General features: G+C 42.2%; 395 protein-coding genes, 1 other RNA gene, 3 pseudogenes and 1 riboswitch (2 of these 400 cut by a window edge). Of the genes and pseudogenes, 217 read left to right on the top strand and 182 right to left on the bottom strand.

The window, feature by feature from the left end:
- Positions 1 to 480 carry the 5' portion of a pyruvate, water dikinase regulatory protein gene (locus IGI73_RS06440; RefSeq protein ID WP_010748043.1) on the bottom strand. The gene continues 408 nt to the left of window position 1, outside the view, so 480 of the gene's 888 nt are visible here — the first part of the coding sequence; its start codon is at positions 478 to 480; its stop codon lies beyond the left edge, outside the window.
- A 95-nt stretch (positions 481 to 575) separates the two neighbouring features.
- On the opposite strand from IGI73_RS06440, the gene IGI73_RS06445 reads away from it, so the two are divergent.
- The 9 genes from IGI73_RS06445 to recO all read left to right on the top strand — a co-directional run bounded on the left by IGI73_RS06445 (position 576) and on the right by recO (position 7,845).
- A complete protein-coding gene (locus IGI73_RS06445; RefSeq protein WP_005225833.1) occupies positions 576 to 1,007 on the top strand; it encodes a Fur family transcriptional regulator in 432 nt (143 codons plus the stop codon).
- Positions 1,008 to 1,167: 160 nt separating this feature from the next.
- Positions 1,168 to 1,344, top strand: coding sequence for a 30S ribosomal protein S21 (gene rpsU, locus IGI73_RS06450; RefSeq protein WP_002356740.1), 177 nt, complete (start codon positions 1,168 to 1,170; stop codon positions 1,342 to 1,344).
- 33 nt (positions 1,345 to 1,377) lie between these two features.
- Positions 1,378 to 1,827 (top strand): GatB/YqeY domain-containing protein, encoded by a 450-nt coding sequence (locus IGI73_RS06455; protein WP_005225841.1) that lies wholly within the window; start codon positions 1,378 to 1,380, stop codon positions 1,825 to 1,827.
- Positions 1,828 to 1,997: 170 nt separating this feature from the next.
- Positions 1,998 to 2,972 carry a PhoH family protein gene (locus IGI73_RS06460; protein ID WP_005225842.1) on the top strand — a complete coding sequence of 325 codons (975 nt, stop codon included), beginning with the start codon at positions 1,998 to 2,000 and terminating at the stop codon, positions 2,970 to 2,972.
- 21 nt (positions 2,973 to 2,993) lie between these two features.
- Positions 2,994 to 5,195: an HD family phosphohydrolase gene (locus IGI73_RS06465; protein WP_005225843.1), complete on the top strand. Its 2,202-nt coding sequence runs from the start codon at positions 2,994 to 2,996 to the stop codon at positions 5,193 to 5,195.
- Positions 5,195 to 5,671, top strand: a complete 477-nt coding sequence (ybeY, locus tag IGI73_RS06470) for an rRNA maturation RNase YbeY (protein ID WP_005225844.1) — start codon at positions 5,195 to 5,197, stop codon at positions 5,669 to 5,671. The genes IGI73_RS06465 and ybeY overlap by 1 nt, the downstream gene beginning before the upstream one ends.
- Positions 5,655 to 6,044: a diacylglycerol kinase family protein gene (locus tag IGI73_RS06475; RefSeq protein ID WP_016610244.1), complete on the top strand. Its 390-nt coding sequence runs from the start codon at positions 5,655 to 5,657 to the stop codon at positions 6,042 to 6,044. Before ybeY ends, IGI73_RS06475 begins: the two co-directional genes overlap by 17 nt.
- 34 nt (positions 6,045 to 6,078) lie before the next feature.
- A complete protein-coding gene (gene era / locus IGI73_RS06480; protein WP_005225846.1) occupies positions 6,079 to 6,978 on the top strand; it encodes a GTPase Era in 900 nt (299 codons plus the stop codon).
- Positions 6,979 to 7,071: 93 nt separating this feature from the next.
- The gene (gene recO, locus IGI73_RS06485) at positions 7,072 to 7,845 is read left to right on the top strand and encodes a DNA repair protein RecO (protein ID WP_074535734.1); all 774 of its coding nucleotides are present in this window, start codon (positions 7,072 to 7,074) and stop codon (positions 7,843 to 7,845) included.
- Here the strand turns inward: recO and IGI73_RS06490 are convergent.
- Positions 7,839 to 8,645, bottom strand: a complete 807-nt coding sequence (locus IGI73_RS06490; protein WP_005225848.1) for an AraC family transcriptional regulator — start codon at positions 8,643 to 8,645, stop codon at positions 7,839 to 7,841. The genes recO and IGI73_RS06490 overlap by 7 nt on opposite strands.
- Before the next feature lie 121 nt (positions 8,646 to 8,766).
- Here IGI73_RS06490 and IGI73_RS06495 point away from each other — a divergent pair, with 121 nt between their 5' ends.
- From IGI73_RS06495 to glyS, 5 genes are all read left to right on the top strand, one after another.
- Positions 8,767 to 10,779 (top strand): beta-galactosidase, encoded by a 2,013-nt coding sequence (locus IGI73_RS06495; RefSeq protein WP_428206334.1) that lies wholly within the window; start codon positions 8,767 to 8,769, stop codon positions 10,777 to 10,779.
- A complete protein-coding gene (locus IGI73_RS06500; protein ID WP_428206333.1) occupies positions 10,779 to 12,536 on the top strand; it encodes a glycoside hydrolase family 35 protein in 1,758 nt (585 codons plus the stop codon). Before IGI73_RS06495 ends, IGI73_RS06500 begins: the two co-directional genes overlap by 1 nt.
- A gap of 298 nt (positions 12,537 to 12,834) precedes the next feature.
- Entirely contained in the window at positions 12,835 to 13,074 is a 240-nt protein-coding gene (locus IGI73_RS06505; RefSeq protein ID WP_015509542.1) for a hypothetical protein, read from the top strand.
- Positions 13,075 to 13,089: 15 nt separating this feature from the next.
- The gene (gene glyQ / locus IGI73_RS06510; RefSeq protein ID WP_005225852.1) at positions 13,090 to 14,001 is read left to right on the top strand and encodes a glycine--tRNA ligase subunit alpha; all 912 of its coding nucleotides are present in this window, start codon (positions 13,090 to 13,092) and stop codon (positions 13,999 to 14,001) included.
- Position 14,002: 1 nt separating this feature from the next.
- Positions 14,003 to 16,075 (top strand): glycine--tRNA ligase subunit beta, encoded by a 2,073-nt coding sequence (gene glyS / locus IGI73_RS06515; protein ID WP_015509543.1) that lies wholly within the window; start codon positions 14,003 to 14,005, stop codon positions 16,073 to 16,075.
- A 145-nt stretch (positions 16,076 to 16,220) separates the two neighbouring features.
- Here glyS and IGI73_RS06520 read toward each other — a convergent pair whose 3' ends face one another.
- Both IGI73_RS06520 and IGI73_RS06525 read right to left on the bottom strand, forming a co-directional pair.
- Positions 16,221 to 16,898, bottom strand: a complete 678-nt coding sequence (locus IGI73_RS06520) for a response regulator transcription factor (RefSeq protein WP_428206332.1) — start codon at positions 16,896 to 16,898, stop codon at positions 16,221 to 16,223.
- Between the two features lie 18 nt (positions 16,899 to 16,916).
- A complete protein-coding gene (locus tag IGI73_RS06525; protein ID WP_438759160.1) occupies positions 16,917 to 18,062 on the bottom strand; it encodes a sensor histidine kinase in 1,146 nt (381 codons plus the stop codon).
- 244 nt (positions 18,063 to 18,306) lie between these two features.
- Here IGI73_RS06525 and IGI73_RS06530 point away from each other — a divergent pair, with 244 nt between their 5' ends.
- The 5 genes and pseudogenes from IGI73_RS06530 to IGI73_RS06550 all read left to right on the top strand — a co-directional run bounded on the left by IGI73_RS06530 (position 18,307) and on the right by IGI73_RS06550 (position 21,963).
- Positions 18,307 to 19,536 (top strand): efflux RND transporter periplasmic adaptor subunit, encoded by a 1,230-nt coding sequence (locus tag IGI73_RS06530; protein WP_428206330.1) that lies wholly within the window; start codon positions 18,307 to 18,309, stop codon positions 19,534 to 19,536.
- The gene (locus IGI73_RS06535) at positions 19,520 to 20,194 is read left to right on the top strand and encodes an ABC transporter ATP-binding protein (RefSeq protein ID WP_086292217.1); all 675 of its coding nucleotides are present in this window, start codon (positions 19,520 to 19,522) and stop codon (positions 20,192 to 20,194) included. The genes IGI73_RS06530 and IGI73_RS06535 overlap by 17 nt, the downstream gene beginning before the upstream one ends.
- Positions 20,195 to 20,256: 62 nt before the next feature.
- A pseudogene (locus IGI73_RS06540) lies at positions 20,257 to 20,840 on the top strand (ABC transporter permease); the annotation flags it as partial.
- Between the two features lie 240 nt (positions 20,841 to 21,080).
- A complete protein-coding gene (locus IGI73_RS06545; RefSeq protein ID WP_438759286.1) occupies positions 21,081 to 21,395 on the top strand; it encodes an ABC transporter permease in 315 nt (104 codons plus the stop codon).
- 16 nt (positions 21,396 to 21,411) lie between these two features.
- The gene (locus IGI73_RS06550; RefSeq protein ID WP_428206329.1) at positions 21,412 to 21,963 is read left to right on the top strand and encodes a hypothetical protein; all 552 of its coding nucleotides are present in this window, start codon (positions 21,412 to 21,414) and stop codon (positions 21,961 to 21,963) included.
- Between the two features lie 71 nt (positions 21,964 to 22,034).
- Here IGI73_RS06550 and rlmD read toward each other — a convergent pair whose 3' ends face one another.
- The gene (gene rlmD / locus IGI73_RS06555) at positions 22,035 to 23,411 is read right to left on the bottom strand and encodes a 23S rRNA (uracil(1939)-C(5))-methyltransferase RlmD (RefSeq protein ID WP_428206328.1); all 1,377 of its coding nucleotides are present in this window, start codon (positions 23,409 to 23,411) and stop codon (positions 22,035 to 22,037) included.
- A gap of 114 nt (positions 23,412 to 23,525) precedes the next feature.
- Between rlmD and recX the strand changes: the two genes are divergently transcribed.
- The 4 genes from recX (at position 23,526) to IGI73_RS06575 (ending at position 27,214) form a co-directional block, all read left to right on the top strand.
- Positions 23,526 to 24,320, top strand: coding sequence for a recombination regulator RecX (gene recX / locus IGI73_RS06560; protein WP_213357066.1), 795 nt, complete (start codon positions 23,526 to 23,528; stop codon positions 24,318 to 24,320).
- Positions 24,313 to 25,464: an A/G-specific adenine glycosylase gene (gene mutY, locus IGI73_RS06565; RefSeq protein WP_428206326.1), complete on the top strand. Its 1,152-nt coding sequence runs from the start codon at positions 24,313 to 24,315 to the stop codon at positions 25,462 to 25,464. Before recX ends, mutY begins: the two co-directional genes overlap by 8 nt.
- Before the next feature lie 93 nt (positions 25,465 to 25,557).
- Positions 25,558 to 26,091 (top strand): nucleoside tri-diphosphate phosphatase, encoded by a 534-nt coding sequence (ntdP, locus tag IGI73_RS06570; RefSeq protein ID WP_005225863.1) that lies wholly within the window; start codon positions 25,558 to 25,560, stop codon positions 26,089 to 26,091.
- A 160-nt stretch (positions 26,092 to 26,251) separates the two neighbouring features.
- A complete protein-coding gene (locus IGI73_RS06575; protein ID WP_428206325.1) occupies positions 26,252 to 27,214 on the top strand; it encodes an N-acetylmuramoyl-L-alanine amidase in 963 nt (320 codons plus the stop codon).
- A gap of 67 nt (positions 27,215 to 27,281) precedes the next feature.
- Here IGI73_RS06575 and IGI73_RS06580 read toward each other — a convergent pair whose 3' ends face one another.
- Entirely contained in the window at positions 27,282 to 27,716 is a 435-nt protein-coding gene (locus tag IGI73_RS06580) for a GNAT family N-acetyltransferase (protein ID WP_428206324.1), read from the bottom strand.
- Positions 27,717 to 27,859: 143 nt separating this feature from the next.
- Between IGI73_RS06580 and IGI73_RS06585 the strand changes: the two genes are divergently transcribed.
- From IGI73_RS06585 to IGI73_RS06620, 8 genes are all read left to right on the top strand, one after another.
- Entirely contained in the window at positions 27,860 to 28,975 is a 1,116-nt protein-coding gene (locus tag IGI73_RS06585) for an AI-2E family transporter (RefSeq protein ID WP_010748066.1), read from the top strand.
- Positions 28,976 to 29,087: 112 nt separating this feature from the next.
- Entirely contained in the window at positions 29,088 to 30,464 is a 1,377-nt protein-coding gene (locus tag IGI73_RS06590; RefSeq protein WP_005225867.1) for a hemolysin family protein, read from the top strand.
- A gap of 239 nt (positions 30,465 to 30,703) precedes the next feature.
- A complete protein-coding gene (locus tag IGI73_RS06595) occupies positions 30,704 to 31,720 on the top strand; it encodes a lipoate--protein ligase (RefSeq protein WP_087627375.1) in 1,017 nt (338 codons plus the stop codon).
- A gap of 11 nt (positions 31,721 to 31,731) precedes the next feature.
- The gene (locus IGI73_RS06600; protein ID WP_428206323.1) at positions 31,732 to 32,457 is read left to right on the top strand and encodes a methionine ABC transporter ATP-binding protein; all 726 of its coding nucleotides are present in this window, start codon (positions 31,732 to 31,734) and stop codon (positions 32,455 to 32,457) included.
- Positions 32,444 to 33,112: a methionine ABC transporter permease gene (locus IGI73_RS06605; RefSeq protein WP_010748069.1), complete on the top strand. Its 669-nt coding sequence runs from the start codon at positions 32,444 to 32,446 to the stop codon at positions 33,110 to 33,112. The genes IGI73_RS06600 and IGI73_RS06605 overlap by 14 nt, the downstream gene beginning before the upstream one ends.
- A gap of 5 nt (positions 33,113 to 33,117) precedes the next feature.
- The gene (locus IGI73_RS06610) at positions 33,118 to 33,933 is read left to right on the top strand and encodes a MetQ/NlpA family ABC transporter substrate-binding protein (RefSeq protein ID WP_438759165.1); all 816 of its coding nucleotides are present in this window, start codon (positions 33,118 to 33,120) and stop codon (positions 33,931 to 33,933) included.
- 191 nt (positions 33,934 to 34,124) lie between these two features.
- Positions 34,125 to 35,705 carry a peptide chain release factor 3 gene (locus IGI73_RS06615; protein WP_005225872.1) on the top strand — a complete coding sequence of 527 codons (1,581 nt, stop codon included), beginning with the start codon at positions 34,125 to 34,127 and terminating at the stop codon, positions 35,703 to 35,705.
- Between the two features lie 652 nt (positions 35,706 to 36,357).
- Positions 36,358 to 37,056: a hypothetical protein gene (locus IGI73_RS06620; protein WP_428206322.1), complete on the top strand. Its 699-nt coding sequence runs from the start codon at positions 36,358 to 36,360 to the stop codon at positions 37,054 to 37,056.
- A gap of 182 nt (positions 37,057 to 37,238) precedes the next feature.
- Here IGI73_RS06620 and IGI73_RS06625 read toward each other — a convergent pair whose 3' ends face one another.
- On the bottom strand, positions 37,239 to 38,297 hold the full coding sequence (locus IGI73_RS06625; RefSeq protein ID WP_428206321.1) for a hypothetical protein: 1,059 nt from the start codon (positions 38,295 to 38,297) through the stop codon (positions 37,239 to 37,241).
- Between the two features lie 19 nt (positions 38,298 to 38,316).
- On the bottom strand, positions 38,317 to 38,820 hold the full coding sequence (locus IGI73_RS06630) for a hypothetical protein (protein WP_428206320.1): 504 nt from the start codon (positions 38,818 to 38,820) through the stop codon (positions 38,317 to 38,319).
- A 1,030-nt stretch (positions 38,821 to 39,850) separates the two neighbouring features.
- Here IGI73_RS06630 and IGI73_RS06635 point away from each other — a divergent pair.
- Entirely contained in the window at positions 39,851 to 40,318 is a 468-nt protein-coding gene (locus IGI73_RS06635) for a hypothetical protein (protein WP_015509564.1), read from the top strand.
- Positions 40,319 to 40,791: 473 nt separating this feature from the next.
- The gene (locus IGI73_RS06640; RefSeq protein ID WP_225582179.1) at positions 40,792 to 42,111 is read left to right on the top strand and encodes a helix-turn-helix domain-containing protein; all 1,320 of its coding nucleotides are present in this window, start codon (positions 40,792 to 40,794) and stop codon (positions 42,109 to 42,111) included.
- Positions 42,112 to 42,273: 162 nt separating this feature from the next.
- On the opposite strand, the gene IGI73_RS06645 is transcribed toward IGI73_RS06640, so the two are convergent.
- Together IGI73_RS06645 and IGI73_RS06650 are read right to left on the bottom strand one after the other, a co-directional pair.
- Positions 42,274 to 42,585 carry a DUF1827 family protein gene (locus IGI73_RS06645; RefSeq protein WP_005225878.1) on the bottom strand — a complete coding sequence of 104 codons (312 nt, stop codon included), beginning with the start codon at positions 42,583 to 42,585 and terminating at the stop codon, positions 42,274 to 42,276.
- A gap of 148 nt (positions 42,586 to 42,733) precedes the next feature.
- Positions 42,734 to 44,998 (bottom strand): ATP-dependent Clp protease ATP-binding subunit, encoded by a 2,265-nt coding sequence (locus IGI73_RS06650; RefSeq protein WP_284591371.1) that lies wholly within the window; start codon positions 44,996 to 44,998, stop codon positions 42,734 to 42,736.
- A 270-nt stretch (positions 44,999 to 45,268) separates the two neighbouring features.
- On the opposite strand from IGI73_RS06650, the gene IGI73_RS06655 reads away from it, so the two are divergent.
- The 7 genes from IGI73_RS06655 to IGI73_RS06685 all read left to right on the top strand — a co-directional run bounded on the left by IGI73_RS06655 (position 45,269) and on the right by IGI73_RS06685 (position 51,417).
- Entirely contained in the window at positions 45,269 to 45,460 is a 192-nt protein-coding gene (locus tag IGI73_RS06655; RefSeq protein ID WP_005225880.1) for a hypothetical protein, read from the top strand.
- 160 nt (positions 45,461 to 45,620) lie between these two features.
- Entirely contained in the window at positions 45,621 to 45,887 is a 267-nt protein-coding gene (locus tag IGI73_RS06660) for a phosphocarrier protein HPr (RefSeq protein ID WP_003126335.1), read from the top strand.
- Positions 45,887 to 47,614, top strand: coding sequence for a phosphoenolpyruvate--protein phosphotransferase (gene ptsP, locus IGI73_RS06665; protein ID WP_005225882.1), 1,728 nt, complete (start codon positions 45,887 to 45,889; stop codon positions 47,612 to 47,614). Before IGI73_RS06660 ends, ptsP begins: the two co-directional genes overlap by 1 nt.
- 264 nt (positions 47,615 to 47,878) lie before the next feature.
- Positions 47,879 to 48,889, top strand: a complete 1,011-nt coding sequence (locus IGI73_RS06670) for a glycosyltransferase (protein ID WP_428206319.1) — start codon at positions 47,879 to 47,881, stop codon at positions 48,887 to 48,889.
- Positions 48,890 to 48,920: 31 nt separating this feature from the next.
- A complete protein-coding gene (locus IGI73_RS06675) occupies positions 48,921 to 50,153 on the top strand; it encodes a glycosyltransferase family 4 protein (protein WP_428206318.1) in 1,233 nt (410 codons plus the stop codon).
- Between the two features lie 74 nt (positions 50,154 to 50,227).
- Complete coding sequence (locus IGI73_RS06680) at positions 50,228 to 51,103, top strand: NAD(P)-dependent oxidoreductase (protein ID WP_010748078.1); 876 nt, start codon at positions 50,228 to 50,230, stop codon at positions 51,101 to 51,103.
- 83 nt (positions 51,104 to 51,186) lie between these two features.
- Positions 51,187 to 51,417, top strand: coding sequence for a YkuJ family protein (locus IGI73_RS06685; RefSeq protein WP_005225886.1), 231 nt, complete (start codon positions 51,187 to 51,189; stop codon positions 51,415 to 51,417).
- 68 nt (positions 51,418 to 51,485) lie between these two features.
- On the opposite strand, the gene IGI73_RS06690 is transcribed toward IGI73_RS06685, so the two are convergent.
- Positions 51,486 to 52,427 carry a GIY-YIG nuclease family protein gene (locus tag IGI73_RS06690; RefSeq protein ID WP_428206317.1) on the bottom strand — a complete coding sequence of 314 codons (942 nt, stop codon included), beginning with the start codon at positions 52,425 to 52,427 and terminating at the stop codon, positions 51,486 to 51,488.
- Positions 52,428 to 52,747: 320 nt separating this feature from the next.
- Between IGI73_RS06690 and fabT the strand changes: the two genes are divergently transcribed.
- From fabT to IGI73_RS06810, 24 genes are all read left to right on the top strand, one after another.
- On the top strand, positions 52,748 to 53,188 hold the full coding sequence (fabT, locus tag IGI73_RS06695; RefSeq protein ID WP_008378199.1) for a fatty acid biosynthesis transcriptional regulator FabT: 441 nt from the start codon (positions 52,748 to 52,750) through the stop codon (positions 53,186 to 53,188).
- Positions 53,189 to 53,197: 9 nt separating this feature from the next.
- Positions 53,198 to 54,160 (top strand): beta-ketoacyl-ACP synthase III, encoded by a 963-nt coding sequence (locus IGI73_RS06700; RefSeq protein WP_005225889.1) that lies wholly within the window; start codon positions 53,198 to 53,200, stop codon positions 54,158 to 54,160.
- 52 nt (positions 54,161 to 54,212) lie between these two features.
- Positions 54,213 to 54,437 carry an acyl carrier protein gene (locus IGI73_RS06705; RefSeq protein WP_005225890.1) on the top strand — a complete coding sequence of 75 codons (225 nt, stop codon included), beginning with the start codon at positions 54,213 to 54,215 and terminating at the stop codon, positions 54,435 to 54,437.
- Positions 54,438 to 54,560: 123 nt separating this feature from the next.
- Positions 54,561 to 55,484 carry an ACP S-malonyltransferase gene (gene fabD / locus IGI73_RS06710; RefSeq protein ID WP_074536437.1) on the top strand — a complete coding sequence of 308 codons (924 nt, stop codon included), beginning with the start codon at positions 54,561 to 54,563 and terminating at the stop codon, positions 55,482 to 55,484.
- A gap of 9 nt (positions 55,485 to 55,493) precedes the next feature.
- A complete protein-coding gene (fabG, locus tag IGI73_RS06715) occupies positions 55,494 to 56,231 on the top strand; it encodes a 3-oxoacyl-[acyl-carrier-protein] reductase (protein ID WP_008378189.1) in 738 nt (245 codons plus the stop codon).
- Positions 56,232 to 56,243: 12 nt separating this feature from the next.
- Positions 56,244 to 57,482, top strand: a complete 1,239-nt coding sequence (gene fabF / locus IGI73_RS06720) for a beta-ketoacyl-ACP synthase II (protein ID WP_438759166.1) — start codon at positions 56,244 to 56,246, stop codon at positions 57,480 to 57,482.
- On the top strand, positions 57,483 to 57,965 hold the full coding sequence (gene accB / locus IGI73_RS06725; protein ID WP_016610184.1) for an acetyl-CoA carboxylase biotin carboxyl carrier protein: 483 nt from the start codon (positions 57,483 to 57,485) through the stop codon (positions 57,963 to 57,965). It abuts the gene before it with no gap.
- A 4-nt stretch (positions 57,966 to 57,969) separates the two neighbouring features.
- The gene (fabZ, locus tag IGI73_RS06730) at positions 57,970 to 58,398 is read left to right on the top strand and encodes a 3-hydroxyacyl-ACP dehydratase FabZ (RefSeq protein ID WP_005225895.1); all 429 of its coding nucleotides are present in this window, start codon (positions 57,970 to 57,972) and stop codon (positions 58,396 to 58,398) included.
- Positions 58,399 to 58,405: 7 nt separating this feature from the next.
- Positions 58,406 to 59,770: an acetyl-CoA carboxylase biotin carboxylase subunit gene (locus tag IGI73_RS06735; RefSeq protein WP_005225896.1), complete on the top strand. Its 1,365-nt coding sequence runs from the start codon at positions 58,406 to 58,408 to the stop codon at positions 59,768 to 59,770.
- A 12-nt stretch (positions 59,771 to 59,782) separates the two neighbouring features.
- Entirely contained in the window at positions 59,783 to 60,652 is an 870-nt protein-coding gene (gene accD / locus IGI73_RS06740; protein ID WP_005225897.1) for an acetyl-CoA carboxylase, carboxyltransferase subunit beta, read from the top strand.
- Positions 60,645 to 61,430, top strand: coding sequence for an acetyl-CoA carboxylase carboxyl transferase subunit alpha (locus IGI73_RS06745; RefSeq protein ID WP_015509573.1), 786 nt, complete (start codon positions 60,645 to 60,647; stop codon positions 61,428 to 61,430). Before accD ends, IGI73_RS06745 begins: the two co-directional genes overlap by 8 nt.
- A gap of 190 nt (positions 61,431 to 61,620) precedes the next feature.
- Positions 61,621 to 62,466 carry a transporter substrate-binding domain-containing protein gene (locus tag IGI73_RS06750; protein WP_074536434.1) on the top strand — a complete coding sequence of 282 codons (846 nt, stop codon included), beginning with the start codon at positions 61,621 to 61,623 and terminating at the stop codon, positions 62,464 to 62,466.
- Positions 62,467 to 62,488: 22 nt separating this feature from the next.
- A complete protein-coding gene (locus IGI73_RS06755) occupies positions 62,489 to 63,178 on the top strand; it encodes an amino acid ABC transporter permease (RefSeq protein ID WP_005225900.1) in 690 nt (229 codons plus the stop codon).
- Between the two features lie 16 nt (positions 63,179 to 63,194).
- A complete protein-coding gene (locus IGI73_RS06760) occupies positions 63,195 to 63,920 on the top strand; it encodes an amino acid ABC transporter ATP-binding protein (protein WP_005225901.1) in 726 nt (241 codons plus the stop codon).
- 359 nt (positions 63,921 to 64,279) lie between these two features.
- Positions 64,280 to 64,804: a YqeG family HAD IIIA-type phosphatase gene (locus tag IGI73_RS06765; protein ID WP_428206315.1), complete on the top strand. Its 525-nt coding sequence runs from the start codon at positions 64,280 to 64,282 to the stop codon at positions 64,802 to 64,804.
- Position 64,805: 1 nt separating this feature from the next.
- Complete coding sequence (gene yqeH / locus IGI73_RS06770; RefSeq protein WP_074934716.1) at positions 64,806 to 65,924, top strand: ribosome biogenesis GTPase YqeH; 1,119 nt, start codon at positions 64,806 to 64,808, stop codon at positions 65,922 to 65,924.
- A 15-nt stretch (positions 65,925 to 65,939) separates the two neighbouring features.
- A complete protein-coding gene (yhbY, locus tag IGI73_RS06775) occupies positions 65,940 to 66,251 on the top strand; it encodes a ribosome assembly RNA-binding protein YhbY (RefSeq protein WP_005225905.1) in 312 nt (103 codons plus the stop codon).
- A 12-nt stretch (positions 66,252 to 66,263) separates the two neighbouring features.
- Positions 66,264 to 66,905, top strand: a complete 642-nt coding sequence (locus IGI73_RS06780; RefSeq protein ID WP_005225906.1) for a nicotinate-nucleotide adenylyltransferase — start codon at positions 66,264 to 66,266, stop codon at positions 66,903 to 66,905.
- Entirely contained in the window at positions 66,895 to 67,494 is a 600-nt protein-coding gene (gene yqeK, locus IGI73_RS06785; protein ID WP_005225907.1) for a bis(5'-nucleosyl)-tetraphosphatase (symmetrical) YqeK, read from the top strand. The genes IGI73_RS06780 and yqeK overlap by 11 nt, the downstream gene beginning before the upstream one ends.
- An 11-nt stretch (positions 67,495 to 67,505) precedes the next feature.
- A complete protein-coding gene (gene rsfS / locus IGI73_RS06790) occupies positions 67,506 to 67,847 on the top strand; it encodes a ribosome silencing factor (protein ID WP_034695537.1) in 342 nt (113 codons plus the stop codon).
- Positions 67,847 to 68,575, top strand: a complete 729-nt coding sequence (locus tag IGI73_RS06795; protein ID WP_428206544.1) for a class I SAM-dependent DNA methyltransferase — start codon at positions 67,847 to 67,849, stop codon at positions 68,573 to 68,575. Before rsfS ends, IGI73_RS06795 begins: the two co-directional genes overlap by 1 nt.
- 27 nt (positions 68,576 to 68,602) lie before the next feature.
- Complete coding sequence (locus IGI73_RS06800; RefSeq protein ID WP_428206314.1) at positions 68,603 to 69,769, top strand: nucleotidyltransferase; 1,167 nt, start codon at positions 68,603 to 68,605, stop codon at positions 69,767 to 69,769.
- 79 nt (positions 69,770 to 69,848) lie between these two features.
- The gene (locus IGI73_RS06805) at positions 69,849 to 70,571 is read left to right on the top strand and encodes a YebC/PmpR family DNA-binding transcriptional regulator (RefSeq protein ID WP_005225911.1); all 723 of its coding nucleotides are present in this window, start codon (positions 69,849 to 69,851) and stop codon (positions 70,569 to 70,571) included.
- Positions 70,572 to 70,786: 215 nt separating this feature from the next.
- Positions 70,787 to 71,446, top strand: coding sequence for a hypothetical protein (locus tag IGI73_RS06810; RefSeq protein ID WP_005225912.1), 660 nt, complete (start codon positions 70,787 to 70,789; stop codon positions 71,444 to 71,446).
- A 57-nt stretch (positions 71,447 to 71,503) separates the two neighbouring features.
- On the opposite strand, the gene helD is transcribed toward IGI73_RS06810, so the two are convergent.
- Positions 71,504 to 73,783, bottom strand: a complete 2,280-nt coding sequence (gene helD / locus IGI73_RS06815; protein ID WP_428206313.1) for an RNA polymerase recycling motor HelD — start codon at positions 73,781 to 73,783, stop codon at positions 71,504 to 71,506.
- Between the two features lie 140 nt (positions 73,784 to 73,923).
- On the opposite strand from helD, the gene IGI73_RS06820 reads away from it, so the two are divergent.
- From IGI73_RS06820 to rbfA, 12 genes are all read left to right on the top strand, one after another.
- Positions 73,924 to 74,796, top strand: a complete 873-nt coding sequence (locus IGI73_RS06820; protein ID WP_118214889.1) for an aminoglycoside 6-adenylyltransferase — start codon at positions 73,924 to 73,926, stop codon at positions 74,794 to 74,796.
- On the top strand, positions 74,766 to 75,263 hold the full coding sequence (locus tag IGI73_RS06825; RefSeq protein ID WP_284591290.1) for an ASCH domain-containing protein: 498 nt from the start codon (positions 74,766 to 74,768) through the stop codon (positions 75,261 to 75,263). The genes IGI73_RS06820 and IGI73_RS06825 overlap by 31 nt, the downstream gene beginning before the upstream one ends.
- Positions 75,264 to 75,351: 88 nt before the next feature.
- Entirely contained in the window at positions 75,352 to 75,528 is a 177-nt protein-coding gene (locus tag IGI73_RS06830) for a 2-hydroxymuconate tautomerase (RefSeq protein ID WP_005225916.1), read from the top strand.
- A gap of 311 nt (positions 75,529 to 75,839) precedes the next feature.
- The gene (thrS, locus tag IGI73_RS06835; RefSeq protein ID WP_015509581.1) at positions 75,840 to 77,780 is read left to right on the top strand and encodes a threonine--tRNA ligase; all 1,941 of its coding nucleotides are present in this window, start codon (positions 75,840 to 75,842) and stop codon (positions 77,778 to 77,780) included.
- A 151-nt stretch (positions 77,781 to 77,931) separates the two neighbouring features.
- Positions 77,932 to 78,366 (top strand): DUF4234 domain-containing protein, encoded by a 435-nt coding sequence (locus IGI73_RS06840; RefSeq protein ID WP_034857985.1) that lies wholly within the window; start codon positions 77,932 to 77,934, stop codon positions 78,364 to 78,366.
- Positions 78,366 to 78,704, top strand: a complete 339-nt coding sequence (locus tag IGI73_RS06845; RefSeq protein ID WP_171805166.1) for a DUF2752 domain-containing protein — start codon at positions 78,366 to 78,368, stop codon at positions 78,702 to 78,704. Before IGI73_RS06840 ends, IGI73_RS06845 begins: the two co-directional genes overlap by 1 nt.
- 207 nt (positions 78,705 to 78,911) lie before the next feature.
- Positions 78,912 to 79,385, top strand: a complete 474-nt coding sequence (gene rimP, locus IGI73_RS06850; protein ID WP_005225920.1) for a ribosome maturation factor RimP — start codon at positions 78,912 to 78,914, stop codon at positions 79,383 to 79,385.
- A 21-nt stretch (positions 79,386 to 79,406) separates the two neighbouring features.
- Positions 79,407 to 80,621 (top strand): transcription termination factor NusA, encoded by a 1,215-nt coding sequence (nusA, locus tag IGI73_RS06855; protein WP_060792086.1) that lies wholly within the window; start codon positions 79,407 to 79,409, stop codon positions 80,619 to 80,621.
- A gap of 16 nt (positions 80,622 to 80,637) precedes the next feature.
- Positions 80,638 to 80,934, top strand: a complete 297-nt coding sequence (gene rnpM / locus IGI73_RS06860) for an RNase P modulator RnpM (protein WP_005225922.1) — start codon at positions 80,638 to 80,640, stop codon at positions 80,932 to 80,934.
- Positions 80,927 to 81,229: a YlxQ-related RNA-binding protein gene (locus IGI73_RS06865; RefSeq protein WP_015509584.1), complete on the top strand. Its 303-nt coding sequence runs from the start codon at positions 80,927 to 80,929 to the stop codon at positions 81,227 to 81,229. The genes rnpM and IGI73_RS06865 overlap by 8 nt, the downstream gene beginning before the upstream one ends.
- A gap of 12 nt (positions 81,230 to 81,241) precedes the next feature.
- Positions 81,242 to 83,974 carry a translation initiation factor IF-2 gene (gene infB, locus IGI73_RS06870; RefSeq protein WP_428206312.1) on the top strand — a complete coding sequence of 911 codons (2,733 nt, stop codon included), beginning with the start codon at positions 81,242 to 81,244 and terminating at the stop codon, positions 83,972 to 83,974.
- Positions 83,975 to 84,007: 33 nt separating this feature from the next.
- Positions 84,008 to 84,358 carry a 30S ribosome-binding factor RbfA gene (rbfA, locus tag IGI73_RS06875; protein ID WP_005225925.1) on the top strand — a complete coding sequence of 117 codons (351 nt, stop codon included), beginning with the start codon at positions 84,008 to 84,010 and terminating at the stop codon, positions 84,356 to 84,358.
- Positions 84,359 to 84,408: 50 nt separating this feature from the next.
- Here rbfA and IGI73_RS06880 read toward each other — a convergent pair whose 3' ends face one another.
- Entirely contained in the window at positions 84,409 to 84,987 is a 579-nt protein-coding gene (locus IGI73_RS06880; RefSeq protein WP_015509588.1) for a phosphatase PAP2 family protein, read from the bottom strand.
- Positions 84,988 to 85,109: 122 nt separating this feature from the next.
- Here IGI73_RS06880 and truB point away from each other — a divergent pair, with 122 nt between their 5' ends.
- The 4 genes from truB to iadA all read left to right on the top strand — a co-directional run bounded on the left by truB (position 85,110) and on the right by iadA (position 90,138).
- Entirely contained in the window at positions 85,110 to 86,036 is a 927-nt protein-coding gene (truB, locus tag IGI73_RS06885) for a tRNA pseudouridine(55) synthase TruB (RefSeq protein ID WP_428206311.1), read from the top strand.
- A gap of 2 nt (positions 86,037 to 86,038) precedes the next feature.
- Positions 86,039 to 86,992 (top strand): riboflavin biosynthesis protein RibF, encoded by a 954-nt coding sequence (gene ribF, locus IGI73_RS06890; RefSeq protein WP_170927522.1) that lies wholly within the window; start codon positions 86,039 to 86,041, stop codon positions 86,990 to 86,992.
- Between the two features lie 239 nt (positions 86,993 to 87,231).
- A complete protein-coding gene (gene yfcC, locus IGI73_RS06895) occupies positions 87,232 to 88,923 on the top strand; it encodes a putative basic amino acid antiporter YfcC (RefSeq protein ID WP_170927566.1) in 1,692 nt (563 codons plus the stop codon).
- Positions 88,924 to 88,953: 30 nt separating this feature from the next.
- A complete protein-coding gene (iadA, locus tag IGI73_RS06900) occupies positions 88,954 to 90,138 on the top strand; it encodes a beta-aspartyl-peptidase (protein WP_074934019.1) in 1,185 nt (394 codons plus the stop codon).
- Between the two features lie 136 nt (positions 90,139 to 90,274).
- Here iadA and IGI73_RS06905 read toward each other — a convergent pair whose 3' ends face one another.
- The gene (locus tag IGI73_RS06905; protein ID WP_074536422.1) at positions 90,275 to 91,141 is read right to left on the bottom strand and encodes an aldo/keto reductase; all 867 of its coding nucleotides are present in this window, start codon (positions 91,139 to 91,141) and stop codon (positions 90,275 to 90,277) included.
- Between the two features lie 117 nt (positions 91,142 to 91,258).
- On the opposite strand from IGI73_RS06905, the gene IGI73_RS06910 reads away from it, so the two are divergent.
- From IGI73_RS06910 to IGI73_RS06960, 11 genes are all read left to right on the top strand, one after another.
- Positions 91,259 to 91,906 carry a hypothetical protein gene (locus IGI73_RS06910; protein ID WP_087627395.1) on the top strand — a complete coding sequence of 216 codons (648 nt, stop codon included), beginning with the start codon at positions 91,259 to 91,261 and terminating at the stop codon, positions 91,904 to 91,906.
- A gap of 441 nt (positions 91,907 to 92,347) precedes the next feature.
- Positions 92,348 to 93,538 carry a radical SAM family heme chaperone HemW gene (gene hemW, locus IGI73_RS06915; RefSeq protein WP_086295222.1) on the top strand — a complete coding sequence of 397 codons (1,191 nt, stop codon included), beginning with the start codon at positions 92,348 to 92,350 and terminating at the stop codon, positions 93,536 to 93,538.
- Between the two features lie 183 nt (positions 93,539 to 93,721).
- Complete coding sequence (hrcA, locus tag IGI73_RS06920; RefSeq protein ID WP_005225934.1) at positions 93,722 to 94,765, top strand: heat-inducible transcriptional repressor HrcA; 1,044 nt, start codon at positions 93,722 to 93,724, stop codon at positions 94,763 to 94,765.
- A gap of 38 nt (positions 94,766 to 94,803) precedes the next feature.
- Positions 94,804 to 95,391, top strand: coding sequence for a nucleotide exchange factor GrpE (gene grpE / locus IGI73_RS06925; RefSeq protein ID WP_005225935.1), 588 nt, complete (start codon positions 94,804 to 94,806; stop codon positions 95,389 to 95,391).
- Positions 95,392 to 95,443: 52 nt separating this feature from the next.
- Entirely contained in the window at positions 95,444 to 97,273 is a 1,830-nt protein-coding gene (gene dnaK, locus IGI73_RS06930) for a molecular chaperone DnaK (RefSeq protein WP_005225936.1), read from the top strand.
- Positions 97,274 to 97,399: 126 nt separating this feature from the next.
- On the top strand, positions 97,400 to 98,569 hold the full coding sequence (dnaJ, locus tag IGI73_RS06935; RefSeq protein WP_005225937.1) for a molecular chaperone DnaJ: 1,170 nt from the start codon (positions 97,400 to 97,402) through the stop codon (positions 98,567 to 98,569).
- Positions 98,570 to 98,756: 187 nt separating this feature from the next.
- Complete coding sequence (locus IGI73_RS06940) at positions 98,757 to 99,857, top strand: glycerol dehydrogenase (protein ID WP_081116845.1); 1,101 nt, start codon at positions 98,757 to 98,759, stop codon at positions 99,855 to 99,857.
- A 409-nt stretch (positions 99,858 to 100,266) separates the two neighbouring features.
- The gene (locus tag IGI73_RS06945) at positions 100,267 to 101,232 is read left to right on the top strand and encodes a PLP-dependent cysteine synthase family protein (RefSeq protein WP_428206310.1); all 966 of its coding nucleotides are present in this window, start codon (positions 100,267 to 100,269) and stop codon (positions 101,230 to 101,232) included.
- On the top strand, positions 101,222 to 102,367 hold the full coding sequence (locus tag IGI73_RS06950; RefSeq protein WP_428206309.1) for a cystathionine gamma-synthase: 1,146 nt from the start codon (positions 101,222 to 101,224) through the stop codon (positions 102,365 to 102,367). The genes IGI73_RS06945 and IGI73_RS06950 overlap by 11 nt, the downstream gene beginning before the upstream one ends.
- Positions 102,368 to 102,369: 2 nt before the next feature.
- Positions 102,370 to 103,014: a class I SAM-dependent methyltransferase gene (locus tag IGI73_RS06955; RefSeq protein ID WP_010748111.1), complete on the top strand. Its 645-nt coding sequence runs from the start codon at positions 102,370 to 102,372 to the stop codon at positions 103,012 to 103,014.
- A 12-nt stretch (positions 103,015 to 103,026) separates the two neighbouring features.
- Complete coding sequence (locus IGI73_RS06960; protein WP_008382180.1) at positions 103,027 to 103,482, top strand: S-ribosylhomocysteine lyase; 456 nt, start codon at positions 103,027 to 103,029, stop codon at positions 103,480 to 103,482.
- Positions 103,483 to 103,577: 95 nt separating this feature from the next.
- On the opposite strand, the gene IGI73_RS06965 is transcribed toward IGI73_RS06960, so the two are convergent.
- Entirely contained in the window at positions 103,578 to 104,333 is a 756-nt protein-coding gene (locus IGI73_RS06965; protein WP_428206308.1) for a Tat pathway signal sequence domain protein, read from the bottom strand.
- A gap of 105 nt (positions 104,334 to 104,438) precedes the next feature.
- Complete coding sequence (locus tag IGI73_RS06970; RefSeq protein WP_074934011.1) at positions 104,439 to 104,978, bottom strand: hypothetical protein; 540 nt, start codon at positions 104,976 to 104,978, stop codon at positions 104,439 to 104,441.
- Positions 104,979 to 105,366: 388 nt separating this feature from the next.
- Here IGI73_RS06970 and IGI73_RS06975 point away from each other — a divergent pair, with 388 nt between their 5' ends.
- Complete coding sequence (locus tag IGI73_RS06975) at positions 105,367 to 105,606, top strand: hypothetical protein (RefSeq protein ID WP_074934010.1); 240 nt, start codon at positions 105,367 to 105,369, stop codon at positions 105,604 to 105,606.
- A gap of 48 nt (positions 105,607 to 105,654) precedes the next feature.
- On the opposite strand, the gene IGI73_RS06980 is transcribed toward IGI73_RS06975, so the two are convergent.
- Together IGI73_RS06980 and IGI73_RS06985 are read right to left on the bottom strand one after the other, a co-directional pair.
- The gene (locus IGI73_RS06980; protein ID WP_005225946.1) at positions 105,655 to 106,392 is read right to left on the bottom strand and encodes an amino acid ABC transporter ATP-binding protein; all 738 of its coding nucleotides are present in this window, start codon (positions 106,390 to 106,392) and stop codon (positions 105,655 to 105,657) included.
- A gap of 1 nt (position 106,393) precedes the next feature.
- The gene (locus IGI73_RS06985) at positions 106,394 to 108,547 is read right to left on the bottom strand and encodes an amino acid ABC transporter substrate-binding protein/permease (protein WP_010748161.1); all 2,154 of its coding nucleotides are present in this window, start codon (positions 108,545 to 108,547) and stop codon (positions 106,394 to 106,396) included.
- A 270-nt stretch (positions 108,548 to 108,817) separates the two neighbouring features.
- Here IGI73_RS06985 and uvrB point away from each other — a divergent pair, with 270 nt between their 5' ends.
- From uvrB to whiA, 7 genes are all read left to right on the top strand, one after another.
- Positions 108,818 to 110,809 (top strand): excinuclease ABC subunit UvrB, encoded by a 1,992-nt coding sequence (gene uvrB, locus IGI73_RS06990; RefSeq protein WP_438759167.1) that lies wholly within the window; start codon positions 108,818 to 108,820, stop codon positions 110,807 to 110,809.
- Positions 110,810 to 110,822: 13 nt separating this feature from the next.
- Positions 110,823 to 113,639 (top strand): excinuclease ABC subunit UvrA, encoded by a 2,817-nt coding sequence (uvrA, locus tag IGI73_RS06995; RefSeq protein ID WP_005225949.1) that lies wholly within the window; start codon positions 110,823 to 110,825, stop codon positions 113,637 to 113,639.
- A 308-nt stretch (positions 113,640 to 113,947) separates the two neighbouring features.
- A complete protein-coding gene (locus IGI73_RS07000) occupies positions 113,948 to 115,201 on the top strand; it encodes a carboxylate--amine ligase (RefSeq protein ID WP_016610145.1) in 1,254 nt (417 codons plus the stop codon).
- Between the two features lie 3 nt (positions 115,202 to 115,204).
- On the top strand, positions 115,205 to 115,915 hold the full coding sequence (locus tag IGI73_RS07005; protein ID WP_005225951.1) for an amino acid racemase: 711 nt from the start codon (positions 115,205 to 115,207) through the stop codon (positions 115,913 to 115,915).
- A 113-nt stretch (positions 115,916 to 116,028) separates the two neighbouring features.
- On the top strand, positions 116,029 to 116,919 hold the full coding sequence (gene rapZ, locus IGI73_RS07010) for an RNase adapter RapZ (RefSeq protein ID WP_005225952.1): 891 nt from the start codon (positions 116,029 to 116,031) through the stop codon (positions 116,917 to 116,919).
- Positions 116,916 to 117,917 carry a gluconeogenesis factor YvcK family protein gene (locus tag IGI73_RS07015; RefSeq protein WP_010748165.1) on the top strand — a complete coding sequence of 334 codons (1,002 nt, stop codon included), beginning with the start codon at positions 116,916 to 116,918 and terminating at the stop codon, positions 117,915 to 117,917. The genes rapZ and IGI73_RS07015 overlap by 4 nt, the downstream gene beginning before the upstream one ends.
- Before the next feature lie 18 nt (positions 117,918 to 117,935).
- Positions 117,936 to 118,871, top strand: a complete 936-nt coding sequence (gene whiA / locus IGI73_RS07020) for a DNA-binding protein WhiA (protein ID WP_005225954.1) — start codon at positions 117,936 to 117,938, stop codon at positions 118,869 to 118,871.
- 87 nt (positions 118,872 to 118,958) lie between these two features.
- Here the strand turns inward: whiA and IGI73_RS07025 are convergent, their stop codons facing one another.
- On the bottom strand, positions 118,959 to 119,474 hold the full coding sequence (locus IGI73_RS07025; protein ID WP_016610143.1) for a DsbA family protein: 516 nt from the start codon (positions 119,472 to 119,474) through the stop codon (positions 118,959 to 118,961).
- Positions 119,475 to 119,701: 227 nt separating this feature from the next.
- On the opposite strand from IGI73_RS07025, the gene nifJ reads away from it, so the two are divergent.
- The 4 genes from nifJ (at position 119,702) to glmM (ending at position 127,018) form a co-directional block, all read left to right on the top strand.
- On the top strand, positions 119,702 to 123,385 hold the full coding sequence (gene nifJ, locus IGI73_RS07030) for a pyruvate:ferredoxin (flavodoxin) oxidoreductase (protein WP_438759168.1): 3,684 nt from the start codon (positions 119,702 to 119,704) through the stop codon (positions 123,383 to 123,385).
- Between the two features lie 268 nt (positions 123,386 to 123,653).
- Complete coding sequence (gene cdaA, locus IGI73_RS07035; RefSeq protein ID WP_005235688.1) at positions 123,654 to 124,535, top strand: diadenylate cyclase CdaA; 882 nt, start codon at positions 123,654 to 123,656, stop codon at positions 124,533 to 124,535.
- Complete coding sequence (locus IGI73_RS07040) at positions 124,532 to 125,623, top strand: CdaR family protein (RefSeq protein WP_428206305.1); 1,092 nt, start codon at positions 124,532 to 124,534, stop codon at positions 125,621 to 125,623. The genes cdaA and IGI73_RS07040 overlap by 4 nt, the downstream gene beginning before the upstream one ends.
- Before the next feature lie 39 nt (positions 125,624 to 125,662).
- Positions 125,663 to 127,018, top strand: coding sequence for a phosphoglucosamine mutase (glmM, locus tag IGI73_RS07045; protein WP_005225959.1), 1,356 nt, complete (start codon positions 125,663 to 125,665; stop codon positions 127,016 to 127,018).
- A gap of 291 nt (positions 127,019 to 127,309) precedes the next feature.
- On the opposite strand, the gene glmS is transcribed toward glmM, so the two are convergent.
- Positions 127,310 to 129,121 (bottom strand): glutamine--fructose-6-phosphate transaminase (isomerizing), encoded by a 1,812-nt coding sequence (glmS, locus tag IGI73_RS07050; RefSeq protein ID WP_074934005.1) that lies wholly within the window; start codon positions 129,119 to 129,121, stop codon positions 127,310 to 127,312.
- Positions 129,122 to 129,566: 445 nt separating this feature from the next.
- Here glmS and IGI73_RS07055 point away from each other — a divergent pair, with 445 nt between their 5' ends.
- From IGI73_RS07055 to IGI73_RS07090, 8 genes are all read left to right on the top strand, one after another.
- The gene (locus IGI73_RS07055) at positions 129,567 to 129,857 is read left to right on the top strand and encodes a hypothetical protein (protein WP_005225961.1); all 291 of its coding nucleotides are present in this window, start codon (positions 129,567 to 129,569) and stop codon (positions 129,855 to 129,857) included.
- Between the two features lie 31 nt (positions 129,858 to 129,888).
- Positions 129,889 to 130,920, top strand: a complete 1,032-nt coding sequence (gene sppA, locus IGI73_RS07060; protein ID WP_005225962.1) for a signal peptide peptidase SppA — start codon at positions 129,889 to 129,891, stop codon at positions 130,918 to 130,920.
- A 2-nt stretch (positions 130,921 to 130,922) separates the two neighbouring features.
- Positions 130,923 to 131,753 carry an RDD family protein gene (locus tag IGI73_RS07065; RefSeq protein ID WP_428206304.1) on the top strand — a complete coding sequence of 277 codons (831 nt, stop codon included), beginning with the start codon at positions 130,923 to 130,925 and terminating at the stop codon, positions 131,751 to 131,753.
- A gap of 37 nt (positions 131,754 to 131,790) precedes the next feature.
- Positions 131,791 to 132,738 (top strand): hypothetical protein, encoded by a 948-nt coding sequence (locus IGI73_RS07070; RefSeq protein WP_118215736.1) that lies wholly within the window; start codon positions 131,791 to 131,793, stop codon positions 132,736 to 132,738.
- Between the two features lie 119 nt (positions 132,739 to 132,857).
- On the top strand, positions 132,858 to 134,141 hold the full coding sequence (gene tig, locus IGI73_RS07075; protein ID WP_005225965.1) for a trigger factor: 1,284 nt from the start codon (positions 132,858 to 132,860) through the stop codon (positions 134,139 to 134,141).
- A 226-nt stretch (positions 134,142 to 134,367) separates the two neighbouring features.
- Positions 134,368 to 135,612 carry an ATP-dependent Clp protease ATP-binding subunit ClpX gene (clpX, locus tag IGI73_RS07080; RefSeq protein WP_010748174.1) on the top strand — a complete coding sequence of 415 codons (1,245 nt, stop codon included), beginning with the start codon at positions 134,368 to 134,370 and terminating at the stop codon, positions 135,610 to 135,612.
- Positions 135,613 to 135,681: 69 nt separating this feature from the next.
- Positions 135,682 to 136,266: a ribosome biogenesis GTP-binding protein YihA/YsxC gene (gene yihA, locus IGI73_RS07085; RefSeq protein ID WP_005225967.1), complete on the top strand. Its 585-nt coding sequence runs from the start codon at positions 135,682 to 135,684 to the stop codon at positions 136,264 to 136,266.
- A 171-nt stretch (positions 136,267 to 136,437) separates the two neighbouring features.
- A complete protein-coding gene (locus tag IGI73_RS07090) occupies positions 136,438 to 137,319 on the top strand; it encodes a helix-turn-helix transcriptional regulator (RefSeq protein WP_016610131.1) in 882 nt (293 codons plus the stop codon).
- Between the two features lie 112 nt (positions 137,320 to 137,431).
- On the opposite strand, the gene IGI73_RS07095 is transcribed toward IGI73_RS07090, so the two are convergent.
- Positions 137,432 to 137,608 carry an SPJ_0845 family protein gene (locus tag IGI73_RS07095; RefSeq protein WP_428206542.1) on the bottom strand — a complete coding sequence of 59 codons (177 nt, stop codon included), beginning with the start codon at positions 137,606 to 137,608 and terminating at the stop codon, positions 137,432 to 137,434.
- Between the two features lie 130 nt (positions 137,609 to 137,738).
- Between IGI73_RS07095 and IGI73_RS07100 the strand changes: the two genes are divergently transcribed.
- On the top strand, positions 137,739 to 139,070 hold the full coding sequence (locus IGI73_RS07100; RefSeq protein ID WP_428206303.1) for a hypothetical protein: 1,332 nt from the start codon (positions 137,739 to 137,741) through the stop codon (positions 139,068 to 139,070).
- A 42-nt stretch (positions 139,071 to 139,112) separates the two neighbouring features.
- On the opposite strand, the gene IGI73_RS07105 is transcribed toward IGI73_RS07100, so the two are convergent.
- From IGI73_RS07105 to IGI73_RS07115, 3 genes are read right to left on the bottom strand one after another with little or no spacing between them, the layout of a single operon-like run.
- Positions 139,113 to 141,038: a PTS fructose transporter subunit IIABC gene (locus IGI73_RS07105; protein ID WP_010748178.1), complete on the bottom strand. Its 1,926-nt coding sequence runs from the start codon at positions 141,036 to 141,038 to the stop codon at positions 139,113 to 139,115.
- A gap of 13 nt (positions 141,039 to 141,051) precedes the next feature.
- Entirely contained in the window at positions 141,052 to 141,969 is a 918-nt protein-coding gene (gene pfkB, locus IGI73_RS07110) for a 1-phosphofructokinase (RefSeq protein WP_428206302.1), read from the bottom strand.
- Positions 141,966 to 142,721 (bottom strand): DeoR/GlpR family DNA-binding transcription regulator, encoded by a 756-nt coding sequence (locus IGI73_RS07115; RefSeq protein WP_005225973.1) that lies wholly within the window; start codon positions 142,719 to 142,721, stop codon positions 141,966 to 141,968. The genes pfkB and IGI73_RS07115 overlap by 4 nt, the downstream gene beginning before the upstream one ends.
- Positions 142,722 to 142,926: 205 nt before the next feature.
- Here IGI73_RS07115 and IGI73_RS07120 point away from each other — a divergent pair, with 205 nt between their 5' ends.
- From IGI73_RS07120 to coaE, 27 genes are all read left to right on the top strand, one after another.
- Positions 142,927 to 144,393 (top strand): alpha-amylase, encoded by a 1,467-nt coding sequence (locus IGI73_RS07120; RefSeq protein WP_428206301.1) that lies wholly within the window; start codon positions 142,927 to 142,929, stop codon positions 144,391 to 144,393.
- A 211-nt stretch (positions 144,394 to 144,604) separates the two neighbouring features.
- Entirely contained in the window at positions 144,605 to 146,848 is a 2,244-nt protein-coding gene (gene pcrA, locus IGI73_RS07125) for a DNA helicase PcrA (RefSeq protein WP_438759169.1), read from the top strand.
- Positions 146,849 to 146,861: 13 nt separating this feature from the next.
- Entirely contained in the window at positions 146,862 to 148,892 is a 2,031-nt protein-coding gene (gene ligA / locus IGI73_RS07130) for an NAD-dependent DNA ligase LigA (RefSeq protein ID WP_081117063.1), read from the top strand.
- Between the two features lie 215 nt (positions 148,893 to 149,107).
- Positions 149,108 to 149,413 carry an Asp-tRNA(Asn)/Glu-tRNA(Gln) amidotransferase subunit GatC gene (gene gatC, locus IGI73_RS07135; protein WP_005225977.1) on the top strand — a complete coding sequence of 102 codons (306 nt, stop codon included), beginning with the start codon at positions 149,108 to 149,110 and terminating at the stop codon, positions 149,411 to 149,413.
- Positions 149,413 to 150,885 carry an Asp-tRNA(Asn)/Glu-tRNA(Gln) amidotransferase subunit GatA gene (gatA, locus tag IGI73_RS07140; protein ID WP_010748184.1) on the top strand — a complete coding sequence of 491 codons (1,473 nt, stop codon included), beginning with the start codon at positions 149,413 to 149,415 and terminating at the stop codon, positions 150,883 to 150,885. The genes gatC and gatA overlap by 1 nt, the downstream gene beginning before the upstream one ends.
- Positions 150,882 to 152,312 carry an Asp-tRNA(Asn)/Glu-tRNA(Gln) amidotransferase subunit GatB gene (gene gatB, locus IGI73_RS07145; protein WP_428206299.1) on the top strand — a complete coding sequence of 477 codons (1,431 nt, stop codon included), beginning with the start codon at positions 150,882 to 150,884 and terminating at the stop codon, positions 152,310 to 152,312. Before gatA ends, gatB begins: the two co-directional genes overlap by 4 nt.
- 10 nt (positions 152,313 to 152,322) lie before the next feature.
- Complete coding sequence (locus IGI73_RS07150) at positions 152,323 to 153,357, top strand: diacylglycerol kinase (protein WP_010748185.1); 1,035 nt, start codon at positions 152,323 to 152,325, stop codon at positions 153,355 to 153,357.
- 370 nt (positions 153,358 to 153,727) lie between these two features.
- Positions 153,728 to 154,027: a YlaN family protein gene (locus tag IGI73_RS07155; RefSeq protein WP_010748186.1), complete on the top strand. Its 300-nt coding sequence runs from the start codon at positions 153,728 to 153,730 to the stop codon at positions 154,025 to 154,027.
- 2 nt (positions 154,028 to 154,029) lie between these two features.
- Complete coding sequence (locus IGI73_RS07160; RefSeq protein WP_005225982.1) at positions 154,030 to 155,193, top strand: FtsW/RodA/SpoVE family cell cycle protein; 1,164 nt, start codon at positions 154,030 to 154,032, stop codon at positions 155,191 to 155,193.
- Between the two features lie 22 nt (positions 155,194 to 155,215).
- A complete protein-coding gene (locus tag IGI73_RS07165; protein WP_284591310.1) occupies positions 155,216 to 158,644 on the top strand; it encodes a pyruvate carboxylase in 3,429 nt (1,142 codons plus the stop codon).
- A 15-nt stretch (positions 158,645 to 158,659) separates the two neighbouring features.
- Positions 158,660 to 159,790, top strand: coding sequence for a CAP-associated domain-containing protein (locus tag IGI73_RS07170; RefSeq protein ID WP_015509623.1), 1,131 nt, complete (start codon positions 158,660 to 158,662; stop codon positions 159,788 to 159,790).
- Complete coding sequence (locus IGI73_RS07175; RefSeq protein ID WP_428206298.1) at positions 159,777 to 160,205, top strand: YlbF family regulator; 429 nt, start codon at positions 159,777 to 159,779, stop codon at positions 160,203 to 160,205. Before IGI73_RS07170 ends, IGI73_RS07175 begins: the two co-directional genes overlap by 14 nt.
- Positions 160,192 to 160,536: a YlbG family protein gene (locus tag IGI73_RS07180; RefSeq protein WP_005225986.1), complete on the top strand. Its 345-nt coding sequence runs from the start codon at positions 160,192 to 160,194 to the stop codon at positions 160,534 to 160,536. Before IGI73_RS07175 ends, IGI73_RS07180 begins: the two co-directional genes overlap by 14 nt.
- A gap of 100 nt (positions 160,537 to 160,636) precedes the next feature.
- Entirely contained in the window at positions 160,637 to 161,191 is a 555-nt protein-coding gene (rsmD, locus tag IGI73_RS07185) for a 16S rRNA (guanine(966)-N(2))-methyltransferase RsmD (protein ID WP_005225987.1), read from the top strand.
- Between the two features lies 1 nt (position 161,192).
- Positions 161,193 to 161,687, top strand: coding sequence for a pantetheine-phosphate adenylyltransferase (coaD, locus tag IGI73_RS07190; protein ID WP_005231326.1), 495 nt, complete (start codon positions 161,193 to 161,195; stop codon positions 161,685 to 161,687).
- Positions 161,677 to 162,729 carry a SepM family pheromone-processing serine protease gene (locus tag IGI73_RS07195; protein ID WP_428206297.1) on the top strand — a complete coding sequence of 351 codons (1,053 nt, stop codon included), beginning with the start codon at positions 161,677 to 161,679 and terminating at the stop codon, positions 162,727 to 162,729. The genes coaD and IGI73_RS07195 overlap by 11 nt, the downstream gene beginning before the upstream one ends.
- A 92-nt stretch (positions 162,730 to 162,821) precedes the next feature.
- Positions 162,822 to 163,235, top strand: coding sequence for a DUF1149 family protein (locus IGI73_RS07200; protein ID WP_005225990.1), 414 nt, complete (start codon positions 162,822 to 162,824; stop codon positions 163,233 to 163,235).
- Positions 163,236 to 163,257: 22 nt separating this feature from the next.
- Positions 163,258 to 163,629: a VOC family protein gene (locus IGI73_RS07205; protein WP_015509625.1), complete on the top strand. Its 372-nt coding sequence runs from the start codon at positions 163,258 to 163,260 to the stop codon at positions 163,627 to 163,629.
- A 165-nt stretch (positions 163,630 to 163,794) separates the two neighbouring features.
- Positions 163,795 to 164,529 (top strand): metallophosphoesterase family protein, encoded by a 735-nt coding sequence (locus IGI73_RS07210; RefSeq protein WP_005231330.1) that lies wholly within the window; start codon positions 163,795 to 163,797, stop codon positions 164,527 to 164,529.
- A 137-nt stretch (positions 164,530 to 164,666) separates the two neighbouring features.
- Entirely contained in the window at positions 164,667 to 166,853 is a 2,187-nt protein-coding gene (locus IGI73_RS07215; protein WP_016609520.1) for a Tex family protein, read from the top strand.
- Positions 166,850 to 167,314, top strand: a complete 465-nt coding sequence (locus IGI73_RS07220; RefSeq protein ID WP_142964882.1) for a SprT family protein — start codon at positions 166,850 to 166,852, stop codon at positions 167,312 to 167,314. The genes IGI73_RS07215 and IGI73_RS07220 overlap by 4 nt, the downstream gene beginning before the upstream one ends.
- Before the next feature lie 114 nt (positions 167,315 to 167,428).
- A complete protein-coding gene (gene murC / locus IGI73_RS07225) occupies positions 167,429 to 168,763 on the top strand; it encodes a UDP-N-acetylmuramate--L-alanine ligase (protein WP_005225995.1) in 1,335 nt (444 codons plus the stop codon).
- A 141-nt stretch (positions 168,764 to 168,904) separates the two neighbouring features.
- A complete protein-coding gene (locus IGI73_RS07230; RefSeq protein WP_005225996.1) occupies positions 168,905 to 169,378 on the top strand; it encodes a MaoC family dehydratase in 474 nt (157 codons plus the stop codon).
- Positions 169,371 to 170,063, top strand: a complete 693-nt coding sequence (locus tag IGI73_RS07235) for a Bax inhibitor-1/YccA family protein (RefSeq protein ID WP_142964883.1) — start codon at positions 169,371 to 169,373, stop codon at positions 170,061 to 170,063. Before IGI73_RS07230 ends, IGI73_RS07235 begins: the two co-directional genes overlap by 8 nt.
- A 125-nt stretch (positions 170,064 to 170,188) precedes the next feature.
- The gene (gene polA, locus IGI73_RS07240; protein WP_428206296.1) at positions 170,189 to 172,834 is read left to right on the top strand and encodes a DNA polymerase I; all 2,646 of its coding nucleotides are present in this window, start codon (positions 170,189 to 170,191) and stop codon (positions 172,832 to 172,834) included.
- A 15-nt stretch (positions 172,835 to 172,849) separates the two neighbouring features.
- Positions 172,850 to 173,692 carry a DNA-formamidopyrimidine glycosylase gene (gene mutM, locus IGI73_RS07245; RefSeq protein ID WP_428206295.1) on the top strand — a complete coding sequence of 281 codons (843 nt, stop codon included), beginning with the start codon at positions 172,850 to 172,852 and terminating at the stop codon, positions 173,690 to 173,692.
- Complete coding sequence (gene coaE, locus IGI73_RS07250; protein WP_428206294.1) at positions 173,689 to 174,282, top strand: dephospho-CoA kinase; 594 nt, start codon at positions 173,689 to 173,691, stop codon at positions 174,280 to 174,282. The genes mutM and coaE overlap by 4 nt, the downstream gene beginning before the upstream one ends.
- A gap of 174 nt (positions 174,283 to 174,456) precedes the next feature.
- Here coaE and IGI73_RS07255 read toward each other — a convergent pair whose 3' ends face one another.
- Positions 174,457 to 175,236 (bottom strand): ABC transporter ATP-binding protein, encoded by a 780-nt coding sequence (locus tag IGI73_RS07255; RefSeq protein WP_428206293.1) that lies wholly within the window; start codon positions 175,234 to 175,236, stop codon positions 174,457 to 174,459.
- A 168-nt stretch (positions 175,237 to 175,404) separates the two neighbouring features.
- Between IGI73_RS07255 and IGI73_RS07260 the strand changes: the two genes are divergently transcribed.
- The 12 genes from IGI73_RS07260 (at position 175,405) to IGI73_RS07315 (ending at position 185,634) form a co-directional block, all read left to right on the top strand.
- Complete coding sequence (locus IGI73_RS07260; protein WP_016609515.1) at positions 175,405 to 175,743, top strand: hypothetical protein; 339 nt, start codon at positions 175,405 to 175,407, stop codon at positions 175,741 to 175,743.
- A 247-nt stretch (positions 175,744 to 175,990) separates the two neighbouring features.
- On the top strand, positions 175,991 to 176,632 hold the full coding sequence (locus tag IGI73_RS07265) for a FusB/FusC family EF-G-binding protein (RefSeq protein ID WP_438759170.1): 642 nt from the start codon (positions 175,991 to 175,993) through the stop codon (positions 176,630 to 176,632).
- 203 nt (positions 176,633 to 176,835) lie between these two features.
- Positions 176,836 to 177,306, top strand: coding sequence for a transcriptional regulator NrdR (gene nrdR / locus IGI73_RS07270; RefSeq protein WP_005226004.1), 471 nt, complete (start codon positions 176,836 to 176,838; stop codon positions 177,304 to 177,306).
- Positions 177,307 to 177,319: 13 nt separating this feature from the next.
- Positions 177,320 to 178,696 carry a replication initiation and membrane attachment family protein gene (locus IGI73_RS07275; RefSeq protein WP_428206292.1) on the top strand — a complete coding sequence of 459 codons (1,377 nt, stop codon included), beginning with the start codon at positions 177,320 to 177,322 and terminating at the stop codon, positions 178,694 to 178,696.
- Entirely contained in the window at positions 178,696 to 179,625 is a 930-nt protein-coding gene (dnaI, locus tag IGI73_RS07280; protein WP_005226006.1) for a primosomal protein DnaI, read from the top strand. Before IGI73_RS07275 ends, dnaI begins: the two co-directional genes overlap by 1 nt.
- 24 nt (positions 179,626 to 179,649) lie before the next feature.
- On the top strand, positions 179,650 to 180,111 hold the full coding sequence (locus tag IGI73_RS07285) for a hypothetical protein (protein ID WP_010748202.1): 462 nt from the start codon (positions 179,650 to 179,652) through the stop codon (positions 180,109 to 180,111).
- Positions 180,112 to 180,206: 95 nt separating this feature from the next.
- Positions 180,207 to 180,902, top strand: coding sequence for a tRNA (adenine(22)-N(1))-methyltransferase (locus IGI73_RS07290; protein ID WP_086295301.1), 696 nt, complete (start codon positions 180,207 to 180,209; stop codon positions 180,900 to 180,902).
- Entirely contained in the window at positions 180,899 to 182,017 is a 1,119-nt protein-coding gene (locus IGI73_RS07295; RefSeq protein WP_280115273.1) for a Nif3-like dinuclear metal center hexameric protein, read from the top strand. The genes IGI73_RS07290 and IGI73_RS07295 overlap by 4 nt, the downstream gene beginning before the upstream one ends.
- A gap of 11 nt (positions 182,018 to 182,028) precedes the next feature.
- Positions 182,029 to 183,261 carry a peptidase T gene (pepT, locus tag IGI73_RS07300; RefSeq protein ID WP_005226010.1) on the top strand — a complete coding sequence of 411 codons (1,233 nt, stop codon included), beginning with the start codon at positions 182,029 to 182,031 and terminating at the stop codon, positions 183,259 to 183,261.
- Positions 183,262 to 183,360: 99 nt separating this feature from the next.
- Entirely contained in the window at positions 183,361 to 184,269 is a 909-nt protein-coding gene (locus IGI73_RS07305) for a diacylglycerol/lipid kinase family protein (protein WP_428206291.1), read from the top strand.
- A 33-nt stretch (positions 184,270 to 184,302) separates the two neighbouring features.
- A complete protein-coding gene (locus tag IGI73_RS07310) occupies positions 184,303 to 184,575 on the top strand; it encodes a DUF1294 domain-containing protein (protein WP_010748207.1) in 273 nt (90 codons plus the stop codon).
- Positions 184,576 to 184,602: 27 nt separating this feature from the next.
- Complete coding sequence (locus IGI73_RS07315; protein ID WP_428206290.1) at positions 184,603 to 185,634, top strand: lysylphosphatidylglycerol synthase transmembrane domain-containing protein; 1,032 nt, start codon at positions 184,603 to 184,605, stop codon at positions 185,632 to 185,634.
- A 39-nt stretch (positions 185,635 to 185,673) separates the two neighbouring features.
- Here IGI73_RS07315 and IGI73_RS07320 read toward each other — a convergent pair whose 3' ends face one another.
- Positions 185,674 to 187,200: an ABC-F family ATP-binding cassette domain-containing protein gene (locus IGI73_RS07320; RefSeq protein WP_010748209.1), complete on the bottom strand. Its 1,527-nt coding sequence runs from the start codon at positions 187,198 to 187,200 to the stop codon at positions 185,674 to 185,676.
- A 309-nt stretch (positions 187,201 to 187,509) separates the two neighbouring features.
- Between IGI73_RS07320 and clpB the strand changes: the two genes are divergently transcribed.
- From clpB to lepB (IGI73_RS07340), 4 genes are all read left to right on the top strand, one after another.
- Positions 187,510 to 190,113: an ATP-dependent chaperone ClpB gene (gene clpB / locus IGI73_RS07325; RefSeq protein ID WP_086295306.1), complete on the top strand. Its 2,604-nt coding sequence runs from the start codon at positions 187,510 to 187,512 to the stop codon at positions 190,111 to 190,113.
- Positions 190,114 to 190,280: 167 nt separating this feature from the next.
- Positions 190,281 to 191,822, top strand: a complete 1,542-nt coding sequence (locus IGI73_RS07330) for an ABC transporter permease/substrate-binding protein (protein ID WP_428206289.1) — start codon at positions 190,281 to 190,283, stop codon at positions 191,820 to 191,822.
- Complete coding sequence (locus IGI73_RS07335) at positions 191,819 to 192,772, top strand: ABC transporter ATP-binding protein (protein ID WP_005226017.1); 954 nt, start codon at positions 191,819 to 191,821, stop codon at positions 192,770 to 192,772. Before IGI73_RS07330 ends, IGI73_RS07335 begins: the two co-directional genes overlap by 4 nt.
- A gap of 166 nt (positions 192,773 to 192,938) precedes the next feature.
- Positions 192,939 to 193,508, top strand: a complete 570-nt coding sequence (lepB, locus tag IGI73_RS07340) for a signal peptidase I (protein WP_005226018.1) — start codon at positions 192,939 to 192,941, stop codon at positions 193,506 to 193,508.
- Between the two features lie 61 nt (positions 193,509 to 193,569).
- Here lepB (IGI73_RS07340) and IGI73_RS07345 read toward each other — a convergent pair whose 3' ends face one another.
- The 4 genes from IGI73_RS07345 to IGI73_RS07360 all read right to left on the bottom strand — a co-directional run bounded on the left by IGI73_RS07345 (position 193,570) and on the right by IGI73_RS07360 (position 196,449).
- A complete protein-coding gene (locus IGI73_RS07345; RefSeq protein WP_005226019.1) occupies positions 193,570 to 193,755 on the bottom strand; it encodes a hypothetical protein in 186 nt (61 codons plus the stop codon).
- Between the two features lie 276 nt (positions 193,756 to 194,031).
- A complete protein-coding gene (locus IGI73_RS07350) occupies positions 194,032 to 194,697 on the bottom strand; it encodes a hypothetical protein (RefSeq protein WP_167821853.1) in 666 nt (221 codons plus the stop codon).
- The gene (locus IGI73_RS07355) at positions 194,698 to 195,183 is read right to left on the bottom strand and encodes a nucleoside 2-deoxyribosyltransferase (RefSeq protein WP_010748216.1); all 486 of its coding nucleotides are present in this window, start codon (positions 195,181 to 195,183) and stop codon (positions 194,698 to 194,700) included.
- A 51-nt stretch (positions 195,184 to 195,234) separates the two neighbouring features.
- Positions 195,235 to 196,449 carry a GNAT family N-acetyltransferase gene (locus IGI73_RS07360; RefSeq protein WP_005226022.1) on the bottom strand — a complete coding sequence of 405 codons (1,215 nt, stop codon included), beginning with the start codon at positions 196,447 to 196,449 and terminating at the stop codon, positions 195,235 to 195,237.
- Positions 196,450 to 196,594: 145 nt separating this feature from the next.
- Between IGI73_RS07360 and lepA the strand changes: the two genes are divergently transcribed.
- From lepA to IGI73_RS07395, 7 genes are all read left to right on the top strand, one after another.
- Positions 196,595 to 198,430 (top strand): translation elongation factor 4, encoded by a 1,836-nt coding sequence (gene lepA, locus IGI73_RS07365; protein ID WP_005226023.1) that lies wholly within the window; start codon positions 196,595 to 196,597, stop codon positions 198,428 to 198,430.
- Between the two features lie 180 nt (positions 198,431 to 198,610).
- Positions 198,611 to 199,561 (top strand): zinc-binding dehydrogenase, encoded by a 951-nt coding sequence (locus IGI73_RS07370; RefSeq protein WP_428206257.1) that lies wholly within the window; start codon positions 198,611 to 198,613, stop codon positions 199,559 to 199,561.
- Positions 199,562 to 199,833: 272 nt separating this feature from the next.
- Positions 199,834 to 200,085 carry a hypothetical protein gene (locus IGI73_RS07375; protein ID WP_015509648.1) on the top strand — a complete coding sequence of 84 codons (252 nt, stop codon included), beginning with the start codon at positions 199,834 to 199,836 and terminating at the stop codon, positions 200,083 to 200,085.
- 497 nt (positions 200,086 to 200,582) lie between these two features.
- On the top strand, positions 200,583 to 202,616 hold the full coding sequence (locus IGI73_RS07380) for a glycosyl hydrolase 115 family protein (RefSeq protein ID WP_428206256.1): 2,034 nt from the start codon (positions 200,583 to 200,585) through the stop codon (positions 202,614 to 202,616).
- Positions 202,617 to 202,990: 374 nt separating this feature from the next.
- Entirely contained in the window at positions 202,991 to 204,094 is a 1,104-nt protein-coding gene (locus IGI73_RS07385; protein WP_428206255.1) for a hypothetical protein, read from the top strand.
- The gene (locus tag IGI73_RS07390; RefSeq protein ID WP_438759171.1) at positions 204,091 to 205,290 is read left to right on the top strand and encodes a Tat pathway signal sequence domain protein; all 1,200 of its coding nucleotides are present in this window, start codon (positions 204,091 to 204,093) and stop codon (positions 205,288 to 205,290) included. The genes IGI73_RS07385 and IGI73_RS07390 overlap by 4 nt, the downstream gene beginning before the upstream one ends.
- Positions 205,284 to 205,973 (top strand): ABC transporter ATP-binding protein, encoded by a 690-nt coding sequence (locus tag IGI73_RS07395; RefSeq protein WP_428206253.1) that lies wholly within the window; start codon positions 205,284 to 205,286, stop codon positions 205,971 to 205,973. Before IGI73_RS07390 ends, IGI73_RS07395 begins: the two co-directional genes overlap by 7 nt.
- Positions 205,974 to 206,147: 174 nt before the next feature.
- Here the strand turns inward: IGI73_RS07395 and IGI73_RS07400 are convergent, their stop codons facing one another.
- Together IGI73_RS07400 and IGI73_RS07405 are read right to left on the bottom strand one after the other, a co-directional pair.
- Positions 206,148 to 206,366: a hypothetical protein gene (locus IGI73_RS07400; protein WP_428206252.1), complete on the bottom strand. Its 219-nt coding sequence runs from the start codon at positions 206,364 to 206,366 to the stop codon at positions 206,148 to 206,150.
- 297 nt (positions 206,367 to 206,663) lie between these two features.
- Positions 206,664 to 207,593 (bottom strand): LysR family transcriptional regulator, encoded by a 930-nt coding sequence (locus IGI73_RS07405; protein ID WP_194185381.1) that lies wholly within the window; start codon positions 207,591 to 207,593, stop codon positions 206,664 to 206,666.
- A gap of 148 nt (positions 207,594 to 207,741) precedes the next feature.
- Here IGI73_RS07405 and IGI73_RS07410 point away from each other — a divergent pair, with 148 nt between their 5' ends.
- The 4 genes from IGI73_RS07410 to IGI73_RS07425 all read left to right on the top strand — a co-directional run bounded on the left by IGI73_RS07410 (position 207,742) and on the right by IGI73_RS07425 (position 211,549).
- Positions 207,742 to 208,926 (top strand): M20 family metallopeptidase, encoded by a 1,185-nt coding sequence (locus IGI73_RS07410; protein WP_428206251.1) that lies wholly within the window; start codon positions 207,742 to 207,744, stop codon positions 208,924 to 208,926.
- A gap of 18 nt (positions 208,927 to 208,944) precedes the next feature.
- Positions 208,945 to 209,586, top strand: a complete 642-nt coding sequence (locus IGI73_RS07415) for a nucleoside recognition domain-containing protein (RefSeq protein WP_010748307.1) — start codon at positions 208,945 to 208,947, stop codon at positions 209,584 to 209,586.
- Complete coding sequence (locus IGI73_RS07420) at positions 209,583 to 210,077, top strand: nucleoside recognition domain-containing protein (RefSeq protein ID WP_428206250.1); 495 nt, start codon at positions 209,583 to 209,585, stop codon at positions 210,075 to 210,077. The genes IGI73_RS07415 and IGI73_RS07420 overlap by 4 nt, the downstream gene beginning before the upstream one ends.
- 83 nt (positions 210,078 to 210,160) lie before the next feature.
- A complete protein-coding gene (locus tag IGI73_RS07425; protein ID WP_034868562.1) occupies positions 210,161 to 211,549 on the top strand; it encodes a tryptophanase in 1,389 nt (462 codons plus the stop codon).
- 229 nt (positions 211,550 to 211,778) lie between these two features.
- On the opposite strand, the gene IGI73_RS07430 is transcribed toward IGI73_RS07425, so the two are convergent.
- Both IGI73_RS07430 and IGI73_RS07435 read right to left on the bottom strand, forming a co-directional pair.
- Positions 211,779 to 212,087 carry a hypothetical protein gene (locus IGI73_RS07430; protein ID WP_428206249.1) on the bottom strand — a complete coding sequence of 103 codons (309 nt, stop codon included), beginning with the start codon at positions 212,085 to 212,087 and terminating at the stop codon, positions 211,779 to 211,781.
- A gap of 142 nt (positions 212,088 to 212,229) precedes the next feature.
- On the bottom strand, positions 212,230 to 213,219 hold the full coding sequence (locus tag IGI73_RS07435) for an AraC family transcriptional regulator (RefSeq protein WP_428206248.1): 990 nt from the start codon (positions 213,217 to 213,219) through the stop codon (positions 212,230 to 212,232).
- A gap of 176 nt (positions 213,220 to 213,395) precedes the next feature.
- Here IGI73_RS07435 and IGI73_RS07440 point away from each other — a divergent pair, with 176 nt between their 5' ends.
- From IGI73_RS07440 to IGI73_RS07455, 4 genes are all read left to right on the top strand, one after another.
- The gene (locus IGI73_RS07440) at positions 213,396 to 214,673 is read left to right on the top strand and encodes a PTS sugar transporter subunit IIC (protein ID WP_034877646.1); all 1,278 of its coding nucleotides are present in this window, start codon (positions 213,396 to 213,398) and stop codon (positions 214,671 to 214,673) included.
- Positions 214,674 to 214,746: 73 nt separating this feature from the next.
- A complete protein-coding gene (locus tag IGI73_RS07445; protein ID WP_123834558.1) occupies positions 214,747 to 216,213 on the top strand; it encodes a glycoside hydrolase family 43 protein in 1,467 nt (488 codons plus the stop codon).
- Positions 216,206 to 218,449: a beta-glucosidase BglX gene (bglX, locus tag IGI73_RS07450; RefSeq protein WP_270787895.1), complete on the top strand. Its 2,244-nt coding sequence runs from the start codon at positions 216,206 to 216,208 to the stop codon at positions 218,447 to 218,449. The genes IGI73_RS07445 and bglX overlap by 8 nt, the downstream gene beginning before the upstream one ends.
- Before the next feature lie 304 nt (positions 218,450 to 218,753).
- A complete protein-coding gene (locus IGI73_RS07455) occupies positions 218,754 to 219,458 on the top strand; it encodes a flavodoxin (protein WP_428206247.1) in 705 nt (234 codons plus the stop codon).
- 210 nt (positions 219,459 to 219,668) lie between these two features.
- On the opposite strand, the gene IGI73_RS07460 is transcribed toward IGI73_RS07455, so the two are convergent.
- Positions 219,669 to 219,857 (bottom strand): hypothetical protein, encoded by a 189-nt coding sequence (locus IGI73_RS07460; protein ID WP_428206246.1) that lies wholly within the window; start codon positions 219,855 to 219,857, stop codon positions 219,669 to 219,671.
- Between the two features lie 288 nt (positions 219,858 to 220,145).
- On the opposite strand from IGI73_RS07460, the gene IGI73_RS07465 reads away from it, so the two are divergent.
- The 4 genes from IGI73_RS07465 to IGI73_RS07480 all read left to right on the top strand — a co-directional run bounded on the left by IGI73_RS07465 (position 220,146) and on the right by IGI73_RS07480 (position 222,493).
- Positions 220,146 to 221,027 (top strand): LysR family transcriptional regulator, encoded by an 882-nt coding sequence (locus IGI73_RS07465; protein WP_428206245.1) that lies wholly within the window; start codon positions 220,146 to 220,148, stop codon positions 221,025 to 221,027.
- A gap of 166 nt (positions 221,028 to 221,193) precedes the next feature.
- Complete coding sequence (locus IGI73_RS07470; RefSeq protein WP_428206244.1) at positions 221,194 to 221,760, top strand: flavodoxin; 567 nt, start codon at positions 221,194 to 221,196, stop codon at positions 221,758 to 221,760.
- Positions 221,729 to 222,073 (top strand): carboxymuconolactone decarboxylase family protein, encoded by a 345-nt coding sequence (locus IGI73_RS07475; RefSeq protein ID WP_005226045.1) that lies wholly within the window; start codon positions 221,729 to 221,731, stop codon positions 222,071 to 222,073. Before IGI73_RS07470 ends, IGI73_RS07475 begins: the two co-directional genes overlap by 32 nt.
- On the top strand, positions 222,074 to 222,493 hold the full coding sequence (locus tag IGI73_RS07480; protein WP_015509674.1) for a cupin domain-containing protein: 420 nt from the start codon (positions 222,074 to 222,076) through the stop codon (positions 222,491 to 222,493).
- A gap of 213 nt (positions 222,494 to 222,706) precedes the next feature.
- Here the strand turns inward: IGI73_RS07480 and IGI73_RS07485 are convergent, their stop codons facing one another.
- Positions 222,707 to 223,561 (bottom strand): LysR family transcriptional regulator, encoded by an 855-nt coding sequence (locus IGI73_RS07485; RefSeq protein ID WP_081117161.1) that lies wholly within the window; start codon positions 223,559 to 223,561, stop codon positions 222,707 to 222,709.
- A 117-nt stretch (positions 223,562 to 223,678) separates the two neighbouring features.
- Here IGI73_RS07485 and IGI73_RS07490 point away from each other — a divergent pair, with 117 nt between their 5' ends.
- The 8 genes from IGI73_RS07490 to IGI73_RS07525 all read left to right on the top strand — a co-directional run bounded on the left by IGI73_RS07490 (position 223,679) and on the right by IGI73_RS07525 (position 232,035).
- Complete coding sequence (locus IGI73_RS07490) at positions 223,679 to 224,593, top strand: ACP S-malonyltransferase (protein ID WP_005226048.1); 915 nt, start codon at positions 223,679 to 223,681, stop codon at positions 224,591 to 224,593.
- Between the two features lie 5 nt (positions 224,594 to 224,598).
- The gene (gene mdcA / locus IGI73_RS07495; protein ID WP_034868574.1) at positions 224,599 to 226,245 is read left to right on the top strand and encodes a malonate decarboxylase subunit alpha; all 1,647 of its coding nucleotides are present in this window, start codon (positions 224,599 to 224,601) and stop codon (positions 226,243 to 226,245) included.
- A gap of 25 nt (positions 226,246 to 226,270) precedes the next feature.
- Positions 226,271 to 226,570: a malonate decarboxylase subunit delta gene (locus IGI73_RS07500; RefSeq protein WP_428206243.1), complete on the top strand. Its 300-nt coding sequence runs from the start codon at positions 226,271 to 226,273 to the stop codon at positions 226,568 to 226,570.
- Entirely contained in the window at positions 226,560 to 228,242 is a 1,683-nt protein-coding gene (mdcD, locus tag IGI73_RS07505) for a biotin-independent malonate decarboxylase subunit beta (RefSeq protein ID WP_428206242.1), read from the top strand. Before IGI73_RS07500 ends, mdcD begins: the two co-directional genes overlap by 11 nt.
- A gap of 3 nt (positions 228,243 to 228,245) precedes the next feature.
- Positions 228,246 to 228,839, top strand: a complete 594-nt coding sequence (locus IGI73_RS07510; RefSeq protein WP_016620112.1) for a malonate decarboxylase holo-ACP synthase — start codon at positions 228,246 to 228,248, stop codon at positions 228,837 to 228,839.
- A 24-nt stretch (positions 228,840 to 228,863) separates the two neighbouring features.
- Positions 228,864 to 229,949 (top strand): acyltransferase family protein, encoded by a 1,086-nt coding sequence (locus IGI73_RS07515; protein WP_428206241.1) that lies wholly within the window; start codon positions 228,864 to 228,866, stop codon positions 229,947 to 229,949.
- Positions 229,950 to 229,961: 12 nt separating this feature from the next.
- The gene (locus IGI73_RS07520) at positions 229,962 to 230,819 is read left to right on the top strand and encodes a triphosphoribosyl-dephospho-CoA synthase (protein WP_428206240.1); all 858 of its coding nucleotides are present in this window, start codon (positions 229,962 to 229,964) and stop codon (positions 230,817 to 230,819) included.
- Between the two features lie 172 nt (positions 230,820 to 230,991).
- Positions 230,992 to 232,035 (top strand): AI-2E family transporter, encoded by a 1,044-nt coding sequence (locus IGI73_RS07525; protein ID WP_428206239.1) that lies wholly within the window; start codon positions 230,992 to 230,994, stop codon positions 232,033 to 232,035.
- A gap of 71 nt (positions 232,036 to 232,106) precedes the next feature.
- On the opposite strand, the gene IGI73_RS07530 is transcribed toward IGI73_RS07525, so the two are convergent.
- The 4 genes from IGI73_RS07530 to IGI73_RS07545 form a co-directional block, all read right to left on the bottom strand.
- On the bottom strand, positions 232,107 to 232,583 hold the full coding sequence (locus IGI73_RS07530) for a GNAT family N-acetyltransferase (protein WP_428206238.1): 477 nt from the start codon (positions 232,581 to 232,583) through the stop codon (positions 232,107 to 232,109).
- Between the two features lie 177 nt (positions 232,584 to 232,760).
- Positions 232,761 to 232,985 (bottom strand): hypothetical protein, encoded by a 225-nt coding sequence (locus IGI73_RS07535; RefSeq protein ID WP_005226057.1) that lies wholly within the window; start codon positions 232,983 to 232,985, stop codon positions 232,761 to 232,763.
- Between the two features lie 158 nt (positions 232,986 to 233,143).
- Positions 233,144 to 234,109 carry a Gfo/Idh/MocA family protein gene (locus IGI73_RS07540; RefSeq protein WP_428206237.1) on the bottom strand — a complete coding sequence of 322 codons (966 nt, stop codon included), beginning with the start codon at positions 234,107 to 234,109 and terminating at the stop codon, positions 233,144 to 233,146.
- Complete coding sequence (locus IGI73_RS07545) at positions 234,106 to 234,999, bottom strand: MurR/RpiR family transcriptional regulator (RefSeq protein WP_421758561.1); 894 nt, start codon at positions 234,997 to 234,999, stop codon at positions 234,106 to 234,108. Before IGI73_RS07545 ends, IGI73_RS07540 begins: the two co-directional genes overlap by 4 nt.
- A gap of 204 nt (positions 235,000 to 235,203) precedes the next feature.
- Here IGI73_RS07545 and IGI73_RS07550 point away from each other — a divergent pair, with 204 nt between their 5' ends.
- The 3 genes from IGI73_RS07550 to IGI73_RS07560 all read left to right on the top strand — a co-directional run bounded on the left by IGI73_RS07550 (position 235,204) and on the right by IGI73_RS07560 (position 237,743).
- Positions 235,204 to 236,229: a Gfo/Idh/MocA family oxidoreductase gene (locus IGI73_RS07550; protein ID WP_428206236.1), complete on the top strand. Its 1,026-nt coding sequence runs from the start codon at positions 235,204 to 235,206 to the stop codon at positions 236,227 to 236,229.
- A gap of 114 nt (positions 236,230 to 236,343) precedes the next feature.
- Positions 236,344 to 236,742 (top strand): heme-binding protein, encoded by a 399-nt coding sequence (locus tag IGI73_RS07555; protein ID WP_080542651.1) that lies wholly within the window; start codon positions 236,344 to 236,346, stop codon positions 236,740 to 236,742.
- Between the two features lie 23 nt (positions 236,743 to 236,765).
- Positions 236,766 to 237,743, top strand: coding sequence for a Gfo/Idh/MocA family protein (locus IGI73_RS07560; protein WP_428206235.1), 978 nt, complete (start codon positions 236,766 to 236,768; stop codon positions 237,741 to 237,743).
- Between the two features lie 62 nt (positions 237,744 to 237,805).
- Here the strand turns inward: IGI73_RS07560 and IGI73_RS07565 are convergent, their stop codons facing one another.
- Positions 237,806 to 237,994 (bottom strand): hypothetical protein, encoded by a 189-nt coding sequence (locus tag IGI73_RS07565; RefSeq protein ID WP_005226063.1) that lies wholly within the window; start codon positions 237,992 to 237,994, stop codon positions 237,806 to 237,808.
- 183 nt (positions 237,995 to 238,177) lie between these two features.
- On the opposite strand from IGI73_RS07565, the gene IGI73_RS07570 reads away from it, so the two are divergent.
- The gene (locus tag IGI73_RS07570; RefSeq protein ID WP_428206234.1) at positions 238,178 to 239,503 is read left to right on the top strand and encodes a dihydrolipoyl dehydrogenase family protein; all 1,326 of its coding nucleotides are present in this window, start codon (positions 238,178 to 238,180) and stop codon (positions 239,501 to 239,503) included.
- 242 nt (positions 239,504 to 239,745) lie between these two features.
- On the opposite strand, the gene IGI73_RS07575 is transcribed toward IGI73_RS07570, so the two are convergent.
- The 5 genes from IGI73_RS07575 to IGI73_RS07595 form a co-directional block, all read right to left on the bottom strand.
- Positions 239,746 to 239,913, bottom strand: a complete 168-nt coding sequence (locus IGI73_RS07575; RefSeq protein WP_005235914.1) for a hypothetical protein — start codon at positions 239,911 to 239,913, stop codon at positions 239,746 to 239,748.
- Positions 239,914 to 240,124: 211 nt separating this feature from the next.
- The gene (locus IGI73_RS07580) at positions 240,125 to 240,919 is read right to left on the bottom strand and encodes a hypothetical protein (RefSeq protein WP_159161335.1); all 795 of its coding nucleotides are present in this window, start codon (positions 240,917 to 240,919) and stop codon (positions 240,125 to 240,127) included.
- Positions 240,909 to 241,448 carry a sigma-70 family RNA polymerase sigma factor gene (locus tag IGI73_RS07585; RefSeq protein ID WP_208773224.1) on the bottom strand — a complete coding sequence of 180 codons (540 nt, stop codon included), beginning with the start codon at positions 241,446 to 241,448 and terminating at the stop codon, positions 240,909 to 240,911. The genes IGI73_RS07580 and IGI73_RS07585 overlap by 11 nt, the downstream gene beginning before the upstream one ends.
- 61 nt (positions 241,449 to 241,509) lie before the next feature.
- Positions 241,510 to 241,902 (bottom strand): hypothetical protein, encoded by a 393-nt coding sequence (locus IGI73_RS07590; RefSeq protein ID WP_010748336.1) that lies wholly within the window; start codon positions 241,900 to 241,902, stop codon positions 241,510 to 241,512.
- 291 nt (positions 241,903 to 242,193) lie between these two features.
- Entirely contained in the window at positions 242,194 to 242,679 is a 486-nt protein-coding gene (locus IGI73_RS07595; protein WP_428206233.1) for an AmiS/UreI family transporter, read from the bottom strand.
- A gap of 340 nt (positions 242,680 to 243,019) precedes the next feature.
- Here IGI73_RS07595 and IGI73_RS07600 point away from each other — a divergent pair, with 340 nt between their 5' ends.
- Complete coding sequence (locus IGI73_RS07600; protein WP_074535845.1) at positions 243,020 to 243,298, top strand: LexA family protein; 279 nt, start codon at positions 243,020 to 243,022, stop codon at positions 243,296 to 243,298.
- Between the two features lie 34 nt (positions 243,299 to 243,332).
- Here IGI73_RS07600 and IGI73_RS07605 read toward each other — a convergent pair whose 3' ends face one another.
- Positions 243,333 to 244,319: a DNA/RNA non-specific endonuclease gene (locus tag IGI73_RS07605; RefSeq protein ID WP_086338215.1), complete on the bottom strand. Its 987-nt coding sequence runs from the start codon at positions 244,317 to 244,319 to the stop codon at positions 243,333 to 243,335.
- Positions 244,320 to 244,727: 408 nt separating this feature from the next.
- Between IGI73_RS07605 and mgtE the strand changes: the two genes are divergently transcribed.
- Positions 244,728 to 246,092: a magnesium transporter gene (gene mgtE / locus IGI73_RS07610; RefSeq protein WP_428206232.1), complete on the top strand. Its 1,365-nt coding sequence runs from the start codon at positions 244,728 to 244,730 to the stop codon at positions 246,090 to 246,092.
- A gap of 152 nt (positions 246,093 to 246,244) precedes the next feature.
- Positions 246,245 to 247,186: a ribosome small subunit-dependent GTPase A gene (gene rsgA / locus IGI73_RS07615; RefSeq protein ID WP_421758569.1), complete on the top strand. Its 942-nt coding sequence runs from the start codon at positions 246,245 to 246,247 to the stop codon at positions 247,184 to 247,186.
- A 315-nt stretch (positions 247,187 to 247,501) separates the two neighbouring features.
- Here the strand turns inward: rsgA and IGI73_RS07620 are convergent, their stop codons facing one another.
- The 4 genes from IGI73_RS07620 to IGI73_RS07635 form a co-directional block, all read right to left on the bottom strand.
- Complete coding sequence (locus tag IGI73_RS07620; protein WP_015509694.1) at positions 247,502 to 247,855, bottom strand: DUF2200 domain-containing protein; 354 nt, start codon at positions 247,853 to 247,855, stop codon at positions 247,502 to 247,504.
- A 95-nt stretch (positions 247,856 to 247,950) separates the two neighbouring features.
- Positions 247,951 to 248,238 carry a hypothetical protein gene (locus IGI73_RS07625; RefSeq protein WP_438759172.1) on the bottom strand — a complete coding sequence of 96 codons (288 nt, stop codon included), beginning with the start codon at positions 248,236 to 248,238 and terminating at the stop codon, positions 247,951 to 247,953.
- Positions 248,235 to 248,513 carry a hypothetical protein gene (locus IGI73_RS07630; protein WP_015509696.1) on the bottom strand — a complete coding sequence of 93 codons (279 nt, stop codon included), beginning with the start codon at positions 248,511 to 248,513 and terminating at the stop codon, positions 248,235 to 248,237. Before IGI73_RS07630 ends, IGI73_RS07625 begins: the two co-directional genes overlap by 4 nt.
- Before the next feature lie 36 nt (positions 248,514 to 248,549).
- Complete coding sequence (locus IGI73_RS07635) at positions 248,550 to 248,918, bottom strand: hypothetical protein (RefSeq protein ID WP_015509697.1); 369 nt, start codon at positions 248,916 to 248,918, stop codon at positions 248,550 to 248,552.
- A 213-nt stretch (positions 248,919 to 249,131) separates the two neighbouring features.
- On the opposite strand from IGI73_RS07635, the gene IGI73_RS07640 reads away from it, so the two are divergent.
- Positions 249,132 to 249,518: a hypothetical protein gene (locus IGI73_RS07640; protein ID WP_195960693.1), complete on the top strand. Its 387-nt coding sequence runs from the start codon at positions 249,132 to 249,134 to the stop codon at positions 249,516 to 249,518.
- 157 nt (positions 249,519 to 249,675) lie between these two features.
- On the opposite strand, the gene IGI73_RS07645 is transcribed toward IGI73_RS07640, so the two are convergent.
- The 23 genes from IGI73_RS07645 to IGI73_RS07755 all read right to left on the bottom strand — a co-directional run bounded on the left by IGI73_RS07645 (position 249,676) and on the right by IGI73_RS07755 (position 273,080).
- Positions 249,676 to 250,086, bottom strand: coding sequence for a hypothetical protein (locus tag IGI73_RS07645; protein ID WP_015509699.1), 411 nt, complete (start codon positions 250,084 to 250,086; stop codon positions 249,676 to 249,678).
- Between the two features lie 1,729 nt (positions 250,087 to 251,815).
- Complete coding sequence (locus tag IGI73_RS07650) at positions 251,816 to 252,664, bottom strand: sce7725 family protein (protein ID WP_428206230.1); 849 nt, start codon at positions 252,662 to 252,664, stop codon at positions 251,816 to 251,818.
- Between the two features lie 15 nt (positions 252,665 to 252,679).
- On the bottom strand, positions 252,680 to 253,348 hold the full coding sequence (locus tag IGI73_RS07655; protein WP_438759173.1) for a hypothetical protein: 669 nt from the start codon (positions 253,346 to 253,348) through the stop codon (positions 252,680 to 252,682).
- An 87-nt stretch (positions 253,349 to 253,435) separates the two neighbouring features.
- Positions 253,436 to 254,074 carry a hypothetical protein gene (locus IGI73_RS07660; RefSeq protein ID WP_428206229.1) on the bottom strand — a complete coding sequence of 213 codons (639 nt, stop codon included), beginning with the start codon at positions 254,072 to 254,074 and terminating at the stop codon, positions 253,436 to 253,438.
- 138 nt (positions 254,075 to 254,212) lie between these two features.
- Positions 254,213 to 256,480, bottom strand: coding sequence for an AAA family ATPase (locus IGI73_RS07665; RefSeq protein WP_428206228.1), 2,268 nt, complete (start codon positions 256,478 to 256,480; stop codon positions 254,213 to 254,215).
- Positions 256,481 to 256,498: 18 nt separating this feature from the next.
- Positions 256,499 to 256,978: a DUF6530 family protein gene (locus IGI73_RS07670; protein WP_005235941.1), complete on the bottom strand. Its 480-nt coding sequence runs from the start codon at positions 256,976 to 256,978 to the stop codon at positions 256,499 to 256,501.
- Between the two features lie 189 nt (positions 256,979 to 257,167).
- Positions 257,168 to 257,425 carry a TfoX/Sxy family DNA transformation protein gene (locus tag IGI73_RS07675; protein WP_074933839.1) on the bottom strand — a complete coding sequence of 86 codons (258 nt, stop codon included), beginning with the start codon at positions 257,423 to 257,425 and terminating at the stop codon, positions 257,168 to 257,170.
- Positions 257,418 to 257,960, bottom strand: a complete 543-nt coding sequence (locus tag IGI73_RS07680) for a GNAT family N-acetyltransferase (protein WP_428206227.1) — start codon at positions 257,958 to 257,960, stop codon at positions 257,418 to 257,420. Before IGI73_RS07680 ends, IGI73_RS07675 begins: the two co-directional genes overlap by 8 nt.
- Positions 257,961 to 258,136: 176 nt before the next feature.
- Positions 258,137 to 258,985 (bottom strand): DegV family protein, encoded by an 849-nt coding sequence (locus tag IGI73_RS07685; RefSeq protein ID WP_428206226.1) that lies wholly within the window; start codon positions 258,983 to 258,985, stop codon positions 258,137 to 258,139.
- A 93-nt stretch (positions 258,986 to 259,078) separates the two neighbouring features.
- Positions 259,079 to 260,353 (bottom strand): LCP family protein, encoded by a 1,275-nt coding sequence (locus IGI73_RS07690; RefSeq protein ID WP_428206225.1) that lies wholly within the window; start codon positions 260,351 to 260,353, stop codon positions 259,079 to 259,081.
- Between the two features lie 117 nt (positions 260,354 to 260,470).
- Positions 260,471 to 260,941, bottom strand: coding sequence for a GNAT family N-acetyltransferase (locus IGI73_RS07695; protein WP_005226093.1), 471 nt, complete (start codon positions 260,939 to 260,941; stop codon positions 260,471 to 260,473).
- On the bottom strand, positions 260,916 to 261,797 hold the full coding sequence (gene pheA / locus IGI73_RS07700; protein ID WP_128431975.1) for a prephenate dehydratase: 882 nt from the start codon (positions 261,795 to 261,797) through the stop codon (positions 260,916 to 260,918). Before pheA ends, IGI73_RS07695 begins: the two co-directional genes overlap by 26 nt.
- A 1-nt stretch (position 261,798) precedes the next feature.
- Positions 261,799 to 262,305, bottom strand: a complete 507-nt coding sequence (locus IGI73_RS07705) for a shikimate kinase (protein ID WP_142973012.1) — start codon at positions 262,303 to 262,305, stop codon at positions 261,799 to 261,801.
- Entirely contained in the window at positions 262,302 to 263,591 is a 1,290-nt protein-coding gene (gene aroA / locus IGI73_RS07710; RefSeq protein ID WP_213357113.1) for a 3-phosphoshikimate 1-carboxyvinyltransferase, read from the bottom strand. The genes IGI73_RS07705 and aroA overlap by 4 nt, the downstream gene beginning before the upstream one ends.
- Positions 263,592 to 263,600: 9 nt before the next feature.
- On the bottom strand, positions 263,601 to 264,683 hold the full coding sequence (locus IGI73_RS07715) for a prephenate dehydrogenase (protein ID WP_428206224.1): 1,083 nt from the start codon (positions 264,681 to 264,683) through the stop codon (positions 263,601 to 263,603).
- 44 nt (positions 264,684 to 264,727) lie between these two features.
- The gene (gene aroC, locus IGI73_RS07720) at positions 264,728 to 265,894 is read right to left on the bottom strand and encodes a chorismate synthase (RefSeq protein WP_005226098.1); all 1,167 of its coding nucleotides are present in this window, start codon (positions 265,892 to 265,894) and stop codon (positions 264,728 to 264,730) included.
- A 19-nt stretch (positions 265,895 to 265,913) separates the two neighbouring features.
- A complete protein-coding gene (aroB, locus tag IGI73_RS07725) occupies positions 265,914 to 266,969 on the bottom strand; it encodes a 3-dehydroquinate synthase (RefSeq protein WP_015509713.1) in 1,056 nt (351 codons plus the stop codon).
- A gap of 36 nt (positions 266,970 to 267,005) precedes the next feature.
- Complete coding sequence (gene aroF / locus IGI73_RS07730) at positions 267,006 to 268,031, bottom strand: 3-deoxy-7-phosphoheptulonate synthase (RefSeq protein WP_005226100.1); 1,026 nt, start codon at positions 268,029 to 268,031, stop codon at positions 267,006 to 267,008.
- Between the two features lie 39 nt (positions 268,032 to 268,070).
- Positions 268,071 to 268,940 carry a shikimate dehydrogenase gene (locus IGI73_RS07735; protein ID WP_128431984.1) on the bottom strand — a complete coding sequence of 290 codons (870 nt, stop codon included), beginning with the start codon at positions 268,938 to 268,940 and terminating at the stop codon, positions 268,071 to 268,073.
- A gap of 413 nt (positions 268,941 to 269,353) precedes the next feature.
- Positions 269,354 to 270,112, bottom strand: coding sequence for an ABC transporter ATP-binding protein (locus IGI73_RS07740; protein WP_005226102.1), 759 nt, complete (start codon positions 270,110 to 270,112; stop codon positions 269,354 to 269,356).
- Positions 270,112 to 270,996, bottom strand: coding sequence for an ABC transporter permease (locus IGI73_RS07745; protein WP_010748362.1), 885 nt, complete (start codon positions 270,994 to 270,996; stop codon positions 270,112 to 270,114). The genes IGI73_RS07740 and IGI73_RS07745 overlap by 1 nt, the downstream gene beginning before the upstream one ends.
- Positions 270,997 to 271,074: 78 nt before the next feature.
- Positions 271,075 to 272,127 carry a tryptophan ABC transporter substrate-binding protein gene (trpX, locus tag IGI73_RS07750; protein ID WP_010748363.1) on the bottom strand — a complete coding sequence of 351 codons (1,053 nt, stop codon included), beginning with the start codon at positions 272,125 to 272,127 and terminating at the stop codon, positions 271,075 to 271,077.
- Positions 272,128 to 272,501: 374 nt separating this feature from the next.
- Complete coding sequence (locus IGI73_RS07755) at positions 272,502 to 273,080, bottom strand: hypothetical protein (protein ID WP_010748364.1); 579 nt, start codon at positions 273,078 to 273,080, stop codon at positions 272,502 to 272,504.
- A gap of 126 nt (positions 273,081 to 273,206) precedes the next feature.
- Here IGI73_RS07755 and IGI73_RS07760 point away from each other — a divergent pair, with 126 nt between their 5' ends.
- Positions 273,207 to 273,605, top strand: a complete 399-nt coding sequence (locus IGI73_RS07760) for a DUF1622 domain-containing protein (RefSeq protein WP_016609320.1) — start codon at positions 273,207 to 273,209, stop codon at positions 273,603 to 273,605.
- A gap of 108 nt (positions 273,606 to 273,713) precedes the next feature.
- The gene (gene efbA, locus IGI73_RS07765) at positions 273,714 to 275,414 is read left to right on the top strand and encodes a fibronectin-binding protein EfbA (protein ID WP_128488570.1); all 1,701 of its coding nucleotides are present in this window, start codon (positions 273,714 to 273,716) and stop codon (positions 275,412 to 275,414) included.
- Positions 275,415 to 275,665: 251 nt separating this feature from the next.
- Here efbA and IGI73_RS07770 read toward each other — a convergent pair whose 3' ends face one another.
- The 19 genes from IGI73_RS07770 to IGI73_RS07860 all read right to left on the bottom strand — a co-directional run bounded on the left by IGI73_RS07770 (position 275,666) and on the right by IGI73_RS07860 (position 294,929).
- Positions 275,666 to 276,154 carry a pyridoxamine 5'-phosphate oxidase family protein gene (locus IGI73_RS07770; protein ID WP_060791939.1) on the bottom strand — a complete coding sequence of 163 codons (489 nt, stop codon included), beginning with the start codon at positions 276,152 to 276,154 and terminating at the stop codon, positions 275,666 to 275,668.
- Positions 276,155 to 276,168: 14 nt separating this feature from the next.
- Complete coding sequence (locus tag IGI73_RS07775; RefSeq protein ID WP_087627525.1) at positions 276,169 to 277,071, bottom strand: AraC family transcriptional regulator; 903 nt, start codon at positions 277,069 to 277,071, stop codon at positions 276,169 to 276,171.
- A 308-nt stretch (positions 277,072 to 277,379) separates the two neighbouring features.
- On the bottom strand, positions 277,380 to 278,057 hold the full coding sequence (locus IGI73_RS07780; RefSeq protein WP_017144366.1) for a carbonic anhydrase family protein: 678 nt from the start codon (positions 278,055 to 278,057) through the stop codon (positions 277,380 to 277,382).
- Positions 278,058 to 278,214: 157 nt separating this feature from the next.
- A complete protein-coding gene (gene pyrE, locus IGI73_RS07785) occupies positions 278,215 to 278,850 on the bottom strand; it encodes an orotate phosphoribosyltransferase (protein ID WP_428206222.1) in 636 nt (211 codons plus the stop codon).
- Entirely contained in the window at positions 278,847 to 279,566 is a 720-nt protein-coding gene (pyrF, locus tag IGI73_RS07790; protein WP_005226112.1) for an orotidine-5'-phosphate decarboxylase, read from the bottom strand. The genes pyrE and pyrF overlap by 4 nt, the downstream gene beginning before the upstream one ends.
- Positions 279,566 to 280,489, bottom strand: coding sequence for a dihydroorotate dehydrogenase (locus IGI73_RS07795; protein WP_428206221.1), 924 nt, complete (start codon positions 280,487 to 280,489; stop codon positions 279,566 to 279,568). The genes pyrF and IGI73_RS07795 overlap by 1 nt, the downstream gene beginning before the upstream one ends.
- Complete coding sequence (locus tag IGI73_RS07800) at positions 280,489 to 281,265, bottom strand: dihydroorotate dehydrogenase electron transfer subunit (RefSeq protein WP_005226114.1); 777 nt, start codon at positions 281,263 to 281,265, stop codon at positions 280,489 to 280,491. The genes IGI73_RS07795 and IGI73_RS07800 overlap by 1 nt, the downstream gene beginning before the upstream one ends.
- A 21-nt stretch (positions 281,266 to 281,286) precedes the next feature.
- The gene (carB, locus tag IGI73_RS07805) at positions 281,287 to 284,472 is read right to left on the bottom strand and encodes a carbamoyl-phosphate synthase large subunit (RefSeq protein WP_034868615.1); all 3,186 of its coding nucleotides are present in this window, start codon (positions 284,470 to 284,472) and stop codon (positions 281,287 to 281,289) included.
- A 1-nt stretch (position 284,473) separates the two neighbouring features.
- Positions 284,474 to 285,553, bottom strand: a complete 1,080-nt coding sequence (locus tag IGI73_RS07810; protein ID WP_010748372.1) for a carbamoyl phosphate synthase small subunit — start codon at positions 285,551 to 285,553, stop codon at positions 284,474 to 284,476.
- A 1-nt stretch (position 285,554) separates the two neighbouring features.
- Positions 285,555 to 286,838: a dihydroorotase gene (locus tag IGI73_RS07815; protein ID WP_428206220.1), complete on the bottom strand. Its 1,284-nt coding sequence runs from the start codon at positions 286,836 to 286,838 to the stop codon at positions 285,555 to 285,557.
- Positions 286,839 to 286,874: 36 nt separating this feature from the next.
- On the bottom strand, positions 286,875 to 287,801 hold the full coding sequence (locus IGI73_RS07820; protein WP_015509726.1) for an aspartate carbamoyltransferase catalytic subunit: 927 nt from the start codon (positions 287,799 to 287,801) through the stop codon (positions 286,875 to 286,877).
- 47 nt (positions 287,802 to 287,848) lie between these two features.
- Positions 287,849 to 289,129, bottom strand: coding sequence for a solute carrier family 23 protein (locus tag IGI73_RS07825; protein ID WP_005226119.1), 1,281 nt, complete (start codon positions 289,127 to 289,129; stop codon positions 287,849 to 287,851).
- Between the two features lie 19 nt (positions 289,130 to 289,148).
- On the bottom strand, positions 289,149 to 289,685 hold the full coding sequence (pyrR, locus tag IGI73_RS07830) for a bifunctional pyr operon transcriptional regulator/uracil phosphoribosyltransferase PyrR (RefSeq protein WP_005231374.1): 537 nt from the start codon (positions 289,683 to 289,685) through the stop codon (positions 289,149 to 289,151).
- A 243-nt stretch (positions 289,686 to 289,928) separates the two neighbouring features.
- The gene (locus tag IGI73_RS07835) at positions 289,929 to 290,837 is read right to left on the bottom strand and encodes an RluA family pseudouridine synthase (protein ID WP_005226121.1); all 909 of its coding nucleotides are present in this window, start codon (positions 290,835 to 290,837) and stop codon (positions 289,929 to 289,931) included.
- Complete coding sequence (lspA, locus tag IGI73_RS07840) at positions 290,821 to 291,306, bottom strand: signal peptidase II (RefSeq protein ID WP_005226122.1); 486 nt, start codon at positions 291,304 to 291,306, stop codon at positions 290,821 to 290,823. The genes IGI73_RS07835 and lspA overlap by 17 nt, the downstream gene beginning before the upstream one ends.
- Complete coding sequence (locus IGI73_RS07845; protein WP_428206219.1) at positions 291,303 to 292,010, bottom strand: CBS domain-containing protein; 708 nt, start codon at positions 292,008 to 292,010, stop codon at positions 291,303 to 291,305. The genes lspA and IGI73_RS07845 overlap by 4 nt, the downstream gene beginning before the upstream one ends.
- Positions 292,003 to 292,410, bottom strand: coding sequence for a hypothetical protein (locus tag IGI73_RS07850; RefSeq protein WP_015509730.1), 408 nt, complete (start codon positions 292,408 to 292,410; stop codon positions 292,003 to 292,005). Before IGI73_RS07850 ends, IGI73_RS07845 begins: the two co-directional genes overlap by 8 nt.
- Before the next feature lie 228 nt (positions 292,411 to 292,638).
- The gene (locus IGI73_RS07855) at positions 292,639 to 294,309 is read right to left on the bottom strand and encodes a formate--tetrahydrofolate ligase (RefSeq protein ID WP_015509731.1); all 1,671 of its coding nucleotides are present in this window, start codon (positions 294,307 to 294,309) and stop codon (positions 292,639 to 292,641) included.
- A gap of 209 nt (positions 294,310 to 294,518) precedes the next feature.
- A complete protein-coding gene (locus IGI73_RS07860) occupies positions 294,519 to 294,929 on the bottom strand; it encodes an EbsA family protein (RefSeq protein ID WP_015509732.1) in 411 nt (136 codons plus the stop codon).
- A 65-nt stretch (positions 294,930 to 294,994) separates the two neighbouring features.
- Here IGI73_RS07860 and IGI73_RS07865 point away from each other — a divergent pair, with 65 nt between their 5' ends.
- Positions 294,995 to 295,411, top strand: coding sequence for a ribonuclease HI family protein (locus IGI73_RS07865; protein ID WP_005226128.1), 417 nt, complete (start codon positions 294,995 to 294,997; stop codon positions 295,409 to 295,411).
- On the opposite strand, the gene cls is transcribed toward IGI73_RS07865, so the two are convergent.
- The 4 genes from cls to IGI73_RS07885 all read right to left on the bottom strand — a co-directional run bounded on the left by cls (position 295,391) and on the right by IGI73_RS07885 (position 302,349).
- Positions 295,391 to 296,857: a cardiolipin synthase gene (cls, locus tag IGI73_RS07870; RefSeq protein WP_015509734.1), complete on the bottom strand. Its 1,467-nt coding sequence runs from the start codon at positions 296,855 to 296,857 to the stop codon at positions 295,391 to 295,393. The two genes, IGI73_RS07865 and cls, sit on opposite strands and share 21 nt — an antisense overlap.
- A 24-nt stretch (positions 296,858 to 296,881) precedes the next feature.
- Entirely contained in the window at positions 296,882 to 298,024 is a 1,143-nt protein-coding gene (locus IGI73_RS07875) for a cation diffusion facilitator family transporter (RefSeq protein WP_060791946.1), read from the bottom strand.
- Positions 298,025 to 298,302: 278 nt separating this feature from the next.
- Positions 298,303 to 300,945, bottom strand: coding sequence for an alanine--tRNA ligase (alaS, locus tag IGI73_RS07880; protein WP_438759174.1), 2,643 nt, complete (start codon positions 300,943 to 300,945; stop codon positions 298,303 to 298,305).
- Positions 300,946 to 301,296: 351 nt separating this feature from the next.
- Positions 301,297 to 302,349, bottom strand: a complete 1,053-nt coding sequence (locus tag IGI73_RS07885; RefSeq protein ID WP_005226132.1) for a DUF7278 family profilin-like fold-containing protein — start codon at positions 302,347 to 302,349, stop codon at positions 301,297 to 301,299.
- Between the two features lie 70 nt (positions 302,350 to 302,419).
- Here IGI73_RS07885 and IGI73_RS07890 point away from each other — a divergent pair, with 70 nt between their 5' ends.
- The gene (locus tag IGI73_RS07890) at positions 302,420 to 302,863 is read left to right on the top strand and encodes a GNAT family N-acetyltransferase (RefSeq protein ID WP_428206217.1); all 444 of its coding nucleotides are present in this window, start codon (positions 302,420 to 302,422) and stop codon (positions 302,861 to 302,863) included.
- A 31-nt stretch (positions 302,864 to 302,894) separates the two neighbouring features.
- Here the strand turns inward: IGI73_RS07890 and IGI73_RS07895 are convergent, their stop codons facing one another.
- Together IGI73_RS07895 and IGI73_RS07900 are read right to left on the bottom strand one after the other, a co-directional pair.
- Positions 302,895 to 304,241 carry a DEAD/DEAH box helicase gene (locus IGI73_RS07895; protein ID WP_428206216.1) on the bottom strand — a complete coding sequence of 449 codons (1,347 nt, stop codon included), beginning with the start codon at positions 304,239 to 304,241 and terminating at the stop codon, positions 302,895 to 302,897.
- A gap of 58 nt (positions 304,242 to 304,299) precedes the next feature.
- Positions 304,300 to 305,463, bottom strand: a complete 1,164-nt coding sequence (locus IGI73_RS07900) for a VanZ family protein (RefSeq protein WP_060791950.1) — start codon at positions 305,461 to 305,463, stop codon at positions 304,300 to 304,302.
- A gap of 93 nt (positions 305,464 to 305,556) precedes the next feature.
- Here IGI73_RS07900 and IGI73_RS07905 point away from each other — a divergent pair, with 93 nt between their 5' ends.
- A complete protein-coding gene (locus IGI73_RS07905) occupies positions 305,557 to 305,883 on the top strand; it encodes a hypothetical protein (RefSeq protein ID WP_005226136.1) in 327 nt (108 codons plus the stop codon).
- Between the two features lie 156 nt (positions 305,884 to 306,039).
- Here the strand turns inward: IGI73_RS07905 and IGI73_RS07910 are convergent, their stop codons facing one another.
- The 8 genes from IGI73_RS07910 to IGI73_RS07945 form a co-directional block, all read right to left on the bottom strand.
- Positions 306,040 to 306,273 (bottom strand): hypothetical protein, encoded by a 234-nt coding sequence (locus IGI73_RS07910; RefSeq protein WP_428206215.1) that lies wholly within the window; start codon positions 306,271 to 306,273, stop codon positions 306,040 to 306,042.
- The gene (locus IGI73_RS07915; RefSeq protein WP_005226138.1) at positions 306,270 to 306,650 is read right to left on the bottom strand and encodes a hypothetical protein; all 381 of its coding nucleotides are present in this window, start codon (positions 306,648 to 306,650) and stop codon (positions 306,270 to 306,272) included. The genes IGI73_RS07910 and IGI73_RS07915 overlap by 4 nt, the downstream gene beginning before the upstream one ends.
- Positions 306,651 to 306,733: 83 nt before the next feature.
- A complete protein-coding gene (locus IGI73_RS07920) occupies positions 306,734 to 307,393 on the bottom strand; it encodes an HD domain-containing protein (RefSeq protein WP_428206214.1) in 660 nt (219 codons plus the stop codon).
- A gap of 146 nt (positions 307,394 to 307,539) precedes the next feature.
- A complete protein-coding gene (locus tag IGI73_RS07925) occupies positions 307,540 to 309,054 on the bottom strand; it encodes a carboxypeptidase M32 (RefSeq protein WP_015509741.1) in 1,515 nt (504 codons plus the stop codon).
- A complete protein-coding gene (locus IGI73_RS07930; RefSeq protein ID WP_428206213.1) occupies positions 309,051 to 310,214 on the bottom strand; it encodes a THUMP domain-containing class I SAM-dependent RNA methyltransferase in 1,164 nt (387 codons plus the stop codon). Before IGI73_RS07930 ends, IGI73_RS07925 begins: the two co-directional genes overlap by 4 nt.
- A gap of 66 nt (positions 310,215 to 310,280) precedes the next feature.
- An RNA gene (gene rnpB, locus IGI73_RS07935) (RNase P RNA component class B) lies at positions 310,281 to 310,646 on the bottom strand.
- 24 nt (positions 310,647 to 310,670) lie between these two features.
- A complete protein-coding gene (gene gpsB, locus IGI73_RS07940; RefSeq protein ID WP_005226142.1) occupies positions 310,671 to 311,081 on the bottom strand; it encodes a cell division regulator GpsB in 411 nt (136 codons plus the stop codon).
- Between the two features lie 71 nt (positions 311,082 to 311,152).
- The gene (locus IGI73_RS07945; protein WP_005226143.1) at positions 311,153 to 311,698 is read right to left on the bottom strand and encodes a DUF1273 domain-containing protein; all 546 of its coding nucleotides are present in this window, start codon (positions 311,696 to 311,698) and stop codon (positions 311,153 to 311,155) included.
- Positions 311,699 to 311,768: 70 nt separating this feature from the next.
- On the opposite strand from IGI73_RS07945, the gene recU reads away from it, so the two are divergent.
- Both recU and IGI73_RS07955 read left to right on the top strand, forming a co-directional pair.
- Positions 311,769 to 312,395, top strand: coding sequence for a Holliday junction resolvase RecU (gene recU / locus IGI73_RS07950; RefSeq protein WP_015509744.1), 627 nt, complete (start codon positions 311,769 to 311,771; stop codon positions 312,393 to 312,395).
- A 1-nt stretch (position 312,396) separates the two neighbouring features.
- The gene (locus IGI73_RS07955; RefSeq protein ID WP_034857413.1) at positions 312,397 to 314,718 is read left to right on the top strand and encodes a PBP1A family penicillin-binding protein; all 2,322 of its coding nucleotides are present in this window, start codon (positions 312,397 to 312,399) and stop codon (positions 314,716 to 314,718) included.
- A 79-nt stretch (positions 314,719 to 314,797) separates the two neighbouring features.
- On the opposite strand, the gene IGI73_RS07960 is transcribed toward IGI73_RS07955, so the two are convergent.
- The 19 genes and pseudogenes from IGI73_RS07960 to IGI73_RS08050 all read right to left on the bottom strand — a co-directional run bounded on the left by IGI73_RS07960 (position 314,798) and on the right by IGI73_RS08050 (position 336,548).
- Complete coding sequence (locus IGI73_RS07960; RefSeq protein ID WP_438759175.1) at positions 314,798 to 315,994, bottom strand: hypothetical protein; 1,197 nt, start codon at positions 315,992 to 315,994, stop codon at positions 314,798 to 314,800.
- Between the two features lie 2 nt (positions 315,995 to 315,996).
- Complete coding sequence (locus tag IGI73_RS07965) at positions 315,997 to 316,848, bottom strand: hypothetical protein (RefSeq protein ID WP_428206211.1); 852 nt, start codon at positions 316,846 to 316,848, stop codon at positions 315,997 to 315,999.
- A gap of 121 nt (positions 316,849 to 316,969) precedes the next feature.
- Positions 316,970 to 317,449: a signal peptidase I gene (gene lepB, locus IGI73_RS07970; RefSeq protein WP_086295423.1), complete on the bottom strand. Its 480-nt coding sequence runs from the start codon at positions 317,447 to 317,449 to the stop codon at positions 316,970 to 316,972.
- A gap of 18 nt (positions 317,450 to 317,467) precedes the next feature.
- Entirely contained in the window at positions 317,468 to 319,519 is a 2,052-nt protein-coding gene (locus IGI73_RS07975; RefSeq protein ID WP_195960717.1) for a glucosaminidase domain-containing protein, read from the bottom strand.
- Between the two features lie 258 nt (positions 319,520 to 319,777).
- The gene (locus IGI73_RS07980) at positions 319,778 to 322,831 is read right to left on the bottom strand and encodes a pectate lyase-like adhesive domain-containing protein (protein WP_438759176.1); all 3,054 of its coding nucleotides are present in this window, start codon (positions 322,829 to 322,831) and stop codon (positions 319,778 to 319,780) included.
- A 1-nt stretch (position 322,832) separates the two neighbouring features.
- Positions 322,833 to 323,960: pseudogene (locus IGI73_RS07985) on the bottom strand (DUF916 and DUF3324 domain-containing protein).
- Between the two features lie 13 nt (positions 323,961 to 323,973).
- Positions 323,974 to 324,786: a WxL domain-containing protein gene (locus IGI73_RS07990; RefSeq protein ID WP_428206209.1), complete on the bottom strand. Its 813-nt coding sequence runs from the start codon at positions 324,784 to 324,786 to the stop codon at positions 323,974 to 323,976.
- A 41-nt stretch (positions 324,787 to 324,827) separates the two neighbouring features.
- Positions 324,828 to 325,631 (bottom strand): WxL domain-containing protein, encoded by an 804-nt coding sequence (locus tag IGI73_RS07995; RefSeq protein ID WP_015509752.1) that lies wholly within the window; start codon positions 325,629 to 325,631, stop codon positions 324,828 to 324,830.
- Positions 325,632 to 325,645: 14 nt separating this feature from the next.
- The gene (locus IGI73_RS08000) at positions 325,646 to 326,020 is read right to left on the bottom strand and encodes an LPXTG cell wall anchor domain-containing protein (RefSeq protein WP_005226154.1); all 375 of its coding nucleotides are present in this window, start codon (positions 326,018 to 326,020) and stop codon (positions 325,646 to 325,648) included.
- A gap of 598 nt (positions 326,021 to 326,618) precedes the next feature.
- Positions 326,619 to 327,275: an endonuclease III gene (gene nth, locus IGI73_RS08005; RefSeq protein ID WP_428206208.1), complete on the bottom strand. Its 657-nt coding sequence runs from the start codon at positions 327,273 to 327,275 to the stop codon at positions 326,619 to 326,621.
- A 24-nt stretch (positions 327,276 to 327,299) separates the two neighbouring features.
- Complete coding sequence (locus IGI73_RS08010) at positions 327,300 to 328,001, bottom strand: DnaD domain protein (protein ID WP_010748401.1); 702 nt, start codon at positions 327,999 to 328,001, stop codon at positions 327,300 to 327,302.
- Positions 328,002 to 328,112: 111 nt separating this feature from the next.
- Positions 328,113 to 328,499 carry a RidA family protein gene (locus IGI73_RS08015; protein WP_015509753.1) on the bottom strand — a complete coding sequence of 129 codons (387 nt, stop codon included), beginning with the start codon at positions 328,497 to 328,499 and terminating at the stop codon, positions 328,113 to 328,115.
- Complete coding sequence (locus IGI73_RS08020; protein WP_005226158.1) at positions 328,496 to 328,936, bottom strand: Fur family transcriptional regulator; 441 nt, start codon at positions 328,934 to 328,936, stop codon at positions 328,496 to 328,498. Before IGI73_RS08020 ends, IGI73_RS08015 begins: the two co-directional genes overlap by 4 nt.
- Positions 328,937 to 329,104: 168 nt before the next feature.
- On the bottom strand, positions 329,105 to 330,034 hold the full coding sequence (gene cysK, locus IGI73_RS08025; protein ID WP_005226159.1) for a cysteine synthase A: 930 nt from the start codon (positions 330,032 to 330,034) through the stop codon (positions 329,105 to 329,107).
- Positions 330,035 to 330,232: 198 nt separating this feature from the next.
- A complete protein-coding gene (locus IGI73_RS08030) occupies positions 330,233 to 331,111 on the bottom strand; it encodes a glucosaminidase domain-containing protein (RefSeq protein ID WP_395997349.1) in 879 nt (292 codons plus the stop codon).
- A 309-nt stretch (positions 331,112 to 331,420) separates the two neighbouring features.
- Positions 331,421 to 332,809: a hypothetical protein gene (locus IGI73_RS08035; protein WP_438759177.1), complete on the bottom strand. Its 1,389-nt coding sequence runs from the start codon at positions 332,807 to 332,809 to the stop codon at positions 331,421 to 331,423.
- 12 nt (positions 332,810 to 332,821) lie between these two features.
- Complete coding sequence (locus tag IGI73_RS08040) at positions 332,822 to 333,661, bottom strand: hypothetical protein (RefSeq protein WP_428206206.1); 840 nt, start codon at positions 333,659 to 333,661, stop codon at positions 332,822 to 332,824.
- A gap of 549 nt (positions 333,662 to 334,210) precedes the next feature.
- On the bottom strand, positions 334,211 to 336,208 hold the full coding sequence (gene tkt, locus IGI73_RS08045) for a transketolase (protein WP_438759178.1): 1,998 nt from the start codon (positions 336,206 to 336,208) through the stop codon (positions 334,211 to 334,213).
- 100 nt (positions 336,209 to 336,308) lie between these two features.
- Positions 336,309 to 336,548 (bottom strand): DUF896 family protein, encoded by a 240-nt coding sequence (locus tag IGI73_RS08050; protein WP_005226164.1) that lies wholly within the window; start codon positions 336,546 to 336,548, stop codon positions 336,309 to 336,311.
- A 136-nt stretch (positions 336,549 to 336,684) separates the two neighbouring features.
- Between IGI73_RS08050 and lexA the strand changes: the two genes are divergently transcribed.
- Together lexA and IGI73_RS08060 are read left to right on the top strand one after the other, a co-directional pair.
- Entirely contained in the window at positions 336,685 to 337,305 is a 621-nt protein-coding gene (gene lexA, locus IGI73_RS08055) for a transcriptional repressor LexA (RefSeq protein WP_005226165.1), read from the top strand.
- 129 nt (positions 337,306 to 337,434) lie between these two features.
- Entirely contained in the window at positions 337,435 to 337,647 is a 213-nt protein-coding gene (locus IGI73_RS08060) for a hypothetical protein (protein ID WP_005236082.1), read from the top strand.
- A 76-nt stretch (positions 337,648 to 337,723) separates the two neighbouring features.
- Here IGI73_RS08060 and IGI73_RS08065 read toward each other — a convergent pair whose 3' ends face one another.
- From IGI73_RS08065 to obgE, 7 genes are all read right to left on the bottom strand, one after another.
- A complete protein-coding gene (locus IGI73_RS08065) occupies positions 337,724 to 338,236 on the bottom strand; it encodes an adenine phosphoribosyltransferase (RefSeq protein WP_005226167.1) in 513 nt (170 codons plus the stop codon).
- A gap of 11 nt (positions 338,237 to 338,247) precedes the next feature.
- A complete protein-coding gene (recJ, locus tag IGI73_RS08070; protein WP_428207299.1) occupies positions 338,248 to 340,548 on the bottom strand; it encodes a single-stranded-DNA-specific exonuclease RecJ in 2,301 nt (766 codons plus the stop codon).
- 148 nt (positions 340,549 to 340,696) lie between these two features.
- On the bottom strand, positions 340,697 to 341,134 hold the full coding sequence (locus IGI73_RS08075) for a lipopolysaccharide assembly protein LapA domain-containing protein (protein WP_015509760.1): 438 nt from the start codon (positions 341,132 to 341,134) through the stop codon (positions 340,697 to 340,699).
- 12 nt (positions 341,135 to 341,146) lie between these two features.
- Positions 341,147 to 341,935, bottom strand: a complete 789-nt coding sequence (locus tag IGI73_RS08080; RefSeq protein WP_015509761.1) for an SDR family NAD(P)-dependent oxidoreductase — start codon at positions 341,933 to 341,935, stop codon at positions 341,147 to 341,149.
- Positions 341,919 to 342,875, bottom strand: a complete 957-nt coding sequence (gene rnz / locus IGI73_RS08085; protein WP_034857404.1) for a ribonuclease Z — start codon at positions 342,873 to 342,875, stop codon at positions 341,919 to 341,921. The genes IGI73_RS08080 and rnz overlap by 17 nt, the downstream gene beginning before the upstream one ends.
- A 72-nt stretch (positions 342,876 to 342,947) precedes the next feature.
- Positions 342,948 to 343,523 (bottom strand): DUF1269 domain-containing protein, encoded by a 576-nt coding sequence (locus IGI73_RS08090; RefSeq protein WP_428207300.1) that lies wholly within the window; start codon positions 343,521 to 343,523, stop codon positions 342,948 to 342,950.
- 180 nt (positions 343,524 to 343,703) lie between these two features.
- The gene (obgE, locus tag IGI73_RS08095; RefSeq protein ID WP_005226173.1) at positions 343,704 to 345,017 is read right to left on the bottom strand and encodes a GTPase ObgE; all 1,314 of its coding nucleotides are present in this window, start codon (positions 345,015 to 345,017) and stop codon (positions 343,704 to 343,706) included.
- A 248-nt stretch (positions 345,018 to 345,265) separates the two neighbouring features.
- Here obgE and gap point away from each other — a divergent pair, with 248 nt between their 5' ends.
- Positions 345,266 to 346,276, top strand: a complete 1,011-nt coding sequence (gap, locus tag IGI73_RS08100; RefSeq protein WP_005226174.1) for a type I glyceraldehyde-3-phosphate dehydrogenase — start codon at positions 345,266 to 345,268, stop codon at positions 346,274 to 346,276.
- A 50-nt stretch (positions 346,277 to 346,326) separates the two neighbouring features.
- Here the strand turns inward: gap and IGI73_RS08105 are convergent, their stop codons facing one another.
- On the bottom strand, positions 346,327 to 347,277 hold the full coding sequence (locus tag IGI73_RS08105; protein ID WP_428207326.1) for an alpha/beta hydrolase: 951 nt from the start codon (positions 347,275 to 347,277) through the stop codon (positions 346,327 to 346,329).
- 178 nt (positions 347,278 to 347,455) lie between these two features.
- Entirely contained in the window at positions 347,456 to 348,547 is a 1,092-nt protein-coding gene (locus tag IGI73_RS08110; protein ID WP_428207301.1) for a DUF871 domain-containing protein, read from the bottom strand.
- 182 nt (positions 348,548 to 348,729) lie between these two features.
- Between IGI73_RS08110 and IGI73_RS08115 the strand changes: the two genes are divergently transcribed.
- Entirely contained in the window at positions 348,730 to 349,479 is a 750-nt protein-coding gene (locus IGI73_RS08115; protein ID WP_010748413.1) for a peptidylprolyl isomerase, read from the top strand.
- A 50-nt stretch (positions 349,480 to 349,529) separates the two neighbouring features.
- On the opposite strand, the gene fabZ (IGI73_RS08120) is transcribed toward IGI73_RS08115, so the two are convergent.
- A complete protein-coding gene (gene fabZ / locus IGI73_RS08120) occupies positions 349,530 to 349,970 on the bottom strand; it encodes a 3-hydroxyacyl-ACP dehydratase FabZ (RefSeq protein ID WP_005226178.1) in 441 nt (146 codons plus the stop codon).
- A gap of 206 nt (positions 349,971 to 350,176) precedes the next feature.
- Here fabZ (IGI73_RS08120) and fabI point away from each other — a divergent pair, with 206 nt between their 5' ends.
- Together fabI and IGI73_RS08130 are read left to right on the top strand one after the other, a co-directional pair.
- A complete protein-coding gene (gene fabI / locus IGI73_RS08125; protein ID WP_005226179.1) occupies positions 350,177 to 350,932 on the top strand; it encodes an enoyl-ACP reductase FabI in 756 nt (251 codons plus the stop codon).
- Between the two features lie 147 nt (positions 350,933 to 351,079).
- Positions 351,080 to 351,997 (top strand): mechanosensitive ion channel family protein, encoded by a 918-nt coding sequence (locus IGI73_RS08130; RefSeq protein ID WP_015509767.1) that lies wholly within the window; start codon positions 351,080 to 351,082, stop codon positions 351,995 to 351,997.
- Positions 351,998 to 352,032: 35 nt separating this feature from the next.
- On the opposite strand, the gene cbpB is transcribed toward IGI73_RS08130, so the two are convergent.
- From cbpB to IGI73_RS08170, 8 genes are all read right to left on the bottom strand, one after another.
- Entirely contained in the window at positions 352,033 to 352,536 is a 504-nt protein-coding gene (cbpB, locus tag IGI73_RS08135) for a cyclic-di-AMP-binding protein CbpB (protein WP_005226181.1), read from the bottom strand.
- 109 nt (positions 352,537 to 352,645) lie between these two features.
- Positions 352,646 to 353,158, bottom strand: a complete 513-nt coding sequence (locus IGI73_RS08140) for a metallophosphoesterase (RefSeq protein ID WP_005226182.1) — start codon at positions 353,156 to 353,158, stop codon at positions 352,646 to 352,648.
- Positions 353,155 to 354,507, bottom strand: coding sequence for a ribonuclease PH (rph, locus tag IGI73_RS08145; RefSeq protein ID WP_428207302.1), 1,353 nt, complete (start codon positions 354,505 to 354,507; stop codon positions 353,155 to 353,157). Before rph ends, IGI73_RS08140 begins: the two co-directional genes overlap by 4 nt.
- Positions 354,508 to 355,323 carry a glutamate racemase gene (racE, locus tag IGI73_RS08150; protein WP_428207303.1) on the bottom strand — a complete coding sequence of 272 codons (816 nt, stop codon included), beginning with the start codon at positions 355,321 to 355,323 and terminating at the stop codon, positions 354,508 to 354,510.
- 230 nt (positions 355,324 to 355,553) lie between these two features.
- On the bottom strand, positions 355,554 to 356,210 hold the full coding sequence (locus IGI73_RS08155; protein ID WP_005226185.1) for an amino acid ABC transporter permease: 657 nt from the start codon (positions 356,208 to 356,210) through the stop codon (positions 355,554 to 355,556).
- Between the two features lie 17 nt (positions 356,211 to 356,227).
- Positions 356,228 to 356,875 carry an amino acid ABC transporter permease gene (locus tag IGI73_RS08160; RefSeq protein WP_005226186.1) on the bottom strand — a complete coding sequence of 216 codons (648 nt, stop codon included), beginning with the start codon at positions 356,873 to 356,875 and terminating at the stop codon, positions 356,228 to 356,230.
- Between the two features lie 11 nt (positions 356,876 to 356,886).
- Complete coding sequence (locus tag IGI73_RS08165; protein ID WP_428207304.1) at positions 356,887 to 357,696, bottom strand: transporter substrate-binding domain-containing protein; 810 nt, start codon at positions 357,694 to 357,696, stop codon at positions 356,887 to 356,889.
- 18 nt (positions 357,697 to 357,714) lie between these two features.
- Entirely contained in the window at positions 357,715 to 358,452 is a 738-nt protein-coding gene (locus IGI73_RS08170; protein ID WP_005226188.1) for an amino acid ABC transporter ATP-binding protein, read from the bottom strand.
- Positions 358,453 to 358,719: 267 nt separating this feature from the next.
- Here IGI73_RS08170 and trpS point away from each other — a divergent pair, with 267 nt between their 5' ends.
- The gene (trpS, locus tag IGI73_RS08175; RefSeq protein WP_005226189.1) at positions 358,720 to 359,727 is read left to right on the top strand and encodes a tryptophan--tRNA ligase; all 1,008 of its coding nucleotides are present in this window, start codon (positions 358,720 to 358,722) and stop codon (positions 359,725 to 359,727) included.
- A gap of 402 nt (positions 359,728 to 360,129) precedes the next feature.
- On the opposite strand, the gene pheT is transcribed toward trpS, so the two are convergent.
- From pheT to lepB (IGI73_RS08205), 6 genes are all read right to left on the bottom strand, one after another.
- Positions 360,130 to 362,550 carry a phenylalanine--tRNA ligase subunit beta gene (pheT, locus tag IGI73_RS08180; RefSeq protein WP_438759179.1) on the bottom strand — a complete coding sequence of 807 codons (2,421 nt, stop codon included), beginning with the start codon at positions 362,548 to 362,550 and terminating at the stop codon, positions 360,130 to 360,132.
- Positions 362,551 to 363,597, bottom strand: a complete 1,047-nt coding sequence (gene pheS, locus IGI73_RS08185) for a phenylalanine--tRNA ligase subunit alpha (protein WP_005226191.1) — start codon at positions 363,595 to 363,597, stop codon at positions 362,551 to 362,553. It lies immediately after the preceding gene.
- A gap of 352 nt (positions 363,598 to 363,949) precedes the next feature.
- Positions 363,950 to 364,270, bottom strand: a complete 321-nt coding sequence (locus IGI73_RS08190) for a winged helix-turn-helix transcriptional regulator (RefSeq protein ID WP_005226192.1) — start codon at positions 364,268 to 364,270, stop codon at positions 363,950 to 363,952.
- Between the two features lie 67 nt (positions 364,271 to 364,337).
- Positions 364,338 to 368,015, bottom strand: a complete 3,678-nt coding sequence (gene addA / locus IGI73_RS08195; protein WP_428207306.1) for a helicase-exonuclease AddAB subunit AddA — start codon at positions 368,013 to 368,015, stop codon at positions 364,338 to 364,340.
- Entirely contained in the window at positions 368,008 to 371,625 is a 3,618-nt protein-coding gene (locus IGI73_RS08200) for a PD-(D/E)XK nuclease family protein (protein ID WP_428207307.1), read from the bottom strand. Before IGI73_RS08200 ends, addA begins: the two co-directional genes overlap by 8 nt.
- Before the next feature lie 122 nt (positions 371,626 to 371,747).
- Positions 371,748 to 372,296 (bottom strand): signal peptidase I, encoded by a 549-nt coding sequence (lepB, locus tag IGI73_RS08205; RefSeq protein WP_005226195.1) that lies wholly within the window; start codon positions 372,294 to 372,296, stop codon positions 371,748 to 371,750.
- Between the two features lie 214 nt (positions 372,297 to 372,510).
- Here lepB (IGI73_RS08205) and IGI73_RS08210 point away from each other — a divergent pair, with 214 nt between their 5' ends.
- Both IGI73_RS08210 and IGI73_RS08215 read left to right on the top strand, forming a co-directional pair.
- Positions 372,511 to 373,962: an NAD-dependent succinate-semialdehyde dehydrogenase gene (locus tag IGI73_RS08210; protein ID WP_015509777.1), complete on the top strand. Its 1,452-nt coding sequence runs from the start codon at positions 372,511 to 372,513 to the stop codon at positions 373,960 to 373,962.
- A gap of 112 nt (positions 373,963 to 374,074) precedes the next feature.
- The gene (locus IGI73_RS08215; RefSeq protein ID WP_005226197.1) at positions 374,075 to 374,671 is read left to right on the top strand and encodes a nitroreductase family protein; all 597 of its coding nucleotides are present in this window, start codon (positions 374,075 to 374,077) and stop codon (positions 374,669 to 374,671) included.
- A gap of 63 nt (positions 374,672 to 374,734) precedes the next feature.
- On the opposite strand, the gene IGI73_RS08220 is transcribed toward IGI73_RS08215, so the two are convergent.
- The gene (locus IGI73_RS08220; RefSeq protein WP_005226198.1) at positions 374,735 to 375,229 is read right to left on the bottom strand and encodes a hypothetical protein; all 495 of its coding nucleotides are present in this window, start codon (positions 375,227 to 375,229) and stop codon (positions 374,735 to 374,737) included.
- A gap of 137 nt (positions 375,230 to 375,366) precedes the next feature.
- On the opposite strand from IGI73_RS08220, the gene IGI73_RS08225 reads away from it, so the two are divergent.
- Both IGI73_RS08225 and IGI73_RS08230 read left to right on the top strand, forming a co-directional pair.
- A complete protein-coding gene (locus tag IGI73_RS08225; protein ID WP_005226199.1) occupies positions 375,367 to 375,894 on the top strand; it encodes an HdeD family acid-resistance protein in 528 nt (175 codons plus the stop codon).
- A gap of 120 nt (positions 375,895 to 376,014) precedes the next feature.
- Positions 376,015 to 376,458, top strand: a complete 444-nt coding sequence (locus IGI73_RS08230; protein ID WP_016609260.1) for a hypothetical protein — start codon at positions 376,015 to 376,017, stop codon at positions 376,456 to 376,458.
- 33 nt (positions 376,459 to 376,491) lie between these two features.
- On the opposite strand, the gene IGI73_RS08235 is transcribed toward IGI73_RS08230, so the two are convergent.
- A complete protein-coding gene (locus IGI73_RS08235) occupies positions 376,492 to 378,426 on the bottom strand; it encodes a heavy metal translocating P-type ATPase (RefSeq protein WP_428207308.1) in 1,935 nt (644 codons plus the stop codon).
- 185 nt (positions 378,427 to 378,611) lie between these two features.
- On the opposite strand from IGI73_RS08235, the gene rsxC reads away from it, so the two are divergent.
- The 3 genes from rsxC to IGI73_RS08250 are packed head-to-tail and all read left to right on the top strand — an operon-like array spanning position 378,612 to position 381,609.
- On the top strand, positions 378,612 to 379,949 hold the full coding sequence (rsxC, locus tag IGI73_RS08240; protein ID WP_438759180.1) for an electron transport complex subunit RsxC: 1,338 nt from the start codon (positions 378,612 to 378,614) through the stop codon (positions 379,947 to 379,949).
- Positions 379,942 to 381,012 (top strand): RnfABCDGE type electron transport complex subunit D, encoded by a 1,071-nt coding sequence (locus tag IGI73_RS08245; protein ID WP_015509781.1) that lies wholly within the window; start codon positions 379,942 to 379,944, stop codon positions 381,010 to 381,012. The genes rsxC and IGI73_RS08245 overlap by 8 nt, the downstream gene beginning before the upstream one ends.
- Before the next feature lie 24 nt (positions 381,013 to 381,036).
- Entirely contained in the window at positions 381,037 to 381,609 is a 573-nt protein-coding gene (locus IGI73_RS08250) for a hypothetical protein (RefSeq protein ID WP_428207310.1), read from the top strand.
- Between the two features lie 36 nt (positions 381,610 to 381,645).
- Here IGI73_RS08250 and IGI73_RS08255 read toward each other — a convergent pair whose 3' ends face one another.
- Positions 381,646 to 381,843: a hypothetical protein gene (locus tag IGI73_RS08255; protein WP_428207311.1), complete on the bottom strand. Its 198-nt coding sequence runs from the start codon at positions 381,841 to 381,843 to the stop codon at positions 381,646 to 381,648.
- A gap of 135 nt (positions 381,844 to 381,978) precedes the next feature.
- On the opposite strand from IGI73_RS08255, the gene IGI73_RS08260 reads away from it, so the two are divergent.
- On the top strand, positions 381,979 to 382,251 hold the full coding sequence (locus IGI73_RS08260; protein ID WP_005226206.1) for a hypothetical protein: 273 nt from the start codon (positions 381,979 to 381,981) through the stop codon (positions 382,249 to 382,251).
- A gap of 89 nt (positions 382,252 to 382,340) precedes the next feature.
- Here the strand turns inward: IGI73_RS08260 and IGI73_RS08265 are convergent, their stop codons facing one another.
- The 3 genes from IGI73_RS08265 to IGI73_RS08275 all read right to left on the bottom strand — a co-directional run bounded on the left by IGI73_RS08265 (position 382,341) and on the right by IGI73_RS08275 (position 383,829).
- On the bottom strand, positions 382,341 to 382,712 hold the full coding sequence (locus tag IGI73_RS08265) for a hypothetical protein (RefSeq protein ID WP_005226207.1): 372 nt from the start codon (positions 382,710 to 382,712) through the stop codon (positions 382,341 to 382,343).
- Positions 382,713 to 382,880: 168 nt separating this feature from the next.
- Positions 382,881 to 383,426, bottom strand: coding sequence for an ECF transporter S component (locus IGI73_RS08270; protein ID WP_194192740.1), 546 nt, complete (start codon positions 383,424 to 383,426; stop codon positions 382,881 to 382,883).
- Entirely contained in the window at positions 383,410 to 383,829 is a 420-nt protein-coding gene (locus tag IGI73_RS08275; RefSeq protein WP_005226209.1) for a DUF4430 domain-containing protein, read from the bottom strand. The genes IGI73_RS08270 and IGI73_RS08275 overlap by 17 nt, the downstream gene beginning before the upstream one ends.
- Positions 383,830 to 383,994: 165 nt before the next feature.
- On the opposite strand from IGI73_RS08275, the gene IGI73_RS08280 reads away from it, so the two are divergent.
- Both IGI73_RS08280 and IGI73_RS08285 read left to right on the top strand, forming a co-directional pair.
- Positions 383,995 to 385,395 carry a C69 family dipeptidase gene (locus IGI73_RS08280; RefSeq protein ID WP_438759181.1) on the top strand — a complete coding sequence of 467 codons (1,401 nt, stop codon included), beginning with the start codon at positions 383,995 to 383,997 and terminating at the stop codon, positions 385,393 to 385,395.
- Positions 385,396 to 385,580: 185 nt separating this feature from the next.
- Positions 385,581 to 385,751, top strand: coding sequence for a hypothetical protein (locus tag IGI73_RS08285; RefSeq protein ID WP_010748430.1), 171 nt, complete (start codon positions 385,581 to 385,583; stop codon positions 385,749 to 385,751).
- 59 nt (positions 385,752 to 385,810) lie between these two features.
- Here the strand turns inward: IGI73_RS08285 and IGI73_RS08290 are convergent.
- Both IGI73_RS08290 and IGI73_RS08295 read right to left on the bottom strand, forming a co-directional pair.
- Positions 385,811 to 385,972 (bottom strand): annotated as a pseudogene (locus tag IGI73_RS08290) (MalY/PatB family protein); the annotation flags it as partial.
- Positions 385,973 to 386,215: 243 nt separating this feature from the next.
- A complete protein-coding gene (locus tag IGI73_RS08295; RefSeq protein WP_428207313.1) occupies positions 386,216 to 386,398 on the bottom strand; it encodes a hypothetical protein in 183 nt (60 codons plus the stop codon).
- Between the two features lie 165 nt (positions 386,399 to 386,563).
- Here IGI73_RS08295 and IGI73_RS08300 point away from each other — a divergent pair, with 165 nt between their 5' ends.
- Together IGI73_RS08300 and IGI73_RS08305 are read left to right on the top strand one after the other, a co-directional pair.
- Complete coding sequence (locus IGI73_RS08300) at positions 386,564 to 387,229, top strand: NAD(P)H-dependent oxidoreductase (protein ID WP_115232367.1); 666 nt, start codon at positions 386,564 to 386,566, stop codon at positions 387,227 to 387,229.
- Positions 387,229 to 387,402 (top strand): hypothetical protein, encoded by a 174-nt coding sequence (locus tag IGI73_RS08305; protein WP_005226215.1) that lies wholly within the window; start codon positions 387,229 to 387,231, stop codon positions 387,400 to 387,402. Before IGI73_RS08300 ends, IGI73_RS08305 begins: the two co-directional genes overlap by 1 nt.
- Before the next feature lie 96 nt (positions 387,403 to 387,498).
- On the opposite strand, the gene dat is transcribed toward IGI73_RS08305, so the two are convergent.
- From dat to IGI73_RS08405, 20 genes are all read right to left on the bottom strand, one after another.
- Positions 387,499 to 388,356, bottom strand: coding sequence for a D-amino-acid transaminase (gene dat / locus IGI73_RS08310; protein ID WP_428207314.1), 858 nt, complete (start codon positions 388,354 to 388,356; stop codon positions 387,499 to 387,501).
- Between the two features lie 121 nt (positions 388,357 to 388,477).
- Entirely contained in the window at positions 388,478 to 389,578 is a 1,101-nt protein-coding gene (locus IGI73_RS08315; protein WP_010748435.1) for an AI-2E family transporter, read from the bottom strand.
- Positions 389,579 to 389,741: 163 nt separating this feature from the next.
- Positions 389,742 to 390,170, bottom strand: coding sequence for a hypothetical protein (locus IGI73_RS08320; RefSeq protein ID WP_413135754.1), 429 nt, complete (start codon positions 390,168 to 390,170; stop codon positions 389,742 to 389,744).
- A 77-nt stretch (positions 390,171 to 390,247) separates the two neighbouring features.
- Entirely contained in the window at positions 390,248 to 390,664 is a 417-nt protein-coding gene (locus tag IGI73_RS08325; protein WP_428207315.1) for a GNAT family N-acetyltransferase, read from the bottom strand.
- Between the two features lie 212 nt (positions 390,665 to 390,876).
- Positions 390,877 to 391,800 (bottom strand): LCP family glycopolymer transferase, encoded by a 924-nt coding sequence (locus IGI73_RS08330; RefSeq protein WP_015509793.1) that lies wholly within the window; start codon positions 391,798 to 391,800, stop codon positions 390,877 to 390,879.
- 1 nt (position 391,801) lies between these two features.
- On the bottom strand, positions 391,802 to 392,455 hold the full coding sequence (locus IGI73_RS08335) for a phosphatase PAP2 family protein (RefSeq protein WP_015509794.1): 654 nt from the start codon (positions 392,453 to 392,455) through the stop codon (positions 391,802 to 391,804).
- Positions 392,452 to 393,645: an FtsW/RodA/SpoVE family cell cycle protein gene (locus IGI73_RS08340; RefSeq protein ID WP_428207316.1), complete on the bottom strand. Its 1,194-nt coding sequence runs from the start codon at positions 393,643 to 393,645 to the stop codon at positions 392,452 to 392,454. The genes IGI73_RS08335 and IGI73_RS08340 overlap by 4 nt, the downstream gene beginning before the upstream one ends.
- The gene (locus IGI73_RS08345; RefSeq protein WP_034868647.1) at positions 393,623 to 394,777 is read right to left on the bottom strand and encodes an FtsW/RodA/SpoVE family cell cycle protein; all 1,155 of its coding nucleotides are present in this window, start codon (positions 394,775 to 394,777) and stop codon (positions 393,623 to 393,625) included. Before IGI73_RS08345 ends, IGI73_RS08340 begins: the two co-directional genes overlap by 23 nt.
- Positions 394,778 to 394,903: 126 nt before the next feature.
- A riboswitch (M-box (ykoK) riboswitch) is annotated at positions 394,904 to 395,079 on the bottom strand.
- A gap of 287 nt (positions 395,080 to 395,366) precedes the next feature.
- On the bottom strand, positions 395,367 to 397,262 hold the full coding sequence (locus tag IGI73_RS08350) for an endonuclease MutS2 (protein ID WP_428207317.1): 1,896 nt from the start codon (positions 397,260 to 397,262) through the stop codon (positions 395,367 to 395,369).
- Between the two features lie 348 nt (positions 397,263 to 397,610).
- Positions 397,611 to 399,140: an alkyl hydroperoxide reductase subunit F gene (ahpF, locus tag IGI73_RS08355; RefSeq protein WP_428207318.1), complete on the bottom strand. Its 1,530-nt coding sequence runs from the start codon at positions 399,138 to 399,140 to the stop codon at positions 397,611 to 397,613.
- Positions 399,141 to 399,149: 9 nt separating this feature from the next.
- Positions 399,150 to 399,713: an alkyl hydroperoxide reductase subunit C gene (ahpC, locus tag IGI73_RS08360; protein ID WP_005226227.1), complete on the bottom strand. Its 564-nt coding sequence runs from the start codon at positions 399,711 to 399,713 to the stop codon at positions 399,150 to 399,152.
- Between the two features lie 306 nt (positions 399,714 to 400,019).
- Complete coding sequence (locus IGI73_RS08365) at positions 400,020 to 400,223, bottom strand: hypothetical protein (RefSeq protein ID WP_010748444.1); 204 nt, start codon at positions 400,221 to 400,223, stop codon at positions 400,020 to 400,022.
- A 152-nt stretch (positions 400,224 to 400,375) separates the two neighbouring features.
- Positions 400,376 to 401,335 carry a permease prefix domain 1-containing protein gene (locus IGI73_RS08370; protein ID WP_005226228.1) on the bottom strand — a complete coding sequence of 320 codons (960 nt, stop codon included), beginning with the start codon at positions 401,333 to 401,335 and terminating at the stop codon, positions 400,376 to 400,378.
- On the bottom strand, positions 401,332 to 401,664 hold the full coding sequence (locus tag IGI73_RS08375; protein ID WP_005226229.1) for a PadR family transcriptional regulator: 333 nt from the start codon (positions 401,662 to 401,664) through the stop codon (positions 401,332 to 401,334). The genes IGI73_RS08370 and IGI73_RS08375 overlap by 4 nt, the downstream gene beginning before the upstream one ends.
- 189 nt (positions 401,665 to 401,853) lie before the next feature.
- Positions 401,854 to 402,825: a siderophore ABC transporter substrate-binding protein gene (locus tag IGI73_RS08380; RefSeq protein ID WP_428207319.1), complete on the bottom strand. Its 972-nt coding sequence runs from the start codon at positions 402,823 to 402,825 to the stop codon at positions 401,854 to 401,856.
- 24 nt (positions 402,826 to 402,849) lie between these two features.
- The gene (locus tag IGI73_RS08385) at positions 402,850 to 403,608 is read right to left on the bottom strand and encodes an iron ABC transporter ATP-binding protein (RefSeq protein ID WP_005226231.1); all 759 of its coding nucleotides are present in this window, start codon (positions 403,606 to 403,608) and stop codon (positions 402,850 to 402,852) included.
- Positions 403,605 to 404,549, bottom strand: a complete 945-nt coding sequence (locus IGI73_RS08390; protein ID WP_428207320.1) for an iron chelate uptake ABC transporter family permease subunit — start codon at positions 404,547 to 404,549, stop codon at positions 403,605 to 403,607. Before IGI73_RS08390 ends, IGI73_RS08385 begins: the two co-directional genes overlap by 4 nt.
- On the bottom strand, positions 404,546 to 405,496 hold the full coding sequence (locus tag IGI73_RS08395; RefSeq protein WP_005226233.1) for an ABC transporter permease: 951 nt from the start codon (positions 405,494 to 405,496) through the stop codon (positions 404,546 to 404,548). Before IGI73_RS08395 ends, IGI73_RS08390 begins: the two co-directional genes overlap by 4 nt.
- A 638-nt stretch (positions 405,497 to 406,134) precedes the next feature.
- The gene (locus IGI73_RS08400; protein ID WP_005226235.1) at positions 406,135 to 407,499 is read right to left on the bottom strand and encodes an FAD-dependent oxidoreductase; all 1,365 of its coding nucleotides are present in this window, start codon (positions 407,497 to 407,499) and stop codon (positions 406,135 to 406,137) included.
- Entirely contained in the window at positions 407,496 to 408,965 is a 1,470-nt protein-coding gene (locus IGI73_RS08405) for a helix-turn-helix domain-containing protein (RefSeq protein WP_010748448.1), read from the bottom strand. The genes IGI73_RS08400 and IGI73_RS08405 overlap by 4 nt, the downstream gene beginning before the upstream one ends.
- Positions 408,966 to 409,127: 162 nt before the next feature.
- Here IGI73_RS08405 and IGI73_RS08410 point away from each other — a divergent pair, with 162 nt between their 5' ends.
- Positions 409,128 to 410,231, top strand: a complete 1,104-nt coding sequence (locus IGI73_RS08410) for an SLC13 family permease (RefSeq protein WP_428207322.1) — start codon at positions 409,128 to 409,130, stop codon at positions 410,229 to 410,231.
- 132 nt (positions 410,232 to 410,363) lie between these two features.
- Here IGI73_RS08410 and IGI73_RS08415 read toward each other — a convergent pair whose 3' ends face one another.
- From IGI73_RS08415 to IGI73_RS08430, 4 genes are all read right to left on the bottom strand, one after another.
- The gene (locus IGI73_RS08415; protein WP_428207323.1) at positions 410,364 to 411,077 is read right to left on the bottom strand and encodes a methyltransferase domain-containing protein; all 714 of its coding nucleotides are present in this window, start codon (positions 411,075 to 411,077) and stop codon (positions 410,364 to 410,366) included.
- Positions 411,078 to 412,085 (bottom strand): zinc-binding alcohol dehydrogenase family protein, encoded by a 1,008-nt coding sequence (locus IGI73_RS08420; RefSeq protein WP_428207324.1) that lies wholly within the window; start codon positions 412,083 to 412,085, stop codon positions 411,078 to 411,080.
- A gap of 73 nt (positions 412,086 to 412,158) precedes the next feature.
- Positions 412,159 to 413,220: a hypothetical protein gene (locus tag IGI73_RS08425; RefSeq protein ID WP_428207325.1), complete on the bottom strand. Its 1,062-nt coding sequence runs from the start codon at positions 413,218 to 413,220 to the stop codon at positions 412,159 to 412,161.
- Positions 413,192 to 413,988 carry the 3' portion of a hypothetical protein gene (locus IGI73_RS08430; RefSeq protein WP_005226241.1) on the bottom strand. It continues 115 nt past the right edge of the window, so 797 of the gene's 912 nt are visible here — the last part of the coding sequence; its start codon lies off the right edge, out of view — the gene reads right to left on this strand; the stop codon is at positions 413,192 to 413,194. The genes IGI73_RS08425 and IGI73_RS08430 overlap by 29 nt, the downstream gene beginning before the upstream one ends.

A 413,988-nucleotide genomic window follows, 5' to 3' on the forward strand; every position in this document is an offset into this window, starting at 1 on the left:
TGCTTCCAAGAAGCCACGAGGGTCTTTCCCATCATCGTACATAACCGCAAATTCCATGGCTTTGATGCGTTTGAAATAATTTTCGTTCAAGTGGTGCAAAGCCCCTGGCTCTCGTGAAGGTGCTACGCCAGTTCGTCGTTCTACTTCACTTACTGGAGGGGTCAATACGTCGAAATGGTAAAGGTCAGCTTCTTCACAAAAATGATTCGTCAAATCCACAAGTTCTTCTTTGATCAAGGTATGAAGAATAATGGCGTTGTGTTTTTTTGCATCAGACAAAGCTTTGATCAAATGCTCTTTTGTGTGGATAAACGTGCGTCTAAAAAGGTTAAATTCGACGCTGGGGTATTGGGCCATTGTCGCTTGTGCAAGCTTCGATGCCGTTTCGCCGGCAGAGTCCGACAACACGAACATCGTCACTGCGGCACTGGTTTGCAATTTTTCTTGCAAGTCTGGTTGTTCAGGTTCAGTTGGCTTCATAAGAAAAATCCTCTCTTGCTTTTTTATTGATTTCATTATACCATACTTAAGATCGATAGAATCGGAATGATTTTGATTTATCAGGAGGGCCTACGATGAAAAATCAAACACTTATTGAGCATGCCATGACTACATTGAAAGAAAATGGCTTTAAATATACCAAAAAAAGAGAAGCCATCATCACCTATTTAGTGAAGCGCAATCGCTATTTGCCAGCCAAGGAAATTCATGAATACATGTCAGAAAAGTATCCTGGCTTGAGCTATGATACGATCTACCGTAATCTGCATGATTTTTCTGAGATCGGTATTTTAGAAGAAACAGAGCTGAACGGGGAGATGAAGTTTCGCTATAACTGCTGTGCAGAATTAGAGGACCATCATCACCATCACTTTATTTGCACGGTTTGTGGCAAAACAAAAGAACTGCATATTTGCCCGATGGACTTCTTCCAAGAACAGCTTCCTGGCTGCTTGATCGAGGGACATCGCTTCGAGATTTTGGGCCGTTGTGAAGAATGTCAATGAAAACCCAAACAAACTTGATGGGATCGAAGACTTTTTTAACAGAATGCCTTGACACTTTTTCAGGGGTTAGCTATAATTTTTAAAGGACAGTCGTGTTTTTTGGGATTTTATTTCAATAACAACTACGGTTACTTTTTAAGCTCGGAGGGAGGGAATTTACATGTCAAAAACAGTCGTTCGCAAAAACGAATCACTTGACGATGCTCTTCGTCGCTTCAAACGTTCCGTGTCAAAAGCGGGTACTTTACAGGAATCTCGTAAACGTGAATTTTACGAAAAACCTAGCGTAAAGCGTAAGAAAAAATCTGAAGCAGCTAGAAAACGCAAAAAATTCTAATTTTCTACTGTTTTGAGAATTGGAGCTGGTAGTGTGACACTACTAAGTACACTGAATGATGACATGAAGACAGCGATGAAAGCCAAAGACAAGGAAACCTTGCAGGTGATCCGCATGTTGAAAGCATCAATTCAAAATGAGCAGATCAAAAAAGGTTCTGACTTGAATGAAGAAGAAGAGTTGACCGTTTTGTCTCGTGAGATGAAACAGCGTCGTGATTCTTTAAATGAGTTTGAGAAAGCTGACCGAAATGATCTAGCAGAGAAAGTCAAAGTTGAAATTGCAGTTGTTGAAAAATATTTGCCAGCACAACTCGATGAAGCGGAAATCCGCCAAATCGTCGCTGGAGCGATTGAAAAGACTGGTGCTTCTTCTTCCAAAGAATTTGGAAAAGTGATGGGTGCTGTAATGCCACAAGTTAAAGGCAAAGCAGACGGTAATCAAGTCAATGCGATCGTTAAAGAATTATTGGATCAAATGTAAGCTCACGCCGCAAGTATGGATGACATGCTTGCGGCTTTTTTTCTGATTTCGAAAACTTAAAAAAAGCATAAGGACAAGGGGAAACGACTGTTGTGCTTGATAAGTAATTTTTCTTTTTTCCATCTTATGTTATTATTAATAAGAACGCCAAAAAAGGAGCTGTAACATATTTGACAGACAAAACAATAACGATCGAGATAACACTTAGTGAAAACGATGACGTTCGTTTATTATTAGGTGCCCACGATAAGAACATCAAAATTATTGAAGACTCCACAGGAACGGTCATTCACACTCGTGGTGAGCTGATCCAAATCGTAGGAGAAACTGAAGCCGCTGAAAAGGCACAATCCGTGATTCGGGCTTTGCAAGAGTTGATCAAACGAGGCATCAATATCAGTACCCCTGATGTGATCACTGCGTTGAATATGGTGAATAAGGGCAGTCTTGATTATTTCAAAGATATGTATGAAGAAGAGATCATCAAAGACCGTAACGGCAAACCGATCCGAGCGAAAAATGCTGGGCAAAAAAAATATATCGAAGCCGTCCGTAAACATGATGTAGTGTTTGGTGTCGGCCCCGCTGGAACCGGAAAGACCTTCTTAGCAGTCGTAATGGCAATTGCAGCTCTAAAGAAAGGCCAAGTGCAAAAAATCATTTTGACACGTCCCGCCGTTGAAGCAGGAGAAAATCTTGGTTTCCTACCAGGAGACTTGAAAGAAAAAGTTGATCCTTACTTACGCCCCGTTTATGATGCGTTGTATCAAATTTTTGGGATGGATCATACGAACCGTCTCATGGAACGAGGCGTCATTGAGATCGCACCATTGGCATATATGCGTGGACGTACGCTAGAAGATGCCTTTGTCATTTTAGATGAAGCGCAAAATACGACGATCGCTCAAATGAAAATGTTTTTGACCCGTTTAGGATTCAACTCTAAAATGATCGTCAATGGCGATACCAGCCAGATCGATTTGCCAAAAGGGACTTTAAGCGGCCTGATCCACGCCGAACGAACGTTACAAGAGATCCCTAAAATTGCTTTTGCTAATTTTGAAGCAGGAGATGTCGTGCGGCATCCAGTTGTTGCCGAGATCATTCGCGCATATGAAGAAGCAGATCTTAAAGACAAGCGCTGATCGTCTTTTAGGAGGAGAACTATGATCATTCAACCACTACGGAAATTTAGAGAAAGACTTGGGAAATTCTATCTACCAGTTTTGATGTTCCTTTTCTTTCTTTTTTCGATTGGTATCATGTACACCAGCGTCAAACAAAACAATGTCGATTATAGCGAAGGTCAAGTGGCGGAAGAAAATATCCGTGCCAATAAAACGATCGAAAATACCGCTGCGACGGAACAAAAACGTAAACTGGCTGCCGAAGCTGTACCACCAGAGTACACGTATCAGGATACACTGGCGCAAACGCAGCATGATCGTATCGATCATTTATTTGACTTAGTTGCTTCAGTCAAAAAATCAGTGGATGAAGCTCATGAAAAAAAAGTGGCTGAAGCCGATGAGGATGAAAATATCCCTAAACCAAGTACAGATGAATATATCGCAGCCTTAAAACAAGAATTTGAAAAAATGAGTGATGATGAACTAGATTTTTATCAGTCATTTACCAATAATTTTTTGACGACGATGTTCTCATTAAGTGATGATGAATTAAATACAGTGCGTACCTATGCGCTACAATTAATAGATGAACAAATGGCGAAACAGATCCGCCAAACGGAATTAAGTACGTTCCGTTCTGAGGCGGAAGATAAGATCCAGTTCTTAGATGTTAGCTCAGATATGGCTTCTGTCTTACGTTTCTTAGTCAATCAAGGAATCGTCGTGAACGATATCCCAAATGAAAAACGGACAGAAGAAGCACGGCAAACCGCCATGGATGCTGTTCCTCCAGTGATGATTTATCAAGGAGAGATCATTGTCCGTGAGGGCTCGCAGATCGATGCCAATGCCCTAGAGAAGCTGCAGCTTTTAGGAATGACTAATCAGACCTTTTCTGTTTTTCCATTGATCGCTTTAGTGTTAGCAACAGTCTTACAGATGCTGATGGTGTTTTATTACACGAAACAGACGAAAGACGTGGAAAAACGGATGAATGCAGTCACGTTTTATATTTTGGCAATGGCATTCAGTATTTTGATCATGAAGTTTTTCCAACTTTTCCAATCTGAATTAGTGACCTTTATCCCGCTGTTTTTCCCAGCTGCGTTTACACCGTTGATCCTGAGTATTTTCTCCAGCCGTCGTTTGGGGATTTTGTCTGCGATTTTCCAAGTAATCAGTGCACTCTTTATTTACTTTGATTCTAGCGGAACCAACTTGTTGACGACCGTCTTAGTCACCTATTTGTTCTCTGGCTTGATGGGAACGATGATCAAGCGCGCCCGCATCGCTAGTCAAGGGAAAACGGCAGTAGCGTGGGTGATCGTCTTTCCGCTCTTACTGAGTTTTGTGCTGGTGATTTTCCAAGGAATGGATTTTGCTCGCGGGAACACTTGGACCACGATCATTTGTGGTTTAGCAGGCTCTCTCTTAAGCTATTTGCTAACGATGGGACTACATCCTTACATCGAATTGTTGGTGACGGATGAGAGTATGATCGTGTTAAATGAATTGAGTAACCCGAATCATCCATTGTTAAAACAGTTGCTGGAAGAAGCGCCAGGAACGTATCATCACAGTATGATGGTTGCCAATCTTAGTGCCAATGCCGTTGCCGAAATCGGCGGGCAAAGCTTACTGACTCGTGTGGCTTGTTATTACCATGATATCGGCAAGGTCAAACATGCCAATTTCTTCGTAGAAAATTTACCTGCTGGTGCCGAAAACCCGCATAATTTCTTGTTGCCTGAAGACAGCAAACAAATTATCTTCGGTCACGTGATCGATGGTGCGGAAATTCTCGAAGAAGCCAAAATGCCCCGCATGGTGATCGACATTTGTCGTCAACACCATGGCACGACCTTGATGCGTTATTTCTATGTGAAAGCCAAAGAGCGTAATCCCGAGGTGACGGAAGAAGATTTCCGTTATCCTGGTCCAAAACCGCAAACACGAGAAGCTGGCGTTGTGAGTATCGCGGATAGTTGTGAAGCAGCTGTTCGAGCGATGGAAAATCCAACAAATCAAAAGATTCAAGAATTTGTTGCAAATCTCATCAATGATCGGATCTTAGACGGTCAACTGGATGAAACAGGCCTGACTTTGAAAGAAATCCGAATGATTGAAAAATCACTGGTCAACGGACTTTGCAGTACCTTCCATTCACGGATCAAATATCCAAAAATGAAGTCGGAAGCAGAGAAAATGAAAGAAGAACAAGAAAGAAGAGAGCGCTAATGGAGATTACCTTTTTAGATGAGACAAATTCAGTGGGGGAAACCAAGATCAAAGAGATCGAAGGACTGCTGCAATTTGCTGCAGGACATTTAGAACTTCCAGAGGATACAGAAATGTCCGTCACATTTATGGACAATGCGGCGATCCAAGAAATCAATCGGGAGTACCGCGGCAAAGATATGCCAACGGATGTCATTAGTTTTGCCTTTGAAGAAGAAACAGACGAAGAGCTGTCGATCATTTTTGACGAAGCCCTTGAAGAGCTGCCGCGTGATCTTGGAGATATCATGATCTCCATTGAACGAGCGAAAGAACAAGCTGCTGAATACGGGCATACCTATGATCGGGAGCTGGGTTTCTTGGCGTTACATGGTTTCTTGCATATCAATGGCTATGATCATATGACACCTGAAGATGAAAAGGAAATGTTTGGATTGCAAAAGGAAATACTGGATGCCTATGGACTCAAAAGATAAGAATATTGGGAAAAACAAACAATTTATTTCGTCGATCGAATTTGCTTTCACTGGTATAAAAACCGTCTTTAAAGAGGAACGCAATATGCGTAAACATGTTGCACTAGGAATCGTTGCGATCATTGCGGGCTTTATTTTCCGTTTGAGTCAAATGGAATGGCTCTGGTTGCTACTAGCTGTTTTCTTAGTCTGGATCGTTGAGATCATCAACACCGTCTTTGAAAACGTCGTAGATATGTTTACAGATTTCCATTTCCATCCTATTGGAAAAAAAATCAAAGATATGGCAGCTGGTGCCGTGCTGATGACTGCAGTTTTTGCGTTAGTCGTCGCAGCGATCATCTTCTTGCCAAAATTGCTGCAGCTCTTCTGATGCGCACCAAAACACAAGATAAAGGGGAACAACAATGACAACACACAAATCAGGCTTCGTTGCGATCGTCGGGCGGCCAAATGTTGGGAAATCAACACTACTAAATCGAGTCGTAGGACAAAAAATCGCGATCATGAGTGACAAAGCGCAAACGACCCGTAACAAAATCCAAGGGGTCTACACAACGGATGACGCACAGCTGATCTTTATCGATACACCAGGGATCCACAAACCCAAACACCGTTTAGGCGATTTTATGGTTGAAACCGCCTATAGTGCACTGCGAGAAGTTGACGTGACGCTATTTATGATCAGTGCGGACCAAAAGCGTGGCAAGGGCGATGATTTTATTATCGAACGATTGCGCCAAAGTCAGACACCGGTTTTCCTCGTGATCAATAAAATTGATAAAGTCCATCCAGATGCCTTATTGGCAATTATTGAAGACTACTCCTCACAAATGGACTTTGCTGAGATCGTACCGATTTCCGCAACAGAAGGCAATAATTTCGAAACGTTAATGAAGCTACTGATCGATGAAATGCCAGAAGGGCCTCAGTACTTCCCAGAGGATCAAATCACGGATCATCCAGAATACTTTATCGTTTCTGAATTGGTGCGGGAAAAAGTCTTGCTACTGACCAGAGATGAAGTACCTCACTCAGTAGCGGTCGTGGTTGACTCCATGAAACGAGACCACAATGACAAGGTGCATATTCAAGCGACGATCATTGTCGAACGTGACAGTCAAAAAGGCATTATCATCGGCAAAGGCGGAAAAATGCTGAAACAGATCGGTACGAAAGCTCGTTTAGACATTGAACACTTGTTAGATGACAAAGTCTTCTTGGAATTATGGGTAAAAGTTCAAAAAGATTGGCGCGACAAGCAAACATTCTTAACAGATTATGGCTATCGCAAAGATGAGTATTGATGACATGCAGATCAAACATGATCTGTTTTAATGAAGAAAAACTGATACAGTTAGCGAACTGGATCAGTTTTTTTAAAGAAATGGGGTGCGACGATGAATCTTGTTGAAACAAAAGGAATCTTACTTTTTTCAAAAGACCATAAAGAAAAAGACAAGCTAGTCAAAATCTTTACGGAATCTGCTGGGAAGCAAATGTTTTATGTCAAGGGTGCCCATCGGAAAAACAACCCCTTGGCACCAGCGCTGCTCTCCTATACTGAAGCCACCTACATGGGAACCATCAAAACGGAAGGCTTGTCCTTTTTAAACAATGCCAAAGACATCCATCCTTTTCGTACGATCCAAAGTGATATTTTTATTGCTGGTTATGCAACCTACTTATTGAATTTGGCTGATTCTGCTATTGATGATCGGGTCTATGACCCACATCTATACCAATTTTTACATGAGGCCTTGCAATTAATGGACCAAGAAAACGACGCAGAGATCATCACCAATATCTTTGAGATCCAGATTTTGCACCGTTTCGGGATCACCCCGAATTGGACCCATTGTGCGATCTGCGGAAAAACCGACGGTCGGTTTGACTATTCCTCAAAATATAGCGGTATTTTATGTGAACAGCACTGGGGGATGGACGAACGTCGTTATCATGCTGATTCTCGGGCGATCCATTTTATTCGCTTATTTTCGCAAATATCCTATGAGCAGATTGCTTCAATCAAATTAAAGCCAGAAACGAAAGCCGCGATCCGACGAGTGATTGATTTATTATATGATGAATATGTGGGCATTTATTTAAAAAGTAAGAAGTTTATCGATCAGATGGGGCAATGGCAAGACGTCTTAAAACCGAAAAATCAATGATAGAGTTGGCGAAACTTCAATGGAGTTAAGCCGACTCTTTTTTTGAATAATGCTGTAAAGTGACTTGCATCTTGAAACCCCACTGCGAAGGCAGCTTGTTGAATGGGCAGATCTGGCTGTGCCACCAAAAGCTCTTTGGCTCGGGTCATGCGGTAGTTCAATAAATATTGTGCAGTAGATTGCCCCAAAAAACGTTGGAACAAACGTGAGAGATACTGTGGTGACACATAGACGAGCCCTGCTAGTTCTTTGATCGTGATCGCCTGATCGTAATTCGTTTCGATTTCTTGTATAACGGGAACCAGATATTGTTGGAACAGCGGGTGTTTTTCTGTTGGATTCCCTGAGCGTTCTTGCATGATCGCCAATAAAAAGCGGTAACATTCGCTAGAAGCCCGTAGCGGGTCCCAACTGATTTGTTGGTCTTCTTTGATCCGTTGATTGATCCAGGTGACATAAGAAAAGGTTTCTGACTCTTCAGCTAATATATAGGGCTGATTCGTGTACTGCTTTAACACCTCAGCTGCCAAAGGGCCTTGGAATGTGGCGAAGGATGTTTTCCAGTTAGTCAATGGATAATAGCGATGGGGCGTAAAAGGAAAAATCAAAATGCCTTCATTCGGACGTAAGATAAACGATTCCTGACCAAATGTGATTCGGCCTTCCCCTTGCTCGGTTTGCAGCCAATGGAAGTAGGGATAGCCATCAGGACGAGCGACGTCATCTTGCGCCCAATCGTTGCCGATGCTTTCCAGAGATAAAGGCAGCTGCTGATTGGTTTGATAAAAGTAGATAGGCATAGTGTACCTCCGTGTTTCGAAAAGTTATAAAATAGTGTTTCATGTATTATACTACAACAGAATGAAAAGCCTTACAATAAGAGAGTAGAAATCATTTTATTTTAAAGGAGCGTTCACTTACATGACAAAATTTTTTGATAGAATTCTATTTGGCGGCGATTATAATCCAAATCAGTGGCCGAAAGAGATTTGGGAAGAAGACATTCGGATCTTTAAAAAAGCAAGTATCAATAGCGCGACCGTCAATGTTTTTTCATGGGCAAAGATCCAACCCTCTGAAAATTGTTATGATTTTGAGGAATTGGATCAAATCATCGAAAAATTAAGTACGGAAGGTTTCGACATCGTCTTAGCCACTTCCACAGCTGCTTTGCCAGCTTGGATGTTTAAGAAGTATCCAGAAGTCGCTCGCACCGATTATGATGGACGCCATCATAAGTTTGGGCAACGGCACAATGCCTGTCCAAACAGTTTGGTTTATCAAAAATACGCAGAACGCTTGGCAACGAAATTAGCCGAACGTTACGGCGAAAATCCACAAGTGACTTGTTGGCACATCAATAATGAATACGGCGGCGAATGTTATTGCGACAACTGTGAAAAAGCGTTTCGTGTCTGGTTAAAGGATAAATATCATACGATCGAAGCACTGAATAAAGCCTGGAATATGGAATTTTGGGGTCATACCGTGTATGAATGGGATGAAATCGTGTTGCCAAATGCGCTGTCAGAAGGAATCGGCTATGACAAGACGGCATTTGCAGGAATTTCTATTGACTACCGGCGGTTCAACTCGGATAGTCTTTTAAAAAACTACATGATGGAGCGGGACGCTATTCGGAAAATCGATCCCACAACACCGATTACAACGAATTTGATGGGAACCTTTAAAGGACTGGATTATTTCAAGTGGGCAAAGGAAATGGACCTTGTTTCGTGGGATAATTATCCATCGTACAATACGCCATGGAGCTTAGTAGCCATGACCCATGATTTAATGCGCGGGTTAAAACAGCAACCCTTTATGCTGATGGAACAAACACCTTCCCAACAAAACTGGCAGCCTTATAATTCATTAAAAAAACCAGGACAGATGCGGGCGCAAAGCTATCAAACGATTGCTCATGGGGCAGATACGATCCAATACTTCCAATTGCGACGTTCCATTGGTGCTTGTGAGAAATTTCATGGTGCGGTCATCGAACATGTCGGTCATGAAGACACGCGGGTTTTCCGAGAAACAGCAGCTCTTGGGGCTGAATTAGCGCAGCTTTCAGACATCATTGGCACGCAAACCCAAGCACAGGTTGCTGTGATTTTCGATTGGGACAATTATTGGGCTTTAGAATATACGAGTGGTCCAACCGTTGACCTGAAATATGTGGAACAGATCCATCGCTACTATCGCTATTTTTACGAACAAAATATTGCGGTCGATTTGGTTCCCGTGGATGCTGACTTATCAAAATACAAGCTAGTCGCAGCTCCGGTTCTGTACATGATCAAAGAAGGGATGCAAGAGCGGCTAACTGATTTCGTTATGCAAGGCGGTGCTTTACTTACAACGTATATGAGCGGCATCGTTGATCAATCAGACAATGTTCACTTAGGCGGTTACCCTGGCCCCTTGCGGGAGTTAGCTGGCATCTGGGTGGAAGAAATCGATGCATTAGCGCCAGAACAATCAAACGGGGTTTCGTTAGTTAATGAAGAACTTTCAGGAACAAGTAATTTAGTCAGCGATTTGATCCATTTAGAAAACGCCGAAGCGCTAGCGCATTACACGAGCAATTTCTATGCAGGAATGCCGGCAGTGACCAAAAATACATTTGGCGATGGAACCGTCTATTACTTTGGTGGACAGTTGGAAGATCAGCTGCAAGATCAGCTTTTCAAAACAATCGTCGAAGAGTCCGATATTACCCCAGTGATCGAGGAGGCAACAAAACTAGAAATTGCCTGTCGTGAAAATGCAGAGGCGAAATTTTTCGTCATCATCAATTTCCACGAAGAAGCACAACCGCTGCCAGAAATGTTTGTTGGAAAAACGGATCTTCTGACGGGCGAGGTTCTTTCTTCAGAAATGATGCTGACGCAATACACCACCTATATCGTCAAAGAGGAGCGTAACTGATGCGAACTTTTGCTATTGAAGATGACTTTTATTTAGACAACACGCCTTTGAAAGTGATCTCTGGAGCGATCCATTATTTTCGTGTCGTTCCTGAATATTGGCAAGATCGTTTAGAGAAACTACGCTTGATGGGCTGTAATACCGTTGAAACCTATGTTCCTTGGAATCTTCATGAAGCACAGGAAGGTGTCTATCAATTTGATGGGATCCTTGATTTGCGGCGATTTATCCAAACGGCACAAGAAGTAGGGCTTTATGTCATTTTGCGACCAGCACCTTATATTTGTGCGGAGTGGGAATTTGGGGGACTGCCTTATTGGCTATTGCAAGACCCTATGATGAAGCTTCGGTTTGATTATCCCCCATTTATGGAAAAAATCACTCGTTATTTCGCCCATTTGTTTCCACAAGTGCGGGATCTGCAGATCACCCAAGGCGGTCCGATTATAATGATGCAAGTAGAAAATGAATACGGCAGCTACGCCAATGATAAAGAGTACTTGCGGAAAATGGTGGCTGCGATGCGGCAGCATGGTGTAGAAACGCCGTTAGTGACCTCTGACGGACCTTGGCACGATATGCTAGAAAACGGCAGTATCAAAGACTTGGCATTGCCTACGATCAACTGTGGCTCCAACATCAAGGAAAATTTTGAAAAACTTCGAAGATTTCACGGAGAAAAACGGCCACTGATGGTCATGGAATTTTGGATCGGCTGGTTTGATGCCTGGGGTGACGACCAGCACCATACGACCTCAACACAAGATGCAGTAAAGGAATTGCAGGATTGTTTAGCATTAGGTTCTGTCAATATCTATATGTTTCATGGCGGGACCAACTTTGGCTTTATGAACGGGTCAAACTATTATGAACGCTTAGCGCCGGATGTCACTAGCTATGATTACGATGCCTTGTTGACAGAATGGGGAGAACCTACTGCCAAATACCAAGCCTTCAAAAAGGTGATCGCTGACTATGCGGAAATTCCTGAGTTTCCCTTGAGTATGAAAATTGAGCGAAAAGCTTATGGAATATTCTCAGTGAAAGAACGAGTCTCCTTGTTTTCGACGATCGACACGATCAGTCAACCGATTATAAGTAATTACCCGTTATCGATGGAAGCCTGCAATCAAGCGACAGGTTATATCTATTATCGCTCACTGATTGGGCCTGCTCGGAAGATTGCCGACTACCGTCTGATCAATACGATGGATCGTGCCCATACGTTTATCAACCAGGAACTTTTGCGCATCGATTACGATCAAGAAATCGGTCAAACCTACAGTTTCGATTTATCAGAATCAGAAAACGAGTTGGGGATCTTAGTGGAGAATATGGGGCGGGTCAATTATTCCGTAAAAATGAACCATCAGCACAAAGGCATCAAAGACGGTGTGATCATCAATGGTGCCTTCCAAAGCAACTGGGAAATCTATCCCTTACCGATGGATAATTTGCATGCCATTGATTTCCAAGGAAAATGGCAAAAAGGACAACCAAGTTTCTCACGCTTTGAATGTGTTTTTGATGAATGTGCAGATACCTTTATCGAATTGCCAGGCTGGGGTAAAGGGTTTGTCCAAGTCAATGGTCATACGATCGGCCGTTTCTGGGAAAAAGGACCGCAGCAGCGCTTGTACGTCCCAGCACCGTTTTTAAAAATCGGAATGAATGAGATCATTGTTTTTGAAAGTGATGGGAAAATCGCTGATGAGATCGTCTTTCATGATCAGGCGGATTTAGGCCCAGAAGCATAAAAGTTCAAATTAATCATTGACAAACCCTAGCTTCAACTACTATCATAAGGGTAATCGAATCCGTGCTATGATCGGAAGAAAGAAAGAAGACCATTCCATGAAGCGAACTTGGGAGAGTGAAAGCCAAGTTGGAACCTTATTTCGCAGGCGTCCGTGAGCATGATCAATGAAGCTGCCGACTTGTCGGAAGTAGGGTGGAACCGCGAATTTATCGTCCCTATATCTATACAAAGTGTATAGATATAGGGACTTTTTTATGTTTCACACCAAGAATAGCCAAAAACAAAGGAGGGTTTTTATGTTATTTGATATGACGATTCCAGCAAGTGCGTTTACCGAAAAAAAGCTCAAAGTATTAGCAAGTATTCCATTGCAAGTTCGCCTTTTAAAGGATGAACAGCTTTTACATGAATTTACAACGAGTCCAGACCAAATGCTTTACGACTTATCGGATGTTTTAGAAGCAGATGTCGTGGTCGAAGTGAAATTGATCCCTGGATCAGTTGTCGAATTTTATCCTGTTGTCAATGCGTTATAAGAAAGGAAGAAAAAGATGAGTAAACTAACTGTGCAAGAGATGATTTTGACCCTGCAAAAATTCTGGTCTGAAAACGGCTGTATGCTGATGCAGGCCTATGATACAGAAAAAGGGGCTGGGACCATGAGCCCATACACATTTTTACGTGCAATCGGTCCAGAACCATGGAACGCCGCTTACGTAGAACCTTCTCGCCGTCCAGCTGATGGCCGCTACGGGGAAAACCCAAATCGTTTGTATCAGCACCACCAGTTCCAAGTCGTGATGAAGCCTTCTCCTGAAAATATCCAAGAGCTTTATTTAGAAAGCCTGCGTCTTTTAGGGATCGATCCATTAGAACATGATATTCGTTTTGTCGAAGATAACTGGGAAAATCCTTCGATGGGTTGTGCAGGTCTTGGTTGGGAAGTGTGGTTAGACGGGATGGAGATCACTCAGTTTACTTACTTCCAACAAGTCGGCGGCTTAGCATGTAAGCCAGTGACATCAGAGATCACTTACGGCTTAGAACGTCTAGCATCTTATATTCAAGAAGTTGAAAGTGTCTACGATCTTGAATGGTCTGCAGGTGTCAAATATGGTGAGATTTTCCGCCAACCTGAGTATGAACATTCAAAATATTCCTTTGAAGTCAGTGACCAAGACTTGCTTTTAGGGAACTTCGATCGTTTTGAAAAAGAAGCAAAACGCTGTATCGATGAACGCTTAGTTCATCCAGCTTACGACTATATCTTAAAATGCAGCCATACCTTCAATTTGTTGGATGCACGTGGCGCAGTCTCCGTCACTGAACGTGCTGGGTACCTCGCACGTATCCGTAACATGGCACGTCAAGTAGCAAAACTATTTGTAGCAGAACGGGAAAACCTCGGTTATCCATTGCTTGATCCAGAAGTGGCGCAAAAACTGATTGAGGAGGGAAAATAAGATGGCACAAAACCTATTATTAGAAATCGGCTTAGAGGAATTACCTGCGCATGTCGTAACCCCAAGTATGAAACAATTACAAGAAAAAACGGCAGCTTTCTTAGATGCTCATGCGTTGCCTTATACAACGATCGAAGCCTATTCCACACCTCGCCGCTTGGCTGTCTATGTCACCGGTATTCCTGAAAAACAAGCGGATACGCAAGAAGAGGTCAAAGGACCAGCGAAAAAAATCGCGTTAGATGAAGCAGGCAATTGGTCGAAAGCAGCTCAAGGGTTTGTTCGTGGACAAGGATTGACAACCGATGACATCACCTTCCGTGAATTAAAAGGTGTTGAGTATGTCTATGTAACAAAACATACCCAAGGTCAACCAACCGTTGAGGTATTGAAAGGATTGCAGGAAGTAATCACGAGTTTGACGTTCCCAGTAACGATGCACTGGGCAGACTACGATTTTGAATATATCCGACCAATTCATTGGATCGTAGCACTCTTTGGTGAGCAAGTCATTCCTTTCCAAATCCTTGATATTGTTACCGGTCGCGAGTCAAAAGGTCATCGTTTCTTAGGTGAGGCGGTCACGTTTGATCATGCGGACGACTATTTGGAAAAAATGAAGCATCAATTTGTCATCGCTGATCCAAGCGAACGTCAACAAATGATCACCGCACAAATCAATGCGATCGCTCAAGAAAACAACTGGCGGATCGATTTAGATGAAGACTTACTAGAAGAAGTGACAAATCTAGTTGAATACCCAACAGCCTTTGTAGGGGACTTTGAAGAAAAATATCTTTCTGTCCCTGAAGAAGTATTAGTTACTTCTATGAAAGAACATCAACGTTACTTCGATGTCCGCACCCTTGACGGAGAATTGCTGCCGCACTTCATCTCTGCCCGCAACGGGGATGCTGTGAAGATCGATAATGTCATCAAAGGAAACCAAAAAGTCCTGACCGCTCGTCTAGAAGATGCTGAGTTTTTCTACAATGAAGACAAAAAGCTGACCATTGACCATTGCGTAGAAAAACTTAAGCAAGTCACCTTCCACGAAAAAATCGGCAGCTTATATGAAAAAATGCAACGTGTCGGACTAGCAGCGCAAATCATCGGGAAGACCGTTGGTTTAACACAAGAAGAACTGACCGACCTTCAACGGGCAGCTCAAATCTATAAATTTGATTTAGTGACCAATATGGTAGGGGAATTCCCTGAGTTGCAAGGGATCATGGGGGAAAAATATGCCCTGATCCAAGGAGAGAAACCAGCAGTTGCCCAAGCGATTCGTGAACACTACATGCCGATCTCAGCAGAAGGCGAGCTGCCACAATCAAAAATCGGGGCTGTTTTAGCGATTGCGGATAAATTAGACAGCTTACTTGCTTTCTTCGCTGTTGATATGGTTCCAAGCGGTTCAAACGATCCTTATGCTTTACGCCGTCAAACCTACGGGATTATCCGCATCTTAGCTGAAAAGCGCTGGTACTTCCCATTTGCTCAGTTGCAAGAAGAAATTCGGGAAGCCATTAATGCTCAACCAGAAGTTTTTGGGATTCAACTTGCCGCTGGTCAAGAACAAGTGACCGATTTTGTGAAAGGTCGTCTGCGTCAATTCTTACTCAGCAAAAATACGCGTCATGATGTCATCGAAGCTGTCTTAGGCGCACGTCAAGCAGACATCAGTACGTTGTTTGAAACGGCTCAAATGTTAAGAGAACATCTGCAAGACAACGACTTCAAACCATCGATGGAAGCTTTGACACGGGTGATCAATTTAGCGAAAAAAGCCGAATTGGATCAAGCAGCAATTGATCCTGCCTTGTTTGAAAACGACTCTGAAACTGCCTTGTATGAAGCGGTCTTAACAGTAGAGGACAAGTTCCCACATCAAACGATGGAAGAAAACTACCAAAGCTTAGTGGCACTGCGCCCATTGATCGAAGCTTATTTTGATCAAACAATGGTCATGGTGGAAGATGAACAGATTCGCCGCAACCGTTTTGCCTTGTTGGATAAAATCGCGAAGATGAGTCTGGCAGTGGCTAGTTTAGATGCTTTGATTACGAAATAAAAGAAGCTTGCAGTTGCACGTTTCTAAATAAAAAAAGCTGGAACTGAAAGAATCAGTTCCAGCTTTTTTCTATGTTTCTCGATTTACTTGTGTTCAGTCCCAAGAAAACCGTCCTTTTCGTACAATGAAAGGACGGCTTTTGGTGTTAAATTTTATAGCCGATCCCCCAAACGGTTTTGATATAAGAGGACTTCTTGTGGGTATCGTGCATTTTTTCCCGAAGGTTTCGAACGTGGACCATGATGGTATTATTGGAAGACGTGTAATATTTTTCGCCCCAAACCTCTTGAAACATTTCCTCTGAGCTTACCACTTGGCCTTTTCGCTCCATCAATAATTTTAAAATGGAAAATTCGATCGGCGTCAGGGAAAGTTCTTCTTCTTGCAAGAAACATTTTCGCTTATTGACATCTAATTCCAACTCCCTCACGATCAATTTGTTTTGATCTGAGCCGTTGTATTGAGTCGAGCGGCGTATCTGAGCTTTCACCCGAGCGATCACTTCCAACGGACGAAAGGGCTTGGTGATGTAATCATCGGCACCAATTGTCAAACCAGTGATCTTATCGATCTCCTCGGATTTAGCTGTCAACATAATAATTGGGTAATGATGCTTTTTGCGGATGATTTTACACAGGTCAAAGCCAGTGATATCTGGTAGCATGACATCAAGAATCGCCAAAGAAAAGCTGTTTTGCTCGATCTGTACCTGAGCTTCATGCCCATCTGCACAAATGATGACAGAAAAATTTTCGTTTCGTAAATAAAAGGCAATCAAATCTGAAATTTCTTTTTCATCTTCAACTAAAAGTATCTTTTCCACTCGTATTGACCTTCCTTTTCAGTTAACTGACTTTCTAGTTTTTTCGTGTTGGTTTGTCGCTAAAGGCAATGTGACGATCATTTGAATTTCATTGTTCTTGCTAGCAGCTCGGATCGTTCCCTGATGCGCCAAAATAATTTCTTTGGCGATCGCCAATCCGAGACCTGCTCCACCTGTCTTGGTTGAACGAGCTTGATCCAGACGATAAAATTTTTCAAATAATGCCTCTAATTGTTCTTGTTCGATCGGCTCACTTTGATTCGCTAGGATAAAAGTTGCTGCTTGTTCGTCCACGGTTAGCTGCATTGTGATCGTGGTTTGATCAGGCGCATAGGCAATGGCATTTTTTAACAGATTGTTTAACACTCGCGCCAACTGTTCACTATCGGCTTTTAATTTCAAGCTCTCTGGTCCAGAGTAGCAGATGGTTTGTTCTTTTTCTTTTAGCAGCGGATAGAATTCTTCTTGGATTTGCTTCAGTAAGAAGACGAAATCAAGTTCCCGTTGATACAATTGGATGTCTTGCAGATTAAAACGGGTGATGTCGAAAAATTCATTCATCAGCGTTTCCAAACGCTCAGACTTTTCTAAAGCAATCGTCAAGGATTGCGTCATTTGTTCATTGGTCAAGTTTTTCGTATCCAACAATAGATTGAGATAGCCGATCACTGAAGCTAAGGGAGTCTTTAAGTCATGCGCCAAATAGGTGATCAAGTCCTTAGTGCGCTGTGTTTCTTCCTTTAAAAGAGCCTCATTGCGGTTCATCGAATCTTTTATTTTTAATAATTCGTGATCGATCGCTAGGCTGCCCGTCGAACTTGCTTCCGATTGAGAGAAAAAGAGCTGAATTCCTTCGGCGATCCTTGCAATTTTTTTCCTTGAAACATAACGATAGATAAAATAGCAAATCAAGATAACGGCAAAAACGAGAAAGAGGGAGAAAGCCAAGAACAATTGTTTAACAGGGCGCCAGTCGACAAATGTACCAAGGATCATCCCGCCTTCGCCATCACTTGATTCCACAACTTCCTGTAAAACGAGGTTTGAAAAAAAATTATCCAGCACCATTTGAATGAGTCTCGTTTCCTTTAATAGCCATAAGGCTCCTACCAATAAGAAGAAGCCAACCAGAAAAAAGACAAATGAAGAATATTTACTACGCATGAAACAGTCCTTTCTAACTCGTTCTTGATTCTTTCTTGATTATAGCAAAGAGGAGTAAGAGCGAATAGCTAATTCTTCTTAATAATTCTTCATATTAATAAAAAAAGAATAGAAAAATTCTATTTTCTTAAGAAATCTTCAGCGGATATTAAGAGAAACGTTCAAAACGGAAATTGATTCAATGGTTAAATAAAGGTGGTCATTCGATTAACCAATCAGGAAGGTGAGATGTTTGAGAAAGCATATGAACAAATCAAAAAAGAGTTTCATGATCATCAGTAGTTTACTGATCATCGGCAGTTTAGGCTGGACGAGTGCCTGGGGGATTGCTCGTCGTGAAGAACCTTCCATCACTCAAATAACTTTGCAAGATCTGCAACCGAGAGCAGATTTTTACTTAGTAGGAGTCGTTGAACCAGCAAGAACGGTTGAAGTCAAGGTGGATAGCTCAAAAGGATCAGTTGTTGAGAAAAAAGTAGAGGCAGGGGATCAAGTCAAAGCAGGGCAAGCTCTTTTTGTTTACTCTAACCCTGAGGGGGCTTTGGCCATTAAAGAAGCAGAACAGGCGACGGCAAATCGCTCGAGAGCTGTGGAACAAGCAAGACGGCAAACGAATCAAAAATGGGAACAATACAATAAGGTCACGAATCAGCTGGAGGAGACGAAACAAAAAATTGCCAGTGCGGAAGAAGAGGACAAAGAAGGGCTGGAAGATCGTAAAACCGATTTGGAAATGCAGCAAAGTCAATTACTGCTAGAAGCGCAAAACTTGGAAAGCAGCATTGGCGATGCCGAATTAGAGCTGGAACGGGCAGAATTAGAACTACGTTCAGTCAAAGAGCAACATGGCTCAGACGTCGTGGAAGCCGAAATTGATGGAATCGTTAAAGACGTGGACGAGCGACAAATGAATCGAAGCGCAAGTGAAGCAACTCCAGAGAATCCTTTTATGACGATCGTTGATACCAGTCGGCTCTTTTTAAAAGGGACTGTGGATGAATTTCGCCGCAATCAACTTGAGCCTGGTCAAAAGGTTGAACTTAGAGACCGTAATGGCGGCAGTCAGCGATGGACTGGAAAGATCACCCGAGTTGGGGATATGAAAGAGCCTTCGGTAGTGGTTGAAGAACAAGGCGCAAACCCCAATTTGTCGCAATTTAGTTTTGAGGTCGTTTTGGATGAAAGTGAAGAGCCACCTAGTATTGGCATCCATTGTTTTGTAGAACGCATTGAGGAAGAGCAAACCGCGATCAAGCTGCCCAAATCTTTCGTGTTTTATGAAGAAGATAGGCCCTTCATCTACGTCGTTGAGGACCATAAAATCAGTAAACTATCCGTGGAAATCATGGAAGATGAAACGGATGAAGCCATGTATCTGTTAGAAAGTGAACTGGATATGCAAGTGGTGCTCGTCTTCCCAACAGTTCGGATCCAAGAAGGAATGGATGTGAAACCAAATGATCCAACTGATTGATGTCTGCAAAACGTTCCCACAGGGCACTAGCGAAATTCACGTTTTGAAAAAAATCAACTTAACAATCAATGCTGGCGAGTTTGTTTCCATCATGGGCCGATCAGGATCAGGCAAGTCGACCTTGATGAATATTATTGGCTGTTTAGACACGCCAACAACGGGCAGCTATCTACTTGATGGTAAAAATACCAGTCAAATGAGTGAAGATGAACTGTCCGAGATCCGCAATCAAAAAATCGGCTTCGTGTTTCAAAATTTTGAACTGTTGCCCAAACTATCCGTTTTACAAAATGCTGCCTTACCGCTCTTGTATGCTGGTGTCAATCAGGAAGAACGAACGACTCGAGCAATTCACGCCTTAGAAAGTGTCGGATTGAGGGATCGGATCGATTTTAGGATCAATCAGTTGTCAGGGGGGCAAAAACAACGAGTAGCGATCGCTCGGGCATTAGCAGGAGAAGCAAATGTGATTTTAGCGGATGAGCCGACGGGTTCTTTAGATACCGCTAATAGTCATGAGATCATGGCGCTATTTACTAAGCTGAACCATCTAGGAAAAACAGTGGTTTTGATTACACACGAACAAGAAGTCGCGGACTATGCAAAGCGGCAAATCGTCATTAAAGATGGTGAAGTTGTTGAGGAGGGCACAAGATGACCGAAAATATTCGCTTAGCCATTCACGCAATCTACCAGCATCGTTTGCGTTCCTTGTTGACGATGCTAGGAATCATTGTCGGGATTGCCTCGATCATTTCCATTGTGAGTATCATCAACGGAAATACTGAGAACATGAAAAAGCAGCTGATTGGTGGTGATACTAACTCGATGCGGATTGAATATGACGCCAGAAGTGCTTTTTTAGCGGGCGAAAGCGGCAGAAATGATCGTTTGCCTGATTATGCCCCGCAACTATCAGAAGGAGAGCTGCAAAAGTTGCTGACCATTGATCACGCCAAGAACGTTAGCTTGTTCTATGAAGCTAATCTGACAGTTTTCCATAGAGACCAGCAAACCGATACGACAGTGCTAGGCATGGATGGCGGGTTCTTTGAAATTTTGCCCATACGATCCTTGCTGGCAGAGCAATGACTGAAACCGAATTGCAGACACAAAAGCAAGTTGCGGTGATTACGAAAGATTTGGCGGAAATTTTTTTCTCCTATCGTGATCCTATCAATCAACTGATCGAAATCAATGGGACGCCCTTTCGCATCGTTGGCGTAGCTGTTTCTGACACGGAGCAACTGTCAGGAAAATATGTCTTCATCCCTCGAGGCAGCCAAAGTTTCGTCGAAGGAAAGCTCAACCAAAGGCCAACAGTGCTGTTTCAGGCGACGAATGCGGACGTCTTAGAATCAGCAGTCGTTCAAGCCAGCCATGAATTGACCAAGAGTATTCCGCCTTCAGATTTTGTTTTTTCCATCCGCAACTATGATGAAGTGCAGAAAATGACCGATGATATCAATCGATCGAATATGATTTTGCTGGGGGGAATTGCTAGCATTTCCTTACTCGTCGGTGGGATCGGTGTAATGAATACGATGCTGGTCAGTGTGACAGAGCGTACCAGAGAGATCGGTTTGAAGAAAGCATTGGGTGCCAAACGTAAAGTGATTTTGCAGCAATTTTTGACAGAAGCAATCGTTTTATCGGTGATCGGCGGGCTGATTGGCATCTTCGTCGGTCTGTTGATCAGTCTGATCGCCTTGCGTCTGTTAGAGTATCCGATGACGATCTCATTGTTATCCATTTTGATCAGTGTGTCATTTTCAATGCTGATCGGTACTATTTTTGGTTACTTACCCGCTTATAAAGCGTCGAAATTAAAACCGATCGAAGCATTACGCTATGAATAAAAGGAAGGTGTTTTTTATGATAAAAAAACAAACAGCAATTATCTTGTTTGTGGCATTACTTAGTGGTTGTGGTGTTGCTGCGAATGACCCACAGACAAACAACGACAACGTACCGATCAACAACCAAATAAATACGCCGCAAACGCAAACAAGTCAAAGTGGAGACGAGACCCAAAATAATCACGATCAAACCGATCAGACAAAAGCGCAACAAGTGACTCAGACTGATGCAGAGCGAGCGAATGAGGAATTGGCACAAGCAGATGAAACGGGCATTCTTGTATCTATGGATGGGGATCATTTTGAACTAGAGATAACCAATTTTTCTACAAGAACTGAAGGGGATGAGGAAATCGATATCGCAATATCTTCAGAAGAAAAACTCAAATTTACGATTACTAGCGAGACTGAGATAAAAGTAATTCTATATGATGCACAATCGCATAATTCTCGAATCGTGGAGGGGTCACGTGCGGATCTGCAGCTTGAACGATCGGTAAGTCTTTATGGGCAGCGAGTAGGGGACACCTTTATTGCCACGAAAGTCCCCGTCTTACAAATCAATTAATCGTTATGCTTAAAAGACAACGAAAACAATATTGGCCTGACAAATCACAAGATGATTTGTCAGGCCAATGATTATTTGCGAGTCAATTTTACCACTACTTCGCAGCGGGCGGTTTGTGGAAACATATCTACTGATTGCAGATATTCTACGTGAAACACTTTGGCTAATTGGACCAAGTCTCTTGCTAAAGTAGAAACATTACAAGATATATAGACCATCTTCTTCGGTGGTTGTTTCAGCAAAGCTTGCAATAATCGTTCATCCAAGCCTGTCCTTGGCGGATCAACAATGATGATATCAGGTTTGAAGCCTTCATTGAACCATTTTGGTAAGAGCTCCTCAGCAGTTCCCGTTTCATAATGGGTATTTTGGGCACCAATGCGGCGTGCATTTTCTTGGGCATTTTCAATTGCTTGAGGAATAATGTCCATGCCGCGGACTTCTTTGGCATAAGGAGCCACGCTCAACCCAATCGTTCCCACACCGCAATAGGCATCAACGACTGTTTCATTTTTGCTCAAGTCAAGGGCTTTTAACCCTTCTTGATACAAGATGCTGGTTTGCTGTGGATTCAGCTGGAAGAATGCGCGGGCGGACAAGTCGAAGGTCAGTTCATTCAACCGTTCTTCGATCGCTTCTTTGCCCCAAAGATGAATCGTTTCCTCTCCCATGACGACGGACGTTTTTTTGTTTTGCACATTTTGCATGATGGAAACGACTTGCGGCAAGCGCTGATTGATCTCGCGAATCAGCGCATTTTTTTGCGGCAGTTTGACAGAGTTGGTAATAAACACGACTTGAACTTCGCCAGTCGCGATCCCGATACGAACCATCAATGTCCTTAGAATCCCGCTGTTTTTGCGTTCATCGTAAATCGGGATCTGGTATTTATTCAACAATTGGACGATGCCGTTGATCACTTTTTGCGTATCTTGTTCTTGTACGAGGCAATCATCAATGGCGACTAAGCGATGAGACTCCATTTCGTATAAACCCGCTTCGATTCGTTTGGTTTGACTGTTGTAACGCAATTGAAATTGTGCTTTGTTGCGGTAATGCCAAGGAACATCCATGCCTAAAGTATCCCTTAGTTCAAACTGTTGGTAGCCTTTTGGCTTAAATTTTTCAAGTGCTTGTTTCAATAGGTCTTTTTTGAAGTCTAATTGTTTGTCGTAGACTAAGTGCTGCAATTGGCAGCCGCCGCACCGGTCGTAAAACTTGCAGGGTGGTTGGATGCGATCGCTGCTTGGCTTGATGATTTTGGTCATCTTGGCTTCAGCAAAGCGGGGAGATGCTTTGGTGACTTCGGCAATGACCTGTTCCCCCGGCAGAACACGGGGAACAAAGATGATCAACTTTTTGTAATACCCGATGCCTTCTCCGTTGATCCCCAAGCGTTTGATCGTTAGTTGTAGTTTTTGTCCAAGCTGGACTTGTGTATTTGCCATGTGAACTCCTTAAAAAAAATAGTCAGTTCATTTTACCACATTTTTTCAGCTTGATTAGAAGGAATTTCATCGTAGTTGTGGTAAAATAGAATGTACGTTCGCGAGGTGAAGAAGATGAATACAATTATTCGTATCAATAAAGGAAAAGGACCATTTTATGAAGTGGCGACATCAGAAGGTGAAACGCTGCGGGTCTCAGAAGATCTTTTGGTCCGTTTTCGGCTATTAAAAGGCAAGGAACTGAGTGAAGAAGAATTAAAAGAAATCAAAAAAAGTGCGGGGTTTGATTTAGGATTGCAGCAAGCCATGAACTATATCAGCTATCAGCTGCGTTCTGAAATGGAAGTCCGTACCTATTTGAAAGACAAAGAAATCGAAAAACAAGACCGAGACTTAGTCGTTGAACGTCTGAAAGAGTTGAATTTGATCGATGACAAAAACTACGGAGAAAGCTACATTCGCACCCAAGTCCGCATGAGTGATAAAGGACCCGTGGTCATCAGTCAGCAATTGAGAAAAAAAGGATTAAAAGATTCCGTGATTCAGGAAGTATTGCCTTTGTATACCGAGGAAATGCAGTTTGAAGTCGGTTATCATACGGCTGAAAAAGCGATGCGTCGTTTTCACAACAAAAGCCATAAAGAAATGATCCAAAAGATAAAAATGCATTTGATGCAAAAAGGTTTTCATCAAGGAGTCATTCAGATGATTTTGGATGAATTACCGATGGAAAAAGATGAGGACCAAGAAAATGAAGCGCTCCAAAGAGAAGGTGCCCGACTTATGCGGCGGCATCAGCGGTTACCGTTGATGAAACGAAAAATGAAAATCAAGCAAGGCCTTTATCAAAAAGGGTTTGCCATCGATGATATACAACGATTCTTAGATGAGGAAGTAGTGGATGAGTAAGCAATGGGAAACTTGGGATGAAGAAAAAATCAAGACGTTCCAAGAAACATTTTTAACTTGGTATCATAAAGAAAAACGCAATCTGCCTTGGCGGGCGACCAACGATCCGTATGCAATCTGGATCTCAGAGATCATGCTTCAACAAACACGAGTGGAAACAGTGATTGGCTATTTCTATCGTTTTATGGAACAATTCCCGACGATCCAAGACTTGGCGGCAGCCGAAGAACAAAAGCTTTTAAAGGTTTGGGAAGGTTTAGGTTATTACTCTCGTGCCCGTAACCTTAAGGCTGCCGCCAAGCAAATCGTTGCCGAATTCGACGGAGAAATGCCCCAATCAATTGAAGAGATTCGCTCATTAAAAGGAATTGGTCCCTACACAGCTGGAGCCATTGGCAGTATTGCTTTTGGCTTGCCAGAACCGGCAATCGATGGAAATGTGATGCGGGTCGTCAGTCGGTTATTTTGTATCGAAGCAGATATTGCGAAAGCCAGCAGCCGAAGACCATTCGACGAGGCGATGAGAACGATCATTTCCCCCGATGAACCTGGTGAGTTTAATCAAGCCTTGATGGATCTTGGCTCACGAATCTGTACACCCACCACACCGAAATGTGAAGAGTGTCCCATCAGTCAGTATTGTCTTGCTTATGCGGAGAATCGACAAACAGACTTTCCAGTGAAATCGAAAAAAGCAAAGCCAAAAGATGTCTATTACATCGCAGGCGCCATCGAAGATCAAGGCTCGTTTTTACTCGTGCAGCGACCTGAAACAGGCTTATTGGCTTCTATGTGGCATTTTCCTTTGGTAGAAGTGACGAAAGAACAGTACGAGGCTCTGCAGCGAACATGGGCAAAAGAGGAGCAGCTGCAGTTGGATTTGATTGCCGAAGATGATGCGCTCGAAATTTTTCCTGATCTGCCTGTCGTTTGGCAAAAACGACATTTTGGCGAGATCACTCATATCTTTAGTCATTTGAAATGGCACGTCCTTTTATTTTACGGCAGAAAACGTGGAGAGCTCACATTACAAGACAGCGAATGGGCAGCAAAAGAATCCTTTCAAAACTATGTTTTCCCAAAACCCCAGCAGAAATTGGTGGATCAATTGAAGAAATATCAGAAACTCGATAAAGATTTCTAGGCAAAGCTTTCTTTTATTGCTATAATATTAACGATGTCGGTGTAATGAACACCCAAACAAAACGCAAGTTTTCTTGCTGAGGGAAGGGTTGCTATGCGAGTTCCAAAAGAAGGAGAGTTTGTCAGCATTCAAAGCTACAAACATGACGGCAATTTGCATCGAACGTGGCGGGATACGATGGTCTTAAAGACCAGTGAATTCTCAGTGATAGGGGTCAACGATCATACATTAGTGACCGAATCAGATGGAAGACGCTGGGTTACCCGTGAACCAGCAATTGTATATTTTCATAAAAAATACTGGTTTAATGTTATTGCAATGATTCGAGAAAAGGGGGTTTCCTATTATTGTAATCTTGCTTCACCGTATTTACTTGATGAAGAGGCATTGAAATATATCGATTATGACCTTGATATCAAAGTATTTCCTGATGGCGAGAAACGTTTACTAGATGTGGATGAGTATGAATTGCACAGTAAGATTATGCAATATCCGCAAGACATTGATTTTATCTTGAAAGAAAATGTCAAAATTTTAGTAGATTGGATCAATAATGGCAAAGGACCCTTTTCGCAAGGGTATGTGGACATTTGGTATGATCGCTACAAGCAGTTGTCTCAAAAATAAGTGAAATGGGTCGGATCGCTCATTTTTCCCGAGAAACTTCAACCATTTCGGTTGAAGTTTTTTTGTGCTGTGAGAGGGTTGCTTCTAGCAGTTGCCTTTAAGTTCTGTTTAAGCTGCTAGTCCCATGATAGAAAGACCAAGAAAAAAGTGGGGGAAGCAAATGAAGAAAAAAGGGAAGCTTGTTATCGGTACTACCATGATTCTACTTTTTGCGGCAGGTTTTGCTGTGTTGAGAAATGATCATTTTGTTCAAGAAGAGACCCAAAAAAGCACGGCTCAAACCGAGTCGGACGCTCAAGCAGAAGAGGTCGCACAAACGGCAAGCATGGTCCAAATTTACGTGGATCCCTCAGAATACGATGCAGCGATTGAAAGTGAGAACGATTATGTATCGATTTATCAGACAACAAGTCAAGAAACCGTCATCGGGAAGATCCACCGTGGAAGTTGGGCAACCGTACTTAGTCAAACAGAAGAGATGGTTGAAATCCAAACTGACGATGGAATAACGGGTTACATTGAAAAGCATTCTGCATCCATCCAAGAAGTTCCACTTTCGGAGACTCCAAAAAAATTGTCAGACTTTAAAGTCGTTCTTGATGCGGGGCACGGCGGCGAAGATTCTGGGGCACTGTCAACGGATCAAACGATCATGGAAAAAGATTTGACGTTAGCCACCGTCCAAACCATCGGCGAAGTACTGACCCAAGCGGGAATTCAAGTCAGTTATACACGCACCGGAGATCGCTATTTAGCGCTGTCTGAAATTACTGCAGCTTCACTCTCGGAGGAACCAGATCTATTTATCAGCATTCATTTCGACAATTCAGAGCTACCAAACAGCAATCAAGGACTGACAACTTACTATTACTATACTGGGGCAAAAGAGATGGCAGAAACGATCACTTCCAGTTTGAGTAGTTCAGTGGCATTGAGTTCCAACGGCACTCGTTTTGGTAACTATTATGTTTTACGAGAGCAACATATTCCAGCAGTTTTGTTGGAGTTAGGTTATTTGAACAGTGACACTGATTTAGCGGTGATTACAAGTGAAGGCTATGATCAAAGGGTGGCGCAAGCGTTGCTGACAGCGATTGAAGAGATCGTTGAAGCAGAGGAATAAAAAACAGCGACCCCAAAACAGAGGAAGGATCTGTTTTGGGGTCGCTGTTTTAAGTAATCACTGCTCGTTAAAAGGTTTTGCTCATTTTGATATGGGGCATATCCGCGTCTAAAAAAACATCGCCTTCAGGCTGATAGCCTAACTTCAAGTAAAATTCTTTGGCAGTTAACTGTGCCCCTAACGTGACTTTTTTGATTCCTTGTTTTTGAATGAAAGCTTCCGCTCCCTCGATCAACTGCCTGCCGTAGCCTGAACCTCGATGAGCAGCTGGCACCGCCATTCGCTGTAATTTCACCTCATGATCAGAGGTCGGTAAAAAACGTAAGGTTGCGACTGCTTCATTGTCATCGTCATATAAGACGAAATGAACAGCCAATGCCTCATTTTCATCTACTTCTAATGCTAATGGAACCCCTTGCTCTTTCACGAACACTTGATTTCGTATTTTCAATGACGCCAAATAGATCTCACTTAGCGTATCTTTTGTTTGTGCGATATGCATAAAAAAACTCACCTCAGCTATGATTTCTCCGTTATTTTTATTAGTATACCACTTTTTTTACAAATTTCTTTTTTTTGCGGCTAAAGTCGCAAGCTTTTTTTTACAAAATCAACTATAATGTTATAAAAAAGGGAGGGAATCTTTTGTTCGACAAATTCAAACAATCAAAACTGTTCTTTTGGTCATTGGAAGCATTGGTTTTAGTGACACTCGTGTTTGTGTTAAGTAAAGTCAATTTTCTATTTGCACCGATCGGCACGTTTTTTTCTACTTTATTTGCACCAGTATTGATTGCTGGCTTTCTGTATTATCTGCTAAATCCAATCGTCCTATTTTTGATGAAAACGACAAAAATAAAACGACTGTTTGCTGTCATATTGGTTCTATTGTTATTAGTAGCAGCAATCATCTTGATTTTCGTCAGCGTTATTCCTAATCTGGTGAGTCAGATTACTTCATTGGCGGAAAATATTCCAACATTTGCCAAAAATATGGAAAGCTGGATCTCAAGAATCGCAGATGATCCATTTTTCAAACAAATCGATATCGCGCAGCAGTTAGAAAACCTAAATCTTTCTTATGGTTCTTTGCTGCAGCAGTTTCTTAGTGGGTTATCCACTAGCTTAGGATCGATCGTCAGTACGATTGCTTCCGCGACGATGATCATCGTTACAGTCCCATTCATCCTTTTCTATATGTTGAAGGATGGAGAAAAGCTAGTTCCTAATCTGAAAACAGTCTTTCCAGAAAGAAGACGAGATCAGATTGTTGGGTTGCTAGGTGATTTAAACAAGACACTATCCAATTACATTAGTGGGCAAGCGATCGAATGTATTTTTGTCGCTACCTTCACGTTTATTGGGTACTGGATGATCGGCGTCAACTATGCCTTTCTTTTTGGGGTGATCGCAGGGGTCACAAACTTGATTCCTTATTTAGGTCCGTATCTTGGCTTGATTCCAGCAGTCTTAGTAACGGTCTTTGATGAACCGTTCCGCGCATTGCTGTGCTGTGTCGTGGTACTAGTCGTCCAACAATTAGATGGAAATGTTATCTACCCGAATGTGATCGGAAAATCATTAGCGATCCATCCATTAACGATCATCTTGGTTTTATTGGTCGCTGGAAATCTGGCAGGTTTGCTGGGAATTTTCTTAGGAGTACCGTTTTACGCAATTTGTCGGACGATCGTGGTCTTTATTGTTCGTCTGATCAAAGATGACAAAATCAAGAAAAATCAAGAACGGTTGATCGAGTAATCAATGACTGGTGTTTTTTATTGCAAAGAAAAAAACTTTGTGATAGGATTTTATCGTGGGCTAAGCCCACGATTTTTTTTAGAATATGAAAAAATAAGGAGAGAATGCTATTATGAATGCTGACCCCGAGAGTCAGTCGCTTCTAGCGCAAATTTTATTATTGATCGTTTTGACATTGATCAACGCTTTTCTAGCGGCCTCTGAGATCGCAGTCGTCTCAGTCAACAAAAACCGTGTGGAGCAAAAAGCGGAAGAAGGAAATGTCAAATCACAAAAATTATTGAAAATCATTGATAATCCAACAAATTTCTTGTCAACGATCCAAGTTGGGATTACCTTGGTGAATATCTTATCTGGGGCATCTCTGGCAGATACCTTGTCGACCCGTCTGGCACCTTTATTAGGTGGAGGAACGGCGGCTAAAAGCTTAGCGAACATTATCGTTTTAGCGATCTTGACCTATGTGTCGATCGTTTTCGGTGAGTTGTATCCAAAACGTATCGCCATGAACAAATCAGAAGAAGTTGCCCAGTTCACTTCTGGTGTGATTCGAACGATCGGGATTATTGCAAAGCCCTTCGTCTGGTTCTTATCTGCTTCAACAAGCTTATTGGCGCGGATCACTCCAATGGAATTTGACGATGAAGACACAAAGATGACCCGTGATGAAATGCGGTATATGTTGGAAACAGAAGGGGTCTTTGAAGAAGATGAATTAGAGATGCTGCAAGGGATCTTTTCATTAGATACGAAAGTCGCCCGTGAAGTCATGGTTCCTCGAACTTCTGCCTTTATGGTGGATATCAATGACTCAGTAGAAGAAATTTTGACTGAAATTTTAGCAGAAAATTATTCTCGTATTCCTGTATATAATGAAGATAAAGACAAAGTCGTTGGGATTTTGCATACCAAAAATCTTTTGAAATGTGCCTACAAATACGGCTTTGAAACAATGGACATCAAGCAGATCTTGCAAGAACCACTGTTTGTTCCAGAAACAGTCTTTATCGATGATTTGCTTTATGAATTAAAGAAAACCCAAAACCAAATGGCGATCTTGCTTGATGAATACGGCGGAGTCGTTGGGTTAGTTACATTAGAAGACTTGCTTGAAGAAATCGTCGGTGAGATCGATGATGAATCCGATGAGGTCGAAGAGCTTTATGAAAAAATCTCTGATAAAGAATACGTGATCCAAGGTCGGATGCTGATCGATGATTTCAATGAAGCTTTCAATATGAGCTTGCATATGAGCGACGTCGATACGATGGCAGGCTACCTGATCACTGCTTTAGGAATGATTCCAGATGAAGGAGAAAAACTTTCCTTTGAAGTCGATAACGTGAAATTGATTTCTGAAGAAATGGAAGGATCACGTGTCTTGAAGATCCGTGTAATCTTCCATGATCCAGAAGAAGGCGAAGTGGAACCAGAAGAAGAACGCCGCTATTTCCGCAAAGATTTTGAGGAAGATGAGCCTCGCCGTTAAAGTTCCGCATGAATGAAATGAGAAAGACCAAGGCAACTGCTTTGGTCTTTTTTGTTCCTTTTTTTTACTTATTCCCCTTGATTTGTTTGTAAGAAACGGTTACGATAAATCTAATCAATAATACAGTTTAAAAACAGATAAAAAAACATGTGTATCTTATCGTTAAGCAGTTTGATTGCAATTTTCCGTAAGAAAAGCGAGAATATCCATAGAAATCTAATAAGAACGAGGGGCTTGAAATGAAATTTTACCGTATGCTTAGTGAGGATATCCGTTACAATTTGGCAACTGAAGAGTATTTAATGAATAACGTAGATGTTTCAGAACCTTGTCTTCTGTTATACATACAAAAACCATGTGTTATAATCGGCAGAAATCAAAATGCGTATCAAGAGATTGATTTTGACTATTTAAGGAGTCGCAATATCGTGTTGACTCGCAGGACATCTGGCGGTGGAGCAGTTTATGACGATCTAGGCAACATGAGCTTTAGTTTTGTCACCAAAAAAGATGCCACGAGTTTTGGTGACTACCAAAGTGCAACACAACCGATCATGAAAGGCTTAGCGGCAATGGGAGCCAAGGAGGTAGAAGTGCATGGCCGCAATGATCTGTTCATTGATGGGAAAAAGTTTTCTGGCAATGCGATGTATACAAAAAAAGGTCGAACGTATTCTCATGGCACATTGATGTATGATGTGGATCTAGAAGAATTAACAAAAGTCCTACACGTTGCCCAAGAAAAAATTGCCTCTAAAGCAACGAAATCCGTACGGAAAAGTGTGACGAATATTAAACCGTATTTGGCAGAACAATACCAATCAATGGATACCAAGGCATTTCGAGACACACTCCTTTGCCGAATCTATGAAGTAGAATCGATTGATGAAATCAGTGAGCAAGAGATCGTCTTGACGGATGCGGATCGCCAAGCAATCCAAACGTTGTTTGAAGAACGTTACGCGAACAATGAGTGGATTTTTAATGAAGCGCCTGCTTTTGAATGGCAAAAAAGAAAGCGGTTTGCGCAGGTTGGGATCGTTGAAGTCGATTTTACTGTCAACAAAGGCAAGATTGCAGCGATTCAAATTACCGGTGATTTTTTTGGACAAAAAGAGATCAGTGAACTTGAAGCGATGCTGCAAGGTATTGATTTTGAACAAAACACCATCAGCCGCTTGCTAAAGGATATTGCCATCGAGCAATTTATCCATCAGATGACTAACGCTGAATTTCTTGCGTTGCTGTTTGATTAGGAGGAAAAAAGATGCTAGAAGCCATCAACATCACAAAGCGTTACGATCGAAACGTCCTAGATGGTCTCTCTTTTGCTGTTCAGCCGGGGGAAATCGTTGGGGTCGTCGGCAAAAGCGGCTCGGGGAAATCAACGTTGCTTCGGCTTTTGAACTTAATTGAGACACCTGACAGTGGGGAGCTGCTCTTTGACGGGAAACGAATCGATCCCTTAAACAAAAAGCAACTGCTACATGCGCAGCAGGAAATCGGCATGATTTTTCAAAATTACAATCTGCTACACAATCGAACCGTTTTTGAAAATGTCTATTTGCCCTTGAAGTTAATGGGGAAATCATCGGAGAAGGTGTTGGAGATGCTTTCATTTGTTGGGATGGAAGACAAAGCTGACAGTTATCCAGCCAAGTTGAGCGGTGGGGAGAAACAACGAGTAGCTATCGCACGGGCGTTGATCCGTGAGCCGAAAATCTTGCTGTGTGACGAACCCACTAGTGCGCTGGATGAAGATACGAAAGCCGATGTACTTGCTTTACTGCAAAAAGTTCAACAGACGTTTCAGCCAGCAGTCATTTTCGTTAGTCATGAGCTAACCGCAGTCAGACATATTTGTCAACGTGTGTTTGTATTGGAAGATGCCGTCTTTGCGGCGGAATTTGTCAATCATCCGCAGCCAATTGTCCGCAAAGAAAGCTCTTATGTGGACAAAGTGGAGAGGAGTTTGCTGCATGACGATCAGTGAGAGTATTTTGTATTATCTGCCTGAATTACTTCAGTCTTTGAAAGAAACAGCGATCATGATGGGGATTTCGATGCTCGCAGCCATTGTCTTAGGACTACCGCTAGGTGTCTGGCTCTTCCTTAGCCGCAGTCGTGGAAAAAAAATCTCATTTCTTTATGAGGGTTTGAATCTCGTTGTGACGATCATCCGCTCGTTTCCGTTTCTATTATTTGTCGTAGCCTTGATCCCACTGACGCGAATGCTTTTAGGCAGCTCATTTGGACCGATTCCCGCCAGTTTCCCTTTGAGTATCGTTGCTATGAGTATTTTTGCTCGCTTGACGGAGCAAGTACTGCTGGATGTCCCAGAAGAAGTTTCTTATTTGGCGAAATCCCTTGGCGTCAGTCAATGGCAATACGTTTGGTCGTTTTTACTAGTGGAAGCTAGAAGCGGCTTGATTTTATCTTTAACGACGACAGCAGTCAGCATGGTTTCTTATTCAACAGTGATGGGGATCGTTGGCGGCGGCGGTATCGGCGATTTTGCGATCCGCTATGGCTATCAACGCTACGAATATGGCGTCATGTATTTTGCAATTATCATCATGATTCTTTTGGTCTTTATCCTGCAAGGGATTGGCAATCAAGCAGCAAGAAAACTTGATAAACGAAAATAGGAGGAATGAATGTGAAAAAAAGATTTGTTTTAGGATTGAGTGTATTGGCATTAGGTGTATTGGGGGCTTGCGGTACGAGTTCGGATGAGGCGAGCGAAGAGAAAATCATCAAGGTCGCTTCGCAAACGACACCAATGACCGATGTCGTAAAGGTTGCAGCTGAAGCAGTGGAAGATGGCTGGGAAATCCAATTGGTCCAAGTCAATGACAATATCCAGTACAATGAGCTGCTGAATAATGACGAGGTCGATGCCAACTTTGCGCAACATGAACCATATATGCAAATGTATAATGAAGAAAAAGATGCAAACCTAGTGGCGTTAGATAAAATCTACAACGCAAAAGTCGGTTTTTATTCCAAAGAGTATACGGATATCAATGATATTCCAGAAGGAACGAAAGTCGCATTGCCGAATGATGTGTCCAATGAAGGTCGAGCGTTAGCGATTTTAGCAGAAGAAGGATTGATCACTCTTAAAGAAGGCGTTGGTGTCAATGGAACACTTAAAGACGTTACCGAAAATCCCAAAAACTTTGAATGGTTATCTGTTGATTTACTGAATCTTGCGGAAGCCTATGATGAACCGAATGTATCCTTGGTATACAACTACCCAACCTATATCGCGAAAATCGGTTTGAAACCAGCCGATGCCCTTTTCTTAGAAAAAACGATCGATGATCGCTTTGCTATCTCATTGGTTGCTCGAGAAGACAATCAAGATTCTGAAAAAATCGCCGTTTTGCGCCGTGCCATGACTAGCGATAAGGTTCGCGAATTTTTAGAAAACGACCATAGCGATACCTTATTGCCAGCATTTTAATTTCTTTCCATCAAATGGAAAGAACGCCCTTTGCCTAACTCTGTAAAAGAGAATAGTCAAAGGGATTTCTTGTCTTTTTTTGCTTTTTTATCACCCTTATCCATGATATACTGATTTGGTCAGAAAACTAGCGACAGTCTAAAATGGACACTGTTCGCATTGTAAATACAAGAAATGGAGCAATAAAATCAATGGATAATCCAAAATTAAAACAACAAGTAGATAGTCGCCGTACCTTTGCGATTATTTCCCACCCGGATGCGGGGAAAACAACCATTACAGAACAATTATTATTATTCGGTGGCGCGATTCGCCAAGCTGGTACGGTCAAAGGGAAAAAGACTGGGAATTTCGCAAAGTCCGACTGGATGGAAATTGAAAAACAACGGGGGATCTCCGTGACCAGTTCTGTTATGCAGTTTGATTACCAAGGCAAACGGGTCAATATTTTAGATACCCCTGGGCATGAGGACTTTTCTGAAGATACCTACCGTACCTTGATGGCGGTGGATAGTGCGGTCATGGTGATCGATAGCGCAAAAGGGATCGAAGCGCAAACGAAAAAACTCTTCCAGGTCGTTAAAAAACGCGGTATTCCGATCTTTACCTTTATCAATAAACTCGACCGTGATGGCCGCGAACCATTAGAATTATTAGAAGAACTAGAAGATCTTTTAGAGATCGAATCATTTCCAATGAATTGGCCGATCGGCATGGGGAAAGGCTTGGAAGGACTGTATGATATCCATAACCAACGGGTCGAATTTTACCGTCCAGACAATCACGGTGGGGAACGTTTAGTTGCCCTAGATGAAAATGGACAATTTCCTGCAGATCATCCATTTGCCGAAGATGGGCTGTTCCAACAAGTTTTAGAAGAAGTAGAATTACTGCAAGAAGCTGGCGATGCCTTTGATACAGAAAAAATCGCACGAGGCGATCAAACACCCGTGTTCTTTGGTTCCGCCCTTACGAATTTCGGCGTGCAGACCTTTTTGGAAACCTTCTTGTCCTTTGCACCAGCGCCTTACGGTCACAAAACTTTGGCTGGTGATGAAGTCAGTCCTTATGAACCAGAAATGTCCGGGTTTGTGTTCAAGATCCAAGCAAATATGAACCCTGCCCATCGTGACCGGATCGCCTTTGTCCGTATTTGTTCAGGAACCTTTGAACGAGGCATGGACGTGACACTTGAGCGTACTGGCAAAAAAATGAAACTCAGCAATGTGACACAATTTATGGCAGATACCCGAGAAAATATTGAAGAAGCAGTCGCTGGAGATATTATCGGGGTTTATGATACGGGAAATTACCAAATTGGCGATACGATCTATGAAGGAAAACTAAAAGTTGCTTACGAAGAGTTGCCATCGTTTACTCCGGAACTCTTTATGAAAGTCACTGCAAAAAATGTGATGAAGCAAAAATCTTTCCACAAAGGAATCTATCAGTTGGTCCAAGAAGGGGCTATCCAGTTGTACAAGACGTATCTGAGTGATGAGTATATCATCGGTGCTGTCGGGCAACTGCAATTTGAAGTTTTCCAATATCGCATGATGAATGAGTACAATGCCGAAGTCATTATGACCCCAATGGGCCACAAGATCGCTCGTTGGATCGATCCGAAAGACTTGGATGAGCGTATGAGCTCCAGTCGTAACATTTTAGCGAAAGACCGTTTCGACCAGCCATTGTTCTTGTTTGAGAACCAATTTGCGATGCGCTGGTTCGCAGATAAGTACCCAGACGTCGAATTGAAGAGTTTGATGTAAGAGTCGTTTCCCGCGAGACTGTCTAGGTATGCGCAACATTGTACGTAAGGCTGATCTTTTTTAATTGAACGATCGTAGAAAGTCCTTTCTTATCCAAATGGATAAGAAGGGGCTTTTTTTGCTGAAAACGTGCTTTTGATACAGAAGGAAGGTTGCATGATTGGGGGCAATCGTCCAATGATCAGACAATTATCCTAATTTATAACCATTCTTTTAAAAGAAGATAAAATGAGTCGGAAAAAGAGCGTAGTATTAAAGGTGACCACAAGGAAATGCATTTGAAATGAATAGAAAAATATCATAGGCACATTTGATGATTCAGGAAATTTTCTCCTTGTTTGAAAGTAGAGGAAAAGCAGAGCATAGATTGCCAGTGATAGAGGTCGTTTAATCATTTGATCGAGGACATGTTCTTTTTGTCAGATGCTACTAGTTCTTTATCTGAGCATGAATCGGTGATTGCCCTTGAAACTTCATTTAAAGCTCTTCTACAGATGGTTTAAGTTTTCAGTTGGTGAATCATGGCTTCGCGACTCAAAAAATGAATTAGTCTTATTGCTAGTCTACTAGTTATCTATCTATCGATTTTGCTAAAGCAAATGATTATTTATTAAATAAAAGTGTTTTCTGAAAGCAGAAAGGGGACCATGTAGTGCTAAAAAGTTTGTTATTCATATTTTCGGCGATATTTTTCTTTCCAACAGTAGAGGCTATGGCTGATGACGTTTCCGAAACGTTGATTTTTGAATTGAACACGATTGACTTTAAGGACGAACACTATTATTTGTTGAAAACCACACAAGATCTTCAGCTGACTGTCGATAGCAACGGCAGTGAAGGTGCTTTTGACGTAACGATCACGGCTGTCGGAGAAGGATTTTCAGCAGAACTAAACAGCGTGAACGGTTCGGAAGAGATGATCATTCAGATTGAGGATACTGATGAAGCATCAATGATTCTTAATGTAGCTGCAACATTGAACATAAAGGAATATCTTGATGCCAACTCTGAGTACTACCTATCAGTCACATTTACAGCAATTGATGATTCAGAGACCTTTACGAAAGAGATAAAAATGAATCAGACGGATGAGGAAAAAGAAGAGATTCCAGACGAAAACTTGACAGATGAAGACCAAGACGATGAAAAGCAAGAAGACAATGGCATTGAAGATGAATCTGAACGCCCAGAGGAAGAAGACTTATTAGAGAATGATTCATTCAGCCAAGAAGAATCGCTTGAGGATATCAATGATGATACTGTCCATGAGGATCGTTTAGAGGAAGAGTGCCAGTACGAGATAGCGACAATTTTTACAAAAGAAGTGATTTTTGATAAAAGATATGTTTAAAACTAGTGTAGAAAAAACCGCTTAGCTGAATAGGAGCGGTTTTTTTGCACATCTTTTTCTAATACTAGGTGAAAAGTGCTTTTGCTGGAACAAGTTTGTGACTAATTGGTGGTACTAAAAAAAGGAGCTTTGAAGCGACCTCCAAAAGTTAGTCCTAAAAGCTAACTTTTGGGGTCACAACACTAGCCCTCTCTTTTTCTTTTTGATTTAAAAATATAGATGACTGCAGCTGCCAACGCTGCAACGAGAACAAAGATGATCCAGATAAGGATTTGATTATTTGTCTGAACATCGGCAGTGTTCGTTGGACGGTTCTCTTTTTTGAAGTTATCCAAGTCTTCTTTCTCATAAGAAAAAGTAGTCGTGATCGCTTTTCTAGTTGTTTCTATAGTTAAACGGTATTCGCCTTCAATAAGTTCACTATCGTCTATTAAAGGGATCTGCATTCTTGATTTGGTTAACGGCGTTAAAAGAACGGAATCTGCTAACTCCCCAGAGGCAATCATTTCTCCATTTGGATTTATTAGTTCGTAAAGAGCATTGTTCAAGTTGCCTAAAATAGGATTATAGTTGAGTGCGTAAAATTGTAGGTTTGCCGTATCTTGAAGCGCAACAAAGGAGAAGTCTTCATAAACGACATCTTTGATCGCTTCCACTTCACTAAAAAGTAAGTTGATAAAAATAAGTGACTCATACACAGATTTGATACCAACTGAATCTTCTGCTGTTTCAAGACCCATGATCTGACTAAAATTGATTGCCCCCATCACGGTTCCTTCACGTGCAGGCTCCTCTGGAAGAGTGATTGTAACGGTCACAAGAACGGATTCATTTGGGAGAATCTCGATTTGATCATCGTCATCTAATGCTTCTGATTCGATCAATGCATAATTGGAAAAGTTATACTTATCATCTAGCAGTAAAGTCAAGTCATCGCTATAGATGATAGCCGATTCTCGTGAGAGAGCAGTAGAGGTGTAAGGCGTGACAACAATGGATGAGTCACCAGATCCAACATTTTCTAGAAAAATTTCAACAGTATACGCCGTCTCCTTTTCCGGAGAAATACTCAAGGTATTATCTGAAATTTTGTACTCCGTTTCTCTCAGAGTAAGTTTCAGTGAGTTCGTCGTCTCATCGGCATTTGCATTACGGATGTTTGTATTGCTGATCAGTGTTAGTAAGAGAAGCAACACAGAAATCCTTAGAAAAGAATTTCTGTGTTTGAATGTATGATTCATGATTTTTTCCTTCTGAAAATTATAGTGGTGGAGTTTCACCAGTATCAGGAGTACCGTCTTGTGCTGTTATTGTAATTACAGGTTTATCATCAGTTTCTTGTAACAAAGCAAATGTTCTATTAATGGTAAATGCTATTTCTGTTTCTGTTTCAGGTGTTGAATCAACTTCAATCGCTCTTGCTTCTAAAGAAGAAGGGTTACTTCCGATAATGCTTATGCCACTGTCATTAGGTGCCGTTACGGAAATATTAACTGTTTTAGGAGAACGAGTTAAGTTTTGTAATGTTCCTCCCACATTAGATACAGATCCTTCCACAATTCCAGTATTTCCCTCCAATAATGCTTCTGTAATTTGTATGGGATTTGATAGCTCCATTTCATTAAAAGTGAATGTTGCATCACCATCAATAACTTCAATTTCAATAGGTTCGGTAATTGTTGCTATAGTATTGGCAAACGCGTTGACTCCCCCAGCTAACAACAAAGATGCAATGAATGTAGTACCCAAAATAACTTTTTTCATAATAAAACCTCACTTTAATTTTTGCAGATGATTTACTGCTTAAATAAAGTATACAATGATGGTGTATTATGTTATTATCCGTTTTTTCGCTATTTTTAATGAAAAAGTAGAAAGTATTTTATTAATCTGATTTTTTTATAAAATAATTTAATAAAATATTCAAGTGGTCAAAACATGTTGATTATCAAGTCGACCGATCTTTCTGTCTACGAATTATCAATTCGGTAATAATGACTATGAAAGTAAATTTGTTGCAGGGTTATATTTTGGCTTTTATTTTAAGTCAAAGCCTTCTCAGAGTTGAAAGAATTGTCGTTCCAACTAGGATTGGACCTAAAAACGAAAAAAATGTTATTCGTAGTCTCTGAGAATTTGCTCTGAATCAGTTGCTGTCAGAGAAACCAGTTCTGAAAATTCATGTCTGATATTTCTATAGTGAACACCTGCAATTCAATAAAAACCAACTTTCTATCATTTTTAAGAAACTATTTTGGCAGTAGCTTTACGCGTATGAACAGTTGCGTAGGGTGGGGATTGAAAAGTATGATTCTATTTCTGCGTTCCTATTGGATAGGTATATCGAAGTTACTTATGAAAAAATATCAATTAACGTTTTCATTCAATTAGTAATCTGCACCTACAATTCTTCTAGCTTCAAGCGACAGAGACATCAAGGGGTACTCCTGTGTTAATAAACGTTCATGATTGTTTCATTATAAAGAAATCTCAAAAAAACTAACTGTGTGGGATGGCTATCTCATGAACCCTAGATTTTAATAGGAAGCATAATTTTTTAGGAATATACAATCAGACTCTTTGAAGAAAGCTTTGAAAGAGTTTTTTTGTCTTTCTTAATTTTATGAAGTTGCCCTCGTTTCTAATCGTCAGGTCTTTTAGTTAGTAGAAAGAAAAAGAGTGACAATGATTATTTTATTTGTAGTTTTTTTGAAAAAAAGACGATAAAAATCAGCTGGTTCTTACTATATCCTTAATAGCAGAGGATCAAAGTTCTTTTAAGGAGTGAATCAAAATGCTGCAAACCAGAATAAATTTCAGTGGACAAAAGAATGCTACCATGTTGACTGTGCGCTTTTTCAGCAACAAGACGAACACGATTTTAGAGAGAAATTTAATTGTGGATCAAGAGGATGATCGGCAATCGGTTCTTGACTACTTAGCAGAATCACTAGGGGAAATCAACATCTTGCAATACTCTTCGAAAAACGTTTTGTGTATCGCTGAACGTTCAAGGCTAGAAAAAGCAGGAGGCACGCATCGATTGGAACATTTTTGGGGAGATGTCATCAGTTATATCGTTGAGTGCGTGGATAAATCGGGTATTCATTATGATTTGCATGTCATTGGCAATGTTGATTCGGATGATGAAGAAATTATGCGGGCAATTAATGAGATGAGCGATGAATTGTCGATTATCAACATTTATGAATACAAAGATTGCTGGCTAAAAAGAGAAGATATTATATTACAAGCTCTTTGAAATGAACTTGATTCCTCAAAGAAGTTTGTCCAGCTAGAAAATGATTTTACTCTCCAAGTCACTTACCAATCAATGAAAGAATACGAATTTTTTCTAAGTCTATGGAAACAGCTAATTCCCAGGATCTTTTTAATGGTTTCCAACACTTTTTTGTTACAAAAGGTAAGAATCGTTTCACAAGTTTTTCTCACCCGTTCTGTTTTAAAGAAGCGGGGATTTTTCTGAAGTTTTTATTAAAATTGTCCGTTTAATGAAAAAAGAGGCTCAAATTTAAGTTTATTTTACTATAATTGGAAACTAGGATACTTTTTAAATAAGGCGGGTAAAAAATTTTGGAGTATATAGAAAAGTTGTATAGGTTTTATTTAACCAAAAAACAGGTAGATAAATTAACTATTATTAGAAATATCATTTTGGAGAAGCAGCTGTCTCTTGATAAAATATGTGAAACGATAAACAAATCTTTGTATCAGGTGAAAATCTTGATCAATGAAATCGCCGAAGATATGAGAGAGTTTACGACCTTTGACGAGTCTATTTTTTTGTTGAAAAAGAGAACTGTTTATTTGTCACGAGAATTAAACGAAGAACAAAGCCTGCATATTTTTGTGAATCTAAAGAAGAAGTATTTCTTAGAATCTCCTTATTATCGTCTATTATCCTATTTGTTAAGAAAAAGAAAGACCCGTATGGTGGACATCTCAGAAGAATTGATTTTTAGTATTTCTTATTGTTATAAATTGATCAGCTATCTGAAAAAAATGCTGGTTATCCAAAATGTCCCGATTACTATCAATAACAACACAGATTCCATTGATCTGACAGGGGCCGAGCCTTGTGTGCGGATGTACCATTATTTAGTTGAGATCATGGCTTGCAATGTTTACATCAATCAGCGCACCCGTGCAAGCGTTGAATTAGCTGCGAAAGAATATGAGCCGTTGAAAACTACAAAAGTGAAGCACGACATTATGTTTTCAATCATTGAGAATGCGGTGTTGAGGGGCTATATCGTCAATGAATTAGACGAAGCTTCCATCGCTATTTATGAGCAAATCAAGCAACTCAATGGGGAAAAGCAAGTGATCAAGCTGCTGCCGATCAGAAGTCAGCAAGATATCGAGAAAGAACAGATTTTTTATCATTTCTGGGTTTTTCTCTTCATACCTGAAACGATCTCGGATCAAGAGAAACTTCTTTTGGGGAAACAGCTGCGAAACCTCTCGGGGAATCCATTGGTCGAATTTTCTGCCGATGTTGTGGCTGTCTTGTCGCAAAAGTATGATCTTTCCAAAGCGATCGAAGCGTTTCTTACCTATGAATTAGTGATGAATACATGGGGCTGTCTTCATCTCTTTTTGGATAGTTTTGTGTCTACTGAAGATTTGTCCTCTACGAACGAACGCGTATTAGAGGTGGAGGAGCTGATTGCGACCGTCTTGCAGCGCCATTCGTTTGTAATAGAAAAAGAAGCCCTTTTCTTAAGGAAAATCGCTCAGATTACAGCATCTTATTTACCTATCCAAAAAGAGGAACCGATTCGCATTGGTATTTCTCTTTTGAACCACCCAGAATATATTCCGGTCATTAAGAACAAACTATTGAAAATTTACAATGAAAATGTGATTCACTTTAGTTCGAACTTAGGAGACTCAGACATACTGGTTTCTGATGGCGTGCTGATCCATAATGAGTCACAGAAATTTACATTTTTTGGCAATGTTCATAGTACCAAGGATTGGCACAATCTACATGTGATGATCCAGTCGATGATTTCTAATAAATATACTTGAAAAAGAGAGCGTAACGCTCTCTTTTTTTGCTTGACTATCAGGTAGCGTTGGTCGAAGTACTAGGCGAAAGAAGGAGGAGAGAAGACAAAAAAAGATATCTATAAAAGAGGGCTGCGACAGTCACCTTTTATAGATATTTTTTAAACACGTGATTAGGCAAAGCTAACGTGAGGAAGACAACGTTTTTTTGATGGAGATTTCTACCACTTCGGGCATTTGGATCACAGAGATCGTAGCAGGATCATAGGAGCCATCAGGTAATTTTTTCAAGAAGTAATTTTTGATTTCTTCCACTTCCGTCGGGCGAATATTCCGTTTTTTATTGATCAGCAAAATTTCATTGTGGTTCGGCGCTGAGGTAAAGATCACGGTCGTGTCTCCGGCAGTGTAAACCTTTACAAGTTCTGCGTCGGTATTTTCAAGTTGATTCAATACTAGTCGAGAATGGCTGTTTGTAACGTTGATTAATTTCACCAGACTCACCTCACATTCTATGTATTTATTAATAACATTATAGGTCGTTTTTTTTCAAAAGAAAAGCCAGACAACTCGGAATTACCCAATTTTTTGGCAAAACATGGTTGTCTGGCAAAACGAACGGTTTGGTCACCGTTTTGACACGTTATTGCTCATCTGTTTCCGATGGTTTTTCCTCTTCAGCAGAAGGTGTTTCTTCAGGAAGTGCAGAGGATTCGGCTGAAGTTACAACGATTTTATCGGAATCCTCCAATTGTGCTTTTAATTGACGAACTTGAGGATGCTCAAGATAATATTCAGCAATCCCGTCTTCGATTTGATCTTGGATGGTCCTGCGCAATGGGCGAGCACCCATCGTTGCGCTGTAACCTAGATCGACCAGTTTTTCTTGCACGTCTTGTGGAACATCGATATGCAATTTTTGATGACTAAGTGTTTGATTGACATCATGCAGCATAAGGGACACGATCGATAACAAGTTTTCCTTGCTAAGTGCCTTGAATTCGATGATCCCGTCAAAGCGATTGAGAAATTCTGGCGTAAAGTAATTGTTCAATTGATTTAACACAGAACGAGTGATGCCTTCACGCGCTGCGCCAAAGCCGACGTTGGCTTCAACTTTGCCAGTTCCAGCATTACTTGTCATGATGATCAAGGTATCTTTAAAGCTGACTGTACGTCCTTGGGCATCCGTCAAACGACCATCATCGAGAATTTGCAAGAACATATGCAATACATCAGGATGGGCTTTTTCCACTTCGTCTAATAAAATCAGGCTATATGGATTCCGACGAACTTTTTCAGTCAATTGACCCGCTTCTTCGTAGCCAACGTAACCAGGAGGAGAGCCAATCAGTTTGGATACACTGTGTTTTTCCATGTATTCTGACATATCGAAACGAATCATCGATTCTTCAGAACCAAACATCTCATAGGCTAATTGTTTTGCTAATTCGGTTTTCCCGACACCGGTTGGCCCGACGAATAGGAAAGAGCCGATCGGACGATTTTGTTTGCCTAAACCGACCCGATTTCTGCGGATCGCTTTGGCTACTTTATCGATCGCTTCATCTTGTCCGATAACTTTAGCTTTCAAGTCATCCGCAAGATTTTTCAATTGCGTTTGTTCTTTTTCTTTCAATTCACCAACTGGAATATTTGTCCGTTCTTCAACGATTTGTTCCATGTCTTTTTCGGTAATGACTGGCGTTTCTTCTTCGCTGATTTGGCGTTCCTTCATTTTTTGCAATTTATTGATTTGATCGCGATAGTAAGCAGCTTTTTCGAAATCTTCTTCTCGAGAGGCAGCTTGTTTTTGTTCTTCTGCTTCTTGTAATTTCTTTTCGATCGTTTTTGGATCAACGATTTGGATCGTCAAGTTTTTCTTAGAACCTGTTTCATCTAGTAGATCGATTGCTTTATCAGGCAAGAATCGGTCTTGGATGTATCGGTTAGAAAGGGTAGCGGCAGCTGCGATCGCTTCATCAGTATATTTCACATGATGATAATCTTCATAACGTGGTTGCAAACCTTTTAAGATACGGATCGTTTCTTCCACAGAAGGTTCATCCACACGTACTGGTTGCAAACGGCGTTCTAAAGCAGCATCTTTTTCGATGATGCGGTATTCATTTAACGTCGTTGCTCCGACCATTTGTAGTTCTCCACGAGCAAGAGCTGGTTTTAAGATGTTTCCAGCATCCATATTTCCGTCGCCAGCTGCACCAGCGCCAACGATTTCATGGACTTCATCAATAAACAAAATCACGTTTTCTGCTTGCTTGATTTCTTCAATCAATTTTTGGATGCGTTCTTCAAATTGTCCACGAATACCTGTGCCTTGAACAAGAGACGCAACGTCCAAACGAATGACTTCTTTATCCATCAGTTTTTGTGGTACATCACCATCAACGATTTTTTGGGCTAACCCTTCAACGACGGCAGTTTTCCCAACCCCAGGTTCACCAATAAGCACAGGGTTATTTTTTGTTCGACGATTAAGGATCTCAATCACTCGTTTGATCTCTGAATCACGACCAACGACTGGATCGACTTCGCCATCACGAGCCATTTGGGTAATATTGATACCGTATTCTCCTAACAGACCTGCAGGTGCTTGGTTATTGCGTGGAGGCTGACCGCCGACAAAACCGTTACCGCCGGTTTGCGTCGGAGGGGTTTGTTCATAAGGGCTATTTCCTTGCTGCATCTGGCGAGACATTTGACGAAATAGATCATCAATATTGCCGAATCCAAAAGGATCTTGCGCCATTGCAGCTGCAGCATTCCCAGATTGAGCTTTTAATTTTTGGTAACAACTTTGACAATAATCGAGTTGTTTTCTTTGACCATTGACACTGGCATATAAATGAATAGACGCTTCATTTTTGCCGCAATTTTGACAAAGCATAGATTCACGACCTTTCATATTTGTTCCAACACCCTTATTTTACGGCGCTTTTTTACACTTGTAAAAGAAAAGGGGCTGTGTGCATAGAAACGGTCATCTTCGAGGTAATGTGTTATTGACCTTTACTGACCATAATTCTATTATACTAACTTTTTGTCAGACTGCAAGAATTTTACTCGTAAAAATTTTTGCCGCTCTTTCATTAGCAGAAGCGTCTTTTAAATAAAAAGTAATTCCATTATAATAGAAAGAAAGAGGTGAGAATTGAGGATGGAGAACAGAGATTTTGCTTCAGAAATAACGCGTTTGCGCAATGGAGAGATCCAAGAATTGATTGTCCAACAGCCAGAATTCCTGGCGTTTAGAGATGTCTGGCTCCAGTTGGAAGATCGGTCTTCTTTTGTCGGAGAAGCGGGCTTAAATGGGAAGATCATCTACCGTTATGTGCAAGAAAATAAATAGGACATTTATTTCAATCGTTTATTTAAGAGAAAACGGTTGTCTATCGAGGAAAAAAATGGTAATCTTAACAGTTGAAAGGGCGATTTTTTTCGGGTGTCATTGCATGCATGGAAATTTTGCCTTCACACAAAAAAACGTATCATAAAGGAGATTGATCAATATGGAAAAGAAAGATTTTCACGTAGTTGCTGAGACAGGGATTCACGCACGTCCAGCTACATTATTGGTTCAAACAGCAAGCAAATTCAACTCTGATATCAACTTAGAGTACAAAGGTAAATCAGTAAACCTTAAATCAATCATGGGCGTAATGTCATTAGGCGTTGGCCAAGGTTCTGATGTAACTATCACTGCTGAAGGTGCTGACGAAGCAGATGCAATCGCTGCAATCGTAGAAACAATGAAAAAAGAAGGTTTGTCTGAATAATGGTTGAGATGCTAAAAGGAATTGCTGCTAGTGATGGTGTAGCCGTTGCGAAAGCCTACCTGTTAGTACAACCTGATTTATCTTTTTCAAAAGTATCAGTTGAAGATACTGCAGCAGAGGAAGCACGCTTAGATGATGCGTTAGCGAAGTCAACAGCGGAATTACAACAAATCCGTGACAAAGCAGCGCAAACTTTAGGTGAAGCAGAAGCACAAGTATTTGATGCTCATTTAATGGTTCTTTCAGATCCTGAGATGATTGGTCAAATCAAACAAAACGTGACAGATAACAAAGTCAATGCAGAAGCTGCGTTGAAAGAAGTTACTGACATGTATATTGGTATGTTTGAAGCAATGGATGACAATGCTTACATGCAAGAACGGGCAGCTGACATTAAAGATGTCGCAAAACGTATCTTGGCGCATTTGCTGAATGTGACTTTGCCTAATCCTTCAATGATCAACGAAGAAGTAGTCGTTGTTGCTCATGACTTGACACCAAGTGATACTGCACAATTAGACCGCAACTTTGTAAAAGCTTTTGTAACAGATATCGGTGGACGTACTTCTCATTCCGCTATCATGGCACGTTCTCTTGAAATCCCAGCAATCGTTGGAACAATGGAGATCACTGCAAAAGTGAAAGCGGGCGACATCTTAGCTGTTAACGGTATTATCGGTGACGTTATCGTCAACCCGACAGATGACCAAGCAGCTGAATTTGTTGAAGCTGGGAAAGCCTACGCAGAACAAAAAGCAGAATGGGAAAAATTGAAAGATGCTGAAACAGTTACCGCTGATGGTAAGCACTTTGAATTAGCTGCGAACATTGGAACGCCTAAAGATTTAGAAGGTGTCCACAACAATGGTGCAGAAGCAGTCGGTTTATACCGTACTGAATTCTTGTACATGGATTCTCCTGATTTCCCAACAGAAGAAGACCAATACAAAGCATACAAAGCAGTTTTAGAAGGAATGGCTGGCAAACCAGTGGTTGTCCGTACAATGGATATCGGTGGCGATAAAGAACTTCCTTACCTAAAATTGCCTCATGAAATGAATCCTTTCTTAGGCTATCGTGCATTGCGTATCAGCTTATCTGAACTTGGGGATGACATGTTCCGTACCCAACTTCGTGCGTTGTTACGTGCTTCTGCTCACGGCAACTTACGTATCATGTTCCCAATGGTGGCAACATTGAAAGAGTTCCGTACTGCGAAGAAAATGTATGAAGAAGAGCGTCAAAAATTGATTGACGAAGGCGTTGAGGTTTCTAACGAGATCCAAGTCGGAATCATGATCGAAATTCCAGCAGCTGCTGTCTTAGCAGACAAGTTTGCGAAGGAAGTTGACTTCTTCAGTATTGGTACTAATGACTTGATCCAATACACAATGGCTGCTGACCGCATGAACGAGCGCGTGTCTTACTTGTACCAACCATACAACCCATCAATTTTACGTTTGATCAAAAACGTGATCGACTCAGCGCATGCTGAAGGCAAATGGGCTGGTATGTGTGGAGAAATGGCGGGCGATCAAACTGCTGTGCCGCTTCTTGTAGGTATGGGCTTAGATGAGTTCTCAATGAGTGCAACATCTGTTCTGAAAACACGTAGCTTAATGAAACGCTTGTCAACGACTGACATGCAAGAATTAGCAAAACGTGCTTTAGAAGATTGCGATACAATGGAAGAAGTTGTTGAGCTAATCGAACAGTATGTAAACTAATCATTTCTAGGCAACAAGCAATTTTGCTTGTTGCCTTTTTTTGTTATAAGAAGCCTTCTTGTTCGATTTGACTTGCAATAGCCTGCTCGTTTTTTCAGAAAACGAACAATTTTGTCATATCTTTGTATAAAGCTATGATTCCGTAAGTTTTTCACGTATCATGATTAAATGGGGAACAAAATCTAGGACCATGGTAGGAGTATGTCTCCGATTGCCTATGGTATACTAATATCAGATATAAGCATTTCCAAGGAGGAATCATCTTTGAAAGTACTTCTTTATTTTGAAGGAGAAAAATTATTAGCTAAATCAGGTATCGGTCGAGCGTTGGCCCATCAGCAACGAGCACTGACATCTGTCGGGATTCCTTTTACTCTTGATAAAAATGATGAGGACTATGATATCCTTCATATCAACACGTATGGGATCAATAGTATGCACATGGTCAACAAAGCCAAAAGACAAGGGAAAAAAGTGATTTACCATGCCCATTCTACAGAAGAGGATTTTCGGAATTCATTTATCGGCTCAAACCAGCTTTCGCCATTATATAAAAAATATTTGATCAATCTTTATTCTAGAGCCGATCAGTTGATCACACCGACTCCTTATTCGAAAGAACTTTTGGAAGGGTATGGTATCCAAGTACCGATCGACGCAATCTCAAACGGCATCGATCTTGACAAATATCAGCCGGATCAAGAGAAAGAAAAAGCCTTTCGTGAGTATTTCAATCTCTTACCAGATCAAAAAGTCATTATATCCGTCGGTTTATTTTTTGAACGAAAAGGCATTCTTGATTTTGTAGAGATAGCTAGACAATTGCCTGAGTATACGTTTATCTGGTTTGGTCATACACCAATGATGACGATTCCTAAACAGATCCGCGACCTCGTCAATGAAGACCATCCAGAAAATGTGTTATTTCCAGGTTATATCAAAGGAGACATTATCGAAGGCGCATATTCCGCTGCCGATTTATTCTTCTTTCCTTCTTATGAAGAAACAGAAGGGATCGTAGTCCTTGAGGCGTTAGCCAGCCGCCAAAATGTGCTTGTTCGGGATATTCCTGTTTATAAAGGGTGGCTAAGTAATGGGCGCAATGCATACATGGAAAAAACTAATGAAGGATTTATTGAGAAAATCAAAGGAATCGTGGAAGGCACGTTACCACCATTGAGTGAAGCGGGTTATGAAACAGCAAAGCAAAAGAGTATTGATGAAATTGGGTTTAAATTACAAGAGGTTTATACAAAAGTGATGAATACGGAATGAAGAAACTAATGTAAAGTTTGGAGGTACCGTTTTGAAAATCGGATTTTTTACAGACACCTACTTCCCCCAGGTAAGTGGTGTGGCGACATCGATCAAGACATTGAAAGAAGAGCTTGAGAAAAAAGGCCATAAAGTGTATATCTTTACAACGACCGATCCAAATGCTGATCTGGACGAAGAAGATATCATTCGCATGCCAAGTGTCCCGTTTGTGTCCTTCAAAGATCGGCGAATCGTGGTTCGCGGCATGTTGTATGCCTATTTGATCGCCAAAGAATTAGAATTGGAATTGATCCATACCCATACAGAGTTTGGTTCTGGGATGTTGGGGAAAATGGTGGGGCGTAAATTGCAAATTCCTGTGATCCATACCTACCATACAATGTATGAAGATTACTTGCACTACATCGCAAACGGGAAAGTCTTACGACCATCTCACGTGAAATATCTTTCACGGCTATTTGCCAACCACTCGACAGGTGTTGTTTGTCCAAGTGAACGGGTCATCGATACGCTGAGAGGGTATGGTGTGGTTTCACCAATGCGGATCATCCCCACAGGGATCGAAGTTGAGAAGTTTCGCCGACCGGATATTACAACTGACATGAAAAATGAATTGCGGGAGAAATTGGGCATCACTGAGAATCAACCCATGCTGCTTTCCCTCAGTCGTATTTCTTATGAAAAAAATATCCAAGCAATCATCGACGGCATGCCAGAAATTTTAACGAAGATTCCTGATGCGCAATTAGTGATCGTTGGGAAAGGTCCGCATAAAGAAAAATTAGAAGAAAAAGTGGTGGATATGGCTTTATCTGACCATGTTCAATTTGTCGGTGAAGTGGCAAATGATAAAGTGGCGATCTATTACCATGCTGCCGATTACTTCGTCAGTGCCTCCACATCAGAAACACAAGGACTGACTTACACGGAAGCAATGGCTGCTGGAACACCGTTAGTCGTTGAAGGCAATGACTACTTAAACACCTTGATCGATGATCCGTCTTTAGGCGTCACCTATGAGAGTGATCGGGATTTCGCAAAAGCATTTATTGATTATTATGAACGAAAGATTCCTGCTGATCCCGAAGTTCTTGCTAGAAAAATGTACGAGATCTCGGCATTGCGCTTCGGTGAGTCGATGCTATCTTTCTACCATGACATGGTCGCTTATTATGAAACAGAACGCATCGAAAAAGAAACCGAGCAGACGCTAGAAAAATTCAAAGTAAAATTAAAGGCCTTTCGCCGAACGATCGATTAAACAGAAAATTTTCGCAAGTTCATGTTTTTAGCGTATACTAAAGACATGAACTTTTTTATTTTGGAGGGATCTGCATGGAATTAGGATTTATCGGTACTGGTGTCATGGGTCAAGCGATGGTTGGTCATCTCTTAGCTGCAGGACATACAGTGAATGTTTACAATCGGACGAAAGAAAAAACAGATGAACTCGTTGCGAATGGAGCAATTTGGTGTGACACCCCAACAGAAGTTGCATCAGAAAGTGAAATCATCTTTACAATGGTTGGTTATCCATCCGATGTTGAAGAGGTTTACTATGGGCCTCAAGGGATTTTTCAAACGGCTGTGACGGGCAAAACATTGGTGGATTTTACCACCAGTACACCTGATTTGGCAGAACGAATCTACCAGACAGCGAAGGAAAAAGGAGCAGCGAGTATCGATGCGCCAGTTTCTGGTGGGGATCTTGGTGCGAGAAACGCTACGCTAACGATTATGGTTGGTGGCGATGAAGAAGCTTACCAACAAGTAAAACCACTTTTTGAAGTATTAGGAAAGACGTTTCAACTTCAAGGAGGGGCAGGAAAAGGTCAGCATACGAAAATGGCCAATCAGATCATGATTGCCGGAACCATGACGGGGATGACAGAAATGCTGGTCTATGCGAATCAAGCCGGTCTTGATTTACCACGAGTGATTGACACGCTTTCTGGCGGTGGGGCAGCCAATTGGTCCATGACGAATTACAGTCCTCGTATCCTAAAAGAGGATTATTCTCCAGGCTTTTTTGTCAAACATTTCATCAAAGATTTGGGGATCGCTTTGGATGAGGCCAAGAAGATGGGATTGGATTTGCCAAGCACCGCTTTAGCTAAAAAATTGTATGATCAGTTAGCTGAAAAAGGCTTCGAAAATGACGGAACGCAGGCGCTGATTAAACTTTGGTGGCAAGATGGAAAAAAATCTTAAAATGACAAAAAAAATACGAAAAATCAATGCAAGATAGAGGATGTTTTGATACAATATAACGGACAGAAAAAGGAGGCTTACGAATGAAAAGTTCGCAATTAGTCGCTATCATCAAACGTTTAGAAGCGATGGTCGAAGCGCAAGACAATGAAGTTCAAGTACGTCGTTTTGAAAAAGAAGGCGTCGAAAAATGTACCGTTACTTATGACAATTCGACAGAAACGTTTGAATTAACGGAAGCAGAATCAAGTCAATCTTATCAATTTGATAACGTTGATATTGTAGCCATGGAAATCTATGATTTGATCCAATAAGAATGAGTGGGACGTTCGTCGTCGCTTTCTCATTTCTAAACAGCAAGCCTACTTGGGCTTGCTGTTTTTTATTTATCTGCTGCTTTTTCTTGGCGATACAAGTGATTAAGGATGATCCCTAATGGATCGAGATCTTCCGGGGCTAAAGGAAGCGCAGCGCTTGCTGGCGGGAGTGGCTGGAATGTTTCCTCGGGAGAAAGAACTTTTGTTTGGATCAACTTGCCAAAGCTAACTTGATAGTATTTGATTTGAGTCGTCTGTGATCCTGGCTCCTCTAAGTCAAGGAGAATAGAAAAAATCACTTCTGGTTCTTGAATAAACTGATTGACCCTCACGATTTCTTGGTAAAAGCTTTGTGCTAAATGGATCTCGCGCTGCAGTACACTAGCTTGCTCAAACAATAGGTGATCAATCAGGTATGCTAAGCGTTTTTTAAGGAGTGAAAAACAGTCGGTCTTCTTTCCTGCAAAAAAACAGCCGATTTCTCGCCACTTCTGTTCCAAGGGATACGCATCCATTTGAGGGAGCTGCTTACGTAAGGTCAATAGCGTCAGTTCGTTGACAGTCGGCAATTGAAAGGTTTCTGACAATAATTGAAACAATGCTGGCAATTTTTTTGTTTGCCGAAAGGGGCCATAACTGCCAATTTGGGGTATTTGAGTGATCGTGAAGGTATGATTCGTCAAGTCAACAAAGCAATAGTTGGCTGAATGGTTCATTTGTCGGTTGTAGATAGGATGAAAAGCTTGGATCAAACGACATTCAAGTAAAAGTGCATCCAATTCTGTATCTGTTTCGATCGTTTCAAAATCAACGACATTATAAACAAGTCGAAGCACCTTATTGGCATGCTGCTGATTTTTTCGGAAGTAAGAAACGACACGCTGTTTCAATGATTTGGCTTTTCCTACATACAAGACTTCGTTGTGCTGATCTTTCATTAAATAAACACCAGGCTTTTCAGGCAGTGCATTTGCTTTGTTTTTTAGAAACTCTTTGTTCGGATTCATCGATCGTTCCTCTCCTTCCTTCAAAGAGTAGCAGATGAAGCGTAAGAGAGCAACGTTTGCTGGCCTTTGACAAGAAAAAATTAGAAATAGAGTGGAAGCAACGCAATGATAAACTTTGACATTCAAAGGAAATTTCTCTATAACGGAAACGGATTATTTTGTCAACTCGCAGCTTTTAAAATCTTAGAAAATCAATTCTTAAATAAAAATGCGCTTAAAAATAAAAAAAGTTCGAAAAAATTCTTGCATTTCTCAATAACTTCCGATATAGTTTGACTATCAAATGATTTGATTATCAAAGTATTCGGATGGTGAAGGTTATGGAACCCAATTTAGAAACAGTTAATGACTACTTAGTCAGCGTCTTTAATGACATCTTAGTGATTGAAGAATCTGAATTGAAAAAATCTCAATTCAAAGACCTTTCAATTACCGAAATGCATACCATCGAAGCCATCGGGATGTACAAAAAAAAGACCACGACTGAAGTTGCCAAAGAGCTTTCGATCACTGTTGGGACTTTGACCATCGCGATCAATCGTTTGGTGAAAAAAGAATATGTAGAACGGATTCGCAGTGAAGATGATCGGCGAGTCGTCAAACTAGGTTTGACGAAAAAAGGAAAACTCCTTTATCGTGTTCATCAGCATTTTCATCGTGAGATGGTGAAAGGTGTCTTGAGTCAGATGTCTCCTGAAGAGGAACAGGCACTGTTGAAAGCACTGAAAAATCTGCATGACTTTTTACAAGATTATAAGTGAGAATAATGGATGAATATGTTTGGAAAAATTACCGCGACTGCAAGTTATGTTCCAGAAAAAATCGTAACAAATGATGATCTATCAAATTTGATGGATACTTCAGATGAATGGATCCATTCTCGCACGGGAATCAAACGAAGAAGAGTCGCTGTTGGCGAAAACACTTCAGACCTTTGTATTCGCGTCGCTCAAACGCTTTTGCAAGATGCTCAGCTTTCAGCAGAAAGTCTAGATTTTATCTTGGTAGCGACGATCACACCGGATTTCAATACACCGGCGGTTGCTTGCCAAGTCCAAGGGGCGATTGGGGCAGTCAATGCCTTTGCTTTTGATATCAGTGCAGCATGTGCTGGTTTCGTGTATGCATTGTCTATGGCTGAAAAACTGATTCGAACGGGCGCTAAAAAAGGATTGGTCATCGGTGGAGAAGTACTTTCAAAAGTCTTGGATTGGAACGACCGTTCGACGGCTGTTTTATTCGGAGATGGTGCCGGCGGTCTATTGCTGGAAGCATCTTCAGAGCAGCATTTGCTCAAAGAGTCTTTAAAAGCAGATGGGACGCGAGGCATGTCCTTAACATCTGGTTTTCGCACGAATGAGAATCCTTTTTCACAAAACGCTCCGGCGTATAGTGCTTGTATGCAAATGATTGGACGAGAAATCTTTGATTTTGCGACGCGTGATGTGGTCGCCTCGATCAATGATCTGACACAAGATGAAGCAATCGATTATTTTTTGCTTCACCAAGCAAATTCACGTATTTTAGACAAAGTTGCTCGCAAGCTGAAGCAGCCCCGTGAGAAATTTTTGCAAAATATGCAAGATTATGGCAATACTTCGGCAGCCTCGATTCCGTTATTGCTAGATGAAGAAATCAAACGAGGTACACTGTCACTTGGCAGTGGTCAAAAAGTGGTGTTCTCAGGTTTTGGCGGCGGATTGACATGGGGAACTATGTTAGCCACCTTATAACTTGTTCACGAAACAAAATTACTATTGAAAAACACATTGGAGGAATATACACATGGTATTCGAAAAAATTCAAGAAATCGTAGCAGAAGAATTAGGAAAAGAAAAAGAAGAAATCAAATTGAACACAAACATCCAAGAAGATTTAGAAGCAGACAGCTTGGATCTTTTCCAAATCATTAACGAGATCGAAGATGAATTCGATGTGAAGATCGAAACAGAAGATGGTATCACAACCGTTGAAGATCTAGTTAAATATGTAGAAAAACAACAAGCATAAAACAAAGGCTAGGCAGACAGCCTAGCCTTTCCTTTTTAAGAACGTGTTTTTGCTGATTCATAGACGAACTGCAAGAAGCCATGTTCTCCAACGACAACGATCAAAGTAATGAAGGAGTGCAAGATGAAGACAGCCTTTTTATTTAGCGGTCAAGGCGCACAGTACCCCCAAATGGGAGAAGAGCTCTATCACCAAGAAGCAATCGTTCGTGAGACGTTTGAACAAGCCAGCACCATTCTAGGATATGATATGGCCGAGCTATGCTTTACTGAAAACGAACGTTTAAACCAGACGGAATATACGCAGCCTGCCATCTTAACGGTAAGTACGGCTTTTTGGCGACTTTTGGATGCGCAAGGAATCAAAGCAGATGCTGTTGCTGGCTTGAGTTTAGGCGAATATACAGCCTTAGTCGCTAGTGGTGCGCTTGATTTCCAGACAGCAGTCGCATTGGTGCAAAAGCGCGGTCGGTATATGGCAAGTGCGGCGCCAGCAGGTATTGGGAAAATGGTCGCTGTGATGAACACACCCGCTGAAACGATTGAAGAAATCTGTAAAGAAGCAAGTCAAGTGGGGATCGTGACACCAGCGAATTACAATACGCCGCAGCAGATCGTCATTGGCGGTGAAGCGCCGGCAGTGGATAAAGCGGTGGAATTGTTACAAGCTGCTGGAACCAAACGGGTGATTCCTTTAAATGTCAGCGGTCCTTTCCATACTGCTTTGTTGGAACCCGCATCGCAGCAATTAGCACAGGAATTAGCTCAAATCACCTTTGATGAGTTGCAAGTACCTGTCATCAGCAATACAACCGCGCAGCCAATGCAGCAAGACCAAATCAAGGAACTGTTGACGCTGCAAGTGAAATCGCCAGTGCGTTTTTACGAAAGCATTGCGACACTGAAGCAGCTTGGCATCCAACAAGTCATCGAGATCGGACCAGGAAAAGTATTGAGCGGTTTTATGAAGAAAATAGACAAAGAAATCCAGACTGCGCGTGTAGAAGATAGCCAAACGTTGGCAGATACACTAGCCCGATTCAACTAGGAGGAATTTATGGATCTGCAAAATAGAAACGTCTTTGTAACTGGTAGCTCGCGAGGGATCGGTTTTACCATCGCGGAAGCCTTTGCCAAAGAAGGAGCGAATATCGTTTTAAATGGACGAAAAGAAATTCCCCAGTCACTGATCGATCGCATCACCAGCTACGGCGTGAAATGTGTAGCGATCAATGGGGACATTTCTGATTTTGATCAAGCGGCAGCCATGCTTTTAGAAGCAGAAGCGGCAGTCGGACCGATCCACATTTTAGTCAATAATGCCGGGATCACGAATGACAAATTATTGTTGAGAATGAAACCCGAAGATTTTGATTCAGTGATCAAAATCAATTTGACTGGTACCTTCAATATGACGCAGCACGCGTTGAAAAAAATGATGAAGCTGCGAGAAGGTCGCATCATCAATTTGACGAGTGTGGTCGGCTTGACGGGAAATATCGGGCAAGCCAACTATGCGGCAAGTAAAGCTGGCGTGATCGGTTTTACGAAATCTGCCGCTCGTGAAGGTGCCGCTCGGGGGATCACCTGCAATGCGATCGCCCCAGGATTTATCGAAACAGAGATGACTGAAGTGCTGTCGGATAAAGTCAAAGAACAATCATTGGCAAATATTCCATTACAGCGTTTTGGTTCCACACAGGATGTTGCGCAAACAGCAGTCTTTTTAGCAAAAAGCCCCTACATCACTGGTCAGGTGATCAGTGTAGACGGCGGGATGGCAATGCAAGGGTAGGAGGAAGAATAGATGAATCGAGTAGTAGTTACAGGATACGGCGTCACTTCTCCAATCGGAAATGACCCAGAAACATTTTTAGCAAGTTTACAAAACGGGACCAACGGCATCGGCCCGATTACAAAATTTGACGCAGAAGCAACAGGGATCTCAGTTGCCGCTGAAGTCAAAGATTTTCCGTTAGAAAAGTACTTCGTTAAAAAAGATACGAAGCGGATGGATCTTTTTTCCATTTATGGAATTTATGCGGCGTTAGAAGCGATGGAAATGGCGAAGTTAGATACAGAAACCATTGATGTGGATCGTTTTGGCGTGATGGTTGGTTCAGGGATCGGCGGCTTGCCAACGATTCAAGACCAAGTAATTCGGATGCATGACAAAGGAGCAAATCGGGTATCACCAATGTTCGTACCGATGTCGATCGTAAATATGGTTGCCGGCAACATTGCATTACGGGTAGGTGCGAAAGGCATTTGTACGACGACTGTTTCCGCCTGTGCTTCTGGTACCCATTCAATCGGTGAAGCTTTTCGGAACATCAAGCATGGCTATGCAGATGTTATGATCGCTGGTGGTTCAGAAGCGACGATCTGTGAAATCGGTATTGCTGGTTTTGCGTCTCTGACGGCGTTAACCACTGAATCAGACCCTGACAAAGCTTCCGTTCCGTTTGATAAAAATCGTAGTGGGTTTGTCATGGGTGAAGGCGCTGGCGTCTTCATTTTAGAATCATTGGCGCATGCGCAAAAACGTGGGGCAACGATTTTAGGTGAAGTCGTAGGGTACGGTGCGAACTGTGATGCCTACCATATGACTGCGCCAAATCCTGATGGATCAGGTGCCGGAAAAGCAATGAATTTGGCGATGCAAGAAGCATCGATCACCCCGGCTGAAGTTGGCTACATCAATGCCCACGGTACAAGCACGCCTGCCAATGACAGTGCAGAAGCGACATCGATCCAATACGGTTTGGGCGAAGACTATAAAAAACCATATGTTAGCAGTACAAAGTCAATGACTGGTCATTTGCTTGGGGCGGCTGGCGGAATCGAAGCCATTGCTTCACTATTAGCATTACAACATCAATTTATTCCACCAACCATCAACGTGACAGAACAAGATCCTGAGATCGACTTGAACGTTGTTATCAATCAAAGCCAACCAGCAGAATTGACCTATGCCATGAGTAATTCACTTGGGTTTGGCGGTCATAATGCAGTGATCTTGTTGAAACGTTGGGAGGAAGCGTAATTGGAAACACATGAGGTAAAAGAGCTGCTCAGCCAATTCGATCAATCGACGTTAACTGAGCTTCAATTAAAAAAAGAGACATTTGAACTTTATTTTAATAAAAATACGACAAGTGGGCTACAAAGTGCATCCTCTGCACCTGCATCTGCTCCTGCAGCGAATGCTGCGCCAACTCCTGTTGCACCAACGCCTGCTGTCTCAGCAACACCGGACACAGTAGAAACGGCAAAACCTGTCTTAGAGGGCAAAGAAGTTGTCTCTCCATTAGTGGGTGTCGTTTATTTGAAACCAAGTCCTGATAAAGACAACTTCAAACAAATCGGCGATCACGTGAAAAAAGGTGATATTCTCTGTATCGTTGAAGCGATGAAAGTCATGAATGAAATCGTCAGTGACGTCGATGGCGAATTAGTTGAAGTCTTGGTTGAAAGCGAACAAATCGTTGAATACAATCAACCATTATTCCGTGTGAAAGAAGGGTAAAGCAATGAGCGCATTAACGATTCAAGAAATCAAAGAAATCATCCCTCATCGTTATCCGATGCTTTTAGTGGATCGGGTAGAGGAGTTAGAAGAAGGCAAACGGGTCGTTGCGAAGAAAAACGTTACTATCAATGAGCCGTTTTTCCAAGGTCATTTTCCCCATGAACCAGTGATGCCCGGAGTATTGATCGTGGAAGCAATGGCGCAAGCAGGTGCTGTGGCATTGCTATCATTGGAAGATTTTCGTGGGAAAACTGCCTATTTTGGCGGTTTAGACAAGGCGAAATTCAGAAAAAAAGTAACACCAGGCGATACCTTGATCTTAGAAGTAGAAATAATCAAAGTGAAATCTGCAGCTGGCATCGGCAAAGGAATTGCCTATGTTGATGGGAAAAAAGTGGCGGAAGCAGAATTGACTTTCATGATTGGATAGGTGAGACATGTTTTCTAAAGTATTGATCGCAAACCGTGGCGAAATCGCCGTACGTATCATTCGCGCTTGTCGCGAATTAGGTATTCAAACGGTCGCCGTTTATTCAGAAGCAGATAAAGAAGCGTTGCATACAGAGCTTGCCGATGAAGCGATTTGTATCGGACCTGCCAAAGCAGCCGACTCTTATTTGAATGTACAGCAGATCCTAAGCGCTGCGATCGTCACAAAGGCTGAGGCGATCCATCCTGGATTTGGCTTCCTTTCAGAGAATAGCCGCTTTGCTGCGATGTGCGAGGAATGCAATATCGTCTTTATTGGGCCAAAGAGTGAGACTATCGATGCAATGGGAAACAAAATCAATGCAAGACGCTTGATGATCGAAGCAGAAGTACCGGTCATTCCCGGAAGCAAAGGCGCGATTTCTGATGTGGAAGAAGCTTTAACAATCGCTGAAGAGATTGGTTACCCAGTCATGCTCAAAGCTGCGGCCGGCGGTGGCGGTAAAGGGATACGGAAAGTCGCAGATAAAGAAGCATTGCCTCATCATTTTGCTTCGGCGCAGCAAGAAGCGAAAGCGGCATTTGGCAACGATGAAATGTACATTGAAAAAATCATTTATCCTGCTCGACACATAGAAGTGCAAGTGTTAGGTGATTCTTTTGGTAATATTATCCACCTTGGTGAACGCGATTGCTCGCTACAACGCAACAACCAAAAAGTGTTGGAAGAATCCCCTTCTGTGGTGATTTCTGAAAGCAAGCGAGCAGAACTAGGAGAAGCAGCGGTACGTGCCGCACAAGCGGTAGGGTATCGTAATGCTGGCACGATCGAGTTTTTAATGGCGGACACTGGGGAGTTTTATTTCATGGAAATGAACACTCGAATTCAAGTGGAACACCCGATCACCGAAATGGTGACAAACATTGATCTAGTCAAAAAACAACTTGAAGTCGCTAGTGGCGAACCGCTAGGCTTGACGCAAGCAGACATCAAGATGACGGGCGCGGCGATCGAATGTCGGATCAATGCAGAAAATCCAGCCTTCAATTTTGCACCGTCACCAGGCAAGATCAACAATTTGTTTTTACCAAGTGGCGGCCTAGGCGTTCGTGTAGACAGTGCCATGTATTCTGGCTACACGATTCCACCTTATTATGATTCTATGATCGCTAAAGTGATCGTTCACGGCGAGAACCGTTTCGAAGCGTTGATGAAGATGCAGCGGGCGTTAGCCGAATTAGTGACCGATGGTGTCATTACAAATGCAGAATTCCAAATGGACTTGATCAGTCACCCGAAAGTGATTGCGGGAGACTATACAACCGCCTTTTTACAAGAGGAATTTCTGCCAAATTGGACACCTGAACAATAGGAGGGAAGATGAGTGGCTTTATTTAAGAAGAAAAACTACATTCGCATCAATCCTAATCGAGGTCAGCTGCCAACGAACGAACCAGTCGTACCAGATAATCTTTGGGCGAAATGTCCTAGTTGCAAACGAACGCTTTATACGAAGGAGATGGGGGCAGAGAAAGTCTGTCCTCACTGCGGGTATAATTTCCGAATCAGTGCCTGGGAACGGATCGCTATCACGATTGATGAGAAAAGTTTTGAAGAATGGGACACAGATGTAACCACAAAAGATCCTCTTGATTTTCCTGGATATTTGGATAAAGTCGCACAAATGCAAGAAAAAACTGGGTTGCATGAGGCTGTCCTCACAGGAGAAGCAAAAGTTCAAGGATTGCCGTTAGCGATCGGGATCATGGATGCGAATTTCATCATGGGCAGTATGGGAACGGTCGTGGGGGAGAAGATCACCCGTTTGTTTGAACGTGCGATCGAAAAACAGCTACCAGTTGTTCTTTTTACCGCTTCAGGTGGTGCGCGGATGCAAGAAGGAATTTTGTCACTGATGCAAATGGCAAAAATCTCTGCAGCGGTAAAACGCCACAGTAAAGCTGGCTTGTTTTATCTAACGGTTTTAACGGACCCGACAACCGGTGGCGTCACCGCTAGTTTTGCGATGGAAGGGGATATCATCCTGGCAGAACCGCAAGCCTTGATCGGTTTTGCTGGACGACGTGTGATTGAACAAACCATTCGTCAGGAACTACCTGAAGACTTTCAAAAGGCAGAGTTTCTGTTAGATCATGGCTTTGTCGATCAAATCGTTCCGCGGACGAACTTGCGGGAGAAAATCCACCATTTGATTTCTTTGCATACGCGGAAAGGATGGGATCGTAATGACTAGAGCAGCCCACGAAATCGTTGAACTCGCTCGCAGCAAAGACCGTTTGACGGCACTGGATTACTTTGACGGCATTTTTTCTGAGTTTGAAGAGTTTCATGGAGACCGTCTGTTTGGCGAAGATGAAGCCGTTGTTGGCGGCATTGCTTGTTTAGATGGCAAGCCAGTGACCGTGATCGGTATTCAAAAAGGCCGTAATCTGCCTGAAAATTTACGCAGAAACTTTGGCTCGCCACATCCTGAAGGCTATCGCAAAGCGTTACGCTTAATGAAGCAAGCAGAAAAATTTCAGCGACCTGTGGTCACATTGATCAATACAGCAGGGGCGTTTTGCGGTATTGGCGCGGAAGAGCGCGGAGAAGGCGAAGCGATTGCCCGTAACTTGATGGAAATGTCCGATTTAACGGTGCCGATCTTGGCAATCATCATTGGTGAAGGCGGCAGCGGCGGTGCCTTAGCACTGGCATTAGGCGATGAGGTTTGGATGATGGAACATTCGATCTATGCCATTTTATCTCCCGAAGGCTTTGCTTCGATCCTATGGAAAGATGGCAGCCGTGCCAAAGAAGCTGCTGGCTTGATGAAGATCACAGCTCAAGAACTATATGAACTCGGTGTTATTGAAAAAGTGATTGCTGAAACCCATGAAGAGGCCTTTTTACCGAAAGAGCAATTGATGGAACAGATGAAAGCGGCAATTTCAAAGAAACTTGCCGAACTTTCTACCTTGCAAACAGATGAATTGCTTGAGGCAAGATATCAACGTTTTCGCCGATTTTAAAAACTAGGATATCCACTCTGATTAGAGGATGGGTATCCTAGTATTTTTTTATTAAAAGTGTTATTGAATAAATCGTACAAATGGCGAAGTTTCTAGTTTAAAATTTAATTATTCTGTGCTATTATGTATATATTCTGAATATAAGAAGATTATATTGCATAAATATTTGTTTTGAAGAGGAGCGTTTTTAATGAAAAAATTATTTGGAGCACTTGTTGTATTGACGGGGATTTTGGTTTTAGGAGCTTGTGGGAATGGCGGCTCATCGAGTACTGGAAGTTCTAGTGCCAGCGGTTCGTCGGATAATCAATTGGAAGCCATCAAAGCAGCTGGTGTGTTAAATGTGGCAACTTCTGCTGACTTTGCCCCGTTTGAATTTCATGCCTTGATCGATGGCAAAGATACGATCGTGGGCGCAGATATCGATATGGTCAATGAGATCGCTGATCGTCTTGGTGTCGAAGTGAATATTTTGGACCTTGATTTCAATGCTGTTTTGACTGCTTTGCAACAAGGGAAAGCCGATATCGCTGTTTCAGGCATCTCAGCAACTGACGAACGTAAACAGACTTTTGATTTCACCGATAACTATTTTACACCAGAACAAAAATTAGTTGTTAATAAAAACAATGAATCGGCATTTGATTCAATCGAAAGCTTGTCTGGCAAAAAAGTAGGCGCTCAAAAAGGCTCGATCCAAGAAATGATCGTTCAAGATCAATTAGCTGATTCGCAATTGGTTTCCATCGCCAAAGTTCCGAATCTAGTCAATGAATTGAAACAAGGCTCGATCGACGGTTTGGTCCTTGAAAGTGCGGTTGCTGAATCGTATGTTGCACAAAATGATGACCTCGTGATCACTGATGTAGCATTAGAAGCATCTGAAGGCGATTCTTATGCAATTGCTTTACCTAAAGGGAGTACCGAATTACAAGAAGAACTAAACAGTATTTTGAAAGAATTGATTGAAGATGGTACAATCGATGAGTATGTACAAAAGAACACAGATCTAGCCAACGAAAATGCGGCGCAATAGATAGAACGGAGTAGACACAATTATGGATTTATCCTTTTTAGCGATATATTACCCTTATTTTCTTTCTGGTGTGGTGATCACCATCGTGATCTCTATCATCACCGTGATCTTTGGAACGATTCTAGGGGTGATTTTCGCCCTGATGAAATTATCAAAAGTGACGCCTTTGCGCTGGTTTGCTAATGCGTATATTGAAGTCATCCGCGGCACACCGATGCTGGTGCAGATATTGATCGCTTTTGGTCTTTTGCAAGGAATGTTTGCCTTGCCGACGGTCTCGATCGGCGTGTTGAGTCTTGATTTTGGGCGGCTATTTCCTGGGATCATTGCGCTCTCGCTTAATTCTGGGGCATATGTTGCTGAGATCGTCCGAGGGGGAATCAATGCCGTTGATTACGGTCAAACAGAAGCGGCTGGTTCTTTAGGGTTGCGGCCTTTTCAAACGATGCGTTATGTCGTATTGCCACAAGCACTACGCAACATTTTGCCGCCACTAGGCAATGAATTTATCGTTTTGATTAAGGATTCCTCTTTGCTTTCAACGATCGGCATCTACGAGCTGATGAACAGTGCGCAGATCGTTGTCACCAGTTCTTTCCAACCATTAACGCCTTTCTATGTGGCGGCGGTCATTTACTTCATCTTGACGTTTACGACTTCGCGACTATTGAGTTTATGGGAAAAGAAACTAGGCAAAGGCTATCGTCGTTAAAAGGAGAAGACAAGCTATGATGTTAGATATTCAAGATTTACACAAAACCTTTGGCAGCAATCAAGTGCTAAAAGGGATCACAACGACGATCGATCAAGGAGAAGTCGTAGTGGTGATTGGGCCATCTGGGTCAGGAAAAAGCACGTTTTTACGCTGTTTGAACCTATTAGAAGTACCGACAAGCGGAAAAATCTTTTTTGAAGGAACCGATATTACCGATCCAAAGAATGATTTGTATAAGATGCGTGAAAAAATGGGTATGGTATTTCAAAATTTTAATCTTTTTCCGAATATGACGGTTTTAGAAAACATTACTTTGTCCCCGACGAAAGTCAAGAAGGTAGCAAAATCGGCGGCTGATCAGTTGGCAAAACAACTACTAAATGATGTTGGCTTACCAGACAAAGCAAAAGCCTATCCTCAAAGTCTTTCTGGTGGACAAATGCAACGAATCGCTATCGCACGTGCCTTGGCGATGGAACCAGACGTGATGCTCTTTGATGAACCGACTTCAGCGTTAGACCCAGAAATGGTTGGCGAAGTATTGTCCGTCATGCAGCGTTTGGCTCAGCAAGGAATGACGATGGTCATCGTCACTCATGAAATGGGCTTTGCGAAAGAAGTCGCGGATCGGATTTTATTTATGGATCAGGGAATCATTATGGAGGAAGGAACGCCAGAACAGATCTTTGATCATCCGAAAAATCCACGAACCATTGATTTTTTGAGTAAAGTATTGTAAACTGCGAGAAGTTCGCAGTTGTTAGTGATAAATTTGGACCTTTCCTAAGCATCCTTTCAGTAAAAGGATGCTTTTTTGACGGAAAAAAGACTACTTTAAAGAAGTGATAGAACAAACGGTTATCTTGGCAGGTTCCTTTTTCAGTTCTTTTACAAGAAACCTGCAGAAACTGGCGCACTTGCTAGTATTCAAAAAGATTCTATTGTATAATTACAGGTTGAAGAGGTCTGATCTTGATAGAAACCATCTGCGTGATTGTAGGCAGATCGGACTGTTTCTTTTTAAGGATCGACAATTTGGATCGATGACTAGTCACCGATTTTTAATACGTGAAGAAATCATGCAGCAAAGGAGATTTTATGTTTTCAAATTATAAACCGACTTGGATGGTCGATGCGATTTATAAAATCACCCCTAGCCAACTAAAGGCACAGGGGATCAAAGGGATTTTGACCGATCTTGATAATACCTTGATTGCTTGGAACAATCCTGACGGAACCGAAGAACTAAAAAACTGGCTACTGGAAATGAAAAATGCTGGGATACCGGTAGTTGTCGTTTCCAACAACAATAGTGAACGAGTGGCACGGGCAGTTGCGCCCTTTGGCTTAAAGTACGTACACCGCGCATTAAAACCTTTTTCAAGAGGGATCAAACAAGGCTATCAACAATTAGGCTTGAAAAAAGAAGAGGTCGTGATGATCGGCGATCAAATCATGACGGATGTACGAGGTGCCAATCGTGCCGGTGTTCGCAGTATTTTAGTGAAACCAGTGATCCCAACGGATTCTTGGAAAACCCAATTTAATCGAGCCGCAGAAAGAATAATCATGAACTATTTATTGAAGCACAACCCAGAGTTAAAATGGCGTGGAGGAATTTAATATGACAGAAGGAATCGAAGAAATTCACTGTATCGGCTGCGGGGCAGTGATTCAGACAAAGAACCCCAATGAATTGGGCTACACCCCGCAATCCGCATTAGAAAAAGGACTTGAATCAGGAGAAGTCTATTGTCAACGCTGCTTCCGTTTGCGCCATTACAATGAGATCCAAGATGTTTCCCTTACCGACGATGATTTTCTGCGTCTACTGAATGAAATCGGGGAAAAAGAAGCCTTGATCGTTAATGTCGTTGATATTTTCGATTTTAATGGTTCATTGATCCCAGGACTGCACCGCTTTGTCGGCAATAATCCTGTTTTATTAGTGGGCAACAAGGTGGATATTTTGCCAAAATCTTTGAAAAAATCGAAGATGACCCAATGGATGAAGGAACGTGCTCATGAAGCTGGTTTAAGACCAGTGGATGTATTATTGACGAGTGCCAAGAAGCCAGGTGAAACGGAAGCTTTACTGCAAGCGATCGAAACGTATCGTGAAGGACGCGATGTCTATGTGGTGGGTGTGACGAATGTTGGAAAATCAACATTGATCAATCAAATCATCAAACAAACAGCGGGGATCAACGAATTGATCACGACTTCGCGTTTCCCAGGAACCACATTGGATAAAATTGAGATTCCATTGGATGACGGACACTTCTTGATCGACACACCAGGAATCATTCATCGTCATCAAATGGCGCATTATTTAGGTAAAAAAGATCTAAAAATCGTGGCACCAGCCAAAGAGATCAAACCAAAGGTGTATCAGTTGAATCCAGAACAAACTTTGTTCTTAGGAGGACTTGCCCGATTTGATTTCATTCAAGGAGAACGCAGTTCATTTATTGCTTATGTAGCAAATGATGTGGCGATCCATCGGACCAAATTAACGAAAGCCGATGAGTTTTATGAGAAACATGTTGGTGGGCTGCTGCAGCCGCCGCGAGCAGATGAAGTGGCGGATTTTCCTGAACTCGTCCGTTTCGAATTTTCAATCAAAGAAAAAACCGATATCGTTTTTGCTGGACTTGGCTGGATCACGATCACCAAACCGTGTGTCATCGCTGGGTGGGCGCCAAAGGGTGTCGATGTGCTTAGACGTAAAGCATTAGTATAAGGAAGAAGGAAGAATATGGACTTACGAGGAAAACAAAAAAGATTTTTACGAAGTGAAGCGCACCATTTAAACCCGATTTTTCAAATCGGCAAAGGCGGCTTGAATGACGCGATGATGGCGCAAATTGAAGAAGCGCTAGAAAAACGAGAATTGATCAAAGTCTCATTGCTCCAAAATACCGATGAGGTTGCTGACGAAGCAGCTGAAACGATCCGTGAGAAAGTCGGCTGTGAAGTGGTACAGATCATCGGACGAGTGATCGTTTTATTCAAACCGTCAAGCAAAGAAAAATACCAAACGATTTCAAGCAAAGTTCGTTCAATTTAGGAGGGAGAAGGCATGCAAGGACAAACATTTGGAAAGGTACAAACGGTTTTAGAGACACAAACACAAGAACTTGTACCGAAAAAGCAAGTGGGCATTCTTGGTGGGAATTTTAATCCAGTACACTACGCACATCTGGTCATGGGTGAGCAAGTAGGGCAAGCATTAGGGCTGGATAAAGTTTATTTCATGCCTGAGTATTTACCGCCTCATGTTGATGAGAAAAAGACGATCCCAGCTGAGCACCGCTTGGCGATGTTGGAGTTGGCGATCGCCGATAATCCGCGATTTGCTGTAGAGACCATTGAGTTGGAACGAAAAGGTAAGAGTTATACGGTTGATACGATGCGGGAATTGACAGCTAAGAATCCAGATACCAATTATTATTTTATCATTGGCGGAGATATGGTGAACTATTTACCAAAATGGCATCAAATCGATGAGCTGATGGAATTGGTGACTTTTGTGGGGGTTCGTCGTCCAGAAGTGCCGATCGATAGCCCATACCCGATTATTTGGATCGATATCCCGCTAATGGATGTCAGCTCAACAACAATTCGTAAAAAAGTGCAACAAGGTTGTTCGGTTCGCTACTTATTGCCAGATAATGTGTTACACTATATTCAAGAAAAGGGGTTGTACTTGGATGAAGAGTGAACACTACACACAAGCAGAACGGGAACTTTTGATGCAAAAGGTCCAAATGCAGATGAGTCAAAAGCGCTTTGAGCATGTGTTAGGTGTCGAAAAAACGGCCGTTGCCCTTGCGGAAAAATATGGTGCTTCACCGGTCAAAGCCAGCATCGCCGCCTTGACGCATGATTATGCGAAGGAACGCAGCGATGAAGAATTTCAATTAGTCATTCGTAGAGACGGATTCGACTTGGATCTCTTGAACTGGAACAATGCTATCTGGCATGGACTTGTCGGTGCTGATTTCGTTCAACGAGAACTAGAAATCGATGACGAAGAAATCTTACAAGCGATCCGTTTGCACACCACCGGAGCTGCCAAGATGAGCCTGTTAGATAAAATCATCTATGTGGCAGATTATATCGAACCCGGACGTACGTTTCCTGGAGTCGTTGAAGCCAGAGAAATCGCAATGATCGACTTAGATGCCGCTGTTGCTTACGAAACGAAACATACCTTGCTTCATTTGATCGAAACAGAAGCAGTTATCTACCCAAAAACGATCGAAACCTACAATTTTTGGGTAGCCAAATATAGGAGGGAATTACCATAGATAGTCAGAAAATATTAGAAATTGCTGTAAAAGCCGCCGATTCAAAACATGCCGAAGATATTATGGCATTAGATGTGCGGGAAATCTCTTTGCTAGCAGATTACTTTGTGATCTGTTCAGGAAATAGCGAACGTCAAATCAATGCGATCATTGATGAAGTCATCGATAAAGAAGAAGAAAATCAAGTATCTGTTCGCCGTGTCGAAGGAAAAGATGGTGGAAAATGGGTCTTGATCGACTTAGGTGACGTGATCGTTCACGTATTCAGTGCCTCAGAACGTGCTTTTTACAACCTAGAAAAATTATGGTCTGATGCGCCGCTTGTGGATCTTAATGAATGGGTCGTGGCGTAATGGCTTACGAAACCTTCGCATTTGTCTATGACGAAGTAATGGATTCCAGTCTCTATAAAAAGTGGCTGGATTTTTCTTGTCGTCATTTAGGAAAAAGAAAACAGCTGTTAGAATTGGCTTGTGGAACTGGTGCGTTAGCCGTTGAGTTTGCCAAGGCTGGTTTTGACGTGACTGGGTTAGATCTTTCAGAAGAGATGCTGATAATCGCTAGTCAACGGGCTGAAAAAGAAGAGGCGGCTGTGCAATTTGTTGCGGGTGACATGCTGGATCTCGTAGATGTTGGCATCTATCAAGCAATTACCTGCTATTCTGACTCCCTTTGCTACATGGAAGACGAGCAGAGTGTGCAGCAAGTGTTTGATGGTGTTTACAGTTGTTTAGAAGAAGATGGCGTCTTTTTATTTGATGTGCATTCCTTATATCAAATCGATGAAGTCTTTCCTGATTATAGCTACCATTACCAAACGGATGAATTTGCCTTTCTTTGGGAAAGCTATCAAGGAGAAAAAGACCATAGCATTGAACATTTCTTGACCTTTTTTGTTGCACAAGAGAATGGGTTGTTTGAACGCTTAGATGAGCTTCATCAAGAAAGAACCTATCCTCTCGAAAGCTATTTAAGAATGTTAGAAAATGCTGGTTTTGCTAATGTTGAATGCTACGCCGATTTTATCGATACGAAACCAAATGAAAAAAGCCGTCGCTGGTTTTTTGTCTGCCATAAGTAACCGTTATGTAAAACAGGAGGGATGTCGATGAAGGCTTGCGGACTAGTCGTAGAATACAATCCATTTCACCATGGACACCAATACCATGTGGAAAAAGCACGGCAAGTAACGAACGCTGATGTCGTCGTTGCGGTGATGAGTGGCAATTTTTTACAGCGTGGCGAACCAGCAATCATCGATAAATGGCAGCGAGCTCAAACGGCATTGCAAAATGGCGTCGATTTGGTCGTTGAACTGCCATCCGCTTGGGCCGTCCAGTCTGCTGATTTTTTTGCAGCGGGAGCGATTAGGATCTTACAAGATCTGCAATGTGATTCTTTGTGTTTTGGAACAGATACGAAACACCCCTTCGACTATGCTAAGTTTGCTCACTTTGAAAAAGAAAATCAACTGATTATCGATGACGCATTTCAACGCTTAGCTAGACAAAATACTACCTATAGTCAAAAAATGAGTGCGGTCCTCAGTGAGCTTTATCCCGAGTACCATGCAGAAAAAGACCAGCCCAATCATCTATTGGGTATGGCGTATGCACGGGAAGTGCTGCATTATGAAAAACCAATGCGCTTGGTCCCCATCCAACGCGTTGCGGCGTCTTATCATTCAGAACAATTCGATCATCCCACGATCGCCAGTGCAACAGCCATTCGCCAAGCAATCAAACAAGGTGCAGCTGTTGTGGATTTTGTTCCTGAAGCCACACAAAACTTTCTTTCACAAGCAACAGTCGACTGGGAAGCCTTTTGGCCGTATCTTCAATACCAGATCATTTCTGCCCCAATCGAAAAATTAGCTGCTATTTACCAGATGGAAGAAGGATTAGAATATCGACTAAAACAATATGTGACGGCGGCGGATTCTTTTGCAGATTTTATCAAGTTGTTAAAGACGAAACGTTATACCCAAACGCGGCTGCAGCGTCTTGCTTGTTATGTATTGTTCCAAGTGACAAAAGCTGAAATGAAGGAAGCTCAAGAACATTCCTTTATTCGAGTCTTAGGGTATACGAAGCAAGGGCAGCACTATTTAAAAGAGGTCAAAAAAGAGCTGACCCTGCCGCTGATCGCTAAATTTGGTAAGCAAGAAGCACAGCGCTATGGCTTGTCATTGCGGATCGACCAGATTTATCAGCAAGGGAATCCTCAAATCACAGAACAAAATTTTCGAAGAATTCCGCTTTTTATTGATAAATAAGTGAAAATTACTTCACAGAACGCCATTTGACAAGTATAATGAATAAGGATTTTTAAAAACAAGAAAGCGAAGTGAAATCATGGGTCGTAAATGGGCAAATATCGTAGCGAAAAAAACTGCTAAAGATGCAAACAATAGCCGAGTTTATGCAAAATTTGGAATCGAAATCTACGCAGCAGCAAAATCGGGTGATCCTGATCCTCACGCGAACCAAAAATTACGCTTTGTTATCGAACGTGCGAAAACCTACAATGTGCCAAAACACATTATTGACCGTGCGATTGAAAAAGCCAAAGGTTCTGGCGATGAACAATACTCAGAACTTCGATACGAAGGATTTGGACCAAATGGATCAATGGTGATCGTCGATACGTTGACAAATAACGTCAACCGTACCGCAGCCGATGTTCGGGCCGCTTTTGGTAAAAACGGCGGGAATATGGGTGTTTCAGGGGCCGTTGCTTATATGTTTGATAACACGGCACTCTTTGGCTTTGCCGGTGACGATGCAGATGAAATCTTAGAATACTTGATGGACAAAGAGATCGATGTTCGTGATGTTGTTGAAGAAGATGGACAAATCATCGTTCACGGTGAACCAAGTGACTTCCATGCCATTCAAGAAGCCTTGAAAGAAAAAGGAATCACTGAATTCTCAATTGCAGAAATGCAAATGATTCCTCAAAATGAAGTAACCTTGACGGGTGACGATCTAGAAAAATTCGAAAAAATGATCGATGTGTTAGAAGATCTTGAAGACGTACAAAACGTCTATCACAATGTGGCAGACGCGGAAGAATAAGTGTCACTTGGCAGCCTAGAGACAATCTGGCTGCCATTTTTTTAGTATGTTTTTTTATGTAGAAGCTTTATCGCTTATGCAAGAGAAATAATGAAGCGGTAGCGTTGCTCATTTACTGAAAATTCTTCTGTGTTGATCATCTTTTCAGTTGGTTTCTATACATTTTATGTGTTATGATTTACTACATAAGCAAACAAATCGTTAGGGGGGCAGACATGGAAGAAAAAATCGTTTTAGAGCCATTTAATCGAATCTTAAGTGGTTTTGAAAAGCTAGCAGAAGTGTCTGTATCGATTTCTGACTGCTCGGCTCTTTGTCGGAAATATCAAAAGTATGGGGTAGAAGGGTATCGTCTAGGTGATTATCGTGGCTCTTCTTATTTGAATCGTTATTTAAATGTCGTCGTTGATCGCGCACCCTTATTAATTTATAAAGAGCGATTCTTGATTCCATTAGTCTTTCGCATGTCGGAATACTCTGAACGGCTCTTTATCGATGAGTATCGAATGGAAGGGTTCTTCTTGCTGTTGGATTGGCTTTTAGAGCACCGACCAGAAAAAGCAATTATTGATTATAAACGAACGCGTGCTTTGCCTCATAGAAAAGAATTTGTCATCGACAGTTCCTATGTACTTTTTCGATTGACAGAAATTCTGGATGGCGCTGGCTTTCCTCTTAGTCGCTTTACGACGATTGAAGAATTTAGTGAGTGGAATCGTACCCATCGCTTGATCGATAACGGCAGCATTGGGCGACATACAAAATTATTCGTTCCAGAAGATCCCGAACACGTTTCTGAGCTGCAAATGATTTTAACCATCGTAGGGATGCGCTATCCAGAAACCCGTTTATTTATTGGCGAGTTAAAAGGCTAAAAAAACATCACGATCGGCTTGTTTCCTTTGGGAACTCGCCGAAAGTGATGTTTTTTGTTATCCGATCGTTGATGCTTCTTGGAACTGATAAGTGGTAGGATCAGCTTTTGCTAGCAGCGGCAATTCCTCTTGGGTGAGGACGGTCAACTGATGCATCGCCCGTGTCGCCATTGTATAAAAAATCAATTGGTCTTGTTCAGTCACGAAAGTGGCACCTGGTGTCCAGACAAATACTTGGTCAAACTCTAGCCCTTTTGCTAAAAAGGCCGGGAAGATCATCACATTGCGTTTCATGAAGTCTTCTTCAGAGGTGATCAGCTGCACTTGTTCCTGCATTGTTTCTGCCAGCTGGGCATATAACTGCTGGCAATCCTTTGCGGTTTTACAAATGATCGCGGTGCGCCAACGCTGATTCTCAGCGGCGTCACGAATACTGGTTTCTAGGAAAGCCAGATTTTCAGTTGCAGTTCCTTTAACAATTGTTGGTACCGCCCCTTTACGAGCCGTCAATTCCACTTGATCACTGCCAACTAAAAATTGATTGGCGAAATCTGTGATTTCCTTAGTCGAACGATAGCTGGTTTTCAATTGATAACGTTTCACACTTTCGCGGGGGAATAATTCTGCTAATGCCCCGACGATCGTTTCATTGCCATACACTTTTTGATTCAAATCGCCGCACAGGGTGATGCCAGCCTTTGGATAAAGCTGACGCAGTAGGGCCACTTGTGCTGGTGGAAAATCCTGCATTTCATCGATAAAGATAAACCGAGCTTTTTCTTCGACATGAACAGGATAAAGCTGTTTGATCAGTAAGAAAAACAAAACGGCGTCTTCTTGTTTGATCTGTCTTTGGCGCATGCCTTGTCGAATATCAGCAATACTTTGCTGCCAAGCCGCAGCCTCGATGCCAGTTTCTTTGACTGCAGCAGACTCAACCGATTGTAAAAAGTGTAAGTATTGCTTGGCTTGGTTGATAAACTGAAAGTTTTTCACTCCCTGCGTCAAGGAACGGAACTTCTTGCGGACGATCTGCTGTCTAAGTTTCTTCCGCAAACGGCGTTCGTTTTCTTCGCTGTATTCTTGATGAGGATCATTGGCAAATACTTGTTGCAATTGTTCTTCGGTCGCTTCTTTGACCCAGTCTTTTTTGGCTTCATCTTTTTCCAAGCCGCCGATTTTTTTTAATAATTTCGTTTGAAGCAGTTGGGTTCTTTGGTAAATCGGCAGTTCGTTATTGGTTTCTTGATACCAGCGGCGAATCTGTTCTTTTGTCAAATAGGTTTGCCCTTGGATTTTTAGATCACGGAACAAGGGACCGATTGGTGCAATCGAACGGACATAACGGTTGATTTTTTCCACCAAGAAAAGACTACTTTTGATTTTTTCAATGGCATCATCGTCGCCGCTTAAAAAGGTTTCTTCTTGTTGGGTTTCTTTCGTCACTTCATAGCCAGTCAGAATCAATTGGATAAAGTGGTGGAAGGTTCTTGTGGGCACTTCACTTTCACCTAAAGAAGGCAGGACCATGGAAATATAGTCAGAAAACAAATGATTGGGTGAAAACAGCAAGACTTGTTTTTCGTCCAACCATTTGCGATTCCGATAAAGTAAAAAGGCGACCCGTTGCAACAAAGCAGAGGTTTTCCCACTTCCAGCAATCCCTTCGATCAGTAAGAATTTATTGGTGGTATCACGAATGATTTGATTCTGTGCTTTTTGGATCGTCGAAACGATGTTACGCATTTGAGAAGAAGAGGCTTCATCCAATATTTCCAACAAAAATTCGTCATTGATGATCTCCGAAGTATCGACCATCGACAAGATTTCACCATTTTGAATTTTAAATTGGCGTTTCAAAAGCAATTCTACCGTAAACCGATCAGTGTCTGTTTCGTAGAAGGTCTCACCAAGCTCTCCTTCATAATAAAGATTGGCGATCGGTGCGCGCCAGTCAATGACGATCGTTTCTTCATCTTTGTCTCGCAATGAAGCGATCCCCAAATAGAGGGTCTCGGTTTCTTGTTCTTCTTTGAAATCGATTCGAGCAAAATACGGATTGCCCGCCATCGTTGTTAAGGTTTTGACGCGTTTTTCTTGTGATTCTGCGGTTTGGTATTTTATCAGCAATTCTTGTTCATGCTGCTGGTACTCGATAACTGATTCATAAAAGGCTTCACTGTCGCCCCCGCGAATTTTCTTATCGGCGATTTCTTTTAATTGATCATCCATTTTAGCGGCTAACTCTTGTTTTTGCTGCGAAAGGATCGCTTGTTCTCTGTGGATCAGAGCAATGGTTTCATTGACATGTTGTTGTTCTTTTTGACGTTCGTTCACGAAGGATCCTCCTTAAAAAAATTGCGACATAAAATTATAGCATATTTTCCCTGCGAATGTCGTGGAAAAAAAGAAACTATGCTAATATTTATAAAAAGAGCTTAGGTGTTCAAAAACGAAACGAAAAAGAGGTGTAGACGGTGAGGGAAGAAGCAGAATTGCACCAATTGATCCTGTCTGTGGGGCAACGTGTTGGGGCACGTGCCATCGGTTTATCTGGTTCACGGACCGATCCACAGGCGCCAAAAGATTTTTTACAAGACTTTGATGTGGTTTACGTAATGGATGATATTCAGCCCTTGGTCGATGATCCTTCATGGTTAGAAGCCTTTGGACCGATCATGATCAGGCAAACACCGGAAGCTAGCACCATCTATCCGCCAAGTTTGGGCGGGTGTTTTACGTACTTGATGCATTTTTTAGACGGAGTAAGAATCGATCTCATGCTATGTCCTCTTGCATTGGTCGATCGTCTGGCTAACGAACCAGGCTTGCAGCCGCTGCTTGATCCAGACCAAATACTAAGTTTTGCTAATCAAGCAAATCATTCGCATTACTGGATCAAGCGCCCGACCCAAGCCGCTTTTCAGGAACACTGCAACGAATTTTGGTGGGTAAGCACGTATGTCGTGAAAGGGCTGCTTCGAAAGCAGCTGATTTATGCTGCGGATCATTTATACACTATTTGTTGGCAAGAATTGTTATGGATTGAAGATTTGTTCGTTGCCCAAGCTCAGCAATTTCAGGTGAGTACAGGGAAAAATCATAAATACCTACAGTCGTTTCTAACGGAAAAGGAGTGGCGGGAATTGACCTCATTGCTTGATTTTTCCACGATCACTGCCTGCGGTCAGTCCCTCTTGAAGATGCAAAAACGTTTTGATGGCCAAGCAAAGAACATCAGCGAGAAATTAGGGCTGGCCTATGATTGGCAAGAAGCTGAGAATGTCCAAACATATACGAAGTATTGGAGTGAAAAAAATTGGCAGATGAAACCAGAGAATCAAAAATAAAAGACTGTCAGATTCAGGCGTTTTGGCAGCGGTTTTTAAAAGCAAATCCAAGAAATCAATCTCCTTTGACCTATGAAGATGCTTGGTCCTTTGGTGATACCCCACAAATGGCCGATGAACTGGCAGCACTGGTTTTAGCTGGCAAAAAGACGGCAACGACATCTGCCGCTGCGCTCTATGAAATCGAGCAAGAAGCATTGCCGCAATCAGGAACCTATAGTGTCCTTTTAAATGGGTCGGATGTACCAAAAGCTGTTCTTTACTTAGAGTTAGTGTCGATCGTGCCTTTTGATGAGGTGACAGCAGACTTTGCCTTTTTAGAAGGGGAAGGAGATCGCACTTTGGCTTATTGGCGCCGTGTTCATGAAGCTTTTTTTCGACGAGCTTATGCCTCAGCGGGGTTGTCTTTTCACGATCAAATGCTGTGTGTTTGCGAAAAGTTTTGTGTCGTTTATCAGGAAGAATAAAGTCATGGTTTTCTTTGGAAACCAAGGTAATAGATTTTGTCTTTTTGAAAAAGGTGTATAATCAAAAGCAAACAAAGGAGGAAGTCGTATGCCATTTATCCATGTCGAACTAGTTGAAGGACGTTCGCAAGAGCAACTGACGAATATGATGAAAGAAATCACTGAGGCGGTCCATAAAAATACAGGCGCCCCTAAAGAGCATATCCATGTTATCATCAATGAAATGAAGCAAGGAACCTATGCTGTGAATGGCGATTGGAAATAATTCTCTTGCTTTTTTATCAAGAGAGTGGTTTAATTGAGCCATAATCGATCAATAAAAAAGACACCTGAATTTGAGAGTCTTCGATAAGAGAGGGAAATCTTGGCTGAAAATTTCCTAGAAGAAAACCAAAGGATGACCACTTTTTTAAGACCTCTGTTGAAACGGAGGCGGTTGAACCGTTATCTCATGAAGAGGAAAGCAGACTTTTTCTGTTTTTGAAGAATAGGTGGAACCACGAGTGATCGTCCTAGTATCGTAACCGATACTAGGACTTTTTTTATTGATTGAAATCATCAAAGGAGGACATTCATATGTCATTATTTATTACATTTCCTGATGGCGCAAAAAAAGAATTTGCTGTTGGGGTAACAACCAAAGAGATTGCTGAAAGTATCTCGAAAAGTCTTGCAAAGAAAGCCTTAGCTGGAAAAGTCAATGGACAACTGATCGATCTTTCACGTCCGATCGAAGAAGATGCAACGATTGAGATCGTGACACCCGATCATGAAGACGCCTTAGGCTTACTTCGTCATTCGACAGCTCATTTAATGGCTCAAGCCATGCGCAGACTCTATCCATCGATCCATTTTGGGGTAGGACCTGCAATTGATTCTGGTTTTTACTATGACACAGACAATGGGGAAAACCCAGTAACTGCAGAAGATCTACCAGCAATCGAAGCAGAGATGATGAAGATCATCAAAGAAAATCTGCCAATCGAACGCCGCGTGTTAACAAAAGAAGAAGCGTTGACCCTTTTTGCCGAAGATCCATACAAAGTAGAGTTGATCACTGAATTACCAGATGATGAAACGATTACTGCCTATCAGCAAGGTGAATTTGTCGATCTTTGCCGCGGTCCTCACGTCCCATCAACTGGTCGTATCCAAGTGTACAAATTGTTATCAGTGGCAGGTGCTTACTGGCGTGGAAGCTCTGACAACCAGATGATGCAACGGGTATACGGAACAGCCTTTTTCGATAAAAAAGACTTGAAGGAATTTATCCGTTTACGGGAAGAAGCAAAAGAACGCGATCATCGCAAATTAGGAAAAGAATTAGAATTGTTCATGTTATCACCTGAAGTCGGCGCTGGTTTGCCTTTCTGGCTGCCAAAAGGAGCTACGATCCGTCGTACGATCGAACGGTATATCGTGGACAAAGAAATCAGCTTAGGGTACCAACATGTGTATACACCAATCATGGCAAACGTGGATCTATACAAAACCTCAGGGCACTGGGATCATTACCATGAAGACATGTTCCCGCCAATGGATATGGGTGATGGGGAAATGTTAGTATTGCGACCAATGAACTGTCCGCATCATATGATGGTTTATAAAAATGACATTCATTCGTATCGTGAGCTACCGATTCGGATCGCTGAATTAGGCATGATGCACCGCTATGAAAAATCAGGGGCATTATCTGGATTGCAACGGGTTCGGGAAATGACTTTAAACGATGGGCATACATTCGTCCGTCCGGATCAAATCAAAGAAGAATTCAAACGGACACTTGATTTAATGATCGGTGTTTATGAAGACTTTAATATCACCGATTATCGTTTCCGTCTAAGTTATCGTGATCCACAAAACAAAGACAAATATTTTGATGACGATGCAATGTGGGAAAATGCGCAAACGATGCTAAAAGCCGCTATGGATGAATTAGAATTGGATTATTTTGAAGCAGAAGGCGAAGCAGCTTTCTATGGACCAAAACTAGATGTCCAGGTGAAAACAGCTTTAGGCATGGAGGAAACCTTGTCAACGATCCAATTAGATTTCTTGTTGCCTGAACGGTTTGACCTAACGTATGTTGGTGAAGATGGTGAAAACAACCACCGTCCAGTGGTGATCCACCGCGGCATCGTTTCAACGATGGAACGCTTTGTGGCTTATTTAACGGAAGTCTATAAAGGCGCATTCCCAACTTGGTTGGCGCCGATCCAAGCATCGATCATTCCAGTTTCAGTCGAAGCTCACAGTGACTATGCTTACGAAATCAAAGAACGCTTGCAGGCACAAGGACTGCGGGTAGAAGTGGATGACCGCAACGAAAAAATGGGGTATAAGATCCGCGCATCACAAACCCAAAAAATTCCTTACCAAATCGTTGTTGGGGATCAAGAAGTCAATGACGCGACAGTCAATATCCGTCGCTACGGCAGCAAAGAGACCCAAGTCGAAGAATTGAATCTGTTTGTTGATGCAATGGCTGCAGAAGTAAAAAACTATAGTCGAAAATAGTTTTATGATGGATGAAGCGAAAAAGCACCTTCTCTAAGATGGTGTTTTTTTGTCTAAATTCATAAAAATAAATAAATAGGTTTTGTTATGATGATTATATTGTAGTATAATTGATAAGTGGCAAAAATGAAAAAAAGAAAAGGAGTTTGTGATGAATTATAATTACGGAGTTAGAAAGAAATCGGTTGTATCGGTCATTTTATTAACATTTATTACTTGTGGCATTTATACATTCTTTTGGATGTACCAAACAACCAAAGAGCTAGCAGAGTACAGCGGGGATAATCGTCTTTCGCCAGAAACGTCGATTTTACTCACGATCCTTACTTGCGGATTGTACCAAATTTATTGGTGGTACCGAATTGCGGATATCTTTATGAGTGCACAACAACGAGCGAATATGCCTCGTCTGAGTGACAACAAAATCCTTTTTGTCGTCTTGAGCCTTTTTGCTTTTGATTTCATCAACATGGCGATTTTACAAGGAGATATGAACCAAATGTGGGAAGCTGCTGATCAAAATGCCATGATGTCATCTGCTACATCAAACGATTCGTCTGATTCAGATGATTGGGTCGATTATTGATTTGTCCGTTTAAATGGTTAACGGGGTTTCCTTGTCCAGGTTGTGGCATGACGCGCGCCTACTTGCACTTATTTCAGGGTGATCTTGAAGGAGCGCTGCATTTTCATCCCTTGTTTTGGTTGGTGCCGATCGTATTCGGAATCGTTTTGTTCAAAAAAAATCCAAAAATCAGCAAACTTTACCACAGTCACAACCTGTGGCTGACCTTGACACTTTTGGTATTAGTGGTTTATGGTGGTCGGCTCTGGCTTCATTTCCCACATGACGCGCCAATGGACTTTGATCCAGAGAGCATTTTCCCACAACTACTACGTCGGATTGGTCAAGTGATTCACTAATAGCCATTCACGCAAGCATTAAAATTCTTTAAGAAAATGCTTTGTTTTTTTCTGAAAGCGAAGGGAACATGCGACAGTAGTTGAATCTTTATGAAAATTGTGTTATATTTACAATGTAATGATACTTAGAGTGAGTGAGCGGTTTTTTCGCTCACTCTTTTTAATGGAATGAAGTTCGTTTCGTTGAGAAATAAAGGAGGCGATGTTGTGAGTACGGTAGTGGAAACTGTTACAGATATAGTGACCCCTATTCTGGATGCGCAAAAATTTGAATTAGTTGAAGTAGAATTCGTGAAGGAAGGGAAAAATTGGTTTCTTCGTGTGTTCATCGATAAAGAAGGCGGAATCGATATCGAGGAATGTGCCTTTGTCAGTGAACAACTTAGTGAACAATTAGACCAATGCGAACCTGATCCTATTCCACAGGCCTATTTCTTGGAAGTTTCTTCCCCTGGCGCCGAGCGTCCATTGAAGAAAGAAGCAGATTATCAACGGGCAGTCGGCGAGTACATTCATGTTTCTTTATATCAACCGATTGATGGAGAAAAACAGTTCGAAGGCTTTTTACAGTCATTCGACGAAAATCAGCTAGTTATTAAGACCCGAATCAAAACCAGAGAAAAAGAACGAACGATCGACCGGAAAAATATTGCCAAAGCTCGTTTAGCCATTCAATTTTAAACACGGAGGAATGAAAGAATCATGAGTAAAGAAATGTTGAATGCATTGGATGCATTAGAAGCAGAGAAAGGCATTTCAAAAGAGATTGTCATCGATGCCTTGGAAGCGGCATTGGTTTCAGCGTACAAACGTCATTACGGGCAAGCGCAAAATGTGGAAGTTGAGTTTGATCAGAAAAAAGGCAACATCCACGTCTATGCAGTCAAAGAAGTGACAGAAGAAGTCATGGACTCGCAACTAGAGGTTTCATTAAAAGAAGCGATGACAATCAATCCCGCTTATGAAATCGGCGACAAAATCCGTTTTGAAGTAACGCCTAAAGACTTTGGTCGTATTGCGGCGCAAACGGCAAAACAAGTCATTTTGCAACGGGTCCGTGAAGCAGAAAGAAACATTATCTATAACGAATTTAGTGCGTACGAAAAAGACATTCTGCAAGGAATCGTTGAACGCCAAGACAATCGTTATATCTATGTAAACTTAGGCAAAATTGAAGCCGTGCTTTCAAAACAAGACCAAATGCCAAATGAGTTTTATCAACCCCATGATCGGATCAAAGTATTCGTTTCTCGTGTTGAAAATACTTCGAAAGGCCCTCAAGTATTCGTTAGCCGTAGCCATCCAGATTTGCTACGCCGATTATTTGAACAAGAAGTGCCAGAAGTATATGATGGTACTGTAGAGATCGTAAGTATTGCTCGTGAAGCAGGGGATCGTGCCAAAGTCGCTGTTCGTTCCTTTGATGCCAACGTCGATCCAGTCGGCACTTGTGTCGGCCCTAAAGGTCAACGGGTTCAAGCGATCGTCAATGAACTAAAAGGCGAAAACATGGACATCGTGGAATGGAATGAAGATCCAGCGATCTTCATCGCCAATGCGTTGAATCCAGCAGAAGTCAGCGACGTTATTTTCGACGTTGATAATCCGAAGGCATGTACTGTTGTCGTGCCTGATTACCAATTATCATTGGCGATCGGTAAACGCGGACAAAATGCTCGTCTAGCAGCCAAATTGACTGGCTTCAAAATCGATATCAAATCAGAAACAGATATGGAAGAGTTTTATGCGAAGCTGGATGAAGGCGACTATATCGATGAGTATGATGCAACTGCTTCAGAAGCTGCTGAAGAAAGCAGCACAGAAGCAACAGAATCTGCAGAAACAGTTGATGAAGCGATCCTTTCATCAGATATGACTGCGGATGATTATGAAAATGTTGAGTTTGACGAAAAATAGTTGAGGTGAGATCGTGATGAAAAAACGAAAAATTCCTTTACGAAAATCAGTGATTTCAGGCGAAATGCTGCCTAAGAAAGAAATGCTTCGTATCACTCGTTCAAAAGAAGGCGTTGTTTCCATCGATCCAACAGGAAAAATGCCCGGTCGAGGAGCTTATATAGCGATCGAACCGGCTGAAGCCCAGAAAGCATGGGATAAGCGGATCTTAGATCGGGTGCTGGAAACGAAATTAACAGATGAATTTTACCAAGAACTATTGGACTATGTAACGCACCAAAAAGCGCGAAAAGAGTTATTTGCAAATGAATAAAACCAAAGCATTAAATATGTTAGGACTAGCCATGCGTGCTGGGAAATTAGTGACTGGTGAAGAAATGACCTTAAAAGAGATTCGCAATGAGAAAGCTGCTTTGGTCATTGTCGCCAGTGATGCTGGTAAAAATACACAAAAGAAAATTAAGGACAAAAGTTCTTATTACGAAATTCCGCTCCTAGATGCATTTTCTGCTGATGAAATCAGTGCGGCCATTGGGAAACCAAGAATGGTCATTGGCATCTTAGATCAAGGATTTGCAAGGAAGGTGCAGGAATTAATATTAGGTTAGGAAGGTGATTGCATGGGGAAAAAAAGAATTTATGAACTTGCAAAAGAATGGAACAAATCGAGCAAAGAGGTTGTTGAAAAAGCACAATCTTTAGGCTTTAATGTCAAAAATCATATGGGCGCGATCTCAGATGGAGAGGCGCAGAAATTGCAGCAGTCATTAGGCGGCAATCCAAATGGTAAAACATCTGCAAACTCAAATCCCGCAAATCAGAAACCAGCCAACCAGCCGGAAAAACAAGAACAAAAGAAATTTAAAACGCAAAGAAATAATCCTAACTTCCAAAACCGTCATAACAATCAAAGTCAACAGCGAACTACGCAAAGCAATAACCGTCCTGCTGGTCAAGGACAAGTAGAGCGCACGAACAGTCAAGGAAGTAACAGACCAAATAACCAAGGAAGTCATAATCGAGTGAATAACCAAGAGAATCGTAACAATCATGGGCAACAAAACCGCCCAACAAACCAAGGACAACAAAACCGTCCGAATAATCAAGGACAGCAAAACCGTCCGAACAATCAAGGGCAACAAAACCGTCCGAATAATCAAGGGCAACAAAATCGCCCAAACAACCAAGGACAACAAAATCGTCCGAACAATCAAGGACAACAAAACCGTCCAAACAATCAAGGACAACAAAACCGTCCAAACAACCAAGGACAACAAAATCGTCCGAATAACCAAGGACAGCAAAACCGTCCAAACAACCAAGGACAACAAAATCGTCCGAACAATCAAGGGCAACAAAACCGTCCAGCCGCTCAATCTGCAGGAAATACGCAAGGGGCAGACCGCAACAACAACCGTACGCAAGGCTCGAATGATTCCCGTGGAGGAAATCAAAACCGAGGCAAGTCAAATTACGGTGGACGCAATAACAATTTCAACAACAACAATCGCAATAAATTTAACAAAAAAGGGAAAAAAGGCCGTCAGCAGACGGAAAAGAAACCGCCAGTTCCAGCACGTAAATTCCGTGAACTGCCAGAAGTATTGGAATATACAGAAGGCATGAACGTAGCGGATATCGCGAAAAAAATCTACCGTGAACCAGCAGAGATCATCAAGAAGCTCTTTATGATGGGGGTTATGGTCAATCAAAACCAACCTTTAGATAAAGATACGATTGAACTGCTTGCTACCGATTACGGAATCGAACCACAAGAAAAAGTTCAAGTGGATATCGCAGATATCGATAAATTCTTCGAAGCAGAAGAACAAATTGAAGAGAATTTAGTATCACGACCACCTGTTGTTACCATCATGGGTCACGTTGACCACGGGAAAACAACATTGCTTGATACATTACGTCATTCACGCGTAACAAGTGGTGAAGCTGGAGGAATCACGCAGCATATTGGGGCTTACCAAATCGACATCAACGGCAAACCAATCACTTTCTTAGATACTCCTGGACACGCGGCGTTCACCAGTATGCGTGCACGGGGAGCAAGTATCACTGATATTACGATTTTAGTTGTCGCAGCTGATGATGGTGTCATGCCGCAAACGGTGGAAGCGATCAACCATGCGAAAGCAGCAAAAGTGCCAATCATCGTTGCAGTTAACAAAATCGATAAACCAGGTGCTAACCCTCAACATGTGATGCAAGAATTAAGTGAACATGAGTTGATCCCAGAAGCTTGGGGTGGGGATACGATCTTCGTTGAAATCTCAGCGAAATTTGGGCAAAACATTGAAGAATTGCTTGAAATGATCCTCTTAGTAGCAGAAGTCGAAGATTTGAAAGCTGATCCTACCCAACGGGCGATCGGTACCGTTATTGAAGCGCGCCTTGATAAAGGCAAAGGTCCTGTAGCAACACTATTGGTACAACAAGGAACTCTTCATGTTGGTGATCCAATCGTTGTGGGGAACACTTTCGGTCGTGTCCGCGTGATGACGAATGATTTAGGTCGTCGTGATAAAGTAGCTGGACCTGCAACGCCAGTCGAAATCACAGGATTGAACGATGTCCCTCAAGCAGGTGACCGTTTCGTTACCTTTGAAGATGAAAAAACGGCTCGGGCAGCAGGTGAAGAACGTGCAAAACGTGCCTTGATGGAACAACGTGCATCAAGCAGTCGTGTGACATTGGATAACTTGTTTGAAAGTCTAAAAGAAGGCGAACTGAAAGAAGTGAACGTCATCATCAAAGCAGACGTACAAGGTTCAGCCGAAGCGTTAGCTGCGTCATTGAAGAAAATCGATGTTGAAGGTGTGCGAGTAAACATCGTCCATTCAGCCGTTGGTGCCATTAATGAAAGTGACGTAACGCTAGCAGCAGCAAGTAATGCCATCATCATCGGATTCAACGTCCGCCCTACACCGCAAGCCAAACAGCAAGCGGAAGCAGAAGAAGTCGATATTCGTTTGCATCGCATTATCTACAAAGCGATCGAAGAAATCGAAACAGCGATGAAAGGGATGCTTGATCCTGAATTTGAAGAAAAAATCACCGGTCAAATGATTGTTCGTGAAACCTACAAAGTTTCTAAAGTTGGTACGATCGCTGGTTGCTATGTGACGGAAGGCAGCATTCGCCGTGACAGTGGTGTACGGGTGATTCGTGACGGTATCGTCATCTATGAAGGCAAACTTGCCAGCTTGAAACGCTTCAAAGACGATGTCAAAGAAGTGAAGCTAGGATTTGAATGTGGCGCGATGATCGAGAAATTCAACGACGTAAAAGTCGATGATGTGATCGAAGGCTATGTCATGGAAGAAGTACCACCAAAATAAACGAAATGACAACTATACAAGGAGGCTTTTTGAATGGCTAACTATCGAGATCGCCGAGTGGCGCAAGAAATCTTAAAAGAAGTCAATCAAATTCTTCGTAAAAAAGTTCGTGATCCTCGCGTGCAAGATGTGACGATCACAGATGTACGAGTAACTGGAGATTTGCAGCAAGCAACGATCTTTTACAGCACCTTGACGGACTTGGCTTCAGATAAGCAAAAAGCCCAAGCAGGACTGGAAAAAGCAACTGGGTTGGTTCGTCGTGAACTAGGCCAAGCGCTAACGCTCTACAAAGTTCCAGAAATCCAATTCGAGTTGGATGAATCTGTACAATACGGGAATAAAATTGATGAAATGATTCGCGCATTGCACTCAGAAGAATAAAAAAAGAACAGCTTCCAGTCGAAGCTGTTCTTTTTTATTTGGAAAAAGCATCAGGAATTCATCAGTAAAGTAACCAGTCCAGCAACACCTGCCCCTAAGAGCCAACCACCGATCACATCTGTTAAAAAATGGATTCCTAAGTAGACTCTGCTAAAGCCAATCATAAAGCTAAGCAAAATTGCCAGTAAGGTCATCGGGATGACAGCTGAGGGAACCAATTGTCCAAGATTCAAGGCGATCGTTCCATACATGGCAGCGGATGTGGCAGCATGAGCACTAGGAAAGCTGTGATCTTTTTCTTCAACTAAACGATGATCAATAGGACGATCTCGTCGGACGATTCGTTTGATCAAGTAAGCAGCTGCTGATACTATGAAGATACTGACTGCTGTTTTTGGTGCAAGATCCGCCCGCGATGATGGAAAGGCAAACAACAGTAAAGCAATCGCAACTGTCGGAAAGGCTTTTCCTAAATTGGTAAAAAAGTGCATCATGCGCGTCAAAGAGGGCGTACGGCTTTGGATGATCTGCAAAGCAAACGCTTCTTCCCAACGCTGCATCGTGCCGAGCTGAATCATGATCAAAAAAATGGCAAATCCAATAAATGACCCTATCGTTAAAACAACCATTTTAGGACCTCCTTATATGCTTAGTTTATCATGTAATGAGAAAGAGCGAAAAGGATTTTGTCGTGCAATGAATTTTTTTTATATGTTATAATAAGCAAGTTGAAGTGAAATGGAGGAATACGATGGACGGGATTTTACCATTATGGAAAGAGCGTGGACAAACAAGTCACGACTGCGTGTTTAAATTACGAAAAATATTAAAGACAAAAAAAATCGGACACAGCGGCACACTAGATCCTGACGTGGATGGTGTCTTGCCCATTTGTATCGGAAAAGGAACGAAGATCGTCGAATACTTGGTTGATTCTGGAAAAGTCTACACCGGGGAAATCACTTTGGGCTTCAGTACCACTACAGAAGATCGGTCGGGGGATATCGTTGAACAACAAGCACTAACTCGTCCTTTTACGAAGGAAGAGATCGATCAGGCAATGAAACAGTTGACGGGGACGATTACCCAGATCCCGCCGATGTATTCGGCGGTCAAAGTCAATGGCAAACGACTTTACGAATATGCTCGCAACAATGAAACTGTCGAGCGGCCACAGCGCAAAGCAGAAATTTATTCCTTCAAACGAATTTCAGAGCCGGTTTTTCATGAGGACAATACGCAAAGCTGGCGTTTTGAAGTTTCTTGTGGAAAAGGGACTTATGTTCGCACGTTAGCGGTCGACACAGGGAAATTGCTGGGTGTACCCGCGCATATGTCTGATTTGACTCGCCTAAAAAGCGGTGGTTTTTCAAAAGAACAATCCTACACGATTGCAGAGGTGAAAAAGGCAGTCGATGAACAACGTGTTTCGGAACTACTACTACCTTTAGAATACGGGGTATCAGAATTTCTTCAAGTGACGATCGATGCAGACCTCTGGCAGAAAGTAAAAAATGGCATGCGTTTGCCCTTCAGCGCGTTTGGATTACCAAAGCGCCCAGAGGAATTAGTGGCGATTTTTTATCGAGAACAATTGATCAGTATCTATAAAGCTCATGACAAATATCAGGATATGATGAAACCGGTAAAAGTCATCCGTACAGAAATAGGAGAATGAATATGGAAATCATTGAAATAAGACACCCTTATGATCACGCAGCGATTCCTGAGGAGGAGATCGTCTTAGTTTTAGGCTTTTTCGATGGCGTGCATTTAGGTCATCAAAAAGTCATTGAAACAGGACGAAAGATTGCAGAGGAGAAAGGGTTAAAATTGGCGTTGATGACCTTTAATCAGCATCCCTCGATCGTTTTTCAAAAGGTTGATCCTGAAAAAATGCAATACCTGACCAGTTTGCCGCAAAAAGAAGCGCACATGGAACAACTTGGGGTAGATATTCTTTATATCATTGAATTTACTTCTGCTTTTGCAAATTTGGCACCGCAAGTATTTGTAGATGAATACATGATCGGACTGCATGCAAAAGTTGTTGTTGCAGGTTTTGACTATACCTATGGCAAGAAAGAGATAGCCAACATGGCGCTTTTGCCAACCTATGCAGAAGGACGTTTTGAAGTCGTGACTGTCGCGCAAGAATCGTTTCATGAGGAAAAGGTCAGCTCCACACGCATTCGCTCTGCACTACAAAATGGTGATGTGGCGCAAGTCAATCGCTTGTTAGGGTATATTTATGAATTTGAAGGAACCGTCGTTCACGGTGATGCTAGAGGACGAGAACTTGGGTTTCCAACCGCAAATATCAAAGTGAAGAGCACCGTTCGGTTGCCAAAAGAAGGCGTCTATGTGACGGAAATCAAAGTTGGTGACAAGTGGTATCCATCGATGGGATCGATTGGTCACAATGATACGTTTGGTCAAGGTCGCCAGTTAACAGTAGAGATTTATATTCTCGATTTTCACCAAGATATCTATGGTGAAACCGTGGCGATCCGTTGGCATCATTTCTTACGTGATCAAGTCGCTTTCAATGGCGCACAAGCGTTGATCGAGCAATTAAAGCAAGATGAACGAGACACTGAAGCTTATTTTGATGGGCTTTCTGAAGAAAACTAGTCATTCGTAGTGAAAAGAAGCGTTTCTGGCTTCTTTTCACTTTTTCTTTTTCTCTCTTTTTATAACGTAGTTTATTTGAATTCTAATGCTTTCCCCATGAGGAAAAAACGTTTTTTCGATATACTAAAAAATAGGCTAAAATGATAATTTATGCAGTACGCTGCAAAGGGAAAGGGAGAGAAAAAGTGACAATTGGAAAAAAAGCGAAAAAGGGGAAAGAAAAGAAAGATTTAACCAAAATGAAAACGCCGCATACGTATGTCATCATTTTTGGGGTCGTGCTGTTGGCATGGTTGCTGACTTTCTTAGTTCCTGCTGGGAAATTTAGTACACAAGAAATCGAGTATACCGATGCAAATGGGGACATAAGTACCAGAACGGTCTTGATGCAAGATTCGTTTCGTTATGCCTACCCGTTAGATAACGAATACGTCTATCAACAGTTGAATCAATTGGAAGACGATCCACAAGAGCTGGAAGAATTAGATGTCGATCCTGAGGCTTTAGCAGCTGTTCTAGCTGAAGGGCCTAAAGAGTTGTCCCAGAGTCAATTAGATGAGGTCGGGCTAACGGATGACACCCTTTACAGCCTTTATGGCGAAAAGATTTATGATACTTCAGAAAAACTGCATAAAACAGCCAAGGTTTGGGGAACCGATGACTTTGGCGGTTTCGGCTTTTTAAATTTTGTTTTTGAAGGGTTGGTTTCTGGCGACAAATACGGCTCAGCAGTAGGGATTGCAGCACTGATTTTAGTGGTCGGTGGTGCATTTGGTATTATCATGCAAACGGGAGCGATCGATGCGGGGATCTTTGCATTTATCAGCAAAACCCGTGGATTAGAACGTTTGGCATTGCCGCTGTTGTTCTTTGCTTTTTCATTTGGTGGTGCTACTTTTGGGATGGCAGAAGAAGTCATTCCGTTTTCGATGGTCATGGTGCCTTTCGTGATCGCATTAGGGTATGACTCGATCGTGGCGGTCACTGTCACCTATGTCGCCTCCCAGATTGGGAATGCCACCTCGTGGATGAGTCCATTTAGTGTGGCAGTGGCTCAAGGGATCGCAGGTATTCCCGTTCTTTCAGGCGCAACGTTCCGAATCATCATGTGGGTCGTGGTTACCGCATTATCCGCAGGATACCTCATGATCTATGCCGAAAGAATTCGCAAGAATCCTGAGAAATCGCTCACGTATCAATCAGATGCGTATTTTCGAAATCATCTTGAAAAAACCTCCAGTGAGCAAAAACCATTTTTATTAGGTCATAAATTGATCTTGGTTGAAATGCTGGCGGTCTTGATCTGGATCGTATGGGGTGTGACACAAAAAGGCTATTATATTCCCGAGATCGCTTCTCAATTCTTTGTTATGGGCTTAGGGGCAGGAATCATAGCGGTTCTTTTCAAATTAGAAAATATGGGCTTGAATGATGTGGCGAGTGCCTTTCAATCAGGGGCCTCAGAATTAGCGGGAACTGCAATCGTTGTAGGGATGGCCAAAGGGATTCTTCTGGTTCTCGGCGGTTCTGATGCCAACGTGCCGTCAGCCTTGAATACGATTTTGCACAGCATCGGTGGTTTGTTAAGCAATGTTCCAGCATTTATTGGGGCATGGTTCATGTACATTTTCCAAAGCTTCTTCAATTTGATCGTGACCTCCAATTCAGGTCAGGCTGCATTGACCATGCCGATCATGGCGCCATTAGCTGATCTTTTAGGTGTTTCAAGACAGATCGCTGTATTGGCTTATCAATTAGGCTCAGGCTTCATGGATGCCTTCACTCCAGTATCGGCAAGTCTGATCGGTGTGCTAGGTGTCGCAAGAATCGAATGGGTGAAATGGGCGAAATTCCAGATCAAAATGCAAGGGTTCTTATTTGTATTAGGAACGATCTTCATCTTTATTGCAGTCGCGATCGGCTTGCAATAAGAAGCAATCAGACACGAGGAGGAAGCACTCATGAAGGTGATACGACAAGCGGAGGTTTATGCGCCTGACTATTTAGGAAAAAAAGATATTCTTTTAAGCGAAGACAAGATCATTGCTATTGAAGATTCGATCGAAGGAGGATTCTCAGGGGTTCCTCTTGAAGAAATCGATGGCACAGGGTTACTTGCTGTTCCCGGCTTTATTGACTGCCACTTTCATATCTTAGGAGGTGGCGGGGAAGGCGGCTTTCAGAACCGGACACCAGAAGTGAAATTGTCTCAGCTGACCTCTGCGGGGGTAACGACAGTGGTTGGGTGTTTGGGTACTGACGGAGTAGGCAGAGATATGACTGCCTTGATCAGTAAGGCCCGTGGACTAGAGGCAGAAGGCATCACGACGTACTTGTATGACGGTTCTTATCGATTGCCATTGACTCCGGTCACCGATTCTATCATTCAAGATTTTTTGACTATTGACAAAATCATTGGTATCGGTGAAATTGCCGTTTCTGACCATCGTTCTTCACAACCGAGTTTCGAAGAATTTACCCGCGCGGTGGCGGATGCCCGTGTTGGTGGGATGCTTTCTGGAAAAGCAGGCATCGTAAACGTCCACTTAGGTGGAGGAAAGAGAAAATATGAGCTACTTTTACGAACCATCGAAGAAACAGAGATTCCAATCAGCCAATTTTTACCGACACATGCCAATCGGACCAGCGAGCTTTTCGAAGCAAGTATTGCTTTTGCAAAAATGGGTGGAACGATTGATTTTACGGCGAGTGAGGATCCTGATTTCTGGGAAAAAGAAGACGATGAGGTTCGCTTCAGTAAAGGATTGAAGCGTTTGTTAGCAGAAGGGATCGGGCTGGATCAATTTACCATGACCTCTGATGGGCAAGGTAGCCTCCCGTACTTTGATGAAAACAATCAATTCATAGGTCTGGGTGTCGGTAGTTCGCGAGCCTTGATGGTAGGCATTAAAGAAGCAGTCCAAAAAGAGCAGATTCCATTGGAGATCGCCATTCGAGCAATCACTTCTAATCCAGCGAAAGTATTGAAGCTTGATCAAAAGGGACGTCTTGCAGCAGGGATGGATGCTGATATTTGCTTGCTGAACAAAGAAACATTAGTAGTAGAAACGGTTCTAGCGAAAGGCAGAACGATGGTAGAAAAACAAGAAGTAAAAGTGTGGGGTACCTTTGAGCAACTAACATAAGAAGATTCCAGCTTTGACAAACTAAGAAAGGGTTGTTTTTCTAAACAGAGTTTTAGAACAAAATAAGCAGCCCGATCCATGACCAGCATTTACTGGACTTGATCGGACTGCTTTTTTCAATTAAACGCAAGCATTCTTAAGCTTGCAACGCATCCAATTTCTTCATATCTTCTTCAGAAATTTCAAAGTCAACTTTGGCATTGTCAGCAATGTATTCTTCATGAACGGATTTTGGCAATGGCAGAATGTCTTTTTGTAGCAAGTAACGAATTGAAAGTTGTGGAATAGATTTTCCATAAGCTTCCGCAATCGTCTTCACTGCATCGTTATCGAGTAAACGACCGGTGGCGATTGGAGAATAGCCTTCCACTAAAATTTCGTGGTCTTTACAAAATGCCAATAACTCTTCATTTGTGCGTCCAATATGGTAAACAAACTGGTTGACCATCGGTTTCACATCGCAATGATCAAAAATATTCTGTAAATCTTTTTGATCGAAGTTGGAAACACCAATTGATTTTACTTTCCCACTTAAGTAGGCTTCTTCTAATGCTTTCCAAACATCGATGTTTTCAAGATAAAAATCTTTGTTTTCTGGATTGTTTCCCATGATTTTCCAAGGACGAGGGGCGTGGATCAAAATCAAATCGATATACCCTAAGTCAAGTTTTTTTAGAGAAGCATCAATGCTATCAACCGCTTCTTGATAGGTCTTCAACTCAGCAGGTACTTTCGTGGTAACAAAAATTTCTTCGCGGGCAACGCCTGAATCGCGCACAGCTTTCCCAACCGCTTCTTCGTTTTTGTAAGCTGCCGCTGTATCGACATGTCGATAACCGTTTTGAATGGCAAATTTTGTGGCGTTGTAAGCATCTTCTGGAGAAGATTGCCAGGTTCCAAGGCCAATCTTAGGAATCGTCAGTTTGTTCTGCAAGGTAAATGTTTCTTGTAATATCACGTATCTCAACCTACTTTCATCGCTTTTTTTTGTTACATCTTCCATTATAAAACGTTTTCTTGTTTGAAACAAATCAGACGCTGAAACTTTTTCGGTAAATTGACTTTCAAAAGGATCTTTGATACATTATCAGCAACCTAGACGCAGAAAGATGTGGAAAAAATGGATTTTGTAAAAGAAGATTTTGCCTATTATCGGCGCTCTTTTGAGTTGATGTATCGCAGTTATTTCCGTAGAAGAATGATTGCCCTTGGTGTGGCGATTTTGATTATCTTAGGTTATTTATTTTTGTTACAAGAAAGTTTGCTTTTAAATATCATCTTGTTAGGTATTTTGCTAGGGATGATGGCGTGGCTGGTTTCACTTTATCAGAAGGCGAGTGAGGTCGTACGTGCTTTTGAAGAAGAAAATCAGGTGCCGCAAATTCATCAACTGACAGAATTCGAGGATCATTATGCGTTCCCAATGAACGATGGAACAACGATGCGCGTGAAGAAAAACGGCAATCGCAACTTCCCTTCCAATAATAAGCAGTACACGTTGATGGCAGGCTATAAAAAAGTTTTCTTTGTGCAACAACCCTTGATGATTTTTTACTATGACCTCTTGGAAATGAAGTATGATGAAGCGTATCGTTTGAAACGAAATCGCCAAAACGGGTTCAATCGTTGGTCGCGTTATTTCAGCTTTCGCTCCTTTAAAGGATCGATCGGCAATGTTTTTCAATTCTTGCTGGGAAATATTTTCTTCTTATTTATTGCGTATCGGTTGATCCGCTATCTGATCGATATTTTGCTGCACATTCTATAACGGTCGCCAAGGGGATGATTCTCATCGTTTTCATAGACTGGTGAAAAAGATGATAGGACTTAATTTTTTAAAAAAGGTATACTTAAGTCAGATAAGACAAGCAATTGTCTTTCAAGAATAAGAGTCCTGCTCTTGTTAAGTAAGCCGTCAGCAACAGCTTATCTATTGTGGCGCTAACAGTTTGGGGGAAGTGTTAGTTCTTGTAACAAACAGATTTTTTTCTGGGCGGGATAAGAACAAAAGCGGTATTTTACCGTACTTAATAAGAGTAGTGCTCTTAATTTTTGCTATGACTATTTGAAGACATCACTTCTTGGAAGTGGTGTTTTTTCTTGCCCAAAATAGTCCAAGTGATAGGAGAATTCTAAGAACTATGCTACAATGAGTGCCGATGCTCTCAGCGATGGGAGTAAAAAGAAGGTAGAGGAGAATCACTTAGGAATGCCTGAAGGTCAAACAATAAACGATCCATCTACAAAAAGCGCGCAAAATATTTCTGCGTATATACATATACCATTCTGTGAACATATCTGCTATTACTGTGACTTCAACAAAGTGTTTTTAGAAGGGCAGCCAGTGGATGAGTACATCGAAGCATTACTAAAAGAAATTGAGCTGACCCTCTTGCGTCAGCCTATCAATGAGGCGGAAACAATTTATATCGGCGGCGGGACGCCAACGTCGCTTTCGGCGAACCAGCTGGATCGATTGCTTTCAGGTGTGCATGAATTGCTACCGACCCACACAACCAAAGAGTTTACCGTGGAAGCAAATCCTGGTGATTTGAGTGAAGAAAAAATGCTGGTTTTGAAAAACCATCAAGTCACTCGCTTGTCGATGGGGGTCCAAACCTTTGATAATCGCTTGCTTAAAAAAATTGGCCGCAAGCATACCGCTGAAGATGTTTATTCAACCATTCAGCTGCTGGAAAAACATGATTTTCAGAATGTGACGATCGATTTGATTTATGCACTTCCGGGACAAAGCATAGAAAGCTTCCGTGATACACTGACGCGAGCGATTGATCTCGGGTTGCCTCACTATGCGATGTATTCCTTGATTTTAGAAAACAAAACCATGTTTATGAACTGGGTTCGCCAAGGGAGAATGGCGCTGCCTTCTCAAGAAGCTGAAACGCAGATGTTTGATGAGGCGATCGCCGCGATGACAAAAGCTGGCTTGAATCAATATGAAATCAGTAATTTTGCACGACCAGGGTATGAGTCCTTGCATAATCTAGTGTATTGGAACAATGAACATTATTTTGGCTTTGGGGCAGGCGCCAGCGGGTATCTTGGACAGACCCGCTACAAGAACAAAGGTCCAATCCAGCATTATTTGAAACCATTACAGGAAAATCAATTGCCAATCCATGAAACCGAAGAATTGACAACCAGTAATCAAATGGAAGAGGAACTGTTTTTAGGCCTTCGTAAAAAGGCTGGCATTTCAAAAATACGCTTTGCAGAAAAATTCGGGAAGTCTTTTCAGGAAATCTATGGTTCAACTAGCGAACAGTTGATTCAAAAAGGCTGGTTGGCTAGTCAAGGTGATCGTGTCTTTTTAACGAAAGCTGGGATGTTCATTGGCAACGAAGTGTTTGAAGCATTTCTCTTGGATGGAGAAAAATAAGGAAGAACAAGGAAGAGAAGTAGCCATTTCGCGCTGCTTCTTTTTTTGATTTCTTTTTTTAGCACTCTCTTAGAAAGAGTGCTAAAAAAGTGATGCAAATACTTGACATTCCTAGCAAATATGGTATATTTATAATCGTGTTAGCACTTAATAGGAATGAGTGCTAACGGAGGAGTGGATAAAATGTTGACACCTAGACAACAAATGATTTTACACCTCATCATCCAAAACTATACGAATACTGGTCAGCCCACGGGCTCGAAGCGATTGATGGAAGATGGGGTTGAAGCTAGCTCTGCCACCATTCGTAATGAGATGAAGGCACTGGAAGAAGCTGGACTTCTGCTAAAAACACATTCATCTTCAGGGCGTGTGCCATCAATAAAAGGGTATCGCTATTACGTTGATCACTTATTGAAGCCATCTGAAGTTGACCAAAACGAAATTCAAACCATTCGTCATTCTTTTGGAAAAGATTTTCATGAAATCAATGAAATCATCCAGCAGTCTGCCACGATCTTGTCCAACTTGACTAGCTATACAGCGTTGTCTCTCGGACCAGATATGAAGGAAAGGAAATTGACGGGCTTTCGAATCGTCCCTTTGAATGCACGACAGATCATCGCGATCATCGTGACGGATAAAGGAAATGTCGAAAATCAAGTCTTTACTCTTCCTGAATCGATGAGCAGCGAAGATTTGGAAAAAATGGTAAGGATCATCAACGACAAATTGATCGGTGAACCTCTAATGACGGTCTACCATCGATTAAGAACCGAGATTCCTATGATTCTGCATAAGTATTTTCAAACGACTGACGGAATCGTTGATCTCTTTGATACGATGCTGAGCCATATTTTTGAAGAAAAAATCTTCGTCGGCGGGCGAATGAATCTTCTGGATTTTGAACCGACGCAAGATGTTAGTCAGTTCAAATCGATGTATTCATTTATGAAAAACGCAGATCAGCTAACACAGCTGCTGGCGCCAAGAGATTCTGCGATTCAAATCAGAATCGGCTCTGAGCTTGGCAACGACTTGTTACAAAATATGAGTTTGATCCAAGCCAGCTATGAAATCGAAGGTCATGGACAAGGAACGATCGCTTTATTAGGTCCATCAAGTATGCCGTATTCACGGATGTTTGGATTGATGGAAGTTTTTCGAGGCGAGTTAGCAAAAAAATTGGCCGATTATTATCGCGCATTAGACGCTGCCAATGAATAAGCGGCAATGAAACAAATCGTAGAAGGGATGGTTGAAACGTGACGGAAAAAGAAGAGCGTTTAGATGAAGAATTAGATAAAACTGCTGAAGAAACCGCAGAAACAACTGAATCTTCAAATGAATCAACTGAAACTGAAGCACAGACTCCTCAACCAGAGGAAGAAGCAGTGGAAAAAAGCGAATTGGAACTTTTGCAAGAAAAGAATAACGAATTGGAAGATCAATTCCTGCGTGCTCGTGCAGAGATCGCAAATATCACTTCACGTAACCGCAACGAGCGGGAACTTTTACAAAAATACCGCTCGCAAGATCTTGGCAAAAAACTGTTGCCAGCAATCGACAATTTGGAACGAGCGATGGCAGCAGATGTCGATCAAGACCAAGCTGCGAATTTGAAAAAAGGCGTTGAAATGGTTCTTGAAAGTCTGCGTCAAGCCTTAAAAGAAGAGGGAATCGAAGAGATTCCTGCTGAAGGTGCAATGTTCGATCCGAACTTGCATCAAGCGGTGCAGACTGTACCTGCCTCTGATGAAACACCGGCAGACACAATCGTTACTGTCTTGCAAAAAGGGTATAAATTGCATGATCGTGTCTTGCGTGCAAGCATGGTCATCGTTGCACAATAGTTCTTTCTATCTATAAGTAGATGTTTAAATTAAAAAAGGGAGTGTATTACTTATGAGTAAAATTATCGGTATCGACTTAGGAACAACAAACTCAGCTGTTGCTGTCCTTGAAGGCGGCGAAGCAAAAATCATTACGAATCCAGAAGGAAACCGTACCACACCTTCTGTTGTCTCATTCAAAAACGGTGAGATCCAAGTAGGGGAAGTTGCAAAACGCCAAGCAGTAACAAACCCGAATACGATTTCTTCTATTAAACGCCATATGGGTGAAGCTGGATACAAAGTAGAAGTTGAAGGCAAATCTTACACACCACAAGAAGTTTCCGCAATGGTTCTTCAATACATCAAAGGATTTGCTGAAGACTATTTAGGTGAAAAAGTTGAAAAAGCAGTCATTACTGTTCCTGCATACTTCAACGATGCACAACGTCAAGCAACCAAAGATGCTGGTAAAATTGCCGGTCTTGAAGTAGAACGGATCGTCAACGAACCAACTGCCGCAGCTTTAGCTTATGGGTTAGATAAAACAGATAAAGATGAAAAAATCCTAGTCTTTGACTTAGGTGGCGGTACTTTTGACGTATCGATCCTTGAATTAGGGGATGGCGTCTTTGACGTATTATCAACTGCTGGGGACAACAACCTAGGTGGGGATGACTTTGATAACAAAATCATCGATCACATGGTAGCAGAATTCAAAAAAGAAAACGGCATTGATCTTGGAAAAGACAAAATGGCCTTGCAACGTTTGAAAGATGCTGCTGAAAAAGCGAAAAAAGACTTGTCAGGTGTAACAAGTACTCAAATCAGCTTGCCATTTATCACAGCTGGTGATGCTGGTCCATTGCACTTGGAAATGACCTTGACTCGTGCGAAATTCGATGAATTGACCGCAGACCTAGTCGAACGGACAAAAATTCCAGTACGCCAAGCTTTGAAAGATGCTGGCTTATCACAATCAGAAATCGATGAAGTCATCTTAGTTGGTGGTTCAACACGTATTCCAGCAGTAGTTGATGCTGTTCGTAAAGAAACCAATAAAGAACCAAACAAATCAGTAAACCCAGATGAAGTGGTAGCGATGGGTGCTGCGATCCAAGGTGGCGTGATCACAGGTGATGTGAAAGATGTCGTCTTACTAGACGTTACACCATTATCATTAGGTATCGAAACAATGGGTGCCGTCTTCACAAAACTGATCGATCGTAACACAACGATCCCTACAAGTAAATCACAAGTCTTCTCAACTGCAGCAGACAATCAACCAGCCGTTGATATCCATGTCTTGCAAGGAGAACGCCCAATGGCAGCTGACAACAAAACATTAGGTAGATTCCAATTGACGGATATTCCACCAGCACCTCGTGGCATCCCTCAAATCGAAGTAACATTTGATATTGATAAAAATGGGATCGTCAATGTTTCTGCAAAAGATTTAGGTACACAAAAAGAACAAAAAATCACGATCAAATCATCTTCAGGTTTATCAGATGAAGAAATCGAACGCATGGTAAAAGATGCTGAAGCAAACGCTGAAGCCGACAAACAACGCAAAGAAGAAGTTGATCTACGCAATGACGTCGATGCTTTGTTGTTCACTGTTGATAAAACATTGAAAGAGCTTGAAGGCAAAGTGGATGCAGACGAAGTCAAAAAAGCGGAAGAAGCTCGTGATGAGTTGAAAGCTGCACTTGAAGCAAACAACTTAGAAGAAATGAAAACGAAACGTGATGCTTTGAATGAAATCGTACAAAACTTAACTGTTAAATTATACGAACAAGCAGCACAACAACAAGCACAAGAAAATCCAGAAGCTGCACAAGGCGGCGCAGACGATGTGGTTGACGCCGACTTTGAAGAAGTAGACGGTGACGATAAATAATCGCTGTTTGTGAAAAAGCCAAAGTCACCGCTTTGGCTTTTTCTTATGAATTTGCGAAACGTATTTTTCTAGAGCGAATTATATGCTAAAATACGAGAGACGCAAGAATATAGTGGAGGGAAGCCAATGGCAGACAAAAGAGATTATTATGAGGTCTTAGGTCTACAAAAAGGGGCTTCGGATGACGAAATCAAAAAAGCTTATCGTAAGCTTTCAAAACAATATCATCCAGACATCAATAAAGAACCTGATGCAGAAGCAAAGTTTAAAGAAATTTCTGAGGCCTATGAAATATTAAGTGATTCCCAAAAAAGAGCTGCTTATGACCAGTATGGTCATGCTGGTACCGATCCGAACTACGGAGGCGGTTATGGCGGTGGATTCGGCGGCTTTAACAGTGGCGGATTCTCCGGTGGCGGTTTTGGTGGATTTGAAGACATTTTCGAATCGTTTTTCGGTGGTGGAGGCGGCAGAGCAGCCAATCCTAATGCACCTCGACAAGGAGCGGACTTGCAATATGCGGTTGATCTTTCCTTTGAAGAAGCGATTTTCGGAGTGGAAAAAACTGTTCAATACAATCGTGAAGAAACCTGTCATACCTGCGGTGGGAACGGGGCAAAACCAGGTACTTCACCAGAAACCTGTCATAAATGTCATGGTGCAGGTACCATCAATGTTGAACGTCAAACACCGCTTGGTCGTGTGATGAGCCGTCAAACCTGTGATGTTTGTCATGGAACTGGGAAAGAAATCAAAGAACCATGTACAACATGTCATGGTACTGGCCATGAAAAGAAAAAACACAGTGTGAAAGTCAACGTACCTGCAGGTGTCGAAGATGGACAACAAATGCGCTTGTCTGGTCAAGGAGAAGCTGGCACCAATGGTGGTCCTTATGGTGATCTGTACGTTGTTTTCCGAGTGGAAGAAAGTGATATTTTTGACCGTGATGGGTCGGAAATTTATTACGAACTGCCGTTAAACTTTGTCCAAGCTGCTTTAGGCGACGAAGTCAATGTACCAACGGTTCATGGGAATGTGAAATTAAAAATTCCAGCTGGTACGCAAACAGGCACAAACTTCCGCTTACGCGGTAAGGGAGCCCCTCGCTTACGGGGAGGCGGCAATGGCGATCAACAGGTCAAAGTGAAGCTGATCACACCTAAGAACTTAAATGAGGAACAAAAAGAGGCATTGCGGGCTTATGCAAAAGCCAGTGGCCATGAAACGAACGAACAACAACCAGAAGGATTTTTTGATAAAATGAAAGATGCTTTTGGTGGGAAAAAGAAATAACCATGAAAAAATCCAACTCATGCCCTTATAAAACCATCCGTTTTATAAGGGCATGAGTGTTTGTATGGCTATAAATGTGCAGTATGGGCAAGAATCGAATCTTCTTGGCCATCTTTTTTTCTTTTCCTTTGAAATCGCTTGCTTAGTGTGTCACAATAAAAGTAGACCAATTAAAGGAGGAGATACAATGGAAAGAATATTTGCGAGTCCGTCACGATACGTTCAAGGAAAAGGGGTCTTGAAGCATGGGTTATCCCATATCAAAGATTTAGGAAAGAAAGTGCTTCTTTTGACCGATGAAACTGTTTGGAAAATTGCCGGTGAAGAACTATTTGAGAACCTGAAAGCAGCCGAGTTAGATCCGGTAAAAGAAATTTTTGGTGGAGAAGCTTCTGCAAATGAAATCGATCGTATCGTCTCTAAAGCCAAAAGTGAATCAATCGAAGTGATTGCCGCATTAGGTGGTGGGAAAGCCATCGATACTGGGAAAGCTGTTGCAGATGAATTGAAAATACCGATTGCTGTTTTGCCAACGATTGCCTCCACTGATGCACCAACTTCGGCACTTTCTGTTATTTATACTGATGAAGGTCGTTTTGAAAAGTATCGTTTTTATAACAAAAATCCTGAACTTGTCTTAGTGGATACCGCTGTGATTGCCAAAGCGCCTGCCAAATTGCTAGCCGCTGGTATTGCGGATGCACTCGCAACCTATGTCGAGGCACGTGCTGTTGCTCGAAGCCATAGTAAAAATATGGTCGGCGGGGTGCAACCAATTGCCAGCATGGCGATCGCTGAAAAATGCGAAGAGATCCTTTTTGAGAATGCCTTAAAAGCCTATCAAGCGAATAAAAAACAAGTCGTTACCGAAGCTTTTGAACAAATCGTGGAAGCCAACACTTTGCTTAGTGGATTAGGCTTTGAAAGTGCAGGTCTGGCAGCAGCTCATGCGATTCATAATGGCTTGACAGCCCTTGAAGGAGACGTTCATGATCTGACCCATGGTGAGAAGGTTGCTTACGGAACACTCACTCAATTGATGCTGGAAAATGCAGATCCTGAAGAGCTCGACCAATATATAGAATTGTATCAGGCATTAGAATTACCGACGACATTATCCGACATGCATCTTGCGGAAGCCAGCGATGCAGACCTATTAAAAATTGGCGAGCAAGCAACCATCGAAGGGGAAACGATCCACAATATGCCATTTCCGGTTTCTGCAGAAGATGTTGCAGCAGCGATCAAAGCCGTGGATGCCTATGTGAGTGCTTACTATCCTCTATGATGTTATTTTATTAAAGATCATCAATGTGTGCTCGGTGATTTCAAAAAACGTTTGACAATAAAAAAGAGTCGTGCTATTTTGATAACAAGCAAATTAAAGGAGGGAACAAGACATGACAAACGTCAACACACAAACTACCTGTTGTTGTTGTATGGTGCAAAAAGCAGCATACCGATTTGTCATGCCTATTATTAGTTCCTTTGTCGCAGAAGATCGCTGAAGTTTCTTTAGTGATTCACTTCTATCCGGATAAGACGACATTTTTTTGGGGTACTGATGTAATAGTCAGTACCCCTTTTTGTTTGCTGTTTTTTACCGCTTTCATTGGCGACGGCTGATGATTGCAAATGAAAATGAGTACATGAAGCATACGAGTTGTGCCAAACAAAGTTGAGCGAGGAGTCGAGCGATGATCGTTAATAATATAAAAGCATTGATTGGGCACACCCCATTCTTTGAATTTGATGCCGCAGCATTTGGCGGCAAAAAGGGAAGTACCATCTATGCGAAACTTGAGTATTTAAATCCTGGTGGAAGTATCAAGGACCGCTTAGGAAAGTATTTGATCGATGAAGCGTTTCGCGAGCATGTGATCGATCATGAGACAACCGTTATCGAACCGACAGCGGGAAATACTGGAATTGGTTTAGCTTTAGCTGGAATCGAGTATGGCTTAAAAATGATTTTTGTCATTCCTGAAAAATTTAGCCTTGAAAAGCAGCAACTGATTGAAGCGTTGGGCGGGACCATCGTTCATACGCCCACTGAAGCAGGCATTCAAGGGGCGATTGAAAAAGCAAAGGAAATAGCAAAACAGCTACCAAATAGTTATATGCCAATGCAATTTCACAATCAAAACAATCCTGCAGCCTACCAAGCAACCTTAGGCCCAGAGATCTTTCAGGAGTTATCTGGAAAAATTGACAGCTTTGTTGCTGGATCTGGCAGCGGGGGGACCTTCGCGGGTGTCGCAACATACTTAAAGAAGCAAAAATCAAGCACTCGACTTGCTGTCGTTGAACCAGAAGGATCGATCTTAAATGGCGGGCCTGCCCATGGACATGAGATTGAAGGGATCGGTGTTGAGTTCATTCCACAATTTTTTGACGATTTGCTTATTGATCAAATTTATACGATCAGTGATGCTGAAGGCTTTGCTTTTACTCGTTACTTGGCAAGAAACTATGGTTTGCTTGTTGGAAGTTCAAGTGGAGCGGCGATGGCAGCAGCAGTAAAAGAAAGCCTCGAATTACCAACTGGAAGCTCGATCGTTACCGTCTTTCCAGATGGAGGCGATCGCTATCTATCAAAACAGATTTATGCGGGTGAATCAGCAATCACCCCATTCATAGGAGGAGTAAACCATGCATTTTAATACAAAAGTAATCCACGGCGGTATCAGCGAAGACGAAATGACTGGTGCTGTTAGTGTGCCAATTTACCAAACATCAACCTATCGGCAAAATGCTCTTGGTCAGCCAAAGCAATATGAATACAGTCGTTCAGGCAATCCAACTCGATTTGCCTTAGAAGAATTGATTGCGGATCTGGAAGAAGGCGCCCAAGGGTTTGCTTTTGCCTCTGGATTAGCAGCCACCCATGCGGTCTTCTCGCTGTTTCAGACTGGAGACCATGTCATTTTAGGGGATGATGTATATGGCGGGACGTTTCGTTTGCTCCATCAAGTATTAGAAAAAAGCGGATTGTCTTATACACTTGTCAAAACAAATGAGCTAGCTGCCGTTGAAGCAGCCATCCTTCCAGAAACCAAAGCGATCTTTCTGGAAACGCCGACTAATCCATTATTGAAGATCACGGACATCGCAATCGTTGCCCAACTAGCTAAAAAACAGGACATTTTGACGATCGTGGATAATACCTTTGCGACCCCTTACTTTCAAAAGCCGCTACAATTAGGCGCAGATATTGTGATTCACAGTGCTACCAAGTATCTCGGTGGACACAGTGATGTAGTAGCTGGGTTAGCGGTTGCCAAAGAGCCGCAAATCGCCAAAAGAATTGCTTTTTTACAAAACGCCATTGGTGGTGTATTGGGGCCTCATGATAGCTGGTTGATTCAACGAAGCATCAAAACTCTTGCTTTGCGAATGGAAGCACATCAAAACAACGCGATGAAAATTGCTCACTACTTACAAGCACATCCAGCTGTCGCAAACGTGTATTATCCAGGATTGATTGCCCATGAAGGACATGAGATCGCCAAATCACAGATGTCTGGGTATAGCGGTATGATATCTTTTGAACTAAACGATGAATCGAAAACAGCAGAATTTGTTGAATCATTAAAGATTTTTACTTTAGCAGAAAGCTTAGGTGGCGTGGAAAGCTTGGTAGAAGTGCCAGCCGTGATGACCCATGCCTCGATCCCTAAAGAAATTCGTGAGCAATCTGGGATCAAAGATGGCTTGATTCGGTTGTCTCTCGGCATCGAAGACGGTGAGGATCTGCAGGCAGATTTAGAGCAAGCGTTTGAAAAGGCAGGTAGCTAGTGATGGGGAGAGAGTTTATTCCAATTTTTTCTGACTGGGCAGCTGAGTACGATGAAACAGTTGCAGGTAAGGATGAAGAATATCGAGCGGTTTTTTTCAAATATGAACAGTTACTCGCTGAAATAGCTGAAAAAGCAGGGCAGTCTGTGGTAGAATTTGGTAGTGGAACTGGAAATCTAACACAAGCTCTGCTTGATCAAGGAAAAAACGTGCTGGCAATCGAGCCATCGCCAGAGATGCGGCGAATCGCCAAGTCAAAACCCAGTCTTTCTAAAGTGACTTTTGTAGATGGGGATATGGAGGTTTTTCCTGAGATCACGGATGTGATTGATACGATCGTTTCTACCTATGTTTTTCATCATCTTACGGAGGACGAAAAACAACGGGCAATCGGCAAATATGCTGCGATGCTGCCCAAAGGTGGGAAAGTGCTTTTCGGGGATACGATGTTTCTTTCTCTAGCCCACCAAATGGAACGAATCGATGAAGCACGGCAAGCTGGTCACCAGCGACTAGCCGCTGATCTGCAAAGAGAGTACTATCCAGTTATAGCGGATATCGAACGATACTTTCGTCAGCATGGGTTTACCAGTCGTTTTAAGCAGATCAATGAGTATGTTTGGCTTGTGGAAGCACAAAAAGAGTAGGAGAGAAGTACAATGAAAATGAATGTTGAAAGCTTTAATTTGGATCATACGAAAGTCAAAGCACCTTATGTACGGGTTGCCGATAAAAAACAAGGAACGAATGATACCATCATCAAATATGATGTCCGTTTGAAGCAGCCGAACCAAGCGCATATGGATATGGCAAGTCTGCACTCGCTAGAACATTTGACGGCAGAATTGATTCGTAATCATGCGGATTATATCGTGGACTGGTCACCAATGGGCTGCCAAACCGGCTTTTATTTGACTGTCTTGAATCACGACGATTATGAAGAGATTTTGACCGTCCTAGAAAAAACCATGAAGGACGTTTTGCAAGCAACTGAAGTACCTGCCAGCAATGAAGTGCAATGCGGTTGGGCGGCGAACCATACCTTAGAGGGTGCGCAAAAATTAGCGCAAGAATTTCTTGATGAACGTGACAATTGGTCGACCGTTTTTGCCTAAATAAAAATAGAAGTAGAAAAAAGGTGCCTGCGTTTGGATTCGCAGACGCCTTTTTTGTTAAACCCGCAAAGAGACGGGGGTTCGATAGTTTTTGTTTATGGTTCTACTGCTTGGACAGTGATGCCGACTCCGTTTGGATTATAGGTTTGACTAATGTAAAACTCAAATCCTTCATGAACAAAGAAAAGTCTCCGAATGACGCTAACGTCTCTGATGTGAGCATCTAAACCATACTGTTCGATCAATGTCTCTTTGATCTCCTCAATATCATCCTCTTTCCCGAATTGTGAGAAATCAATACCGAAAAATTCTGGGACATCAACCAATGTGATTCTAGATAAATGTTCATTTCCCGCGTTATCGGAGTCAAAATAAAAGCTGATTTTGGACAGTTTGTCCCTTGAACCTAAAGGAACTCTTTTTGTCTCGAGAGCGCTGCTGTCAGCCATCGTTGATAACAAATCAATGGCTGAATCAGGTAAACGAGTGGTTACTTTTCTTACTTCATCAACCATTGCTCCTTGATCGGGAGAAAAAACTTTTCTAGTCTCTTCCGTGACGATCACATTTTCGCGGCGCCGCTTTCGGTTAATGGCACTGCGCTCTTGGTTTACCCGATCACTACGTTTGATGAGATCGAGGCCAAGATCGCTGATGGATTCAGGGGAAGGTCTTTCTTCCAGTAAAGCAGTTAAGTAATCGATCTCTAAAAACTGCTCGTAGGCAGCTGCTGGTTGATTTTCGCTGTAGAAGAGGACAGCTCCGAGTAAAAAACAACTAATGCCCAAACAAAGCAAAAGACTTCTTCTGCGATGCTCCCGGATTTTTTTCTGAGGACGATTCAGTTTCATTTTATCCTTCAACTCCTAAGTTTTTTAGACGACTTATGATAATAGAGGTGTTTGAATTTCATCACGCATTTTGCCAATCTTAGTTACGAGAGATCGCTTAATGGATTACTCAATTTCTGTTTCAGAAAACTGATCATGCCAGGTAACGCCAGTAACGGTTCGGTTGGAAAGGGTAACGATGATCGCTTCGCCCTCTTGATTGATCCAGGCATTGGATTCCACGCCTAGAATCGCTAGTCGCCAAGAAGGCAGTCCACCCATGATCTCTAATACTTGATCGCAGGACATTCCTTCTTGCAATTGGTGGAGCAAATCTTTGGTGACGGTTCTATTCCAACGTCGTGGCAATCCAATCTGCAATTGCTCGCAATAGGAGAAGTGAGAGGTGGATTCTTCGGTACTTACTGACTGTTGATCAAGGCTGTCAGAAGAGCTGCTTATGTCAATTGTAGTAGACGTTGTTTGCTTTTCAGTAGAGGAAGAGCTTCTAACTTCCGAATCCATTGACAATGATTGAGAAGTCACCGCTGTTTCTAATGAAGAACTGCTTTGTCGCGTTTCATCCAGGAGTTCGTCAATCAGGGTACAGCCTGTGAGTGATAAGGAAAGGAAAATCAGTAAGGGAAAGAAATAGATGGTTTTCATACGATGTATGCCTCCAAAGTAATTTTCTGCATTTTTCTTTTGTTGTTATTTTAAGGTTGGTTTTTTATAAGAAGGGTTCTAACCGATGGTTAAACAAAAGAATCAATGTATTTTTACAGCTTATACAGTTATGGAGGGAGTGTTCTTTAATAAGTGTAACATGCCACTCCTGATCTGACTACTCGATTTCAAACTACATTTCATAGTTTTAATAAAATTTAGTCTCTATTCCTGATGATTATGAAATTCACGTGATATACTATAGTCAACTACAAGATAAAAAAATACGGCTTCAGTGGTAAAGGGCATTTGACGCAAACAGATCGTTGGGAATGTTTTCGAGCATTTGAATGTGGCATTGTTTTAATAGAAAAGAGAGGAAGAGGGAATGAAGATCTTAAGGGACTGGCAAGCAAAACATCAAGCGAAAAAAGAAGCAAAAAAACAGGCATTACGGTTAAAAAATGCCAAGCTTCGTGCAGCGGGGAAAGAGCCGTTGAAGGGCTGGGGGAAAATGGTTGATACTGGCATCGGCGGGGCGAACAAAGCAAACCCCATCGATACAAAAGTGTTTTTGGGGGAAAATCAAAAGCGGATCGCAGATGAAACGAAACGGAACAAACAATAAAGAAAACCTCTGCAACAGTTCCTTCGTCGGACTGTTGCAGAGGCTTTTTTAAATATTCAATACTTTGTCTAAGAAGTCTTTGGTACGCTCATGCTTAGGATTGGTAAAGATTTGCTCAGGTGTACCGTCTTCCAAGAAGTTCCCGCCGTCAATAAACATCACACGGTTTGCTACTTCTTTGGCAAACCCCATCTCGTGAGTAACGATCACCATGGTCATTCCTTGTTTTGCCAAATCCTTCATAACATTTAGTACATCGCCAACCATTTCTGGATCGAGTGCGGAGGTTGGTTCATCGAACAACATCACATCGGGATTCATTGCTAAAGCTCTAGCGATCGCCACCCGTTGTTTTTGTCCTCCAGACAGATTGTCAGGGTACATGTCTTTTTTATCTGCCAAACCGACCGTTTCTAATAAACGAATTGCGTTCTTTTCCGCTTCTTGCCGAGAAGCATTTTTTAGATCCATCGGTGCTAAAATGATATTTTCTAAAACCGACAAGTGAGGGAAGAGATTGAAATGCTGAAACACCATGCCGATATGTTGACGAACAGCATTGATATTGGTGTTTTTATCCATCAGATGTGCGCCGTCAACGATAATATCGCCGCTGGTTGGTTCTTCTAAGCGGTTCAAACAGCGTAAGAACGTCGATTTCCCGGATCCTGAAGGACCGATCACACAAACGACTTCTCCTTCAGCGATTGAAACATTGATATTGTTCAATACGGTATTATCGCCGTATTTTTTTACAAGATTTTCAACTAAGATTTTTTCTTTCATGCTATTTCACCTTCTTTTCTAAAACTTTTGCAAGTTTCGTTAAAGCTGTGATCACGACTAAGTAAATAATCGCGATGATCAAGTAAACATAGGTACTTTGCGTAGTCCGAGCAACGATGATTTTCCCAGTTTGCAATAATTCTACGACTCCGATAACCGAGATGATCGTTGTATCTTTCAACGAGATAACGAATTGGTTAACGAAAGATGGAATCATGATTTTGATCGCTTGCGGTAAAATGATTTTCTGCATTGTCCGAGTGTAGGTCATCCCCAAACTACGAGAGGCTTCCATCTGACCTTTTGGCACCGCATTGATCCCGCCACGGACGATCTCAGCGATATAGGCACTGGCATTTAAAGTCAATGTAATGACCCCGGCTGCAAAGTCGGGAATCGTGATACCAATGGCATCGGAAAGTCCGAAGAAGATGAAGAAAGCCAATACCATCATAGGAATACCACGAATGATATCAACATAGATCCCTGCAAAAACCCGCAATGCTTTGATTGGAGCAACACTAAATAGTCCAAAAATGATGCCGATCACTAATGCTAAGGCAAAAGAAATCAACGCTAGTAAAAGGGTATTCCATAAACCTTTTAATAAGACGTTATAGTTGTTGCTGATCAAACCAGTGATCGTTGATTCATCCACTCGTTTTTCTGTGGCAGAGCCATCTTCAATGTATTTATTGATGATTTGATCGTACTCGCCAGTCCGTTTCATTTCTTTCAATGCTTCATTGAACATTTGGATCAGTTCAGGATTTTGGCCTTTTTTCACCGCAAAACCGTACTGACCGCCAGATTCTTTTTCAATCGGTGTCACTAGTTTTTGACCTTGGCTGATGGCATAACCGATCACTGGATAATCATCCATCATGGCATCGATTTGTCCGCCGTTAACAGCTGCATATAATTGATCGGCTGCATCATAATATTTGATCGAATAGCCATATTTTTCTTCGTTGGCGATCAAGAAGTCTGCACTTTCTGTCCCCACTTTCGCACCAACGGTTTTTCCATCTAGATCTTCATAGGAATTGATGGAATCATTGCCTTCTTTTACAGCGATCTGAATGCCGCTTTCAAAGTAAGAGTCTGAGAAGTCGTAGGATTGGCGACGCTCATCAGTGATCGTCATCCCAGCGATCATCCCATCTGCTTGGTTACCATCCAAGGCTTGCAAAGCTCCTGAAAAACCGATGAAATTGAATTCAATGTTGAACCCTTGCAATTCTGCCGCCCGATTCATTAAATCAACATCGATCCCTACATACTCATTGTCTTCATTTTGGAATTCAAATGGAGCGAAGGCGGAGTCACTGGCAATTCGGTAAACATCTTTCTTTGGTTCGACTTTCACCATTTCACTGGTGTCTGCATCTGAATCAGACGTTGTGATGTAAGTATTGACGATTTCGTCGTATTTGCCAGAAGCTTTCATGTTGGCTAAACCAGCATTGAATTTTTCAAGTAGTTCTTGATTTTGGCCTTTTCTGACAGCGAATCCGTAAGAAGCACCTTTTTCAGGTTCGCCGACAAGTTTCATCGGTTCGCCGTTGTTGATGGCATAGCCAAGCACTGGATAATCATCAAAAGCGGCTGCCACAGTACCATTGCGTACAGCGCCATACAACCCAGTAGCGTCATCATAAAGTTTGATGTCGTAGCCATATTGGTCTTTATTTTCTTCTAAAAAGCGGGCACTTTCGGTACCAACCTTTGCACCGACCGTTTCGCCCTCAAGATCTTCGTAGCTAGTAATGCTGTCATTGTCAGCAGCTACCGCCATTTGAATCCCACTATCAAAATAAGGATCTGAGAAATCAAACGTTTCTTTACGTTCATCAGTGATGCTCATCCCAGCAATCATGCCATCTAACTGATTTGATTGCACGCCTTGAATGGAGGCGTCAAAACCTAAAGGACGTAAATCAACTGCAAATCCTTGATCTTCAGCGATCGCGTTTAATAAATCTATATCGATCCCAACGTATTCATTATTTTCATTTTGGAATTCGAAAGGAGCAAATGTTAAATCTGTTCCTATCTTATACGTAGTTTCCTCCGCACTTGCTGACTTTACTGATAGCGTAAAAATGCTGATAATCAGCGCGATTAAAGCGAAGGACATGTGTTTTCTTTTCAAGAAAATTCCCCCTTTAGATATAACGTATTTATAGATTATATGGATTTTTTCTTCAACACACAAGTCTTTCTCTTTAAAAATATGACAAAATTGCTTAAACCTCACATCAGATGTTAGAAAATCAAACATGTTAAGTTATGCTTAATCGCATGAAACTTTCATAGCAAATGATGGCGAAAGTATGTTCGCTATGATATACTTATTTATGGAAAAGCGGCAGCGAGTTTTTCTTTTTTTGTTGTCGTTTAGAATAATCGAGGGGGAATGAAGATGATCGAAAGAACAACTTCCCATGAATTTGACTTAGTATCAAAATATCAACCAGCTGGGGATCAACCAGAAGCGATCCATCAATTGGTTGACGGGGTGGTCGGTGGAAAAAAAGCACAGATTTTGTTGGGAGCCACTGGGACCGGTAAGACTTATACGATTTCTAATCTAATCAAGGAAGTCAATAAACCGACATTGATCATTGCCCATAATAAAACACTGGCTGGACAATTATATGGCGAGTTCAAGGACTTTTTCCCAAATAATGCGGTCGAGTACTTTGTCAGTTACTATGATTACTATCAACCAGAAGCGTATGTTCCTTCCAGTGATACATACATCGAGAAAGACTCCAGTGTCAACGATGAAATCGATAAGCTGCGTCACTCGGCCACAAGTTCTTTATTAGAGAGAAACGATGTGATCGTTGTAGCTTCTGTCTCTTGTATTTTCGGTTTAGGTTCGCCGATCGAGTATGCCAGACAGGTTGTTTCTTTACGAGTAGGAATGGAAAAGTCTCGCGATCAACTATTAAAAGAATTGATCGAGATCCAATTTGAACGAAACGACATCGATTTTCAACGGGGACGTTTTCGCGTACGTGGCGATGTTGTGGAGATTTTCCCAGCTTCTCGTGATGAGCGAGCGTTACGCATCGAGTTTTTTGGCGATGAAATCGATCGGATTCGTGAAGTCGATGCCTTGACGGGCGAGATCATGAGTGACACCGAACATGTGTCGATCTTTCCGGCAACTCACTTTGTGACCAATGAAGACCATATGGAACATGCGATCGCTTCGATCCAAAGTGAACTCGATGAACGACTGAAAGTTTTGCGAGCAGAAAATAAGCTGTTGGAAGCACAGCGTTTAGAGCAGCGAACCAACTATGATATTGAAATGATGCGAGAAATGGGGTATACCTCAGGAATCGAAAACTACTCTCGCCACATGGATGGACGAAAAGAAGGCGAACCGCCTTATACGTTATTAGATTTCTTTCCTGATGACTTTCTGATCGTTATTGATGAATCCCACGTGACCATGCCGCAAGTTCGTGGGATGTATAATGGTGACCGTGCTAGAAAACAAATGTTAGTGGATTATGGCTTCCGTTTGCCTTCTGCACTGGATAACCGTCCGTTACGCTTGGAAGAATTTGAGAAGCATGTCAATCAAATCGTCTATGTTTCAGCAACACCTGGACCATATGAATACGATCAAACCGATACCGTCATTCAACAAATCATTCGTCCGACTGGTCTGTTAGATCCGGTGATCGAAGTACGACCGATTATGGGTCAAATTGACGACCTCGTAGGAGAAATCAATGAGCGAGTCGAGCAAAATGAACGGGTCTTTGTCACGACCTTGACGAAAAAAATGTCTGAAGATTTGACGGATTACTTCAAAGAATTAGGGATCAAAGTCAAATACCTGCACAGTGACATCAAAACATTGGAACGAACAGAGATCATTCGCGACCTGCGTCTCGGTGAATTTGATGTACTGGTCGGAATCAACTTATTGCGAGAAGGGTTAGACGTCCCAGAAGTTTCCCTGGTGGCGATCCTTGATGCCGATAAGGAAGGCTTCCTGCGCAGCGAGCGTTCATTAGTCCAAACCATCGGACGAGCAGCTCGTAACTCAGAAGGAAAAGTAATCATGTACGCCGATAAAATGACCGATTCGATGCAGCGAGCGATCGACGAAACAGCGCGACGCCGAAGTATTCAAGAAGCCTATAACGAAGAACATGGAATCGTACCGAAAACCATCATCAAAGAGATTCGCGATCTGATCGCAATCACGAAAGTGGCGGAAGAAACTGGCGAATACACCACGACTTCTTATGAAGAGCTGAGTCGTGAAGAAAAAGCAACCTTGTTGTTGAAATTAGAAAAAGAAATGAAAGATGCTGCGAAAGCACTGGATTTTGAAACGGCTGCTACCTTGAGAGATACTATTCTTGAGCTAAAAGCTGCTGATTAGAAGGAGAAACAATATGGCAAATGATAAAATCGTGATCCATGGGGCACGGGCCCATAATTTAAAAAATATCGATGTGACGATTCCAAGAGACCAGCTCGTTGTTGTAACTGGTCTTTCGGGTTCAGGGAAAAGCTCCTTAGCATTTGATACGTTGTATGCTGAAGGACAGCGCCGATATGTCGAAAGTCTATCGGCGTATGCCCGTCAGTTTTTAGGGCAAATGGATAAACCCGACGTAGATAGCATTGATGGACTTAGTCCAGCGATTTCTATCGATCAAAAAACCACCAGCAAGAACCCGCGATCAACAGTGGGGACGGTTACTGAAATCAATGATTATCTGCGGCTTCTTTACGCCAGAATCGGTCACCCAATCTGTCCCAATGATCATATTGAGATTACTAGTCAGTCGGTTGAGCAGATGGTGGATGAAGTTTTGGCATTACCAGAACGCACCAAGATCCAATTGTTGGCACCTATCGTTTATCAAAAGAAAGGGCAGCACAAAAAAGTCTTCGAACGTATCCAAAGAGAAGGTTATGTTCGGATGCGGGTGGATGGCGAAGTCTATGATGTCTCCGAAGCGCCTGAATTAGAAAAAAATAAAAAGCATGATATTGCCATCATCATTGACCGAATCGTTGTAAAGGAAGGCATCCGTTCTCGTCTGTTTGATTCCTTTGAAGCGGCATTACGTTTAGCTGATGGCTATGCGGTAGTCGATGTGATTGGTCAAGAAGAGATGCTTTTCAGTGAACATTATTCTTGCCCGTATTGTGGCTTTACAGTTGGTGAATTAGAGCCACGGCTCTTTTCATTCAATGCGCCTTTTGGTGCTTGTCCAGACTGTGATGGTCTTGGTGTGAAGCTAGAAGTCGATGTCGACCTAGTGATTCCCGATCAAAGCAAAACGTTGCGTGAAGGCGCACTATTACCTTGGAACCCAATCAGTTCACAGTACTATCCGCAAATGCTGGAACAAGCCTGTCAAGAGTTCAATATCGATATGGACACACCCTTTGAAGAGCTACCAGAAGAACACAAAGACATTATTTTGAATGGTTCGAATGGCGAAATTTTCCATTTCCATTATGAGAATGATTTCGGTGGCGTGCGTGATGTTGAGGTAGCTTTTGAAGGAATCTTACCAAATATTAAGCGCCGTTATCATGAAACCAACTCTGATTTCACCCGTGATCAAATGCGTTTGTATATGACGGAATTGACTTGTAAAACTTGTCATGGCTATCGTTTGAACCCTCAAGCGCTGTGCGTGCAAGTCAACGGAAAACACATTGGTGAAATGAGCGAGATGGCAATCAACAATGCGTTGAACTTTGTCGAAGAATTGAAACTATCGGAACAAGAGCAAATGATCGCACGTCCGATCGTGAAAGAAGTCGATGATCGTTTAAGCTTCTTGAAAAATGTCGGATTGGACTATTTGACCTTGAGTCGTGCATCAGGCACACTCTCTGGTGGGGAAGCGCAACGGATTCGTTTGGCAACACAAATCGGCTCCAATTTGTCTGGGGTGCTCTACATTCTTGATGAGCCATCGATCGGTCTTCACCAACGGGATAACGATCGCTTACTAGATTCATTGCGGAAAATGCGTGATCTTGGGAATACCCTGATCGTCGTTGAGCATGACGAAGACACGATGCGGGCAGCGGACTACTTGATCGATGTCGGTCCAGGTGCAGGACACGCAGGTGGTGAGATCGTCGCTGCAGGCACTCCTGATGAAGTCGCAGCCAATGCGTCTTCCTTAACAGGTCAGTACTTATCAGGAAAACGACAAATCCCGACACCAACGGAACGCCGCAAAGGCAATGGTGAAAAGATTCGTGTGACCGGTGCTTCTGAGAATAACTTGAAAAACATTTCGGTCGATTTTCCATTAGGAAAGTTCGTCGCCGTTACTGGGGTCTCTGGCTCTGGTAAATCGACATTAGTCAACGAAATTTTGAAAAAAGCCTTGGCGCAAAAAATCAATCGGAATTCGAACAAGCCTGGTCGCTTTAAAACCATTACTGGTTATGAAGCGATTGAGAAATTGATCGATATCGATCAAAGCCCTATCGGTCGGACGCCTCGAAGCAATCCAGCAACGTATACCAGTGTCTTTGATGACATTCGCGATTTATTTGCTAAAACCAATGAGGCGAAAGTCCGTGGTTATAAAAAAGGCCGCTTTAGTTTTAATGTAAAAGGTGGACGTTGTGAAGCATGTAAAGGGGACGGAATCATCAAGATCGAGATGCACTTCTTACCTGATGTCTACGTACCTTGTGAGGTTTGTCATGGCAAACGTTATAACTCAGAAACGTTAGAAGTTCATTACAAAGGAAAAAATATTTCGGAAATCTTAGATATGACCGTGGAAGATGCAGTGGAATTTTTCCAACATATTCCTAAAATCCATCGAAAATTGCAAACGATCGTCGATGTCGGTCTAGGTTATGTCACGATGGGACAACCAGCGACTACTTTGTCTGGTGGGGAAGCGCAACGGATGAAGCTTGCCAGTGAACTGCACAAAAATTCCAATGGCAAGAGTTTTTATATCTTAGATGAACCAACGACTGGTCTGCATACGGATGATATTGCCCGTTTGTTGAAAGTTTTGGAACGATTTGTCGACGCTGGCAATACCGTTTTAGTGATCGAACACAACTTGGATGTCATCAAATCAGCGGACCATGTGATTGATCTAGGTCCAGAAGGTGGCGAAGGCGGTGGAACGATCATTGCAACTGGTACACCAGAAGAAATTGCTGCGGTTTCTGAAAGCTACACCGGTCATTATTTGAAAAAAGTCCTTTAAGCAAGGAAAAGAGCACTCACTTTTTTACTTGTCTGTCAATAGGTTTCGCTAAAGTTTAAGGAAGCGTGAAATATCTGCAAATTTCATGATAAGGGCTTGAAATCAAAATTTTATTTGATAGAATAGCAATAGGTATACGTATATTCGCATTGAATAAACTGCCTATAAGTTCTATCCGTTCAAAGTGGGAGAAAGCAATCAAAGATAGATACTTTGATTGCTTTTTTCTTTGTGGTATTATAATTCTATTGTAATTAAACGAAACGAGAGAGGTCGTTTTTCGTATTCAAAAGAGAGAGTGATTTTTGATGAGTCAGGAAAATTTTCTTCCCATATTATTAGGAAGCGATATGAATGTTTATGGTATGGCCAGAGCATTCCACGAAGCATATGGCATTCAATCAGTTGCTTATGCTGGTGCGGAACTTGCGCCAACCCGCTTTAGTAAAATTGTTACAATCAATCAAGTGGAAGGTTTTGACCATGATCCAGGATTCACTGAGACGTTGATCAAGTTAGGTAAAAATACTTACAACGATCCTGCCATGAAATATTTATTGATTCCCTGCGGCGATGGCTATGCAGAACTGTTAGCGAAGCATAAAGAAGAATTGAAGCCTTATTATACCTTTATTGCCAATGACTATTCCTTATTAAAACGGTTGATCAATAAAGTCAGTTTTTACGAAGTTTGCGAGGAATATGGCTTGCCTTATCCTAAGACCTTCATTTTAACACCTGAACTGTTGACGGAAGGAACGTTCAAAGGAGAGCTGCCTTTTGATTTTCCTGTGGCTTTGAAACCAGCAAATAGTGTCGCGTGGCTGTCAGTTGATTTTGAAGGGCGCAAAAAAGCCTTCATTATTGACAATCGAACAGAATTTGAAGAAATCGTTTCTCGCATTTATCAAGCGGGTTATCAATATGAAATGATCGTCCAAGATTTTATTCCTGGCGATGACAGCAACATGCGGGTCTTAAATGCCTATGTTGATGAGAATCACGAAGTTCGCGTGATGGGCTTAGGTCATCCTTTGTTAGAGGATCCAACGCCTGGAGCTGTTGGGAATTATGTCGTGATCATTCCAGATGAAAATGATCAAATCTATCAAATGATCCGTAAGTTTTTAAAAGAGATTGAATATGTTGGATTTGCCAATTTTGATTTGAAATATGATGCGCGAGACGGTCAATATAAATTATTTGAAATCAACTTGCGTCAAGGAAGAAGCAGTTTCTTTATTACCTTAAGCGGATTGAATCTGGCGAAGTTCATCACAGAGGATTTAGTCTTCGAAAAACCATACACAGAAACGGTTTATGGCAAAGCTGACGCACCTGAAGCGAAATTATGGCTAGGGGTACCAAAAAACATTTTCTTGACTTATGCAAAAGAAAATCCTGCGAAAGAACGCGCAAAAAAATTATTAGCAGAGAATCGCTGGGGAACGACTGTCTTTTACAAAGAAGACTTATCTCTAAAGCGTTGGATTCTATTAAAGAGAATGTTCCATCTGTACAACAAACGATTCAAAACGTATTTCCATACGAAAGAAGGCTAGAAGATGGAGAATTTTTTTAGTATTTTAGGCGGCATGGGAACGTTAGCGACGGAAAGTTTTGTCCGCATTTTAAACCGACGGACACAGACCCATAAAGACCAAGATTACTTGAACTATGTTTTATTCAATCATGCGACAGTCCCAGATCGGACGGCATATATTTTAGACAACACGTTAGAAAACCCTGTTCCATATTTAATGGACGACATCGAAAAACAAAATTTGTTAAAGCCAAATTTTATTGTGTTGACTTGTAACACTGCCCATTATTTTTTTGATGAGCTGCAAGCTGCCACTGAGATCGAGATTTTGCATATGCCTCGTGAGGCTGCGAAAGTCGTTTTTGAAAAAGGCGTCACTGGAAAAGTGGCCTTTCTTGGGACAGAAGGCAGTGTCAAAGCTGGCATCTATGAAAAAGAATTGCGGAAGTTCGGACTTGACGTCTATCTTCCAGAGCCGACGATCCAAAAAAAGGTCAATACATTGATCTATGATCGAATCAAAGAAAATGATCATTTGGATCAAGAACTTTACTTTGAGATACTGGAAGAAGTCACCGAACGTATCGGCTGTGAAAGCGTAGTGCTTGGATGTACCGAGTTGTCCTTGATGGATGAATTTGTGACTGATAATCCGTATCCAGTCGTCGATGCCCAATCGATTTTAGTTGATCGGACGATCGAAAAAGCATTGGCAAATCGCCAAGCAATCTAAAGCTGATAGCGACGTTAGCGGCATTTTTTGAGCTAACGTCTTTTTTTATGCCAGTGTTCCAATGATACGCCCGGCATGATATAATAGAGTTGTTTCAGAAAGGAGTTTTACCTATGACTGAAGTGGATCATTTAGAATTGGTCATTATTACTGGGATGAGCGGAGCCGGCAAAACGGTCGCGATCCAGAGTTTTGAAGATATGGGGTACTTTTGTATCGATAATATGCCCCCAAGCTTGATCCCTAAATTTTGGGAACTGATCAAAGAATCAGGAAAAGTGACAAAAATTGCCTTAGTTGTCGATCTGCGTTCAAGATCGTTTTTTGAAGAAATCCAAAGTATGCTGATCGATATTGAAAACACGAATTTTATCGACACACGGATGCTCTTTTTAGATGCATCGGACAATGAATTGGTGTCAAGATACAAAGAAACGAGAAGAGCACATCCATTAGCGATGGATGGCTTAGTTACGGAAGGCATTCGCAAAGAGCGAGCGATCTTAAACGATTTGAAGACGCGTGCCAGTATTGTTATCGACACAACGACGCTGACCCCACGGCAATTGAGAGAAAAAATCAATCAAGAATTTCGTGCTTCTCATGAGACAGGGTTTCGTATTGAAATACTTTCGTTTGGCTTCAAGTATGGCTTGCCGATCGATGCTGATATTGTGATGGATGTTCGTTTCTTACCGAATCCCCATTACATTCCAGAGTTGCGTCCTTTAACGGGTAAAGATGAACCTGTGTATGAGTACGTCATGTCTTTTCCAGAAACGGAAGAATTCTATCAGCAATTTAGTACACTGTTGCAAACGATCATGCCAGGCTATGTCAAGGAAGGCAAAAGCAGCTTGACGGTGGCTATCGGCTGTACTGGGGGCCAACACCGTTCAGTTGCATTATCTGAGCGCATCGGTGCGGTTTTGGCAGAAGACTATCGCGTCAATATTACTCATCGCGACAAAGATAAGCGTAAAGAGACGGTGAATCGTTCATGAAAATGAAAACGTACCGAATCAGAAAGCCGAAGATCGTTGTGGTAGGTGGCGGAACTGGGTTACCAGTCATCCTGAAGAGCTTGCGGAATCAGGGTGTCGACATCACAGCGATCGTTACGGTCGCTGATGATGGCGGTAGCAGCGGCGAAATTCGCAATTTGGTTTCCTCTATCTCGCCACCAGGGGATCTGCGCAATGTTTTGGCGGCTCTATCTGATATGCCGCAACTGTATAATGATATTTTTCAATACCGTTTTAAAGCCGAAGACAAATTTTTAGCCAATCATGCCCTGGGGAACTTGATTATTGCGGCGATTGCTGAAATGCGCAGCAGTACCTATGAAGCCATTCAAATTTTGTCAAAAATCATGCATATCGATGGACGAGTTTATCCTTCGTCAGATCTGCCATTGGTGTTGCACGCTGTTTTTAAAGACGGCACCGAAGCGGTAGGAGAGTCCAAGATCGCGGTTGATCGCAAAACGATCGATCGGGTCTTTGTTCGTAATCAAGAAAATAATGATGAGCCGAAAGCAGCTCGTAAAGTTGTTTCTTCAATTATGGAGGCAGATATGATCGTCTTGGGTCCTGGTAGTCTCTTTACTAGTATTTTGCCCAATCTCATGATTAGCGAGATCGGCCAAGCAATGTTGGAAACACAAGCTGAAACGGTTTATATTTGTAATATCATGACCCAAAAAGGTGAAACTGAACACTTTAGTGATGCCGACCATGTGCGGGTCCTGCATAAGCATTTAGGCAAACCCTTTATTGATACGGTGTTAGTCAACACCGAGAAAGTTCCAGAAGGGTATATGGACCCAGAGATTTATGATGAATATCTTGTACAAGTGAAACACGATTTCCAAGGACTGCGAGAAGAAGCCAGCCGTGTCATTTCAGCTGACTTTCTGGAGCTTAGAGATGGCGGAGTTTTTCATGACGGAGATAAAGTGATTGAAGAACTTCTACGTATCGTTTACGGGGCCAAAATCTAAGAAAGGAGGGATTTTTTTATGTCCTTTGCAGCAGAAGTAAAAAAAGAATTGACCGCATTAGAAGTTCATCGCGAACATGCCAAGGCAGAATTGGCCGCTTTGATTCGGATGAATGGGTCATTAAGTATCAACAACCAACAATTTGTTTTAAACGTTCAAACAGAAAACGCGGCGATCGCCAGACGCATCTATTCGTTACTAAAAGATCATTACGACGTGCGCAGCGAATTGCTGGTCCGTCGTAAAATGAAATTAAAAAAGAACAACGTTTACATCGTTCGTTTGAAGCAAGATACACAGCGCGTGCTTTTGGACTTAGATATCATGGACGGGCTGATGTTTCAAAGCCATGTTTCTGATGAGATCATGGGCAATACTCAAAAAATGCGTTCCTATTTACGAGGCGCTTTCATGGCATCTGGGTCCATCAACAATCCAGAAACCAGCCGCTATCATTTAGAGATCTATTCCATCTACGAGGAGCATAACCAAGATATTTGTGATATGCTAAACGCATATGGATTGAATGCCCGTGCATTAGAACGCAGAAATGGGTATATCTCTTACTTGAAAGGCGCTGAGAAAATCGCTGATTTTTTGACACTGATCGGTGCCACCAATTCCATGCTGAAATTCGAGGACGTGCGGATTGTGCGTGATATGCGTAACTCAGTCAACCGTTTGGTGAATTGCGAAACCGCCAATATGAACAAAACGATCGACGCGGCTTCGAAGCAGATCGACAATATCGAATTTATTCAAGATCGAGTTGGCTTGCAAGCTTTACCTGAAAAGCTGCAAGAAATCGCCGAATTACGTTTGGAACATCCCGAGGTCAGCTTGAAAGAGCTAGGAGAAATGATTCCATCAGGAGCGATCTCGAAATCAGGAATCAATCATCGCATTCGCAAAATCAATGAATTTGCGGATCATTTGCGTGAACAAGTCAGTTAATCTAAGTAGTGAATGAAATCAAAAAAGCAGGAGCTTGCATTTGACATGGATTTTAGTGTCAAATCGGCTCCTGTTTTTTGTTAGTGGTTATTCATTGATCAATGCAGTTAATTCCTCAGCAGAGATCGATTCATCAAAAATGTGCCCATCTAAGATAATCGTTGGCACAAATTGAATGTTGGCGTTTTTCGCTTCTTCCACAATTTCTCCTGCGATCGCAGGATGGTCTTGTTCAGATAGCCCTAAGGTATTTTTCGCATATTCTGCCACTTCAGGTAAAGATAAATGACCCCATTCGTCTTGTGTTTGATAAATTTTTGTGATCTCAGCGATCGTTGCCTGAGGATCTGTACTGGAAACAAATCGGTGCATCACATTGCCTCGTTGCAATGATTCTTTTTCTTTGTCGAATAGTTTGATGACACGGCGTAGTTTCCCAGCTGCGACAGCTTCACCTAAGATCGGTAACGATTCCTCAAACCATTGCCGACAGTAAGGGCAGCGCAAATTCATAAATTCGACGATCGGTTTAGCTGATGGATCTCCGATATGTATCCCTGTTACCGCATTTGTTTCTTGTGCTTTGATGATTGAAATATCCATTAAGATTCCTCCTTTTTCTTTTAGTTTACCGAAGTTTCTGCTGAAAGAAAAGCCTCAGGTCTTTTGATTTAAGTCTGTGAAAAGAGGGGGAGAATGAGCTGAATACTATGTATTTCGTTTCACGAAATTATGAAAAATCCCCTGACTGTGCTTTTATATTCCTTGATTTTCAGCTATAATGAATTGTGTTTTATTGTGCAAAATGATGATTAAAGGAAGTTATATAGATGAGAAAAAGAAAAACAATGGATGGCAATACGGCAGCAGCCTATATTTCCTATGCCTTTACGGAACTTGCGGCGATCTATCCGATAACCCCTAGTTCAACCATGGCTGAATTAGTGGATCAGTGGTCTGCTCAAGGAAAGCATAATCTTTTTGGGCAGCCGGTGAAAGTGGTTGAAATGCAATCTGAAGCAGGGGCGGCTGGTGTGGTTCACGGCTCATTAAAAACGGGCGCCTTAACGACGACCTATACGGCATCCCAGGGACTTTTATTAATGGTACCAAATATGTACAAGATTGCTGGGGAAATGCTGCCAGGCGTCTTTCATGTCGCCAGCCGAGCAGTGACCACCAATGCTTTGAATATTTTTGGAGATCATACCGATGTAATGGCCACCCGACAAACAGGCTTTGCTATGTTAGCGGAAAGCAGTGTTCAAGAAGTAATGGATTTAGCGCCAGTCGCTCATTTAGCAGCTATCGAAGCCAATATCCCATTTTTAAATTTTTTTGATGGGTTTCGAACCAGTCATGAGATTCAAAAAATAGAGGTCTTAGATTATGAGGAATTGGCACAGTTGGTCAATCATGAAAAATTGACTGCCTTTCGACAAAAAGCCATGAACCCGAATCACCCGACGACGAGTGGAACGAATCAAAATCCTGATATCCATTTTCAACAGCGGGAAACGATCAATCAGCATTATCAAACATTGCCTGAGATCGTTCGTTTTTACATGAAAAAAATCAATGCTTTAAGAGGAACCAACTATGATTTAGTGGATTATTATGGTGCTTCGGACGCCGAAGAAGTCATCGTTTCGATGGGGTCCTCGACGCAAACGATCCAGCAAACGGTGGATCATTTATGCGCTTCAGGCCGCAAGGTGGGGGTCTTGTCGATCCATTTGTATCGACCATTCCCACTAGAAGTCTTCTTAGAAAAACTGCCTGCTACCGTTAAAAGTATCGCTGTATTGGATCGCAGCAAAGAACCTGGTGCCAATGGCGAGTCTTTGCTTTTGGATGTGCAAAGTGCCATGTATGATGCAGCGATTCGGCCGACGATCATAGGTGGACGCTATGGTCTTGGGTCAAAAGATGTGACGCCTGATCAAATCGTTGCCGTTTATGACGAATTGCTCAAGCCAAAAGCGAGCCAAAAGAAACGCTTCACCATTGGGATCACGGATGATGTGACGCAATTGTCGTTGCCATCAAAGGGCACGCTAGATCTAACTGATCCATCCACCTTCCAAGCGAAATTCTGGGGATTCGGCTCTGACGGGACCGTCGGGGCAAATAAGTCAGCAATCAAAATCATCGGTGACCATACCGAAAAATATGTACAAGGCTATTTCCATTATGATTCGAAAAAATCTGGTGGTCTAACGGTTTCCCATCTGCGATTTGGGGATACCCCCATTCGTTCTACCTATCTGATCGAACACGCAGATTTCGTTGCATGTCATACGCCTGCGTATTTGCATACGTATGATTTGCTGAAAGGACTCAAAAAAGGCGGAACCTTTTTATTAAATACGACCTGGTCACAAGAGCAAATCTTAAAAAATCTACCAAAGAAAATGAAACGTTATCTTGCTGAAAACGAGATCCGCTTTTATACCATCAATGCCATGCAGTTGGCAATGGAAGTCGGCTTAGGTGGGCGGATCAATACTGCGATGGAAACAGCCTTCTTTTACTTGGCAAACATCATTTCGACCGAGGAAATCTTGCCGATTTTAAAAGAAGAGGCGCTGAAAAGTTATCGGCACAAATCGATGGCGATCGTTGAAAAGAACCAAGCAGCCATCGATCGCACCATCGAATTATTACAAGAAATCCCTGTTCCAAGCAAGTGGGCAACGATCGAAGTGCCGAAGAGGACATCCACTGCTACAACACAATTTGTGCGGGAAATCGTGGAACCCATCAACCGTCAAGAAGGCAACCAACTAAGCGTGGGTACCCTCGTACGAAATCAAATGACTGAAGGGGTGATCCCTGTCGGGACAACAGCGGTTGAGAAGCGGGGCATCGCTGTTGAAGTGCCCGAGTGGCTATCAGATCGCTGTACCATGTGCAATGAGTGTGCCTTTGTCTGTCCTCATGCGGCGATCCGTCCGTTTTTGGCAGATGAAGATGAATTAACCGAAGCACCTGAAGGCTTTATCGTCAGAGAGATGCGAGGCGCGAATGGGCAAAAATATCGAATTCAAGTTTCCGTTGAAGATTGTACAGGTTGCGGCCTTTGTGTGGAAGCATGTCCCGCCAAAGGGAAAGCTTTGACGATGCGTCCTTACGAAGAACAAAAAGAACAAGCTTTAAATTGGGCTTTTGCGATGACTTTACGTCAAAAAGAAAATCCAGCAAAACCAGGAACTATTTTGGGCTCTCAATTCAATAAACCTTTGTTGGAGTTCTCTGGTGCTTGTGCGGGCTGTGGGGAAACCCCCTATGTGAAACTATTGACCCAAATGTTTGGTGATCGCATGATGATCGCCAATGCGACCGGCTGCTCTTCGATTTGGGGTGGAACCTCACCAGTTTCCCCTTATACAACCAATCACTTAGGACAAGGGCCAGCTTGGTCAAACTCGTTGTTTGAAGACAATGCCGAATATGGCTATGGTATGTTCTTAGCCAACCAAACCCGACGGGAGAAATTAGCAGCCCAGCTGCAGTCGTTGAAAGCCAATGTATCAGAAGAATTGCAGGCTTTGATTGATGATTGGGACCTTCATCGAGAAGAAAGTGCTGGGACGCAACAGCGAGCAGCAAAATTGATCGCCGCCTTAGAAGCTGAAGCTGCCACAACACCTCAGCTGAACAAAATCTTGCAGGAGAAAGATTTGTTTGTTAAGCCAAGCCAATGGATGATAGGCGGTGACGGCTGGGCATATGATATTGGGTTTGGCGGTATCGATCATGTTCTCGCTTCTGGTGCAGACGTCAATATTCTCGTGTTAGATAATGAAGTCTATTCTAATACAGGGGGGCAAGTCTCTAAAGCGACACCGACTTCGGCCATTGCTAAATTCGCTGCGAGTGGCAAGTTTGTTTCCAAAAAAGATTTAGGAATGATGGCGATGACCTACGGACATGTCTATGTCGCACAAATCGCATCTGGTGCAAATCAAATGCAAACGATCAAAGCCTTTGAAGAAGCCGAGCGGTTCCCAGGACCATCAATCATCATTGCCTATACGCCATGTATCACCCACGGTCTTGCAGGCGGAATGCGTCAATCCTTGAAAGAAGCACAAGAAGCAGTTGCATCGGGGTATTGGAGTCTCTACCGCTATAACCCGCTGTTGACAGAAAAAGGGAAACAGCCAATGACACTCGACTTCAAAAAGCCAGCATTTGATCAAATGCCTGCCTTTATGCAGACACAAGTTCGATTTGCATCCTTGCAGTCTGCCAATCCGAATGCGGCGCAAGCATTGTTTGAAAAAACCGTTTCAGATGCGAAAACTCGTTTCTACAACTATACCCGCTTAGCAGGTCAAGAAGAAAAAATACGAGCAAAGCTTGAAAAAAAGGTAAGTACTGATGCAGAACAACCAACGGCAGTAAAAACGGAGCGTGTACGAAGAGAAAAACAGCCGTTAAGCGAAGAACAGCTCGCTGAAAGAGCAGCACGGCGTGCAGCGCGCGCAAAGCGCCGTCAGCAAGAGTAATCGCTCGCTGAGGAATGACCCTGAAAAACGGTTTGACCCGTTTTTCAGGGTCATTTGTTGTTTTTCCTAAGAAATGAGTGCAAGAAGCTCGTTTAGATGAAATCTTCTAAGACCTTTGACAAACAATGATTTCAGGATAATGGTAAACTAAGTAAAAGAGCTGTTTATTTTTTCAAAACTTTTTCATAAATTTGTTTTTTTTCAAATCTTTGAAGAGGTCCTATGTTATACTATTATCTGAAGTCTTAAGAATAAAGGAAGGCTGTTTATGTTGATAAATTTCAGGGATTTTTTTAATTTAGATTATTGGAGAGAATTGCTCTCATTTGATATATTTTCTTGGTCATTTTTAGTAAATGTTTTAGATGTGATCGTTGTTTGGTACTTGGTTTATAAGCTGATCCAGCTTGTGCGAGGAACAAAAGCGATCCAGTTGTTTAAAGGCGTCGGCCTATTCATTGTTCTAAGGTTTTTGGCAGGTATCGTAGGATTAAAGACGCTATCTTGGTTGATGGATCAAGTCATCACATATGGGGTGATCGCCGCGATTGTTATTTTCCAACCAGAAATTCGACGAGGGCTGGAGCATCTTGGCCGTAGCTCTTTCTTCAAGACTTCTAAGAATGAAAAACGACGGGATGAAGTGTTGGTCCAAGCGTTGGACAAAGCTGTTCAATATATGGCAAAACGAAAAATTGGTGCATTGATCACGATCGAACGGACGACGGGGTTAGAAGAATATATTGAAACGGGGATTCCTTTAGATGCGGACGTGACGGGCGAATTACTGATCAATATTTTTATTCCCAATACACCGCTACACGATGGTGCAGTCATCTTAAGAGATGATAAGATCGCTGTTGCTAGTGCCTACTTACCACTGTCAGAAAGTCCGTTGATTCCCAAAGAATTTGGGACGCGCCATCGAGCGGCTGTCGGGATTTCAGAAGTTAGTGATGCGTTGACCATTATCGTCTCAGAGGAGACGGGAGACGTCAGTATTACCCTGAATAATCGGATGCTTACTGAGCTTTCGCGACAAGAGTATCTCGACGTGTTGAATCGCGAATTAGTGCCAGAAGAAAAGCCTGGTAAACGCAACTTGCTGCAATCTTTCTTTGAAGGGGTCAACAAAGGAGGAAGAAAATGATCAAGAGAGAACGTCGTCAAAACGTATTTTATGGTATACTAGCGCTGTTCTTTAGTCTGGTTCTGTTTTTCATCGCCAGCGGATCAAGCCTGCAAGTCAACCTTGCAGGAACTTCAAATCCTTATGAGGAAGAGATCGATAATGTACCGATTCAGACCACCTATGACACAGATGAATACTTTATCCAAGGATTTGAAACAACAGTAGACGTGACTTTGTCTAGTCGAAATCGGGTGCAATTGAATGCTGAACGTAGCGAGGAAACGCGGAGCTTTCGAGTAGTTGCTGATTTGACTGGACTTGATGAAGGAACCCATGAGGTCCCTTTAGAAGTGAAAAATCTTAGCTCAAGTGTGACAGCCGAAATCGAACCCAAAACCGTCACTGTGACGATCGAGAAAAAAGTCACCCAAACGTTTACCGTTGAGCCAGTCATCTCGACTGATGGATCAACGAGTGGTTACGGCGTTGATTCAATGAGTGTTGAACCGCAAGAAGTAGAGATCACTACTGGCGATAAGACACTGGCAGAAATCGACCGAGTGGTAGCGATCGTGAATCCAGATGATATTACTGGCGATTCGATCACGGTGGATGGAACGATCGAGGCTTGGGATAGTGAAAACAATCCTTTAGCGATCATTCCTGAGCCAGATTCGGTCGATGTGGCATTGATGATGGAAGCGCCAAGCAAAGAAATTGAATTGTTTGTCACTCAACAGGGGACAACACCAGATGGGATCTCTCATTACATCTACCGGATGAGTAGTATCAGTGCGGTGCTAACAGGACCACAAAGTATTTTGGATGAGACCCAGCAGATCGGTGTCCCAGTGGATGTTAGTGAGATCACAACCACGACCGAACGGACAGTAACGATTCCAGTACCAGAGGGAACAACGATCAATCCAACAGTAGTGACGATCCAAATCACTCCGGTTGCAGAAACAACTACTGAGAATCAATCAAACAATGATGGCGATGAAGCAACGAACAGTGCGAATTCTCAAGCCAATTCTTCGACAGTCGACACGACGCAAGAACAAACAGAGAATTCCGCAAGCAGCACGACGACAAGCAGTTCTTAGTCGTTTGACTGTAGAGAATGAATAAGAGAGGTTATTAAAATGGGAAAATATTTTGGTACTGATGGTGTTAGAGGAGAAGCAAACAAGGAGTTGACACCTGAATTAGCATTTAAATTAGGTCGTTACGGCGGCTATGTATTAAGTCAGCATGAAACTGGGGACCGCCGTCCCCGTGTTTTGGTGGGACGGGACACACGGATTTCTGGACAGATGCTAGAAAATGCATTGATCGCTGGACTATTATCTGTCGGGATCGAGGTATTCCAATTAGGTGTTATTTCTACACCGGGTGTTGCGTACTTGACGAAAGTGCAAAAAGCGAGTGCAGGTGTAATGATCTCTGCCTCTCACAATCCTGCACAAGACAATGGCATCAAGTTTTTCGGGAATGATGGCTTTAAATTAGTCGATGAACAAGAAGCTGAAATTGAAGCATTACTTGATGCGCCGGAAGACACACTTCCACGTCCTTCTGCCGATGGCTTAGGAACGGTGGATGAGTTTCCAGAAGGGTTGTTGAAATACTCTCAATTTCTACGTCAAACGATTCCTGATGATTTGGAAGGAATCACGGTGTGTGTTGATGCAGCAAATGGCGCAACAGCAACAAGTGTCAATCGTTTGTTTGCCGATCTAGAAACAGAATTCTTCACAATGGGGACGTCTCCAGACGGGTTGAACATTAATGATGGTGTGGGATCGACTCACCCTGAAGCGTTAGCTGAATTTGTCGTTGAAAAAGGGGCGGATGCTGGTCTTGCGTTTGATGGAGATGGTGATCGGGTCATCGCAGTAGATGAACTAGGAAACATCGTTGATGGCGATAAAATCATGTATATCTGTGCGAAATATTTAGCGGAGCAAAAGCGCTTGAACCAAGGAACGATCGTGACAACAGTCATGAGCAATTTAGGGTTCCATAAAGCAGTGGAAGCAATTGGACTGAAAGATGTCATCACACAAGTCGGTGACCGTTATGTCGTCGAAGAAATGCGTAAAAACGATTATAATTTTGGTGGCGAGCAATCAGGTCACATGATTTTCTTGGATTTCAATACGACAGGTGACGGTTTGCTATCAGGAATTCAACTATTGAATATCATGAAACAAACGGGCAAGAAACTGTCGGAATTAGCAGGAGAGGTAACGATCTATCCACAAAAACTTGTCAACATTCGAGTGACAGATAAAAATGGCGCGATGGATGTTCCAGCTATCCGTAAAATCGTGGAAGAGACAGAAGCAGAAATGAACGGCGAAGGCCGTATCTTGGTTCGCCCTTCAGGAACAGAACCATTGCTTCGGGTGATGGCAGAAGCGCCAACCATTGAAAAAGTCGATTACTATGTAGAAAAAATCGCAGCGGTCGTTCGAGAGGAAATCGGTGCGGAATAAATAAAGAAGTAAGACGACCAAAGGATGTCTTTGGTCGTCTTTTTTGTCTACTTACCAGCAAGAAGCCAACTTGCGAATTAGAGAAACTTGTCAACGATTTTGTCGGCAACGCTTAACAGAGGAGACGCAGTGGGCAAGCCTTGCGAAGGATAGTTGCTTTTAAAAGTCTTTTCGGATTTGTTGTGCAGTAGACAAGAAAAAAAGAACCCCTATGAACGATCGAGTCATCGAACGAGGAGTTCTTTTTATTATACAGAAGATAACCAATTCGGTTTCAATCTTTTAAAAAACTTATTCAACGGTAACGGATTTTGCTAAGTTTCTTGGTTTATCAACGTCGAATCCGCGCTGTAAAGTGGCAAAGTAAGCCAGCAGCTGTGTTGGAACGACTGCCACTAAGCTTGTTACCAATGGGTGAACGTTTGGTAAAATGATTTGATCAGTCGCTTTTGCTAATTCTTGGCTAACGATCACAAGGGTATGAGCCCCACGAGATTCGACTTCTTTCAAATTGCCTCGCGTATGAGAGCCGGTCACTTCTTCCGTGATCACACCGATCACTGGTGTACCTTCTTCGATCAACGCGATGGTGCCGTGTTTTAATTCACCAGCCGCAAAGCCTTCCGCTTGGATATAAGAAATTTCTTTTAATTTCAATGCCGCTTCCATCGATACATAGTAATCATTTCCACGTCCAATGTAAAACGCATTACGGGTTTCGGAAAGGAAATCCTCAGCAAATTGACTGATAACAGCTTTTTCATCCACTAAAGCCTCCATTGCAGAAGCAACGATGCTTAGTTCATGGAAAACATCAAAGTCCAATGCTTCAGGAACAGCTTTTTCATCACCAATGGCTTTTGCTAATAACGTCATCACTGCGATCTGTGCAGTATACGCCTTTGTAGAGGCAACAGCGATTTCTGGACCAGCATGAAGCAATAAGGTATGGTTCGCTTCTCGAGAAAGAGTAGAACCAGCAACGTTGGTAATCGTCAGACTAGGAAGACCTAACTGGTTGATCGTCACTAATACTTGACGGCTATCTGCCGTTTCACCACTTTGTGATAAGAACAAGAAGAAGGGGTTTGCTGACAACAATGGCATGTTGTAGCCAAACTCACTAGATAAATGAACCTCAACAGGGATCTGTGTTAGTTTTTCTAAAATGGCTTTTGCTGCCCAGCCCGCATGATTGCTAGTACCACAAGCAATGATGTAGATTCGATCGCTAGCTAAAAGTTCGTTTTTTAACGCTGGATCGATCACTACTTCACCAGATTCTCCTTGATATTCTTGAATCAAGCGGCGCATCACAGTTGGTTGATCATCGATTTCTTTTAACATGTAGTAAGGGTATGTTCCTTTTTCGATGTCAGTCAGATCTAGTTGTGCTTCATAAGACTCACGGTACACAAGGTTTCCTTTTGGATCTTCAATTTCGATCGCATCGGCTGTTACGGTCACCATTTCGCCATCTTCGATCTCAACAAAGTGAGTCGTTTGATCGAGCATTGCTAAGGCATCGCTGCAGATGACATTGAACCCATCTCCCAAACCGATCAATAAAGGACTTTTGTTTTTGGCAACATAAATGGTTTCTGGATCATTTTTTTCTACTAAGGCAAAGGCATAAGAGCCGCGAATCAAGGACAAAGCTTTTTTAAAGGCTGCTTTGGTCGTGCTGTTGTCTTGCTCCTTCAATGCTTCAATCAAATGAACAACGATTTCCGTATCTGTTTGACCTTCAAATTGGTGGTTGCTTAAATATTCTTGATGAAGCTCTTCAAAGTTTTCGATCACACCGTTATGAACCAACACGAGTGCTTGGTTTGCTGAAGTGTGAGGATGAGCGTTCATTTCTGATGGCTTGCCGTGGGTCGCCCAACGGGTATGTCCGATACCGATCGTTCCTGTTACTTCAGAAGTCACTTTTTCTTCCAAGTTTTTGATTCTTCCTTGGGCTTTAATTAAGTGATCCGAAGTCCGATCAGCGACATAAAGACCTGCTGAGTCATAGCCGCGATACTCTAAGCGTTCCAATCCGTTCAAAATAATTCGTTCTGCATTTGATTTTCCTACGATTCCTACAATTCCACACATAATGATAATCCTACTTTCAAAAAATTTAGTTTGGCATTATGTATTTCTATCTGCGTAGCAAGTCTTTGTCATCACCTTACGATGAGATTTGTTCTTGCCTGTAGAGTGCAGTCCCTAGAGTCATCCGCCGAATGTTTCGATAAACTCTTTCCTCGTCATCTGTTTCCAGATCAGGCGCTATCCTTATTGGTCTATCTATCCTCCTTGTGAGATATTTTATAGAAATACAAGCAATATCATAATATTTATTCCTGTTTCTGTCAACTCAAAGTTATATAAAAATAATTGGTATAGTTATTGGTAAGGTTGATTTGAACCTGTTTAAAGGAAATCAAAACAGCTGACATAGCTTTGTCGAATAAGATTCCCAAGAAATTTCCTCATAAAGCTATGCTTTTTTTTTTAAGTTCGCTACAATAAAAAAGTAAGAAAGTGAGGGAATGAAATGCCAGAATTTGTAAATTGTATGACTTTTTCAGAGCTAAAGAAAATGGTAGCTGCGATAGAAAAAGATCCTAATGTCACAGATGAAACAAAGGTCATGTTGGATACGGGCTGGGACAGCTTGCAAGAAATTTTGCCTGGATCAGTCACCGTGGAAACCGCGCAAACATTCGAAGTCCAGGATGAACTGACAAAGGAATTTTTTGGTGGCTACGTCTTAGCTGAAAAAAGCGAGAAATTTGATGCGGTTGGAGACGAAGAAGCAGTGATCGTCATCAAAAATCTATACTAAAAATGGGAAAGGTGAAAAGTTAGGTGGGAAAATGAATAAAAGAAGATGGATCGCAGCGGCGATCGCAGCAGGGTTATTTATCTGCTCGGGGGTTTTTTCAGTAATCACAAATCGTCCAGAGCAAGAGGAAACTCAAACGCTGCAAGGGTTAAATGCTTTGTTCTACGGAAGTAATGCGATCGAAGAGACAACGTTAGTTGCCGGAGATCAAGACAATCGTATTGTTCGCTTATCTTTAGAAGGAACCATCGCCAGCAGCTCCAGTGGTGGCTTATTCACAACAGAATCTTATGATCATCAGCGATTTTTAGAAGAACTACGGATGATCCAAGAAGATCCAACTATTGGGGGCATCTTGATGGAAGTCAATACCCCAGGAGGCGGCGTCTATGAAAGTGCGGAGATCGCTCGTGAGTTAGCAAAAATCAAAGAGTTAGGGATTCCAATGTATGTCAGTATGAAAAACATGGCAGCCAGTGGCGGTTATTATATCTCGGCAGGTGCTGATAAAATTTTTGCAACGGATGAAACCATTACTGGTTCAATCGGGGTGATCATGTCAGGGCTAAACTATGCTGGCTTATTCGAAAAGCTAGGGATCGAAGACAATACGTATAAAAGTGGCGCACTAAAAGATGTAGGTTCATCAACGAGAGAACCCACAGAAGCCGACAAGGAAGTCTTGCAGACCTATGTCGACAATGCCTATGGTCGGTTCGTAAAAATCGTGGCAGAAGGACGTGGCATGACAGAAGAAGCCGTTAGAAAGATCGCTGATGGCCGCATCTATGATGGGCAGCAAGCAGTGTCCGTTGGTTTAGTGGATGAAATCGGTTTTCCTGAAGATACATTAGCAGCAATGCAAGCAGATCTAGGCTTGGAAGATGCCGAGATTTTCAGCTATGATGTTTCCTCTACTGGATTTGCTTCTACTTGGTTAGGTTCAAGTTTAGCCGAACTACAAGGATTAAAAGAATCAAACACAGAGCGAGTGATCCAATTGATGGAAAGCCTTGGAACCAGCGATGCTCCGAAACCTCTTTATTACTATGGAGGTGAATGACTATGACAGAGAAAAACAAGTATTCCGCTGGCACATCGTCAAGGGATGACAATCACACAAGTACGTCAATCGATCAAAGGGAACAGCGGGAAACCTCGACACCGTCAACCGGTCATACGGATGTGCCAACTGAGGCACAGGTTTCAGAAACAACCGAACCAGTAAGTGCCAACAAAGCGATGAGGAACGCACAAGTAAATCATCCCGATGATTTTTACCAACAAGTCTTAACGTCTTTTAAAGAAGAAGAGTATACCCAAAGCGAGATCGAGGAAAAACAACAAGCCTGGCAACGGTATGAAGAACCTGAAAAACAGGCAGAAGACAAACGGTTCTTCAATGATTTTCCTAGCTACTTTTTTGCTGGGTTTTGGATTCGTTTCTTTGCTTATCTCGTTGATGTGTTGGTGATCCGAGCGATTACCCAAATAACGATCGGTAGTATCTACAATCTAGCGAATTTAACGGCAACCAGTCAGCGGTTTGGCCTTTACAACTTCTGTGCCTTAGCAATCTATCTAGGCTATTTTGTTCTAATGACAAAGCTAAATCATGGTCAAACGATTGGAAAAATGCTTTTTGGCATTCGAGTGGTTTCTTTTGTAGAGGAAGAACTCAGCTGGCAAACCGTGTTGATTCGCGAGCTATGCGGACGCTACGTATTACAATTCAATCTTTTCTTTTATCTCGGTTATTTACCAATCGTCTTTAATAAAAATAAGCAGCAGGCTGCGGATTATTTTGCAGAAACCAGTGTGGTGACCATTAATCTGATCAAAGCTTTCAATAAACAGGTGGATGCCAATCACGTAATGATTGGCGCACAAAACTAACTAGCAGATCAAGCAAGTAGTAAAGGAGGGATCGAGAATGGGTGAGACGATTGATTTCCCAGGACCAAATGAACGGCTTCGGCTGGCGGCAGAAAAAGCCTACCAGTCAAAGGAGTTTTTGCAAGCTTTTCGCCTGTACAATGAACTCTATCAAAAAAATGCCAGTTTTGAGATCAATCAATGGCTTGTTGAATGTCTGCAGCAGTTGAATGATTTTGCCAAAGCGTTAGATCTGGCGGAAGACTATTTGGATGATTATCTAAAAGAAACCGACGGGTATTTACAAATTGGTCATCTGCTGATCTTGGATGGTCAGTATTTAAAAGCTCGGCGCTGGCTTACATTAGGTAAAAAAACAAAAATTGCAAGCCGCTATCAGGAACAGTTAGCAAGTGAATTAGCAAAGGTAGAAGAAGTGCAGCAAATTTTAGGGCTGGAAGATTTTCATGGGAAACGCAAGCATTTACGTGCATTAGATGAAGCCAATCAACCGGTGAGTGCAACAGAATGGCACGTTTTTACCCAAGCCATTACCAAACCACAATTTGTCACGCTGATGCATGAAACGTTAGCTTCCATCAAAAATCCATATTTACTGCCCAAATTAGTGGATGAGCTCGTGCGTCTTGAAGTGGACGAACCTTTTGAACTGATCGATTACCTTGGGAATATGCAGCAAATCGTTCCGAAAGAGTTAAAACTTTTGCAAGAAGATGCCGCTGTTAAAGCGATCCAGAAAGAGATTGACGAAACGATCGCCCAAGAAGATCCGATTTTAGCAGAAAGCGTCTCAGCAGAAATCAATGATCATTTAGCCATCAGCTACCCATTTTTACCTGCAAAAGAGGAGGCAAAAGCATGGGTGGCAAGCTACATTGAAGATTATCGTGGGTTATTTGAAGAAAAAGAACAGCTAAAAGCAGCGAATGAAATAGAAGAACGCAAACGACACCTACGCAATATCCTACGATTGAGCATTCGCTGAAAGAAAAATTCGCAACTTTCATGGTAAAATGTTTACAATTAAACAACGTTAGTGTACTATTTAAAGGTATGCATGAAGCTATTTCATATGTAAATCAATTAATATTCGGAGGGAAATAAATGACTGCAAAATGGGAAAAAACAGGCACCAATGATGGTGTTTTGACATTTACGATCGCTCAAGCAGAAATCCAAAAAGGCTTGACGACTGCATTCAATAAAGTGAAAGGCAATCTTAACGTACCTGGCTTCCGTAAAGGGAAAGTTTCACGCCAAGTATTTAACCGTATGTACGGCGAAGAAGCGTTGTATGAAGATGCATTGAACGCTGTTCTTCCAGAAGCTTATGAAGCTGCTGTAAAAGAAGCAGGGATCGATCCTGTTGCGCAACCAAAAATCGACGTTGACAGCATGGAAAAAGGCCAAGATTGGGTTATCAAAGCAGAAGTTACTGTAAAACCTGAAGTAAAACTTGGTGATTACAAAGAATTAACAGTTGAAAAACAAGACCGTGAAGTCACAGAAGAAGACGTGGATGCACGCATCAAACGTGAACAAGAAGCACAAGCTGAATTAGTTATCAAAGAAGACGAAGCAGCTGAAAATGGCGACACAGTCGTTATCGACTTTGAAGGCTTCTTAGGGGAAGAAACATTTGAAGGCGGCAAAGGTGAAAACTACTCACTTGAACTTGGCTCAAACTCATTCATCCCTGGTTTTGAAGAACAATTAGTAGGAACAAAAGCTGGTGATAGCAAAGACGTTACCGTTACTTTCCCAGAAGATTATCAAGCAGAAGATTTAGCTGGTAAAGAAGCAGTCTTCAAAGTAACTGTTCACGAAGTAAAAGCAAAAGAACTTCCTGAATTAGATGATGAATTCGCAAAAGACGTTGATGACAGCGTTGAATCATTAGCTGAATTAAAAGAAAAATACCGTGCTGAATTGACTGAAACAAAAGAAAAAGCAGCTGAAGATGCAAAAGATGAAGCTGCGATCCGTCAAGCAGTTGAAAACGCAGAAATCGTTGAATTACCACATTCAATGGTTCATGATGAAGTACACCGTTCAATGGATGAATTCTTGAACAACATGCAACGTCAAGGAATCTCACCAGAAATGTATTATCAATTAACTGGTTCAACTGAAGCAGATCTGCACACACAATTTGAAGGTGAAGCAGAAACCCGCGTGAAAACAAACCTTGTTATTGAAGCAATCGCTAAAGCAGAAGGTTTGGAAGCAACAGAAGAAGATATCGAAAACGAAATCAAAGAACTTTCTGAAGCTTACAACATGCCAGTGGATCAAATCAAACGCGTCTTAACAGAAGACATGTTGAAACATGATATCACGATGAAGAAAGCAGTTGAACTTGTCACAGGTACTGCAAAAGAAGCGTAAGCAAAATGCTTAAAAACGGCGAACATCTAGCGGTGTTTGCCGTTTTTTCTTGGGAGTAAGAGGGGCTAGTTTAACAATTACTAACAAATGATAAGAAAACGTTAGGCAACGTAAAAAGAACTTTTTCTTTCAAAAAAGTTATGATATGATTGTTTAAGACTGCAAAGTTAGTAAACAAAATTCCACTCCTTTAAATAGGTTGGAAAATTTTCAAGGGGTGAACAGTATGTACGATAATACAAACGGTAATGAAGCTGTTCGTTGTTCTTTTTGTGGCAAAACGCAAGAAGAGGTGAAAAAGATCGTTGCAGGTCCTGGGGTCTATATCTGTAATGAATGCATCGATTTGTGTAAAGAAATCATTGATGAAGAGTTTTACGAAGAAGCAATTCGTGAATTTACCGAAGTGCCGAAACCGCAAGAACTACTGAATGTTCTCAATGAATATGTGATTGGACAAGATCGTGCGAAACGGACATTGGCTGTAGCGGTTTACAATCACTACAAACGGGTCAATGTAGAAACGACAGCAGAAGATGTAGAATTACAAAAAAGCAATATTTGCTTGATCGGACCAACAGGTTCTGGGAAAACATTTTTGGCACAAACTTTAGCACGTTCACTAAACGTGCCTTTTGCAATCGCTGATGCAACCAGTTTGACAGAAGCCGGCTATGTCGGTGAAGATGTGGAAAACATTCTTTTGAAACTGTTACAAGCTGCTGATTATAACGTAGAAATGGCAGAAAAAGGAATCATCTATATTGATGAGATCGATAAAATCGCCCGTAAGAGTGAAAATGTATCGATTACTCGTGACGTATCCGGTGAAGGCGTACAGCAAGCATTGCTGAAGATCCTAGAAGGAACGACTGCTAGTGTACCGCCACAAGGTGGACGGAAACATCCACATCAAGAGATGATCCAAATTGATACCACCAATATTCTCTTTATCGTTGGCGGGGCGTTTGACGGAATCGAAACCATCGTTAAAAACCGTTTAGGTGAAAAAACAATTGGTTTTGGCACGAACAATAAGCGCCTTGAAGAAGGCGAAAGCGTGATGCAGCAAATCATTCCTGAAGACTTGCTTAAATTCGGTTTGATTCCTGAATTTATTGGCCGCTTGCCAGTGATGGCTGCGCTAGAGAAATTAACAGTAGATGATTTAGTGCATATTTTGACTGAACCAAAAAATGCGCTGGTCAAACAATACCAAAAGTTAATGGCATTAGATGACACCGAGCTGGAATTTGAGCCAGAGGCTTTGCGTGCCATTGCTGCGCAAGCCATTGAGCGAAATACCGGTGCTCGTGGGTTGCGTTCGATCATCGAGAATATCATGATGGATGTCATGTTCAATGTCCCTTCTGATGAGTCGATCCAAAAAGTCACCATCACGGAAGAAGCGGCAAAAGGACTTGGTGAACCAAAAATCATTTACAATGAAGAGACCAAAAAAGCAGTCTAATCGAGACCAAGTCGGATAGTTTCATTGCTATCCGGATTTCTTTTTGAAAAAATAGAAAGGAGCGATTCGATGAAAGTACATGATGCTGAAATCGTCATCAGTGCCGTTTCTCCAGCACAATATCCAGCTACACCTTTACCGGAGATTGCCTTAGCAGGCCGCTCAAATGTCGGAAAGTCATCCTTCATCAATACATTGATCAATCGTAAAAATTTAGCCCGTACCTCATCAAAACCTGGGAAGACGCAAACGCTGAACTTTTATTTGATTGAAAATACGCTGCATTTTGTCGATGTCCCCGGCTACGGCTATGCAAAAGTATCGAAAACAGAGCGAGCGAAATGGGGGAAAATGATTGAGACATATCTTGAACAAAGAGAGCAACTGCGTGCAGTCGTATCTCTTGTTGATTTGCGTCATGCCCCCTCACAAGAAGATATTCAAATGTATGAGTTTTTGAAATACTACGAGATTCCAGTGATCGTGGTCGCCACCAAAGCAGACAAAATCCCTCGCGGGAAATGGAACAAGCATGAAAGCATGATCAAAAAAGCATTATCCTTTGATCCAGCAGATACGTTTATCCTCTTTTCTTCCATTACCAAACAAGGAAAAGAAGAAGCGTGGAAAGCGATTGAAGCAGCAATAAAATAATTATCATTTAGGAAACCGAAGCAAGATAGTCCTTTACTTCGGTTTTTCTCATTTTACAGTGGAAATCAGCTGATTTAAGCTATTCTACGCAGCGTAGAGTGCTGAATTTGCTCCATTTTAGCGAAAATCTCCTTGTTATTTGTTAAACTTGTAACAAGGAGGTGTGGTCGAATGCATGAATCATTAAGTAAAAAATTAAAAGAGTATCGATCAAGACATAATTTAACACAGAAGGAATTAGCTGCGAGGTTATTTGTTTCTGATAAGGCCATTTCAAAATGGGAACGAGGAAATGGGTTGCCAGACATCGAGACATTGGTCCGTCTAGCCGATTTATTAGGCACACCAGTGGAAGACCTATTAAAAGAAAAGAAAGAAACCTACTATTATGAATACAAAAGTGAACGGACGGTTCTGCGGCTTCCGTTAATGCACATTTTGATTCCCAATTTATTCTTATTACTGAATCAAGTGACGAGTGTTCGAGCGTTTTTTGTGCTGATGAAAGAGCTACCAACTGCCAGCGGCTGGTTTAGCCTTGGTGTCAAAGCCAAAGGGATTATTGCTTTGGGGGTTGTCAGTTTAGGCTTTTTATCGATTGGCTTATTGTCCTTCGGAATGTTGGGAATTGGGACAGTCAGTATCGGTGTCATTGCAATAGGGAATCTCTGCTTTGGCTTATTAGTTGGGATTGGCAATCTTGCGATCGGTTCGATCGTTGTCGGTAATCTTGGCGTTGGCTGGCTCGCTCTAGCAAATGTCGCAATTGCTTGGATTGGGGTCGCAAATTATGGTGTAGGGAGTTTTATGGCTGTTTTGCCCGCAAATTCATCAACGGAAGATTTTAACCAAGCGATTCAACAACTCTTAGTCTCTGAGATCCCTGACTTGATTAAAACCACTATCTTTGAACCAATGATTCGTTTTACAAGCTCACCGATTTTTGTGGTGATCTTCGTGATGACGATCTTAACAACCATCTTTTTTATTCTCTGCTTGTTGACCATTGGTTTGGTGCGATTACGTCAAAGCATGTTGTATGAAGAGCTATAAGAAAACCTCTAGATGATGATTCTGATCGTTGAACTTATGTAGCTTCAGTGGCTCATTTTCTATTTTGGCAAGTAAAAAAGGCAAGGGGCTGACGCGTCCTTTGCCTTTTTTATTAATCTGCTTTCTTACTATCTTTAGGATGTGTTTTTTTCTCTTCATAAGATTCGTTTTTCAAGAAACGCTCAATATCGTTTTCCTGCTTTTTCTTGTCTTTGTCGTTATCGGGAAGAAAGGCAAAATCATCAAACATTTTATCTAGCGAGTCTTCTCGTTGGAATTTTAAGCCCATAGGTTCACCTCCAAGCGCCTTAAGTTTACCACGAACGGTGGTAGATTTCATCAAAAAAAAAGCGAAATAGTGTTCAATCGTTTCCCCCTTTACTATAATTAAAGAAAGGGCATAGAAAAGAGGGATAGCGATGATCAAAACTGAAAAAATCTATGGCTTTCTACAATCAACCCAAATGGAAGCAGCGCAGTTGCGTTTGTTGATTGAAAATTGGTTCGCTTTGGTTCGTCTTAGCTATCAGCCGACGGAATACTACTTCAATCAGCAAGCAAAGAAACCTTATGATTTGGATGAGGTCAGTCAACTACTGCATAGCGCCCCTGAAGAAATCAATACGGAATTGATTGTGACGGACGGCCAAAATGAGTCCAGTATCCATATCATTCAAGAGGCTGTTTTACAACGGCACCTGTTTACGAAAGACGTATTTTCCACGCAAAAACCCGTGATTTTAAGTTACTTCGATGAAACGATGCAAAGAGATGGCTTGTTCGGCTATTTGCGTTCATATGATGAGTACTTGATGCATAACGTCGAGGGAATCGAGAAAAGGCAAAATTTTCAATCGATTGCTGAAATCAACGCGTTACCGAAGCGGAAAAATTTTGAACAAGAAATCGTCATCGACTGCAATCAGTTTTCTGGTTACGACGTCTTTTACAATGGCTATACACTGACTTCTTGCTGGCGCATGTACTTTTCGGCATTCTACGCACATATCATTCCTCAGGTGATCATTACTGATGCGCAGCAGGTGGAGCAAGTGCAGGTAAGAGACCAAGGGGTTGTGATGGTGGAATTGTATCGAGATCCTTTCCAGTGGGATCACGAATTGAACCTATCCTACCAGCGATTGTTTCGCGATCAAACTGGAATCGATCAATTGACTTGGGATAACGGGGTGGGTATTTTGAGAGAACCATATATTGAATATGCCTTTGGCGATCACTTGATCCAAACCATTCAATACCAAAATGATCGACTGCAGCCAACAACAAAACGCAGCGCGACACATTTTGTCACCAGAAGCTTCGACCTCGTGAACGAAGAGTATCAAGAGCGGCGAGTGAAAGGGTATCTGAATGCCCAAGCGTATTTTCCTTGGGTGGATCAAGAGCGGTTGCGCATGATGGATTATATCGTATTAAAGCCAGAACTAACGATAGACGATGGGGTAGAGGCTTATTCATTCTATATTCGTAGTCATCTTGAGATTGAATATTCAGAGGATCGTTTTAAAGACTATACTGCTTGCCTGCAATTTTATTTGCCAGAGACTGCTTTGAAGCACTTACCGCTAGATGCTTTGAAAGCGGCCATGCCTGATGTTCATTTTGGCTATCTGCACCGCACGCGCAAATATACATGGGTCAATCTAAAGAAGGATGGGAAAAAACTACGAGTGTATTTTATGAACACCCAAAAGCTAGTCGAGCAGCAGCTTTTTACCAATCAAGAATGAAAAAGACCCGCAAGATCACGAGGATCTTGTGGGTCTTTTCAATTAAGCTGTTTGCTCAGGCGCTTTTTTCAACAAACCGAATACGACGCCAGAAACGATCGCACCGATCAAGATGAATAGCAAGAACAAAATTGGTTTAGATAATAGCAGGACAACGAAGATCCCACCATGTGGCGCCATCAATTGGATATCAAAGGCACCGACAAGTGCACCAGTCAGGGCAGAACCGACGATAAAGCTTGGGATCGCTCGCAGTGGATCTGCTGCTGCAAATGGAATCGCACCTTCTGTGACGAAGGACAGCCCCATGACGATATTTGTCAAACCTGCTTCTTTTTGGTCTTTTGTAAATTTATTTTTGAACAATAACGTTGCGACAAAGATTGCTAATGGAGGAACCATTCCGCCCGCCATTACAGATGCCATCACGACGCTACCACCTTCAGCAACGGTCGTTGCCAATGTTGCAGTACCAAAAACATAAGCGGCTTTGTTGATTGGGCCGCCTAGATCGGCTGCCATCATCGCTGCTAACAAAGCGCCAAGTAAAGCTGCGTTGGTACCACTTAAGCCAGTCAAGAAGCTGTTCAAACCGTCGTTGATAGCTTTCATTGGCACGTTGATCAGTAACATCAAGAAGCCAGTGATCAATAGGCCGAAAACAGGGTAGAAGAGGATCGTTTTGATTCCTTCTAATGATTTTGGTAAGCCTTTGAATAATGAACGTAAGAACTTGATGACGTAACCAGCTAAGAAACCGCCGATCAAGGCACCTAAGAAACCAGCACCACCTGTATTTGCTAACGCACCTGCTGCAAAACCGACGATCAATCCAGGTCGGTCACTGATACTTGAAGCGATAAATCCAGCTAAGACAGGTAGCATAAAACCAAATGCCGCGCTACCGATTTGATTGAACCAAGAAGCTGCTTGGTTGTAGTTTCCTAATTGACTCAAGGCATCTTGAGGGACACCCATGAACTGGTCCACCATGAAGGAAATAGCGATCATGATTCCACCGGCAATAACAAATGGCAGCATATGAGAAACACCATTCATCAAATCTTTATAGATTCGTTGACCGACTGAACCATCAGCAGAAGCGTCCTCTTTATCAGAAGCTTGGCCGCTACCATGAAAAACAGGAGCAGTACCGCTCATTGCTTCATTGATTAATTGCTCGGTTTTACGGATACCATCACTGACAGGACGGTTTACTAAATGTTTGCCGTCAAAGCGATCCATTTCTACTTTTTTATCAGCAGCTACGATTACACCAGTAGCTCGGGCGATATCAGCTTCTGTTAGACGATTTTTGATTCCTTCTGAACCATTTGTTTCGACTTTGATGTCAACACCCAGCTCTTTGGCTTTCTTTTTCAAAGCATCTTCTGCCATGTAGGTATGGGCGATTCCTGTCGGGCAAGCTGTAACTGCGACGATATAGGGACGTTCGCTAGCGGGTGCTGCTTCTTGGTTTGCCGCTTCTTCTGCTAAAGCATCGGCTTCTTGCTGTGCCTCAGCTTCTGAGAAAAGTTGCTGTACTTGATCAGCAGTCGTCGCTGTTTTTAATTTAGCAACGAAGTCTGGATCGATCAACAAGCGAGATAGCGCTGCTAATGCTTGTAAATGAGTATCATTTGCTCCTTCTGGTGCTGCGATCATAAAGAAGAGGTACGTTGGTTGTCCATCTAACGCCTCATAGTCAACACCCGCATTACTTTTTGCGAATAAGACCGTCGCTTCTTTGACCGCACTGTTTTTGGCATGAGGCATTGCGATGCCGTCACCTAGCCCTGTTGATGTTTGAGCTTCTCGGGCAAGAATTCCTTCTTTGTAGACCTCGATATCTGAAATTCGTCCGACAGCATATAATTTTGCTACCATTTCATCAATGGCACCTTTTTTGTCTGTTGCTTGTAAGTCCATAATCATGGCATCTTTCAGCATCAACTCATTGATTTTCATTTTTTCCATCCTCCTATAGATTCACTTGTTCAATTATGACTTCCGGTAGTAATTCTTCGATAAATGACGCCTCAGCTAAATCATCTGAAAACGCAGTGGCACTGCCACAAGCGACTCCCCATTTGAATGCTTCAACCACATCTTTGGTCTTTGCATAACGCCCAATGAATCCAGCAATCATGGAATCTCCAGCGCCGACTGAATTTTTCAAAGGTCGTTTCAACACATTGGATCGATAGATCTCATTGCCAGTAAAGAGCAGGGCGCCATCGCCGCCTAGAGAGACAATGACATTTTTAGCGCCATCCTTTAGCATTCTTTGACCATAAGGCAAAATATCTTCGATTGTTGAAAAAGAAGTTTCATAAAGTTCGGCTAATTCATGATTATTTGGTTTGATCAGCAAAGGCTGATCGAATAAAGCATCAAAAAGTTCCGCGCCGGTCGTATCAATGACAAATTCCGCACCCGCTTCTTTAACGATTTTGATCAATTCTTTATAAAAGTCGGTTGGAAGACCAGCTGGTTTACTTCCTGATAGGATGACGATGTCTTCGGCAGAAAGAGTGGCTAATTGGTGTTTCAATTCAGCAATTTCTTGCTGGCGAATGATTGGACCAAGACCGTTGATTTCTGTTTCTTCGCCGGATTTTAGTTTGATATTGATTCGTGTGTCCGCAGCGACTTGGGTAAAGTTGCTGTTGATTTCCTCTTTGGTCAGCCACTCTTCAATAAAACGACCAGTAAATCCGCCAACGAAACCAAGGGCAGTCGAGGCGATGCCGATGCGCTTCAAAATCCGTGAGACATTGATTCCTTTGCCGCCAGGAAGTTTAAAGTCTTGTTTCATTCGATTAAGGGCGCCGATTTCCAAATGATCGACATGGACGATAAAGTCGATCGATGGATTGAGTGTTACTGTGTAAATCATTGTATTACCTCCATAATGGTTGTTTTTGCTCTGAATTTCGCTAAATAGTTTTTTGGGCAATAATCGGTGATGATCGTCGCACCTTCGATAAAGGCAACTTGAGCAAAAGTCGTTTGCTGAAATTTGGAATGGTCTAGCAAGACATAGGCTTGTTGACTGTGCTCTAAAGCGATCTGCTTGATCAGGGCTTCTTCTGGATCAGGTGTTGTGAATCCAGCCTCAGAATGAGCCCCGTTCATGCCCATAAAGCAACGATTAAAGCGTAGTTTTCGCAGTTGTTCACCCGCATTGATCCCTAACACAGCGTTCGTCGATATCTTAATGGTCCCCCCTAAAATCATGGTGTCGATCCCGTGATCGATCAATAGGGAAGCGTGTTTGACGGAGTTTGTGACCACCTTAAGGCCTGTGATAGCCGATAGGAAAGGAATCATTTCGAGGGTCGTTGTTCCAGCATCTAAGTAAATGACTTCACCATTTTTGATCGTCTGGGCAGCTGCTCTTGCTATCTTTTGCTTTTCCGTTTGAAACTTCGCCGTTTTTTCTGACATGTTTGGTTCGAAGCCTAATTGCTGACTTTTCTTGGCTCCACCGTGAATTCTGACTAAAAATCCTTTGTCTTCCAACTCTTGCAGGTCTCGACGGATCGTTGATTCTGAAGCATCTAACAGTTGAATCAGTTCACTGACCTTGACGATCTCTTCTTGTTCCAATCGTGCCAAAATCGCTTGATGACGCTCCTCTGTAAGCATTTTCATCACCTCTTCACCTGCCATGATACCACATGATTCATTCAAAATCAATCATAAACAGTAAAAAACATTCAAAATGAAAGCGTGAATAAATGGAATCGGTCATAAACGGTCATGATAACCTTCATTTTGATTTAATAGCTATCCTTATATTTGACAATTTTTACTATTATTTGGCTTAATTGAAGTAAGGGGGGATAAATAAATGAATAACAAAGTCATTTTACAAGGGTTCGAATGGGACCTGCCGGCAGATAGCCAGCACTGGAACAAATTGAAAGAAATGAGTAAAGAAATCAAAGAGTATGGATTTACCGCAATTTGGCTGCCGCCTGCCTATAAAGGGACAGCTGGGTCCGAAGACGTTGGGTATGGTGTCTATGATTATTATGATCTAGGCGAATTCGATCAAAAGGGGTCGGTGCCAACAAAATATGGGACAAAGGATGAATACCTAGAAGCCATCAAAGCACTGCAAGAACAAGGAATAGAGGTTTATGCCGACATCGTTTTCAATCACTTGATTGGTGCCGATGAAAAAGAAGTCGTTCCAGCGGTTAAATACAATACCGAAAACCGTAATGAACCGATCAGTGATGAGGAAGAAATCGAAGCTTGGACCAAGTTCACATTCCCAGGACGTCAGGGGACGTACAATGATTACGTTTGGACGTGGCATAATTTTTCTGGTGTCGATTATGATGACCGCAACAAAGACCACGGGATTTTTAACTTCGCTGATAAGGGCTGGGAAAACCAAGTGGATGATGAGATGGGCAATTACGACTACTTAATGGGTTGTGATTTGGACATGGAAAATCCCGAAACAGTGGAACAACTCAATAAATGGGGCCAATGGTACCAAGAACTGACCGGCGTTGACGGGTATCGACTAGATGCGGTCAAACACATTGAGTTCAACTATTACGCGGATTGGATCTTAAACCGACGCGAGGAAAAAGGCAAACCACTATTTGTTGTCGGAGAATATTGGTCAGGGGATCTGCCAAAATTAGAAGAGTATTTGGATTCTTCAGGAAATTTGATTTATTTATTTGATGTGCCATTGCACTACAATTTATATGAAGCATCTCACTCAAATGGCGAATACGATATGAGCCAAATTTTTGCAGGTACGTTGACCGCCGCTCGCGAAGATTATGCAGTGACTTTTGTGGATAATCATGACACGCAGGTTGGGCAAAGTTTACAATCTTGGATAGACGGATGGTTCAAAGTCCATGCCTATTCATTGATCCTTTTACGTAAAGCTGGCGTACCAGTAGTTTTCTGGGGGGATTTATTTGGGATTCCCGAGCAAGAAATCGCCCCTGTCGGGGATGCGCTGGTCCATATGCTGAAACTTCGGGAGAAGCTTGCATTCGGGAATCAAGTCGATTATTTCGATGATCCTAATTGCATTGGCTGGGTATTAACTGGCGATTATGAACATGAGCTTTCTGGATTAGCGGTCGTGATGACCAACGCCCAAGGAGCGGAAAAAGAAATGACTATCAGTGCGATCCATAGTGGAGAGACATTCGTGGATATATTGAGAAATAATGAAGCGAAAGTTGTTTTAGATGATACCGGAAAAGGTGTTTTCCCGGTCAATGATGGGCAAGTCTCGATTTATGTAAATGAAAAACTAGTAGAGAAGTACTTTAGTTAACCAAAATCTTCAAACGAATAAAAAGGCTGGTAGGTTTACAGCCTTTTTATTATGTAAACAAACCAAGCCTGCTTTCTCTTGAAAAATCGCATGAATCGTAAGGGAAAAAATCAAAGCGCTTTTAATTAAAAGTTTTCAAAGCGTTCGGTTTTCCCCTTTCCCGGATAATGCTATAATTGAGAAGATTGAGAAAGAAAGGATGTTTAAAATCATGTCATCCAAAAGTGAATTACTTGAACGCATGAACCCACGGCAAAAAGAAGCCGTTATGCATACGGAAGGACCGTTGCTGCTGATGGCAGGTGCAGGAAGCGGGAAGACCCGTGTCCTAACCCACCGAATCGCCTATTTAATAGAAGAAAAAAATGTAAATCCATGGAATATTTTAGCCATCACATTTACCAATAAAGCGGCACGTGAAATGAAGGAACGGGTCAGTCAACTATTAGGATCAGGTGGAGAAGACGTTTGGGTTTCAACCTTCCACTCGATGTGTGTCAGAATCTTGCGCAGGGATGTTGATCGTATCGGCTATTCGAAGAATTTTACCATCATTGACTCTTCTGAGCAAAATACACTGATGAAACGGGTATTAAAAGAATTGAATATCGATCCCAAAAAATATGATCCTCGTTCTATTTTGGGAACGATCTCTCATGCCAAGAACGAGCTGTTGACACCTGAAGCTTACCAAGCCATGGAAGGTAGTCTATTTGAGCAGATCGTAGGTCGTTGCTATGAAAAATATCAAAAAGAGCTGCGAAACAATCAATGCATGGACTTCGATGATTTAATCATGAATACGATCCGCCTCTTCCAAGACAATGAAGATGCGCTGCAATTTTATCAACGGAAATTCCACTATATCCATGTCGACGAATACCAAGATACCAACCACGCCCAATACACGCTGGTCAATTTATTGGCCGCTCGTTTTCGAAATCTTTGTGTTGTTGGGGATGCGGACCAAAGTATTTACGGTTGGCGTGGTGCCAACATGCAAAATATTTTAGACTTTGAAAAGGACTATCCAGATGCCGCAACGATTTTGTTAGAGCAAAACTATCGTTCAACGCAAACGATTTTAAATGCGGCAAACCAAGTAATCAAAAATAACCGCAACCGTCCAGATAAAAATCTATGGACAGAAAATCATGATGGGGAAAAGATCACTTATTATCGCGGGGATAGTGAACGAGATGAAGCGCGATTTATCGTCAGTGAAATGCAAAAACAAATTGCAGAAAAGAACCGTAAATTCGGTGATTTTGCGATATTGTATCGGACCAATGCCCAGTCACGGATCATTGAAGAATTGCTTTTAAAAGCCAACGTTCCTTATACGATGGTCGGCGGCAGAAAATTCTATGACCGCAAAGAAATCCGTGATATTTTGGCCTATTTATCGGCGATCGCCAATCCGCGAGATTCCATCAGCTTAGAGCGTATCATCAATGTACCAAAACGTGGGATCGGTGCGACATCCGTCGAGAAACTACGAGCGTTTGCGAATCTTCATGAATGGTCATTGTTAGAAGCAGCCATGAATGTCGAGTTAGCGAATATTTCTGGAAAGGCTGGCAAAGAATTAGGGAGCTTTGGGATGATGATGGATGGCTTCGCCCAGATGGTTCCTTACCTATCAGTAACCGAACTGACGAAAGAAATATTAGAAAAAACGGGTTATCATCAAGAGTTAGTCAACCAGAATAATTTAGAAGCACAAGCTAGACTTGAAAACTTGGAAGAATTTTTATCGGTTACCCAAGAATTCGACAAACGATTTGAGGCGCAAAACGAAGACGATGCAGATGCACCAGATGAGAAGTTGAGTGTTTTCTTAAATGACTTAGCTTTATTGTCAGACGTCGATAGTTATGAAGAAGAAAGTAGTCAAGTGACTTTGATGACCTTGCATGCTGCAAAAGGACTAGAGTTTCCAGTGGTATTTTTGATCGGGTTGGAAGAAAATATCTTCCCGCTTTCTCGTGCCTTAATGGAAGAAAGCGAGCTCGAAGAAGAACGGCGCCTTGCTTACGTGGGAATCACTCGTGCCGAGGAAGAGCTCTTTATGACCAACGCTTTTTCCAGAACATTATACGGTCGGACCCAATACAATCGTCCGTCTCGGTTTATCGAAGAGATCGAACAAGATCTGCTGCAATCATTAGGCGAGCGTTCACAGCCGAAAGCTGCTGCACCGTTTCAACCAAAAGTGTTCAAACCGAGCTATACACAACCGCGTCAAACGACCGTCGCTTCTAAACAACAGACTTCTGCAGCTGGTAATACTTGGCAAGTAGGCGAGAAAGTTCAACATAAAAAATGGGGAATCGGTACCGTCGTTCGGACGACTGGCAGCGCGCAAGATGTTGAATTAGATGTGGCGTTCCCACAACAAGGCGTCAAACGATTGTTGGCGGCCTTTGCGCCGATTGAAAAAGTTGAAAAATAAGGAGGATATTAGGATGGATGTCCCTTCAAAAGAAATCCAATCACGAGCAGAAGAGCTGCGCACACAATTAAATCAGTATGCTTACGAATACTATGTAAAAGATCAGCCTTCCGTGGAAGATTATCTCTATGATCAGCTATATGCAGAACTGGTTGAAATTGAAACCAATTATCCGCAGCTAGTAACCGAAGACTCACCCACCCAACGAGTAGGCGGTATCATTTTACCTGGCTTTGAAAAGGTCACGCATGATATTCCGCTGTATAGCCTGAACGATGTCTTTGACAAAGAAGGAATCGTGGCTTTTGATGCCCGTGTTCAAAAAGCACTGGGGAAAGCGGTAGATTATGTCTGCGAGTTAAAGATCGATGGATTGTCAATTTCCTTGAAATATGAAGAAGGGCGCTTTGTTCGTGGAGCAACTCGAGGAGATGGTACGGTAGGTGAAAACATTACAGAAAACCTAAAGACCGTCAAATCGATTCCACTGAAATTAAAAGAACCGATCTCGTTGGAAGTTCGTGGCGAATGCTATATGCCAAAGGCTTCGTTTTTGAAATTGAATCAACAGCGAGAAGAAGAAGGGGCGGAAGTTTTTGCCAATCCTAGAAACGCAGCGGCTGGAAGCTTGCGACAATTAGACACACGGATCGCAGCCCAAAGAAACTTAAGCACCTTCTTGTACACACTAGCTGACTTTGGACCAATTGAAGCCAATGATCAATTTTCAGCATTGAATGAACTGGATCAATTAGGCTTTCGTACAAATCACGAACGCAGAGTGTGTCACACCATCGATGAGGTTTGGGCATATATCGAAGAGTTTCATGACAAGCGCAGTGAGCTTCCCTATGAGATTGACGGCGTAGTCATCAAAGTCAATAATTTCAAAGATCAAGATGCGCTAGGCTTTACCGTAAAAGCACCCCGATGGGCGGCGGCATATAAGTTTCCACCGGAAGAAGCGGAAACAGTGATCGAAACGATCGAATGGACCGTGGGACGGACGGGTGTTGTGACACCGACCGCTGTTATGACCCCTGTTCGTGTTGCTGGAACGACGGTCAGCCGTGCCAGTCTCCATAATGTAGATTTCATTAAAATGAAAGACATCCGCATTGGCGATTCGGTCATCATCTATAAGGCGGGGGACATTATTCCAGAGGTTGCGAAAGTCTTGGAAGAAAAACGAACAGAAGCAAGTCAACCCTTTGAATCGCCTACACATTGTCCCGAATGTGGGAGTGAGCTGATCCATTTAGATGAAGAAGTTGCCTTGCGTTGTATCAATCCAAAGTGTCCAGCACAGATCAAAGAAGGACTCAGCCATTTCGTTTCACGGAATGCTATGAACATTGACGGTTTAGGGCCCCGTGTTTTAGAGCAAATGTTCGATAAATCCTTAGTTAAAGATGTGGCCGACTTGTACTTTTTAACAGAAGAACAATTGTTGACCCTTGATAAAATCAAAGAGAAATCAGCCAATAACCTGTTGCGGGCGATTCATCAAAGTAAAGGAAATTCGGTTGAACGTTTGATTTTTGGGCTAGGCATCCGTCATGTTGGTGCGAAAGCGGCTCGGATTTTAGCAGAACATTTCGGTGATCTGCGGGCGCTCAGCAAAGCCAAGGAAGAAGAAATCATTTCGCTAGAAGCTATCGGCGCAACGATTGCTGAAAGTGTCGTCACGTATTTTGACAATCAAGAAGTTCACGACCTGTTAGATGAACTTGAAAGAGCGGGTGTCAACTTTGCTTATTTGGGGCTTAGAAATGAACAGTTGGAAGACGTCGAATCACCATTTAAAGAGAAAACCGTCGTTTTAACAGGAAAATTAAGTCACTTCACTCGTGAAGAAGCCAAGGAACGAATTGAAAATCTCGGTGGGAAGGTAACAGGCAGTGTATCGAAAAAGACCGATATCGTTGTTGCTGGGGAAGAGGCAGGCAGCAAACTGACCAAAGCACAATCCCTAGGTGTCACCGTTTGGGATGAAGCTCAAATGGTGGCTGCGATCGAAGGCAGTCATTCGGCAGATCAATAACCTTTAAGCATTGTCACAGACGAGAAGCAGTTGTTTTTTCTTGTCTAATTGAAATCATTTCTTCCCTGCACTACGAGGAAAGAAATGATTTCTGCTTTTATTTGCAATTATATTTGATAATTTTCAAATTCTATTTCATGATTTGTTAAAAAAATGATACAATACATTGGAAAAACGTAAACGTAGATTACGGATACGAGAAAGAGGAGGATTTTATGGCGATCAGCGAAGAACAAGTCAAACACGTTGCCAAACTAGCAAAACTTTCATTCTCAGACGATGAATTACATGAGTTTACCTCTCAGCTAGGCAAAATTATTGATATGGTTGAAACACTTGAAGAAGTGGACACCACAGGAGTACCATTCACATCGAATGTCGCAGAAACGATTAACGTGATGCGTGAAGATGTAACGACCGGCGGCTGGGACCGTGATGAATTAATGAAAAATGTTCCAGAATCCGAAGAAGGCTTTATCAAAGTGCCTGCAATCATTGATAATGGGGAGGCGGGTGCCTAATGACTGAATTATATAAAAAAAGCTTAGAAGAATTACACAGCTTATTAGTGTCAAAGGAAATTACTGCAACAGACTTAACGAGCGAAACCTTTGCTCGCATTAAAGAAACAGAGCCGAAAGTCGATGCGTTTCTAGCGTTGAATGAAGAAAAAGCGCAGGAATTGGCACAAGCCATCGATCAAAAAGGCATCACTGAAAGCAATGTGTTGGCGGGAATTCCAATCGGAATCAAAGACAACATCGTTACCAAAGATTTGCGGACAACAGCTGCTTCAAAAATCTTAGGTAATTTTGATCCAATTTACGATGCGACCGTTATGGACAAAGTTTATCAAGCAGACATGATTCCAGTTGGTAAGTTAAATATGGATGAATTTGCCATGGGCGCAAGTACCGAAACATCGTTCTTTAAGAAAACGAAAAACGCTTGGGACGAAACAAAAGTACCTGGTGGTTCATCAGGTGGCTCTGCAGCTGCCGTTGCAGCTGGACAAGTCCCCCTATCATTAGGTAGCGATACGGGTGGTTCGATTCGTCAACCAGCAGCTTTCAATGGAATCGTCGGGATGAAGCCAACCTACGGACGGGTTTCTCGTTTTGGTCTGATCGCGTTTGCATCATCTTTAGATCAAATTGGACCGATGACGCGTGGTGTGAAAGACAATGCCTTTGCATTAAATGCCATCAGTGGGTTTGATGCGAAAGATAGTACATCAGCAGGCGCTGCTGTCCCTGATTTTACAGCAGGTTTGACGGGTGATATCAAAGGAATGAAAGTCGCTTTGCCTAAAGAATACTTAGGTGAAGGGATCCAAGCAGGCGTTCGAGAAGCAATCTTAAAAGCAGCGGACACTTTCCGTGCGTTAGGAGCGACTGTGGAAGAAGTCAGCTTGCCACACTCAAAATACGGGGTAGCCGTTTACTATATCATCGCTTCTTCTGAAGCAAGTTCTAATTTGCAACGTTTTGACGGTATTCGTTATGGTTTCCGTTCAGAAAATGTCAGCAATCTAGAAGATGTCTATGTCAATTCTCGCAGTGAAGGATTCGGGGAAGAAGTAAAACGCCGGATCATGTTAGGTACGTTTTCACTAAGTGCTGGCTACTACGATGCCTACTTCAAAAAAGCCGGTCAAGTACGGACGTTGATCAAACAAGATTTCGATAAGGTCTTCAGCCAATACGACTTGATCATTGGCCCAGCTTCCCCAACGGTAGCATTTGGTATTGGAGAAAACATCAATGATCCGATCACCATGTACTTGAATGATATTTTAACCATTCCTGTGAACTTAGCAGGACTGCCAGGGATGTCGATCCCAGCAGGTTTTTCTGAAGGACTGCCAGTCGGCTTGCAGATCATTGGGAAACATTTTGATGAAGCAACCATGTATAAAGCGGCTTATGCCTTTGAACAAGCAACTGATTTCCACACGAAAAAACCAGTGATTTTAGGAGGGGATAAGGCATGAACTTCGAAACAGTCATTGGGCTTGAAGTCCACGTAGAATTAAAAACAGAATCAAAGATTTTTTCTCCAGCACCTGCTCACTTTGGCGCTGAACCAAATAGCAACACGAATGTGATCGACTGGGGCTATCCAGGTGTTTTACCAGTAATGAACAAAGCGGCTATCGAATTTGGGATGAAAGCTGCGCTTGCGCTGAATTGTGAAATCTCAAAAGAAACGCATTTCGACCGCAAAAACTATTTCTATCCCGACAATCCAAAAGCGTATCAAATTTCGCAATTCGATCAACCGATCGGTCATGATGGGTGGATCGAGATCGAAGTGGAAGGCAAAAAGAAAAAGATTCGCATCGAGCGAGTTCATTTGGAAGAAGATGCTGGGAAAAACATGCACGGCAAAGGCGGTTATTCTTATGTTGATCTAAATCGTCAAGGAACCCCTTTGATCGAGATCGTTTCCGAAGCGGATATGCGTTCACCAGAAGAAGCATATGCGTATCTAGAAGCGTTGCGTTCAATCATCTTGTTTACAGAAGTATCCGATGTGAAGATGGAAGAAGGTTCCATGCGTTGTGATGCGAATATTTCGTTGCGACCTTACGGCCAAGAACAATTCGGAACAAAAACAGAACTGAAAAACTTAAACTCTATGTCCTTCGTGAAAAAAGGGTTGGCATTTGAAGAAAAACGCCAAGCCAAAGTATTGCTTTCTGGAGGCGAGATCCAACAAGAAACTCGACGTTTTGATGAAGCAACCAGCAAAACCTTATTGATGCGTGTCAAAGAAGGTTCTTCTGATTATCGTTACTTCCCAGAACCAGATATCCCACGGTTTGTGATCGATGATGAATGGATCGAACGTGTACGTCAAAACTTGCCAGAAATGCCGCAAAAACGTCGTGCCCGTTACATCTCTGAATTGGGCTTACCAGAATATGATGCAATGGTCTTGACTTTATCAAAAGAAATGTCCGATTTCTTTGAAAAAACCATCGATGCTGGTGCTGATCCTAAACAAGCTTCTAACTGGTTGATGGGTGAAGTTTCAGCGTATCTGAACAGCGAGAAATTGGAACTGCCAGAAACGAAATTAACCCCGGACAATTTAGCGGGAATGATTCGTTTGATCGCCGATGGCACGATCAGTTCGAAGATTGCGAAAAAAGTCTTCAAAGAGTTGATCACAAACGGCGGCGACGCTGAAGAAGTCGTAAAAGCCAAAGGATTGATCCAATTATCAGATCCTGCGCAATTACTACCAATGATCAATGAAGTATTAGATAATAACCAACAATCCGTCGATGACTTCAAAAACGGAAAAGACCGCGCAGTCGGTTTCTTAGTTGGTCAAATCATGAAAGCAACCAAAGGACAAGCGAATCCAGGCGTTGTGAACAAGCTGTTGCAAGAAGAACTAGCAAAGCGATAAGAGGCAAGCGATGAAAAGAGCAAGAGTAATCTACAACCCGACATCTGGGAAAGAATTGATTCGAAAAAACTTAGCAGATATTTTAGATGTTTTGGAAACTGGCGGTTATGAGGCGAGTGCATTTGCCACGACCGCTGCGCCATTTTCCGCTCGTGATGAAGCAAGAAGAGCCGGCGAAGCTGGTTTTGATTTGGTGGTAGCTGCCGGTGGGGATGGCACGATCAATGAAGTCGTCAATGGGATCGCTCCTTTAGAAAAGCGACCAAAAATGGCGATCATTCCTGGAGGCACGACCAATGACTACGCACGAGCGCTAAAGATTCCCCGTACGGATATCAAAGCAGCTGCGGAAGTGATTTTGAAGCAGCAGACAGTGAAAATGGATGTCGGAAAAACACCCAACACGTATTTTATCAACATTGCTGCTGGTGGGCACTTAACGGAATTGACCTACGATGTTCCTTCTGAACTGAAAAGTGTTTTTGGCTACTTAGCTTATCTAGCAAAAGGAGCGGAATTACTCCCTCGTGTCAAACCAATCAAAATGCATCTAAAGTATGAAGACGGAGAATACATTGGCGGAGCGTCGATGTTCTTTTTAGGGCTGACGAATTCAGTGGGGGGCTTTGAACAGATTGCGCCTGATGCAAAGCTTGACGATGGGAAATTTTCGTTGATCATTGTCAAAACGGCCAATATTTTTGAGATCGTCCACTTAGTTGCTTTAATGATGAATGGTGGAAAACACATCAACGATCGTCGCCTGATTTATACGAAAACATCTTTTCTTGAAGTAGACGCACCAGAACAGGTCAATCGTTTAATGATCAACCTTGATGGCGAATACGGCGGAGATGCTCCTATGCGCTTTGAAAACCTACACAATCATATTGAGTTTTTTGCAAATGTCGATCAAATCCCTGACGATGCGGTCGTTGGTGAGCAAAATTATCAAGAGATGAGCGAAGGTTTTATTAAAGAAGTCGAACGTCTTTCCGATGAGGACATCAATGGGGATGGCAAGATCGGCGACGAAACAAAGTAAACGATTTTTCTTTTCATGCGAGTTGAAAGAACAGGGACTTTTGGACCTGTTCTTTTTTTAAAACGTAATTGTGGAAAAGCAGGCACCGATTTTTTTTCGAATACTTGATAGAATAGCTTTTCTTAAATTTTAGTAAAGGATGTTTTTTATAAAGTGTTTCACGATCTGCCTTTGTTTCACGAGATCGGGCGCGGATCATATAAATAAAACGAATAAAATTTCCAAAACACGAATGATAATCATCAAAAAGCGAACTTTTCGAATATATGCTCATTAAAGTTCGTTATTTCCGTATTTCTATCCAATCTATGGATGCAAAAGCGAATAAGAATATGCTATAATGGTGAAACGAAGAAATGGGGGGACCGGAATGGAGCAAATCGATTCTACAAAAGCGCTTGATCTGCTGAGAGATGACGCAGAACGAATCAAAAAGCTGATCCGAAACCAAGAAAATAGTTTATGTATCGCACAATGCAAAGCATTTGAAGAAGTGGTTGATACCCAGATGTATGGTCTATCACGACAAGTGGCATTTGCGATCCGCTTGGGGATCGTTGATAATCAAACAGGGCAGCAATTGATGGCGGATCTTGAAAAAGATTTGAACCAATTGTATAGCGAGGTCTACGAGGACCAGCGGACACCTGACATCGGCAAGGAGGCATAAACTTGCCAGAGAAAGTAAAGAAAAGACATTTATTAGATTATAGTATTTTATTACCATATATTGTTATGTGTGTCACGGGCTTGATGATGGTTTATAGTTCCACATCTTACGTTGCGATGACCGCCACACAACCGACCACAGCTGCTTCTTACGTCATCAATCAAACATTATTTTGGTTGGTGAGCCTAATAGCGATCACTGTCATGTATAAAATGAAAACGGATGTTTTTCGGAACAAAAAATTTGTCCAGATCGCCATGATCGTCATCTTGTTCTTATTGATCGCTGCCTTCTTTTTCCCAAGAAGAAATGGGGCACTCGGTTGGTTATCGATTGCTGGCTTTTCCATTCAACCAGCAGAGTATTTAAAGTTTATTGTGATTTGGTTTTTATCGGTGACGCTATCTTATCGTCAAAAAGGTATCCAACAAGAATTTTGGAAAACGGTTTGGCGTCCAATCGGAATCGTTTTTGTCTACACCGGGATCATGGCACTTTATCCCGACTTAGGGAATGCTGTAATCGTTATGTTGCTGGCATTTGTCGTGTTATTGTCTAGCGGATTGAATTACCTGTATACCTTAATATTAGGTGTGGCAGGTATTATCGGTAGTATGTTGATCGTCTTGTTTGTGAATCTAACCGGTGGTAAGCTTTTACCCGACTATGTCTATAGTCGTTTTTCATCTTTTTTGAACCCGTTTGCTGATGAATACAATACAGGTCATCAAATGGTTAATGGGTATTACGCAATGTTCAACGGTGGGCTGTTCGGGCGCGGGCTTGGAAATAGTATCCAAAAACGTGGCTTCTTAAACGAAGCGCACACCGATTATATATTTTCGATCGTTATGGAAGAATTAGGGCTGATCCCATCGATCATCATTTTAGGTGTTTTGTTCTATATGGTGGGACGAATCTTTCTTGTCGGTATCCGTTCAAGAGATCCCTTTAATTCCATGATGTGCATAGGTATAGGGACATTATTTATGTCTCAGATTTTTATCAACTTAGGTGGAATCACTGGTTTGATCCCATTGACGGGAATCACTTTCCCATTTCTAAGTCAAGGTGGATCAAGCTTGCTGATGCTATCGATTTGTATCGGTTTTGTGTTAAATATCAGTGCCGAAGAAAAGAGGAAACAGGTTTATTTGAATTATTGATCAATTGAATGGAGTGGATTAGATGAAGAAAATTCTTGTTGCCAATCGTGGAGAAATCGCGATCCGTGTCTTCCGCGCATGTGCGGAACTTGGGATCAAAACTGTCGGAATTTATGCTGCGGAGGATGAATACTCCGTCCATCGCTTTAAAGCAGACGAAGCGTATTTAGTGGGGAAAGGCAAACGTCCGATCGATGCGTATTTAGACATTGAAGATATCATTCGCACGGCGAAAAAGGCCGGTGCCGAAGGAATCCATCCTGGATACGGCTTTTTATCAGAAAATCTGGGATTTGCTCAACGCTGTGAAGAAGAAGGTTTGATTTTCATCGGACCATCCACCCATCATTTAGATATTTTTGGCGACAAGATCAAAGCAAAAGCAGCAGCGATCGAGGCCGGGATTCAATCAATTCCTGGCTCTGACGGTCCAGTTGCATCGATCGATGACGTTTTAGCTTTTGCAAACGAACATGATTATCCAATCATGATCAAAGCAGCCCTTGGGGGCGGTGGGCGAGGCATGCGTGTCGCTCATGATGAAAAAGAAGCAAGAGACGGCTACGAACGTGCCAAAAGTGAAGCCAAAGCGGCATTTGGTAGCGATGAAGTCTACGTTGAAAAATACATTAGTAATCCAAAACATATTGAAGTCCAAATTTTAGGAGATACGCACGGAAACGTCGTTCACTTATTTGAACGTGATTGCTCGGTTCAGCGCCGCCACCAAAAAGTAGTCGAGGTGGCACCTTGTGTGTCAATGACTGATGAACAACGGGAAAAAATATGCCAAGCAGCCGTTCAACTAATGAAGCATGTCGGCTATATCAATGCTGGAACCGTGGAATTTTTAGTAGAGGGCGACAAATTCTACTTTATCGAAGTAAACCCACGGGTCCAAGTGGAACATACGATCACTGAAATGATCACCAATTTAGACATCGTGACGACACAAATTTTGATTGCACAAGGCAAAGACTTGCATAAAGAAATCGGAATTCCTGAACAAAAAGACATTCGCTTTGAGGGTGTTGCGATCCAATGTCGCGTGACGACAGAAGATCCAGCGAATAATTTTATGCCAGATACTGGTAAGATCGATACCTACCGCTCTCCGGGTGGGTTTGGGGTTCGTTTAGATGTCGGAAATGCTTATGCCGGTGCAGTGGTAACCCCTTATTTCGACTCGCTACTTGTAAAAGTCTGTACGCATGCTGCTTCGTTCGACCAAGCAATTCAAAAAATGATGCGCTGTCTGAAAGAATTCCGAGTACGTGGTGTGAAAACAAACATTCTCTTTATGCGTAATGTTGTTTCTCATCCAGCCTTTCGTTCAGGGGAAGCCAAAACTACCTTTATCGACAATACGCCAGAACTATTCAATTTCCCTCGGATTCGTGACCGTGGAAACAAAACCATGAAGTATATCGGTGAAATCACGATCAATGGATTCCCGGGAATCGAAAAACAAAAGAAACCTTTCTACAATGAACCACGGATGCCACAACACATCCAAGCAACGCCTGATTTTGTCAGCGCCAAAAATATTTTAGATACGAAAGGTGCCGAGGGTGTCATTGAATGGATCGGTCAACAAAAGAATGTCTTACTGACGGATACAACCTTCCGAGATGCCCATCAAAGTTTGTTGGCAACTCGTGTAAGAACCCATGACTTTAAGAAAATTGCCGCGATGACGGAAGCTGGCCTACCACAATTGTTCTCAAGTGAAATGTGGGGTGGGGCAACCTTTGACGTTGCGTACCGTTTCTTAACAGAAGATCCATGGGAAAGATTGCGGATGTTCAGGAAAAAAATGCCGAATACACTCTTACAAATGTTGTTTAGAGGCTCCAACGCTGTCGGGTATTCCAATTATCCTGACAATGTGTTGGAAGAATTCATCAAAGAATCTGCGGCACAAGGAATCGATGTATTCCGAATCTTTGATAGTTTGAACTGGGTCCCACAAATGGAGAAAAGTATCCAAGCTGTTCGTGATACGGGGAAAATTGCAGAAGCGACGATTTGTTATACAGGGGATATCAATGATCCATCTCGCCAAAAATATTCGGTACAATATTACAAAGATATGGCAAAAGAATTGCAAAATCTTGGTGCCCATATTATTGCGATCAAGGATATGGCTGGATTATTAAAACCGCAAGCGGCTTATCGTTTGATCAGTGAGTTAAAAGATACGATCGATGTACCGATCCATCTGCACACGCATGATACCAGCGGGAATGGGATTATCACTTACTCAGCAGCTACCAAAGCTGGCGTTGATATCGTGGATGTCGCTATGTCAGCTATCAGTGGCGCAACGAGTCAGCCAAGTATGAGTAGTTTGTATTATGCTCTTTTAAACGGCGAGCGTTGCCCAGAGATCAATGTGGATAATATCCAACAATTGAATCACTATTGGGAAGATGTCCGCATGTACTATCATTCCTTTGAAAATGGCTTGAACGCCCCTCAAACGGAAGTGTACAAGCATGAGATGCCAGGAGGACAATATACCAATCTCCAGCAACAAGCCAAAGCCGTTGGTTTAGGCGAAAAATGGGATGAAATCAAAGAAATGTATCATGAAGTCAATATGATGTTTGGAGACATCGTGAAAGTGACACCTTCTTCGAAAGTCGTGGGCGATATGGCGCTCTTCATGGTACAAAATGGCTTGTCAGAAAAAGATATTTTTGAAAAAGGCGATACATTGAGTTTCCCAGAATCAGTGATCACCTTCTTCCAAGGCGAGTTAGGTCAGCCAGTCGGTGGTTTCCCGAAAGAATTGCAACGCATTATCTTAAAAGGACGCCCAGCCTTTACGGAACGTCCAGGAGCCTTTGCCAAACCAGTTGATTTTGCTGAAGTGAAACAAGAACTAGCTGAAAAAATCGGCTATGAACCAAAACACGAAGAAGTCCTGAGCTACTTGATGTATCCGCAAGTCTTCCTTGATTATCGAAAAGCGTATGAGCAGTTTGCCGATGTAAAAGTCCTTGATACACCAACCTTCTTTAATGGTATGCGCTTAGGCGAAACGATCAATGTCGAATTAGAAAAAGGCAAAATCTTGATCATTCGTCTCGATGAAATCGGTGAACCAGATATCGAAGGCAATCGGACCCTCTTCTTTAACTTAAACGGTCAACGACGAGAAATCGTTGTGAAAGATAGTTCGATCATCAGTTCTGTTCAAACAAAACGCAAAGCAGAGCCAACGAACAAAGAACAAATCGGTGCCTCCATGAGTGGTTCAGTTTTAGAAGTATTAGTCAAAAAAGGTGATCGAGTGGCACGTGGACAGACGTTGATGGTCACTGAAGCGATGAAGATGGAAACTTCCGTCGAAGCTCGCTTCTCTGGTGTAGTTGAGCATGTTTACGTAACCGATGGGGAACCAATCCAGTCAGGAGACCTTCTGATTGAAGTCAAAGAAAAATAAGGAGTCGATCAGCAGATGAAGCGAAGGGGATTATTATTTTGCGGCTTATTTGTCCTAGCCCTGATAATCGTGTATTTGCAGCCAGTATTCATGCAAAACGCTTCAGATTCAAGAATGACGATCGAGAACCCAATCAAAGCACCAACGACCATGAATTATGAACCAATCGCAGCCCAAGGATTAGCTGAATTGATTGGGGAGCCTGTTTCTGATTTTGAAGAAATCTACGGGCTTCCAGTTCAAACGTATCGCTCGGGCTACGAGTTTGAAATTCGGGTCTACAATCAATTAGACGATCAGCAATATGTTGAGATCAATACTGATGGTGAGAGTGTGCAGGCAATCAAAGTGATCGGCGCCGGGGGATCTTCCCTAGCGCCCTTTGCAATGGGCATGACCTTGACTGACTTGACTGAGCTGACCATGATTTATCCAAATTTTACCTTGACACAAAATGATCGCACCATCAGTTTTGAGTTGATGGAAGAAGATATGAACTACCGACCCTTAGTAGCGTTTGATAATGGGACATTTGCTGTTTTATTCTTTGATCAAGAGACGGCTCAACTGCAGGCGATCACTTACTTGGATCAGACGACCCTGCTTAAGTTAGCGCCCTATCCCTTGACAGAAGGAGAACGACCGCTGTTTCAAGTTTCGCAAACGATTGACCAAGCACAAGCTGATCTTGAAAAAGAGACGTTAGCCTTTGTCATTATTGATAAGCTTCGTAATCAAATCGGTTTGGAAAGCTTTGTACAAGATACCCAGACGCATCAAGATGCGGTCGGACTTTTAGCGGATTTGACGAATAATCTATCGGATCATTTGACCTCTCAACGCATCCATTCCTATCAACGTGCTCTTTCTTCGGAAAAAACGAGTAATTTTGTTTTGACGAACGATGAGTGGCAGGAGTTATTAGCAGCGAAGGAGTTAGAGGCTTCTGCTTCGATTTTTGAAGCGCCTGTCTATGATCCAACCTTTACTATTTTATCTTGGTTCAGTAACCCAAGATTTACTGAACGTTTGACCCATGAACAATCAGAAAAGATAGGAATTGCTTTTTCTGAAGCAAATATGGTAGTCTTAGTGCAAGAAGATGTAGAAGGGACCGAGGATAGTACATCAGATGATTTACGATGAAGCCTTTTTCGAGATTGAAGATCAAATCGATTCACTTGTAACGGCAATCAAAGCGAGTGAAACGTGTAGAAACTATCAAATAGCGAAACAAACCATGCATCAAGAGCCTGTTGCTCAGGAATTGATGCGATCGTTTATAGAAAAAAAGCTGGATTTTGAAAGAATTGAAGCGTACGGCGCATATGCCCCTGATTTCAAAGAGAAAAAGCGTGCGATGCGCACAGCTAAGCGACAGCTGGATCTCAATGAGCAAGTGAGCGAGTACCGCTGGAGTGAAACGCAGCTGCAGCGTTTGCTGGATGAACTGACCGTAGCGATTTCTACGTGTTTTTCACCAACTGTCAAAGTGGATGCTGGAAGTCCTTTTTTTCAATCAAAATCAAGTTGTGGAGGAAATTGTCATGCACGAGGATAAAACGCCTTTTACGATGCAGAAGCGTCGAGGATTGATCGTATGGGTCTACAGCCTACGTCAACTAAAAAATTTGCGTCGTTTTGGCTTCGTTCATTATGTATCACGCAAAATGAAATACGTGGTCATGTATTTGAACGAAGAAGAATACGAAAGCAAAAAAACAAAAATCGAGCAGTTTCACTTTGTTCGACAAGTTGAAGCTTCCTATCGACCAGATGTCGAAATGGATTTTGCTGAAAAAATTGGTACATCAGCAGCCTATCCAGTGAAAGATGAAGGGTTTGATATCGAAGAAAAAAATACGATGATTCGATTGGCAGAAAACGTGTAATAGAAAAGTGGGGGTGCCTTGAGTCACCGCCATTTTTTTATTGCTATTTATAGAAACAGTGCTATATTTGTATTTACGAAGATCTTGGAGGGAAAAACGCATGCGTGTAGTAGCCGGAGAATATGGTGGCCGCAGATTAAAAAGTCTTGCTGGAGATAACACTCGCCCCACGACAGACAAAGTAAAAGGGGCGATCTTTAACATGTTAGGGCAATATTTAGATGGAGGAGTTGTACTGGATCTGTTTAGTGGGAGCGGGGGCTTAGCGATCGAAGCGGTCTCTCGTGGTGCGGAGCATGCCGTTTGTGTCGACCGTAGTTTTCCAGCTATCAAAGTGATCCGTGAAAATATTGCAATAACCAAAGAACCAGAAAAGTTCACGGTACTAAAAATGGATGCCAATCAAGCCTTACGCCAGTTTGCAGCTGAGGGACAAAGCTTTGACTATCTATTTTTAGATCCACCTTACGCAAAGCAAGAGATCCTGCAACAGCTAGAAGCTATGCTGAAGGATGAATTGATTCGTCCGTTTGCTTATGTAGTTTGCGAAACAGATAAGTCCATCGTCTTGCCAGAAAAGATTGGTTCTTTGCATTTGATGCGCGCCCAAACCTATGGCATATCTGCGGTGACGATCTATAGAAATGAGGGATAACATGAAAAAGATTGCTTTATTTCCAGGAAGTTTTGATCCGCTGACGTCAGGTCATGTGGATCTGATTGAGCGAGGCGCAACGCTTTTTGATGAACTGATCGTGGGTGTTTTTACAAATACCAATAAAAAAAGTTTTTTTACAAGTGAAGAAAAAGTTCATCTAATTGAAGAAGCCCTCGCTCATATTCCAAACGTCAAGATTCTGGCGCAAGAAACGGAGCTGACGGTCACGATCGCGAAAAAACTAGGCGCACAGTTTCTGCTTAGAGGCATTCGCAGTGTGAAAGATTATGAGTATGAGCGGGACATCATGGAAATGAATCATCACTTAGAACCTTCCCTGGAGACCGTCTTTCTTTTAGCAGATGCAAAGCATAGTTTCATCAGCTCCAGTTTGTTGAAAGAAATCTTAACCTTTAACGGCGATGTTGCGGAATATTTACCACAAAATATCTACGATGCTATAGTAAAGAAGCGTGATACCAATGAATCTTAAATCAACGATCAAATATGTTCTCCTGTTTGTTTTAGCGCTGATCATCGCAGCCTGTGCCTTTTTGCCGATTCCATATTATATCGAGCAACCCGGTGCAACGATCGATTTAAAAGAATTGATTACCGTCAATCAAAAAGAAGACACCTCAGCTGGCTCCTTTTCTTTAACCAGTGTCGGGATTCGACAGGCTACCGTGTTTACGGCGATTGGAACGAAATTCAATGAATTTCAAGACTTGATCAGTGAGGAAGAACTTTTAGGCGGTGCGACAGATGAGGAGTACAATCGCATCCAGCGCTATTATATGGAATCCTCGCAAAATAGTGCGATTGAGCAAGCATTAAAGCTGGCAGACTTGCCTTATGAAATGACCTATAAAGGGGTCTATGTCATGGGGATCGATCCAAATTCCAGCTTTGCGGGGAAAATATCCGTGGGAGACACCGTCACCGCTGTCAATGGCAAAGAATTTAAAAGTAGCCAAGACTTTATCGACTATGTACAAAGTCAAACCATTGGTGATGAGATCACCGTAACTTACTTGCAAGATGGCGAAGAAAAAGAAGCAACAGGCAACTTAATTGAACTGGAAAGCAATCAAAAAGCAGGTATCGGTATCTCACTCGTCGATCATACAGAGATCACTTCTGATGAAGAGATCGTGATCGATTCTGGCAATATCGGTGGGCCTTCAGCTGGGTTGATGTTCACCCTTGAAATCTATGAACAGCTAACTGGAGATAACTTGCGTAAAGGCCATAATATTGCTGGAACCGGAACGATCTCAGCTGATGGGACGGTTGGTCGAATCGGTGGGATTGACAAAAAAGTAGCGAGTGCCAGCGAAAGTGGAGCAGAAATCTTTTTTGCTCCGGACGATGAAATCACTGACGAAGAGCGTGAAATAGATCCTTCCATTAAAACGAATTACGAAGAGGCAGTGGCAGCAGCGAAGAAGTTAGACACAGACATGAAAATCGTTCCGATCGCCAATGTCCAAGATGCATTGGACTACCTAGCAACACTAAAAGAAGCAAATTAAAACGGCACTTGCCGTTTTTTTTATTGTCTAAAGAATACAGTAGGCTCAAAGAAAAGGTTATGCTATACTTTTAGATAAGGAGTGTGAATCTAGTGGAATTAAAAAGACAACAACCGATCGTTGAAGCATATCATTTCGATATGAAACCGAAAGACAAAGAAATGGAAACAAAATTGAATGTCGGCTTTGCGCCGTTAAAAGTCAAAGATGAAGAATATATGGAAAAAAACAGTATTATTGGTGCCCGCTTAGAATTCCAATTGGTGTTCCCTGATTACGTTTTGTCAGGACGTGTCGGACAAGTCAATCATATTTTGAATCGCAAAGTCAATTCTGGAGAGGATTTGACGAAAGCCGAAACTGATCGCTTGGTTGAGCCCTTGTTTGATATCGTCAAACGCTTGACTTATGAAGTGACAGAGATCGTGACCGACAAACCAGGTTTACAATTGAACTTTAATACCAATTCGAACGCTGCGCAAGAAGCGAAGGAAGCAGACGAATAACGAGAAATAGGAGGGATGCCCATTGTTTTCCAATCAAATGCAAGTGATGCTATACGTCGACGATGTGACGAAAGCAGTTGAGTTTTGGCAAGAACTAGGGTTTGTGATCATTGAACAACAAACCGTTGATGGAACATCCGTCGTTGAAATCGCGCCATCAAAAGAGGCGGAGGCACATTTTGTCTTATATGACCGTGAGTTTATCGAAACACATTCACCTGAAGTCGCTTTGAATTCCCCATCGATCATGTTTTTTGCAGAAGATATTACGATACTTTATAAGAAGCTTTTAGAGATGGAAGCAGAAGTGGGTGAATTGATTCAGATGGAAGAACAACTGGTTTTCAATTTTGCCGATCCGGATGGCAATTATTTTGCTGTATCAGGAAAATAGCTTTTGTCGATCGTAACCAATCATTCGTCCTTTTGAACCCGACTTTATGTTGTCGTACTGTTCAGGACAAATGGTTGGTTTTTTCGTTTTATTGCAAGACATTTTACAGGCAAAGGTCTAAAATTGATAACAAGAGAATCAATTGCCTTTAAGGAGGAAATGACTATGCAAAACTATCTATATGCAATCAGTGATATTCATGGAATGGCCGATCTGTTTAAAAAACTTCTTACCGATTATGACCCTAAGCTCCATCAGCTGCTTTTGATTGGAGACTTAAATGATCGGGGGCCGAAGTCAAAAGAGTGTTTTTTTCTGGGAAAAAAGTTAGTCGAAGAATACCAAGCGATTTATTTACGCGGCAATCACGAGGAGTATTTTCTGCAATTTCTAAATGCCCCTGAGGATTGGTTTGCCGCTTACGTACGCAATGGCGGCAAAGAAACGATTGAAAGTCTTTTGCATACAGGCGCTACTGAGGAGTATTCGCCGACGGAAATCGCCTTAATGATCCGCAGTAGCTATCGAGACTTAATAGAGTTTTTGATGGAGCGACCGCTTTATTACGAATGGGGAAAGTATCTCTTTGTTCATGCGGGCGTGGATTTAAGTAAAAAAGATTGGCGTAAGACCGCAGACCATGATTTTATCTGGATTCGCGAGCCGTTTCATAAAGGAAAAAACCGTACAGGAAAAACGATCGTTTTTGGCCATACCATCACGCCCATGCTGCATGGAGATATGCAGACGACGGATCTATGGCAACAAGACGACAAAATCGGCATCGATGGCGGGGCAGTATTTGGTGGATCGGTGCATGGCGTGATTTTTGATGACAAAGGGATCGTTCAGGACATCGAATACCAAAATTTAGCAGGTCCTTGGCAACCAGACTTTTAAAAGTCTTTTTGATAAAAGACAAAAGCAGCCATAACAAGAGTCGCAAAAGCAACATTGTTTTCGTGCAATCTTGTTCGCTCAATGGCTGTCTTTTTTATGTTAAAATAGCAAAAGCAACAAAGGAAAGGTGAGAACAAATGGCAGAAATGAATCAAGAGGTACTTGATTTAGTAAAACAAGAATTAACCGCTTTTACCCAAAAACAAATCAGTACGGTGTTGCAGTTATTGCAAGAAGGAAATACCGTCCCCTTTATTGCCCGCTACCGTAAAGAAATGACGAATGGACTTGACGAAGTTCAGATTCGAGAAATTGAAGAGCGATACCAGTACTTAGAAAACTTAGAGAAACGCAAGCAAGAGGTTTTGCGTTTGATAGAAGAACAAGAAAAGCTAACGCCTGAACTATCACAGGCGATTTTAGCTGCGACAAAAATGCAGGCCGTCGAAGACCTGTATCGTCCTTATAAACAAAAACGACGCACCAAAGCGACGATCGCCAAAGAGAACGGCTTGGAACCATTTGCTCAATGGCTGTTAAGCTTCCCAAAAGCAGGTGACGTTCAAGAAAAAGCGGCCGAATTTATCAGTGATGCTGTTCCTACTGTAGAAGATGCCTTAGCAGGCGCGCACGAGATCATTGCAGAAGGCGTTGGTGATACTGCAGAGTTTCGTAGTTGGATCCGCAGCTATTACACAAACAAAGGACTGTATCAAAGCACGGTCAAAAATGCTGAAAAAGATGAAAAAGGCGTTTATGAAATGTATTACGATTTCCAGCATCCTATCAATAAGATGGTATCCCACCGAATTTTAGCCACTAATCGTGGGGAACAAGAAGACATCTTGAAGGTCGCCCTTGTGGCAGATGAAGAAAAAATCATGGATTACCTACGTCGTAAATTGATCACGAATAGGGATTCACCCGCAGCCGGTTTTGTTGAAGCTGCAGCTGCTGATGCGCTGAAACGGTTTATTTCACCAGCCATCGAACGAGAGATCCGCAATGAATTGACAGAAAAAGCTGACGAACAAGCAATTGCGATTTTTGGAGAAAATCTTCGCAATCTGTTGCTGCAGCCGCCATTGAAGGGCAAAGTCGTTTTAGGTTTTGATCCAGCGTATCGTACAGGCTGTAAACTAGCCGTCATTGATGAGACTGGAAAAGTACTAGCGATTGAAGTGATCTATCCTCATAAACCAGCGCCTATGAATAAGCGAGAAGCTGCCGGACCAGCGTTTCGTCGCTTATTACAAACCTATAAAGTCGAGATGGTCGCAATCGGTAATGGGACTGCGAGTCGGGAATCAGAGCAATTCGTCGCTGAACAATTAAAATTGATCGATCAAGAAGTATATTATGTGATCGTGAATGAGGCAGGCGCTTCTGTTTATTCTGCCAGTCCGATCGCTCGTCAAGAATTCCCTGATCTGCAAGTGGAAGAACGCAGCGCTATCAGTATTGGCCGCCGTCTGCAAGATCCCTTGGCAGAATTAGTCAAAATTGATCCACAATCCGTGGGCGTCGGACAATACCAGCATGACGTTTCGCAAAAACGCCTCGCTGAACAATTGGATTTTGTTGTTGAGACTGTTGTCAACCAAGTTGGCGTTGACGTCAATACCGCAAGTGCGGCACTCTTGCAGCATGTAGCTGGTTTAAATAAAACCACTGCTCAAAATATCGTGACTTATCGAGAAGAAAATGGTGTATTTACGCAGCGGAATCAACTGAAAAAAGTCCCTCGCTTAGGACCAAAAGCTTATGAACAGGCGATCGGCTTTATGCGGATACCTGGCGGAAAAGTCATTTTGGACAATACCGGGATCCATCCAGAAAGTTATGACACTGCCAAAGAAATTTTGGCGATCGCGGGTATTTCTTTAGCGGAGCTAGGGAAAGAGCAAATGGAAGAAAATAAAGCGAAACTTGCCCAACTACGCCCAGCGGAGCTTTCCGCAAAATTGTCAGTCGGTAAAGAAACCATCACGGATATCCTAAAGGCGTTAATGCAGCCAGGACGCGATATGCGTGATGAAATGCCAGCGCCATTATTGCGCAAAGATGTGCTGAGTATGGAGGACCTAAAACCGGGAATGGAACTGAAGGGAACGGTTCGAAATGTGATCGACTTTGGTGCTTTCGTCGATATCGGTGTCAAACAAGATGGACTGGTGCATTTGTCGAAGCTGAGCCGTTCGTTTGTAAAGCATCCGAAAGACGTTGTTTCCGTCGGTGATGTCGTAACCGTTTGGATCGAGCAAGTAGATGTCAAAAAAGGCCGTATCAGTTTAACCATGGTCGATCCGGGAAATGCAAAATGACCCAACAAGAATTGCAGCATTTGGTGGAAGAGCTGTCGCTGTCTGTTTTCAACAAACCATTCACGCATCGAGCGGTGTTTAATTCTCGCTTAAAAACAACCGGTGGCCGCTACCATCTAAGTGATCACCACTTGGATTTCAATCCAACCATGCTCACAGAACACGGGATGGAGGTTTTTATCGGCATTATCAAACATGAATTGTGTCATTATCATTTGCACTTAGCAGGTCTTGGTCACCGTCACCAAGATCCTGCCTTTAAAGCATTGCTGGCAAGAACGGGAGGCTTGCGTTATGCACCTCCTGCCAAAAGGACAGCCAAACATCGCTATCGATGCCAAAATTGCGGCTGCGAGATTCGGCGGCAGCGACGTGTGGATATCAAAAAATATGTTTGTGGAAAATGTCGTGGACATTTGCTAGAAATAGGAAATGATGAGAAAAGTCAAGTCGAAAAATAAAACTCGTTGCTATTTTTTTCATTTTGTATGATAATGTAGGTCGTGTGACAACCTGGTATTTGTCAATACACGCGTTTTTTTACGACGCGGATTTGAGAAAAGAGGATTATAATAATGGAAAATCAAAACAAAATACATCATTTTGTTGGAATCAAAGGTTCCGGTATGAGTTCATTGGCTTTGATTCTGCACGAAAAAGGCTACCAAGTACAAGGCTCTGATGTGGAAGAATATTTCTTCACTCAACGTGATCTAGAAAAAGCAGCGATCAAATTGTTGCCTTTCGATAAAGCAAACATTCAACCAGAAATGGTCATTATCCAAGGGAATGCTTTCCCTGACACCCACGAAGAAATCGTACGGGCAAAAGAACTTGGTTTAGAAGTTACTCGTTATCATGACTTTATTGGCCAATTCATTCAGCCCTATACGAGTATTGCGGTGACCGGTTCTCACGGGAAAACCAGTACGACAGGATTGCTTTCTCATGTCTTAAGCGGCATCCGTCCAACAAGTTTCTTGATTGGCGATGGGACTGGTCATGGGGAACCTGATGCGGAATTCTTTTCATTTGAAGCCTGTGAATACCGTCGTCATTTCTTAGCATATTCACCGGATTATGCAATCATGACCAACATCGATTTTGATCACCCAGACTACTTCCACTCGATCGAGGATGTCTTCTCAGCCTTTCAATCGATGGCAAGTCAAGTGAAAAAAGGCATCTTTGCTTTTGGTGATGATGAATACTTGCGTAAACTTGAAGCCGATGTCCCAATCTACTATTACGGCGTCAACGATAACGACGATGTCCAAGCAAAAAATATTGAACGCACCACCCAAGGTTCAGAGTTCGACGTCTTTATCCATGGTGAAAATATTGGCCATTTTGTCTTGCCAGCGTTTGGTCAGCACAACATCAACAACGCATTAAGTGTGATCGCTGTGGCTTACAAAGAAGGATTGGATATGAAAGAAGTTGCTGCTGAGATGATTTCATTTCCTGGAGTGAAACGCCGCTTTAGCGAAAAAATCGTGGCGGATATGACGATCGTGGACGACTACGCCCACCATCCTGCAGAAATCAAAGCAACGATCGATGGCGCTCGTCAAAAATATCCAGAGAAAGAAATTATTGCTGTCTTCCAGCCACATACCTTTACCCGCACGATCGCTTTGATGGATGAATTTGCGGAAGCATTGGATCTTGCAGACCATGTCTATCTATGTGACATTTTTGGATCTGCTCGTGAATCACGAGGAGATGTTAAAATTGAAGATCTAGGCAAGAAAATCCAAAAAGGCGGAACTGTGATCAAAGAAGAGAACGTATCTCCGCTATTGGATCATCAAAATGCTGTCGTGATTTTTATGGGAGCAGGCGATGTGCAAAAATTTGAAACAGCCTATGAAAAACTATTAAGCAATACAACTCGTAACGTATTGTAATCAAAGACTCTTGTGGCGTGTTTGCTGCAAGAGTTTTTTACATCTGAAGTTTTTGCAAAAGCAGCACCGCGAACTTGCACTTTTGTCGGCATCTGATAGAATATACTCAGATGAAACTATTCTTTTTGGAGGAATTAAATTTTGAATATAGGGAAACCGCGAAAAATAGGAAAAAGTATTGAAGATATCGAGGAAGGCGATTCGTTATCCTTAACAGAATCGATCGAAGACAATCAACTGTTGTTATATCTAGGGCTGACTAATGATGCCAATCCTTTGTATATACAACATGACTACACGCAAAAAACTGAGTACCAGCGTCCCATCGTACCATCCATTATGTTGATGGGGATCATCACCAGTGCCGTATCGAAACATTTGCCTGGTCCTGGCTCTCATGTAGTCAATTTTTCGGTAAACTTTATTGAACCTGTATATCATTATGAAACGTTGACCTTTGAATTCGAAGTGATCAAAGTGGATAAAATGAAAGACGTGGTAACTATTTCGGTTGAAGCGATCAACACAGAAGATCATCGTATTTTAGATGCTGTGGTCATGGTCCAGCCGCCAAAAGCAGTAGCAGAAAATGAGGAGGAACAACAAGATGAATAATTTAAATAATGAAACCGTCCAAGCCCAAGGCTTAAATCGCTTTTATTCAAAAGTGTATTTATTCTTCGGCATTGGGCTTGCGATCAGTGCGATCTCAGCCTATATATTTGGGGAAGTCTTTCAAGCGCAAACTCTGCAATTTATTGACAACTTTCCGCTAGGATTTACCGGTCTTTGGATCTTACAGATCATTCTAGTTATTGTATTAGGGGTGAAGGCGCAGAAAAATCCGTCCTTGACCGTTGCTGGCTTTTTAGTCTATTCGCTCTTGAATGGATTGACCTTGTCTGTGACACTGATGATCTATGACTTTGGATCGATCGTGGGAGCATTTGTTTCAGCAGCTGTCACTTTTGGTGTCATGTCAGCATTTGGGATCATGACCAAACGGGATCTAAGTGTAGTTGGTCGTATCGGCTATGGTCTGTTGCTCGGGATCATCATCTCGACGCTCTTGAATGTATTTATTTTACGCAGTCAACCGGTTGACTTTTTCTTATCGATCGTGACCGTCTTTGTCTTTATGGGGATCACCGCCTATGACAATCAGCAAATCCGCAATGTATACTTCGCAACGAATGGTGGCGCAAATACAGGAGTGGCCGTTTTCATGGCATTACAACTGTATTTGGACTTTATCAACTTATTCCTTGCGTTATTGCGAATCTTTGGAAAAAACAACTAAAAAAAGTGCGAGGAAACTCGCCTTTTTTTTTGTATAAAATGAGAGAGAAAACAAAGCAATTCATCGCTTTTGTGCCCGTTCTTTGATAGAATAAAGAGGAACTTTTTGAGAAAAGGAGTAATCAAATGCCAAAAAATAAATTACTACTCGTTGATGGAAATAGTGTGGCTTTTCGCGCGTTTTTTGCGTTGCATAATTCATTAGAACGGTTTAAAAATGCCAATGGGCTGCACACAAATGCCATCTATGCGTTTCATACTATGTTTGAAAATGTGATGGCAAAAGAACAGCCAACACATGTTTTAGTGGCTTTTGATGCTGGAAAAACCACCTTCAGGACAGCGATGTATGAAGACTATAAAGGCGGACGTTCAAAAACCCCTGGGGAATTTAAAGAACAAATGCCTTACATTCGCGAATTGATCAACGCGTTAGGTGTTCAATATTATGAATTAGATAATTACGAAGCCGATGATATTATTGGCACATTGGCGAATAAAGTCGACAAGGAGCTATTTGACGTTGTCGTTTTATCTGGCGATCGCGATTTGACCCAGCTGGCAACGGAGCACGTGAAAGTTGACATTACGGTCAAAGGAGTTAGCGAAATTGAAAGTTATACACCCGCTCATGTGGCTGAAAAATATGACGGCCTAACGCCCTTACAAATCATCGACATGAAAGGACTAGCTGGTGATGCTTCCGATAATATTCCTGGTGTCACCAAAATTGGTGAGAAGACAGCCATCAAGCTATTGAAGGAATATGGCTCCGTTGAGGGGATCTATGAACACATCGATGAAATGAAAAAAAGCAAGATGAAAGAAAACTTGATCAATGACCGTGAGATCGCCTTTCTTTCAAAACAGTTAGCAACCATCGATGTGGATGCGCCCATTGAGGTCGATGTCGACAAACTGAAATATGAAGGCAAAGACTTAGAGAAATTGGTGCCATTCTACCAAGAAATGAACTTTAATAGCTTCTTAGAGAAGTTGCAGATTACAGCTGAACCAGTTGAGATGGAAGACATTTTATTTTCGGTCGTTGAAGAAGTAACAGAAGATATGTTCCAAGGAGACACGGCATTGTATGTCGAGATGATGGGGGATAACTATCATTTGGAAGACATCGTCGGTGTTGCTTGGGGCAATCAAGAAAAAATTTATGTCAGCAATCGTGAAGAATTGTTTGAAAGTCCAGTCTTTACCAATTGGTTAAAAGACGAGGAGCGTAGAAAGTTCGTCTATGATGCCAAACGCACGTACGTGGCATTAAACCGATACACGACAGCACCAAAAGGAATCGCTTTTGATGTTTTATTGGCAGCTTATCTTTTAGACACGAATGATACGAATAATGACATCGCAGGTGTTGCCGCTCACTATGGCTATGATGCGATCCAATCGGATGAAGCGATTTATGGAAAAGGTGCGAAAAAAGGTCTGCCAGCGGATGAGGAAGACTTCTTTGCTCATTTAGCCCGTAAAGTAGCAGCGATTACGAACCTAACACCAAAGCTTACGGAAGAATTGGCAGCGAAGAATCAAACAGCGCTATTTGAAGAAATGGAATTGCCTTTATCAATGATTTTAGCTGATATGGAGATTACTGGAATCAAAGTTGATGCGTCTCGCTTGCATCAGATGAAGGGCGAATTTGCGCAACGGTTGCATGAAATTGAAGAAAAAATCTATGCCGAAGCTGGTGAAACCTTCAATTTAAACTCACCGAAACAATTGGGTGTGATCTTATTTGAAAAAATGGGCTTACCAGTCATCAAAAAAACAAAAACTGGCTATTCGACAGCAGTCGATGTGTTAGAACAACTAAAAGAGCAAGCACCGATCGTTGAAGACATTTTGACTTATCGTCAAATCGCTAAGATCCAATCAACCTATGTAGAAGGATTATTAAAAGTGATCCAAGGGGATGGCAAAGTCCATACACGATATGTACAAACCTTGACCCAAACTGGTCGATTAAGTTCTGTCGATCCGAACCTGCAAAACATTCCGATTCGTTTAGAAGAAGGTCGAAAGATCCGTGAAGCCTTTGTGCCACGAGAAGCTGATTGGGTGATCTATTCTTCTGACTACTCTCAAATCGAATTACGAGTGTTGGCACATATTTCAGATGATACCCATTTGAAAGAAGCCTTTATCGAAGGTCAAGATATCCACTCAAGCACAGCGATGCGAGTCTTTGGTATCGAAAAAGCAGAAGATGTGACCCAAAATATGCGTCGTCAAGCCAAAGCGGTCAACTTCGGTATCGTTTATGGTATTTCCGATTATGGCTTATCCCAGAATCTAGGAATCACCAGAAAAGCCGCCCAACAATACATTGATACGTATTTTGAAAAATATCCTGGTGTGAAAACGTATATGGAGGATGTGGTTCGTGAGGCGAAGGACAAAGGGTACGTTGAAACCTTGTATCATCGCCGTCGTTACCTACCTGATATCAATTCGCGCAATTTCAATATTCGGACTTTTGCGGAAAGAACCGCCATCAATACACCGATCCAAGGCAGTGCGGCGGATATCTTAAAGATTGCCATGATCGATTTGGCGAGACGTTTGAAAGAAGAAAAATTAGCAGCAACGATGCTGCTGCAAGTACACGATGAACTAGTCTTTGAAGTACCTGAATCTGAATTGCCTCGTCTTGACGCTTTAGTGAAAGAAGTGATGGAGCAAGCCGTTGCATTGCATGTCCCTTTACTGACAGACAGCAATTGGGGCAAAACATGGTACGATGCAAAATAAATGAGGTGAACAGAGGTGCCTGAATTACCAGAAGTTGAAACGGTCCGCAAAGGACTTGAAAAACTTGTTTTAAATAAAACGATCGAATCGGTCGAGATCCTTTGGCCGCGAATCATCGAAAGTCCTGAAGTGCCGATCTTTTCGGCACTGTTGAAAGGGCAACGTTTTGAAAAATTTGAACGACGTGGAAAATTTTTGATTTTTAAATTGACAGATTATGATCTGATCTCTCATCTACGAATGGAAGGCAAGTACGAGTATTTTGAGTCAGACCCGATTGTTGATAAACATACACATGTCATTTTCCATTTTACGGATGGCAGTCAGTTAAATTACCATGATGTAAGAAAATTTGGTCGTATGACTTTAGTGGATAAAGACCAAAGCGCAGCCTATAAAGGCATCATGCAATTAGGTCCTGAGCCTAAGCCTGAATTGTTTTTATTAGAAGCATTTGAGCAAGGATTGAAGCGGTCTAAAAAATCCATCAAACCCCTTTTGTTAGATCAAAAACTTGTGACTGGTTTGGGCAATATTTATGTAGATGAGGCGCTATGGCAAGCGAAGCTCCATCCTGAACAACCAGCAGATTCGCTCACCCCAGCAGAAGCCAACGTGTTGCATCAAGCGATCATCGATGTCTTGGAACGCGCCGTTGAAGCAGGGGGGACCACCATTCGGACCTATCTCAATGCGTTGGGCGAAGCAGGAAAATTCCAAATGTCATTAAATGTCTATGGCCAAACGGGCAATCCTTGCGGGCGATGCGGGACACCAATCGTCAAGACCAAGGTTGCCCAACGGGGGACGCACTTTTGTCCTCAGTGCCAAAAATTGCATGTGAGGTCCAGCAAATGAGTTTTGTCTTAGGGGTCACTGGCGGGATCGCCACCGGGAAAAGTACCGCAGTCGCGCATTTTCGCACACTGGGCTTACCGATTATTGATGCCGATATCATCGCCAGAGAAGTCGTTGAACCGAATACGGAGGGCTTGCAGGCGGTGACACAAGCCTTTGGTCCGCAGATTTTGACCGATGACGGACACCTGGATCGGCAAACCCTCGGTGCCCTGATATTTAATGATCCAGAAAAACGTCGCTTGCTGAATCAGACGCTGTCGCCATTTATTCGACAAGAGATTTTGTCTCAGATCGAAGAAAAAAGGCAGCAAGTGCCCTTGTTGATCGTTGACATTCCTTTGCTTTATGAAGCCGACTACGACCAATACATGGATCAAACCGCAGTCGTTTATGTGCCAGAAGCGCTTCAAAAAGAGCGGTTGATGGCACGTAATCAACTGAGTGAGCAAGAAGCGCAACAACGAATCGACAGTCAGCTTTCCATTGAGAAAAAGAAACAACGGGCCGATATTGTCTTTGATAATCAAGGAACGATCGCCCAACTCAATCAGCAGATCGATGATTGGTTAGCATCCTTAAACAAATAGATAAGACAGCAGGTTCCCTTCAGTAAAAGGGAACCTGCTATTTTATCTTTCAATAGCAAACCTAGCCCTATCATTTCCAAAAACAACTGGCGCTGAAACATGTCGGAAACTGTTTGGTTTGGAAAGTAAGACGATCGTGTATGAATGGTTAAATATCAAAGTACCAGCCCTGATTTATTTTGGGGTCACGATCACGCGATTGCTGGAAAAGGGGTGAAGAATGATCGGCTGATCATAAAAAGAGGTGAGAACCTCCTCAGTAAAAATCGTCTCTCGTTGACCAGCGGCGTGGACTTTGCCGTTTTTTAACATCAGCAAATGAGTGAAAATCGGTAGTAGCTCTTCCGTATGATGGGTAACGTAAAGAAGAGTCGGCGTATTCGGCAGCTGTGAGAAAGCCTCCAGACGGGTTAGCAGTTCTTCTCGCGCAAATAAATCAAGGCCCGTACATGGTTCGTCCAAAATGAGGATCTCTGGTTGTGCCATCATGGCACGTGCGATCATGACAAATTGTTTTTCCCCTTGCGAAAGGACGTGATAGGAACGATGGATCAGATGCGACAAACCTAAGTCAGCCAAAAGCTCTTTTGCTTGGATCAGCTGCTCTTCTTCGTAGGACTCATAAAGACCAATACTGGAATAAAGCCCCGAAAGAACGATTTCTTCGGCAAGATCGCGACCATAAAACTTGCTTTGCAGCGCTGAACTGACCCAACCAATGCGCCGTTGAAGATCGGGCACAGACGTTTTTCCGTAACGCTCCCCTAAGACCGTTCGTTGACCAGAAGAAGGCCATAAACTTCCCGTGATCATTTGGAGTAATAAACTTTTGCCAGCACCATTCAGACCTAAAATCGCCCAATGCTCATTTTTTTTCACTTGCCAATTGATTGCTTTTAATAAATAGTTCTTGTCGCGAACGAAAGAAACCTGTTGGAAATCGAGGATTGTCATCTATTGTCGAACCTTAGACAGGTTCTTCACCTCCAGTTGTATGAATATTCAGAAAATAATCGCTCATATTATAGCATAAAGAAAAACATTTTGCTGACTGTTTGGTATCGCATTCATATCTTTTGTCAGAAAACAGAATGCTTGTTATGATGAAACTATACAGGAGGGATGATAACTATGGGTACTTTTAAAGATGAAAAAGATGTGATCGTTGGCAAAGCCAAAGAAAAAATCGGTGAGTGGACCAACAATGAAGAACTTGCCCACTCTGGAAAAGAACAAGCACAAGAAGGTCAAATCAAGAAAGAGCACGATCAAAAACGAGTCAATGAACTAGATGATCAAAATGATGAGCGTGATGCCCGCAATGATCGAACCACCCCTGAAAATGTCAGCAGCGAAGAACTATTGCGAGCTGAAAATCCCGATGCAAATAAAATTTCTTCGAATGATCGACGGGATGCAGACCAGCTGAAGCATTACACAGGAATTGAAGATAAATTATAAACAAACATGGATGCCTTCGTCTTCTAGACGAGGCATTTTTGGGTTAATGAGACAAGAGAGGTTGAAAGACAACCACCTACACAGTTGACAATTTCTCAACCTCTCATTATAATCCATTAAGATCGCATGAAAAGCAGCAAAGAAATTGGGAGGTGGTCATCAAATGCTTATTTATGCATTGTGTACGACTGTCAAGAAAGTAGAACAGCCGCAATAGGAAACGGAAAATTAGAAAGAAGGCTTTTTTATGATCGAACCTTACCAATTTCATTCAATTAAACATCAAGTATACCAATTAGTACGAACGTATCAATCGGTCAATGATCCTCGAACGATCAAAACGGTTGAAACGATGACAAAAGACGCCATAGAACAATTTTTTCCTGAAGAAGAAACAGCACCACGAGAAATTTTAGCTGCTTTCTTTCAACCGGGGATGACGATCAGTCGCAGCAATGAGCTATTAACAGAGCTCAAAGAGTACGTCCGACCCTTTCAGGTACCGACAACAAAACAAATTGAAAAAATGTTTCGGAAAGTAAAAAAACTGAAAATACCTGATTTTGCTTCCGTTGATTTAAAAGAGACCACCTATCTTTCTTGGGATGATATCGGTAGTCAAAGCAAGTTTATGATCATTGCCACTGAACAAGGGTTTACAGGACTTTACGGTCATGTCTCAACCGAGGTCAAGAAAGGAATCTGTCCCTTGTGCCAGCATGAAGGGAATGTCTCGATGTTTCTTTCTTTGACAAAAAGCAATGGCGATGGAACGTACACCAAACGGGGGAACTATATTTGCCGGGATAGCCAACGGTGCAATCAGCAGATGGAACAGCCAGCAAATTTGCATGACTTTGTTTCTTTGCTGCAAATGAAAGATAAATAACGAAATGAAACGGCAGAAAAATTTCTGCCGTTTTTTCAAATTCAAAAAAACAGTAGTTATAACATTATTTAAATTTTGTAATAAATGAACAGAATAAACCACTTTGGCTATTGTACCAACGGATTTCATGTTATAATTAATCATAGAAACCGATGACTTTACGTAAATACGTAAGCGCATAAGAGAGAAAATGAGGTGGAACTATGCAATGTCCAAAATGTCATCATAACAATTCTAGGGTAGTTGATAGTCGACAAGCCGATGATGGACGTGTGATTCGCCGCCGTCGTGAATGCGAAAATTGCGGCTATCGCTTTACAACATTTGAACGTATCGAAGAGGCACCCCTACTTGTCATTAAGAAGAATGGTGCCCGTGAAGAATTCAATCGCGAAAAAATCCTACGGGGTTTGATTCGTTCTGCTGAAAAACGACCAGTGACAATGGATCAAATGGAAACGATCGTCGATCATGTGGAAAGTCGTGTTCGTGCTCTTGGTGAAAATGAAATTTCTACAACACAGATTGGTGAGTATGTGATGGAAGATTTAGTTGATTTAGACGAGATCGCTTATATCCGTTTTGCCAGTGTCTATCGCCAGTTTAAAGACATGTCAGTTTTCTTAAAAGAACTACAAGACATCGTCGAAAAAGCGAAAGAACCACAAGAATAGAGGGGGACAACAAGTGGGCAATAGTTTACCGAATCAATCGTACAAAGTGTTCAAAAGCCGTCCACTTACAACGGAAGGAAAAGACGCCCTCATTTATTTGTATCAACCAATTATTGAAAGTGATGCTTTAGCGTTGTATTTGACACTCGCAAGCGATGTCCAAGCCCAAGGCTTTTCTGGCGAGGAGTCGATGACGACCGTGCATCTAGATATCTTGAATGCCATGAATGCGGGAATGCCTCGCTTCATAAAAGCCAAGCAAAACTTAGAGGGCATCGGCTTGCTAAAGTCTTATGAGAAAGCAGATGCACAAAACGGGAGCTCGTATCTGTATTGGTTGCAAGAACCGGTCCATCCAGCAGCGTTTTTTCAAGATGAATTGTATGCCTATCTTTTGTTGGAAAGAGTCGGAGAGCGTAAATTTAATCAGCTGGTCAAGCTGTATCAACCAAAGCAGTGTTCTTTAACCGATTATCAGGAAGTGACTCAATCCTTCTCAGCCGCCTATGGGTTAAATACCGCACGTTTTGCTTCACATGAAGAAACGTTACAGGCAGTCAGTGATTCTTTTCAAGAAACCAAAGCGAACTTGGTGCTTGACGAAAAGCAGTTGGATTGGGACTTTCTTTTATATGAAGCGCAGCGTCGGTATATCCGTGCGGCTAATTTCACGCCAAGTTTTCGACAAAAGTTAGTTCTATACCATTCTTTATATGGCTATGATGTGTTGGAATTGTTGGATTTGATGGCGGACAATGTTTCTTTGACAACAGGCGAGGTCGACCAGAAGAAGCTGGAACAAGCCATCATGAAGAAATCACGACAAACATTCACGAAAACATCAAAAAGAGAAGATCCCCAAGCGGAAGGTCAGTTGCGCCGCTTCAATACCTTAAAACAGAATGGTTTTTCAGAAAATGATGTCTTATTGATTCAAGAAAGTGAGAACAATGCACCGATCGCTTTTCTCAAGGCGATCAAAGCGGAGAAGAACAGTTTCATGACGGATTCAGAACAATGGCTGATCAAGAGCCTTGTCGAACGGTCACCATTGCCAAATAGTGTGATCAATGTTCTGGTTCATTATGTCTTGGTGGTCCAAAACAATGCCGCTTTGTCAGGGAATTATGTGAACAATATCGCCGCCCAGTGGTCAGAATTAAAAATTGGCACGGCAGAAGATGCCATCAAACATGTTCGGAGCCTTGTTCGAAGTGCCAAGGAAAAACGCAGCCGACCACAAACCAGCGGCAAAAAAATCATTCGCGAAGAAAAGCTGCCTTCTTGGGCTGAAAAACCAGTGGAAGAGACAGCATTAACGCCAGAGCGACAAGCAGAATTAGATAAAAAACTGCAAAACTACTTGCATAAGAAAGCTGGTGACAAGTAATGGAAGATGTAGGGAAAAACTTAGGAAAATTATTGGATAAACGCAATTACCGTGATCAGTTTTCAGCAATGATGGCAGAGGTTTTACAAGATCCTGATGTCAAAGCGTTTATTGCTGAGAATGAAGAGGTATTGACCGAAGCAGATATTCAAAAAAGCTATGCGAAACTGTATGAGTTCGTCCAAGAAAAGCGGAAATTCCGCATCAATGATCCATCCATGATCGCACCGGGCTATGAGCCGCGCTTAGCGTTAAATTTTCATTTTATTGACGTCACCTATGTACCAACGAAAGAACTACTGGCATATCAGAAACAAGAAGAGATCCGCAGCCGCATCAAAGCGATGGATATGCCTAAAGATATACAAGAAGCAAGTTTTGCAGATTATCAGCAAACGCCTGGCCGAATGGAGGCCATCGCAGCTGCCGTTGATTTTATTAGTGAGTTGACAGCCAATCCACAGGAGTTTCATAAAGGACTTTACTTTGTGGGGAGTTTTGGGATCGGAAAAACCTATCTGCTTGGCGCGATCGCCAGAGATTTAGCGGAGGCAGGCTACACGACGACATTGGTTCACTTCCCGACATTTGCAGTAGAGATGAAACAAGCAATCGGCAAAGATCAGGTGGGGGATAAGCTGAATGCAGTGAAAAAAGCCCCAATCTTAATGATGGACGATATCGGTGCGGATGCGATGAGCAGTTGGATTCGTGACGAAGTCTTCGGTGTGATTCTACAATACCGAATGCAAGAGCAACTCCCGACGTTCTTTACCTCGAATTTTACTATGCATGAGTTGGAGCAGCATCTTTCAGTAACGCAACGCGGCGAATCCGAACCATTGAAAGCCAAACGTATTATGGAACGTATTCGTTACTTGACACAAGAGATCCAAATGACGGGCAAAAATCGACGAAATGATGCCTAAAAAAACCATTACTGGAGGAAGAAGATGATGAAAAAACAAGTGATTCTAGGCTTGTCCTTAGCAGCAGTGCTGCTGTTAACGGCTTGTGGCAGTCCCGAAAACAACAATGCATCAAGTGGCGATAACACGCCTTCTGAATCAAGTGAGAATGCTAGTTCCGTTGCCAATAGTTCTTCAGAGAGCGAAACAGCGACGGTTTTTACTGGTATTATCCAAGAAGATGCCCGAGCAGGTTCAGATGATACCTTTCAATTATTTTTGAAAGACGTAGCGGCAGTTGAAGATGAGGATCAAGTCGTCCAAAGTTTTCAAAATGATGGGGTCATTCTCCATGTCCCTATCGAGGCCTATTCAGGAGAGATCGAGGAGTTAGTTGAAGGAGACAAAGTCCAAGTGTCGCTGCAAGGCGTCCCGATCATGACGATGTCGATCCCACCGCAAATTCCCGGTAACTCGATTCAAAAGGTTGAATTAGTGAACGATTAATGCAATGTGCGCCTTGGCAATGGCACCACAGTCAAGACGCACATTTTTTTCTATTTATGGAAAGCGTGTTATACTACGAAAGAAGGAGTGACAATATGAACGAACATGCATTATCGGATCGTTTGGCTTGCGTGGGCGAACAAATTCCCGACCAAGCACGTATCGCCGACATCGGCTCCGACCATGCTTATTTACCTGTGGCATTGATGCTGCAGAACAAAATCACTTATGCTGTAGCTGGAGAAGTCGTTCAAGGACCTTATGATTCTGCCAGTAAACAAGTACGTAAAAACGGGCTAACAGAGAAGATCGTGGTGCGCTTAGCAGACGGATTGGACGCTATTCAGCCAGCAGATAAGATCGACACGGTTGTTGTTGCTGGAATGGGGGGAACTTTGATTCGCTCTATTTTAGAAGAAGGCAGCAGAAAAAATCGCCTAGCGGGGGTCAAGCGTTTGGTCTTACAACCGAATGTTGGCGAAAGGACCTTGCGGGAATGGCTCGTTGATCACAATTTTACGATCACTCATGAAGTGCTGTTAGAAGAAAATGACAAAAATTATGAAATCATCGTTGCGGAAACTGGAAAAGCGACGTACACGACCCAGCAATTATTTTTTGGTCCCTTTTTATTAAAAGAAAAAAATCCAGTTTTTTATAAAAAATGGCAGCATGAATTGAAGCAGCGTCAACGAGTGGTCAAAGAGTTAGAGAAAGCCAAAGAACCACCTGCTGAGAAAATGAATGAATTGAAAGAACAAATCGAATGGATCAAGGAGGTTCTGGCATGATTTCTGGTCAAGAATTTATCAAACGCTTTGAAGCATACTGCCCGTTATGGTTGGCAGAAGAAGGCGATCCTGTTGGTCTGCATGTTGGTACATTAAACAAACCCCTCGAGCGAGTCATGATGACCCTTGATGTACGTCCAGAAGTGGTCACCGAAGCCATCGAGAAAAAGATCGACTTGATCATCGCGAAACATCCACCGATCTTTCGCCCTTTGAACCGCTTGCTGACCGATGATCCGCAACAAAAGATGTTGATGGATCTCGTCAAGCATGATATCGCCGTTTACGCCGCCCACACCAATATGGATATTATTGAAGACGGTTTGAACGATTGGTTTTGTGAACTGCTAGAAGTTGAACCAGATACGTACTTGAAGCAAACCCATCAAGTAAAAATGAAGAAACTAGCTGTATTTACACCTGTTGAATCGGCACCAGCATTGCGAAAGGCATTAGGAAAAGCTGGTGCTGGTCAGCAAGGCAATTACCAAAACACCAGCTATTCATTGATTGGCACCGGTCGCTTTACACCACAGCAAGCGGCGCATCCTGCCATCGGTGAGATCGGAAAAGAAGAACAGGTGCAAGAAGCGAAAATCGAAGTCATTTTTCCAGAAACGATCGAGAAAAAGGTCCTTTCGGCAATGATCGCTGCTCATCCTTACGAAGAGCCAGCTTATGATCTGTATGCCTTAGACAATTTGCCGAAGACCTATGGAATCGGACGGGTTGGCAACCTCGCTGAGCCTCTTTCCATTGATCAGTTTGTCGCACGTGTCAAAGAGCGGTTTGGTTTGACTGCTTTACGGGTTGTCAGTTTTCCTAATGCACCTGAAAAAATTCAGCGAATCGCCATTTGTGGCGGCAGTGGTCAATCGTTTTATTCGGATGCCTTACGCCATCAAGCGGATGTGTACATCACTGGCGATATCAGTTACCATTTCGCCCATGACATGCAAGCCAATGGGTTGATCGGGATCGATCCAGGGCACAACATCGAAAAGGAATGTATTCCTCGGTTTATTGAGAAATTCAATCAGTGGAAAGCAGAAGAGAACTGGGCTGTGACCTTTGTTCCTTCCACCACTTCAACAAATCCATTTGACTATAGATAGGAGAATCTTTTATGTACGAAAATTTATTGCCTCGCTTTTTAAAATATGTCAAAACAGAAACTCGCTCAGATGCGACAAGCACCACAACACCTTCCACCCAAACACAAGTCGCGTTTGCTAAAGAACTGCAAAAAGAACTTGAAGAATTAGGATTAAGCGATGTTCATTACAATGAATCCAATGGTTTCGTGATCGCAACATTACCAAGTAACGTCGATCATGACGTGCGCTCCATCGGTTTTATCGCCCATATGGATACCGCCGATTTTAATGCAGAAAATGTTGATCCGCAGATCATCGAAAATTACGATGGCGAATCGACCATTAAATTAGATAAAGAAGGAAAATACACATTAAACACAAAAGATTTTCCGAATTTAAAAAATTATGCTGGCGAAACCTTGATCACTACCGATGGTACCACTTTATTAGGTTCTGATGATAAGTCAGGTATTGCAGAAATCATGACAGCCATGGAAATTTTACTGAAAAACCCAACGATCAAGCATGGGGAAATCAAAGTCGCATTTGGCCCTGATGAAGAAATTGGTGTTGGTGCCGATAAATTCGATGTGGAAGATTTCAATGTTGATTTTGCCTATACAATGGATGGCGGTCCAGTAGGAGAATTGCAATACGAAACCTTCAATGCGGCGCAAGCTGAAATTACGATTCAAGGAAAGAATGTCCACCCTGGAACAGCTAAAGACACCATGATCAACGCCTTGCAACTAGCAGTCGATTTTCAAAATGCGCTACCTGCTGATGAAGTTCCTGAGAAAACCGAAGGGACAGAAGGGTTCTTCCATTTGATGAGCCTTAGTGGTTCAGTAGAAGAAGCGAAAATGGCATACATTATTCGAGATCATGACCGGAGTCGTTTCGAAGAAAGAAAAGCACAATTATTAGCGGTTCAAGAAAGCTTGAATGCCCGCTTTGATGAACCACGAGTGCACGTTCATCTATATGATCAATACTACAACATGAAAGAAATCATCGAAAAAGATATGAGCATCATTGATTTAGCAAAAGATGCGATGAAAGCAGTTGGAATCACACCGATGACAGAACCTGTCCGTGGTGGTACGGATGGCTCGAAAATCTCCTATCTAGGGATTCCAACCCCGAATATCTTTGCTGGTGGAGAAAATATGCATGGACGTTATGAGTTCGTCTCACTACAATCAATGATGAAAGCGACCGATGTGATCGTGAAAATCGCCGAACTGAATGCGCAAGCATAGCAGCAGCTTCTTCATTGAAAGAAAAGAATAACTTTAGGGCTGGGAACTCTTCACGCAGGTCTTGCGTAAGGCCCGGCCTTTTATTAGGATGTGAATAGGATGAAAATTCTCGTATTATACAACGATACAGCGGGGAAAAGTGAAGCAAAGGAAACAGCAGAAAAATTCCAAGCCTATGTGAACGAACAAGGCGATGAGCATCAAGTGTTTTTACACGCATCAAATCCCGATGTTGACCCTGAGGATGTTAAAGAGGCAGCCAAGAAATATGCGGTCGATACGATTGTGATCATCGGCGGAGATGGCACGATCCATCATGGGCTGCAAACCTTCAAAGAAAAGCTGGATGAGCTGAAGATCGGGATCATTCCTGGAGGAACGGTAAATAACTTCGCTCGAATGTTGGGTATACCAGTCAAGCCAGAAGAAGCGTTTGAGAATATTTTAACAGGGGTTGAACGTCCGATCGATTATGGGATGGTCAATGATCAAGTAATGATCTCGACGATGACCATTGGTCTTTTGGCAGATACTGCAGCAGCAACTTCCCAAGAAGAAAAACAACAGTACGGTCCGTTGGCGTTTATGAAACGGTTCATTCATCTGTTGATCAAAAAGAAACAATACAAATTGGAAATCATTGCTGACGAACGGAAATGGCAGGGGAAAAGTCAATTACTGACGATCGTTATGTCGAATTCAGCAGGTGGGTTTAAGAACTTTGATGAAGAAGCAAAACCTGACGATGGCTTGTTCCATGTTATTCTTTTGCCAAAATTGAACATTTTACGGTTTATTTTGTATTTGCCAAGAATTATTCGGGGTAGAATTGCCAAAGTACCAAGTGTTGAATACTTCACTGCCGCAAAGGTCTCGATCAAAGCGAAAGAAAAAACGGTTCATACTCGGACCGACGGCGATCCAACGGATGATCTGCCAATCGAGATGAAAGTCATCAAGCACGGGTTGACGATGTTGGTACCTGAGGAAGCACAAGAATCAAAATAATGGTCCCTACGATCAATCATATGGAGGAAATGGATGGATGCACTGATTTACAATCCATTGTGGTTTTATTTAATTGCAGTCAATCTTTATCTTTTCTGTCTGATGGGTTATGATAAATATCAGGCAGTAAAACAAGGTTGGCGGGTTCCCGAAGCAAATCTCCTTTTTATGGGGGCGATTGGCGGCGGATTAGGCGGTTTGATCGCGCAACGCGTGTTTCGCCACAAAACAAGAAAGAAGAAGTTTTATTTCTTTTTTGCTTTCGGCACCGTTTTTGCTATCCTGCTGATGGTCTTTTTTGCATAAATTCGGTTTAACAAGCAAGGAGTTAATATGAAAACTAAAGTGAAGTTCGCCCTTAATTTACTTTTACTAGTAGGCATTCTGGGTGTGATGTATTTTTTTGTCCGTAACTCGATGATGGAAATTTTAGCGGGGCTAAGAGAGACCAGCTTTCTCGTCGTCTCACTGGTTATGGGGCTTGGCACATTGTACCTAGTGATTGAAGGACGAACAGTTAAAGAGATCGCAGTGACTTTTCAACCGGAATTCACCACCAAGGCGGGGTTTCTGACCGTCTGTTACAGTGGGTTTTATCGGATCGTGACGTTTGGCGCGGGCACCTTGATCTCAGAGGTGAATTTTTATCGTAAAAATGGTTTGCAGTTGTCACAAGGGGTTGGGGTCACCACCTTACACATGGTGATGTATAAGTTTGCCATATTGACTTATGCGATCGCTGGGTTGATCATTCAATTCTCGTTATTCTATGACAATGCGCCGAATATGATTTGGGTGATATTGGCGGGGATCGTACTCGTCTTTTTGATCATTGCCGCTTTATTGGCACTTTCTGTCAGTATCAACATTCAAGTCTTTTTTGTGATCGTCAGCAATAAGCTATTCAAAAGTGCGACATTAAGAGGAATCGTTGACAAATGCAACACCCAGATCTATTCTTTGCGAGAAACGGTCAATGCAATCATTACCGACCGGACCGCTTTTTTACGCATCTATCTTTGGAATCTTTTGAAGATGCTGCCTTGGTACGTGATCCCTTATGTGATTCTTGTCGTGCAGCACCCAGAGATCGATTTCTTGTTGACGTTATCCTTCATCAGCTTTGCCGTCGTCTTGTCCGGGGTGATTCCAACACCGGCAGGGATCGGTTCCTTTGAATTTATTTATATGCTGCTTTTTGGTCCATTAGTCGGCACAGTCGATGCAGCATCTTCTATGCTGCTGTATCGCTTAGCGACATTCATTTGGCCATTCATTATTGGCTTTGCATATGTAATGAAAGAAAAGCGCAAAGGCATTAGCCAAGAGCTGACAGAGCTTAGAAAAGAAAAAGTGGAAAGTTAAAAAAACGCTTATCTTCGAGTAGAGGATAAGCGTTTTTTTTTAGTCTTTCAAATCAATGATCCGATCAACAAAGGATTCATAGAATTCAGCTTCATGGGAAACGATCAGAACGGTTCCGGGAAAAGCTGCCAGGGTTTCTTCCAAATTGTTTTTCGTGTCTTGATCGATATGGTTGGTCGGTTCATCAAGAATCAAAAAGTTGCTTTTGATCAGCATCATTTCAGCTAACTTCACTTTTGTCTGCTCGCCACCACTTAATAATTTCAATTCCTCTTGAGCAAGCTGGCTAGGTAATCCCGCACGAGAAAGTTGTCGTCGCAATTCTTTGTTGGTTGCCTTTGGGAAAAGATCCTCGAGGTATTGCAGAGGCGTCTGTAATGGATACTCCCAGTCAAGATCTTGAGAAAAGTAATTAAACTTTGTATGCTGTGGGTAAGAAACGGTTCCTTCAATTGCAGGGATCACACCAAGTATTGTTTTGATCAACGTCGATTTACCGATCCCATTAAATCCCCGAATCGCAATTTTTTCGCCATAGCGGATCGTTAGGTTGATTGGCGATAGTAAAGGCTTTTGGTCATAACCGATCACTAGATTGGTCGTCTCTAATGCCAAGGTCGTAACGATCGGTGCCAAATCAAATCCTAGATGCGGTTTAGGGACATCTTGGGGTGGGGTCAAACGTTCGATTTTTGCCAATTGTTTTTCACGACTCTTTGCCATTGTTGAACGAGAACCAGCTTTGTATTTACGGATATAGCTTTCGGTTTTCTTGATATGCTCTTGTTGTGCTTCGTATTGCTTCATATAACTTTCATTTTGCAGCGTTTTTAGCTTTAATGCTTTGTCTAAATTCCCCGTATACTTAGAAAGCTTGCCAAATTCGATATCAATGATATGGGTCGTGATTTCATTCAAGAATTGACGATCATGAGAAACGACTAAGTAGGTACCAGTAAAGTCCTGTAAAAACTCAACCAGCCATTTGATATGCTCATCATCTAAGTGGTTGGTCGGTTCATCTAAAATCAGCATGTCGGGTTTTTCTAGCAGCATTTTTGCTAAGATCAATTTTGAGCGTTGACCACCACTTAAGGAAGCAAGGGGGGTATCCATGCCGAGAACCGAAATACCTAATCCTTCTGCTAAATCATCGATCAATGTATCCATTTGGTAGAAATTTCCTTGATCCAATTGATTTTGCAATTCGCCGGCTTTTTCTAAAAGCTTATCGTCAAGACTTTCGCCATAAGCAGTATAAAGATCTGCGATCTGTTGTTCTTTTTCGAAGTCTTCTGCAAAGGCAGAGCGCAAAAAATCACGGATCGATTGCGTTTCATCAACATTGACATATTGATCCAAATAGCCCATTTTCAAATTTTTCGGAAATTGAACAAAGCCATCGTCTGGGAGAATTTCTCCTGTAATGATTTTGATTAAAGTACTTTTGCCGGCGCCGTTCCGTCCAATCAACCCGACTTTTTCCCCACGGTTGATTTGAACGGAAACATCTTCGTAAAGCAATTTGTCGCCAAATTGTTGGCTAATATTTGTTAATGTTAACATCGTTTCCTCCATATAAAAAAGCTGTAAACAGTAGACGTTACAGCTAAGTAGATAATCTTACTGAATAACTATCGCCAAAGAGCGATCAAAAGGATCAGGAAAATCGATTGTTCCTGACCAATCAGGACCTAGCATACCATTGCGGCTTCCTATCTGTCAATTTTCATGAAAGAATACTGAAAAAAATCTTGATCTTCGAGGGAAATCTTTTGACCATTACTGACCAATATTGTATAATAGAAGAGTAGAAAAAAGGATGCTGCTTGCAGTGTACTAATTTTTCTGACTACCATTTTGGGAGGGAAAAGTATGAACCCAGAAAAAATGACGACTACATTACAGAGTGCCATCGCGGAAGCACAGCAGATTGCCATGACGCGTCACCACCAAGAAATCGATATTCCGCATTTATGGAAGATTTTATTGCAAGCCAATCAATTCGGCCGCAATTTTTATACGGATACAGGCCTTGATGTCGATGCATTTGAAAAGGAAGTCGACCAGCTACTAGATGAACTGCCTTCGGTTGAAGGAGGAAATGTTCGTTATGGTCAATCCATGAGTCAAAATCTGTTTCATCTTTTGTCTGAGGCAGATCAATTAAAAAATGAATTTCAAGACGAGTATCTTTCCACAGAAATCGTCCTTTATGCGTTGATGAAATTGAAAAATCATCCATTGACGGTGTATTTAAAGAAACAAGGAATCACCGCGAAAGAAATCAAGCAAACGATCGAAACATTAAGAGGAGGGGATCGTGTGACCTCACAAAATCAAGAAGAACAATACAAAGCATTAGAAAAATACGGCGTTGACTTGGTCCAACAAGTCCGCAGCGGAAAAATGGACCCCATTATCGGACGAGACGAAGAAATTCGCGACGTGATTCGCATCCTTTCTCGGAAAACAAAAAACAATCCCGTTTTGATTGGTGAACCGGGGGTTGGTAAAACAGCCATTGTTGAAGGATTGGCTCAACGGATCGTGCGAAAAGACGTCCCAGAAAACCTAAAAGACAAAACGATCTTTTCTCTGGATATGGGTGCCTTGATCGCAGGTGCCAAGTTCCGAGGTGAATTTGAAGAGCGTTTGAAAGCCGTCTTACAAGAAGTGAAAAAAGCCGATGGACGGATCATTCTCTTTATTGATGAGATCCACAATATTGTAGGTGCTGGTAAGACGGAAGGCAGCATGGATGCTGGAAACTTACTAAAACCAATGCTGGCGCGGGGAGAATTGCATACGATTGGCGCAACGACCCTTGATGAATACCGTCAATACATGGAAAAGGACAAAGCCTTGGAACGTCGTTTCCAAAAAGTGCTGGTACAGGAACCAACCGTTCAAGATACGATTTCGATTTTACGTGGCTTGAAAGAACGGTTCGAGATCCATCATGGCGTCAACATCCATGACAATGCGCTTGTTGCTGCTGCAACCTTATCTGATCGGTATATCACGGACCGCTTTTTACCAGACAAAGCCATCGATTTGATCGACGAAGCAAGTGCCACGATTCGGGTGGAAATGAATTCGATGCCTACCGAGCTCGATCAGGTCACTCGACGTTTGATGCAATTGGAGATCGAAGAAGCCGCACTGAAAAAAGAATCTGATGATGCATCGAAAAAACGTTTAGGCATTTTACAAGAAGAATTGGCGGAATTGCGTGAAGAAGTCAATACCATGAAAATGCAGTGGGAAACGGAAAAAGAAGAAGTCAATGCAGTTTCAAATAAACGGGCAGAGATCGATAAAGCCAAGCATGAGTTGGAAGATGCTGAAAATAACTATGATTTGGAACGGGCAGCTGTTCTTCGTCATGGGACGATTCCCCAACTGGAAAAAGAACTCGCTGAATTGGAAGAAAAAAACCAAGACGAAGGCATTCGGATGGTTCAAGAGTCAGTGACAGAAAATGAGATCGCCTTAGTCGTGGGCCGCTTGACAGGAATCCCTGTTGCGAAATTAGTGGAGGGCGAACGAGAAAAACTGTTGAAATTAAATGAGACCTTGCATCAACGAGTGATTGGACAAGACGAGGCAGTCGATGCCGTCAGTGACGCAGTCATTCGTTCCCGAGCTGGTCTGCAAGATCCAAATCGACCATTAGGTTCCTTCTTGTTCTTAGGACCGACCGGCGTCGGTAAGACCGAATTAGCGAAAGCGTTAGCGGTCAACCTCTTTGACTCTGAAGAGCATATGGTTCGGATTGATATGAGCGAATACATGGAAAAACATTCGGTGTCTCGTTTGGTCGGTGCCCCTCCAGGCTATGTTGGATTTGAAGAAGGCGGACAATTGACCGAAGCCGTTCGACGCAATCCATACACGATCGTCTTATTGGATGAGATCGAAAAAGCCCATCCAGATGTCTTCAATATCTTATTGCAAGTGCTTGATGATGGCCGTTTGACAGACTCAAAAGGACGCGTCGTTGATTTCAAAAATACCGTCTTGATCATGACCAGCAACATCGGCTCTCAAGTCTTGCTAGATGGCGTGACTGCAGAAGGGACGATCCCAGAAACTGTCGCAGAAACTGTCCGTAATCTCTTGAGAGGACATTTCAAACCAGAATTCTTAAATCGGATCGACGATACGATTTTATTCACACCGCTTAGTCTAAACGATGTGACAGGCATCGTCGACAAGATCATCGCACAGCTTTCACAACGACTGGAAGTCCAAGATATACTGTTGACGATCACTGAAGAAGCCAAACGCTGGATTGCTGAAAATGCTTATGAGCCAGCGTATGGTGCGCGACCTCTCCGTCGGTTTATCACAAGAGAAGTCGAAACCCCATTGGCAAAAGAAATCGTTGCTGGCAGAGTCTTACCAAAGACCCAAGTCACGATCGAACTATTGAACGATCAGCTGGTTTTTGAAAATACGCCAATGACCGAATAATAAAAAGAGAACAAATGGATAAATGCAAAACGATGGTTGCCATTTCATTGGCAGCCATCGTTTTTTTGTCGCTCAACATAAGACAAAAAAGTTCCCCTTGCTTGTTGTTTGGAGGAAATTCGCACTTCGATTATACTGTTCTTATGGAGTAGGAGAGGAATGAAAAGATGAATACTTTTTTTGAAACGTTGAATGAGCGAAAAGGGGAATTGCTGACAGCTGTCTTTGAACATTTGTCATTGTCGATCATTGCGCTGCTCGTGGCGATCGTTATTGCTGTTCCTTTAGCTATTTGGCTGGTTAATCATAAACGGGCAGCGGAAGTCGGCCTACAAATAACGAGTGTGTTACAGACGATTCCATCACTGGCACTGTTAGGTTTATTGATTCCATTCGTGGGGATCGGAACGCCACCTGCATTGATCGCATTGGTTATTTATGCGTTATTGCCGATCTTTCAAAATACCTATATTGGCCTTTCGGAGATCGATCCATCAATCGAAGAAGCTGCTGCGGCATTTGGTATGTCTCGGATGCGCCGATTGATCAAAGTCGAATTGCCGATTGCTTTGCCTGTCATAATTTCTGGGATTCGCACGGCGCTGGTCTTGATCATCGGAACAGCGACCTTAGCCGCTTTGATTGGCGCTGGCGGGTTAGGTTCCTTTATTTTGTTAGGGATCGATCGAAATGCGCCTGAGTTAACGTTGATTGGTGCGATCGGGTCTGCCTTGTTGGCGATTGTTTTCAGTACCCTGATTCGTTACCTACAACATTTAAAACCGCGCTATACCTTGATCACGTTGGCAGCAATCATCTTGCTGATTGGTGGGGTTTCCTTCTCACAAAGCGGATTTTTTGCTCCCAAAACCATTACGATCGCAGGGAAACTAGGGTCTGAACCTGATATCTTGATCAACATGTACAAAGAAATGATTGAACAAGAAGACCCTGATGCCCAAGTTGAACTAGAGCCAAATTTTGGAAAAACCTCTTTCTTATTCAGCGCATTGGACAATGATCAAGTTGATATATATCCAGAGTTTACTGGTACCGTGTTGGAGAGCTTAGTTGAGGTACCAGAAGAGCTTGCGAGTCAAAACCTTGACTCCGACGAAACCTATACCGAAGCAGTCAATCTATTGAAGGATCAGTTTGAGATGACCTTGCTTCAGCCGATGGCGTATCAAAATACCTATGCGTTGGCTGTCAAAAAAGAATTTGCTGAGGAAAATGGACTAACCACGATCTCTGATTTGAAGAAAATCGAAAATCAAATCAAAGCTGGCTTCACTCTCGAATTCATTGATCGGACGGACGGATATGCGGGGATCCAAGAACTTTATGGGCTAGATTTTCCAAGTGTACAAAGTATGGAACCAGCATTGCGTTACCAAGCCATCAATAATGGCGATATCAATCTACTGGATGCCTATTCCACGGACAGTGAATTGCGTCAATATGGCTTAGTTATTCTAGAAGACGATCAGGAACTATTTCCACCTTATCAAGGAGCGCCTTTGATGAAAGAAGCCTTTGCCAAGGAACATCCAGAAGTCGTCCGTGCATTGGAAAAGTTGGCAGGGAAAATCACCGAAGAACAAATGAGTGAAATGAATTATCAGGTCAATGTCGAAGGAAAAAATCCAGCAGAAGTCGCACGTACCTTCCTGATAGACGAAGGATTAATTAAGGAGGGACAAGAATGACACCAATTATTGAATTTAAAAACGTCAGTAAAAAGTTTGATCAAAAACTAGTGATCGATCAATTAGATCTGAGTATCAATAAAGGAGAAATCTTTGTTTTGGTCGGTCCTTCTGGGAGTGGGAAAACGACGACTTTGAAGATGATCAACGCGTTGTCAGAACCGACAGATGGTGATATTTACTTCAAAGAAAAACGCATCAAAGAATACAATATTCAAAAGATGCGTTGGCAAATGGGGTATGTTCTCCAACAAATCGCTCTGTTTCCGACGATGGATGTCAAACAAAATATCGAAGTGATCCCAGAGATGTTAGGGTGGTCAAAAAAAGATCGCTCAGAAGCCGTGGATCGTTTGCTGACACAGGTCAAACTTGACCCAGAGCAATACCGTCATCGAATGCCGAAAGAATTGTCTGGTGGAGAACAGCAACGGATCGGGATCTTGCGCGCATTAGCTGCCAATCCCGAAATCATTCTGATGGACGAACCCTTTAGTGCCCTTGATCCAATTTCTCGTAATTCCTTACAGGAGCTAGTCCTCGATCTGCACCAAGAGCTTGGGACAACGATTATTTTTGTCACGCATAACATGAAAGAAGCGGTAAAATTAGGGACGCGCATCGCTGTGATGAATCAAGGGAAGATCGTTCAATGCGATACACCAGAAGTCATTGTTTCACAACCAAAAACCGCTTTTGTGAAAAGCTTCTTTGAAGAAACCGGGGAAGATGAAGCGAAACTGGTCACAGCAGGAGATTTGATACGGATGAACTTTTTCAGCAATGACATCAATCAAGCTGACCCGAAAATTGCAGCATCTACGCCATTAAATGAGTTGTATACTTTATTTGCGAGTCATGAGACGTTGGTGATCGAAGAAAATCACCAACTGATAGGGAGTCTACGTCGAAAAGATGTGTTTGCTTTCTTGAGTCGTGATCGAACGTAAACGATTCTTTTCGCAACGAGAAATATCATAATTTTTTTAAAATCGATGATTTCTCTTGCTCAAAGCAAAAATTCCACGTAAGATTGAGGAAGATATCTTTTGTCAAAATGGCAGAACAAGCTTTCGCCGATGACAAAAGATGCAGTAAAGGAGCGAAAGAGCAGCTATGGTAAAAATCCTCAAAGAAAATTGGTTACTGCTTTTCTTTATCGTCGCCGTGGTTCTCATCCGTCTGTTTGTCCTGACCCCAGTTCAAGTCAGTGGCCATTCTATGGACCCAACGTTGGCAGATAAACAGCGTTTGATTGCATCAAAAATCTCCTCCTATGACCGACAAGACATCGTGATATGTGTTGAACCAGATGATCCAAGTAAAATCGCTGTCAAGCGGTTGATTGGTTTACCCGGTGATACCATCGAGATGAAAGATGATGTCCTAACGATCAATGGAGAAGTATACGAAGAACCCTATTTAGATGAGTTTAAAGAGAAATTTGCAGACGATCAATTACAAGACGAATATTCTTATCGCGAAATGTTTCAGCAAATCGCCGCTGGTGCGGAACAGTTTACGGAAGATTTCTCAGAAACGGTGCCTGAAGGCAGCTATTTTGTGATGGGAGACAATCGTTTGATCTCTAGAGACAGTCGCAGTTTCGGGGTTGTAACGGAAGATCAAATGGAAGGGAAAGTGCTGCTGCGCTTTTGGCCATTGAATCAAATCAAACTATTTTAATCAAAAGAAAAAACATTCTTGCCAGTGCAGCGAAAACGATCGCAACTGACAAGAATGTTTTTTAGATGACCCAAGCGACAAATGCAACCATTGAAAAGAACATTGTCCAAACCGCAATAATAGCTGATGCAATAAAAATAATTTTGATTGATAAAGGTTGGACAAATTTTCGAGCATCTTTAGAGAACGCATAGGTGATCGATGAAAAAATCAAGCAGCATAAAATAAAAAACACTGTTAGAACCATAAGCCTCTCCTTTACTGACGCAACGTCAAATGAATAAAGTAATTATAACAGACCATGGTTTTTTGGGGAAATAAAAATGATTAAACGAGGGAATTTTTTTGTGGTTGTAATCGTTTTATAGGGAAGTATAAGAAAGGTCAAACCTTGATAGAAAGCGAATCTATAAAAATAAGATGTGTTATTTAAGTATTTTTATAAATTTTTCTTTATGAATAAAAGAACAAAAGAAAAAAGCTTGTTGAAAAACGCTGGTTTCAACAAGCTTTTTATGGTCGTTTATGATAATTTTTTAATCCGATAACTTTCAAAGTAATCAGGTTTGCCTCGTCCTTGAACATACGCGATCACGCCCATCAAGGCAGCACCAATCGTGTTGGTCAGCAAATCGCCCATCGTATCCATCAATGCTTCACGACCGATAAACGGGGTGCCATCCAGTGTGGCATAACGTTGGAGGTTCATTCCACCAACGGAATCGCAGATAAACTCCCAAAACTCCCAGAAGATACCACACAAGCCAGCAAAAGCAAAGCCCATCAGTAAGAATAACCAGGGAGAGACGTTTGAAACTTTGACTTCTTTCAGCAGCAGACAGATCAATCCATAGCCGACAGCCGTCAAGACCATTGGACTTACCGCATGCAGAATTTTATCCCAGAAAGAAATGGTTTCGATCAAATGTAAGATCGTCCCCATAAATACAGAGATCAGCAAGAAAAACCAATAAAAGTAGACGGTGGCATTTGGTAACTGGATTTTCAAGAACTTTTTACTCATTTCTGGGACGAAGATCAATAAAATCCCAAGCAAGGCTTGGGCGAGGAAAATCAATCCTTGTGTTTGCGGATAGACACCACGGAAAAATTCCCACAAAGAAAAACAAAACACGAGAATACCAAAAATAGTGAATACCTTTTGCAGTCGCTGATAATTTTGCCCCATTTAATTGTCCTCCGAAAGATAGTCGGCTAAGCCAGCTAAAAGGGCTGCTTCAGAGGAGTAAATTTCCCCGTTTAGCTTGATCAAACCCACCGTATAAAGATTGACATAGTGGAACTGATTTTCCGCAACGGTTTGTAATGCTGCCAGCTTTTGCTGATTGTCGGCACCTTGTTGGCGACTATCCGTATAAAGCCCTAAAACAGGAATTCCTTTAGCATAAGCGACACCGATCTCAGAGGCAACCCCAGCATCGATGGTCAAACCATCCAGCAATGCGATCATCAAATCACTTTCCAGCACTTTTTCGGTATCTGCCAAAGCGATCATTTTGCTATCCGCATAGGCGGATTTATCATTGATCGCGGCATTTTCTTGAGGTAAATAAATCTCCAGCTGCGGATACTGCTGACGAATCGACGCAACAAGTTCGGCGTTGTAGCGCAGGTCACTAGCAGCAAACAGGGGAGCAGCAAAATATAGTTTCATTCAAAAACACTCCTTAATCATTCATAGTTGTACTTTTTGTTGATTCGTTGTTTAGAAATAATCGCTGAAATAGGCTTCCATATCAGGGATGATCGATTCCAGTAATGCCAGTGTTTCTGAATCGGTATTTAGCCGTTCCACACGCTCTAAGTAAGCTGGGCGGCGGTAATTCATCAACAGACAAGACAATGTCTGAATATCCAGCTGGACCGCTTTTCCGATGGCTTCTCTTGAAACCACGATCTCCCCGTGATTGTATTGGACACCGAAGATCCCGTTGTTCCAATCGGCAACTGGGTCGGAAACAACAAAGTGAAAGGGTGTTTGGAAGGCTTCAAATGGGAAGTTTTTCAAAAACTGTTCAACATCGACGATCCGCGCCATGTAATAAGGCTCGATGGTTTCTTTGATTTGGCTATCGTCCAAGTAGAAAGACAGGGGTTCATTTGAATAAATGTCTCCTTTGACCCAATAAACCATTGAGAAATGGGCAGAGATAAAATTCCAAAGACCATTGCGGGCTTCTTGATTCAAGTAGAACATTTCCTTTACATGGAAGACTTCTTCGGCTACCCAATAAAAAAGTACACCAGTCGGATGACCACTGGCATTGTAATAGACAGCCGCGGTGCGCTCTTCTTCATTTTCATAGCGCCAATACTCTTCCCAGTGAAAAGAGGTCCGCTGCAAGGCACCATGATTGTCGCGGGAGAATTGGTTGTAGACAGTAAAGACATCAGGGTCATCCACTTCTTTGCGCTCTACGATCCCAGGGACTTCTTTGGTTTTCGGAAGCTGGGTATCACGAATTTTAAAGGTCAGCTTGTCGGACATGATCTCCCAGCCTTTGCGACGATAGTAGGGCACATTATAAGGGTAAAGGTAGGAGATCCATTGCTGGTCTTCCCGCATCGTTTCTAAGGCAAGCTTGATCAAGTCTTTCATCAGGCCATGCCCGGCATACTCAGGGTAGGTCCCAACACCGGTCACTCCGCCCATTTTGATCAATTTACCGTGTATATTGACTTCACAAGGATAAACGGCGATTTGCGAGATCAACTTGTCTTCATTGAACCAGCCAAAGACTTTGGAAAGCTCTAAGATCGGGCGCTTAGATTTGATCATTTCCCGTTTGCTCTCATAGCCGCTTTCTTCAATATCCGATTCAGTGATCTGAAAAACATAGCTTAACAGTTCGTTGAACTGATCAACGTCTTTTTCTTCCACCGCTCGAATATGTAGATTTTGATGAAAATTATTGTCCATTCTTTCAACTCCAATTTATTTGCTAGCTCTAGTATAGCAAAACCTGAATGAATATGTCTAAATAACGGTTAAGAAAAATACTTTATCTATTGGCGTTTCGTTGGTATAATAGAAAAGCTGACTAAAAGAAATGAGGAACGTATCCATGAACATAGAAGAAATGAAAAAACGACAGGAGAAGATTCGTAATTTCTCCATTATCGCCCATATCGACCATGGGAAATCAACACTGGCGGACCGTATTTTGGAACAAACCCATACGGTGACGTCACGGGAAATGCAAAACCAACTATTAGACTCCATGGATCTTGAACGTGAACGAGGAATCACGATCAAATTAAATGCCGTGGAACTTAACTATACCGCCAAAGACGGCGAAACCTACATTTTCCATTTGATCGACACCCCAGGGCACGTCGATTTCACCTATGAAGTTTCCCGCAGTTTGGCTGCTTGTGAAGGCGCCGTGCTCGTCGTTGATGCGGCTCAAGGGATCGAAGCACAGACATTGGCAAACGTCTACTTGGCGTTAGACAATGATTTAGAGATCCTACCAGTCATTAATAAAATAGACTTGCCAGCTGCCGATCCTGAGCGAGTACGAACAGAGATCGAAGATGTGATCGGTATCGATGCCAGTGAAGCTGTTTTAGCAAGTGCCAAAGCAGGTATTGGGATCGAAGACATTTTGGAACAAATTGTTGAGTATGTCCCAGCTCCAGCAGGTGATATTGAAGCACCGCTAAAAGCGTTGATCTTTGACTCCGTGTACGATTCCTATCGTGGGGTGGTCTTAAACGTCCGCATCATGGACGGGATGGTCAAACCTGGAGATAAAATCAAAATGATGAGCAATGGCAAGACCTTTGATGTTACGGAAGTGGGTGTCTTTTCACCAAAAGCCATTCAACGAGATGCGTTGATGGTGGGCGATGTTGGGTATATCACTGCTGCCATCAAGACCGTTAAAGATACCCAAGTCGGGGATACGGTGACATTAGCCAACAATCCAGCAGAAGAAGCCTTAGCTGGTTATCGTCAAATGAATCCGATGGTTTATTGCGGATTGTACCCAATCGATACTTCACGCTACAACGACCTTCGAGAAGCATTGGAAAAATTACAATTGAATGATGCAGCATTGCAATTTGAACCAGAAACCTCTCAAGCATTAGGATTTGGGTTCCGTTGCGGCTTCTTAGGCCTATTACACATGGATGTCGTGCAAGAACGGCTAGAACGTGAATTTAACCTTGAGTTGATTACGACTGCACCATCCGTAATCTATCATGTCAACAAGACAGATGGCTCAATGGTCGTCGTTGATAACCCAGCAGAATTTCCTGAACCAGTCACGATTGAAAACGTACAAGAACCTTACGTCAAAGCACAAATCATGGTGCCTAATGATTACGTCGGTGCTGTAATGGAATTGTCCCAACGCAAACGGGGAGACTTTGTCACGATGGATTACTTGGATGATTATCGAGTGAACGTCGTTTATGAGATCCCACTATCGGAAATCGTCTTTGATTTCTTTGATAAATTGAAATCCAGCACCAAAGGGTACGCATCACTCGATTACGAAATGTCTGGTTACCGAACTAGCAAGCTAGTGAAGATGGACATCTTGCTGAATACTGAAAAAGTCGATGCGTTAAGCTTTATCGTTCACCGTGACTTTGCTTATGAACGCGGTAAAGCCATCGTTGAAAAACTGAAAAAACTGATCCCACGACAACAATTTGAAGTACCGATCCAAGCAGCCATCGGACAAAAAATCGTTGCGCGTTCCGACATCAAAGCCTTGCGTAAAAACGTATTGGCGAAATGTTACGGCGGTGACGTTTCTCGAAAACGCAAACTCCTAGAGAAACAAAAAGAAGGGAAGAAGCGGATGAAACAAATCGGCTCCGTCGAAGTACCGCAAGAAGCCTTCATGGCAGTTCTGAAGATGGATGAGGACGAACCGAAGAAATAATCTGTTTTGACGGATGTCAGTAAGAGGAATAAAATGAAAGTACCTTCGAGAGAAGGTGCTTTTTTTAATAAAAGGAAAAATATAAAATGACCGAAGGGACATTCGTCGGTTGTTTAGTAGATAGTTTCAATCGATTGATGCGTGGCTTTTGATAGATTGAAGATCGGAGATGATTTGCGCATGAAGGCGTTGTATTTTAATGAATTCGGTGATTCAACTGTTTTAACATATGGGGATTTGCCGGATCCCATCATTCATGAAAATGAGCTATTGGTAGAAATGGTGTATATTGGGTTGAATTATGCTGATATTTATCGGAGAAAGGGCACCTATCATATTGAATCCCGAGAACCTCTTATTAATGGCTATGAAGGGGTAGGGAGGATTATTCAAAAAGGAACATCTGTCTCCAAGTTTCAGCTAGGGGAAACGATTCTTTTTGTGGATGTTCCTTTTGCTAATGCAGAATTGGTGGCTGTTCCTGAGGGAAATGCCATCCGTATCCCATCAGGTATACCACCTAAATTAGCAGCCAGTATTGGTCTGCAAGGGTTGACAGCTGATTTTTTAGCTCATGATCTTGGCAATAATGTGAATCATAGTAAGGTCTTCGTCCATGGGATAAGTGGTGGCGTCGGACAAATTTTATCGCAATTATTAACCGCAGATGGTCTAGAAGTGTATGGCGTCACTTCTACGGAAGAAAAGCGGCAACTGGCTTTAGACCAAGGCGCAAAACAAGTCTTTTTAAGAAATACAGAATGGCAAGATACCTACACTTCTTTCTTTGATACCGTTTATGATGGCATTGGGCATACATTAGCCGAAAGTGTCGACTTGCTCAAAAATAGAGGGAAGGTTGTCTTTTTTGGCATGGCCGGCGGAAATCCGCCAGCGATCGACTTTATTCCCTTGCTATCTAAATCAAAAAGTATTTTGACAGGAGATCTCTGGGATTACTTGACAAGTTTTCAAGAGCGGGAGAGAAGAAGCTCTCGATTGTTTGACTACTTTAGCAAGGATCAAATGAAAATCAGTCAACCAACCATTTTTTCATTAGCTGACGGAAAAGCTGCCCATGATTATTTAGAATCTGGAAAAAGTATCGGTAAAATTCTGCTGCAACCATAAGAAGGTAAAAAACTAGATGTTTTTATTGCAAACGATACACTGAATGTTTGATGTTTCACTAAGGCATTTTTTTATATAATCGATAGTTCTCTTATGATACATCTTTAAGGATAAAAATAAATGTAAAATGAATAGAATATTGCAAAAAAATTATAGTTTCTATCTATTCAGTGAGAATAAGATAAAACTTTGTGATACACAGTACATTTAATTTGAAAATATTTAATTACAGCAGTAAGATAAATATATCAAATACTTAAGGAGTGATATCTATGACAAACTATGAAGAAAAGGAAGCAAAAGCATTGGTAAAGATTGCAGAGGTTCTTGATAAGTTAGATGAGAATTTAGCGGAATTAGACACACTAGATGCAGACGCAAAAAAACATAGTATGAAGAAATGGATCGTTGAGAAAAAAGCGATTCATGAAATCAAAAAGATCGCACACGAAGCCGGTAAGTATGAAAAGTACGATGAAAAAGCACTACAAAAAGAAATTGATGAAGTTGAGAAGTATATGTAATTGAAGAATAATAAGAAATTGTCACCATTATTCAGCAATTGAAATCTGAATTGATAAAAGCCAGATTTCAATTGAAGATTTAGAATTGACAATGATCTCAATAAGCCCATGCTCTTATGAGTGTGGGCTTATTTCCTGTACATATGATTAACCACCCCAAGCTGAATAGGCATGGAAGATCATGTTCTACAACGACAAGATAAAATATTAGTTAAAGGGGGACGGGGAAAAATCCAAAAACAAAGAAAGTCTGTTTTTTCGTATTTTTCATCGACTTTCTCTATTTTTTTAGACAAGCTTTTCGCTTATTCTAAATTTATGAGCGGTATCATAGTAAACAGTTAACAAAACGTTTAGACCATCTGAAAAACATCTTTGCAGAAAATAGTGACGAGAGGTTTATGGCTGATGAGCAATTCGATTGTCTATTACAACATAGTAGAAAGTTCTTTATTGAAGATAAAATAATAAACTATATAGATGAAACGGGTGATTACATGGAAACAATATTTTTCATTTCGAAAAATACTTCTGTCACGTCAAAACAGCTGGAAAATGAAGTGATTGGACATGCTTGCGAGATCTTGCAACGTGACATTTTAACCGTTGTGACAGACACGAGGAAGGCAAATGAAATTGAATTGGTTTTACTTGATGAAAAAAATGAAACGGATGCTTTTCATATACTTTTCGTATCGCCAGATAAAGTAAAAGTGTGTGCTGAAACACCGTTAGGATTAATGTATGGGGTTCTTGAAATCTCTCATAAAATTTTAGGTGTTCAACCCTTTTGGTATTTCATGGAGATTCACCCAATAAAAAAACCATTTATTGAATGGACAGGTTTTGACTTAACATTGCCTGATTTTGCAACGGACTATCGGGGCTGGTTCGTCAATGATGAGTTGCTGCTGGATCAATGGGAAGATAATGGTTCGAATGAATACGTATGGGAACGTATTTATGAAACATTGTTACGTTTAGGCGGAAATGTCATCATCCCTGGAACAGATAAGAACAGTCATAGACATCGAGAAAGTGCGCAAGCGATGGGGTTGATCTATACACATCATCATGCCGAGCCACTAGGCGCAGAGATGTTTGCTAGAAGGTATCCTGGTTTGAAGGCTTCATACGAGGAACATTTTGAGTTATTTCAGGAATTATGGAAAAAAGCCTTACACGAGCAAAAGGGTACCAACGTTATTTACACACTCGGTTTTCGTGGACAAGGGGATTGTCCTTTTTGGGCAGAAGATCTTGATCGACAGTGGTCAGCAGCGGAAAAAGCAGCAGTGATCAACGAAATCGTCCATCTACAATATCATATGGTTAAAGAAGTCGATCCTCATGCAGTATGCTCAATGAATATTTATGGGGAGATGACGGAATTATTTAATCTTGGCTTACTTGAGCTTCCAGATGATGTGATTGAGATTTGGGCGGATAATGGTTATGGCAAAATGGTTTCTCGTAGACAAGAAAATCACGATCCACGAGATGAATTGTTAACAAACACATCAAAACCAAATCAATCAAGAGGAATCTATTATCACGTTGCCTTTCATGATTTACAAGCATCTAATTTCTTGACGATCTTGCCTAATAGCCCAGAATTTGTTTCTAGAGAGTTAATGGCGGTTAGAGAAGTCAAGATGGATAAGTTTGTCTTAGTCAATACAGGCAACATAAAACCGCATATTTTGTTCTTACAAGAAATAGCGAATTTCTGGCGAGCAGATTATCAGTTACGAACCAATCAAGAGATAATTTCAGAGCATGTAACACAATATTATCAAAATCAGCAAGAAGAGATCCAAGCTGTCTATGAAGCTTATTTTGAAGCGATTATTCGCTATGGAACACAGGAGGATCAAACCGCTGGGGACGAGTTTGCCTGTTATTTGATTCGAAAAATTATTCAATCTTGGCTCAAGCAAGAAACAAAAATTCCGAGGATAGAATGGTTGACGGGTGATCGGAAAATCAAGGAGCAAGTCACAGAAATTTTCTCTATGGTAGGAGAAAAGATAGCAGCCTGGGAGAATCTATTGCTGAGATGCCAGCAGATTACATTATCCCTTCAGGATAAACATGCGCAAAATGCCCGCTTTTTTAATGATATTTACCTCTCAGTAGCCGTTCAATGCAAAACGTTAAAAGCACTGCTCCATTTGTTAGACGCTTATCAGATGATTGATCGGGAAGAAATGGTCTTTGTATTTGTAAAAGTTTTCGATGCGTTAGAAGAAATCCATCAACTAATTCAAATACTGAAGGAGAATCCAAGTGATACATGGTATGATTTTTATGAAAACGACGGCTATACTAACCTAACATTGACAAAAGAGATGATCAAAAGTCTGTTGTCTTACATTCGCATCATTGGCGATGGTCCAGATCAAGATCAGTGGGAGAGAAAATATATTATGGATCCCACTGAATCAAGAGTTATGTTGCTTTCAAATACTAAAAAAGCGTTGACGGATGAAAAGTTAGCAAGAAAAATCAGAGTAGCCTTAATGTATTGAAATAAGTACTTTTAAAGACGCGAGTAGACATCCTTGCATTTTTAATTAATAATTTTAGTCATTATCTATGGATATATAGCCATGCAATTTTGGCCCGGATTTAGCGAATTTTCCAATTTCATAAAATAATTGTTCTTAAGCATCTTTTTGAGAAAAATTTCAAGTCATATATTTATAAACGGTTTTACGACAACTTCCTAGCCTACAGAGTTAGGAAGTTTTTGTGTAGAAAATCGATTGACTACAATAGCAAAAAAAGTTAATGTTTATTTATATATAATCATAAAAACGAAAATATATCTTGCAAAATGAGTGTTTTATGGGCTTTTATGTAATGATGAACTTTCTAAAAATGATTTATTGAGGAGCGTCTTTTGAAAAACACCTTACTCTTTTACCTAAAATTAGAAACAAACAGCCTAAAGCATCGCTTTATAGTAGTATTCTTGCTGTTATTGCCGCTATTTTTTGTTTTCATTCAAAAAAATGTGACAGAAACAGTCGCAGCTATTGCTCAGGCACGACTATCATCTATCGATATCGCTTTGCAAAGTTATCAAAAAATTGATTTGACCGATATCGAGAATACCGATGAGCGTTACCTTAGTCTTATCGATCAATCCAACGCTTTAGCAACCATGACACAATCTGCTATGTTAGAAAATCGCCAACGGTATCTATCTGCCAGCATAGAATATGGTGAAAAAATGGAAACGTTCTATGAGCAGTATGCCGCTGAAAGTGACCAATCCCTGTTTCCAAAACAGGCAAAAGTGGTTCAAGAAACAAGTGAGTTCACACAAGTACTTGCCAAAAGCAAAGAATTTCATTGGAATCAGCAAGGATTCAGTGACTACTGGAAAACCGTCTTTTTACTCTATGGCGCACTACTTTTTTATTTGACTGTTTTCTGGTCAGCAGATCTTTTTCTTTCAGAAGTGAAACGACCGCAGTTTTCCAACAGCTTACCTTTTAGAAAACGAGACCGAATTTTTATTCCTATCATCATTCGACTGGTAATTTGCACCATAGGGACCAGCTTGTTTTTGATCAGTGCTGTTTTTTGTTCTTTCTTTTTTGATCATGTTGATTTTTCATATCCTTTTGCCTATTGGTTACGGGAAATTCGAGCAGTTGAATTTCTTCTCTTTTTGCTCTTGTATTTTCTGATGACGATTGTCATCACTGGCTTTGCCATTTGTTTGACCTCGTTCATTTTTACTGTAACGAAAGACGTCTTACAAACCTGCTTACTTGCTAGTTTACTTGGGGCATTACCGCTGATTGTTCCTAGTCGGATCTGGCTGCTTACACCGTTTCAATTTCTGAATGTCTTCCAGCTGCTTCAAGGAGACTATGCTTTTGCCAGTGATTGGTCATTCTATTCTTTTTATTTCGCTCTGATCCTCTTGCTCATCTTTACGGTCGCTCTTTTTTGGTTGACCACACAACGATTGAAAGGGGGATTAAGGAAATGACTATCTGGATGTTCGAATTAAAGCGACAGTTTCGACAAAAAAGAACGTATGTCTCTTTTTTCCTGCTTTTCTTCTTAGGTGTCTACTATACGTTGCAGGTCGCATCCACTTTCGAGCCGATCGATAAAATCAATCGACCTGTTATCAACACCAGAGTTGCGGAAAGGCAGACATTTCTAGAAAATACTACTGTGGATGAAAATACTCACTTTTATGTTCATTATGCGCTGAGTGTATTTCCGATTTGGAACAAATGGGATCAAATGCGATTAGCAGCGATCGATGATCATGATTGGCGGCAATACGCTGAAGCCACGAGTGAATGGTATCGATTTTCTGACGAGCAGCTATTCGCAAACGATATTGGGGTTCTACGTTACGACATTCCTTATTATTTAAACAATAATCCGAATGCAAAAATCGATGGACATTACGACTATCAAAAAAATATCTTGAAATATCAGGAATTTGCCCGCTATGAGGGGGAGGTGACAGCACAAGCCTTGGAGGAAAAAACGGCTTTGCAGGCCTTGCTCAGAAGCAGTGAAACGATCTTGCCAATGGCTTTGCTTTTCTTTTTCATTTTAGGAATTAGTGATAGTTTTACACGGGACCAAAAACATGAGACACTGCTTGCGACATTTCCATTGCGCAAGTCTCGCAGATTTTTAGCCAAAGCTGCAGCTGGGTTAGCGTATGGACTCAGCTTGCTTTTACCAGTCATGGATTGCGTTTTTCTCTATAGCTTTACCCATGAAGTTGGGCGCTTAGATTATCCAGTGGCGGTTTATTGGACGAGTGGTATCGAAGTGAATTTTGTTTTATCGACGTTGGGAAACGTGTTGCTTCGTTGCCTTGCTCTCTATGTGTTGTTCCTGATTCTTGGTTTTCTATTTACGTTTTTACTAAATAAGTGGTTTTCTTCCCAGATTATTAGTGCGATGTTTTCATTGCTGCTGCTTGTTTCCAGTAATTTTTATCTGGTTCGAGGTGGCGGAGCATACAATAGCTGGCATTTTTTCCCCACTTCTTTTGTTAGTATTGGGAAGGTCGTATTGGGGAGAAGCTGGTTTGATTATTATGATCCTCGGATGCGTTTTGATTTCGGAGTCAGGGTCTTATTAGCCTGGATCGTTCGTTTAACGGGTTTGCTTCTGCTTACCTATCTGATTGAAGGGAGACGAAAAAAATGTTGAGCATTCAGAATTTATCCGTCAATTTTGGAGATAAGCAGATCCTAAAAAATATTTCCTTTGAATTGCCAGAAAAGGCGATTATTGGTTTAGTAGCGCCAAATGGTACTGGTAAGACCACAATGATGAAAGCAATCCTGGGACAAGTACCGCGCTTTTCTGGCGAGATAATATTAAACGGCGAAGATTTCACTTCGCTAAAGAAAAAAAGTCGCTTATTAGAAAATGTATCTCTATTACCAGATCAAAGTGAATTGTTCGAGGAATTTACCGGTATTGAACATCTTGAGCTATACAAAAGTATTTGGAAGTCATCAAAGAAGGTTGAAACGATCATTGCTCTGCTACAAATGGGAGATTATGCAAAAAACCGCGTAGCGACCTATTCATTAGGCATGCGTCAACGGCTCTGTTTTGCGATGCAAGTAATCGGGGATACGTCATATATGTTCATGGACGAAGTGATGAACGGACTGGATCCTACCAATGTTTTATTGGTTTCGACTATTTTGCAGCAGCTGGCTGCAGAAGGAAAAGCGATCATGGTTTCTTCTCATATTTTGTATAATTTGGAGGAGATCTCTCAGCAGATCTTATTTCTGAAAGATGGGGTTATGTTTGAATACAATGATCCTAAAAAATCATTGATGGAAAAATATCAGGAGATTTATGTGAAGGGCCAATAATAAAAGGACAACCGGCAATTAAAAAGAGAGAAGCAAAAGACAACTCTTTTTTGCTCTCTCTTTATTCATTTTGTTCTTCGAAAAATGAAAAACATATCCAACTATTCGGTTCTGGGGATGTTGAAATCCGCAAAACTTTTTAATAGTAACTTTGAATCATTAAGAACGGATGATTTAGTAAGGATTTCCCGATGAGTCGGTATCGATCACAGCGCCTTCAGGTGTTACTCGGAAAAATCCTATTGTCCCCGATCCGCCTTGATTACGAATCGAAATGCTTGTACCTCGGAAAAGATAATCAGCACCAACCATCCCGAAAAATGCGAATGTATAATCGTTATTTTTCATTTCTGGTCTAGCGGTATACAGCATTTCTAATGCTTGATCTTCCATAGAAAGCGTACCGTCAGCATTTGCTTTTGTATTTGAATCAGTCGCAATAAATGAAGAAACTTAGATTATTTTTTTATACTATGTCTCAGTTGCTTAAACAGTATTCTCGCTTCCTCAGGTTTCCCGTAGGAAATGATTATTGAGCTCTTGAAAAGAAATTTTCGTAGTTTCTTCTCCGTAATTCAATTATCTTTTCTAAATCATCATTTTAAGGCATTCCTGTATTATCAAGATTTTGATATCACAGGGAAAAAGGTTAATTATAGAAAGGTATCAAAAGTTGCGTTTTTATCCTAATCAAAGTAATAAATTTTCACTGTTTTTTTCACAAATTTCTCTTTTAAAGAACTCTATGAATGACTGTGACTCGTTACTTAAAATTTCTTTTTTTCGTTTAATCCAACCGATTCTTATGAATACCTGGCAATTCTTGATAGGAATCGTTTTTATTCCATATTGGTTGAACTCATTTTTGCTGATCGACGGTCCAAAACGAAAAACATCTGTTTTTTGCAGCATTGTAATGATACTGGAATTGTCATTTGTATATATTACTTTATCCAACTCGGCAAGGCGGATACCGTCAATTTCGAGATAAAAACTTAAACTGGAATAGTAATCATCTGGTTTTCGTATGACAGGGAAGCTTCTTAACTCTTCCATTGAAATCATTTTGGAATGGTATAACGGATTCTTTTTTCCCAGATTAACATACCAAGTATCGGTCATCCATTCAGTATAAAGCAAGTGCTTGTGTCTCAAAATGTTTTTTATTTCTCTTGACTGTGCTTCATTGTACATAATGATTCCAATTTCAGCATCCGATTTTTCCACTTTTTCAATTACATCATTAAGCCGACATTGCTCAAAATTGATTACAAGGGGATGGAAATCATATACATTATAAAAATCTGCAATAACTTTTTCGACTGTAATCAAGGGGTAAGAAGCAATGTTTAAGACTTTACGGGATTTTTCTTGCGGAATTTTTTTAATCATCTCTAATTGTGCCAAAATCGTTTTTGAATATTGAGCGAGCTTTTCGCCATTTTCTGTGAGTATAACCCCTTTATTTGTACGAATAAATAACTTGGTACCGATTTCCTCTTCAAGCATTTGCATCGATTTACTTAAACTCGGCTGTGATAAATATAGATTATTCGCTGCTCGATTCATGCTTTTTGCTTTAATTATTTCATTGAAATAAATTAATTGCTGAAACTGCATGGTTTCCTCCTCTTTGGTATAACGAATAGTTATACCCAGACTATAACAAATTGATTATGCGAATTGCAAGAAAATTCTGATACTATTAAGTTAAGATAACGAGAACGTTCTCAGATGTGTTCCTATTTCAACCTAAGGAGGCAACAATATGGACAAGCTGCAAACAAAAAATAAAATGATTATGAAGCAAATCGACACCTATGTGGAGAGTAAACGAACCGAGATGATTGAGTTATGGGAGGAACTGGTCAACATTGAAAGTGGGCCAAAGCAAAAAGAAGGAGTGGCAAAAGTAATCAGCGTAATTAAGTCAGAGCTGGAAGATATTGGATTAGAAACAAAGGTCCTCTCAATGCCTAACGCGGGAGATGTGTTCACAGCCTTTTGGAAAAACACCAACAAGGAAAAACCAATCATCTTTCTTGGGCACACGGATACCGTTTTTCAACCAGGAGTAATAAAAAAGTTTCCATTTTCTATCGATGATAATGGCTTTGCACATGGTCCCGGTGTTCTCGATATGAAAGGCGGACTGGTTATCGCTCTTTATACGATCAAAGCATTAAAAGAAATCGACTACACACGTTACCCGATAAAGTTAGTCCTTGCGGGTGATGAAGAAACGATGCACAAGGACTCCATAGCAGCCGAAGTGCTGGCTTCTGAAATAAGAGGGGCTGCCGCGGCATTGAACTTCGAAACAGGTTACCAAGATGATGGTATAGTTGTTGGACGAAAAGGCGGAGGGATTATATCCTTAAAAATCAAAGGTATAGCTGCCCATTCCGGCATTGAGCCCGAAAAAGGAAGAAGTGCCATCTTGGAAGCAGCGTATAAAATTATTGAGCTTGAAAAAGAAAACGACATCTCGGTAGGAAAACTGCTGAATTGTGGAATGGTCAACGGAGGGATAGGTGAAAATACGATTCCAGAAGAATGTGAGATCCGTATTGCTTATCGATTTCCAACCATGAAAATTAAAAATGAGATTGTTTCAGCTGTAGACCGAATTGCAAAAACAAGCTTTATTGATGGAACAACAGCAAAAATAAATCTTGAGATGGGCATGGATTGTATGGAAACTACCCCTGAAGTAATGGCATTATTTGAACACTTTAAACAAGCAGCTCTTGATTCAGGATATGGATCGATTCATCCGTTTTCTGTTGGAGGAATTTCTGATTCAGCGATCGCTGTAGTTAATGGCGTCCCAACTTTATGCGGATTGGGATGTAAAGGGAAGAACAATCACACATTGAATGAATATGCCGAGGTTGAATCATTATTTTCAAGAACAAAATTAGCAGCTGCAGCTGTCTATCAATATCCATAAGAGATGGGAGAGGTCCGAATGAAAACGAAAATCAAAAGTTGGTTGTCACTGATTTTGTTAGTTGTTATTCTGTCTGGTGCATTTAGAGAAAGTGATTCATTCTTGAGAGTTTTCGATTTTACCAATCTCAGCGGGCAATTCGGTTTGATTGGTGATACGAATACAAACTTTTTGGGAACTGGCGGTTTTGGTGCAAGAGAGGGATTCTTAGTGGGCTTGAATTTATTGCCGGCGATCATGCTCTTTTGCGGATTACTTGATGTATTCGAGCATTTAGGTGTTTATGAAGCTTCGCAAAAACTATTCAGTCCAATACTCAAACCTTTATTAGGCATTCCAGGAAGTGCAGGCGTTGCATTTATCAGTAGTTTTACAGGTTCTGATGTAGCTGCAGTAATGACTCGGGATTTAGTAGAAAAAAAAGAAATGACAGATGGGCAAAGAACCGCATTTGTTGCTTACCAATATGCAGGATCGGCGCCTATCAACAATACAATAACTGGCGGCGCTCCATTACTTTTGATCAGTCCAATCGCATTAGGACCTATCTTGCTCGTTCAAATCATTTGTAAAATAGTTGGCGCCAACCTTGTTCGATACCTTATAAACAAACAAGACAAGCGTAAAGTTTCTATGGAGAAGAGAGGAAATCAGACATGACAGGAAACCAAAATGATATTGGGATGACACCTTCAGTGGTTGATATTTTTTTAAAAGGTTGTGCCAAGGGATTTCAAGTTGCTGTAAAAAATATTATTCCCGCAATGATACTTGGCTATACATTGATTTATGTTTTGACCGAAACAGGCCTGTTAGATATCTTGGGAAACATTTTTTCTCCAGTTATGGGCTTGTTTGGTCTGCCAGGTGCGGCTGTCGCAGTTCTAATTTCGGCTTTTTTCGCCAAGGCATCTGGGTGTGCTACAGCTGCTACTTTATACGCTTCCGGCGTATTAACAGTAGGACAAGCAACGATGCTATTTCCCGCATGCATCTTGATGGGGACTTTGATTGGTCATTACGCAAGAATTGTGTTAGTCGCAGGAACGAATAAAAAATGGCACTTATTTATGCTGTTTATTCCTGTTTTTGATGCGTTTCTATCTTTACTGATTATGCGTTTTATTTTGTCGCTTATGAATATTCAATAATGTATTAATTTGATAATATACTGTCCGCTCATCATAGATCGATAACCGGGGTATTTTATAAATCATATCTAGGAGGTTTTATGATGGAAAGAAAATATGTTGCAGAACCATTTAGAATCAAAGCAGTAGAACCGTTAAAGATGTTAAGTCGTGCCGAACGGGTTAAAAAAATCAAAGAGGCAAACTACAATCTGTTTCACTTACGAGGAGAAGATTGTTACATTGACCTTTTGACTGATTCAGGTACAAATGCTATGAGCCAGACCCAATGGGCAGGTGTAATGCAAGGAGACGAGGCCTATGCCGGTTCATCCAGCTACTATAAATTAATCGAAGCTGGAAAGGACATTTTTGACTATGGGTATATTCAACCTGTACACCAAGGTCGTGCGGCAGAAAAAGTGCTGCTTCCATTGTTTTTATCAGAAGGAATGTTCGCTATTTCCAATATGTTTTTCGACACGACACGAGCTCACGTGATCTTAGCAGGAGCCAGACCCATTGACTGTGTAATTGAAGAAGCTAAGAATCCGCATATTCGAGCGAAGTTCAAAGGGAATATGGATGTTGAAAAACTGGAGAAAACGATTCTCGAAAAAGGATCAGACAATGTCGGATTAGTTGTAATGACAATTACGAATAACTCGGCAGGAGGACAACCTGTTTCAATGAAAAACTTGCAAGAAGTGTCAGATATTTGTAAAAAGTATGAGATTCCACTTTGTATTGATGCCGCTCGTTTTGCTGAAAATGCGCACTTCATCAAACGTGATGAAGAAGGATACCAAGACAAAGCGGTGAAAGAAATCGTTCGAGAGATGTTTCAATACGGAGACATGTTTACAATGTCAGCAAAAAAAGATGCCATTGTCAATATGGGCGGCTTGTTAGGGATCAAAGAGAAAGAATCACCACTTGTTCTTAAAGTAAAAGCAAACTGTATAAGCTATGAAGGATTTTTCACTTATGGTGGTTTAGCAGGTCGTGATCTTGAAGCGATGGCAATAGGTTTGTATGAAGGAATAGATGAAAATTATTTGAAGTATCGGATCGGACAAATGGAGTATTTGGCTTCGCGACTAGATGAAGCGGGGATTGCCTATCAATCTCCTGTTGGCGGACATGGTGTTTTCATTGATGCAGCAGAGATGTATCCGCAAATTCCTTATTATGAGTATCCAGGACAGACATTGTGTATTGAGCTCTATAAAGAAGCAGGTATACGTACCTGCGACATTGGGTCGTATATGTTAGGCAACGATCCAGATACGAACAAACAATTAAAAGCCGACTTTGAATTCAGCCGTCTTGCAATTCCAAGAAGAGTCTATACGCAGTCTCATCTGGACACTATAGCAGATGCGTTGATTTCAGTGAAAAAACGAGCACATACGATCCAACAGGGTTATAAGATAACATGGGAACCACCAATTCTTCGCCACTTCCAAGCGCATTTAGCTCCTTTAAGCTGAGGCGCTTGAAATGAAAAGAATTATTCATACAAAAGAAGCACCGCAAGCTATCGGCCCATAATCCCAAGGAATCGCAACGAATGATTTGTTTTCCTTTCTGGATAGTTCGGAATCAACCCAAAAATAATGAACTGACCAAGGGCATTATTGACCAGACAGAGCACATATTCACAAATATTCAGCGGATGCTAGCAGCTGTTGATAGTCATATTCTAAAAGTCACTGTATTTTAAAGGACATCAAGCATATGAGTGATGTGAATGCTGTTTTTATCCGGTATCTTATCTTTCAAAATCCTATCCAGCACGCAGTGCATTTCAAATTGCTGAGCTGCCGCTAAATGCTTTAATTGAAATTGAAGTGATAGCGGGAAATCCCGTAAAATATTTATCCTAGTTTCGAAGCAAAAAAATCCAGCGATCAGCTGGATTTTTTGTTTAGTGAATTTATCTGGTTTGCAATTCCCTCCATCAAACGTTAAAAATAGAAGGGAAGATGAGAAAAAATGCTTACTCTTAAATATTTGATCTATACTCATTGCGAAACACAAATCTTCCATTTTAGTCCGGATGAGCAGACAGACCTCCTTGTAAAATTACCAAGCGGAGTTGGACGATGCCAGTCATCGAAGAACAACGGACAAAACGAAGACAGTTTTCTCAGTCAATCCTAGGCGTTGATCAAAAATGTAATTTTCTCCTCATACCCGGAGTGACACCGTAAACTTCTTTAAATTTTTGGTAAAAGAAATTAATATTCTCAAAGCCGACTTGCTGCGAAATATCAACGATATCCATGTCGGTTGAAAGTAAAAAACGATCTGCTGCCAAGATACGTTGATTGATTACAAGTTTTTTGTAAGAATAGCCGGTATGTTTTTTTAAAAGATTGGACAGATAATTGGGATTAAGGTTGAATTGTTCCGATAATTCTGTCAAAGTCAAATTTGCGTAATTTTTCTCGATGTATTTCAAAATTGGAACAATCGGGCTCTTTCGATATTGATCGGAACGATCCGTATAAGAATCTTGATAGATATTCACAAGATCCGAAATAATCAAACTCAACAATCCTTCACAAATGTCGGTATATGCTGTGGAACGATCAAACCATTCGCATAACAACTCTTTAAAAAAGAACTGTAGACGTGTCCTTGTTTCTGAAGCAAAATGAATAAATCGATCATGTTTCATTCCATGAGTGATGGCTTCAATAAAGAATGAAGTCAAAACGCTGTCCGAGGAAAAACGGTTGAAGAAATTTGCAGTTAAATAGTACTTGGGAATAATCAAATTAATGAGAATATCATCTTCGCCAAGCGGTTCAATCTTGTGAACAGTATTTGCATCCATCAGCAAAATTTGCCCTTCATACAGAAAATGTGGTTCATTGTTAATGATCTGCTGACATTTTCCAGCATACATATAGTTAAATTCAATCCAATCATGACAGTGAATAGGATAATTCTGAAAACGAGAATGTCGTTTTATAAAAAACGGCTGATCTTTAGTAATCATCTGTGAATCTGTCAGTTCCATACAAAGAACTTCTTGATCGTTGACAACTACTTTTTTAAAATCTGAATAGTCGGGTTTTAAATTGCCGTCACGGTAAGCTTCTTCATGAGAAGAAACTTCACGGATCAAGTTGTCTAGCGCTAAATGGTCCATCGTTTTACTCCTTTTTTTCGATTTTAACAATCCGTTATCGAGTAGTCAAATCTGTGTTTTTGTTAAAAAGAAAGCGTTTATTGATATTCGCGTCAGTAGAATAATTTGTTATATTGAAAACAAGTTGAAATTGAAGGCGCTATCAAATCAACAATAAATGATTGGAAGGAAATATTATGAAAGAAAAAATCACAGGTTATTTCGATAAATTAAGTCCTTTTTTTGACAAATTAGGCAACAATGCTTATTTAAAATCGATCTCCGGTGCGATGATGGGGACACTAGGTCCTATTTTGATCGGCTCGATCGCTGTTTTACTTCTAGTATTACCTAATAGTCTTCCAGCACTTTCATTTTTAGCTGGTTTCGCAAATGTTTTTAGCAAACTAAATCAAATAACTATTGGCTCGATGGCTGTTTATGTCGTGGTATTAATGGCTTATCATTTAGTGAAAAATCTACGTCCGTCAGAAGATGGTATTTCCGCTGCTATTATCGCATTGCTTAGTTTCTTTATCATTACCCCTCTAGGTACAACGACGGACGAAGTCAGCGCGATTCCAGCTACTTGGCTAAGTGCACAAGGAGTATTTTCCGCAATGATCGTTGGTTTGGTAAGTGGAAGAGTATATATTTGGCTGAAAGACAAAGGTTGGACGATCAAAATGCCAGCAGGTGTACCTCCTATGGTAACAAAAGTATTTGAATCAATTTTGCCTACGGTTCTTATCAGTGTACTCTTCATTGTATTAAATTCACTCTTTGAAGCAACCAGCTTCGGCAACATGCATCAGTTTGTTTACAGTATCATACAAGAACCGCTTCAAGGGATCGGAGGATCAATCAGTGCAGTCATTCTGATCTCACTGATTCAACAGGTTTTGTGGTTTTTCGGTATTCATGGAACAAATGTCGTTATGCCGATCGTTCAAGCCCTGTGGATGGCAATGGACGTCGAGAACTTAAACGCTGTTGCGGCAGGCCAAACACCGCCAAACATTACTGGCTATGCATTCTTTATGATCATAACTTGGAGCGGTATGGGCTTAGGATTAGCATTATTAATGCTGCGAGCGAAAAGCAAGCAGTATCGAGAAACAGGGAAAGTCGCAATTGTTCCAGCTCTTTTCGGAATCACTGAACCATTGATTTTTGGTACGCCTTTGGTATTAAACTTTAAATTAGCGGTACCATTCATTACCAATAATAGCATTGCTTTAATTTTAGCTTATGTTTTAACACGTTTTGGATTTGTCGCTCGTTTTACTGGTGTTACTGCCATTTTCGGTTTACCAATTGGGTTCCATGCAGCTGTTCAAGGGAAACTATCGATTATCATTCTACAGTTGTTCATTCAACTGATTTTGTCACCGATATTATGGTATCCGTGGTTTAAAAAGCTGGATAAAGAAACCTATCAATTGGAACAAGCCGCATTGAAGGAGAAAGTGTAAACTCGATGAAGAAAGCGGCTAGTGTCGCTTTCTTCTTTTTACATGTGGCACCAAAAGAGAAAAGAGGAGCACAATGAAGTATACCAATCCAATTATCAAAGGATTTCATCCTGATCCGAGTATCTGTTTCGATGGGAAATCCTACTATATAGTCTGTTCAAGTTTTGAATTTTTTCCTTGTCTGCCGATTTTTGAAAGCCAGGATCTGCTCAATTGGCATTTTAAGCAGTATGCGATTGATTGTCCGGATCATATCAATCTGAAAGAAATCAGCAACTCGATGGGACTTTTTGCCCCAACGATCCGCTTCTTTGAGGAAACATATTTTCTAGTATGTACAAATGTCACCCAAGGGAATTTCATCTGCCATACGAAAAACCTTGACCATGGTTGGTCTGATCCAATCTGGATCGATTGTCCTTTTGGGATCGATCCCTCAATTTCATTTATTGATGGCCGATTTTTCTTCCAACTTGCTGCATCAATGAAAGGGAAAAACAGCATTCTACAATTTGAAATCGATCCTTACAGCGGGAAAATGCTGACAGATCCGGTAGAAATCAGCCAAGGTTGCGGTGGACGCGACGCAGAAGCACCGCATCTATTCAAGAAAGACGAATGGTACTATCTTGTATTGGCAGAAGGTGGCACAAGAGAAGGCCATATGGTAACGATTCAAAGAAGCAAATCAATCAATGGTCCGTATGAAGGAGCTAATACGAATCCTATCCTCTCTAATAGAGATATCAAATCGAGGCTTCAAGCCGTAGGGCACGCAGATTTCTTTCAAGACAAAAAAGGTTCTTGGTGGCTGACAGCTCTTGCGACTAGGCCCAACCGTCATTTCACCCTGCTTGGTCGTGAAACGATTTTATTACCTGTAGAGTGGATAGATGGTTGGCCAGTTGTCAATCAGACAGGGAATGCATCGGTTGAAGTTGAAACAGATCGTTTTTCAAAAAGCGTTAAGCAGCGGAATGAACTAGTACCTTTTCTCTGCAAGAAGTTGCAGAGTGTACGTTTGCCAATTGATTATACGTATGATACTGATTTGATCATTGATAACTTACCGACTCGTTTAGGAACTTCTAAGGACGAGCCCATTGCCTTTTTGTCCTTATGTCAAGCTGATACTACCTGCTGCTTTGAAACCACTTTGATGGTCGACGAATGTCAGGAGGGGACTTTTGGTATAGCAATCTACAAGGATGACTTGCATTTTTGCCAATTTGGATTGCGAAAAACAAAACACCAAACAGAACTTTTTGGCAGGAAAAACATCTTTGATTTACTTCTGTATCGATCCAATAATTTAAAAGATAGAGAGCGGTTGACTCTGAAATTGTCTGGAGACAGCAACAGCTACCATCTGCTGATTTTAGATGAAACGAATACAGTAGTGTTCAAAGATCAAATCGCTGTACGTCATTTTACAAATGAATGTTCTGACTCAAAATTTACCGGTGTCCAGTTAGGAGTCTTTGCAGAAGCAGCTACAGGAAAGACTCGATTCATCACACCAGAACTAAGATATCAATAGAAAAAACTATGCGAGGAGTAATAATATGAAAAATCAAACACTGGTACAATTAGTCAACCAACTGACCTTAGACGAAAAAATCGGCCAATTGGTGCAGTTATCTGGAGAATTCTTTCACGGAAGCGATTTGTCTTTGGGTCCTCAGCAAAAACTTGGCATCGAACAACAAACCATCGATGTTGTCGGTTCGGTATTGAACGTCACAGGTGCCCAAGTAACTCGAAAGATTCAAACAGACTACTTAAGAAAAAGTCGACACAAAATCCCACTATTGTTCATGGCAGATATCATCTATGGATACCGAACAGTCTTTCCGATCCCTCTGGGATTGGGAGCAACATGGAATCCAGCATTGATTCAAAGCGCCTATCAAGCCGCAGCACAAGAAGCAAGAGCGGCTGGCGCACACGTAACATATGCACCAATGGTCGACTTAGTACGCGATGCTCGATGGGGGCGATGCTTGGAGTCGACAGGAGAGGATCCGCTGCTAAATGCTGATTTTGCGAAAGCAATGGTAGAAGGCATTCAGCAAGAAAAAGGGGGAACACTGCTCGGAATCGCTGCCTGTGTTAAACATTTTGCTGCTTATGGTGCATCAGAAGGAGGACGAGATTATAATACAGTTGATATGAGCGAACGCAAACTGCGTCAAGACTACTTAAGCGGCTATAAAGCGGCTGTCGAGGCAGGATGCAAACTAGTCATGACTTCTTTTAACACGTATGATGGTATTCCCGCTACTGCTAATCAATTTTTGATCAAACAAATTTTAAGAGAAGAATGGCAGTTTGATGGAGTCGTTATTTCGGATTATGCAGCTGTTCAAGAATTAATTCCTCATGGGATTGCTACGGATGATCGAGAAGCGGCCAAATTAGCGATCGAAGCAACAAATGACATCGATATGAAAACCCGATGTTATGCGAAAGAGCTTCGTCCGCTGCTGGAAAGTGGTGCGATCGATCAGCGGTTGATCGATGACGCTGTGTATCATGTCTTGAAACTTAAAAAGGATTTAGGGCTGTTTGAAGATCCCTTCCGTGGCAGTTCAGAAGAAGTAGAAGCTCAAATACTCTTATCCGAAGAGAACCGGAAACTTGCACGAAAAGTTGCCTCCGAAGCGATCGTTTTATTGCAGAATAAGCAAGAGGTACTTCCTCTTACTCCAAAAAAAGAGAAAATATTACTCGTTGGTCCATATGGTGACAACCAAGCAATGATTGGTTTATGGGCAGTACACGGAAAAACAGAGGATGTCACAACATTAAAAACGGCGCTCCAAAATACAGTGTCGGAAAAATATGTTCATTACGAACCAGGTTGTCCGCTTTTAGAAGATGATTCTATACTTGGAGACTTTGGCTATACTGCCAGTGGCAATTCCTCATCAGCTGCACAGCAAGATCTTTGGCTGAAAGAAGCGTTGAAAGCTGGCACTGAGGCAGACATTATTCTTTTTGCTATGGGGGAACACAGTTTGCAAAGTGGGGAAGCTGGCAGTCGAACGGACCTTCATTTACCAGCTGTTCAAAGAGCTTTTATTAAAAAAATGACCGCTCTTGGTAAAAAAAATATCTTGATCAATTTCAGTGGTCGCCCACTGGTGTTAAAAGAAGAAACAAAACAAATGGATGCAATATTACAGGCATGGTTTCCTGGTACAGAAGGAGCACAAGCAATCGTTGACATACTTTTTGGGAAGGTCAATCCTTCTGGTCGTTTAAGTATGAGCTTCCCAGAAGATGTAGGGCAGCTGCCACTATACTACAATCACTTCAATACTGGAAGACCATTGAACAGCAAGACACATACAGGACGTTTCGTTTCGAAGTATCTGGATTGCTCAAACGAGCCGCTCTTTCCATTTGGTTATGGGTTGAGTTTTGGGGAAGCATCATACCATTCGTTAAAATTGAGTGATTCAACCATGAATGAAACGTTGGAAGCTGAAATTACAATCCGCAACAATTCTGCTTACTCCAGATTGGAGACAGTCCAGCTTTATATCAGAGATCACGTTGGATCGGTAGTTAGGCCAGTGAAAGAATTAAAAAAATATAAAAAAATTCCGTTGTCTCCATACGAAGAAATAACCGTTTTGTTCACGATAACTAAAGAAGATCTTTTTTACTATCAAAAAGATCTGACTTTTGGCGTCGAACCTGGATTGTTTACTTTATTTATTGGGAAAAATTCTGCAGAAGGTGAAGCAGCGACTTTCGAACTTCTATGAATATATGGTCATTTTCTGACACGAAACGCTTTCTGATCCTTTAACTACTTCTAACATTTCAAACAAGGTACTGTTTTCATTAGGTATTACCTTGTAAAAATATAGATCACGAGGAAAAATGAAAGATAAGACAGGGGAGAGCCGTAAAGCTACGCTTAATGTTTTAAGGCTTCTTATAATGTGCTGATTCTGTGAGAGAAAGGGAAAGGAAACCCTAAAAATCTTTTTTTGCCTTGCCTTAAAGTCCACTTCAAGAATTATACTGGAACTACCATTTTTGATGGGAAAAGAAAGGAGCAATTCAATGAACAAATGGACAAAAGGACTTTTTCTGACAATGCTTTTTCTAACAGGATGTAGCAGTGATTCAATGAATGACGAGCCAGACATTGGTACAACAGAAACAAGTACTAGTGACACCGTTACGCAACAAATGAGAGAAACAGGGATTGATGGAGAGGCCGATATTTTGATTGCCTATTTCACAAGACCAGAAAATTTAGAGCATGAACCAGCGGTCGAAGCAGTTTCTGGAAGTAGTTTTAATGTAATCGATGACACCTTGGTAGGAGATGTCCAGGTGATAGCAGAAATGATCGCTGAACAGACCGGCGGTGCGTTGTTCTCGATTCAAACAGAAGTAGGTTACCCTAACGTTTACGATGAACATACAGCTTTTGCGACTAGAGAGGTGGAAGAAGATGCCCGACCAACGTTGATGACTGACGTTGCCGAAATGACTGAAGTGGATGTTCTCTTTATCGGCTTTCCCGTTTGGTGGAACCGTGCCCCAAGAGCCGTTTTAACATTTCTTGAAACCTATGATCTTACGGATAAACAAATCATTCCTTTTGCAACCCATGGGGGAAGTGGATTGAACAATAGTCAAAACGAACTTCAAACGTTGTATCCAGCGTATGACTTTCTGGAAGGCTTTGCAGCAAGAGCGGGAAGTGTTGAAGACGCTGAACCGAATCTGTTGAATTGGCTCGATGAACTAGGATATTAGCAAAATTCAAGTTTAGTATAGCCGTTTCTCAATTGGCTACATGTTCATGATGTACCACAAGCCGAAATAATCATAATATAATTATGGTAAACTAGTGCGGTTGATTTATGAATCATTTGGGATGAGTTGATGGATTAGAAGCAAGAGCTTCTTCTTCCCGAGAATAGTCAGTTTTTCCGATTTATTCGTTCTAGGTTTACTACAATTCTGTTATTTCGGATAAGAAAGGTAGATCATGACCAAAGAGACGATGAAAAGAATCACACCAATAACCGACAATGGCAATACAGGACCATTCCACGGACGTTTGTTCAGCAACGCACGCACTCTAAAGATGAATCCTGTAAGTCCGAGTAAAGCGATCGCTACACAAAATAAAAGAATTGATAGATTTAACATTGTATTCCTCCAAATCATTGTATGAGGACTCATACCAAGATACTCATATATCCTACGCCAAAAGCCGTAAAAAGCAAGCAGCTGACAAAACTGTTCGTTTATGCGAACAGTTTTTACATGTTGTTGACGAATCTTTTTACAATTCTGCAATTTCCTACGCTTTTTTAGCTAGATTCGCTGGAACAGTGATTCTTTGTTATCATAAGAATTGATAAGGAGACTGGAGAGGGAGGTTCTCTTTTGTTTCGAACACCTTGAATGCACAAGAAAAAATGAGGAGGAGATCTTGTGGAAATTCGGTTATTAAAATATTTCTACACGATTGCGGAGGAAGGGACGATTTCTCAAGCTGCAGAAGTGCTCCACATCACACAACCGACATTGAGTCGACAATTAAAAGAATTAGAAGACGAGTTAGGGGCGGCACTATTCACTCGTGATAATCGTAAAATGGTTTTAACGGAAGCGGGGCGTTTTTTTAAAAGCCGTGCGGAAGAGATTTTGAGTTTGACAGACCAGACAATGCAAGCGTTTGAAGATCGTAAAAAACATTTATTTAGCGGTCACTTCACGATTGGTTGTGTGGAAGCAGATAATTCCGATACGCTTTCCTTGATGTTGGAAGAATTTATCAATGATTATCCGGATGTTCGCTTTCATATTCATAGTGGTACCGGAGATGATATCAGCGATCGTCTAGAGAAAGGCTTGTTGGATCTAGCGATCTTGATCGAACCGATTGAAATCGAGAAGTATGAAAAAATCGTTCTACCACGAAAAGAAACATGGGGCTTTTTGACTTCGGCTGATTCTTTTCTTGCGCATAAAGAAGAAATTACACCCGAAGACATCAAAGGTGTGCCTTTATTGATCTCCAAGCGTCCAGAAGTACAGCAAATGTTCAGCCAATGGTCGAAGACACCAGTGGAAGAGTTGCCGATCGTGGGTACCTACAATTTAATATTCAATGTCTTTTCCTTAGTAGAAAACCATGTTGGTTCGGCACTGACTGTTAGTGGCGCTGTTGGTCAGCGAAGGAATGAGGCAATCAAGTTTCTGCCTTTAGTACCACAAATCGAGACCAGCTGTGTATTGGTTTGGAAAAAGAATCGTGTACTGTCTCCAGTCGTTATCGAGTTTATTCGACGATTTCGCGATTCCTTTCAATAATCTCAGTGTAAACATCAAAAGAAGCGGTGATATCCGCTTCTTTTTTGTATATCGAAACCAGCTATGCTTTGTAAGCATAAGGTCTTGTGTGAAAAAGCATTAGCCAATCCAACTCGATTGGCTTACCATTAAATCTATCAGGAAACAAAGAGTAGGAGGTGACACAATGGCGGCAATACTTGTTTGTTCACGAGCTGGTGAAAATCTGATTGAGGGACAGCTAAAAAAACTGGGCTTAGGAAATACGCAGATTCTAGCAGAGAAGCTGTCAGAGCAGCTGCAATGCCCCCTTTATACTCTTGACCCTGTGGAACCTTATCCTGAAAGTTATCGGGCGATGGTCGAACATGCAAAAAAAGAAAAAGCTGCTAATGATTTTCCCCGCTATCAAACAGTACCGTCTGCGTTTTTTAAAGAACGGATACTATTTGTTGGATTTCCCAACTGGTGGGGGACCTATCCGATGATCGTGGCGAGTTTTTTAAAAGACCATCATTTCGATGGGAAGATTATTTTTCCCTTTTGTACTCATGAAGGCTCAGGATTCGGCAATAGCCTAGAAGACTTTAAAAAAACTTGTCCTGAAGCCCTCATTTATCCTGGATTAGCCATCCGTGGTTCACGAGTGAATAAGGCGGATACTGCCATTCAAAATTGGGTGAGCCAGCATTTTATCACAATAGAAGAAGGAGTCGATCGATATGGTAAAGAAACAAACTGCAGGAAGAGATAATCTAGGGACATTTGCGCCGAAATTTGCGCAATTAAATGATGATGTGTTATTTGGTGAAGTTTGGTCACGTGAGGAAGAATTGGCTCCTCATACAAGAAGTTTATTAACGATATCTGCCTTGATTTCGGGTGGCAATTTTGAACAATTGACTGCCCATCTGACGATTGGCAAGGAAAACGGGATCACTGTAGAGGAAATTGCAGAAGTAATCACTCATCTGGCTTTCTATGTTGGCTGGCCCAAGGCTTGGTCTGCTTTTAACATCGCCAAAACGGTTTATCAAGAAGAGCTAGCTGAATTGGAGGAAAAATAAATGTCAGAACTCGATGCAGCAAAAGAAGCTGGAATCTTTTCATTAGGGAACACAAATGACGCCTATGCACAATATTTTAGCGGTCAGAGTTACTTGAATCCTTTAGTAGCTGATCCAGCGATTCCAGTCAACGTTGGCAATGTGACTTTTGAACCAGGTTGCCGCAACAATTGGCATCGGCATATTGATGGTGGGTATCAATTGTTGTTGGTGACTTCAGGAGAAGGCTGGTACCAAGAAGCAGGCAAGAAACCGCAAAAACTTACTGTTGGTGATGTCGTAGTCATCAAGGAAGGGGTCAAACATTGGCATGGTGCATCAAAAAATAGTTGGTTTGCCCATGTAGCGATTACTGCTGGTGCTTCAGAATGGTTAGAAGCAGTCAGTGATGAAGAATACGATCAATTGCTCGATGCATAAGCGATGATAAGGCAGCCGTACTGGAAGGCGTGTAACAAATCTTATGGGGTCTCACCTGACTAGGGCAGCCAATAGCGTGGCGAGTCAAAAGAGATCGGAGTGATCAATGTGAATGAATGTACGGTCGAGCCGATGATTCAACCTTTGTAAATAGGAGAGAAAAAAGAAGCGTCCACTTGCACAGCTAACGTGCGAATGGACGCTTCTTTTTGTTTAGCCAAGATAAAATTCAATCAACGTTTTTGCAATTAGTTTTGTCATGGGATGACCTTTAGTAAAGCTTGATGCTAAATAGATCGTCCTTGATAAGGGGAAATCTGCTAGTTCACGTAAAACGAAAGGTGCCTCATCTTCATAGCCCCAAGTAATTTTAGGAAAGAACGTGATTCCTAGTCCTTGATTGATAAGGGAGCGCAACGTCGCCGGATCGTCCGTCGTTGAACCGATAGCCAAACTGATTTTTTTTGCTTCAAAAGCTTCGTCGATGGTTCTACGCAGCGGGCTGTTTTCAACCAGCATCAGCAAAGGCACGTGTTGGATATCGGCAACTTGCAAGTCTTTTTTTTCTGCCAAGGGATGCTTTTTGGGGATCGCCAGTAAGATGGGTTCCGTGAATATTGGCAGATTGGTCAAGCCGTTCTTTGGCTCAGAGGTAATGTAGAAGGCTTGTTCTTTGTTGGTCTCCTTACTGCCGTGCTGCTTGATCGAAAGTTGGATCTCAGGGTGCTTTTCAACGAATGTCGCCACCAAGTTGGGCAAGGAAACAGAAGCGACTTCAGAGTAAATCGTCACTGCAGGGACCATTTCTCCATTTAAGGCTTGGATCGCACTTATTCCTTCGTCGAAACGTGCTAACGTCTCAACGACATAGGGATAAAATTCTTCAGCATACATCGTCAACTCGATATGCCGACCGGCATGATAGAACAAAGGAACGCCTAGTTCACTTTCTAGGTGTTTCATGGCACGGCTCAAGGCAGGTTGTGAGATGTATAATTCTTGTGCAGATTGGGTAATATTTTTCGATTCGGCTACTTTTTTAAAGTAGCGTAAATGATCAAGGTTCATCAGATACTCCTCTTTCCATACCTTTTGGTTATGGATATTCACGAAACTGGTATTTTTTATTATAACAAACTTCCGTTATTATGACACAGGAAAGAGAAATTGTTTAGGAGGTGTTTCATGAGTACAGGTTTCTTATACCCAGGACAAGGCAGTCAGACCAGCAAGATGCTTGAGGACGTGCCTGCCAGTTATTTCCATCGGCTAGAACAGGCGACAGGCTTTGATTTACACCCTGTATCGGGGGATCTCAAACAAGATACCGTCTCTATTCAGTTGGCGCTTTTAGTAAAAGCGGCTTTTTACACGGACCAGATGAAAGCATCTGGTGTGCAACCTCAGCTTGTGGCGGGGCATTCGATTGGCGCTTTTTCCGCTGCGTTAGCTTGTGAAAGCTTGAGTTTCGAAAATGCCGCTAGCTTGGTCTATCATCGGGCGACATTGATGAAAGAAGCCTATCCGACTGATTATGCCATGGGGGTACTGGTTGGTGTAACGAGAAGTGAAGCAGAAGCGCTCGTGGCAAAAACATTTGATCCTGCTGCTCCCGTCTATTTATCAAATGAAAATTGCCCCATGCAGCATACGATCTCTGGTCATATCAAAGGCTTGCGCAAGACGCTAGCTCAAGCGAAAGATTATCATGCGCAAACCGCCAAACTTTTAGCAGTGCCTGTCCCGTCCCATTGTGTGTTGATGGCAGAACCCGTGAAACGGTTTGCGCCATTTATGAACACGGTATTCCTTGATGTGCCTATCTGTCCCTACCTCAAAAATACGGATGGTCGGATGACCATGAACCCTGAAGAGATCCGCCGTGATTTGCTGCAAAATATTGCTTATCCGGTGCAGTGGAACAAGATCATGGATGTTGCCTACGAAGCAGGACTTGATTTGGCTCTTGAATTTCCTCCTGGCAATACCCTAACAAAACTGATCCAAGCAAAATTTGGTGAAAACAATGCGATCCGTGTGATCAATTTGGATCAACATGGCTTGGATGATGCTTTATTCCTATATCAAAAATGGAGATGAATAGAATGGAAAAACCTGCAAGAAACTGGGCAAGTAAACGTGAAAAGAAGGCCCAAACCATGAAAAAAATCGAGCATCTTCTCGATGGAAAATATGTCCCAACGGAAGCGATCATTGAAGTCTTAGAACAGTTGATCCGTCCGGGAGACAAAGTGGTCCTTGAAGGCGACAATCAAAAACAAGCAAGCTTCCTATCAAAAAGCTTAGAACAAGTCGATGCTCAAAAAGTCAATAATTTGCATATGATCATGTCGAGTATCTCCCGTCCAGAACATTTGACGATATTTGAAAAAGGCATTGCAGCGAAAATCGATTTTTCTTATGCAGGCGCACAAAGTACGCGCGTTGCCCAAATGATTGAAGACAAAACTATGAAATTAGGGGACATTCATACGTATTTGGAATTATATGGGCGCTTATTTATCGACTTGATTCCGAATGTGGTCCTTGTGGCGGCGGACAAATCCGATCGTCAAGGAAATCTTTATACAGGTTACAATACGGAAGAAACGCCAACGATCGTCGAAGCAGCAGCCTTTAAAGATGGGATTGTGATCGTCCAAGTTAATGAAGTGGTCGATCGTTTGCCGCGGGTCGACATTCCCAGCGATTGGATCGATGTCGTCGTGGTAGCAGACCAACCGTATCAATTAGAAGCCCTCTTTACGAGAGATCCGCAAAACATTACGGAATTACAAATTTTGATGGCGATGATGGCATTAAAAGGAATCTATGCAGAACATGAAGTACAATCGTTGAATCATGGGATCGGTTTTAACACCGCTGCGATCGAGTTACTTTTACCAACCTATGGAGAAACGCTTGGAATCAAAGGAAAAGTAGCGAAAAACTGGGTCTTGAATCCTCATCCAACGATGATTCCAGCTATCGAATCTGGTTGGGTCGAAAGCATCCACAGTTTTGGTGGGGAAGTTGGTATGGAAAAATATATTGCCGCTCGACCCGATGTATTCTTTGTCGGAAAAGACGGCACGATGCGCAGCAATCGAGCATTATCACAAACTGCAGGTCAATATGCCATCGATATGTTTATCGGTTCGACCTTACAACTAGATTATCAAGGAAATTCTTCTACAGTGACGAAAGGCCGCTTATCTGGGTTTGGTGGTGCACCAAATATGGGGCATAATCCGGGGGGCCGTCGGCATTCGACTCCAGCTTGGCAATCCTTGCGGGATGAAACAGATCCTTTAGCAAAAGGACAAAAATTAGTCGTTCAAATGGTTGAAACGTATGGTTCCAATAAAAAACCTGTTTTTGTAGAAACGTTAGATGCGTTGGCTGTTCAAAAGCAAGCTGGTTTAGCCAATGCCCCAATTATGATCTATAGCGAAGATACGACGCATATCGTGACAGAAGAAGGCATCGCTTATCTTTATAAAGCAAACTCAAAAGAGGAAAAACAAGCAGCCATCGCAGCCATCGGTGGTGTAACCCCACTAGGAATGACCAGCACAAAAGCTTCTCTGGATGCCCTTCGCAAAGCGGGGATCGTGAAATTACCAGAAGACTTAGGGATCAAACGCAGTGATGCCAAACGATCATTGCTAGCAGCTCAAACCGTTGATGATTTGATCGAATGGTCCGATGGGTTGTACGAACCGCCAATGAAATTCAGAACGTGGTCTTAATAAGAGCAAGAGGAGAGAAGAAGAGATGGAAAAATTAGCTTATACGTATCAAACAATGAAACCAGTCACCAAAAAAGTCCATGTTGGCGTGGTGGGTTCTGGTGACTTGGAAATTCTGCTTTTTCCAACAGACAAACAAGAAACCACCGTTTCAGTTTGTACAGGAAGTGACGGCTTTGGCGATGTGTGGCAAAATCTCTTGACGCGTTTTTTTGAGCGCTATCCAATCAGTGCGCAAATAGTGATCAACGACTTTGGCGCCACTCCCGGTGTGGTTTACCTACGATTAACCCAAGCAATGGAGGAACTAGCAGATGAAGAATAGTTTTGTAGAATTAAATGCTCGAGAACGGGTGCACGCCTTATTGGATGCCAAGAGCGGTCGTGAATTGATCGATCCATTCGACCAAATGATCGCACCCAATCTGGTGGCTCAAGACATCGTGCCACAAAGCGATGATGGGATCGTTGTGTGTCGTGGAACGATTTCTGGAGAAAACGTGGTCGTGATCGCTATGGAAGGGAAATTCCAAGGTGGCGGGATTGGTGAAGTTTCTGGTGCTAAAATCATCGCTGCATTGACGCATGTGTTGGAAGAAAACCAAAAGGGCAATCCGATCACACCGATCATCATCCTCGATACTGGTGGGGTACGCCTCCAAGAAGCGAATTACGGCTTATTGTCGATCGCAGAAATCGGCAATTTGATCGTTGCAATAAAATCGTATGTGCCAGTGATTGGCTTAGTGCCAGGTCGGGTGGGTTCTTTTGGCGGTATGTCGATTACCTCAGCACTTATGAGTTACTTGATAGCGACGAAGAAAGCCCGTATCGGTTTGAACGGTCCTGAAGTCATCGAGCAAGAAGCTGGCGTGAGAGAATTTGATTCCAGTGATAAAGATTTGATTTGGAATACCATTGGCGCCAAACAACGTTTGGAAGCACAGATGATCGATGAACTAGTGACTGACAGTGTCGAATCGATCCAAGAAGCTGTGATTGCGGCGATGGTTGAAAAGAAAGACAGTCATCGCAGCGAAAAAAGTGGTTTTTATCTTTCTCTTTTAAACAAACTTGATCTATCAAAACCGCTGGCTATCGAGGCATTCAATAAGGCTATTGCAGCGCATAAAGCAACTGAAGTGGCACCTATTACTGTAACAGAAGGCCAAGAAGCTGCTGCTGACAGTATCGGTTATCATTGGTTTTCAGCATTGACGAATCTGCAGTTCCCAACCTCAACTAGTGCAACAGTCTATGCAGCTGCATCTGACCTTTTTACTGAAGAAGTCGTTGTTACAGCAATCGTGCCAAACCCAAATAATCCGATGTATCGGGTACGCAATGGAGAAGTTGGTTTAGTCGAAGGGTACGAGATGGGCCATCTGTTAGAAACTGTTTATCACGAAGACAAAGAGAAAGCAATCAAACGGCCAATCGTTGCGGTCATCGATGTCCCTAGCCAAGCGTATGGCTATAATGAAGAATTGATTGGTATTCATGCAGCTTTAGCAAATAGTGCGGCAGCTTATGCCAAACTACGCCAAGCGGGTCATCCAGTGATCGGTTTTATCGCTGGTAATGCGATCTCTGGGGCTTTCTTAGCGCATGGCTTGCAATCAAGTCGTCTGATCGCATTAAATAGTGAAAAGATCACTGTTCAAGCAATGTCAAAAGAAAGTGCAAGTCGAGTCACCAAACGGTCGATTGCAGCGATTGAAGCCGCGGCGGAAAAAGTACCAAGTATTGCTTATGATATCAAAAATTATACGAAACTTGGGGCAATCTTCACTTTCTTATCCTCCATTACGGATCAGTCTGTCACCTCTGAAAGCAAAGCGACTGTAATTGAAGCGATCAATGAGGCGATTGATGATGTGCGTAAAACGAATGACACGATGTTGACCAGTCGCTACACCAATCCGATCGCTAAAAAGAGCGGCCGACTGGAAACGAATAACGTATTTGAAAAAATGAATGCAGAATGGAATGAGTAACGAATGAACCGTGCCCACGATATCGTTCAATTAGATAAAGAAGTTCTTGATATGATTGATATTCCCAAATGGTTTTCTGAAAAAGAACAGCTTTTTGCGACCGTCCGTCGTGGGAAACCCCGTAACCCCAGCTATTTACCAGTGGGGTTGCGCGGGGAAAAGCGGCAAGAACGGTTTGCCTTTGAGGCACCCTGCAACATGATCAAACGAACGATCCATCCTTGGGAATTGATCACTCGTGAGAGCTTTCGATTCAATGAAGTAGCCAATTATCCAGTTTACCGCAGCTATCAACAAGCACGGCTTTTATTGAAGCACTATTCTTGGGGAATCGGTGGCAGCTTGGGTTTTGAATTGGCTGCAAAACAGGCAGCAATCAAGCCGACCAGTGATTTAGATCTGTTGCTTTATGCCGACACGAAAGAAAAGCTGCCACTGGAACTGTTGGAAAAGCAGGCAGCCTTTTTTCAACAGATCGATGTTCAAGTTATCACAAAACAAGGCGGGTTTGCCTTAAAGGAGTATTTGGAACATCCATCAAAAAAAATCTTAGTAAAAACAGACGAAGGGCCAAAACTCACCACTGAGATTTGGTAATTATTAGAAAAGTGAGCGAAAAACATGTTTGAGAACAACGATTTAAAAATCAACATCAGTGATTTCCAAAAAGTATTTGCCGTGACAGCAGTAATGATGCAAACGATTTTGACTTTTGCCTTATCCAATACCCAAGATGAAAAGACTGCAGCATTCATCGGTACCTTTTATGTCTTGGTGAAATTTACCGCACCCCTGTTTATTTTTGCTATTGTTTATAACATGGTTAAGACAAGTCAACATCTGTCTTATCTAGAATTTTTGAAAGAAAAGTTTTTTGAACTTGTCGTGCCATATGTGCTTTGGACGACGGCTTATTTATGGCTGTTTCCCGCTGTCCAACAAGGAAAACCTTATACTGACACAGCAACGTTTTTACTGAAATATGTGACGGGGGATGCGGCGCCACACTTGTGGTATACGATCATGATGCTGCAGATCCAATTGTTGATGCCGTTTTTTGTCTGGTTAGGCTACAAAGTGTTGACGAAGAAAAAAGCTGTTTGGCCAGTATTGATCGTCGCAACTGCTTTGTATGTCGCTTGGTATGTGTTTTACGATCGCCAAGTTTTTGAAGGACCGCATCATGAAAGCTGGTATTTATTGGATCGGTTTGTCTTTAGCTTTGTGATCTATGGGATCTATGGCGAGGCCGCTTTGATTTATCACAAAACCGTCTATCGCTTCCTATACAAGATTCGCTACGCTTTCTTGCCAGTGGGCTTAGCATTAGGGCTATTATCTGCCAATCATCTGCTACATTATGCAGGTGATCTAAGTTTCGCTCATGCACCGTATTTAAATACATTGCAAAGCTTATATAGCTTAGTATTGATTTTTGCAGTCTTTATGTTTGGATCAACCATGATCAAAAACAATGCCCCTCAGTTAGGGACATTTAAGTGGCTGTCTACTTATGCGTATCGGACCTATCTTGCCAATGTTTTTGTCTTTCAAGTCTTGTTGCTATGCTTCAAAGATTTGTTGCTGCAACTGCCAATGGGCATCATGATCATCGTCGCTTATTTGGCAACTGCCAGCTGTGGTTTTTTAACAAGCTATGTTTTGCATGTTTTATGGGTAATGATCAAAGGTCAAATCAAAAACTAGAGGAGGAGTTGGATGTTTGCATTAGCTGTAGAAGAAAATTGTCAACGACTCGCCCAATTGGTAGAAGAAGCCTTGATTGCAGAAGTGACATTGTCCCCAAAACCGGGATTAGTGGATGCCATTGATTCAGGTGCCCATCACGATATGGATCAAGCACTCTTTCTACGATCAGCTCGAGCATTGACGCCATACTTTGAAGAAATGGCCTTGGTGTCTTGGGGAAGCAGCATGTCTCAAGAGTTGCGGGAAGCAATCGCTGCAATCGGTCGGAAGGCAGAACAGGCGATGTTGGCAGCCACTGGTGGCATCAACACTCATAAAGGAGCCATCTGGGCATTAGGCTTGCTCATCAGCGCCGTCAGTAGCCAACTTAGTCGCAAACAGCGGTTTTTTTTACCAGAAGTCTTTTCTGATATCCAATTTCTCACTGCATTTCCTGATCGTGCGCTGATTCAACAAACAGAAAGTCATGGCAAAACTGTTCAAGCCAAATATGGACATCTCGGTGCGTATGGGGAAGCTGCTGCTGGGTTCCCTCATGTTCAAATCGCTCTAGCAGATTATTTTTCTCGGGATTGTTCCAATGAGACCAAAAAAAGGCTCCACATGCTGTTGGCAATCATCGCTACGCTGGACGATACGTGTATTTTATACCGCAGCAATCAAGAGGTACTGGCACTGGTTCAGCAACTCGCACAAAAAGCCAATCAGCAAGCGTTGCCGAACCCAGCATTTCATGCACTAGCAGCCTTCTGCCAGTCAGAAAATGTGTCTCCCGGCGGCAGTGCTGATCTGTTGGCTGCCAGCTTCTTTTTATTGTCCATCAACTCGGTTTTACTCGTAAACGAAGGAACGACCGTTCACCAATAACTCTTTTCCTTAGAAGAAAGGCAACGATTCTTCTAAGGATTTTTTGTTTCATTTTTTCGCTCGATTAAGAAAAATAAAATCTCTTGCTATTTGCATAGTTTAATGATTAGATAATTCTTAGGCACTACTGAAATGCTTCGTTGCTCCATTGCAACGAATAAAGGAGTTACAGATGAAATACTATAATGCTTTTCTTCAAAATCTTGTGTTGCGGCGCTGGACTGTCCTGTTTATGCTTGCGAGCATTCTTTTTTTGTTTCGCAGTCTGATGACCATTCTTTTGCTGACCTTTATCTTTACGTATCTGATTTATCGGCTGGTTCTTTTGCTCCATCGAAAAAGCCATCTGCCCATCAAGCTTACGAGCATCCTGACCTACAGCTTGATTGTTTTTATTCTTTATTTAGTAGCAACAAATTATGTACCCATCATCATCAAACAATCCGTCCAATTAGTCAATTCCGTTGCTGATTTCTACCAACGGACAGACTCCAATAATGAATTGATCGAATATGTCTTGAATTTATTGCAGACCAGCGAATACATCCAGAAATTACAAAGCGGCGTTCTAGTCGTGATCAATTATCTGTATAATTTCGGTGAGTTGGCGTTGACTGTGCTGATCTCCTTTCTGCTTAGCTTCTTCTTTATGATCGATAACAAAAAGACCGTTGCGTTTTCTCGGCTGTTTTTGCAAGGGCGAGGGGCGTGGTTCTTTGAAGATGTTTACTATTTAGGAGCTAAGTTTACGCGGGCTTTCGGAAATGTGATCGAGACGCAGTTGGTGATCGCCTTAGTCAATACAGCGATCACTGTTTTCGCCTTAGCGGTGATGGGCTTTCCGCAGCTGTTGAGTTTGGCGTTGATGATTTTCTTTCTCAGCTTGATTCCTGTTGCTGGTGTGATCATCTCGTGTATTCCATTGACGTTTATTGCCTATTCTATCGGCGGATTTAATGACGTGATCTACATTCTATTGATCATAGTGTTTGTTCATGCGTTGGAATCCTATATCTTAAATCCGCGCTTGATGGCTAATAAAACAGAGATCCCGATGTTTTACACGTTTATTCTCCTGTATCTTAGCGAACATCTCTTTGGCTTGTGGGGCTTGATCATCGGGATCCCATTGTTCACTTTCTTTTTAGATTTAATGAATGTGAAAGAGATTCCGCGATTGCGTAAAAAATCCGATGACACCTTGCAGGACCAATAAAAATGATTGCTGTAAAGGATGGCAATTGATAGAAAAAACCATCTCTGCCGATGAAAGGCGAGATGGCTTTTTTATTTCGCAGCAATTTTTTTCGTAAAGGAGACAAAGCAGATTGCTGAAGAGGGGCTTTGAAACCTGCCTGTTGGGGAATACCCCAATGAATGATAAAAGTGAACCAGTTTGGATTCTTGCAGGATCGTATTCAAACGAATCGTATCTGTTTGTACGTTCCTTTCAATCAAGATCATTGCTTGTCTACCAATCCCGCGGTTCTCGTAGGAGGGAAGAAGGGCGATGGAAGATAGCTTCGTCGTATGTTCCTGCTCAACCGTCAGTTTTATAAAGCCCACGGTTTTCTGAGCGGTCATGATTAAATAATAAGTGGTATTCGACGCAGAAAACTTTGCGTTTAGCTTCTCGAAACTTTGTAAATAGGGAGAAGTTTCTTTGTCTTGATAACGGAGAAAGAGGGATTTGAAGGCCGCTTTTTGTATCAAGTAGATTGAAAGCAGATCGGAAAGCTTCGCTTCTTTAAGCTGAATGAGCATGCACACCTCCAAAAAAAATCAGACATCATTTATTGAAAGACATTGATTCGGCATAGCAGATCCTGCTGGAAAAGCCATCGAATAGCAGTCTTTCATTGGCTCGTTTCTGTTTTGATCCTTCCCTCAACCACAGGTTCACAAACGAAGAGATCCGCAGGGGTTCGTGCCGTCGTTGTTTTATTGAAAAAGATCATTTATCGATGTCACTAAGTCGTCATAGGTTTGACCGGTAGCGATTGCATAAACGGAAAGCAAAAAGACGAGTGCTGCTGCCAACACGTAAAAAATACGGAGGCGATAGCCGTCACCTGTCCGACGATTTTTTACAAAAGTAAAAACCGTCACAGCTAGATAAGCGAAGGTCAATAAACAAATAAGATACGTTATAATTTCTGGAGTCATAAGCGTTTTCCTTTCTTTTTTTATTTGTATAAAAACATACTCAATAAATATAATATAACCATTTCAATAGCGTCAAAGAAAGCGCTCAATTTTTGACAAAAAAACTGACCGAGTGGCAACCACTGGTCAGTTCTATTCAAAAACGATGGGGCATGATCTTAATTGTCTTTTTTTTCCGCATCTAGTAAGCTTCTTAGTTCATCAGCTAAAGCGATACAGGCAATACTATCTGTTAAGGACATCAGGGGATTTTCGAGTTGTCCTTGTGCAAGAGCGGTATGAACTGCTTGAATCTCCGAATGGAAATCATCGATCTCGTACCCAATATCATAGACCGTGTCTTCTTGGTCAATCGTCACGGTAAAAGAAGCGGGGCGATGGAAGTTGGGGATCGTGATTTTCCCTTTTGTTCCTTGTAACTCCGCCACCGTCTCTTTTGTTTGGTCAAATCCAGTCTCAATCACTGCAACAAAGTCTTCACTGACAAAGCGTGCTTCAACATAGGTATCAACCCCAGTTTCATACAGGCTGTAATCGATCAATTCGGCAGTTAAATTTTCTGGTGAAAAATCTTGGATAAAGGCTAAGTTATAGATCCCCATATCCAATAAAGCACCCCCTTGTTTTGGCAGATAATGGTAAGAACTGCCTTCGACTGGTAAATGGCGGCGAAAAGTAGTCGTGACACTTGTTAGCTCACCGATATGACCACTATCCACAAGTTCTTTTAGTTTGCGATACGCTGGGGTGAAGCGTGGCTTCATGGCTTCCATAAAGAAGACTTCGTGTGCTTGAGCTTGTTTTTGTACATCGCGCATTTCTTGTGCAGTCAAGGTTGCTGGTTTTTCACATAAAACAGCTTTTTTCGCTTGAAAGGCTTTGATGATCCATTCATAATGATACAAATGTGGCAAAGCAATATAAACGACATCGATAGTTGGATCATCTAATAGGTTTTGGTAGTCATCAAAGACGGCATCACACGGAAATTTTGCTTGAAACGCTTGCGCTTTTTCCATCGTACGACAAGCAACCCCATAAAGCTGGGCGTCTTGAAAATTTTCTAAACTTGCAGCAAAGCGATTGGCGATATTTCCGGCACCAATAATTCCCCAATTGATCATTTCATTTCCCTCTTTTCTTCAGTTGACGGGTATTCTGAGAGAATCCCTGATTCCAAAACAGTTTGTTTTTTTCTTAACTCGACAATATTTTTTTGGTATTCTTTGGCATACAGCAATGCAAACAGTGAATCTAAAATATACTCAAAGGCGACCTGTGAAGAAAAGGTGCCGACTTTGAGAAAATCACGTTCATCATGAGAAGCGATGATCGCATGGGTCGCTAATGGGATGATTTTCGCATGGGCGTTTCCAGAAATCACGATCACTGGTACGCCGACATCACGAAAGTGCTGCATGATTTTTTCGTATTGCGTATTTTTCCCCCGATAGGTAATAAACACGGCACAATCATTTTTCGTGACGTTCGATGCATTCCACGCATCATCCCCATATTCATCAGCTAGGATCAGATACTTATTGATTTTGACCAACTTATTTTGAAAACTTCTTGCCCGGATCTGAGAATCGCCGCGAGCAAATAAGAAAATCCGTTGCGCAGCTTCCAACGATTGCACCACTGCTTCCATCGTTTCTGGGGCAACCTGAGCGTGGGTTTTGTGAATCGAGTTGATCGTTAGATCGGCCATTTTTTTCAAAATGTCAGGTGTTTGATCCTTAGGCGAAAAGGGAAAATTCGCGTCAACAAAGGTTGGGTTGAACATCTGATTATGGGCAATTTCAGCCAGACCTAAGCGAAAACTTTTAAATCCTTCATACCCCATCTTTTTGGCTAGACGAATGACGGAAGAGTGGGATGTGTATGTATGCTTAGCGATGACTTCAATCGTCAACGAAGGCACATCATTGATATTTTGCAAAATATAATCGGCAATCCGTTTCTCCGTATTGGTCAATCCTTCTTGAAGCCGTAATTTATCTCCTAATAACATCAAACCACCTCTTTCTAATCATAGCCTAGGACAAAGAAAACCAAAAGCAAAAACTGTATCTTTTTAGCAATTTGGTAAAAATGTTCAGAACCACTCAGCAGTTTGCGAAAAAGTCTGGTCAAAAGAACCTGTTTTTGGCAAAAGACTTCTCATTTCGAAGGATATCAGCAATAATCAAGCTATCAATTCATAGGAGGCGTCATAATGTTAACTATCGCATATCTCGGAAACGGAAAAAGCACCAATCGCTACCATCTGCCTTTTTCAACCAAGCTGCAGGATAAGATCAAAGTAAAGACGATCTATTCACCAAGCGGAAAGCTGACCTGGCCAACACTAGAAGGTGTTCATTACACCTCTGACTTAGAGGATATCTACCGTGATCCTGAAATTCAATTAGTTGTGGTCACGACCCCCAGTCATTTGCATTATGAATTAGGCAAGGATGTCTTGCTTCATGGGAAAAATGTCTTGATCGAAAAACCTTTTACGGAAACTTCGGCACAAGCAAAGGAATTGTTCGCACTGGCGCAGGAGAAAGGCTTGTTTGTGCAATGCTATCAAAATCGCCGCTTTGATTCCGATTTTTTGACCACGCAAAAAGTGATCGAAAGCGGCGTGCTCGGAGATCTCTTAGAAGTAGAGATGCATTATGATTATTTTCGTCCAGAGATTCCACGGTCAGTGACCGAATTTTCATTGAATACTAGCTACTTGTACGGACACGCTTGTCATACACTGGACCAAGTGATCTCCTATTTTGGACAACCAGACGATGTCCATTATGAGGTTCGGCAATTGCTTGGAAAAAATCGCATGAATGATTACTTCGATTTGGATCTGTTTTATGGTCGAATGAAAGTCTCAGTCAAATCTAGTTACTTCCGATTAAAAGAGCGGCCTAGTTTTGTCGTTTATGGCGAAAACGGCGTTTTTGTAAAACAAACCAAGGATCGACAAGAAGAGCATCTAAAACAGTTTTATCTCCCAGATCATGCCGATTTTGGGATCGATTTGCCAGAGCACTATGGCACACTAACTTATATGGATGCTAAAGGGAACTACCATGAAGAAAAAGTCATCTCTGAAATTGGTGATTATAGCCGTGTGTATGAGGGCGTCTATGAAACGATCATCCATGGCAAAGAGAAAATCGTGAAAGACGAAGAAACGATTTTACAAATCGAAATGCTAGAAACAGGCATCAATCAAGTGATTACTGAGTCATAAGGCAGGGTGATTATGGGGCTTTTGACAAACAAAGCGCCTGAAGGCATCAACTGACTCAACGTAAAGGAGTAGATCCGAATCGAACCTTCAGAAATCCTGCAAGAAGAACAGCAGCTGCAGTTTGCTCATTTTGACAATGACCTCGCATTGCGGTTGGTTATTGCCATCGATCAGTACGTTAAAAGGAATTACCCGAAGCCGGTAGGGATCAAAGTTGTTCATCAGGGCTTGCCGATCATTCGATTTTTAATGGCAGGGCGAAAAGAAAGCCCTTGGCTTGAAAGAAAAGAACGAACGGTACTAGAAAGCGGGCATAGTTCACTATACGTCTATGCGCAAAAAGATAGAGATATACAATTTGCTAAATGGGCACAAGACGAACATTATGCAATTTGTGGTGGTGGTTTTCCAATTATCGAAGACAGAAAAGTCACTGGTGCTATCTGTGTGTCAGGTTTGGCTCATTTAGAGGATCATAAAGTGATCACCGAAGTATTGAAACAAATGATTTAAGAAGATAGAAAAGGGGAAGCAAGATGAACTTAGCGATTTTAGGGGCAGGCATGATCGTCCATGATTTTTTAACGGTGGCAGGGGATGTCCCACAACTTGAACTGTCCGCTATTTTTGGGACAGAAAATGATTTAGAAAAAATGAATCACTTAAAACAGCAATACAAGATTCAAACCGTCTACACAGAGTTAGGGGCATGTTTGGCGGATCCATCCGTTGACACCGTGTATGTCGCACTGCCCAATCATTTGCATTATTCCTTTGCCAAAGAAGCGATCCTCGCTGGCAAACACGTCATTTGTGAAAAGCCATTTACGTTGCAGACACGAGAATTAGTAGAATTAGCAGAATTGGCTGCTGCCCACAAGGTGCTTTTGATCGAAGCCATCACAAATCAGTACTTAGCCAACTATCAAGGAATAAAAGCGCAGCTTGAAACATTGGGAGAGCTGAAAGTGATTGAATGCAACTATTCGCAGTATTCTTCTCGTTATGATTTATTCAAAGAGGGAACCGTTTTACCTGCATTTAACCCGAAAATGGGTGGTGGGGCATTGATGGATATCAATATCTATAATATTCATTTTGTCGTCGGGCTTTTAGGAAAACCAAAAAGTGTCCGCTATTTTGCTAATGTCGAACAGGGGATCGATACTTCTGGCATGCTGTTTTTAGACTATGAACAAACAAAAGTCGTTTGTATCGGCGCCAAAGATTCGACAGCGACGATTCGTTCAACGATCCAAGGGACGAAAGGATCGATCATCGTCAATGGGCCGACGAATATGCTTGCCAGCTATGACGTTGAACCGGTCCATGGGGCAAAAAGCCATCAGGATCGCAGCGTTAACGGACATCGTATGTTTGAAGAATTTGTCCGTTTTGCACAAGCCATTCACGAAAATGATCAGGCCTTTGTCAAGGAACGTCTTGCCCATAGCAAGCTGGTGATGGAAGTCGTGGAAAAAGCATTGGCAGATGCCCAGATCGTATTAGGATAATCGCATCAATGAGGAAAGACACCAGCTTCTTAGAAAAGTTGCTGGTGTCTTTGTCTGTTGTCTTATTTTTTCTTCTTTAAACTCAATAAGGTTAGTGGGATACCCAAGGTGAGGTAGCCGACAATCGTCATCAAACAGACCACCAGCCAAAAGTTATCTACTGCTAGAAATGCAATCAGGCCATATGCCACCAGAATCGAGAGAAAATAAAAAAGAAAGAGCTGAAAAAAACGTTTAAAACTCACAGTCATTCATTCTCCTTTGTCGTTAAACTGACAAGAAAAGTATACCACATCAAATGCAACTTCAAGGGCTGAATGTGATCTTTCGCAGGAGCCGCTAAAGGCGAATTGTTTTGTCGACTGGCCGTGATTCGCTATACTTGAAGGGAAGAGAAAGCGCAGGAATATTTTTTTAGGAGAAGGAGGAGACAGATGAAAAAGGTGGATGTACTGATTATCGGAGCGGGTCCAGCTGGAACGGCTGCTGCCTATGGGTTAAAAGCCAAAGGTAAGACAGTGGCGATCGTTGAAGCCGATTTATGGGGTGGCACTTGCCCCAATCGCGGGTGCGATCCAAAAAAACTACTGATGCGAGGCGTAGAAGTCAAAACAGAGGCGAAACGTATGCAAGGCAATGGTGTTCAAGGGCAGGTAGCCATTGATTGGCCGGCACTGATGTCGTTTAAGCGCTCGTATACCGATCGGGTGCCAGAGTCAACCAAACAAGGGTTACTAGCAGAAGGGATCACTACTTACTACGGACAAGCCGCTTTTCGTGATGCCCATACGGTCGTCGTGGACGCAGAAGAGATTCAAGCAGAAAAAATAATTATTGCGACAGGACAGCGTCCAGCCGTACTGCCCATCGTCGGCAAGGAGCATTTACAAAGCAGTACTGATTTTCTTTCCTTTGAAAAGATGCCAGCAACGATTGCTTTCATAGGTGCTGGGTATATTACCTTCGAATTGGCAATGATCGCTCAAGCAGCAGGTGCTGAAGTTTATGTGATCCATCATAATGACCAGCCGCTAAAAGGATTTGATGCTGAATTGACCGCAGAAATGGTTCGTTCAATGCAGGACCAAGGCGTTTCGTTCCACTTTAATCAGAACACGCAGCGAATCACGAAAGAACAAAACCACTATACGATCCAGACACAAGCATTGTCTCTCACCGTAGAAGCAGTGATTGGTGCCACGGGACGCAGACCCAATAGCGACCAGCTGCAATTGGAAAAGGCAGGGGTAGAAACGTCAAAACAAGGGATCGTAGTTAATGAATTTTTGCAGACTAGTCAAAGACACATCTATGCAATCGGGGATGTGCTAGCGAAAAAGCAGCCCAAACTGACGCCTGTTGCCAGCTTTGAAGCCGCCTATCTTGTCGATCATATAGATGACCAGAAAACACCCATCCGCTATCCGCTGATCCCTACGCTGGTTTTTGGTGCGGAAAAACTGGCAAGAGTCGGGATCAGTGAGCAAGAGATTGCCGATAATGCCTCAGAATATCATAGCGAGGTGATGGATCTTTCTTCTTGGTATACCTATCGACGAATCAATGATCAAGATGCAAAAATCAAATTGGTTTATGACACATCTGATACCATCGTTGCGGTCACGATTGTTTCTGCATTGGCCGATGAGTTGATCAACCACTTCGTTTTTGTGTTGGAGAATCAGCTATCGAAAGAAGCGCTGGCCCAAATGATTTTTGCCTACCCAACACCTGCTAGCGATTTGTCCTATTTTCTATAAATAATCAAACAAGCCTGCGCTAGTTTCCGCTAGCACAGGCTCTAAATTATTATGTCCGTATTGACTATAGTCCGTGAACCTTAAATGAACCTTAAAGTTAGGCTGGGTTTCATTTAAGTAATGTCTTTGTTTTCTAGTAACCCTAGGTTTAGGCTTTTTTTGACAGCCGGCGGACAGCAGCAATCAGTAAGATCGCCGACAAGAAGAGTCCGACCAAATAGATGATGAAAACAGAATCTGGCTCATAGTGCCGATAATTGAATATTTTTACCATAAAAAAGAGAAACGGGATCGCTGCAATAAGGGTTGAAACGAAACGTTTCCGCCATTGTATGAAAAACGATCCAATCACTAGAAAAAGACAAAACGGGATCCAAAAGACCAAATGTCCGATAAGTTCGATTTTTCACACCTCCTAGCAAGTAAAATCATCATAACGTTTCTTCCTAAAAAGCAAGCGTGAAGGAAAAAATAATCCCATTAGGCATGTATGAAATTATGAGTGGAGTCTTCTGAAAAGTTCACAAGAAATCTGAGAATTTCAAAAGGAAATGAAAAAACGAACGGTTAGGAATATCCCAATAGTCCGAGACAAAAAATACCTCTTGCAGCAGTCCTTTTTTATGGCAAGATATTCTTACTATAAAAAAGGGAAATGACTATACCAATGTCCAACAGATCCTTATAATAAAATCCTTTCAGTGGGCCAATGTGTAAGAAAAATCCGAGAATCATTAATACAAACAGCAGCAGGAAAAGCAGGTTGAAAGCGGTCATCAAGCGAAAACTGAAATGCCAATTACTCAGGAAATACTGATATTTCGCTGCTCGGTAAACTTTGTTTTGAATCGGAATTTTCTTGAGTGCAGGGATCGATTCATGATAGGACGTAAATAATTCGTAGTCTTTTTTCGTCAGTACTTCTGAGAAAATGTGCGTCCCTGCCTGAAAGTCGAAATAGCCCCAATGGAATTGTTCTTTATCCTCTGGTGATTCGTGCTTCATCAGCTTTCTTGGCTTGATCGTGAACGCCTTGATGGTCTCATAGGGGTAACTGAAATAGGTGTTACTTTCTAAATAGTCGATGATGACCAGAAAAAGCATGCGGGTTTCTGTGAAAACTAACAAACGATTGCCGCGGGTATCATGAAAGATGTCACGGTATGCTTTTGCTTTCTCGGTTGTTGCATAGGCATAGGCGCCAAGCCCTTGATTGGCGAAGGCGAGGTTTCCATCTGGCGTCAAAGGCAGATAGCCAAGAATCGTTTCGTCTTTTGCTAAAAGCGTCCGAAGCTCCTCTAATAGATCTTGCAAGAAAACATATTGTTTGGATAGCTCGAAGGTTGCTGCTTTTTCTTGTTCAGATATTTTTGTCAGTGAATTGTTTTCATTTAAGACTAACTGTTTAAAATCCATCGATAGTCATCCTTTCTTTTAAGCGTTTGCGGCCACGGGAAAGACGATTGTAGATCGCTGAGACATTTAAGTCCGTCTGCTCTGCGATGGTTTCGGGTGACTCTTGGTAAAAATAGTAGAGCAGAAAAATCCTTTGATCGAGGGCTTCAAGGTCTTCAATAAAGCCCAAAAAGGTTTCCTTTGTCAAAGGTGAGTCTTCAATAGCTAGTTCCTGCTCATCAACAGGTTTTTCTTCCAGTGAGCGCTTGTTCAACTTCCGCTTGTGGTCAATCGCACGACTACGACTGATCAAAAGCAGCCAAGTAATCAAGCGGCTTCTTTCTGGTTGGTACGCAGCAATCTTTTGCCAAACCTCGTAAAAAACTTCGTTCGCTACATCTTGGCGCTCGCTCACTTCATGCGGTTGGGAGAGGACACTATGAATCGTCCTCAGCATGCTATCACCATAAACAGCTAACAGTTCTTCTAAGCCGGCATAGTCTTTCTTTTTGATTCGTTCAATGATTTCTTCATCCTGCACCTTTTTCACCCCTTCACACTATATACGAAGAATGTTTGCCTTTTCTATCAGAAAAAGAAAAAAACCTCTGTTAACGAGGTTCATGTTCTTTGGCCAGAAGATCTGTTGCCAAGCGCTGGGCCAAATATTCCCAAAGAATGCCGCCAAAAAAAGCGCCTATCATATAAAGAATGACTGCTTGCAGCTCCAATGGATTATTTGCTAGCCAGAAAGAAAATAGCGAGCCGATGATGAATAGGTAGCTGCCAAAAAGCACTTGTCGCCACGAGCGTTTTTTAACAAACTTGCTAATGAGAAAGGTTGAAAGGATCATCAAGAGAATTTGGATGAATGCCAGCGAAGGCAAAAGTGCAAAGTCAGAAACAACCATTTCCCAAAATTGTTGAATCAAGAAAAAGAAAGCAAAGAGAATGAGCCCGCTTGATAATGTACTAAGCCGCAAGGAAGATATTTTTTTTCGCATTAGTTTACTCCTTGAAAGGTTTTCTTTATTATAGCAAATTTTTAATTAAATAATGTAAAAAGATGAACGAGAAGATCTGCAAAAAAACTTCTCCTACATGTGCCCACTTTTAGTATACTTGAAAGAAACGAGTGGATGGACTCGATACATAAGGAGGATTTCATGCCAACGATTCTTTTTGCGCCTGCCAAATGGTCCTCAGAAAGCGATGCAGGAGATTGAACACTTTTTAGAAAAAAACAATTTTCCTATTAAAAAAGAACGATTATCATTGAGATAATCACTCTTTTTTTAATAGATATCTACTAGCATCAGCAAGCCTGGGACCCACGTAGTGAAGATACCACAAGCGATCGCAAAATAATGAATCTTACGACCAAAATTTACCTTCACGATCGTATCCAAAAAGCCGCAAAACCATAACGCTCCCCATGTTAACCAAATCAATGCAAAGAGGGGATCTTGCTCCCATTGCCAAGAGACCCAAGCAAAAGGTAAGGTATTGATGGCTACGAATAGTGCGAAAATCCCATAAATACGTAGATCTAAATCAAAAAGGTAAATGATCCCTACCAACAAATACGTGAAGGCAAAGAGAAAGCCAGTGCCTGCTTCATAATAAGCGCCTTGAAGCATATAGATTAGATTGATAATAAAAGATAACGTACCTGTAAAAAGATTGATCAAAGCAAGTGAGCGGTAGTCAATGTGAAGTAAGCTGCCCCAGCCGTTGATTATCAAAGTAATTCCTACAAAAAATAAACCGATCCCTAACATAAAATCCTCCTTTACTTAAATTTAGAATAACAAATTCTAAGAAAAAATAATAGCTCTATTTATTTTTAGGTCAATAAAAAGGAAAATAATTTTGAAATTTGCTATTTTTTGCTGCTAAATTTGATAAAATCAATACCAAAGAGCGCTGCTAGCCGATGCTTTTCTCGTTAAGGGGAAAATTTCAGCGTATAAAAAGAACTTTTACTCGTTAGAAGAAGGGGAAAAGAGACAGATCAATAGATTTTCAGTGTATTGATCGGACAAAAAGCAGACCAGGTAGCAGTTTATCGGTTTTTACGAATTTGCAGCAGTGAAGACTGTTTTGCGGAAAGGAGGACTTATGCCTAGAAAAGATCGAATCTTACTTTTCATTGACGAATATATGCAAGCTCAAGGTTGCGCACCTACCATACGAGAAATCTGTGCCAATGAAGAAATAAAAACGACCTCTTTGGTTTATCGTCATTTGCTGCGTCTCGAAAAAAGAGGCCTAATTTACCGAGCTTATCGCTTTAAGTCACGTTCGGTTCGTTTTACAGACGAAGGGAAGGCCTATGTCAAAGCGTTGCGACAAGCACTTTTAGCAGACGAAAAACAAACGCATGACAATGAAGAATAGCTTAACACCAAAATAAAAAAGCCTAGAGGCTTTTTTATTTTGGTGCACGGTAGCCAGCAGCTTCCGCTTCAGCGATCGTTTTGAACCATTCTTTCGGATTCGTCGTATCATCATAGTATTTAGATCCTGGCAAATGATAGATGCCGCTTCTTGATCCTTTGATCAAACCATTTCCTTGTTGATCGACATATTCTTTCTGTTTCTCCTCTGTTTCACTGTTTTGAGAAGTGGCTGTTGTCGTGTTGTTCTCACTACTTGTCGCATTCTCCTGTTGCGTCATATCTTCATTTGAAATCTCGCTGCTGCCATCCGCATAGTTGATCGTGACACCATCTTGGATGTTGAAGATATAATAGTTGAATTGGATCGTATCGTCGCCAATAGATTGGGCTTGCATCTGTACCCCACGGGCAACCAGCTCGTCATCACGATAGATTGGAGTGACAGAATATCGAACATAATGGTTTTTGTCTTGCTTGAGATAGTAGTTGATATCCATTTCTAAGCGCAACATCTCTGGATTGTTCAATTGACTAGTTCCCGTGATCAAATTCTTCCAGTTTGCATTTTCGCCAGCTAAAGCAAACCCAATCAAATGCGTCCGATTATATAAATATTTCCCATTGGGGAGCTGTTTATTACGCCAGCCTGTCGGTTTCACGCTGGAGATATCGCCACGTTTTTCCGTAGGCATTAAGGATTGATTCAACATTGCTTCAGCCGAAGTCGCTCGATTGAGGTGGTCAAGGTCGCCGTATGCTTCCCAGGCACCATTTTCAAGTGAAAGGTCGTCTTCTGAAAACTCAGGGATGTTTTGATTGACTTCAATTGTTTGGGTGCCTTGGTAGGTTAGCTGTGCCAATTCGTCTGCGCGAATATCTTTAGCAGAAGGGGTGCTTACCTCTGATTGTTGCGTTTCCTGCTTTGGAAATAGGTCATTGTTTTGTAGGAAACCAAAGCCAACTGCTGCGAGTGCGAGAAGCGCAGTGACCGATCCAATCAATGTTTTTTTCTTTGCCATCTCTTTATTGCCTCTCTTTTCATTGATATAGGTTTAGAATAAACGGTGAGTAAAAAAATCACAACTAGTTTATCATACCATTTGCGGGGGATGTTTTACAGCGTCTGCTAGCTTCTTTTGCCTTTTGTTCTTGACAAACTTCAGTCAATTTTCTTTACAAGCGACGTCCTTTAAAAGAATTTTTCGTCTGCGAGTGATATTTTTCATATTTTAAAAAAACTATGTGATATAATGAATAAAGTTGCTGCTCTATCCCTTTGATGCTTGTTTTCATAACAGTCATCTCCAGCTGCGGAACAAACTTTCAGCTGTCTAGCAGACAACGTTCAAACGAAAGAAAACTGGACAATTTTCTGAACGATTGCCTTTCTTTCTTTGACCAAAATTATAGGAGAAGGAGTGTATCCCATGAACCAGCAAGAAACCATCTTACATTATTTAAATAAGAAAGACTCTGAAAAGTTAAAAGAACTCGTATCAGGAATGGAAGAGCTGCCGCTATTACAATTATTCAGCAACTTATCCGCGGATGAAAAAGTGATCGTTTTCCGACTGTTACCGAAAGACAAAGCCCTTATCCTGTTTGAAGATTTGACACCAGCTACCCAACAACACTTATTACGCTCTTTCACCGATGAACGAGCAACCGAATTTGTGAATGAGATGGCGCCAGATGTTCGTGTACGGCTTTTAGATGAGTTGCCAGCGACCGTAACACAAAAACTTTTACAATCATTGGCGCCTGATGAACGAGCTGCAACAAACCTCTTACTAGGGTATGAAGCCGAAACTGCGGGTCGCTTGATGACACCGGAATTCATTACATTGAAAAAAGATATGACAGTCAATCAAGCATTGGAAAAAGTGCGAATGCAAGCCAAAGAAAAAGAAACGATCTATACGCTTTATGTTACTGATCAAACGAAAACGTTAGAAGGTGTTTTGTCGCTGAAAGATCTCTTAATAGCACAAGGGAATCAACGCATCAGTGAGATCATGTCCCAAAAAGTTATTTATGTGACCACTGACACCGACCAAGAAGAAGCAGCCCGTTTGCTAAATGAACTAGATATCATTGCGCTGCCAGTCGTAGACAAGGAATCAAGAATCGTTGGGATCATTACCGTCGATGACGCGATCGATGTCATCGAGTTGGAAACAACGGAAGACATGTTTAATGCCGCTGGTTTGGTCGATGTCGCCTCCAACGAAGCAGACCGTAGTAATGTTTTGATCAATGGCAGCCTGTGGCAAATCTGGAAAGTCCGCTTGCCATTCTTAGTGATCACTTTAGTGGCTGGACTTTTAGCTGGGGTCGTCATTGATGAATTTGAACAAACGTTAGAGTCGGTGGCAGCCGTTGCGATTTTTATTCCTTTGATCATGGATATGGGTGGAAACGTTGGTACACAATCCTCTACTGTATTTGTTCGGGGGATGTCGTTAGGGCATATTGATCTTTCAACCTTCACCAGACATTTCTTTAAAGAAGTTTGGATCGGTTTGAGTCTAGGCTTGATCGTCGGGATCATCTCTGGAACCGCTGCTTCACTTTGGCAAGGGATCCCGATGTTAGGGGTCGCTGTTGGGATTTCATTAGTTTTTGCTATGACCTTAGCGGCAGCACTTGGCTTTTTAGTCCCGTTTGTACTTATTAAACTAAACATCGACCAAGCAGCCGGTTCGGCACCGATCATCACCTCGATCAAAGATATTGCTGGCTTGTTTATCTACTTCGTTTCAGTAAATGTTCTTTTGGGTCATTTGCTTTAGCATACTGTCCGTTCCAGTGGTATAATAAAGCGACATCACATGATGAGCACAACATAGAAAGGGGAAATGTCCTATGACAAATCAAATGAAGCAACATCAACTCGGAGGTTTCTCTTTTTAAGTGCGGCCTCCTAATTAACTGGAGGGAAATCATGGAAAAACAAGGAATCGTGGTCTTTCAGGCTAAGGATATCGCAAAAGTCCGCCTGACTACAGGAGAAGAATGTTTAGCAACCGTTTCAGGAAAATTTCGTCAACAGGTACGAGCGCCAAAGGATTATCCTATTGTTGGCGATTTTGTCCAAGGGCAGGTGTATGATCAAGATCATTTCTTGATTGATGCTTTGCTCCCACGAAAGAGTTTTTTACAACGAAAAGTAGCCGGAAATCGGACGGATGAACAAGGGATCGCTGCGAACATCGACACGGTTTTTATTGCTACTAGTGCCAATGAAGAATTTAATTTCGCTCGGTTAGAGCGCTTTGTCACGATCGCTTGGGACAGTGGCGCTAACCCAGTGATTCTCTTGACCAAAGCCGATCAAGTCACAGCTGATGAAAAAGCAGAGCTGCTGCAAGCATTAAACGATGCTTTTGGTGTGAAAGCATTCGCTACTTCTATTTATGAACCGAACGAATTGCTGACAGAAGCCTACTTTTCAGACGGAAAAATCAGTGCATTTATCGGTTCGTCAGGCGTCGGGAAGTCCAGCTTATTAAATCAGCTCATGGAACAAGCCGTTCAAAAAACCAATGACATACGAGAGGATAGTCGAGGACGACACACGACGACGAGTCGCCAGTTGTTCACACTGCCCTCTGGCGCAATGATCATCGATACTCCTGGCATGCGGGAAGTTGGCATCAGTACCGTTCGGTCAGCTTCGATCGAGCAATCCTTTGAAGCGATCAGTCAATATGCTGAAGGTTGTTTCTTCAGAGACTGTCAGCATGAAACAGAACCGAAATGTGCGGTAAAAGCAGCTATTGCTGCCGGTGAGCTTTCAGAAGCAGCCTTCGCTCGCTATCGCAAAATGGAAAAAGAGCTGGCGTATTTGAAACGAAAAGAACAGATCAAAGAAATGAAAAAGTAATAGTTAGCACTCCTTTCTATAAGAGGAGTGCTTTTTTGTACGTGTCAAGAGCGCCTTGTTGAGTAAAGAAGAGGAGAGCCGCAGCCAATGTTCTTGTGTTTTCATGAAAAGGCGGCCAATTTCAAAGGGCACTACATGCTAAGTGGTTGAACTAAACTAAGATCGCCTGCCTGGTTACAAGCTGTCGTCAAGAAAAGCAGGATAAAAAAACACAGTGGGGTGTTGTCCCACTGTGTTTTGAGCAATGATTTGCCCCTGCCAAGGTATTTCTAGTATAAAGCGTTGATTCTTAAATAGCAACTCGAAAAAAACGCCTCATTCAGCAGAGCGCAGAATTTTCGTCATGGCTTTTCCTTTCGCCAATTCATCGATCAGTTTATCTAGGTAACGAATTTCTTGAACTATTGGCTCTTCGATCTCTTCTACCCGAATCCCGCAAATCACACCAGTAATCTGTTTTCGTGCAGGATTGAGCTGAGGGGCTTGCTTAAAAAAACGTTCAAAAGAAACATCATCAGCCATCTGTTGGAGTGTTTCTTGGTCATACCCAGTCAGCCAGGTAATAATCTGATCTACTTCTTCTTTTGTCCGATTTTTCCGTTCTGCTTTGGCAATATACAGAGGATAGACTTTCGCAAAACTCATTTGGGTAATCTTTTGATTTTTCATGATAAACTCCTTTAGTCTTTACACAAAGTATACTTCATTTTTTTCTTTTTGCCGAGATTTTCAACGTTTGTTGTGTGCCAAAATAGGCGAGGGGACTAAAGGATGATTTTTTCTTCTTGTTCACGAAACCCCAATACCTTTTGTCGTGACTCGCCATCCCAATAGAGCAAGTCCAAATTCTTATGCAGCATTAGCTGTGTATATAATTCTTTCAGAGTCAGAGCAGGCTTTTTGGGTTCGAAAAATAAAATCAATTGGTTATGACTATCTTGTGCGATCGTCGTAAAAGGAATCAGGTTTTCTTTGTAAGTTAAATACATTCCTTGGTAATCTGCAGCACTCGACGACGTTGTCAGTGCTGTCAAGAGGTCTCTTGCTCTCATAGTGAACCCGCCTTTACTGTTTTTTGTCGATAGGCATCGATATCCAACATGATTTTTGTTTTGCCGTACACCGTATACTTTTGCACCACGAATTGGTGGCGCTTATTCCAATAGCCACCCACAGTTAGAAACATGCCCTCATCAACATCCCCTAAAAAATTCAAACTGTGCTTCGCAATCAAACAGTTGGTGGTGCCTAGTGTAAAGCGGACCAAAGGGGAGGGGGCAAAGGAGACGATCCTTAGTTTTGAGACAGCGCCTTTTTGTGTTTGCATCAGGTATTCCTCCTTTAGTAAGTAGTAAAAAGCGGATCATTCGTTGAGATCAAACCATTTTTTCTCTTCATAAAAAGCAACATGACGAATCTCATCATAATGGATTTTTTCTGTGGTTTCTCCCGTCAAATAAATGCCCAATGTGTCGTATCCGCTGATTTTTCCGACAATATCTGGGGGATAGCCGCCTTCTTCATTGACTTCTTCTCGTTGGATCGCCACAGTTACGTTCTTTTTCATTGCTTCGAATAAACATTGATTGATTTCTTCCGTTGTGAGTGACGGCTTAGGCGGACAATCAAACGTGCGTGTCGGCTCTTCTTCAATTTCAGTTGTATGCTCAGATAAAAAGAATCCTTGCCACTTTAGCTTTTTCCGATCTTCATATGGTTGTAGCATACCCATAGCAATCACCTCTTATCTATATAATACAAACGTACGTTCTCTTTTGTAAAGCGAACAGATTTTTAAATTTCTGATTCTTCTATGAAACATCTAAAAAGTGCATCAAACAAGGGGATAGTAGCGGGTATCGTTTTTTTATACTATATATGTTATAATTTATCCTGAAGGAATCATGAACGTTTTAGAAAATAGCTGGCGAAAAAGGAGAATAGTATGTCTGGATTAATCGTGGTCCTGCTTACGATCTACTTTGCAAGTAGGAAAGATAAAGAACAGTGGCTTTTTGATCGCAAACGATTGACTATTCTGGCGCTTATGTTTGTGATCGTCGGCATAAGTTGGGGCTTAAATGACAAAATAATGAAGGATCCTCGGAACCAAAATATTAGAAGTGATTTACTGTTTAATTATTCGTTCCCCTTATTGATATGTATGCTAGGTCTATTTATCAAAGAAATACCACGGTGGGGACGGATCGTGACTTTGTCATTTGGCTTTATGATTTTCGGGTATTTAGCTATGCACTATTTGATAGGGTTTCACAACCCGTATTGGGAAAATCTACAGCTAAGTCCATTGTATTGGCTACCAAGTGACTAGCCATACGAAAGTATCGCCAATGGAAACGAAAAAAAGCACTCCCTTTATTGAGTGCTTTTTTCGGCTAAATCACTGCAGCAAGATGTTTCTTTTCAAAAAAATCGGTTGGACCTAAGTAGCAAAGGGATCATATAAGGAGAAGCTACGACTGTTGAAATCAAACCGATTGATTCTTGACTAAACCGTGTCTTTTGATCATTGCCAAAGTAAAATATGCGACGAGCGTTCCTGCAATCCCAAAAAGTAAATCGATTCGATCGGGGGTGTTCATAAAGCCCAAGACAGTCTCGCTCAATAGATTGGCAATGAGTAAGAGCAGGGTCAATAGCGTGACGGCTTTAAATGGCGCACCTACGAGAAGCCAAAAGTACCCCAGTAAGCCAATAATCAAACTAATCGAAAAATTGGAGATATGAAGATAAAAGTCAGGATACATCGAAGTAAAGAAAGAAATGTCCAAGTACTTTGATAAGTAGAGGAAGAGGGCTGTGAACACGAAAAGCAAGTAGAGGAGTGACGCCCAGATTTTTGGTAAAAAGACTAGCTTTAATTGCTTCTTCTTTTTCATTTTTATTCTCCTTTTTGAATTGTCAGCTTATACGGATGGAATTGCTTTTATCGGGTGTTAATTACACAAATGGAAAAAACAAGCTGCAAACCAGGCAAATCAGTAGTCTGCACCTCATTAATGGTAAAATGAGTTGAGGTGATAAAATGACAATAATAAACAATCAGCGATTATGGTTAGGTATAGGGATAGAAATTATTTTGCTCATATCATTCAGCATGATTATGTATTTCATCCTGACGAGTGGCAATTTGAAGCAAAACCCGTTCAGCAGTCGACGAAAAGGAAAAATAAGCTTGTGGATAGCTGCTGGTTTGATTTTACTTGCCATGGTTCTAGTATTCCAAGGAATGATCAACGGCGCTTTATTCAGACTTTTTTAGCAAAATATGGACGTTTATGGCGACCTATGAACATTACAATTATATTAAATAACGAAATACCCTAAGTTATCTACATGATTTTAGGGTTCTTTTTTATCGAATCATGTAGTAGATATTTGTTGGCATTTGCAACGTCTAACTACTTGTGTCAGAATTTTGAAACGGATTGGCTATATGAATAAAGTTCTAGGTAAAAGCTCAAAGATTTTCAAAATGATTATAGCATACAATCAAACCGATTGGTTCGTGAATCAAGGCTGATAGCTTAAATCTGTATTTGCTGAGATAAAAAAGACGAATCCTTATGTAACTTGCTACAAGACCGTTAACAATCTGTTGATCAGTAAATCATAAAAAAGAATCTGAAGAAACTTGTAAAATAAGAAATTCTTAGCTTTAGTTGAATTTTAGATGAATTAGTGACAATTTCCTGATAAAAGTCATTCGGAGGGAGGTAAAATGCTGCAAAATTGACTTGAACTGTCTAAAATATCACGAACTCTTTTTCGAATACAACTTTGTATAATATATATTATGTAAACTAAAATATAAAATTTTTCGAACACCGTATTTGGCTGGTAATTTTACGGCTCTCCTCCCTCTTATTTAGGATTATTTCCTTCAAATTCACCTAATTGGCAGCATAATCCAAAAAAATGGTCATTTGAGCGATAGTTTTAGATTTTGTTTGTTCTACAACTGATAAGAAAATCAACTGGCAAATTATATCTGTACCTTTATCTGTATTTGATTTTGTTGATCCTTGATTCTTTAAATTCAAGCTTTGGTTTGCAGCTGCTGGCCAAACTCAATGAATCAGTCAAGTAATCGTCGTTCACGATCTTATCAGTAATGATTCGTACTTAACCCAGCAAATTTGTGCTAACTAATAGCCTAATGGGAATCTTGATCACAGGCAAACCAGCAGCGATAAACAAGAAACGTTTCGTGGCGTTCAGTTTTCACCTAAACGGATCAGATTCCCATAGCGAGTCCTAATCAAGGGTTCACAGTCATCTAAGTACAATTTGCGTTTTGTTGCTGCCAATAAAGCAATGACAGCAACAAAAGTTTCAAACTATGTAATACAGGATCGCCGAAAAGACAATGATCAAAATGACCAAGACAACGATTAGTTGATTTAAACGTCGAATAAGCAGGTTTTTCTTATTTTTTTCAAATTCTTTTCCTTCATTTCGATAATATTCTCTATCTTTTGTTCCCACGAGCGCCAACTCCTTTTCCCTGATTTTATCACTATCCTGAAAACAATGGGTGCAATCAAGGTGTTTTGTACAATAAATGGCAGTATTTTGTTAGAGCCTACAATCGTATGCGTATAGCGACTAAATAAGACGACTGACGAGTTCCAAGTGATTCATAACGGCAGCTTTCCGAATAACGCCCATACCAGGAAACGACCTTTGCTGATAAGCAGCAACTAATAGCTGCAGCCCAGCTGTTTGTGTAGGATACTCTTCCTCATGCTGTAACAAAGCTCCCATGACTTCGAAAAACTTTTCTTTCTGACTTGGTAATTCTTCCTCAGAAAATAAGTGAACGATTCGCAAGTCTTGCTCTGCTGTCGGATAGATCCAATGCAAAACCAACCGTTTTGAGGGATAACTGTGCTCATAATAAATTTTGCTATCGACAGAAAAATCACTAAATCCCGCATAGCCCAATTTATGATAAAGATGATGGGTTTTTGAAAATCCTTCCTCCGGACATTCTGTATAAAAACTATTTTTAGGTAAACGGGTAAACGGATCTTCCATCAGTAGTTTCGGGCCGTTGATTTTATTTAACAAACGAAACTCTTTGCTTACCAGCACCGGCAGTGTATTTTCCCGCCAATCACTAGCGAGTGCTTGGTCCGCTTGATGGATGATCCAAAGATCAGGCTTTTCTTCCACTGTTTCAATGGGACGATCTACGATCATTGCTTTAGGGGCAGTAACATTTTGCAACTCTGCTAACCCCTCTGCCGTCAGGAAAGCCCCCGCCTGTGGATTGCGAACCAGATAAAAAGGATGCTGCTTCCTTTGAAACAGGTCAATGGTCGTCCAAAACGTTTTTGATTGCTTGACTGGTTCAATGATCGGCTGGATCGCGTCTGACAAACAATCTTGTTCCAACAGTGCTTTCAACGCCAATAAATCAAATTGTTTTCCACGAATATACGGGAAGTACATCTTCTTCTCTCCTTCTTACTCGCCTGATAAAAAACGTTTTTCCAGCGCTTCATAGGCTGCTCTCGTAGCGGCCAATTCTTCTTTCAAGGCTTCGATCGCTTGCAGCTGAGTATCTTCAATAAATCGATCATAGTAATTGACTCCACCACCGAACAAGTCATACTCAGGCTGACGTTTCTTCAGTTCTTGGTACAAACGTTCTGTTGAAAATACCCGCAATCCTCGAGCAGTCTGTTTTGCTTTGCCGACTTCTCGCGCTTGTGCCGAAATCAACCGAAACAATAAGGCATTTTCTGGAACCTGCAGCTCTTGCCGTTGGGGCTTCTTTTCGACACTGAAATACCCTTTGCTGCCCGTTTCTTTTTCAAGAAATGCATGATAGACCAGAACACCAATCGTAGGTCCAATCTGATCTTTGACTTTCTCATACAATGCCTTGGGTAAGACAAAATAATTATAATTCCCAATAAAGGATAGTTTTGCTTTTGAGCGAAAATCTGCCAAACTAACTTTGAGTTCGTAGCAACGCCATTCAAAGGTAGTTTCAGCCGTCAAGCGACAACTCAAAGTATCCACGATGCCGTGATCATCTGGCATGACTACCTCTTCTACCACAATATCACTGTTTTCACGACAATAATAATAAAGTGCCTCTTCCATTTCTAAAGTTAAGGATGTCTTCACAAATTCACGACCTTTGTCTTGTTTCACCTATTATAAAACATATGTTCGCATTTTGGAAGAGGGAAATAAAAGCAGCCTATCATCCCCTCACCCATTCGGGCATCCGTTAACGAGAATCTCTTCAACCGTCCTCTTTGTACCGCGGAATCGTAACAAAAAAAGCAACAAGAGCACACCAAGTTGAGCGATTAATAGACCTTTAAAGGGAAATTCAAAAGTAAAGCCTGCGGGAAGATGAAAGAAATGGAAAAAATCCTGCAGTGATTTTTGACTAAGCCACAGACCGCTGACAAGCCCTACCAAACTAATAACAATGCTTTGAATATCTACAAAGAAAAGCTCTTCAAAGGTGACCAACAACGGAGACTGTCCTAACAACAACCGAATACTCAGAGATTGCTGCTCCTCCCCCATCAAATGAAAACGATACATGTGATTGCAGTGCCATAAAAAGGCGGCGATCAAGCCTACAGTTAGAACGCCTAGTACGAAGCGTAGCAACTGCAAAAAGAAAAGCCAACTGGCATACGTGAGATCCATCTGATTCTCACTGCTATTTGTTTCATATTGTAGCCATTGATGAAAAAGCACTAGCCAATGCTCTGCAAAGATGGCGATGATCAGTAGAAGAATCGCCAATACACCACTCATCAGCAAACTGCGCCTACGAAGTGCTGCGTGCCAGCCGAATTGGCAAGGATAGTAGAAGTACCGCCATTTGTTCATGATAACCCTCCTTTTGGCGTCTATTTTACAGAACTTTCCAAATTTAGACAAATATCATCTTGTTTACATAATATAATTATGATCAAAAAAAAGAGTGCGGCACGAAGTCCACACTCTTTTCCTTTTACCTATCGACGTTTACAAATACCTTGTCAGTAGCTGCAACAAACGCTGCGGAAATTCTGTTAGATTGGAAAGATCAATAAAGCGTTCTTCCCCATAAATCGCTTTGATCACCTCTTTGTCTTGCCCAATAGCAGCTGCAAGAAACAGCACTCCTTGTCGTTCATAGTCAGCGATCACCTGCTGAATATCTTCTTTGGCTTTTCCCCCTGTATAATCAGGAAGAGCTTTTGGCTGGCCATCACTGATATTCAAGAGTAATTTAGTGGTTGCCGGCTGATGAGCGAGCTTTTCAGCTAGCACACGCAAGACAGCTCCATCACGGTTATTTTGCCGAGGCTTCATTGTCATGAGTTTCTCTGGCACAAATTCAAAGCCTTCATTAAATTCTTTGTATGCAAAAAGCGAGGTTTTTTCACGAGCGGTCACGTCCGCTGTGTCGCCATAGATCATCAATGGCAAAGATAAACGTTCGGCAAAAGCATTCACCGCTAAGACCGCCTGTTGGGCATACAATATCCGATCTTCTCGAATCATCGAACCTGATTCATCGATGCGCAAAGCAAGAGCTAAGGAAGGCTGTTCGTGAGGTGGATTCTTCTTGTCAAAGGTCCGGAAATCCTGATACGCAACCTTGCTGGCATCAAAGCGTGTACCACTGTACTTACCTTTACTGTATGCCGAAGCTTGTTCGTTTTCCAATACTTCTTGGGTTTGCTTGATCAATGACTCTACGATCGGCAGCAACGGCTGCAAACGCTGTTGGGCTTCAGTCGCTTTTTCTAAATCGACGGGTGGTCGATGAACGATCAGCCCTTCTTTGGCATGGATCGATTCTTTCAATGCTTGTCGTGCTGCCTTTGATGCCGTGGTTTTCTTTTCTTTCTCCTGGGCTTCATACGCTTCGATCGACAAAGAATGAGAAGCAGGAGCTGCCTCTTGTGTCTCACTCCCAGCTTTTGCTTGGCCATCATGACTATTGCGTTCTAGTTCTTCTGAAAACGTCGCCTCAGTTGCTGCGCTTTTCGCTTCTTGTTTGTCAGAATCACTGGTTTCCATCGTTTCCGCCTCAGTTTCTTGATTGGCGGTCTCAAGGACTTGCTCATTTTTTAGGATGGGCGTGCCTTCTTCCACTACATTGCGTTGGTCAGCCTCTTCGATGCTGACTCTGCGTCCTTTGATTTGTTCTTTAAAGGCATTTAGCGGTTGTCCAGAAAACAAAAGCCGCAATTGCGCCAATAACCCTGAAGCTTCTAACGCCTGTTGTAACAGAGAAAGCTCATTTGGATCGGTAGTGATTTTGTAGAGCACTTTGCTATCAATTGCTGTAAAGGGATCTTGTCCTTGTTTGACTGCATTTAACCAATAAAAATAAGAACGCATGCCCGCCACCCCTTTGATGGCGTTGGCTTTGGCGGTCACGTCTAGTAAGCGGATGATTTCAGCCATTTTCTGTGCAGTCGTTTTGTCCGGATAATTGGTTTTGGCAATGCCTCGCTGCACCATGACTGCTAGCTCAGGTAAATCCATTTTTTCAGCATGCTGCATCCGATCTCGCAAGGATTCGTTCAAGGGGCGGTTACCTTGGTAATTCCGATTCGTTGTGATGATCACCACACAGTCAGGGTGTCGTCGAACAAGGCCAGTCGGGATATTCAGCATCCCGTTTTGTTCAAGGGCCGAGTTTAGTGCCACTAGTACCGAAGCATCACGAATGACCGTTGGTTCTTGAATCTCAAGCAAATAGCCTTTTTCCAGCGCCCGTACGATTTCGGAGGGATAAAATTTGTATTGAATCGTCGGTTGCTGATCACTGGTTTCAATCCGTTCGATCAGTTCCGCAAATTTCGCCCGTGCCCGCTCACGAGTCAAGGAAAAATGCCGCTGGATCAAAGCCAAGACATCTTCAAAACAATCACTTTGATAAATCGCATCCAGCAAGTCCTTGTCCTCTTCTTGGTCGGTGTTGATCACTGGTAATAAAGCACCAAATACATCTGACTTATCCATATCCGCAAAGCAGGTGATTTTGGTGTAGGGCAGTTGCAAGTCGGCAGAAAGTGCCTTTGCCAACTGGGTCTTACCCGACCCAGCATCGCCTTCCAGCAACACATTGAAGATCTTCATCTCTGGATCCGCCCAATTCAACGCGATCTCTGAAGCAATTCGTAGTTCTTCAGCACTGGTCTGATGACTTTGTGGTTTTTTCCAAATCATGGTTTGTTCTAATTTGCTAAAAGCGCGTCCTTTCGTTACGACAAAAGACGGTTGATGTTGTGTCATGGCAATCTGCTCCTTTTCTTAATAACCTAGCTCATCTAAAAGCCGCTTTAGGATTTTGAAGCGTTCGCCGTATAGCTCGCCATCTTTTTGTAAGGAATCATAAAAAAGCAGAATGTCTTCATCGATTTTAGGATTTTCGGTGTCTACTTCAACGGTCATACGATTTCCTTGCAGGCCAATGATCTCGATCAACGGATTTTCAGGATCGTAAAACTTTTCATGGCGATAGGCCTCTTGAAAATACAAACTAGATTGCGCCACTAAGATTGCTAGATCTAAGATTCTAGTGAGGGGTAGTTCTTCTGACTGACGAGACCATTTTTCACCTGTATGGCGCCAAACCTTGCCTGAGATATCGACTTTTCCGCGATCATTCCATTGTGCTAATCCGAGGGAAAGGCCTTTTGCATCTGTATGTAACGCATTTTTTCCGTCAACAGTATCATAGTCTTCCACTTTAATGACGGGCTTATGTTTCAAGTTTTCTGGTATTTTCATTATTCTCACTCCTTGTTTAGTAAATTAGTAATTTACTAGATAGAGTAAGTATAATGAGGAAGCTGGTTTGGAACAAGCAAAAGGTCTTTTCTAGTAGCTAGGGACAGATGTTTATAGAAAAAGCACTTGATAAGAAGCATCTAAAAACAAACGCTCTTAAAAAGTGCTTTTTTATGACGCATTACTTCACTAACTCAATTGATTGAAAAAAAGGCGTAACGCTTGTTTTCTCTGATATGTAAGCTGCGCTTTAGGAATGCCTTGGATCGCCCCTTCAATGCCGTAGAGCATATGCAAGCAAGCGCCCGCATCACATTGGTGGCGGATAGCTAGAAAAACCTCTTCGGCCGTTTTTGTGCGTAGTTGTTCAGGAGTATTGATGCCGATACGAACCAGGTGATCCGCTAAAACCTGACCTACATTTGGTAATTTTTGCAGTTCATTCATAGGTTTCTCCTTTTTGATTGTGGTCATCTTGCCCCTCTTTCTCTTGACGAATCAACGCATAGAGCTTCATGTCGAACAGCTGTTGGTTTTTCTCCGCATGCTTTCGCAAAACGCCTTCTAACGTAAAACCTGCCTTTTCCAACACACGACAAGAGGAATGATTCTTCGCAAAAGATTCAGCAGAAATACGAACGATAGTTGATGTAGTAAATACATAGTCACATAGTTGCTGAACAGCTTGGGTCATCAAGCCTTTTCCCCAATACTCTTGTGCAATAGAGTAGCCAATCTCAGCCGTTCTATAATGGATATTTTCTTTGCGAACAGCACGGATACTGCCGACTGCTCGGTCATCCACAGTGATCGCAAAGGCAAATTCTGCTTCCACCACAGATCGAATATAGGCTTGTGCATCTGCGACCGTATAGGGGAATGGCAACCCATGCGTTAAATAATCGTGGATGGTTTGATTATTTAACGCATGGGCTAAATCTTGCGCATCGCTCATTTGCCACCTTCTTAAGGAACACTTCATAGCAATTCCTCCTTTGTCAGTCCTTCATTTTGATCCTATTGTACGAGTTTGTGTGATTTTTTACAAGCGAATCTCAAAAAAGCAGAAAAAAGAACCAGCTAGACAAACATCTAACTGGTTCTTACATACATCGTCTTGAAAAGATAATGGCGTGATAAACATAGAAAAAATAAAAATTATTGCGCTGAAATAGCGATCCCAATGGCTTTTTCTCCTAAATGCGTGCCGATAACTGGTCCGAAGTGACCAATCTCAATTTCTGCATTTGGGTATTTCGCTTGTAGCTTCGTTTTTTCTTCTTTCGCTACTTCTAAATTGTTGGCGTGGATTACATAAAATTTAACAGGCAATGCGATTTCTTGCTCCCGTTGACCAATGATATCTTCTGCGCGATTGAATGCTTTTTTACTGGAACGAATGCGCTCGTAAAGCACAATTTTTCCTTGATCAAAGGTCAAGATCGGTTTGATTTTTAATAATCCGCCAATCAAGGCTGCCCCATTGGTTAAGCGACCGCCGCGAACCAAGTTATTCAAGTCGTCCACGATCAAATAGGCATAGGTATTGTCTCTGATAGTGTCCAGATGGGAAATGATCTCTTCGACGGTTTTGCCTTGACTTGATAGATCAAGAGCGGTTTCTACCATGTGACCCATCGGCATACTTGTGATTTTCGAATCGTAAGGAATGATTTGAACACCTTCGATTTCATCGGTGATTCCATACAGCGTTCCGATAAATCCAGAGATCCCGCTTGATAAGTGGATACTAATGATCGTGTCGTAACCGCGATCTTTCAATGACTCATATAAGGCTAACACTTCTCCTAATACCGGTTGAGAAGTGGTTGGGAATTCTTTGCTGTTTTTCAGCAAAGCGTAATACTCATCAGCTTCAATGTCGATACCCTCATTGTAGACTTTTCCATCTAAAATAACAGGAATCGGTATGATAAACAAATCATCATGGTTTTTGATCCGTTCCGGCAGATAAGCTGTACTGTCAGTAACAACGGCTAATTTCATTCTTTTTCCTCGTTTCAACAAATTTCAAACGTCATTAACAATATAGCATAAATTTACTTACTTTCAAATGGTTTTCAGAACTTTTCATTCTGCTTACTCATTAAGAAAATTCCTGATCGCTTGTTGATTGGTTTCAAGATTGACGACTAACACACTTCCAGCACTCGCACTTGAACCGTATTGCCAAGAGTCAGCGACTGGGACAGTCAAGCTGTCGACTCCTCCCGCCCCTCGAGCAATCGAGAAGGTATTTTTTAATAGGAAAGACATTGGCAGGTTGGTGGAAGCATAGCCTAAGACTTTTCCTGCTGCATAAGGCAATTTTAAAATAGCTAAAGGATTTTTCATTTCGCTAAAGATCGCATCTATTACTTGCTGCTGTCGTCTTACACGACCGAAGTCACCTTCTTCGTCCATCCGAAAGCGTGCGTATTGCAACAGCTCAAGCCCATTCATTTGTTGTTGCCCTTGTTTGATGGCAACTTCAAGATTTTTACTCATATCTTTTTCCGCGTTGATAACGACACCTGAGGGAAACAGTGTGTCGATCACTTTTTCAAAGGAACGAAAGTCAACTTTTGCATAATAGTTGGTTTCTAGCCCGAAATTCTCCGCTAATGTTTGTCTGACTAAATCAGCACCACCAAAGGCATACGCCGCATTGATCTTGTTTTCGCCATAACCGGGAATCGTAACTAAAGTATCCCGCATAAAGGAAAGCAGCTTCGGTTGCTTACTGGGACCATCTAATTGCAAAACCATAATAGTGTCTGCGCGTCCAGCTTCTCCTTCGCGACTATCACTACCAATGAGCAATATATTACGAGCACCATTAGCAGCGGCCGTACCATTAAAGGTCTCTTCATCAGTCGTAGCAAAAGCAGCGTCACTTCTTGCGACTTGCTGACCGACAAGAAACGCAATCAATGAATAGGCAAAAAGCACCAATAGTACCCGAACCACAATACGCAGAACTGGGTGCTTCCGCTTTTTCTTTTGTTTGGGTTGCTTGCTCTTCTTAAGCTTTTGCGGTTTTTGTTTGCTTTGTTCCTGACCTTGATGCATCGCAGGTCCCTGAGCAGATAGCGGGGGGATTGCGCTTTTTCGTCCCTCAGATTTTTTTATTCCTACTTGTGACTGTTTTCGGGAACTTTGAGCCGCACGAGGGTCGCTTGCCCTAGGATGCTCGGTGTTTTGAGACAAAATGTCTCTTACTGGCTCATCAGCAGACGAAGTAGAATCCCTCGGTCTGACGCGCTGGTTTCTTCTTTTGGCTTCTCTGCGGGCAAAGATACTTTCTTTGGCTGCCTGACTGGATTCCTTTTCTAGCCGTTCATGCAGTTTTTTATTTTTTTCCATCCTGCTCATTGCTTCTGATCCTCCAACTAAAAAATAGCTCTCTGTCTATAAGGATACCCTAGACCTTATAGAAAGAAAGCTATTTTCTGAAATTTTAACCTTTTTCTAGGAAATTTCTTCATTTTTCTACCTTAGATGCTTTGATGCTCCTTGTCGTGTGCTCACAAATCCTGCTTGCTCATAAAATGATTTCACTTGATTTGCCGACCAAAAGTTTAGTGAGAGATCATCGAAGCCTTTTTCCAGCGCAACGTTTTCAGCAAATGCCAACAATTGTTTTCCAATATGCATCCCTTGGTACCGAGGGTCAACAGCGATAGCTGCAATTTCCAGCCACTTTCGTTCATGCATCATCGCATTTTGTGGCAAACGGACCTCTTGAAGATGCACAAAGCCACAAGGCTGTTCCGCCAGCCAAGCGATAAAAAAGTGGTGGCTTGGCTCTTGCAGCTGCTGTGTGATTGCTTGTTCAAATCTTGACTGATCAAAGGGCTTAAAAATCGTTGGGTACCATTGATGGTGCTGCGTTTGGATCTCTTTATGAAACGTTGCTAAAAGTGTTTCATCTTGGCTAATTTTTATTTTGACTTGAGTCATTTTTTGTCACTTCCTCCACAACATTTACCGAGTACACGCCGAGAAGATGGACGTGTCCACCCAACAACTGAATCTCTTCAAAGGCATTTACAATCAGTTGCCACGGTTTGTCCATCACCAGATCGATCACGAAAAAGTATTCCCCTAAGGTGGTTTTTGACGGCCGCGATTCAATTTTGCTTAAATCAATTTCTCGCCAGCCAAAGGTTGCTAAGATTTTGTGCAAGATTCCCGGGCGATTTGCTGGCAGCGTCACAAAAATCGTTGCTTTCTCGACGGTCTGCTCTGGTAATTGGGTGTTTGCTGCTTTCTTCGTCAAAACCCAAAAACGGGTTTGATTAAAGGCAACATCTTGAATATTGGTTTCTTTGATCGTTAACTGATAAGCCAAAGCGGCTTCTTTGGAAGCAATCGCCGCAACTGCTTCTTCTGGATGTTTTGCTACGTACGCTGCTGCAGTCGTTGTGGAAGCAACCGCCTCAACAGTAGCTCCAGCAAATCGGGCTTCGATGAAGTCGGCACATTGAGCCAAGGCTTGCGGATGAGAAATTATCTTAGTGATGGGACGGTAGTCTTTTGCTGTTTGCTGAGAAACTAACAATTGATGATTGATCGGTAAAATAATTTCCTGTTCGATGCTCAATTGATTTTGACGAAACAGTGTATCAATAGTGGCATGAACGGACCCTTCTAATGAGTTCTCGTTCGGAACGACCGCACGATCGATCACGCCATTAGCTAGCGCTTGAATACAAAGTGGAATCGATCCATAAGGGATACAGGCATTTTCTGGATACGCTTCTTGCGCAGCTAAATGCGTAAAGGAACTTTTCGGTCCTAAATAACCAATCTTCATTTTATGCACCTGCTTTGATCAAAATTTCCTGTACGATTTCTTCTGGTGTTTTGTTCGTCGTTTCAACGATCAATGAAGCAGTTTCTTCATAAAGAGGGATCCGAGGACGGTAAACAGCCAATATTTCTTCTGGTGATTTTGAGACGACTAAGGGGCGAATGCTGCCAGTATCCGCCTTTAAGCGATGGATCAGTTCCTCGGGATCTGTTTTTAAATACACGACGAGCGGCATCTCTTTTAAAAGCTGACGATTTTCTTCTTTTAATACGATGCCCCCGCCAGTGGAAATAATTTGTTCCTTTGCCAAAGTTTTAGCTAAAATATCCGTTTCGATTTTGCGAAAGGCTTCCTCACCGTGTTGATCGAAAAATTCTTGAATGGTCATGCCGATCTCAGCAACGATCAAGTCATCAAAATCCACATGAGACTGGTTCGTTTCTTCAGCCAAAAGACGACCAATCGTGGTTTTTCCAGCACCCATAAAGCCAATTAATATCACTTTTTTCACTCGCTGTTTCCTCCTTTAGCCAAACGTGCGACATCCTCAAAAAAATCAGGATAAGAAACTGCTACGGCTTCGGCTTTTTCTAATTCTACCTCTTCATCTGTCAATAAGGCGGCAATTTGCAGCATCATGCCGATGCGATGGTCCCCCCGACTTGACACACGTCCGCCATGCAAAGGGGTTGGACCGTTGATGATCAACCCGTCCTCGGTGGGAGTGATGTCCGCTCCTAGTTTTGTCAACTCTTCGGCAGTTGCATCGATTCGGTTGGTTTCTTTTACTTTTAGTTCTTCCGCATCTTTGATCACCGTTTTGCCATGCGCCTGCGTGGCTAACAACGCAATGATCGGCAATTCATCGATCAAGCGTGGGATAATATCGCCAGCGATGGTTACTGCCTGCAAGGTAGAACTTTGAACGGTAAGGTCAGCTGATTGATTCTGATCGTCTTGATTAGAAAAAGCAATCGAAGCACCCATCTCCTCTAGTACGTCAAGAATTCCTGTACGAGTGGGGTTGATCCCGACATTTCTTAAAACGATCTCACTTTCTGGCATAATCGCGCCGGCTGTTAAGAAAAAGGCAGCGGAGGAAATATCACCGGGAACAACTACTTCTTGTCCTTGGAGTGTTTGAGGTCCCGTCACAGTGATCGTTTTGCCTTGTGTTGTGATGACACCACCGAATTGACGGATCATTTCTTCGGTGTGGTTGCGGCTTGTTTCTTTTTCAATGATCGTAGATGTACCTTGTGCTTGTAGTGCCGCAAAAATCAGCGCTGATTTTACTTGAGCACTTGCTACGGGCATCTGATAATTGATGGGATGTAATGAAGCCGTGCCATTGATGGTGATCGGTGGGAACTCCGTCTGTTCATGCCCTCTCACATTGGCACCCATTTCTCTTAATGGCAGCATCACGCGATTCATTGGTCGTCTATTCAATGAGTCATCACCGAATAAGGTAGTTGTAAATGGCTGTCCAGCCAAAATCCCCATCATTAGACGAATCGTTGTACCAGAATTACCGATATCGATTGGTTCGTGGGCAGGCTTAAGGCTATTGAAGCCCTGTCCTTCAATCGTGATCGTCTGACCGTCATCATGGATCGGAACCCCTAATGATTGAAATGCATGAAGGGTGCTATAGCAGTCTTCTCCACGTAAGAAATTTCGGACAGTCGTTGTTCCTTCAGCTAACGCCCCGAACATGATACTGCGATGCGAGATCGATTTGTCAGCAGGGACCGCTATCGTCCCTTTTAAATGTGTTGCTTTTTTTAGTTTCATCCCAGCCTCCTATTTTTTTCGACACGAATAGGTCGTCTTGTTTTGGATCAGCTGCTCTGCTTGCAGCAAATCATTTTGCGTTTTGAATGAAATCTGTAAAACACCAATGATGTCTTCTCGAGTTTCAAGAATTTTTAAGTTGATCAAAGAGAGCTGATGTTCGCTCAATAGCCCCGTCACTTCAGCGACAACACCAGGATGATCCGGTACATCGATGAATAGATCATAGAATGCCGGGATCGCGCCATTTTGATGAACCGGCAATTGATCCCGTGTTTCCTTCGCGGATTCAAAGAACCGAAAGATCGCCCGTTCGTCTTTTTCCTGCAACCAGTGAGTCATGGTCGTCATTTGTTTTTGCCACTCATCGATCAGCTGCAGTAGTTCCTGTCGATTACTCAATAAGATATCGGTCCACATGCGAGGATCTGAAGAAGCGATGCGAGTGATATCGCGAAAACCGCCTGCTGCAAGTTGTTGCGCTCTGGGGTGGGCTTGGTTGAAAGCGTCTGCCTGATTGACTAATCCAGAAGCAATAATATGGGGCAAATGGCTCAACATCCCTGTGATTTGATCATGCTCTTTTGGCGCAAGCGCCACATATTTGGCTCTGGTGCCGCGAAAAAGCTCTTGCAGCTCTTCCATCCGCTGACTTTTCGTCGGTGTGAAGATATAGTAAGCATTCTCGAAAAGGTTCTCATCGGCTGCTGTGATCCCTGATTTATGAGAGCCAGCCATCGGATGGCCCCCAATAAAATCAAAGGAAAAGGACTCGGCGAATTGGGTGATTTCCGCTTTGGTACTGCCGGTGTCTGTTACCAGCACCGAAGGCTTTAATGAAAGTGTCCCCAGTTCGGAAAGATATTTTTTGGTGATCTCTACCGGCAATGCCAACAAAATCACGTCGGCACGGACAGCACCTTCTGAAAATGAAGGGGGCACTTCGTCTACTAAACTTGTTGCTAATGCGATCTCATTGGTTTCCTGACAATCCCAGCCCATCAAATGCACTTGCGGATGTGCCTTTTTGATACATTTTGCTAAGGAAGCGCCGATCAATCCTAGACCGGCGACAAAGATATTTTGGTTCATGAAAAGAATCCTCATTTCTACTGGAATTTTTGCTGGTTCTTTAATCAGTAGGTTAACAAGTATTCTCGATACGCTTGAACAGATGCAGTCAATTCTGCGAATGAATCACTTGGGAACTTTTCTAATAGTTCATTGGCCACCACTGTCGCCACCACACTCTCACAAACAACACTGGCTGCTGGTACAGCGGTGCTATCTGAGCGTTCGACGCTTGCTTTATACGGTTCTTTGCTGTCGATATCCACACTTTGCAACGGCTTGTACAAGGTCGGGATCGGCTTCATAACACCACGAACCACGATTGGTTCACCGTTCGTCATGCCGCCTTCAAACCCGCCAAGGTTGTTGCTGCGACGGGTATAGCCTCGTTGTTCGTCCCATAAAATCTCATCCATGACTTTGGAACCTGGCAAAACACCAGCCTCAAAGCCAACGCCGAACTCAGCACCTTTAAAGGCATTGATGCTGACCACGGCTTGGGCGATTTTCGCATCAAGTTTTTTGTCCCATTGCACGTAACTGCCTAAACCAGCAGGAACGCCGCCAACAAGTACTTCCACTACACCGCCGATCGTATCGCCATTTTTCTTCGTTTGATCGATCAGCTGCTTGATTTCTTCTTCGACTGACGGATCTAACACCCTTACTTCTGAAGCTTCAGAGCGTTCTGCGATTTCTTTGACGGTCAACCCTTCAGGAATTTCCGCTTTGATGCCGCCTAACATTGTTACATGACCCGCCACATCGATGCCAAGCTCCTTTAAAATTTTCTTCGCAATTGCTCCGATGGCTACCCGCATGGTCGTTTCACGAGCAGATGAGCGTTCCAAAACGTTTCGTAAATCTTGATGATGGTATTTCATGCCGCCGACTAAGTCAGCATGACCAGGTCTTGGTCGTGCCACTCGTCGTAGTTTGCGGTCTTTTTCTGGTACCTCTTCGATCGCCATGACCTTGGTCCAGTTTTTCCAATCTTTGTTCTCAACCACTAAAGTCACAGGAGAGCCTAGTGTTTTTCCATGACGGATACCCGAAGTGATACGGACTTGGTCTTTTTCAATCAGCATCCGTCCCCCACGGCCATAGCCGGTTTGTCGTCTCGCTAATTCAAAATTAATGTCTTCTGCTGTTAATGGCAATCCTGCCGGTAAACCTTCGATAATGGCGGTCAACTCTGGTCCATGTGATTCGCCTGCTGTAATATAACGCATGATCCGTTACCTTCCTTTCTTATAATAAGTAGTCTTTGATTTTTTCAGTCGGGATCGTCACGATTTTCGCCTGTCCGATCGCTTCTAATAGAATAATCTTCAATTGTTGCCCGCGGGCTTTTTTATCATGAGTAATTGCTTGGTATAATTGCTCTTTATCTATTTCACTTGGTGTGATCGGCAAATGAAACTTCTCAACCATTTCTGTAAGCTGCTGGGTCGTACCTTTTGGTGTTAATCCGATGGCTTCTGCATGACGGGTGATCATGATCATCCCCATTGCAACCCCTTCGCCATGACTGGTGTCAAACGCGGCTGTTCTTTCTAAGCCATGCCCGATCGTATGACCGAAGTTCAGTGTCAGACGACTGCCATGATCAAAAGGATCTTCTTCTACTACTTTTTGTTTTACCTTTAAAGAAGCAGTGATTACTTTCTCAGCATGTGCCAAAAGATCGACTTCATCTTTCAAACCTGCTAACGTTTGCCAAAGCTCAGGATCTGCAATAGCGGCTGACTTGATGATTTCAGCAATGCCTTCTTGGACGCGTTTGAGGGGCAAACTTGTAAGTAAATCTGGATCGATCATCACACCGGCTGGTTGTGCAAATGTCCCGACGAGATTCTTGGCACTGCCAGTATTTACAGCTGTTTTTCCGCCGATACTTGAATCGACCTGTGCCAATAACGTCGTTGGAATCTGCAAGAAATCAATGCCGCGCATATAAGTAGAAGCAACAAATCCTCCAAGATCACCAATCACACCGCCACCAAGGGCAATGATCCCATCGCTTCTGGTCATTCCGAGTTGGGCAAGACCATCATATAAATTAGCTGCTTGCTCTAGTGATTTGCTTTTTTCGCCAGCTGGTACGACTAACAGTGTTGCCTCAAACCCTGCAGCGGTTAAGGAATCGACGATTTGTCCGCCATACAGGGGTGCGACGTTGCTGTCTGTAATGACGGCAATACGCTGTTTGTCCCACAACTGTTGCACCCAGGTTCCGACTTTTTGAAACGCCCCTCGTTTGATGAGGATATCATAGGAATGTTCTTCTAAATGAATGTGTAACATTGATTTTAGCACCTCTTTTATTGGTTGTCTTGACGCTTAGTCTTGCAACGCTTTGATTTCTTTCATCGCTTTTTCCATGATATGGACTTCTTTCATCATGTTCATGTACGTTTTTTCATTAAGTGATTGAGGACCATCAGACCAAGCATTGGCTGGATCTGGATGGATCTCAACGATCATCCCATCGGCGCCTGCAGCAACACCCGCTCTAGCCATAGGCGGTACGAGATCCCAGATACCTGTTCCATGACTAGGATCAACGATGATTGGGAAGTGGCTCAGTTTTTTGATGATTGGTACCGCACTTAGATCAAAGGTATTACGGGTTGCTGTTTCGTAAGTTCGGATCCCACGTTCAATGAAAATCACTTCACTTTTATCTTGAACGGCGATGTATTCCGCTGCATTCAACCATTCGTCGATCGTGCCAGAGATGCCTCGTTTAAGGCCAATTGGTTTCCCAGTTTTCCCAACGGCAGCTAGCAATTTGAAGTTTTGCATGTTCCGAGCACCAATCTGCAAAATATCACTGTATTCCGCAACCATATCGATATGTCCTTCGTCCATGACTTCTGTGATGACTTTCATGCCCGTTTCATCCGCTGCTTGACGAATGTATTTTAGCCCTTCTTCTTCCAGCCCTTGGAATGCGTATGGCGACGTGCGTGGTTTGAAGGCACCACCACGTAAGATTTGTGCACCACCAGCTTTAGCGATTCGGGCACATTCACGAATTTGGTCTAAGCCTTCAATCGAACATGGACCAGCCATCGTAACAAAGTTGCCGTCACCGATTTTCACGCCATCTACATCCACAACCGTATCTTGCGGATGGAACTCACGAGAGGTCAATTTGTAGGTGTTTGAGATCCGAATGGCATCTTCGACACCCTCGTAGCTGCGAAAAGCAACATCTTGGATGCGGCGGGTATCCCCTTTTAAGCCGATAACGACCTGTTCTTTTCCTTGGTTGACTTGAACATCTAAACCTTCTTTTTTGATTCTTGTTACAACAACTTCAACTTGTTCTGGCGTAGCGCCTGGTTTCATAATTACGATCATTTTTTCTTCCTACTTTCGTTTTTTTCTGTTTTTTATTTTTTACATGGATTCGATGAGTGCTTTGACTTTTTCAACAGGCATCGCTTTGCCAGTCCAAAGTTCAAATGCGGCTGCACCTTGATAGAGTAGCATGCTTAAGCCGTTTGCAGTTTTGGCGCCGACTGCTTTCGCATCTTTCAAAAGCTGCGTTTCTCTTGGATTATAGATGACATCATAGACAGCTAATGATTCCCGCAGGAGTGTTTTATCTTGCAGAGGACTTACGGTATCATTTGGTTTCATTCCCACGCCCGTGGCATTTACCAATAAGCTGCTTTGATCGATGGCTGTTTTTAAAGCCATCTGATCTTCTAAGTCGGTTAAGGTAATTTCACAAGCTGTTTTTTGTGCAATCTGTGTTAATTTTTCTTGGATGATTGGATAAAACTCATCCTTGCGGTTAAAGACATGGATCGTTTTGACGCCATCTAGTGCGGCTTGGCTAATGATCGCTGTCGCCGCTCCACCAGCTCCAATCACCGTCATGGTGTCGCCAATGATGGATACTTGAATGTCCTCAAGAGCTCGCATAAAGCCGATGCCGTCTGTATTGTGCCCAATCAAGCGACCTTCTTGATTGACGATCGTATTGATTGCGCCGATCAACTCGGCTGCTGGTGAACATTCATCCATCAGCGCTACTGCCGCCATTTTATGAGGCATCGATAAATTGACACCTAAGAGGTCCAACTGACGGATGCTTTGGATACTAGCGGCTAAATCATCCGGCTCAACATCAAAGGCCAGATACACGGCGTCGATCCCTTGTTCTTCAAAAGAAAGATTGTGCATCGCTGGAGAGATGCTGTGTTTGGCTGGTTTGGCAAATAGTGCCGCCAACCGTGTGTGTCCGGTTATCATTTGTTTCATCTGGTTCATTCCTTTCAACAAAAAAAGATGTCCACCGTAAATTTAAGAATCTACAGTGAACACCTTCAAACATTACATAACGACAGAGCCGATATGTGAATATAAAAAATAGCCACTATAGATTTTACGATCTACGTGGCTGCGAATTCATTACGAAATGCTCTAGCCATCATAGATACAAACTTAGCGTTTGTACCCATGCCTTCATGAATACAAACCTATCTAAAATAGCTAAAGTAATATTTATTCAGTTGTGTGGGGTTCGTTAGCAATAATTTTTGCATAGTCGTTCGCTCCAAACTGATGTAAGATTGACCTAAGTATAGGTTTAACTTTGAAAGATGTCAATGATTTTTTCTTATTTTTTTCATTTATTTGATTGTTTTTTTTGAAAACACTGTTCTATCAAGGGTTTATAAGTCATCCTCAAAGAACAATAATAGTTCAGGTAAGCTTAATTGCGCTTTTTCCTCTGCTGAAAGATCTTTGACGATCTCCCCTTTTCTGAGCAGGATCAAGCGGTCTCCGTATTTTAATGCATCTTCCATCCGATGGGTGATCATTAGACAGGTCAGGTTTTGTTCTTCCACGCGTTTTGCAGTGATTTGCATCAGCTGTTTGGAGGTCTTTGGATCTAACGCAGCCGTATGTTCATCTAGCAACAACAGTTTTGGAGTTTGGATCGTTGCCATCAATAAACTTAGTGCCTGTCGTTGACCACCAGATAAACTGCCCGTTGGCGTATCCAAATGATTTTCCAACCCGTTGCCGATTTCTTTACAAAGTGCAAAGAACATTTCCCTTTGTCCTTGGAGTTGTCGAAGACCAAGTGACCGTTTTTGCCCTCTTTTTTGGGCTAACAGCAGATTTTCTGCCACTGTCATACGGGGAGCAGTGCCCATTTTCGGATCTTGGAAAACCCGCGCCAAAAAGCGTGCGCGTTTTTCTTCCGAAAGTGTAGTCACATTTTGATCATCGATCATCACTTGCCCACTCGTCAAGGGCATGGTGCCTGAGATGCAGTTGAATAACGTGCTTTTGCCGGCGCCGTTTCCTCCAACGACCGTGACAAATTCTCCTGGCTTTAAAGAAAGATCGATTTTATTCAAGAGTACTTTTTTCTCATTTGGTCCGTTGCCGACAACTTTAAAGGCTTTTTTTAAGGCTAACATTATTCGTCCTCCGTTTCAAAACCAGTGCGTAGATGCAAGGCTTGTTTAAATTGAGGGATCAACAAGCAGATCGTCAAGACGATTGCAGAGAAGATCTTCAAGTAGGTCGTATCAAATCCAGCTTTGATCACAAATAGGATCAATAATTGGTAAATAATGCTGCCGATCACAATAGCGATCAAACGTTCCAGCAAGGTCAGTTCCCCGTATAACACTTCACCAATGATGATTGACGCCAGTCCGATAACGATCACACCGATACCTTTGCTTATGTCGGCATAGCCGTCATTTTGCGCAATCAATGCGCCTGAGAGTGCGATCACGCCATTGGAGACGATCAATCCAATGATTTTCATTCGATCGGTATTGATCCCCATCGATTTTGCCATATGCTCATTATCACCTGTAGCGATGTAAGCTTGACCCAAATTTGTATGGAAAAAGTAAACCAAGACGCCCCCGATCAACAAGACCATGATCAATCCAATGATCACCGTATCATAATAATTCGGTAAATTCATTCTAGTAAAAAAATCTTGAATTTTCGGTTGGTTTAATAAAGAGAGGTTGGGTGAGCGCATCACAAACAGCATGACCGAGTTCAATGAAGACATCACCAAGATTCCAGCTAAAATCACGGGAATTTTGCCTTTTGTATAAAGAAGTCCTGTCACACAGCCCGCACACATCCCAGCCAATACTCCTAAACAAGTCGCTAAGACGGGCGACACCCCATGGGTGATCGCTGTCACACAGACAGCACCGCCTAACGGAAAGGACCCTTCCGTCGTCATATCCGGGAAATTTAAAATTCGATAGGTCATAAAAATCCCTAATCCCAGGATTCCCCAAAGTAGTCCTTGCCCTATTGCTGAAACAATCATCATTCTTCCTCCATATTCTTACAAGTTTTCTCTTTCAAGACCCTCTCGATGATCGCAGGTGGTCGCTGTTCTTGGTTGTTACTCGTCACTTGCTTCGCTTTCTGGCGTCGTTGTAATCAGTTTCGCCTCGTCTTTGAGGTTTTCTGGGATAGTGATGCCCAATAACTGCGCCTGAGTTTCATTGATGATCGTTTCGCCATCGCTGAATGTATAGATCGGTGTTGTCGCAGGTTCTGCTGTCCCATCAAGAATTGCTGCCACCATCTTCCCAGTTTCCACGCCTATCGTAAATTGATCTTGTCCGACCGTTGCCAAACCGCCTTGTTCCACCATCGTATCTACGGAAGTAATGATTGGTGTTTTTGATTTATTGGCTTCTTGAACTACGGTCTGCATAGCATTTGCGATCGTATTGTCTAACGGAATATAGATAAAATCGACTTCCCGTGCCATCACTTGCACCATTTGCGCAATTTCATTACTTGAAGGAACGGCATACGATTTGCTGGTCAAGCCATTTTCTTCGGCAGCAGCTTCTGCTTCTGCCACTTGGTATTTCGAATTGTCTTCGGTCGAAGAATACAAAATACCGACTGTTTTTGCCTCTGGCAGCAAATCTTTTGCTAGTTTGATTTGTGCAGCAACTGGTGCTTTATCGGAAACACCAGTGATATTGCCGCCGGGTTGATCCATATCTGCCACCAGATTTGCCCCAACTGGATCAGTGACCGCTCCTAAAACGATCGGTACATCCTGAGTGACATTCGCCAACGCTTGTGCTGCGGGTGTTGCTACCCCAACCAAAACGTCGGCATCTTTATTTAGCAGCTGCTGACTCATCGTTGCCAATTTGCTTTGATCCGCTTGACCGTTCTGGAATTCGATCGTCAAGTTGTCCCCTTCGGTATAGCCTGATTCTTTAAGGCCTTCTTTGATCCCCTCGGTGATCGCATCCAGTGCTTCATGACTGACAAATTGTAGGATCCCGACTGTTTTTTCAGCTTTTTCTACTGGTTCCGAAGTCTCACTAGCTTGATTGGTCCCACTTCTCATTCCTAACTGATAGACAAATGTCGCTCCTAAAAATAATAAAATAACGGCAACCGATGCAATTAATCCCTTGTTTTTCATTTTTCATTCTCCTTTTTCTGCTTACGTTTTTCGTGTTTTTCATTTTATGATTTTTGAGAACAAAAAAAGCAACTGCCTATGTGACGGCAATTGCAAGTAAGCAAAAGCCGCATAGAAGCTTGTCCTATGCGGCGATAAATTCAACTACCAGCATAGATACAGCACTTTAGAAGGTTCTCTAAAAAGTTGTATCTATGGAATGAGGTCCCATCAATACAACTATCTACGCCAGTTTTGCCATGATTTCACTTGCAATGGAATAAATAGTTTCATGATTGTTCCTCCTTCTCAACTTGTTTTCTTTCTTGATTGAATTCAGTTTAGCTTATTGATAAAAAAACGTCAACAATTTTCTGTCAAATTGTCAGATTTTTTTATCGATCATTGGCAGAAGAACGAATCGTCCACATCGGTAAACGATTCAATTCTGGGATGAATTCCGTCGTTGGCTGCTCAAATGAATCAAAGGTAAAGCGATTTTTCTCAACCCCTTCTTCATAAAAAACAAACGTCACTTTATCAGGATCAACGCTGTATTCATTGGAGAAAAAAGCCGCATCATAGACGATTGGATAATAAAAAAATGTCCGATTCAGCTCATCTTCTTGCGCTTGGATCAGATCAAATACTTGATCGAGTTGAGGTCCGTTGGGCTTACTAAACATCACCGAGATCGCTCGTGTTTCACGAATCGTCTTATCTGCAGTCAGATAAGGCAATGGCTGTACTTTTTCTGACGGCAGCTTGTCAAAAGCGATCCGATCCACTAAAGAAGCATTGATACGATTTTGAGAAAAGACGATCAAACCTGCGAAGACCAGTGCGAAAAGAATTCCCCCGATCAGCGTGAAAATCGTTTTTTTCTGATCTCGATAAAGATCATCTAAAAAAGCTTGCCAGCTTTCAACTATTTTTTCTTTCGTGTAATGAACAAAGTTCCTAACTTGTTCCATAATTTGCCCACCTTTTTTAAAAATCCTACTATTAATTCATACTATCAATTCCCTCCTAGAACGTCAAGAAACTTCACATTTCTTCGATAATTCGGTAAGATAAAAGAAAACGGTAAAGGAGTCATTATGCATAATCTAGCTGATTCATTGATGACTGGAGCCAATCCAATCTTCGATTTCATCGTTGTCTGTTTGAACTTTCTCTCCATTTTTGTCATCGTTTGGGGTGTATTGATCGCAGGCATTGATTTTGTGCGCTACGAATTAACAGAAAAGGATCGATTGGTGGCAGCCAGAGAGAATAATTTTATCCGCAATTATTTAGGGAGCTATGTCTTATTAGGTCTGGAGATCTTGATTGCAGCAGATATTATTGAGACGATCATCCACCCTACTTTCGAAGACATCGTACGTCTAGCTGCCGTCGTTATTATTCGGACAGTCATCTCTTATTTCTTGAATAAGGAAATCGAGCGTGCACTGCAAACCACCGATCACCAACCTACCAAGAAAAAGGAAAGCTAGCTGCCATGGCTTTTCTTTGGATTCTTCGGTATAATAGATAGGAATATTTGACAATGGAAGGATCAATCCCTCAGTCAAACTATCCTTAAAAGAAAAGAGGGAAACAATATGTCTTTTGATGGTGTCTTTACCCATTTAATGGTCCAAGAATTACAAAATCAATTAACCAGTGGACGTGTAAACAAAATTCATCAACCTTATGAAAATGAGGTCGTATTTGTGATTCGTTCCCAAGGGAAAAATCACAAACTTTTGCTATCCGCACACCCCACCTATGCTCGTGTACAATGCACAACGATCGCCTATAGCAATCCAGAAACCCCACCGAATTTCTTGATGATGCTACGGAAATATTTAGAAGGGGCGATCTTAGAATCAATCGAACAAATCGACAATGACCGTGTGATCCATTTTCATTTCACGCGACGAGATGAATTAGGTGATTTGCAAGCCCTCGTCTTGATCGTCGAACTAATGGGCCGTCACAGTACGATTTTATTAATGAATAAGACGAGCGGAAAAATCGTCGATACGATCAAACACATTGGTCATTCACAAAATACGTATCGTACCTTATTGCCAGGTGCTGTCTATGTTGCACCACCAAAGCAATCGACGCTTAATCCTTTCACAGCCTCTCGCACCAAAATTTTTGAAGAATTATCTACTCTTGATCCATTGACGGCAAAAGAACTTCAACAACGATTCCAAGGCTTAGGCCGCGATACAGCAGAAGAATTGATCGCTCGAATCAATGCCAATCCCAATGAAAAACTGCGTCAGTGGGAAGCTTTCTTTACAGAGCTTACCCAGGAGCTAGTACCAAGTTATCTCCAGTCAGAGAAAAAGGAATATTTTACACCAATTCCCTATCCATCATTGATCGATGCGACCACCACTGTCACCCATTATCAGAGTCTGAGTGAGCTTTTAGATGCGTTTTATCACGACAAGGCGGAAAGAGATCGGGTCAAACAACAAGGTGGCGAATTACTGAAAAAAATTGAGAATGAACTGAAACGGAACCAGTTGAAGTTAAAGAAACGCCAACAAACGTTGATCGATTCAGAAAACGCCGAAGAATTCCGTCAAAAAGGTGAGCTTTTGACGACCTTTATGAATCAAGTCCCTCGTGGTGCTGCTTCAGTTGATTTGGAAAATTATTATGATGAGAATCGGCTTTTGACGATCAAACTCGATCCTGCTCTTTCTCCCAATCAAAATGCTCAGAAATATTTTCAACGTTACCAGAAATTAAAAAATGCAGTCAAACTGATCCATCAGCAGATTGCCGAAACGAAAGAAGAAATCGCGTATCTCGAATCCGTGTTAGCCCAATTAGAAATCGCCTCTCCCATGGATCTGGCGGTTATTCGGGAAGAACTGATCGCACAAGGCTATGTCAAAAATCGGGCGAAACAGCGTAAAAAAGCTGCTCCTTCGCAACCAGAACGATTTCTTTCTTCAGACGGAACTGAAATTTTCGTCGGAAAAAACAATTTACAAAATGACCAACTGACCTTAAAAACAGCTCGTAAGAGTGATATCTGGCTGCATACCAAAAATATTCCTGGCTCTCATGTCATCATTCGTTCGGATGATCCTAGTGAGACAACCTTAATGGAAGCTGCAGAGCTTGCCGCATATTTCTCAAAATATCGTCAATCTGCCCAAGTACCAGTGGACTACGTGCAAGTCAAACATATTCGGAAACCGAATGGTGCCAAGCCTGGATTCGTCATTTATGAGAATCAAAAAACACTTTTTGTGACACCTGATGAGGGAATTTTGAGATTAAAACAGTCCTAGCTGTTTCTAAGTTTATTCGGATCAAAAATCATAAAGTAATCAATCAAAAAACCGATCACAAGCGCGTGCCTCTTCGCAGCGCTTGTGATCGGTTTTTATGCTTTTTCGTTCTATCTACTGCTCTTTCAGCAACAATTTTGCTTAGCTTGTATCACAAAAGGCAAGCCTTCTCAGGATTCAGCCATCAACATATCTGCTAGATCCGCTAGAATGGCAATTGAACATCACCTGCGGCTAATAGGCTCTGCTGGCTAATAAATCCCGCCATCCTCCATAGTGACTTTCTTCTCAAAATCAAAATGATACAGCTTTTCCCAGTGATTGATATTCAACGTTCCTTTGGTCAAACGGATCGCTAGAAAACAACAGCCTTTATCATCCTCATTGTTAACTTCGTCGTACCAGACAAAGGCTTTGCGAATTTTGCTTCTTAATTCTGCATTTTTAGGGTCTAGCACCCACCCTAAATTCTCTCCTTGACCGATCGCAGTAAACCATTCACCACTGACAGCAATCGCAACTGCTGAATTCTTACTGATTTGCTTCATTTTGTTTGATTGCTCATGAGTTGACACGTAAAAAACGCCGTCTTCATAAAAAGCATCTACTTCTCGGACGACTGGCTGTGTTTCTCCCTTGTCATTCTCGTTACAAGCAGTCGTGGCAAGGGCGATTACATTGTCTTTAAAATGTCCGAATTTTTCTTCAAGTAGTTTTACTCCTTCTTCAAACTGAGTCATTGTACTGTTCCTCCTTACATCTCACTTCTTTTTTTAAAAGGAATCCATAATTCAACATGAACGACATGATTTTCTCTTTCTTGATAAAGCTCAGGGAAAAAATCCTCAGCAATCCACCCCTTCTTCTTTAACCAGAAACGGGTATAGCGCATCGCCTTCCCCATATTGATGATCAGTTGCTCTGAAATCGTATCAAAACTGCAAACAACGTAATCCCGAGCCGGTAGCGTCCATTCACTGAAGGTCGATCCCTGTGAGTCATCACCTACTTGGCCAACAAAGTAACTCGAATAGCCTTCTGGCGCATCTCCTGGAAACGAAACACCGATCTGGTAGTTGGCTTTTCCCGGTTGATTGGCAATCTTTTGAAGAAATTTATGCCAAATTTCTTCAATCGGGTCGATCCCTGTTCGTTGCCCTAGCATTTTCCCATAGTTGAATGGGTAGTAACCGACGATCCCATAGAAGACCAGTGGATGCGGATTGCTTTTTTTCTGGATTTCTAAAACAACCCCTTCACTGATCAATGGGATACCCTCTTCCGTCACAATATATCCTAATGAAAGATCTGGCTTATCAAAGTTTTGTAAGCCAATGGGCTTTTTCTGATAAAGCGAGGGTGAAATTCTATAGACCGTTTTAAACGTTCTTGAAAAAACGGCATGACTGCTAAAGCCGACTTCAAAAGCGACATCAATGACTCGCTTCTTTTGGTTTTTCAATAAAAGCGCACCTCTTGCCAAACGACGCAGTTTTATATATTCCCTAACAGAAATTTTAACCAAACGAGTGAATAAGCGCTGATAATAAAAAACGGACAATGATGCAACTTGCGCCAACGTTTCGATCTCTAACGGCTCGGTAAGATTGTCTTCAATATAATCGATTGATTTTTGGATTGCCTCCCATGCATGCATATGAATTTCCTTTCTTTTACTATAAAATAATTCGCTAAAAAAGCTTTACCGTGTCTGCTCTTTTTCAATTGATTCAATTGTGTTTTAATTCACAATAAAACGAATACTTAAAACCTGCTTATTGATTAGTTTAGCATAGTCTTTGTGCTCGATGCCTATGAAAATAAAAAAAAAGACGAGGATTCTCGTCTTTTTTTCCGTTCGTTTTAAACTATTGTATTGCTTGAAGGTTCCCACTACGTCGGGTTTTATAGGATAATCAGAAGAGAAGTCCGAAAAAAATACGTAAAAGGAACCATTTTTATAAATCAATAGAAATAAATAGGCCGATCTTTGCGGTCTTGTAATGGGCGATTATTATTTTCTAATACTTCTTCGCGGAATTCTAAAATGAAGCGACGGCTCATCTCCCCAATCCAGTCAAAGACAAACCAGTTGATTGGCCCTTTCGTTGGTGGGGTCGTCAAGGAACCAACATAATGAAAATGGTGGGTACGTTCTGGCAAGAACATGCTCGGATCAAACCATTGGGTGTGGTTCTCAAAGTCCCAGATGCTGTCGTCTTGCTGATTGCAGATCCAGTTGAGTTTATCCGTCAGTTTGAATAAGATACCCACCACCAAGTTTTCTCCGTCATCATTCATATGAACGAGGTGAAACTCTAACTCTTGCTGCTCGTCATCGATAATGTGTTCAGACGGCATGTGAAAATGAATATCCGTCAAATAGTAGTTGATCCCTTTAAATGTGACATAGCTTTCTTTGTTATAAGGAACGAAGTGAATCGTATTTTTGAATTCTTTTTCCGTGAACCGCTCTCGTTTATAGTGAAAAGCCAAGTCCTGATCGATGGGTTCTTCGGTCTCATCGTGGACTAAAGCGATTGGGGATTGGTAAGGAAATTCGGCACCTTGTGCATACCAGTCGCACAAAGTGTGCCAATGTTCAGGTCCATTGTCTCCGGAATAACTCCAGGGAACGTCCATATTTCTTTTCAAAAAAAACAGCCTCCTAATTCAAGTTGACAGCAAGGTATAGCCCTTCCTATCAAAAAACTTTCTCCCAATGCTATCAGAAAATAGGTAAAAATAAAACGAATATGCTTGGTCATTCCCTCACATATCCGTTTCTTATTTCAATTCCTTATTCACTCAACCAAGCAGCAGGATCTTTACGCCACTCTTGTAACAGGGCAACATCAGATTCTTGAATAGCACCCGTTTCTAAAGCCGACTCGATCAACGCTGTATAGTTTGTCAAAGTCACATAGGATAAACCTGCTTGATCAAAATTTTCTTGGACTTGGGGCAGCTCGTAAGTAAAGATCGCAGCGACGCCTAATACATCGGCTCCTTCTCTTTTGGCTGCTTCACAAGCCTCTAAGACACTGCCACCTGTTGACAATAAATCTTCAATGACGACCATTTTTTGATTTGGTTGAATACGCCCTTCAATTTGATTGCCTTTACCGTGTTCTTTTGCTTTGCTGCGAATATAAACCATTGGCAAATCTAACAATTCAGCGACCCATGCAGCATGGGGAATCCCAGCTGTTGCGGTCCCTGCAATCACTTCTGCTTCTGGGTAAGTCGTTTTGATGACTGCAGCTAAGCCTTTCGCAATGGCGCGACGTACATGTGGATAACTCATAGTAATTCGATTGTCGCAGTAAATAGGGCTTTTGATGCCGCTTGCCCAAGTAAATGGTTTATTCGGTCGTAAGAAAATCGCCTCGATGTCTAAAAGATCTTTGGCGATTTGATTGGATTGTTCTTTCATTGGCTAGCTTCCTTCCATTCTTGTTTTATTTGCAGATAACTTTCATACGGTGCCTTAGATTGGGTGATTGGACGTCCCACAACGATCATGGTAGCCCCTGCTTTACGAGCTTGTGCAGGTGTCATGATCCGTTTTTGATCACCAACTTCACTGCCAGCTGGTCGGATACCAGGCGTCAAGCGTATGAAGGCATCCGTTGTCCTTTGTTTGATCTGCTTTGCTTCGTGAGCGGAGCAAACAACACCGTCTAACCCAGCTTTTTGGGCACAAGTGGCGTAATGCATGACACTTTCTTGCAGTGACGTCATGATCTGCTGATCATGATGCATTTGTGCCTCACTAGTGGAGGTCAATTGGGTAACTGCAATCAAATCAGGAACTTTGTGCCCTGCGGGGGTTCCTTGCTGCAGGCCTTTTTTAGCAGCAGTCATCATTTCGATCCCACCGGCTGCATGAACATTCGTCAAAGCCACACCTAAAGAAGCTAAGCGTTCCATTGCTCGTCCTACTGTATTGGGAATATCATGTAGTTTTAAATCTAAAAAAATATCATGACCACAGTCTTTTAACCAAGTAACGATCGCTGGTCCTTCTTGGTAGAAAATCTCCATTCCCACTTTCACAAACAACTTTTCCTCTATAGGAAATTGCGCTAAAAAAGTTTCAATAGCCTGTTTGTTAGGAAAATCTAAGGCAATAATTGGCCGTTCACTCATCACATGTGCTCCTCTCTCACTTCTTTTATCAGCTGTTCCAAAGAAGGGATTCCTAATTCTGCCATTCGTATAGGCAATTCTTCAATCAACTTTGGGCAAATGTAAGGATCGGTAAAGTTTGCGGTTCCGACTGCAACAGCACTAGCACCTGCCAGATACATTTCAAGGACATCATCCACTGACATCACGCCCCCCATGCCAATAATTGGTAATTGAGAAACTTGCGCCACTTGTTTGATCAGGCGAATCGCCACTGGTTTGATTGACGGACCAGACAAGCCCCCTGTTTGGTTAGCTAAAATTGGTTTCCGTGTTTTTAGATCGATCCGCATGCCTAAAAGTGTATTGATCATCGTAAACCCGTCGGCGCCGCCTGCTTCGATCGCTTGTGCAATTGGGACGATATCCGTCACATTCGGCGAAAGTTTGACATAGATCGGCACTTTCGAGACTTTTTTGACCGCTTCAGTCAATGCACCAGCAACCGCAGGATCGGTTCCGAACGTGATGCCGCCATGCTTGACGTTCGGGCAAGAGATATTCAATTCGATCGCTTTGACATTTTCTGCCTGACTGATTTCCTGACACACAAGAACATAATCTTCGACGGTCGAACCGGCAACATTCGCGATGATTGGCAAATCGGGGTGTTTTTGAGCTAAGTCGGGTAAAATTTGATTCATGACCGCTTCTAACCCAGGATTTTGCAACCCGATGGCATTTAACATACCGCTAGGCGTTTCTGCTACCCTTGGGGTCGGATTGCCAAAACGTGGTTCAGGTGTGGTCGCTTTGATCATCACCGCACCTAATTGACTGATGTCATAATATTTATCATATTCTGCACCAAACCCAAAGCAGCCGCTGGCAGGCATTATCGGATTTTTTAGACTCAATCCTGGTAGCTCGACATTGATCGACATTAAATGACCACCTTTCTCGCCTGAAATACAGGCCCTTCGTCACAAACTTTGACACTTTTTGTGCCTTGTTCATCATCTTTCGTATGGCAAACACAGGCATAACAGGCACCCATCCCGCAAGCCATTCGCGCCTCCATGGATAGTTGAACATCTGGAAGGTCTTCGAAAAGCTGGGCGGTGGTTTTTAAAAGACCGTTATTTCCGCAAGCAAAGACCGCCGCAGGTGTTTGCTCTGCAGCTAATAACAGGTTGCCAACATTTCCTTGTAAACCCGCACTGCCATCATCGGTAGCGATCCTCGTATCTCCCAGTGCGCGAAATTCCTCTTCATAATACATGACGTCTTTGCTGGCAAAGCCCAAAAAGTGAATGACGTGGACGCCTTGTTGCGTCAGGCGTTTCGATAATTCATAGAGCGGCGGTACACCGATACCGCCCCCTACGATAAATGCAGTGTCCCCTTGGTTTAAATGATGATAGCGAAACCCATTTCCTAACGGCCCCATCACATCGATTGGATCACCAACAGTCATTTCTGAAAAAATTCTTGTGCCATCTCCTTCAACCCGATAAATGATTCGGCATTCTTTTTTCTCAGCATCGATATGATTGATACTGATCGGTCGGCGAAGAAGAAAGGCATTTTGAGGAACCCGCAGGTGTAGAAATTGCCCTGGGGTCCTCATCTCATTGACTAATTCACCCGTCAATGTCATTTCAAAAATCCGCGGTGCCAGTTGACGCTGTTTGCTGATGGTCATGATTTCTTGCTTCATCAAAAAACTCCTTTATCTGCGTTAAATTGCTTTCGTTGAAAAACTGCGGGATTCCATCACTTTTAGAATCGCATCCGCTGTATCAAGAGAAGTAAAGGTCGGTACACCATGTTCCACCGCTTCACGGCGGATGATAAATCCGTCTTCCGTTGCATTTTGGCGATCTTTGTCCATGGTATTGACTACTACTTGGGTCGTTCCTTTACGGATCAAATCAACAACCGTTTCTTCTGCTTGCTGTTCGGAAATCTTGGCAACCCGAGTCACTTGTAGTCCTTTTTCTTCAAAGTAATCGGCGGTTCCATTGGTAGCCAATAAGGTGAAGCCGACCTCTACGAAACGCGCTGCCAGTGCTGCTGCCTCTTCTTTGCTTTCGTCTGCAACGGTGAAAAGTGCTTTTCCAAATTCAGGAATATGCAGGCCTGATGCCTCAAAAGCTTTATAAAGTGCTTTTGCCAAATCTTTGTCTGATCCCATTACTTCACCCGTTGATTTCATTTCAGGGCCTAAGTAAGTATCGACTTTTAAAAGTTTTGTAAAGGAGAAGACAGGTGCTTTGATGTGTACTTCATTTGGTGTTGGGGCAAGTCCGTCTTGATAACCTAACGCTGTGATCTCTTCCCCGAGAATCGCCTTCGTGGCAATTTGTGCCATTGGGATCTCTGTTACCTTGCTTAAAAATGGTACGGTTCGGCTAGCACGAGGATTTACTTCAATGACATACACTTTGTTCTCATGGATGACAAATTGGATATTCATCATACCGATACAATTTAAACCTAATGCCAAGCGTTTGGTATATTCTTCGATCGTAGCAATTAGTTCATCCGAAAGATTTTGTGGTGGATAGACCGCCATTGAATCTCCTGAATGGACCCCTGCACGCTCGATATGTTCCATGATTCCAGGAATCAAAACAGTTTTGCCGTCACAGATAGCATCGACTTCACATTCTTTACCGACCAAGTAACGATCGACCAAAACAGGATGTTCTGGTGATGCTTTCACTGCATGACGCATATAATCTTCTAAATCGGCTTGGTTTTCCACGATTTCCATCGCACGTCCCCCTAAGACATAACTTGGGCGGACTAAAACAGGATAGCCGATTTCTTGAGCGATGGCGATCGCTTCTTGTTCGTTCGTCGCTGTATCCCCTGGTGGTTGCGGAATATCTAGCGCTTGTAATGCTTGCTCAAAGAGATCACGATTTTCGGCACGATCAAGATCTTCAATGCTGGTGCCTAAGATTTTGACCCCAGCTTTTACTAAAGGCTCTGCTAAGTTGATCGCCGTTTGCCCGCCAAATTGAACGATGACCCCAATGGGTTGTTCCAAATCGATGACGTGTAAGACATCCTCTAAGGTCAATGGTTCAAAGTACAGCTTGTCGGAGATAGAAAAGTCAGTCGAAACCGTTTCAGGATTACTATTCATGATGATCGCTTCATAGCCAGCAGCTTGGATCGCTTTCACCGAGTGCACTGTTGCATAGTCGAACTCCACCCCTTGTCCGATTCGGATCGGTCCAGACCCTAGGACAAGAACAGATTCTTTTTCACTGCGCTTGCTTTCATTCTCAAACTCATAGGTACTGTAGAAATAAGGTGTTGCTGATTCAAATTCTGCGGCACATGTATCTACCATTTTGTAGACGGGCAAAATCTTTTGCTCATGACGCAGCGTGCGGATCTCAGCTTCCGTGGTTTCCCACAGCTCAGCAATCTTTTTATCCGTAAAGCCGTTTTGCTTGGCTTTTTTCAACACATCAAGGGAATGTGGTTCGTTTGCTAATGCTTGTTCGATCTCAAAGATGTGAAGCATCTTATCCAAGAAGAACAAGTCGATTTTCGTCATTTCGTTCAAATCTTCGATGGTGTACCCTCTTCGGATGGCTTCCATGACGTAGAATAGGCGATCATCTTGCGCCTTGATGACTTTTTCCATCAGATCATTGTCAGAAAGAGCTTCTAATTCTTTCATTTCGATATGGTGTGTGCCGATCTCCAATGAACGAACGGCTTTTAATAATGACTCTTCAATATTACGACCGATCGCCATCACTTCACCCGTCGCTTTCATTTGTGTTCCTAATCGACGTTCCCCAGTTTCAAACTTGTCAAACGGCCAGCGAGGAATTTTTGCGACGACATAGTCAAGGGCGGGTTCAAATTCTGCATACGTCGTTTCTGTGACTGGATTTTTCATTTCATCCAATGTTAAACCGACGGCAATTTTCGCTGCCAGTTTGGCAATCGGGTACCCTGTAGCTTTACTTGCTAACGCAGAGGAACGTGAGACCCGTGGATTTACTTCAATGACATAGTAGTTGAAGCTATGAGGATCAAGCGCCAATTGAACGTTACAGCCACCTTCGATTTTTAACGCGCGGATGATTTTTAATGAGGCATCCCGTAACATTTGGTATTCATGGTCTGACAAAGTTTGGCTCGGCGCAAAGACGATGGAATCGCCGGTGTGGATACCGACTGGATCGAAGTTTTCCATATTACAAACGACGATCGCGTTGTCAGCAGAATCTCGCATCACTTCATATTCAATCTCTTTATATCCAGCAATACTCCGTTCAATCAAGCATTGGGTCACTGGCGAGAGCTTCAAGCCGTTTTCAGCGATTTGGCGAAGTTCTTCTTCATTGTTACACATGCCGCCGCCCGTTCCCCCTAGCGTAAATGCTGGACGAACAATGATTGGAAAGCCGATTTTTTTCGCAAATTCAACTGCTGCTTCCACCGTTGACACGATTTCTGATTCTGGGATCGGTTGATCCAATTCTTCCATTAATTGTTTGAATAAATCTCTGTCTTCTGCCTGGTCGATTGCTGCTAATTTGGTTCCTAGCAACTCAATTCCTAATTCATCCAAAATACCTGAGTTGGCTAATTCCATCGCCATATTCAAGCCCGTTTGTCCGCCTAATGTCGGTAAAATTGCATCAGGCTGTTCTTTACGTAAAATCCGTGAGACGAACTCAAATGTGATTGGTTCAATGTAGACTTTGTCAGCAATTTCTTTGTCCGTCATGATCGTTGCGGGATTCGAATTGACTAACACCACTTCGTAGCCTTCTTCTCGTAAAGCTAAACAAGCTTGTGTACCGGCATAATCAAACTCTGCCGCTTGTCCTATAATAATCGGTCCAGAACCGATAACCATGATTTTCTTGATATCTGTACGTTTTGGCATATTAGTTCTGCTCCTTCCATGCATCGATCATCTCTAAAAATTCGTCAAATAAGTGGACTGCATCATGCGGGCCCGGTGCCGCATCTGGGTGGTACTGGACACTGAATGCTGGGTAACGGCGATGACGAACCCCTTCGATCGTGCCATCGTTCACTTCGACGTGGGTTACCATTAGTTTTTCTGGATCGATGGATGCTTCATCCACAGCAAAGCCATGGTTTTGTGAGGTAAAATCGATCCGACCAGTGGCGATCTCTCTTACCGGATGGTTTAATCCACGGTGACCGAATTTCATTTTATAGGTATCTGCCCCATTCGCTAATGAGAAGAGCTGATGGCCTAAACAAATCCCGAAGATTGGTACCTTGCCTTGAATCCCTTGTATCATTTTAATTGCTTCTGGCAAGCTTTTTGGATCTCCTGGTCCATTCGTCAGCATTACACCATCTGGTGCGAGGTCTAAAATTTCTTGGGCTGTCGTATTGTATGGCAAAATCGTTAAATTGCAGTTGCGGCGTGACAACTCCCGTAAAATACTGTGCTTCAAGCCGAAGTCGATGACCACGATATTGCGACCCGTTCCAGGACTTGGATAAGGTTTTGAGGTAGAAACTTGTGCCACTTGATTGGTTGGTAAAACCGCCGCTTTTAATTGATCAAAGGCATGATCAAAGACATCGCCTGCATCAACGATACTCGCTTTCATGGTTCCGTGTTGACGAATCTTTCTCGTCAGCGCTCGTGTATCGATTCCTGCGATCCCTGGAATATTTTTGCGTTTTAAAAATTCGTCTAACGTCAGCTGTTTCCGCCAATTGCTCGCTAGACGCGCGTGTTCTTTCACAACAACCCCTTTACAAGTTGGTGAAATTGATTCGTAATCGTCTCGGTTGACGCCGTAATTGCCAACCATCGGATACGTAAACGTAATGATTTGTCCGTTAAAGCTTTGATCCGTAATGGCTTCTTGATACCCTGTCATGCTTGTGGTAAAAACGATCTCACCAAAAACATTGACACTGGCACCAAACCCTTCGCCTTCAAAGTATGTTCCATCTTCTAAAATAAGCCAACGCTTCATATTATTGCCCACCTTTTTGCCATACTGTTTTACCATTTACAAATGTATAACTCGTATCCCCATATAACGTCCATCCACCGAAAGGCGTATTAACTCCTTTTGATAGGAATTGCTTAGGATCCACGTTATAAGCTGATTCTAAGTCAAAAATTGCCAGGTCGGCTTTGTCTCCGACCATCATCGTTCCAGCACTTAGACCAAAGAGCGACGCTGGTTTCACGGTCATCCAATCCACTAGCTGCTGCAAGGTAAAGCGTCCTGTTTTCACAAAATGAGTGTACAACAATTGGAAGGCATATTCTGATCCGACGATGCCAAAGGGTGCTTTTAAAAAGCTTTGCATTTTTTCTTCATAGCCATGTGGGGCATGATCCGTTGCGATACAATCGATCGTGCCATCCAACAGACCTTCGATCAACGCTTCACGGTCTTCTTGCCCACGTAACGGTGGGTTCATTTTCCAAAAGCCTTCATCGGCAGGAATATCTTCATCGATGAGAAGCAAATGGTGGGGAGAAACTTCGGCTGTCACATGGATCCCAGCTTTTTTGGCATCTCGAATCACTCGAACACTTTCTTTCGTAGAGACATGGCAGACATGGTAATGGGCTCCTGTTGCTTCCGCTAAAAGCACATCCCGAGCGATTTGAGATGCTTCTGTTACACTCAAGATCCCTGGCAATCCAAGTTCTTCCGCTTTTTTACCAGCATGCATCACGCCGCCAAAGAGTAAGGAATCATCTTCTGTATGGGCAACCAATGCCAAGTCATTTTCGGCGACTTGCTTCATTGCCAAATACATTGTGCCAGCAGTCTGAACCCCGACACCGTCATTTGTTAAGGCAAATGCCCCCGCGGCTTTCATTCCAGCTGCATCCGTCAACGTTTCGCTGCGCAAGTTTTCGGTGATCGGGGCGTATTGTAAGACATTGATTGATGCATCTGCGTTGATTTTTTCGTAAACAGCTGCTAATTTTTCTGGTGTATCAGGAACTGGGTCAAGGTTTGGCATTGCGCAAACTGTCGTAAACCCGCCACGAGCGGCTGCCATGCTGCCCGTTTCGATTGTTTCTTTGTATTCAAAGCCCGGTTCTCTGAAGTGTACATGAACATCCACTAAACCTGGTGTGATCAATTGCTCTTTGGCATCGATGACTTCGTCAAAATCTGTTTCGGGAAATTCTGTACCGATCCCGCGAATGATTCCGTCTTCGATCCAAATTGCTGCAGGAACACAGTGATTGTCTTTTTTGATGATTTTACCGTTTTTAATGAGCGTTTTCATGTAAACTTCCTCCTCTAATTCATTCCTTTTTGCCTGTTAGGCCTTACCGTTCAACACCGCTTCAAGAATTGCCATTCGAACAAAGACGCCATTGGACATCTGGGTGATGATTCGCGAGCGTAAGCTTTCAACTAAGGCATCAGCTAACTCCACATCGCGATTGACTGGTGCTGGGTGCATAATGATCGCATGCTCTTTCATTCTTGCGGCGCGTTCGACGGTCAACCCGTGATTTTTTAAGTATTCTTCTTTTGAAAAGCTTTCCGTTCCATCATGGCGCTCGTGCTGGACACGAAGCATCATCATGACATCGACTTCTTCGACCAATTCGTCGAGTGGCATCCAGTGACCGTATACTTCAAATTCTTCGTCATACCATTCCTTTGGACCTGAGAAGAAGACTTTCGCGCCGAGACGCTTCAACATTTGCATGTTTGATTTTGCGACCCGTGAGTGGGTGATGTCGCCTACGATTGCGACTTTCAAGTCGTCAAAGTGCCCGAACTCTTCATAGATTGTCATCAGATCTAGCAAACATTGCGTTGGGTGTTGGCCGCTGCCGTCCCCGCCATTGATGATACTGCACTGGATCGTTTTGCTTTGGATCAAAGAGTCGTAGTAGTTTTCATCGCCGTGGCGAATGACCGCAACGTCTACACCTAAAGCCGACATCGTCAAGACCGTGTCATACAAGGTCTCGCCTTTTTGAACAGAGCTGGTGGAGGCTTCAAATTCGATGACTTCGATCCCTAGTTTTTTCTCAGCAACATCGAAGCTTTTGTGGGTTCTGGTACTGTTCTCAAAAAAGAGATTTGTTGCGAAATATTGTTCTTTTTGGGGCATCCATTTCGCCCCTCTTTTGAATTCTTGTCCTCTGCGGATGAGTCCCATCACTTCACGGTCTGTCAATGCTTCGACCGTCAAAAGATGCTTTAAGCTGATTCTTTCGGATTGAATAATCATGAATGAATTCCTCCTTTGATTCTGTTTAAACGATGAGTTGTCACAAGTTATTTTTCTTCGCTGCGAGAGCTGTCAGGTAAAATAAGATTCAAGAAGATTCCTAGGACAGTTGCTAACGCCATTGCGGATAAGGTGAAGGTCCCGACCGTGAAGACAAGCCCGCCGATTCCTACCACAAGGATCACTGACGCAATGATCAAATTCTTCTTACGATCAAAATCGATTTTATTGTCGATCAAAATTTTTAACCCGCTGGCAGCGATGACGCCAAAGAGCAGGAAGCTGATCCCTGAGATGACTGGACCAGGAATACTTAAGATCAATGCGCTTAGTTTTCCAACGAAGCCTAGTACGATGGCTAGAATTGCCGCACCACCGATGACGAACACGCTGTGGACGCGTGTAATGGCTAAAACCCCGATGTTTTCTCCGTAACTTGTCACTGGGGGTCCCCCAACGAGACCGGCTGCGATTTGAGCAAAACCATCGCCCAAAAGTGTTCGGTTCAAGCCTGGCTCTTCAAAAAAGTTCCGCTTCGTTAATTTGTTCAAGACCATCAGATGACCGATGTGTTCGGTCATGGTAACAAAAGCGATCGGCGCCATCGTAGTGATCGCATTCAGATACAGTTTTGGTTCATAGTTAATGAAGGGAATCTCGAAGCTCGGCATGCCAAACCAGTTGGCGTCAATGATGGGCTGTACATCGACGATTCCCGCTGCTAAGGCGATCAAGTATCCGCCCACGATCCCCAGAAGGATCGGAATCAGTCCTAAGAACCCTCGCAGAAACATATTGAAGAAAATCGTTAATCCTAAGGTAGCCAAGGCTACCAGAATGTACTTGAAATCATAGACTGAGTCATTGTACATCGCATTCTGAGCTGCGTTAGCGGCTAACCCTAATCCAATCACCATAATCACAGGACCGACAATGATCGGAGGTAAGATCTTATCCAACCAAGCAGCACCTGCACGTTTAATGATCATCGAAACGATCACGTAGACCAACCCAGTCGTGATGGCGCCTTGTGCGATAGCTGGGTAGCCGTCAGATTTCATCAGCATCTGCATCGCTGCGATAAACGCAAAGCTGCTGCCTAGATACGCTGGAATCTTCCCTTTCGTCGTGACCAAGTAAACCAATGTTCCAATACCTGAACTAACTAAAGCGATGCTGGGGTTGATCCCAACGAGGATCGGAACTAAAACGGTTGCCCCAAACATCGTGAAAAGATGTTGTAAGCTTAGGCCTAACCAAGGCAGTGCTTTGGGCCGATCTTTGATGTCTAAAACTGCGTCTGGATTACGAAATTCTTGCTTCTGCATGTTGCTGTCACTCTTCTTCCTAGTCGTTTTCTTTATTGATCATGATCCGGTCAGAACCATCTGATTCTTCCATCTCCACGATAATTTCTTCACTTAAAGCAGTTGGAATATTTTTTCCAACAAAATCTGCCCGAATCGGCAGTTCACGATGACCGCGGTCAACTAAAACGGCGAGTGAGATTCTTTTTGGTCGACCAATATCCATGATGGCATCCAAAGCTGCCCGAATCGTCCGTCCTGTAAACAAGACATCATCGATCAAGATGACTTCTTTGCCATCAATGGCAGTCGGGATGTCTGATGAATGGATCTCTGGATCATCTTCTGTCTTTTTGTCATCTCGGTACAAGGTGATGTCCAATTCACCGACAGGTACTTCTACGCCTTCTAGTTGTTTTAAACGTTCTGCTATTCGTTGCGCGATATAGATGCCGCGGGTTTTGATCCCTACCAGCACCAAGTTATCAATGCCTCGATTTCTTTCAATAATTTCATAGGTGATCCGCGTTAACGCTCGTTTCATTGTTACTGCATCTACTACTTCTTTCGCTGCCATATGTTATTCCCTCCTAATTTTGAACATAAAAAAACTCCTACCTGCTTGAGGTAGGAGTCATGTTTTCCGATCGTTGCCTAAAATCCCATTCTGTGGATTTTGGGTACACGTTATCATCTAGTAAGGGTTCGAATCTCCAACGCGGGAGTCGTCTGCTTACTCATTCCTTCTTAGCCTCACGGGACTACATTTAAAGGAGCTATTTAGTTGTTACAATTACTATACAGTTCTCACACAAAAAAATCAATCATTTTTTCGCAATTTTTTTAACGTGTCGGCGAACAGCTCTGGTAATGGCGCTTCAAAGACTAGCGACTCGCCTGTTGTTGGGTGGGTGAAGCCTAGAAGCTTGGCATGTAAAAACTGCCCATTGCCTTTTAGCGTGCGTTTAGGTCCATATAGCGGATCGCCAGCTAGCGGAAAACCGATGTACTGCATGTGGACTCTTATTTGATGGGTTCTTCCTGTTTCCAGCTGTAGTTCTACTAAGGTGAACTGCTCGAAGCGCTCCAACACGGTGAAGTGAGTGACAGCGGGTTTGCCATTTTCGATCACGGCTTGCATTTTGCGATTGACTTTTGATCGACCGATTGGTGCATTGATGGTGCCTTTTTCGTGGCTGATCGTACCATGAACCAATGCTACGTACTTGCGTAACGATGTTTTGTCTTTCAATTGTTTCGCTAACGACTCATGTGCCTGATCATTTTTGGCGATCATTAACAGACCCGACGTATCTTTGTCGATTCGATGAACGATTCCTGGCCGAACAACATCATTGATCGTGGATAAATCATCCATATGGTACAATAATGCATTAACCAAGGTGCCATTTGGATGCCCAGCGGATGGATGAACCACCATCCCTTGCGGTTTGTTGATGACTGCCACATCAGCATCTTGATAGACGATCGTCAAAGGAATATTTTCTGGTTGTAAATCTACAACTTCAGGTTCTGGTACTTGGATGATCAAGTGATCACCTGCTTTTACCTTATAATTTGCCCGAACCGTTTCGCCCTTCAATGTGACCGCATCTTCTTTTAGCCACTGCTGGATTTGTGACCGACTATGATTTGGCAAGCGTTCAGCCAACACTTTGTCGACCCGCCCTTTTTCTTCTTTAATGATTACTTCAATTTGCTTTTCCATTTGATTCTCCTTGTTTCCCTTTTGCTTCGTCATCTACCAGTGCATAAATAAAAATCAAGATCACCCCGAACACTAATGACATATCAGCGATATTGAAAATTGGGAAATTGATAAAATCAAGCTGGAACATATCGACCACAAAGCCATGCTGCAACCGATCGATAAAATTACCGATCGCCCCACCTAGAACAAACGCCAGTCCGAAACGAAACCATAGACTGCTTTTTTGGTAGCGAAACAATAGGTAAACAACAACAGCAACCGCGATAACCGTGATGATCGCAAAAAAGGTGATTTTTCCTTCTAGAATACTCCAAGCTGCGCCCGTATTCTGAAGATAGGTCAGGGACAACACATTGTCGATCAGAGAATGTGTTTCACCCAGTTGATAATTGGCAACGATCCAAATTTTCAGCCATTGATCCAAGCCAATGACAACAGCACTTAACAAAAAAAACAACGCGATCATAAATTTTCCACTCTTTCTTCTTTAAAAATATCTCGCGGACGGATGATGCCCAAGAGATTTCCATTCGGATTTTTATCCTTGGTGATCAAAACCGCCTCAAGCAGGGCATTTTTTTGAAACAATTCTTCCACTTCTACGATGGCCGTTTCAGCCGACACGAAACAATAATTCGATCGTTTCCCATCTCCTGCTAATAATTCATCTGCCGTTCTGCCTGCCAACTTGATTTCACCATGGAGGCTTTCTTTCGCTAACCAGTATCCCAGCATCCGCAAGGTGATCAAGCCCAAAAATCGACCATTATCATAGATCGGAAATTGTGAATAGCGCTTTTGGGCAACGATTTTCAATAACTCTGGTAATGGCAGGTGCTTTTCAAAACCAGTCACTCGTTTCGCAAAACGCGGCATGACTTTTTCAGGTGCCAGTAAGGAGCGTTCAATTTCTTGGATGCGATTGACAACCCATTCATTCGGTTCCGCAATGACAAAGTTTTCTCCGATTTTTTCATGTACGATGGCATTGCGCAGCTGAGCCATTTGTAATAGATCATCTTCTGCTCTTCTGACATTGATATTTTTGCTTTTTGACAAGCGACGAACCATTTCAGAAAAACCCATATTCCGCGGATTATCCAATTCGTCACGAAGCCGCTTTTCAATTCGATTAAAACTGCTCAAAAATTGATCTGCACCACTAGCCATGAGGAACCTCCTTGATAAGATACGCTTTTTTTAAATAAATCAAAACAAAGACAAAATATGCCACTAAATACACACCGACAAAAAGCAACGAGTAAAGGGAGATGGATAATAAGCCCAATACCCCCATCATGAGAAAAAGGCTTAAATAAAAGCCGATATATATTCTTTTAAGCGCAGGATTCATCACGACCTCCAGCTTGAGCGCTGATTGGCCTTTTGGTAACTGAAAAGGCTGACTTTCTAAAAAAAACATGCGCACACGAATCGGCGTCTGCTCAGCTAGCCCCAAAAAAATCGTTTGCTGATGATTGATGGCAGCGATTCTTTTTTTTCCTTGCATGACCTCCAAGGGACTGCCCATTCCATAAAAACCAGTCCTCCTAGTTAGTTGTAGCTCCATTGACAAAGATCACCTCAATTGGTTAAGTATACTTGATTATCAAAAGAAAGAAAATAGACTTTTGCTTGCTTCCTTGATTATTATAACAAGAATCCCTACTTTTATCTTCCATCACGTCTAATGAACGAGAAAAAGACGAATGCCGCTTGCACCCGTCCTTTCAAATCATCTCTTTCCGTTTTTCCGTTTCAAATGCCGCGAATGCCTTCTTTGTTTGTGATAGCTCTTTTAGAAAAGACCGATCGCTTGGCCATCAGAAGTCACGTCCATATTGATGGCGGCAGGTTTCTTCGGTAATCCTGGCATCGTCATCACGGCACCTGTCAAGGCTACGATAAAGCCAGCCCCTAATTTTGGCACGAATTCGCGAATCGTTACTGTAAAGTCATCTGGTGCGCCCAATCGCTTTGGATCATCACTGAAGGAATACTGGGTTTTTGCCATACAGATCGGCAGCTGATCCCAGCCTTGTTCTTTGAAGCTTTGCAACTGTGCCTTGGCTTTCGGCGCAAACTCAACCTCTGCCCCGCCATAGATTTCCCGCACGATCAAAGAAGCTTTATCCGCTAAAGGCAAATCGTCGGTATACAAGCGTTGATAGTTGGCAGGTTTTTCCTCGATTACTTGAACCACTGCTTTTGCTAGATCCGTTCCACCTGCACCACCGTCTGCCCAAACGGCTGTCCGTGCGATGGTGACGTCGATTTGCTGGCACATGGTTTCGACTAATGTTCGCTCCGCTTCGGTGTCTTGTGAGAACTCATTAAGCGCAACGACAACTGGAATCCCGTATTTACGCATGTTTTCAACATGTCGCTTTAAATTACTGAAGCCTAACTCTAATGCTTTTAAGTTTTCTGTCCCTAAATCAGCCACAGCGACCCCACCATGCATCTTCAGTGCTCTGATCGTCGCTACTACTACGATCGCATCTGGTGCCTTTGATAAGTTCGGTGTTTTGATATCAAGAAATTTCTCTGCCCCTAAGTCAGCACCAAACCCAGCTTCGGTCACCGTGTATTCGCCTAAGTGCAAAGCCGTCTCGGTTGCGATGACACTATTACACCCATGGGCAATATTCGCAAAAGGTCCGCCATGGATCAGCGCAGGGGTTCCTTCAATCGTTTGAACAAGATTCGGTTTGAGGGCATCTTTTAAAAGTAAGGCTAAAGCACCTTGGACCGCCAGATCTTTTACGTAAATCGGTTGTTTCTCAAAAGAATAACCAATTAAAATCTTTCCTAATCGCTCTTTTAAATTATCAATGCTTGTTGCCAAGCACAAAATCGCCATGATTTCACTAGCAACGGTGATGTCAAAACCGTCTTCTCGGGGAACGCCTTGTAACGGTCCCCCTAGACCGACGATCACTTGTCGTAACGCTCGATCATTCAAATCGACAACCCGTTTCCATGTGACCCGACGTCCGTCGATCCCCAACTCATTGCCTTGCTGGATATGGTTATCGATCAATGCAGACAAGGCATTGTTTGCTGCTGTGATCGCATGCATATCGCCAGTGAAGTGTAAGTTGATGTCCTCCATCGGCAACACTTGTGCTTTGCCGCCGCCGGTGGCGCCGCCTTTGATGCCCATTACTGGTCCTAAAGATGGCTCACGTAAGGCGATGACGGTTTGCTTGCCGATTTGATTTAACGCATCTGCAAGTCCAATGGTCACGGTTGACTTGCCTTCTCCAGCGGGTGTCGGACTGATCGCTGTGACTAAAATGAGTTTACCCAGCGGATTGTTTGCTTTTTCGGTGATTGCCGACCATTCGATTTTTGCTTTATACTTGCCATAAAGTTCCAGGTCATCGCCTGTTAAACCAAGTGGTTCAGCAATTTCAATAATCGGTTTAGGCATTGATTCTTGTGCAATTTCGATATCTGATTTCATTTTTACCCTCAATTCACGAACTATTTAGCACTTTAAAATGTATTTTGTTTGCTATGCTCTTATTATACTTGATTTTATTCAGAAAGAAAGAGTGATTTTTCACAATTTTACAAGAAGTTTCACGAATCCTTTATGTAAACAAAAAACAACGTCCCTCCTAAGGCTGTAACGCCAAAAGGAGTGATCGTTGCTTTCTAGATTCCTATGAATTACTCGTTGGTTTCGATCTGCACCCTTTTTTCAGGGATTTTTTCTTGAAAAAAAGTTTCTAACCATGCCACATCTTTTTTACGCAACGTGAAGGTATACGTTTTTTGATGATCGGTAATGCTTATTAAACGGTTTATAATTTGCCATTTTTCTATCTCAGGTAAAGAAATAAGGCTTTTCTTCCATAAGCGCGCATAGCGAATCAGGAGCAAATCATTCCTGATGAGCATGCTTCGGTGAATCCCTAACCATACAAAAAAGAAAAAGACGGCTAAAACGAGGTTGCTTTTCCAATAAGGTCTGGTATTTTCTAACGAAAGAATCAAACTGATAAATAATATCATCATAGTAAACGACCAATAAATGATCGCTGTAGCAGCTTCCGGTTGCCAATACAATTTACGCTTCATAAAAGTTCCTCACAACATAAAATTTCTAGTATACTATCTTTATCATATCAAAAAAGGGTGAGACAATGTTAAAAGTTTATCTTGATGCTTCCACGAAAGGCAACCCCGGCCCTAGTGGCGGTGGAATCGTCATTGTCGGTACTGATCTGCATGAACAAATTGCGTTTCCGCTACCTGATTCAACCAACCACCAAGCAGAGTTCGCTGTGATGGTCAACGCGTTGCAGCTACTGATTGACAAAGGTTTACAGGAACAGACAATTATGCTCTATACCGACAGCAAAGTCGTTGCGCAGACCATCGACAAGAATTATACCAAAAACCCTGCTTTTTCTGATTATTTAACAGAAATTCAATACTTGTTGAAACAGTTCGCTTTAGCAATCATCCAATGGGTCCCTGAGAGTCAAAACAAAGGTGCCGACCATTTGGCACGCCAAGGATTAGCAAAAGCGATGAAATTAAAGGATCGGAGACAATAACCGAGAGAAGTTTTGTTTGAAGCGCAACCAGTAAGATTGCTTCGCCAAAATTTCATCCGTCAGTAATGTTGATTGTGCCATATCTTCTTCAAAGAAGCCTTTCAACGTTTGCGTGACATCGTGATCGTAGGCGAAGGCATTGACTTCAAAATTCAAGGCATAACTCCGAATGTCTTGATTCGTCGTCCCAAAGGAACTAATGGTATCATCCATCATGACCGTCTTCGCATGGAGGAAACCATTGTTATAGATGTAGATTTTTGCACCACGGCGATGCAAGTAATTGGCATAATGCTGTGTTGCCCGATAAATGAATGGGTGGTCAGGCATACATGGAATCATGATTCGGACGTCTACACCTGAGTGGATGGCAATTTCCAATGCGTTCATCATACTGTCATCAGGAATCAAATAAGGCGTTTGGATCCAAATCGATTCTTTGGCAGCTAAGATCATTTTTACAAAACCGCCTTTGAGAATTTGGGTCTCACTTTCAGGCCCATCAGCGACGATCTGCAAATCGACATTTCCAGAGCGCTCTTTCGGCGGTAGAATAAAGTAGCGATCCTCGTATTCCAGCTGATCCTCTTCTCTTTTTACAGATGCGTTCCAGTCACGAATAAAAATCTCTTGTAGTGTAAAACTGGCAGTACCTACGATTCTCGCATGGGTGTCTCGCCAATAGCCAAATTTGGCCTTTTTCCCTAAATATTGATCGCCGACATTAAAGCCGCCAGTCCATCCGATTTGACCGTCGATCACAACGATTTTTCGATGTAGATGGTAGTTCAATCGTGTGTTGCGGATCAGGTTCTTCGAAGTGATGAAAGGCACGACTTTTCCACCGGCATCAATCAACGGTTGAAAGAATTTCCGATTGGCCTTCGGTGACCCCCATGGATCATAGACCAAACGCACTTCAACACCTTCACGGGCTTTATCGATCAAGATTGACAAGAATTGGCCACCGATCTCATCATTAAAAAACGAATAATACTCCACATGCAGATTATCTTCTGCTTGCTTCATGTCCTCAAACAATGCTGCAAATTTTTCTTTTCCATCTGTATAAAATTCTACTTTGTTTCCTTTCGTCAAGGGCGATTCATCAAGGTTCTTAAAATAGCGCTCTAATAGATGATTGTCATCTGAGTAAGGATGTTCAGGAAAAGAATAATTGTGCACTTTGATGATTTGATTCAACTCATTGATCCTACTTTGGTGGTGCTCACTAAATTTATAAATAATTTCTCCGTCGATCCCCCGACCACAAAACAAGTACAACAAGAACCCGATGCCGGGGATGAATACCAACGTCATCATCCAAGCAAAGACACTTGCAATCGAGCGTGGTTTCCGAAAAACAGTAATAAAGGCAGCGATCGTATTAATAAACAAAAGTGCCAATAATACCGTGGAAATCATGCTCATATCCATTTTTATCATAGTTTCCTCCTATATCCTGTAACCCTATAATAGGTAACTGTGATCGAAAGCAAGCTTCAATTCATAGTCCCCTAGTGTTTCTTTGATTTTTTGTTTCAGCATTTCTTCGATTTCTTGATCACTATACGCCGATTTTGCGGGAATCACTAAATCAAAAGCCAACAGATCTCCTTTGACCTGAAAATCATGCATCCGTAACTGTGGGTCAACGAAGCGAATGATCTTTGACACTTCTTTTTTTAAATGCCGATACTGCTGATCTTGAATTGGTACTGGATCAAGATGACAGACCAGGTCGACCTTTAAAGATTGGCGAAAATCTTGTTCAATCGCATCAATCACCTCATGCGCTTCTCGTAAAGACCACGTTTCATCCACTTCGATATGCACACTGGCAAAGCGATTTTTCGGTCCATAATTATGAACCAGTAAATCATGGTAACCGAGAATCGTCGGATAGTGATCCAAGCGTTGCTCCATGGCAGCTACTTCTTCTTGGGTTGGGCGTGCCCCTAATAATTCGTTGATAAAGGAACGAATCATTTTGATTCCGCTAATCAAAATATACAAGGCAATCAGACAGCCGACAAAGCCATCGATACGTAGGCCAGTCAGCCACTCGATCGTCGCTGAAAACAAAACTGCCCCCGTTGTATACACATCGTTGAGACTGTCTTGTCCGCTGGCTTTAAGTGTTTGAGAGCCGATCAGGTTCGCCAGTTTGCGGTACATCGCTCCCTGCCAGATTTTGATCAAAATCGATAAGACCAAAACGATAAACAATAGTGGGGAAAGACGGATACTCGTCGGTTCCATGATGCGTTGCACAGAGCTGATGAGAAATTGGCCGCCAACAAACGTGATGATCAAAGATACTACAAACCCACTGATGGCTTCAAATCGCTCATGACCATATGGATGTTCACTGTCGGCTGGTTTCGCAGAGATCCGAAAACCGATCAATGTTAAAATAGACGAAGCGGTATCTGAAAGACTGTTGATGGCATCTGCCATAATCGAAACAGACTGGGCAGATAAGCCAATGATAAATTTCCCAGCAAATAATAGTAGGTTGGAAAGCAACCCGAGGCTACCTGCTAACTTCCCGATGGCTGTACGTTCGTAGACACCATTTTTTTTGCTGCGATTTAAAAAAAAGTTTAGCAAATCATCACCCTCTCAAAAAACCATCTTTCTTATTTTACCCCGAAGGAATTCAATTAAACAACTATTCGTATCGTTTTTTCGAAAAAAAAGCGAATTCCCTTCAATTATCAAACGCATTTTCAGATAACACGTAGGAAAAAAGGAAAAAGATAACGGAAGGGTCTCCCCCTCCGTCATCTTCGTTCAAAAAAGGAATGTGTTAAAGACCTACGCTCCACTTTCACCTATCTTCTTAAAGGAAAGGAACTCGCGGGTACAGATTCAACCAGCTAGTGTGCTTACTTGGCAGCTAACCACGCTGCTGCTGTCTCAAGTGCTGCTGCGATTCCTTCTGGATTCTTCCCGCCGGCTTGTGCCATATCAGGACGGCCGCCACCGCCGCCGCCAACTTTAGGTGCGATCTCTTTGATCAAATCGCCTGCTTTCAATCCTTTTTCGTTGGCTGCTTTGTTCATGGCAGCTAAAAGATTCACTTTGCCATCATTCGCGGTAGCTAACACTAAAATATCAGAATGGTCTTTTTGTTTCCATTGGTCAGCTAGTTGACGTAATTGGTTCATGTCCTTTACAGTCACTTTTGCTGTGATCAGACGCAGACCATTTACTTCTTTGACATCCTTGAAAACATCCCCTGCTTGCTGGTTTGCTAACTTGCTGGCAAGAGCTTCGTTTTCTTTTTGCAATTCACGCAGCTGCGCTTGCAGTTGTTCTGTTTTGGCAACGACTTCTTTTAATTGGGCGGATTTAACGATCCCTGCAATTGCTTTTAATTGCGCTTCTTCTTCATGCAATAACGTATAAGCTTCTTGACTAGTCACTGCTTCGATCCGACGAACACCAGCACCGATCCCTGATTCAGAAACGATTTTGAAAATACCGATATCCTCCGTATTTGCTACATGGGTTCCCCCGCATAATTCGATCGACCAATCGGCAACATTGACGACGCGAACGTCATGCCCATATTTTTCACCAAAGAGTGCCATCGCTCCCATGCCTTTTGCGGTATCGATATCCGTTTCGATCGTCACAACAGGAAGAGCTTCCCAAATTTTCTGGTTGACGATTTGTTCCATTTGGCTCAGCTCTTCGCTGGTCACTTGCCCAAAATGACTAAAGTCAAAGCGCAAATGTCCTGGAGCAACTAATGAACCTGCTTGGTTCGCATGGCTGCCTAATACTTCTTTTAAGGCTTTATGCAATAAGTGAGTCGCCGTATGATTTTTAATGATCTTATTGCGACGATGCTGATCCACTTGTAAGAAATAGTTCATGCCTTCTTTTAGTGGCGCTTTGATTGTAGCAGTATGCAAGAACTGACCGTTCGGTGCTTTTTTGACATCCGTCACTTCCGCTACAATCGTACCATCTTCTGCTACGATCGTGCCTGTATCCGCAACTTGTCCACCCATTTCTGCGTAAAATGGTGTTTCGGCAAAAATCAGTTTTGCTTCACCTGTCGAAACAGAATCATGTAACGCTTCGTCTTGGATGATCACTAATAATTCGCTGTTTGCTTCAAGTGAATCATAGCCAACGAAACGGCTGTCTACTTTGATATCTGTCAATAAAGCGGATTGTACGCCCATTGAAAGCTCCGTTTGTCGAGCCGCACGAGCGCGGGCACGTTGTGCATCCATTTCTTGTTCAAACCCTTGGTGGTCCACTTTCAACCCTTCGTCTTCCGCCACTTCTTCTGTCAATTCAACTGGGAAGCCGTAAGTGTCATACAATTTGAAAATATCTTGACCAGCTAACGTATCTTGACCGTCTGCTTTTACTTGGGCGATCACTTGATTTAAAATATCTAACCCTTCATTGATCGTTTCATGGAAACGTTCTTCCTCGTTGCGGATCACTTTCTCAATAAATTCTTGCTGTTCTAGTACTTCAGGATAGTAGCTTTCCATGATCTCGCCAACGATCGGTACTAATTTGTATAAGAAGGCAGTATCGATCCCTAATTTTTTCCCATGCATGACTGCACGACGTAATAAACGACGTAAAACATAGCCACGGCCTTCATTTGAAGGAAGTGCCCCATCGCCGATCGCAAAAGAAAGCGCGCGGATATGGTCTGCAATCACTTTAAAGGAGATATCTGTCGTTTTGCTGTCGCCGTAGTTCACACGACCGCTTAAATCTGCCACTGCATTAATGATCGGCAGAAACAAGTCTGTTTCAAAATTGGTTGGTGCATTTTGAACGATGGAAACCATTCGTTCCAGCCCCATCCCCGTATCGATGTTTTTATGTGGTAGTGGTTCATAGGAGCCATCTGGTTGATGATTGAACTCTGAAAAGACCAGATTCCAGATTTCCAAATAGCGTTCATTTTCGCCACCAGGGTAGTTTTCGGGATCATCTTCCGCTACGTCATTAAACTCAGGACCACGGTCATAGAAAATCTCTGAATCCGGTCCACAAGGTCCTGCACCGATGTCCCAAAAGTTGTCTTCAATCTCAACGATATGCTCTGTTGGTAAGCCGACTTCCTCTGCCCAAATCCGTTTTGCTTCTGTGTCTTTTGGATAAACCGTGACATATAATTTGTCTGGATCAAAAGCCATCCATTCTGGTGAGGTCAAAAACTCCCATGCCCAATGGATCGCCTCATTTTTGAAGTAATCGCCGATTGAAAAGTTGCCTAGCATTTCAAACATCGTATGATGTCTTGCTGTTTTCCCAACGTTTTCAATGTCGTTAGTCCGAATCGATTTTTGCGCATTGGTAATTCTTGGGTTTTCAGGAACAACACTGCCATCAAAATATTTTTTTAGCGTTGCCACCCCTGAATTGATCCATAACAGGGTTGGATCGTTGACTGGAACAAGGGACGCACTCGGCTCGATGGAATGTCCTTTTGATTGAAAGAAGTCCAAAAACATTTGGCGTACTTCTGCACTGGATAATTGTTTCACGTTATTCTCCTACTTTCTTCTGTGTTCGCTTAAGATACAGGGGCTGACAAAATTGCTGGTAAGGCGCTCTTATTCCTGTAGAGTCATTTTGACGATAAAAAAACACCATTGCAGAGCAAGGACGTCGATACGCGGTACCACCTTGCTTGCAATGATGTGACTCATTACCTCTTAGACTCGTTAACGCGGAGTGGACGGCAACATTTCTGCTGCAGTTGAGCACCAAAGGGAGCAATCCGTCCGAATTCATGTTTTTCTCTCAGCAATGAAAAACTTTCTGTAATGAATCATCAAACCGACCATATCCTTCGTCAATCAAAGTATAAGGAAATGTTTCGAAAAAGTCAATCCTCAAATCCGTTCTTTGTTGATCAGAATCGCTTTGCGGTAACGATAGCTCTGGGGAGAAAGCTTTTGATCTGGCTGCAGCATTTTCCGTGAACGGTAATAACTGGCATATGGCAAGGCATCGAATAAGGGATGCCCACAAATCTGCCAGTTCTCCATTTTTAAAGACAAGCCATCTGTCAGCTCCCAAGCATCCGCAAGCCCATAGGTGCAGCCAAATAAATTCGGTTCAAGCAATTCAGCGGTTGACAAAGAGACACCATCGTCGCAGGACTTTTCATTGCCCCAGCGAAAAAGTCGCCGAGTCGCAGCACCGCAAACGTATTCCCATTGATCCTCTGATAGCAGCTGAAAGCCTTGTTTGTCTAACTGCTGTTTCAATTCTGTTTGACTGACGGATTCGTGGGTAAATAACTGATAGGTTTCCGATAACGGCTCGAGTGCAGCAAAATAGCGATTCTCTTCGTGGTAAAAAGCGGGTAATTCCCAACGCAAGCTTTCCTCAAAGGACGCTGGTGCTGTGAATTGTGCCTTTAGCTCTTTTTCGAAAACACTGAATTGATCGACTAACCCGTGAAACTCCCCAGTGATTGTATTTAACTGCCCGATATACCTTGCGCCAGCAGGCAGAGAACTTTTTTGGACTAGCATAGGATCAATCACAGCTTTGCGCAAAGGGCTCGTAGACTCATTGACAAAAATCCCCCAATCCTGGCTGGTTTCTAACTCATAGATTGTTTCCAGCTGGCGAATGATCTCGTTGGGTGGTGACTGCCAATTTTTACTCCAGCAAGTAGCTGGTAATCCTTGCACACCGAGATCCCAACCTAAGATCGCCTCAGAGTTCCCTGGTATAAAGACAAAGTCTTCGCCATCGATCGTTAATTCAAAGGTAGCACATTTCAACCCTGCATACGTCAACTGACTAAAATGGACATCGGTGATCTCCTTTAAAGGACTGACAAAATACATTAAAATTTGCTGGATCAGCTGTTCTTTGATTTCAAAGGACAGTGTCTTCCAATTTGACCATTGTAACGCCTCAAAAAAATCCACGTCATTTCTCCTCTCATCTGCTACAATTACTATATAACGAGTATACCACGAAAAAGGAGGAAAACGACTGATGCTTTATTTTGGACGCAGTCCGTGGATGCTACAAGCGGTTTTCGCCCTGCGGCAAGCCGTTTTTGTGGAAGAACAGCACATCCCTATAGAATGGGAATTTGATGAAAAAGACCAAACCTGCCCATACTTTCTTTGGTTAGATGGACGCATCCCGATCGCGACCATTCGCTATCAATTCTCTTCACCGAACACTCTGCAACCTGATCGCTTTTGCGTAGCTAAGGCCTATCGGCACCAAGGATACGGCACCAAATTATTGCATTATCTCGAAATGCGTGGTGTCCAAGAGGGTGCCCTCCAATCAGTGTTATCCGCAGAGATCGACGCTTGTGCGTTTTATGAATCCCGTGGGTATCAAAAAACATCTGAACCCTATGCTGAAGATGGCGTATTGTGTGTAGAAATGACCAAACAATTAAAAACAGCAGCCAAGGAAGAGTAGTTCTCTTCCTTGACTGCTGTTTTGCTAAGCATTAGCTATTCGAATTTTTCTTGTTTTTACGGGCCGTTCGAGTCGTTTGACGACGTTCGATCTTCCGTTTTTCTTTGTTCTTCTTATCAACAGCCCATTGAATTTTTTTCTTGTAGCCAGGCTTGATTTTTTTCTTCTTTTTCTTGACTAAGCCAATCAAGGTTGGGTCTAATTCGTCACGAGATTTTTCTCGCTTTTGCCGACGATTCCGATCGTAAGTCTCAACGATCTCGCCATTTTTGATTTCCTTCGGTTGGAAAACAACCCCTAGATCTTCGATGGCTTGGATTGCCCCTTCATCGCTTGGATCATATAAAGTGATCGCGGTCCCATCCATTTGGTTTCGACCGGTCCGACCAACACGGTGGATAAAGAAATCCAAATCAGCTGGAATCTCAGCATTGATGACATGAGAAACCCCTTCAATATCAATTCCTCGCGCAGCTAAATCTGTTGCGACAACATATTGGTAGTCCAAATTTTGCACTTGGCGCATGATCCGTTTTCTTTCACGAGGACTGATGTCGCCGTGGATCTTCGCTACTTTTAAGCCTTGTTCCTTTAAGTAATCCGTAATTTCATCCACACGGCTCTTCGTGTTGGCAAAAACGATGGCAAGATAGGGATGGCCTGTAGTCAATAATTGATAGATCAATTTATTGGTATTTTTCCCTTTGGTAGAAATCAACCAATTCTCGATCGTATCAGAGATGACTGCTTTCGATTTGATTTCTTCGATCAATGGATTGGCCATGTATTTTTTCAAGAATGGGCGCAATTTCTCTGGAATCGTTGCGGAGAAAACCAGCATTTGTAGTTTCTCAGGCAAACGCCCCGCAATTTGATCGACTTCTTCCAAAAAGCCCATATCCAAGGTCATGTCTGCTTCATCCACGACAAATACATTGGCAGTGTGAACCCCTAACGCTTGTTCGTTGATCATATCCAAGATACGACCAGGTGTCCCAATCACGACATGGGGCTGTTGATTTTGCAGACGGCTTAATTGACGTTGCTTATCTGTTCCTCCGACGAAATTTGACACTCGAATTTCAGGATCATGAAATCCGCCGATTTGTTTTGCGGCGTGATAGATTTGCGTGGCTAATTCACGACTCGGTGCAGTGATCACTACTTGCACTTCATCTTTTTCGGCATCGATTTTATCCATCAACGGCAGTAAAAATGTGTGGGTCTTACCACTTCCGGTCTGTGATTGCCCTACAACACTGCGTCCTTTTTGGATAACAGGTATCAGTTTTTCTTGCACTTCTGTTGGTTTAGAGAACTTTTTATCAGCAAGTGCTTCATAAATAAATGGTTGAAATTTAAATGACTCAAAAGACATTCAAACACCTTCTTTCTTTTAGCATCCTTTGGATTATAGCATATGTTGCCTTGTTTTCCTAACTTTCTTTTGTAATCGATTGAGGATCGATCGTACTGATAGTATACGTTGCACTGCGGCGTTCATAGAAAAAGCGGCTTTCTTTTTTTATTGCTGCCCACAAGAGATTCAAGTAAAAACCAAACTGGATCAACCCAAAAATAACTACCATCAACAAACTAACGACTAAAAGCAGCAGATTGTTGGACTCAAGAAACGGTGCGAAAAAGATATTGACCCGACTGATGCTGGCATAAATCAGATAAAACAAGCCATAGCGTTTCAATAAAGCCCCCAAGCTGACACGCTCACGGCCTTCTTGCATGATTTTGATTCGTACGAGTTTTTTTCCAATCGTTTGTCCTTTGGCAAGGTAAGCCAACAACACAAAGTACAGCAACACTTCAAGAGCAAAGTACCAATAGTCCCCACTAAAGTCCCGAACCGTCTGTTGAGTGAGCAAACGAACAGCGATCACCACAATAAAACTGACCACATTCAGTATTGCCCAGTCGATCAACCAAGCAAACACCCTTCGTGTCACAGTCACCCGAGTGCCTTTGGCGTAAGAATCGGCATCCATCTCTTCCCTTGATGGCAATAAGAACGTAAAAAGCGGGGCGATCGTCCAGCCCACAAGCCCTCCAACTGTATTGACAAAGAGATCATTGACATCGAATAAGCGATACGGACGAGGATAAATAAAATACAGTCCCGTCAACTGCGTTAATTCAAAAAACAACGTCAAGCAAAACGTAATAACGAGTGTTTTTAAAAAGGAACATTTGAAGTAATAACGCAAATAGACCCCAAATGGTAAGGTCAACAATAAATTAAAGAGTGGCTCAAGGAAGACGCCCTGCTTCATAGCGGGAAGATAGGTTTGCGGATCGTGAATGTTTAAGACGGTCTGTTGGACAAAATGTTGCCACGATGCCCCTAACTGCAATTCCATCTTAGGACCAGTCATCTGCGCTACCTCTTCGATCGAGGGCAATGGTAGGATAACTAAGAAATAGGCGCACAATAAATAGAAGACAAATGAATACAGAACCAGTGCGCGTGACAAGATAAAACGACCGTATTTTCGATATTGGATAACAAAAAAAATCATTGATATCGCCAATGCTAGGAAAGGAAAAACCAGCAAGGCAACCTTTATTGGGGTAATATAAGCGGACATAAAGAACTCCTTCACGTTTTCTTTTTATCTTACACGCTATTTCCCAAAACGTAAATTTTGGAGTATCATAAAAGAAAAGGAGGTTAAAAAACCATGTTAAATCCCTATTTTGCCTTTGGCGTACCGGCATTCCTTTTGGTTTTATATGCAGCTTTTGCTCTTTTTCGCCGGTCTTCCGATATTCCCTATTTAGGCTTCGTCCTTTTCATCATTGCTGGTTTTCTGACAGGATTTAGTTTACAAGTCATTCAACAAGCCATCAATGAAGTGGAAAAAACATCTCTTGAACACGTGCAAGCAACCCACCTTTACTCGCCTTACTTATTAGCGATTCCATTGATTGTGGGCATTCTTTTACTGATTGTCAACTTGATTCGCGGCTATTTAAAAGTCAAAAACGTTCGTCTGCGGACGAAATAAAAGCAACCTACCTAGAAATACGAATTGATCCTGCTCCTCTTGACGGGAAATGAGATCGCTTCGTATTTTTTTGGTAAGCTGCCTTGATTGCTAGACCCCTTCTAAAGATCCATCCGCCACTTTCGTAGTAAAACAGTTTATCAACTAAAAAAAGGTTTATTCGTCGGCTAGTTCTTCATCCAGGTCTGTCTCTGAGGTATCAGCAAAAGACTCTCTCACATCATCATTGACTTGCTCCAATAAATATTGCCAATCACTATTCGACACAACCACCACATCGATATTCTTTTCTTCATCGATCAGCTCGAGATTCGAAACATCCTCTCCTAACTGCTGGAATAGGTCGATCAATGTTTGGTCTTGTAGCGTTACGTATTCAGTCCGTTTCATCCTTCTTCCCCCCATGAGTCAAAAAATTCATAAAACAAGATATCGAAACTAGTAAGATCGGTCATCTTTTGTAAAGTAGATAGATCTAAACGAATAAACGCTTTTTCCACTAATAAATAATGGTTTTCTTCCAGCGCTTCTTCGATAAATGGTAAAATCTCTTCTTCATCCCCTAATGTTTCACTAGAGATTTGGTCGATTTGATCAAACAAGCGATCATCTTGCAACAAAAAGAATTGATCGTCGTAAAGATAGACTGCGATTTGATATTGCCGGATGGGTAGCTCAGCCCGAATGACAAAAAAGCACTCTCCTGAATTGGAAATCGCTGGCAATAATTCATTCGGTTGTAATGCCTGTTGGTAGTACATTTCCATCCCTCCTTTGTACTTACTATTATAAAGAACAAAGAAGGAAAAAGGAAATAATCGAATTTTAGTTTAAAAAACTCTAAACAAAGTTAGACATCCCATTCTGCATAGAATTCTTCTAAAAAATCCTTCATGAAAGCCACACGTCGTTGGGCTTCTTTTTTGCCATACGCCGTGGTCATCTTTTCAGGAAGCAAAAATAGTTTCTCATAAAAATGATTGATCACCGTCGTCCCTTTTCGGTAATCTTCATGATTTTGAAACGTCTTTGGGGCTAAGTCACTGACATGGATCGGGTGTTGATGACTGCCACCAAAATAACTCGTCCGTAAAATACCGATCGCACCTAAAGCATCGAGACGATCTGCATCACGAACGACGCGGCCTTCTACTGAGACAACTTGCGCGCCTTGCAAAAGTTCTTTTGAAAAAGACAGATTCTCGATAATAGAAAAAATTTCTTTCGTTTGTGCTTCACTGGCTCCCGCTGTGGTCAAACAAGCTCGCACTTCGTTAGACGCCGCTGTGACATCCGCCACAACTTTGTCATCCACCGTATCATGGAGATAGGCTGCCGCCTGTACGACAAAGCAATCAACTGCCAATTCGTCGGCATCAATGATGGCTTGACTTAACCCAGCCACTCGTTTGACATGATCAAACCCATGTCCTGTGTAATCATTCCCCAGAATACTTTCGGCATAAGCAATTACTTTGCTAAGATCGGCAATATTGTATTCTTCCTTCATTTTTTTCCTTCTTTCGATATGAAAGCAGCTAGCCTTCTTTTTTCGATGGTGATTGATACAAAAGGAAAAGAAGTCCAACAAGACGAGCACCCCATGAAATAATTGGGGCGGCAACGTCTTGCGAAGCTTCTTTCCACTCGTTACTTTTAAGCGAAATCTTGCGTCTCACTGATTTTATAGACGCTAAAATAGATCTTACGTAAATAGTCTAATAGATATTGAGGATTCAATAATTCATCCGTTGCATCTAAAATCAATTCATTTGGTTTCTTGGATGCGCCATATTGATGGATATTTTCAGTCAACCATTTACGAATCGGTGAATAATCATCCGAAGCCAACACTTCATCGACATTGATTTCTTTTTCCATGGCATGGAGTAATTGCGCTGCATACATATATCCTAGAGCATAGGATGGGAAATACCCGAAGCTTGAACCTGACCAATGAACGTCTTGTAAGATCCCTTCCAAGTCATTTTCTGGACGAATCCCTAAATATTCCTCGTATTTGTCATTCCAGATTTTTGGCAGTTCATCGATCGATACGGTTTCGTTAAAGATCATTTTTTCGATCTCGTAACGAATAATAATATGAATGACATATGTCAGACTATCAGCTTCAATACGGATCAAGCTAGCTTTTGAGTGCTTTAAGGAGTCATAGAAAGTGTCAAAAGACACATCATCAAACGTGCCTTCCGCACATTCTTGGAAAAATGGGTATTGCTTTGCCCAGAAATTGCGGTTGCTGCCGATAATGATTTCATTAAACAGCGATTGGGATTCGTGGATTCCCATGGACGCCCCTTCATGAACAGGCGTGCCTTCGTATTTCTCATCGATGTTTTGCTCGTACATCCCGTGACCAGCTTCATGAATCACACCGAACAGTCCCATCGAAAAGTCAGTTTCGCTCCAGCGTGTGGTCAACCGTACATCATTGTGGTTGATCCCCGTAGCGAATGGGTGGACCGTATTATCCAAACGGCCGCGAGAAAAGTCATAGCCTAAGTCGGCGATCACTTTTGAGATAAATTTACGTTGTTGCGCTTCGGTCATCTTACGTGAAAGGATCGAAGTGTCTGGCGCTGTTCCTTTTTCAGCCAATTGACGACGAATATCCATGATACCGTCTCTCACTTGTGAGAATACGTTATCCAAGATCTCAACCGTCATATTCGGCTCGTATTGGTTTAACAAGACGTCATAGTTCGTCAGCTCATTTTTCTTCCAATAAGGAATCAATTCTTTCGTCAAGCGAATGTTTTCAGAAAGAGCGTCTTTAAATAAAGAAAAATCTTTTTCTTTACGGGCTTTGAGCCAAGCAGTATGTGCTTTTGACGTAGCTGCGGAAGCCGCCATCGCCAACTCATTGGGTACATCTTTTTGCAATTCATATTCTTCTTTGACTAATTGATACGCAGCTTTCCCTACTTCTGATAATTCATCTGGGTGTTTCCCGAAATAGCTGATCGCTTCTTGGATTGGTTCCCCCACTTTTTTATCAAAGTATAGACCATATAAATAGCTGTCAACTTCCGCACGGTAATCACTGGCTTTTTCTGGCATCCCTGTTTGATTATCCCAGCCTAAGATCCCCATTGCTTGTTGTAATAGATCGATTTCTTTTAATTCTTTCAGAAATTCTTGTTCTTTCATTCAGCAGACTCCTTTTTGCGTGGCGGACGTTGTCCCCAGTATTGGAAGAGATCGGTACGAATCGCACCGTTGTATAATTTGCGTTTTTTTGTCGCTTTTTCGCCGTAATGGGTCTCAAAAGTCAAGTCACTGGTCAAAAAGTACTTGCTCCAGGTTTTTAGCGGCCGAAACACTTGGCCCATTTCCTGATACAGTCGCTGAACGGACGCTTCTTCTCCTAAGCGTTCACCATAAGGAGGGTTAGCCACAACGACACCATACTCTTTTTCTGTTTTAAAGTCTTTAACGGCTTGTTGTTTGAATGTGATCGAGTCTCCTAGACCGATTTCTTCCGCATTTCTGCGGGCGATCTCAATCATTCGACCATTGATATCCGAACCGGTAATATCTAATTCGACATCATAATCTGCTGCTTCATCTGCTTCTTTCCGTACTTTTTCAAATACTTCTGCTGGGAACCAATCCCACGTTTCGCAAACAAATTCCCGATTAAAGCCAGGGGCGATATTGTGACCGATCAACGCTGCTTCAATGCACAACGTGCCTGATCCACAAACGGGATCGACAAACGGCTTGTCTTTGTGCCAATTTGTCAGCATCACTAAAGCCGCAGCCATGTTTTCTTTCAGCGGCGCGCCTCCTTTTTCTAAACGATAGCCACGTTTAAACAAACTAGGGCCAGTCGTATCCAATGTGATCATCGCATGGTCTTTCAATAAAGCGACTTCTAATTGGAAAAAAGTGCCCGTTTCAGTCAGCGGCACACTTGCTGGACGATGGTATACTTCTCTTAAGCGATTGACGATTGCTTTTTTGGTAATCGCTTGACAATCAGGTACACTATACAATTTTGATTTGATTGATTTTCCAGCTACCGGAAATTCAGCATCTAAAGGTAAAAAGTCTTCCCACGGTAACGCTTTAACTTCTTCAAACAGCTGATCGAAAGTCAATACGTCAAATTCCCCGACGACAATTTTGATACGGTCCGCTGTACGGAGCCACAAGTTCGCGGTAGCAATGGTCTCCATCGTCCCTTTAAAACGCGCTCGGCCGTTTTCAACCTCACACTCGATCCCTAAATCCCGTAATTCTTTGCCCACTAGTGCTTCTAAACCGCTCGCAGCGGTGGCAATACAATTAAATGTTTTTTCAGTCATAACGCTCTCCTTCTTGGTATAAAAAAACCTTCCGTTGCTGGAAGGATTCCCTGATAGGTTGTGATTTTCTATAAGCCATGTTTTGTCCGTATTTTCCTCAGGGAGAAGAAAACACTGGGTAATTATCTATCTGCAAATACTTGCCTTCTTGCTCCGTTCATTTCCGTGCAAAAAGTGCCCCTACCATTGTTTGGGTTGCTCGCTCGAGGGGTTTACCGCGTTCCACCAAGACGGTTTCCCGCCTTGCTTCGTCACTGTGGCACTTTCAAGGATACTTTGGCATAGCTTACACCTTAGCCATTTTTCCTGCCGTTACTTTCTCAAGTACCCTAGCTTATGGTTTCGCTAGGCACGAACACTACAAGCATCTCAGCTTGTGCGAGCATGGACTTTCCTCAGCATAATCGAGTTATGCCGCAATTACCCGAAAACCACAACTATCTTTTCTAAAATAGATTAGAATTGACGGGTTTTTTCGTTGTCATCTTCAAAATCAGCATTTGTATAGTTGCTGTTGTAGGAAGAAGAACGAGTGACAGGTTCTGATTCACGATCAAGCTTTTTGCCAAACACTTCTTTTTCAAGATTAGACAAACGTTTCAAAATATCAAAGTTTGTAACGGTTTGGCTTTTCGGCGCTTCTTGTTGAACACGAGATGCGATCGCTTGGTTTTTCGACAATTGATCGATTTTCGCTGTCAGACGGTCATTTTCTTCTTGCAGGGCTAAGATCTCTTTATTGTAGCTTTCGTAGTCTTTAATGATATTATCTAAAAACTCGTCCACTTCAACTGGATCATACCCGCGCATTTTTGTTTTGAATTCTTGTTGCAGAATATCTTTTGGACTATAAATTAAATTTGCCATTATTTACACCTCATTGTTTATTCCAAATGGTTTTCACTTTCTAGACCATTCTATCAAAAAATATACGAAAATCAAAGTAAATTACTATCAAATGTTGCGTTTTGTAGGTCATCCATTGTTATTTGATGAATAAAGTAGGGATTTTGCTCACTATAAGCTTTGGCATCTCTTAAGAAATAATTAGGTTTTCCTGGAAATTCGTCATCATATAACACAAGTGCGCCTTCGGTATGCTCCAGTAAAAATGCCGTGTGATTTCTTAATTGACTGGGGTCTTGGTAAGGCTTATGGCTGGTGGCATTGACATAATCGGCAAATGACTTCGCTGTTTGCAGTGCCTGCTGATTTGTTTCGTTCCAATTTTCACCAAACCCTTCAAATGGAAAAATAATTCCTAGTTTCAGTTCTGGGTATGTCTGTTTTAATTGTTCAACGGCTTCGGCACACCACAGCTCCGCTCCAAGATTCCCGCTGATCAAGAGCCATTCTAACCCTTCTTCGACATAATTGGTCAAAGTCGACATTATTACTTTCTTAATAACTGCAATCTTGGGATCTTTTGCTTGAAAGACACCTAATTCATAATTACGATAGCCAGTAAAGTATAAGGTTTTCATTGTTTCTCTGGTCATCTCTTTTCTTTCCAAACGACTTTTTGGTATAATGTTGCCTAGGAGTGTGAACAACATGGTTATTCGTTACCCGAATGGACAATCTACTACCTATGATGACGGCAAAAAACAAAAAATGCAAGAGAAACTAATAAAGCCAAAAACGTATGCCAATCGTGGGATGCGTTTTGAAGAAGCGATCAATGAAAGCAACCTTTATTATTTGAATCGGAAACTTGCTGTCATTCATAAGAAACCGACACCAATTCAAATCGTGAAAGTAGATTATCCAAGAAGAAGCGCCGCCGTAATCAAAGAAGCCTATTTCCGTGAGGCATCCACCACTGATTACAATGGGGTTTATCAAGGGCAATATATCGACTTTGAAGCGAAAGAGACTCAAAACAAAACGTCATTTCCCTTTAAAAATTTTCATCCACACCAAATCAAGCATATGGAAGACTGTTTGGAACAAGCGGGTTTATGTTTCGTTCTTTTATGGTTTTCTAGTCTACAACGCTGCTTTTTTCTCGATAGCAAGTGCTTAGTTTCTCAATGGCACCTGCAAAAAGAAACGGGAAAAAAATCAATGACACTGGCCTATATTGAAACGAATGGGATTGAAATCATCCCTTCAATTGCGCCGCGTATTCCCTATTTAAAAGCAGTTGATCAATTTTTAACGATGAAGGAGAATGATTAGTATGGCAAATGGATCACAATCGAGGACCTCTCGGCATGATTCTAAAAAAGGTACAGCTAAAAAAGCACCAAAGCCTCCTAAGGCAAAAGGCAAACGAAGCATTGGGAGTATTCTTTTAAAAGTATTTATGGGGCTGTTTTTCTTAGGCTGTATCGGGATTCTATCCGGGATGGGGCTATTCTGGTGGTATGCCAAAGATGCGCCTGCACTTGATGAAACACGTTTGGATTCAACGGTTTCTTCTCGTTTCTATGCGTCAAATGGCGAATTGATCACTGAATTCGGTAGTGAAACCAGAGAAAAAATTACAGCAAGTGAGATTCCTCAACTGCTGGAAGACGCGATCGTCTCTGTCGAAGATCGCCGCTTCTACCAGCATATCGGAGTCGATCCGATTCGGATCGTCGGTTCCGCATTATCCAATGCCACAACCGGCGGTATGCAAGGCGGAAGTACGTTGACACAGCAATTGATCAAGCTGTCCTTCTTTTCTACCAGCGCTGAAGACCAAACATTACGTCGAAAAGCACAAGAAGCATGGATGGCGGTTCGTCTTGAACAAATGAAATCAAAACAAGAGATCCTCACTTACTACATCAATAAAGTATATATGTCCAATGGTGTATATGGGATGCAAACGGCCGCAATGAAGTTTTACGGCAAGCCGTTAGCTGAACTAGACCTTGCGCAAACCGCTTTGATTGCCGGTTTACCAAATGCCCCTTCAGCTTTTGACCCATTTGCGCATCCTGATAATGCGAAAAGTCGGCGAGATGTTGTTTTAGGTGCGATGCTGGAAAATGAAAAAATCACGCAAGCGGAATATGATGCGGCCGTTGCCGAGGATATTCAAGAAGGCTTGCAAGACAATCCCCGTGAAAACCAAGAGTGGAAATACTTTGACAACTACTTTAACGAAGTGATCGCTGAAGTCAAAGAAAAAACTGGGAAAGATGTGTATACTGACGGCTTAGATATTTATACTAATGTCGATATCGATGCACAAAAACGATTATATGATATCGTCAACAGTGACGACTACGTTGATTACCCAGATGACAAGATGCAAGTTGCCGCTACCTTAGTTGATGTCAACACAGGCAAGGTGACCGCTCAGATCGGTGCCCGTAATGTTGATGATGTTCTAGCAAATAACCTGGCTGTCAATGTCGCACGAGACTTTGGTTCGACCGTCAAACCAATCACAGACTATGGCCCTGCCTTTCAATTTCTACAAGATTCCACGGGTAGAATGATTTTAGATGAACCTTACACGTATAAAGGGACGAATATTCCTGTTTACAACTGGGATCGCCAATATATGGGCAATATCACCTTGCGGACCGCTCTAGCAGAGTCTAGAAATGTGCCGGCAGTGAAGCTGTTTGATGAAGTCGGCGCGGACAATATCGCAGACTTTCTCAGTGGTTTAGGAATCGAATATGATACGATCACCCAATCCAATGCGATTTCCAGCAATACGGATAAATTGGATGGCACAAAGTATGGGATCTCCAGTCTGAAAATGGCCGCTGCTTATGCTGCGTTTTCAAATGGTGGCACCTATTATGAACCACAGTACGTCAATAAAATCGTCATGCAAGATGGTACAGAAGACGAAGAATCCTTTAAAGTTTCTGGTCAAGAAGCAATGGATGATACGACAGCTTACATGGTGACCGATATCTTGAAAGATGTTATTTCTGTCGGAACTGGAACCAACGCGCAAATCGATGGTTTGTACCAAGCAGGGAAAACGGGAACGTCCAACTACACCGATGACCAGTTAGCACAACTGGATACATCGAATGGTGCCTACCCTGATATTACCTTTGCCGGCTATACTCCCTCCTACTCATTGGCGGTTTGGACAGGCTACAACGACAAAATGACACCGATCACTGATAGTAGTACCCATGTGGCTTCAGATGTCTATCGTGAATTGATGCGCTATGTTTCTGCTTCTGTAGAAAACACGGACTGGACAATGCCTGACGGATTGACACGGATCGGAAGAGAGCTTTATCTTGAAGGGACGTACACCCAACCAAGCTATTCAGCACCAAGTTCGTCCAGCAGCAGTTCCTACGTTGAACCAACGACACCTTCTACAGAAAGTAGCGAATCAACACCATCAAGTACAACAGAATCATCAAGCGAAGTAACACCACCAGTGACAACACCTGATGAGGATGATTCATCATCGGTCGTTACGCCTCCTGCTTCTAGTCAGGATCCCGGTTCAACAACACCTTCCAGCAGTGAGGATAATCCTTCCTCACCACCGGACCCGCCGGAACCAAACGATGGTAGTGTCGAATAATGGAGAATCGCAAAAAAACAGTAGATCAAAATCTGATCTACTGTTTTTTTATAACTAACTGCCATTTAAATGTAGAAGCTTACTTTTCAAGCTCTTCAAACAGCAATTTTTTATCGGAAAGCTGATAAACTTGATTATGCAGATCGTCAAATAAATGAATCACATTTTCTTTCGTCTCGTTCACTTCAAAAAGAATCTCTTTGGCACGATCATGAATCCCATCGATCCGCATTTCTGTTGTACGGATCATTCGTTCAGATTCGATTTTCGCTTCCTGAATTGTGCGATTCGCTTTTCTTCTAGCAAAGACTAAGACCTCACTGATTTCTGTTTGGAACTGCTCGTTTTCGATTTGTAGGGCTGCATTTTCTTCCCTTAATGCTTCGATTGTCGCCTGAAGCTCTGCGACTTCTTCATTTGATTCGCTAGCTGATACATTTGCAGCAAGCTCTTCTTTTTCTGCCAATTGCTGTTTCAAATCAGCAATTACCTCTTGCAGCTGCTGGATTTCTTGCCGCTTCAAGGTCCATTCAGCGCGTTCCTTTTCGTAAGTTTGTTTCTCTTGTTGCTCTTTTTCTTGCTGAACAGCTAACTTGGCTTCTAATTGCTGGATTTTTACTTCAAGTTTTTCTGTATCTACTTTTGCAAGCTGCTCTTCTAGGTCTTTGACTTTCTTATTCGCTTCTACTAGCGAAGCTTTTAATTCTATTGCCTCTGCTTCTTGTTGAGCCACTACCTTCTGCTGTTTTTTTAACTGATTTTTTTCTTCCTGTAGTTGCTCATTTTCTAAAATCAATTCTTTGATTTCAAAAGATAAATTTTCAATCATATGATCCTTTTCTTGTTCTTTTGACTCTTGCTTATTTGTCTGCTTTGTACTCAATTCTTTCTCCATACGTTCTCCTTTATCTTCAACGAGTTGACTATCCTTGGCGTAGCTGTCACGGTTGCCAGAGGACTTTTGCTGCACTGCTATCTTTTTGACACTTTGCTCTTTCTGCTGATCTCCAGCCACTCTTTGGTGAGAAATCGGTTTTGCGAAAGTTTGTGCGACAGGTTTTACTGCTTCTTTCTGGGTTTTAGGGAGTTCATTGTCTGCTGGTCGATTGGTCTCGTCCTCATTTTTTTCAGGGGTAGCCTTTGCGGACCCTTGATCCTCAACGATTCCCTCTTCTTGATTTGTCTCCTCAAATTCATTCAGCTCTTCTATGGATAATTGATTCACTTCATCCATTAGCTTTTGGGCAGAAAACCAACCTTTGTTTTTCTTTTTCATCATTAATTTTTCACACTGCCTTTTTGTTCATTTGTATTGATCGTTTCACTTAGATCCGTTTGAGTAGTAGACGATATGCTCTCGCTCCTCTCGTTGTTGGCTACTTCTTGAGCATCAGTGTTTGGGAATCTGCGTTCTAAAAGGGTCCAGACCCCATTCTCGTCACGAATGATCGTCTGCTCAAAGGACTGATCAGAATCCTTGGAAAATTGGACAGAGAAGGTTCCTTGGGTGATCAGGGGAACGTTCTGCATATCATGGAGTAGACGAGAAAAATTCTCTTCCCATCCGTTTAAGTCATCAATTGATGGTAATTTGCTAGATAGAACAATCGAGATTTCTTGCAAAGGCTGATCAACAAAAATCATCGCTACAGTGCGACCTAGATATGGTGATAACTGATAGGCCAACTCATATTCAGCTGCAAACTGTGCTTCACGATCATTGGAGACGAGTAAATGCTCCCAATCAATCGCTTCAAAAGAAAAGCCGTTCTCAGGATATGCAAAAATCGGCATACGCATCCATTCCGTTTGTTCAGTTCTTAGCGCGAAGACTTCCTCTTTCAATTGACTGGTTTCTTCTTGCAGCTTTTGCACATGAATGCCGCCTGTCAGCTGAAAAACTGTTAGTAGCAAGACACTTACGATTATGGCACTACTGCAGCCCAATACAATTAGCAGGTGCCCACTGCGCAGGTTGTGCTTAAATAAACGCAGTTTCCTTTTGGCTAAAGCATCTGACGACAGCTGCTTTTCAACTTTTCTTAATAAATATTCTCGATACAATCGCCAACCGATGATACTACCTGCTCCAATGGCAAGCAGTATCATCCCAATATAGATAAAAATCACAGTCTCTTCCTTCCATCAAAACTAAAATTCGTTTTATTCATCCATTTTGATACAAACTTAGTCTCGTTGATATGTTGCAAGAAATGAATCATCGCAAACTTCCTTTCAAAAAGCTGATGTGTCAGAAGAACGTGGTCACCACACCATAAAAGGTTTTACTTGAAATGATTCCAAATTCTCTACTATCACTTGAAGTGAGCAGTGCATCGCCAACGACAAAGTACTCATCTTCTTTGAGGTACCCCCGAATCGGCAACGCCTCAACGGCTTCATCCTTCACAGTGATCATAAATGAAAAATCAAAGTCAGTATCCTCCGCCCCAATCAACAACCGCTCCTGTGTACGAACGAAGGAATCCCCCGGCACACCAATCACTCTCTTGATCAAAAATTTTCCTTCCTGTTCGAAAGCGATCAGCTGATAGCGATTTGGCTGGCGCTTTTTATGAATCAGCACAACTTGTCGATCCTCGATCGTCGGCAGCATAGACGTTCCTCTGACTAACGCCAGTCGATACGGCTGAAGAAACACAATAAGCAAAAGGACCATCAAAAAGATACCGCTGATAGGAAGACCTATTTGTCTATGCCTTTTACTCATATTGCCAGCCCTCCATCCTTATTTTGGCATAATATATGAAACACTTGATGAGTGCGCCAATTCATTGCTGATCACGCGATAAGAGATTGTGGTTCCACCATAGACATTTCCTTCTGACACCAAAATACCATTTGGACCAACGGCTTCAACAAAAGCGACATGACCATAACGAGGATCAGATCCAGCTGTTCCAGGTGCAAAAGAGATCATACTACCTGCTTTAGGCGTTTGACTGACGTTGTAACCTAAACGTCGTCCGGTATTGCCCCATTGACCACCATTTCCCATGTAGTCATCTACTTGACCGCCTAATTGACTCACCCGATTGAACACATACCAAGTACATTGTCCAACAGGATACGAACCAGAAAGATTGTAGTCACGACCGTTGTATTCTGGAAATGTCATGAGGGAGCGATACTCTTCTGGAATTTGTTCTTTTCCTTGGATAAACAAGCCTGTTTCTGTTGCGATCACTTGGTCATATTGCGTCAATCCATAGACCGCAATCAGTGAATTGATTTTTTTACTATAATTAACATCGGTCGCATAAGTGCCCGTCAAAGCATCTGCTGCCCGAAGATAGTTTTTTGATTCAGAGCGCCACACGTCTTGATAAAAGGTTGGATTTCCAGTGATTCCTCCGCGAATCAATTTGACATAATCTGCCATCGAATCTCGATAACTTGAATAGGAACGAAAGGCTGCTTGAATTTGGAATAGTTCTCCGTTGCCTTTATCTTCCATTGTTGGTAAAGTCACGCTGCTTCCTTGATAACTGCCTTTGATCCCAAAAAGGTTATAATGGGGACTGCTGGAAAGCCCGCTGTCGCCACTGCCGCTTTCAAGGATCGCTTGCGCGATTAATACAGAAGCAAAGACATCGTATTCTTGCCCTAAGCTTTGGGCTTCTTGTGCCAATGTTTCAATAAACGTCTGGGTCTTTTGATTCACTGTAAATTCGTAAGGGGCTGGATATTCAGTAACTAGCTTTTCGCCATATGTAGCCAATTCAGGATTTGATAGCCGTCTGATCGATAGCGGCTCTTCGATTGAAACCCGCTGAACTTCGATGGCAGTTTTCGTTGGCTCTTCTTGATTTGTCACTAAACTTGCTTGGTAACCATCTGCGAGGTAGATACCGATTAACTGATTTGCGTCATATAAAAGATCCCCCGGTTGTAATTGTTCAACCTGCTGTTCTTTTTCTATCCAGCTAGCTTTTCCTTCTATAACCGCTTTGATCCGTTCATTGATCCATTCGTCCATTGTCGATGGTTCTTCTAGTTCACCAATTTGCCCGATGATCTCGTAGACCAATGCCGCTTGCCATTGGGCATCATAATCAGCTAATATCGGCAAGGTGAAATCTAACAGATTCGAATCTGCGATCTTCGCTGCCCGAAAACTCTCTGGTAAATCAATGGTACGTCCATCATAAAAAGAATTTTTCAAGTGAGAAGTAGCATCTGGTGATTGAACGACAGGGTTGATTACTTGCTCAGGTGCAATAATCGGAGGTGTTTTCGGCTCCTCTTTTTTTGCATTTTCAGTATTTTCGTTGCTCTCAGTTGAAATTTCATTTTCTTTGGGTGCCAATGACTCATCAATCAAGTCGGTCTCTTTTGGCTTGTTCTCTGTTTCTACTTCTAGATCGTCCGTTTCAGCATCTATTTTTTCCTCTTCCTCGGAAGGTTCCGTGGACTCTAATTCCTCTAGTTCGGTCGTTTCCGCTGACTCGGTCGTTTGTGTTGAGTCTGATTCTTCAGACGAATCAAGAGATTCTACAACGGGATCTGCTGTTTCTGAATCCATAAGCGGTTCATTTGATTCGGAGGATAACTCGGTCGAGTCCTCCGTTTGCTCTTTGCTGACGTCTTCTTGACTTTCTTGGTCTTCTGCTGCCGATGAATCTTGGTCATCAAGTTGCTGTTCGACATTTGTATTTTCTGAATAGTTATCAGGCTGAGGGCTTTCTTTCGCTAGCAATACGGGAGAAACAAAAAGTTGGCTTGCTAAAATCCCAGCACTGAATAATGTCAGATATGACTTCTTTTTTTTACTCTTCATACAGTTTCCTTTCTCTTGTTTCAGCTGGCATCATTGGTTTTGAACAAAACCTGACGAACTGATTCAAAGCTGCTTGAATAGTTTTGCACGAGTTTAGGTGAACTCTATATCTTCGCGGTTATTATGAAGCAAGCGTGATCTACCGCAAAAAAACGGTAAAACCCACTGCTTTTCAAGCGATTTACTCACTATCTTCCTATCAAGAATGGAAGCTGTCATAGGTGTCAACAGCTTCCATTTGATAAGATTGAGCATTGATCATTCGGTAGATGGGACAAAACTTAACTCCCATTCAATCGTTGCTTGGTAGGTCATGTTACGCGGATTTGATCCAATGGGTACTTCAAGTTTGACACTATCCCCCATCGTCCCCATATCCCCGTAGCGCTGAATCCAGGTACCGCTTCCTTCATTTGCATCTGCTTCAGCGATCAAAGCGGGTACCCCAGGATCAAGGATCATTGATTCACTATAAGTGGGAGGAATTGCTGAATTGGCAGCATTCGTCAGCATAACTGCATTTTCTAAAATAATTCGTGCACCCCGAAGTTCTTCTCCTCGATCATTACGAAATCCTGCAGCGGATAATGTCGCGTTAAGTTCCCAACCGGTAAATTGAGCGCGCCGGTCAGAAATCTGCACGTAATTTGGCCGTTCCTCAGTTACTGAGCCATCTGCACTACTAAGACGTTGCGGCAATGCCTTGTACTGTTTGGTATCTGCACTTATTGATACATCTCCAAAGCTATACTGGGAGATGAAATCGATACTGATAAACCCTAAATGTTCTGGTATATCCGGTTTATTTTCTGGGTTCACTTCAATATCTGGTGCGATCGGATCTCGTGGATTCATTGTGGCAATCTCTTGAACAACTGTTTCAGCTGTATCAAATTTTCCATTTAAGAAAGCGTAAGCCGTCACCGTATTATGTTTTGTAAACCGATCCCCCTCGGCTAAAGTCAAGCTGAAATCACCATTGGCATCTGCTTGAAGATGGAACAAGCTGTTATCATCAAAAGAAGGTGATTGCAGTTGTGGTGCGGGAATCGCTGGATCTCCGTCAAAACGAATCACACTATAAGGTGTGGCTTTTCCCCTAATGATTCTTGAGCCTTCCAGTGCCGGGTCTTCCGTTAATGGTTCTAAATGAACCTCAACATCTGGAATATATTCAAATAGGATACGTTGTGCTCTTGTGGTAAAATTCGCGCGAAAATGATCAACAATCTCTTGAGAGATGGAAGAAACATTCGAAATCGATGACAAGGTAGAGGCAAAATTCACTTTTAAGTTGAAGATTGGACTCCAACTGAAGTCTGGTTCCTCCGTCAAGTTTCCGTGCCGCCATTGTTTCGCTGCTTGAATATCCACATCTAATAGCCCACCGCTGCCGGAGATCGAAATAAGGCTGCTATTTGCTGCATTTCCGGTAACCGCCCTTGTTTTCTCTAAATTGATGCGTTGTGCATCCGCAAAAGTGAAGGTTGAGGCCGAGCTCAAAAATGTCATTAAGGAATGAGAGGGATTGGTTCCGTCTGACTTAATATCCAAGATTCCTTCTTTAGCAACAATAAATGTGGCGGCACCGGCTACATGGATCACTCCGGATGTGGTGGTCCCTTGATTCACTGCATCAATTTCGACACTGCTTTTATTTCCAATAAGCATCGTGCTTCCAGCACCCATGTAGATAATGTTATAGCCCCATCCATTGAGGCTTGTGGTACGTCCGTCAGCTTTGATTACCACTTTGCTATCCTCAGACATTTCAAAGTGGGCGCCGCTAGCATACATACTGATTGCGGGAGAGTTGGCTCGAGCATTCAAATGAAGCTCTGATCGATTACCGATATCGATCCGACCATTTTGAATGTAAATATTTGCCCCATAGGCTTCTCCTCCTGTGCCAGCTGTTCGCAAGGTCATTTTCACATCATCGCCAATAATCATTCGACCCGTTGCATAGTACAAATAAATATTTCCCGCATTAATCGTTGACATGTCAACTACTGCGTTATCGAGAACTTCTAATTGGGTTATTTCCATATTCACCTGATTCGTTGCGTTGATCGTTTGTACTCGTCCTGATCGGGACGTATACGTCGGTGATTGATGCGATGTTACCTCGCCAGACATAACGACAGGTGTTGCGTGCGAGTGAATCAATTGATTTCCCGCATTGGTCAAATTATGGTAGCGCATTCTGGATAGATTCTGTTGTGGAATGCTCATATTCGTAAAATTCATGAAGCCATAATAGTTGCCATGAACGATATCGATATTTTGGTACGTGATGTCCCACGGCGTTGCACTATTGACGGTACTATCATAAAATCCGACAGCAACAGCTCTAAAGTCGATTTGATACCCATTGCCTTCGATCACAAGCGTTCTTGAAATTCCAGAAGCATTGGTCCAAATATAGGCTAATCCATTTGTAGGGTTGGAAGTTGCACTTCCCGCAGCCACTCCAGAAACTCCTTGAGTAGGATTATCCGAAGATTCAAAGTCATTTACGATATTGATATAATTTACATCTTTGTTCACGATTGCCGCCATAAATTCTTGCCAATTGGAAACATCCCGGTGACTGATTTCGTTTAACGGTGTGACCGGTTCTGTCAATTGGGCAATCGCTTCTGCTTGATCAGCTTCTGTGTCTTGCTGATTCTCGTTTAGGTTCGCGTCATTGGAAGGTTGCGTGGTTCGTTCCCCTTCCTGCGGCGTCTCTGATGGTGAGACTTCTGTCTCGATCGTTTCATTATCTGCATCATCATCCGAGTCCTCTTCCTCGTCATCTTCTGCCTGTACTTCGATCGTTAGTTCCGCTTCACCTATAACCAGTTGATAATCGCCTATTTTATTAAAGACGATAGGAATCTCGAACTCCATTAGCTCTTCATCAAAGGTAAGCGTCCATTCCTGTTCTTCTTCAGACAGCTTTTTACTCTTCACTTCTGCAGCAAATTCTTCTTCCACGATCGCTGCTTCTTTCGCTACAACCAGCGTAATCTCATCTAACGGTTGGCTTGATACGACGAAAACATCGATCGGTTGATCCACGACACCTTCAATCACACTAACTGGAAACTGAAAAAAAGGGGTATGGATGTCAAATTCTTTTGTTTGGATCGGTTGTGTTGCTTTATCAAGCAAGGACATGTTCTGCGTTTCGTCCAATGGTTCAATCGTGTGATCGATGGCGTGGATTTCTGGCAATAGTAAACTGCTCAGACTTGGAAAAAAAGTTTGCACACTTAGTAATCCAATAATGATCGCAATTATTACCTTGTGTGAGGTATTCTTCATTTCAACTTTTCCCACCTTCCTTTGCATTTTTTTTCTGACGAACAATTAGGATGATCGCAAGCAATAGAAACAAGCTGATTAGACCAGCCGTGGCGATCATCCACCAATTGAGTGACGTATCTACAGTGACATCGAGTTCATTTAAGCGGCGAGCATCTTCTGCCTCTACGCTAAATGTCTGTTCCCAAGACCACTCTTCCTCTCCTGACCGCGCAGTAAGATTCAATACATACTCCCCATTACGAAAACGATCACCATTCAAGGGAATTGGGAAATGCATATGTTAATTAGGAGCCATTTGCATCGCTGATTGACTTGTTTCATATAAAATCGTCTCACTGCCAACAGATCGAATTTCAGCTGTTACTTCCAATTGATTGACAAATGTTGAAGTATAATTTTGGATAACAGCACTAAATACGTTTCGGTAGTTTACTTGATCGGCAAAAACATCAAGCAGTTCCAATCCCGGATCCGTTGCGGACCGATTGTTGCTTACTACCACACCAATGACATAGGAAAATGCAGTCCGAATGCCTAATCCTTGTTCAGCAGATTGTGTTTGCTCCTCTTCCGAAATAACCTCTTTGATTCGAATGCCACCTGCCAAAACCCCTTTAAATTCCTCTTCTGGCATCGTAATCGGTAAAGAAATGATTCGTTTTTCTAATGGATCGAACGATACGGTTTCAGGCACCTCTACCAGTTCATCAATTGATGCAGGTAAAGTCGGATCAGGGGATTCTGCATCCCGGCCATATTCCACAACACCATTCACATTCGTAAATGCCGTATGGGCAGAAATTTCTATTTCGATCGCTTGATCAGAACCATTTTCGATCTCTAAAGCCAATTCATCACGTTCTCCTGCCCCAAGATTTAAATCGAAATACCCCAACGCCCCTCCTTCCAGCTGACTTTCAGGTAAGATAGGCGTCACATAGAAGTTTAATTCTGATTCTGTCTGAGCATAGCTCAATCTTGGTGAAAAAAAGAATGATAGTAGGATGACCGTACAGGTAACCGTTTTTATCCATTTCATTCTCATACGTTGTTCAGTCAAAAGTGGTTCTCCTTCCAAAAAAGGCAGGAATAATTTACTATTCCTGCCAGTTGTTTCTTGTTGCAAGCTATGATCCTTCTTACGGATTTACTGTTTCGCCACTACTATCAACAGAAGCAGTTAGCGTCCATGTCATTTCCGCAGTATAGTTAGTTGCTAGCTGCGTGGTAGAGCCTGGTACAAATAGTTGAATATCATCATTTCTGATAATTTCGCCTTCTTGTTTATTAAGATTTTGTTCCGTCAATTTTTCTTGATCTCCCCAGTAAATCGATGAAGCGCCCGCGCCTTGACCGACCGAAGCACGCATGACAGGAATGTCTTGATCGTTGACATCTAGGATCAACGCATTTTGTTCTTCATTATTGATAACGGCACTTGGCTGTAAGTCTCGATCACCCTCACCTTTGTTGAACACGATCTCAGGGTTTGCCAACTTGATTTTTGCCCCAGTCAAGACATCCCCTGATTCAGAAGTAAAATCAGTTAGACTAACATTTAATGTCCAACCAGCATGCGTTCCTCGGGTATCTTGTACTTGGGCAAACGATACATACGGTGTCGTACCTGATTGATCAGCCAAATTACGCTCATCAGCAACGATCGAATACCAACGATCACTGGTAGAAATAGCATTCTGACCAAAATCGAATGTTTGTGGTGCATAAGCAATGGTAAATGGACCCGTTTGTCCTGGCGGTGTTGGTTCGATCGTTTCTACTTCTGGGTGCACGACTGGCGGTTGTACCACTGTTAGATCGCTTCCGTCTGAGGTAAATCCTACAACGTTATCGGTAGTCGTTTCTAATGAAGATTGGGCAAAGGCTTGACCGCCTCCTGCTAGTAAAGTGGTGGATAATACAGCGACCGTAGCTAAACGAATCTTTTTCATTTCTAGTTCCTTCTTTCTTTTTTATTCAGTACAAAACTAAGTTATTGAACCGTTTCTCCGTCCGGTCCAGCTGTTGCAGCCAATGTCCAAGTAAGGGTTGCTTCATAAAGAGCAGCGTCTTTTGCTGTTGATCCAGGAACAAGTAACTCGATTCCAGCATTTTCAACAACCTCTGCGCCTGCTTCCACTTGTCGATTGATTTCTTCCTGATCGCCCCAAACGACTGACGATACGCCAGCACCTTTTGTTTGAGCAGCGGTCAGAACCGAACGCTCACTATTTGTAGCATCTAAAATCAATCCATCCGCGTGAATTTGTGGTTCATTTTCTTGGTTGCTTCCGTTATATTCCAATTTTGGCGAATTAAAACGAATTCTTGCTCCAGTCAGTTCATTATTCTGTGTTCCTGATTCAAAAGCACTTAAGGAAACTTTTAAGTCCCAACCAGCATTTGTCCCACGCGTATCTTGGACTTGAGCAAATGAAACATATGGAACTCTTTCTTCACTATCTTCCGCGTCTTTTAGCTTGTGTAATTCAGCCACTAGCTTATATTCTTGATCGGTATTAGAAATCACTTGCTCACCGAAATTAAGCGTAGGTGCGTAAGCAATCGTCAATGGTCCCGTTTGTCCTTCCGGGCCGACTGGATTGATCTCTACATCTGGACCATTAGGACCAGGATTTGGTGGTTGAACCACTGTCGCTTCGCTATCGTTTGGTACAAAGAGAACTTTCCCTTCTGTATCATGGTTTGTTACACTTTCAGTAGCGAAGGCTTGCGCGCTAATAGTAAATAAAGTTGCAGCTAAAACAGCTGCCGATGCAAATCGTACGAATTTCAAATTCATCCCTGCTTTCAAATTATTTGTCTTTTCTTTTTAACCATCATAAATCTTGATCGATGTTTGGTATATTGCACATACAATACAACCAGTACGAGCAGTAATCCAAGTAAGATTACGCCGTAAGTTCTTGTCTCGTTGGTCTTTGGTAAAATACCACCTGGTTTTGCTACCTCGTTTGGTGGCGAGATATTCTCTGTAGGGCCTGCTGGCGGTGCTGGTTCGGGTTGCCCAATAGGCTCATAAACACCGGTAAAAAGCACAGAGCTTTCTGTTTCAACCGACTGCACTTCCTGAGCATTCACCGCTGCCGTAGAAATAGTTATCCCATAAAAAAGAGTGCAAAACAGAACCATACGAACTAATTTCCATACCTTTTCTCCTTTCATTCTCCCTCCTCCTCTATACTTGCCACATCTTATAAGTGATCTTTTCAAAACTGCGTTTGTCTAAGACCCGTTAACAAAAAATGATTTTGAGATCGTTACAGAATCATTTGAACTGTGCAACGCTTTTTCTGTCATTCGTAAAATAGCAGAGAAAGACTTATAACCTTTGACAAAGTTCACTATACTGATGATTTCCACAGATTTGAAATACTATTTTTCACCAATAGGTGAATTTTCTTATTAATTTTACGTTTTATTGACTAAAAATAAGCAGTTTTGTAAAAAGAAAGGGTAAAAACTGTGCGAAAGAAGCCCATCATACTAAGCTTACAAATAGTTTCAAAAAAAAGGCGTATCGGAAGGTTCATTTCGCATCGAGCATCATCCCTCACACGATCTCTTTGTGAAAAAACACCTAATTTTGAGTGGTGTAATCAAAAAAATTCAGTAAGCTTATGTTTTTCCAGTTACTTGAAAGGGCTTTAATAAAGGGTATTACGTTAATTACCTGTTTTTTTTATCAATTTGTGCAAAAAAAAAACGCTAAGCGATTTCGCTTAGCGTCTTGATCCTAGTTACTTTTGGTTTATGTTCACCATTAAATGGTTTTCTTCCCCTTCATCCGAAGTTTTCCTTCTTGGCACATTGTCAACAATGGACAAACCTCACACTTAGGTGCCCGTGCTGTGCAATGATAACGACCAAAGAAAATTAACGTGTGATGCGTTTTGACCCACAACGTATCTGGAATCTTTTTCATCAATGTTTGTTCGACTTCTAATACGTTGGCGTCTAGTTTACAGATGCGCAGCCTTTTTGATACCCGTTCGACATGCGTATCGACAGCGATTGCTGGAATGCCAAATGCATCGCCAAGAACGACGTTCGCTGTTTTTCTGCCGACACCTGGCAAAGAAATTAAGTCGTCTCTGGTTTGAGGCACTTCGCCTCCAAAACGCAGCAACAATTCAGAGGCACAAGCTTTGATATTTTTCGCTTTGTTTCGATAGAGGCCAATCGATTTGATTTTTTCAATAATGTCTTCTAACGGCGCCTCGCTGAGAGCCTGCGGCGTTGGATATGCTTCAAAAAGTGCCGGTGTCACTTTATTAACTGACACGTCCGTTGCCTGTGCGCTTAGAATGACAGCAATCAGCAATTCAAAGGCATTTTTTGACACTAGTTCTCCATGTGCTTCAGGAAACATCTCATACATTATTTCTATCGCAGTCATTGTTTTTTCTTTACTGATCATTGGACGAATTAAACTCCTTGTATCTTACTCTCCTTCTAACCAATTATGCATAGGGATTTTGGGCATTGGGCCATCTTCTTGTGGCGTGGTTTCATTTTGAAGAAACTGTTTTTTTCTTCTTTTTTGCTCTTCTTCTACTTGCGCTTTTGAGGTAATATTCTTGCGTTCCCACGAAAGCAAAATACGATCGATATAGTTTAAACTATACGCTTGATTCAAGACCGCTTCTCGCAAAGCAAACTGGACCAGCTCGGGATCATAGTGGTCCTCATCCAACCACTGCCCGATCCGTTGGTATTCGATCGCCGATAAGGGGCGACCAAATTCTCCTTCAAATAAGCGATACAACTCGCGTATCTTCTCTTCATTTGTTTCAGCGACTTCTTTTTTGGATTGCTGCTGCAAAAGAAACTCGAGCCGTTCATAAATGCCAGTGAAATCATAATAATCAACCATTTTTCCTGCGTCGTCTTTTTTAGAACCCATTCGCAGCACATCTTTTTTCAGCAATTGATTCAACCAATGATAGATCTCTTTTTGGTCGCTGCCCATCACCGAGGCGATCTCACGTAAATCTGGAAAATCATTGCCTTGCTCATGGCTGCGATACAGTTGCAGCCATAACAAAAATTCATCATTCGTCAAACCAAGATGATGGTAATTCTCTAAAAGCAAATTTGAAATCGTCGTTTGCCCTTTTGCCAAATATTCCTTTAACGAAACCATACTACATCCTCTTCTCCTTGGCTCACTTGAAACATTAAGATTCTTCCTATCAGGATCGAATCAATAAAAAGGGGACGACGCAAATGCGGACGTCCCACGATTCTTTGTTGGTTACGCTTTTTCTTTGACTGCTGCGATGATCTCAACTTCAACCAAAACATCTTTTGGTAAGCGAGCAACTTCGACAGCAGAACGTGCAGGTAACGCTTCATTGAACAATGTGCTATACGTATTATTGAAAGGAACGAAATCATTCATATTTTTTAAAAAACATGTCGTCTTAACGATGTCATCTGGCGTAAGTTCCGCCGCTTCAAGAATCGCGTTGATATTTTTCAATACTTGCTGAGTCTGTACTTCAATCGTCGTACCGACAACTTCCCCCGAAACAGGATCTAATGGCACTTGACCAGAAGCAAACAAAAAGCCGTTTGCGATTTTTGCTTGAACATAAGGACCGATTGCTTGTGGTGCTTGATCTGTAGAAATTATCTTCATTTTGTTTCCTCCTCTTTCACTTGGCATTCAGGACATAGACCATAAACTTCTAGTCGATGGTTATTTATTTGATACCCAGTTAATTTCGAAGCCGCCATTTCGACATCTTCCAATCCTGGATAGTAAAAATCAGCGATCTTTCCACACTTTTGGCAGATAGCATGATAATGAGGCTCCGTTGTAAAATCAAAACGACTGGAGGCATCTCCATAATTCATTTCTTTTACAAAGCCAATTTCTGTGAACAAACGTAAGTTATTGTATACCGTTGCGACACTTATACCAGGAAAATGAACTTCGATCGCCCGATAAATCTCTTCAGCGGTCGGATGGGCATCGTGACTGGCTAAAAATTCTAATATCGCTACTCGCTGCGGTGTAATACGAATATTTTCATGTTTTAATCGTTTGATCGCTTCATCGTAGATCGTACTCACAGGAGTTCCTCCATTTCTCTTATCTTACCTATCATACTATGTAAAACCTAAAAATTCAAACAGCTTTCCTTGTTTTTTTAAAGGAATAACGCATTTGCCCAGCCCGTCTTCCCTCAGTTTTTCGAGAAAGAAAAGCAGACAAACGAATGCCTGCTTTCCCCCTCTTTGCTAGTCTTCAAACTGATATAGTGCCGTAGACAAATAGCGTTCACCATTATCTGGTACGATCGCTAAGACTTTTTTGCCTTTTCCTAAGTCCTTAGCAACCTCTAATGCCGCTTTGATCGCTGCACCAGAAGAAATTCCTACTAAGATTCCTTCTTTCATCCCAACTTGACGCGCAGTTTCCATGGCATCCTCACTAGCGATGGCAATCACCTGATCATAAATCTCAGTGTCTAGTACTTTAGGAACAAATCCCGTGCCGATCCCTTGGATCTTATGGGGACCAGGTTTGCCACCTCCTAAAATAGCTGATTCTGCAGGCTCAACGCCCACGATCTTCAAATTAGGATAGACGCGCTTCAATTCCTTCCCCGCACCAGTGATCGTGCCACCTGTGCCGATCCCAGCAACAAAAGCGTCTAACCCTTTAGATTCAAACGCATCCTCAATTTCTTTCCCTGTCGTTTTTTCATGGACTTCTGGATTGGCTGGGTTTTCAAATTGTAATGGCATATAATAGCCGTCTTGTTCTGCTAATTCTTTTGCTTTATTGATAGAACCAGTGATTCCTTCAGACCCAGGGGTCAAAATCAACTCTGCGCCATAAGCTTGAACAATTTTACGTCTTTCAATACTCATGGTTTCTGGCATAACCAGCACGACACGATAGCCTTTTGCCGTACCGATCATGGCTAAGCCGATCCCAGTATTCCCAGATGTTGGTTCGATGATGGTATCACCAGCTTTTAACAAGCCATTTTTTTCTGCTTTTTCAATCATGGCTAAAGCAATTCTGTCCTTGACACTTCCCCCAGGATTGAAGAACTCTAATTTCAGATACACATCCGCAGAACCTTCTTCTACGATGTGATTTAATTTGACGATTGGCGTATGCCCAACTAACTCATTGACCGATTGATAGATTTTTGTCATTGAAAATCCCTCCCGTTCTTATTCTTCCATTCTACCTAAAATAACCCCGAGTTGCGAATAAAAAGTAAGCAATTTCAATTTTTTTCTTATTTTTTTATATTTGTTTGTATTCACTTTCTTGATTTTGTTTTTCCATTACAAAAAAACCTTAAGAATGATGCCATTTAGAGCAATCATTCTTAAGGCGGTATCAGATAATTAAACGATTAATTCTTGGCCAACAACAATGACCTCACTAGATAACCCATTTGTTGCCATTAGAGCGTCGACCGTTGTGCCAAATTTATTGGCGATATCCCAAAGTGTATCGCCTGAAGCAACGTAATAGCTCTGCGCTGTAGATCCGCTGTTTACCTGAGTCGTCGTTGTAGTTTGCGTAGTACTGGTGCTAGTCGTGCTCGTTGTATTTGTCCATGCGGTACTTTGCGTTGTCCCAGTATCAAAGCGTGTGAGCTGATACGTTTCAATTAACCAGTTCAGTTTTTGTGCATACCCAGGATCGGTAGCATAACGCCCCGTCAAGTAATTCGTTGCATCATAAAATGAGGTTGTTTGGCTTTTCCAAACACCACTGTAATGAGCAGTCCCTGTCGCGAAACTCGTGCTGCGCAAGACATTCGCATGATCCTGAAAAGATTCCCAGTAAGAGTTATATTGACGAAACGGTTCATTCATCTCTACCCACTGACCATTCAAATACTCTTGTGTAGGCATATAGACACTTTGTCCGTTATAACTGCCTTTGACCCCAAACAAATTGTAATAGGGTGCATTGGATAACGCGGAAGAACCATAGCCGCTTTCCAAAATCGCTTGAGCAATCATCACAGAAGCATAGAGATCATTATTGGCAGCAACATCTTGTGCTGACCAGCCAATTTGCTCGATAAAACCTGAAATGTCCTGCGTCGCATATTGATTCTCAGCAGCTTGTACCTGTTGAGGAACGAAAGTGACCGTCATTGGCGCTAACATCATTCCTGCCCCCATCAAAGAGACCACCGCCTTTTTAGTAGGTCTTTTTATCGTCTTCTTTGGTTGATGATGTCTTTCACTTCTTGTTTGATAACTTCCCATTTTTTTCCTCCAGTAACTGTACGTTTTTTCAAATAAATCAATACAGCTATTATACGGAAAAACATCTAACAGTGCAAACAATGTTCACTTTACACTCGGGAAAGAGTCTTTTAAAAAACTAAACGAACATTCTTAGTATTCTTAACAAAATGAAAAACTTTTAAAAGTTTTTTCGCTTTCTTCTTTTCTGTTTCAGAAATAATCAAAAAGCAAATTTGCAACAACTCAGCTTCCTTCAACCACCTTGCTTTCTTAGCTCCTTTCTGAACCTGCCTTGTTGATCGCCGTCGATTCCTGAAAAATCTAAAACTATTTGGGACGAAAACGCACTCGGTTCCAAAGATACACACAAAAAATGAAGCATAAGTAAATTATGGGGAGACTTATGATAGTGCGGTAAGTTGACTTCATAGTCGGTGTGATCCCTATCCATTTTACCGAAGACAGCGAGCCTACGGTACCATTCTCATTGATCACAACTGGTACTTGCCTATGCACCTCTTCGTAGAATGGTTCGCCATTTAGAAAATCATTGATCAAGACCATCTCTGCTTGGTCAAATACATCCGCGGATTCTCTCATTACTTTTTGGGCTTTTTCGATCAATTCATTGGGACTATTTTCATCGAGTTCTACCCATATATACGGAAACATCGGCAGAGGATCGATTACTCTGATTCCATCGATTTGCCTTACGGCATCGTCCGCCCGTTGATAGAACAACGATCGTCCTAAATTAGTGGACGGAAAGTACTTGTGCAGCAAATAATTCTCCTCACTCAGGGTAAACTTAAACCTGAGCAGATTCGCTTGATATTTGCGCAAAAATAGTCCAGGGACCCACCCTGTCTGAACCATATCTGAAGTAATTGTCATGGGCCGAGCTGCATGCTTTTCGTCTCTAGGATCAAGTGAAACAGTCGTGGGATCAATTTCTTCCAAAGCTCCCCTTTTGATCAACCCAGAAGAAAATTGTCTGATTTCAAAGAGGATCTGATGAAATTCCTCAAAGGAAAAGGGTGCTACTTCAATTGTTACTCGATCATTTTGATCAGGTCCAGCTAAAAGTTGAGCTTCACGTGTGATGAGACTATCCAACAATTGTTCAGTCAATGTGGGAAACTGCTCATCGCGAGCAGCACGGTCGATTTCAAGGTGTATGCGATTGTTCACAAAACCCTTTTTTACGCCGTCTGCCTCATAAGTAGTGGTATCCTCCAAAAACAGTGCAGGTAGGCCTGGAGATTCGTTCATATAAAATGGTTCTTCAAATGAATAGGTCGCCATTGCTCCTGTGCTGTCAATGGCTACAAGTTCAAATCGATGCGCTTCAGATTCAGTTGGAAGAAATAAACGTGCGTCAGCTATTTTTCGACCGGGTTCGATCATTACTGATGAAGTGATACTTCGAAAAAGATAACGATCGAATTCCCCATCGACCTTCACGAACACTTCATCAATAGAACTACCTGTAGTAGGGGTTATTGCGTAGATTATCTCAAAAAAGGGCACATTTAATTCTGCACCAGGCTCTTCACTGAGTAGTTCGATGATCGGTTTATCTTCCATGTTTATAATCGTTTGCCCGTCTCTTTCTGTATTACTATTCGTTTCAGCATGACTGATTTTGGGTGTAAACAGCAAGATGATCACTAATACCACGACTTTATTGCGCAACCGTTTCTTTTTTATTTCCATTTTTCCTCCTATTTAGTGTTTGTGTCTGAGTAAAAACCATGTTACGGCCAAACTTGGCACTGGTATTACCATTATTATATAAAGAAATAGTGCCATTCCGGAGGGAATCTCCAACGGCTCAGTAGAAGCTGCAGCCTCATTTGATCGTGCGTAGACCAACGGATCATTTAAGGTCTCGTTCGTGTCCACATCAAATGTCTCACTTGTCTCTCCTGCATATCCGACATTCTCAATTATATCTAAACTGCCCCCGTCGAAGACCTCAGGATAATTCGTCACCAGACTCATAATCATGGCGATCAGCTCTTCAGCGGTACTTTTTTTGACACCTATGAGAATGTGCCATGACCAATCCGCTTCTTGCAAAATTGTCCCGCCAATCGATTCGACTGCTTCATGGATCTTCGCTTCTGATACTCGGAATCGGTCTATTTCTGTTTCCCCAGCGATTCCCATGTATAAGCGATTGTTCACAAATGTTCTTTCATCCTCCCAAAAGAATTCAGTACTAATTTCATCTGGAGTTGGTGACGGCAGAGTGGGTGGATCTACCACAGTAATCGGATGTTCTAATTTGAATCGCCCACTGGCGCCGCTGCTGTCAACCGCTACAAGCTCAAGATACATCGCTTCTGATTGATGATAGGGCAAAACAACGATTCCACTGCCGAATTCGAATTCCTCCACTGTTTCGTGATTGTTTTCATCTTTTAAATAAAGATGACTATGGTATGCCCCATTGATCTCAACGTGAACATCAATTATCTCACTTCCACTTGACGGAACGGCCGTATAGGTGAGATAAATAGACGGATTTGTCACTTCACTCTTGAGAAAATCAGTATGTATCACAACGTTTGCTTCATCACCTGTTGCAATTTCATTCAATTCTGTTGCGTAAACGTCTCGTGAAAATAGCTTTAGCAGTAGTATTACCAAAAGAATGGTTTTTTTCTTTTTTCCACTCATAACGCCGCATTTCTTTCGTCGGTTCGTGTGATTAACCCTCAACCTTTTCATCGTGTTTTCCCATCTCCTTATTCCTCTTTCTTCAAGTAGTCGTTCTTCCCTGTTCTCTTTTCTTGAGCCATTCTCCTTGGCTCTTATTGTTTAGTTTCCTTTTCTTTAACTATACACAGGAACCAGCCTTGCAACAACGAAAACCAGCATTTTTATTCATATATATTCAATTTTATACAACAAAGTGACGTTTATTATTTGTTTGATCCAGTTTCTCTCTGACGATTGGCTCATCGATAGAAAGTATTTCCCTGTTGAATCGGTGACTTGCGTTTCTCATTCCTCTCCCTTGTGGTTCTCTAACCATGCTCCAGACAAAAAAACACGCTCGAAAATCGAAAAGATTCTCGAACGTGCTATTTTTGATTGATTGTCGATCAATTAATCGATTGATTTGAAAGTATTCACGACATTCTCAACACTGAAGCCGAATTCCGCTAAGACTTTGTCACCAGGTGCGGATGCACCGAAATGATCGATCGCGATCACTTTTCCATGGCAACCGGTGTAACGTTCCCAACCAAATGGGGAAGCTGCTTCGATCGCTACCCGTTTCTTCACTGCTTTTGGCAAGACGCTTTCTTTGTATTCTGAGCTTTGTGCTTCAAACAAATCAAAGCTTGGTAAGGAGACCACCGATACATCGATGCCTTCTTCTGCCAATTTAGCTTGTGCTTGGACCGCAAGATTCACTTCAGAACCTGTGGCGATCAAAATCCCCGCTGGTGTTTCACCAGCTTGTTTTGAAATCACGTAACCACCTTTTGCGACATTTTCATCCGCACCGGTTTGCGTGCCTTCAATCACTGGTAGATTTTGTCGGCTTAAGACTAAGACTGTTGGTTTATCCGTTGTCGTCATGGCCAATTTCCAGGCAGCACGGGTTTCATTGCCGTCTGCTGGACGAATCACTTGGACATTTGGCATGCAACGGACGCTGGCTAATTGCTCGATTGGCTCATGCGTCGGTCCATCTTCTCCCACCGCCACGGAGTCATGCGTCAAGACATAGATCACAGGTGCATGCTGGATCGCAGACAAGCGCACCGCTGGACGTAAGTAATCAACGAAGACGAAGAAGGTTCCGCCATAGATTCGCGTACCGCCATGCAATTGGATGCCGTTCATCGCTGCCGCCATCGCAAATTCTCGGACGCCAAACCAAATGTTGCGGCCTTCGTATTGGCCAGGTTCAAAGTCTTTTTCTGCTGCCACCATCGTGTTGTTGGATCCAGAAAGGTCAGCCGATCCACCCCAGAGACTAGGGACAGCTTTGGATAAGGCTTGGATCATCTCTTTGCTAGATACTCGACTAGCTTGTGAGCTGCCAACTTCGTAGCTTGGTAATGCTGCATCCCAATCTGCTGGCAATTCACCCGCAAAGGCTTGTTTGAATTGCACAGCAAGTTCTGGGTAGGCTGCTTCATAGGCACGGAAGGTTTCGTTCCAAGCTGCTTCAGCTTTTTGCCCTTCATCGATCATGGTTTCTTTGAAGCGCGCGGCAACTTCTTCAGGCACGGTAAATTCTGGGTATTCCCAACCATAAATCGCTTTAGCTGCAGAAATGCCTTCGGCACCGATCGGCGCACCATGAACGGCAGAGGTGCCTTGATTTGGCGCACCGTATCCGATCACAGTCTTGATTTCGATCAAGGTTGGTTTGTCGCTTTCAGCTTTTGCTTCGTCGATCGCTTTCGAGATCGCTTCTAAATCATTGCCGTCTTCAACGAGAATGTGTTGCCAGCCATACGCTTCAAAACGCGCACCGACATTTTCTGTAAAGGCTTTTGAAGTTGGGCCATCTAGGGAGATGTCATTTGAATCGTACAAGACGATCAGTTTGTCTAATTTCATGTGACCAGCCATGGATGCAGCTTCTTGCGAAACACCTTCCATCAAGTCGCCATCGCCACATAAAGCGTAGGTATAGTGATCAATGACTTGATACTTGTCGCGATTGTAGGTTGCAGCCAAGTGGGCTTCGGCCATTGCCATACCGACTGCCATGGCGATCCCTTGTCCTAAAGGTCCAGTGGTTGCTTCCACGCCGTCTGTGTGATCGACTTCTGGATGCCCTGGCGTGCGGCTATCCCATTGACGGAAGTTTTTTAGATCCTCAATGGTCACATCGTAGCCAGACACGTGCAACAAGCTGTACAATAACGCCGAACCGTGTCCAGCAGACAAAACAAAACGGTCACGATCCACCCAGTTGCGAGAAGTCGTTGGATTGACTTTCAAGTGTTTCGTCCACAAGGCATAGGCCATGGGTGCTGCCCCCATCGGTAATCCTGGATGTCCTGAATTGGCTTTTTGTACGGCTTCGATACTTAATGTACGAAGGGTGTTCACTCCTAATTGATCGATTTTATCAAACAATGGTAGTTCCTCCTAATTTAGGTTTTTTTTACCTTTATTACATCTTTCATTATACGTGATTCAGAAGCTTATTTCAATAGCAATGAAAAGGAATTCACAATTATCTGCCGTGGAGACCTTTTTTCTTTTGAATCTCTTTTAACTTCTCTGGTGTCACATCAGCACCTTCAGGGTCAACGATTTTCATTCCTTCGATATGGTGTCGCATCCCTCCACGAAAGGCGGTTAAATACTCTTCACGCAGAACTTTTTGTTCGTGGGTCTCAGCCTCAGTCAATCCTTCTGTTTTTTTCTTGTTGGCAAGTTCATTGATTCGAGCTAATTTTTCTTGAGATAGCATAGTTGTTCCTCCTTTTCCCTCTTGATTTTACTACAAACTAGCGAGCAAAAACAATAGCACAAAAAGCGAACATTTGTTTGAATAATCGATATAGCTATGGTACACTAAGGTTATCAAATGAAAGAAGGTGTCAGTTTTGGCAAAACGAACAGAAAATCGACAAATCGAAATTCTTAAGTTCATTCATACACGTGTCACTGAAAAAGGCTATCCGCCGACTGTTCGCGAAATTGGCGAAGCCGTTCAGTTATCTTCTACCTCAACTGTTCATGGCCATTTGTCCCGACTTGAAAAAAAAGGGCTGATCTTACGAGATCCTACAAAACCCAGAGCCATTGAATTAACTGCTTCCGGTCTTGAAAAAATCGATGTTCAACCAGCATCCATTCCGATGCTTGGTGTCGTAACTGCTGGAGAACCGATTTTAGCCGTGGAAGATGCATCCGATTTCTTTCCGATTCCGCCAGATTTAGCGAATAGCACAGGAAGTTTATTCATGTTGACGATCCGAGGAGAAAGTATGATCAATGCTGGCATTCTCGACGGTGATCAAGTAATCGTTCGTAAACAACAAAGTGCTCAAAATGGCGATATCGTGATTGCTATGACAGATGAAGACGAAGCTACGTGCAAACGATTCTATAAAGAAAAGAATTACATTCGTTTACAACCAGAAAATGATTATTTAGAACCAATCATTTTGCCTGACGTAACGATTTTAGGATTGGTTGTTGGATTGTATCGCCATCTGCTTTGATGCTCAACGAGCTGACTAGGAAATCTTCGTTTTTACGAAGATTTTTTTTCTTTCCTCTTTACAAAGCGAACAAACATTCGTATAATAAGTATACAAACATAAGTTCGTATTATTTAAGGAGTGAATGAGATGAAAGCAGTTCGTCGATTTGGTTTTATGTTGTGGGTATTATTGATGGGAATTGTTATTGGCTATTTTGGCGTTTTAAGTGCTGTTCTGATTTTTTGCCCTCTAATGATGCTTTGGTTCATGCTTTGGGATGAAAAGAAATTCCGCCAAGCAGAGCGCAAACGTAACCGCCATTATTATCACGATCATGATTTTTATCGTTATGAACCATGATCCTTCCCCTACATACGCCCATAAGGCAGCAGAAACAAAAAAGGACTCCAGCGAGTCCTTTTTTGTTTCTGCTTTTTTAGTATTCCATTAACGTCTTGATTTCGACACCTTGGATCTTGTCTCTTCCATGTAGATCCATCAGTTCGATCAAGAAGGCACAGCCAACAACGATGCCACCTAGTTTTTCTACGAGTTCGATCGTTGCTTTGATCGTTCCACCAGTTGCTAGTAGATCATCACAGATCAAGACACGTTGACCTGGTTTGATGGCATCGGCGTGCAGCGTCAAGACATCCACACCGTACTCTTTTTCATATTCTGCTTCAATCGTTTCCCGTGGCAATTTGCCTTTTTTACGTACTGGGGCAAAGCCGACACCTAATTGATAGGCAACTGGACAACCAACGATAAAGCCGCGGGCTTCAGGTCCTACCACCATATCGATGCCTTTTTCTTGTGCATACTCAACGATTTGTTGTGTCGCATACCGATACGCTTCTCCATCTGCCATCAATGGCGAGATGTCCCGAAAAATAATTCCCTCTTGGGGATAATCAGGAATACTAGCAATATACTCTTTTAAATCCATTTTCTTTCCTCCTAGACTGTCAACCACTGACGAAGGGTTGATAAATCACTCATTAATAAAAATTCTTCTGTTTTGATCAGTTTTTGTCGTTGCTGATACAAATGACTCTCCGTCAATGGACGGGAAACAGGATCAGCAGTTTTATTCAAAACACCATCTTGTATTGTAACAAATTCCAGCTCAGAAAACACCTGAATCATGAAAATAAGTAATTTTTGTGGAATTTTTAGATAGTCAGCGACCATCTTTAGTTTGTAACGAATGTCCAAACGAGGCTGCTGTTTGATCAGTTGAAAGAGACGACTGTATTGCTCTCTTGTCCCTACCCCATCTAAATAAGCATCTTCTGTCGAGTAGAAAACAAAAGCAACTCTTGATGCCTGGAGCGCTTGAACGATCTCTTTGATCACTGCAGGGTCAGCAGGACAATCTAAAAATGCAGTCTCTTGGAACTGACCAGCACGAAAAGTATCTTCCAAGGCTGTAACTGAATCAAATATGGTGGTTTGCCCACAAAAGCCTTGCAATTCCCGAGGAAGTTTCTGCTTGAAAAGAACGCCTAGTGTTTGACTGTCCAGAGAGACACCTTGGCGGCTTCTTTTCGAACGATAATCAAATAGCTGAATCCCTTCCACTGCAAAATCATCCAACATGAGCTGCGGTTTTTTGTTGCCATTCCATTCATTGATGGAAAGCTGACCAACGATCGATAAGCGGTCGTTTTCAAACGCTACTAAATCTTTTCCAAAACCAAACCCAATGACATCCAGCTGCGTGTTAGACTCATCGCTCATCACTAACTTCAAATGCTGATTTTCTGAACCAATCTGGCGAGCATTTTGAGTCATCAGATTAGAAAATAAAAATTTCGGTAAGGGGTTGTCCGTTCCAAAAGGCGCTAAGACTTTTAATGATTCAATAAAACTGATCGAAACTTCTGTTAACGGTAGCTCCTCATCGATCGCTAATGGGATGCCCTGACTGAGGTCAATGGCATTTTCTTCAACGTAACGATTCATTTGGGCTTGCAGCATATCTAAATGATCGATGGGGATACTTAATCCAACTGCTGCATGATGGCCGCCAAAGCTAGTAAACATGTCTTTCATCGTCGACAGCATTTCAAACAGATTCAACGCAGCAATGCTTCTTCCCGACCCTTTGGCTAAGCCATTTTCTTTTTTGGTCAAAACGATCACTGGTTGTCCTGTACTTTGCATGATTCGCCCTGCCACGATCCCTAAAACGCCTTCGTGCCAATGATCTCCCACCACCAAATGAACATGGTTCGCAGGATCGATTTTTTCTTGTGCTTCTTTCATGATTTCTTCAACAAAGGTTTTTCGCTGCTGATTGATTGTATCTAAGGTTTGGGCTAAGCTGACTGCCTCTTCTTCATCGAAGGTAGTCAACAAGCGAACAGCCGGATTGGGGTCCTCCAAACGACCGATCGCATTTAACCGTGGTCCAACGGCGAAGCCAATATCTGTTTCGTTGACTGTTTGTTTTTTTAAACCGCTGACTGACAGCAACTCATTCAGTCCGATGCGATCCGATTGCTGAATCATTTTCAACCCGTTGCTGACTAATAGCCGATTCTCATCGGTTAAAGAAACCATATCAGCGATCGTCCCAATCGCAACAAGATCAAGCAATTCCACTGGCACTTCTTCTAACAAAGCGCAAGCCACTTTAAATGCAACGCCGACTCCAGCCAAATCACCAAAAGGATAGTTTCCTTGAGGGTGACGGGGATGGACAATAGCAAACGCCTCCGGTAGTTCTGCAGGTAGTTCATGGTGATCTGTGACGATCACGTCAACTCCTTGTCCTTGAGCATAAGCAATCGCCTCATGACCAGACACCCCATTGTCGACGGTGATGATCAATTGCGTCCCTGCTGCAATTTTATCTTGATAGACAGTTAGATTGGGCCCATATCCATCTGTAAAACGATTAGGCAAATAATACTCAGCTTCCGCCCCTAGCAATTCCAACGTTTCCTTTAACACGGTAGTGCTCGTAATCCCATCCGCATCGTAATCACCATAAATCAAGATTCGTTCGCCATTTAAAATCGCTTCATGGATTCGTTCCACGGCTTTAGCCATATCATGAAATAAAAACGGATCATGAAGATATTGCAGGTCCGTTGATAAAAAAGCATCGAGCGCCTCTGCTGTTCGAATATTTCGCTGCCATAGCAACGCGCCGATCCGCTCAGGGATCTTTCTTTCTTGGATCAGCTCTTTAAATACTGGGGTCGTTTCGCTTTCTTGCGGACGCACCCAATGAAAATTTGCACGTTTCACCAAATCACTCCTAACTAGGATATTATAGCAAAGTTTATGCAAAAAAGAAAAACAACGAGAGAAGCAGCACTCGTTTTACAACACAAAAAAAAAGAGCTTGCAGCAAATCTTGCACTAGCAAACTCTTTTTTTGTGAAACGTCGTTCTTTTAGGCTTGCGATTCAAAAGACTTCATTTCCTCATTGATCGTTGGCGGCGTGGATGCGCCCGCAGCACGTGAGGAAAGCTGGGCTTCTTGATCATCGAGCTGCTGCTGTCTTGCCGCTAACTCCGCCTGCTTGTTCGTGTATTCCCGTTCCAAAGCTTCTCGTTGTTCTTGGAGAACCTTCTCGTTATTCGAACGATAATCTGAAAGCTCTTTTCTCAATTGCTTTAGTTCTTTTTTTTGGCGGAACATTGCGCTTGTGGAAACCAGCAGCAAAATCAATGCGCCTAACAAAGCAGAACCAATAATGACTAAGATCAGTGGCGATTGAATCGTTGTGAAGCCAAAGTTGATCGGGACAGTCATATTGTTTGCAACGGCAAATAAAACGATCACTAAAATCAGTAAAATACCAACGATAACACGCCATTGATTTTTCATGGGCTTCAACTCCTATTTTTTGTTGAACATCGTTCCCGCCATATAATCGCCGATTGAAGGAAACAGGGTATATAGTTTCGCAGCAGCGCCTAAAATATGTGGGCGATTGATTTCTCGTTTTGGATGGATCATCGCTTTGACGATCGTTTGCGCTAATTTGTTCGGTTCGAGCACTAGGCTGCCCACCGACGATAAGTAACTACCGCTTGGGTCTGCTTGGTCAAAGAATGCCGTTTCGATCGGTCCAGGATTGACCGTTGTTACGTTGATCCCTAATGGTTTTAGTTCTAAACGTAATGCGTTAGAAAAACCGAGCACAGCAAATTTTGTTGCAGAGTAGACGGCCGTTTTTGGCGTAGCGATCTTACCTGCGATCGAAGCAACATTTATGATATGACCATGCTTTTGTTCAGCCATTTGGATCGCTACTTGCTGGGTCAAAACCATCATGCCAAGCACATTGACTTCGAACATATTTCGGATGACCGCCGGGTCCATCTCTGTAAATTCTTGAAAGATCCCGTAGCCAGCATTATTGACGAAGACATCGATCTTACCAACTTTTTCATTGATTTTTTCTAGTAAGCGCTCCACACTTTCAGGATTTGCTACATCCAATTGAAACGCATACGCTTCTTTGCCGCTTAATTCCATACATTGTTCTTTGACTTTCCCAATCAGATTCGTTCTTCGGGCACAAGTCACGACGATCGCACCACGTTTTGCGGCTTCATAACAGATTTGTTCTCCAAGTCCAGCAGAGCCACCTGTTACAACGACAACTTTATTCTCTAAATTCATCTGTTTCTTCCTCTCCGGCAAAAGGGATCTCGACAATATCAAAATCTTTGACGATCAACGTATTCGGAAATACTTCTTTTGCTTCATTTACTAAATTTGTAATATCTTTGCCAACGTAACGCGCACTGATATGGGTCAACAGCAAACGCTTCGCTTGAGCTTCTTGTGCCACTTCGGCAGCTTGCCGCGTCGTCGAGTGAAAATAAGCGCGAGCCAACTTGGCTTCTTCTTTGTTAAAGGTACTTTCATGCACCAATACATCCGCATCTTCTGCTAGCAGTACGGCGTTTTGACATTTACGCGTATCACCTAATATCGCCACGATCCGACCTTTTTTCGCTTGGCCCAAGAAATCAGCCCCATTGATTTGACGTCCATCGTCAAGGGTAACTACTTCACCTTTTTTCAAACGACCGAAGAGCGGCCCAGGTTTCAACCCAAGTTCCAGTAAAGCCTGCACTTGCAATTCCCCTTGATGGCTTGCTTCAACAATCCGATAACCAAAACTGTCAATGCCATGATCAAGACGCAGACACGATACTTCAAATTGCTGATCTTTAAAAAGAATCCCTTCTTCTTCAATCTCGAAAAAATGTAAGGGGTAGCTGACTTTGGTCTGAGAAATCCGCAAAACGGTTTGAACGTATGCTTTGATCCCCTTGGGTCCATAAATCTCTAGAGGCGTGTCGCCTCCTTGAAAGGAGCGGCTGCTGATCAATCCTGGCAACCCATAGATATGGTCACCATGAAGATGAGTGATAAAGATTTTTTCAATCTTTCGTGGACGAATCGTAGAATGCAAAATCTGCATTTGCGTCCCTTCGCCACAATCAAAAAGCCAAACGGCATTCCGTTCATCTAAAAGTCGTAACGCAATGCTGGTCACGTTTCGATGTTTCGCAGGCACACCCGCGCCTGTTCCTAAAAATTCTAATTCCATAAGCTTCTTTCCTTTCATCTCTTTCCAATTTTAGCGGAAAAGAAATCAAGTTGCAATTGAAGCTTGTGGATTTTATTTCTCAGATTGGCGATCTTCTGCGTCGTTATGAGAGTTTTTCCAGTCTTCTTGAACGCGTGCTTTGGTGGATTCTTCGACTTTCTTAGCCGTTTCAATCTCTGCTTCCACTTCATCGTAGTCAAAGCGCGTGATGTCACCGCCTAATTCATTCATGATCAATTGATTCAAAGGACGATTGTCTTCTTCATCTGCGATCAATAATAACCCCGTATCACCAACACCAATTTGGTTTCCGACATGTTCAAAAAGCATTTGCGCATTTTGGATCTCTTTTGCATCACGAGTAGCACCGATCATACTGCCACCAAACCAGCCCAGCATGATTCCTAAAGGTCCGCCTAGCACACCAACGAGCATCCCGATCAATCCACCCGTTGATGTCTTATTGTTCCCAGTAAAATCGAGAAAGTCCTCGACTTTAAATAGATGCACGCCTTCATTGGTGTGGGTAAGAACTGCCATTTGTTCCCCTTTGATCTTCCGTTCCATATGCATCCGTTTCACTTCCGAAAAGGCTTGGTACGCTTTGGCACTGGCATCAAAATTCATTACAATGACACGTTTTGACATAAAAATCGCTCCCTTTGGTTTATTTGTTCTCTTCTTTATTTTAACAGTAAATCATTTAAATGAAAAAAGAAACCAAAAAGACTACCAATCATTGATTTCTTAGTGAAAATCAATGATCGGTAGTCAAATGCACTGCAGCTAAAAAGGTATTTTTTAGGCAAATGATGTTCTTTTAAACGATTATTCGACAAACTCGAACTCGAAGTTGCCGATCCGAACGATATCGCCGTCTTTGGCACCGCGCGCCCGTAATGCTTCATCGACACCTAAACCACGCAGCTGACGAGCAAAACGCATCACGGTCTCATCATGATCAAAATTCGTCATCTGGAATAGTTTTTCGATTTTTTCACCGCTCAAGATCCAAGTTGCATCAGGATCGCGATCAATTGAGAACTCTGGTTCATCCGATTGGAAGCCATAATGAACAACATCTTCTTCCATTTCTTCATCGTATAAAAGAAACTCAGGAGTGACTTCCAATAGATCCGCTGTCGCATTCAACAAGGCATCGATTCCCTTACGAGTGACACCAGAGATTGGGAAAATCATTGGTTCATCCGCGAACTCATCCGTTTTTTCTTTTGCCAGCTGCTCTTTGAAAAGGGCTAGGTTTTCTTCAGCATCCGGCATATCCATCTTATTGGCAACGATGATTTGTGGTCGCTCTAGTAAGCGCAAGTTATGGGTCGACAATTCATTGTTGATGGACAAATAGTCCTCGTATGGATCGCGTCCTTCCATGCCACTCATATCGATCACATGTAAAATGACGCGGGTCCGTTCGATATGGCGTAAAAACTGAGTCCCTAAACCAACCCCTTGTGAGGCTCCTTCGATCAGACCAGGTAGATCAGCGACCGCAAAACTACGGCCATCAGTAGTTGTTACCATACCTAAATTTGGTACCAGCGTGGTAAAATGATACGCACCAATTTTTGGTCGAGCAGAGGAAATCACAGAGAGTAATGTAGACTTCCCAACTGAAGGGAAACCAACTAGACCAACATCTGCTAAAACTTTTAATTCGAGCTCGATTTTTCTTTCTTGACCAGGTTCTCCATTCTCAGCTAATTCTGGGGCTGGGTTTTTCGGAGAGGCAAACCGAATGTTGCCACGGCCGCCACGGCCACCTTTAGCAATCACTAATGTTTGGCCTTGCTCAATCAAATCACCTAATAAGGCACCTGTTTCAGCGTCACGAACGGTCGTTCCCTGTGGTACTTTGATGTAGGTATCATCTGAGCCACGACCGTGCATTCCTTTACTCATGCCGTTTTCCCCGGGTTGCGCTTTAAAATGACGATTAAAACGGAAATCCATTAATGTACGCAGACCCTCGTCTACGACTAAAATGACATCACCACCACGTCCACCGTCACCACCTGCGGGTCCGCCGTCTGGGACATATTTCTCTCGGCGAAAAGCAACCATTCCGTCGCCGCCTTTTCCTGCTTTGACATCGATTGTCACTTGATCTAAAAACATGGACATTATTTGTCCTCCATTCTTTTTTTACTACCTTCTATACTTTTTGATTATCAGTTATCTCACCTTAAGTGGTTACTATTTCTCTAATAAGAAAGTCTATTTTATTGTAACGACCGAAACGTCTTTTGTCTATCTTTTCTCATGGGTTTCCGTAAGAAATCGCGAATTCTTAAGGGTTATTCTTTGACAGTCACTTGAAATCGTAGCAAACTTTTAAGTGTACCAGACACAATCAAAGGAGGAAACAAGAAATGACAGTAAAAGTTGGAATCAATGGTTTTGGACGAATTGGACGTTTGGCTTTTCGTAGGATCAAAGAAGTTTCTGCCGATATTGAAGTTGTGGCAATCAATGATTTAACGAGTCCAGTCATGTTAGCGCACTTATTGCAATTTGACTCGACCCACGGCACGTACCCTGGAACTGTTACTGCAACGGATAATGCTATCGTTGTCGATGGCAAAGAGACCCGTGTGTACGCTGAACCAGACGCAAGCAAAATCCCTTGGGCAAAAGAAAATGGCGTCGATATCGTTTTAGAATGCACGGGTTTTTACACTTCTGCAGAAAAAGCACAAGCCCATCTTGATGCGGGTGTCAAACGAGTCGTTATCTCCGCACCAGCTGGTAATATGAAAACGATCGTTTACAATGTCAACTCCGACACGTTAACACCAGAGGATACTATCATATCCGCAGGTTCTTGTACGACCAACTGCTTAGCTCCGATGGCCTACTTCTTAAATGAGGAATTCGGGATCGAAGTTGGTACGATGACGACGGTACATGCCTATACTTCTACCCAAATGCTATTGGATGGTCCGGTAAAAGGCGGAAACTTAAGAGCCGCTCGGTCCGCTGCAGATAACACGATCCCTCACTCGACGGGTGCTGCTAAAGCGATCGGTCTAGTTATCCCAGAATTAAATGGCAAATTACAAGGACACGCCCAACGGGTTCCTGTCGTCGATGGTTCTTTAACAGAATTAGTCTCAATTTTGAAAACCAAAGTAACCGCCGATGAAGTCAATGAAGCGATCAGAAAACACACCGTCGATAATCCGTCATTCGGTTACGATGACCGTGAGATCGTCTCTGGAGATGTGATTGGTACCACCCAAGGTTCTATCTTTGATCCGACACAAACAGAAGTAACCACGGCTGGCGATTTCCAACTGGTGAAAACCGTCGCTTGGTATGATAATGAATATGGCTTTACTTGCCAAATGATTCGTTTGCTAGAAGAATTTGCTCGTTTATAAGCCAAGGGTCAAGCAAAAAGTGCCGGTTCTTTTTTTGAACCGGCACTTTTTTATTCACTTGCTGGGTGATCGTATTTGTCCAAAAAAGCTGCAATTTTTTCTTTATAAAGCGCTGGATCTGTTTTGTAGCTTTTCGCATGCTCGGCACCTGAAACAACCCACTTTTCTTTTGGTGCATCGGTCGCGTTATACAAAATTTTCAGCATCGAATAAGGAACAAACGTATCCGCATCGCCATGGATAAAAAAGATTGGACGCGTATTCTTTTGCAGTTGTTTGACTGCATCTGCTTCACCAAAGAAATACCCCGCTCGGATTTTTGTGACAAGGCTAGTGACATTCATCAATGGAAAGGCAGGTAGACCAAACAATTGATCGAGTTGATAACCCAATTCTTCATTGACGTTGGTATACCCACAATCTTCAATGATAGAAGTGACATTTTTCGGCAAGTCTTCCCCACTGGTCATCATTACCGTGGCAGCCCCCATACTGATGCCATACAAAGTGATCGTTTCTTCAGGACCATTTTTTGCGAGTACTTCATCGATCCATTGCAGATAATCCTTACGTTCGTGCCACCCAAAACCAATATAATCTCCTTCGCTTTGACCATGCCCTCGAGCGTCTGGAACCAAGACATTATAGCCTAAATCATGATACATCTTAGCATAGTCCGCCATCGTTTCTGCATTCCCCATGTAGCCATGCGCGATGATCGCCGTTTTTCCTCGATTCTTCTCCTCCGCCGGTAGATAAATGGCGGATAATTTTAAATCATCTTCAGAAGTCAGCTGCCACATCTCACGATTTGCTGGATCTGTAAACCAATTTTGCGATTCATTTCCTGTCTGATTTTCATCCGTACCAGGGGTATCTCCTTCCAAAAAATCTTTTTCTGAAGGAACCACCGCATAATCGTAAAAATAGTTTCCTGCATACCCTAATCCTGCAATTGCTAATACAGCCACTCCGATGGCAATCTTCCAGCGCATTTTCACACTTGTCACGTCCTCTTGTTATATAGTTTACATAATATTATTATAGTTTCATCGTTCTTCATGGAAAGAACCCACTACATAAATTACCGTTTTTTGCTCGTGTTTGTCAATTGCAAGCGCCCAAAAAGAAAACCATTGCCAACACGCTTTGTTGGCAATGGTTGATTTCTCGTGATAATTAGTTATTTTCGACCAATTTAAAACTTGACCAAGGTTTCAAAAATTCTAATAAGAATAGTTCCTCATCAGCGATCTTACCAACGACATTGACGCGACCATCATTTTTCATTGCTTTCAAGGCGATTTGCGTCTCACCTTTGTATTGTCCATAGCCAGCATTATCGATCAAGACTTCCCCTCTTACCATATCACGGGTATCATGAGGTGGAAATTCCTTGTCTTTATAATAGATCCGCGTCATCGTTGAACGCAAGATGTACTCTGAGCGATCTCCTCGATAGCTGTGCAGATTATCGAAGAGACAAATTCGTTCATCTTCAGTGATTCCGTCAACGACATCGACTCTTAATGTCGGATAATCAGCATGAAACGCTTCAGCCATTGCTGCCAATTCTGCTTCTGAAGCATAGGCATTTCCAATAGAGATATCATCGATCAAACCAGTCAACACTAAATGTTTGACTTGTGTAGCTAGTGGCAGATCACGATGGTCTTCCAAAGAGCATAAACCATCTTGTGTTGGCCATGGACCGAAATCAGCTTCGTGAGAATTCACGAAAGCCATCGTATTTAAATTGTATTTGCGGAATTTTTCCGAACAAAAAACAAAATGGTCATAGCCTAACCCTGAATAGCGATGAGGATAGAAGTTATGCGAACCGAGTAAATTTTCAGTATTAGGTGAATAACTCATGATGTTATCCACGTAGCTCGTGCCGCTGCTCATATTGATTTCGATTTTGATCCCGTAAGGATTACGGGTCATTTTGGCTTCTTCTGAACCAGTGAAACCAATATCTAACCGAACACCGTAAGCCCCCATCTCATCAAAGAAGGATAAATCATCATAAGAAATACCTAACTGTTCGAATAAACCAGGATTGATATCTACCATGACTTCCATTCCTAACTGATTGGCATAATCTACGACTTGCTTAAAGTCTGCCAAGACTTTTTCTTTGTCATCGTTGATTTGCAGCAAACTGGTAAATACCCGTTTAAAGCCGTATTTGTGTGCCAAGTCTAGATACGCTTTGTCCTTTTCAAACGTTGAGCGCTCTGGATAAATCGATATCCCTAATTTTCCCATCAAAAAAACCTCCTGTAAATTCTATCCGTTTATTATAATGAATCCTCTTTCATTATAGCAAACATCTAAAAAGTGGTCTACACCTTTCCTTCTGTTTCTTTCTCATTCCATAAAATCTGCGCTTTCTTCTATGTCTCTTTTTTGTTATGATTATCATTAAGAAAACTGGAAGGAATGAAAGAATGAAAAAAATTCTATTCACACTGACAGCAGCTGCTAGCCTTTTATTATTAGCTGCTTGTACAGGTTCAAGTACCACCGATCCCTCATCAAGCAATTCGGCAGAAAGCACGTCAACCTCAGAATCTGTTGACTTGAATGCCCTGGAATTGCCGCAATTATCAACGGATGTGCAAGAGAATGAAGCTTTAGTTGAAATGGTAACGGAAGAAGGCTCGATCAAAATCAAACTTTTCCCAGAGATCGCGCCCAAAGCAGTCGAAAACTTTTTGACCCATGCCAAAGATGGGTATTATGACGGCTTGACTTTCCATCGTGTCGTAGAAGAGTTTATGATCCAAGGGGGCGACCCTAATGGTGATGGCACTGGCGGAGAAAGCATTTGGGGCGAAGGATTCGGCGAAGAATACTCCAACCAGCTTTATCACTTGCGAGGCGCATTAGCAATGGCAAAATCAAGTGCGCCAAACAGCCAAGGCAGTCAATTCTACATCGTTCAAAATGATCAAGATGTATCTGACGGTCTAGCGATCCAACACTATCCTGAAAAAATCATCGAAGCCTACAAAAATGGTGGAACACCACGATTGGACGGCAGCTATACCGTTTTTGGTCAAGTGATCGAAGGCATGGATGTCGTAGATAAAATTGCACAAGCAGAAACCCAAGACTCTGGCAATGGTGAGAATTCTCAACCGGTTGAGCCAGTGAAGATCGAAACGATCAAGGTCTTGCAAGAAGCCAAAGAATAAATAAAAAACCGCTGAAGTCTCCGTTAATCGGGAATTTCAGCGGTTTTCTTTTATTTTTGGTCGCCAACGATAAAGGTGAATTCGCATTCCGCAGCTTTTTTGCCGTCCACTGTAGCGACCGCATCAGCAGTTCCTACAGAGCCTTTGATTTTAGTGATCTCGAAAACAAGTTTCATGGTATCTCCCGGAACAACTTTTTGACGGAATTTGGCTTTGTTGATGCCGCCGATATACGCCGTTCTACCTTGGAATTCCTCGGATTTCAAGATCAGGATCGATCCTGCTTGTGCCAATGTTTCTAAAATCAAGGCACCTGGCATTACTGGATTTCCTGGGAAATGTCCTTGGAAAAAGTCTTCGTTGATGGTGACATTTTTCGTTGCGATAATCTTTTTGCCAGACTCGATTTCATCGACGTAATCAATATATATAATTGGGTAGCGATTTGGAATCAAATCCATGACTTCTGTTTCAGTCAATAGTTTTTTCATGGTTTCCCTTCCTTGCTTAAGAATTTATTATAGTTTGATTATCAAAGTATCATAGTTCAGCGAAATTCGCAACTAAATATTTATTAAGAAAAAAATAGTTTGACAATCAAACAATTATGCTTAATAATTAGAAATCAAGATAGTTTGATTTACTATTTGTCATTATACGTATTTTATTATTGTTGAATTTATTAAGGAGTGGAATTATGAGTTTTTTAACTGGTAAAAAAGTTGTCGTCATGGGCGTTGCTAACAAACGCAGTATCGCTTGGGGCTGTGCACAAGCATTAAAAGCACAAGGAGCCGAAGTGATCTACACGTATCAAAACGACCGCATGAAAAAGCCTTTAGAGCGCTTATTGGAATCTGATGAATTTGTAGTGGAATGTGACGTCGCCAATGACGAAAGCATTGCTTCCGCCTTTGAAACGATCAAAGAATATGCAGGTGAGATCCACGGTGTTGTCCATGCCGTTGCTTATGCCAATAAAGAAGATCTATCTGGCGATATTTTGAATATTTCTCGTGACGGTTATGCTTTGGCGCAAGACATCAGCAGTTATTCATTGATTGCCGTCACCAAATATGCCAAACCAATCTTAGCTGAAAATGCTGGAATCGTTACCCTTTCCTACTTAGGTGCCGAACGGGCAGTACCGAACTACAATATGATGGGGATTGCAAAAGCCGCTTTAGAATCAAGCGTTCGCTATTTAGCTGCCGAACTTTCACCGCAAAAAATCCGCGTCAATGCGATTTCAGCTGGTGCCATCAAGACGCTGGCAGTAACTGGTGTAAAAGACTATCAAAAACTGATCCAATTGTCAGAAGATCGAACACCTGATCATATTGGTGTGACGATTGAAGAAGTGGGCAATACTTGTGCCTTCTTGATCAGTCCGTTATCAAGCGGGATTATCGGCGAAGTGATTTTCGTTGATAAAGGCGTTCATTTATCTTAAACAATAATTGTCATAGAAAAGTCTGCTATTTGCCTACCCGTTGGCTAAGCAGGCTTTTTCTGAAAAAAACAGGTATTTCAGAAAACCTCCTTTGCATTTCTATTTTATCTTCGTTAAAATAGATGCAGTAAGACTTGGAGGGATTTTATGAAACAACTGCTACTTGCAGCTAGCACGACCGATTCAAGTGGTTCCAGCATTACCGAACCAGCAGCTGCTCAGCTCAATGCATTACAAAAATGGTGGGCATCGATCGACTGGGAATCGATCATTGGCCTACTGATCCAAAAAGCACTGATGCTGCTTTTTTTGTGTATCTTATTCGGAATTTTATTAAAAATAAGCAACATGATCATTGACCGGATCTATCGGTCCTATGAAAAAAAAGCCACCTTCAATGTGAGTCGAATCAACACGATCCATACCCTGATCCGCAATACGGTTCATTACACATTAGGCTTCTTTTTTGTCTATGCTCTCCTTTCAACCATCGGCGTACCTGTAGGCTCGCTACTAGCCGGTGCCGGAGTCGTCGGTGTCGCCCTCGGTCTCGGCGCCCAAGGCTTTATGAATGACTTGATTACTGGCTTCTTTATAATTACCGAACAACAAATCAACGTTGGTGATTACGTCCGCTTGACCAATCTGACGCTTGAAGGTACAGTGACGGCCGTCGGTATTCGGACTGTTCAATTAAAATCCGTTGATGGAACCGTTCATTATATCCCAAATCGTAACATCACAACCATCAGTAATACATCCAGAGCCAATATGCAAGTCGTGGTAGACGTACGTATCTTACCATCTGAAGGCTTAGATGAAATACGTGCCATCATTGAAGAAGTCAATGAACAGATTGCTCAGCAGCACGAAGAAGAGATTCAAACGGCCCCTACGGTCTTCGGTCTGGTGGATCTAGGAAACAACAACTTTGCAATTCGCACGACCATGTATGTGACCAACGGTACGCAATGGAAAATCAAAGAGGAATTTTTGGCCGCATCGATCGATGCTTTAACTGCCAAAGGCTATACGATCCCCAATGCGCCGATCGTCGGTATTTAAAAAAAGGTTATCCCGAAACTGGGATAACCTTTTTTCTATACCACATGCAGTTCATCTGTCATCTTTGGGGCATCTTCTTTCGAAATCAGCAAATAGCGTCTTTCGATTTCATGCGCCAAATGATTGACGGATTTTAAAATCTCTTTGCGGGTGATAATCCCAACAAAGACATTGTCATCATCAACGATCGGCAAGAATGCTTGATCCACTAACAGATGCAGCATACTTTCCAACTCATCGTTTTCTTTGATGCAATTCACATTGACTTCCATGACATCTGCCACAGTCAGCCCTTCAATATTTTCCATACTGAAGCCAGTGAGATCCATCATTCGTTCTACGATGTTTGAGAGGCTGATTAAGCCGACTAAATGGTCCTCACTATCTAGTACTGGGATCTTTGAATAGCCCACTTTTGATAAAACAAGCAATGCGTGACTCAAAGGGTGGTTATAAAATACCGATGCCACATTCTCTGCCGGCACCAAGAAATTTTCTTGATTCTCGAGTAATATTTTTTCTACGGTCTGTCCTATCAATCTAATTGCCTCCATTTCACAGCTACTCTTCTATTTTACTTGAAAATGAGAATAGAAAGTAGAAACCTGCAAAATTATAATGAAATTTTTACTTTTTGATTCCGCTTACTTAACGTGTGAAAACGAAAGCTAGCTCTGGGACTTTATGAAAGGAACGATCATAGTATTGGATTGCCCATTGTTCTGGCGTACTTTCAATAATCGCAAAACTTTTGATTTGAATTTGCCCTCGCGGTTGGGAAATACTGCCGGGATTCAAGAAAAGTCGATTCCCGACTTTCTCACAAGCAATTTGATGCGTATGACCAAACAAAGCGATCGAGGCATCTGCTTGTTGCGCTTTTAAGCCTAATTTGGTTACGCCAAAACGAACATCCGCCAAATGGCCATGGGTCATATAGATGGTATCCAGCGGCGTTTTAACGATACGCTCATTCGGAAAACCACCACCGTAATCGCAATTGCCACAAACGACTTGGAATGTTTCCCATAAAGGATCCGTTTCAGGAAGTTCTGAATCCCCACAATGAAGGAACAAATCGACTTGATTTTCGAATTCATTTTTAAGATCAACAAGAATCTCACGATCTGAATGATTGTCACTGACAACTAAGTATTTCATACATTTTCTCCTTCTAACCACTCCTGCCACTGTTCCTGCAGTTTTTTGATTGCTAGACCACGGTGGCTCACTCGGTTCTTTTCTTCTTGACTCATTTGGGCTGCGCTTTGCTCTGAACCATCAGGAATAAACAATGGATCGTAGCCGAACCCATTTTCTCCGCGAGGGATGCGGCCGATTCTCCCCGGCCATTGAGCTTCAACCACCAAACTCTCTTTTCCTGGCGCTGCGAAAACTAACGTACAGTGAAATTGGGCACTGCGTTTGTCATCTTCGACATCCGTCAATTCATAGAGCAATTTTGCATTATTGGCAGCGTCACTTTTTTGCTCACCAGCAAATCGAGCAGAGTACACCCCTGGTCGTCCCCCTAGTGCATCGACTTTCAGTCCTGAGTCATCAGCTAACACCGGTCTTCCCAAAATTCTGGCGATGGTTTCGGCTTTAAGGCGGGCATTTTCTTCAAAGGTGGTGCCGGTTTCTTCAACATCTGGCAAGGAAGGATAGTCTTTTAAGGTACTGACATCGTAACCTGCTGCGCCAAATACGGCTTTAAATTCCTTGGCTTTTCCTGGATTGCCTGTAGCAATGACGATCGTTTTTTCGGGAATCTCATAAGGGGGTTCATCTGGTAAAAACAGTGCCTCTTTTTGATAGGCGATCAATTCTTCGATAGCTGTTTTTCCGTAGATCAGCATCTCATTCAACTGCTGACCATCAAAGGTCGCTTCTTCCCCAGTTCCTTGCAATTCGACAAATCGACCAGATTCCGTCATCACCAAATTCATGTCAACAGTAGCTGAAGAATCTTCTTGATAATCGAGATCGGTCACACAGGTGCCATCTGGTAAGATCCCGACACTAATTGCTGCTAAATGCTCCTTGATTGGATCTTCCGTCAACGCTTTGTCACGCAACAAGGTATCGATAGCTAAACGCAACGCGACAAATGCGCCGGTAATACTAGCTGTTCGGGTACCGCCATCTGCTTGAACGACATCACAATCGACCACGATACTGCGCTCCCCTAATTTTTCTAAATCGACTACTGCGCGCAAGGAACGAGCGATCAGCCGTTGGATCTCCATCGTCCGACCAGAAAGCTTGCCTTTGGCACTTTCTCGACGATTACGAGTGTTGGTCGCTCGTGGGAGCATACTGTATTCGGCTGTGACCCAGCCTTTTCCCGTATCTCGTAAAAACGGAGGGACCCGATCTTCAATCGTTGCCGAACAGATCACGGTTGTGTCACCAAAAGAGATCACAACCGATCCTTCGGGGTGTTTGTAGACGTTGGTTTGAATTTTAACTGGTCTTAACATTGTTTCTTTTCTGCCATCATGTCGCATTTAAAAGCCTCCTAAATCAGTGTGAATCGATGAGATCGTGTCTAAATCAAGCCAATCATTGGCAATCTCATCAAACATTTTCGGTGAACCAGTAGTAAAAAATGCATGTTGCGGATGCGGATCGTCCTGACTCGTTGCAGCAATGGAAAAATAGTCCAACAAGGTACTGACTTCCCCCACCGTTTCTGCCCCTGAATCAATCAGCTGGATATGAGCCCCCAATTCATTTTGGATCAAAGGACGCAATAAAGGATAATGGGTACAACCCAAAATCACTGTATCTAGCCGTTTGTTTTTCAATGGACGCAACGTTTCTGCCACGATTTTCTTGGCGACCGAGCTATGGTATTGTTTGCTTTCTACGATCGGCACAAACTTCGGGCAAGCCAAACTGACGACGGACGCATGGGGCGCTTTGCCATGAAGCGCGCGCTTGTAAGAGTCACTTTTGATCGTTCCGTTTGTCCCGATGACACCGATTCGTTGGTTTTTGCTTGCTTTGACTGCTGCTCGACTGCCAGGCAGGATCACGCCGATCACTGGGATCATTAGTTGTTCTTTGATTTCTTCAAGGGCGACCGCTGTCGCTGTATTACAAGCGATCACCAACATTTTAATATTTTTTTCTAATAAAAAACGGGTCATTTGCCACGTATACTCGATGACTTGCTCAGCAGGTCTCGGACCATACGGGCATCTGGCTGTATCTCCCAGATAAAGAATCGATTCGTTGGGTAATTGCTTGATTGCTTCTTTGACGACCGTCAACCCACCAACACCAGAATCGATAAAACCAATTGGTCTGTTGTTTGTCATAGTTTCCATCCTTTACATGAAAGAAAGAGTTTGGTGCATTTTTCTCTCTTATTCATTTTGGACTTTTTTTGACTATTTTTCAAGTATTCCTTTCGTTTGCTAAAAAAGCTTTCCCAAAAAGCACGAAACGGTCAAAAAGAAAAAAGCCCCCACGATTGGCTTACACCCCACAAGTTGCACTTGCATGGGTAAAAGACCGATCGTGGGGATTTTTTTGACGATTATTCTTTTTAGTAATCGTACTGACGTTTTTCCAAAAAGCCAGAAAGCAATGACAAGGCATAACAAACCAAAAAGTATAAAACAGTCATTGCCAAAAACATAGGCAAAACATAGTTTGTATTTTGGCCATAAATGATTCGAGCATGATGAGTCAGCTCTGGTAAAGAAATAATCACGGCTAATGACGTATCTTTGATCAAAGAGATCAACTGACTGACGATCGCTGGCAGCATCGCTTTAAATGCCTGCGGCACGACGATGCTCCGCAATACTTCGACATAGCTCAACCCTGTAGACAAACCAGCTTCCATCTGCCCTTTTGGCACAGAATTCAAACCAGCACGAAAGATTTCAGAGAGCATCGCTGATTCAAAAATCGTCAACGCCACAACCGCTGACCAAAAAATATTAAAGCGGATACCGATCTGCGGCAATGCAAAGTAAGTGAAAAAGATGATCAAGAGCAAAGGCAAGTTACGAATAACATCGATCACGACACCTAATACTTTAGAAAAGACTGGGATCGAGCTGAAGCGCAAAATACCGGCGATCCCTCCGATAATAAAGCTAAATAAAATCGATAGGATCGACACTTCAACTGTTACCCGCAAGCCATCGATCAAGAAGCGAATGTTAATCGCTGAAAAAGCTTCAAAAAAGTCCATAGTTCGTTAGCTCCTTTCTATGAGCGGACAGCCCAACGCCGTTCCAAGTAAACCATCAAATAAGACAATGGTAGGGTAATGATCAAATAGAAAAGACCAACAATGATATACGTATCAAATGTATTGAAGGTCTCACTTGCGATCAAATCGCCTTGATACATAATATCTAATCCTGCGACCATCGCCAAAATTGATGAATTTTTGACAAGATTGATAAATTGATTGCCTAACGGCGGTACGACGATCTTAAATGCTTGAGGCAAAATAATGTAGCGCATCGCTTGGCTGTAAGTAAAACCAGAAGACAAGGAAGCTTCCATCTGGCCTTTAGGGACCGTTTGAATCCCTGAACGGATCGTTTCAGCGATAAATGCCGATGTATAGATCGTTAAACCGATCGTTCCTGCTTGAAAGCCGTCAAAAGAAACCCAATACATTGGCACAACGACATAAAAGAACATCACGATGATCAATAAGGGAATATTTCTAAAAAACTCAACATACGCTTTGGCAATCCCTTTGATGAGGCGATTGTCTGACAACTGAAAAATTGCCATTAAGGTTCCGATCAAAAGACTAAAAAACAGTGCGATCAAACTCGCCATGACTGTGTATTTAAAGCCTTCAATAAACTGACCGGTATACGTTTGAAATAATTCAACCATTCAGTTTCCTCCTACTCTACTTTTCCTGATTCGTCTTCAGGGAACCACTTGTTGTAAATCTCATCATAGGTTCCATCTTCACGCATTTCCCGCAACGCTTGATTCACTGCATCAAGAAACGGCTTTTGTCCTTTATTGATGGCAATACCATAAGGTTCTTCTGTAAAAGTTTCGCCAACTAAATGGTAATTGGGATTTTCACTCGCCATCCCTAATAAGATCGCATTATCCGTGGTCATAGCATCCCCTTGACCAGATTGTAAAGCGGTAAAGGCTTCCGCATAATTCTCAAGTTCCAAAATTTGCGCTTCTGGTGCTGCTTCACGGATGTTGACAGCTGAAGTAGAGCCTTTCACGACCAATACAGTGGTGTCTGCGGTCAAATCTTCGATCCCTTGGATTGGACTATCTTTTGCGACTAATAAAGATTGTCCTGCATCAAAGTAGACATCGGAAAAATCGACCTGTTTTTTACGTTCTTCCGTGATAGTCATCGTGGCGATGATTGCATCGATGTTGCCGTTTTTCAAAAGAGGAATCCGGGTTTTTGAGGTAACTTCAACAAAGATGGCATTGCCATCACGACCTAAAATTTTCTCAGTGATTGCACGAGCGATATCAATATCGAATCCTCGTACTTCTCTGGTCGCGATATCCATTAATCCAAAAAGACGGGTATCGTTTTTTACGCCCCAAACGATCTGATTCGTCTCTTTGCTGTTTTCTAAAATATTGATCTCTGCGGCACTTTGTCCTTTACAACCTGAGAAAGTCACAAGGGCAAAGGCTAAGACTAGAAAGGAAAAGATTTTCTTTCTCATAAGGGTTCCTCCTATTGCTTAATGATTGCTGACTTTGCTCAAGAATTGTTTTGCACGTTCGTCTCTTGGTGCATCAAAGAATCCATCGACATCGCGCCGATCCTCTAGGACTTGTCCTTCCGCCATAAAGACGATTCGATCTGCTACTTCACGGGCAAAGCTCATTTCATGGGTAACAACGATCATGGACATGCCTTCACTGGCAATTTTTTTCATGACATCCAAGACATCACCAATCATTTCTGGATCCAATGCTGATGTTGGCTCATCAAAAAGCAGCATTTCTGGTTTCATCGCAAGCCCTCTGGCAATAGCGACCCGCTGCTGTTGTCCGCCAGATAACATGGAAGGATAGGAATCTTTTTTATCTAACATCCCTACCCGATCAAGAAGCTTTTCCGCCAAATTGATGGCTTCTTGCTCATTTTGTTTTAATACTTTGATCGGTGCCAACGTAATGTTTTCTAACACGGTTTTATTTGGATACAAATTGAAATGTTGAAACACCATGCCGATGTTTTTTCTAATTTCTGTCATTTTGACATCTTTGTCAAACAAGTTCTTGCCATTGACCAATAATTGACCACCTGAAATGGTTTCTAGACCATTAATCGTACGGAGCATTGTACTTTTACCAGATCCTGAAGGTCCGATAACAACAACGACCTCACCTTTTTCAAATTCAAGGTTGATGTTTTTTAATGCATGGAACTTTCCGTAATATTTCTCTACGTTCTTAAATTCGATCATTGCCATTGATTCACACTCCTAGCTTTTTTTAAAATTAAATGAGTAATTGGAAAGATTTGATTCATATTATAGCTCAATCTTTTTTCATTTGTAAAGGTGCTTTTCCAATGTTCCCCCCTTATTTCTGAAAAGACAAGTGCTATTTTACTTTGATGTGAGGTTTTTGTCCATGAAAATATTTCTCACCCCATCAGATCACAAGGAGAACCGGTTGTTTCTTTTGCTAAAAAAAGGTAAGATAAACCATATAACAAAGGAAAAGGTGGAAAAAAAGTGAATACGATTTTAACTGGCGACCGCCCAACTGGCAAATTGCATCTTGGCCATTATGTGGGGTCTTTAAAAAAACGGGTCGAAATGCAAGCTGACCCTGAAAATCAGCTTTATATCATGGTCGCTGACATGCAGGCACTAACAGATAACGCGAAAACACCTGAGAAGGTCTCAGCGAATATTCTAGAAGTTGCTTTGGATTATTTAGCCGTTGGATTGGATCCAGCAAAAACGACGATGTTTATTCAATCGCAAATCCCTCAGCTCTCTGAATTGACGATGTATTATCTCAATCTAGTCAGTGTTGCTCGAGTACGACGAAATCCAACCGTTAAAGCCGAAATTGAACAAAAAAAATTTGGCGAAGGCGTCCCTTCAGGGTTCTTCATCTATCCTGTCTCTCAAGCAGCGGATATCACCGCTTTTAAAGCAAATTTAGTCCCCGTTGGAGAAGATCAAAAACCAATGCTGGAACAAACGCAAGAAATCGTGCATAGTTTTAATTCTACGTATAGTGAAGTATTAGTCGAACCAAAAGCGGTTTTACCGCCAAAAGGTATGGGACGTTTAGCGGGGATCGATGGGAACGGGAAAATGAGCAAATCACTGAACAATGGTATTTACTTAGCTGATCCAGCCGATGTATTACAAAAGAAAGTGATGAGCATGTATACGGACCCAAATCACATTCATGTCAACGATCCTGGACAAGTTGAAGGCAATATGGTCTTTACGTATCTTGATGTATTTGGCACTGAAAAAGAAAAAATTGCTGAATTAAAAGAACATTACACCCGTGGTGGATTAGGCGATGTCAAAATCAAACGCTATTTGATCGATGTTCTAGAAGCCGAATTTGCACCGATTCGTGAACGCCGTGAAGCTTTTGCAAAAGATCCCGGTGAAGTGATGAACTTATTAAAAATTGGTAGTGAAAAAGCAGAACAAGTTGCCGCCCAAACGTTAGCTGAAGTCAAAAATGCAATGGGCATCAATTACTTCGCCTAAAAAAACAAGCCTTTACGGCTTGTTTTTTTGTTTACAAATCGGAATGAATTCTTTCATACAAAACCTATGTGTCAACTCTGTGTTAGATTTCACGAGAACCCTTCCTCCCCAGACTGACACTTTGTGTAATTTGATTTGATGCTGTTTCTTGCACAAAAACCAAGAGAGCTGTCCTAAAAAATAACCTCATAAAATGCGGATTAGAAAATCCTTTTTTTCAACCTTGCCAGTGTTTAAAAAAAGTTGTACCAAAAAAGCTGGATTGCCTTCTATAGAGAAATCTTTTACGGTTTTCACTCAACTCCTCACATTCTTGTGTCATCTGAGCATCTATTATAATAGTAGAAAACGTTCCCCACCTAACTTCTTTGTATGGTGGAGAACGTTTTTCTACTTATTTGATTAGCGGATTTCTGCTTGAACTTTTTCTTCTAAGTTACGAGTAATTTTCGCTATTGCTTGATTGATCTCTTCATCCGTCAGGGTAGCTTCTGGATTGCTAAAGGTCAGGCTGTACCCTAATGATTTTTTGCCTGCTTCGATGTTTTTCCCTTGATAAACATCGAATAAACGAATCGCACTTAAGAAGCGACCCGCACTTTCGCGAATGATCTCCATCACGGACTGGTTATCGATCGTTTCATCAAGCAAGAGTGCCATATCCCGCGTTACTGATGGGAACTTAGAAACTGGTTGATAGACCAATTGTTCTGTTTTCGCTGCTAACAGTTGATCTAAGTTCAATTCAGCAACATAGGTTTCACTCACTTCATAATCTTTGGCGATCGATGGGTGGACTTGTCCCAAGAAGCCGATTTCTTGGTCATCTAGCAGGACCATTGCCGTACGGCCAGGATGCATCTCTTTGATAGCTGCCGTTTTTTGATAACGAATACGGTCGGTTAATGCCAACGAATCAAATAGATTTTCTAAAATGCCTTTCAAATGGAAGAAATCAACTTTTTGAGCTTGGGTTTGCCAGTCTTTCTCATGGATATTTCCTGTCAAAGCTAGCCCTAAGTGATTGACTTCTGTTGGCAGCTCGTGCTTACTGTCGCCTGTTTGATAGAAGACGCGACCAATTTCATACAAAGCAACACGATTGTTTTTACGTGCCAAATTGTACGCAACGTCGTCTAACAAGCCTGAAATCAGATTCAAGCGCAAGACGGCACGCTCTTCGGTCATTGGCCAATCCAATCGAGTCACTTGGCTCGACTTATCCGTAAATTGTTGTGCCTTCTCTTCAGTGGTCAAAGCATAGCTGATGGCTTCACTGACCCCGTTGCCTTCCAATAGCGTCCGAACTTCTCTAGTCAGACGTTGCGCTTTGGTTAGATGACCGGCAACCGTTTCTCCTTGCGGTAAAGTCGATGGCAAACGATCATAACCGTAAATACGCGCCACTTCTTCAATGATATCTGCTTCGATCGTAATATCCCAACGACGAGGTGGGACAGAAACAATATAGCTGTCTGCTTCTTGACGATGACCAAAGCCTAATGCATCAAAGATTTCTTGCACTTCTTCATCAGTGATTTCTGTGCCTAAATAGCTATTGATTCGAGCTAAAGTGATTGTAACCTCCACAGGTTCTACAGCTACTTGGGAACCTATTACTGCCCCTTTTAAGACCGTTCCGCCAGCAAGTTCTGCAATCAGTGCTGCTGCTGCATCACAAGCTTTTGCAACCGTTGCTTGGTTGATCCCTTTTTCAAAACGAGCAGAGGACTCACTTCTTAAATTGAATTTCTTTGAGGTTAAACGAATCGCTAATGGATCGAACAACGCCGCTTCTAAAGCGACTGTGGTCGTTGTTTCCGTGATTTCAGAATCAAGCCCTCCCATGACGCCTGCGAGCGCAACGGGTGTCGTTCCGTTGGTGATAACGATGTCTTCTGATGAAAGCTGACGTGTTTCTCCATCTAAGGTAACCAGGCTTTCATTTTCTTTGCCGCGACGTACCAGTATTTCCTTGCTGTCTAGCTTTTGATAATCAAAAGCATGCAATGGTTGGCCAAATAATAACAAGATATAATTTGTCACGTCCACAACATTGTTGATTGGACGAATGCCTTCATTCATCAAGCGATTTTGCAGCCATTGTGGACTTGGGGCGATCGTTACACCATCAATGATTCGAATTTGGTAGGCGGGTGCATCGGTTGCTTCCGTGACCTTCACCTGAATTTTATCGGCAGCAGCTACTTCACTTTCATTAAGCGCAATTTCAGGAAACTTCGGTGTTTGCCGATAGATGGCACCGACTTCATAAGCAACCCCCCACATGCTCAACGCATCCGCGCGGTTCGGAGTGATCGATAATTCGATAATGTGATCATCCATATCGAGATAAGGAAAAACCGGTGTTCCTACTTCTGCTTCTGCTGGTAAATAATAGATTCCTTCTGCGTATTCTTTGGGAATCACGCTATCGGCGTATCCCAATTCTTGCAATGAACAAATCATGCCGTTCGAAACTTCTCCCCGCATCTTGCCCTTTTTGATTTTCACATTGCCCGCGATTCGAGAGCCTGGTAATGCCACGATGACTTTGATGCCGCTTTTGACATTTGGTGCCCCACAAACGATTTGCGTGTCTTCTTCCTCACCAATATTTACTTGGCAAATCGATAGATGATCAGAATCTGGATGTGGTCGGCAGTCGGTCACTTCTCCGACAACGATTTTTTTTAAACCCTCTTCAGGCACGTCAATACCTTCGACTTCGATCCCAGTCACTGACATTTTATCCGCCAGCTCTTTTGGTGTGATCTCAGACAGATCAAGGTATTCATTTAACCATTTGTACGATACTAACATTTATTGTTCCCCCTTGAACTGGCGAATGAAACGCACATCATTTTGATAGAATTGGCGAATGTCGTTTACGCCGTAGCGCAGCATTGCCACTCGATCAGGACCTAAACCAAAAGCAAATCCTGAATATTGGGTTGGATCGATCCCTGACATTTCTAAGACGTTAGGATGCACCATTCCAGCACCGAGGATCTCGATCCAGCCAGTTTGTTTACAAACGTTACAACCCGCACCACCGCACTTGAAGCAGCTGACATCAACTTCGACCGATGGTTCTGTGAAAGGGAAATAGCTTGGTCGCAAGCGAATTTGGCGATCTTCACCAAACATTTTTTGCATCATGACTTCTAAGGTTCCTTTTAAGTCACCCATCGTAATATTTTTATCGATCACCAAGCCTTCAATTTGATGGAATTGGTGGCTATGGGTCGCATCATCTGTGTCACGACGGAAAACTTTCCCTGGTGAGATCATCCGCAGCGGCCCTTTAGAAAAATCATGAGTCTCCATTGTTCGCGCTTGCACTGGTGACGTATGGGTCCGAATCAGCACTTCCTCTGAAATATAAAAAGTATCCTGCATGTCTCTGGCTGGATGATCTTTTGGCAGATTCATCCGTTCGAAGTTGTAATGATCTTTTTCCACTTCGTAGCCTTCAACTACTTGGTAGCCCATACCAACAAAGATATCTTCGATTTCTTCCATGATTTGCGTTAGCACATGGCGTGTTCCTCGGTCCATCTTTTTACCAGGCAAAGTCACGTCGATGGATTCTTCAGCAAGGGCTTTTTCCAAGTTTGCTGCTTCGATAGACGATTTTGCTTCTTCGATCGCTTCTGTCAAGATATCACGAATCTCGTTGGCATAGCTCCCCACCTTCGGCCGTTCTTCCGCAGAAAGATCTTTCATCCCCCGTAGAACTTCAGTAATGGGACCTTTTTTTCCAAGCACTTCCACTCGAATCTGATTCAAGTCATTCATGGTTGGACTTTCTTTGATTTTAAGCAATGTCGTTTCCTTCAATGCTTCTAATTTTTCTTGTAAAGACATGTGTTTCCTCCTTCTATACAGTGAATAGTGTAAAAAACGATTTGACTGGAAAAAGTGACGATCTTTTGATAAAAAGACAAAAAAAGACGTCATCCCTAAAAAAAGGAACGACGTCTCGTGTTACCATCCTCATTCGCGGAAAGTTCCGCGCACTCACTTCGGCTAACGACAGCAACACTGCCGACTGATTGTTCTCAGCAAGCTCCAGAAGTGAAATTCATTTTTCGAATACAGGACTTGCTTTCAGTCTGTGACAAGTCTCCCTTTTTCTGATCCAGCCAAATTACTAGTTTCTATCAACGCTTTTTTTACTATTCATTTAAGCTTAGTTTACCTAATTTCCGTTGAGAAATCAACTGCATTCTTCCTCACGTACCCAGGTTTCTGCCCAACGCTTCACACTCATCATACTCTTTTCAAGAGCAATACCTCTTGGCGTCAAGCAGTAAAGATTGTTTTCTTTGCAGACAATTTCTTCCCGCTCTAATTCTTTCAAGCGTTCGACTAACACCCGATCACTCACTTGAGGAATCTTGTTTGCTAACTCAACAAATCTTTGTTTGCCGTCTTCAAGAAGGACATCAATGATCAAGCCGTTCCACTTTTTGCCTAAAATAGAAAAAGCTTTTTCAAATTTAGGACAAAGGGCATAATCCGATTCTACTTTTATCATTCTCCATCACCTCTTTTACCTATTATAGCATATGACTTACGAAATGTAAGAAACTAGGATCGATCAGCTAGAATGCCACGATCATCTTAGGTTTTAACAGCACTAAATAGGTCTGTTTCACTGGTTTGTTCAATGCTTTCTCCAATGCTTGGCAATAGAGTTTTAATTGACCATAATATCGTTCGCGCATTTTCTGTTCAATCTGAGCCTGACTGCCGAACACATCATCTGTTTTAAAGTCATACAAAATGATTTCATCCGCCAATTCAATATAGCCGTCAATAATACCATGGATCAAAAGCGGCGCATCTGGTTCGTCAAACCCTTCAAAGATCGTATCGGCCTCTTTTAGCATCGAAAACGGCTGCTCCCGCTTCACCACATCAGAGAATTGGTTCAGCAGTTCACCTAGTTCAGTTTGATAAAACCACAAAATACTCGATCGGTCAATTTTTTTGGCGATTTCTTCAGAAAAAAATTGCTTTTTCACGAGTTCTGCAATCAGGAGCGCCAAAGTATCTTGTGTTGGCTTCATTCCTAAGGGGATCATTTGCAAAACCGTATGTGTTGCGGTTCCGATACTGCTGGCGAGAGGCTTCGTTTCTTGCAGAAATTTGGGTTTCGCCAATTCATCTTGTACGTAGCGATATTGCTGAGGATTCGTCTTCTCGGAAACCGACCGCCATTCCAACAAAGTGGTCTGTTGATCATCAGGATCGTTATAGAGTCTTTTCAATTCTGAAACAGATTGATAACTAGTCGTTTGGGTCGCTTTTTGATAAGGATAGCGATAGGCTAGGCGTTTCAAAAGATCATCGATATTGCTATCTGGCGCAATCAATCGTTTAGGCTCCTCGACTGGCGCAAGCGTCTCTTGGACTTCTTGCGTGATCGTTTCTTGATTCCACCATGATAGACGAAAATGAGCAGGATGATCGATCGTCCGCTTGCGTTCTGACGCTTCGGAGAATACTGCTTCCATATCTGGATGGCGCATCAGGGTCCGTCCGACCCAATCCATCAAGCTCCCCCGAGCAACAAGGCGCAACGCTGGATCAAGAACCATCTCGGATTGTGTCAAGCCAGATTGCCATGTTTTGAAGGCATCCGCTTGATTTTTATAGGAGCCTACTAAGAAAAGCTTCTGCTCTGCTCGTGTCAATGCTACGTATAATTTTCGCATCTCTTCTGACAAGGCTTTTTTCAAACGAACTTGCTTGATGGCTTGAAACGGCAGTGTTTCAAATTTAAGGTTTTCTGCGGGTTCCACATATTGGATCCCAGCCCCCAGCTGTTCTTCAAAGATATAGCGTTTTTGAAAGTCTTGGTAATTAAAGAATTTTGTTGTATCCAATAAGAAGACTACAGGAAATTCCAAACCTTTACTTGCATGGACGGTCATCACACGAACCGCATCTTCTACTGGTGTAGCTAATGGCTCTGCCAAGTCCTTGTTTTTTTCTTGCATCTTTTCAATGAAGCGAATGAATTGGTACAACCCACGGAAACTGCTCTTTTCATATTTCTCCGCTCTGTGAACCAATGCGGCTAAATTGGCATAGCGCTGCTGACCTGCAGGCAGTCCCACGACATAATCCAAATAGGCAGTATCCTCATAGATTTGCCAAAGTAAGGTCGGGATTGGTAATCGTCGTGCTTCCTCTCGCCATTGTTCCAGTTTTGTTAAAAATCCATCCACCGTTTGCCACAAGGGTGACGCTTCTTGTTGCCCATGGTAATCCAATACTGCATCGTAGTAGTCGCTGGAACGATTCGCTAAACGGATCTCAGCCAATTGATCTTCTGTTAGGCCGACGATTGGCGAACGCAAAACGGCCACAAGTGGGATATCTTGGTACGGGTTATCAATGATCTGCAGCAAAGAAACGACGGTTTGGATCTCCGTTGCCTGAAAATAGTTTTGAGCATCATTGACCGCCATCGGAATCCCAAACTGCTTAAAGACATCTAAAATGACAAGATTGTTTTTACGTGTGGGGGTCAATAAGACGATGTCATTGTAAGTGATTGGTCGATTTGTTTTGGCTTTTTTGTCATAGATCATGAAGTTTGATTCAATCAACTCTCGAATCTTCAAGGCAGTGATCTGCATTTCACCTTCTGTTTTGTCATCGATCAATTGTTCTTCGGATTCATGCTCTTTTTCATATAACAAGAGCTCTGTGGCAAAGACCTCGCTTTCTGGAAAATCAGGAAAACCGGTAATCAAGGCTGCCGCCTCATCGTAAGGGATTTGTCCAACCCTTTCATCCATCAGTTGTTGAAAAACTAGATTCGTAAAATCCAATACATCGGAACGAGAACGGAAATTTTCTGCTAAGACGATTCTTCGCCCACCATTCTCTGTTTCAAATGCCAAGTATTTTTCGATAAATAGCGTCGGATCTGCTAGTCGAAACGAATAGATCGACTGCTTCACATCCCCCACCATAAACATATTGCCAGGGTTATGATCGACTTGTCTGACCCAATATAAAATTGCCTCTTGCAGCCGATTGACGTCTTGGTATTCATCGACTAAAACTTCTTCAAAGCGATCACGATAATAGGTCGACGCCTCACTTCCACTGCCATCTCCTTGTAAAATCTGCAAGGTGAAATGTTCCAAATCATTAAAGTCTAAACGGCCTTTTGAAAGCTTTCTTTCTTGAAATGCTTTTATAAATGCTTCGGTCATCGCTGCCATTTTTTCAACGACAGGTGCTGATCGATGAAGCAGCTCCATCATTTCAGCTGGTGGATACGGGAAGGTGGCTTTCAATTGCTCGACCAATTTTTTCGCATCATCGCGTAAGGGCTTGATTTCTTGGGACAATTCCTTTTGTTCTGGTTTGCGAAAAGCTGGGTAACGACCAAAACGCAATGTTTGGATCTGCTCATAGAAGCCATCGACATCGTCTGCATCCAGCAGAGCCTTTAAGGTTTCCACCATGCCCAATTCGGTATCGATCAACTGTGCCGCTTTTTCCATCGCTTCATCAGAACGGGCATAGTCTTGCGCCGCCTGCAGCAAATGCGCCGCTGTCTTCAAATTTTCTTGCAAAGTCGGTTTGATTTGCGATTGGTACAGGATATTTTCAGCAAAAGTTTCTTTGCCGATATAGTGATCACTTAGATGAGCTAGCCAGTTGACTGGATCTGGATTGGCTCGGGCAAAGTCATAAAGAGACAGGATCAGATCCCCGACGCCTTCATCAGAACGATCACTTGAAAAATTTTCCGTCAAACGAAAGAAGGCTTCATCATTGGCTTCATATTGTTGATCTCTCAGCTGTGTCCAGATTTCTTCTTTCATCAATAAAATTTCGGTTTCATCGGTCATCATGCGGAAATTGGGATCTAAATCGATCAAATAATAAAAACGCCGAATCACAGTTAAACAAAACGCATGCAAGGTAGAAATGTTAGCTGTCGGCAACAGCTGCAGCTGACGAACGAAGTGCTGGCGCTTTTGCTCGTCACTTTCTTGATTGATGGCCTGTTGCAATGCCACTTGAATCCGTTCTTTCATTTCTCGAGCAGCTGCTTCGGTAAAGGTTACGATCAGTAAAGAATCGATCGTCGTTCCTGCTTTTAGCTTTTCGATCACTCGCCGAACCAAAACGGTGGTTTTGCCTGAACCCGCTGAAGCGGAAACGAGGATATTATCCCCTTTATCAAAAATGGCTTGCCATTGGGTATCCGTAAAGGTTTCATTTTGCGGTTTTAAAGGGATCTTACTCATCTTCTTCCTCCCTTAAGCGATGGATAATCTCATCTTTAGATAAGTTTTCTAAACGGTGGTACTCATTTTCTTTCAACAATACATCAAAGTCACAGATGCTGCGAAACGGACAAAATTCACACGCCCGTTTTTTGTCTTTTATTTTATAAGACGGGTTTAAGGCGATTTCACCGCTCAACAGCTTCTCACCGCTTTGCTGCATGTTTTTACGATTGTGTTTTCTTAACAGTTCAAGCTCTTCTTCTGTATAAAACTTGTTTTTCGCCTGCGTTGTTTTTTGATAATTGCCGTTTTTGTCTTTTCGAACAGGGAATATCGGTGAATTTTTGCTGGCTTCAACATCCTCATCTAGCAACGGGAAAACAGCCGGTTCGTCAATAAACAACCCGTCATACTTGAAACGTTTTAAACGTTCTTCTTCACTGGCTTCTTGTCCGTCCAAAAGCGGATTATGCACATGCAGATAATAAGCCCCCGCTGGTCGCACATTTGGCGAACCAACCAGTTGGACAGCATCCGTCAATGCGACATCGAGATAGGTGATCAACTGCATCGCAAGTCCGTAGTATGCTTCAGAAAGGTCAAAATCTCGGCTGCTAGATTTATAGTCAACAACAGAAAGCCATTGTTCTTCTTCCGTTTTCGCCGTATCGACACGATCGATCTTCCCCCGCACATGCAGTTTCCCGCCAGAACTTAATGGCAATTCGATCCCATTGATTCCATTTGAGCCAGCGATCTGACCGAATAGCACCTCCGTCTTTTCAGGACTAAAATGCATTTTTTGTCCTTGTTTCGCTAATGCCCACGCTACTCGCTGAATCGTCTTGCCTAATTGATACCGAATAAAATTCATCCGAGCAGAGCTCGTCAGTAAGCGATAACGGCTTTCGCCAAAAATTTCCTGCAAAACGACTTCCACAAATTGCACGCGTTGGTCAGCAGTTAACTGGGTCAAGGAAATATTTTCAGCAATCAGGACTTTGACAAAGCGGTCCAACGCATCATGGAAAAACTCACCGGTCATTGCTGGATTTAAGCCAAAAACTTCCCGTTCTTTTAACCGTAATCCGTAGCTGACGAAATACTTGTATTCACACTGATAGAACGTCTCCATCTGAGAAATGGAACTGTAGATCGATGGTCCATATAGTGCCGCAGCTTGTGCTTGAGACAAAGGAATCGGAATATTTTGATGAGTTTGGCTTTCAAATACTTGGGCAGCTAAATCTGTCCATTCCGAACGCAGCAGCGCTTGTTTCAGCTGCTCCCAAACCCTAGGCAAATTCTCTTTGTTTTTTTGCGCTTGCTGACTGAGGTTATTGATTTGATAGATCAGGCCACGGTAACTGCCGACATAGTTTCTTGGATCGCTGACTAGCGTCAAAATCCCTCGCTCTTGCAGTGGGACATCCAAACGTTTGACCACGCGATCTAAATAAGGCGACATTTTGATGTTTTGCTGGGTATCAAAATTAACGGCATAGGACAGTGATAAGTGTTCCGTTGCTGAAAGCAAGACAGAATAAAAGGCAAATGGCTCTTTGACACTGCCTTCCACCACTGTATCTCTAAGGTATTTTTCACCATTGAACAACTGATTGAAATGCTGACGTTCTTCATTCGTCAACAACGTTTTGTTCTCTATTTTTCTTGGTAACGCCGTTTCATTCAATCCCGGTGCAAATGTGATCTTTGCTTGCTTTGGACGTGCCAGATCAAGGCGATTGATGTTGACTTGGTCGATCGCTGTTGGGATCTTCCCGAATGTGACATTTTCTAAGCCAGTCAATAAGACATCCTCAAAGAGCGCAAAATCAAAGGACTCTTCCCCATAGATCGCAGCATATTCATCCAGCAAATCCATCAAGGCTTGCCATGCTTGTTCATGATTACGGGCTTGATCCAACTTCCCTTGCTGGATCGCTTGATCTCGCCAATGCCGCAGTTGTTCTTCAACACCGGCATTCAGTAAAAAGCGATACAGCAGTTCGACCGCATCGCGGTTCGTTCTAGCAGCCGTCAGCCAGTCTAGAGTATCAGCAACATCTTGTTTAAAGGCCCTGCGCAACTGGTTGGTATACGCTGTCAAATCCACTTTATCCGTCTGCTCTTCTTCCGATTGTAAATACTCGATCAGTTCCCAATCTTCGTTTCTCGTCCAACTCGCTCCTTGGAAATCATGAGCCAACGCTTTGTTCTCGGTAATATCCACCAACTTACGAAACTGGTCACGCCCAACGAGCCAATCTGCTTCGGAGCGATAGGCTGCCGGTAAGTAAAGTTCCGTTCTAAGCAACCGTAAAATATCATTTAAGCGAAAGCCATAGGATTGACAAGCAAAAAAAGCATTCAAAAACTCAACCAATGGATGTTGCGCCATCATCTGCTCTTCATCGATATAAAAAGGAATCTCAAACTCAGTAAAAATTTTAGGGATATATTGATGATAGATTTCTGGTTCGGCGATCAATAATTGGATCTCTCGGTATCGTAATGCTGGGTACCGTTTTTTATCGCTCATCATCCCACGGATCGACGCTGCAATCTGACGGATCTCTTCTTCTGGATTCCCAACTTTCCAAATTGCCAGAAAGTCCTTCACAGAGGACTGTTGCTGATAGTTGACTTGTGACTGAGTCTGCCGCCAAAATGTTTCAATTTCATTATACGCCTGTTGCATCGATCCCTTCGCTTCCTTGTCTACCTCTTGGTTGACCGAAAGTTTCTGATCCAAATAAATCGGCACTTGATTTTCTCGGGCAAAACTGATCAATTGATAATAGGTTCGCCCTGCTTCATAAAACAAATTTAACGGTGAAGGCAGCTCTTGTGGATACCCACGATCCAGAAAAAGATCAATAATGACATGACTTTTTTTCATCAACACTTGAATCAGCTGCTGTTCCTGTGTTGAAAAAGCGGAAAACCCACTGATAATAAATAAGGCATGGGAAAGATCTGGTGCTTTGTTCATTGACACCGCGTTAGGCATTACTTGCTCCACTGGAGAATCATCCAGCAAGGAACCTTCAAGAAAGCGTGTCAACAAGGTGATCGGTTGTTCGACTTGTAATGCACGCTCCAGAAGTTCTTGTTCAAATCGTTGAAATATTTTCGCTAATTCACTGTATTTTTTCTCCTCGTCTTGGGTTGCGCTTGGTGCAGCACCACCTGCCAATAAATCTTCGATCCCCAATCGACTTGTATGCATTTCTTGATAGAACGCCAACAATTGCTGGATAAAACCCGCTTTGTTGATCTCACCACGGTATAAGACGAGTTCTTCTTCTAGTTCCAAAAGCAGCTTACGCATGATCATGGAGGCACCATTTTCGGTGATGGCATTTTGAGAAAGCAAGCCGGTTTGCTGCAAATAAAACCAAGCCAAACGGTGAAAACTATACACTTGCGCGCGAATAGAAGCAAAATCTTCTACGCGATCCTCTTTCAGTAATTGAAGGATCTCACGCTCTCGTTCAAATTTGTTGTAGTTAGGTACCAGAAAAAATACTTCTTGATGGTCTTTTTCTAACCAACTTTTTGCATTTTCTATCACTGCTTGATCATGACGACAACGGCCATCGCCAAGGATAAATCGTAAACTCATGAAAGGACTCCTTCTCTCCATCGTCTTTTAAAAAAAACACTAAAAATCAGCGACACGCTTCTTCAAATGCGTCTTTGTTTTTAAAAGAATCTCCTTAAAAACAAAAAAACGGTCGCAGAATTTCACTCTTTGCCTAGCATACCAAAATCGGCAATTGGCCAGAATACAAATTTTACATCACCCAAAATCGTTGCTTCATCGATCAGACCTAATTGACGACTATCTTTGGAAATTCGGCGGTTATCCCCTAACACTAAAATTTGACCTTCAGGAATGACTTCAACACCAAATAACCCCATATCAAAATCACTGGTCAATGGAAAGCCATCTGTGACAGCTGCTTTGAATTCATCCAAGTAGGGTTCATCATATGCTTGTCCATTGATATAAAGGGTATCGTTTTGATAGGAAACCTGATCGCCAGGTAAACCGATCACGCGTTTGATATAGTTTTTGCCTGCTTCATCCGGTGCTTCAAACGTTATGATATCGAAACGTTCGATCTCGGTATTTTTCAAAGCAATCACCCGCTCACCATCATGTAATGTGGGGTCCATCGAATCTCCTTTTACGATCACAGGAGTAAAGACATACTGTCTTAATAACAAGAGGAATAAAGTGAAGATCACGACAAATCCTACTGTTTTTAAAAGCTCTTTTACTTGTTGCACGCGTCCCTCACTCCTTGAATATTTTACTATATTTTCCAAGAATCGAACAAACATTCTTATTTTTCTATTCTACCATAAAATGATAGGAGCAGGACATTTCCCCTTTGGTTCTTTACAAAAATTTGGAGAATCAAGAGACTTGCATATGAATTGTCATCCTTTCTGATCCGTGCTAGGGTTAAATAAGAACCCATTATTGAAAGGAAGTGCCAAGATGAACCAACAGTTACCACAAGTACCAACAAAGTTATTGATTAACGGAAAATGGCTTGAAGGAACAAAAGAGTCGGTTTCGGTTACCAATCCTGCCACTAATGAAGAACTCGTAAAAGTCAGTCAAGGAGGGATCGAGGAAACCAAGCAAGCAATCGATGCCGCAGCGATTGCTTTTCCCGAATGGTCAAAACGCTCCCCTCGAGAACGTGCCGATTTGATGAACGTCATTGCTGATTTGATGGAGGAAGAAAGCGATCGTTTAGCAAAAATCATGAGTATGGAACAAGGAAAACCATTAAAAGAAGCGGAGGCAGAAATCCAATCCAACGTTGACAATTTCCGTTGGAATGCAGCTGAAGCGCAACGGGTCTATGGCGAAGTGATTCCAGCCCCTGAACACAATCATTGGCTGGTACGCAAAGAAGCGATCGGGGTTGTTGGCGCGATCACACCTTGGAACTTTCCTTCTAACATGATTGCAAGAAAAATTGCACCTGCTATGGCCGTTGGCTGTACCCTTGTTATGAAACCATCAAAAGAAACCCCACTATCCGCATTAGCTTTAGGCGAGCTTTTTCAACAAGCAGGACTTCCAGACGGGGTCGTCAATATCGTCTTAGGTGATTCTTCTGAGATTGGGAAAGAATTGACCGAAAATGAACAAGTCAAAAAAATCACCTTTACCGGCTCCACGAAAGTTGGGATGAAATTATATGAACAAGCAGCACCAACTCTGAAAAAAGTTTCATTGGAGTTAGGTGGTCATGCCCCGTTTCTTGTTTTTGCTGATGCTGATTTAGATTTAGCTGCTGAAAAATTAATTGCAGCAAAATTCCGCAACAACGGTCAGGTCTGTACATCCCCCAATCGAATTTTTGTCGAAGAGTCCGTCAAAGACGCCTTTACCAAAACATTACTAGCGAAAATGGAAACCGTAACGGTCGGCAATGGTCTGGAAAACCCTACTGTTGGTCCTTTGATCAACCAAGCAGGCGTTGAAAAAGTCATCGAGCAGTTGGAAGATGCGGTAAATAAAGGAGCTAAAGTTTTACTCGGTGGTAAAAAGCTTACTGAAGGTGAATACGAAAAAGGCAACTTCTTCGCACCAACGGTCATCGATGGGATTACTTCTGAGATGGCTATCTACTATGAAGAAACCTTTGGACCTGTGATTCCATTGATCTCATTTACGGATCGACAAGCAGTCATCGCTGCGGCAAATGATACGGAATTTGGACTAGCTTCCTACTTCTTTTCAACGAATTTGCAAACGATCTCGAATGTAGCCCAAAACCTCCAATATGGGATGGTTGGGGTCAATGACATTGCGATCTCAAATCCGGCGGCTCCCTTCGGCGGCGTCAAGCATTCCGGTTTTGGTCGTGAAAACGGCAAATATGGCCCTGAAGAATACGTGACCGTTAAATTCATTGCTATCGATGCCCAATAAGAAAAAGTCAGGTGCGTTTGCCTGACTTTTTGACGTCCCAAGCATTTTCTTTTACTAACATTAAGTAAGAATGTATACTTCACTCTATGACAATAGAAAAGGTGGGAATACGATGACAAAATTTCTTGATACAATCAAACAGCGCCGCTCAATCTATGGGCTAGGTAAAAATGTGGCTCTTTCCGACACTGAAATCGAAGACATTGTGAAAGAAGCAGTGAAAAATAGTCCAACTGCGTTTAACGCACAATCACCAAGAGCCGTGATTTTATTTGGCGAAGCCCACGAAAAATTGTGGACATTAACAGAGGCTGCGTTAGAACCATTGACACCACCCGAAGCGTTTGAAGCGACAAAACAAAAACTTGCTGGTTTTAAAGCGGGTTACGGAACCGTTCTATTCTTTATTCACACGGATACCGTGAAAAATTTGCAAGAGCAATTTGCTCTATATGCAGAGAACTTTCCCGTTTGGGCAGAACAATCGAATGGGATCGCTCAAGCGAACGCTTGGACCGCTTTAGAAGAAGCTGGATTAGGTGCCAACTTACAGCATTACAACCCTGTCATCGATGATGCTGTTGCAGCTGAATGGTCAATTCCTGGAAATTGGCAACTGCGGGCGCAACTAGTCTTTGGTTCAAAAGAAAGCGAACCGAACGAAAAAGAATTTCTAAGTGACGATGAGCGCTTCCGCGTGTTCCATTAATCAATTTTCGACCTAAAAAAAGACCCTTGATTACGTCTTAAACTGGCAGTAATCGAGGGTCTTTTAGTCCTTTGTTCCTTGATCATGATCGACTAAAATATCGATCGGTGTTCCTTCATTCAAGTGTTCTGACAAGAAAACAACCAATTCTGCTAATGGCTGCTTGAATTTCATTAATGGGCCTCTCATCCCTCTTCGAAAATAGTTCATCTTGATGGGCTGCCCTTCCTTTTCTTGAAATAAAACGACTCGATCGATCTCTTGGTATAGTACCCCTTTGATACTCATTGGATGGACAATGATTCGATCAAGTGCTAAGCCGCGGCTATCTAAAACAAAGCTCAAAAAGACCAAACCCGAAACGATCCCTCGCACCCGATTATCAAGTGCCTCTTCCATCATCACCATAGACAGGATAATCATTACTGAAAAAATCGTAATGGCGACCTTGCTTAGTTTGCGCTCCACAGCAAGAAATTGAATGTCTTTCCTTACCACGAATAAATAAAGGTATAAAACGATCGTAAAGGCACACATCACTAGCGTTAACCCACTCATAATACTCTCCGTTCTGTTTTCTTTTCCTTATTCTACCAAAAAACCATCTGATACAAAAGGCTTAGCCTATTTCGTAGGTTTTTTGATATCTATTTTAACAAGAATTCGGTACAATAGGAAAAAAAGGAGGAATTATCATGAATGCATTTTTTGATAAATTACAACGCTATGATTTACTTCGTGCCGTCGTATATATCGTCTTTGGCTTCATCATCTTGATTGCACCACGATCTGTCTTCAACACGATCGTTTATCTTGTTGCCGGGTATATTGCATGTTTAGGGATCATTAGCTTGTATACGAGCTACAAAGAAAAACAAAAGGGCTATCGCAATGTGCAATCCGTCTCTGGTATCTTACTGTTGATTGCGGCAGCTGCGATTTTAGTTTTTGCCAAAGGATTACTTGCCATCGTGCCATTTTTCTTAGGAATCATGATCACCATCAGCGGTTGCACCCGATTGATGGCAAGCTTTAACCAAAAACGCATTGGCTTACCTTATATCACTAGCTTGATCATCAGTCTATTGATCATTGCTGCAGGGATCATCCTAGTATTGAATCCCTTCGCCACTTGGTTGTTGTTCTTCCAAATTTTTGGCGGGATCTTGATTTTCATGGGTGCCTCCGATGCGGTCAACCATTTTCAACGAAAAAGAGCCTAATAAATGAGAATGTTTTAAAATTTCCTACGAATCTAACATCTACATGTAGACTTTTCCCGCTATTCCTTTTAAAATAGGAGATATCAAACAGTCAGTCCATTGACACGCGGGAGGTGCGACATGAAGAAAATCAAGCAAGCAGCAAAACATCCAAACGATGTACCGGTAATTTTTTTGACCGATGCAACTGGCAAAGTCGTACGAAAAATCTCGATCAATGAGTGGCGTGCGCTTAAAGCAACCCCTGACCAGATCGAAGAACTTGATATCAAATTGTATCGTGAAGCAATCAGTTTCTATCTTCAAGAAGACTACGCAAAAGCAAAAGATCTTTTGCATTTCTTGATCAACAAAACAGACTATAGTCATTATGAATACGTGGAACGACTAGCAAATATCTACCGCATCGAAAACCGTCCCGCTAAAGAAAAAGACCTGTTACTGACTGCTTATCATGCAATCAAACCGTTGGATTCCTCTGAAGGGATTTTAAGAAGGATCGAAAATCGATTGCAAAAAATCGATGCCTTTGATTTTCCAACTTCGACACAATTCAGTCATTAAAAAAGCAGCTATCCTTCGATAGCCGCTTTTTTTTTATGCATCTGGCAGTTTGCGCAAAAGGCGCAACCCGTTAAACAATACAATCAACGTACTTCCTTCATGGGCAAATACCCCCAGTCCAATATTCATTTTTCCAAATAGATTCAACCCGACTAATAATGCGACGATAAACATGGAGAAGAAAATATTTTGCCAAATGATTCGATCCATTTTCTTCGCTAAGCGATAGGCATACGCGAAGCGTGAAAGATCATTTTTCATGATCACGGCGTCCCCCACTTCGATAGCAACATCTGACCCTTCCCCCATCGCAAAACCGATGTCTGCCTGAACAAGTGCGGGCGCATCATTGATGCCATCCCCCACCATGGCGGTTTGTCCGTAGGCTTCTTGGAGTGCTCGAACCGCTTCCGCTTTGTTCTCAGGTAGCACATTAGCCGCCACTTGATCAACGTTTAGCCGCTTTCCGATGGCTTCCCCAGCAGACGCACTATCTCCGGTGATCATAACGGTATGGATCCCTTCATTTTTTAAATAACGAATCACAGAAGCTGCCTGTTCGTTCGGCTCATCCATCAAAGCGATGATTGCGACAACCTCTTCATTGATGGAAAAAATGACCATCGTTTTTCCTTGCGCCTCCAGGTGACGGTACTGTTGCTCCAACGAACCTGTTAACTGGGAGTTTTCGGTTCTTTTTCCTAATCGATAGGTTTTTGTTCCTGAGACGGCTACTAAACCGGAACCAATCTCATTCGTAACCGTCAGCTGTTCGCTTTGCTGCCCTTTATTGTTCTTCTCAAAATAAGTAACGATCGCATCTGCTAATGGATGATTGGCTTGTTTTTCCAGCGAAACGATGATGGAAGCGGCCTCTGCTTGATCGATGGCTTCAGCGAAAATGACATCCGTGACCGTTGGTTTTCCGACGGTCAACGTGCCCGTTTTGTCAAATGCCACCGCTTTGATCTGAGCAAAATTCGTTAAGTAGTTGCTGCCTTTAAAAAGAATCCCTTTTTTCGCTAGATTTGAAATCGCAGATAAACTAGCAGGTACCGCACTTGCCGCTAACGCACAAGGAGACGCTGCAATCATCATCACGATCCCGCGATAAAAACTGGTATACCAATCCCAACCAAGTAGAAACGGTGCTGTTAAGATGAACAAAGGGACTGCAATGAAAACAATGGTTACATAGATTGGTTCGATTTTTTTGATTCGTGTTTCTGTTGGTGACTGATTCGACTGTGCCGCTTCAACGACTGAAAGAATTTTGGCAAAGACCGTTTCCGAGCTGTCTTTTGTGACTTCCATCAAAAATGTTCCATTGCCATTGATGGTACTGCCATAAATTTCGTCTCCCGCTGTTTTTTCTCGCGGTATACTCTCGCCATTGATGGAAGCTTCGTTGATGGCACTCGTGCCAGAAAGAATCACCCCATCTGTTGCTAACTGATCACCAGGCAAAACTTGTAAAATATCCCCTTTTTTTATCTCTGAAGCAGCAATTTTTTTGGCTTTCCCATCTGGGCCCATCAAACGTGCTTCCGTTGGATTCAATTTGAGAAGATTGGTGATTTCTCGTCGGCTTTGCCCTTCCGCGTATTCTTCTAAAAAGTGAGCACCAGCAAAAATCAAAATCAGTAAGGCTGCCTCATTAAAATTGCCTATGATCATTGACCCTATCGCTGCTAATAACATCAATAGATGTACATTTGGCGTAAAGCGCCGATTGATTCTTGTGCTTTTTACGGTATCCTCGATCCCTTCCCACGAAATGTGGTAGCCCGCTAATAAAACTGCAGCAAAATAAACCCCGTCTTTTACCCATTGATTCGAAATAAACAGCGCCACTATAAAGAAGATTACCCCCGCGAAGTAAACTTTACGAGGAAACGTCCCATGATCATGGGTATGCGTATGTCCCTTCGTTTTTGTGTGCTCATGTTGACAAGTATGTTCAGCCATCATCAAAACCTCCTCTATTCCATCGAACATATGAACGATCAATCATGTTTATACTCTGATTATATATGAACAAACAATCATATGTCAACCGAAATAAGTTTTTCTTGTGAAATGTAAGCGTTTATGGTTTAGAGAATGCGGATGGCATGCTAGAATAAAGTTAGGAGAAAAAAGGAGTGTTGGCTATGAAAACATTTACTGGTGGAATTTCACTAAGTCCCCCGTTACAAATGTTAAAAGAAAAATTAATGATCGAACAAGATGAAATCCTTACCTTTTCACCCACGATGGTCTTTATCCCTTTGGCACAACATATTGGTGCCCCTGTCGAACCGACGGTTTCCGTTGGTGAGTACGTCAAGCAAGGGCAAGTGATCGCTGAAGCAGATGCCTTTGTATCTGCGAAAGTCCATGCATCTGTTTCGGGCAAAATCGTCGATATTGTCGATTGGCCAAATCAAAACAATGAAGAAGGAAAAACCATCATCATTGAAAACGATTATGCCTTCGATAATGATTTTTTGTCTACCCCATTCAACTGGCAATCTGCTGCTAACGAAACGATCCTCAAAAAAATCCGTCAAGGCGGTATCGCCGGCAAAGGCGGTGCAACGTTTCCCACCCATGTCAAATTCAGTATTGATGAAAATAAAAAAATCCATACCTTGATCTTAAACGGATCTGAATGTGAGCCCTTTTTGCGCAGTGATGCCTTCTTAATGCAAAAAGAAGCCAAAAAAATCATCCAAGGGGCAAAAATTGCCCAAAAATTGTTAGCTGATCCAAAAATCATCATTGGCATCGAGGATGATAAACCGCTAGCCATTTCAGCGATGCAAGCCGCAAGTGCAGAGGATGACACGATAGAAGTCGTTACTGTCCCAACTGTTTATCCAACCGGTGGTGAAAAGCAGTTAGTAGAGTTATTGACCGATCAGGAGGTACCTTTAGGCGGCTTGACTGCCGATATTGGGATCGTATTGATCAATGTTGCCACCAGCTTTGCCATCGCTGAAGCGGTCTGTTATGACAAACCGCTGATTGAACGCTATACAACCGTGACTGGTGATGTTCAACATCCACGCATCGTCAAAAATCCTTTAGGAACACTCGCAGGAGAGTTGATCGATTTTGCTGGCGGCTTTCAAGGTGCGCCCAGCAAGCTGATTCTTGGCGGCCCCATGATGGGGAAATCCGTCAAAACATTAAAGGTTCCGGTCACCAAAGGCAGCAACGGGATCGTTGTTTTTAATGAAGAAACCGATTGGCTATATGCCGAAAACCCCTGCATTCGCTGCAATAAATGTGTCGAAGCTTGTCCGATGCGCCTGATGCCGATGGAGATCGATCAATTCTATCGAGCAGGCGATTATCAAAAATGTGAAGAATTGCTGGCAGAAGCGTGTATCAATTGTGGTGCTTGCACCTTTGTCTGTCCAGCCAAACGTTCCTTAGCTGCCAACATCACTGCCGCAAAAGGCAAGGTTGCACAGCTGCAGAAGGAGGCGAAGGAAAGTGCCTGATTACTACAAGGATTCCGATAGCGAGCGCCTCTTTCAGCAACGAAAAAACCAAGAAACACCACCAAGCCCCCATATTCGCAGCAATGACGAAACAGTCAAAATCATGGGCTGTGTAGTACTAGCCTTACTACCAGCAGTTTTATTCTCGGGCTACCTTTTCGGGCTCAAGGTATATGGGTTGTTTTTCATTGCGCTAGCCACGGCGTTTGCCGCCGACGGAATTTGGTCCTACCTCATCAAACGGCCATTTCGTTTCGATCTAAGCATCGTTGTGACGGCATTGCTTTTAACGATGAATCTTCCACCGACCGCACCTTGGTATTTCCCAGTGATCGGGGTGGCGTTTGCCGTGATCATCGTCAAAGAATTTTTTGGCGGTATCGGCTATAACTTTTTAAATCCAGCCCTTGGCGGTCGCGCCTTGTTGATTGGCTTGTTTTATAACCAGATGTTTTTGATCAGTTGGCCAGATCCACCTTTTGGCAGCATCGCTCCTGATGTGGTTTCGCAAGCTACGGCGAACGATGTCGTTTCCGGTGCTACGCCGTTAGCTGTCATGAAGGCCGGGGACACCTTAAGCGGTTCTGATCTGTTGGATGCTTTTTTAGGATTTACTGGGGGACGAATCGGTGAAACCAGTGCCTTGCTTTTACTGCTGGGTGGAATTTTTCTTGTTTACAAGAAAATCATCTCCCCTCGTATCCCGCTGATTATTTTTGCAACGATCGGGCTCTTTGCTTTTATCCTTGGTCCAGAAGGACTTTTTACTGGCAGTTGGCAAACGGTGATTGGGCATATCATCAGCGGTGGTGCCATGTTGGGTGCGATCTATATGGCGACTGATTATTCTTCGACTCCAGGAACAAAAGCAGGAGAAAATCTTTTTGCCTTAGGCGTGGGGCTTCTCGTTGTCCTCTTCCGTTTCTTTGGTTTCACAAACGAAGGCATGAGCTATGCCATCTTGATCATGAATTGTTTTACTCCACTCATCGATCGCTTCTTACGCCTTCGCATTTTAGGGGAAGGAAAAAAGACCCCGTTCAACCTTAAAATCATGAGCTAAAACGCAAGAAAGGAGCGTTCTCATATGATGATCGCCAATCGACTAGTGGTCTTCCTAGTCATTCTACTCACAAATTACGCCTGTCAAAATTTGGCGCCGACCGTCAAAGAAAAAAAACCGAACGTGACGACACGGGTGGTTTTCCTGTCAGGGATCATTGCAGTCGCATACTTGTTGAGCGGTTTAAGTTTTTATCTTTTGCTTCAAAATCGCTTTGTCTATGGCAATAAAGTGGTCACCAATTTGGTAAGTGCTGCCATCATCGCCTTGATTACTGCCAGTTTATGCTTACTGATCGTTCCAGCAAAAAAACGTTTCTTGACGAATGATCTAAAAAAGACGACCCTAGTCAGTGTCATCTTGCTGACGATCGCCACTGTGACCCAATTTCCCTATACCGATTATTTAACCAATTTATTTTTTGCTGTAGGCATGTATTTTCTCTTTTCCTGTGCTTTGTCAGGGGTTCATACACGAAATCAAATTGCCGCAATTCCGCCAATTCTGAAAGGCTTACCCCTGGACATCGTGACACTTTTTCTATTTTATCTGAGCTTTTCCTTTCTCAACGGTGTCTTCTTCAACTATTTATTCTAAACAAAAAGCAAGTCCCGCTTTGGCAGCGGAACTTGCTTATTTCTTGCGGAACATTTCTCTGAAGGAACCGATCAAAAAACCAGTCGAAAAAGCATTTTGTGCTTTTTGTTCTTTTTCAGCAGCGATTTTTTGTCGTGTTCGCAGCCCTTTAGTGGCATTTTTGGACTTCTTCCCTTCACGGAGTTCTTTTGAAGCCTTTTGAAACTCTTTTGAGAAACGGTTATACCCAACCATTCCTTTTGCCTCCTTTCTTTTTACGTGGCACATAATAACGAGGATTTATTATAGGAATTGCCTTTCTGATGCAAATCAGGTAACATAACAGACAGAAAGATGATTTATCCTAGGTTTATCAGAAAGGAAGATCCCATGAACGAAACCCACACTGGATTGTTAGTCAATAGCCGTGTTTTTCAAGAAACGCCAATGATGCTAACAGGTATCCAACTTTTAGAAGACCACAAAATCGTGAATTGCATTATTAAGGATCGCTACTTAGCCAGTTATGTCTTACGCCTTCCTTTAAATAAATACCAATTAGAAGTCGAAGGAAAATGGAACAAGCGGGAACAGTTAGTGATCAAGCATATGAAAATCAAGAATATCGATGAGTTTATTAAAATCGTCGGTACGCCAGAATAACAGGACTCACGAAAAGCAAGTGCAGGCAACTGCCCTTGCTTTTTTTTTGAAAAAATCCAGCTGATTTTTCCCGCGTGTTCCTCCGATGTTTATCGCGACATTCTGGTAAACCGGTCGATCAAGGCTTTTTGTTCCTCTTTGATACCGATCGCCAACGGTTTGATCATTAGTTTGACAGTGGTCGAAGGTGTCTGAATCTGGACTTTTTTATTTACCACACCGCCTAGTTGTAATTTTGTGATCTCATGGATCATAATTGTCTGCATCCCTTTTTCATGAAATTGCAGATCTAACTGAATCAAGTGGATTTTTTCTTCGTCAACCACCACGATAAAATACTTTGGTGTTGGCAGGGCAATCATTTTGGCTTCCTCGGCATAACCAGCCAGTTTTCCATGGAACTTCGCACGGTAGCTTTCTAAATCATCTTTTTTCACGATCCATTTCATCAAAAGCCACATCCTTCCTTAGATACCTTAAGGATACCTGCAGAAACCGCTTTTGCACAACAATATGCCTGCTTGTTTCCTCACATAGCCCCTTTCACCTCGTTTGATCGTCAAAGACTTTTCCTCTAGTCATGGACGTTTTGCCCGACACTAGCTAACTCAACAAAAAAAGCGAAGCGCTTAGTGCCCTTCGCTGTTGTTCTTTGGATAGTAGTGTTGGAAAAGCCGCAGAAAGATCGGTGCTAGTAACAGATAAAAAATGCCATTGCCTATTGCGTGGAGGGCATCAAAGCTCAATCCTTGAAAATAATAAGCCCAAAAGCTAGGAAACCCATAAAGTTTGACACTGATCCAAGATATCACAAAGCCATAAGCAAACCCTGCAAATACACTGTAGCTGACTTGTAAAAGCAACCGTTTCATAAACAGCTTGCTTTTTGACAACAGATACATCCCCAAAATAATGATTGCATAGCTAACTAATTGAGCAATCGTCCATATTCCCATTCCCATGTAAAAATTGGTAATCAGCATCGAGAGCAGACAAACGATCAATCCACGACTAAGACCTAAATGGATGGTTACTAATAAAAAGATCACCGTCATTGGTTGAACATTGGGTAAGGGTTGAAAAAGTGTCCTGCCGACGACGGCCGCTGCCACAAGCAGCCCTAAATAAGCAATTTCTTTTCCAGCAAATGCAAGTGGTTTATTCGAATTTTTCATAGGTGAAAACCACTTTATCGTTGTTTCCTAAAAAGGTATCATCTGCCCCAGTTGTAATCATTTCATCATTGATCGTATATGTCCAATAATAGCCAGCTTTTTCATCTTGCGCTAAACCGTCAATGCTGGTGATCATCCCTTGATTTTCTTCCAAGTCAAAGTTCTCTTTCATGATAGTCATCAAAGAAACTCCTTCTTTAAAAGTGACCGTTTTGGTTTCGATCTCCTGGTCTTGCTCTTCACTTTTATTATTGAAGCTGATTTGGGCAGTGCGCTCTTCGGCGTTTTGTTGGACTGACGAAGATTCACTGGAGGAGTTTCCCGCATCCATCGATGGTTTGGCACAGCCGGCAAAAACCAGACTTAGTAAAAAAATATAACTAAAAACAACTGTTTTCTTCATAATAATGGCTCCTTTGATTTTTTTTACAACACCTTATTCTACTAAAAATTAATAAAAAAGGCGAAATTTTTTTGTTCCTCTCTATAGAAAGCATTGTAAAACCATGAGACTATGGGTATACTAGCTTCAATCATTCGTAAGAAGAAATGAAGGAGTGTTGGAAAGATGGATAGAAAAAAAGCGTCCTGTACCACTTTACTAGTAGGAAAAAAAGCATCGATCGACGGCTCGACCATGATTGCCCGCAATGAAGATTCTGGAAGCGGTTCGGAACCGCAAAAATTCGTCGTCATCACTCCAGAACGGCAAGGAAATGAATTTTACGCCGTTTTAAGCGACTGTCGAATCAGTTTGCCAGCAAAATCATTACGCTATACTTCAACCCCTGAAGCAGATGAATCGCAAGGAGTTTGGGCAGCTTCAGGAATCAATGAAGAAAATATCGCCATGACTGCAACAGAAACGATCACAACCAATTCACGCGTTTTGGCTATTGATCCATATGTGGAAGATGGTATCGGGGAAGCTGATTTCGTCAGCATCGTACTGCCTTACATCCATTCCGCTAAAGAAGGTGTTTTACGCTTAGGGGAACTCTTAGAAACCTATGGGACCTATGAAGCCAACGGGATCGCTTTTTCTGATGCCGAGGAAATCTGGTATATGGAAACCATCGGTGGACATCACTGGGCAGCTGTTCGCATACCAGATGATGCCTATGTCGTGGCACCAAATCGCTTAAACATTGATCACTTCGATTTCGCCTCAGAAATGACGTTGTGTTCGCAGGATCTCGAACAGTTGATTGAAGATTATCAATTAAATCCTGATTTTGAAGGCATTAATCTACGCCATATTTTTGGCAGCTCCTCAGAAAAAGATACTCGTTACAATAACCCGCGGGCATGGTACATTCAAAAACACTTTAGCGGAACAGCCGCTGAACCGATCGATCAAGAGCTCCCGTTTGTATGCTACCCAAAACAAAAGCTATCCGTGGAAGATGTAAAATGGGCATTGAGCTCCCACTTCCAAAATACGCCTTTTGACCCTTACGGTACAGGGAGCGAGACACAAAAAACACAATTCCGATCGATTGCTCTCAATCGCAACCAGCAAGTCCATATTTTACAGATCCGCAACCACGTGCCCGCAGCAATCGCTGGCATTCATTGGCTTGCCTTTGGCCCCAATACCTTCAATGGCGTTGTGCCCTTTTATGCAGCTATCACTAAGACCCCACTTGGCTATTGTGATACGACAAAGACCTACGATCCATCAAATAGCTATTGGTTAGGACGCACCTTGGCGTTGATTGGAGACAGCAACTACGATCGCTATAGTGATCTTGCCAACCGTTTTGAAATGGAAACGATGGCGGCTTGTCGCCGCATCCAACAAGAAACTGATCGTAAAGCTTCCGTTGACAAGCAGCCTACTCGTCTGCTTGAAGAAGCCAACGCTGAGATGGCCGAACTGTATTTAAAAAATGCAACAACGTTACTAGGAAAAATGGTGGAGTCTGGCAGTAATAAAATGGCCTTGCGTTTTTCTTTAGCCGATTAGTCAATCGCTGAAAATAAAAGGATTAACAAAAACTTTACATGGAATTGCAGCAATCTAAACATTGCTCTCCTATACTAAAGATACCAATTCGTTTTCTTTTTCCTTGCTGGTACAAATCAAGCAATTGATTTGTACTAGTCCCCCTATTGAAGATCAATTGGTAAAAACCGTTGGGAGGAATGAACATGACTACAAGCATTTATCGGACTGTCACCAACGAAATTGTTAAAGGTGAGATCATCAAGAGCAAGAGTCAGCAAGATATGCTGATCATTCAAGACAAAGAAGGCTATTTCCATGTCGTTGAACCAATCCCCGTTACTACTGCAATGACTCCCCGCACGACGAAAGACTAAAAAACCACTGGCGATCAGAAAGAATACAGGATCTTTCTGATCGCTCAGTGGGTTCTTTTTTATGTCAAACTCAATGTGAATCGCTTCAAGCCATCAATGAGTTTTTCTCGCGAACAGCCAATGTTTAGGCGCAAAAAATTTCTCCCCTCTTTCCCATAGAGCTCTCCTGACATAATCGCGACTTTCCCCTTTCGAATCATTCGTTGCTGCAATTCCGCCATCGGCTTTTTTCAGTTGGACTAAGATACTAAAAAGGCTGACTACATTCATTGGCTCTATTCCTATGATAATTAGAAGAATTTCCACATCACATTGTTTCTTCAGCGATTTTCTCTCTACGATTCTTTTTTCTTCTTTATCGACCTTTATCAAAGCAAACACCCAAGTTTAAGAAACTTGCCATCCTGAAAAAAAGGACTCACCCTATGAGGGGTGAGCTATCTTAGTTATTTTCTCTGCATCGGTCATCTGTAGACAGTCAATTCTGTAAACTCTTGCCCATTGCCATAGTCACTTTCTTTTGAGGGTTGCTTTCCAGATATTCGTTGTCGGCAACTGGCAAGTTTATTTTCGACATATTCCATTGTATTGGCGGCGAACATTACTACATTTGCTAGACCTTTGATCAAGGGATCATTTGATTCCATCCTCTATTCCCCCATTTCCTTCACGTGTAAGTTGTTACTGACACTTCCTTAACAATGAATATAGACGAGGTACCTTAAATCAAACTAAAAGAGGACCAACACTACGAAAAGCAAAGCAGACTAGTTTCCCTTTCTGGTAAAATATGGTACATGTAGTAGGAAAGGATGATCAATCTCATGATAAAAACCTTAGTGGTGGCTAGCCACCCAGATTTCCACAACTCTCTTTCCCAACGTTTTTTCAGTGAAAGTGCCAAACTTCCTAATGTCACCATACACTTTCTTGATGATTTTTCTGACTTTTCCCTTGCCGATGAACAGGCGCTGCTGCAAAACTGTGACCGTTTGGTTTTACAATTCCCCTTATATTGGTACAGTGTTCCAGCAAAAATGAAAGCTTGGATCGATACGGTTTGGGAAAATTGTGCGCCTGCTTTGGTGGGAAAAGAAATCAGTTTCGCCGTTTCTACTGGTATTGCTGCCAAAGAATTTCAGTTAGGCGGTCGAGAAAATACGACCTTTAACGAAATTTTGCATCCACTCGTACTGATGGCAAAAAAACACCAAATGACCGTGTTACCCATCGTTGTCCTTGACCAACTGATGTATAAAACGGAAAAAGAAAAGCGTGCCTTTGTCATTGCCTATCAGCAATTATTATCGATGCCCGCTCCCTTTACGTTTGACCAAAAGCAACAATGGTTTGCTGAGAAACTGGCACATTTGGTTTCTAAAAAACCGCAGCTTTCTCCTTTGCTATCCCTGTTGCAGGAAAACCATGAAACATTGAACGAATTAGAAGATGCTTTAGCTGAATTGGAGGTGCTTTGATGGGGCATGATTGGCTAACACCGCTGATAGAACAATCCATTCAAGAAACCACTGATTACCATGAAAAAGCATTTTTGCAAGAGCTGGGACAGTTGTTGCAGCAGCAAGAAACCCGCATCGAATTGAAACAAGGAGAACTTGACGGGAAGTTGTGGAACCCTAGTGAATGGTAAGAAATAATTTTCAACGCAAGATAAAGCTTTGGTCCCACCCAGCCTTAAAAATACTGGGTGTTGCCAAAGCTTTTTTAGGTGGTTTCTATTGCATAATCACAATGAATCGCTTTTATTCTTTGTGGCAGCGATATACGCTGCTTGCAATTGTTTCGTGATTGAACCCAATACGCCAGTGCCAACGGGTTTCCCATCAATGGCAACGATCGGAACGATTTCCCAAACTGAGTTGGTCAAGAAACACTCTTGCGTGTTGCGTAGTGCCTCAATCGGGACGGGTTCTTCTCGATAGGGAATTTCTAATTGGCGACACAACTGAAGGACCTTCAATTTCGTGATTCCCGGTAACACCAAACGCCCATCCGGATGAGTATAGACGATCCCATCAATGACAAACCAGAGATTGGATGCAGATGCTTCTGTAAAAAAGCCATCTCGTTGCAGTAGCGCATCATCGAAGCCAGCTTCGATCGCTTGATCCAGCGCCAAAAGATTCCCTAACAAACTCAATGATTTGATATCACAATGCAACCAGCGTTCATCAGGAAGAACGGTTGCCGAAAGCCCTGCTTGCTGCATTTCATCTGGTCGTTCAAAGGGGATCACATTTGCCGTCACCACCCCTTTGACCGATCCAGCTGGTGGAAACTCGTGATTTCTCGGAGAAGCGATTCCTCGGGTGATCTGAAGATAGATTTCTCCTTCTGTGATTCCTTCAGTCTTAATGAGTAACTTTAGGTTTTCAGTCAATTGGGGAATCGAATAGGGTAACGTTAGCTTAATTTTTTGTGCACTGCTTTCCAATCGAGCCATATGCTCCGCTAACATAAAACAGTGGCCATTATATATTCGGATAACTTCATAGATCCCATCACCATACTGATAGCCACGGTCTTCGATATCAATTCTCACTACCTCTCGATCAACGATCTGATCATTCCACAAAACCTTCATTTCCTCACTCCTATCGTCGTTTTCGTTTCAATCAGTATAGCATGAGTCTTTGTACCGTGCTATGTGTCGTCTAAAACAAAAAACTTGCTGTTGAAGATTTCTTCAACAGCAAGTTTTATTGTTACAATGACTCCTTATCGATCACAGAACGTTCTAGTTTGCGTTCCTGGAAAAAACGGAGTAGCGTGCCAGACATCGCCATTATGATCGAATACACTGGAAGTGCAACGATCATACCAACAAATCCCAGCAAGTTGCCTGCGATCAATAATAAGAACACCGCAATAATCGGATGGATATGCAACACTTTATTCATTACTAGAGGTGAAACTAGATACGATTCACCCAATTGAATGATCGTGATGCCCACTACCAATAAAATGGCAGTCCGGATATCTAAACTTAAAGCAAATAGAAATGCGGGTGCCGCTCCTATAAATGGTCCGAAGTATGGGATGATATCCAAGACACCACAAATCAGGCCTAAAAGCAACGCATTCTGCAAACCTAGCAAAGAAAAAATCAAATAACTGGAAACGGCAACGTACGAACATACAAGCAATTTCCCGCCAATATAAGCAGACGCTGCTTGGTGGAAATCACTGCATAATTGACGCATCAAACCTTGATACTTTTTCGGTGTTTTGTTTGCTAAAAAGTCTGGCACTTTCTCACCGTCTTTAAACATATAGACTAAGAGCAGTGGGATCGTAAACAAAACGATCGCTGAGTGAGAAACGATGGAGATCAAACTCGTCAGACTATTCGTTGCCCCTGTAATAAACTGCAAAGCGAAATTACTCGCTTGCGAAATATCGATCGAATCAATGAAAGGACCGAAAAGTTCCTCCAAATAGGAATGATCGATGTTATCGATCACTAAATTGATGATAACGGGTATTTGATTGATAAAGCGTCCCATCTCATAGGCTAATGCGGGTCCAATCACCTGAATGATCAAATAAGCTGCAAAAACGATCAACAACAGTGTCGCATACAGCGCGATGCTTTTCTTTTTCGTCCTTCTTTTTACCCAATTAAAGAAAGGCAAAAAGATATAAAAAATAAAAATTGATATCAGTACAGGTAAAAAGACACTAGAAAAGATTGCTTCTAATGGTCGAAAAACAAACAGTATATTTGAATAGATCCAGACGGCGATCCCTAAAAGGCAGACGATCACCAGACCTGCAAAAATTTTTGATTTTTTAAGAAACTCCAATAATTGATCCTCCTGATTCTAGAAAATACGTTCACTTCTTTCAGTTTATCATAATTTTTTAAGCAAATGATCCTTTCTCGAATATTTTTTTCAAAAATCCACGTTTTTCATAGGAAACTTTTGAGTAATTTAATTATTTTCCCCATAAAACCCCTCTGCAAAATCAATTTTGATGAGCAGAAAAAGGAACCGAGAGTTGCAAGTGTTTGATACAGTAAGCTGCCACACCGAGCTGGAGTAAACCTAACACTATGAAAATCAGATGCAAAACATTCCCGCCCCTTAATAAAATCACTTGAACAATGATCCAGATAACTAAACTGATGCCTAAAAGCAATTCGCCATGATACCCTTGGTTGCGCCACAATCGGATAGCTGCCAATAAATTGCCCAGTCCTAACACAATTAGCAAAAACACCCCGGGAATCAGAAATGTTGTAAATGGCGTTCCTTGGAGCATGGACGATTCCAATCCAGCAAATGACTGTCCTTTCCTTAATGGCTCAATACTCATAAACGCCAGTGTGCTTCCTCCACAGGCGCCAACACCAATCACTAAACTTAACACAAATAACGCAAATCGCAGCTTCATCTCTTCCTCTCCTTTATCAAACATAAAAACCGTTAATAAATTGAGCATTCTCAACTAACGATCGGATTTCTGGCTGTCTACTCGTTTTTAGGTGAATAAATAAATGCTGCAATTTGCTGCGTTTCTACAGAGGAAAAGCCGCAAGACTCATAAAATCGGCGCGTTTTCTCTGTGTTGTCCGTGATCAAAACCTTTTGTCGAATCGATGGATAATTCGCCAGCATTTTTTTGAGAAATCGCTGGCCAATTTTTTTACGTTGGAACGCTGGCGCTACTAACAGATCCTGAATATAAAGAATGGTTTGTCCATCGGTTATACATCGAATAAGTCCGACTAGCTGCTCTTCAACATAGGCAGTGATCACCTGCGACTGAGCTAGGCCATTTAATAGTCGCTCTGGCTCTTTCGTATAGGCGACCCAGCCAACACATTTATACAAAGCGAGTATCTGATTTGAATCCGCTGGTAATTGATCTTTAAAGATGATAGTCATTCTTTCCCCCCCTTGTAACTTTTAACCAAACGATGCAGCAACAAATAAAGAGTTAACAGTCCTTCTCCGAACAGGCTCTTGCTAGCCTTCAAGCCGAATTGCTTTGCTTGACTAAAGAGTATCCTGAGGAAAAGCAGCTGTCAACTCTAATCACGATTTACTAGAGGAACAAAGAGGAAGTGGTGTTATTACTAATTAAACCCAAGGCTTACTTAATCAAGCATTAATTCGCTTTTTAAACGCTGACTCGTCGCTTGTTGTTCTTCAGGCGACACTTCTTGATAAGAGATACCGTATTCACCTCTAAAGCCATCGCCAGTGAACCCAGTACCCGCCATTTGGTAAGATTCGACAGTAACGAGTGCCGATTGATATTGGGTGAATAGTTGACTCATCTGAGAAAACGTTAAATCTGTTTCACCATTTTCCCCAATAATCGTTAACAGATCCTGAATCCGCATCACGCTTGATAGAGAAACTAATTCATTCGCCAAAATCTCTGTCACTTCTCGCTGACGACGTTGGCGTCCATAGTCACCTTCGGGGTCATCTTTGCGCATACGAGTATATTGAAGTGCCTCCCAGCCATCTAATTCGAGCGTTCCCTCTGGATAATCGATTTTTTCTGCCGTAAAAGCAAACTCATTTTCAACCGTGATTCCACCAATCGCATCGACAAGATCTGCCATCCCATCCATGTTTAAGGAGAAATAATGATGAATCGGTATATCCAAGTATTGTTCGACAGTTTCGATCATCATTTTTGCGCCACCGAATGAATGGGCATGATTGATCTTATCCTGATAGCCTTGCCCAACGATCTCCACATAAGCATCTCGAGGAATACTTGTGAGGGTCGTTTTGCGTGTAGCAGGATTCAACGTCGCTACCATGATCGTGTTTGCCCGGTAATCCGTTTTGCGACGAGAGTCATTGGCGATCCCTAACAAGAGAAGACTTAAGGGCTCGGCGTTTTCGATAACCTCCGCCTCTTCTCGCCCTTCGATCGGTCGATGGATAGACTCCACGACATCTTCTACTTGAAAATACACCCTAATAGCATAGGCGGTTCCGACGGATACGATGCCCATCAACAGTACTAAGAAGACAATTATCAGTTTTTTCGCTGTACTCATTTTACTTCCCCCTACGCACACTTTTTTTGAACGAAAATACAAAAGCAGATGTGATAAAACTGATTCCACTTGCCAACAAGATACTCGCTAACAAGTCACTAGGATAGTGAACCCCAAATAGCAAGCGGCTCATCATAATAAGCAGTAAATAAACCAATCCCAAAAACATAGCTAGTTTTTGGCTAATAGGACGTTTGCCTCTTTTGCCAGAAGCTGTTTGTGCGAAGAAAAAGAGGAGAGAAATAATTAGTGTGGTCGCTAATAGCGTATGGCCACTTGGAAAACTGGCGGACGCCCGTTCCATACTGTCAGCAAACTCCGGTCTTGGGCGATCAACGAATTTCTTGATCACTTGGCCAACACCACTGATTATGATCATATTTCCCATCAACCAAAAACTCTCGATCCGTTTCTTCCGAAGAAACAAAATTGCTGCCAATAGAAAATGAATAGCCGCTATCGGGACGATCGTTGCCGTGCTAGCAAGCGGAACAAAAATCGCTTCTACTGTAGCCGTCCGCCATTGAGGCACGTGGGAAAACAGGGTATCAAGCGTTTGGAACCACTGCGGCTCTAATGCTACAAGGAAAAACAACCATGCGAAACAGCTACAAAGCAGTCCACCTATCACCCCTTGTTTTGCTGTCTTGCTCATGTTAATCCCCTACTTTCTTTTAATGCGTACGATCGTTTCTTCGCTTTAGTCGGAAATTTTTCTAACCCAAAAATAATTCCCATCGCAATACTGATCGCAATCAACGAGGTTCCTCCTTGGCTTAAGAATGGCAGAGGAATTCCCGTTAATGGCAGCAACCCAATCGCCGCGCCGATATTTTCAAAGATCTGAAAGACTAAGCCAAAAACGTACGTGATGGCGATATAGACCGACGCCTTGTTATTCGTTTTTAACGCAGCGAAGATGATTTGATAGATGAGATAAAAATACAAGAAGATCACTAAGGTACTTCCTAAAAAGCCATAGGTTTCACCAATAACTGTAAAAATCATATCTGATTCACGAACCGGCACGTACACTGTCGTATGGGTGTCAGGCGCTCCCAATAAGCCTCCTGAGCCAATCGCCCACATACTGCGAACTTGTTGGAACGCGATAGAGTCTTGGTACGCTAGGGGATCTGCCCAAGCTCGCACTCGGTCTAATTGATACTGCGAGAAATGAAGTCGAAACAAGACACGATTGCCCCATTCCGTAAACACGAGCAGCATTAAAATAGCGCCGAGGGCTGCAATCAAACCGATCACTACGGTCAAAATTTTCCAATGAACACCAGAGATAATAAATAAAGCCCCTAACATCACAATAAACACTAAACTCGTACCAAAGTCACGTTGCATAAACATCAATAGAAATGTCGGTATACTATAAAGCAAGATCTTAGTGACGTAGATCAAATCAGATTTAATGGTCCGTTCGGCTTTTCGTTTTTCATACACTAAGGTGAGATAGACCATAAAAAGCATAAAGGCCACTTTCATAAACTCTGAGGGCTGAATGGTAAAGTCGCCGATTCTGATCCAGCGTTTGGTAGAAGTCTGCTCAAACATCGTTTGATCGTAGAACCAATGAAGAGAAGCCATCAAACCTAGCGCCAATACATACAAAAGGCCCGAAAAGCGTAAGAGCAGATTGGTTGGGATCAAACTTGTAACGAAGAGCACGATGGCGGATAGAACACAAAAAACGATCTGTCGAAAAACGATCACAGAAGGATCATTGCCATCCATCACAGAAGCTTGATGCTGGACCCAAATGCTTAGCAAAAAAAGCAGAAAAACGGGTAGCAGCAAGGCATAGTTTACATCATGTCGTTTGAGGAACTTCATTTCGTTTGCCCTCCTCTCGCTCTAATTTCAGGCACATACTAAAGGCAAATGAAAGAATAAAGTAACTGGAGCCACCATAGCTGATAAATGGTAACGGTACCCCCGTCATCGGCATCAACCCTAAAATACTGGCTATATTGATACTTGTTTGCAACAAAAGTAATGTACTTGTTCCTAGCAATATCAACCCAATCTGAGGGTTTTCAATAGCTGCGGAACGAATAAATAAACGTAAGATGATTACGAATAATAAGCCAATAACAAAAATCCCGAAAAGCAAGCCAAGCTCTTCTACTAAAACGGAAAAAATAAAATCGGTTTCCGCAACTGGTAAAAAGCCTTTTTTCGTAATACTGTTTCCTAAACCGAGACCAGTAAGCCCTCCATTAAATAAAGCATAGTAAGAATGGATCATTTGGAACCCCTGATTGTAAGGGTCGGAGAATGGATCACCTACTAGGCGAATTCGGTTATATACGTGCATAAAAATATGAGGCAATAAATCATTGTCCCCTAAAAACATGATCAACAGGGCAGCCAAGAATAGACTGATCACTAAGCCACCAAATAAAAGAGCCGTCAGCTTCACGGGGACTTGTACCGTAGTTATCATGACAAATGCTAAAAAAAGCAAAATCATCACACCGGCTATTTTCGGTTGAAACAGGATCAACACACAGCACAAAAACAAAACGAAAAGCGGACGTTTCATTTCCTGCAAGGTGGTTTTTGCAGTTTGAAAGTAATGAGCAAGGTACAAGACCATCCCTACATTCACAATCTCTGATGGTTGAAATTGAATCCCTGCGATCGAGACCCAGCGTTGTGCCCCATTAACAGAGACACCGAAAAAGGGCAAACGAGCTAAGAGCAAGGTAAAGATCCCAAATGCTAGCAGACCGATCGCTAAGTATTTGCTAAGCAAAATCTCTCTTCGCGTCCGCTGAATAATGAATAAAAGAACCCAGCTAAGTAACAAAAAGACCAATTGACGGATAAATAGCGACGCTGGTGGTTGATCTCTCGTTAATAAACGGTATGAACTTGCACTATAAATCATTAAAAGACCGATAAGGCTCAATAGCAAATAAGCTATGATCAGCAGCCAATCGATCTTCTTTTTTTCTATCATTGCTTCCACTCCTCTTGCCTTGGAGTAGGTGTTCAGACGGTACCAGTTATTTTGCTCTATGAGCTTCGTCATCCATCAGAAAGAAAAGCAAAAAAGTCTCACTTCTCTTAGGACGTCAGACTTTAGCAGCAATCTCATCGTCCGAGTTTTAGCACTATACAACGTAAAGAAAGTCATTTGCTCTCTTAGCTATTTTATGAAAAGCCTTAATCCGACAATTCCTGTTTTACACATTGGCGTCTTTCGACGTTTCTGCGCAATAGCTTGTGTTTGTATAGGAGCCTCACCTAACAAGGTTATATGTTATTTTTCAATCCAATATGAATGGTACCCTTCCTCGAATAAAGATACAACCAATTCTCTGTTATTTTTATTTTTCTTTAACTTTTCTTAAAGAATTTAGATATTTCGAATATTTTCTGCTCTATAAAGAAAAAGCAACCAAAATAATCATCCAAACAAAGGAACGGCATCGATAAAGGACGTTATTAAAAAAACGAACATTTAAAAAAAGCAGTCCTTTTTCTAGGTGCTGAAAAAGGACTGCTTGCTTGATTTTGGTCTATCGATTGAAAGTTTTCTTAATCTATCAATCCAAGGGTCGATTGGTTTGCCGTTCTTGCGCTGCTTTTCGTAACTGCTTCTGCGCTTTTTTAGATCCCCGTTCAATATCTCGAGTAAACTTGCGCTGCGCAAAATCAAGGAACAGCTGATCAAGATCATAACCTGCGGGATAGAGCACTTCTCGCTTTGTGAGGAGTTGCAAGCGACGAGCGGCAACGACAAAAAATTGTTTCTCTATTGAAATTTTCGCTTGTCCTTGTTCCAAATACTCATAAAAAAGCCCGCGCTGGTTATGTTCTGTTGAAAAGACCAAGTCTCCTTTTTGAAAAATAAGATCTATCTTGGCTTCTTGTTGAGGGGGTTGTTTCTTCCCCTTTTCAAAAAGCTGCTTCTCAAAAGAATAGGTTTTATGCTTTAAATATTCTTTTGCTGTTTGGACTACGTCAACAGGGATTGCCATCTTTTCGACAATCCAAAACGCATTACTATCACCGACTGCATTCGTCAGCAAACGATATTTTGGTGTCAAGGTTTTGGCATCAAAAGCCATTGCCGCTGTTTCGAAATCTTGATGATCGACGGCAAACTGCTTGATTTCACCATAATGCGTTGTTGCGATCATTAAAGGTCCTGAGCGATAGATGGATTCCATGATGGCGATCGCTAAAGCAGCCCCTTCATTGGGCTCAGTGCCGCTGCCGATTTCATCCAATAAAACAATACTGTGTCGGGTAGCATTCTTCATAATCTGAGCAATGTTCGACATGTGTCCAGAGAAGGTACTTAAAGAATTTTCCAGACTTTGTTGATCGCCAATATCCATCCAAAGACTTTTTAAAAACGGAACAGTGCTTTTGCCATTGTGTGCTGGAAATAAGCCATAATGAGCCATGGCGCAAACAAGTCCAACGGTTTTTAAGACGACGGTCTTGCCTCCAGCATTTGGACCCGTGATGACCATGCAGCGGTTTTCTTCGCCAAGTTTTAAAGAAAGAGGAACCGCATCACGCCCCAGCAAAGGATGACGGACTTGATCAAAAAGCAAAACTTCTTCCTCAGTCATAGTTATCGCCTGCCCATTGATTTCTCGACAATATTTTCCCCGAGCAAAAATAATATCCAGCACAACTAAAATGTCAAGACAGGCAAACACGGCGTTCATTTGTTCGGCGATCGCCCCTGTCAACTCTGACAACACTTGGTATTGAGCGGCTGTTTCTTCTGCTTGCGCCAAGATCAATCGATCATTTAAACGGGCAGCTGCCTCCGGTTCAATAAAGACAGTCGCTCGTTTATTGGAACGTTCGATGATCGTTCCGTTAAATTGCTGTTGAAATTCAGCACGCACAGGTAACGTATATCGGTCGTTCTTTTTGATGACACGATTTTCTTGTAAATAGCGACTTTCCTTAAAAAATTTTGCAAAAACTTTTTTCAGATCAGCTTCATATTTTTCGATCGTACCGCGAATTTTCCGCAATTCTCGGTTGGCATTACTATCAACCTGACCATTGCGAATCTTTTGGAAAATCATTTCGGCGATTTCAGAAAAGTCTTCTAACCCTTGTGCATATTGATGTAATCTTGGGGCAATCGATTGATTCTTTTCGAACAATTGACGGATGATTCGAAAAGACCGTAAAAAGTCTCCATATTCGATAAGCTCCTGTGGGTCTAAAACAAACCCTTTTTCAATTTTCTCCGTATGGTGTAAGACATGCTGCAGCCCCATAAAAGGCACTTGACGACCAGCAGCTAATAGTGCCATCGCTTCAGTGGTCTCTGTCACTCGTTTTTGGGCAGAGTGGATCGTCGCTGCTGGTTTTTCATTCGCAAAGCGCGCTTTGCCGTAATCGCTGATTATTTTTTTACTTACTTGTTCTTTAATTTGTTCAAATTCAGTTGCTTGAGGTATCTTCATGAGTTATCCTTTCTTGTGCCTGAGGATTCCGATCAGATCCCCGTCCAAAAAAGTGTACAAAAAAAGCGATAGTTTCCCATCACCTGATTCATCAATAACGATTTTTATCGGTATCTACAGGCACAACAAATAAACAGTCTGTTTTTGCTTATTTGTTTTAATTGGCTGATTAGATACCTACGACACTCATCAATATACCTCTTTCTTTTTTGAACGAGTTTTTTTCATTGTAATATAGAAGCTGTCCTTCTGTCAACTGCACCCAAACTGCCCTTACAAAAAGAAAAAACGCTCAGCAGCTCCTAGAAGCCCCTGAGACGTTTTTTGATTTTAAATGATGCAAGGCGCTTACGAGCGAATCAGGTGATCAAAGGCACCTAATGCCGCAGTCGCACCTGAACCCATAGAAGTGATGATCTGTTTGTATACACTATCGGTACAATCCCCTGCTGCAAAGACCCCTTCAATATTGGTTGCGCCGTGTTTGTCTACGACGATCTCATTGCGCTCGTTTAAAACGATGCGATCTTTTAACCATTCGGTATTCGGCATCAAGCCAATCAAGATGAAGACACCCTCAACAGCTAATGTGAATTCGCCATTCGTTTCACGATCAACGTAGGTCAATTGTTCGACATGATCGGATCCAGCAATTTCCTTCGTTGCCGCATTCGTAATAACAGTCACATTTTCTAACGTGTTCAAACGGTTTTGTAGCACAAGGTCCGCTTTTAGTTCCGGTAAAAATTCAAGAACATAGACGTGTTTTGCCATGCCAGCTAAATCGATCGCTGCTTCGATCCCAGAGTTTCCGCCGCCAATGACAGCAACCTCTTTCCCAGCAAATAACGGGCCGTCACAATGTGGACAATAGGCAACACCTTTATTTTTGAATTCTTTTTCTCCTGGAACATTGATGTTACGCCAGCGAGCGCCAGTTGCTAAAATGGCCGTTTTGGTTTTTAATACTGCACCATTTTCTAATTCAACTTCGATGACATCATTGCGACGAATATCTTTCGCACGCTGCCCTTTCATCACGTCTACATTGTATTCGTTGATGTGCTCTTCTACCTGACGCATTAATTTTGGTCCTTCGGTATAAGGAGTACCGATCATGTTTTCGATCCCCAGGGTTTCCATTACTTGTCCACCCATTGTTTCGACGACCATCCCAGTATTGATGCCTTTACGCGCTGCATAAATCGCTGCGCTTCCGCCTGCAGGTCCGCCACCGACAACTAACACATCGAAAAGCTCTTTTTCAGCAAAGTCATCTTTATTCGTCGGACCAGCTGCTTTTTCCAACAACTGTTCGATCGTTTGACGGCCGCTTGAAAATTCTTCACCGTCTAAAAAGACGGTTGGCACAGCCATAATTTTTTTCTTGTCAATTTCTTCTTTGAACATCCCACCTTCGATCATGGTGTGACTGATGGAAGGATTTAGCACTGCCATGATATTTAACGCTTGAACAACATCAGGACAGTTATGGCAGGTCAAACTGACATAGGTTTCAAAATGTAATGGCTTATCGATCGCTTTGATGCGCTTTTGAAGTGCTTCGTCAATTTTCGGCGGACGACCGCTTACTTGAAGCAACGCTAAAATAAACGAAGTGAACTCATGTCCTAACGGTAAACCAGCAAAAGCGATGCCGCTTTCTTCACCGGGACGATTGATCGAAAAGCTTGGTGTCCGTTCACTTGCTACAGCTTGGATAGTGATTTTTGGCGACATTTCTGCGATTTCTTCTAAGAATTCACGTACTTTTGTGGAAGAATCATCCTCACCTAAAGTTGCCGCAAAAACAACCTCTGATTCTAGCATCGCGAGATACTGCGTCAGTTGGTCTTTGATTGCCTTATCTAATGCCATGAGAGCCTCCTAAATCTTGCCTACAAGGTCTAAGCTTGGCGTTAAAGTTTCTTCGCCTTCTTTCCATTTTGCAGGACATACTTCACCTGGATGAGTACGGACATATTGTGCAGCACGGATTTTATCGATCAAGCCACTAGCATCACGACCGATACCGTCCGCATTGATTTCAACTGTTTGGACTACGCCATCTGGATCGATGATGAATGTTCCACGTTGAGACAACCCAGAAGCTTCATCTAGTACATCAAAGATCTCTGAGATCACATGAGAAGGATCTGCAATCATGATATATTCGATTTTATTGATGGCATCAGAATGATCATGCCATGCTTTATGAGTGTAATGAGTATCTGTTGATACAGAATAAACTTCTGCGCCTAATTCTTTTAATGATGCATATTGATCTTGCAAATCTTCAAGCTCTGTCGGACAAACAAATGAGAAATCTGCAGGGTAAAAACAAACAACGTTCCATTTTCCTTTAAAATCTTCTGATGAAACATCGATAAATTTTCCATTGTGGTAAGCTTTCGCTTCGAATGAACCAATCTCTTTTCCAATTAATGACATATCATTTCCTCCAATTAGAATAATTATTTGAGAATAATCTCTATTAATTATTAGTATATCTAACTATAAAAAGCAATAGTTTATTCAGAATTAGTCAAAAAAAATGTTATCCTCCTCAGAAATGAGCATATTTATTTCCTATCCAATACAAATAGAGTATAGTTGTAAGTTTGACTAATCGTTTCCATTTCAATTCCCTACTTGTTAGATTCTCAATTACACCCCTCATTCTCAATTAAATAAAAAAGATTGCCTCTTCCTATGATTCCTCACCAAGTAAAGTGAGCCATAGAAAAAGACAATTTTTTATTTAGTATTTAAATAGTTGAACAATCCACTGATCGTTCGATCCCTCAATGTAATCCGCTTACCGTCTAAAAAAACTTCTTCGACTGGGTAATGGTCTTGAAAAGGTGGAACTTCCAAGTATTGACTTGCGAGAAAGCGCTCCGGAGATTCGACTGTTGCTATTTCTTTGCTGCCATTTTTCAGATAATGAATTTCTAACATATTCATTGCCTCTTTTCTTGTATTCTGAACTTTTTAAAAGCATTGAGAGAACCATATTTCTCGCTGTTTTTTTCTGATTGGTTCAGTTACAAGGCGTATTATAATCTTCCTTTTTTTAAAAGTAAAGAAAGCACTCTCGATTGAAGTGTCTTCTATTTTTTAGCTTTCGTATGTCCGATAAAGTAGTCCTCTAAGACACCACCAATAACAAAAATGACCCAAGAGTAAGCCCATGCATGAAACATGAAGGACCAAAGCATGTAAACGACCAAAATCACTGGCCAGTAGACTGTTCGAAAAAAGGTAACTCTACCAGCGGATTCGCCATATTTATGACGTGTTGCTCGATCCCCCGGATGGTCTTCGTCGCGAATAAAATACGTCTCAGTTGCCAGCTTCGCAAAGCCTGTACGGATAATACTTACATAAATAATAAAGAACACACCTGCTGCAACCGTCAAGAAAAACAAGGAAATCCCAAATTCAACAGAATAATAAAACAATTCACTTAAAAGTACAGGCGCAATTGATAAAATACAGGCACCAATTCCTAAAACAAGACCAATCCGAAAACTTTTTTCATAATTTGCGAGTTGCTGAGCGGCTTCTCGTTTGGCATCCCTTTTTATTGGACGATCATCCAACTGTTTACGAGCACCGGAAAAGTGCAAGCTGCTAGAGATAATAAAACCGACCCCGATGGCGATAAAAAGAAACATCACCATTATTCCAAAGGTCTCAGCATATATACTAACAAAGAGCATCAAGGCTGCTAGGGATGCGATACAAAAACCGATTCCTATAGATAACGAGAAAGCAAAGTGTCGCACAGTTCCCCAATAATCAAACGCATCGTCTTCTGTGATGGCATCGGACCAATCATCAATCGGCGCTTCTTCTTTTGAAACATTTAACTCTTGCAACAGCTCATCTACGGAACCAAACTCACTGATTACTGCACCGATGGCTTCATGCTCGCTTTTCCCTTGGTGAATCAGTTCTAAGTAGTGGTCTTCCATAATCGCTAAGAGGTCTTCTTTCGCCTTTTTGGTTTCCGGTGTGATGGGTACTGATAAAAATAAGCTGTCTAGATAGTCATGAATGGTTTTCATTTGTCTCCTCCTTGTAAGAACTGGTCAACGACGATCTTTGTCTGCTGCCACTCCAATAGTTTCTCCGTAAGGCTTGCTCTTCCGTCTGCAGTTATCTGGTAATACGTCCGCTTTTTGCCATGCGTCACTTCTCCAGGATATGAGCGGATCAATCCTTGTTTTTCTAACCGAGTAAAAGCGGAATACAACGTCGTTTCTTTGATCACATATAAAGCATCTGTTCCTTCGCGAATACGCTTGGATATTTCATATCCATAAGAATCTTCATTGGAAAGAATGGATAAAATGATTGCGTCGTTATAGCCGCGAATTCCGTCACTCGAGATCACGCAATCGCCTCCTAAATTACTTCATCTGTCGTACTAATTATAAAACAATTACTACGACAGGTAAAGTAAAGCAAGGAAAGTTATCAAAAATCAGTCGTAGGTCTTAGAAAATAGGAAAATAAAAAGGGACACGCATTCTCAGTAAACTGATACGCGTGTCCTAATTACTTGATTGCTTTTCTCACCTATTTATTCAACGGCTGGTTTGACATCGTCCATCATTAGTTGGATCGACTCCAAGCCTGAACCTGCTAAATACCAAACCGCAGCATCCAATTCAATGACTTGATCGTTTTGCCCAGCATTTGTTTCTTGGACGATTTCATTTGCAACAAATTCACTTTCACTTTCATTGCCGCCGATCGCTTTTGTCCGGTCGATCACGAAAATGATATCAGGATTTTTTTCAAGCAAGTACTCATAAGAAATACTTTGTCCATGTGTCGACGCCTCTAATTCCTCATCTACTGCAGGGAAACCAAACGTATCATACAAGATACTGTAACGAGAACCTGGCCCAAAAGCAGAAAGATTGCCTTCATTTACCATAACAACCAAGGCTTTCTCGTCAGCATTTTGCGCTTGCTCCTTCAAGGTATCGATCTGACCTTGTAACGATGCTAGTTGTTCTTGCGCTTCCTCTTCCTTACCAAAAATTTGACCAATGGTCGTAATGTTGGCTTCGATCGATGCCCAAGTATCACTATTGTCAACGCTTAAGAAAACGGTTGGCGCGATTGCAGACAATTCCTCTTGGAAATCACGTTGTCGCCCAGAAATAATGATTAGGTCTGGCTGCAGTTGATTGATTTTTTCTAAATCAGGCTCTTTGATTCCCCCTGCTGATTCAACATCTGCATACGCTGATAAATAATCTGGTAAATTGCTGGTCGCAGCAGCAACGATTCGATCCCCAAGGCCAAGCGCATCCATCGTGTCTAAGGCGCTATTGTCAAAAACCACCACTTTTTCTGGTGCATAAGGAACAGTAACGGTTCCATTGCTATCAGTGATTTCAACCTCTGTCGGTGTCTGTTCACTCTGAGTAGTTTGGCTTTGCTGTGTCCCTGTCGATTCGATTGTACCAGTATTATTTGATCCGCATGCGGTCAACCCCGCTAATACGAAAATACTCATAAAGCTTACTACAATTTTTTTCATTTTTTTCCTCCTTAGAAATACATTTTATTGGAAGGTATAGCAAAATTGCCGACCATCCACTTGTACCAGTTTGATTGGAATCTCATATAACGATGCCAACACTTGCTCCTGGATCACAGCCTCAGTGTCGGCCGCTTTAAAAATTTGACCGTCTTTCATAGCAACGATGTGATCGGCGTAGCGAGCGGCAAAATTAATGTCGTGCAAAACGATCACAACGGTTTTTTGATAGTCTTCCACCAAGGTGGTCAATAGCTTCATCAGCTGGTTGGCGTGCTTCAAATCTAGATTGTTTAACGGTTCGTCCAACAGCAGATAATCTGTATCTTGAGCCAAGATCATCGCCAAGTAAACTCGTTGTAGCTGACCACCAGAAAGCTCATGAATCGATTGATCGGCGTATTCGGTAAGGGATAGCTTAGCCAAAGAATCATCAATGATCCTATCATCCGCTGCCGATTGTCGCCCGCGGTTATACGGATAGCGACCAAATGCCACCAGTTCTCTTACAGTCAGATTGACTGCATAGCGATTGCTTTGTTGCAAAAAAGCCATTTTTTTGGCTAGCTCTTTGGATTTCCATTGGCGAATCTCAGTTCCATCTAAATAAATATCACCAGTTCTCTGGTCCAGCATCCGACTGACCAAGGAGAGTAAGGTGCTTTTTCCCGCACCATTAGGCCCGATAAAGGCAATCATTTTCTGCTCAGGTAATGCTAAAGAACACTCGGTCAACACCTGTGTTTTCGCATAATTTTTGGATACGTTTTTTGTTTCGATCATGATTTTTTCCTTTCCAGCAGCAATTTGCTTATAAAGAAGACGCCACCTAATAATTGAATCACTGTACCAATGGTCGTTTGCCATTGAAACACTTGTTCCACTAAGAACTGCCCCCCTACTAACAGGAGAATACCAATCAGGCTGCCACCAGCAAACAACCACCCATGGCGATAGGTGGGAAAAAGCTGATAGGTGATCGTTGCCACTACAAAGCCGAGAAAAACAGCTGGACCTACGAGTGCCGTAGCGGTACCTGTCAGAAGCGCAATCAAAAATAAAATACCTCTATGAAGCCATTGAACAGGAACGCCTAGACTTTTGGCTTGCCCGCTTCCTAAATGTAATAGATTCAATTCTGGAATCAACAGAATCAGGCAGCTACTACCGATCAAAATGATCACAGCAGCAATTAAGAGATGTTGCGTATTGATATTGCCAAAGCTAGCGAATAAGCGTCCTTGCAGTAAATCATATTCATTCGGGTCCATCAAGACTTGCAAAAACGTGCTCAGACTACTGAACATCGTGCCGCATACCATTCCAGCCATCAACAACAAAAACAATCCGTTGACGGCTTTTTGATAGAAAAAACCGATCAATAAACTTCCTAGAATGGCAGTCAGACTGACAGAGAATAAGAACATCGCTGCTGTTTCTTGGCTTAGCATCTGGATCCCGCCGATAAAAAAGAAACACAGGGTCTGAACCAGGACATATAGTTGATCCAAGCCTAAGATTCCTGGTGTTAAATAGCGATTGCTCGTAACAGTCTGTAAGGTGATCGTACTAAAGGAAATTGCGATCGCCACCAGAGCAAAGGCGAAGATCCGACGGCCCCGCAATGCAAAAGCAAATGACCAATTACCATAGGTGTTATAGGTCAGATAGGCAGTAGCGGCACAAAGGATCAGAAAGAACAAAAGAAAGAGTTTTTTCTTCATTGAAACTTCCTCCCCAGCAGCAAAATCAAGAAGCAGCAACCACCTAGTACACCGGCAACCACACTTACGGGCATCTCATACGGAGCAATCACGATGCGTGCCAATACATCACATAAAAGTAAAAATGCACTTCCAGCAAAGCTGATCAGCAGTAGATTATTCTTCAAATGATCCCCAAAGACCATGCCGATCATATTTGGGATAACGATCCCTAGAAAAGGGATTTGTCCAACGGTCAATAAAACGACACTACTGGCAAACGCCACCAGAGCGAACACAGCAAAGCGTAAAAACAGATAATTGATCCCTAGACTCTTGGCGGCACTTTCTCCTAAACCAGCAATCGTGATCTCATAAGCTAGGAAATACAACAGACCGAATACTGGAATCGTCAAATACAAAAGTTCATACTGGCCAGACATAATGGTAGCGAAATTTCCTTGTAGCCAAGAAGAGACATTTTGAACCAATTGGAAACGGTAGGCCAAGAAGCTGCTAATGGCACCGATGATATTACCGAACATCACCCCGGTCAAAGGGAGCATCATTGGATCTTTCTTTGGTAGAAATTGGCTTAAAAATAAAAAGAACAAAACACCTGCATAAGCAAACACAAATGCTGCGGTTGTCCGAATCAAGTTAGAAGCATTTGGCAGAAAAAGCATGACTAGCAAAATTCCTAAACGAGCACTATCAGATAATCCGATCGACTCTGATGCCACAAATTTATTTTGCATCATATGCTGCATGATTTTCCCACATAAACTAATGATTCCACCTGCAATGATCAAACTGATCGTCCGTGGGAGCCTAACTTTTACCAAAACAAGCCAATGATTCGGATCACCCTGCTGTAAACCACTTAATGATAATTCATGGGTACCTACCAGTAAAGAACAGCCCACAAGAAGAATCAAGATCAGCAGTAATCCGATTTTTTTCAACATGCCCCGCCCCTTCCTTATTGAGAATGATTCTCACTCTCTTTAATAGGGTACCGTATTTCACTTAAAATCACAAGAAGTTTTTAAAAAAAATCCCTTTACCAACGCAATTTCAGTGAAAACGAATCTGCCAAGGCAAGGGATTATGTGATGTTTTTCTCTTATAAAAGACTGCGAGCACGTCTTTTTTCTCAATGGAGTCTATTTAATCGCTTTAATGAAATAAATACTTGAGAAGGTTAGATTCAACTTCTGAGTTTCATTCAATAACAAATCATTCACACGTTCATTCGTTTCAATCTGTTGAAACCCCTGTGTAGTTAACACATACTCATCCCAAGCTGGGCGTAGCTTTCCAGATAAAGGATACTGATGAGCTAACGTGTCCATCCAAGGAACATTCGTCTGCCGATAACAATCCTTTACCAAAAATCGTTCAGTCATAAAACGAGCGTCGTCATTTTTTTACGAGTTTCTTCATCAAAAAAGATAGCGATACCAGTTGGCATCAAAGCTCAGCACAACCCCACCTGGTTTTAATACGCGATACCTTTCATCGTGCCATCGCTATTTTCTTCCGATTAACGTCAATTCAAAAAAATAAACCTGCGATCATCGCAGGTTTATCAAGACTTACTATTTTACTTTAACAAGCCATCAAGGGCCAATTGATTCAAAAAGTGCAGTGGAAATGAGATGGTTGGATTGAAAAAGTAATCCATTGTTGCTAATTGGTGCAAGGTCGTCTTGCTATTGATCAAGGTTGAGATCGTATTGATGATCTCCAAACTTCCACGATCACTCGTAATGATTTGTCCCCCCATGATCACTTTCGTTTGCTGATCAAAAATCAGTTTTAACGTTACTTCAAAATCCTCATCTGTCGCGAAAAATGTCCGAGAATGAAATGTTTGCGTCACTGAATCTACTTCAAAGCCGTAATACGGTGCCTCGGTCTCATTAATACCTGAACTGCTGACGAAATAGCCAAACAATTTACTGACGACGGTCCGTTGCATTTTTGGAAAAGGAATTTTCGTTGTTCCCCGTTCATTTGCCAATAAATTGGTGGCAGCAACGATCCCGGTGCGGTAAGCATTTGTTACTAAAGGAATATACAAGGAGCTATCCGAATGATTAAATGGGATCGAAACAAGATCCCCAATTGCATAAATCGCTGGGTCAGACGTTTGCAAATACTCATTTGTCGATACCGTGCCATCCAGATTTAGTTTCAGAAAATCTTCTACTAGCGCAACATTTGGACGTGGATTGACAGCATAAACGACCACGTCAGCTTGAATTTTCGTTCCATTTGACAGCTCAATTCCTTGATAATCGCCTTTCTCATTTTTGATCGTATGAGCGACATTGCTGTTAAGATAAATCTGCAAATTTTTAGGAAAGCGTTCCATCAAAATTTTGGCAATTTCATGATCAAAATAACGGAACAACAGCGTATCCATGCGATCGATCAAATGAACGGCTTTTTGTTGTCCGCTTAAAGATTCCGCTAATTCAAACCCGATCAGACCAGCGCCGACGATCGCAACGGTTTGGGCATTCTCGATTTTTTCTAATGCTTGCTTTGATTGACCAATGGTTTTGTAGGTCGTTATATGTGCTTCGACATCTGAGGCAAACTCCGAACGGAAAGTACTCGATCCCATCGCCAAAATCAAGCCATCATAACTCACTTCATCTTCTTGCTGATAAGATTCCGTTGATGTGACAAAATGAACCGTTTGTTCTTGCGGAAAGATTTTTGTGACTTCACTGTTTAGCATCACATTGATTCCTTCTGAAAGAAGTTCACTGGCAGTTGCCGTTTTGGAATCTTCCAAACGCTGAATGTAACCTTCCAGTACTAAATTCAAACTGCTGGCAACATAACCAAGAACGCTTGATTTTTCTATAATTATCACATCGACTTTTGGGTCAACTTTTTTTAAATGACGGGCAGCAGCAATTCCTGCATGAGAGCCTCCAATAATCACTATTCTCATATCTTTTCCAACTCGCTTTCAAGGTTCTCATTTCGTATTTCATCCACGATTTGATGAAGCCGCTCTTCTTCAAATGGGGTTGCACCACCTGTTAAAATCAATCGTTTTTTATAGCGATAGCCTTCCGAGATCTCAGAATGATCAACGATCAATAGATCATAGTCCTTCTCCTTCGTCCCATCGAAGTGAATATTCGGATAGCCAGCCAATTCTTTGATCAAAAAGCGCCGTAAAAAGCCACTGCGTAATCGTGATTGAGTCAGTAAAATCCCTACCGTAAATGCTTTTTCCTGTTTTACTTGAATCCATTGACGGATCAAAAGCAATTCATTGGTCAAATGCTGCTTTTTCTCAAGAGAAAAGGACTGGTTTACGTTTTTCTCCAACTGTTCGATTGCTTGCTGTGCCACTTCGATCAAGCTCTCATTCGCAACACTTTGCGGCTGAAATTCAGCAAAGGCAATAATGCCGCCATGAATATACAACGCTTGGATCGTCACACTCGTCAAGAAGACGCGTAATTCCGTAGAAGTTTCTGTAGTCTTTCTTTCACTATCACCAATGGCCTGCAGCAGCTCCCCATTTAACGCATCGATCTCTTGGAAGAAAAGTGATTTTTGCAAAGAGTCATCCAGTGAAGGGCGAATCAAGCCTTCAGCTAATAAAAATAAATAGAAATATACCGTTTCATAATCGCTCCAGGATACGGCAAAACGACTGAGATAGCGCCCTAATATATTCCGCAAAAGCTGGAACATCGCTTCATTTTCCAATGACTTCAACAATGGATACGAGGCTTCATGCTGTTGCGAGCCGCGATAATCAAAACGGGCTTCCATAATGCCTAACCAAAGCCCGACTTTCCAACGCTCTGCTTGACTAAACGTTGTCTGTAACTGTTTTTCAATGACTCGAATCAAATTGTTGATGGCTGGTGCATTCAAGCGAGCGATCAATTCTTCATTGGGATAACTTTGTGAAAAAAACTGATAATAGAAAAAGCGAATCTGTTTTTCATCCCCAATCAATTTTTTATTTTTTAATTGGATGTCGAATTCTTTCAATAACTGATTGATCGCTTTGAATCGACGAAACAATGAAGCTTCACTCAACATCAGTTCTAACATCATTTTCGTCGTTGACTCATCTCGATGAAAAAACAAATACGACAATATCTGAAAATCGATTGCTTCTGAAAGATACGCATAAAAAAATTGCTTCAGGGAAAAATCAAGAGGCAATACCAATTGCACTTGATCATTTTCTGAATAGATCAAAGCTGCGTCTTCATGGAAAGCAGCTAAATTTTGATGAAGATTTTGAAGTTCTTTTTGCAAAGTGGGCGCGGAAATGGATAACGTTTTTGCAAGTTTTTTATAAGAGACTTCTGAGCCATTCTGAAAAAAAACAGCCAAAATTTGAAAATGTACCTGCTGATTTTTTTCAAGCAGCTGCATCACATTCATTCTTGAACCTCCTTCACCTTTCACATACTAATTTCCCAATTAATGAGTCGTTTGTCAACTATAAAAATTGCCTGAATGTCTTTGAGTTCGATGGAAAAAGCGTTATTTATTGTTCCTAAAGCATAGGAATGGTAAAATTCTTGAGAAGAAAGGTGGTGAACTATGGGAAAACGAATGTTAGCATTTTTTCGAACGGATCGATTATTTTCGATTTCCCTGCTACTAGCACTTATTGCGTGTTTTTTCGGCACCTTCCGTTGGTCGTTTATTGACTTTAAAGTGATTTTATCACTGTTTGGATTAATGTTAGTAATCAATGGGTTAGAAGAAGCTGGTCTTTTACGAGCATTTGGACAAAAATTAGTGGAAAAAAGTCGCAATCTGCGTGACTTGATCCGCGCAATCGTCTTGCTAAGCTTCTTCAGTTCGATGTTTTTAACAAATGACGTGGCTATCTTAACTTTATTGCCCATCTATTTACTCTTAACGAGGAAAGAACAACAGCACACCAGTGTCTTATTAGGCGCTGTCTATTTGATCGTAGCAGCCAATTTAGGAAGCAGCCTGTTTCCATTTGGAAATCCGCAAAATCTATTTTTATTTTCTTACTATCAGATTTTGCTGCCACAATTCATGTGGACTACCGGCACCTTTGTGGGACTTTCATTACTATTACTCCTTGTTTCGATCCAGCTCATCCCAAAGACTCCATTGGAAATCGCCCTGCAAGAAGAACCCTTTGAAAAAAAGCCAGCGCTGCTTAATGCAGGATTATTTGTCCTTATGATTCTTGGTATTTTTAGTGTTCTCCCTATTTCAATCGTCGTGCTTGTCGTCGCAGCCGTGGTTTGGTTTAGCAATAAACGATTATTTGCAAAAGTTGATTATCGGTTACTACTTACCTTTCTCTGTTTCTTCTTGATCGTCGGGAATATTCAAGACCTATCTCTGGTCACCGATCACATTCGACCGTATTTTCAAGAAACGCATCGCGCTTTTTTAGGTAGTATTTTACTCTCCCAAGGAATATCTAACGTTCCAGCAGCAATTTTGATTGCTCCTTTCACCGATTTAGAAAAAGCCGTTCTTTTGGGCGTCAATGTTGGTGGTTTGGGTACATTGATTGCTTCTTTGGCGAATTTGATTGGGTACAAATTATTGAAACAAGCCAGACCAAAAGAAGCGAGAACGTTTCAAAAGCTGTTTTTTATCGTCAACATCGTTTTTTTACTGTTATTAGGCAGCATCGTATACCTTCTATTGTAGCAAATTCACTGTAAAACGAGATTCCAGCATAAGATGTTTCCAGTCAGCAGCCAAAAGAAGCCTAGCTCCTGTACCTGATTCTTGATCTTATGTCAGAATCTCGTTTTTTTGATACCCATTGTGTGATTTTACTTAAGCTAAAAGAAGCTCAAAAGTGATTTTCGTTTGGCTTTCGACAGTCAATGCCTCACCAAAGACATGTTGAACCATTTGTTGCCGTTGTTCCAATGAGTACTCCTCCTCAAAATAAAGATGAAATATTTCTTGATCGATCTCCTCCTTCAAAATATACTCGAATTGCCGACTCTGCCAATCGATCGCTTCTTCTGAAAACCACTTCTTGTACCAAGTGTTTAGGTTCAGGTCATTCTTCGCTGAAAGATTTTTTTCATATGGCTGAAACACGTTTTCTTCTTCTGTGATCATTCTTAGAATAATCAATTGATGGGCCTTTTTTTGAAACTGAAGCAATGTTTCCTTGTCTCTGACTGCTGGATTCATTGCCATAAAAATACAGGGCCAGTGCTGGTCTGCAGATAAAAAGTCTTTTTGGCTCTGCTGAACCAGATGGAGCTTGTTCATCGGATCTTCCGTCGTTTCTTCAATGATTTTTAACATTTCTTTTGAAAAATCAATTGCGTAATACTCATCTACATAAGGATAAAATGCTGAAATGTAGCGGCCAGTCCCCGTAGCAAAGTCGACGAAGGCCGATATCGGGAACACTTTCTGCTCCACCAAAAAAGCTGCTACCTCTTCGGCAATTTTCAATTGGGATTCTCTTTGAATCTGTGCATATTCTTGGGCAAATTCATCCCAAAACAGCATCGCTTCCTCTTCTTCCATTTAGCGGACGCCTCCAGTGATCACTGTCTTTCCTTTCGTTCCTTGCTCAACCGCTTTTGTAGCGAGCTTTAAGGTCTCGATGGTAATTCCTCCATCAAACGTTTGGACCGCAGTCGTATGGATCTTTTTGTCAGCGAGTAACGAGGCGATCCGTTGCAAAATGCTCCCTTGTGTTTCAATCATCAACTGAGCATCTGTTTTTGCGAACATATACTCCCAATAAAAATCGATGCCGAGGTTTTTAAATGGATTTAAATCTAGCGCTTCTTTCGTATTCACGATCATTCCGACTTTGCCAAACGGCAAGATTGCTTTCGTTAATTGTGGCAAATAGGCCGAGGCGTCATAAAAAATTGCAACGGCTGAAAAAGGCTCAGTGATTTGTTCAGCCAACGGCAAGCGATGATTAAGTACTTGATCCACTTGATTGTTTTTAAGCCATTGATCGTTCTTAGGACTCGCAGTGCCATAGACTGTCAATCCTGCCCATTTTGCTAGTTGCGCCGCAATTGAGCCAACACCACCGCTGGCATTGACCAATAAAATCGATCCTTCATTCGCGTTTTCTTCAGGCACATACCCAAATTTTTCAAAAAGCAATTCCCACGCTGTAATACTCGTTAATGGCATAGCTGCAAGATCGCCATCAGAAAAGCCGGCTGGTGCCTTTGCTGCGATCCGAGAATCAACTGTTTGGAACCTTTGATTCGCACCAGGTCGTTGTGTGGTTCCAGCATAAAACACCCGATCACCAACGGCAAAGCCATTAACTGCTGAGCCGATTTCTTTAACGATCCCAACGGCGTCATACCCTTGGATCTGGAACGCTTCACTTAAAGCAGTCATCTGCCGTCTTTTTGTATCGATTGGATTGACCGAAACTGCCTGTACTTCCACCAATAAATCATTTGCTTGGCAATTGGGTATCGGAATTTCATTTTCAATAAATACATTTGACTCATCTAAAGATCGTCCTTCATAAAAACCTAGTGCTTTGTTTTTCATCATACTGCTCCTTCCAAAAAAAAAGTGCTGAATAGTTATAAAAACCATTCTAGCACTTTTAATGAATTTAGAACATTTATTCTTCACCTTCCACGACAAGCGGAACCAAAAATGGATAGCTTGTGAAGAAATCTAATAAGGATCGCTTCCATTGATCTGAATCAATCGTTAGTAAAGTGGACTCTGTATACAAATGGATCGTCAATCGTTGATTTTTATCAAGTAAAACAAGAATTTCGCCTTTGTTTTCTGTGATAAAATCATATTGCTGATTCTCCATTGTAATAATGAAAATTTGATCGAGAACTTCTGCTGCAACAGCAAAGTCCGTCTCCATATCGACAGCCAATGTTTGGGTATTGTCGATCAAGCTTGGTGAAACCGTAAAGCCTAATTCTTTTAAATGCGCCAATACCAAGTTGACATCATAATTAAAGAGCGAAAGCTGATTGACCGAGAAAATATTCTCCGCATGCCATTGACTGATTAAATGCAAAATCTGTTCATCATTGACAACCACCGACTGGGAGTTAGAATTGATAGTCAACAATGGCAAATAATTAGATTGATACGTAGAATTGACTGGATTTAGTTTAAAACTAAACTCGAGCTCCTTTGTTTCTGTTAACCGAAAACGGACATTGAAATGCTTTGTCTTCCATGTGTCATAGTTATCAGTAGCAGTTAAATGAATCGTTTTTAATGGTTTCAAGAATTCATAGGCATAGTATTCAAGCAATGTCTTTTTGGCGATCACCGAAATATCTTGATCTGTTAAAATCAACTGGCGGTAATGAGCAAGTAATCCAGAAAAATCAGCTTCCATAATTGATTTTCTCAATTTTAAATCAGCTAGTTCGTTTTCGGCTTGCTCAATAAGCGATTCGATTCGTTGGTGATCTTGCGCTTTTACAGCATAATAATCATCTTCGTAGTCAGTTTCTTCATTTGCTGAATCAAAAGAATCATCCACTACATTTCCACTATCTTCTACTAAAAGACCGTCATTCACTAAGTCCGTCGCATTTGTTGATACGTTTTCCTCGACTTCATTAGCTCCTTCTGTTTGGACCTCTAGAGTCGGTTCCTGCTCCAGCAGCTGTGATTCCTCAGGATTCGTCTGCGTTTCTTTCGTCAACTTCAGTCAGCTCCTTTCCAGTATAGTGAGCTAAGAAAGCCATTATTTTTGCCGTAAATTCATCAAATGATCCAAAAAAGGTATCAATTTGACGGAATTCTTTTTCCACGATTGCTTTCTTTAAGCGCAATGTTTGGTACTGCTGTTGCAGACGCTCTTTTTCAGCAAAAACCTCTTCGTCATTATTTGAATATCTTTCCCATTCCCGACGTTTGGCTTCTAATGCTTTTCGCTCAGAAGTCAACTGCTCTAGTTCTTCATCGATTTTTGTCCGATTGAAAAAGCCCTTTGACTCACTCAATTCATTTACAGATGCCGTAAGCTTATCGATCTGATTTTGGATTTCCTTTACTTCTGATAGGGCAGTGATCCGTTTGGCTTCCAGCTTATCCATTTGTTGTTCGATGGCTGTCAGCATCTCACGATCGCCTCGTTGAAACTTCTCCCATTCTTCGTCTATCTCAGGGATAACAAAAATTTCTGGAATGCTCGCATCGATACCAATCGTCGCTCGCTCATGATAATAGGTCCCTAACTTATAGTAATGCACGGTAGGAGATATTTTGGCACAATGCATCATGAAAGGAAATGTTTGGGTGAAGTTATCATGGAACTTTCTTGATAGTAATTCGTCAATCTCATGATTTTGATTTGATGTTTCTTTTAGCTGTTTATGCAATCGACCATTATATATACGATAAATTTCAGGAATATCCTCTTTTTCGATCGCTACTTCAAAATCTTGCAGGTCTTGCAGCATCTGACCGA

Source organism: Enterococcus sp. DIV0755f (genome assembly GCF_051713725.1).
GTDB lineage: Bacteria > Bacillota > Bacilli > Lactobacillales > Enterococcaceae > Enterococcus_D > Enterococcus_D casseliflavus.

Bases quoted from the DNA above. Each gene is read 5' to 3' on its own strand.
- IGI73_RS06445 (WP_005225833.1), top strand. From the start codon at position 576: ATGAAAAATCAAACACTTATTGAGCATGCCATGACTACATTGAAAGAA.
- rpsU (WP_002356740.1), top strand. From the start codon at position 1,168: ATGTCAAAAACAGTCGTTCGCAAAAACGAATCACTTGACGATGCTCTT.
- IGI73_RS06465 (WP_005225843.1), top strand. From the start codon at position 2,994: ATGATCATTCAACCACTACGGAAATTTAGAGAAAGACTTGGGAAATTC.
- ybeY (WP_005225844.1), top strand. From the start codon at position 5,195: ATGGAGATTACCTTTTTAGATGAGACAAATTCAGTGGGGGAAACCAAG.
- IGI73_RS06475 (WP_016610244.1), top strand. From the start codon at position 5,655: ATGGACTCAAAAGATAAGAATATTGGGAAAAACAAACAATTTATTTCG.
- era (WP_005225846.1), top strand. From the start codon at position 6,079: ATGACAACACACAAATCAGGCTTCGTTGCGATCGTCGGGCGGCCAAAT.
- recO (WP_074535734.1), top strand. From the start codon at position 7,072: ATGAATCTTGTTGAAACAAAAGGAATCTTACTTTTTTCAAAAGACCAT.
- IGI73_RS06490 (WP_005225848.1), bottom strand. From the start codon at position 8,645: ATGCCTATCTACTTTTATCAAACCAATCAGCAGCTGCCTTTATCTCTG.
- IGI73_RS06495 (WP_428206334.1), top strand. From the start codon at position 8,767: ATGACAAAATTTTTTGATAGAATTCTATTTGGCGGCGATTATAATCCA.
- IGI73_RS06500 (WP_428206333.1), top strand. From the start codon at position 10,779: ATGCGAACTTTTGCTATTGAAGATGACTTTTATTTAGACAACACGCCT.
- IGI73_RS06505 (WP_015509542.1), top strand. From the start codon at position 12,835: ATGTTATTTGATATGACGATTCCAGCAAGTGCGTTTACCGAAAAAAAG.
- glyQ (WP_005225852.1), top strand. From the start codon at position 13,090: ATGAGTAAACTAACTGTGCAAGAGATGATTTTGACCCTGCAAAAATTC.
- glyS (WP_015509543.1), top strand. From the start codon at position 14,003: ATGGCACAAAACCTATTATTAGAAATCGGCTTAGAGGAATTACCTGCG.
- IGI73_RS06525 (WP_438759160.1), bottom strand. From the start codon at position 18,062: ATGCGTAGTAAATATTCTTCATTTGTCTTTTTTCTGGTTGGCTTCTTC.
- IGI73_RS06530 (WP_428206330.1), top strand. From the start codon at position 18,307: ATGAACAAATCAAAAAAGAGTTTCATGATCATCAGTAGTTTACTGATC.
- IGI73_RS06535 (WP_086292217.1), top strand. From the start codon at position 19,520: ATGATCCAACTGATTGATGTCTGCAAAACGTTCCCACAGGGCACTAGC.
- IGI73_RS06545 (WP_438759286.1), top strand. From the start codon at position 21,081: ATGCTGGTCAGTGTGACAGAGCGTACCAGAGAGATCGGTTTGAAGAAA.
- IGI73_RS06550 (WP_428206329.1), top strand. From the start codon at position 21,412: ATGATAAAAAAACAAACAGCAATTATCTTGTTTGTGGCATTACTTAGT.
- rlmD (WP_428206328.1), bottom strand. From the start codon at position 23,411: ATGGCAAATACACAAGTCCAGCTTGGACAAAAACTACAACTAACGATC.
- recX (WP_213357066.1), top strand. From the start codon at position 23,526: ATGAATACAATTATTCGTATCAATAAAGGAAAAGGACCATTTTATGAA.
- mutY (WP_428206326.1), top strand. From the start codon at position 24,313: ATGAGTAAGCAATGGGAAACTTGGGATGAAGAAAAAATCAAGACGTTC.
- ntdP (WP_005225863.1), top strand. From the start codon at position 25,558: ATGCGAGTTCCAAAAGAAGGAGAGTTTGTCAGCATTCAAAGCTACAAA.
- IGI73_RS06575 (WP_428206325.1), top strand. From the start codon at position 26,252: ATGAAGAAAAAAGGGAAGCTTGTTATCGGTACTACCATGATTCTACTT.
- IGI73_RS06580 (WP_428206324.1), bottom strand. From the start codon at position 27,716: ATGCATATCGCACAAACAAAAGATACGCTAAGTGAGATCTATTTGGCG.
- IGI73_RS06590 (WP_005225867.1), top strand. From the start codon at position 29,088: ATGAATGCTGACCCCGAGAGTCAGTCGCTTCTAGCGCAAATTTTATTA.
- IGI73_RS06595 (WP_087627375.1), top strand. From the start codon at position 30,704: ATGAAATTTTACCGTATGCTTAGTGAGGATATCCGTTACAATTTGGCA.
- IGI73_RS06600 (WP_428206323.1), top strand. From the start codon at position 31,732: ATGCTAGAAGCCATCAACATCACAAAGCGTTACGATCGAAACGTCCTA.
- IGI73_RS06605 (WP_010748069.1), top strand. From the start codon at position 32,444: ATGACGATCAGTGAGAGTATTTTGTATTATCTGCCTGAATTACTTCAG.
- IGI73_RS06610 (WP_438759165.1), top strand. From the start codon at position 33,118: ATGAATGTGAAAAAAAGATTTGTTTTAGGATTGAGTGTATTGGCATTA.
- IGI73_RS06615 (WP_005225872.1), top strand. From the start codon at position 34,125: ATGGATAATCCAAAATTAAAACAACAAGTAGATAGTCGCCGTACCTTT.
- IGI73_RS06625 (WP_428206321.1), bottom strand. From the start codon at position 38,297: ATGAATCATACATTCAAACACAGAAATTCTTTTCTAAGGATTTCTGTG.
- IGI73_RS06630 (WP_428206320.1), bottom strand. From the start codon at position 38,820: ATGAAAAAAGTTATTTTGGGTACTACATTCATTGCATCTTTGTTGTTA.
- IGI73_RS06635 (WP_015509564.1), top strand. From the start codon at position 39,851: ATGCTGCAAACCAGAATAAATTTCAGTGGACAAAAGAATGCTACCATG.
- IGI73_RS06650 (WP_284591371.1), bottom strand. From the start codon at position 44,998: ATGCTTTGTCAAAATTGCGGCAAAAATGAAGCGTCTATTCATTTATAT.
- IGI73_RS06655 (WP_005225880.1), top strand. From the start codon at position 45,269: ATGGAGAACAGAGATTTTGCTTCAGAAATAACGCGTTTGCGCAATGGA.
- IGI73_RS06660 (WP_003126335.1), top strand. From the start codon at position 45,621: ATGGAAAAGAAAGATTTTCACGTAGTTGCTGAGACAGGGATTCACGCA.
- ptsP (WP_005225882.1), top strand. From the start codon at position 45,887: ATGGTTGAGATGCTAAAAGGAATTGCTGCTAGTGATGGTGTAGCCGTT.
- IGI73_RS06680 (WP_010748078.1), top strand. From the start codon at position 50,228: ATGGAATTAGGATTTATCGGTACTGGTGTCATGGGTCAAGCGATGGTT.
- IGI73_RS06685 (WP_005225886.1), top strand. From the start codon at position 51,187: ATGAAAAGTTCGCAATTAGTCGCTATCATCAAACGTTTAGAAGCGATG.
- IGI73_RS06690 (WP_428206317.1), bottom strand. From the start codon at position 52,427: ATGAATCCGAACAAAGAGTTTCTAAAAAACAAAGCAAATGCACTGCCT.
- fabT (WP_008378199.1), top strand. From the start codon at position 52,748: ATGGAACCCAATTTAGAAACAGTTAATGACTACTTAGTCAGCGTCTTT.
- IGI73_RS06700 (WP_005225889.1), top strand. From the start codon at position 53,198: ATGAATATGTTTGGAAAAATTACCGCGACTGCAAGTTATGTTCCAGAA.
- IGI73_RS06705 (WP_005225890.1), top strand. From the start codon at position 54,213: ATGGTATTCGAAAAAATTCAAGAAATCGTAGCAGAAGAATTAGGAAAA.
- fabD (WP_074536437.1), top strand. From the start codon at position 54,561: ATGAAGACAGCCTTTTTATTTAGCGGTCAAGGCGCACAGTACCCCCAA.
- fabG (WP_008378189.1), top strand. From the start codon at position 55,494: ATGGATCTGCAAAATAGAAACGTCTTTGTAACTGGTAGCTCGCGAGGG.
- fabF (WP_438759166.1), top strand. From the start codon at position 56,244: ATGAATCGAGTAGTAGTTACAGGATACGGCGTCACTTCTCCAATCGGA.
- fabZ (WP_005225895.1), top strand. From the start codon at position 57,970: ATGAGCGCATTAACGATTCAAGAAATCAAAGAAATCATCCCTCATCGT.
- IGI73_RS06735 (WP_005225896.1), top strand. From the start codon at position 58,406: ATGTTTTCTAAAGTATTGATCGCAAACCGTGGCGAAATCGCCGTACGT.
- IGI73_RS06745 (WP_015509573.1), top strand. From the start codon at position 60,645: ATGACTAGAGCAGCCCACGAAATCGTTGAACTCGCTCGCAGCAAAGAC.
- IGI73_RS06750 (WP_074536434.1), top strand. From the start codon at position 61,621: ATGAAAAAATTATTTGGAGCACTTGTTGTATTGACGGGGATTTTGGTT.
- IGI73_RS06755 (WP_005225900.1), top strand. From the start codon at position 62,489: ATGGATTTATCCTTTTTAGCGATATATTACCCTTATTTTCTTTCTGGT.
- IGI73_RS06760 (WP_005225901.1), top strand. From the start codon at position 63,195: ATGATGTTAGATATTCAAGATTTACACAAAACCTTTGGCAGCAATCAA.
- IGI73_RS06765 (WP_428206315.1), top strand. From the start codon at position 64,280: ATGTTTTCAAATTATAAACCGACTTGGATGGTCGATGCGATTTATAAA.
- yqeH (WP_074934716.1), top strand. From the start codon at position 64,806: ATGACAGAAGGAATCGAAGAAATTCACTGTATCGGCTGCGGGGCAGTG.
- yhbY (WP_005225905.1), top strand. From the start codon at position 65,940: ATGGACTTACGAGGAAAACAAAAAAGATTTTTACGAAGTGAAGCGCAC.
- IGI73_RS06780 (WP_005225906.1), top strand. From the start codon at position 66,264: ATGCAAGGACAAACATTTGGAAAGGTACAAACGGTTTTAGAGACACAA.
- yqeK (WP_005225907.1), top strand. From the start codon at position 66,895: ATGAAGAGTGAACACTACACACAAGCAGAACGGGAACTTTTGATGCAA.
- IGI73_RS06795 (WP_428206544.1), top strand. From the start codon at position 67,847: ATGGCTTACGAAACCTTCGCATTTGTCTATGACGAAGTAATGGATTCC.
- IGI73_RS06800 (WP_428206314.1), top strand. From the start codon at position 68,603: ATGAAGGCTTGCGGACTAGTCGTAGAATACAATCCATTTCACCATGGA.
- IGI73_RS06805 (WP_005225911.1), top strand. From the start codon at position 69,849: ATGGGTCGTAAATGGGCAAATATCGTAGCGAAAAAAACTGCTAAAGAT.
- IGI73_RS06810 (WP_005225912.1), top strand. From the start codon at position 70,787: ATGGAAGAAAAAATCGTTTTAGAGCCATTTAATCGAATCTTAAGTGGT.
- IGI73_RS06830 (WP_005225916.1), top strand. From the start codon at position 75,352: ATGCCATTTATCCATGTCGAACTAGTTGAAGGACGTTCGCAAGAGCAA.
- thrS (WP_015509581.1), top strand. From the start codon at position 75,840: ATGTCATTATTTATTACATTTCCTGATGGCGCAAAAAAAGAATTTGCT.
- IGI73_RS06840 (WP_034857985.1), top strand. From the start codon at position 77,932: ATGAATTATAATTACGGAGTTAGAAAGAAATCGGTTGTATCGGTCATT.
- nusA (WP_060792086.1), top strand. From the start codon at position 79,407: ATGAGTAAAGAAATGTTGAATGCATTGGATGCATTAGAAGCAGAGAAA.
- rnpM (WP_005225922.1), top strand. From the start codon at position 80,638: ATGAAAAAACGAAAAATTCCTTTACGAAAATCAGTGATTTCAGGCGAA.
- IGI73_RS06865 (WP_015509584.1), top strand. From the start codon at position 80,927: ATGAATAAAACCAAAGCATTAAATATGTTAGGACTAGCCATGCGTGCT.
- infB (WP_428206312.1), top strand. From the start codon at position 81,242: ATGGGGAAAAAAAGAATTTATGAACTTGCAAAAGAATGGAACAAATCG.
- rbfA (WP_005225925.1), top strand. From the start codon at position 84,008: ATGGCTAACTATCGAGATCGCCGAGTGGCGCAAGAAATCTTAAAAGAA.
- IGI73_RS06880 (WP_015509588.1), bottom strand. From the start codon at position 84,987: ATGGTTGTTTTAACGATAGGGTCATTTATTGGATTTGCCATTTTTTTG.
- truB (WP_428206311.1), top strand. From the start codon at position 85,110: ATGGACGGGATTTTACCATTATGGAAAGAGCGTGGACAAACAAGTCAC.
- ribF (WP_170927522.1), top strand. From the start codon at position 86,039: ATGGAAATCATTGAAATAAGACACCCTTATGATCACGCAGCGATTCCT.
- yfcC (WP_170927566.1), top strand. From the start codon at position 87,232: ATGAAAACGCCGCATACGTATGTCATCATTTTTGGGGTCGTGCTGTTG.
- iadA (WP_074934019.1), top strand. From the start codon at position 88,954: ATGAAGGTGATACGACAAGCGGAGGTTTATGCGCCTGACTATTTAGGA.
- IGI73_RS06905 (WP_074536422.1), bottom strand. From the start codon at position 91,141: ATGGAAGATGTAACAAAAAAAAGCGATGAAAGTAGGTTGAGATACGTG.
- IGI73_RS06910 (WP_087627395.1), top strand. From the start codon at position 91,259: ATGGATTTTGTAAAAGAAGATTTTGCCTATTATCGGCGCTCTTTTGAG.
- hemW (WP_086295222.1), top strand. From the start codon at position 92,348: ATGCCTGAAGGTCAAACAATAAACGATCCATCTACAAAAAGCGCGCAA.
- hrcA (WP_005225934.1), top strand. From the start codon at position 93,722: ATGTTGACACCTAGACAACAAATGATTTTACACCTCATCATCCAAAAC.
- dnaK (WP_005225936.1), top strand. From the start codon at position 95,444: ATGAGTAAAATTATCGGTATCGACTTAGGAACAACAAACTCAGCTGTT.
- dnaJ (WP_005225937.1), top strand. From the start codon at position 97,400: ATGGCAGACAAAAGAGATTATTATGAGGTCTTAGGTCTACAAAAAGGG.
- IGI73_RS06940 (WP_081116845.1), top strand. From the start codon at position 98,757: ATGGAAAGAATATTTGCGAGTCCGTCACGATACGTTCAAGGAAAAGGG.
- IGI73_RS06945 (WP_428206310.1), top strand. From the start codon at position 100,267: ATGATCGTTAATAATATAAAAGCATTGATTGGGCACACCCCATTCTTT.
- IGI73_RS06950 (WP_428206309.1), top strand. From the start codon at position 101,222: ATGCATTTTAATACAAAAGTAATCCACGGCGGTATCAGCGAAGACGAA.
- IGI73_RS06955 (WP_010748111.1), top strand. From the start codon at position 102,370: ATGGGGAGAGAGTTTATTCCAATTTTTTCTGACTGGGCAGCTGAGTAC.
- IGI73_RS06960 (WP_008382180.1), top strand. From the start codon at position 103,027: ATGAAAATGAATGTTGAAAGCTTTAATTTGGATCATACGAAAGTCAAA.
- IGI73_RS06965 (WP_428206308.1), bottom strand. From the start codon at position 104,333: ATGAAACTGAATCGTCCTCAGAAAAAAATCCGGGAGCATCGCAGAAGA.
- IGI73_RS06970 (WP_074934011.1), bottom strand. From the start codon at position 104,978: ATGAAAACCATCTATTTCTTTCCCTTACTGATTTTCCTTTCCTTATCA.
- IGI73_RS06975 (WP_074934010.1), top strand. From the start codon at position 105,367: ATGAAGATCTTAAGGGACTGGCAAGCAAAACATCAAGCGAAAAAAGAA.
- IGI73_RS06980 (WP_005225946.1), bottom strand. From the start codon at position 106,392: ATGAAAGAAAAAATCTTAGTTGAAAATCTTGTAAAAAAATACGGCGAT.
- uvrB (WP_438759167.1), top strand. From the start codon at position 108,818: ATGATCGAAAGAACAACTTCCCATGAATTTGACTTAGTATCAAAATAT.
- uvrA (WP_005225949.1), top strand. From the start codon at position 110,823: ATGGCAAATGATAAAATCGTGATCCATGGGGCACGGGCCCATAATTTA.
- IGI73_RS07000 (WP_016610145.1), top strand. From the start codon at position 113,948: ATGAGTCAGGAAAATTTTCTTCCCATATTATTAGGAAGCGATATGAAT.
- IGI73_RS07005 (WP_005225951.1), top strand. From the start codon at position 115,205: ATGGAGAATTTTTTTAGTATTTTAGGCGGCATGGGAACGTTAGCGACG.
- rapZ (WP_005225952.1), top strand. From the start codon at position 116,029: ATGACTGAAGTGGATCATTTAGAATTGGTCATTATTACTGGGATGAGC.
- IGI73_RS07015 (WP_010748165.1), top strand. From the start codon at position 116,916: ATGAAAATGAAAACGTACCGAATCAGAAAGCCGAAGATCGTTGTGGTA.
- whiA (WP_005225954.1), top strand. From the start codon at position 117,936: ATGTCCTTTGCAGCAGAAGTAAAAAAAGAATTGACCGCATTAGAAGTT.
- IGI73_RS07025 (WP_016610143.1), bottom strand. From the start codon at position 119,474: ATGGATATTTCAATCATCAAAGCACAAGAAACAAATGCGGTAACAGGG.
- nifJ (WP_438759168.1), top strand. From the start codon at position 119,702: ATGAGAAAAAGAAAAACAATGGATGGCAATACGGCAGCAGCCTATATT.
- cdaA (WP_005235688.1), top strand. From the start codon at position 123,654: ATGTTGATAAATTTCAGGGATTTTTTTAATTTAGATTATTGGAGAGAA.
- IGI73_RS07040 (WP_428206305.1), top strand. From the start codon at position 124,532: ATGATCAAGAGAGAACGTCGTCAAAACGTATTTTATGGTATACTAGCG.
- glmM (WP_005225959.1), top strand. From the start codon at position 125,663: ATGGGAAAATATTTTGGTACTGATGGTGTTAGAGGAGAAGCAAACAAG.
- glmS (WP_074934005.1), bottom strand. From the start codon at position 129,121: ATGTGTGGAATTGTAGGAATCGTAGGAAAATCAAATGCAGAACGAATT.
- IGI73_RS07055 (WP_005225961.1), top strand. From the start codon at position 129,567: ATGCCAGAATTTGTAAATTGTATGACTTTTTCAGAGCTAAAGAAAATG.
- sppA (WP_005225962.1), top strand. From the start codon at position 129,889: ATGAATAAAAGAAGATGGATCGCAGCGGCGATCGCAGCAGGGTTATTT.
- IGI73_RS07065 (WP_428206304.1), top strand. From the start codon at position 130,923: ATGACAGAGAAAAACAAGTATTCCGCTGGCACATCGTCAAGGGATGAC.
- IGI73_RS07070 (WP_118215736.1), top strand. From the start codon at position 131,791: ATGGGTGAGACGATTGATTTCCCAGGACCAAATGAACGGCTTCGGCTG.
- tig (WP_005225965.1), top strand. From the start codon at position 132,858: ATGACTGCAAAATGGGAAAAAACAGGCACCAATGATGGTGTTTTGACA.
- clpX (WP_010748174.1), top strand. From the start codon at position 134,368: ATGTACGATAATACAAACGGTAATGAAGCTGTTCGTTGTTCTTTTTGT.
- yihA (WP_005225967.1), top strand. From the start codon at position 135,682: ATGAAAGTACATGATGCTGAAATCGTCATCAGTGCCGTTTCTCCAGCA.
- IGI73_RS07090 (WP_016610131.1), top strand. From the start codon at position 136,438: ATGCATGAATCATTAAGTAAAAAATTAAAAGAGTATCGATCAAGACAT.
- IGI73_RS07095 (WP_428206542.1), bottom strand. From the start codon at position 137,608: ATGGGCTTAAAATTCCAACGAGAAGACTCGCTAGATAAAATGTTTGAT.
- IGI73_RS07100 (WP_428206303.1), top strand. From the start codon at position 137,739: ATGATCAAAACTGAAAAAATCTATGGCTTTCTACAATCAACCCAAATG.
- IGI73_RS07105 (WP_010748178.1), bottom strand. From the start codon at position 141,038: ATGAAAATCAATGAGTTGATGCTGAAAGATGCCATGATTATGGACTTA.
- pfkB (WP_428206302.1), bottom strand. From the start codon at position 141,969: ATGATTTACACAGTAACACTCAATCCATCGATCGACTTTATCGTCCAT.
- IGI73_RS07115 (WP_005225973.1), bottom strand. From the start codon at position 142,721: ATGCTTACAGAGGAGCGTCATCAAGCGATTTTGGCACGATTGGAACAA.
- IGI73_RS07120 (WP_428206301.1), top strand. From the start codon at position 142,927: ATGAATAACAAAGTCATTTTACAAGGGTTCGAATGGGACCTGCCGGCA.
- pcrA (WP_438759169.1), top strand. From the start codon at position 144,605: ATGTCATCCAAAAGTGAATTACTTGAACGCATGAACCCACGGCAAAAA.
- ligA (WP_081117063.1), top strand. From the start codon at position 146,862: ATGGATGTCCCTTCAAAAGAAATCCAATCACGAGCAGAAGAGCTGCGC.
- gatC (WP_005225977.1), top strand. From the start codon at position 149,108: ATGGCGATCAGCGAAGAACAAGTCAAACACGTTGCCAAACTAGCAAAA.
- gatA (WP_010748184.1), top strand. From the start codon at position 149,413: ATGACTGAATTATATAAAAAAAGCTTAGAAGAATTACACAGCTTATTA.
- gatB (WP_428206299.1), top strand. From the start codon at position 150,882: ATGAACTTCGAAACAGTCATTGGGCTTGAAGTCCACGTAGAATTAAAA.
- IGI73_RS07150 (WP_010748185.1), top strand. From the start codon at position 152,323: ATGAAAAGAGCAAGAGTAATCTACAACCCGACATCTGGGAAAGAATTG.
- IGI73_RS07155 (WP_010748186.1), top strand. From the start codon at position 153,728: ATGGAGCAAATCGATTCTACAAAAGCGCTTGATCTGCTGAGAGATGAC.
- IGI73_RS07165 (WP_284591310.1), top strand. From the start codon at position 155,216: ATGAAGAAAATTCTTGTTGCCAATCGTGGAGAAATCGCGATCCGTGTC.
- IGI73_RS07170 (WP_015509623.1), top strand. From the start codon at position 158,660: ATGAAGCGAAGGGGATTATTATTTTGCGGCTTATTTGTCCTAGCCCTG.
- IGI73_RS07175 (WP_428206298.1), top strand. From the start codon at position 159,777: ATGATTTACGATGAAGCCTTTTTCGAGATTGAAGATCAAATCGATTCA.
- IGI73_RS07180 (WP_005225986.1), top strand. From the start codon at position 160,192: ATGCACGAGGATAAAACGCCTTTTACGATGCAGAAGCGTCGAGGATTG.
- rsmD (WP_005225987.1), top strand. From the start codon at position 160,637: ATGCGTGTAGTAGCCGGAGAATATGGTGGCCGCAGATTAAAAAGTCTT.
- coaD (WP_005231326.1), top strand. From the start codon at position 161,193: ATGAAAAAGATTGCTTTATTTCCAGGAAGTTTTGATCCGCTGACGTCA.
- IGI73_RS07195 (WP_428206297.1), top strand. From the start codon at position 161,677: ATGAATCTTAAATCAACGATCAAATATGTTCTCCTGTTTGTTTTAGCG.
- IGI73_RS07210 (WP_005231330.1), top strand. From the start codon at position 163,795: ATGCAAAACTATCTATATGCAATCAGTGATATTCATGGAATGGCCGAT.
- IGI73_RS07215 (WP_016609520.1), top strand. From the start codon at position 164,667: ATGGCAGAAATGAATCAAGAGGTACTTGATTTAGTAAAACAAGAATTA.
- IGI73_RS07220 (WP_142964882.1), top strand. From the start codon at position 166,850: ATGACCCAACAAGAATTGCAGCATTTGGTGGAAGAGCTGTCGCTGTCT.
- murC (WP_005225995.1), top strand. From the start codon at position 167,429: ATGGAAAATCAAAACAAAATACATCATTTTGTTGGAATCAAAGGTTCC.
- IGI73_RS07235 (WP_142964883.1), top strand. From the start codon at position 169,371: ATGAATAATTTAAATAATGAAACCGTCCAAGCCCAAGGCTTAAATCGC.
- polA (WP_428206296.1), top strand. From the start codon at position 170,189: ATGCCAAAAAATAAATTACTACTCGTTGATGGAAATAGTGTGGCTTTT.
- coaE (WP_428206294.1), top strand. From the start codon at position 173,689: ATGAGTTTTGTCTTAGGGGTCACTGGCGGGATCGCCACCGGGAAAAGT.
- IGI73_RS07255 (WP_428206293.1), bottom strand. From the start codon at position 175,236: ATGACAATCCTCGATTTCCAACAGGTTTCTTTCGTTCGCGACAAGAAC.
- IGI73_RS07260 (WP_016609515.1), top strand. From the start codon at position 175,405: ATGATAACTATGGGTACTTTTAAAGATGAAAAAGATGTGATCGTTGGC.
- IGI73_RS07265 (WP_438759170.1), top strand. From the start codon at position 175,991: ATGATCGAACCTTACCAATTTCATTCAATTAAACATCAAGTATACCAA.
- nrdR (WP_005226004.1), top strand. From the start codon at position 176,836: ATGCAATGTCCAAAATGTCATCATAACAATTCTAGGGTAGTTGATAGT.
- dnaI (WP_005226006.1), top strand. From the start codon at position 178,696: ATGGAAGATGTAGGGAAAAACTTAGGAAAATTATTGGATAAACGCAAT.
- IGI73_RS07285 (WP_010748202.1), top strand. From the start codon at position 179,650: ATGATGAAAAAACAAGTGATTCTAGGCTTGTCCTTAGCAGCAGTGCTG.
- IGI73_RS07290 (WP_086295301.1), top strand. From the start codon at position 180,207: ATGAACGAACATGCATTATCGGATCGTTTGGCTTGCGTGGGCGAACAA.
- IGI73_RS07295 (WP_280115273.1), top strand. From the start codon at position 180,899: ATGATTTCTGGTCAAGAATTTATCAAACGCTTTGAAGCATACTGCCCG.
- pepT (WP_005226010.1), top strand. From the start codon at position 182,029: ATGTACGAAAATTTATTGCCTCGCTTTTTAAAATATGTCAAAACAGAA.
- IGI73_RS07305 (WP_428206291.1), top strand. From the start codon at position 183,361: ATGAAAATTCTCGTATTATACAACGATACAGCGGGGAAAAGTGAAGCA.
- IGI73_RS07310 (WP_010748207.1), top strand. From the start codon at position 184,303: ATGGATGCACTGATTTACAATCCATTGTGGTTTTATTTAATTGCAGTC.
- IGI73_RS07315 (WP_428206290.1), top strand. From the start codon at position 184,603: ATGAAAACTAAAGTGAAGTTCGCCCTTAATTTACTTTTACTAGTAGGC.
- IGI73_RS07320 (WP_010748209.1), bottom strand. From the start codon at position 187,200: ATGTTAACATTAACAAATATTAGCCAACAATTTGGCGACAAATTGCTT.
- clpB (WP_086295306.1), top strand. From the start codon at position 187,510: ATGAACCCAGAAAAAATGACGACTACATTACAGAGTGCCATCGCGGAA.
- IGI73_RS07330 (WP_428206289.1), top strand. From the start codon at position 190,281: ATGAATACTTTTTTTGAAACGTTGAATGAGCGAAAAGGGGAATTGCTG.
- IGI73_RS07335 (WP_005226017.1), top strand. From the start codon at position 191,819: ATGACACCAATTATTGAATTTAAAAACGTCAGTAAAAAGTTTGATCAA.
- lepB (WP_005226018.1), top strand. From the start codon at position 192,939: ATGGTAAAAATCCTCAAAGAAAATTGGTTACTGCTTTTCTTTATCGTC.
- IGI73_RS07345 (WP_005226019.1), bottom strand. From the start codon at position 193,755: ATGGTTCTAACAGTGTTTTTTATTTTATGCTGCTTGATTTTTTCATCG.
- IGI73_RS07350 (WP_167821853.1), bottom strand. From the start codon at position 194,697: ATGGGGCAAAATTATCAGCGACTGCAAAAGGTATTCACTATTTTTGGT.
- IGI73_RS07355 (WP_010748216.1), bottom strand. From the start codon at position 195,183: ATGAAACTATATTTTGCTGCTCCCCTGTTTGCTGCTAGTGACCTGCGC.
- IGI73_RS07360 (WP_005226022.1), bottom strand. From the start codon at position 196,449: ATGGACAATAATTTTCATCAAAATCTACATATTCGAGCGGTGGAAGAA.
- lepA (WP_005226023.1), top strand. From the start codon at position 196,595: ATGAACATAGAAGAAATGAAAAAACGACAGGAGAAGATTCGTAATTTC.
- IGI73_RS07370 (WP_428206257.1), top strand. From the start codon at position 198,611: ATGAAGGCGTTGTATTTTAATGAATTCGGTGATTCAACTGTTTTAACA.
- IGI73_RS07375 (WP_015509648.1), top strand. From the start codon at position 199,834: ATGACAAACTATGAAGAAAAGGAAGCAAAAGCATTGGTAAAGATTGCA.
- IGI73_RS07380 (WP_428206256.1), top strand. From the start codon at position 200,583: ATGGAAACAATATTTTTCATTTCGAAAAATACTTCTGTCACGTCAAAA.
- IGI73_RS07390 (WP_438759171.1), top strand. From the start codon at position 204,091: ATGACTATCTGGATGTTCGAATTAAAGCGACAGTTTCGACAAAAAAGA.
- IGI73_RS07395 (WP_428206253.1), top strand. From the start codon at position 205,284: ATGTTGAGCATTCAGAATTTATCCGTCAATTTTGGAGATAAGCAGATC.
- IGI73_RS07400 (WP_428206252.1), bottom strand. From the start codon at position 206,366: ATGGAAGATCAAGCATTAGAAATGCTGTATACCGCTAGACCAGAAATG.
- IGI73_RS07405 (WP_194185381.1), bottom strand. From the start codon at position 207,593: ATGCAGTTTCAGCAATTAATTTATTTCAATGAAATAATTAAAGCAAAA.
- IGI73_RS07410 (WP_428206251.1), top strand. From the start codon at position 207,742: ATGGACAAGCTGCAAACAAAAAATAAAATGATTATGAAGCAAATCGAC.
- IGI73_RS07415 (WP_010748307.1), top strand. From the start codon at position 208,945: ATGAAAACGAAAATCAAAAGTTGGTTGTCACTGATTTTGTTAGTTGTT.
- IGI73_RS07420 (WP_428206250.1), top strand. From the start codon at position 209,583: ATGACAGGAAACCAAAATGATATTGGGATGACACCTTCAGTGGTTGAT.
- IGI73_RS07425 (WP_034868562.1), top strand. From the start codon at position 210,161: ATGGAAAGAAAATATGTTGCAGAACCATTTAGAATCAAAGCAGTAGAA.
- IGI73_RS07430 (WP_428206249.1), bottom strand. From the start codon at position 212,087: ATGAGTATAGATCAAATATTTAAGAGTAAGCATTTTTTCTCATCTTCC.
- IGI73_RS07435 (WP_428206248.1), bottom strand. From the start codon at position 213,219: ATGGACCATTTAGCGCTAGACAACTTGATCCGTGAAGTTTCTTCTCAT.
- IGI73_RS07440 (WP_034877646.1), top strand. From the start codon at position 213,396: ATGAAAGAAAAAATCACAGGTTATTTCGATAAATTAAGTCCTTTTTTT.
- IGI73_RS07445 (WP_123834558.1), top strand. From the start codon at position 214,747: ATGAAGTATACCAATCCAATTATCAAAGGATTTCATCCTGATCCGAGT.
- IGI73_RS07455 (WP_428206247.1), top strand. From the start codon at position 218,754: ATGAACAAATGGACAAAAGGACTTTTTCTGACAATGCTTTTTCTAACA.
- IGI73_RS07460 (WP_428206246.1), bottom strand. From the start codon at position 219,857: ATGTTAAATCTATCAATTCTTTTATTTTGTGTAGCGATCGCTTTACTC.
- IGI73_RS07470 (WP_428206244.1), top strand. From the start codon at position 221,194: ATGGCGGCAATACTTGTTTGTTCACGAGCTGGTGAAAATCTGATTGAG.
- IGI73_RS07475 (WP_005226045.1), top strand. From the start codon at position 221,729: ATGGTAAAGAAACAAACTGCAGGAAGAGATAATCTAGGGACATTTGCG.
- IGI73_RS07480 (WP_015509674.1), top strand. From the start codon at position 222,074: ATGTCAGAACTCGATGCAGCAAAAGAAGCTGGAATCTTTTCATTAGGG.
- IGI73_RS07485 (WP_081117161.1), bottom strand. From the start codon at position 223,561: ATGAACCTTGATCATTTACGCTACTTTAAAAAAGTAGCCGAATCGAAA.
- IGI73_RS07490 (WP_005226048.1), top strand. From the start codon at position 223,679: ATGAGTACAGGTTTCTTATACCCAGGACAAGGCAGTCAGACCAGCAAG.
- mdcA (WP_034868574.1), top strand. From the start codon at position 224,599: ATGGAAAAACCTGCAAGAAACTGGGCAAGTAAACGTGAAAAGAAGGCC.
- IGI73_RS07500 (WP_428206243.1), top strand. From the start codon at position 226,271: ATGGAAAAATTAGCTTATACGTATCAAACAATGAAACCAGTCACCAAA.
- mdcD (WP_428206242.1), top strand. From the start codon at position 226,560: ATGAAGAATAGTTTTGTAGAATTAAATGCTCGAGAACGGGTGCACGCC.
- IGI73_RS07510 (WP_016620112.1), top strand. From the start codon at position 228,246: ATGAACCGTGCCCACGATATCGTTCAATTAGATAAAGAAGTTCTTGAT.
- IGI73_RS07515 (WP_428206241.1), top strand. From the start codon at position 228,864: ATGTTTGAGAACAACGATTTAAAAATCAACATCAGTGATTTCCAAAAA.
- IGI73_RS07520 (WP_428206240.1), top strand. From the start codon at position 229,962: ATGTTTGCATTAGCTGTAGAAGAAAATTGTCAACGACTCGCCCAATTG.
- IGI73_RS07525 (WP_428206239.1), top strand. From the start codon at position 230,992: ATGAAATACTATAATGCTTTTCTTCAAAATCTTGTGTTGCGGCGCTGG.
- IGI73_RS07530 (WP_428206238.1), bottom strand. From the start codon at position 232,583: ATGCTCATTCAGCTTAAAGAAGCGAAGCTTTCCGATCTGCTTTCAATC.
- IGI73_RS07535 (WP_005226057.1), bottom strand. From the start codon at position 232,985: ATGACTCCAGAAATTATAACGTATCTTATTTGTTTATTGACCTTCGCT.
- IGI73_RS07540 (WP_428206237.1), bottom strand. From the start codon at position 234,109: ATGATCAATTGGGGAATTATTGGTGCCGGAAATATCGCCAATCGCTTT.
- IGI73_RS07545 (WP_421758561.1), bottom strand. From the start codon at position 234,999: ATGTTATTAGGAGATAAATTACGGCTTCAAGAAGGATTGACCAATACG.
- IGI73_RS07550 (WP_428206236.1), top strand. From the start codon at position 235,204: ATGTTAACTATCGCATATCTCGGAAACGGAAAAAGCACCAATCGCTAC.
- IGI73_RS07560 (WP_428206235.1), top strand. From the start codon at position 236,766: ATGAACTTAGCGATTTTAGGGGCAGGCATGATCGTCCATGATTTTTTA.
- IGI73_RS07565 (WP_005226063.1), bottom strand. From the start codon at position 237,994: ATGACTGTGAGTTTTAAACGTTTTTTTCAGCTCTTTCTTTTTTATTTT.
- IGI73_RS07570 (WP_428206234.1), top strand. From the start codon at position 238,178: ATGAAAAAGGTGGATGTACTGATTATCGGAGCGGGTCCAGCTGGAACG.
- IGI73_RS07580 (WP_159161335.1), bottom strand. From the start codon at position 240,919: ATGGATTTTAAACAGTTAGTCTTAAATGAAAACAATTCACTGACAAAA.
- IGI73_RS07590 (WP_010748336.1), bottom strand. From the start codon at position 241,902: ATGCGAAAAAAAATATCTTCCTTGCGGCTTAGTACATTATCAAGCGGG.
- IGI73_RS07595 (WP_428206233.1), bottom strand. From the start codon at position 242,679: ATGTTAGGGATCGGTTTATTTTTTGTAGGAATTACTTTGATAATCAAC.
- IGI73_RS07600 (WP_074535845.1), top strand. From the start codon at position 243,020: ATGCCTAGAAAAGATCGAATCTTACTTTTCATTGACGAATATATGCAA.
- IGI73_RS07605 (WP_086338215.1), bottom strand. From the start codon at position 244,319: ATGGCAAAGAAAAAAACATTGATTGGATCGGTCACTGCGCTTCTCGCA.
- mgtE (WP_428206232.1), top strand. From the start codon at position 244,728: ATGAACCAGCAAGAAACCATCTTACATTATTTAAATAAGAAAGACTCT.
- rsgA (WP_421758569.1), top strand. From the start codon at position 246,245: ATGGAAAAACAAGGAATCGTGGTCTTTCAGGCTAAGGATATCGCAAAA.
- IGI73_RS07620 (WP_015509694.1), bottom strand. From the start codon at position 247,855: ATGAAAAATCAAAAGATTACCCAAATGAGTTTTGCGAAAGTCTATCCT.
- IGI73_RS07625 (WP_438759172.1), bottom strand. From the start codon at position 248,238: ATGAGAGCAAGAGACCTCTTGACAGCACTGACAACGTCGTCGAGTGCT.
- IGI73_RS07630 (WP_015509696.1), bottom strand. From the start codon at position 248,513: ATGCAAACACAAAAAGGCGCTGTCTCAAAACTAAGGATCGTCTCCTTT.
- IGI73_RS07635 (WP_015509697.1), bottom strand. From the start codon at position 248,918: ATGGGTATGCTACAACCATATGAAGATCGGAAAAAGCTAAAGTGGCAA.
- IGI73_RS07640 (WP_195960693.1), top strand. From the start codon at position 249,132: ATGTCTGGATTAATCGTGGTCCTGCTTACGATCTACTTTGCAAGTAGG.
- IGI73_RS07645 (WP_015509699.1), bottom strand. From the start codon at position 250,086: ATGAAAAAGAAGAAGCAATTAAAGCTAGTCTTTTTACCAAAAATCTGG.
- IGI73_RS07650 (WP_428206230.1), bottom strand. From the start codon at position 252,664: ATGTACTTCCCGTATATTCGTGGAAAACAATTTGATTTATTGGCGTTG.
- IGI73_RS07660 (WP_428206229.1), bottom strand. From the start codon at position 254,074: ATGAACAAATGGCGGTACTTCTACTATCCTTGCCAATTCGGCTGGCAC.
- IGI73_RS07665 (WP_428206228.1), bottom strand. From the start codon at position 256,480: ATGACACAACATCAACCGTCTTTTGTCGTAACGAAAGGACGCGCTTTT.
- IGI73_RS07670 (WP_005235941.1), bottom strand. From the start codon at position 256,978: ATGAAAATACCAGAAAACTTGAAACATAAGCCCGTCATTAAAGTGGAA.
- IGI73_RS07675 (WP_074933839.1), bottom strand. From the start codon at position 257,425: ATGAATGAACTGCAAAAATTACCAAATGTAGGTCAGGTTTTAGCGGAT.
- IGI73_RS07680 (WP_428206227.1), bottom strand. From the start codon at position 257,960: ATGAAGTGTTCCTTAAGAAGGTGGCAAATGAGCGATGCGCAAGATTTA.
- IGI73_RS07685 (WP_428206226.1), bottom strand. From the start codon at position 258,985: ATGAAATTAGCCGTTGTTACTGACAGTACAGCTTATCTGCCGGAACGG.
- IGI73_RS07690 (WP_428206225.1), bottom strand. From the start codon at position 260,353: ATGAGCAGGATGGAAAAAAATAAAAAACTGCATGAACGGCTAGAAAAG.
- IGI73_RS07695 (WP_005226093.1), bottom strand. From the start codon at position 260,941: ATGACTCAAGTCAAAATAAAAATTAGCCAAGATGAAACACTTTTAGCA.
- pheA (WP_128431975.1), bottom strand. From the start codon at position 261,797: ATGAAGATTGGTTATTTAGGACCGAAAAGTTCCTTTACGCATTTAGCT.
- aroA (WP_213357113.1), bottom strand. From the start codon at position 263,591: ATGAAACTAAAAAAAGCAACACATTTAAAAGGGACGATAGCGGTCCCT.
- IGI73_RS07715 (WP_428206224.1), bottom strand. From the start codon at position 264,683: ATGAACCAAAATATCTTTGTCGCCGGTCTAGGATTGATCGGCGCTTCC.
- aroC (WP_005226098.1), bottom strand. From the start codon at position 265,894: ATGCGTTATATTACAGCAGGCGAATCACATGGACCAGAGTTGACCGCC.
- aroB (WP_015509713.1), bottom strand. From the start codon at position 266,969: ATGTTACACATTCATTTAGAAGAACATTCCTATGATATCCTCATCAAA.
- aroF (WP_005226100.1), bottom strand. From the start codon at position 268,031: ATGATCGTAATTATGAAACCAGGCGCTACGCCAGAACAAGTTGAAGTT.
- IGI73_RS07735 (WP_128431984.1), bottom strand. From the start codon at position 268,940: ATGAAACAAATGATAACCGGACACACACGGTTGGCGGCACTATTTGCC.
- IGI73_RS07740 (WP_005226102.1), bottom strand. From the start codon at position 270,112: ATGTTAGCCTTAAAAAAAGCCTTTAAAGTTGTCGGCAACGGACCAAAT.
- IGI73_RS07745 (WP_010748362.1), bottom strand. From the start codon at position 270,996: ATGATTGTTTCAGCAATAGGGCAAGGACTACTTTGGGGAATCCTGGGA.
- trpX (WP_010748363.1), bottom strand. From the start codon at position 272,127: ATGAAAAACAAGGGATTAATTGCATCGGTTGCCGTTATTTTATTATTT.
- IGI73_RS07755 (WP_010748364.1), bottom strand. From the start codon at position 273,080: ATGGAACAAGTTAGGAACTTTGTTCATTACACGAAAGAAAAAATAGTT.
- IGI73_RS07760 (WP_016609320.1), top strand. From the start codon at position 273,207: ATGCATAATCTAGCTGATTCATTGATGACTGGAGCCAATCCAATCTTC.
- efbA (WP_128488570.1), top strand. From the start codon at position 273,714: ATGTCTTTTGATGGTGTCTTTACCCATTTAATGGTCCAAGAATTACAA.
- IGI73_RS07770 (WP_060791939.1), bottom strand. From the start codon at position 276,154: ATGACTCAGTTTGAAGAAGGAGTAAAACTACTTGAAGAAAAATTCGGA.
- IGI73_RS07775 (WP_087627525.1), bottom strand. From the start codon at position 277,071: ATGCATGCATGGGAGGCAATCCAAAAATCAATCGATTATATTGAAGAC.
- IGI73_RS07780 (WP_017144366.1), bottom strand. From the start codon at position 278,057: ATGGACGTTCCCTGGAGTTATTCCGGAGACAATGGACCTGAACATTGG.
- pyrE (WP_428206222.1), bottom strand. From the start codon at position 278,850: ATGAAAGAACAATCCAATCAAATCGCCAAAGATCTTTTAGACATCGAG.
- pyrF (WP_005226112.1), bottom strand. From the start codon at position 279,566: ATGAGTGAACGGCCAATTATTGCCTTAGATTTTCCTAACAAACAGGCT.
- IGI73_RS07795 (WP_428206221.1), bottom strand. From the start codon at position 280,489: ATGTCGATCAATGTCGAGCTACCAGGATTGAGTCTAAAAAATCCGATA.
- IGI73_RS07800 (WP_005226114.1), bottom strand. From the start codon at position 281,265: ATGAAGCAAGAAATCATGACCATCAGCAAACAGCGTCAACTGGCACCG.
- carB (WP_034868615.1), bottom strand. From the start codon at position 284,472: ATGCCAAAACGTACAGATATCAAGAAAATCATGGTTATCGGTTCTGGA.
- IGI73_RS07810 (WP_010748372.1), bottom strand. From the start codon at position 285,553: ATGAAGCGTTGGCTTATTTTAGAAGATGGAACATACTTTGAAGGCGAA.
- IGI73_RS07815 (WP_428206220.1), bottom strand. From the start codon at position 286,838: ATGAAAACGCTCATTAAAAACGGTAAAATCATCAAAAAAGACAATCAC.
- IGI73_RS07820 (WP_015509726.1), bottom strand. From the start codon at position 287,801: ATGATTATTCAATCCGAAAGAATCAGCTTAAAGCATCTTTTGACGGTC.
- IGI73_RS07825 (WP_005226119.1), bottom strand. From the start codon at position 289,129: ATGCAGAAGCAAGAATTTCGTAATCCAGACGCAGTTTTAGACATCAAA.
- pyrR (WP_005231374.1), bottom strand. From the start codon at position 289,685: ATGGCAGCGAAAGAAGTAGTAGATGCAGTAACAATGAAACGAGCGTTA.
- IGI73_RS07835 (WP_005226121.1), bottom strand. From the start codon at position 290,837: ATGGAAAAGCAAATTGAAGTAATCATTAAAGAAGAAAAAGGGCGGGTC.
- lspA (WP_005226122.1), bottom strand. From the start codon at position 291,306: ATGATCGCGTTGTTTTTTTTGTTAAGTGCTGTTGTCATTGGCTTGGAT.
- IGI73_RS07845 (WP_428206219.1), bottom strand. From the start codon at position 292,010: ATGGCTAGTGGTGCAGATCAATTTTTGAGCAGTTTTAATCGAATTGAA.
- IGI73_RS07850 (WP_015509730.1), bottom strand. From the start codon at position 292,410: ATGGAGCTACAACTAACTAGGAGGACTGGTTTTTATGGAATGGGCAGT.
- IGI73_RS07855 (WP_015509731.1), bottom strand. From the start codon at position 294,309: ATGAAATCAGATATCGAAATTGCACAAGAATCAATGCCTAAACCGATT.
- IGI73_RS07860 (WP_015509732.1), bottom strand. From the start codon at position 294,929: ATGAAGCGTAAATTGTATTGGCAACCGGAAGCTGCTACAGCGATCATT.
- IGI73_RS07865 (WP_005226128.1), top strand. From the start codon at position 294,995: ATGTTAAAAGTTTATCTTGATGCTTCCACGAAAGGCAACCCCGGCCCT.
- cls (WP_015509734.1), bottom strand. From the start codon at position 296,857: ATGATAAAAATGGATATGAGCATGATTTCCACGGTATTATTGGCACTT.
- IGI73_RS07890 (WP_428206217.1), top strand. From the start codon at position 302,420: ATGCTTTATTTTGGACGCAGTCCGTGGATGCTACAAGCGGTTTTCGCC.
- IGI73_RS07895 (WP_428206216.1), bottom strand. From the start codon at position 304,241: ATGTCTTTTGAGTCATTTAAATTTCAACCATTTATTTATGAAGCACTT.
- IGI73_RS07900 (WP_060791950.1), bottom strand. From the start codon at position 305,463: ATGTCCGCTTATATTACCCCAATAAAGGTTGCCTTGCTGGTTTTTCCT.
- IGI73_RS07905 (WP_005226136.1), top strand. From the start codon at position 305,557: ATGTTAAATCCCTATTTTGCCTTTGGCGTACCGGCATTCCTTTTGGTT.
- IGI73_RS07910 (WP_428206215.1), bottom strand. From the start codon at position 306,273: ATGAAACGGACTGAATACGTAACGCTACAAGACCAAACATTGATCGAC.
- IGI73_RS07915 (WP_005226138.1), bottom strand. From the start codon at position 306,650: ATGGAAATGTACTACCAACAGGCATTACAACCGAATGAATTATTGCCA.
- IGI73_RS07920 (WP_428206214.1), bottom strand. From the start codon at position 307,393: ATGAAGGAAGAATACAATATTGCCGATCTTAGCAAAGTAATTGCTTAT.
- IGI73_RS07925 (WP_015509741.1), bottom strand. From the start codon at position 309,054: ATGAAAGAACAAGAATTTCTGAAAGAATTAAAAGAAATCGATCTATTA.
- IGI73_RS07930 (WP_428206213.1), bottom strand. From the start codon at position 310,214: ATGACTGAAAAAACATTTAATTGTATTGCCACCGCTGCGAGCGGTTTA.
- gpsB (WP_005226142.1), bottom strand. From the start codon at position 311,081: ATGGCAAATTTAATTTATAGTCCAAAAGATATTCTGCAACAAGAATTC.
- IGI73_RS07945 (WP_005226143.1), bottom strand. From the start codon at position 311,698: ATGAAAACCTTATACTTTACTGGCTATCGTAATTATGAATTAGGTGTC.
- recU (WP_015509744.1), top strand. From the start codon at position 311,769: ATGGTTATTCGTTACCCGAATGGACAATCTACTACCTATGATGACGGC.
- IGI73_RS07955 (WP_034857413.1), top strand. From the start codon at position 312,397: ATGGCAAATGGATCACAATCGAGGACCTCTCGGCATGATTCTAAAAAA.
- IGI73_RS07960 (WP_438759175.1), bottom strand. From the start codon at position 315,994: ATGAAAAAGAAAAACAAAGGTTGGTTTTCTGCCCAAAAGCTAATGGAT.
- lepB (WP_086295423.1), bottom strand. From the start codon at position 317,449: ATGAGTAAAAGGCATAGACAAATAGGTCTTCCTATCAGCGGTATCTTT.
- IGI73_RS07975 (WP_195960717.1), bottom strand. From the start codon at position 319,519: ATGAAGAGTAAAAAAAAGAAGTCATATCTGACATTATTCAGTGCTGGG.
- IGI73_RS07980 (WP_438759176.1), bottom strand. From the start codon at position 322,831: ATGAAGAATACCTCACACAAGGTAATAATTGCGATCATTATTGGATTA.
- IGI73_RS07990 (WP_428206209.1), bottom strand. From the start codon at position 324,786: ATGAAAAAGATTCGTTTAGCTACGGTCGCTGTATTATCCACCACTTTA.
- IGI73_RS08000 (WP_005226154.1), bottom strand. From the start codon at position 326,020: ATGAAAGGAGAAAAGGTATGGAAATTAGTTCGTATGGTTCTGTTTTGC.
- nth (WP_428206208.1), bottom strand. From the start codon at position 327,275: ATGATCAGTAAAGAAAAAACAATGACTGCGATAGAAATAATGTATGAG.
- IGI73_RS08010 (WP_010748401.1), bottom strand. From the start codon at position 328,001: ATGGTTTCGTTAAAGGAATATTTGGCAAAAGGGCAAACGACGATTTCA.
- IGI73_RS08015 (WP_015509753.1), bottom strand. From the start codon at position 328,499: ATGAAGATAATTTCTACAGATCAAGCACCACAAGCAATCGGTCCTTAT.
- cysK (WP_005226159.1), bottom strand. From the start codon at position 330,034: ATGACAAAAATCTATCAATCGGTCAATGAGTTAGTTGGGCATACGCCA.
- IGI73_RS08030 (WP_395997349.1), bottom strand. From the start codon at position 331,111: ATGGGAAGTTATCAAACAAGAAGTGAAAGACATCATCAACCAAAGAAG.
- IGI73_RS08035 (WP_438759177.1), bottom strand. From the start codon at position 332,809: ATGGAAATAAAAAAGAAACGGTTGCGCAATAAAGTCGTGGTATTAGTG.
- IGI73_RS08050 (WP_005226164.1), bottom strand. From the start codon at position 336,548: ATGCTATCTCAAGAAAAATTAGCTCGAATCAATGAACTTGCCAACAAG.
- IGI73_RS08060 (WP_005236082.1), top strand. From the start codon at position 337,435: ATGAAAGCAGTTCGTCGATTTGGTTTTATGTTGTGGGTATTATTGATG.
- IGI73_RS08065 (WP_005226167.1), bottom strand. From the start codon at position 338,236: ATGGATTTAAAAGAGTATATTGCTAGTATTCCTGATTATCCCCAAGAG.
- IGI73_RS08075 (WP_015509760.1), bottom strand. From the start codon at position 341,134: ATGAAAAATCAATGGCGTGTTATCGTTGGTATTTTACTGATTTTAGTG.
- IGI73_RS08080 (WP_015509761.1), bottom strand. From the start codon at position 341,935: ATGAATTTAGAGAATAAAGTTGTCGTTGTAACAGGTGGCTCTGCTGGA.
- rnz (WP_034857404.1), bottom strand. From the start codon at position 342,875: ATGGAATTAGAATTTTTAGGAACAGGCGCGGGTGTGCCTGCGAAACAT.
- IGI73_RS08090 (WP_428207300.1), bottom strand. From the start codon at position 343,523: ATGTCAAAACGTGTCATTGTAATGAATTTTGATGCCAGTGCCAAAGCG.
- obgE (WP_005226173.1), bottom strand. From the start codon at position 345,017: ATGTCCATGTTTTTAGATCAAGTGACAATCGATGTCAAAGCAGGAAAA.
- gap (WP_005226174.1), top strand. From the start codon at position 345,266: ATGACAGTAAAAGTTGGAATCAATGGTTTTGGACGAATTGGACGTTTG.
- IGI73_RS08110 (WP_428207301.1), bottom strand. From the start codon at position 348,547: ATGGGAAAATTAGGGATATCGATTTATCCAGAGCGCTCAACGTTTGAA.
- IGI73_RS08115 (WP_010748413.1), top strand. From the start codon at position 348,730: ATGAAAAAAATTCTATTCACACTGACAGCAGCTGCTAGCCTTTTATTA.
- fabZ (WP_005226178.1), bottom strand. From the start codon at position 349,970: ATGAAAAAACTATTGACTGAAACAGAAGTCATGGATTTGATTCCAAAT.
- fabI (WP_005226179.1), top strand. From the start codon at position 350,177: ATGAGTTTTTTAACTGGTAAAAAAGTTGTCGTCATGGGCGTTGCTAAC.
- IGI73_RS08130 (WP_015509767.1), top strand. From the start codon at position 351,080: ATGAAACAACTGCTACTTGCAGCTAGCACGACCGATTCAAGTGGTTCC.
- IGI73_RS08140 (WP_005226182.1), bottom strand. From the start codon at position 353,158: ATGAAATACTTAGTTGTCAGTGACAATCATTCAGATCGTGAGATTCTT.
- rph (WP_428207302.1), bottom strand. From the start codon at position 354,507: ATGCGACATGATGGCAGAAAAGAAACAATGTTAAGACCAGTTAAAATT.
- racE (WP_428207303.1), bottom strand. From the start codon at position 355,323: ATGACAAACAACAGACCAATTGGTTTTATCGATTCTGGTGTTGGTGGG.
- IGI73_RS08155 (WP_005226185.1), bottom strand. From the start codon at position 356,210: ATGGACTTTTTTGAAGCTTTTTCAGCGATTAACATTCGCTTCTTGATC.
- IGI73_RS08160 (WP_005226186.1), bottom strand. From the start codon at position 356,875: ATGGTTGAATTATTTCAAACGTATACCGGTCAGTTTATTGAAGGCTTT.
- IGI73_RS08165 (WP_428207304.1), bottom strand. From the start codon at position 357,696: ATGAGAAAGAAAATCTTTTCCTTTCTAGTCTTAGCCTTTGCCCTTGTG.
- IGI73_RS08170 (WP_005226188.1), bottom strand. From the start codon at position 358,452: ATGGCAATGATCGAATTTAAGAACGTAGAGAAATATTACGGAAAGTTC.
- pheT (WP_438759179.1), bottom strand. From the start codon at position 362,550: ATGTTAGTATCGTACAAATGGTTAAATGAATACCTTGATCTGTCTGAG.
- pheS (WP_005226191.1), bottom strand. From the start codon at position 363,597: ATGTCTTTACAAGAAAAATTAGAAGCATTGAAGGAAACGACATTGCTT.
- IGI73_RS08190 (WP_005226192.1), bottom strand. From the start codon at position 364,270: ATGATAAAAGTAGAATCGGATTATGCCCTTTGTCCTAAATTTGAAAAA.
- addA (WP_428207306.1), bottom strand. From the start codon at position 368,015: ATGAGTAAGATCCCTTTAAAACCGCAAAATGAAACCTTTACGGATACC.
- IGI73_RS08200 (WP_428207307.1), bottom strand. From the start codon at position 371,625: ATGAGTTTACGATTTATCCTTGGCGATGGCCGTTGTCGTCATGATCAA.
- IGI73_RS08210 (WP_015509777.1), top strand. From the start codon at position 372,511: ATGAACCAACAGTTACCACAAGTACCAACAAAGTTATTGATTAACGGA.
- IGI73_RS08215 (WP_005226197.1), top strand. From the start codon at position 374,075: ATGACAAAATTTCTTGATACAATCAAACAGCGCCGCTCAATCTATGGG.
- IGI73_RS08220 (WP_005226198.1), bottom strand. From the start codon at position 375,229: ATGAGTGGGTTAACGCTAGTGATGTGTGCCTTTACGATCGTTTTATAC.
- IGI73_RS08225 (WP_005226199.1), top strand. From the start codon at position 375,367: ATGAATGCATTTTTTGATAAATTACAACGCTATGATTTACTTCGTGCC.
- IGI73_RS08230 (WP_016609260.1), top strand. From the start codon at position 376,015: ATGAAGAAAATCAAGCAAGCAGCAAAACATCCAAACGATGTACCGGTA.
- IGI73_RS08235 (WP_428207308.1), bottom strand. From the start codon at position 378,426: ATGGCTGAACATACTTGTCAACATGAGCACACAAAAACGAAGGGACAT.
- rsxC (WP_438759180.1), top strand. From the start codon at position 378,612: ATGAAAACATTTACTGGTGGAATTTCACTAAGTCCCCCGTTACAAATG.
- IGI73_RS08250 (WP_428207310.1), top strand. From the start codon at position 381,037: ATGATGATCGCCAATCGACTAGTGGTCTTCCTAGTCATTCTACTCACA.
- IGI73_RS08255 (WP_428207311.1), bottom strand. From the start codon at position 381,843: ATGGTTGGGTATAACCGTTTCTCAAAAGAGTTTCAAAAGGCTTCAAAA.
- IGI73_RS08260 (WP_005226206.1), top strand. From the start codon at position 381,979: ATGAACGAAACCCACACTGGATTGTTAGTCAATAGCCGTGTTTTTCAA.
- IGI73_RS08265 (WP_005226207.1), bottom strand. From the start codon at position 382,712: ATGTGGCTTTTGATGAAATGGATCGTGAAAAAAGATGATTTAGAAAGC.
- IGI73_RS08270 (WP_194192740.1), bottom strand. From the start codon at position 383,426: ATGAAAAATTCGAATAAACCACTTGCATTTGCTGGAAAAGAAATTGCT.
- IGI73_RS08275 (WP_005226209.1), bottom strand. From the start codon at position 383,829: ATGAAGAAAACAGTTGTTTTTAGTTATATTTTTTTACTAAGTCTGGTT.
- IGI73_RS08280 (WP_438759181.1), top strand. From the start codon at position 383,995: ATGGATAGAAAAAAAGCGTCCTGTACCACTTTACTAGTAGGAAAAAAA.
- IGI73_RS08285 (WP_010748430.1), top strand. From the start codon at position 385,581: ATGACTACAAGCATTTATCGGACTGTCACCAACGAAATTGTTAAAGGT.
- IGI73_RS08295 (WP_428207313.1), bottom strand. From the start codon at position 386,398: ATGGAATCAAATGATCCCTTGATCAAAGGTCTAGCAAATGTAGTAATG.
- IGI73_RS08300 (WP_115232367.1), top strand. From the start codon at position 386,564: ATGATCAATCTCATGATAAAAACCTTAGTGGTGGCTAGCCACCCAGAT.
- IGI73_RS08305 (WP_005226215.1), top strand. From the start codon at position 387,229: ATGGGGCATGATTGGCTAACACCGCTGATAGAACAATCCATTCAAGAA.
- dat (WP_428207314.1), bottom strand. From the start codon at position 388,356: ATGAAGGTTTTGTGGAATGATCAGATCGTTGATCGAGAGGTAGTGAGA.
- IGI73_RS08320 (WP_413135754.1), bottom strand. From the start codon at position 390,170: ATGAAGCTGCGATTTGCGTTATTTGTGTTAAGTTTAGTGATTGGTGTT.
- IGI73_RS08325 (WP_428207315.1), bottom strand. From the start codon at position 390,664: ATGACTATCATCTTTAAAGATCAATTACCAGCGGATTCAAATCAGATA.
- IGI73_RS08330 (WP_015509793.1), bottom strand. From the start codon at position 391,800: ATGAGTACAGCGAAAAAACTGATAATTGTCTTCTTAGTACTGTTGATG.
- IGI73_RS08335 (WP_015509794.1), bottom strand. From the start codon at position 392,455: ATGAGCAAGACAGCAAAACAAGGGGTGATAGGTGGACTGCTTTGTAGC.
- IGI73_RS08340 (WP_428207316.1), bottom strand. From the start codon at position 393,645: ATGAAGTTCCTCAAACGACATGATGTAAACTATGCCTTGCTGCTACCC.
- IGI73_RS08345 (WP_034868647.1), bottom strand. From the start codon at position 394,777: ATGATAGAAAAAAAGAAGATCGATTGGCTGCTGATCATAGCTTATTTG.
- IGI73_RS08350 (WP_428207317.1), bottom strand. From the start codon at position 397,262: ATGAAGATACCTCAAGCAACTGAATTTGAACAAATTAAAGAACAAGTA.
- ahpF (WP_428207318.1), bottom strand. From the start codon at position 399,140: ATGGCATTAGATAAGGCAATCAAAGACCAACTGACGCAGTATCTCGCG.
- ahpC (WP_005226227.1), bottom strand. From the start codon at position 399,713: ATGTCATTAATTGGAAAAGAGATTGGTTCATTCGAAGCGAAAGCTTAC.
- IGI73_RS08365 (WP_010748444.1), bottom strand. From the start codon at position 400,223: ATGTTAGAAATTCATTATCTGAAAAATGGCAGCAAAGAAATAGCAACA.
- IGI73_RS08370 (WP_005226228.1), bottom strand. From the start codon at position 401,335: ATGAAAACCATTCATGACTATCTAGACAGCTTATTTTTATCAGTACCC.
- IGI73_RS08380 (WP_428207319.1), bottom strand. From the start codon at position 402,825: ATGAAAAAAATTGTAGTAAGCTTTATGAGTATTTTCGTATTAGCGGGG.
- IGI73_RS08385 (WP_005226231.1), bottom strand. From the start codon at position 403,608: ATGATCGAAACAAAAAACGTATCCAAAAATTATGCGAAAACACAGGTG.
- IGI73_RS08390 (WP_428207320.1), bottom strand. From the start codon at position 404,549: ATGAAGAAAAAACTCTTTCTTTTGTTCTTTCTGATCCTTTGTGCCGCT.
- IGI73_RS08395 (WP_005226233.1), bottom strand. From the start codon at position 405,496: ATGTTGAAAAAAATCGGATTACTGCTGATCTTGATTCTTCTTGTGGGC.
- IGI73_RS08400 (WP_005226235.1), bottom strand. From the start codon at position 407,499: ATGAGAATAGTGATTATTGGAGGCTCTCATGCAGGAATTGCTGCTGCC.
- IGI73_RS08405 (WP_010748448.1), bottom strand. From the start codon at position 408,965: ATGAATGTGATGCAGCTGCTTGAAAAAAATCAGCAGGTACATTTTCAA.
- IGI73_RS08410 (WP_428207322.1), top strand. From the start codon at position 409,128: ATGGGAAAACGAATGTTAGCATTTTTTCGAACGGATCGATTATTTTCG.
- IGI73_RS08415 (WP_428207323.1), bottom strand. From the start codon at position 411,077: ATGGAAGAAGAGGAAGCGATGCTGTTTTGGGATGAATTTGCCCAAGAA.
- IGI73_RS08420 (WP_428207324.1), bottom strand. From the start codon at position 412,085: ATGATGAAAAACAAAGCACTAGGTTTTTATGAAGGACGATCTTTAGAT.